Source organism: Serratia sp. YWN4 (assembly GCF_055790845.1).
This window is the reverse complement of the sequence record NZ_CM147696.1, coordinates 1,095,146-1,556,518: the sequence shown is the minus strand read 5'-3', so window position 1 is coordinate 1,556,518 and position 461,373 is coordinate 1,095,146. Positions and strand designations below refer to the sequence as shown.

Genomic DNA, 461,373 nt, shown 5'->3' with positions numbered 1-461,373 from the left:
GGCAGGTAATGAACTGACATCGGATTCGGTCAGGCGTTGGATAAACGCCCGGCGAAACGGCGTGTAAACCTTGTACATCTCGCCACTGCCGGTTTGCACGCTGCCCGGTGGTAACAGCAGGCTATCGTCAAAGCTGCGGCAAATCACCTTGCCCGCCAACTGTTGTTCAAGCAGCGCATCACGCTGGCGTTCATTGATTTCATACTGACGGTTGTAAAACAGTGCGGTGACCTGCCGCTGCTGGCAGAAATCCACCAGCCAGCGCGCTGAATCGGCAAAATCGTTGCACTGATGGCAAATCAGCTCAATACCGCGCTCCGCCAACGCCTGTTGAACCTGTAACAGGTTGGCGTGGATAAAGGCCGCCTGGCGGGGAGCCATCTCATGCTTTCGCCACTGTTCAGGGGTAGCAACGAACACCGCCACTACTTTGGCATCAGGATCGCTACAGGCAGCCTGTAGCGCTTTGTTGTCGGTGATGCGCAGATCGTTACGCAACCAGATCAAATGGGTAGTCATAGCATTCCTTGCTGATTAATGGCCGTAACGTAAGCGCAATGCTTCTGGGTAGGGTTCGAAATAGCGCTGTTGCGCCAGATAGCTATCAGGATATTCAGCCATGTAATGTTTCAACAGGGTGATGGGTGCTAACAAGGGTTGCATCCCCTGGCGATAGCGATCGATTAATTGTGCCAGTTCCTGGCGCTGAGCGGAATTGAGCTGGCGGCGGAAGTAGCCCTGCACATGCATCAGCACGTTGGTGTGGTTGCGGCGGCTGGCTTTGTGCTTTAGCAACGCCATCAGGCGGCTACGGTATTCCACGGTAAACTCCTCCAGCGATGCCCACTTTTCAATGCCTGCCACAAAACGCCCCAGTTCGCGGTATTCGGGCTGTGAATGTGCCAGCAGTGAAAGTTTATAACGGCTGTGGAAAGCGATCAGCCCGCCGCGCGTCAAACCTTTACGCCACAGCATGTTCAGCTCATAGAGCGCAAACACCCGCTCGACAAAGTTCTCACGCAGCACCGGATCGTTCAGGCGGCCATCTTCCTCCACCGGCAACCACGGCATCTGGCGCATCAATTCGGCGGTGAACAGCCCAACGCCGCTTTTGCGCGCCCCTTCACCGTTCTCACCATACACCTTAACCCGCTCCATACCGCAGCTGGGCGACTTGGCACAGACGATGTAGCCGCATAAATCCTGTAGACCGGCGACACGCTGCTCGGAGAACTGCTGCATCTTGTCGGTGACATCTACCGTGCTGTCGTTACTGTTGCACAACACCGTCTCTTGCTGTTTTTTCATCAGCCGCAGCGCAGGCCGTGGCGCGGGTAAACCAATGGCCATTTCTGGGCAGATGGGTTCGAAGCGCACATACGGAGCCAGCTGTTCAACGGCAAACTCCAGCCGCTTATGGCCACCGTCAAAACGTACGGTTCCGCCCAACAGGCAAGCGCTGATCCCTACCGGAATTTTATCACTCATATTTCACGCCCTAAAATGTTGGATGATGCAAAAAGTGTAGAGGAATTCGCGCGTTAGTACGACCTGGTAATGCAGAAACAAAAAACCCCCGCCAAAAAGGACGAGGGTTTCAGTGCGGAGCGCTGACGGCAATCAATAAAAATCGCCAGACGCGGCTTCTGCCTGCTGCAACCAAACCGGTTTATCACTGGTTTTTGACCAGACACGGTGCAGATAGCTGTAAAAACGGGCGCGATCTGAAAAGAACAGCATCACCGGTAGAGTCAGCAGCAGCGCCAGCAGCACTGCGCTGCGGCGCAGGAGGATCCGATGCAATGGATAAGCGTGATAGTTAGACATGCGAACCTCCTTGGAACACCAGCTGCGGAACTATCAGGAAACCGTACGGGCGTAAGAATTAAAATAAGATGATTTGAAAACTGAGCAAAATTTTAGCGCAATTATTGTAACTTTACTACTCATCCGACCACTGAATTGGTTAAAAAATCGCAGAAAAAAAGCCTATCGCGTAATTTTGTTACGTTATCGTTAATAAAACCCCATTATCAGTTACTAAGCATTTACTTTTTGATAACGCAGTTTTTCTACCTTAAATAACGGCAACAAAATCGACCACGTCGATCTTTACCGCTCTGTAACGCGCTTTTTTGCTTTAATTTCAGCCATTTTTATACTTTCTTTACACCTCACGGCGCTATTTTTTCATCTTCTTTCCACCCCGCTCCCTACACTCAGCTTATCCAAAACCACACCTCTGGAGGTGTCCCGTGAGTTTCAGCGTTATTGGTGGTGCGCTGTTGGTTCTGCTGCTGTTGGGTTATCTGATTTATGCCCTGTTCAATGCGGAGGACTTCTGATGGCAGCTTCAGCCTTCTTACTGATTGCCAGCTTTATGCTGGTGCTTCTGTTGCTGGCCCGTCCACTGGGCGGCTTTATCGCCCGGCTGATCGAAGGCGAACCGCTACCGGTGCTGCGTCATTTTGAAAGCGCCGTCTGGCGCTGTTGCGGTAGTGACACCGCAGAAATGAACTGGTGGCAATATGCCTTGGCTATTCTGTGGTTCAATATCCTCGGGCTAGTGCTGCTATTTGTGCTGCTGATGGCCCAAGGTTCATTGCCGCTTAACCCGCAAGGGTTCGCCGGGTTGTCTTGGGATCTGGCCTTCAATACCGCCGTCAGCTTTGTCACCAACACCAACTGGCAGGCTTACAGCGGTGAAAACACCCTCAGCTATCTCAGCCAGATGGTTGGGCTGACGGTGCAGAACTTCCTGTCTGCCGCCACCGGTATTGCCGTGGCCTTTGCTCTGATCCGCGCCTTTGCCCGCCGCTCCAGTGCCACCATCGGTAACGCCTGGGTCGATATCCTGCGCATTACCCTGTATGTACTGTTGCCGCTGTCGCTGCTTATCGCGCTGTTTTTTGTCAGCCAGGGCTCGCTGCAAAACTTCCTGCCTTACCTGCATCTGAACACTTTAGAAGGTGCGCAACAAACGCTGCCGATGGGGCCGCTGGCTTCGCAGGAAGCGATCAAGATGCTCGGCACCAACGGCGGCGGTTTCTTCGGGGCCAACTCCGCACACCCGTTCGAAAACCCAACGGTGTTGACCAACTTTGTGCAGATGTTGGCGATCTTCCTGATCCCTTGCGCACTGTGCTTTGCATTTGGTCAGGTCGCCGGTGAAAACCGCCAGGGCCATGCGCTGATCTGGGCGATGGCGCTGATCTTCGTGATTGCGGTGATGGTGGTGATGTACGCCGAACTGGCCGGTAATCCGCATCTGAGCGCGCTAGGCAGCGCCAGCAACATCAATATGGAGGGTAAAGAATCCCGCTTCGGCATTCTCGCCTCCAGCATGTTCTCAGTAGTCACCACGGCGGCCTCCTGCGGCGCCGTCAACGCCATGCATGACTCCTTTACCCCGCTGGGCGGCCTGGTGCCGATGTGGTTGATGCAGATTGGTGAAGTGGTGTTCGGCGGCGTCGGTTCCGGCCTGTACGGCATGCTGCTGTTCGTGCTGCTGACGGTGTTTATTGCCGGGCTGATGATTGGCCGCACCCCGGAATATCTCGGCAAAAAGATCGATGTTTATGACATGAAAATGACCGCGCTGGCGATCCTGGTTACCCCGACGCTGGTGCTGCTCGGAACCGCGCTGGCAATTGCCACCGACGCAGGCCGTGCCGGTATTCTCAACCCCGGCGCACATGGTTTCAGCGAAGTGCTGTATGCCGTGTCTTCCGCCGCCAACAACAACGGCAGTGCCTTTGCCGGTTTGAGCGTCAACACGCCGTTCTACAACCTGCTGCTGGCGTTTGCCATGTTCGTCGGCCGCTTCGGGGTGATCCTGCCGGTGTTGGCGATTGCCGGTTCGCTGTGCGTCAAAAAACGCCAACCGGCGGGTAACGGTACGCTGCCGACTTACGGGCCGCTGTTTATTGGCCTGCTGATCGGCACCATCCTGCTGGTCGGTGCATTGACCTTCGTTCCAGCGCTGGCGCTGGGCCCGGTAGCCGAGCATTTGCAGCTTTGGTTGGCAAACTCACAGTCATAGAGAGAATAAAACGATGACTCGTAAACAACGTGCGCTGTTTGAGCCAGCACTGCTCCGTACCGCACTGATTGATGCAGTGAAAAAGCTGGATCCGCGTGTGCAGTGGCACAACCCGGTGATGTTCGTGGTGTACATCGGCAGCATCCTGACCAGCGCCATCTGGTTGACTATTCTGGCAGGCAAAACCGACGGTAACGCCGCTTTCACCGGCAGTATCTCGCTATGGCTGTGGTTTACCGTGCTGTTTGCCAATTTTGCCGAAGCCTTGGCCGAAGGGCGCAGCAAAGCCCAGGCCGAAAGCCTGAGAGGCACCAAAAAAACCAGTTGGGCGAAAAAACTTACCAGCGCAAAACGCGATGCAGCCAGCGAGAAAGTCTCGGCCGAAAGCCTGCGTAAAGGGGATATCGTGCTGGTAGAGGCCGGTGACACCATCCCGTGCGACGGTGAAGTGCTGGAAGGTGGAGCCTCGGTGGATGAAAGCGCCATTACCGGTGAATCCGCACCGGTGATCCGCGAGTCCGGCGGTGATTTTTCGTCTGTGACCGGCGGGACACGCGTGTTGTCCGACTGGCTGGTGGTACAGTGCAGCGTGAACCCAGGTGAAACCTTCCTCGATCGTATGATCGCCATGGTGGAAGGGGCTAAACGCCGTAAAACCCCCAATGAGGTGGCGCTGACCATTCTGCTGATCGCATTAACCATCGTTTTCGTGCTGGCAACCGCCACCTTGTTCCCTTATTCGCAATACAGCGTGGAAGCCGCAGGCAGCGGCAGCGTGGTGTCCATCACCGTGCTGGTGGCGTTGCTGGTTTGCCTGATCCCGACCACCATTGGTGGTTTGCTGTCCGCCATTGGCGTGGCCGGGATGAGCCGCATGCTGGGGGCCAACGTGATCGCCACCAGCGGCCGGGCGGTGGAAGCCGCCGGTGACGTCGATGTGTTGCTGTTGGATAAAACCGGCACCATCACGCTAGGTAACCGCCAGGCTTCGGAATTCCTGCCTGCGCCGGGCGTCAAAGAGCAGGAACTGGCGGATGCCGCGCAGCTTTCCTCACTGGCAGATGAAACCCCAGAAGGCCGCAGCATTGTGGTGCTGGCGAAGCAGCGCTTCAACCTGCGTGAACGTGATTTACAGGCTTTGAACGCCACCTTCGTGCCCTTCTCTGCGCAAACCCGCATGAGCGGCGTCAACGTACAGGAACGGATGATCCGCAAAGGGGCTGTGGACGCCATTCGCCGCCATGTGGAGTCGAATAATGGCCACTTCCCGCGCGCCGTCGACGATCTGGTAGAAAGCGTGGCACGCACCGGCGGTACACCGCTGGTGGTGGCCGAAGGGCCGCGCGTGCTGGGCGTGGTGGCGTTGAAAGATATCGTGAAAGGTGGGATCAAAGAACGCTTTGCCGAACTGCGCAAAATGGGCATCAAAACGGTGATGATCACCGGGGATAACCGCCTGACCGCCGCCGCCATCGCGGCCGAAGCCGGTGTGGATGATTTTCTGTCAGAAGCCACCCCCGAAGCCAAACTGGCGCTGATCCGCCAATATCAGGCCGAAGGCCGCCTGGTTGCCATGACCGGTGACGGCACCAACGATGCCCCAGCGCTGGCACAGGCTGACGTAGCGGTTGCCATGAACTCCGGCACTCAGGCAGCCAAAGAAGCAGGCAATATGGTGGATTTGGACTCCAACCCCACCAAGCTGATCGAAGTGGTACATATTGGCAAACAGATGCTGATGACGCGCGGTTCGCTGACCACCTTCAGCATCGCCAACGACGTGGCGAAATACTTTGCCATTATTCCGGCGGCATTTGCCGCTACCTATCCGCAACTGAATGCGCTGAACATCATGAACTTGCATTCACCATCATCTGCCATTATGTCGGCGGTGATCTTCAACGCGCTGGTGATCGTATTCCTGATCCCACTGGCGCTGCGCGGGGTGAGTTATAAAGCGATGAGCGCAGCGGCACTGCTGCGGCGCAATCTGTGGCTGTATGGTTTGGGTGGGCTGCTGGTGCCATTTGTCGGTATTAAGCTGATCGATCTGCTGCTAACCGCGCTGCATATGGCCGGTTGAGATAATGAGGAAATGATGATGTCTTACTTACGCCCTTCACTGGTGATGCTGATCCTGCTGACGCTGATCACCGGCATCGCCTACCCGCTGCTGACCACCGGGCTGTCACAGCTCATGTTCAGTCGTACTGCCAACGGCTCACTGTTATATCAAGGGGATCAAGCGGTCGGCTCTGCGTTGATCGGCCAGAACTTCTCTAAACCCGAGTATTTCTGGGGCCGCCCTTCTGCCACGGCCGATTCGGCCTATAATGCCATGGCATCCGGTGGCAGCAATCTGGCAACCACTAATCCCGCGCTGGATAAAGCCATCGCCGAACGGGTGAAACAGCTGCGCCAGGCAAACCCGGCCATGAGAGGACCAATTCCAGTCGATCTGCTGACCGCTTCCGGTAGCGGGCTGGATCCGCAGATTTCTGTAGCAGCAGCGCTGTATCAGGTGGCTCGAGTGGCCAGTGCCCGCCAGTTACCAACGGAGCAGGTCGCCAAGCTGGTTGAGGAAAATACCGAGCGTGCCACCCCCAATTTTCTGGGAGAATCGGTGGTCAACGTGCTGAAGCTGAATATGGCGCTGGATGCGCGGCAATAACCCTTTGCGTAGGTAAAAGGAACTCTTAATGGTGGATGAAGAACAGCAACGCCCCGATCCAGACAGCCTGCTGGCGTTAGCCAATGAAAAGCCGCGCGGCAAGCTGAAGGTGTTCTTCGGTGCCTGCGCCGGGGTGGGCAAAACCTATGCGATGCTGCAAGAGGCACAGCGCCAACGCGCCCAGGGGCTTGATGTGCTGATTGGGGTAGTGGAAACCCACGGCCGCAGCGAAACCGCCGCGTTGCTGGAAGGGCTGTCGAACCTGCCACAAAAGCGCATTCAGCACCGCGGGCGCTTGCTGCATGAGTTCGATCTCGATACGGCGCTGGCGCGCCACCCGGCCCTGATCCTGATGGATGAACTGGCGCACAGCAATGCTTACGGTTCGCGCCACCCGAAACGCTGGCAGGATGTGGAAGAACTGCTGGATGCCGGGATTGACGTGCTGACCACGGTTAACGTGCAGCATCTGGAAAGCCTCAACGACATCGTGGGTGGCGTGACCGGCGTGCGGGTCAGAGAAACGGTGCCCGATCACGTCTTTGATGAGGCTACCGAAGTGGTGCTGGTGGACTTGCCGCCGGACGATCTGCGCCAGCGGCTGAACGAGGGCAAAGTCTATATTCCCGGCCAGGCCGAGCGGGCCATCGAGCACTTCTTCCGCAAAGGTAACCTGATCGCCCTGCGCGAACTGGCGTTGCGCCGCACCGCCGATCGCGTCGATGACCAAATGCGGGCTTTTCGCGACAGCCAAGGGCGAGAAAAAGTCTGGCATACCCGCGACAGCATCCTGCTATGCGTCGGCCATAACAGCGGCAGCGAAAAGCTGGTGCGCATCGCCGCTCGGCTGGCGGCCCGGCTCGGTTGCCACTGGCATGCGGTGTATGTGGAAACCCCCAAGTTACATCGCTTACCGGAGAACCAACGCCGGGCGATTCTGCGGGCGTTACGCTTGGCGCAGGAACTCGGGGCAGAAACCGCCACCCTTTCCGATCCTTCAGAAGAACGCGCCGTGCTGCGCTATGCCCGCGAACATAATCTGGGCAAGATCATTATCGGCCGCCGAGGCGAGCAACGTTGGAAAATACGCAGCAGCTTTGCCGATCGCCTGGGGCATCTCGGCCCGGATCTTGATCTGGTGATCGTCGCGTTGGAAAACGATGCCCCCTTGCCGCAAAACAAGGAGCACGATAGCCGTACCTTTAGCGAGAAATGGCGTTTTCAACTACGCGGTTGCGCCGTCGCCGTGGCGCTGTGCGCCATCATTACGCTGCTCTCTCAATGGCTATTGCCGGGCTTTGATTCGGCTAACCTGGTGATGGTCTATCTGCTGGGCGTGGCCATCGTTGCCCTGTTCTTTGGCCGTTGGCCATCGGTGTTTGCAGCGGTGATTAACGTCGCCAGTTTCGATCTGTTCTTCGTGCAACCGGAGTGGTCGTTTGCCGTCAGCGATGTGCAATATCTGCTGACGTTTGCCGTGATGCTGACCGTCGGCATCACCATCGGTAACCTGACCGCCGGTGTACGCTACCAGGCGCGGGTAGCTCGTTACCGGGAACAGCGGGCTCGGCATCTGTATGAAATGTCCCGCGGACTTAGCCAGGCGCTGAACAGTGAGGATATCGCCAAAACCAGCCGCCACTTCCTTTCCAGCAGCTTCCAGGCAAAAACCCTGTTGCTGTTGCCACAAGAAGACGGTTCCTTGCAGCAAATGGTGGGGGAAGAAGGCGGCCTGCTGTCGGTGGACGAAGCCATCGCCCGCTGGAGCTATGACAAAGGCCTGCCAGCGGGTGCCGGTACCGATACGCTGCCCGGCGTTCCCTATCAGTTGTTACCGCTCAAGACCTCAAAGCAAACCTTCGGTCTGCTGGCGATCGAGCCAACCAACCTGCGCCAACTGATGGTGCCAGAGCAACAGCGTTTGCTACAGACTTTTGCCGTGCTGATCGCCAGCGCATTGGAACGCCTGCATCTGGCGCGCAGTGCCGAAGCGGCAAAGCTGGATATTGAGCGCGAGCAACTGCGTAACTCACTGCTGGCTGCCCTCTCGCACGATCTGCGCACGCCGCTCACCGTGCTGTTCGGCCAGGCGGAAATCCTGACGCTGGATCTGGCCGCAGAAGGCTCCAGCCACGCACCGCAGGCCAGCCAGATCCGCCAACAGGTGTTAAGCACCACCCGGCTGGTGAACAACCTGCTGGATATGGCGCGAATTCAGTCCGGTGGTTTTAACCTGCGCAAAGAGTGGCAGTCGTTAGAAGAGATCGTCGGCGCATCGCTGCATATGCTGGAACCGCTGCTGACCCTGCACGAGATCAAGGTTGAGTTACCCCCCGAGATGGTGCTGATCAACTGCGATGGCAGCCTGTTGGAGCGGGTATTCACCAACCTGTTGGAAAACGCCAATAAATACGCTGGTGCCGAGGCGGTTATCGGCATTCGCGCCCGTCTACTGCCAGAATGGCTGGAAGTAGAGGTCTGGGACAACGGCCCCGGTATCCCCGCTGAGCAGAAGCAGCTTATTTTTGATAAGTTCTCCCGCGGTAATAAAGAGTCCGCTATTCCGGGCGTCGGTTTGGGCTTAGCGATTTGCCGTGCCATTATTGAAGTCCACGGCGGCCGCATCTGGGCAGAAAACGGCGAGAATGGCGGTGCCAGTTTCCACTTTATGCTGCCGCTGGAAACCCCGCCCGAGCTGGAAGGTGAAGGCTTTGACTTATAGATGAGGCACCGTGACCACAACGCCAATCAACATTCTGATTGTTGAAGATGAGAAAGAGATCCGTCGTTTCGTGCGTACTGCGCTGGAAAGCGAAGGCTTGCGGGTATTTGAAAGCGAAACCTTGCAGCGTGGGCTGATCGAAGCCGGTACGCGCAAGCCGGATCTGATTATCCTCGACTTGGGGTTGCCGGATGGCGACGGGCTGAACTATATCCGCGATCTGCGGCAATGGAGCGCCATTCCGGTGATCGTGCTTTCTGCCCGCCATGCTGAAGAAGACAAGATTGCCGCGCTGGATGCCGGGGCCGATGACTATCTCAGCAAGCCTTTTGGGATTGGCGAACTGCTGGCTCGCGTGCGGGTGGCACTGCGCCGCCACTCAAGTAGTCAGCAGGAAAGCCCGTTGGTGACCTTTTCTGAAATTACCGTTGATCTGATCAACCGCCGCGTGTTGCGCAACGATGAAGAGCTGCACCTGACGCCCATCGAATTCCGTTTATTGGCCGAACTGCTGGCCAATTCCGGCAAGGTGATCACCCAGCGCCAGTTGTTGAGCCACGTTTGGGGGCCGAATTACGTCGAGCACAGCCACTATCTGCGTATCTATATGGGCCATCTGCGACAAAAGCTGGAGGCCGATCCGGCGCGGCCCAAGCATTTACTGACTGAAACCGGCGTTGGCTATCGCTTTATGCCCTGAAACTGTATGCATGAAAAAAGCGCTGTAAAAACAGCGCTTCAGATTGATGACAAAGTCCTGGCCGTGAGGCCAGGACTTTGATCTAATAAGGTCAGTGCAAAAAATGGACTGACTGCCATGCTCAAAATACCCTCTCCCCAGCAATATCAGTTTGAAACCATCACCCTGGATGAGTTGGTCCCTGAAGACCATCTGGTTCGCCAAATCGATGCCGCCATTGATTTTGAATTTATCCGCGACGCCGTTGCTCATCTCTACTGTCCCGATAACGGCTGACCCGCTATTGACCCCGTTCGCCTGATTAAAATGATGCTGCTGGGTTATCTCTTCGGTATCCCCAGCGAGCGCCGTCTGGTCAAGGAAATACAGGTCAATGTCGCTTATCGCTGGTTCCTGCGTATGGCCCTCACCGAAAAAGTCCCTGACGCCTCGACCCTGAGCCAGAACCGCCTCCGCCGCTTCAACCACAGCGACGTCTTCCAGCAGATTTTTGACCACATCGTAGAACAGGCTCTCAGCCGTGGCATGGCTAACGGGCGTGTTCTCTACACTGACAGCACGCACTTGAAAGCCGACGCCAACCCTCGCAGAGCGGTGAATGAAGAACGTCCGGTGGGCGTCAGTGAATATCTGGAGCAGCTTGATGCTGCTGTAGAGGCTGACAGGAAGAAGCACGAAAAAAAGCCGCTGCCCGCCGTAGAAAAGACACCCGAAAACGCCGTCGCCGTTAAGAACACCAAAGTCAGCACCACCGACCCGGAAAGCGGCTTCATGCACCGGGACAACAAGCCGAAGGGCTTCTTCTATCTGGACCACCGCACGGTGGACGGGAAGCACGGCATCATCCTGGATACGCATGTAACACCGGGCAATGTCCATGACAGCCAGCCCTTTATCGGGCGACTTGAGCGGCAGGTCGAGCGCTTCGGTCTGGAGCCGGTGGCGGTGGGCGTGGACGCGGGTTACTTCACCGCTGCGGTGTGCCATCTGACACAGGAAATGGGTATCGCGCTGGTTCCCGGCTATCGGCGGCCGCACAAAGGTCAGAATGAGTTCCAGAAAAAGCACTTCAGGTACGATGAGAAGCGTGATGTGTATGTGTGCCCGGCAGACACGTTGCTGGTCTACAGCACGACAGACCGTAACGGTTATCGGCATTACCGTTCAGACCCGGCAGTGTGCCAGCGCTGTGAGCAGAGGCAGCAATGTACGCAGAACAGCAAGGCGCAGAAAACGATAACGCGGCATGTGTGGGAAGAGGCGAAAGAGGAAGCCAACAGGTTACGGCTGACGAAATGGGGCAAGAAAATCTACGCGCGGCGCAAAGAGACGGTGGAGAGAAGCTTCGCGGATGCGAAACAGCACCATGGCCATCGGTATGCGCGGTTCCGTGGACAGTCAAAAGTGCAGATGCAGTGCCTGCTGGCGGCCACAGCGCAGAATATGAAAAAGATGGCGCTGCTGGCGCTTCTTTATTGTCTTTACCGGTGGTGGAAAGCGTCTTGGGAAGGCCAGAAAACAGCCTTGTGCGAACAGAAGTCACTAATGACGGTATTATGGAAAAATATCGCGATCGCGACCTGCGGTCGCTAAAAAAGAAGAACCCCACCTGAAAAAGTGGGGTTAGTCAGCAGTCTGAAGCGCTGTAAAAACAGCGCTTTCTCAACGTAGAAAGGAGAGATTATTTGGCTGAAGCTAATACCGCACTGACGATCTCAACCGCTTCATGCTCGATTTTCTCGCGGTGCGCAGCACCCAGGAAGCTTTCGCAATAGATCTTGTACGCTTCTTCAGTGCCTGAAGGACGCGCGGCAAACCAGCCGTTGTCGGTCATCACTTTCAGCCCGCCGATCGAAGCGCCGTTACCCGGTGCAGCAGTGAGGCGCGCAGTGATGGGATCGCCAGCCAGCATACTGGCCTTGACCATCTCAGGTGACAGCTTGGACAGCGCCGCTTTCTGCGCCGAAGTGGCCGGTGCCTGCAAGCGGTTATAGCTCGGCGCACCAAAGCGCTCAGCCAGCCCATCATAGTGGTGCTGCGGATTCTCACCGGTTACGGCGGTGATTTCTGCCGCCAGCAAGCACATGATGATGCCGTCTTTATCGGTGGACCATGGCGTACCATCGAAACGCAGGAACGATGCCCCGGCGCTTTCTTCACCGCCAAAACCGAAGCTGCCGTCGAACAAGCCATCAACAAACCATTTGAAACCGACCGGTACTTCCACCAGCTTACGGCCCAGATCGGCCACCACGCGGTCAATCATCGCGCTGGAAACCAGCGTTTTACCGACGGCAACGTCAGCGCCCCAGCGTGGACGATGCTGGAACAGGTAATTAATCGCGACGGCCAGATAGTGGTTCGGGTTCATCAGGCCTTTTGGCGTGACGATACCGTGGCGGTCGTAGTCAGGATCGTTGGCAAACGCCAGATCAAACTTGTCACGCAGCGCCAGCAGGCCTGCCATGGCCGACTCGGACGAGCAATCCATGCGGATAATGCCGTCGTGATCGAGGTGCATAAAGCGGAAGGTCTGATCGATGGAATCATTCACCAGCGTCAGATCCAGCTTGTAATGCTCGGCAATGCGCTGCCAGTAGGCAATGCCGGAACCGCCAAGCGGATCAACACCCAGTTTCAGACCAGCGCGCTGAATGGCTGGCATATCCACCACTTCAACCAGCCCTTCTACATACGGCTGCACCAGATCCTGCGCATGCAAATGACCGCTGTTCCAGGCTTGCGCCAGCGTTTGGCGCTGAACACCCTGTAGCTTAATCTCCAGCAGTTCGTTAGCACGCTTTTCGATTACCGAAGTCAGGTTAGTGTCGGCCGGGCCGCCGTTAGGTGGATTATATTTGATGCCACCGTCTTCTGGCGGATTGTGCGACGGGGTGATGACGATGCCATCGGCATGCGCGCCGCCCTTACGGTTGTAGCACAGGATCGCGTGTGAAACCGCAGGCGTTGGGGTAAAGCCGTTGTTTTCCTGAATAACCACGTCCACACCGTTGGCCGTCAGCACTTCCAGCACGGAAATGAAGGCCGGTTCAGACAGGGCATGGGTATCTTTACCCACATAGCAAGGGCCAGTAGTGCCCTGCTGACGACGTACTTCAGCAATCGCCTGAGCGATGGCCAGAATGTGGGCTTCATTGAAGCTTTGGCGCAACGCACTGCCGCGATGGCCTGAGGTGCCAAATTTTACCGCATGAGCGGCATTACCCGCTTCCGGTTGCAACACGTAGTACTGTGATGTCAGTTGGGCTACGTTGATCAAATCACTTTGCTGAGCAGGTTGCCCGGCACGTGGGTCATTCGCCATCGACTCTCTCCCTAATGCCAGTACCGCAGCCGGGCAATGTGTCGCTGACGGCCACCGTGACGGGCTGTTTGCTAAATTAGACAGTTCCGCAAACTTTCTCGATCAGTTCCGCCGGGAACTGCATAGCCTGCATGATGTGTTCGATCATGCTGCGTTTGCGGCCGGTATTGGTATTGGTAATTACCCAGTAAGGCGTGCCCGGAACGTGTTTCGGTTTAGTATGCGTTCCATTTGCCAGCAAGGTTTGCTGATCGCCGGCAAAATAAGTACGGGTACGGCCATGCAATGCATCGGTCGCCGCGGTAAAACCCACTGCATCAATCGTATACAGTGTGGAAAGTACCAGCATAAAACGATTTACAGCTCTGCTCTGTTCGGCGTATTCATCTGACAACAACAGTTCGCGTACGGCACGCACGCGATCGCGCGAAGGTGGTACCGCAACGGCAGGCTCCGTAGCCTTGATGCCTGCGGCGACTGGCGCAATGCGCACCGGCTGCCCAGCGGTAAACTTCAACATACGCCGTAAAATATCGGACGCACTTTCACCAATATGCTGCGTGTGGCTGGCAATATAACGGTAAAGTTCTTCGTCGACTTCTATAGTTTTCATCTTTATCCAAAACAATAATTCAATTGATTTTTATAATGTTTGACGGTCATTAAAGAAAGTCTCAATGTTGACCTACATTTTTCCAACCATCTGGTTTTACGATATTTCACTGCTTTGGCGTAGATTAACAGACTCTAGAGGGCCAGCCAACTTCCCCCGCAGTGACATTGGGTTGTCACCACCAGTTTTTCTGGCTTGATATCCAGCAGCTATTAAACAAAGGAGGCTTTCAGAGCGTGCCTTGGTGATGCGGTGGCAAATCGAGCTTTGTCAGGCTGCTGATAAAGCCCGTTATCAGGTTAGGGCGGTAGCAGACGAAGAGGGAGCAAACTTGAACAATTCTAGGTGGTCAGAAAGATGGGGCACAGAATGTGCCCCATCATAGCCCTAGGCGTGCCAGGGCGGTCATTGATCAGAAGCTGTATCTCAACCCTAATTGACCATTAACGTCCTTAAAATCATTACTGCCCCGTTGGACCCCGATATTGCCAGAAGCGCTCCAACCTTTGCCCAGCACAACCTGAACGCCAGCTTTAGCTTCATACACATTGTCAGCCAGCTTATGGCGAACTTTAGTTTCGTTCATCTCAACCGTCGCGTCGTTGCCACCTGACCACCAATTCAGTTGCAGGAACGGTTGGATCTGATTTGCTTTAGGATCCAATGCATTACTGAACAACCGTACACCAAGACGGGTAGTAGTCTGATTTTTGCGCTGTTCCGCGATCCGGGTGCCATTCTCTTCAGTATGAGCATCGCCACTATAGCGGGTAAAAATCATCTGGCCCTGTGGTTCCAGATACAGGCCGCGGCTAATGCCTTCATACAGTGGCAGTGCATAGCCCAGCTCCAACGATCCGCTCCAGGTATTGGATTTATACTCTTCGCGGGCCAGCCCGCTGCCTTGGACTTCGTTGTCGTAGCGGCCATATTGCAGCCAACTGTCCAAATAAAGCCCGACTGGCGAAGAGGCATGCTGGTACCAACTCCCGTAAACACCAAAGCTGGTTCCCGTGACCTTACCTTTGGCATTACGATCGCTCAGATCGGAACTCGCTTGAGTATCGGCGCTGCCATAACCCAGCATTATCCCCGTGTGCAACCGGCTTTCACCAAGAGTATGCTGCAACTCTCCGCCGATCTGCATCACGTCAAGATCCGTCTCAACCGACAACTGCTCGCCAACCACGCCAGCATCCAGGTTATTGCGATGTGCACGTAGCCAGACCGCCCCATTGCCCTCCTTGCCTACGGCACCCAATCCAGGCTCGCCCATGCGATCGGAGCGAGTATGATCGAACATATGCACCGCCGCATTCTGGTTATTCAGGTAGGCTGCCGCATCAACGCGTAGCAAAGAAGGCGAGTTTCCTGGCTGTGGGATCAAGGGATCTGTAGCTCCAAGCGCAGGAGTTTCAGGTTGAGGCACCAAAGGATCTGGCGTTTCTGGTATGGGTGTTTCAGGCTGAGGAACCAAGGGGTTAGGCGGTTGTGGCGTGCTCACGGCCTCAGAACGCAAGTACCAGTTACCGTTGGCAGGCTCCTGTTTTCCTCCCTTATGCAACAGATACTCGTATGCGCCAGCAACAACAGGTTTTTGCAGGTTAAATACGCCGTTGGACTCTTTAGCCACGCTGATAACCTCAATACCTTCAACGGTACTCGCGCCCTGGCCCCCGACGTTATTGACCTGCAACCAAGATTGACCGCTGCTGCCGCCGGTGATCACCAGGCCATCGGTGACTGAGTCATCGCCACCCAGTACCGTATTCAACTTCAGCGTGCCACCTTCGCCTTTGTAGCTGCCGTCGCCACCACCAAAGAAAGTGGCGTTAGACAAAGTCAGTGTCATACCAGCGTTACCGTTGCCGCCCAGATTGACAACGCCAGCATTACTCAATCCGCTGAAGTAAGCACTGAAACCCGCCAGATCCAGCGTTCCTGCCTTGGCAACGTTAAAAACGGCGGGGCTAAAAAGGTTAGCACCAAAACCATTTGCCACACCCGCCTGTAGAGTGCCAGCCACAACGTTCACTTGACCACCGAGAATATTATCTTTGGACATCAGGCGTGTAATCCCGCTGCCCAGATGATTGATGGTGCCCATGCCGCTTAGCTTGGGGGAAAAATCCTGATTATCCGTGTAATTGAAATTCAAAATACCGCGGCTGTGAAGAAAAACACTGGAGGTCTCGAGGATGCCGGCTTTGCCACCCGTACCAATGTTGAGCACCGCCTGTTTAAGCGAACCGCCGCCGGATATGGGACTATCCCCTACGCGCACTTCGCCAGTGCTGTTGACCTTCACCACGCCGCCGTCAGCGATGGTCAAGGTGCCGTCGCCGTTGGTTCCGCCAATATTGATATATCCGGCCGATAGTAGCGTTCCTTGATCCTTGACCAGAATGCTACCGCTGGCAGGCGAGGTTCCCGAGTAGAACACGCGTTCACCGATGGTAATGCCGCTGTATTTATCCGCCCCTGTGCTCGTCACCTGCGCACCATTGGCGACCGTCAGGCTACCAACGCCATCCACACCGACATCAAGCCCAACAACCTTCATCGAAGAGGCTGCACCGCTGATAACAACGCTGCCCTGGCTTTTAACGCGCGAAGCGATGGTCATACCTGACGCCTCAATGCGGCCGCCATCGATGACCTGCATTTGCCCTTCACCATTATTACCAACCGTTAACTGTGAGGCCTTCCAAGTTGAACCCGTCCCAGAAACCAGCGCAGTTCCTTTGCCGCCAATGCCATCACCCAGATAGCTGCTATAGGTGCCGCCATTGAGCAGAGCGCCGTCGGTAATGCTGACCTTTCCTTCCCCTTTCTCCCCCACCCTGACGATGGTGCCACCAGCAGAGGTCACGACCGATCCCGCGCCCGAAAGATTCAGTTCACCGTAGGCACCGGCGATGGAACCCAGGCTGAGTTCCAGCGCCCCCGCCTTCGCACCATTGGTCACATTCATCACGCCCTTACCGGCGTAGCCCACATACATGTTTGAAGAGCCGAACTTATTGTAATAAAGCTCACTCCCCGCACCGTCGACGTTGATGGTCCCCTGCCCAGTGGCACCGTAACCAACGATCACCTTATCGAAGGTATCCAGCAGGAATTTACCGCCGTCAGCAATGTTGAATTCACCGCTCCCTTGATTGCCAACTATCACCTGATGGCCCAAGAGCTGCGAGCCAACCCCCGATATCTTCAGAGTGCCTTTGGAACCTTCCTTTACGCCCAGTTCAATAAATGAAACTTCCAGCGTTCCGGCATCCAGTACGGAAACCTTACCCTCACCACCAACACCGACTTTCAGATCCTGTCCATAAAGGGGGTCATAGTTGTAAAGTTTCCACCAAGAGTTTGCCCCCGAAATTGACGCCTCTCCCACGGAGCCAACTTCTCTGCCCAGATAGCCAGCACCGACCGTGGTTGCCCTGGCCCCCTCGCTGATGGTTAGCTTGCCTGAACTGGTGTCTCCAATAACCAGATCTACTCGGTTACCTGTTTTCCAACCGTCTGGCTTGGTACCCGGCACGGTCTCTTCCGTACCGCCATCGATCACGATTTCAGCAGCGCTGGCGTCGACTGCTGAACCGACCATACCGGCCATGGCCATGGCCAGAAACAGACTGGGAGCAATACCGACTTTGCGATTTTGAGATGATTTGCCACCATTGCGGGACAGTTCAGAAACGGGGACCAGAGAACCAGTGCGGCGATGGCGCACGAGGCGATAAACTTTATTCATACAGAGCAACTCCTCCAATGAGTTTAATAAGCGTTCAGATGTTATTAGATGAATTATTTTCACAGCTGTAGAAATACAAAAGCTCCCGATAAGGAAGCCTTTACTCAATTACGTTACCGTCTAGGTAACTTATACGCCTGCACGTCACTATCACCTGAGTATATTATATAAAGAGCAGAGTTCGTTTTCATACACCCGCACATCACTCATCGAGTGGTGTCAACAATAAGCAATCTTTCGCCTATTAATCAATCACGAACTCCGCTCCCTTTTAATACCTGACACTCTAAATAGAGAGTAATTTCCTGAACTACATAAACCAACTATCAACCACACCGGTGCTATCGAAGCTAATATAAAGACGATTCGCATGGTATTCCGTATTTCCTGACATTTTAGCAGATGCCTTGGTGGCACTGTCCGAAGCATTCGATGCCGTGTTAGCCATGCCAAGAGCATTGGAGACTGCATTTGCCCCAGGAATATAACCGACAATGGAAGAGGCAGTGCTCAGATTACCTCTCACTTCATATTCCCATGACATATTACCACTAGAATGAACGTTCTGCTCATCCGGCACACCGTAAATTGCCTGTACTTGCGCCTTGGTTGTCTGTTTAGGTATAACATGTGCCTTCACATACGATGCACTGAATTTATCTTCCCCCATGGAACTGCATCCAGCAAGAAGCAAAACCACCATCACACCCCATAAATACTTGCGCATATTTCAATCCAGTTGATTAACTACTTATTAATGCTAATAACCGGAGTCATCAGCTGTTTTTTTGCATTAATAACTGTAAATCAGTAAGAGCAATTCAATGTATAAGAAAAATACATTGAGCAATAATACCAACGGAATGGTACAGTTACCCGAAGCCTTTTTATGTCAATAGTATTAGCGAATAATTGGCAAGCCATAAGAACATTACCCAATACTTGCTTATTACAGCAGGCTCTTGCTAATGCATTGAAATGATATGTACATAAGGCAAAGGCCACAACCCTACCGAGGTAGGGTTCGAGAGTATCGTTAATCTAGGTATGATTCAGCATAAGCCTATGTGTTGCCGTATACTCGCTTACCTCAAGTTACATGCGTGCCAGCCTGCACTCCAGTTGGCATCAGATAAACGTAGATCATGGCACGCAAAAGTCAACGCGGACGTTACATGGGTGACAAAGGGAGAGTGACGTGAGTAAACCTTACGCTTTAGTCGTTGACGATCACCCGTTGGTGGCTGGGGGAATTGCCGCGTTCTTAAGCACACATTGTGGTTACCAGCAGGTGTATGTCGCCGCCAGCCGCCAAGAGTGCGATGGCCTGATAGAAGAAAAAGGCCCTCCCCAATTACTGGTCTTAGATTTCTGGTTACCTGATGGCACTGCCCTTCAGTTAATTAAGAAACTGCCACAGGAAAATCCCAATATTCGTCTATTGGTGATCAGCGGGGATGAGAATAACAATGTTCAACACAAGGCTCGTGAGATGGGTGCGCACGGTTTTGTTCATAAACACGACTCCCCACAGATCTTCAATCAAGCCGTTACGGCACTGCAAAACGGGCAACTCTGGTTTCCGGAAGCCTCGGAATTACCGTCTTTATCCTCACCAACGGTTAATTATCAGGAATTCGGGCTGACCAAGCGTCAGGCGGAAGTGCTGGCGATGATGCTACGGGGATTCTCAAATAAACGCATTGCCATGACGCTGGCAGTGTCTGAACCCACGATCAAAGAGCATATTACCGGTATTCTCAGTAAGCTTGGCGTCAATAACCGAGTCGAGGCTATCACGTTACTTCAGGGAAGACGCTTCACGCTATGATGAAAACCCTCAGTGATAAATCTCCGCACGGCATCAAGCCGCACTCGCAGCTCCGTTTGTTGAACAATGTGTTAGCGCGATTGGTTTTTAGCATCAATGCTGTGCCTTTTGTCGGTATGGTGTTTGCCATTTGGCTCTATAAGCTGCAACTGCCGCTGACGCCCGTTATCTGTTGGATTGTTCTCTATCTTATTGCCGCCGTGCTCGTCAGGATTTGGCACTACCGCTATCACCAGAAACTGAGTACAACGGCTGACACCATCATGCTGGCCCAGTGGTTACCTTGGTGAATCGGGTAGCCTTGCTGCACGGTATCGGCCTGTCTTCGTTGATGATCGTGACAGCCATGAGCCAATCCTTTGATTTCACTCTGCTGCTCAATATCAGTATTGCCGCTATCATCGCCGCCAACGCGACACATCTGACCCCGCTATTGGGTGCATTCCAGCGGTTTTTTATCAGCTGTTGGGGAATGTTGTTGGTCCTGATCCCGTGGCGATCGGGTGAAGTCTGGCCAATCATTTTCTTGCTTAATCTACTGTATGCCGTTGCTATTTATCGTCATGCTTTAACCTCACACGCCTTCTTCCTGCAACAGGTCAGACTGGAAGAAGACAGCATCTTATTGGCTGAGAAATTCCGTGTGGCGAAAGAGGAGGCGGAACAGGCATTACATGATAAAAACCTGTTTCTCACCACCGCCAGCCACGATCTCCGCCAACCGATTCACGCAATGGGATTTTTGATTGAAGCGATCGTGCACAAGAATCGCGATCCCCGGTTGAACCCGCAGCTCCATGATCTGCAAGAGAGTGTGCGTTCGTTACATTTAATGTTTAACTCACTGTTGGACCTGACAATAATAGAAAACAATGCCATCAATGTCCCGCAGACAAACGTGGAGTTAGTGCCATTAATCGACTCGATCATCACTCTGTTTCGTGAAGAGGCGAATAATAGGGGCTTAACGCTACGCTCGAGATTCCCTCGGCAACGCTGCGTTGCTTTAGGCGATCTCTCGTTGCTCAAACAGTCGTTAATCAACCTGACGCACAACGCACTACGATACACCCCACAAGGTGGGGTGCTGATCTCTGTTCGCCCGCGTGGCAAAGAGTGGTTGATCGAAGTCTGGGATACCGGAATTGGCGTTGCTGATGCTGAAAAAAGCCAGATTTTCTCTCCCTTCTATCGCCCGGAGCTTGCCTGGCGTATAGACAGTGCCGGGCATGGACTGGGCCTGGCGGTAGTAGCAAGATGCGCGAAACTGATGAAAGTACAGTGCGGAATGAGCTCGATAGAAGGGAAAGGTTCACGTTTTTGGATGCTTCTGCCAGCCAGCGACACAATGGCAGCCATAGCGCCATTAACCGCACAGCAAAAATCCTTATCCGCACCGCATAGAACGCTTTCCGGAACCTGCTTGGTCGTTGACGACGATCCCTTGGTTACCTCTGCCTGGGAGAGCCTGATGCAGGCTTGGGGAGTGACGGTTCGCTGCGTCGCTTCTGCCAACGAAGCTTTTGCCGTGCTTGAGAGCGGCTTTTCTCCGCAGGCGATCTTGTGCGATCAGCGCTTGCGTTCAGGTGAGAGTGGTTTCGATATTTTGCAGGAGTTACTCCAACGTTTACCACAGGCCAGTGGCGCGATGGTCAGCGGCGAATTTAATTCGGAGATCTTGCAACAAGCGGAAAGAGAGGGTTACCTGGTGTTATCTAAGCCATTAGAGCCTTCGCAGCTTCATGCTCTGCTTTCACAGTGGCTTTCTTCTGAGTAGCTTGGCATCAACAATGTGCTGCCAGAAAGGTATTGATAACATCTATCTAACTTATAAATACCTACCTAAGCATGATACCCTGACCCAATGTCTTTAAATCGTAAACTTCACCATGAAATTACATTATCAACTCTTGGCTGCCGAGGCTCCCACATTACCGATAGTGCTGCTCCACGGCATGTTCGGCAACCTGGATAACCTTGGCATACTGGCACGCGACCTGAATCAACAGCATACGGTGATCAAGGTCGATCTGCGCAATCATGGGCTTTCGCCGCGTGCTGATGAGATGACCTATCCGGCGATGGCGCAGGATCTGCTGACGTTGCTGGATGATTTGCAGTTGGATAAGGTCATCGTCATCGGCCACTCCATGGGTGGTAAAGCCGCCATGGCGCTCACGGCGATAGCCCCTGAGCGGGTTGAACGGCTGATTGTGATCGATATCGCCCCGGTGGCTTATAACACCCGCCGCCACGACAAGATTTTTGCTGCTCTGCAAGCGGTCACCGATGCCGGTATTAGCCAACGGCAACCGGCGGCACAGCTGATGCGCGAATATCTGGATGAAGAAGGCGTGATCCAGTTCTTGTTAAAGTCTTTTCATGCCGGAACCTGGCGCTTCAACCTGCCGGTATTGATCGCACAATACGCGAGCATGATCGGCTGGCAAAATGTCCCCTCTTGGCCACATCCAACGCTATTTATCCGCGGTGGGCTTTCGCCTTATGTGCAGGATGAGTACCGCGAAGACATTGCCCGCCAATTCCCGCAGGCCCGAGCTTACGCCGTCGCAGGTACCGGCCATTGGGTTCATGCGGAAAAACCGGACGCTGTGTTACGGGCCATCCGCCGCTTCCTTGATGAAGCCTGAAACAAAGTGGTGAAAAAACGTGCTAAAGAGAACGAGTTAGCGCGTTTTTGGCTAAGTTAAGCATTGTCGTTGCTCTATCTGCTGGGGTAATATGGCGCGCTATTTCCGACGTCTTTCAAGCTGCTATAGCTTGGGTCCTGCGGGGATATAATTTTGCCGCCCAGTTCAACGTGCAAACAAGCACTTGGCTGGAGGTAAATTTGGCTTAGGGTTTATTGGCCCGAATGGTGTTAACTGAACCGTCTGGAAGTGTGAAAACGCTTTCTGATGCAAACTCCCTTGCAGTAGTCCGCAACAATGGCAAAAGAACAAACGGATCGCACGACGCTGGATCTGTTCGCAGATGAACGCCGTCCGGGGCGACCGAAAACCAACCCGCTTTCCCGTGATGAACAGCTTAGAATCAATAAGCGTAATCAGCTACGGCGTGACAAAGTGCGTGGATTACGGCGTGTGGAGCTGAAAATCAACGCAGACGCCGTGGATGCTCTGAACAAACTGGCGGATCAGCGCGATATCAGTCGCAGCGAATTGATTGAGCAAATGCTGCTGGCAAAACTGGCGGAAGAACAGCCAGAATCATGATCTCTTCAGCCGCACGCGCGGCGCGGCGTTAAGGATGACGCCGGATCAACACCGCTGGTACTGATCCCCCCGCATCGCATAAATGCGATAAAACCCCAGAGCACATTTCTGGCATGATGGTTATTTACCGGTAAGAGAGAGTCACCACGTTGAACTCTTGCCTTGATCTTACGTAAGACGATACCCAAAGGCTCGACGTTGCAGGTAAGCAACCCACGAACACCAAAGGTATATCCACTGAATTAAAAAGGTTATCTGCAATATGGCTCATGTAGGCATTTTCTTTGGCAGCGATACTGGCAATACCGAAAACATTGCCAAGATGATCCAGAAAAATCTTCAGCAAAAATATGGCAAAGACGTGGCTGAAATTCACGACATTGCCAAAAGCAGTAAAGAAGATCTGGAAGCTTTCGACATCCTGCTGCTCGGCATCCCCACCTGGTATTACGGTGAAGCCCAGTGTGACTGGGATGACTTCTTCCCAACGCTGGAAGATATTGACTTCAACGGCAAGCTGGTGGCGCTGTTTGGTTGTGGTGACCAAGAAGACTATGCAGAATATTTCTGCGATGCGATGGGTACCATCCGTGACATCATCGAACCGCGTGGTGCTGCGATCATCGGCCACTGGCCAACCAAAAGCTACCACTTCGAAGCCTCTAAAGGCTTGGCAGACGACCATCACTTCGTCGGCTTGGCTATCGACGAAGATCGTCAGCCTGAACTGACCAACGAACGCGTAGATGCCTGGGTTAAACAAATCAGCGAAGAGCTGAGCCTGGCCGACATCGTCGGCTAAGCCCCCCTCCAGATATTGTACAAAAGCCCTGCAAAGCGCATAGTGTCGGCTACAGGGCTGCTATCGGTATCACGGATTAGAGTAATAGAAGCTACAAGTCTGTAACTTCCCGCACTATCAGGGTAAACTGCGGCATCGGTTTATCCCATCCATCAAGACGTTGCATATACCCTTATGCAATAGTGCAGATATACCTTTGTTAACAACCGACGGTTTCTATTTAGAGCAAGCGGTTCTATAATGAGACGCAATTAATTCTTTTTGTGCCGACCAATGCCATAGGCGAAAACGCCCCAACTTGATTAGCACAGTAACAGGACTGAATCCGCATGACTGACAACAATAACGCATTGAAGAAGGCCGGCTTAAAAGTCACGCTTCCGCGACTCAAAATTCTGGAAGTCTTGCAGGATCCGGCATGCCATCACGTCAGTGCGGAAGATCTGTACAAAAAACTGATAGATATGGGTGAGGAAATCGGCTTGGCAACGGTTTATCGCGTACTGAATCAATTTGATGATGCGGGCATTGTGACTCGTCACAATTTCGAAGGCGGTAAATCCGTGTTCGAACTGACCCAGCAGCATCATCACGATCACCTGATTTGCCTGGACTGTGGCAAAGTGATCGAGTTCAGCGACGAACCTATCGAAGTGCGTCAGCGTGATATCGCCAAACAGCACGGTATTAAGCTCACCAATCACAGCCTGTACCTGTACGGCCATTGTGAAGTAGGTGATTGCCGCGAAAACGATACGCTGCATGACAAGCGATAACTCTGGCCTGCCAGAATCGAGAAACCGCCTTAATGGCGGTTTTTTTGTGCCTGCGATTTACAGACAAAAAAATCCCCGGACAGGCCGGGGAAAATGATAATTCCAAATATTGCACTCTCTTGCAGCACTTCTTTCTGACACGGACTACACCTACAGCCCATCCGCCGACACGCAGATGGGCTGAGTTTTGGCTTAGGCTTTTACCGGCTCGGCACGGCTGAAACGTTTGCCATCCGGGCTGACCGCACGGATTTGAACATCACCCGCAACGGCCGGGCGAGCACGATCGTCATAGCGCTGCCACTGTTTGCCGCCATCGGTAGAATATTCAATAGCCAAACCAGGCAAGGAGATATTAGCCTCCAGCTTGCCATCAACAACGCGTGCTCCCGGCACTGGCAGACGGTAGCTCACGCCACCTTTATCCAGCTTGGCCAACTCACGTTGCCCGATCAGGTTGGCAAAGTGCAGCCAGTCCTTTTCCAGCGTCTTGGTATCGACATGATGGGTTTCGCCACCTTTGTATTCACGACCGGCTTGATAATCCTGCTCCCAGCTCGCACGGTGCCAGGCACGTTCCGCAACAGACAGAGCACGTGGATAAATCATGTATTCCATTTGCTGGTCGGTACGCACAACTTCACTCCACAGCTGAGCTGAGAGGCCATAAGCACCCGGCCATGATTTGTCACTCTTGGCGGTGAAATGGTTGCCATCGCGGTCAACCGAGGTTTCAGCGTTTTGCGGCAGGTTGTTTGGTGCGAAGCTGAAGATCTTCTGCTCATCGCTGAAACGGGTGCCCCAGTAGTAACCATGCTCTTCCGGGGTCACTTCATAGGGGAAGTCCATATAGACGTAATCCGGGTTGGAGATCACCACCTGATAGCCCTTGTTCGCCCAGTCGTTGGCTGAGTCGAAGCCGCCCCAGAACAGGGTATCCCAGAAGTTCACCGTAACATTCTTAGTCGCGAAGGCTTTCGAGTCTTTGGCATCTTTCAGGCCATCCTGCCACGCCTGCATGCTGTCAATGCCGTGCGCTTTCACCAGTTGGCTGACTTCAAGCCCGAAGTAGCTCGGCAAGTGTTCCATATCTTCCACTTTGCCGTCTTTGATGATCGCCTGACAAACCTCAGACTTGGCCCATGGCTTGTCTTCTTTGCTCAGATCAAGAATGCCCTTGCCCGCTTCCGGCTTCTTCACATCGGTATAACCGGCACCCAAGCGGATGTTCTTCGCTTCATCCCCACCAAAATGCCAGGTTTGCAGTGGTTGACCGGCTTCTTTGTGCATCTGGGCGACTTCACCAATCACTTTATCAACAAAGTTTTTGGATGAATCCAGGCACGGGTTCAGGTAGCTCTGACGGTTAAAATACTGCACCGAGGTGGTATTGGACGTATCGGTCGGATCCACCAGGCGGAACTCATTCGCCTCTTTCTCTTTACCTTCAGCCAGCAGTTTCTTGTAGCGCGCTTCCATGGAAACGATCGCAGCGCGGGCATGCGCAGGCATGTCAATCTCTGGGATCACTTCAATCTGGCGTGCCTGAGCATATTTAACGATGTCGATATAGTCCTGACGGGAGAAGAAACCACCGTGCGGCTCTGGGCCTGAACCGTATTGCGGCAGCAGACAGGTGGTTTCGCTCAGGTCATGGCAACGCTGGCCACCCACCTCGGTCAGTTCCGGCAGGCCTGGGATCTCAATACGCCAGCCTTCATCATCCGTCAGGTGGAAGTGGAATTTATTCAGCTTATAGGCCGCCATCTGATCCAACAGACGCAGCACCGCATCTTTATGGTGGAAGTTACGCGCCACATCCAGGAAGATGCCGCGGTATTGGAAACGCGGTGCATCTTTGGCATCCAGCGTGGCAATCTTCTTGCTGCCGTCAGACGGGATCAGCGACAGAATGGATTGCAGGCCATAGAACACCCCGGCCTGATCGAAGCCGGTGATCGCAGCCCCTTTCTCACCAATCTTCAGTTGGTAAGCGCCTGGAACCGCCAGATCGCCTTTAAATGCGCCCGGTTGAATATCGGTTTTGATTGGATAACCACCAGCATGGTTTGCCACGCCCAGCAGTTCAAAACGCTTGGCTGCCGCATCTGCCGCTGGTTTGGTCAACGCGCTTAGATCCAAGGCAACACCTTTGCTCAGATCCACATCATGCTGATGAACCTTAACTTCCATCGGCGTTGGCATAATCTGGCCACGCAATGCTGCCGCTGGCAGCACTTTCAGATCCTGATTCTTGGTGAAGCGGCTTTCTGGCACCATCAGAATGTTATGGTCATCCTTGGTACGCTTCCACTGGTCACCGGTGAACGGGGTAACAAACTGGTTCACATCTTCGGTATCGGTATTCGCCAGGATCTTAGGCTTGGCATCACCTGAAGTGGCATACCAGCGCGGCAAGAAATCACTGTGGAACACCTGCCAGTATTCGGCAATAATCGGGATTTCAACGGCCTGCTTGGCCGGGAAGCTGGTGAATTTGTCGGTAGGTTCCAGCTTGTACAGATCGCCAGTGATATGGGTAATCTTGAACTGTTCGTTATCCACTTTCAGCGTCTGACGCGGACTGTGGAAATAAATTGCCCAGTCTTTATCTTTGATTTCCTGGCCATCGTTGGCCAGAGTGATCAACACCTTATTACAAGATGCCCAATCGGCACCCAGCTTGGCGCAATCAACACCATTATCAGCTGCACGGTTATCCAGCATCTTAAGATTCACTTTCAGCTGGCTGAGTTGATCAACAACCTGCTGGTTAGCCATGGCTGAACCCACGCTGCCAAATAGCCCGACGGTGGCGGTCAGGGCTGCAAGAGCACTCATCTTGAACTTGTTCATCTTCAACCTCTTCGGTAATCCGTTGTTGTTATCGCGAATCTCTTGCCCGATTTTTCGCTGCGTGCCTTTGCTTTAGAACAGGTGGCGGCAAGATTCGCTTTTAAAGCGTGATTTCCCGGCGGCATGGCCACCGGGGAAAACATTAGAAGATAGTGAATGGGGCAATAACGATGAATTTAACGTCTCTCTCATCTTGGAAAATGTTGCCGTAACCACCGCTCCAGCTAGGCAGATCGGAATGGTTGTCGTATTGCGTGAAGTGCAGTTTGAACAGCGTGCCTTTGGCACGGCCATCCTGCAAGGTATAGGCCGCATCCAGGCTATAAGCGCTCTCTCTCAGGCGCTGGCTCTGATCGTAAATCGGGTTAGTGCTTGGCTTCGCGTCCCAGGCATAAACATAAGAGGCACCGACCGACATGCCAGGAATATCCCACTTGCTCAGGTCATACATCACGCCGCCGTAAACCGCTTTTTCGCCGTTGGCGTTAAAGTCGGAACGGTTATCCCACCAGATATCAAGACGGCCGTTGGAAGAGGCATAAGTCGGGGTCATACGTTGCAGGAAGAAGCCCTGGTTACCCTCAGCCTTGACCATGGTGCCTTCCAGGCGCCAGTTGAACTGACCGGTGGTATAGCCGAAGGTCAGCGCCTGCAACCAAGCCAGACCATCATAAATGCTGTTAGGGTCACGGCTGTCACTGACGCGGTCTTCAGCGCCGTAGAACTGATAGCTGGTGGTCAGTGGATTGCCCGCAACATCAAATTTGTAAGAGGCTTTGGTGAAATACTGATTCACATACCCCTGTGCCTGACCGAAAGCAGCTTCCAGCACCAGATCGTTTTTGAAATCGTACTTGGCGCCCAGTGAATGCAGGTAGGAAACGCGGGTGGTGCGGTCATTCTGACGGAAATCATCCATCTCGAGATGCCAAGGCGCTTTATACTTGTCGGTCCACATGTAGGAGAAGCTCAGAGCTCCGGAGTCACCGTAGTCAAAGTTGGCACCAGCCTCAGCCCCTTGATAGGTGCCTGGCATAAAGCTCCAGTGTGGAGCCAGCAGCGTCTGGCCGCTTGGCTGGATATAACCCGCACGAGCCCACATCGGGCCATATTTGAATTTACCGGCGGCTTTGTACAGGCTGATACCGCTTTTATCGCCGGAGTAATCTTCATCATAGGTACGATTACGGCTGGAGAAGGCGATTTCGTTAGGGTGGCCACTTTCACTCGACTCTGCCATTTCGATGGCGGTAAATGCCGCCACATCGACACCAAACATGTCGGCCGCATAACCAGACGAGAAATCGAGGTTGGCGTTCCACGTTGAGTGGGAAAGGTTGGTTTTGAACTCACCGCTCTCAACGTCTTTGCGATCGCGTTGACGTTGCCAGTAATAAACCCCACCGGTCATCGTCGAATCATCGATAAACCCTGCCGCTTGCGCTTCAGGCGCCATAACAAACCCTGTTCCTAACAATGCACCCGCGATGGCGAGTACCAGCGTTTTACGCTGAGCACCGTGCGTACCCATAGAAAATTCCTCTTTGACTTGACTTTAAAAGTGCGCCCGCCAGTGTTCACCACTGCCCTGAACGGCCGCTAATAAAAACCCGATCGGGTAAAAGTTCTGCTGATAGGAGAAAACTCCGCTCAGCTTTATTGCTAGCGCTAGACTATTTTTCGCGACGCGAATTATCAAATGAAAAATGAGAGAGAATTGTCAAAGTATGACAAAGAGCACATATCGATGAGATTTTGTTACACGAATGAGCAATATCTTTTTTTGAATAAAAAATTCAATAAAATCAGAATAAATACTGATATCCAGGTAAATACCCTAAGAAAAGAAAGATTTCAGCCTGATAAAAACAAATACTTATGAAAAAAATGAGAGCGCTCTACAAATGATATTAATTTGCATCGCGAATATATAGAAGAGAGTTATACCCGCAGTGCAAAATATCAACATCAGGGGATTTCACAGCGAAAGAGCAGAGATAACGCCACGTTATCGGTGAAAAAAGGGGAGTGCCACAGAGGAAAAACGAGTTATTTCAAGCAATAAAAAAGCGCAACCTAAGTTGCGCTTTAAAACAGTGACAAAATCAGCGTTTATTCGCCCATTTTAGCCCAGGTATCCCGCAGGCCAACGGTGCGGTTAAACACCAGATGCTCCGCAGAAGAGTAGCGACTATCGGCACAGAAATAGCCTTCACGCTCAAACTGATAGGCTTTCTCTGGCTGTGCCGCCGCCAGGCTTGGTTCAACAAAGCCGTGCTTAATCACCAACGATTCCGGGTTGATGGTAGCCAAGAAATCCTCTGCCGCTGCCGGGTTAGCGACACTGAACAAGCGATCGTACAGACGGATTTCCGCTGGCAGCGCGTGTGCCGCAGACACCCAGTGGATCACACCTTTCACCTTACGGCCATCGGCAGGATCTTTGCTCAATGTCTCAGGATCGTAAGTACAGAAGATGGTGGTGATTTCACCCGCGGCATCTTTCTCTACGCGCTCGGCCTTAATCACATAGGCATTACGCAGGCGAACTTCTTTACCCAATACCAGGCGCTTGTACTGTTTGTTGGCTTCTTCACGGAAGTCGGCACGATCGATATACACTTCACGGCTGAAGGGGACTTCGCGGCTGCCCATTTCTGGCTTGTTCGGATGGTGAGGCATGGTAACCATCTGCACATCATCCGTCATGTTCTCAATGATCACTTTTACCGGATCCAGCACGGCCATGGCACGTGGGGCATTCTCATTGAGATCGTCACGAATGCAGGACTCCAACGCCATCATCTCAACGTTGTTGTCCTGTTTGGTCACACCGATGCGCTGGCAGAACTCGCGGATAGACGCAGCAGTGTAGCCACGGCGACGCAGGCCGGAAACGGTCGGCATACGCGGGTCGTCCCAACCTTCCACCACATTCTCGGTCACCAGCAGGCTCAGCTTGCGCTTTGACATGATGGCGTACTCAAGATTGAGGCGTGAAAACTCATACTGGCGTGGATGGCACGCAATAGTGATGTTATCCAGCACCCAGTCATATAGGCGGCGGTTGTCCTGAAACTCCAGCGTACACAGCGAATGGGTGATCCCTTCCAGCGCATCGGAAATGCAATGGGTGAAATCATACATCGGGTAGATGCACCATTTATTGCCGGTCTGATGGTGCTCGGCAAACTTGATGCGGTAGATCACCGGATCGCGCATGACGATGAACGGTGATGCCATGTCGATTTTGGCACGCAGGCACACGCTGCCTTCGGCAAACTCGCCGTTGCGCATCTTTTCGAACAACGCCAGGTTCTCTTCCACCGAGCGGTTGCGGTAAGGGCTGTCCTTCCCCGGTGCAGTCAGGGTGCCGCGATACTCGCGGATCTGCTCAGGCGTCAGTTCGTCGACATAGGCCAAGCCTTTACCGATCAGCTCAACCGCATACTGGTGCAGTTGATCAAAATAATCGGAAGAATAGCGAACGTTGCCGCTCCACTTGAACCCCAACCACTCCACATCGTGTTTGATGGAATCAACAAATTCGATGTCTTCTTTTACCGGGTTGGTGTCATCGAAACGCAGGTTACACTTGCCTTGGTAATCCTGCGCAATGCCAAAATTCAGGCAGATGGATTTCGCATGGCCGATATGCAAATAGCCGTTCGGCTCCGGCGGGAAGCGGGTCTGTACCGACGAATGCTTGCCTGACGCCAGATCTTCATCAATGATCTGACGGATAAAATTAGTTGGGCGGGCTTCTGCCTCACTCATGTCATTATTCCTCGAATGCAAAGCGCTACACATAACCACCTATGTTCCAACAAGCCACGTCTGGAAACAACCGTTAGTTTCACGAAAATAGGCTGCGCCGTACAAAAACAAAAAGGCGGGAAAAGATCGCTCTTTTCCCGCCAAGGTTATGACTTGTTTAACGCCCGAAATAACTCGGGGGAAACAGGCTTACTTTTGAATCTCGAACAGTTTGGTCTGGCCAGCAATCACATGACCGGTTGCCAGCGCCGTCAGGCCTGCGTAATCATCCGCATTACTGACCACCACTGGGCTGATCATTGAGCGCGCATTGGCATTCAGGTATTCCAGATCCATTTCCAGAATCGGCTGACCTGCTTTCACCTCTGCGCCTTCTTCCACCAGGCGTTTAAAGCCCTGGCCATTCAGCGCCACGGTGTCGATACCCATGTGCACCACAATTTCCGCGCCTTTATCGGTTTCCAGACAGAAAGCATGGTTGGTGTTGAAAATCTTCACCACGGTGCCATCGGCTGGCGCTACCACGATTTTGTCGGTTGGGCGAATTGCCACACCGTCACCCACCGCTTTGCTGGCAAAAGCTTCGTCAGGCACCTGGTCCAGCGCCACAACCTCACCGGTTACCGGCGCTACCAACACCTGGAAAGAGGCTTTCTGCACGTTAGGCACCGCCTGCGGCTTCACTTCTGCTGCTGCAACAGCGGCAGGTGCCGTAGTGGCGGCTACCGGGCCTGCGGCCACGATATTGCGCATAGCGCTGGCAATCAGTTCGGCACGGGTGCCAACGATAACCTGCACACTTTGCTTGTTCAGACGAATCACACCGGAAGCACCCAGGCGTTTGGCAACGGCATCGTTAACCAATGCAGAGTCTTTCACGTTCAGGCGCAGACGAGTGATACAGGCATCGATACCCGTCAGGTTTTCAGAACCCCCGATCGCCCCAACATAGCGACGAGCCAAGGTTGTGGTTTCGTTTTCGTCTTTACCTGCATCACTATTCACATTCACGTCATAACCATCGGTTTCGTCACCGGCAACGGCCAGTTCACGGCCTGGGGTCATCAGGTTAAATTTGTTAATAGTGAAACGGAATATCACGTAGTAGATAGCGAAGAACATCAAACCTTGTGGGATCAGCATATACCAGTGGGTTGCCAGCGGGTTACGCGTTGACAGGAACATATCCACCAGACCGGCACTGAAACCGAAGCCCGCAATCCACTGCATACTAGCGGCGATGAACACGGAGATACCGGTCAGCACAGCGTGGATCACATACAGCACCGGAGCCACGAACATGAAGGAGAATTCCAGCGGTTCGGTGATACCGGTAAAGAAGGCCGCAAAAGCCCCTGCCAGCATGATACCCAGCACTTTGGCTTTGTTCTCAGGACGGGCACAGTGATAAATCGCCAATGCCGCACCCGGCAAGCCGAACATCATGATTGGGAAGAAGCCTGCCTGATAACGACCAGTAATACCGACAACGGCTTTACCGGATTCGATTGACTGCTGGCCACCCAGGAAGTTAGGAATATCGTTAATACCGGCAACGTCAAACCAGAATACGGAGTTCAGCGCATGGTGCAGACCCACCGGGATTAACAGACGGTTGAAGAACGCGTAGATACCCGCGCCAACGGAACCCAGCTTCTGAATGTGCTCACCGAAGTTCACCAAGCCGCTGAAGACCACCGGCCAGACGTACATCATAATGAAAGCAACCAGGATCATCAGGAACGAGATCAGGATTGGCACCAGGCGACGGCCGCTGAAGAACGACAGCGCCTTCGGCAGTTCAACGCTGCTGAAACGGTTGTAAACTTCGGCTGAGATGATCCCTACCAGAATACCGACGAACTGGTTCTGAATTTTACCGAACGCAGCAGGCACCTGATCAACGGGGATTTTCTGGATCATCGCCACGGCACCCGGTGAACATAGGGTGGTTAATACCAGAAAACCGACAAAACCGGTCAGCGCAGCGGCACCGTCTTTGTCTTTCGACATACCATAAGCTACACCGACGGCAAACAGCACCGCCATATTGTCGATGATGGCTGCGCCAGATTTGATAAACAATGCTGCCAGAGCGTTATCACCGCCCCAACTAACAGGGTCAATCCAGTACCCGACGCCCATCAAAATGGCAGCGGCAGGCAATGTGGCGACCGGAACCATCAAGGCCCGACCTACCTTTTGCAAATAACTAAGAATGTTCACCTTTTCCCCCTATTCGTCCGCGGACGGACCCTATTAGTAGTTTATTGAGAAAACTCACTACCTTTTTAGAAATAAACAACGCGTGGTACCTAACAGACCGTATCTCAACCGGATTAATGGTGGGATACATTCTCTTAATGCGGAGTGTAAAAAAATTATTTCGTATCGCAAATTAAAACCTCCTTTTTTGTGATTTACATCACCAAAAAGCAGTCTTAAGCTGCCACATTGCTAGCCATCGCACAAAACTTATTTTATCATTCAAAAAATCAAAGGGCGCGGACGTTTAACGCGAGCTTCGCAAAGCTGGGTTACGCTTAAGACTCCAACTCTGACCCCATCACAGTATAGCCACAGTTTATTTTACCAAGAGGTGTATGATGAGACTTATCCCACTGAAAGATACTGCACAAGTCGGCAAATGGGCTGCACGCCATATCGTCCAGCGTATTAACGCGTTCCAACCAACGGCCGATCGCCCGTTTGTACTCGGTCTGCCGACCGGCGGCACCCCGCTTGAAGCCTACAAGCATCTGATTGCCATGCACAAAGCAGGGGAAGTCAGCTTTAAACACGTGGTCACCTTCAACATGGATGAATATGTTGGCTTGCCGCAGGAACACCCTGAAAGCTATCATACCTTTATGTACAGCAACTTCTTTAATCACGTTGATATCCCAAGTGAAAATATCAATCTGCTGAACGGCAATGCGCCAGACGTGGACGAAGAGTGCCGCCAGTACGAAGCCAAGATCAAATCCTACGGTAAAGTTCACCTGTTCATGGGCGGCGTGGGCGTTGACGGGCACATTGCGTTCAATGAGCCAGCCTCTTCCCTGTCTTCACGTACTCGCATCAAAACGCTGACGGAAGAAACCCGCATCGCCAACTCCCGCTTCTTTGACGGCAACGTCAGCCAGGTACCGAAATACGCCCTGACCGTAGGCGTCGGCACGTTGCTGGATGCGGAAGAAGTGATGATCCTGGTGATCGGCCGTGGCAAGGCACAAGCCCTGGAAGCCGCCGTTGAAGGCTGTGTCAACCACATGTGGACCATCAGTTGCCTGCAACTGCACGCAAAATCCGTTGTGGTCTGCGATGAGCCTTCTACCATGGAGCTCAAGGTGAAAACCGTTAAATACTTCCGTGAATTAGAAGCGGAAAGCGTTAATAGTCTTTAATTTTTGCAGGGGGCTACATGTTCGCTTTAACCCAATGCCGGATTTTTACCGGCCTAGACGTGCTTGATAACCATGCGGTAGTGATTGCTGATGGTCTGATTGAACGGGTCTGTCCGCTGGCTGAACTGCCTGCGGGTATTGAAACGCGCGATCTGGGTGGTGCCATCCTAGCCCCCGGTTTTATTGACGTTCAGCTTAATGGCTGCGGTGGCGTGCAATTCAACGACTCGCTGGAAGCCATCTCGGAAACAACGCTGGAAATCATGCAGCGTGCCAATGAGAAATCGGGCTGTACCAGTTATCTGCCTACGCTGATCACCTGTAGCGACGACTTTATGAAGCACGGCATCAACGTGATGCGCGCTTATTTGAAGAACAACCCGAATCAGGCACTTGGCCTGCATCTGGAAGGGCCATACCTGAGCCCGATCAAGAAAGGAACGCACAACCCGGCGTTTATCCGCAAGCCGACCAGCGAGATGATCGATTACCTGTGCGCCAACGCCGACGTGATCACCAAAGTGACGCTGGCACCGGAAATGGTTGAGCCTCATTTCATCAAGCAATTGACCCAGGCCGGTATCGTGGTTTCCGCGGGTCACTCAAACGCCACCTACGATCAGGCACGTATCGGTTTCGCGGCGGGCATTACCTTCGCCACGCATCTGTACAACGCCATGCCGTATATTACCGGGCGAGAACCCGGCCTGATGGGCGCCATTTTCGACACGCCTGAAGTGTATACCGGCATTATTGCCGACGGGCACCACGTCGCCTGGGCGAGTATCCGTAACGCCAAACGGGCAAAAGGTGATAAATTAGTTCTGGTTACCGACGCCACCGCACCCGCAGGCGCGGAGATTGACCAATTTATTTTCGCTGGAAAAACAATATACTATCGCGACGGATTATGCGTTGATGAAAACGGTACCCTGAGTGGTTCCGCACTGACCATGATCGAAGCGGTGCAGAACAGTGTGGAACACGTGGGTATCGTACTGGACGAAGCGCTGCGTATGGCCACGCTGTATCCAGCGCGCGCCATCGGCGTTGCACAACGCTTAGGCACGATCGAAGCTGGTAAGGTGGCAAACCTGACCGCATTCACCCGTGATTACCAGATCACAAAAACCTTCGTTAACGGTAACGAGGTTTAACTCATAGACAAAGAGTAAAATTATTGATGAGCACAGGCGGACAGGCACAAATAGGGAACGTTGACTTAGTCAAACAACTTAACGGCGCAGCAGTTTACCGCCTGATCGACCAACAAGGCCCGATCTCGCGGATTCAGATTGCTGAACTCAGCCAGCTTGCCCCCGCCAGCGTCACTAAAATTACTCGTCAGCTGTTGGAGCGCGGGCTGATCAAAGAAGTTGATCAGCAAGCCTCCACCGGCGGCCGCCGTGCGATTTCCATTGTCTCCGAAACCCGCCAGTTCCATACCGTAGCCGTGCGCCTTGGCCGCCATGATGCCACCATTACGCTGTACGACATGAGCGGCAAGTCACTGGGCGAGGAGCACTATCCCCTGCCGGAACGTACTCAGGAAACACTGGAAAACGCACTGTTCAGCGCTATTGAGCAGTTTATTGACAGCTACCAGCGCAAACTGCGCGAATTGATCGCCATTGCCGTGATCCTGCCCGGCCTGGTCGCTCCGTCCAAGGGCGTGGTGCACTACATGCCGCACATCAGCGTCAACAACTGGACGCTGGTTGATAACCTTCAGCAACGCTTCAACATCACCAGTTTTGTCGGCCATGACATTCGCAGCCTGGCGCTGGCGGAGCATTATTTCGGTGCCACACGGGATTGTGAAGACTCCATTCTGGTGCGTTTGCACCGTGGCACCGGTGCCGGGATTATCGTCAATGGCCAAATCTTCCTGAGTAATAATGGCAACGTCGGCGAGATCGGCCATATTCAGATCGATCCCCTCGGCGAACGCTGCCACTGCGGCAATTTTGGCTGCCTGGAAACCGTAGCGTCTAACGCAGCGATCGAGCAGCGTGTGCGCCATCTGCTCACGCAGGGTTACCCAAGCAAACTGACACTGGACGACTGTAACATCGCCGCCATCTGCAAAGCAGCCAACCGTGGTGATTTGCTGGCAAGCGAAGTGATCGAACACGTCGGCCGTTATCTGGGTAAAGCGGTAGCGATCGCCATCAACCTGTTCAACCCGCAAAAAGTGGTCATTGCTGGCGATATTACCGAAGCGGACAAAGTGTTATTGCCAGCGATCCAAAGCTGCATCAATACTCAGGTACTGAAAGATTTCCGCAAGAATCTGCCGGTGGTCACCTCAGAACTCAATCATCGCTCGGCGATCGGTGCTTTCGCTCTGGCCAAACGGGCTATGCTCAATGGTGTGCTCTTACAGCGGCTGCTGGAAAGCTGAACCACCCTCCGGCAAGTCAATCAAGAGAAACAGCAACAATGATGATTAAAAACGTAATATGTGACATCGACGGTGTGCTGATGCACGACAACACTGCCGTTCCCGGTGCCGATCTGTTCCTGGCACGCATTCAGGAGCAGGGTATGCCGCTGGTGATGCTGACCAACTACCCGTCGCAGACTGCACAGGATCTGGCTAACCGCTTTGCCGCCGCCGGGCTGGATGTGCCGGAAAGTGCATTTTATACCTCGGCCATGGCTACCGCCGATTTCCTGCGTCGCCAGGAAGGTAAAAAAGCCTATGTGATTGGTGAAGGCGCTCTGATTCACGAACTGTATAAAGCCGGTTTTACCATTACCGATATCAACCCGGATTTCGTGATCGTCGGTGAAACGCGCTCGTACAACTGGGATATGATGCATAAAGCGGCCTACTTCGTAACCAATGGCGCGCGGTTCATTGCCACCAACCCGGATACCCACGGCCACGGATTTGTTCCTGCCTGCGGAGCGCTATGCGCACCGATCGAAAAGATCACCGGGCGTAAACCGTTTTACGTGGGTAAACCGAGCCCATGGATTATCCGCGCCGCGCTGAACAAACTGCAGGCCCATTCGGAAGAAACTGTGATTGTCGGTGACAACCTGCGCACCGATATTTTAGCTGGCTTCCAGGCCGGGCTGGAAACCATTTTGGTGTTATCCGGTGTTTCCACGTTGAATGATGTCGAAACCATGCCGTTCCGCCCGAGTTATATTTTCCCTTCGGTGGCAGATATCAATATCTTTTGATCCTCAGGGCGACGATCTCAGTCGCCCGGTTATTTTCCCTCCATGCAAAAATCAATTAATAGCCTCAGATTATTTTCAACGTGAGATTTATTTATCTGCGGTGAATAAAGCTTTCATCCTCACCAGGTAAAAAAACGGCATTCTAGATTCATGCCCAATAACTTTATTTGCGGCATGTTAACTAAATCCTGTTTTCACAAATAACGAGGTTAATGATGACTGATATTAATTCTTCCGTTCTGAGAACCCTAACCGACGACGCCGCTACTATGCCGGATATGCGGAACAAAAAGATCATGATGGGTTTTTGGCATAACTGGCAGGCAGGTAACAGCGACGGCTATCAGCAAGGCCAATTCGCAAATATGAATCTGACCGATATCCCTGATGCATACAATGTGATTGCCGTAGCGTTTATGAAAGGCGAAGGTATCCCCACCTTTAAGCCCTACAACCTTTCCGATGCTGAATTCCGCCGCCAGGTTGGCGTATTGAATCGCCAAGGGCGTGCGGTATTAATCTCTCTCGGCGGTGCCGATGCGCATATCGAATTAAAAACCGGCGATGAAGACAGGCTAAAAGATGAAATTATCCGCTTGGTAGAAACCTATGGTTTCGACGGACTGGATATTGATCTGGAACAAGCAGCAATTGGTGCCGCCAACAATAAAACCGTCTTACCCACTGCACTGAAGAAAGTAAAAGACTATTACGCTACCCAAGGTAAAAACTTTATTATCAGCATGGCACCAGAATTCCCTTATTTACGGACGGCGGGTAGTTATCTGGATTATATTTCCGCGCTAGAAGGTTATTATGATTTTATCGCGCCACAATACTACAATCAAGGGGGTGATGGTCTTTGGGTTGATGAAGCCAATAGCGGCAAAGGTGCCTGGATTACCCAGAACAATGATGCGATGAAAGAAGATTTTCTGTATTACCTGACAGAAAGCCTGGTCACCGGTACCCGCGGTTACACAAAAATCTCACCCGCTAAATTTGTTATCGGCCTGCCAAGCAATATCGACGCAGCAGCGACCGGTTACGTGGTCGATCCGCAGGTGGTCTATCGCGCGTTCAACCGCTTGGATGCTAATAATTTGTCGATCAAAGGCTTGATGACCTGGTCCGTTAACTGGGACAACGGTAAAAGCAAAGCGGGTGTAACATACAACTGGGAATTTGCCAAACGCTACGCCCAGTTAATTCAGGGAGGCGTGCTCCCACCGCAGCCAGAAAAACCCAGTGCCCCCACGGCGCTGACCGTTTCCGCCTTGGCTGCGACTTCATTACAATTGAGCTGGTCTGCCGCTACCGGCAGTAATCCTGTCATTAGTTACACCGTTTATCGCAACGGTAATGCTATTGGCCAAACAGGTAACCTTAGTTTGCAAGACAGGGGCCTGACCGCCAACACCCAATACAGTTACTTTGTCACCGCAACCGACAGTAAAGGTAATCAATCATTGCCGAGCAACCCACTGACGGTAAAAACTGCGGACGATGGCACCACGCCACCGAATCCAGGCGTAGCCGAGTGGGAAATCAACCACGCTTATAAAGCCGGTGACCTAGTCACCTATCAAGGTAAGAAATATACCTGCATTCAAGCGCATACTTCGAATGCGAGCTGGACACCGACTGCTGCCCTCACCCTGTGGCAATTAATCGCCTGATAGTCCTTGCGCCTATCCAGCTACAGCGTTGTTGGCAGTGACGTAAATCTGCTCAATGGATTGTCGGAAAATTTTACCGGCAATCCATGTACTCTCTTAAAAATTGCACATTCACTAATTTTCTACGTATAAAACTGAATATCCGCTAATTCCAGCCACTACCCAACTGACTATTTCTCAGCACAACGTTAAAACACTTGCATCTTCCTCAGGTTTTGACGCATTTTCATCATCAGAAGGCAACAAAACCGCGCTATCATTGATAAAACGGTAATGCCATACCTAAACATCACAGCCCAAGAAAAGTCGTTAGGAGAGTTTGTATGTGTTCTATTTTCGGTGTGCTCGATCTGAAGTCCTATCCGGTTGAACTGCGTAAAAAAGCGCTGGAGCTGTCTCGCCTGATGCGCCATCGCGGCCCGGACTGGTCCGGCGTTTACGCCAGCGATAAAGCCATTCTGGCGCATGAGCGCCTGTCGATTGTCGACGTAAACAATGGTGCCCAACCGCTGTATAACGCTGCGCACACCCACGTTTTGGCCGTCAACGGTGAAATTTATAACCACCAGGCACTGCGCCAGCAATTGGGCAATCGCTATGAATTCCAGACCGGCTCCGACTGTGAAGTAATTCTGGCGCTGTATCAGGAAAAAGGCCCAGACTTCCTTGATGAACTGCAAGGCATGTTCGCCTTTGCTCTGTACGACGCAGAAAAAGATGCCTACCTGATTGGCCGCGACCATCTCGGCATCATCCCGCTGTATATGGGCCATGATGAACATGGCAACCTGTTTGTCGCTTCTGAAATGAAAGCGCTGGTGCCGGTGTGCCGCAGCATCAAAGAGTTCCCGGCAGGCAGCTACCTGTGGAGCCAGGATGGGGAGATCCGTGAATACTACCAGCGTGATTGGTTTGACTTCGACAACGTTAAAGACAACGTAACCGATGCCAACGCGCTGCGTAATGCACTGGAAGAGGCGGTGAAAAGCCACCTGATGTCCGACGTGCCTTACGGCGTGCTGCTCTCCGGCGGTCTGGATTCTTCGGTGATTTCTGCCATTACCAAAAAATATGCCGCACGCCGCGTGGAAGATGACGAGCGCAGCGAAGCCTGGTGGCCGCAGTTGCACTCCTTTGCCGTCGGCCTGGAAGGCTCACCGGATCTGCGTGCCGCCAAAGAAGTGGCTAACCATCTGGGCACCGTACACCATGAAATCCACTTCACGGTGCAGGAAGGGCTGGATGCGATCCGTGACGTGATTTACCACATCGAAACCTACGATGTGACCACTATCCGCGCCTCAACGCCGATGTACCTGATGTCGCGTAAAATCAAAGCGATGGGGATTAAAATGGTGCTGTCCGGCGAAGGCGCTGATGAAGTGTTCGGCGGCTATCTGTACTTCCATAAAGCGCCGAATGCCAAAGAATTCCATGAAGAAACTGTGCGTAAGCTGCTGGCGCTGCATATGTATGACTGTGCCCGAGCCAACAAAGCCATGTCGGCCTGGGGGGTGGAAGCCCGCGTGCCGTTCCTGGATAAAAACTTCCTCGATGTGGCGATGCGCCTTAACCCGACAGACAAAATGTGCGGCAACGGCAAAATGGAAAAACACATTATTCGCGAGTGTTTTGAATCCTACCTGCCAGCCAGCGTCGCCTGGCGCCAGAAAGAGCAGTTCTCCGACGGCGTAGGCTACAGCTGGATCGATACGCTGAAAGAAGTGGCTGCCCAGCAGATCAGCGATCAACAGCTTGAAACCGCACGTTTCCGTTTCCCGTACAACACGCCAAGTTCGAAAGAAGGCTACCTGTACCGCGAGATTTTCGAAGAGCTGTTCCCGCTGCCAAGCGCGGCTGAATGCGTTCCTGGCGGCCCGTCTGTGGCCTGTTCGTCAGCAAAAGCCATTGAATGGGATGAGTCCTTCAAAAAGATGGACGATCCGTCTGGCCGTGCCGTTGGCGTTCACCAGTCGGCCTATAAGTAGATCTTCCTCTTTTTTACCCTCGGCGGGCCTCAGGCCCGCTTTTTTGTTGCTGTTTTCACGCATTAATTGCCCTAATTGCTGGTTTTGTCGCCAACCTGTTCACAACCCAGACAAACGAGACGTTCAGGTGCTTTTTCGGGAAAAAACTTGTTGACGCAAAACGACCATATACGCATAATGCGCCCCGCAACGCCGATGAAGGTTGCGCGAAAAAAGATGGCTACGTAGCTCAGTTGGTTAGAGCACATCACTCATAATGATGGGGTCACAGGTTCGAATCCCGTCGTAGCCACCATCTTTTTGCGGGAGTGGCGAAATTGGTAGACGCACTAGATTTAGGTTCTAGCGCCGCAAGGTGTGCGAGTTCAAGTCTCGCCTCCCGCACCATTTTCTTTCATCGCGTTGTGTAACAGCAGGTGGGGTATCGCCAAGCGGTAAGGCACCGGTTTTTGATACCGGCATTCCCTGGTTCGAATCCAGGTACCCCAGCCATCTTTTTCAGGATGGGGCGCTGTATAAAAATTTGATTGTGTTATTGGGGTATCGCCAAGCGGTAAGGCACTGGTTTTTGATACCAGCATTCCCTGGTTCGAATCCAGGTACCCCAGCCATACAACATCGTCAATGAGTAAAATACGTAACAATGGCTACGTAGCTCAGTTGGTTAGAGCACATCACTCATAATGATGGGGTCACAGGTTCAAATCCCGTCGTAGCCACCATTGTAGTCTGCTCCATTGGGGTGTCGCCAAGCGGTAAGGCTCTGGTTTCTGATACCAGCATACCCAGGTTCGAATCCTGGCACCCCAGCCAAATTCAGAAAAGCTCGCTTCGGCGGGCTTTTTGCTTTTCTACGATTGAGCAATCGGCTGGCCCAGCCGATTGCTGAGCCTTACCAACAGAAGGTCACAACCCCAACGCATACTTCAGCGCATGTTCCTTCAGCTTGCCCGCCCGCTGCGCCACCATCAGCGCCAGATTACGCGCCACGCCCAGCGGGGCCAGATTATTGCTGAAAGCGGTATAAAACAGATCCATACCGCTTTGCATCAGCAGGTTATCAGTACGCCGACGGCGCTGATAGCGCATCAATACCGCTTCGCTGGCCCAATCTTCCCCCAGCTCACGTGCGCCGCTTACCACCTCCAACAAGGCATCCACATCCCGGTATCCCAAGTTAACGCCCTGCCCGGCCAACGGATTGATGGTATGGGCAGCATCACCCAGCAGTACCAACCCGGGTTGTACGTAGCGCTGCGCATGGCTGCGCACCAAAGGGAAGGATCCGGCCGCATGCACCTTAACGGCACCTAAGCGCGCCGGGAAAGCCGCAGCAATTTCACGCTCAAGCTGCTCCAGTGGCAAAGCCTGTAGCTGACGAATGCGCTGTGGGCTGTCGTACCACACCAGCGAAGCCCATTGATCGTATAAGGGTAAGAAAGCACGCGGGCCAGAAGGGAAAAACTGCTGCCAGGTCACATCCTGCTGCGGCGCACCGGTTTCCACGGTGATCAACATGCAGGACTGGCGGTATTGCCAACCGCTGGTGCCAATCGCCGCCAGTTTGCGCACCTGTGAGTGTGCGCCGTCCGCCCCTATCACCAAACGCGCCTGCAAGGTCTCAGACGAGCTTAACGTCACCTGCCAGCGGTCATGAGCACGCTGCATTGATTGCAGCTTGGCAGGGCAATAGAGCGTTAAATTCTCGCACTGTTCCAATTGCTGCCACAGCGCCAGTTGCAAAATACGATTCTCGACCATAAAACCCAGCTCTGGCAGCCCCAGCGAGGCCGCATCGAACGCCACCCGTGAGGATTCCCATTCCCAGGTTTCCAACCGGCGATAGGGTGCCAAACGCATCTTTTCCACCGCTGGCCAGGCACCCAGCTGTTTCAACAACCCCACAGAAGTGCAGCCGATAGCGGAAATCCGCAGATCCGGCGGGCTTTGTGCATCGAATGCATCTGGAGCCTGATGCTCCAGCAACGCAACAGATAATCCGGCCTGCGCCAACCCCAAGGCCGCCGCCGCGCCAACCATACCGCCGCCGACCACCACCACATCAACCCGTTTTTGCGAAGTCTTCATTTTGGCCATACTTTTCGATTAATTGAGCGCCGCCCGACCGGTTACGGCATTTCCCGCCAGTGTAACGGATTTTTAATTTGGCTTCAGGTCGCTCTGCTGGTCACAACCGCAGCAAATGTTTACAATACCTTTCCTGCATGGCGCTTAACGCAATTTTCTCTTCGCACTGAGTAATGGCAAATCAATGATGAAAAAACTGCATATCAAAACCTGGGGTTGCCAGATGAATGAGTACGACTCATCCAAGATGGCCGATCTACTGGGAAGCACACACGGTTACGAATGGACTGATAACGTTGAAGAAGCGGACGTGTTGCTGCTGAATACCTGCTCGATCCGCGAAAAAGCGCAGGAAAAAGTTTTCGGTATGCTGGGCCGCTGGAAGCTGCTGAAAGAGAAGAATCCAGAGCTGATTATCGGTGTAGGCGGCTGTGTCGCCTCGCAGGAAGGTGAACATATCCGTAAACGTGCGCCTTGTGTCGACATCATTTTTGGCCCACAAACGCTGCACCGCCTGCCGGAGATGATCAACCACGTCAAAGGGACGCACAGCCCGATCGTGGATATCAGCTTCCCGGAAATCGAGAAGTTTGACCGCCTGCCGGAACCCCGAGCCGAAGGGCCGACCGCTTTTGTCTCAATCATGGAAGGCTGTAACAAATACTGCACTTTCTGCGTGGTGCCTTATACCCGCGGTGAAGAAGTCAGCCGCCCGAGCGACGACGTGCTGTTTGAGATCGCCCAGTTAGCGGCTCAGGGCGTGCGCGAAGTGAACCTGCTCGGCCAGAACGTTAACGCCTATCGTGGCGCAACCTACGATGGCGGGATCTGCTCCTTTGCTGAACTGCTGCGTCTGGTTGCCGCGATCGACGGTATTGACCGCCTCCGCTTCACCACCAGCCATCCGATCGAATTTACCGATGATATTATCGCAGTGTATGAAGACACGCCGGAGCTGGTGAGCTTCCTGCATCTGCCGGTGCAGAGCGGTTCAGATCGTATTCTGACCATGATGAAACGCGCGCATACTGCGCTGGAATACAAAGCCATTATCCGCAAGCTGCGCAAAGTGCGCCCCAATATTCAGATCAGTTCCGACTTTATCATCGGCTTCCCTGGCGAAACCCAGGCCGATTTCGAACAGACCATGAACCTGATTGCCGAAGTGAAATTCGATAACAGCTTCAGCTTTATCTATTCGCCGCGCCCTGGCACACCGGCCGCCGATCTGCCTGACGATATCAGCGAAGAAGAGAAAAAGCAGCGGCTGTATATCCTCCAGGATCGTATTCATCAGCAGGTATTAGCATTCAGCCGCCGCATGGTGGGCACCGTACAGCGCATTCTGGTAGAAGGTACATCGCGTAAGAGCGTGATGCATCTGGCTGGCCGTACCGAGTGCAACCGGATGGTCAACTTCGAAGGTTCGCCGGAGATGGTCGGCCAGTTTGTCGATGTCGAAATTACCGAAGTACTCGCCAATTCACTGCGCGGCACCGTGGTGCGCACCGAGCAGCAGATGGATCTGCGCGTGCATGAATCACCCCACGCGGTGATCGCACGTACCCGTAAGGAAAATGAACTGGGCGTCGGCACTTACCAGCCCTGATAACGCTTTAACACCGGGCAACCACATCTGCCCTGCAACCCTTTTTCTCTGCCGGGCTGTTTTTGCCCGGCGATTTTTTATTTTGATGATGAGGCAATACAATAATGCAACTCCCACACTGCCCGAAGTGCAACTCCGAATACACCTATCAGGACAACGATCTGTTCATCTGCCCTGAGTGCGCCCATGAGTGGAGCGATAGCGCCGCGGCAGAAGACGCGGATACGCTGATCGTCAAAGATGCCAACGGCAATCTGCTGGCCGATGGCGATGCGGTGACCGTGATCAAGGATCTGAAAGTCAAAGGCAGCTCTTCCATGCTGAAGATCGGCACCAAAGTGAAAAACATCCGTCTGGTGGAAGGCGATCACAATATCGACTGCAAAATCGATGGCTTTGGCCCGATGAAGCTGAAATCCGAGTTTGTGAAAAAGAACTGATCCTTCCCGGTTGCAAGGGCCAAAATTGTTGGCCCTCATCACTTTCCCCCTCTTGAATTCTCTTCCTGGCGCACAGATAGATCTGGGTAAACTTGCGCCCATGCTGTACACCATGAATAATTCAAGAAAGAGAGTTCGGGGTTTGCCCTGAACGCGCGCGTTGAAAACGCGTTACGTGACATCAACCAGGCCCTGTGTGAGCCTTGAGGAATAGTTTGAACGTCGCAACACAAGAAATCCTGTTAGAGCCCGCAGACAATCAACGTTTGTTGAGCCTGTGCGGCCCGTTTGATGACAACATCAAACAGCTCGAACGCCGGTTGGGGATTGAAATCAACCGCCGCGACAACCGTTTCAAGCTGGTGGGTAAAAACCTGTGCGTGGTTGCCGCCGCCGATATCCTGCGTCACCTGTATGTGGATACTGCCCCGATCCGTGGAGTGATCCCGGATATCGACCCGGAACAGATTCACCTGGCGATCAAAGAGAGCCGGGTGCTGGAGCAGGTTGCCGACAGCGTGCCGGATTACGGCAAAGCGGTCACCATCAAAACCAAGCGTGGCATGGTTAAACCCCGCACGCCCAATCAGGCGCAGTATGTCGCCAATATTTTCGCTCACGACATCACCTTCGGCATTGGCCCAGCGGGTACCGGTAAAACCTATCTGGCCGTCGCCGCAGCCGTTGATGCGCTGGAACGCCAGGAAATCCGCCGTATTCTGCTGACCCGCCCGGCGGTTGAAGCCGGTGAAAAACTTGGCTTCCTGCCGGGGGATCTGAGCCAGAAAGTCGACCCGTATCTTCGCCCGCTGTACGACGCCCTGTTCGAAATGCTGGGCTTTGAGCGGGTAGAAAAACTGATCGAGCGTAACGTGATCGAAGTGGCCCCACTGGCCTATATGCGCGGTCGCACCCTGAATGATGCCTTTATCATTCTGGATGAAAGCCAGAACACCACCATCGAACAGATGAAGATGTTCCTGACGCGCATCGGTTTCAACTCAAAAGCGGTGATCACCGGTGATGTCACCCAGATCGATCTGCCGCGCAACCAGAAATCCGGCCTGCGCCACGCGGTGGAAGTGCTGTCTGAAGTGGAAGAGATCAGCTTCAACTTTTTCCACAGTGAAGACGTAGTTCGCCACCCGGTGGTCGCCCGTGTGGTGATCGCCTATGAAGCCTGGGAGGCCGCCGAGCAGAAACGCAAAGACGCGGTCGCCGAGCAACGTAAACGCGAGGCATACATCGCCTCTGAGCAGGAGGCTCCATGAGCCTAGTGATCCTGGATTTACAAATCGCCTGCGCCAGCAGCCAAGGGCTGCCGGATGAAGCCACCTTCCAGCGTTGGCTAGAGGGCGTGCTGCCGCAGTTTCAGGAAGAAGCCGAAGTCACCATTCGCCTGGTGGATGAGGCGGAAAGCAACGAACTGAACCTGACTTACCGCGGTAAAGATAAGCCTACCAACGTGCTGTCATTCCCGTTCGAAGCGCCGCCGGGGATCGAGCTACCGCTGCTGGGCGATCTGATCATTTGCCGCCAGGTGGTTGAACAGGAAGCGGTTGAGCAACAGAAGCAGCTTGAAGCGCACTGGGCGCATATGGTTGTTCACGGTAGCCTTCATCTGCTAGGGTATGACCATATTGAAGACGATGAAGCCGAAGAAATGGAGTCTTTGGAAACCGAGATCATGCAAGATATGGGCTATCTAGACCCTTATCTGGCGGAAAAAGACCCCAACTGACGTCAGCATCAGCCCCGATCTGGCGCTGAAGCTGACTACCTTAACTCTGACATGAGTGATATTCACTAAACGCCATGAGCGACGACCATTCACAAAGCAATGACAGCCCCAGTCCCAAAAAGGGGTTTTTTACTCTTATCCTTAACCAGCTATTCCACGGTGAACCTAAGAACCGTGGCGATCTGGTCGAGCTAATCCGTGATTCCGAGCAAAACGATCTGATCGACCCTGATACCCGCGACATGCTGGAAGGCGTGATGGATATCGCCGAGCAGCGCGTGCGCGATATCATGATCCCGCGCTCCCAGATGGTGACGCTCAAGCGCAACCAGCGGCTGGAAGAGTGCCTGGATGTGATCATCGAATCTGCCCACTCGCGCTTCCCGGTGATCAGTGAAGATAAAGATCACATCGAAGGTATTCTGATGGCCAAGGATCTGCTGCCGTTTATGCGCGCCGATTCCGAGCCATTCAGCATCGACAAGGTGCTGCGCCCCGCCGTGGTGGTGCCAGAAAGCAAGCGGGTTGACCGGATGCTGAAGGAGTTCCGCTCCCAGCGTTATCACATGGCGATCGTCATTGATGAATTCGGCGGCGTATCCGGCCTGGTGACCATTGAAGACATTCTGGAGCTGATTGTCGGCGAAATTGAAGACGAATATGACGATGAAGACGATCTGGATGTGCGCCAGCTCAGCCGCCACATGTTTACCGTGCGCGCGCTGGCACCGATCGAAGACTTCAACGAGGTTTTCGGCACCCACTTCAGCGATGATGAGGTCGACACCATTGGCGGTTTGGTAATGCAAGCCTTCGGCCACCTGCCTGCACGCGGGGAAACCATTGAAATCGAAGGTTACCTGTTTAAAGTGGCGATGGCCGACAGCCGACGCATCATCCAAGTGCATGTCAAAATTCCGGACGATTCTCCGCAACCGAAACTGGAAGAATAAATCACACATGGCTAAAGCCTATTTACTTGAACGCCAGCGGGTTCGCGCCCTGCTGGCGCTATTGTCAGGTGCCTGCGGCACGCTGGCATTCTCTCCTTACGATTTTTGGCCCGCAGCCATTGTCTCGCTGTTTGGCCTGCTGGCCGTAACTCTCAACCGCATCACCCGCCAATCTGCCCTGCTCGGCTTCTGCTGGGGATTAGGGCTGTTCGGCAGCGGTGTGAACTGGGTTTACGTCAGCATTGCCGATTTCGGCGGCATGCCGTTTGCCATCAATATCTTCCTGGTTGCGCTGCTGGCGGCCTATCTTTCGCTGTATACCGGGTTGTTTGCCGGGTTGCTGACGCGCATCTGGCCACGCACCACCTGGTGGCGGCTGGCAATTGCCGCACCGGCCCTGTGGCAACTGACGGAGTTCCTGCGCGGCTGGGTGCTCACTGGCTTCCCTTGGCTGCAATTTGGTTATAGCCAGATCGATGGCCCGCTGAAAGGCATTGCGCCACTGCTGGGCGTGGATGCCATCACCCTGATCCTGATGTCTCTCAGCGGCCTGCTGGTGTTTGCCGTGGCTCAGCGCCGTATCGCTCCGGCGGTGATTGCCATCGCCATGCTGTTGCTGCCTTGGCCGCTGCGCCAGCTTCACTGGTTTACTCCACTGCCGGAAAAAGCGGTAAACATCGCCATGGTGCAGGGCAACATCGCACAATCGATGAAGTGGGATCCCAAGGTGCTGGTCAGTACGCTGCAAACCTATCTGGATGAAAGCCGTCCATTTATGGGCAAAGCACCGATCATCATCTGGCCGGAATCGGCCATTCCAGACGTGGAGAGCAACCAGAGCGGTTTTCTCACCATGATGGACGACTTAATGCGCGCCAAAAACAGCAGCCTGATTACCGGGATTGTTGATGCACGCGCCACCCCGCAAGGCACGCAGTTTTTCAACAGCGTGATCGTTCTGGGTGAAGAAACGCCGTACAACTACCCGGCAGCCAATCGCTACAACAAGCACCATTTAGTGCCGTTCGGCGAATTCGTGCCATTAGAAACGCTGCTGCGCCCGCTGGCGCCGTTGTTCGATTTGCCGATGTCCTCTTTCAGCCGTGGCGATTACGTGCAACCGCAGTTGAACGTACGGGGGTTCAACCTGACGGCGGCCATCTGCTATGAAATCGTGCTTGGCCAGCAGGTGCGTGACAACTTCCGGCCAGATACCAACTTCTTGCTGACTGTCTCCAACGATGCCTGGTTCGGCCACTCCATCGGCCCGTGGCAGCATTTCCAGATGGCGCGCATGCGTGCGCTGGAATTGGGCCGTCCTCTGCTGCGCAGCACCAATAATGGGATTACCGCAGTGGTTGGCCCGCTGGGCGAAGTGCAGGCGTCGATCCCGCAGTTCACCCGCAAAGTGCTGGCGGTGGAAGTCACCCCGACCACCGGCGTCACACCGTATGCCCGCTTCGGTTCCACACCGGTTTGGATCATCACCGTGCTGCTGGGTGGCATTGCACTGATCGCTGGGTTACGTCGTCAGTAATGACTTTTCAGGGCGCTCATGCGCCCTGCCTCACCGCTGTTCCTCCCTTTTCTGGCACGTTCCTTGCTTTAACTATTCTGTGTAGGTTGCTGATTTACTTTTACCGATGTCGTGCGGCACTTGGTGCACAACGCCAGAGCATAATATGCACCTTCACAGTGCACTGGCCGTTTATTGCATCCATTTGGTGCGCGTGATGTCGCAAAAAATGAAACAATTTAGTTTCATACTGTTCACAATCGGCTATTTTCTATCGGTAATCCGTCTAAGAGTCTCTATAACACAAGTCGGTAATAGCCGTTTTCACCCGATGCTCGCTAAGCTCGGGCAATCACAACATCAGAGGAGTTGGACCATGCAAATGCGCAAGTTGGCGTTATCGCTACTGCTTATCGGTATGTCTTGTAGCGTAGCCCATGCGGAAGAACTGACCGGTACGCTGAAGAAAATCAAAGACAACGGTGTGATTGTCGTTGGTCACCGTGAATCCTCAGTTCCGTTCTCCTACTACGATAACCAGCAGAAAGTGGTGGGCTATTCTCAGGATTACTCAAACCTGATTATTGATGCAGTTAAGAAAAAATTGGATGCGCCGAATTTGCAGGTGAAAATGCTGCCGATCACCTCGCAAAACCGTATTCCCCTGTTGCAAAATGGCACCTTCGACTTTGAATGTGGTTCCACCACCAACAACCTTGAGCGCCAGCAGCAGGCCGCATTCTCCAATACCATCTTCGTCGTAGGCACCCGCCTACTGGTGAAGAAAGGTTCCGACATCAAAGAGTTCAAAGATCTGGCGGGCAAAGCCGTCGTAGTGACCTCGGGCACCACTTCTGAAGTGCTGCTCAACAAACTGAACGACAAAGACCAGATGAAGATGCGCATCATCAGCGCCAAAGACCATGGTGACTCTTTCCGGACTCTGGAAAGCGGCCGTGCAGTGGCCTTTATGATGGATGATGCTCTGCTTGCGGGTGAACGTGCGAAGGCGAAGAAACCCGATCAGTGGGAAATCGTTGGCACACCGCAATCCAAAGAAGCCTATGGCTGCATGATGCGTAAAGACGATGCGGAATTCAAAAAGCTGGTTGACGATACCATCGCTCAGGCACAGACCTCGGGTGAATCTGCCAAACGGTTTGATATCTGGTTCAAACAACCAATCCCACCAAAAAATCTCAACATGAACTTCGAACTGTCTGACGACATGAAGCAACTGTTCAAAGAGCCTAACGACAAAGCACTGAACTAATAAAAGATTTACCCTAAATAATTCGAGTTGCAGGAAGGCGGCGACGCAGCGAATCCCCAGGAGCTTACATAAGTAAGTGACTGGGGTGAGTGAGAAAAACCAACGCACATGCAACTTGAAGTATGACGGGTATAAGGCCGGAGCAACCGGCTTTGTTGATGGCTGACAATGGGCAGACAGGACTGCGGGAGGCCGTTCCCCTCCCGCATTCTCCCTTCACTCAGGGGCCCCTACTGAATAGTCATCAAGCTTTAAGGTGCTCTGCACCTGTTTAACGGAGTTTGTTATGTCAATAGATTGGAACTGGGGTATCTTCCTGCAGCAGGCCCCGTTTGGGAACACCACTTACCTTGGCTGGATTTGGTCCGGTTTTCAGGTCACGGTCGCCCTCTCCGTCTGTGCATGGATTATCGCTTTCTTTGTCGGTTCACTGTTCGGTATCTTGCGAACCGTGCCAAACCGTTTTCTCTCCACACTGGGTACCTGCTACGTCGAGCTGTTCCGTAATGTGCCGCTGATCGTACAGTTTTTCACCTGGTATCTGGTCATGCCGGAACTGCTGCCAGCCGATCTCGGCATGTGGTTTAAAACCGAGCTGGACCCTAACATTCAGTTTTTCGTCTCTTCCATGCTGTGCCTTGGGCTGTTTACTGCTGCCCGCGTCTGCGAGCAGGTACGCGCCGGGATCCAATCCTTGCCGCGCGGCCAGCGTGCTGCTGGGTTGGCGATGGGCCTGACGCTGCCACAAACCTATCGCTATGTGCTGTTGCCGAATGCCTACCGGGTGATTGTGCCGCCGATGACCTCGGAGATGCTCAACCTGGTGAAAAACTCCGCCATCGCCTCCACCATCGGGTTGGTGGATATGGCCGCCCAGGCCGGTAAACTGCTCGATTACTCCGCGCACGCCTATGAATCCTTTACTGCCATCACTCTCGCGTATATCGGTATCAACGCCGTGATTATGTTGTTTATGCGTGTCGTCGAGAAGAAAGTGCAGTTACCTGGCAATATGGGGAGTAAATAATGTACGAATTTGATTGGGGATCGATTGTCCCGAGCTTCCCGTATCTGCTGCAAGGGCTAATGATCACGCTGAAAATCACCGTGATCGCCATCGTCTTCGGTATCCTCTGGGGCACCGTTCTGGCGGTAATGCGCCTGTCGCCGATCAAGCCGATCAGCTGGTTTGCGGCGCTGTACGTCAACCTGTTCCGCTCCGTTCCGCTGGTGATGGTGCTGCTGTGGTTCTATCTGGTGGTGCCAAGCCTATTACAACAGGTTCTAGGCCTATCACCGAAAACCGATATTCGCCTGATCTCGGCTATGGTAGCCTTTTCCCTGTTTGAAGCGGCCTATTACTCGGAGATTATCCGCGCCGGTATTGAGAGCGTGTCACGCGGCCAGTCTTCAGCGGCCTTGGCTTTGGGGATGACGAACTGGCAGTCGATGCGGTTGGTGATCCTGCCGCAGGCGTTCCGCGCCATGGTGCCACTGCTGTTGACCCAGGGGATCGTGCTGTTCCAGGATACCTCGCTGGTTTACGTGCTGAGCCTGGCCGACTTCTTCCGTACCGCCTCAACCATTGGCGAGCGCGACGGCACGCAGGTTGAAATGATCCTGTTTGCGGGTCTTGTCTATTTTGTTATCAGTATCGCCGCGTCGGCACTGGTAAGTTATTTGAAGAAAAGGACTGTTTGATGATATCCCTGAAAAATGTTTCTAAGTGGTACGGTCACTTTCAGGTTCTGACCGATTGCACCACCGAAGTCAAAAAAGGCGAAGTAGTGGTGGTCTGCGGTCCTTCAGGCTCAGGCAAGTCTACCCTGATTAAAACGGTCAACGGGCTGGAGCCGATTCAGAAAGGCGATATCCTGGTTAACGGCACGCAGGTTAACAACAAAAGTACCAACCTGGCGCAACTGCGTTCCAAAGTCGGCATGGTGTTCCAGCATTTTGAGCTGTTCCCCCATTTGTCGATCATTGAAAACCTGACGTTGGCGCAGATCAAAGTGCTTAAGCGCGATAAAGAAGCCTCACGCGAGAAAGCGCTGAAATTGCTTGAGCGCGTGGGCCTTTCCGCACATGCCAACAAATTCCCCGGTCAGTTGTCTGGCGGCCAGCAGCAGCGCGTAGCGATTGCCCGTGCGCTCTGTATGGATCCGATCGCCATGCTGTTCGATGAACCCACTTCCGCGCTCGACCCGGAAATGATCAACGAAGTGCTGGACGTAATGGTGAAACTGGCGCAAGAAGGGATGACCATGATGGTGGTGACGCACGAAATGGGCTTTGCCCGTAAGGTGGCTCACCGGGTGATCTTTATGGATGAAGGGAAAATCGTTGAAGATCGTAATAAAGACGATTTCTTCAACAATCCGCAGTCCGATCGCGCCAAAGACTTCCTGGCCAAAATTCTTCATTAAAGCGCCTAATGCGCCCCGCTATGGGGCGCTCTCTACTTAATCTCCCTTAAGGCTCAAACGGCCGACGCTGAAACTGATCGTGCCCGCACTTCGGACACAGCGGCAACACTTCCGGCGTGTAAAATGCCAGATGGTGATGACATTGCTCACACACCAGATTGCCCAGCCCGACCACTTCGCCACTGTGATACACGCCGTGATGGCTGACATCCTTGAAAACCTCACGCCATTCCAACTGGGTTTTATCGGTGATATCCGCCAGTTCCTGCCATAGGCTTTCTTTAATCACCCGCATAAATACGCTGTCGGTGACATCGTCCTGGCTCTCTTTATAGCTGCGGGCAAACTCTTCCAAATCGCGGCGCACGGCTTGAGTAACCTGTTCCACCTCTGTGCGAGTCAACTCACCCACTTCGTCCAAACGTTTCTCGGCGCTGGCAACCAGTTCGTCGATATCACGCTCCCCGTTCTGCAAACGTTCCGTCAGAGATGCCACCAATTCGCGGTAATACTGAGCAACCTTGTTCATAGTCTCTCCTCGATGAACTGCCGTGACAGGACTTATCCTTTCATTTTAGCCTTAAAACCCTGATGACACTTGGTTAGTGTGAGAGATTGACCGGTTGTGGATCACATCATGGCGATGTTTTTTTTAAATACGCCGTGCGGGGCGCTTGGTGTTGTTGCCGGGAGGTCTTATCAGCTATGCTATGCGGATCTCAGTACTCAACAGAATGCTACGGATGTAGCTGTTTCACACCTACAGGACCACCGGCCGCCATGCAAGAGCAATACCGCCCCGAAGAGATAGAATCGAACGTACAGCTTCACTGGCAAGAGAAGCAAACTTTCAAGGTTACCGAAGATGCGAGCAAGGAAAAGTATTACTGCCTTTCCATGCTGCCATACCCTTCTGGTCGCCTACACATGGGCCATGTGCGTAACTACACTATTGGCGACGTGATCTCCCGCTACCAACGCATGTTGGGCAAAAACGTCCTGCAACCGATCGGTTGGGATGCGTTTGGCTTGCCAGCAGAAGGCGCGGCGGTGAAAAACAACACCGCACCGGCCCCATGGACCTACGACAACATCGAATATATGAAGAACCAGCTGAAACTGCTGGGCTTCGGTTATGACTGGGATCGCGAGATCGCCACCTGCAAACCAGACTACTACCGCTGGGAGCAATGGTTCTTCACCAAGCTTTACGAAAAAGGCCTGGTTTACAAGAAGACCTCTGCGGTGAACTGGTGCCCGCACGATCTGACCGTGCTGGCCAACGAACAGGTGATCGACGGCTGCTGCTGGCGCTGCGATACCAAAGTTGAGCGCAAAGAGATCCCACAGTGGTTCATCAAAATCACCGCTTACGCCGATCAGTTGCTAAACGATCTGGATACGCTTGAAAGCTGGCCAGAGCAGGTGAAAACCATGCAGCGTAACTGGATTGGCCGCTCCGAAGGCGTAGAGATCACCTTCAGCGTGGCCAACAGCAGCGAGCAGGTCACCGTTTACACCACCCGTCCAGATACCTTTATGGGGGCCACCTATGTGGCCGTGGCGGCCGGTCACCCGCTGGCACAGCTTGGCGCAGTGAACAACCCGGCACTGGTTGAATTCATCGACGAATGCCGTAATACCAAGGTGGCCGAAGCTGAAATGGCCACCATGGAGAAGAAAGGCATGGCCACCGGTCTGTTTGCCATTCACCCGCTGAACGGTGAGAAGCTGCCAATCTGGGTGGCCAACTTCGTCCTGATGGAATACGGCACCGGTGCCGTAATGGCAGTGCCTGCCCACGATCAGCGTGACTGGGAATTCGCCACCAAGTATGACCTGCTGATCAAACCCGTAATACTGAATCTGGATGGCAGCCAGCCAGACATTCATGTCGAAGCGATGACCGAGAAAGGCGTGCTGTTCAACTCTGGCGAATTCGACGGCCTGGAGCACGACGCGGGCTTCAATGCTATCGCGGATAAACTGGTTGCCCTCGGCGTTGGCCAGCGCAAAGTCAACTACCGCCTGCGCGACTGGGGGGTTTCCCGCCAGCGTTATTGGGGCGCACCGATCCCGATGGTGACGTTGGAAGACGGCACCGTGATGCCAACTCCAGAAGATCAACTGCCGGTGATCCTGCCGGAAGATGTGGTCATGGACGGCATCACCAGCCCGATCAAAGCCGATCCTGAGTGGGCGAAAACCACCGTTAACGGCCAGCCAGCGCTGCGCGAAACCGACACCTTCGATACCTTTATGGAGTCGTCCTGGTACTACGCGCGCTACACCTGCCCGCAGTACGACGAAGGGATGCTGGATCCGGCGGCCGCTAACTACTGGTTGCCGGTCGATCAGTATATCGGCGGTATCGAACACGCGATCATGCACCTGATGTACTTCCGCTTCTTCCACAAACTGATGCGTGACGCTGGCCTGGTGGATTCAGATGAACCCGCCAAACGCCTGCTGTGCCAAGGCATGGTGTTGGCCGATGCGTTCTATTATAGCGGCAGCAACGGCGAGCGTATCTGGGTTTCCCCGGCTGATGCCATCGTTGAGCGCGACGAGAAAGGCCGCATCACCAAAGCCACCGACCCAGAAGGCCACGAATTGGTCTATGCGGGCATGAGCAAAATGTCGAAGTCGAAGAACAACGGCATCGATCCGCAGTTGATGGTGGAAAAATACGGCGCGGATACCGTTCGCCTGTTCATGATGTTTGCCTCACCGGCAGAAATGACGTTGGAATGGCAGGAATCCGGGGTTGAAGGAGCGAACCGCTTCCTGAAACGCGTCTGGAAACTGGCTTACGATCACGTTGAGAAAGGGGCTGTTCAGCCGTTGAACGTGGCTGCGCTGAATGAAGATCAGAAAGCATTGCGCCGCGATGTGCATAAAACCGTCGCCAAAGTGACCGACGATATCGGCCGCCGTCAGACCTTCAACACCGCGATTGCCGCCGTGATGGAACTGATGAACAAGCTGGGCCGCGCGCCACAGGAAACCGAACAGGATCGTGCTCTGTTGCAGGAAGCCTTACTGGCGGTAGTCCGTATGCTGTATCCATTCACTCCGCACGTTTGCTTCACTCTGTGGCAGGCGCTGAACGGCGAAGGTGATGTGGATACCGCCGCCTGGCCAGTGGCCAATGAGGCTGCCATGGTGGAAGACTCCAAGCTGGTGGTGGTACAGGTCAACGGTAAAGTCCGCGCTAAAATCACCGTGGCTGCCGATGCAACCGAAGAGCAAGTGCGTGAGCGCGCCGCTGAAGAGCATCTGGTGGCCAAATATCTGGAAGGGGTCACGATACGTAAAGTGATCTACGTTCCAGGCAAATTGCTTAACCTGGTTGTGGGTTAACACAAGGAGGCATTGTGCGACATCGTATTCTGACGTTGTTGCTGGGGTTGGCGGTGCTGGTCACCGCTGGCTGCGGTTTTCACCTGCGTGGCACCACGCAGGTCCCTACTGAAATGCACCAGCTGATGCTGGACAGCTACGATCCCTTTGGCCCGCTGACGCGTGCTGTGCGTTCTCAGTTGCGTATCAACGGCGTCACCATTGTGAGTGATACTGCTCGCAAGGATGTGCCGTCTCTGCGCATCGTCACGTCGACCCAGACCCAGGATACGGTTTCGATCTTCCAGGATGGTAAAACGGCAGAAAACCAGATGGTGATGACCGTTCAGGCCCAGGTTTTGATCCCGGGTCGTGATATCTATCCGTTGAGCGTCACCGTGTTTCGTGCGTTCTTTGATAACCCATTGACCGCACTGGCCAAAGACGCCGAGCAGGAAATCATTCTGCAAGAAATGCGCCAGCAGGCCGCGCAGCAGCTGGTACGTAAGTTGATGACAGTGCATGCCGCGGAAATAGGTATTCAACAGAAAGCGGCTGCCGCCGATGAAAAAGCGGCAAGCCAATCAGCGCAATGATTCGTCTCTATCCTGAACAACTTGCCGCGCAGCTCCGTGAGGGGTTGCGCGCTTGTTATTTATTGAGCGGTAACGATCCGCTGCTGCTGCAAGAAAGCCAGGATCTGATCCGCCAAACGGCTCAGCAACAGCAGTTTACCGAGCATTACAGTATTTCCCTTGATGTCCATACCGACTGGGATGCCATTTTCAGCATCTGCCAGGCCATGAGCCTGTTTGCCAGCCGACAAACCCTGTTGCTGATTTTCCCGGAAAATGGCCCAACCGCGCCGATTGGCGAGCAGTTGGTCAAGCTGGCGGGTTTGCTGCATGACGATATTCTGCTGGTGCTGCGTGGCCCTCGCCTGACCAAAGCGCAGGAAAACGGCGCCTGGTTTAAAGCGCTCAGCCCGAACGGCGCGTTGATCAGTTGCCAAACCCCTGAACAGGCGCAACTGCCACGCTGGGTGGCGCAGCGCGCCAAGTCCATGCAGTTGGAACTTGATGACGCCGCCAATCAACTGCTGTGTTATTGCTATGAAGGCAACCTGCTGGCACTGTCACAGGCGCTGGAGCGCCTTTCCTTGCTGCATCCAGACGGCAAGTTGCCTCTGCCGCGCGTTGAGCAGGCAGTTAACGACGCCGCGCATTTCAGCCCCTTTCACTGGCTGGATGCCCTGCTGGCAGGCAAGAGCAAGCGCGCCTGGCATATCCTGCAACAATTGCAGCAGGAGGATGTCGAACCGGTGATTCTGTTGCGTACCCTGCAACGCGAACTGCTGATGCTGCTGACCCTTCAGCGCCGTATGGCAAACACCCCGCTGCGCACGCTGTTCGACCAGCACAAAGTCTGGCAGAATCGCCGCAGCCTGATTACCCAGGCACTGCAACGCCTGTCGGGCCAGCAGTTGCAGCAGGCCGTTCACCTGCTGGCACAGATTGAAATTACCCTTAAGCAGGATTACGGTCAGTCTGTCTGGTCGGAGCTGGAATCCCTATCGATGCTGATTTGCGGCAAACCTCTTATCACGAGTCTCTCAGATGGTCAGTAAACCGGAAAATGCCAATACGCTGCATGCCTTTTTTGGCGGCACCTTTGACCCGATTCACTACGGCCATCTGCGCCCGGTTGAAGCTCTGGCTCAAGAAGTTAGCCTGAGTCAGGTAACCCTGTTGCCAAATCATGTGCCCCCTCACCGTCCGCAGCCGGAAGCTAACCCACAGCAACGGTTGAAAATGGTGGAATTGGCGATCATCGGCAATCCGTTGTTTACGGTGGACGATCGTGAACTGCATCGCACCACTCCCTCCTACACCATTGATACGTTGGAAACGATTCGTAAAGAACGTGGCACCGCGCTGCCTCTGGCGTTTATCATTGGCCAGGATTCACTGCTGACGCTGCACAAATGGCATCGCTGGCAGGCGCTGATGGAGGTCTGTCATCTGCTGGTACTGGCGCGCCCCGGCTATAACAGCCGGATGGATACGCCAGAGTTGCAGCACTGGCTGGAACAGCATCAGGTTACCGATGCCCGCCAGCTCAGCCAGCAGCCGCAGGGTTATGTCTATCTGGCCGATACCCCGCAGCTGGAAATATCGGCCACCGAAATACGCCAGCGCCGCCATCAGGGCATCAGCTGTGATGATTTGTTACCGCGCGCGGTGCAACGCTATATCGAGTTACAGGGTTTATACAGATAGTGCTATACTGCGCCGCTCTTTTTCAGGTATCCGCTGAAAACCTTGGTTGACCGGGCGGTGACCAGAAGTCACAGAGTAGGATCCTACCGATACCATCATAATTCAGGCCACACCGCGGCTTGATAAACAGAACATACCCGAGGGGGAACCTTTGCAAGGTAAAGCGCTCCAAGATTTCGTCATCGATAAAATTGATGACATGAAAGGCCAAGATATTATCGCTCTGGATGTACAGGGCAAATCCAGCATCACCGATTGCATGATCATCTGCACTGGCACCTCAACCCGTCACGTGATGTCGATTGCCGAGCGCGTGGTAGATGAAGCCCGAGCCATCGGGATGGAACTGTTTGGCATGAAAGGCCAGGCAGTTTCTGACTGGGTGGTGGTTGATCTGGGCGAAGTGATTGTGCACGTGATGCAGGAAGAAAGCCGTCAATTGTACGAACTGGAAAAGCTCTGGAGTTAAGCGGTGAAACTGCAATTGATTGCAGTCGGCAGCAAAATGCCTGACTGGGTGCAGACCGGCTTTATGGATTACCTGCATCGCTTTCCGAAAGACATGCCGTTTGAGCTGACCGAAATCCCGGCGGGCAAGCGCGGCAAGAATGCGGATATCAAACGCATTCTGGAAAAAGAGGGCGAACAGATGCTGGCAGCGGTCGGCAAGGGCAACCGCATTGTCACCTTGGATATCCCAGGAACCGCGTGGGAGACGCCCCAGTTAGCGCAACAGCTCGAACGCTGGAAGCAGGATGGCCGCAACGTCAGCCTGCTGATCGGTGGCCCGGAAGGGCTGGCTCCGGCGTGTAAAGCGGCGGCAGAACAAAGCTGGTCGCTCTCGCCATTGACGTTACCGCATCCTTTAGTGCGTGTTTTGGTGGCTGAAAGTCTCTACCGCGCCTGGAGTATTACCACCAATCATCCTTACCACCGGGAATAACCGCTGGTGACAGTAACAGAGTGAAATAAAGTAACGGGATGAACATAGATCGTAACCCTTTTCGCGACTATACGGCAGAATCTGCCCTGTTTGTACGCCGCGCCCTGGTGGCGCTTTTGGTTATTCTGGTGCTGACAGGCATCCTGATTGCCAATCTGTATAATCTGCAGATCGTTCGCTTTGAGGATTACCGTACCCGTTCCAATGAAAACCGAATCAAGCTGGTACCGATCCCACCCAGCCGCGGCATTATTTACGATCGTAACGGCACGCCGCTGGCGCTGAACCGCACCATTTACCAGTTGGAGCTGATGCCGGAAAAAGTCGACGATCTCAACGCCACGCTACAGGCGTTACGCCCGATCGTGGATCTTACCGATGAAGACATCGTCAACTTTGAGAAAGAGCGCAAACGCTCGCGCCGTTTTGTTTCGATCCCGGTTAAAACTGCGCTGACCGAAGTTCAGGTCGCTCGTTTTGCCGTCAACCAGTTCCGCTTCCCCGGCGTGGAAGTGAAAGGTTATCAGCGTCGCTATTATCCCTACGGTTCTGCCCTCACCCACGTGATCGGCTATGTGTCGAAGATTAACGATCGCGACGTCGAACGCCTGGATAAAGATGGCAAGCTGGCTAACTATGCCGCCACGCACGATATTGGCAAGTTGGGTATTGAACGTTTTTACGAAGATACCCTGCACGGTAAAACCGGCTATGAAGAGGTTGAAGTCAACAACCGTGGCCGGGTGATCCGCCAGTTGCATGAGCAACCGCCTTCCGCCGGTAAAGACGTTTATCTGACACTCGATCTCAACCTGCAACGCTATATTGAACAACTGCTGGTGGGCAGCCGTGCAGCGGTAGTGGTCAGCGATCCGCGCACCGGTGGCATTCTGGCGATGGTTTCCAACCCCAGCTACGATCCGAACCTGTTCGTTGACGGTATTTCCAACAAAGATTATCAAGGGTTGCTCAACGATCCGAACCGCCCGCTGATCAACCGCGCCACGCAAGGGGTCTATCCCCCCGCGTCAACGGTAAAACCCTATATTGCCGTATCGGCCCTCAGCGCCGGGGTGATCACCCGCAATACCATCGTGTTCGATCCCGGCTGGTGGCAACTGCCCGGTTCTGAAAAGCGCTTCCGTGACTGGAAAAAGTGGGGCCATGGCCGCCTTAACGTCACCAAAGCCTTGGAAGAGTCTGCGGATACCTTCTTTTATCAGGTTGCCTATGATATGGGTATCGATCGCCTCTCAACCTGGTTGAGCAAATTCGGCTACGGTGATTACACCGGTATCGATCTTTCTGAAGAGCGCTCCGGCCTGATGCCGACGCGCGACTGGAAGTTCAAACGTTACAAGAAACCTTGGTATCAAGGGGATACTATTCCGGTGGGTATCGGCCAGGGCTACTGGACCGCTACGCCGATCCAGATGTCCAAAGCACTGAATACGCTGATCAACGACGGTAATGTCAAAATACCGCACCTACAGCAGAGCACCAAAGTCAACGGGGTTCTGGTGCCGTATCAACAGGAAGAACACAAGCAGATTGGTGATATCCATTCTGGCTTCTGGGAAATTGCCAAAGACGGTATGTACGGCGTTGCCAACCGGCCAAACGGTACGGCCCGCAAGTACTTTGAAGGAACCCCGTATAAAGCCGCAGCCAAATCGGGGACCGCACAGGTATTCGGTTATGAAACCTATAACGCCCACAAACTCGCAGAGCATCTGCGTGACCATAAACTGATGACCGCCTTTGCCCCGTACGACAACCCGACGGTCTCAGTCGCCATCATTCTGGAGAACGGCGGTTCAGGCCCGGCGGTAGGTACCATCACCCGCCAGATCCTCGACCATATCCTGTTGGGCGACAACAATACGCAATTACCGGATGCAGCCCCACTGCCACCAGGTATAGAAGGTGATTAAGGTAGAACATGACTGAAAGCCAACAAAAGGGCTCCATCTGGACCAAAATCCATATCGACCCCACTTTCCTGTTATTTATTCTGGCCTTGCTGGTCTACAGCGCCGTTGTGATGTGGAGCGCCAGCGGCCAGGATGTCGGCATGATGGAACGCAAGATCGGCCAGATCCTGATGGGCCTGATCGTCATGGGCGTCATGGCGCAGATCCCACCACGCGTGTATGAAAGCTGGGCGCCGTATCTGTATATTTTCTGCGTCATCCTGCTGATTCTGGTGGATGCCTTCGGGCAGATCAGTAAAGGGGCACAGCGCTGGCTGGATCTGGGTTTTGTCCGTTTCCAGCCGTCGGAAATCGCTAAAATCGCCGTGCCGCTGATGGTGGCCCGCTTTATGAACCGCGACGTGTGCCCGCCTTCGCTGAAAAATACCGGTATCGCGCTGGTGCTGATCTTCCTGCCCACCCTGCTGGTGGCCGCACAGCCCGATCTCGGCACCTCGATTCTGATCGCCGCTTCCGGGCTGTTTGTGCTGTTCCTGTCTGGCATGAGCTGGAAGCTGATTGCGTTTGCCGCCGTACTGGTGGCAGCCTTTATTCCGGTGCTGTGGTTCTTCCTGATGCATGGCTATCAGCGGGATCGCGTGATGATGTTGCTCGATCCGGAAAGTGATCCTTTAGGGGCCGGCTACCACATTATTCAGTCAAAAATCGCCATCGGTTCCGGTGGCCTGTCCGGTAAAGGCTGGCTGCACGGTACGCAGTCGCAGTTGGAATTCCTGCCCGAACGCCATACCGACTTTATCTTCGCGGTGCTGGCAGAAGAGCTTGGCCTGATCGGCGTTCTGGTGTTGCTGGTGCTGTACCTGCTGGTGATCATCCGCGGGCTGATGATCGCCGCGCGGGCGCAAACCACCTTTGGCCGCGTCATGGTCGGTGGTTTGATGCTGATACTGTTCGTTTATGTGTTTGTTAACATTGGCATGGTCAGTGGTATTTTACCGGTAGTTGGCGTACCTTTGCCTCTGGTCAGCTATGGGGGATCGGCGCTGATCGTCCTCATGGCCGGGTTCGGCATCGTCATGTCGATCCACACGCACCGGAAAATGCTGTCTAAAAATCTATAAGAGGTGAGTAATGCGTAAGGAATGGCTTTGGATCGGCGCAGTGGCTGTTGCGGTATTACTTTCAGCCTGTACCACCACGCAGGAAGAAACACAGGCTCCGCCACAGCAGCAACCCTACAGCGGGCCAGTAACCGAAATCGGCGGTGTGGAACCTCACTATGAACCCTATAACCCTGGCACGTTGCAGGACTATAAGGTTAATGGCGATACTTATCGCATCGTGCAAGATCCACAAAACTTTTCGCAGACCGGCTTAGCGGCCTGGTATGGCGAAGAGGCCAACGGCAATACCACCGCCATTGGTGAACGATTCGATCCCAATGCCCTGACTGCCGCACACCCGACTCTGCCGATCCCAAGCTACGTGCGCGTCACCAATCTGGCCAATGGCCGCCAGTTGGTGGTGCGTGTCAACGATCGCGGCCCTTATACGCAAGGCCGGATTATCGATCTGTCAAAAGCGGTTGCCGATCGTCTTAACCTGACGAGCAATACCAAGGTGAAAGTGGACTTTATCAGCGTTGCCCCTGATGGATCACTGAGCGGCCCCGGCACCATCGGCACCGTGGTTGCCAAACAGAGTTACGCCCTGCCGCAGCGCCCGGATCTCGGCTCAAGCAGCATGGGTATGCCCATACAGCAGGAAACCCCTGTCACCAACGGTGCAGCCGTACGCCCGATTGACAACAGCAGCCTAAACGTTGATGACAGCAGCAGCGAGCCTGTTCGCAGAGGCGGGTTCCTGGGTGCGCCAAGCGCCTTGCCAGCTGGGGTGCTGGAAGGCTCAGAACCACCACCGATCATCAGCGCTCCTGCCGTTGCCGCGCCAGTAGTGGCAAGCACGGCCAGTGAAGGCGGCAATTTCGTGGTTCAGGTCGGTGCCTTGAGCAACGCCGAGCGCGCGCAAAGCTGGCAGCAGCAACTGAGTCAACAGTTTGGCGTTCCCGGTAAAGTATCTGCCAATGGCAATATCTACCGCGTGCAGTTAGGCCCGTTCAGTAACCGTCAGCAGGCAGCACAGCTACAGCAACGCCTGGCCAGTGAAGCACAACAACAATCTTTCATCACTGCTGCACCCTAAAACGTGAAGCCCGCCAAGCCATCACGGCTGATAGCCCGTTTTTTAGCTGAAACATTTTCTTGCAGCTAAACCACTATCAGCCGGGTGAATGCTTAATGCCTGCCGGGATCCCATCTGTTATAGTGTGGCTCGTTTTTTAACTTAATCTCACGGATGTTGTCGTTCCGATCATGAAACATGTAACTTCTTTTCGCTTAATCAAGAGCATAACACTCGGCACCGTCATCGCGATAAGCGCAGCGTCAGTTGCCCATGCAGACGATGTTAATATCAAAACCATGATCCCAGGTGTCCCGCAAATTGATGCGCAAGCGTACATCCTGATTGATTACAACTCCGGTAAAGTATTGGCAGAATCTAACGCCGACGCCCGTCGTGACCCCGCCAGCCTGACCAAAATGATGACCAGCTATGTCATCGGCCAGGCGTTGAAGTCCGGCAAGATTGGCCAGGATGATATGGTCACCATCGGCCAAGATGCTTGGGCCACCGGTAATCCGGTGTTTAAAGGCTCCTCGCTGATGTTCCTGAAACCCGGCGATCGGGTGCCGGTCTCCAAACTGACGCGCGGCATCAACCTGCAATCGGGCAACGACGCCTGTGTCGCCATGGCCGATTACGTTGCCGGCAGCCAGGATGCGTTTGTTAACCTGATGAACACCTACGTCAAACAGCTTGGCCTGCAAAATACCCACTTCCAGACCGTGCACGGCCTGGATGCTGAAGGCCAGTTCAGCTCTGCGCGCGATATGGCGCTGATCGGCCAGGCATTGATCCGTGACGTACCAGATGAATACGCCATCTATAAAGAAAAAGAATTCACCTTCAACAACATCCGCCAGATGAACCGTAACGGTCTGCTGTGGGATACCAGCCTGAACGTTGACGGCATCAAAACCGGTCATACTGACGCCGCAGGCTACAATCTGGTGGCTTCCGCCACCGAAGGCCAGATGCGGTTGATCTCCGCCGTGCTGGGTGGCCGAACCTTCAAAGGCCGTGAAACCGAAAGTAAAAAGTTGCTGACCTGGGGTTTCCGCTTCTTCGAAACCGTCTCCCCGCTCAAGGCCGGTAAAGAGTTTGCCTCCGAACCTGTTTGGTTTGGCGATGCCGATCGTGTCGAGCTGGGCGTGGATAAAGACGTTTTCCTGACCATCCCACGCGGCCGGATGAAAGATCTGAAAGCCAGCTATGTGCTTAGCACGCCAGAAATCCACGCGCCGCTGGCCAAAAACCAGGTTGTCGGCAGCATCAATTTCCAGTTGGATGGCAAGACCATCGATCAACGCCCGCTGGTGGTGCTGAACGAAGTAAAAGAAGGCGGCATCTTCAGCCGTCTGGTGGATTACATCCGCCTGATGTTCCACCACTGGTTTGGCTAAAGCTTGAAACCGGGGATTTCAACCCCCATATGATGATTAACACTCACTCCCGCTAAGGCGGGAGTTATACTTTATAGTCAGCTTTGCCCACGGAGCGCATTCACATGCAAAAAACTAAACTGAACGAACTGCTCGAATTCCCTTGCACCTTTACCTACAAAGTAATGGGCTTGGCACACCCCGAGCTGGTAGACCAGGTGGTTGAAGTGGTGCAACGCCATGCTCCAGGGGATTATAACCCGCAGGTTAAACCGAGCAGCAAAGGCAATTACCACTCCGTTTCCATCACTATTACCGCTACCCATATCGATCAGGTGGAAACGTTATACGAAGAGTTGGGCAACATTGAGATTGTCCGCATGGTGCTGTAATTTCACACAGGCACAGCCTGTTCGAGTTGTGCCAGTGTGTTGAGGGATAAATGCTGGTCGTGAGCCAGAGCGCTCGGTATAATGACTTTCTCACTTCTGTAACCTGACGATGACTCGTTTGCAACATAATAAGATCATTTTGCGTCAACTGGGGTTGCAGCCCTATGAGCCTGTATCCCAAGCCATGCACAACTTCACCGACAGCCGCACCGAATCCACGCCCGATGAGCTGTGGCTGGTGCAGCATCAGCCCGTGTTTACTCAGGGGCAGGCAGGCAAAGCGGAACACGTTCTGATGCCGGGGGATATCCCGGTGGTGCAGAGCGATCGCGGCGGCCAGGTAACCTACCATGGCCCTGGCCAGCAGGTGCTGTACGTGATGGTGGATCTGAAACGCAACAAAGTTGGCGTGCGCCAACTGGTCACCGCCCTTGAAGACACGGTTATCAATACCCTCACCTATTTCAAAATAACATCGCGCGCACGCCCAGATGCGCCCGGCGTTTATGTGGGGGAGCAAAAGATTTGTTCACTGGGTTTGCGCATCCGCAAAGGCAGTTCATTTCATGGCCTGGCCCTGAACGTCGCCATGGATCTGGCCCCATTTCAGCGTATCAACCCCTGTGGTTATGCAGGAATGCAGATGACACAAGTCAGTGCGCTGGTGCCTGGCGTGAGCCTAGAAGACGTTCATCCAATCCTGGTACAGGAATTTGTTCATTTACTCGGCTACCAGACGGTCGAGCTTCGTAACTGGAACCTGCACGATTATGAGTAAACCAATTCAGATGGAACGCGGCGTCAAATACCGCGATGCAGACAAAATGGCGTTGATCCCGGTAAAAACGGTGGTCACCGAACGGCAGGAGCTGTTACGCAAACCCGAGTGGATGAAGATCAAACTCCCGGCAGACTCTACGCGCATTCAGGGCATCAAAGCGGCGATGCGCAAAAATGGTCTGCATTCAGTGTGCGAAGAGGCTTCGTGTCCAAACCTGTCTGAATGCTTTAACCACGGTACGGCAACCTTCATGATCCTGGGTGCCATCTGTACCCGCCGCTGCCCGTTCTGCGACGTGGCTCATGGCCGCCCGGTCGCGCCAGATGCCAATGAGCCGGAAAAACTGGCACAGACCATTGCCGATATGGCGCTGCGTTATGTGGTTATTACCTCGGTTGATCGCGACGATCTACGCGATGGTGGCGCACAGCACTTTGCCGACTGTATCGCGGCGATCCGTGCCAAAAGCCCGAATATCAAGATTGAAACGCTGGTGCCCGATTTCCGTGGCCGTATGGATCGCGCACTGGAGATCCTGACGGCGACCCCACCGGACGTGTTCAACCACAATCTGGAAAACGTGCCGCGTATTTATCGCCAGGTGCGCCCAGGTGCTAACTATGAGTGGTCACTGAAGCTGCTGGAGCGTTTTAAAGAAGCGCATCCGGATATCCCAACCAAGTCGGGCCTGATGGTCGGCCTGGGGGAAACCAATGCAGAAATCGTAGAAGTCATGCGCGATCTGCGCCGCCATGGCGTTACCATGCTGACTCTGGGCCAATATCTGCAACCGAGCCGCCATCACCTGCCGGTGCAGCGCTACGTCAGCCCGGCAGAGTTTGACGAGATGAAAGAAGAAGCCATGGCGATGGGCTTTACCCATGCCGCCTGCGGCCCGTTTGTGCGCTCCTCCTATCATGCTGACTTGCAGGCGAAAGGTATGGAAGTGAAATAACGCGTAATCTTTTGTTACGCTTCGGCGGATAAAAACGCCAAAAAACGGATGTCCTCACGGCATCCGTTTTTTATTGCGTTAGTGCAAAACAGGATTAAACGTCTTTCTTCTCAACGCTCTGCTGTTGTGCAGACTGGCTTTCAGCCGTGTTTTGCGCTGGTGGCGTATCCTCACCCACGGCTTTTTTGAAGCCTTTCAGCGCAGCACCCAAATCCGCCCCGAGAGTGCGCAGTTTGCTGGTGCCAAACAGCAAGACGATCAACACCGCAATCACCAGAAGTTTGGTAATACTGATACCTTCCATATTCACCTTCTTTTTCATTATGGCTGCAAGATGCAGCGAGGGAACAAGCCTTGCCTATCAATATTTAGCGACTTTCTCCCCTTTAGGACAACAACAACATGTAACAGAGTGAGATCTGCCAGAGATGTTCTATGCTTACATTATGGGGCATATATCTCTATTTAGCGTTTCTCAAGTGCATGATACGCTGCATCATTAATCACAGGGGAGGCGTTGGATGCCCATCGCTCCATCAGCGACCAATACCCGACGTTCGGGTATCAGTTTTGCCAAGCGCACCTACCTGCCACGCATTGTCGGTCTGGGGATTGGTTTTTTTTGCGTGCTCGCCGCAATCTTCCCCTTACATCCACCGCTTGGCATGTGGATCCTACTGGCATTTAATGGTTTTATCTGGCCGCATATCGCTTATCAGTGGTCGCTCCGTTCTGAAAACCCCTTTGCCACCGAAACCCGCAATCTGCTGATAGATGCCTTGATGGGCGGTGCCTGGGCGGCCGTTATGGGCTTTAATGCTCTGCCAGCGGTCGTGATCCTGTCAATGATGGGCATGAACAACATTGCTTCCGGTGGGCTGTCACTGTTCTTTAAAGGACTGTTAGCACAGATTATTGGGGCCGTGCTGACCAGCACCGCGCTGGGTTTCCCGTTCTACCCACAAACCACACCACAGCAGGTGTATCTCTGTTTACCCATGATCTTCATCTACCCGGCATTTCTTGGTTTTGTCACCTTTAATACCGCCAAACACTTGGCAGCCAAAAAGCAGGAGCTATTGCGTATTAGTATGCGGGATGGTTTGACGGGTCTCTATAACCGTCGTCATTGGGAACATCTGCTGCACAATGAGTTTGACAGTTGCCGACGTTATGACCGTAAAGCCACGCTGATCCTGATAGACATTGATCACTTCAAAACGATTAACGATACCTTCGGCCATGCTCTGGGAGATGAAGCGCTGATCGTTCTTGCGGAAGAGTTGCTCTTGGGATTACGCGTGGTTGATATCGTAGGCCGTTACGGCGGTGATGAATTTGGCGCCGTGTTACCGAATACCACCGCCGAGCAAACCAGCCTGGCCTTGAAACGCATTCAGGAACGTTTAAGCGAAATCATTTTCCGCGAAGCTCCTGAGTTAAAGTTGTATATCAGTGCTGGCATCGCTGAGTATCAATCAGGGATGCACGGCTATCAGGAATGGCTGAAAGCGGCCGATGGTGCCCTGTATCGGGCTAAAAATAATGGTCGCAACCGTCAAGAACTCGCGATCCCCCAGCCCTGACTGAATGGTCAGACTACAAAACCGCCGCCACAGCGTGTAAAATCCCTCGGGCCTGGGGAAATACCTGAGCCGACAGACGGAGATGACATTCCTCCATAACCGCCCTCACCGGCTGATGATGTCTACGTAACCTCTCAGAGGGGTGCGTAGCGTTACGCCTGAACCTTTCTGAGTTTCCTCAATTTTTTGTGAAAGGGTTTTCGATCATGTTGAGTTCTTTACTGGCCGTGTTTATTGGCGGTGGTTTAGGCAGTGCGTTGCGTTGGATAGTGAGTATGAAGATGAATCCATTGCATCAGCATATTCCCTTGGGCACGCTGACCGTAAACCTGCTCGGAGGGTTCATTATCGGTTTGGCTCTCGCGCTGTTTACGCGTATGACACACATAGATCCAACCTGGAAGTTGCTGATCACCACCGGTTTTTGTGGTGGATTAACCACTTTTTCTACATTCTCTGTCGAGGTGGTTTATCTGTTGCAGGATGGGCGGCTGGTCTGGGCAATCGCCAATATGCTGCTCAACCTGGCCGGTTCACTGGCCATGACGCTGCTGGCTTTCATGCTGGTCAGTTGGCTGAGCGGGCAATAAAAAACCCGCTCATGGAGCGGGTTTTAAGAATTTCGGCTACTGTAGCTTAGATAGCGATAACGTTAGCAGCAGATGGCCCTTTGGCACCGTTCGTGATCTCAAATTCTACACGCTGGCCTTCAGCAAGAGTTTTGAAACCATTGCTAGCGATGGCAGAGAAGTGGACGAAAACGTCTTTGCTACCATCTTCCGGAGTAATGAAGCCGAAACCTTTGGATTCATTAAACCACTTAACGCTACCTTTAATCTTAGACATCAAACTTACCTTTAACGTGAATGTAAGACACAAAACGTGTGTCCAATACAGTACAGCAATTAGATGGGATTTTGTCCACAACCGAGATCACATAAAATCGATAAAAAGTGAAAAAGTCCGTAATCGGCGCAGTAAATTGATTGTTACAATCAGCAATCTTTAGCAAAGCAGCCCGATCCTCTGAGAACCGCTCTGCTTTTACCGCAGAATACCGCCCCCCTGTCGCAACAGGGCATTCCGCGCTATTATAAACACTGTTACGAACGACTTTATGAGAATGATGATGAACGGCAAGATAACGACTTTTTTTGAAGACAAAGGCTTCGGCTTTATCACCGACGAGAACGGGGAAAATCGTTATTTTCACGTGATTAAAGTGCAAAACCCAGAGCTGATTAAGAAAAATGCGCTGGTGACGTTTGAACCCACCAATAATACCAAAGGGCCATCCGCCTACGCGGTCAAAGTGCAGGCACTCAGTAAATACATCACTATTGCTAATGAAAGAATCAAAATCTCCAGCATCAAATCCTTTCATACCTTCAGCAAAGAAGTGCCGGTAAAGGCGGATGTTGATAAAGAAAACACCGTGCTCTCGGTCGGTTTACTGATGAACCGTATCCGCCCGCAAGTGGCTGAAACACCGCAGGCGATGGAGACATTGCGTATGCTGTCGATTACCACATTCCAGAATGCGACCCACACCTTCTCAGAACATGAAGTCGATATTGATGAAACGCTGCAGGCATTAAAAGCGCTGTAAAGCAGTTGAAAAACAATTAAAGCTATTTAATATCACCTGTGTTAGCGTGGGCTTTCACCTGACACAGGTACATGCCATGTCTGAATCCATTAGCGTCAAAGGTTTTAACAACCGCACCACTCAGATTGCCTGCCCTAAGTGCAGCTATGTTACCAAACAGCAATGTTCTAAACTGCGCAAAAATATCACGTTGATCTGCCCTAATTGCGGCACACAGTTCACGCCGAAACAGGGTTGAAGTTATTTGAACATGTTATGATTCAGTGTATTACTGTTGATCATGTTAAAAGATTCAACACGATTATGGCCTTGAGACTTGGCACGATACAGCGCAATATCCACCATATTCATTAGTTGTTCGAGGGATTTCACCTCATTCATTGCCAAACTGGCAACACCGACGCTTATGGTGATCCGCAGCGGTGTTTTACCCGTTGGGTTCATATCAGCATTTTCCACTCGCCTGCGCAGATGCTCCCCCAATGCCACGGCTTGTACGGCCAGCGCACGCGGCATCATGATGGCAAACTCCTCACCACCTAGACGGCCAAACAGCTGATCGTGGCGCAATTCACGCCGCAGAAGATGGGAAAATGTTGCCAACACCTGATCGCCGATCACATGGCCATACATATCATTAATCAGTTTAAAATGATCGATGTCGAGTAACAGTAGTGATACCACCTCCTTCGCTTGATACTTATGCTCCAGCAATTCCCTGGCTTTACGCGTAAATGCACTGCGCCCCAATGCGCCAGTGAGCAAATCATGATTGGCAGTGTGGTTCAGTTGGCGCAGCAGTTTGCGGTTCACGACCAGCGAACTGGCGAGGATCAGCGGCCCCATCACCAACATGGCAATCCCCAAACGGGCTGACATCAGCGTATCCAGCATGGCAACTTGAGGCCCTGGTATTTCATACAACATCATGTTGGTAGCAACGGTGATAATCTGGGTAATACCGGTGAGTAACGTCAGCAAAGTGACGGCAAACAACTGATAGCTCACCGCACACCAAAGTAATGCCGGAATAGGGAAGGCTATCGCTCCCGGCCCACCGATATACACGCTGAACGCCAGCGAGCACAACAACGTCAGTAACGGCATACTGGTACGCCATTGCCAATGTATCTGAATACGTAACAGTTGTCTCAAGCGCGGAGCGGCCAGGATCACAGGCAAGATCAGCAGGTTAGTCGAGAATTGCTCGCTGAACCACGCTCCCCAGGCAATAAAGGGCGTGTTATTGAACAGGCTGTCATGACGCAACACCGACAACGTGGCAGAGATCGCCGCCCCGAGAAAACACGCAGTGAACATGTATAAAATCGCCTGCGGTTTCCCTAATCGTCGCTGGGATTGTGGCAACCTCAACATCACCACATAACCGGTAACAATCAGCGCCATATTGCAGGCGTTGAGCCAAAGCGCGAGCGACCATCCCCCTGCGGTGACCAAACCGGCAACAACCATGCCCAGGTAGATGGCTCCCCATCCCACAACCGTGGCATAACCAGGTTTACGCAGCAACAACCCAAGCAGAATGGCATTCACTGGCCAAAACAGCGAAAGTGCTCCCAAAGGGCGAGTAAAAATACCCACCAAAGAAAGCACGAAGGCCAGCATAAAAAGATTTATCAGCAGGATCATGGCAGGCAAACGTTGCGTCGAATGTAATCCAACGTTCATGATCTGAACCACGAAGTTGAAATAACCATAATTATTTTGTGCATATTCTCTTTACCCGGCAAAGTGAGAATGAAAAATCCAGTTCTCATCTAAAAAAACCAGATTAATCAATCAGAAAACTGTACAGCTCCTTATTTAATGGAATCAGCTTAATTCACTTTTGGGGAATTAGAGGTTCGCATTCACCAGAATAAGTCCTTAATAAAAACGCCTTATGTAAGCATAGCTTAGAAAGTTACAACTCGAAAAATAGCTAATGCTGATAAATTGAAAGGGCGTAACATATTTTCTAATATTTATCGGTGCTTATACATATTTTCCTGCAACTTCCCCCAAAGCGCAATCAAAAAAGCCCGCCGCAATCATTGGCTTGATCCATGCTTCTTGCAGACCCCACCTTACGACGACGCACTTGCACAGCGGTTCTTCTCCCGAACGGCTGAGCCTGCGTGGCATAAAAAAATCCCGCACAAGGCGGGATAAACGTCAATTAGGGATATCTATACGCTACAGAAAAGAAATAACACAACATCATCGGGTAAGTTCTAAACTACCAGCAAAAATGTATAGAACTGTCATGTAAAAGTAAGGCTACTCTGATAGATGTAACTTCTGATGGAATTATCAGCGAGTTGCATCAACCATTGAATAAACAGCAAAATATTCAGAAAATACCTTGAAAAACGCGGAGATAACCTCAATATACAGCATGTTGTCTGCCATTTCGGTAGGTCTAGCAAAGGAAAACGAATATGTTAGAGAATTATTTTGGCTCCGGGCTCGCACCAACAGAAGAGCAAAAGCGCAGATTACTGGCCGTGCAGGCGGCACTGGAACTCTTGAAGGCAACGCTGTCTGACACTAATGACGGCAACGGTGTTGAATACCAATTAAAGACGGCAGAAAAATACATTGGCTCCCTCGCTGATGCCATCCAGACTGCCGTAGAAAAAAAGTAACTCTGCCACCAGGCTGACCCCCCCCGCACAATGCTGAACGATGATATTGTGCGGGGGTTACTTAATGAAATGATGGGTACTTGAAACCCTACCGCATCATTTATAGCTTGATCTCCCGCCCTCCCCCTCTCCATTCACAAGCGCTTTGCTACTCTGCCGGGCATAGGGCATAACGGTGAGAAGATCTCCGTTTACGGTGGTCTGGTTTGAGCAACATGGCGAATTCAAGGTACAGCCGTAGCCCGGCAGCAGCGTGGATCTGAAGGGAATGAGAGATGACACACACTTCTGACAAGGGAATTTTTGATTCCCCTTTTTTCCACCTTGGGTTTTGCTATTAATGGATAAAGCATTAGCGCAGAGGGAAAGATGACATGAACAGAGCTGATTTCTCTCAACGCATTGCCAGCCTGGGTAACCTTACCGATACCGACAGGCGTATCATTGACTACTTTGACAAACATTTTGAGTCAATCCCCTACAGTAAAGTCATTGATATCTGTAATGAAGTCGATATTGCCAAATCAACGCTGGGGCGATTTATGATGAAAATCGGCTTCAACGGGTTCCGAGATTTTAAAGAATCCACCAGTGAGCCCGAGCTGCGCAGAAACATTTCGCCCATCGAGCGTTTTAATAAAAAAAACAACACAAAGAATGGCATTGATTATATTGAGAAACACTGTAGCGAAATCACCAACAATATTAACAATACGCTAAAGAACATCAATAGAAAGGATCTGGAGAAAACCATTTCGCTGATTTGCGATCCGGAAAAGCGGCTTTATGTGATTGGCAGCGCAACAGCGCACGCTTTGGCAGAATATTTTTATCTGCTTGGTCGATATATCAAGAAAGACATTGTGCTGCTTGATGCCAATATTGCCAACCTGCCGCATAAATTAATCGACTCACGCAAAGGTGATGTGTTACTTGCCATCTCCTATTACCGTTTCTCCAGCGTGACTACGCGGCTGATCAAATGGTTTTATCAAAACCGCGGGGATACCATCGTGATCACCGATAACGCCGTCAATCCGTTCAGCCACTTCGCTACCGCACTGTTGCTGATGGAGAGCCAGCACAGCGGGCTGTTCAGTAGCCGCAGCGCCGGATTTGTGTTGATTGAAGCGCTGGTGAATTATATGGGGGAGGTTACCGATACTGAATTGGGTGACAACTTCCACGTTATGGAATCCTTATTTGAAGCCTTTAATGTTTTTAGCAAATAAATAGCAATTAATTAACTTTAAGATAAATAATTTCTTTATCTACGGGCAGCTTTTATCTGAAATTAGCGATACCCAGCACTGGTATTTATTTTATTCAACGAGGTTTTTATTATGAGCAGTGAAAACAGAGAGATTCCTGTTTGCCCTGAGCAACAAACACTCACCACATCACAGGGGAATTTATCCTTCCGCACCTGCGGAGAGGGTGAAACTATTATCTTCCTGCACGGTATTCTCGGCAGTTCCAAAGCCTGGCCATTCCAGTTTGCCGCGCTATCCCCCTCTTATCGTATTGCCGCCTGGGATGCGCCGGGTTACGCCAACTCCGCGCTGGTGGCCGCCGATATTGATGCCTATGAGCAGATGTTGCATGACCTGATTTTGCACCTTGGTGATAAAAAAGTGTCCCTGGTCGGGCACTCAATGGGGGGAACCGTTGCCAGCCGCTACGCTGCCCGGCATCCCGACAAAATCAAGAGTCTGGTATTGTCCTGCACCCATCCGGGCTATGGCGCACCAGCGACAGCACCGATCTCAGAAAAGCTGGAAATACGGCTTAGAGAGCTGGCCGAAATCGGCCGCGAAGCCTATGGCAAAAACCGCGCGCGTGATTTGTTACCGTTCCCGGAGGTGCCTGCCTCGGTGTTGGATTATGCCGCTGAAATTGCGGCTGAAACCAACCTGGAAGGCCTGAGACGCGCAACGCGGATGCTGCAACTGGCTGATAACCGCCCTCTGCTGCCGCAAATAGCCGTGCCTACGTTAATCTTGACCGGTGAAAAAGATGGCGTAGTACAGCCGAAATTAAAAGCCGATCTGTTAGCACTGGTGTCCTATACCCAACACATTGATATGCCCGGTCTGGGCCATGCGCCTTATTTTCAGGCCCCGGAATATTACAACGCTTTGCTGCATGAATTTATCGCCAATCACTGAAAATAGGGGATTATGATGACTGGATTTATAATCGGCATAATCGTTACCGTACTTGCCGCCTGGTTTATTATCAAAAACTACCAACCACAGGCCGTACTGCTGTTGGCCGGGTTGAGTTTATTGCTCATCACGGCAATCTTCTTTCCGGAACAATCAATACTGTACGGCAAAGCAAAATCCATCGGCTGGGTCGGCGGGGATATTTTCGCGTTTGTTAAAGAGTCGTTGACCACCCAGATCGCCGGTATCGGTTTGATCATTATGGCGGCAGGTGGTTTTGCCGATTATATGGATCACATCAAAGCCTCTAACTCGATGGTAAATCTGTGCATCAAACCGTTGCAGATGATCAAGGCTCCTTATCTGATCCTGGCAATCGGCTACATCTTGTCCCAGTTGCTGCACGTGGCGATCTCCAGTGCAGCAGGCTTGGCCATGCTGTTATTGGTCACCTTCTTCCCGGTATTGGTGGGCTTAGGCGTCAGTAAAGCCGCAGCCGCGTCGATGATCGGTATGTCGGCGTTTATGGATCTCGGCCCGGCGGTGGGCACCGCGAACCTGGCGGCAAAACATGCCGGTATGGAAACGGCGATCTACTTTGCTCACTACCAACTGCCGGTAGCCACCGGGGTCATGCTGGTCGTGTCCGTCTTGATCTTCTTCACCGCGCGCTATTTTGATGCCAAAGACGGGCACGTGGTTGCTCAGCAATACCACCAGCCACAGGCCGATGAGAGCAGCGAAAAAGTACCAGCATTCTATGCCTTCCTGCCGGTTTTCCCGGTGATTCTGGTGATTGTGTTCAGCCCGCTGCTTGTCAGCAGTATCAAGATCGACGTGGTCACCGCGATGATTATCGGCACCCTGCTGGCATTTTTCTGCGAACTGCTGGTCAGACGGGATTTCAAAGCGGCCTGTAAAGGTATTCAGGTGTTTTTCAAAGGGATGGGCTCGATGTTCACCAGCATCGTCTCTCTGCTGGTATGTGCCGACGTTTTCGCTCAAGGGCTGCAAATCATCGGTGCCGTGGACTTTATCATCCAAACCGTTCAGGCCGCCGGTTTTGGCTTCGGCAATATGACCGTTGTGATGGCGCTGTTGGTCTGCGTAACCGCTGCACTGACCGGTTCTGGCGTGGCTGCTTTCTTCTCGTTTTCCGGCCTGGCACCCGGTATTGCCGCCAAGTTTGGTGAAAGCGCCGTGAGCATGATCCTGCCGATGCAACTCATGGCGGGGATGGGAAGATCGATTTCCCCGGTGGCAGGCGTCATTATTGCCGTCAGTAAAGCCGGTGAGTGCTCACCATTTATGATCGTGCGCCGCACGCTGATCCCGGCTGTTGGCGGGATGATTACCATGCTGGTGCTGAACGGTATTCTGAATTAACTCTCTGACATTTAGGGCGGCAAACTCGCCGCCCCACCCATCTACCTAATCTATTCTGAAATCATCGAACGGGTATATATAACCTCGTGATCCAGTTGTACACTGCCTATCAGCCACTTGGCGTGAAAAGTTCTGATGTTATTAACAAGGAGTGTTGATATGTTCTCGAGGATCATGTTTGTCCTGTTCGCTGCCGCCGTATTGTTGGTGCTGATTAACTGGGAACGGATGTGGGCGATCATCCGCCCGATGGTGTAATGGCTGGCTCCATCGGTAAAGCCTACCGGGTTTTATCGATGGTACAATTCCATTGCTGGTTCACCACGCTCTGATTAGCAACGATCTGTAACGATAATGCCGCATCCTGCATATGTGTAACGCTGTACTCAAGCACCACATCATCCAGGTTACTGGCGGTGCGTTCGATTCTAAACAGTGCGCAACCCTGCTCGATGTTCAACAAATGGGCTAATTTGGCGTCGCAGATCGCCGGTGAATAGCGCTCCGCTGCCTTGGTCGGGGAATAGCCGAAGGTTTCCCGCAGTTGCCCATACAACGGGCTGCTATTGTCCACATGGCTCAGATCGTTATACACCCGGCCATTTAAATAGGTGACCGCATGGCCAACCACTTTCTCCCCCTGCATAAACACGCGTTCCAGGCGCATCAACTGGCTGCCTAAGTCCAACCCCATCCGCTCCGCCACTTCTTGGCTGGCCATGGTCGATAACAGGGAGAGGATTTCCACCTCAACCGGCGTTGCCGAGTTGAAGGTCACCAAGGCCTCCGGTAGATCGGTATAGTGTTTATGCAGCGCATCACGATTGATAAAGGTGCCTTTACCCTGCTCGCGGTAAACCATGCCGATGCTGGCTAGTGAATCAATCGCTTGTTTGATGGTACCGCGCGCGACTTTGAACTCGTCGGCGAGCAGCAGCTCGCCGGGGAGTTTATCGTTATAGGTAAAGGTGATGATTCGTTGCAGGATAATACCTTTTATCCTGAGATACAGTGGAAGTCCGTCAGACTCAAACATACTCATGCTCCACTCAGAGGTAGTGTATTTGGCTCCTGTAAGCGTCAAGTATATCCTGATTTATCTGCTGATTACCGTCTATGTTTGCGCTCGCCAGGATCGGCGGCGTGCGCTGTTGTTGTTGCATCAGTTCGCAAATACGCAACACCAGGCTGTTGGCGATGGTCGCCCCCATGATGGTCGACAGCGGCGCGGCTTTTTGCGCCAAACCCGGCAGGCTGACAGCGGCATCGCCATAGTCGCACTGGTTGTCGATAGTGATATCCACGATATCCACCAACAGCTTGCCGCTGGAATGACGCGAACTGACGCGCGCGGCGGTAGCCAGGCTGGTAATGGCAATCACCTTGGCACCCACGGCTCTGGCGGCCAGAGCCACATCAATGGTAATGGCATTACGGCCAGACACCGAATGAACCAACAGCGTATCGCCCGCTTGCAGCGGTGATTGCTCAATCAGCACCCTGCCCAGATGTTCCACATTCTCCACGGCGCTGGTCAGCGTCAATGGCCGCACGTTGAGCATCAATGCCGGGGTAAACAACGGGTTGACGATAGCCAACCCCCCTGCCCGGTAGCTCATCTCCTCCGCCAGAATGCCCGCATGGCTGGCACCAAACACAAACAGGTTGCGGCCAGCCAGCGCCGTTTCTGCCATCACTTCCGCTGCGCGGTTAATGGTTTCCGGCTGCTGTTCCAACTGTGCCAACTTCTGCCGGATTTGATCGTAGTATTGGCTTAATGCCTTGCTCATCGTTTTTCCTCATCAGAATGTCAGTAATTTGGTCAGCGCACTAATCAACGGCGCCAGCATAAACATATCGCTGTCACCGGCCCACAGCGCGGTATCAGGAATAGTGTCACTAATAAAGTAATTGACGCAGAAGTATTGCCCCCAGGCCACCACGGTAGAGGTGATAAACCCGGCCAGTAACGCCCCTTTATACCCGCCAGTGATATTGCCAAACACCCCCGCCGTACCCGCGTGGAAGAAAATCACAATCATGCTGGGAATGAAAACATAGCCGGTATAATGGCCAATCAGGGTGAGCCACAACAGTGAACCAACAAAGGCACCCACAAAGCCCAGTACCACCGCATTAGGGGCAAAGTTGAACAGGATCGGGCAATCCAGCGCGGGTTTGGCCCCGGGCACCAGCCGCGAGCCAATGCCGTTAAAAGCAGGCACCATTTCACCAATAAACATCCGCACGCCGAGCAGCACCACGGCAATGCCGCCGGTAAACATCAGCGACTGTTTCAACGCATAAATATAGAAACTCAAGTCGCCAGACTGCGCCAGAATTTCCGCCGCTTTTGGCGTGCCTTTGATTTGCAGAATAAAGGTGCCGATAAAGAACAGCAGCGACATGGTCAGCGCAGTAACCACGTTGGAATCGCGCAGGAAACCGAGCTTTTTCGGCACCTTGATGTCTTCAGAACTGATTTTATTTGCCGAGAAAAGCTGGCCAAACAGCGCTCCTAACAAAGCGACAGAAGCCGAGGTGTGCCCTAAGGCCACATTGTCGTTGCCGGTAATTTTGCGCACCCAAGGCTGCACCAGCGCCGGTTGTAACGTCCAATACAGCCCCATGATCACCGTCAGCATCAGCGTCAGTTGCAGGCCAGAAATCGCCGGGTTGCTGTTCACCATCACACCGGCAAAAATCATGGTGGTCCAGAACATCATGTGGCCGGTCAGGTAGATATATTTAAACCGCGTCAGGCGAGCCAGCAGCAGGTTGAGCGCGAATCCCCCGGCGATGGCGATAGTCACGCTGCTGCCATAGCGCTCGGTGAAATGCACCTGCCCGATGATATTGGTTAAGTTCATCGAACTCAGGCCGAACACTTCCGTCCAGATGGGCTGAAAGATCAGCAGCGCCGAGACGATAATGCCTGCCCCCGCGCCAATAATCAGGAATCCCAAAATGCCTTTCAGCGTGCCAGAGACAATATCCGCCAGCGGTTTGCCCTGTAATACCAGCCCCAGCAGCACAATCAGGCCGATTAAAATGGAAGCCTCCCCAAAAATATTGACCGTAATCCAGCGCAATACCCCCAGAAACTCGCTCATGGCTATGCTCCTTGTTGCAGAATACCGGCCTGTTCCAACGCCTGGGCGATCTCTTTGTTGTCGATATAGTTATTCACAATCACCACCGGGCACGGCATATGCCGCAGATTGTCCACCAGCTCTGCATTGGTGATCACCACATCGGCACTGGCCGAGGCCGCCGAAGAGACATCCATATGTTCAACAGAAGCCTGAATGCCGTGCTGCTTTAACACCGACTCCACGTTCATTTTAAGAATCAGGCTGGATCCCATACCCAAACCGCACACCGTCAGAATTTTCATTGCTCTTCACTCCGTGTTAAGTCATCAAGATCGGGTTATACCGCGCAGGCCATCAGCCGATAAAGCTGCTCAGGATCGCGGGAATTCATTAGCGTATGCAGGTTATTTTCGTCTGCCAGCAGGGTGACAATGTGTTGAATCAGTTGAATATGCCGATCGCTGCTGGTGGCAGACAGCCCCAGCACCACCTGTACCGGATCGTTTTCGGCATGGCCAAACACCACAGGCTCGCGCAGCCGTATCAGGCTGAACTGTGGCTTGATTGCCCCTTGCTCCGGGCGGGCATGTGGCATTGCCAAACCGGGGGCAATCACAAAGTAGGGGCCAAACTCCCGGTAGTTGGCCACCATCGCCTGCACATATTCCGGCTGGCAGGCACCCGCTTGGCACAGCGCGTCTCCCGCTGCCTGAATGGCCTGTTCCGCATTGCTGGCCGGATAATCAATACTGATGGCTTGCCGAACGATCATTGTTGCCTCCTTCTGCCAAATGAAGGCGGATGGAAGCCAGCGTGGCCTCCAGCGCCTGCTGCACAAATGCCTGTCCTTTTTCCTGAGTGGCACAACCAGGATCCCCTAACACCGCATAGTCAGAAAACTCCGTCCAGCGTACCGGCCGATAGCGGAAATTCTCTGGGAATCGCGGGTAGTGCGCTCGCGCCAGCGCCATATCGACGTGTTCCGGTGCCAATGCCAGCATCAGGGAGGTTTCAATCTCATCGGCATGCATATAGCCAGGGTAGGCAACGGCAGAGGTGCGTAATTGGCTAACGCAGGCGTCCATACCGGCCCAGCTATAGCTGAGCAGCGTAATGCCCTCTTCTTTCAGCATTCTTGCGGCGGCTTTGATGGCGTCAAAATTGCCGTAATGCGCATTAATCACCGCCGTGGTCGCAATACCGTAACTGGCCATATTGCGTGCCAACGCCACCAGCAATTGCACCAGCAGATCGTGACCAATATCGATCGCCCCCGCGTGCCCGCGCAGTGACCACACCTGGCTGTAAGGCACTACCGGCAGGCTGATCGCCGCTTCTCCCAGTTGCTGATCCAGCAAGGCACAAAAACGTTCGGCCAGCAGATTGTCGGTATCCAACGGCAGATGATCGCCATGCGGCTCCACCGCGCCCAGCGGCAGCAGGGCAATCTGCGCCTTTGCCAGCGCCTGTTTGGCCTGTTGCTCATTGAATTCATGCAGTTTCAAGGTGCCTCCTTAGCCGAAAGCAAAATAACGGGCGGGGTTTTCTACCAGAAAGTCATGCAGCAAGGCTTCGCCATCCATTCCCTCTTCCTGAGCTTCGGCAATAAATCTTGGCCGCCAATCGGCCAGAATAAACTTCAGCCCCAGGCCGCCTTTACCGTAGTGGGCACTCATGGATTTACGGGCGAAATCGCCGCCAATTAAAATTTGTTTCTGATAGCCGCGTTTGCACAGTGCTAATATGGCCTGCGTGCGGACATGTTCTGGGTAGTATTTTATACGGCTCATCCCGTCAAAGGAGAGAAATGCCCCGGTGTTGGCAATCTGACGGTGGAGCCACGGATCGGGATTACGATCCATATGAGCAAAGCATAAGCGGGAAAAATCCAGCCCCAAACCTCGGAATATCTGTGCCTGTTCCAGCCCCATGGTGCCCATTTCCGTATGGCTATGCATCGGCGCGCCAGTGCATTGCTGGGCCCTGACGATCGCTTCCATGGTTTTTCGTTCTAAAGGGGAAATGGTGTTGTAGCCGGTGCCGCATTTCACCATTCCGGCGCGATAATGGCTCCCTTCAATGCCCGTTGTGACCTCATGGCAAACGTGCTCCACCAATGCCTCGATCGACGAGCGTTCAATCCAGTCGGCAAAGGTTTGTGTTGAGCCGGGCCGGTTACTGCTCCAGAGGAATCCTTTGTTAAAGCCGCTGGTAGCAATAACGTGCACCTGCTGGCGCTTGGCCATTTCAGCAACGGTAACCACCTGGCGGCCATAGTCGGGGGCGGTAGCATCGTAAATGGCCCGCCCACCCGCCTGATAAAAATCCGCCAGTTCCCGTTCGGAAGCGGCGGGATCATCCAGCAGCAAATCGTCATCCTGACGTTCTGCCCAATAAGGTGGAATGCAATAGATGTGATCGTGGCTGTAGGTCACACCGAGTTGGCTGGCGTCAATATCACCGTTTAGCGTGCGAATGGATCCCATGAGAACCGCTCCCTGGATCGGAAAAGAAGGTGTTCTCAACATAGGATAGGATCACTTGATCGGTCAAGTGATCAAGCTCGCAAATTAACCAATCTGTAATTAGCTTTGTTAGCGGATAAATGACAATGGCCACGCCCTAGCGCAGCCATCAACAGAAGGGAAATAGCCTGATTCGCTAACCCGCCTCACTCACCGCCTTACCGTTTTTAGCTAATTTGAAAAATAGCATCCAGGTAGCGAGCAAGCCAGAAAACGCGGCAAACATCAGCCAGTAGGAAGGCGAACTTTTACTCCCGGTGATCTCCACCAGGCCGGTTGAAATGATCGGCGTCAGGCCGCCGAACACCGCCGTTGCCAGGCTGAAGGCCAACGAAAAGCCGACCGTGCGTACATAGACAGGCATCACCTCGGTCAATGCCGCCACCATCGCGCCGTTATACATACCAAAGAAAAACGACAGCCACAGCAGTACTGCCGTCATGCGTTCAAAGCTCGGTGCCTGAGTCAGCCATTCCAATGCCGGATAAGTGGTCAGCAATGCCAATACGGTGATGGTCATTAAGACCGCTCTGCGGCCAATGCGATCGGAAATCGCCCCGCCGATCGGCAGCCAGAAGAAGTTGGACAAGCCCACCAGCATGGTCACGATCAGGCTGTCCTCGGCGCTGAGATGCAGCACGCTTTTGCCATAGGTGGGCGTATAAACGGTAATAAAGTAGAAAGTAGTAGTGGTCATGGCTACCAGCAGCATACCAGCCAGGATCACCTGCCAGTTTTGCACCACCGTATACAGAATCTCCCGCGTATCAGGCCGATGCTTACGATTAAGAAACTCTTCGGTTTCCACCAGCGAGCGGCGTAATACAAAGATTAATGGAATGATCATGCAGCCAATAAAGAATGGAATCCGCCAACCCCAGGCGGATATTTCCGCCGGTGTCAGATGGGCATTCAGGTAATAACCAATCAGCGCCGCCGCAATAATAGCGATTTGCTGGCTGGCAGATTGCCAACTGGTATAAAAACCCTTATTTCCTGGCGTAGCAATTTCAGCCAGATAAACCGATACGCCCCCCAGTTCCACACCGGCAGAGAACCCTTGCAGCAAACGCCCCAGCAGCACCAGCGCAGGGGCCAATAAACCGATGGTGTCATAACCGGGCACCATGGCGATCAACAAGGTTCCGCAGCCCATAATAGCTAACGTTACCATTAGCCCTTTGCGTCGGCCAATCCGGTCGATATAAGCCCCGAGCACAATGGCCCCGATCGGGCGCATCAGAAACCCGGCACCAAATACGGCGAATGTCAGCATCAATGAGGCGAATTCATTATCAGTTGGGAAAAAGGTTTTAGCAATATAGGTGGCATAAAACCCGAACAGAAAGAAATCGAATTGCTCAAGGAAATTCCCGCTGGTTACGCGAAGGATCGCCCCCAGCTTGGCAAAGCGCGGATTAGACGCTTTAACTGTATTTTCAACCATTATGTATATTCTCCATGGCAATCATTTGTCGCCATATTTATATATACCCGTCATACTTCAAGTTGCATGTACGTTGGCTTTCCTGCAACTCGAATTATTCAGGGTAAAATTATGTAGGGTAGATTTATTAAACACCTTGCAAGTTGAATCAGGCTTTACGCCTTTTTTCTATCGCCCACTTTAATAATGCCGCAGTACGATAAAAACCATGGGCAAACTTGCCGTAAGGCAGCAATAAAAACAGCGCCATCACGGTTGCCAAATGAATAGCCAGCAATGCTCCCATCAGCACAGTATCACGGCCAATCAGTAATGCGATGCCGGTCACGCTCACCAGCAGCAGTAACAGAATAAAACCACGATCCATCGGCTTTTGCGCCGCATCGCCATGAGCCGGGTTGCGGCGCAGGTTCAGCCACAGCAGCCCTGCCGGGCCGATAATCAACCCTATGCCGCCCAGCGTGCCCAAGATCACCGGCAAACTCAGCAGGTCATAGGGTGCCTCTTCTCCCAACAGGTAGTGATAACCGGTAGCCACCACCGTGGCGGCAAAGCACAGCATAAACCCGTAGAAGGTAAAGTGATGGAACCGGCGGCGTCGCAAGGTAAAGGCATCGTCCTCATCATTGCAGCCTTCACCATGCCCCCCGTCTAGATAGGTCAAGGTCAGTACATTACGGGTGGTTTCTGCCACCGCAGGCAGGTTTCCCGCCACCGATGAAATCTCGCGCCAGAACTTGCGGGTGCTGAACAACAGTGAACCGAGGGAAAATACAAATACGCTGCCGAACATCACCGCCAGCAGGTTATGCGGGAATATCTGATAGAAATCACCGGCCAGCGGCGGATGAATTAGTGAGCCATTGATAAACATCATCAATAGCAAAAACAGCCCCAGAGCAAAAACCAGCGCCACGGCTACCGCCGTTCCCGCCCGCTGATACAACGTGCCCAATCTGGCTGGCCAAGCGTATTCCTGATAGGTTTCGACGCGCACTTTGGCCATCGCCTGCGGCACATTCACGCCGAACTCATGGGGCGGTGCGTATTGGCAGGCGTGCAGGCAGGCACCACAGTTATGGCAAAGATTGGCCAGATAGTTGATATCCGCCTTGCCGAACGTCAGCCGGTAGGTCATGGCAGGGAACACGGCGCAAAAGCCTTCGCAGTAACGGCAGGCGTTACAGATTTGCATCACCCGTTCCACTTCCTGCTCGTTATCGGTCAGGGATTGCGCCTCGCGGATCAACAATTCAAGCTGTTGCATACTCAGCCTCCTGCTGTGCGGCCAGTGCCGCTTGATGACCGGCGATACGACCGAAAGCCGTGCCGATAGACATGCCAACGCCTGCGGTATAGCCCTTGCCCAGTACGTTACCGGCCATCATTTCTCCGGCGACAAACAGATTGCGGCTAGGTTGGCCGTTAAAATGCACCGCAGCCTGCCCATTCACTTTCAGGCCCAGGTAGGTAAAGGTGATGCCCGGCCGTAGCGCGTAGCCATAAAAAGGAGGGGTATCGATCGGTAACGCCCAGTGGGTTTTCGCCGGAGTCAGGCTCTCGGTGTGGCAATCGTCCAACAGGGTATGGTTGAAGGTTCCTGGTTGGCAGGCGTGGTTATAAGCCTCTATGGTTTGGATAAACGGCTCGGGATCCAACTCCAGTTTCACTGCCAGATCGTGCAGGTTATCGGCCTTCACCCCAGGGAATACCGGCGGCATAAAGCGCCCAATGGCTTTGCTATCAATAATAGAGTAACCAATTTGACCGGGCTGCTGCGCCACCAGGCGGCCCCAGATCGCATAACGCTTCGGCCAGAAGTCTTCCCCTTCATCATAGAAACGCTGCGCTTGGCGATTCAGCACAACCCCCAGCGAAACACAGTCGACGCGGGTGCAGATCCCGCCGTCATACAGTGGAGCGCGAGCATCGATCGCCACACAGTGGGACTGGGAAGGATCGCCGATCACATCCGCCCCGGCCTCCATCATAAACTTCAGCAATACGCCCTGATTGAACCGGGTGCCACGGATCAGAAAGTTGTCTGCGGGCCATTCACCGGCGGCGTTTTGCCCCCAGGCCTCACGCAGCCAATCACGGTTAGATTCAAACCCACCGGCGGCCAGCACGCAGGCGCGGGCCTCAATGCGCTGCTCGCCAATCCGCGCCGCAACAAATTGCCCGTTTTGCAACTCCAGGGAATCTACCGGGCTGTTATAGCGGATCACCACGCCCAGTTTTTCTGCACTGCGATAGTAAGCATTGATTAATGCTTTCCCACCGCCCATAAAAAAGGCGTTGGTACGGGCGACGTGTAATGCGCCGGAAAGCGGCGGTTGAAAATGAACGCCGTGTTGCTTCATCCAACCACGGCAGGTGGCGGATGCCCTGATCGTCATTCTGGCCAGCGGTTCGTTGGTCAACCCACCGGTCACCTTCAGCAGGTCTTGCCAGAATTCTTCCTCGGGATAGCTGTCGACTAACACATCCTGCGGCAAATCATGCATGCAGCGTAAATTGCGCGTGTGTTGAGAATTCCCGCCGCGCCACTCTTTGGGTGCCGCTTCCAATAGCAGGACAGAAGCCCCCCGCTCCCTGGCGGTGAGGGCCGCGCACAGCGCCGCATTGCCCCCGCCGATGACCACAACATCAAACATTGTCACACTCTCGGTGTTATCCTTTTGTGACTAAAATGTAACCTGTGGTCTAAACGGCAGCTAGCGGGTAGCGCTTAACGGGGGTTTAGCGATCGTGAAGGGCCGCCCCCGGCCAACTGCCTTGTGTTACCAACTGGCAGATCACGCTTTGCAGCACCACTCTGGCGGCCAGCCCAACCGGGGAGAGTTCATCATCAGACAGGCTGACCAGAAAATTGGGGCGGCTTAACAGCGGATTATCTATGGCGATCACCTTCAGATTGTCATCCACCATGCGCGACACCGCCGCACCCGGCTGAATGGTGGCCCCCAGCCCATGGCGAACGGCATCCATCAACATCGCCAAACCGTCGATCTCCGCCAGAATATTCAACTCTACCCGCTGCCGGGCAAAAACCGTGGTGAGCAACGCCCGCAAGCCGTGCGTCTGGCTGGGTAAAATCAGCGGTAAGCTGGCCAACTCTTCAGGCGTGATGGGTTGATGCTGAAAGCGCCCGACGATCTCCTGCCTGCCGATCAGAAATAACCGTTCGGCCAAAATCGGCAACGCACTCCAGGTCTGGATGGTTTTATGCTGAAACAAGATCGCCAAATCCAACTGGCGGGTATTAATCATCGCCGCCAGATTGCCCGACAGGCTTTCCACCATATGCAGCCGGATATGCGGGTAACGCTCCTGCATCGCCTGCATAAAAGGCAGCCCGAGCACCGAGGCGGTGCTGGGTGCCATGCCGACGCTGACGTGCCCGGAGAGCCGGGCCTGCTTTGCCGCCCGCACCGCATCATCGGCATGGCGCAAGGCCAGTTGAGCCTGGGAGAAAAAGGCCAGACCGGCATCCGTTGCCACAATGCCGCGCGAGGTTCTTTGCAATAAGCGGATGGCCAGTTCGTTTTCCAGACGGCTGATTTGCTGGCTCAGAGCAGAAACGCCGATATTCAGATCGAGTGCCGCTTTCCCCATACTGCTTAACTCAACGGCTCGCACAAAATAGCGTAATTGCCTCAGTTCCATGCCTTTCTCCCACTCATCCGCAAGGTATTGCCCTTATAGTTATCATGGAAATCTCACCAGGAAAAATACCTGGCCTAGCTGTAACATCCATCACCGCTATCGGTTCTTCAACCCACATTGCGCCGGTTGAGGTTAAGCAGCCAGAATACGGCAATCCCAGCAATTACGATCCCCGGCGCCGATGCCGCCATCACTCCTACCGTCCCAGTCCCTAATGCCAGCATCTTACCGGCGATCAATGGGCCACTCATCGCCCCTAAGCGGCCAACGGCGACGGCGGTACCAACGCCTGTCGCACGTATCTCGGTAGGATAAAACTGCGGAGCGAGAGCATAGAGCACGCTTTGCCCACCGGTGGCGAACAACCCGGCAACAAATCCGGCGGCCAGCATGGTGTCAAAATGGGTTGAGCATCCCAACGAAACCAGTGAGAGCAGCATGCCAACGTAAATCAGTGCCGACATCACCAACGGGCGTAACCTGTTCATCAAAGCCCCTAGAATAAGCGTGCCAACCGCCGCACCAATCTGCAGGGTAAACACCACCCAGGATGCCTCCGCAGCCTGAAACCCCTGGTTAACCAGCAAGGTTGGCAACCAGTTAATCAGCATGTAAACCACCAGCAGCGTGAAAAAGTAGCTGAGCCACAGCAATAACGTGGGTAGAGCGGCTCCGTGGCGGAACAGATCGGCCAAGGGCAATGCGGCGATCGCCTGCCGATGTTCACTGAACAGGCGAGATTCGGGTAGGGTGCAGGCCAATAACGGCACCAGGATTAACGGCACCACACCGCCAATCCAGAAGATAGTTTGCCAGGGCAAGGTCACCCCCGCGATCCCCACGGTTGCAGCCAATGCCGCCCCCAGCGGAACACCACAATACATCATGCTGACAGCAAACCCGCGCACGCGAGGCCCAGCCGCCTCAGAGGTCAGTGCAATAAGATTAGGCAGTGCCGCACCTAGCCCAATGCCCGTCATCAAGCGGGCAATCACCAGCGTACTGAAATCCCAGGCAAGTGCTGTCGCAATGGAAAACAGACCAAACAGCGCCACCGAGCCTATCAGCACTTTCTTGCGGCCATAGCGATCGGCCAGCCGCCCGCCAGCGAAGGCACCGGGTAACAGCCCCAGAATGCCAGCGCTGAAAATCCAGCCCATTTGCATCTTTTGCAGCTCGAATACCTGAGCGATGGCAACGGCTGCAATCCCCATTGCCTGTAGATCCAGCCCTTCCATCAGGGCAACCAGGAAACATAAACCTATCGTAATGACCAAACGTGAATCGACTTTAGACAAAGCGACATTCATAAAGATACCTTTGGAATAAGCGATTATTCGATGAGGTGAAGATATTCAAACGCAGGCAGCCCTTCGATCTGGCGATCGAATAAGCAGATAGAGTGCAGGCCAGCTTGGCTGGCCTGCTTATAATTATCGAGAACGTAAATCCAAAGCCACATCAACGATCATATCTTCCTGGCCGCCCACCATCCGGCGTTTACCCAGTTCCACCAGAATATCTACCGCGTTGATGCCGTATTTCTTCGCCGCCACTTCGCAGTGGCGCAGGAAGCTGGAGTAAACCCCGGCGTAACCGAGCGCCAGCGTTTCACGATCGACACGCACTGGCCGATCCTGCAACGGGCGAATCAGATCGTCGGCGGCGTCCATCAACGCATACAGATCGGTGCCATGGTTCCAGCCGAGCTTATCCGCCGCCGCAATAAACACTTCCAGCGGCGCATTGCCTGCCCCGGCTCCCATGCCTGCCAGGCTGGCATCCACGCGATCGCACCCTTCTTCCACTGCGACAAGCGAGTTTGCCACGCCAAGGCTAAGGTTGTGATGCGCATGCATACCGGTGTGGGTTTCCGGCTTCAGCACCGCTTTCAGCGCGCGGAAACGGGCACGAATATCGTTCATATTCATCGCACCGCCGGAGTCCACCACGTAGATACAGGTCGCGCCGTAGCTTTCCATCAGCTTGGCCTGGCTCGCCAGATTTTCCGGCGTGGTCATGTGGCTCATCATCAGGAAGCCCACGGTGTCCATCCCCAGTTCACGCGCATAGGCAATGTGCTGTTTTGACACATCCGCTTCGGTGCAGTGGGTTGCCACACGCACTACCCGCGCCCCGGCGTTATAGGCATCTTTCAGATCGTGAATGGTGCCGATCCCCGGCAGCAGCAGAGTGGCGATCTTCGCGTGTTGGGTCACGTCTGCCGCTGCGGCGATCCACTCCAGATCGGTATGCGCACCAAAGCCGTAGTTGAAACTGGAGCCTTGCAGGCCATCGCCATGCGCCACTTCGATCGAATCCACCTTCGCCGCATCCAGCACGCGGGCAATGTCCTGCACGTTTTGCAGCGTATATTGGTGGCGAATCGCATGCATCCCGTCGCGTAATGTCACGTCCGAAATGTAGATTTTTTTCCCGTTCATACCCGTTCTCCCATCGCCTGAGCCATACGCTCGGCGGTCGCCAGCGCAGCAGAAGTCATGATATCGAGGTTGCCAGCGTAGGCAGGCAGATAGTGCGCCGCCCCTTCAACTTCCACAAATACCGAGGTTTTCAGGCCGGAAAAACGGCCAATCCCCGGCAGATTGAGCGGGGCTTCTGGCGGGATCACATCAAACTGCACTTTCTGCTTCAGGCGGTAACCCGGCACATAGGCCTGCACGGCGGCGGCCATTTCATTGATCGACGCCTCAACTTTGGCCTGATCCACCGCTTCGCTCAGCACATAAACGGTATCGCGCATCATCAGCGGCGGCTCTGCCGGGTTCAGCACGATGATGGCTTTACCCCGCTCGGCACCGCCCACCACTTCAATCGCTTTGCTGGTGGTTTCGGTAAATTCATCAATATTGGCACGAGTGCCTGGCCCGGCGGATTTACTGGCGATCGAGGCGATAATTTCGGCGTAATGCACTTTAGCCACTCTAGAGACCGCCGCCACCATCGGAATGGTCGCCTGCCCGCCGCAGGTCACCATGTTGACGTTGCCCTGGCTGAGATTCTGTTCCAGATTCACTACCGGAACGCAGTAAGGGCCAATCGCCGCCGGGGTGAGATCGATCAAGCGAATCCCCGGTTTAGCCGCCCGCAGTACGGCGTCGTTCTTCACATGCGCACTGGCGCTGGTGGCGTCAAACACAAAGTCGATCCCGGCAAATTCCGGCATCGCGATCAGCCCCTGCACACCAGCATGGCAGGTCGGCACGCCCAAGCGGCGGGCACGTGCTAAACCATCCGACTCTGGGTCGATCCCCACCAGCACACCCATTTCCAGGTGTTTGGCGTTACGCATAATTTTGATCATCAGATCGGTACCGATATTGCCGGAACCGATGATCGCCACTTTTCTCTTACTCATGACGCGTTATCCTCATAAAAATAGGTCGCTACCGTGCCAACACCGTCAATTTCTGCCTTAAAACTGTCGCCGGAACTCACCGCGACCATCGGCCCCAGCGCTCCGGTCAGTACCACATCACCCGCTCGCAGCGGCGTGCCCAGGCTCGCCATAGTGCGTGCCAGCCAAACCGCCGCATTAATCGGGTGCCCCAGGCACTCGCTGCCGCGCCCGGTAGACACCACCTCGTTATTGCGCGTCATCCGCATGGCGCAATTCTGCAAATCCAGCCCGGCAAAGCGGCGCGCGGGGCCGCCCAGCACGTAGACGCCACAGGAGGCGTTATCCGCTACGGTATCAACAAACTTGATCGACCAATCTTTGATGCGGCTACCCACCACTTCCAGCGCGGGCATCACCCATTCCACCGCGCTGCACAGCTCATCAAAGGTGGTATCGGCATGTGGCAGATCGCGGTTCAGCACCAGGGCAATTTCTGCCTCAATGCGCGGCTGCATCACGCGAGAAAACGGGATGCCCTGGTTATCGCCGTAGCACATGTCGGCAAACAGCGTGCCAAAGTCAGGCTGATCCACCCCCAGTTGCTGCTGAACTTTAGGGTGGGTGAGGCCCACTTTGCGCCCCACCACGCGGCGGCCAGCGGCCTGCCAATGTTTCACGTTCAGTTGCTGGATGGCATAAGCCGCTTCGCCATTGCCAACGCCGAGACGATCGCGCAAGGGTTCAATCACCTTGCCGCTGGTCTCTGACTGGCGCAACGCCTCGGCCAACTGCTCCAGACTGTAATCACTCATGACTCGCTCCCTGATTAATGACTGAGGAAATCCAGCACCATGCGGTTAAAGGTTTCAGCATGTTCCCATTGCGCCCAATGCCCGCAGTTGCTGAACACGTGCAACTGCGATCCGGCGATGCCCGCCAGCAGGCGCAGGCCGGTGTCCATCGGCACAAAGCGATCGTTACGCCCCCAGACAATCAGCGTTTTGGCCTTGATCTCGCCTAAGCGCGGGCTGAAATCCGGGAACTGTTTCGGGTTGATCGTCAGGCTTTTGATAAAGTTTTCCAGGTGATCGCGATTCGCCAGAATATTGTCGAGGCGCGTTTTGAACAGTTCTTCGGTCAGATCGCTCGGATCGTAAACAAAGACGTTCATCATTTTGCGCAGGTTGTCGATATTGGGCTCACGGTACAGCCCTTGCAGCAGTTTGATGCCTTCGGTCGGCATCGGCACAAACGGGCTGGCCCCGCCAGTACCGCCGCCCATCAACACCAGCTTGCCAACGCGCTCTGGCCAGGTCAGGGTAAAGGCCACGGAGCTGTGGCCGCCCATCGAGTTCCCCAGCAGGTGTACCTGTTGCAGATCCAGCGCATCCACCAGCCCTTTCAGGATGCGGGCGTTGAGATCCGAACGGGAACCGGTGCTGACGATCGAGTCGCTTTTGCCCCAGCCGGGGCAATCCAGCAGGATCACCCGGTAACCGGCCGCCACCAGTGGTTCGATGTTGCGGCTGAAATTGGCCCAGCCGCTGGCACCGGGGCCAGAGCCGTGCAGCATCACCACGGTTTCTGCGCCGCTGCCACAGTCGTTGTAATGGATTCGCAGATCGGCTTCGCCTTCACGGATTTGCACGAAGTGGCTGGTGTTTTCTTCAGTAAATGATGTCATGACTTTCTCCTGTCATCCTGGTGATTTCAGCGGCGTGGCGCAGCGCTAAGGGAACCAAATCCGGTGATCCACTCCGGCAGCTCGCGGTAATAACGGTTTTCGGCCTGATACGGGCCAAATGCCGACAGCGCCGCAAAGGCGGCCATCCAGGCTTTAACCTCATGGGTCGAGCGGCCCGCAATGTCTGACAGTTCCTGATTACCGAGCGCATCCAACTCGCTGAGCTTGCCGCTGGAAAGGATGTCCATAAACTGGTTATCCCAAACCGGGTTGAGCGGGTGCAGCGAGTTGTTATCTTCCACAAAACCGTGCGCCGCAGAAATGACGCGGTGCTGGCGTGCCTGACGCTCGTCTGGCGGTAAGTGGCGGCCGCTACCCAACAGGCGATCACGCGTGTGAGCATCGGCCCCGGCCAGTTGCGGCACCGGTGGCTGGTGCGAGAGCCCGCCAGAGCCGAGGAACAGCACCCGCTTATTGAGGCCACGAGCAAAACGCCCAACGGCCTCACCCAGCAGGCGCGTGCGCTGGAAACTTGGCATCGGCGGTGCCACGCCGTTGACGAACACCGGCAGCACCGGGTAATTGGCCAAGCCGCCGAGCAGATATTCCAGCGGCTGAGCAAAACCGTGATCCACCTGCATACAGTAGGAAACCGCCACATCCACCCCGGCATCCATCACCGCTTGGGCACAGGCTTCGGCCAGTTCGGCAGGAACCGGGATTTCACCCGCGGCACTGCTGAAATCACCGATCGCCGTCGCGGCCGTGCCAATACAGAACGACGGCATAATGTCGTAGAAGAAACCGTTGTAATGATCCGGCGCGAACAGAATCACCAGTTCGGGATCGAATACGCGGATCCGCTCCCGCGCATCAGCAATGGTTTTTTCCACTTCCGCCAATACATCGGGAGCCGGATCAACGTACCCCACCAGCGGTGAGTGAGAGAGGCAATGGAGATAAGCGTTCATATCAAGCCACCTTATTTTCAATAATGGGAGTGAGCACCGGGGAGCGCAGCGAAACGGCCACGGCCAGAGCATCCATCAGGGTGCCAAGCGTCTGTGGCGTCGCTATACCGGCGATAAAACGATCGGGGCGCAGTACGACAATCGAATGCTGCTGACTGGCGAACCACTCTTTGAGCCGGCCGGTGGTATCGCCGAGGCAAATCACACCGGCCGGACGTTGGCCTACGGCCGGTAGCTGTACTTCCGGCACCACCTGAATAAACTGCGTGCCTGCCTTTTGCCACTGGGCAATCTGCTCGTCGCTCAAGCCCCATTGCGGGTTACAGCCCCAGGCGATAATGGCAAAGTGCGGCCCAATCACGTCGTCCAGCAGCCGCTTCTGGCCGCTACTGAGCATGACTTTGGGCTGAATAAACATGCGCCCGACCGGTGAATTTTTCTCTTTACCCGCCACCAGCGCGCCGGTTTGGTATTGCGGCATCGGCTTAAAGCGCATTTCGAGGAAATAACGTTTGATCGGCGGCAGGTAGTTGAATGCCCAAGCAAGGCCATCACGCACTTTTCCCTGCCAGCGGTGTGGCGGAGCCAGCACATGCCCGGCGGTGACTGAGAGATCGATCATCGCTTTGGCATGATCGCGGCGTTCTTGTTGATAGGTATTCAGCAGCGTCTCTTTTGCCTGTTCGTTGACCACCATCGCCAATTTCCAGGCCAGGTTGAACGCATCGCGCATGCCGCTGTTGTAGCCCTGCCCTTGCCACACCGGCATGATATGCACCGCATCCCCTGCCAGCAGAATGCGATCGACGCGGAACTGCGCCGCCAGGCGGGCGTTATGGGTATAAACCCGCTGGCGGATCAGTTCCACCCGATCGGGATCGGGCAGCACCTTCGCCAGCAGTTCGCGCATTTTTTCCGGCTTGCTCAGTTCGCTTTCGGTTTCGCCCGGCATTACCATAAATTCGAAACGCCGCACGCCATGGGGCAACGCCGCCGAAACATAGGGCCGTACCGGATCGCAGCACATATAGATATGCGGCGTGCTCAGCGGATCGTTGGCGATGTCCACCACCACCCACTGATTGGGGGCGGTTTTGCCATCAAAAGTGATGCCCAAAGTGCGGCGCACAAAACTGCTGCCGCCGTCACAGGCCACCAGCCAAGCGGCACGCACCGTTTCGCGCTGGCCTTCGTCATCCTCAATTTGTAGCGTGACGCCGGTGGCATCCTGGCTGAACGCCATCAGGCTGCGGGAGAAGATGCTGCGCACCTTAGGGAAGCGCTTCAGGCCATCGAACAGCACGGCATCCACCTGCGGCTGAATAAAGGCGTTGCGGCGTGACCAGCCAAATTCATCGGTCATCGGCTGAATGTCGGCAAAGCAGCGCCCTTTCGGCGTCAGAAAGCGCATCGCGTGCCACGGGGTGGTATGCGGCAGCACGTTATCGACCAAGCCGACGGCCTGAATGGTGCGCAGGGCTTCGTCGTCAATGCCAATGGCGCGCGGGTAATCGATCAGGGTATCGAGCTTCTCGATCAGCAGAACCTCAATCCCCATCTGGCCGAGATAATTCGCCATCATCAGGCCGACCGGGCCAGCACCGACAATAGCGACCTGAGTCTGGTAATCGGCAACCAGACTTTGTTCTGAAGAATTGCTGTAGGGCATAGGTTACTCACTTGTTAACAATTTTTTATTGTTTTGGGAGTATATGAGGCGCATTTTTCGCCTACAATGAAAACCCCTTAAGCTGTGCACCAGGTGCACTACAATGTTTTAAAAGGATTTATTGAGGCTAATCATGCAACCCGACCACAATACCGAATACAAAACCGTGCGCGGCCTGACGCGCGGGCTGGCGCTGCTCAACGTGCTGAATCGGTTGGACGGCGGTGCCAGCATTGCGCAGTTGAGCGCCATCACACTTTTGCACCGCACCACCGTGCGTCGCCTGCTGGAAACGTTGCAGGAAGAGGGTTATGTGCGCCGCAGCCCCTCGGACGACAGCTACCAGCTCACGCTCAAGGTGCGTGAATTGAGCGAAGGGTTCCGCGATGAGCAATGGATCTCAGCCATCGCGGCCCCGCTGCTGGGGAAACTGCTGCAAGAGGTGGTGTGGCCCACTGACCTCACTACCCTGAATGTCGACGCCATGGTGGTGCGTGAAACCACCCACCGTTTCAGCCGCCTGTCGTTCCACCGCTCAATGGTCGGCCGCCGCCTGCCTCTGCTGTTGACCGCTTCCGGGCTGACCTATCTGGCGTTTTGCCCGGATCATGAGCGGGAAGCGCTGATCTCACTGCTGGCCACCCGCGATGAAGTGGAATACCGCCTGGCGCGGGAGCCGCTGCGCTTGGGCAGCATCCTGCAACGTATTCGGCAACGTGGTTACGGCGAAAACTACATGGGTTGGCAGCAGGAGCAGAAGATCGCCTCAATTGCCGTGCCCATCCATAGCCAACAGCGGGTGATCGCCAGCCTGAACCTGGTGTATATCGCCAAAGCGATGTCCATTGAGCAGGCCGTCGAGCGCCATCTGGCTGCGCTACAGGAAACCGCACGACAGATTGAAGCGGGCATACGCCGGGAAATATCTGGGCATAGTGCCTAAGCGCCCCTCTCCCTAGCCCTCTCCCGCAGGGAGAGGGAACTGTCCGCGCCACGGGTTTATCCTGTGCCTGAGGTCAAGCGCCGAGCCAGATCCCCTCACACAAGACATCTCTTACAGGTAGAGGGGAGCATCAGTGCCACTGTTTCCCCTAAACCTGAAAATCAGCACCGCATCAACTCCCTTTCCCTTGGGGTGAGGGGAAAAGCGTCACCGCGCTAAACCAGGCTTTTCAGCGCCACCTGCGGGTCAACCAGTTGTTTTTCATCCACCGTTACGCCCTGTTGGATCAGCTTGCGCAAATGGCGGATTTCGCGGCCCTGATTCAGCGTGATGGCTCCGATCAACTTGCCGTTTTGCAGCGCAAACCAGATCGCGCTGTGCCCCTCGGTATTGCCGCGTATCAACCAGCGCTCGCTCTGCATCGCGCCAACAAACTGGATGTTGCTGTCGAACTGATCGGTCCAGAACCACACCGGTACCGGTGCTGGCAGCGGTTTATCCAACATGGCGCAGGCCGCCACCAGCGCTTGCTGGTTGGCGTTGTCCCAGGTTTCCAGGCGTACCAGTTGATCCCCCTGGCGGCGCAACGTGACATCACCGGCCGCGTAAATCTGGGCAACCGAAGTCCGGCAACGATCGTCAACGATGATGCCGTTGTTAGTCGCCAGCCCGGCCTGAGTAGCCAGTTGATCGTTGGCTTCAATGCCGATGCCGTAGATCACCGCATCACCCGTCAGCCGCTCGCCGCTCTGCAAGGTCAGCACCACCCGATCCTGCTCGATGGCGGCGTGCTCAATCCGCGCATTCAGGCAAAAACGCACCTGATGCTGTTGATGCAGGTTCGTCAGGTAATCACGCACCGGCGGCGGTGCGTTACGCCCCATCACTATCGGTGCCTGTTCAATTACCGTCACCTTGCAGCCGCGCTGCGTGGCGCTGGCCGCCAGTTCCATACCGATGGTGCCCGCCCCGACAATCAGGATCTGCTGGTTTTCGTTCAGCACAGAGCGCAACCGCCGGGCATCTGCCGCCGTGCGCAGCCTGTGTGATTTCTCGCCCAACGCATCCAACTGCGCCAAACGGCGCGCTTTGGCACCGGTCGCTAACAGCAATTTGTCCCACACCAGCTCTTCACCATCGGCCAACACCACGCTGTTTTGGTTGATATCAATGGCCACCACCCGCGCATTGCTGCGCAGGGTGATGCGATTTTCTTCATAGAAGGTGGCTGGCAGAATGTCTTGCAACTGCGGGGTTGGCGACAGCAGCATGTCTTTCGACAGCGGCGGGCGCTCATAAGGGATCTCTGGCTCTTCGCTGATTAAGGTGATGCTGCCGGTAAACTGTTGTGCGCGTAGCGCGGCAGCAGCCATGGCTCCCGCCTGACCGCCGCCGATAATCACTATCTGTTTCATTTAGGCTCCTATAACGACAAGCCACCAGCAACGTGGCGGATACCTCGGATTGCCAGGCCCGCATCGGCATTGATCATCACACCGCTCAGCGTGCGATTGTTACGGCGCGACGCGAGCATGACATAAGGGCCGGTAAAATCTTCCGGCGCAGGAGAGAACTGCAAAGGCAAAATAGCCGCGATCTTTTCTGGCGTCAGGGACTGCATAATCGAAGTGTCCTGCTGCCCCAGCGCCTGCGGGCCACGCAGATCGCTTGCCATGCCGCACGGCCCAACGCCGTTGACCCGTACCTTGGGCGCCAGTTCATAGGCCAGTTGGCGAATCAGCCCCACGGCGGCATGCTTGCTGGCGGTGTACAGCGGGCCGCCGCCGCCCGGATACCAGGCAGCATTGGAGAGCGTAAAGATCATGCTGCCACCGGATTCGATCAGCGCCGGAGCGCTGGCCTTGGCCCCCAGCAGATAGCCTTTCACGTTGACGCCAAACAGTTCGTTAAAACCGGATTGCAGCTGTTCCGCCGGGGTCGCCAGCAGCGAGGCGTTGTGATCCCAGATCCCGGCATTGCCGATAAAACAGTCCAGGCGGCCAAAACGCGACAGCGTCATCTCAACCGCGCGCTGATTATCGGCAAAACTGGTGACATCACCCTGAACGGCCACAATCTGCTCGCCAAACTGCTGCTGTAACCGGCTGACTTTCTCTGCCGAGCGTTCGAGGGTCGCCACGCGGGCGCCCTCTTCTATAAAACGTGCCACCAGCGCCAGCCCCAAACCCGAGCCCCCGCCGGTAATCAGCACTACCTCATCGTTGAGATCGGACATCAGGCTTCCTCTGGGATATCGATAAATACCGCCCCTTCTGCGACGGTAACCGGGTAGGTTTGCAACGGTATCGTGGCGGGCAAGCACAGCGCTTTGCCGGTTTTCAGGCAAAAGCTGGTGGCATGCAGCGGGCACTCCACGGTGGCGTCATCCTCGATATACCCCTCAGACATCGAGGCATTGCCATGGCTGCACTGATCGTTGATCGCATAGTATTCACCGCCCACGTGGAACAGTGCGATCACCGGCTCAGTATCCAACCGGAGGGCTTCCCCCTCCGGCAGTTCTCCAGCAAAACAGGCATGAATTCGCTTCATCAGAACAGTACGCTCAGGTTGTGGGAGGTAATAACCGCCTGATCCAGAATGATTTCACGCCCGCACAGGCCCCAACCTGCCGATGTTTCGCGACGGCGTAACAGATCGGTTCGGGTACCCACGTAGATAGTCTCATCCCGCTCTTTTTGCGCCCGGTACAGCAGATAGTTCACCCGCACGGAGAACACATCGGGCTGTGCGGTTTCAGTCACCACGCAGTTGCTGACCAAGTGGCGCGTGCGCGACGGCGGTTCTTCAGCCCAGGCCATACCGGTTTCCAGACGCGCGACCCGGCGTTCCAGCTGCGATTTGGTGTCGTTGAAAATCCAGGTGGTCGGCGGCTGCGCCCCTTTGCGCCGATCGCGAGTCTGGGTATTGACGGTGGTGCGCATGGTGTAACGCAAATCATCGTCCAGCAGATCCAACCAGGCACGGAATTCCCAATCATCCAGCAGCGCGGCTTCGTAATAGAGAAATTGGCTTATTTGATGATGGAGCTCAAAAGAGACGGACATACTCATTTCATCACCTCCTGTTGATACGCAGCGGTTTTCTCTTGTACTTCTTTCCAGCTATCGCTGCTCAGTAAATCCGCCCAACGCTGGTACATACCGCGCGCGGCGGTTTCAGAAAAGATGTAATTGGTGATGCCAGGGACACCGTCAGTACGGCGTTTTTCCTGATTTAACCCCATCTCCAAACACAGCGGGTTGTTGCGGGCCTGATGGCCTTTGAGCAGTTTCTGGATCTCGCACCAGTTTTCTGAATCATCCTGTTCGAGGAAACCGGCCGGGCCGAAGGCGCGGGTAGCACTGTTTTCGAACGCAGCTTTGGTTTCGTCCGATGCGGCTTTGTCGGTAATGCAGAACGCCCAGACTTCGACCTGATCCGGCCCGCGTGGGTGCCAGACGCGCAAAGTCGCGGTGCCGTTAAGCCAGGAAAGGGTAGGGAAAATGTTGTTATGCCCGGCCAGACGCAGAGCGCGGATCTTGCCAAGGCGCTGTTCCGCTTCGGCATAGCTTTCGCGGTAGTAACGCGAAACTTCACCATCGACCCACACGTTGGCATCCGGTTGCTCGGTGAAGAAGAAGCCGCAGCCGTGGCCATCCTGGCCAAACTGCACCGCGTCTTTGGCGGTTTCCCACACCGGACGAGGGGTCTGATCGTCACCGAGTTTTTTATCACTGCCGTCCGCCATGCCGCCTAACACCTGCACCGCCGAGACGTGGCTGAACAGGGCATGATACTGATCGCTGGCAAATTGCTCAGCAGGGAATTTCCAGTTACAGTTAATCACCCACTTCTGCACACCGCCGACGATTTCGGTGCCGCCTTCCCGACGATCCAGCAGGCCGTCAAGATACCAGGCCATATCACCCAGATATTCCGTCAGCGCAGGGGCGCTGGTGTCCCAGTTGCCGAAAATCAGGCCTTTGTACGATTCCACACAGGGCACCTCTTTCAGCCCCCAGTGTGATTTGCACAGCCCTTGTGGATAGGCGCGCGGTTCCAGTGGCACTTCGACCAGTTCGCCGTCAATGCCATAGGACCAGCCGTGATACGGGCAGGTAAAAGCGCGGGTGTTGCCGCTATCGGCATAGCTGACGCGCATGGCGCGGTGCCGACACTGGTTGAGAAACGCTTTGATGGAGCCATCTTTCTGGCGAATCACCACCACCGCGTCTTCACCCATATAGGTGTTAAAGAAGTCTCCTGGTTTTGGGATCTGGCTTTCATGGGCCAGAAACAGCCAGCAACGACCAAAAATCCGCTCCAGTTCCAGTTGATAAATTTCTGGATCGGTATATATACGAGGCGTAACCTGCCCGTTTTTAGCGTCGATCAAGCTGTAGATGTCTAATTTTGCGCTCGTGGTCATATTATTTAATCCTCATCCAAGAGATGTATTGACCTTCGTAGGGGTTGCACAAAGGATGTTGCTTTCCAGTTGCTAGTTTGTGAAATAGTAAAAATCTACCGTACTAGACATTTTTTCTATGATGAGGGGAAAAAGTATGGAGCTAAGGCACTTACGTTATTTTGTCGCGGTAGCCGAGGAACTTAATTTCACGCGGGCAGCAGAAAAGCTGCATACGTCGCAGCCTTCCCTGAGCAGCCAGATCAAAGATCTTGAGAATTGTATCGGTGTGCCGTTATTGGCCAGAAATAATCGCCAGGTTTCACTGACCCGCGCGGGTGAGGTGTTTTTACAGCAGGCGATCAATATTCTTGAACTGTCCGAACAGGCCAAACAGTTGGCGCGTAAGGCGATAGAAGAACAGGTACGGCTGACCATCGGCTTTGTTCCCTGTGCAGAAGTGAATATTCTGCCCGAGGTTCTGCCACAGCTGCGCCAGCGGCTCCCCGCTGCCTGTATCGAATTGGTCAGTATCATTACCACTCAGCAGGAAGAGAAATTATTGAAAGGGGAAATTGATGTCGGCTTTATGCGGCGGCCGATTATCAGTAACCAGTTGAATTATCGCGTAGTTTATCGTGAACCGCTGTTGGTGGTGATGCACGTCAATCACCCGTTGAGCAAAGAAGCACAGCTCACCCCGCAACATCTGCATGGCGAAAACTTTATCAGCACCGATCCGGCTCACTCTGGCGCGCTGTATCAGATGGTGGAAACTTATCTGGCGCAAGCCCAGAGCAGGCCCAATACCGTGCAGGCCGCCACCAATATTCTGGTCACCATGAATCTGGTGGGGATGGGGCTGGGGATTTCTATTGTGCCGCGCTATGTCTGCCATTTTCAGTCGGCGAACGTGGTGTTCCGGCCATTACCGGCCAATGCTCCGCAGATCGAATTACTGATGGCCTGGCACAAAGAGAATAACAGCCCCGGTTTGACACAAATGCTCGAACTGGTGGCAGAGCAGGCCGAAGCCGCCGTTTAGCACACTGACTTACAGCGATGTCGAACAGGTAACATAGGTTGCGCCATCCAACGGGAAGCTGAACAAGCTGCCATTCCCCAGATAAACGTAATGCCGGGCGTTACCGCCGCTGACCAGTTCAGTCACCCAATAGTTACCGGCGAACCAGCCGTTAGAGTAACTGTTCATGGTGCCCCATTCATTCCACAGTCTGCCGTCGGCATCCCGGTTGGCACCGGTCTGGCTGGCCGGGGTTCTATCGGTCATCTGGCTATAGCCCGGCACTGCGTAACCGCTGCCTTGGGAACTGCACCAGGCTGCGGCAGCGCTGTATGTCATAATGTTGAAGTCATTATTTCTAAACCAGCGATTCACGGTGAACTGGTAGGTTAATGTGGTGCCATTGTCTGGATGTTCAGCCGTGACGGTGACGCTGTTATTGCCCGATGTCGGCTCCTGATTGAATATGACGTTGCCGCTGCCATCCACACTGGCCCAACTCTGATTGGTGCTCCAGTTATAAGCGCTGTTATCTGCCGGTGTTTCGCCGATGACCAGTTGGAATGCGGCGCCGACAAATCCTGTGCCAGGGAATCCGTCATTAACCGAGAAAGAAGCGCCGTTGACCAGGATATGCGTCATATGCAATTCCTCAGAAAAATCAACGGTAACGGTAGAGGAAACGCCGTTGCTGGCGGTAGCCGTCACCTCACTGCTGACCGCCGATTCGCTGGTCAATGATAAGGTCACTTCGCCTTCGCTGTCGGTTTGAGCGCTGGTGGTATTGAGCGTCACGCCGTTGGTCGCGGTGAAAGTAATGGTTTCGCCCACCACACTGTTGCCCTGGCTATCCTCTACGCTGACCAGCACATTGTTATCGTCAGTGCCGTTGGCCAGCGCGTTGTTCTGGGTCACTTCCGTATCGACGACATAGGCCGGGCCAGCAACAAACAGCGTATCGATAGACTGAACGTCATTATCAATGCTGGCCGTTACATGAGTAGTACCGGCGATCACGTTGGTCACGTAGGCCGTCGCTACGCCATCAACGCCCGTTTGCGCAGTGGCAGAGACTGCGCCCAGGTTGTCCGCATCAAACAATACCGTGGCCCCCACGGCGGGGGTGCCATCCAGATATTGCACGGTCGCGCGCACGGTATTTACCGCTTGCCCATCGGCCACCACGCCCAATGGCGCTTCCACCCACGCCAGGCTGGCGATAGTTCGCTGCCATTTGATATTGATCGGCGTAGCTAGCTGAACCGGCAAGCCTTCGCTGGGTACGGTGATATCAGGGTCGGTCTGCGGGGTGACGATCACATTCAGTTCACTGCCCGCCAGAATATCGCTGAGATCCAGAGTATAACTTGGCGCTGTCGCCCCGCCGATCGCGGCACCGTCCAGCGTCCACTGATAGGTTGTTCCCTGTTCGGCATCGCCATCTGCATCGTTGAAGGCCGAGGTGACCGTAATAACATCGCCAGCCTGTGGCTGTGTGTTATTTACCGAGAGCGTCGCCGTTGGCGCTCGCCCGTGAACTGGCGTAGTGGATTGCTGGACGGCCTGCACCGCCTGGCTCATGACGATGGTCAGAACCAGTAATATCCTGAATAAAAAATCATTGAAGATATGAGCACAGCGCAGCATCCAGCGTATCCATCATACTGATTGGTTAAGTAGGCAGGCTTGATACCACATCAAGCCTGCCTGAACTGACTCTTTATTACTGAGTCGGTGAGTTACCCACCACCACCTGGACTCTCAGTCTCTGGTCGGTCCGCACTGGCGTATAGGTGCTGCTGGTTGCGCCACTGATATCGGTGAAGGTATTGGTGCCTACGCCAGTTTCGATCTGCCACTGGTAGGTCACACCGATACAGGTACCGCCCGCACAGGTTGCTGTTGCGGTCAGAGCCGTATCAACTTGTGGATAGCCACCCACTTCACCGGTCACTTCTACGCTAGTGACGATGCCACCCTCAACCACCGTCAGGGAATTAGACGCAACGGCTAAACCTTCGGCTGGATCGGTGATGGTCGGATCGGTATGTGGGGTCACGACCACCGTGATGGCTTTGCCCAAATCACCGGCAACAATGGTGTAGGTATTGCCGGTTGCCCCAGGAATATCGGCTCCATCGGCCTGCCATTGGTAGGTTTGCGGTATCGCCGCATCGCCATCCTCATCGCTGAACGTCCCTGGGGTGCCAATACTCAACGTATCGCCGACATCAACCAGACCATTGCCGCCAGCATCGTCAGAAATAATAGTGGTTTGCGTCACCACCGGGGCACGACCTCTTACGGTAGTCGTCGGGCTGGATGTGACAGCCGACCATGCCGAGCCAATAATCAACATGCTGAGCAACATCCCCGATAGCAGAGAGCCAATTTTATGCTTCATCGTTTTCTATCCTCTATCTGTACTCAAAATCAATGTTTGAATAGCATTCCAGAACCACCTGGAATGGTGATAAAAACCCAGGGTTAATGCGTAATGCTTGTCAGTTAAGGCTAACCAGTTCCCTCTCCCTCGGGGAGAGGGTTAGGGTGAGGGGGACATCACTGAACTAAAGCCCCTCACCCCGGCCCTCTCCCACAGGGCTGTCTCTTATACACAACTCCCCGACATACTCGTCGGGGGTTTTTGAACTTTTTTCCTATCTGTTGATCTGTCTTGATATTCTCCCTTCCTTCGGTTTTTAGTATGGTGCTTTCTGATTGTGATTCATGGGCTCAAGACACTTTCGGTCTTGCTCAACTCGGCGACAAACGCAGGACTCATCGCCTGGTGAAACTCACTGCTTCACTGGCTCAACACACAGGACTTTCTATTGTGAAATCATCACATTCCCCTGCCGAAGTCGAAGGCGCATACCGCCTCATGCGTAACCCCAATGTCTCGCCGGAAGCCGTCGCTGATGCGGGTTTCATCGCAACGGCAAGCGCCGCCAAAGAGCACCCACTTCTCCTTGCATTAGAGGACACGACTTCCATCAACTTCAGTCATCCCACGGCTTTTGACGAACTCGGCAATACAACGACCAGCCCTAAAATACGGGGGCTACTGGCGCATTCTGTCTTGCTTTACTCACCCAAAACGGCACAAGTGGTGGGCCTTATCGACCAGCAGCGCTGGAGTCGTGACATCGCTGAATACGGTAAGAAACACCAGCGAAAACAACACGCTTACGAAGAAAAAGAAAGTTACAAATGGCAGCAGGCGTCTGAACTCATGGCGCAGCGGCTCGGCGATACGCAACAGCAAGTTATCTCGGTCTGTGACCGGGAAGCCGATATCTGGCATTACCTCGACTATAAAATCAGCCAGGGCCAGCGCTTCGTCGTCCGGGCGGCACAAAATCGCCGGCTTGAAGACAGCAGTGATAAACTCTTCGAGTTGCCTGCCACACTCACACAAACAGGCAGCCATTGGCTGAATGTCGTTCAAAAAGGAGGGCGCGCAGCCCGTCAGGCACAGATGTTCGTCAGTTACTGTCCTGTTGAAATAAAACATCCAAACCAGCCCGGAGCCTCCGTACCGTTGACGTATATCTGCTGCCGTGAAGAAGAGCCGGAAGGGGCCTGCTGGCATCTGTTAACCTCAGAAAAAGTGGGCTCGGCAGCAGAAGCGCGCGTCATCATCAGCTACTACGAACGTCGCTGGTTAATAGAGGAATATCACAAAGCGTGGAAAAGTGGTGGGACGCAGGTTGAGGCGTCTCGCATGCAAAGCCGGGCCAATCTGGAACGTATGGTGGTCATTCTTGCCTTTATTGCGGTTCGGGTGTTGGCGTTGCGTCAGGGCGGGCTGAGCGAAGAGACGTTGAATGCGTCCTGTGAACGCGTCTTAAGCCCAATAGAATGGAAACTGCTGTGGGTAAAACAGGAAGGAAAAGCGTTACCGAAGCAAGCGCCGACGCTGAAATGGGCGTATCTGAATCTGGCAAAACTGGGGCACTGGTATGACAGCAAACGAACGGGCCGTGCGGGCTGGGTAGTGATGTGGGAAGGCTGGTTCAAGCTTCAGGATATCGTTGAAGGGTATAATCTCGCGAAGTCTCTTGATCAGGAGATCTGATCAAGAGACAGCCCACAGGGAGAGGGAGGCCACACCTTTAGCACCTGCTGCATAATTATGCAGCTTTGCGCTTAACTGACCAGCATTAGGATTAATGCGAAACCACTCTGATAGCCCGTTTCTGTAAATCACCTGTCACCGTCAATGTTTCTGAAGTGGCACCAGGAATAGCGATGAACACCCCTGAACCGACAGCAGACTCAACTTCCCACTGATAATTCATTGATACCCCGTTACACAGCGCAATCGAACACATCGCAACGGCCACCAGGGTATCCCCAACCACCGGGTGCTCGGTCAATTCAGCGCCGTTGTGGTAGATCAACAATTTCTCCGGCGTCTCTGGCATGAAATAGATTTCAACCCGTTCCTCATGCCCACCAGTGAACGCGGTCACCGTGGTCACGCCCGGATTGATATTGGCCAGTTGCACCGTCACCTCCCCTTCGGCATCCGTAATGCCGTCGGGTGGTATCACCGTCGCACCGTTGTCGGCCTCAAACTCCATCGGCACATTTTCGAGAGGATTGCCGTGTTGGTCTGTCAAGCGCGCTTTGACTTTATTGACATCAACCCCATCCGCTAACGCCTCATCGTTAATGACCGTCAGGCCAATAGTGGCGGTGTTGTGATCGGCGATGAGCGTGACTTCGTGTGATGTCACCGCTATGGCATCGCCATTCACCGTCGGGGCCACCGTTACGGTGCCAGCCACAACCCCGCTCAGTGTCGCGCTATACACGCCATTATTTTCCGTGACTGCGCTCAGAGTGACCTCCGGCTCGCCGGTGACGTCAAAGGCCACCGTTAATCCTGTAATCGGCTGATGGTGACTATCCTGGGCGCTAAAGCTGAGGGTGCTGGTATGCACGCCATCCGCAATAATCTCGGCAGGCTCAACGCTGAAAGAAGAATTATCCACGTTCGGTGTGTGGCTGCTCTCTGTTAAAATAACTTTAGCTGATGCCAGAGAGATGTTTTGAATAGTTGGAACAATAATGGCTTCCCCCTGCGTGAAACCTGCCGTTAACTGAGCGGTATAAACACCCGGCGCGGTTTCAGCCACCGCACTCAGCAGCGGTTGGTTAGTTGGCTGGGCTGCCGTCGCATCTGGCGTAAAATGTAAATCCAGCGTCAGTTGATCCGCCATGCCCTTCACCGGCAGATTATTCACGTCTTTTAAATTCAGGGTAATCTGGCTGTCGGCAACGCCATCCGCCGGTATTTCCGCCGGGGCAACCTCTAAGCTGGAATTGTATTTGCTGACCACTTGCTGCATGACAATAATCCGCGTCGAGCTGTGGTTTGAGGCATTACCCTGGCTATCGTAGGCCACGGCACCCAGCGTATAAATATTGCTACCTGCCGTATACGGCGGCAGTTTTATTGAGATACTTTGCGAGGAGATTTGTTGCACCACGCCGCCCGCCGCCACTAACGATGCGGTATCCCAATCGATTCGCTCAAGCCCGTATTTCGCCGTTACCTGCGCATCTATTTTAACAATCTCAAACGCGCTGCCGGTTATTTGATCCGGTAATGCCAACTGGATTAAATCCTGTTTCTGATACTCCAGCACAATATCGTTATTACGCTCCACCAGATCATAACGGCTACCGGCCAGCGTGCGGCTGGCGGCCACTGCGGAAGGATCGATCTGTGTCTGCCAAGGTTCCCCAAGGTGATAATTCAGTTGAACGCTGATATTGCTGTCGTTTCTGCCACCTTTACCGGCGCGGTGCTCTGCCCCGATGGTGATCAAGGGAATTGGCGTGTAGTTGATCCCCGCGGTGAAGGCATAGGGGTTCTTCTGCCTGTCATCCTTGCCGAACAGCGCCACCTCATTACCCCAATAATGTTCATACATCAAATTACCGCCGAACTGCGGGTAAGCCAGTAAATAAGCGTCGACACGCAGATCGTAACCGTTGGCCGGGCGTTCATTGTAATCAGCAAAATCACGGGACTGATGCCAGCCGGTCATGCGTAAATAGCTGTTCGCCGAGAGCTTGAGGTAATCCGTCCAGGCTTCGGCGCCAAAACCCACCCGGCTATTCTTGCCCGTCATATCACGATCAAAAAAAGCGTTAGCGCCGTACATCCAGTTATCCTGCAAGGTACGGATGCCCGCGCCAATATTGACGGTATTGCGGCTGTCTTTATTGCGCAGACCAAACTGGCTGAAAAACAAGGATTGCTGATCGTCATAAAGCGGCACCAGCATGTCGAATGAGCTGCCCTCAAGGTTGAGTTGGTCATTCAGACTGAGCTGGACGCGTGCGGTACCGAACTGGCTCAGCCAATGCTGCACGGAATCGTTGGCTTCGCCGACCACCATCGAGCGCGCCATACCGGCGGCCGCCAGCGGCGTGTTGTCATCAGCCACCAGCGTCGCGCCTTTCAACAAATTGTGCGCCAAGCGCTCTTGATATTGAGCAGGCGGCGTCGTTTGAGTATTTTCTTGCTGGGTTTTCAACGGCCGCGAGGCACCGTGCGGAATATCAATTTCATCGCCGCTGCCCAGTTGCTCGAAGGGTTTGGAAAATACGCGAAACTGATTAACTTTTTTTAATTCATCGACCGTAAGGTGATATTTTTTCGCCACCAGAGAGACATTTTCCCCCGCGGCCATGGTGTAGGACACCGTTTCATTCGGCATAGCCGAAACTGTCTGTGGGGAAGGCGTCAGCATTTTGGCTATTGCAGGGTAAAAAGATAGGCTCAACGGCAATAGCAGTTGTAAGACTATATTAATCCACACAACAACAGGTTTGCAGGTCACCGAGGAAAACTCCTTCTGGATATCAGTTAGCGTAGACTCGCTTCAGGCTTTTCTCAAACCGTGAACGGTAGCCGCAACAAGCTGACCTCAGGATTTTCCGTTTCAAAATAAAGCAATTTATGCCGTATATACCCTGGTGCTCGGCTGGAGGCGTGTTTTAAACCATTATCGTCATGCCTTCGGTATATGAAAAAACTTTGCAACGTTCCCCAGCGCAACCAGGAGACAAAGACGCGATGCCACTTGCCCTGGCGTAAATGAGAAATGTCTTTAGCTCGCGTAACGAGATACATCGCCCCGAATACTACGCCTCTATATCGGTAAACGGTGCCATGGCACGGCACCTGCACATAGGGGCTTTCCTGCTCTCATTGTGATACGACTCACAGCCCCTTGTGCATCCGCCCAAGTGACAACCCTATTCTCGGAGTAATTCGCATTAATTTCCTAATGACTCTTGGATGAATATCCTCAATACTTTCAATACGTGAAATATTATTTCTTTTTAAATGGAACGATGTTTTATTTTATTGAAATTAGGTAAATAACATTAATCTAAATAAGGTTTTTTCATCGCAGATATTCAGGGTTCAATATTCGAGGCAGGTAACACAATGAAAATAGAGTCTGTTAACGTTCAGGTATTTACCTATCCCACCCGTCGCGTTTCCGATAGCGCAGGGCATTCCCACCCAGGCAAAGAGTCGCTGGCAAAAATGGCGATGTTGACCATCACCTGCGACGATGGCAGCGCGGGCTATGCCTTTGCTCCGCCGGAGGTGATCCGCCCGCATATCATCAATGCTTTTTTCCGTAAGGTGCTGATCGGGCAAAACCCGTTCGACCGCGAGCGGCTGTGGAACGATCTGGTGCATTGGCAACGCGGCAGCGCCAATCAGCTGACCGACCGCGCGCTGGCCATCGCCGAACAGGCAATTTGGGATCTGCTGGGGCGCAAGCTCGATCTACCGGTACACAAGCTGCTGGGCGGCTACCGCGAGAAGGTGCCAGCCTACGGCAGCACCATGTGCGGCGATGAGCTGAGCGGGGGTCTGTCAACGCCGGAAGAGTACGGCCGCTTTGCCGAACAACTGGTGGCGCGCGGTTATCAGGCGATCAAGCTGCATACCTGGATGCCGCCGGTGTCTTTCTCACCCAGCCCGAAAATGGATGTACGCGCCTGCGCCGCCGTGCGCGAAGCCGTGGGGCCAGACATCGCCCTGATGCTGGATGGTTACCACTGGTACAGCCGCAGCGATGCGCTTTACATCGGCCGTGAGCTGCAAAAGCTCAATTTCGCCTGGTTTGAAGAGCCGATGGAGGAGCAAAGTATGGCTTCTTACGTCTGGCTGACGCAAAACCTGGACATCGACGTGATCGGCCCGGAAAGCCTGTCAGGCAAGTACTTCAGCCGTGCGGACTGGGTCAAGGCCGGTGCCTGCGACATCCTGCGCGCCGGTGTGCAAGGCGTCGGCGGTATCACCCCTTGCCTGAAAGTGGCGCATCTGGCGGAATCCTTCGGCATGGACTGTGAGATCCACGGCAACGGTGCGCCGAACCTGGCGGTGGTGGGAGCCATCCGCAACTGCCGCTGGTATGAGCGTGGCCTGCTGCATCCGTTCCTCGACTATGACGAGCCTGCGGCCTATCTCAACAGCATCATTGATCCGATGGATGCCGAAGGTTTTGTGCATCTGCCGACGCGGCCTGGATTGGGCGAGGATATCAACTTCGACTATATCGAGGCGCATCAGGTCGCACAGGAATAAGCCCGGTTTTCTGACAATATAAAATCTGAGTCCTATCCCACCTGGAGATGGTCCATGAAAACAACATTGATATTACGTTCCCTCTGTCTTTCCCTACTGGTTGCCACGGCGCTCCCTGCCGTGGTCAGCGCCAAAACCCCCAACGATCAGCTGATCGTTGGGATGAACATGAACAACCTGCTCTCCCTCGATCCGGCGGCCATGACCGGTAACGACGCCGTCGGCATTATTGTTAACCTTTATGATTCACTGGTTGAGCTGGACCCTACCAATCTGAGCAACGTGCTGCCCGGCGCGGCGAAAAGCTGGGAAATCAGCGCAGATGGCAAGCTGATCACGTTCCACTTGCAGGAAGGGGCCAAGTTTCACTCGGGTAATCCACTGACGGCAGAAGACTTTGCCTGGTCGATGAAGCGCCTGTTGAACCTGAATATGGCGCAGGCCACCACCTGGAAATCCTACGGGTTTACCGCCGACAACGTAGAGAAAATGGTGCGGGCCACCGATCCGCTGACCATCGAAATCGAACTGCCCAAACCGACCGACCCGAAGCTGGTGATCTACTCGCTGGCAACGCTGGGCAGCGGTTCGATTCTCGATCGCGCCACGATCATGCAGCATGAGAAAAACGGTGACTGGGGCAACGGCTGGCTGACCACCAATGAGGCCGGTTCCGGGCCGTTCAAGCTGGATGTCTGGCAGGCGAAAGACGTGCTGCGCATGAGCCGCAACGACGACTACTGGCGCGACGATGCCAAGATGAAGCGCGTGATTTTCCGCCATATGACCGAGTCACAGGCGCTGCGCCTGATGATCGAAAAAGGGGATATTGATATCGCCACCGGCATGTCGGTGCCTGATATCAACGCGCTGAAGAGCGATCCGCAGATCGTCATTGACGACGTCAGCAAAGGCACCATTTATTACGTGGCCATGAGCCTGAAAGAGCCGCATTTCGCCAATCCAAAGGTCCGTGAGGCGGTGCGTTCCCTGATTGACTACGACGGCATCAACAACACCATCATGCCCGGTTACGGTGTTTACCATCAGCGGCCAATCCAAAAAGGCATGAGTGCCACGCTGCCGGATCCTGGCTATAAGCTGGACGTCGCGCGGGCCAAAACGCTGCTGGCGGAAGCGGGCTATCCTGACGGTTTTACCACCACAATGCGCGTGCTGGCCGATCCGCCGTTTATCAATATCGCCACCTCCGTGCAGTCCACGCTGGCTCAGGCGGGTATCAATGCCAAGATCATGTCGGGCACCGGCAACCAGGTTTATGGTGCCATGCGCGATCGCCAGTTCGACATGCTGGTTGGGCGCGGCGGTGGCGGCGTTGATCCGCACCCGCACTCCAGCCTGCGCTCGATTGCCTATAACCCGGATAATAGCGATGCGGCCAAGCTGACCAACTTCCAGGGCTGGCGCACGTCATTCTATGATCAACAGTTGAACGAGATGATCGATCAGGCGTTGGTCGAGAAAGATCAGGAGAAGCAGAAGCAGCTGTATATCGCGGTGCAGAACCGTTACGACGCGCTGTACCCGGCTATTTTGCCAATTTCTCAGATGGTCGATTCCGTGGTCGTGCGTAAGGATGTCGTCGACTATATTCCACATCCGTCTTCCACCACGCATTTACGTAGCGTGTATAAACAGCGTTAATTTATTTATCCAGGGGTGGTGGTTAATTAAACTAACCGCTGCCTGCGACTCGCATCTGATTAAACCGGGAAATAACGCCTGACGGACTTAGGTATTATTTCCCGCATCATATCGAGAGGGAAACATGAATTTCTCTGATTGGTTACAACCTAATGGCTTATTACGCCGCCTGAGTAAGCGCTTATTACAGGTGATCGTGACGCTGTTTGGTTTATTAATACTGACGTTTATTATCGGCCGGGTAATGCCTATCGATCCGGTATTAGCGATCGTCGGGCAGGATGCGGATCAAAGTACCTACCAGCAGGTTTATCAGCAGTTAGGGTTGGATAAACCGCTCTGGACACAGTTCTTTATCTATCTGAATTCGCTGCTGCATGGGGATTTGGGCAATGCGCTGCTGACCGGGCGCCCGGTGGTGGACGACATTATCCGCGTGTTCCCTGCCACCATTGAGCTGGCCACCATGGCGATCATCGTCGGTGCCGGTTTAGGGGTGCCGTTGGGGGTGATGGCGGCAGCACGGCGCGGCAAGATCGCGGACTATATCGTGCGCTTTATCAGCCTGGCGGGATATTCCACGCCGATCTTCTGGGTCGGCATGATGGGGCTGCTGGTGTTTTATGCCTGGCTGAATCTGGTGGGCGGCGCGGGGCGGGTCGACATGGCTTTCGATGGTTTGGTGGATAACCGCACCGGCCTGCTGCTGATCGACTCCGCGCTGGCGGGCGAGTGGGAAGTGTTTCGCAGCGCCCTGAATCACCTGGTGTTGCCCGCCACGATCCTCGGTTTCCATTCGCTGGCTTATATCAGCCGTATGACGCGCAGCTTTATGCTGGCGCAACTGTCGCAGGAGTACATCATCACCGCCAGAGTGAAAGGGCTGTCGGAGTTTCGCGTGCTCTGGTCGCACGCCTTCCGCAATATTCTGGTGCAACTACTGACGGTGGTGGCGCTGGCCTACGGCTCACTGCTGGAAGGGGCGGTGCTGATCGAAACCGTCTTCTCCTGGCCCGGCTTCGGTTCCTATTTGACCGGTAGCCTGCTGCTTGGCGACATGAATGCGGTGATGGGCTGCGTGCTGTTGGTCGGGCTGATCTTCGTGACGCTCAACCTGATCTCCGACATGTTGTATCAATTCTTCGATCCGAGGACTAATGCATGAATATCTCCTCTGAACCGGCCCTGCAAGCGCGCCAGCCGGGCGCTGCCAGCGGCAAGCTGGGGCTTTTCCTGCGCGGTGTGCTGGATTTCCTGGTGTTGATGCTAAAGAACCCGCTCACCGCCATCGGCGCGGCGATTGTCTTCCTGCTGATCCTGGTAGCGCTGTTTGCCCCATGGCTGGCGACCCACGATCCGCTGGCGCAGGATCTGACTAACGCCCTGCAAGCGCCGGGGGCCACACACTGGTTCGGCACCGACGAGTTTGGCCGCGATCAGTTTAGCCGTTTGGTGTATGGCTCGCGCATCACGCTGTATATCGTGGCGCTGGTTTCGGTCACCGTTGGCCCCATCGGCCTGATGCTCGGCGTGGTGGCAGGTTACTTTGGCGGCAAAGTGGATACGGTACTGATGCGCGTGACCGACATCTTCATCTCCTTCCCTAGCTTGGTGCTGGCATTGGCCTTTGTCGCCGCGTTAGGCCCAGGGCTGGAGCATGTGGTGATTGCGATCACGCTGACCGCCTGGCCGCCGATTGCGCGTTTGGCGCGGGCGGAAACCCTTTCGCTGCGCAACGCGGATTTTATCTCGGCGGTGAAACTGCAAGGGGCTTCCCCGCTGCGCATTCTGCTGCGCCATATCGTGCCGCTCTGCCTGCCGTCGGTGATTATCCGTATCACCATGAATATGGCCGGGATCATCCTGACCGCCGCCGGTTTGGGCTTCCTCGGCCTGGGCGCGCAGCCGCCTGACCCGGAATGGGGCGCGATGATTTCCAGCGGACGGCGCTACATGATGGAGTGCTGGTGGCTGGTGACCATTCCTGGGCTGGCGATCCTGCTGAACAGCCTGGCATTCAACTTTTTAGGAGATGGCTTACGTGACATCCTCGATCCTAGAACTGAATAAACCCGCCCCGTTACTGGAGGTGGAAGACCTGCGCGTCAGCTTTGTCAACGGCGCGCGGGTGACCGATGCGGTGCGCGGAGTGTCGTTTACCCTGGGTAAAGAGAAACTGGCGATCGTGGGGGAGTCGGGCTCCGGCAAATCCACCGTCGGGCGGGCGCTGCTGCGCCTGCACCCAGGCAGTGCGCGCATTACGGCCAAGAAGCTGCGTTTCGCCGATACCAACCTGCTGGAGGTGAGCGAAGCCACCATGCGCCAGGTGCGCGGTAAACGCATGTCGATGATTATGCAAGACCCTAAATATTCGCTGAACCCGGTGGTCTGCGTCGGCGATCAGATCGCCGAAGCCTATCTGGCACACCATAAGGTGTCGCGCGCCGAGGCGAAAGAGCGGGTGATGGCGATGCTTAACGTGGTGCGGATCCGCCAGCCCGAGCGGGTTTACGGGCTTTATCCTCACGAAGTCTCTGGTGGCCAGGGGCAGCGCATCATGATTGCGATGATGCTGATCACCGGCCCGGAACTGGTGATCGCCGATGAACCGACTTCCGCGCTGGATGTTTCGATACGCTTGCAGGTGCTGGCGATGCTTGACGATCTGGTAGAAGAACGCGGCTTGGGGCTGATTTTTATCAGCCACGATATCAACCTGGTGCGCAGTTTCTGCGATCGGGTGCTGGTGATGTACGCTGGCCGGGTAGTGGAATCGATCGCCGCCTGCGATCTGGATAACGCCCAGCATCCTTATACGCGTGGGCTACTCAATGCGCTGCCGGATATTGCACATCGCCGGGCAACGCTGCCGGTGATGGTGCGCGATCCCGCTTGGCTCGATGGTTAAGGAGCAAACCTATGTCAGTTGCAACCATGATTGAAGTGAACAACCTTAATCTGACGTTCGGCGAAGGGAGCCAGCAGAATCAGGTGCTGTTCGACGTTAACCTGGCGGTGAACAGCGGTGAGATTTTTGGCCTGGTCGGTGAGTCTGGCTCCGGTAAAACCACGGTGTTGAAATGCCTCGCCGGGCTGTTTAACCACTGGACGGGCGAACTGGCGATCGACGGCCATCCTTTGCAACACCGGATAGAGCGCCAGCGCTGCCGCAGCGTGCAGATGGTGTTTCAGGATCCCTACGGTTCGCTGCACCCGCGCCACCGGGTGGAATCGATTCTGGAAGAACCGCTGGCGATTCATGGCTTCAGCGATCGCCACCAGCGCATCGATAGCATTCTGGAGAAAGTGGGCCTAAGCACGGCGTTTCGCAGCCGTTATCCGCACCAGTTGTCCGGCGGCCAGCGCCAGCGCGTGGCGATTGCCCGCGCGCTGATCCTGGAGCCGCAGGTGCTGCTGCTGGATGAACCCACCTCGGCGTTGGATGTTTCGGTGCAGGCGGAAATCCTCAACCTGCTGGCGGAGCTGCAACAGCGGGAGAAGCTGACCTATCTGATGGTAACGCATGATTTGGGGGTGATCGCCCATCTGTGCCACCGGGTGGCGGTAATGCAATACGGGCGCATTCTCGAAACGCTGGATACCGGTGATTTGACCACCAATACGCCAAAAACCGCCTATACCACTATGCTGGTCGATGCCAGCCGCAGCTACAGCCGCGATCTGGCGCAAGAGGCGGCACGAATGCAGTAGCTTAGGCTCTGGCGCGCCCTTGCGCGCCAGAAACACCGCCCGATCAAAACTTATATAAAACCCCGGTGGCTACGGTGACACTATAATCGCGCTCGGTCATCGGGCTATCTTTCACCGTATCACTCATCTGCTCATAGTTACCCATCAGGAACAGTTGCCAATTATCGTTAACCACATAATAACTGGTGAGGGATAAATAAGAGGAGACGCCGCTCTTCGCACGGTATTCCGCTATTCCACTGCGTTGTGATTCCTGCTTGCTGACACCAAAGTAATAATCATTAAAAGAACGGCTTTGCCACTGCATGCCGACACCCGGCACCAGTTGTAATTTGCCAAACTGGAATAAATACTGATAGCCGACATCCACCAGCACCCCGTCGCTATAACCCAGAACATCTGTCGCCACTTTACCGCTGACGGTTCCCCAGTCGGCATTATATTGATACCCCATACCTGCCATGGCAGTGGCGCGCCGCTTATCCAGTTTTTTCATTGCTGGGTCACTGCTGTCTGAGGGTTTAAAACTCAGCGGTGAGTAGTCAACATTAAAGCTCAAGCCGTGGGTATCGGTATTAATAATATTGATCCCCGCGCCTTGGCCGCTAATAAAAAACTGCTCCCCTTGATAAGTGATAATCGGTACTGGCATAAACTGCGTATCATAATCCCGATAGGCTAATTGTTCTGCCGCCACGCCTGCCCCTACGGACCATTCCCCTGCCTGTACACTGCCGGTGAATAATAGGGTTGCTAGTGAAAATACGCCAACTGACAGCAATGAGGGACGGATAGAGCAATAAGTTGAGTGAGTCATAATAAAGTTCCCAGAGTATTTTAGTTAAAAGTGTACCGTCAGCGCTGAACAGCGCTTTTTAGTGAATTAAAGTGTTGTAATTAAAGAGTGCGAATTATTCTTTACAGAAAAAGTCTTGTTCAATGGCAATCAATAATGCTGCGACCAAGAGTAATATTGCGGTCCAGATACATTTGGTCAAAGGTTCTATCTGTAATAATTCTGCCGCCATTACCAGAGTAAAGTGAAATAGAACGGCAGCCGGAATACTGCGTTGGCAGCGGTAATAGAACCAATTAGCCATTACGGTGGCAGGAAACATACTGATAAAGAAATTGGCAACGTATATACCGCCTGCCTGCCATAATTGATGCTGGTAAGTCCCTTGAATAAAGAATAAGGGTAGATGCCAGAGCGCCCATAATCCGCTGAATACCAGAGTAACCGGTAAGAGCATTCTCCAGACGCTTCTCAAACTATCCACGCCATAACTGCGCCAGCCCAGTTCCTCCAATAGCGCGGCAATCAGCGCCAATGGCAACATTGGCAAAAATCCAGCGGAAAGAGAGAACTGGGCGGTGCTCTGCCCCATCCGCACGGATAACCAGGTTGCCACCAGCAACGGCAACAGGATCAGCCCGAACATCATCAACAAGCGGCTTGGCGTTACCCCCGCCAGAGAAAACAACCGCTTACGACAGTCTTGCCACAGCCTGCTGTCGCCAACTGGGCGGATCATGATCCCTGCCGCAACGGCCGGGCCGAGTAAACCCACCAGAGCTATCGCCGTGGTCAGTGGCTGTTTATCCGGTAAATGGCTCATATAAGCGGCTACCATCCATGGTAACCACGACAATCCAAGCGCCAGGCCAAAAAAACGCAGCGGGAAATAACGGATTGAATGGGTGAGATTGGCCATACCTCACCCCTGCCCCTGAATACTGGCACCGAGCACGTTGGCAAACGATCCGGGAACGGCGCCGAAAGCGCGCTCAATCAGCAGCAACATTGCCTGCATATGTGCGGCTTCTTCTTCGGGCGTCCAATGAAAAGTTTGATGGCCAAACAGCGACAGCGAACCGGCTAAAATAAACTGCACGGTGGATAACGGATCCTCGACCTGAAAAACCCCTTCTCGGTTACCTTGCTCCACCACCGCTGCCAGCACCGGGCCAAAAACCAATACCGTTTCAATATTGCTGCGTTCATGGAGCGCGCGGTTTTCTGGGCGATGTAAATCCTCGACCAGCGACTGCCCGCTGTCTACCGTTTGATTTTGCGCCGCGATGATGGCGCAGAATTTTTCAATTGCCCCCAGATGTGGATCGTCAGCGATAACTTGTGATTGGGCAGTAATATCGGCACACATCTGCTGCGCCAACGCCTCAAGTATCTCTTCCTTTGATTTGAAGTAGTAATAAAACGTCCCTTTGGCGATGCCAGCCGCGCGGACAATCTCATCGACAGAGGTGGTTTCATACCCCTGAGTCTGAAACAGGTTACCCGCCGCATTCAGAATTTCTGCCCGGCGCACCTCTGGTTTTTTCACCGTACGAGCCATAACCCTTTCCTGTGTTGTGTAGTTAATATCGACACAATACTTATTGACTGACGGTCAGTCAATTAATAAGTGAGATTTTTTTGAGCACGACAGACTCGGAGTGGGGTGGTGCAAGCAGCCAATACGCTTTATTTTATCTTTCATTTGAGTTGACCTGACTCCGGTCAATGACAGCCAAGGCGGGTGAGTGGGAGCATCGCTCCATGTATCATGGGCTGAACGATCTTAGCCCGGCGCGAGCCAGAATTTTAACAAGGACAATACGTTTGAAATATGCATCAGTGCCGTTAAATCAGAACCAGAATGGTTGGCTAAAAGACGATCGGTTACCCACGGCTTACCCTGTGCTGATCGGCGCTACCGAGGCGGACTGGGTCGTGGTCGGATCCGGGTTTGCTGGTATCTCCTTCGCCAGAAGGCTGGCAACCCATGCGCCGCACCTGAAGATCATCGTCATCGATGCAGCCTGCGCGGCAGAGAGTTCCTCGGCGAGAAACTCAGGGTTTATTATCGGGTTACCGCATAATATCGGCAGCTCAACGGCAGAACTCAAAAAGGCGCAGTCTTATCGTGCTTTGCTGCAAGAGGGCATCCGTCAATTAGCCACCCTGATTGAACAACAGGGAATTGACTGTGAGTGGGAGAATGTCGGTAAATATCATTGCCAGGTCGATACCCGCAATGAGCGCGTGCTGAAGGAATATACGGATAACCTTGATGTGATGAGCGAGCCGTATCACATTCTCGATCAAGATGCGCTCTACCAGAAATTAGGCAGCCGTTTTTACCATAAAGGCATTTATACCCCGAGCGCTATTCTGGTGAATCCCGCCAGCCTGATTACCGGCCTGGCGAATAATTTGCCGGATAATGTGAGCGTCTATAACCATACGCCAGTTCTGGAGATCCGCCCCGGCAAGATTGCCCAAGTGCTCACCCCTTACGGCACTATTAAAGCTGGCAAAATCATGCTGGCGACCAATGCCCTTTCCAGAGAGCTTGCTCCGGTCACCAGCCAGCAGGCGGCCATGGCGACCTTCGCCAGCATCACCGCGCCATTAACCGCAGAACAACGGCAAAAACTCCCGGCGATGAGCAGTTGGGGGTTAACCCCGGTCAATGCGATTGCCGGTGCGACATTGCGCTATACCCAGGATCACCGTTTCTTAATCCGCCAGCATGTGACACCGGCCTTGAACGGCAGAATCACCGCCGCGCAGACCTATCAAGCCACCCAGTTACACCAGCGGATATTCAATAAAATCTACCCGCAGTTGAAAGATGTGCCGATCACCCGCACCTGGTCCGGCACCATCAGCGTCACCCGCAATGGCGCACCGGTTTGGGGGGAATTGAAAAAAGGGATTTATACCGCAGGCGGCTGTAACGGTGCAGGTGTTTCTAAGCAAACCATCGCCGGAACGCTGTTGGCCGACTATGCGCTAGGCCATGACAATCCGCTGATCGGCGCAATGTTAGAGCTTGGCAAAGCGAATTATCTGCCGCCTTCGCCAGTGCTTGATGCGGCTATCGCTCTGTCGCTGATGAAGGAAAGATATCTGGGTAGAAAAGAGATTTAGTCAGCATAATCATTTGGCACAATGATAACCGTGACGCCCCCTATCCCTGTGGAGAGAGCCGGGGTGAGGGGCTTCTCGTTCAGTGATACTCCCCTCACCCTCTCCACGAGGGCTGTCTCTTATACACATCTCAAATTGCGGTCAAATAGCCGCAATTTGAGAAACATAGCAGGCTGATTTTAAAGATAATTTTTTCGAGCGGAAAATTGACAGGCTTAAAATAATTACATTAAAAAACAGCAAGATGCCGAGTTGTGTATAAGAGACAGCCACGAGGGAGAGGGTACTGGTTAGCCTTAACTGGCAAGCATTACGCGCCAAAGACGCAGGTAAAACCCTCGTTATTCAGTTGCTGCTTCCAACGTCATCACTCCAGCACCTGTAACGCTAATCACATCAGAGTTAACGCTGTCTTTCAGAGCGATATTGATTGCCTGCATGAATTTCCATGCCGCTGGCACGTTTTCGAATATCACCTGATTAAACTGGCTGTCTCTCAGGAATGAAATATCCGTCGCTTTGGTATTCTTAAACTTCACGTTTTCGAAATGTAACCCGCTGTGGAAAGCATCGCGTTCAAAGGCAAAACCGTAAGCGCTCTCCATCTCGGAGATGGTCATGCCATCAACCAGGATACTGTTTTTCTTGCTGGTGCCGTCAATCGTCACGTTCTTCACCGTCACGTCGCGGAACTGCGCAGGCTCGCTGGCAGGCACCGTATCATTGACATCTGCAGCGTATTTAATGGTGAAAACAAACGGTTGTTCGTTAATTGCCACCATCGCGTTATCACGGAACAGCACGTCACGCGCGCCGCCGCCATAGTAAGGGCGGCTCTTCATGCGCAGGCCGACAAAGGTGAGATACATCACGTTATCTTCTGCACGGATCTTCTCAATCCATGCGCCGGTATGGCTCCCTGCCACCACCGCACCATGGCCGTTACGGAAATAGTTATTGAAGATCCAGGCTCCGCTCTGCGCTTTCTGACCAAACTCTTGCACGCCAGCACCAAAGCCTGCGGCAAAGTTGACGCAGTCATCGCCGGTATCAAAGAAGTTATTGAATACCATCACATTCTGGCTGTTGCCAAACTCAATGCCGTCGGCGTTGTTGGCATCAAACGTGGTATGCGATAACGCATTCATCACCACGTTCTCAGACTCCAGCACCATCACACCGTGGAACGCCGGGTTGAGGATCGTCAGGCCATCAACGTACAGATTACGCACCCCGCGCAGGGTCATCAGGCTGGAACGGCGGTTTTTGTACGCCTCCGTCAGCGACATGCCCTCACCCACGGCGACCGCAACCTGGGACTTCGCCAGAATACCGTCGTTGTGAACTTTGTCTTCTTTACTGGCGCGGTACTGCGGTAATTTATTACCGACTTCATCGGTAATCTCATCCACGCCGTCCGAGCTGATGCCGCGCGTCCAACCATTGCCATCAATGGTGCCTTTACCCACGATACGGATATTTTCAAAAGTCCCCGCATGAGTACTACCCTGATCGTTCGCTTCCAACACGTTCAACAGCGATGGCGGGCGTTTTGGCAGCGGTGCCGGTACGGTATAAGGATACAGGATATACCCGTTTTCCAGCGGGTAGTCAGCCGCATCGGCGGAACCCAGCAGCACGGCATTCTCGGCCACCTCAAAGGTCATGTTGCTGTGCAGGAACAACGCACCGGATTTATAGGTCCCTTCCGTAAGTTGCACCTTACAGCCCTGGGAATAGCGCTCCAGCGTACAGTCATCGATGGCGCTCTGGATCGCGGCCGTATCCAACGTCGCGCCATCCCCTTTTGCCCCAAAGTCTTTCACATCAATCAGATAGGGTTTAGCCGTGGTTTCCTGCTTCACGGTTTCGCTGTCTACCGACTCTTTACCATCGGCATAAACCGCGCGGACGGTGAAACTGTACTCCGTGGCTGGCGTTAACCCGGTTACCGTAAAGTTATGCAAGCCAATCTTGGTGTGCCAGTTTTCGCTGTCGATATTCTGATAGAAATTATCGATATAAGGTTTGGCCGGTGAGTGGAGATCGTGATTAGCATTAGCACTGCCAATCAGTTGGCCGTTCATGTAAACGTTGTAATCTTTGATATCGCTGTACTGTTCAGGCTTTTCCCATACCAGAACCACACTGCCCTCATCATAGGCCAGCGTAGGTACCTGAACCTTTTGCGGCGCAGCGGAACGATCTACAACGCTGTTACCGCCCGAGTTGTTATTGTTTTCCGAAGTATTATTGTTTTCTGAATTGTTATTGTTTTCCGAAGCGTTATTGCTCTCCGAATTGTTATTGTTGCTCGAAGCGTTACTGTTGTCCGAAGTGTTACTGTTGTTCGAGGCGTTATCACTGCTCGAACCGTTATCACATCCCACCATCAGGCCGCTTAGAACCACAATGGCACCAAGAGTCAGACGAATTTTGGGTAAAGAATAAAACATGCAACCTCCTGTATGATGAATATCACGCACTAAGAGCCTTCTCCTTTATATCCGTTACCTTTCAATCCGCGTTCCGTAACCTCCTATCTGTAACTCGAATTATTTAGGGCCAGACGTGAACCCAATTTTTTCAGGAAAAGGCTAAAAATAGAATTAACAGCAAAAACAGCATCAGGGTGCTTTTTTAAAATACAATAAAACCCCCTACGAAATATTATCGCATTCTTAAAAAAAAGCCGTTTTACACACCTAGCATTAAGTGTTCAAGGTATAGATTTACCTGTAAAAATCAGATAGAAATATCACTTACATCGCATTTATTTATAAAAAACCTCGATAAAAATAACAATGAAAACAACATACCAAAAATAACAAAACATTGTTTCATTAAATCGTATTCTTATCTTTTTTTCGCGACAGAGTTCAAGTTTTTATCTCTAGCTTACTCAATAAAGAGGCTCTTTTTAGCAAAAGTATAATTCAGCTCACAGAATAAATAGCTTGTTTCAGGCTAAGGCGGCATCCGCTCGAATGCCTGCAACGAGGGATCAATGGAATCCCACGCCAGCCCACGGATGCTGTAGGTAAGCGCCTGCGGCAAGAATCGTTCCGGCTCATCCAGGCTACCCGCAGGAACCGCGATCAGCTCCGGCATCGCGGCAAAGCGCAGGTAGATCGGCGTTCCGCAGACCGGGCAGAAGGCGTGGATCTTCACGTTGCCGCTGTCTCCCGCAACCTCCCAGTGTGCCGCCTCGCCAGTGATCGTCATTTCCGCCTGCGCGGGAAAGGTTAGCCAGGAACCGTGCCCGGTGCCGCTTCGCCGTTGGCAGCCGCGGCACTGGCAGTGGTTCTGGAAGATGGGCGCGTGCCTGGTCGCGTAGCGGATCGCACCGCACGCGCATCCGCCAGTGTAGGGTTGGGTCATGAACGCTCCCCGTTTGAGGTCGCCTTCGGCTTGGCGAAAACGTCGATGCCCTGCCCGGTTTCCAGCAGCGACTTCAGGCTGGAAAGAACCATCGGCCAGCCCCGCTGGATGCCCATGGCCATACTGCTGCCTGCCTCCAGTTCATCGTGGGTCACGGTCAGGCGCACCATGTCATCGTAAGCCTCGATATCAAAGCTCACGCGGCTGATACTGGCCGGATCGCTGGCCTGCGATGGGCTTGCCCAGGTGATGACCAGGCGTATCGGCGGCACCGCCTCGACCACCTTGCCCACAATATTGACCGTGCGCTGCTCGTTGGCGCGCACATGCTCCCAGACCGAGCCAGGCTGCCAGTCTGAGATGTTCTCGTGGCCCCAGTAGCGCCGCGCGATCTCCGGTCTGGTGATGGCCTCGAACACTTTTTCCGGCGTCGAACGGATGTAGGTCACATAAACGAAACTCGTTTGCTCTTTGCTCATCGTCATTCTCCTTCAAGTTCTTTCTTCAGGTCGTGCAGCAGACTGAGCCGCTGACGTTCGAATTTGCGCACCCACCGCTCATAGACATCGTGCAGCGGCACCGGATTGATGAAATGCAGCTTCTCCCGCCCCCGCCAGACCGTGCTCACCAGATTGGCCTCTTCCAGAATCTTGATGTGCTGGGTGGTCGACTGCCGCGCCATGTCCAACTGCTCGCAGAGCTGGCCCAGCGTCTGCCCATTGCTCTCGCACAGCAGGTCGAGCAGTTTTCTGCGAGTCGGGTCGCCCAGCGCCTTGAAAATCTTGTCAGCGTCCATCCGTTGTCAACGTCCATTCGTTGTGTTTGTGCGTAAAGGATTATATGCAGGTAATTACCTGCATGTCAAACGCACACATCAGCCTATGTCTCACGTTATGATAGGACCATCGCCGCCTTCTTGGGCGTTCTACCCTTGGCAGCACCTATTCGTTGGCTCAATGGATGACAGGGCGAGTACGCTTTCGTCAGGAATACAGTGGAAAGATGGATCTTTTGGCAAATACTTAGGGGTCTGTAATTGCTCCTAGTACAGCGTCAGGGCCGATAGCCAAAACACCCACAACAGCGCGGTTACCAGGATAGTGCGCCTGAGTTGACGTACAGCACCCTGCTGCCGCTCGGGAAATGACAGCCGCGCCAGCTTTTCCCGCTGCCAGATCCACGCCAGTGCTTCCCCTGCCTGCTGATTCTGCGCTTCGCTGAAGCGCGCAAAATACCCCGCATCCAGCCACAGCCGCCAGCAGCCGTAACCACTCGCGCCGCTCAGCAGCGCGATCACCGCACGCAGCACACCAGGCGCAGCGGCAAAAATCACCCACAGCAGCGGTGGCGCAGCCATCAGCAGCAAAAAGCGCCAGCTTGCCAGCGTTCGTTCAAGCAGCGCCGCTTGCAGTGCGCACTCTTTGGCTACTTCATCACGTTCGTTCGCCATTGTTCCAGCCGCTCCAGATGTTGAGAGGTGAAAACGACCTGCGGCCGTTTCTCGCGAATAAATGCCACCGCCTGAGCCACCGTCAGCGCTGGCTGTTGCTCTAACAACCAGGCTGCGGCAACCATCGCGCTGCGCGACAGCCCCAGCGCGCAATGGACGAGCACCGTCCCCTGAGATTGCCGCAGCTGTTCCAGCGCCGTTACCGCCTGCCGGAGCTGCATATCATCCGGGCACACCAGATCCAGCATCGGTACGCAGTGGTAAGCCACGCCCGTAAGGTGGCGCGACCGGGGAAATTCACTGGTCACATCCAGCACCGCCTGCTGCGCGGGCTGGCTACGGGGATAAAAACCAAGGAAAACCCCCTCCGTCAGTGGGCTGACCGCGGGTAAACGGCGCATGTAGCGTAACCGGGAAATCAACATTCCCAACCGCCAAGGCAGCAGCAGCCAACGGGCTGCTGGCGAGAGTGCCCCCTGAGCATTTTTTTGCAGCGCAGTAACGCCAAACCCGGCATATCCCAGTGTAACGATGCCCAGCGCCAGCGCTGGCCACCACAGCCACGGAAAAAACCAGCCTGCCGCCGAGCAGATCAGCGCGCCACATAAATAGCGCCCGGCCAACGTTTTACCGGCATCGTCCGGGCGCTGCCAGCGCCACCGCCCCTGCTCCGGCACCAGCCAGTCAATCACCATTGCGGCCACCAGCCCGGCGATCACATCAACGAAATGGTGCTGCCAAGTGGTCAGTACCGAGGTGGCGATCAGCAGAAACCATGCGGCGCACAATCGCCGCCAGTGGCCAGCCAAGTGGCGGCTGAAATGACGCCAGAGCAGCCAGCAGAGCATAATGTGCAGCGAAGGTGCCTGATTATAGGGTAAATCAAACTGCTCCAGTTGACCGAACAGCCAGCCGGAAAAACCGGCAACGGGCGGCCGGACAAAGCTAAAACGCAGCGGAAACAGCAAGAACCCGGCACAGGCCACCACAGAAGCCAACGCCAGCCGACAAACCAGACGGCGCTGTTCGCTGAGCGAGAAACAGACGAACAGTGACAGGCCATACAGCAAGTCCAGGCTCCAGTAGGGAATAATGGTCAACGGCATAAAAGGAATATGCCGCTCCCAGGCAAACACCACGCTGCCTACCCCCACCCTGCCCGCGGTGAACTGATTCACCTGGCCATAGGTGAGGAAGAAAAACGGCGCCAGCAGAAGCAACCAGCCAACGCCTTGCATCAGCAGCTTACGACGCGCTACTGAAATGTTCATGAGTGGCGACGTACCGCCAGCGAGACGGTAAAAATCCCCCACTCATCAATGAGCTGGGTACATTTATCGAAACCGGCTTCCCGCACCAGCGCATCCATTTCACCCTGAGTACGCACGCGCATCACCCAGGCCTTGCCGTCTTTATGGCTGGTGAGCGACCAGGCGATGGTTTTCAACTGTGGATGCCAAGGTTGCCCGGTATAGATCAGGATCCCGCCCGGTTCGATGGCGTCCGCCAACCCGGCCAGCGAGTTACGCACCAGCGCATTTTCTGGGAACAATTCATACAGGCCGGAAACGATGCCCAGCGTCGGGCGCGGCGCTAATGCCGCCAGTTCAGCGCGGTTAAAAGCATCACCACGCTCAAAGCGCGTTTTATCCGCCATGCCGCGCTCAGCGATCATCTCCTGCCCTTTCGCCACGTTCAGTTCGCTGTAATCACGCAGCAAAATCTCGCTGACCGCCGCTTCGCCCGCCAACGCATCCAACACATAACGGCCATGCCCGGCAGCAACGTCTACTACCCGCACCGGCTTGCCCTGTTCCGCCAGTTGCGCCACCGCCTGCTGGATCAACTGCTGCAAATGAACTTTGCGCTGGCGAATACCCTGCCAACCCACGCTATTGAGGTAGTTTTTATCAATCTGCCGCCCCAGCCAACTGCTGCCATGCGGTTGATTGCGATAGACGTAATCCAGCGTGCTGCCAGAGTCAAAACCGGTCTCAAACCCCAGCTTCACGCCGGTTGACTGGGTGCCGAGCATTTTCATGCCGTAACGCATGGCGCGATAGGCCACATCATCAAGGGAATAAGGGGCCGGGCCGCCGCTCAACATGCGCCAGCTGTCTGCACCGGGGCTCCAGCGATCTTCATTTTGGTAATCGAAGCGCTGCGTCGGCATGGCGTACAGCGTGTCGATAAACGCACGCATTTTGTCGAACGCTATTTGACGATCGCGCTCGCCGAGGGTGTCGTGATAAAAACCGGGCAGCACGTGCAGCTCTTTTAACGGGCTGCGCAGGCGCTGATAGAAATCCAACTGCGGCTTGCGATGGACCACATAGTCTGCGCCGGAAACCAGCAACTGCGTCGGCAGCGTGATCGCCGCCGCGTCGCTGACGATCCGTTCGGCGGTGCGGTAAAGATCGAGCAGAATATTGACGGCTATCGGCCGGGTAATCAGCGGATCCTGATCGAAACTCGCCACCCGATCAGGATCGTGCGTCAGGTATTTGCCCTTGACGTAAGAGTTGACGAAAAACAGCCCGCGCAAACGGTGCAGCAGCGCCAGGCCAGGGCGGGCAAATGGCACATACAGCTTGACCTTAAAGGCGGGCGACGCCAGCACCAGGCCGCGGATCGCGGGGGCATAGTCATGCGCCCAGGTTGCCGCCAGCACCGCGCCAACGCTCTGGGCCACCACGATCACCTCTTCCAGCGCCGCCTGGCTGTCGGCGGCGGCAAAGCGGACGAACTCATCCACATCCTGCACTGAGCAAGCCAGCGATGGGCTGTGGCCGCGCTGGCCCGGTGAGCGTCCGTGGCCGCGCGCGTCCCAGGCGTAAAACGCGGTATCCGGCATCGCCAGTTCATCAACGATATGTTGCAAGCGCCCAGAGTGCTCATGGCCGCGATGGAATAAGACGATGACTTTACGTATCGCCCCGCTCTCCTGCGCTGGCCAGTGGCGGTAAAACAGTTCCGTGTTGTCGCTGGTCAGAAAGATTTTTTCGTCTGGCGTGCGGCTATTGTCCATGGGGTTCATTTCCTTTTGTCTCTGGGCGGAGTTGTAGTAAACGCTGCAACAGCGCGTCCTTAAACTGGTTTTTATCGGGGTGGAAATACAGCGCTTCCCCCACGTTGGCATCAATAAACAGCGGCAGCGGGATACGGTTGCCTTTCGCCATCACTTGCTCGGTGCCTTTTAGCCAGACGGGAACGATCGGCACCTCTGGCAGGTTCTGGCTGAGATGCCACAACCCCGACTTCAGCGGTGCCAGTTTCCCCGGCTCGCCGCGCGTGCCTTCTGGGAACAGGATCAGGATCTTGTTATCGCGCAACGCCTGCTCGCACAGCGCCAGTGGATTAGCCTCGCCCCCCTGACGCGTAACCGGAATAATGTTGAGAATATTGAGCGAAAACCACGCCATCCATTTATTGCGCAGAAAATAGTCGGCGGCCGCGACCGGATGCACCCTATGCTGCTGGCCGATCGAGAACAGCGACAACAGCACGAACACATCCATATGGCTGTTATGATTCGCCACCACGATCGCCGGGCCATGTTGCGGCAACCGTTCCCGGTGCTTCACCCGCAGCCCAAGCCACAGCCAGATCACCGGCCAGACGATACACAGCGAAAACAGCGTTCTGAGGAATTTTTTCATCATAGCGTCAGTAGTAGAAGTAGCGGATAAAGTGGAAGAAAACCGGGGCGGTGAAGATCAGTGAGTCCAGACGATCGAGAATGCCGCCATGGCCCGGCAGCAGCGTGCCGCTGTCTTTTATGCCGATATCGCGCTTAATCGCCGACATCACAATATCGCCGCAGAACCCGGTCACACCAATGATCAGCCCCGCCAGCAGCGCCATATACCAGCTTAACGGCGTAAGCAGCGGGCCAAGCAGCAGCGCCGCCAGCGCAGTGCTGCCGATGCCTCCCACCAGCCCTGCCAGGGTTTTATTCGGGCTGACCTTCGGCGTCACCTTAACCCGCCCCAGCGATTTGCCCCACAGATACTGAGCGATATCGTTAAACTCGGTCAGACCAACCAGAAACAGCACCAGCAGCGCCCCGGTTTGCAGGCCATCGGCGGGCAGCACCAGCAGACATGCCACGTGGCTGAAGGCAAAAACGGTGGTCATCAGGCTCCAATGCAGCTGCGCCGCCGTGCTCAGGAACCCCTGCGTATCACCGGCAATCACCATGCGCGCCGGTAAGAACAAAAAGACATACACCGGGATAAACACGATAAACATGCCGTACCAGCCAATACCGATCAGCCAGTAGTTAATGGGGATGACGATAAACATCCACAGCATCGGCATCCGATCGGAATGCCGGGAGGGAACCAGCGTCAGGAATTCCTTCAGCGCCATAAAACTGACCAGTGCGAAAAAGGTCAGCGCCAGCCAGTGCGGGCTGATCAGCGCCAGCGAAAACAGCACGATGATCACCCACCAGGTGCGGATGCGCAGCGTCAGTTCATGCCAGTCTTTCTGCGGGCGCAGCCAGACCAGCAGGCCGTTCACCACCGTAGCAAACAGCAGCAGAGCGAAAATGACTGCCAACGATTTTTCCAACAACATTATTGGTGCTCCTTAACCAAGGCACTGCGGCAGCGATTCACTACCGTCCAGATCAGTAATAGCGTCGCTATCCCCCACAGCAGGTTGTTCCACTCCACCACCTGCGGCCAGATGGCCAGCACCAGCCCCCAGGCGCCAAACAGCAGCGCCCGGTCGCTTTTACCCAGCGGCCCGGCATAGTTGCGCACACCGTTGATGGTTTGCACCAGAATGCCGCAAAACTCGGTCAGCACCGCGCAGAACAGCATGGCCAACACCAGCGGCGCGTAACTGCCCGGCAGAAAGATAAAGGGGAGATACAGGGCAACATCGGAGAGCACATCACCGATTTCGTTGAGCACGGCACCGAGGCGGCTTTTCTGGTGGCACTCACGGGCCAGCATGCCATCGAGCGCATTCAACGCCATGCGAACAAATAAGACTATCGGCAGCAGATAAAACAGGCCCGGCTGCGGGTATAGCACCAGCAGCCCCCCCGCCAGAAACGAGAGCAGCATGGCCGCCAGAGTAATATGGTTGGCCGTCACATGGCGTTTATCCAGCCAATACATTATTGGCCGTAACAGCGCCTGAAAGGCGGGCTTGATACTATAGAGTGTCATCATCATTCCCTGATTTATTTTACGCAATTCTCTTATATTGCCTCAGAAAACAACAACTCTGCCACTGTTTTGCTCCAGCGCAACGGCTTTCAAAATCCAGGCGGGATTATTTACACTTATCAATTCTGATGAATAAATTTTTGACACGTTACTCTCCAACGCGGTCAGAAACGCGAGGCTGCTGGTCACCGCGTATGATCTTCATACTGATGGTGCCCACGTAAGGCCTTCTAAAGCAATTGCGGGATTTTCACCCGCGAGCAAAGCCCCCATTACCACAGCGCTACCGGCTGCCAGCGTAAAGCCCAGACTCCCCTGGCCAAGGTTCACCCACAGATTTTGATAACCCGTTCGCCCCAGTTGTGGGGGCCCCGCAGGGGTGGAAGGCCGCATGCCAGCCCAGGCTTCTGCGTCATCTAACCCTTGTAACTCAGGGAAGCTGCTGGCGACGATCTTTTTCAATGCCAGAATGCGTTCAGGGCGCAACTCATCGCCGTCATAGCCGATATCGACCATCGCCGCGATGCGTAACTGGTCACCGAGCCGGGCGTAAACCACCTTATTGCCATAGTCAGTGACGCTAACGTTAGGCGCAATTCCGGGTTGTTCAGGATAGGGAAGCGTCAGGCTGTAACCTTTAAGGGCACATAGCGGCACGCGAACGCCGGTTGCGGAAAGCAACGGGCCGCTGCCGTTGCCTGCCGCCACCACATAATCATCGCCAACGACAGCCCCCCGGCTGGTTTCTGCCGAATAAATTCGATCGTTTTTTTTATTCAGCCGCAGAACTTCGCAGTTGCCGGTCAGAGTAAAGTTTTCACTGGCATTGAGTTTCTTAAGCAGCGCCAGACAAAACTTGTGACAATCTGCGGTTTCGTCACCGGGCGAATAAATACCGCCATGCAGTGAAGAATGGATATATTTCAGCGATGGCTCAAGTTCAATACACTCATCAGCATTCAGTGATTGTTGATATTGAAGGTCAATTCCCTTCACTGCTTTACTGAGATCATACTCGCGACGATGAACGATTAATTTCCCTGAACGTCGCCAGTGAAAATCGGCTAAATCATCCTGGTCTAGCCATTCCTGCATCACCTGACGGCTGAGTAACGACAGGCGCAGAATATGATCGCCGTTGACCTTATTCGTCTGGCTATTACAGGCCTGTAGAAATTGCAGCAACCAACGCCATTGGTCAAATGACAACCGCAAACGCATATTAAGCGGTGAGCCGGTTTTGCCCATCCATTTTATGCCCTGAAGGGGCACGCCACGATCGGCAAGCGGAGCCACATACCTATAACTAAGCTGGCCACCATTGGCGAAACTGGTGGCCTTACCCGGCTGTGGATCACGCTCCAGCAATTGTACCTGGTGACCATGTTTAATTAATACATAGGCCGTTGTTAATCCAATAACACCGCCACCGATAATGACAATACGTTTTTTCATAGACTGCTATATTCGCCGCTGATAAATGCATTGGCGTTATGTCAAAACATTTACCCTAACTGCGCAATTGACTTTTTATTTTCAGGGTATAACTCCAGGTTAATGTCGTGCATCTGTTGACGCAGCTGTTTACAGAGAAAATCGACAAATTTTTGTGCGATCGGGCTTAGGGAAACATCCGCCCGGCGCAGCAGGCAAAGCGTGATCGTGATTGGCGGTGAAATGGGGTGAATCATCTCAGGCACCAGGTTATGTCGGGCAGAGAATATGTCGGTAATGCTGCACCCCATGCCGCGTTTCACAAATTCGGTCGCCATGTAATAGGTCTGTACGTTCAGACGGGTGGTCGAGAAGTCACGGCGCGTCGCAATCGCCGCAGAGAGTGAATGAGGGCCAGGAGAGATCCAACGCTGCTGGTCTATCTCGTCAATAAACACCACTCCCCGACGATATTCACGATCCACGTAGACCAATGGCACCTCGGCAATAGCGGTAGCAACGATTTCACCTTGCTGAACAGGTTGGAGCGTCAGGGCCAGGTCGATCTCGCGTAAGTCCAGTTTTTTGATCAGGGTCTCAGTGTGCTCGGTGGTGAGTGTCATCACCAGATTGGCATTTTGTTGATAAAAATCGGTGACGATTTCCGGTACCAGGCTCAGGCCAAGACTCGGCAGGCAACCGAGGGTGATTTTGGCGCGCGTATCCCGAGCCAGGTTGTCGGCGAGCAGGCGCAAGTTATCCAGATCCTGATAAATATTCTGCGCTTTTTCAAACAGCGCCAGCGCCTCGCTGGTAGGAAGCAGTTTGCCACGCACGCGTTGAAACAGTTTAAAACCCAGTTTCTGTTCGGCGTTTTTCAACGTTTTACTGGCAGCAGGCTGGGAGATATTCAGCGAATCTGCCGCTCGGGAAAGTGTGCCGCAAGTCATCACGGCGTGGAAGATTTCCAGGTGACGTAGTTTCATGATGAGTTAACTCAGGGTTATAGAGATCAGATAAAAAGTCATTTTCAATTAACATAGAATTAACACAAATTTAATCACCCATCATCACATTAGATTCTCGAAACAATATTTCGTGTACTCGAGCACCCTCTCAGGTTTAAAGCCAACAATGACAACGAGGGGGATATTTTCTGAGCAGGTTCAAATGTACCGACCAGAATGGAGGTCGGTCTTATTGGCTTTAAGGAGTTATATGAGTGACTCAACCCTCTCTCACAACCCGATTACCCAACGAAATATCACCAGAAAAAATATCATTATCGGCCTGCTGCTGGGACTGTTTTTATTGATCGCATTTTGGTGCCATGGTCAGCCTAATAATGAACTGGGATTATTGGCTTTTACGCCGCTGGTGGCACTCGCATTACTGTCGCTTATTGGCGTGGATATTGTGCTGGCTGTGATATCGTCAATTATTATTGCGATGATTATGACCTCCACCAGCCTGCCCGAAATGGGCACGCTGTTGGCGAAATCTACCGGCTCTTTTATCGCCACCGTGGGGCTGATTATTATGCTTGGCGCCGGGGTGGGCGAAGTCGCCACCCGAACCGGTGCAGCGGTAGAACTGGTTAAATTCGTGGTTCATCGCATTGGCCTCTCCAGCCAGACGCGGGTTAAATTGGGTATCGTCATTTCTTCGATTCTGATCTGCGGCGCGCTGGGCACTATGGCTGGGGGCAACGCGATTATCGTCGCGGTGATTATTCCTGTGGCTGCTGCGGTGAGGTTGACTCCACCGACGGTGGCGGCACTGATGATGACCGCCGGTTCCATCGGTCTTTTTACCGGTCCGTTTACCCCGAGTACCGTCACTATTTTGAAACTCGGTGGGTTGAGCTATCCAGACTATCTGTTGTACGTAGGTCTGCCGATGAGTGCCGTCACCTTGCTGGCGGGTTGGATCATGTCAGGGCGCATTCAGAAAATGACCGAAGGAAAGCTGCGTTATGAGGTCGACCTTGCTGAAAAGCAGCAAGAAGAAGAAAACACCCCCCAGGCCCGACGCAGAAAATTGAGCGCATTGGCATTCGCTGCAACCATTATTGTGATGGCAGTCATTGGCGTAGTCATCAAGGCCGGTTTTAGTTTTGCCATTATCGTTATGTTGCTGGTGGCGCTGATTACCGGCCTGGTGGGAGGGCTACGCCCGACAGAGATATTACAAGCGCTTTATCACGGCTGTGGTCGCCTGGTGTGGATGTTTATTCTGTACTGGTTGTATAACCCCATTCTGGAACTGATGGACGGGCTGCACGCCTATCAGGGTCTGTTGGACTACACCCGGCCGCTGCTGGAGGGCATATCTCCTGCCTGGCTGTGCTTTACTATTTTCGCCTTTAATATTATTGGCCACGTGCCCGGTGCCGCGGTCGCCCAGATGACGTTTACGCATAAGATCTTTGGCCCCATGCTGATGGCCGCCGGGGTTCCGCCGCAGGGGATCACTGCCGTACTGCTGGCGTCATCGCAAGTGGACTGGTTTGGCCCATTCCCTTCGTCGGATATGTTTGGCCAGATGGGATTGGCGCAGTCCACGCATTTGAAATATATGCTCTACAACGGTTGGGCGGTGGTGTTCGCCAATATTATTCTCTTCGCCGTGTTGTTCCAGATCCTGGTGTAAAAGGCGGTTATAGCGGCCTGAGTGATTTCATGCCGCTAGGCCAACCCAACGGTGAAGCGTAGAATGGTCAACGACAATACCGCATTCTGCCATCATCCATGAGACACAACCTATAAGACTTAGGCTGCTTTATTGCTGTTTTCCGTCACTCATAATTAATCACAAATGTCGCATCCGCATTCGCAATGCCCGGCTGTGGATCGTTGGCAATGGCGATATAGTTGGCATAAAAGACCATTGTTGCATCGCCATTTGCATCGGTCGCCATTTCCAGGCTTGCCTGATCGAGCGGCAGCCGGGTGCGGTTGCTGTCACGCAGTTCCAAAGCAATATGGGTTGCGCTGCTGCTGCCATTCAGCGCCAACAGCTCACGGTTACTGGTGGAAGCGGTGCCTGAAAAGGTGATCGACGCTTTACCACTCCCTGGGCAGCCCATCAGTGACAGGGAAAACGGGATCTCACGCGACGTGTCCCCCGCATTGCGGATCTGCTTGGTTGCCCAGGTCCCCATATTGACGGTTTTGTCTACATCACCCGGTGCTGCAATACAGGTTCTGTCCACAATATTACCGGTCAGCTGTATGTTGATCTCACCCAACGCGGTATCGGCACGTGCGCCCCCCACCAGCAGGTATGCGGCCAGCGTCAGCAGGCCGAGTTTTTGCATACTTTGCATCGCGTTATCCTTAGTCATAGTCCACACGCAGGTAGCCGCGCGCAGTAAAAGGCCCAGTCTGAGGCTTGACGCCCGTTACGCTCACCGGTACGGCGGTGATAGTCACGTTGGCTTTGGCCGCATCATCCAGTTGGAAACCGAGCTTGCTGGTCGCGTCATTGGGGATAAACACCGGGCCACTGCCGGTACCGCTTGACACCTTGAAGCCAAGATCGGGGTTATCCGAAACCATGATATCGCCGGAGTTTTTTTCGGCTTCCAACCGCAGGGTGAGATAGGCCTGGGCGTCAACGTTGGTGCACTTGATCGCCACAGATTTTGTTTGCGGCGTGACCCTTGCTGGGCTATTACCCGCGCCCGCCTGGCTGAACAGTGTTGAGGCTATATCACCAAAATCAAACTGCACTATCTGCCCAACGTTGAGCTCGCAGGTTTGTGGCACATTAATCTTGCCACTGTAACTGATGGTATAAACCGGGGTGATCAGTGGATCCGCATTGGTGGTCGTCACATAAACGGTAAACAAGGTCTTTCTGGGGATTGCCACCATATTGATAAACGGCTTGGTGACCCTCAGTCTGAAGACCAGTCCACCGTCCAAAACATCGAAAGTCTGATTGATCGGAACGCGGATGTCCGCCCCCATTTGGAAGTAATTCGTCGGGGGATAGAACACTTGGTCACCGTTGTTACCATGATCGGTGATTTGCATTGCGCCTTGCAGGTAATCATTAAGCTGCAAGTACTTATAATTATCGATGGTTGCCACTACGGGTAAATCAGTGACATAGCTGCGCATGGTGGTTTCGCCCGTGGTTCCCGGTGGACAGATAGCCCTGACACCGACCAGACCGCTATATCCAGTTAAATTGACAACCTGACCGACTCGATTATTGGATGCGCTAAAAGCATTCGATAAATCATAAGGGAGATCTTTAACGCCACCGACCGGGGCGCACACCTTGGCATAGGCCGGAGCGCCTGCCACTAGCAGCACCGCCCCGGCAAAATACATTTTGATATTCATTCTGCTTTTCCTGGCTTGTCGGTTAATGACAGGTAGCGGTGGCGGCCATGACAGCCTGCTTCAGGTTTTCTTTAGGCAGCGAGTAAGACGCGTTACACTGCGAGCCTGCATCCTTGCCCCATGAGATCAGCAACTTGCCTTGCAGCGGCAATCCGCTCATATAGAGCTGCCCATCTTCGCCCACCATACTGGTCGTTCCGCTGGTTTCCTCACGCACCACCGCGCCAAAAGGCACCAGGTTATTGCCACGCTTCACGGTGAAGAGTGCACGAACGCCAATGCGCGGATCGAACGTTGCCCGGACCAGCGCACCTTCGGTAGGCACCACGCTGGCAACGTTGTCCGTCATATCGGTGTGTTCGTCCATCGAGTTGGTATCCAGCGCGATGCGGTTATAGCGATAGTTTGAGGCATAAGGGACTACCGCGTAACCACGCCAGTCGGTCTTCACGCCGGTCTGGTTTTCCACTCTCACGCCAGCAGCGCCAGGGGCTTTGATCAACACGTTGGTATCGCCCAACGGCTGGCTGAAGGTCACGCCATCGGCATGCCCTACTACCCCACCGGCAACCTGCCAGTTCAGATCGTGCTGGCCGCTGCCATAGCTATAACCGAGGCCAAGGGTATTGTAGGTGCCCTGCCAGTTGAGGTTGGCATTGCCCCCGGTCGTGCTGCCGCTGTTCTGGGTCACACTGTAAGCCAGGTTACGCCCTTCCAGTAAGGTGCCGCTCAGCCCGGTCCGCCAGGTATTTTTCCCATCGGAATCATGGCTGGTTGCGACGGTGGCATAGGCCCGGTCCAGAACGGAGTCTGTCGAATAACTGCGGCCAAACAGCACACTGAACGGTATCGACACGTTGAGCGACATGATGCGGTTGTTCGCGTTGGTATCCAGCGTTTTGTTCCAGGAGAAGCCGAGGGCATAATTGATCCCGCGCCAACCGCTGGAATACCCGAGTTGATACAGGATGTTGGTCCGGTTGGTCCCCCAGTAAGTCTGCTGGGTGCCAGATAGATACAGAGAACCATACTCGCCCAACGACTGGGTGATATTGGCCTGGAAATTCTGCTTCTTGTTGTAACGCAGGTTGTAATAGGTGGCAACGATCGGTATTTTGCCGTAGTTACCGTCAATCTCCAGCTGGTTATCGTACCCTTCCAGTTGCTTATAGGCGACATCACTCAGCGTGTGGAAGCCCTGGGTGGAATAGCGATACCCCAGCACGCGGAAGTTGGTACCGTATTCATTGAGAGATTTGGCATACAGGAAACGTATCGACTGCCCGTCATAGTTGCTGTCATCCGCCAGCTTGCTGTGCGCATGGGTGGCATCAAACGAGATAGCTCCCCAACTGCCCAGGTTTTTGCCGATCCCGATGGCCGCAGAGGCGTAGCGTTCCGCAATCTGCCCACCGCCGTACAGGGTATAGCCGTTCGGCAACCCGCCAATCAAGGTCACCTGGGAGAACGCAGGCTCGGACTGTTGGTTATTACCGCTACGGAACTTCCCTACCACCACGTCATACTTGAATCGGCCTTCGCGCAGCAGCATCGGCACGGTAGAGTAAGGCACCGTAAACACCTGATTGTTGCCGTCTCTTTCCGCAACGGTCACTTCAAGGTCACCACTGGAGATACGCGCGTTCATGTCGTCAATCACAAACGGCCCCGGCGGCACGAAGTTTTGATAAATGACAAACCCGTTCTGGCGGATGGTGATTTTGGCATTGCTTCTGGCAATCCCACGCACCGTGGGGGCAAACCCCTGCAAGGCATCCGGGTACATGCTGTCGGTAGAATACAGCCGCGCCCCCCGGAACCCCGTACTGTCAAACAGGCTATTGTCGGTATTACTGTCCCCCATCACCAGGGTGCTTTTCAGCGGAATAATGGCACGCTGAACAGAGGTACCGATGGATGTCCAGCGGTTGTAAGTATTGCCATCGGCCCCCGTGCTGTGGCTCCACGAACTGTTGTTACGCAGACGCCAGGTGCCCGCATTGGCACCACTCTGCAGGTTCAGGTAATAGCTGTCTCCGCTCGAACCACGGTTGCCGGAAGCGTTATAGTTCAGCAATACAGCAGGGATCCCTTCGTCCCACTCTTCCGGTGGAATATAGCCGCGCACCGTGTTAAGCAGTGAAGCCTGCGGTATGTTGATGGTCAGGCGTTGGCGCGCAAAATCAAACGTGACCTCTGAACCGGTGACCTCTTTCAGCAGATCCACACAGGCTTCAGGCTTGAGTTTGCTCAAGTCAGGATGGGCGGCAATATTCACACCGATGCGTTTCAACCAACGCTGATCCATACAGGGTTCGAGCCCGCCAGCCGCAGGATTGACACTCGCTCCACGGGGGGCAGCAATGAAATTCATATCCTGGGTAGCTATCAGCTCCTCGTTGACAATAATATCAACGCGATAGGTGCCCGGAACCTGGTCGGTGCCTTTTTCAAAACGCGAAAGATCTGAGACTTTAGCCACGTCATCAGATAAAAATCCCGTGTTGAAATAGCTCTCAGCTGAACTCATGCCGGAATAAAGAATGGCCATAAGCGCTGCGGCCAACGAGCTAAAATGGGGCATCTTGCCCTTTGCTTCAAAAATGTCACGTCTAACTGACCTTTTCATCATTGCCTCTATAATCTTCCGCTGACAAAGAGCTCTTCTTTACTGCGTGACACCATTCTGTAGCGGTGTCAGTGAACCGTAATCATTGACGGCCTGGAACGAAATGCTGCCTGAAGCACCAGCTGGAACCGCCGCCTGCGCACTGTCCATTGGCGGGACCATGGTGTTAGCCAGCTTCTTGCCGCCGACGGTCAGGTTGACCATAGAGATGTAATACGGTGATGGGTTAGTGATATTCAGCGTTCCACCAGACAGCTTAAACCGCACGTGTTTAAGCGCTTCTTCCGGCTGAATAGGCAGGCTTTCCGGGCGAACAAACAGCTTGATACGCGACAGGATCGCCAACTGAAGGACGTTCTTCCCTTCGATACTTTGTTTATCCACCGAGGGAATAGATTTTACGTTCAACCAGAAAACCGTCTCGCGGTCATTCGGCAACGGCGGCCCGGCGTAAATAATACGTAACGTGTTTTCACTCTTCGGTTCACTGACAAACAGTGGAGGAGTGACAACAAAGGTTTTTTCCTTCTGACCGTTGATGTTTTCAACCCAGGCGTTAACCAAATAACGGTTTTTTGCATCCGAGTTATTCAGCGCTATCGAGGTCTGCTTGGCCAGGGCGGGGTAAATGACGCGCGTTGCGCCCAAGGCGATGCCACCGGTCCCTTTGGCACTGAAGGCTGCCATAGGCAACACCATAGCTAAAGACATGGCGATAGCTATCGTACATTTAAAAATCTTATTCATAACGATGGTTATCCTTGTATTTTCTATTAAAACAATAAAGAAATAAATCGACGTGCATCCATCGTCAGAGAGGGTATTTCCAAATTTGACCATTCTGAAAAAAGCAATGGAAAGTGAGAAGACCAGAGGCGCTTAAAATTGTTCACGACTGTTTATACAACCTGTTAAAACAGTCATCTCTGCGGGTGTATAATTACGCCCCCCGTCATCGTTAATTCTCTGAGAATGAACAACAATGCATAATTCGTCCTTATTTCGTCATTGTTTTGTCAATGTTAAAGAAACAGCCTCATCCATGAGGCTATAATCATCCGTGAATAGCTAGCAGTCAGTGATTAGTTGTACTGCATGATGAAGGTCGCGTCAGCATTCGCCTGACCCGCGGTAGTTGTAGCTGCCGTTGCTTTATAACGCGCGACGAATGGCAGGGTGTTGGTACCGTTGATCAGCGTCTGTGCCGCAGAGAAGCTTGTACCGTTTGGCGTCAGCGCAGTAGAAGTGCGGTCCAGAATTTCAATACCTACGCCAGTTGCAGTGGTGGTGTTGGTTGAAGAAGCAACCGCCAACAGATTTGGGTTGCCAGCAGTAGCAGCACCAGAGAACGCAACGGAAGCGTTAGTTGAAACTTTGGTATCACAGTCATTCAGAACGATGTTAAACGGGGTATTAGCAGAAACGTCACCAACAGCAGTGAAAGCTGCGGTACGGTACTGGCCCAGTTTAACGATCTGGTCAGCAGATTCGGTGCTTACTGCGCAAGCTGCGTTTACCAGTGAACCCTGGAAGTGAACTACGCCACCAGGTACGGTAACTGGAGCAGCGAAAGCGGCACTGCTTGCCAGAACGATGGTAGCAACCAGAGAAGAAGCGATTGTATTGAGTTTCATTAAAACATCCTTAAATTAACGATAGTTAAGATAATTAACCAGTCGATCCCTGACCGGAACTATCAAATCCTTTAAGTCTTATATAGATTTTCCCTCAGGAAAAACCATATAAGCCGGTAATAACCATGCATCCTTGAATGATTATTTATAAACACTAAAATAAATATAAAAACAGTAAACACGCTGACTTAATCTATACGCTTAATAATTTTAGTTGCATTAAGGCGGCAAATTTGAGTGCCCATTAGCATATCAATGTCACTAGGCGAACTAACGCAGGCAACTTGAAGTATGACGGGTATAGATGGTGTTCCGCTGCGTCATCGCATCGGTCTGTTCGACAGTATATTTTTCACAATCTGGTAGTAATAGATTTAAAAGTTTTATTAGCCTCACTAAACGATAAATAACTCATCTATTAGATAACAATGAAATCACTGCGCAACAATGTCGGCAGCCCAACGCAGGCCACTGAATATTTTTCACATGGAAGTATTAACATACAACATCATAAATAGCCTTCCGCTCAGCCACGGCTTAGTTTAACAGGATTAGATGACACTGTTACCGTAAGAATGGCGTTATTATTAAATCTCTCTATCCATGTTCGGTTAAACCGTGCCATTTATTACGGCATATTTATCAGGCAATAATAATATACAATGAATTTAAATCTCATTGTTAATGTCTGGGTGGTGATTGCTTGTTAACCTGAGACAAATAATACCTGCGATAACTTCTTAGTGTCAATATTGTCCAATTCTTCCTGATTTCATATAATTACATTATTATTCAATGAGATATCTTTGTTTTTTAAAAATATCATAAGGCTATTCTTATTATTTTTAAGATTTATTACCCACAGTTAAGCTCTGATTATTTATTCATTTCTAATTTTTTATATTAGTTAAAAAAATTAACATAGCATTATTATCTAATAAAATTAAATTTAATGGAATTATAAATCATTTATTGGGTATGAAGGGGTGAAGATCAGTGATGTAAAAAACACGCCAAGGAAATAATCCATTGTTTATATTGAAATTTGATGGCCCAGGCAACTGTCAGGGCCGACTGTCACTGTCTCAGACAGCGTCTTAACTTTTACCCAGAAGATACGGCCAGGTTCATTAACTGACGTATTCGCGGAATAGCCGAAACTGCTGTTGCCAGCAGCAAAATTCAGGTGTTCGCTATAGTCTTTGTTGAACAAGTTATCCATATAGTCGGCATACCACAGAAGCATTTCCCGGCGTCTATCCAGATATTGGGCGTGGTTGTACGTTCCCCGGATGCTGTTCCTATCGACGTGAGCCAGTTGGGTTTCAATCCAGGCAGTGTTATAGCCCTGCTCGTGCAAGATGGTGCTCATGGTGTGGCGGAAGCCGTGGCCGGTTGCCTTGCCGTTATAAGGAAGCCGACAAGTAAACGCGGGCGTTGGCTGACGAAGGAAGAAGCTGCCACGCTGATCAAATGCATGCCAGATAGCTTTAGGCATATTGTCGTCTTTGTGCTGGCTACCGGGCTGCGGCGTTCAAACATTATCAATCTGGAATGGTCGCAGGTCGATATGCAAAGAAATATACCCCCACGGCTAAGAGCTTTTCTTTTCCAGCTATACGATATTTCAGACGCCAGTAACGGGCACCAGTCGGATTAACGAGCAAATATAAGCCACCACCATCAGAAAGTTTGTAAGGCTTGTCCTTGGGCTTGGCAGTGTCTACTTGTCGGGCGTTTAGCTTCATTGGGGGTACCCCACTTTATTGAACCTGGACATACCACCAAACATACCCCCACATGCATGTAGATTTCGGTAGAACTTAGTAGACGTTGGGATACGGTGATATCAGCTGTAGCAGGCAGTATAAGGGGGTTTAGTAGATTTTAGTAGACGTTGGGAGAAGTAGAAATCCCTACAGGGCTAGATAATAAACAATAATTAATTGTTTTAATTGATTATTTTTAAGTTCAATTTAACCACATGCCCCCAATTATGCCCCCAAATGCTTTTGCGACCGTCAATATTGCTCGTTTTTCACTCTAACATGCCACCTAGGGTAAAACCTGCTTATCCTCATCAACCAATTCCACCTCTGAGATCCGTCATCGTCCATTTGGGTACATACGGGATAATCCCGCATCATGGTGAAGAATGCCCCCCCCCGGTTGTGATTTCTTATTGTAGGATAGATGGAACCTACATTAAGGAACCCTCCAGCCATGAGAATGACCAGCCGCAAAAAAGAGATATTGAGCTATTTCGAACCGGGTAGCCTTGAATGGGTAACGGGTGAGATTGGCCCGCCACCTTTCGACGTGTCTGGTGTGGCCTATCTGCTCCACGGTACAACCTCTCTCGATAGCCGCCACCAGATCGAATCTACCCGGCGAACGCTGGAGGCAATGACTAAAGACGGCCTGTTAGAAAAGGTAATCAGCTACGAGCAGCGGCAAGACACTACGCAATCAGGTGACGGCGCGGGTGTTTGGTGTAATTGCTCCCGTTATGGCCTGCCCGGTTCCTGTAATCTGCGGCGTGATGATGGCGGGAGGCGTGAAGCGATCGAGGGTGAGGCTGTGCGGGTAGAATAGAGTGGGTACGATATCACGCTGCCACGCTATCGGTATCCGCTCAGATAGTACCGATCTGGTGGATACCAAAGTGGATACCTCGCGTTTGGATACCAACCGATTCCCCGGTACGCGCCTTAAAGCATGCCTTTTCGCTGCGTACCTACCTGCGTACCTCTGCTATGCGTACCGTGGTTGCCAATCTGAAACCCTCTTTTCGGTGGCAACCAACCTGGCAACCTCACATTTAGCAACCAATATCACCCCTTGGATCGCCCCCGCTTTTGTTGGTTGGTGTAAGCGTCACCGACCTCTTTAGCCGCCTGCTCTATAAGCTGCGCCGCCATAACGTAGTTTTTCGCCCTTTCGGCTTGCTCAAGCATCCGATCAAGCGACCGCAACCGGCAAGCCTTATGGGCTATTGGAATATCAGCGATTTCGTTCTGGAGTCTTTGACGGGTGAAGTGGAAAAGCTCAATCCACTTCTGGCCCAGCTTCTTACCATTGGCTTTATTGGGGTCGTGTGATTCCACCTGCTGACGCGTTATGTTCAGGTTGAATTCTGCCTGTACAGCCTTAACCACTTGAGACGGCGTATCAAAACAGGCAAGCGCCTGAACAATGAAAGCCTTAACCTCTGTTGGTAATGTCGCCATTTATCGTGATTCCGTCATACTCTGTCAAAAGTTTAAGCTGATTTTAGCACGCCCCCTGTACTTGGTTCGCATCATGAAAGTGGGTTTTCGGTGCGAACCTGTGTGCGAACCTCTCCCCCGCGAACCAACATTACAGGCGTGAATGTCATCAATCACCAAAAGCGGCAAAAATCACTTTGTGATACATGTCACATGTTTTAGGGGGTGCGCTCCCCGCCAGGCCGCATTCCACCGTTTGAAAGCGTTTTTAGCTCCCTGATATTTCTCTATACACAAGCAAAAGTATGTTGGTTCAGTCGGTTCAGTTGGTTCAATTTGTAAAGATGGTTGTTTTATATGACTTTATTTTCAAAAAGTGAACCAACACAAGGCCGTTTTGAACCAACAAAGAGGGTTTTCGTGTTGGTTCAGTGCCATAGCCCTACGCCGATCATTCCTTAGGCGCAACTCCACCAGCCAGGAAAGAAACTTCCACGCCGTGATTTCATACGGTGGCCCGGTTATGTCTCCCGGTAAATTGCCAACATCAGCTATGTATAACGCTGTTATACAGTAGTACACTGTATGCCTATCAATTGGCTATCGAGGTGTGAAGGTGAGCAAATCCAACTTAGTGGCGTTCCGGGTTCCATCTGATTTACAGGATGCCTTTAATCAGGCCGTGGCGGCATCAGGTGGCGATAAGTCGTCTTGGCTGGTCGATGCCATCAGAAGCAAATTAAATCGCCCTGTGGCTGATTCTGATAAGCGTATATTGGCGCTGGTGGAACGAATGGAAACGGCAGCGGCGGCGCTGATTGTCGGTAAGTCTGGCATTCCTCTGCACCCATACAACGAAAAGGCCGTAGTTGCCATTGTAGCCCAGACTATCGGGGAAGGTTTGGACAATGGCCGGATCATCGCTCAACGGCTGAATGATGCCGGTTATCAGACCAAAGGCGCTAAGGCATGGGATAAGGATATTTACAGCGCCTGGAAGCGACAGGGCAATAACGCCAGCCTGATTACTGCCGCACTGGCTTGATAGTCACGTATGCCAAGCGCATTTTTGCGCTATCGAGAAAATCAATGAGTTATGGTGTTGTTGTGATACTGACCGTGCGAATTATTCATGCTTTGAAAACAGATACCGCGCCATAACCAAAACGATCCCAAAAACCTCTGCGAGTGTACCGCCCATAAAGAGATTAATAACAAAATCACTGAAATGAAGTAACCCTGCGCCAATGCAAATGAAAATACCGTTCATCACAACAAGCTGACCAATCAAAATCCCGATGAACCATTTGGCGAAAATCTTTTTGAGCTTTATATCTGTTTTTAAGTCTTTAGTTTTTGCTCGCTGGTGGGCTTTGGCTGGGTCTTCGTCGTTGATGTAAGAAAGCTGGGTAACCTTAGGAGAGGAAACGGCGGCAGGCTCACCTCTGGCTTGCCTTGCCGCTTGCTGGAGTTCCCTTATCAGTACTTCTTTTTCACTAGGTTGCATAGGGGGTTAACGCAACCCTAACTTGCTAAGCCTGAACCTTATCGCATCGTCAGAAACACCAAAATAGGAAGACATCATTACAGGGGAATACTTGGCTGCTGCTAATCGCCTAACCTCTTTTTCTGGCATTAACAGACAGGCTGCGAACTGATTAGCGAATACTTCCTCTGGATCAATCCCCTTGGATGAAAGCTTGTCACGATAGTCGATAAATTCATATTCCAAAGACGTACCGTTTTCTGTGCGCCGAATGTAATGACCTAACTCATGTGCGCATGTAAAGCGCTTACGAACATTACTATCGTTCTGATTCAAGATTATAACGGGGTCTTGTTCCGCTTCTTTCAGTAAAGCGCCAGAAACTTCATTACTAATCTGAGTTTCAACAACATCCAGGCCTAATTCATTAGCAATCCACACGGGATCTACAGGGAACCCTCGATCACCCCAGACATTGCTTAAGAGGGCGTTTGCGGTTGTACGTGGCATAACTTTTCCTCCTCTGGCTGGTTTACGATTGGGTGAATTACGCTCTGTATTGTGCAATACAATCTTTACACAAACTGTGGTAACCGTCACTAGATATCAGTAAAGATCAGTAAGTATCAGTAGATTCCAGAATAACCCAGTAGATACCTGTAGAGCGGTCAATATCGTTTACCAGGGAGCCACACAACAATCATCAAATCGCCATGTAGCAAAGTCACCGCCTCGGCGCTGGCTTCTTCCACTGGTAGGCCGGTGCTACCATCCTCAGCCGGTGGCGTTCTTTGGCTGCCAGTGATGCCGCTACGTTGGTGCGGATATCCAACATATCTTTGCCGTTCAGTGTGAAGCCTTGCTGTTGCGCTGCGCTGATTAGCGTCAGTTCTATGGATTGGCGGTCTAACATGGCATTGCCTCCAGGTGGTGATCGGATTTACCCGTTTGAGCGTGACCATTAGTCACTCACAAATCAAAGCCCGCTAATTCTAACAGTCATCTGGTCGATTATCGGCGCAAATGCTTTCCAGTACCGTTCCTCAAGCCTGGACAGTTCCGATCGCTTACGCTCGAACGTTTCCCACCTCATGCCCTTTGGTTTGTAGAACTGGACAGGAGCCTTAAACAGGTTCATTAGCTCCGGTGTGTCATGGGGCCAGATTGCAAGGCGCTTACTTCTGATTAACCGGCGCATTCTGGCTAACCCGTCCTCGCTCTGGCTGGCGTAGCGAAGTCTCCAGCACTTACGGCAGGCGATATCTTTACGCCCGATATAGAGCTTTGCACATCGCTGGTGGCAGTGTGGGCATAGATACCAGTGCCGCACACCGTAACCGGCCTGAGTGGTTGCCAGTGATAGCGTGAACGAATGCCCGTTGATAGTGGCCGCGTATCTGTCGCCGTTCCTGGTGATCCACAATATCCCGCTTTCGGTTGTGGTGTGGGTGGCGTAGCCGTCTGGCGCATCTGCCAACCCCCGGCGCATATTACCCAGGTACGTTAACCCGATGCAGGGTAGCGCGTTTGTGTAGCTCCTGGTCTGCTCTCTCATCTGCATAGCCCCCAGTTCTTTGAATACGAAATAATATGAGTGTTTGTATAAATCGAAGATGGGTACCAGGGAGCGCCACCAGCGTGGGGGTATCGCAGGGCAGTAAAAAGCCCACCTGAATGGGCCTCTTTTTGCTTACTGCCATTCAGCATAACAGCTATCTATCAAGCCAATATTTGATTCTTTTGGTGAAGTCATTCTGTAAAGTAACCGGTAGAAGATATTTCACATAATTAATATCTTCCTGATATTCACCAAAAATATGACCGGGATTGGTTGATTTAGAATTACTCTTCATCTTTCCTACCAAATTCTTTATCCCATCATCATTAAGTGATAATGATTCACCTTCTTTTGTATAAAGTGTAGTGTTATCAACGTCCTTGACGCGAAATTCAGAAGTAATGCTGTCTTTAACGCGCTCGCTTATATCGCTGCCGCAATGTCTACATTTGATAGCCTCTGCCTTTACCATCTCAGCGCAGAATGGGCACTTGGCAAAGCCGTTATTAATTTGCTCCCGCTCCAGTGTTGCCACATCTTTCTTGAGTAGTAGCGAGTGGATTAGCGCCACAATGAACAACAAAGTTCCATAAACCCACCACAAGAAAACAGATCTACCCTTCCCGCTCGCGATAAATGCAGGGATAAAACCCAGCACAGCCGCAATGATGACTATCTCCACACCAATACCCCATTCATAAAAGTTTGTTACATGTTAGCAGACGTCTTAGTCATGACAATTCGAAAGCGTGAGATCTGGATAGCAAAAACCCGCCACGATGGCGGGTGATGTAATGGCGTCAATGGTGATTAGCTCGGAACTTTTCTGCCATAGTTATTTTTAAGAGCGTTACCGAACTGGCTCTGCGGGCTGATAACCTCACTAGTCAATTTACCCTCAAGCTGTTTTAACATCTGCTTATTACTCTGACTGAGCGCACTACTTAATTGGTCTGGCGTAACACCCTGAACATTGTAGTTCTGAGTGATATTGTTGTTCTGCTTAATCGAGTTTGTGGCGCTATTCGAAACGTTCTGCGCGCCAGTGCCGAAGCCAGGCTTACTTAACGTGGCGTCCATTCCGTTCTTTCGCAAGTTCTCCAGCGTGGCATCAAGCCTTGCTGATGTTTGTGCTGTCATAACCCTTTCGCCTTTTTCAAGCAACCATGTACCAGTCGAAGGAACTGAGTCTATGCCGCTGTGAGCCATGCCAACCAAAGAAATAGAGCTTACAGCCGCAGCCAATGGCTCTGCAAATGACGCAGCAGCGCCAGCAGCGGCAAGAGCCAAGCCTGGGCCAATAATCGGTATTGCTGCTGTTGATGCGTAAGCGTTCAGTTCAGCCATTTTCGCCATAGCCTGAGCATTTACAGAAAGCATTGAACTGGAAGATACTGCTGCCGTTTTTCCAACCACCAACTGAACGGCCTCATAAACTAGCCATTGGGCTGCCATATTTGTGAGTGCCTCAATGACAGCTTGCCCCATGCCGGTCGCCATATTCTTAAATCCATCGCTCAGGCTTTCCGTGCCTTGAAGCATTGCGGCAAGGTTTGATGATATGGCTGTTTCAGTAGCGCTGAGGATCGAGGTTGTAGCAGTTGTAACCGACTCATACAGACTTGGCACGCTGTTCATGTAGGACTGTAGCCCATTCTGAACACCCATCTGCCAGCTGCCGTTTAGCTGATCAAGCTGCATGTAATACGCCTGTTGCATAGCAAGGCGCTGATTAAGCGCTGCTTGTAATGCGTCGGTTTCCTGCTTGTAAAGGTCTCCTGATATTTGACCGGTTGTGCGCTGATTGGTAAGTTCCGTCTGCTTCTTCTGAAAGTCGGTAGATATCTTGGTTAGCTCTTGCTGGCGCTTTTGCTCCTTAGAAAGAACGGTGTTGCTGTTGAGACTGTTCTGAAGCATGGCTGCATCGTTTTGCAGGCCAGAAGAAAGCGTATTCTTGAAAGCGGTTAGCTTTTCAAGCTCCTTTCTCAGAGCAACCTGTTTTTCCAAGGCGGCGTTTTCTTGATACTTAGCCGTGATGCTTTCCTGGTTAGCAAGCAATGACTTTTGATCAGCAGTGAGTATCTTCTTGGTTTTTATATCAGCAAGCTGTTGCTCCCACTTGATAAGCGATTGCTGCGCTGCGCCGATCTTCTCCGTGGTATCGAATTGATTTTGCAGTGCTGATGATTGCTGATTGAGCTGATCAAGCAGGCGCGTGGCGGCATCCTCGGTGTACGCCTTGCCTTTTGGGGTCTTATTTTTATTTTTAGCCGCTTTCTCAGCATCTGCCAGCCTACTTTCCAACTGTAAGCGGCGTGCTTGATAATTCCCCGCTCCGCTTTCCTGTACAGCTTTTGGCTGGTTTTTATAAGCATTATCAAGCGCGGTTATTGCCTCTTTTGCCTTGGTTACTGCGTCGGCGTTATCTGATACTTGCTTGCTCAGATCCTTTAGATAGTTACCGCCTGCCGCTTCTTTTGTTGTTTTTGATAACTGTTCTTGCGCCTGAATGTAGGCTTTGACAGCCGGTGAAGCGTTATTTAGCATTTGATAGTGGCGCTCATTTTCTGCTGTCCACTTATCTAAACTAATCCCGACATCCCTTTGCTGCTTACGCTGCTGGTAGCGAACTACATCCTGATTATTTAGGTAATCGCCTCCAACTATCTCTTTGAACATTCCCCAGCCGCCAGATGCCCCGCTACCTGCGGCCTTCCAGAAATTATCCCAACCAGTCGCACCCTGGTTTAGTTTACTGGTTAGATCCTCAAGCTTCCCGGTTAGAGCTTCAAACGCTATTCTCTGCGCATCTGCAATATTACCGCTTCGCAAAGCTTCATCAGCCTGGGCTCTCTGTTCCACGGTCAGGAAGCCTAATTTATCGTCTAAATCATCAATGGATTTTCCGCCACTCGATGACAGTTGATTGAATAAGCCGATAACTTCATTCAAATCTTGGCCGCTGGCTTTTGAGTAATCGCTTGATGCCTTAATTACTCGCGGATACATGTCTGAATTAGAACTGAGAGCTTGAGTGAGAGCCCCTACTGATGTAACGGCATCGCCATATGAAACACCTAACGCAGACGCACCCTGAGCAAGCGCCCTTATCTGGTTAAGGCTCATGCCGCTGATATTTGATAGGCTGTTTGCTGCTTTATTTAAGGCTGAAACTTGTTTCTCTGCTGAATATAGCGCCGCGCCTAACAACCCAGCCGCACCCGCTGAAATGGTAAGCGGGTTAATCATGCCAGCAACGTAACCGCCCAAGGCTTTGGCTGCCGGAGCAATGCCGCCGAACATATCCTTTAGCTGCCCACCCTGTTGTAAAAGCACTGTGAGCGGTGCTTGCCCACCCTGCAGGCTGACAATAATGTCCGTCATTTGAGCGGGAACCATGCGCATTGCTGCGGCAGTCTGTTTGGCTGATATGCCGGTTTTGTTGAGTTGATCGCCAATCCCACTAATGGACTTCTGCTGACTAACCAGTATCGAATCAAAGCGCTTAAAATCGTCCTCGCGCAGTAACTTTTTATCAAAGGCGTCCTGAAGCAGTTTCCGCTGTTTGGATAGCTTCTCAAACGCCGCGCCTACCGGGTCAACCTGACGTAGCAGCCTGCGTAAACTCGCCGCCTGCTCATCTGCCGTATTACCTAGGCCGTCCAGTTCTTCACTGGCTAACTTCCCCTTGGTAGCCAGATATACAAGCGCATCACTCAGGCTCTCGGCGTCCTTTTTTGCCCCGGTGCTGTCAATGACGATGGCAAGGCGGGATGTTTGTTCAGTCATTCGATGCCCCCACGGTTTCAGACAGCGCCTTAGCCACCAGCCCACGGGCGATCACATGGATGCTCGGACAGATGCCAAGCGGGGATTTTTGTTTTTCTTGGCGCTGAATCTGTAGGATCGCTTCTATCTGGTCGCCAGACAAAAGAACAGGTTTCACGTTCGCTGTAGTTGCCATTCTTAATGCCTCACTGATTTTTTATACAGTTATCATTATTGCATAAGTAGGGATGATAACAATCAATGCTGCTAATTGTGGAATGGTAAATTGGCGATCCCATAGGCACTACGCAACCATAGCAATTGATAGCATGCCTCCTTTTACCTACCAGGCACTGCGTAACCTTAACATTTGCTAACAGGCGGGAGGGGATCGTAAGGTTTTTTATACCTCAGGTTTTATCAGGTTCTTGGAGGCCAAGTATCAACATCCTATAACTAATTGAATACACTATTTTATTGCTGTAACCCACATGGATAGCTGCTTGTGAACATTTGAATCTTAAAGATATTCAGCAACAAAGTGTTTTTTGGTTTGGCGCTCAATCCGCTCTCAATTGGCTTTAATCGGCCTGCGCACTGCGCAATTTTACTGCGCAATTTTTTTGTGCGGATTGCGCAGTTTTTGGTGTGAGAATTCGGGGTTTATTGGCGCTGGTTGGCGCGGGGAAGATGAGAGGTAAATGGCAGAAATCTGCCCTCTGTTTACGGCTTCGCGGTTTCTGCCGGTTGTTTCGATCTCTGCTGTGCTTCTTCCTGGTGCTCTGTCGATACCTCACCGCACGGCTGGCCGTTCAGGTCATAACGTGGGCCACCAGCGGACAGGGCTTTCATGTAGTCCGGGCGCTTGGTGTAGGCACTCAAGCAATAACGAATTTGGCTCTCAGTGATCGGCAAGTCCCGCGCCTTGGCATCGTTAATCAATGCCTCCTGAATGCCAATACTCAACGGACGGGCGGCCAGCCAGGGGAAAGCCTTTCGGCCAGTGCTCCGCCAGCTTCCCGATCTTCTTTCTGTTTTGGCTTACCTTGCCTGCTTACTTAGTGGTTTTTCCCACCTCTCCGGGCCGCTGTAGTGCCTCCACATGTTTGGCTGTGACCTTCAAATGGTTAGGTGCTGCGTCTTTCTCCGTGGCGCTGGTGGCCTTCTGTGGTGCTACTGATTTCTTACGCTTACCGGCAGACACAAAAACCCGGCCCGCGCCGGGTTGGTGAATAGTTAATTTGGGTTAGGTAGCTGCGGTTTTTTAACTGAAAGTACGATTTTTTCAGCATCAATCCTTGGAAGATCGCCATCACCAGACTTTTTGACAAGGTATGCGCCTAGTCTGTTTTCAATATACTCAGTTTGCATCCATCTCCGGAACTCACCAAGGGCATCATCTGGGTAGATCCAGGCATCCACTGGACCAGCTTTGTGTTGTGGGAACCAATCTGGATACACATGGGGGTGCTTTGTCCTTGGGCCATATTTAGCATCAAGACCATTTTTCTCCCAGTAACCAGACCAAACCCGACCTACGCTGATATCTGGGATTGCGCTAGGGCCAAAATTGAAGTTGTTTCTGACCATTTTAAGGGATAAGTCAGCCATCTCTCGGAAAACTGAGAAGTAGCCAAAAGGTATCTGGTCATTCATCAGCAGGCGCTCATGGAAACACTCCATTGCTCCGCGCCTAGGGTTTTCAGGGTCTATTCCAACACTAAGGAATATAAACCTACGGAGTTGTGAACCGGCTAGTTTTCTGAAGTTGTCAAGAGCTATGTCCCTGCCTGCCTGATTGGCTTCAAAAGCATAGTATTCAAGGATCGCCATGCAAACAGTATCTGGAAAAGCATTTGCCTCAATACCTTGGATAATTGTCTTTGTGAAAAGCTTCTGTAGATTTAACCCTTGCTTTCTTAAAAGAGCGTCAACAAATTGGCCTCTTGGCTTGCTGCGTTCCTCCTGCCAATTAGAAGTAAACCTGAGCAATGGGGCGTGATCTACACCACAGAGCCTTGCTAATCCTCGTAATGTTAAAAAAGGAGAGCCGTCATTCATAACGCCCATCTGCACGCCGTCAATGTCGGCTTCTTTTATGGGGTACAGCTCCAGTTCTATCTGTTGCCCAGAAAGCACTAAATTCAAATTATCCATTTGATATTATTACCTTTTAGGTGGTGCCTAACGTACATTTACCCGAATTGAATGAGCGACACGCGCTCCGGCGATTCCGCATTAGTACATCTACTGTGTTCTACAGACGGCTACATAGCCATATCAAAATGCTCGGCCTTTGATCAGTGACACAAAAAAACCTGCTAAAAGCAGGCTTCAGACTGCTGACTAACCCCACTTCTTCAGGTGGAGTTCTTCTTTTTTAGCGACCGCAGGTCGCGATCGCGATATTTTTCCATAACCCCGTCATTGGCGACTTCTGTTCGCCCAAGGCACCTTTCTGGCCTTCCCAAGACGCTTTCCACCACCGGTAAAGACAATAAAGAAGCGCCAGCAGCGCCATCTTTTTCATATTCTGCGCTGTGGCCGCCAGCAGGCACTGCATCTGCACTTTTGACAGGCCACGGAACCGCGCATATCGATGGCCATGGTGCTGTTTCGCATCCGCGAAGCTTCTCTCCACTGTCTCTTTGCGCCGCGCGTAGATTTTCTTGCCCCATTTCGTCAGCCGTAACCTGTTCGCTTCTTCTTTCGACGCCTCCCAGACGTGCCGCGTTATCGTTTTCTGCGCCTTGCTGTTCTGCGTACACTGTCCTCTCTGCTCACACCCTTGGCACACTGCCGGGTCTGAACGGTAATGCTGATAACCGTTACGGTCTGTCGTGCTATATATCAGCAATTCGCCTGCCGGGCACACATACACTTCCCGTGCCTCATCATACCTGAAGTGCTTTTTCTGGAAGTCATTCTGACCTTTGTGCGGTCTGCGATAGCCGGGAACCAACGCGAGACCCATTTCCTGTGTCAGATGGCACACCGCAGCGGTGAAGTAACCCGCGTCCACGCCCACCGCCACCGGCTCCAGACCGAAGCGCTCGACCTGCCGCTCAAGCCGTCCGATAAAGGGCTGGCTGTCGTGCACATTGCCCGGTGTCACATGCGTATCCAGGATGATGCCGTGCTTCCCGTCCACCGTGCGGTGGTCCAGATAGAAGAAGCCCTTCGGTTTGTTATCCCGGTGCATGAAGCCGCTTTCCGGGTCGGTGGTGCTGACTTTGGTGTTCTTAACGGCGACGCTTTCTGGCATCTTTTTTACGACGGGCAGCGGCTTTTTTTCGTGCTTCTTCCTGTCGGCCTCTACAGCAGCATCAAGCTGCTCCAGATATTCACTGACGCCCACCGGACGTTCTTCATTCACTGCCTTGCGAGGGTTGGCGTCAGCTTTCAGGTGGGTACTGTCGGTGTAAAGAACACGCCCGTTGGCCATGCCGCGGCTGAGAGCCTGTTCCACGATGTGGTCAAAAATCTGCTGGAAGACATCGCTGTGGTTGAAGCGGCGGAGGCGGTTCTGGCTCAGGGTCGAGGCGTCAGGGACTTTTTCGGTGAGGGCCATACGCAGGAACCAGCGATAAGCGACATTGACCTGTATTTCCTTGACCAGACGGCGCTCACTGGGGATACCGAAGAGATAACCCAGCAGCATCATTTTAATCAGGCGAACGGGGTCAATAGCGGGTCTGCCGTTATCAGGACAATAGAGATGAGCAACGGCGTCGCGGATAAATTCAAAATCGATGGCGGCATCGATTTGGCGAACCAGATGGTCTTCGGGGACCAACTCATCCAGGGTGATGGTTTCAAACTGATATTGCTGGGGAGAGGGTGTTTTGAGCATGGCAGTCAGTCCATTTTTTGCACTGACCTTATTAGATCAAAGTCCTGGCCTCACGGCCAGGACTTTGTCATCAATCTGAAACCTGCTAAAAGCAGGCTTATTCATATAGTTAGTTAATAATCAGCTTCAGATATAATTCAATAATCATCTATTAACTTTATTTGCCTGAAAAAATCCATCACCTCTTTATATCGGTACTGTTCCCCTCCCCGAATAGGGTTGGTGCCTGGAGCAGGTTGCGGGAACGGTGTGCCTTGTTCTTCCCATGTTTTTCTCCTGCGCCAAAAAGTGGTTCTCGATATGCCGCCAAGTAAGTGCTGGACAGCATCGCGAGTAATCAGTAACGGCTGAATATTTTGCTGATTCATTTTTATCTCCTGCTCAGTTTAAAAGCCCACCACAGCGTGGGCCTGGAGAAGATTAGCGATGAATGTTCGCGATAATATTACTGGTTACGGGAGAAATGGGCTTATTTGTTGGTTCAAAACAGCCATTTGTTGGTTCAGTGTTGGTTCAAAAACGGCACTTATGAAAAATAATATCCTTTAAAAACAGATATCTTTACAAATTGAACCAACTGAACCGACTGAACCAACATGTTTTTGCCTCACGTGTAGAAAAGTTATTCCTCTGGCTGGTCGCTCTCCGGTAGGTGGTGGATCACGTACACGTTAATCTGTCGCCCGTCGATACGCGGTGATTTCCGTTGAAAGCCTCTCCCACTGGCTGGCGGTGTCAGCATACCGGCCTCTGCCAGCGCCTTGGCGAAATGCTTCGAGTTGAACCCGCGCGCTATTTCATCCTCAAACGCTGCCGGGAACGTGTAGAACACCATGGCATCACAATCATGCTTCCCTTTGTCCCGGTACCCGGCCAAGTCACGTATAGGCAGGCTCTGCGGGTCATAGGGCAGCGGTGCGAACCGGCTCAGGCCGTAGGCATTCAGGAAGGCTTCAGTAGCCTCGATAATCTGCTGGTGCTCTTTGTTGCCGGTGCCGAACTCTCTGATCCAGGCGTTGAAGTTGTGCTGTATCGCGTCCCGGCACTCCTGCGCATCCCAGCCAGTTACCACACAGCCCAGCAACAACGCTGCTTCCAGTACGGCGAACCGCGCCGCCACCCGGTGAACCTGTTCGCCGTAGTCTGCCGGTATCAGTGAACGCCAACGGCTCTCCGCCTCTCTCACGGCGGCTATGGCCTGCTGCTGGTGGTCGGCAAGGTACTTGATCCAGAAGCGCCCGGCGGCCCCGTAGTGGCTTTGATAGGCATCTTTCAGGGCATCGGCATGTGCTTTGCCGTTGGCCGTGCCGTGGAACTGTTGCGCCTTCTCCAGTGGGATATTTAACAGGCGCACCAGTTGCCCCGCCTTCACCTTGCGGCCAGCGGTAGCAATGAAGGTTTCAATGTCCATTTCGCCGGTACTGAGGGCCACCGTGCGCCAACGTTTTAGATCCCGGTTACCGCCTTCCTTGGCCCCCTGGAGCTTGCCGACACCGTTAAACAGGGTGTAGGCCGATTTCGCCACGCTATCCGGGTCAGCGCCTTGGCCTACCTCATCGAGCGGCATCAGCCCGTCATTGTGTGCGGCAGCTTCGTTGGCGATCCCTAGCGCGGTACCGAACCAGGTTAAGCGCAGGGCGTCTGGTTCACCGTACAGGCTGCTGGCCAGATTGGCGGTGGTCGTCTTACCGGCGCTTGATTGTTCGTAAAAGTGAATGCCGAACCCGTCAACACCTGCCAGCCCAATGAGGGGGGCAGCCAACGCCGCACCGATCCCGGCCATCATGGAAGGGTTGCCCCGTGCCAAACGTGCCACCGAATCACGCCAGCTTTCCGGCGTTCCTTTGACGGTGTACCCAGCAGCGGCCGCACTGCGACCATTGAACAGCACCGGCCTTTCAGGTGTGCCGATGATTTCCCCATCAGGCATGATGTATGCCCCGCACTGCCAGCCTGTAGCCTGTGCCACGCGCCAAATCTCACGAGAGCCGCCACACTGTAGCCAGTCGGCCAGAATGGCCCTGAGGGTGTTTTTCGTGGTCACATTCACGCCACCCGCCTTGAGCGTTCGCCAGCCCTCCCGCTCGCCAATGTCAGCCAGGGGGATCGCGGCGGTGGTGGGGGTGCCTTCTCCCGCCGGTAACCAGCGGATAACCAGATATTGATCTTTGTCGTCCCGCCCGGTGCCGATCACTTCCAGCGGTGAACATAGCCAGCTTTCATGATTAATCACTTCTCCACTCTCTGTATCCACCTTCGGCGTTACCCAGAAAACGCCATCTTTCCGGCTGACTATGTGAGGCTTTAACGGATCGCGCTTGGTTCCGTCTTTCTTGCCGCCATCAATGGCTTTCAGTTCAGCGGCCACGCCCTCCCCCTCTGGTTGATACATGAATTCATTAAAAACACCTGTAGCGGCTTCTAGGCCGTTTTCCTTCCGGTAGTCGTCCCAATCGGCTTTATGCTCTGTCGGTGGCAATGATACCCAGCCAGAAACAGCGGCGGCCGCCTTCTCTGCGCCTATCTTCCCGCTGTTCTTCTTCGGCTTGCCGTACTCGTCCAGTTCACCCGGTAGGTGCCAGTCATTATCCCCGGCAATGATGATCTGCGCGGTTGGATACTTACGGCGCATCGCCTCCGCAACGTGTAGCAGGTTCCCGGCATCGATAGCGGCCACCGTCAGCGCATCAGGGCGCATCAAGTGAGCGGTTAAGGTGGTTGCCAGCCCTTCGGCAATAATCACCGCCTGCGGCTGTTCTGGCCCACCTGCCAGGGTATGGAATGCCCCACGCTTGGCCCCGTCCGTAACCTGCCGCTTTTCCCCGGTGGCGGTAATGGTCTGCGCTGCCGTTACGGTGCCGGTTTCATCGGTGAGGGCCACCAGCAAGCGGCCATCTGTCAGCATGGGGAAGGTGAACCCCGTCAGCCCTTTGGCGGTGAGATAGGCCGATTCACCCGGTGAAGCGCTGTTGTATAACGCTGTATAACACCGGGTAAACTTCTGGCGTTTCTGCTCCTGCTCTACGGCTTCGGCCTGCTGGCGCTCCACCTCCCGGCGCTGCTGGTCTGCGTCCACGGTGGCCCTACTCTGGCTGGTGGCGTTGTTGCCGGTTTCTGCTGCCCGGTAATCAATACCCAGCACGTCAGCAACCAACCGCGCCGCTTCGGTGGCGTCGCACTGGTTCACCTTCCGAACGAGGTCTAGGCCGTCACCCGCGCCGCACTGATTACAGAAGTGAGAACCGCGCCCGTTATCATCGAACCGGAAACGGTCGCGCCCACCACATGCCGGGCAGGCCACCTGTGCGCGTGGGCTGGCGGGAACGTCAATCCCCACCATCGGCAGCACATCAGGCCAGCGCCCCGCCGCCGCCTTGGTTACTTCGCGGATAAGGTCAATGTTACGCATCAAGCCGCCCTCCATTCCGTGCCAGGGTTGCGCCCATGTCGTTAACCATGCTCTGCCAGATTTGCCACCCGGTAGGCGTCAGATCGTTACCATCCAGGTATTGGCCAAACAGATGGATCGCCAATGGTTCCCACTGAGGGTAATTCTGCTGTAGTGCTTCCAGGTAGTAACTATCTACAAGCATACGAACCCCCGACACACCGCCTAGAATATTCACGCGGATAGACTGCCCACCCGCCTTGGCGTTGAAGAACTCGCCGCCGCTCTGCTGCGCTATACGGTTGTACAGCGCCGCCGCATACTGATTAGCCAGCGCATTAAGGCGAAAGTTTTTGGTTATCAGGTTCATCGGTTTAGCTCCCTTAGCACTGCCTTGTACGCCCTCATTACTGCGGGTGTCTTGCCCGTATCGGTGCTTTTCATCAACAAGCCAATGCGCCTGGATGCTGTGACATTCGCAGACAGCAACACGGCATCAAGTACCCGGTTATGCCTGCAGTATTCGAGAGTTAAGCTCGTAATGGTCAGCTTGGCTATCGCGCCACTGTCGAGGTAATCAATTTTCATGGTTTCCCCTCAGTGAGTTGTCGGCTCTGGTGGTAAGCCTTCGGTGTTTAGCTGCAGGATAAAACCATCATGCATTTCTGCCAGTGATGCGCGGCCCCAATCCGTCAGTTTCAGTAACTGGTCTATTGGGTCAACGTAAGCCATGTTTTGATAAACAATGCTAGCCATCCTCAAGCCTTCCTCTAAGCCGTGCTTCTCAATAGCTACACCCTCGATATTGATAGCTAGAGAACAGCGCTCGGTCATGGGGTAAATCGGCATTGATCCGTACTTACCGAGATAGAGAACAACCTTGTCAGTTCCGCCGTTCTCGTTTTCCACTTCGGCAACACCATTTTTTTCATATTGATCGCCGATGAACATGCACGCCACCATCCAGCGCCAAACAATCACCATCTGTTCATTGGAAGGATTAAACCAGCCGTTAACGTTGGCCGTGTGGATCACCGCTATCGCGCTAAATCCATCAATCGGCATGGCGTCAAACTCGCCTTCATCAAGACTGCGAATAAAAGCGGAATAACCCAACAATCGCGCAGGCAGGGAAGCGCATTCATCGTTCAGTGCTGTGAAGGTGATACCGTCTGGCTTGGCCTCTATGTGGAATAGGCCGGAAAAACCCGGTTTTTTGAGTTTAATCACGTCGCTCATGCGGTCATTTCCCCCTGCTGTGACTTAACTTTGATTGCTGTAATGGTCAGATCGGTAAAACCGTAATCCCGGCCTACCGCTCTTGCTTGCTCAACGGCATTGGTTGGATCGCTGGCGCTGCCTTCCCATACAAGGTTGAGAGGGCCACCAGCCCCATCAACAGCGGTAACGTAAACGCGGCAACGGCGCTTGCCTGTCATGGCTTGAATGCTCACTTCCCACCCTCCCGCTGCGCCTGCTCTTCAATCAACCATGCCGCCACATCACCAGTGAGCCTGGCTAATAACGCGGCAATGGCGGTAATTTCGCTTTCAACCAATCGGTGAGGGAAGCTTTCCATCATGCGGCACACGATTTCGGCTTGATGCGCTCTTTCTGCTGCCTGTTCCAGTGTGATTTCTCGGATCATGATTTACCCTCCCGGCGGTCGCGCATAACGTATTCAGCCAGTTCGCTCTCTGCTTCTTCCATTGCCTCTGGCACCAACTCCAGCAACGATGTAACAGCGCCAATCAATGACACATCGCTATCTGTTCCCGTTGCGACTTCGAGCCAAGCACCGAGAACGGCCTGCGCTTGTTTCACGCGACAACGGGCATCAATGAGTTCTAACTTGTTCATGCTGCGGCCTTCCTGCGTCTGTTGAACGTTGCGCTTAGCCATGAGTTACCGCCTTTTCTTCCAATCCTTCAATTTTGCTGGTTGTGTGGATATCATCCAGCCACACATTAAGGTCAGCACGTGCGGCAACGTCTGCGATATTGGGTAGAACATCGCTGATAACGTAGCTTGATATAGCCTGAATGCGCATGAGACGGTTATGCGTTTTTACTGCCGGCGTGTCACCCTCGACCGCATTGGCGCTGGCAATCACAGTATTAAGGTGCTGGCTAATCTCGTTATAGGTTTGAGAGTCAAGCGCGTTCACGCTCGGCAGTTCGTTTAGCGTAAAAAGATTATGCTGTTCGCAAATAGCCCCCTCTAACAGGTAGATAAGTACCTCTAGGTATTCATTTCTGCCATCTGAATTGCTGTTTTGTACATCCCTCATCAATTCAGCCAGGGAAATTAATCGCCCGGTTAGCTCAGTGGGATTCACATGTAAATCGTAGGTTCTCAGTGTGCCGCCCCCCACGCGGGTAAATTCGTGCGTGAATGCTTCCAGTGAATAATCATGGCTGGCGTTAGGGTGCTGTTCGTAAGAGAACACTACGCGGCCATCAGCATGCTTTCTGACAATGACCTGCTTACCGTCAAGGTTCTGTGTATAGCGATCGCCTACCAGTGGCAGCGTGAATGCTGGCGCATAGGCCAAGTTGTTATCAGGAAGGCTACACATGGCGCACCCCCACCGCTTCGCCGATTAGGCTGCTGTTCTGCGCGGTCTGTTTCGCCCGCTCCAATATCTTCAACTGGTTCTCAACCATGCAGATCATGGCGCTTACCTGCCCCATAGCCCCATTCATGCGGGCATTCATCGGATCTCTGATTTCTAAGCCGACCTTGTAGCGTTGGCACCAAGCCATAGCGATAAACTCCTGGTGCTTAGCAAGTTCGTTAAAGTACCGGCGTAACTCACTGATCGCCTCTGCTGGTGATGCGTCAGCGGCAAGCAATTTGCCACTGATAACCGCCGTCGATTCGATGGTGGCTGCCGGTGCCTGGGGGATAGGTAAATTACGCATGAGTAGCCTCCATAACCGGCAGACGCGCAGAAAATGACAGGATGAAATGAGGGGCCAGGAGTTGACGGGCTTCCCGTTCGGTTGATGCCTCTACAGACATGCGGCAGGGCTTGGCGTTGCGATCAATGCGAGAAATCGCCAGAAAGCGCCAGGTGAACTTATTCGGGGTGAGTGAAACCCGCCCGGTTAAGGGTGTGGTAATATCCATAACAGCTACCTCGATAGTCAGTCTATCGTTGTGGTTAGAGGCCCGGTTAGTGTTCCACCACTGCCGGGCTTCGCTATTTGTGCAACACCTGTGGATAAGGTGTGTAAACAAAGTTAACTCATGGTGTGTAAACAAATCAACTCTTTTTTTTGTTCCTCCCATGTTGTATTTTGTATAAACACCACCATCGCTAACTATAGGTTTTGAAATGGCTACAGGGAATAAAAACGGCAAATCGACATACAAAGGGATTAGGTTCCCAAACGAGCTAATAGACGATATTGACGCAAGCGTAGAGCGAGAGAAGCCAGAAAACCCCTCTGCCAACTTCTCTGCCTGGGTGCTGGATGCCTGCGGACGTAAGCTCAAAGGTGAGCAACGGAAGAAGGCCAAAGACACGCCAGAGGGCTGACCTACAAAATTTTCGTAGGTAATCCCCCCAATGTTTCCGGCGTGGTTAACCTGCGGCGCTGCGATCTGCTGATTCTGTTCTAAGCTGCGCTTTTGCCCCTTGCTAAAGACGCGACTGGTACCGAACTGCGAAAATATCGTAGTTACCGCCAATCCTTTGATTTCTCTGATTTCTGTCAGAAAACCAGAGTTAGTAATTGATTGATTCTGTTCCAGAATGCTTTTTTGCATTCTGCAAAAGTCCCGATCTGGCAGCTCACCATTCCAAAGGGTGGCATTTGAAATGCTGCCCTTTTTTATGGACTCCGAAACATCCTTTCTCTCTAGCGTGGTGATGTCAGAAAAACCTTCCACACCATCATCAAAGGTGAGAAAAATCACCTTTTCGGCGGCACGGTAAACCTTAGGAATTGTTAGGATCGCGCCACCAGCTATACGGCTGTGCATGTCAGGTTTTGACAGGTTCCAGGCATTACCGGTGCCAAGCTGTGACAATAGGCCAGCCAGGGGAAAGGCTTCTTTCTGGCAGGCTGCGCTATTCATCGTTACCCCCGGCGATCAACTGGTAATCCTTACTGAAACGCTCCAACGGCTGTACGCATGGGTGTTCGTACCCGTCGCGGTAGAACGTCACGCGCTGGTAATCGGCATGGGTCACTGTTACCCGGTGGCCGTGGGCATCCTTGTAGCGCTGGTTAGGCTGCGGCTTGCTGGTGGTCATTAGTGAACCTCCAGTAAATCCGGTTGATACTTGCGCCATAGCTCCGCTTCCTCATGCGCTAAAGCCTGCTTCTCTGCCTTGCATGACTGTAAGGCGTGGCCCCGCTTGCTGGCCTTCTTGGCATATATGGCTTTACGCTTGCTGTGGTCGTTCAGGAAGGCGAATGGGACACCATATGCGCCAGTTTTACGAATGGATGGGATAACTTCGCGAAATACCCAATTGCTGAACCGGTGGGCGAATGTTCCTGCAGTGCTGGCCTTGCGGCTACGGGCGATCAGTTTGTAGAAGCCAGACTCGGCAACCATGTTCCAACTACGCGCACCGCCACGCTTACCAGAATGACCCTCAGTTAAAACTAGGGTCATTACTTCGTCGCTATCCAACGATGAAACCGCGCTGGTGGGATTGCTGATTTCTAACGATTGACACACATCAGAGGCAACAAACCACGGATCCCCGTAGACGTTAACAATTCGTACCATAGCGCCATCGAATTTAATAACGGAAATATCACTTTCATCAGCGGTGAAAATAGCTTTCTGGCTACCGATAGGCTGAGGGGATTCCTCAGAAATTAATCTGCTTTTTTCGATTTTCATTTTTCAGGCTCCGATTAAGCGGCGGTAAATTCCGGGTATAGGCTCAGAATGTCGTTAACTTCCTGCTGTGACAGGCCACAATAGCCGCCTGCGCTGGCGTTATGGTTTACCAACTGGATCACGCGCAGAACGTCAGCGCGGCAGGTGAAGCGATAGCGGAAATGGCTACCAATGCCGTCCGGGTTCTTCTCGTCCAGGCGTTCCAGAGTGATAACCAACCTGCGTTCTAATTCGGTGGCGTAGTTTCTTGCTGACGATAAGCGGCAGTAACGCAGGATTTCATTTTCAGTGAAACCATTAACCCCGCTGAACAACATATAGCGGCGGGCCCGGTGCTTCTTCGGTGCTGGCTTGATGGCGGGGATGGCGGTATTATCGTAAGCGCTAATCTGTCCGATAATTCCCGCCTCTGTGCGGGTTTTCTTTTGCATTACGCAACCTCCCCGCGAGAATCAGCAATACGTTGATTAATCCACTCGTTTACCTCACTTTCAACGAAAGCAATAGCGCGAGTACCGATTTTTACAGGCTTAGGGAAACGACCTTGGCTTATTAGTTTGTAAAGACCAGAACGACTATACCCAGTGCGAGTCATAGTTTCTGGTAGTCGAATAAAAGATTTAGGCATTTTATTTACCCTTACTATAATTTTTAGGTATAAAAAAAGCCCAACCATAATTGGCAGGGCTTTTCGTCAGATTTTAGATATAACAAAAACCACAACATGAATACATGTGTGGTTTTTAACAAAAAAATAGATTTTTCAGATAAGTTATAAAAATATTACAACTATTATTTTATCGATCTGCGAATATATCACTATATTTCCACCTACTTTTCAGCAAGGGATAATTGGGTTATTTAAAGATATATGCGCTTTTCAGCGCTCGATTGAAGTGGTGGCACAAGTGTGCTGTCGAGTAACCAGCAGTAAATTTACAAATGAACGTTGGTACCTTGCGGGTACCGATTTGCCACATTCTCTGCGGCCACCAAAAATGTTTAAAGAGCAACGCGCTTTTCAGCGCAACGAACTTAAAGAGCAAAAAAACGTCTACCTACGTCTAATATAGATCACCACTGTTTACTCGTCCAGTGGTATTTACGCAAGTTTCCCGAACGTGCCATGCACCACATTGCCGCCCTGCTCCAAGCTGTCCATATAGTCGGCGTACCACTGAAGCATCTCCCGGCGTCCATCCAGGTATTGGGCGTGGTTGTACGTTCCCCGGATGCTGTTCTTATCGACGTGAGCAAGCTGAGTTTCAATCCATGCAGTGTTATAGCCCTGCTCGTGCAGAATGGTGCTCATGGTGTGGCGGAAGCCGTGACCGGTTGCTCTGCCGTGATAACCAATGCGCTTTATCACCTGGTTAATACTCGCCTCGCTCATCGGCTTGGTGCTGTCATTGCGGCCAGGGAAAACCAGCTTAAAGCGCCCTGTGATTTCCTGTAGCTGGCGAAGCAAGATCAGAACCTGTTCAGAAAGTGGCACCAGATGCGGACGGCGCATCTTCATCCTTTCCTCAGGTACTTCCCAAATCCCTTTATCTAGGTCGAACTCTGCCCACTCGGCGGCACGTAGCTCAATTGTACGGACGCCAGTCAGTAGTAATAACCGAGTCGCTATTTTTGTTACAGGGCTACCGGTGTACTCATTCAGGGATTGAAGAAAATCAGGGAACTCTGCCGCTACTAGGTGCGGGTAATGCTTATGCTTCTGTATCGCGAGTGCCCCCGCTAACTCGCTGGCCGGGTTATTCTCTGCCCTGCCGGTAACGATCGCATAACGGAACGTTTGGCTGCAGGCTTGGCGAATCTTACGCATCTTGTCGAGAACGCCGCGCTTCTCTAACTTGCGCAGCGCCTCCAGAACCTCAAGGGGTTTGATATCAGCAACGGGCCGCTTGCCGATGAAGGGGAAAATATCCTTTTCGAAAGACTCCATCAGATCTTCGGCATAGCCCTTAGACCAGTTTGGCACTTTGTAGGCGTGCCACTCTCTTGCTAGTGCTTCGAAGGTATTTTCTACATTGACTTTTCTGGCTTGTTTTTCTGCTTTTTTCTCTTCTGAAGGGTCAATTCCTGCAGCCAAAAGCTTTTTTGCTTCTTCTCGTTTGAATCGAGCGCCAGCAAGAGAAACATCAGGATAGACTCCGAACGCAAGACGTTTTTCTTTCCCGTCGAATCGATATTTGAGGCGCCAGTAACGAGAACCGCTAGTTGAAACCTCCAAATACAAACCGCCGCCATCAGCGAGCTTGTATGTTTTCTCTTTAGGCTTAGCTGAGTCTACCTGTCTTGCATTCAACTTCATTTGGGGGCACCTCAAAGATCGAACACGTAATGCCCCCTATTATGCCCCCTGATGAGAGTAGATTTTGAGATAACTCAGTACACCATAGTAGACTTTAGAAAGGCTATAGCCTGCATTATAAGGGGGTTTAGTAGATTTTAGTAGACGTTGGGAGAAGTAAAAATGGTACGCCCTACAGGGCTCGAACCTGTGACCTACGGCTTAGAAGGCCGTTGCTCTATCCAACTGAGCTAAGGGCGCATTGAGATGCGGATGTGGCAACCGAGGTTGCGGAGTTGGATTATACGGTCAGAGGTTAACGAGTCAATGCCTTTTCATGATGTGGCAGCGGCAGGCGTGCTTTATGGTGATTTTTCGCACACAAAACGGTAATAGATAACCCTAACGCAATGATCTGCCTGTGCTAATCCCTGTTATCGCGCGGAACGCCTCACAAGGGCCAAAACCACTCATTAGCGGCCCTTTCTGTACCATTGCACCACACGCCAACTCAAGGACGGGCGTTCCGGCTTCACTTTACCTAGCTGATGCAGCATTTGCAGCAACGCCACCGGTGCCGGATGCAGTGACGAATCAAATACCGTTTCACCAATATGCCGTTGTTCATCCGGCAGGTGGTTAATGGGTCGATGCAATGGATAAAGCCGAGTAATGATCATCATGATTCAGGCTCCGTAACGCTGCGATAAAACGAAATACCCTGTGATGCTAGAGAAAAGGGTAAGGCGGAGAAGATAAAAAAAGCGTAGAGGATCACTCTGTTGATATAAAAAAATTATAAATCGTAACGCAATCGTCGGCCTATTCTCGGCATAACGCTGATTCAACGCCTGACAGCGCGCCTCTCTTCTGACAAAATAGTCACATTCCCCCGCTTTTCTTAAATGATGGATTTCCTCACTGATGTCAGCAAAGATTATTGATGGTAAAACGATTGCGCAGCAGGTTAGAAACGAAGTGGCTGAGCAAGTTAAACAACGTCTGGCAGCAGGCAAACGTGCTCCGGGCCTGGCGGTGGTATTGGTCGGTGAGAATCCGGCCTCGCAGATTTATGTCGCCAGCAAACGCAAAGCCTGCGAAGAAGTGGGCTTTATTTCCCGCTCTTACGATCTGCCCGCCACCACCACCGAACCTGAACTGCTGGCGCTGATCGATAAGCTGAATGCCGACGGCGAGATTGACGGCATCCTGGTGCAACTCCCCCTCCCCGCCGGGATCGATAATGTCAAAGTGCTGGAACGTATTCATCCCGATAAAGACGTGGACGGTTTCCACCCTTACAACGTTGGCCGCCTGTGTCAGCGCGCGCCAAAACTGCGCCCTTGCACCCCACGCGGCATTGTCACGCTGCTGGAGCGCTATAACATCGATGCTTACGGCCTGAACGCCGTGGTAGTCGGGGCTTCCAACATCGTTGGCCGCCCGATGAGCATGGAGCTGTTACTGGCTGGTTGCACTACCACCGTCACGCATCGTTTCACCAAAAATCTGCGCCACCATGTCGAACATGCCGATCTGCTGATCGTCGCCGTCGGTAAGCCGGGCTTTATTCCGGGTGAGTGGATCAAACCTGGTGCTATCGTGATCGATGTCGGCATCAACCGTCTGGAAAGTGGTAAAGTGGTCGGCGATGTGGATTTCGCAGCCGCAAGCCAGCGTGCGTCCTACATTACCCCGGTTCCGGGTGGCGTTGGCCCCATGACCGTGGCTACACTGATCCAAAATACCTTGCAAGCCTGCGAGGAATATCACGACGTTCAACCTAAATAAGTTAAGGCAGTATGGAAATTTTTAATCTGGAAAATCACCCTCACGTTGAGCTATGCGATCTGATGAAGTTTCAGGGCTGGTGTGAGAGCGGCGGTGCCGCCAAAGAGGCGATCGCCGAAGGGCATGTTAAAGTTAACGGCCAAGTAGAAACGCGTAAGCGCTGCAAGATCGTTGATGGCCAGAAGGTCAACTATAAAGGCATGAACGTCACGGTCAAAGCCTGATCGTTCAAGCAGCAAAAAGAAAGCCGGGTGGCTCGCGCTCCCCGGCTTTTTCATTATCTCGCTCTTACGCTATTTACGGCGCCAGGTCGTCCCCTGCGGGCCATCTTCCAGCACGATGTTCATCTCATTCAAACGGTCGCGGGCCGCATCGGCCAACGCCCAATCTTTGGCAAGACGTGCATCTTTACGCTGTTTGATGAGTGCTTCAATTTCGGCCACTTCTGCATCATCGGTTTGCGCACCACTTTGCAAGAACTGCTCAGGATCCTGTTGCAACAGGCCCAACACCTTCGCCAACTTACGCAGTTCTGCCGCCAGCCCGTTCGCCGCCGCCAAATCTTCGCTCTTCAGGCGGTTCACTTCACGCGCCAGATCAAACAGCGCTGAATAGGCTTCTGGCGTATTGAAGTCATCGTCCATCGCTTCGCGGAAGCGGGCTTCAAAGGCTTCACCACCGGCAGGCTGCACATTAACATCGGTGCCGCGCAGCGCGGTGTATAAACGCTCCAGAGAGGCACGCGCCTGCTTCAGGTTATCTTCGCTGTAGTTCAACTGGCTGCGATAGTGGCCAGACATCAGGAAGTAACGCACGGTTTCTGCGTCGTAATAGGCCAGCACGTCGCGAATGGTGAAGAAGTTGTTCAATGACTTGGACATCTTCTCTTTATCGATCATCACCATACCGGAGTGCATCCAGTAATTGACGTACGGGCCGTCATGCGCACAGCTGGACTGGGCGATTTCGTTCTCATGGTGCGGGAACATCAGATCGGAACCGCCACCGTGAATATCGAAATGGGTGCCAAGCTGTTTGCCGTTCATCGCCGAACACTCAATGTGCCAGCCTGGGCGGCCAGCGCCCCACGGGGATTCCCAGCTTGGTTCGCCCGGTTTGGACATTTTCCACAGCACAAAGTCCATCGGGTTGCGTTTCACGTCATCCACTTCAACACGCGCCCCGGCCTGCAACTGCTCCAGATCCTGACGCGACAGCAAGCCGTAGTCTGGATCGCTGTCGATAGAGAACATCACATCGCCGTTGCTGGCGACATACGCGTGATCGCGCGCGATCAAACGCTGGGTGATCTCGATAATTTCATGGATGTGGTGCGTAGCGCGCGGTTCCAGATCCGGGCGCTCGATCAGCAGCGAATCAAAATCCGCATGCATCTCTGCCAGCATCCGCGTGGTCAGTTGATCGCAGGTTTCGCCGTTCTCTGCCGCGCGGCGGATAATTTTATCGTCCACATCGGTGACGTTGCGCACATAGTTGAGCGAATAGCCGAGATAACGCAGGTAGCGCGCCACCACGTCGAAAGCCACAAAGGTACGCCCATGGCCGATGTGACACAGGTCATAAATGGTTACCCCGCACACGTACATGCCCACGTTACCGGCATGAATAGGCTTGAATTCCTCTTTTTGACGACTCAGGGTATTGAAGATCTTTAGCATCAGGGTATTCCGTGGTGTGCAATGTTGATCGGGTTAACCCACGTATTGAAACCCGAAAGGCTGAGCTAATGCAAGGTTAAGCCCAAGGATTGCTGATTTCAGCGACAGAAAGCGGCATAAAATCAGAGTTCCGCCCATGGGTTCGATTGCTGACTCACTCATTGAGATATGTTATAAAGCCGGTCTGATCGTTCACCTCAGATGTGAAATCTCACTTCATCTTGTTAGGACTAAACTATGGTTACTTTCCACACCAATCACGGCGACATCGTTATCAAAACCTTCGCTGAGCAAGCGCCGGTTACCGTTGAAAACTTCCTGAGCTACTGCCGTGAAGGTTTTTACGACAACACCATCTTCCACCGTGTGATTAACGGCTTTATGGTGCAGGGCGGTGGTTTTGAAGCTGGCATGCGTCAGAAAGACACCAAAGCCACCATCAAAAACGAAGCCAACAACGGCCTGAAAAACACTCGTGGCACCTTGGCGATGGCGCGTACCAACGATCCACACTCTGCTACCGCACAGTTCTTTATCAACGTGGTGGATAACGACTTCCTGAACTTCCGTGGCGAAAACGCCCAGGGTTGGGGTTACTGCGTGTTCGCCGAAGTGGCAGAAGGCCTGGACGTGGTCGACAAAATCAAAGGCGTGAAAACCGGCCGCAGCGGCATGCACCAGGACGTGCCGGTGGAAGATGTGGTGATCACCAGCGTTACCATCAGCGAGTAATCGCCGCCGCATGAGCACACTGTTTATCGCAGATTTGCATCTATGCGCACAGGAACCGGCAATCACTGCCGGTTTTCTGCGTTTTTTGCAGCGTGAAGCCGTTCACGCCGATGCGTTATACATTCTGGGCGATCTGTTCGAAGCCTGGATTGGTGACGACGATCCTGAACCTTTGCACGGTGAAATCGCCGCGGCGTTAAAAGCGCTGCAATTGGCTGGCACCCCCTGCTACTTTATCCACGGCAACCGCGATTTCTTGCTCGGCGAGCGTTTCGCCCAGGCCAGCGGCATGATCCTGCTGCCGGAACAACAGGTGGTTGAGCTGTATGGCCGCAGAATCCTGATCATGCACGGCGATACTTTGTGTACCGACGATCAAGCGTATCAGGAATTCCGCCGTAAAGTGCATAACACCTGGATCCAGAAGCTGTTTCTGGTTCTGCCGTTGCGCTGGCGTCTGAATATCGCCGCCAAAATGCGCGCGCGCAGCCAACAAACCAATCAGTATAAGTCTGAAGCGATCATGGACGTTAATCCACAGGCCGTTGAGCAAGCGATGCTGCACCACAACGTACACTGGCTGATCCACGGGCACACCCATCGCCCAGCGATCCATCCGCTTACGCTGAGTACGGGCAAGGCCCAGCGTGCGGTGCTAGGAGCCTGGCATGTGGAAGGTTCAATGATTAAAGTGACGCCAGAAGCCGTTGAACTGATCGCATTCCCTTTCTGACAATTCGGTACTTTTGACGGCAAAACCCACGACGCAACCGTTTTCCTCGCCATACACTCATGATATGCTCTAGGCCCTCATCCGGCCTGCCGGGCCGACATCTGTACAACGACAGGAGCCATACCCACATGGGAGCCAACGCTGCTTCAGCCACCAATGCTGAGGTTAAAATCGCAATTGTAATGGGATCAAAAAGTGACTGGGCCACCATGCAGTTTGCGGCCGAAGTCCTGACTATGCTCGATGTCCCGTTCCATGTCGAAGTCGTCTCCGCCCATCGCACGCCAGACAAACTGTTCAGCTTTGCCGAACAGGCGAGCGCCAAGGGTTTGGATGTGATCATCGCCGGTGCCGGTGGTGCAGCGCATCTGCCGGGCATGCTGGCGGCGAAAACGCTGGTTCCGGTGCTGGGTGTTCCAGTACAAAGCGCCGCGTTGAGCGGCGTCGACAGCCTGTATTCGATAGTGCAGATGCCACGCGGCATTCCCGTCGGCACGCTGGCGATTGGTAAAGCCGGTGCGGCGAATGCTGGCTTGTTGGCGGCGCAAATCCTGGCATTGCACGACGCAGCACTGGCACAGCGTTTAGCCGCCTGGCGTCAAGCGCAAACTGACGATGTGCTGAATAACCCAGACCCGCGGGAGGAAGCATGAAGCCGGTTTGCGTACTGGGTAATGGCCAACTGGGGCGCATGCTGCGTCAGGCTGGCGAACCACTGGGGATTGCGGTTTATCCGGTAGGCATCGACGCCGAACCGGAAGCGGTACCCTATCAGAACAGCGTGATCACCGCCGAGATCGAACGCTGGCCAGAAACCGCGCTAACGCGCGAACTCGCCACCCACAGCAACTTCGTCAACCGCGATATTTTCCCACGTTTGGCCGATCGCCTGACGCAAAAACAACTGCTCGATCAACTTAATCTGGCTACCGCCCCGTGGCAACTGCTGGCAAGCAGCGATCAATGGCCACAGGTGTTTGCCAATTTGGGTGAATTGGCGATCGTTAAACGCCGCGTCGGCGGTTACGATGGTCGTGGGCAGTGGCGTTTACGCCCAGGCCAGCAAAACCAGTTACCGGCCGATGCTTACGGCGAATGTATTGTCGAACAGGGGATCAATTTCTCTGGCGAAGTGTCTCTGGTGGGCGCGCGCGGCCATGATGGCCGGTCGGTGTTCTATCCGTTGACCCACAATCTGCATGAAGACGGCATCCTGCGCACCAGCGTGGTTCTGCCGCAGCCAAACCCGGCGTTGCAGCAGCAGGCTGAGCAGATGCTGTCGGCGATCCTCAATGAATTGAACTACGTTGGCGTGATGGCGATGGAGTGCTTTATCGTCGGCGATCGCCTGTTGATCAACGAACTGGCACCACGGGTACACAACAGCGGGCATTGGACGCAGAACGGTTCATCGATCAGCCAGTTTGAACTGCATTTACGTGCCATTCTTGATTTGCCACTGCCCACGCCGGTGGTCAATACGCCGTCGGTGATGGTCAACCTGATTGGCACGGCGGTGAATCTGCAATGGCTGGCTCTGCCGCTGGTGCATCTGCACTGGTATGAGAAAGAGGTGCGCGCAGGCCGCAAGGTTGGGCACTTGAATCTCAACGATCCCGATGCCGCATCGTTACAGCAGGCATTGCAAGCCTTGGCACCCTTGCTGCCAGCCGAATACCAAAGTGGTTTGGCCTGGGCGCAACAAAAGCTGGGGTAATGGCTCCCCAAATCCCCTCCGTTCAAACCAGCCAATCGCCCCCTTTACGGGGGCAAATACCTCTTCAATACGGCTTTGCCTAATTCAACATCGTCTATTCTATTCAGTAGTCAGTCTGTGTATCCCTGCATCTGAGCCAGGAGTGTTCTATGAAACTTTTTTCGCCCAATAGACGTCAGACTTGTACTTTCGCCATGGTTGCCCTGTTCAGTACCGCTGCCCCGGCCGACATATTACTTAACGGTACCCGTGTGATTTATCTGTCGAATGCCAAAGACGTCAATCTTTACGTCCAAAACGTTGGTTCATCCTCCGTGCTGCTACAAAACTGGATCGATGATGGCGATGCTGACGCCAAACCGGCCACCAGCAAAGTGCCCTTCTTTTTAAGCCCACCGACAAGCCCACTCGAACCGGGTAAAAGCCAGATACTGCGCATCAACTACACCGGTAACAATCTGCCGATGGATAAAGAGTCGCTGTTCTGGCTGAACGTGCTGGAAATCCCGTCCAAGGGCCAGATAGAGCCCAACGCCAAACGCCCGCAGATAGCCTACCGTAGCCGTATCAAACTGTTCTATCGCCCGGCAGGTTTGCAAGGTGATGCCAATAATGCTGCCAAAGCGATCACCTGGAGTACCCAAAGCCGCCGCATGCAAGCCAACAACCCTACGCCCTATTACGTCTCTTTCGCGAATATGTCGGTCAATGGCAAAAAACTCGAAGGAACCATAGTAGCCCCTTATTCCACGCTGGTATTAGATCTGCCAGCCCAGGCTGGCAACAAGGTTAGCGGCAGCTTTGTCAACGACTACGGGAGCATCAATCCCTTCAATGCGGTGGTTGAATAACCTCTCCGTTCAAGTTGATAGCCAATAACCGAGCCAAGGCAGCGATATCTTGTGGCCGATCGACCGGGTTAACCGCAAGCGCACCGTCGATGGCTCGCAAAAACGGCAGGGAATAACCGGGCAGTTGTCGCTGTGCCAAGGGTTGATAGGTGTCTTCAATGCAGCGCGTCAGGCTAACCGGCGGTAAACGGCCAGTGATGAGCGTAGACACCAGCGCACCGATGGAATAGATATCGGACCAGGGGCCGTGGGCATATCCGCCGGTGTTGCAATAGAGTTCCGCCGCGGAGAAGCCGGGTTTTAACACGATGTTGGTCTTTTTCTGGCCATCCGCTGCCAGAAAGCAGGCGGAGCCGAAATCCAGCAAAATCGGCTGATGGTGCTCCTCAACCTGTATGTTATCCCATGAAATATCCCGATGCAGGCAGCCCTGCTGATGCACCGCCGCCACGGTATGCAGCAGCGAAGCGAGTAACGTTCTGAGCCAAACTTCGGTCACCATCGCAGGGTTTTGCGCATAGCATTTTTTCAGGGTGGTGCCGCCGTAAAGCGGCGTACTGATGTAGGCGGTACCATTTTCCTGCCAGAAATCCAACAGCGGCGGTATACAGGGGTGAGCAAGGCTGCCGAGTATTTTGGCTTCCTGACGAAAATAGTCCCGCCCGGCGTTAAACGTCGGCAGCAGGAAAGGGTTGCGCGGCGTCACCGAGCCATCATCGTTGCGCATCGCGATCGTGGTAGGGATATATTCCTTAACGGCGACAAAACGCTGCTGCCGGTGATCGAAAGCCTGATAAACGATGCTGAAGCCGCCTTCGCCGATCACCTGCTGAATTTCTAACTGTGCAAAGCGATAGCCCGGAGGCAGCGCCTGAGCGCCGCACCCGAACACCTCCGTGGCCAACCCTTCATACTCTGTCAGCACGGCCGGTTCTCCGTCTGATTACGCACGGAAGTCATAGACAAAGGCCTTATCGCCATAGCTGATATGCAGGTGGCGGAACTGCTGCAACTCGGTACTGGCGGTCAGCAAACGATGGCTGATCTGTGGCAACAGGGTATTGGTCAGGATGGTATCCACCATCCGCCCGCCGGACTCCACCTCCGTACAGCGGTTGACGATCTGCTGGATCACCTCATCATCAAACGAGCAAGTCATGTGGTGGCTTTCCTGCAAACGCTTACGGATCCGCTCCAATTGCAGCTTCACGATATCCCCCATTACCGCGTCGCTCAGCGGGTAGTAAGGGATCACGTTCAACCGGCCGAGCAGCGCGGCAGGGAACGCCCGCAGCAGGGTATCGCGCAGCGCGGCGGTGAGTTGCTCACATTCCGGCAGCAGGGCCGGATCGGCGCACAGCGCGTTCACCACCTCGCTGCCCACGTTGGAGGTGAGAATGATGATGGTGTTACGGAAATCGATGCGTTGCCCTTCGCCATCTTCCATCCAGCCTTTATCGAACACCTGATAGAAGATCTCATGCACGTCGGAGTGCGCTTTCTCGATCTCATCGAGCAGGATCACGCTGTAAGGGCGGCGGCGCACCGCTTCGGTCAGCACACCTCCTTCGCCGTAACCCACGTAGCCGGGAGGCGCGCCTTTCAGGGTGGACACGGTGTGCGGTTCCTGAAACTCACTCATGTTGATGGTGATAACGTTGCGCTCCCCGCCGTAGAAATTTTCTGCCAGCGCGTGGGCGGTTTCGGTTTTTCCCACGCCGGAGGGGCCACACAGCATAAATACCCCGATGGGCTTGTTCGGGTCATCCAGGCTGGCGCGCGAGGTAATCAGGCGGCGGGCGATCAGTTCCAGACCGTGTTTCTGGCCGATCACCCGTTCGTTTAAGCTGTCTGCCAGTTTGAGCACCGCTTCCACTTCATTTTTCATCATGCGGCCCAGCGGAATGCCGGTCCAGTCGGCCACCACCGAGGCGATGGTGTTGGCATCTACCGAGGAGAACAACAGCGGATCGTCCCCCTGCACCGCAGCCAACTGTTGTTGTAGTTCGTTGAGATCCGAGCGCAATGCATCCTCGTCATCCGCTATTTCACCGGGGCGATAGATTCTGGCGCGCAGTTCGATAATCTCGTTCACCAGCACCCGCTCGTCGTTCCAACGGGCGTTCAGAGCGGCCAACTGCTGCTGCGTCTGCGCCAACTGCTGTTTGATCTGCTCTGGGCGCTGCGCATCACCGGCCCCGATGCGCACATCACGCACCGCGACTTCCAGTTCGGTTTCCAGCGCTTCAATATGGCGGCGGCAACTTTCCACCCGGCCCGGCTCGGCGTGCTGGCTGACCGCCACCCTGGCGCAGGCGGTATCCAGCAGGCTGATGGCTTTGTCTGGCAATTGGCGGTCAGGAATATAGCGGTGGGAAAGGCGCACCGCCGCTTCTACCGCTTCATCCAGCAGGATGATCTGGTGATGTTTTTCCAGCGTGTGGCGCAGGTGGCGCAGCATTAGCACCGCCTTATTCTCATCAGGTTCAAGTACCTGCACCACCTGAAAGCGGCGCGTCAAAGCCGGATCTTTTTCGATGTATTTTTTATATTCCGACCAGGTGGTAGCACCGATAGTGCGCAACTGCCCACGCGCCAGAGCGGGTTTCAGCAGGTTGGCCGCATCACCGGTGCCCTGCGCGCCGCCTGCGCCGATCAGCGTGTGGATTTCATCAACGAACAGGATGATCGGCGACGGGCTGGACTGCACCTCGTCAATCACCGCGCGCAGGCGCTGCTCAAACTCGCCCTTAGCACCCGCTCCCGCCTGCAACATCCCCATATCCAGCTGATACAGCGTGACGTCACGCAGTTTAGGCGGTACATCGCCCGCGGCGATATAGGCCGCCAGCCCTTCCACCACCGCAGTTTTCCCCACGCCGGCCTCGCCGGTCAGCAACGGGTTGTTCTGCCGACGGCGCATCAGGATATCGACGATTTGCCGGATCTCTTCATCACGCCCGGTCACCGGATCCAGCTCGCCACGGCGCGCTTTTTCCGTCAGGTTGCTGCCGTATTGCTCAAGCATGCTTTCACCGCTGCGGGGTGATGCCGAAGCGCTGCTGCTCTGCGCGGCGGCCATCGCGGTTTCAGAAGAAGAAACCAGGATCGCCTCAAACTGCTGCAACAGGTTTTCGCTGTTGATCTGGCTGAAGCAGGGCGAAATCGCCAACAGCTGATTATGCAGATTGGTGGTATTCAGCATCCCCAACAGCAAGTGGCCGCCGCGGATCTGCTGGGCACCGAATTTTAGCGAACTGTAAACCCACGAACGTTCAACGGCGCTGTCGATATGTTCCGACAGATCCGACACCGAGCTGGCACCGCGCGGCAGCCGATCGATGGCGGCAACTACATCCTCACCCAGCTTGCCCGCATTGATGCCAAAGTGGCGGATAATCTGCTGCCAGTCGCCGTCTGGATGCTGTAGCAACTGATGGATCCAGTGGGTCAGTTCAACATAGGGGTTGCCCCTGAGTTTGCAAAATGAGGTGGCATTTTCCAGGCTGCTGAGTAACAGGCCGTTTAATTTGCCAAACAGAACTGCGCGGCTGATCTCTCTCATGCTTACACCTTAATGATTTGTTTTAACGAATGTTAATGGCAATACTGACCTTCGAGCGGCTCGGGTGAAAAAATCAGATCGCCCGCATCGTTGTCACCTTCCGCATCACGTAACCAGCTACTCAACCCAAGGCGCTGCCCGCCGCTCAGCGTTGCTCTGCTGATTTCCTCCTTGCGCAGGATCAGGCGCACATCCCAGATATATTCGATGCCGACGTAGTGCCGCACCCAGTCGCGCAGCGCGATCGCCTGCGGGCCGCCGGGCATAAAGCGGTGATACTCCGCCAGCGACATCGGCCCCAGCTCAATGCGGAACTTGTGCTGAACGTCGCGCACGGCGCGGCCAAGAAACGCATCGCGCCCCAGTTGCAGCGCCTGGCCCGCCACCAGTTGCGTCTGCTGCTCCGGGGCAATGGCCAACCAGACGGGAATGTTCTCGATGATGCGCACCGGCACCTGAAAGTAGTAACGCAGGATCTTGGCCAGCCCTTCGGCATCGCGCCCCTGCCGCACCAGGTGCCCCGCCATATAGTATTTGGCGTGGGTGGGCAGGCTGTCCCTTGGGCGCAATGAGTCTGCGCCCAAGCCCACCAGCGAGGAAAGGTAGCGGGTAAAGGACTGATTGTCTTCGCGATCGAGCGAAACGGTGGGCTGGCTGTTGGCCCAGGCGCGATAAAACAGCAGGATCAGGCGATGGTGGAACAGATTGATAAAGTCGAGCAGCGTCCGGTCCTGATTGTGCAGATAACGTTCACGCACATATTCGGTAAAATGCAGCGGCAGCGGGCCGTTGGGGCCGAACAGCCCGAAGCTGTAGATCAGCAACTGGTATGACGGCGAATTATTGGCTGGCCCGGCGCTGGCCAGCGTGGAGGGCGCGAACGACAGCGAAGGCTGCTGCCCCAGGCGGATCGGCTCCTGGCGCGGATGCGGTGCGCGCCCGAGAGGCCAGTCGAGCCCGCCCTGCGCGTCAAGGCGCCGCAGGATCTGAAACAGATCGTGCTCATACGGGTGCTCGGTGAGCGAGGTCCAGAAATCCTCCGGCAGGCGCTGGTTGCTGCGAGTGTTCAAATCAGGGTTCTCCTGCCAATCCGCGGCGTCCACTGGGCGATCTTACCGCGCTGCGGGGTGCTCAGTGAGGTGGTCACAAAGGTGTTCATCGTCACCATCCGGCTGAACAAGCGCTCCAGCACGCAGCCGAGCAGGTAAGGCGTGTTGCCGGAAAACGCCTGTTCATCGATGGTCAGCGCAATGGCGACGCCGCGTGAAAACACGATCGGCCCAGGTGCTGGCGCACGGTGATAAGCAGGCGACAGACGGCAGTGCTGCACCCCTTTGATCTCCTTGGTAATCTGCGGTTCATCCAGCTTGGCGTACAGCGTCAGCAGCTCCCTGAGCGCCCGTGCGCCCTGTTCGTCATCCCCTTCCATCAGGTTGAGATAATCCAACTGCAACTGGCTGATCAACCCCCAGGAGATGCGGCCTTCCGCCAGCGCCTCTCGCGGCGGTGACAGCGGGGTTTTCAACGTCACCTGACGCAGCGGGATCGAGTCGGCCACCACAAAAGAGAGCGCCTCCTGCCGTTGCAGCAACAGGGGCAGATCGCGGTTGGTGACCAGCACTTCTGCCGTGATGTACTCCAGTTCGTTGCGCCAAGGGGTGTGATAGGCATCAACCAGAGACAGAAACACCTCCGATCCGGGATAGCTGCTGCGTGTCCCCTGGCGCTGGCTTTGTACCGAAGGCGGGCGCGGCGAACGGCGCAGGGAGAAATAGGCACCGTAGTTCTGCCCGTCGCGCCCCTGGGTGCAATAAAACGGCCGGAACTCCTGTTCCTGCTGGCTGTTGGCCGGGGTGCCCCACAGCCGTTGCACGGAGAACACCTCAAAATCCAGCGGCTGAATATTATCCACCACCAGATGGTATTCATTGGTTTTATCATTCAGCGTGATGCGCTCCGCCACCTTGGGGAACAGGTTGATCACCGGCGTGCAGTGCAGCGAAAGGTGGCTGGCGTCAACGCGCTTGGCCAACGACGGGACTTCTTTATCCAGCAGCAGAACGATCTCAAACTCCCGCACGCTGGCATTCTGCGTTTTGCCCGCGCCAAACAGCGCGGCCAGCCCAGAGATGCTGAAAAAGCGGAAACGGGCGGGAAAGGCAAAATACTCTTGCAGCAGGCGATAACCGTCAAAATTGCGCAGATCATCGGGTAACAGTGCCTGATCGGCGTCGAACCCTTCATGGTTCAGCCGCTCTTTCGGCAGATAGAGGCGCTGCTGGGGAACCGCGCCCACCGGCTGGCAGATAATCCCGGTGGTGTGCTGCATCAGCAGCTCCAGCAGTTGCATGGCTTCCAGATCCTGGCCGCTGAGGTAGAACATCAGTTTATCCAGATTCAGGCTGTCAAAGGTGACGTTATCGTCCAGCCGCAGGCGGATGTGCAGCGCATGGCGGCTGGCGTTACGGTTAAACTTGGCGGTGCTGACGATATCGGCGGGCAGCGCGCCCAACGAAACCTGGTTGATGCTGAGCGGATAAAGCATCACGTCATGGGCGGTGCGGTACTTGCAGACCACCCCGTTCTTCCTGAAGGTGTCGCAGGTCATCACCGTACCGCGCGGCACCAGGAAACCGGCGTTAATGTTGCCTTTGCGGCCATCCGGGTGCAGCTCGGCCACCGCCATCGACGGGGTTGGCGAAAGGTAATTGGGGTAAATCACCTCCAGCATCCGCTGCGAGAAACGCGGGAACTCGGCGTCCATCTTCAGCTGAATGCGCGAAGTGAGAAAGGCAAAGCCTTCCATCAGGCGCTCAACGTAAGGATCGCCAACATCAATCCCCTGCATCCCCAGGCGGCCCGCCACTTTCGGGTAGCTTTCGGCGAACTCCGCGCCCATTTCGCGCAGATAGAGCAGCTCACGGTTATAGTACTCAAGCAGTTTACTGTCCATGTACTCACCCTATGTCTTTGAGATTGAAATAACCGTTTTCCAAATCGACGTCAGAACGAAAACAGAACTCCAGCGGATGGGGGCTACACCACAGCAGCCCACGGATCTCGATCGACAGGACGTTGTGCGTATCCAAGTCATCACTGCCGGAAATACACAGCAGCTTCAACTGCTCCGGAATAATGCGCGGTTCAAAGTTGAGGATGGCCTGAGTGAGGTTTTTCTGGATATCCGGCCACTCAATTTCCGACATCCTTTTCCCCGCCAGCGGCGTAATGCCGTAGTTAAGGGTAGAACGCCGGACCTCGGGAAAGGCTTGCAGATCGATCATCGGCTCGTTGTTGTTGCAGTTAAACAGCCACTGCAAATCGCGCAGGATCATTTTCCGCAGCATGCTGTGCGAAATGGTCTTGTTTCTGTCCGCTTCCCGCTTATTCTGCGGTTCAAAATCCGTCAGCCGATCAAACAGCGCGGGCAGCATCCGATCGCGGGAAGACACCCCGTCGCTGTTTCTCCGGCCAACCCGTGCCGCGACGGCGGGCGAACCCACCGGGGCGGCTGTGCGCTCGTTGGTGGTATCAGTCATTACGGCTCATCCGTGGTGAACTGCACCTGCCGCAGGGTCAGCAGCGCGCACTCATCGTCATCGGTGATCCAGGATTTTTGCCCCTGCCCCGCATAGTGGCCGTTATCGCTCAGGGTCTGCCAGTCGGTTTTACGCCCAAGGCGGTGGGCATCTTCGCTACCTTCGGTGAGCGGATAACGTGCCGGGATCTGGCACACCTGCTGCTTGCCGGAGCGCCATTTCACCATGGCATGCGCCCAGATCAGATGAACCACATTTTGCGGTGGCTGGAAGGTGATCGACTCAAGCTCATGAAACGGCACCCAGTAGTAGCGGTGGTCCAGAAACAGTTCACAAACCGGCCCCAGGCGGCTGTCGGCGTCTGCCAGCCAAGCGAAGTAGCTGGCCGGTGCGGATTCCTCATCGCCGTTGAGCGAGAACTGACCGGCGTTCTCAGCCGCCAGTTCGAAAGCGCGATCGCGCAGCTGGCTGGCCTGCTGTGGCGCGGCGCGCAGCGCTTCTGCCAACAGCAACAGCCATTCCTGCGGCGGCGTAAAGAACGCCGGGGCGATTTCTCCGCTGAACACCTGCTCGCGCTGCATTTCTGCCGCTACGCAGTCAGCCAACTGCTGCGTGGTGGGGGTAGCCTGTGGCGTCAACGCCTGCCAGGCTTGCAACTGGGTGTTGGCGCGGTGCCAATCGCCGTGCAACAGCAACAGTTGGACCCATTCGGCGCGTTTGTCCGCATCGGCGGGAGCCGCTTTGACCGCCGCTTCGCTATGCTCCAGGGCGGTGGCTAACGGTTGACCTTTCAGAACAGAGAGCAATGATTTCACGGTTTATCTCCTGCTTCTTTGGCAATTCGGTGTCTGGAAGACGACCTTTTCTTCCAGGGGAAGTATCTGCAACAGCGTGGATTCCTGCGGGGAACCGATCCAGACGGCGATCGCGCTGTAGTTATCCTGCTGTGAGAGCGGCGGTGCCAAGTGTTCGATCAGCGTCAGCCACTCGCTGGGGGTATGGGCCAGGCGCAGCGTATATTCCAGCTGCGCCAGGTTATAGCGTTTCCAGAAGCCGTCGCTGCACAGCAAAAACACATCGCCATCGGCCAGGGAGAGCGTCGGGCTGTAAGTGGCATCCTGATGGTTACCGGTGCCGAGAGCGGCATACAGCAGGTTGTCGGGCAGCCCCCCGGTGTGAAAACCGGCATCTTTCATTTTTTGCACCAGGCTATGATCCGTGGTGGACTGGCACAGGTAGCCGTTGCGGAACAGGTAGAGCCTGCTGTCGCCAGCATGCACCCAATGGGCCTGCTGGGTGGCGCGATCGATAAACAGCGCCACCAGCGTGGTGCGCATGCGGCTGTAGCACTGATCCTGCTGCTGCGCCTGCTGAATCACCTGTTGGAGTTGGGCGATCAGCGCAGGCACCTCATCGGGCTGGCAGGGGTTGCCCTGCCCGGCGTGATCCAGCAGAAACTGGCAGGCCAGCGCGGCGGCTTGCCCCCCGCCCGCATCGCCTGCCACGCCATCGCACAGCACGAAACAGGCCGCCTGTTCACCCAGATACTCGCCGGTTTTATCCTGATTCTGCGCGCGGCTGCCCTGGTTCGAGCACCAGACGGCTTCTATTTTCATTACGGTGCCTTCTGATTTTGAGACGCTTTGTATTGACGGATCTCAAGGTCATAAGCGTGGAGAAATGCCTCACCGAACAGGGTGTGAAAATCATCCTCCACCTCGTTGGCCACCCGCTGATAGTGGTTTTTCAACGCGTCCCACAGCGCCGCCTTACGGTTGCCCGAGAACACCCCTTTGCTTGGCAGCATGCCCTGCTCCGCCGCCATTTTCTCCAGGTTATCGGGGTGGAAGGTTTGCAGCATGGCGGCAATGATGGCGCGCACTCCGGCAATCATGCCCAACTGATGGGCCTGTAGATCGATCATCGCGTCACGCACGGCGTTTTCCGGCGGAATAAAGCCCGGCATCGGGGTGCTGAACATCTGCAACAGCACGGTTTTGCCCGAGGGCAGCATCTTGAACGGGTTGTTCTCCTCTTCCAGGATCATGGTCATTTCGGCTTTCAGGCCGCGCTTGAGAATGCTGCGCGACGACAGCAGCGCCACGGTGCCCTGTGAGAACAGGCTGAGCAGCTTGCCAGCAAGGTAGAGCTGCTCTGGCGAAAAGTCCGGTTGCAGCACCGCATCATCCAGCCCCAGCCCGGCCACAAACGCGCTGAACAGCTCACCGTGCAACTGTTCCTGCGAGGCGGATTTGGCCGGTTTGAACGGCTGATGCCGTACCGGATCGACCCCTAGCCGCGTCAACGCGGCCGATAGATCACCCACCTGTGCTTCGGCAGGTTCCCTACCGGAGATCTCCTGCTCCTGGGCGGCAAAATCATTCAGGGAAAAGTGATCGGCAGCGCGGATCTGCTCCGCCCAGGTGAGATCTTCATGCTGGGCGAGCGCTTCCGGCCTGGTTTCTGCCTGTGGCGGCGCAGGCGCATCCGCCGCGGGAACGGGGCTAGATGCTGCGGGCCATGTCGCCAGCGTCGGGTCAAAGGCGGCACCGTCGTCCATGGTTGAGGCGAGTGGCACCGCGTTGTCGGCAAACAGGCCGAGCAGCACGTCGTCTTCGCTGCCAATGTCGGCATTCAGTGCCCACTCTGCCGCCAGTTCATCCGGCAGAGTCAAGATCGGTGGCGCATGATCCGTTGCCGGTGGCTGCGCGGTCTCAGGCGCGGCGTGATCTTCTGCGGACCATTTGCGGTTCACCGACAGCACGCTGGGCGTGGTGTCCTTCATAATCGGCGGCAGGGAGAAGGGATCATCCAGCGCAAACAGGCGGTCTGGATCGACCATTCTCTCATGTAAAGAAGCCAGTTCGGTTTCTTCCGCCATCGCCAACGGATCTTTCCCAGAACGGTTGTCCGGTTCATTGGCAAACAGGGGATGGCTCGGATCGTGAGGTAACGGCCTTTTATGCTGCGGTTGGTGCAACAGAAATTCGGCTTCCAGGTTGTCCCACACCGCTTCATCGATGTCATTAACCGATGACGCCGCCCCATGAGACTGTAAGAGCGGAGCCAGGGAAACCGGGTGATCCATCAGGCTCACGCTGAACTGGTAACCCGCGATGTCGAGAACGTCGCCTTCAGCCAGCGGTTGCTGAACGTTATGCGGCAGTTCACCGCCGTTCAGCAGCAGCGCGGTGGTGCTGCCCCGCTGCGTAATGTGGGCTTCCCCGTTGGGAGCAATGTGCACAACGGCCTGCAGACGGGAAATCGCCCGGTTTTGGTCAGGCAGGATCAGCGTATTGTTGGTATCGCGCCCAATGGTTCCACCCGGTGCCGTAAAGTCACAGTAATTCTGGGGTAACCGTTCATTGTCCCGGTTCCTGATCATCGTTAGCCGCATAGACACTTTCCCTTTTATATTTTCTTGCCAGAGTCGCTGCTTTATTTTTTATACCCAATGGATTTCAAGATGCAGGCAGCGCCCCCCTGCATCTTGAAAGACAGCGGATAAAGTGGACGATTTCCCTGGAAACCAAGGAAATCGTCCTGATCAATTACGCTTCGCAGTTCTGTTTAATATCCCAGCCAGCGCTGCTTTCTGCGCCTTTGCCTCCTTGCTCGGTTTGCTCCCAGTATTGCTGCTGAACTTTGGCAGCCTGGAAGGAATAGAGAATACCCACGGTGTCTTCATCATCGGCACCGGTGTATTGAATATTGGTGACCAAAACATCGTCCAGCGTGATTCTGGCGTATTCCATCTGCCCGCCACCGGCTTTGCAGACGGATAATTCGACTTTGCCCAGGTGTTTACCGCTAGCACAATGCTTCAGCAGGGCCGGAGTGGATTTATCGATCAATGCCTTAATATGCAGATCGTTAAAGCAGACTTTCCCGGTACCACCGCCACCGCCAACGCCCATATTTCCCGGCTGAGAGGCGCCCCAGGTAAAGGAAATAATGTCGGTCCAACCTTTGTGATTAGCGTCTTTGGATTCACCATTAGCGCCATCAACTTTCATGAACATATCAATTGCCATAGCTAAAGCCTCTTGGGTCTAGAGTTAAGTAAATTCCGTTTTATGAAGCAACGGTGGTTCACGGCATTAGAAATCCCAACCTTCCGGGAAACGAAAATTGCGATCTCCATGCTGTTCTTTATGCCCTGAAGTTAAAATTTTGGTATTAATGACCCGCAATCGAAATATCAGGGCTCGTTCTTGTTTAATTAACTTTGTTTTAATGACGGCAGTTTCGAAACCAAGCGTAACGAAACGGTCAATCCTTCCAGCTGATAATGGGGACGCAGGAAAAACTTCGCCGAGTAATATCCCGGCGCATCTTCAATTTCCTGCACCTGTACCTCTGCCGCCGCCAGCGGTTTTCTGGCTTTAGTCTCTTGCGACGAGTTGGCCGGATCGCCGTCGACGTAATTCATGATCCAGTTGTTCAGCCACACTTCCATATCGCTGCGCTCACGGAATGAGCCGATCTTGTCGCGCACGATGCACTTCAGGTAATGCGCAAAGCGGCAGCAGGCGAACAGATAAGGCAGGCGGGCCGCCAGTTGGGCGTTGGCCGTGGCATCGGGATCGTAATATTCCGCCGGTTTTTGCAGCGATTGAGCACCGATAAACGCCGCGAAGTCGGAGTTTTTACGGTGGATCAGCGGCATAAAGCCGTTTTTCGCCAGTTCGGCTTCGCGCCGATCGCTGATGGCAATTTCAGTCGGGCACTTCATGTCCACGCCGCCATCATCGCTGGGGAAGGTGTGGCACGGCAGATCGGCTACCGCACCACCGGATTCAACGCCGCGAATGGCGGTACACCAGCCGTACTCCTTAAACGAGTGGTTGATGTTGGTGGCCATCGCGTAAGCCGCATTAGTCCAGGTATAGTTTTCGTGGTTGGCGCTGTCGGTATCTTCTTCAAAATCAAACTCATCCACCGGGTTGGTTTTGATACCGTAAGGCAAGCGCGAGAGAAAACGCGGCATGGTCAGGCCGATATAGCGTGCATCTTCCGATTCACGCAGGCTGCGCCACGGGGCGTATTCGGTATTCTGGAAGATCTTGGTCAGATCGCGCGGATTCCCCAGTTCCTGCCAGGACTCCATCTGCATCACGCTGGGCGATGCTCCAGAGATAAACGGGCAGTGCGAAGCCGCACTGATTTTGGCCATTTCACCGAGCAGCTCCACGTCTGGCGGGCTGTGATCAAAATAGTAATCCCCCACCAGGCAACCAAACGGCTCGCCGCCGAACTGACCATATTCCTGCTCGTAGATGCTTTTGAACAGCGGGCTCTGATCCCAACCCACGCCTTTATAGCGCTTCAGCGCCCGGCCCAGCTCACGTTTGGAGATGCTCATAAAGCGAATTTTCAGCATCTCGTCGGTTTCGGTGTTGTTGACCAAGTAGTGCAAACCCTGCCAGGCACCTTCCAGTTTCTGGAATTTCTCGTGGTGGATGATTTTGTTGATCTGCCGCGACAGCTTATTGTCGATCTCCGCAATCAGCGCCTGAATGGTGCGATAGGCATCGGCAGACACGGTGACGGTATTTTCCAACGCCTGCTGTGCCAGCGTTTTTACCGCATTTTCCACCGCTTCTTTCGCCTGATCGGTTCTGGGGCGAAACTCTTTTTGCAGCAGCGAGTTGAACTCATCGCTGGTATAGGCTTTGGCCGCGGGCGCGGTGTAGTGCTCAAGTTGGCTCATGGTTTACTCCTCCGCCACCGGGGCTACGCTGGCAGGGCTATCGGTTTCCGGTTTGGGTGCCCGGGTCAGTGACTGCAACAGCGCCGGGTTGCTCAGTACGCTGGTAATCAGCTCCTCGGCACCGTTTTTGCCGTCCATGTAGGAGAGCAGGTTCGACAGTTGGGTACGGGCTTCCAGCAGGTGGCTCAGCGGTTCGACCTTGCGTGCGATCTCTGCCGGAGAGAAATCGTTCATGTTTTCAAAGACCAGTTCGACGTTCAGGTGGCCGTCATCATTCAGGGTGTTCTCCACCTGGAAAGCGACTCTGGGCTTGAGTGATTTCATGCGATCGTCGAAGTTATCGATGTCGATCTCGAGAAACTTGCGCTCTTCCAGATTGGGCTGTGGCTCAAGGGGCGTTCCCACCAGATCGGCCATCACCCCCATCACGAAAGGCAACTGGATCTTGCGTTCCGCACCGTAGATCTCGACGTCGTACTCGATCTGTACGCGGGGTGCCCGGTTGCGGGCAATAAATTTCTGCCCGCTGCGAGTTTTGACATTTGCCATTATTTTCTCCATAAAACACTGTTATTAGAGGTTTTTGATAACATCCACTCCGCATTGTGCGGTAACCACTTTGCCTGACTAGTTCTCTCCGTCCTGTTTCTCCCTGGTGCCGAGAATCACCTCCAACTGACGTAAACCGTCCGGGGCCAGATCGCTGACGATTTGCAGAAAATTCAGATTGATCAGCTTTTGTAGCCGTTCGATCATCAGCGGTGCCGGATGGCTGGGTTCATAGAGTTCGAAGTAGCCTTTCACCTTCTCCAGCAGATGCAGGGCGTCCGCGCGGGATTGCACCTGGCCGTAACCGAACTCGCCCAACGGCAGCGGCAACGGATCGCCAGGCAGGCTTAACGCCTCCGGCGTCAGGATCAGCGCGGGATCGGCCTCGTGGCTGCCGTGGTTTTCAGGCTGCTGAATCGCCTGAGCGACGCTATCGAAGGTTTTTTGCAGCAGCGTCATCTCCGGTAACGCGCTCTCGCCAAGATGAAGCTGAATGGCATGGCGCAATTTGGGCAACGTGCGGGTAATGGCCTGCACGGTCTGGATGTTGGCCTGCTGTGGATTGCTCAGTTCACTGCGCAGGAAGCTCAGCCCATTGGGGAAGTTGGGGAGTTCCTGCTTGCTGCCGTCCAGCAGCGCCACGGCGTCGCGCACCGCAAGCTCGCTGCCGCCGTTTTTAATCAGGGTTGTCGCCCGCACCGCATGAGTCAGTTGGGTGTTATCCCCCAGTTCGGCCAGCGCATTGATGCGAAACATCGGATCGCGCACGCCGTCGCTCTCCAGCAGCGGATGGAGCTGATGCCAATAACGTTCGATCGCCAGATAGATCAGCTGTAAGCCGTCCGCATAGCCCTGCAACCCGCGCAGCTGCGTCCAGGCCAGCGTGAGGAAAAACATCACCCGCAGATCTTTGGTGCGGCGCAGCAGGCCGGTGGCCAAGCGCTCCACCGCGCCCCAATCGGGCGCTTCTGCCGGGATAATGGTGTCGCCAAACTGCTGTTCCGGCTTGCCTGCGGCGGTCTGCGCCATGCGCATAAAATCGGCGTCATACTCCAGGTTTTCACCGCAACTGACTTCCGGCGTAACCGGGGTCAGTAAGTGTTCAATCGTCATGACTTCTCTCCCTAGTCAAACATGGGCCCGTAAAGCCCCTGGCGCGCATGCTTTACGTCGCCGGTAGGCTCAAACAGATGGTGAAAAAGCTGCACCGTGAGATTGCCGCTGTGGATATAGGTATCAAACGGCTTGCCACCGCCCGGTGCGCTCCACCAGAAACTGCCGTATTGGTGCGGATCAAAGTGCGAAACCGCCATTGGCCAACCCAACGTCACTTCAGCATCATCTTGCTGCTCCAGCACCGTTGGTAGCGGCGGCAGCGCCTGCAAAGCCCGGTCAATACGCTCAACGGAGTGGCACTGATGAACCCCGCGCTGCAAAATCTGCCCGATGCAGTAATAGCGCTCCGCCGCCAGCAGCAGATGTTCGTTCCGCCAGTTCTCAGGGGATACCAGCCACATGGCGAACAGCGGGTAGTGACGCCCGACGCGATCCTGCGACGGCAGCAGATACCCCAACTGCGCGAACGGCGTGCCCAAGGTGGCGGGCAGCACAAAGTTCCACATCGGCGCGCCAAGCAGCGAATAACGGCCATCGCGCGGGGCGGAAAGCTGCCGGGCCGCCAGCCCTGACTGGCACCAGTGCGCCCACTGATTAATCAGCGTGGCGGGCAGGCGACGTTGCACAAAGTCGCCACAGCTGGGGATCTTGCCGTACCAGCCGATGCCGTTGTCCTGTAGTGGTGCATAGGTTGCCTGTTGCGTCATGATTCGCCTCCTAAGGACAATTGAAGGCGGTGGGCTGGAAGGGATTGCGTATGCTGTCGGGCGTCAGCTCCAACACCACCCGATGCCCTTCCAGGTTAAAGGTCGCCGTCTGGGTCAACGACGCCGCGCTGGATTTCAACGCTGCCTTGTCGATCAGCCGGTTCAGTGCCCAATCTCCGGTGGTCACCAGGGTGGCCATTTGCCCGTTGACCAGCGCCAGTTGCAGGCTGACCTGATTGGTGTTGCCGGTGCCGGGCCAACTGACCACCAGCGGAACCAGCGGGCCATGGCTGTAATGGAAAATTTGCCCGTCGATATCCAGCGTCATGCTGAGAATGTCGGAATCCATGCTGACGGGTTTGATCGTCAGGTGGTAAGAGGGTTTCTGATTCTGCCCGCTGAACCAGGTATCGCGGATGTCGCGAGCCTGCTGGAAGGAGCGCAGCATGTTGCCGCCGCCGGACAGCGTTTTGCCGTCGACCCCTGGGTTGAAGCGCCATCCGCCGCGCGAGGTGTCCACTTTGCCTTCGAGATTCTGGCGGAAGAAGCTGTCCATAATGCCGCTGTTCGGGGCGAACATGCGCGAGAAGTCACTGCTGGCGATCTCCTGCTGAGCGCTGCGCACTAACGGGTAGCGCCCGCTGATGGCCTGCTTGCAAAAGCTGCCGACCTCAAACCCGACGCGCTTTTGCAGCCCTTCCAGCTCTTTCATCTGCGAATCGCTGCTGGCACCGACTGCCAGTGAAAGCATCATGTCTTTAAACGGCTGCGGCAAACGGCCCGATTCGGCCTGCAACGCCAGAATCACTTCTCCCGGTGGCGGTGCCATGCCGCTGTTGGCCGCGCTTTGCACCGCGATCAGGTAGTTATAGAGGCCATCGGCCTGTTTGAGCACCGTATCGAACGGGATGCTTTTCGCCGCTTCATCGCTGCTCTGCGCCAGTTCGATAATCGGCGCAAAATGCTTGATCACCACCTGCTCCGGCAGGGAAGAGATATCACCAACGTCTTCAGACGATGTGCTGTAAAACAGCGTGTCGAGGAAATGGCCCGGGCCCGCGCTGCTTTTCTCGCCGCTGCTCAACTTCAGGCCGCTATCTTTACGCTCCTGCTCGTCGGTGAGCTTGATGTTTTTCACCGTGTTGATCAGAAAGTTACGTAACGGCGAATCCCCGGCAGAGAGCAAGCGCGCGGTGTTGATGCGCTGGCTCAGGTTGGCAATGTTCTTCAGCTCGATATCGCCCAGCAGCGTATCCCAGGCGCTGATGAAATCCTGCATATACAGCAAACGCACGGTTTTCAGCAGATCGGCGCGGCTCTCTTTGGCCAACGCGCTTTCGTTGACGTTCATCACCCAGCCGTCTTCGGTCAGCAGCGTCTGCGCCACGTTATCGATGCGTTTATTAAACGCCAGCCAGTAGCCTTTTGGGGTGTACAGCCCCGGAATGCCTTCGGCCGCAGGCTTGCCGCTTTTACGCCGGAAAGCCAGCTCCGCCTGTGCGCCAGCCAGATCGGTCAGCGAAACGGTTTTCAGCGAAGGTTCCTTCAGCAGAATGCGCTTCAACCGCCCATAGATACGCACCGATAACGGTGCCTGGCTCAAGCGCTGCTGCGCAGACTGCTCCAACAGGTTATCGCGCACATACGGGGAGGACTGAATGCGCTCATCCAGCAACTGTTTCAGGTGCCCATCAAGCACTTCCCACGACGCTTTGCTGGTGCCCGGCCCGGAGACCCGATGCAGGTTGAACATCACCCAGGCGCGCAGGAATTTGCCATCGTAATGTTCCGGTTCGTACAGCATCCGGTAGGCTTTCAGCGCTTCGAAGCTGAAATCGGCGTCGGCCCCCATATCGTTGCGCAAGATGGCGGTCACCTGCCAGGCGACAAAAGGCAACAGCATGTTTTTCAGCGCTTTTTGATACAACGCCTGGCTGGCGGTTTCGACCTGAGCGCCGCGATACAGCCCCAAGCGGTAGCTGAGCGGCGGATCTTCCAGTGAAAAACTTTCGCTGCCGCCTAACTGCTGCAAGCCGTTGAGATAAGGCAGCAGAGTGAAAACATCCTGATAGTTATACAGTTCCATTTCACTGCCCTGCTTTTCCAGCACCGGGATGTGAGTGGTCACTTCTTTCAGGTAGTCGTGGTTGTTGATATAGCTGGAGTACCAGAACAGCCCCGCCGTGGCGAAGATCGCCCCGAGCAGCAGGTAGCCAACCCAGTGCAGCGTGGTGTTGCGGTAGATCCACCAGCGGTTGTTGCTGGCCAGTTCCGACTCGCGGAACACCACTTCTTCCAGAAATTTTTTCAGGAAGTAGCTTTTGCCCTGGGTCTGTTTTTCTTCTTCCGCCTCACCGCTGCGGCCGGTTTCCTCAACAGAGCGCGGGGTCAGATTCAGGTGCAGCGAACCGTTCATTTCCGACATCATCTTGTCGAACGGCATCCGGTCTTGCGTACCACTGGTGAAATACACCCCGCGTGGCGTGAAGGAGGCTTCAAAGCTGGAGGTGGCAAACAGGGTGTTGAGGTAATCCCCCAATACCTGGCGCAGCCGGGCAAAGGCCTGCGGGAACAGGTAGCTTTCCGCACGCGTTTGCTGATCCTGCTCCGTCAGCATGGTGTCGGCCAGCCCGAAATTCAGGCGCTGCAGCAGCAGGGTAAAGTGATGCTCAAACGCCGCCATCAGCTCGAAACCGGCTTTTTGCGTGTCGCTGCGGGCAAAGGTGAAACCCCAGATCTGGCTGCGCTGCTCTTTGTCGTACTGGCCGAAGTAGGCGAGGAAGCCCCGCAGCAGGTCAACTTTGCTGACCATGATGTAGATCGGGAAGTCGATTTTTAACGACTCGCGCAGCTCCACCAAACGCTTATGCTGCGCCTGAGCCTGTTCCTGACGTTCCTCGGGGGTGCCATTCATCAAGTCGCTCAGGCTGACGGTGACGATCACGCCGTTGATCGGCTGCCGTGGGCGGTATTTCTTCAGCAGGCCGAGGAAGCTGCCCCACTCCTGCGCGTCGTGCGTCGGGTCGCTTTCCTGCGTGGTATAACGCCCGGCGGTGTCCAGCAGCACCGCATTTTCGGTAAACCACCAGTCACAATGGCGGGTGCCACCGATGCCGCGCAGCGCCGTTTTGCCGAAGCGATCCGCCAGCGGGAAGTTAATGCCGGAATTGACCAACGCGGTGGTTTTCCCGGCACCGGGCGCGCCGATCAACACATACCACGGCAGTTGATAGAGATATTGCCGCCCAAAACGGCTCAGCCAACCGGGCATAAAGCGCGACTGCTGGCCGTTGAAACGCGCCTTTTTCAGCAGGCGGGTGGCCTCTTCAAAGCGCTCCACCAGCTTAGGATCGTCGCGCTCCATGTCTTTAGCCGCGTTTTCCGCTGGCGTTTCTGACATCTGCGTCAGCATTTTGCGGTTACGCCTTGCGCGCCAGGCGGCGGCGATCAGCCGGAACAGCAGCCAGACGCCACAAATGATGGCGATCGCGATCTGCCGGTTAACCGTCGACTCCAAGGGGCGATAGTCACCTACGGCAACGTAAGGGCCGATGAACCAGATGATCATCGAAATGGAACCTACGCCCACCATACCCCATAAGAAACGACTGGTAATAATGGCAATGATTGAATTCAGCATCTGACCCCCATCTAGAGCGACATCGTCGGATTTTGGACGGCACCCGGCGCCAGTTGCAGCGTGATCTCAACCCGGCGGTTGAGTGCCTTATTGGCTTTGCTGCTGTTAGGCACCACCGGATCCTGCTCGCCTTTCCCCTCGATCATCAGCCGGTCTGGCTGTGCCAGAGACTTCTTCAGCAGAGCACTGACGGAATCCGCACGCGCCAGCGAGAGATCGTAGTTGGAAGCAAAGCGTGCTTTGCGAATGACATCGCTGTCGGTATATCCCGTGACCATGACTTTCCCGTCGATCTTGTTAAGCGCTTCTGCCACCCGGCTAAGGATCGGCCGATAGGCAGCACGTACCGAGGTGGAGGCTGAATCGAACAGGCCATCGCCGCGCAACACCACGATACTTTTCTGGTCTTCATCATGTACGCTCAGCAGACCTCCATCGATCTCCTGTTGCAGGAAGCCTTTGAGGCTGGCAATGGCTGGCGTCGATGGAGCCGGTATTTCCGCCGAGAGCACCGGCGGCAGTTCGAGCTGATAAATAGAGGCCACCACTGGCGTGGTGGCTTCGCCAAGCCGCCAGTCCAGCGAGATAAACCACAGGCAGGACATCAGCCCCAGAAATGCCGCGCAGGCCCACACTGGCAGCATCGGCCGCCAGTTTTTTTTGCCCACCGGCAGATCGGTAGGATGTTGGGATAGCGGCACGGGATACTCGCCGCGTACCGAATGGATAATCTGTGCCAGACGCTGTCTTAGCGTTTCTAACTGCGAGTAGCCGTTCTCGATAATGTGATAACGGCCCTCAAAGCCAAGCAGCAGGCAGTAGTTTAACAGCTCCAGCAGCAGGATGTTTTTCTGCGGCTGTTTAGACAGCCGCGCCAGCAGTTGGAAGAATTTCTCCCCGCCTCCGGTTTCGTTATGGAAGGTGACCAGCAGCCCGCTGGTGGACCACACGGTGCTTTTGCCCCAGGGGGTAAACATGGCGGCTTCGTCCAGTGCAGTACACAGACAATAACGGGCGCCGATCAGCACGTCGTACGGCAACCCCGCCTGCTGGCCCTGAACTTCGAACCGGCGGATATCATCAATCAGCGTCTGGCGTAGCTTCGCCGGATCGGGGCGGCTGGCCAGACCCCGGATAAACGGGACCCGGTTAAGTAACGGGTTTGCCAGCGTCACCAACAGATTGTTTGAAGCCTGCACATTCACCAGAGGCGCGGCAAGATCATCGCCAGCTGCTTTAGCGTGAGTATTTTGCATGGAACATTCCTGTTTCCTGAACCTTATGCCGACGGATTACGAATCGCCCAAAATTCCATATTCAGGCCAGGGAAATCCCCGGCGAGATGCAACGCAAAGGCGCTGGATTTACTCATCTGTTTCCAGAGTTCGCCGCTGTTTTCCAACTCGAAGTAGGTATATCCCGCGTGATAAGGCAGTTGGCGCGGGGCGGCAGGCATACTGCGCAAGCCAATCCCCGGCAGTTGCAACTGAACCAGATCGCGGATGTTGTTAACCGGTGCGACTTTCAGCTGAGCCGGGAAGTGGGTGCGAATGGTATCCATCGGCACGTCGGCATTGACGGCGATCACGAAGCCAAATTCGTTTGTCATGTTGGCATAAGGAATGGTGGCGATATTCAGGCCGTGTGAGCGCTCGATCAGCGGTAGCTGAATGGCGTTCTCTTCGAAGACGATGGACAAACCTTGCCGCAGCCAGTTCATCAGCGCGTTAAAGCTGAACGCCAGCGCGTCGTGGTCATACACCGGCAATGCCTCACCCGCGATGCGCGCCGGGGAGAAGGTCATCAATTCACAGGCCAGCGCCAGCCACTCGGTGAATAGCCGCTCCGGGTGGTACTGATTGCAGTGGCGCGCATGATGCGTGATACCCACGTAGCGGTTGATCAGCTGCAACATCATGAAATCCGAGGTTTCCGACACGCCGCCCCGTCCGCTTTGGCCAAGACGCTGCCCCAACTGCTGGCTGCGCTGCTGCAACAGGCCGAGCACGTCGCTGATAAAGGTGTTCAGCAAGGGGTTTTCCTGGCAGGCCAGCATCGGCGGAATGTAGCCCGCGTCGATCTTCAGGCTGTTATCCGCACTTTTCTCCAACACCCGCAGCACGCCAATGGCGCACCAATCGGCCGTCAGTTCACTCTCCGGGATCAGATGCAAGCGCAACTGGCCAAACTGCAATTCTGCACTGCCCACCGAAATGGTATTCATGTCTTCCACTTCGCTTTCATAAGCCACATAGCGGGCCAGTGAGTCGGGCGAGTCGCTAAACGCCACCTCACGGCTGCTAGCGCGATGCACCGGCAGGGCCAGCATCACGTTAATAATGCTTTTGCCGTCCGCTATTTTGACCGGCGGCGGCGCTTCCTCGGCACCGTAAAAAGAGAAGAAGCTGCCATCGGGCATAATCCCGCTGGCGGAATTAAGCGCGATATTCCCCAAGCGCATGGCGCTCTCATCAACATCCAGCGAGATAAAACCCCAGTAATGCTCTTGCTGTGCCATGCCCCATGAACGGATATAGTGTTCAAGGTAGTTTTCAGATTGCTGAAAATGGTGCGGACGCAAAAACATCCCTTCCGTCCAGACGACTTTATGTACTCGTTTCATTACCGAGGTCCTTGGAAATAAAAAGCGCTTGGTACACTTATGCCGGTCAATTAAGACTAACCAATCCCCTCTCCTTGGGGAGAGGGGGCGCAACTTTCAATATTGTGCGCAGGGTTATGCACTTTCTGCTTAACTGACCGGCATTACTTGATACACGCCGTATTTCAGCTTGAAATACGTTGGTTACCGTTTTTGGGCTTATTTTTCTTTATTGCTGTTTTCCGTCACGCGCAGCCCTTGCCCGTTGGCAACAACCTTGATTTCCTGTGGCGGAGGCTGACCGCGCCAGAATTTATAAAAAGACACTTTCTCCAGATCGGGGATCGGAATGATGATGCGCCAGGTTTTATTATTTAAATCCTGAAACTCCCCGGTAACGCCAACGTAATAACGCTCACTCTTTTTCTCGCCGGAAATTTTGACGGTTTCTCCGCCAGGCAATAAAAAGAACTGCTCGGTGCCCAGCAAGTTCTCACCTAACACGGCGGCCGCCTTATTATGTAAGGCGAAAAAGTCCGCACTCATAAAGCCGGTATCTGAGCGCAGGTAAAACACGCTGATTTTTAGCGGAGCCGGATTCTTCTGTTGGTTGATATTGGCTTCGCGGGTCGCGGAGAAGGTGATGCGATAAGACGCCACCACGGGTTCGGCCTTTTTGGTGCTCACGCTCATGCAGCCGCAGAGCAGCAGGCCAGTGATGATGACACCCAGCGCTCTCCTCCCGCGTTGAACCCAAAAACACGCTGCCTGTTTCATTGTTTCTCCCGTTCTCCGTCACGCCGCAAAATAGTTTCACGTTGCCGTCGGCAACCCGCCCAGTTGCTTTATAGCCCAAGTAACCAGATGGTCAATTGGCTGGGGAGAATACGCAGGCCGATAACGTTGGTGAGATTCTGTTGTGTCAGGCTGGTCAAGCGGGTTGCCGGAAATCCCGCCACCAAAAACGTCAGCACGCCGGTAATATGCCGGGACGGGCCCATGACGGTTCCCGAACACACGCCACCGAGCACGCCGGGCGAATCACCGCTGGTGAAGGGGATGATCGTCAACAGGTTGTGCGCGGGCATGGCACTAAACAGGATATGCAGCACGTTCGGAATGGCTGTACATCCCTGTGCAAAATTGGGATACGGGATCGGCACGACTGGCGGCGTGATACAAACATCGACGACGGCAAAATCTGTTCCAGCCAGTTGGCAATTTGCAGGCATCAGTAAGTTCCTTCTTGTTAGTCAATTATTGTGGGTTATCTAACCAACGTGAATCTGTTCTGAGTCTATTTTGGTGATGGTTTCCGAAGTAATCATCGTGCTGCGCGCATGAAGCCGCGCGTAATCTTCGGCCTGATAATCCAGTTGCCCGACGCGAACATGCTCGGTCTTTCTGACCTGGCGGAAGATCACGTCGCTGAGCTGCGTCAGGGTATGCCAGACGGATTCGCAACGCTCCCCAACCCAGCGACTGAGGGTGACGCGCGCATTGAGTTCGTCGCCACAATATTCCAGGTTGCCGATGCGGCAATCGCCGTGGGCGGATTTCACCTGTAGCCGATGGCTCTCCAGCGCTAGTTGGCGTTCACTGTTCAGGGTGAGCGAACCGCCGCGCGTAGCAATATTCAGATCGCCATCAACGATGATTTGCGCTGCCTGCTGCGGTTTAGCCCGTTCCAGCACCGCCAGCAGCCAGAGTTTTTCGTCGTTGGAACGTGCGATCAACGCGGTATCACCCGCCTCCGGCGTCAACAGGCAACTGGCCGCCCGGCGGCAGTGCCAACCGCGCCCTTCGCTTTCGACGATCATGCTGCCATCGGATAAAATATCCGCTACCCGGCCGCTGAATTGCTGCGGTAAATAGACCGGCAGAGCGTGTGATGTGGTTACGGTGCTCATTAAACTCTCCTTTTTATCCGTGATCCGCATGGTCGAACTGCTCACTCCAACTTTCGGCAGCAAACAGTTCAGGGTCGTTGGCTAACACGCCGGTTTTATCTCCCCAGCGGGTTTCCTGCTGTACGGCCCGGTGAAATTGCGTCTGGTTAAAATGCGCTCCGCCAAAATCGGCATAGCTGACATCGGCATACGAAAAATTGGCATAGACCAGTTGGCTGTCGGTAAACAACGCCCCCTGCGCCCGGCTTTTGCTGAACTGCGCCTGCATAAGCTGACAACCCGCAAAGTTGGTTGCAGACAAGCAGGCGTTAATCCACGTCGACTGATTCATCTGGCTGGCGTGGCAATCAGCGTAAGACAGGTCGGCATCCACAAACTGGGCACCATCGGCCTGGACGCCGCTTAAGTTAGCCTTCTGCAACGATGTCCCATGAAACAGGCTGAGCTTGAGCACCGCCGAGGCAAAATTAGCGTTGTCGAGCTGATTACGGGTAAATATGCACTGAATTAATGACTGGCCGCTGTAGTCAAGCCCCTGCTGTTGGCACTCAAAAAAGTTAACCTGTTCGAAACACGCGCCGGTGGGGATGTACTGACGCAAATCCGTTTGATAAAACGTGGTTTTTTGTAGTTTGGCCCCGGTGAAATCGCTCTTTTCCATCGTCGATTCGGAAATGGCGCTCTTGTCGAACTGCGCCTGCCGAAACAGGCAGTGATCCAGGCGGCAACCGATAAACTGCATTTTCGCCGCCTGGATCTGGCTGAAATCCGCGTGTTGCAGATTGCACTCGCTGAAGATCAGGCCGGGCAGCGCAGCGCCGCTAAAATTGGCGTGGCGCAGGCAAGACTCACTGAAACGCGCATACTGCAACCGTGCCCGAGTAAAGATCGCCTCCGTTAGAATGCATTCAATGAACAGGCACTGTTCAAGATTGCAATCGGTAAAGTCGGCGTTGCTGAAATCCACCTGCCTGAAGATGCCACCGGCTAGATCGCCAGAAACCAGGCTGACGCCGCACAGCGTCGCCTCTTCAATCACTTCCCCCTGTTTGACCTTTTGCTGTAGCTGAACCGCATCCATTATTCAGCTCCTTGGCTACTGCGCAGCGGGTAGACCTTCATCTGTTTTACCCAGGCATCACGCATCAGGGTGGTGTCATCGATCTCTGCCTGTGAGATATCCGCACGGAACAGATTGGCAGCGGTAAGATCGCAGCCAATGAGCCGGGATTTCTGTAACCGGCTGCCGATCAGGCTGGCCTGTCTGAGATCGGCCCCTTCCAGATTGGTGCGGATAAACAGTGAATCGCTGACCTGCGCCCGGTGCAGGCTAACCTGCCGCAGCGTGGCTTCGGACAGATCGCAGCCCTCCAACGTAGCGAAGCTCAGATCGGCCCCGCTAAGCGGCATTTGGCGCAGGTTGCAGTGCATCAGCACCGCGTGGGTGAAACAGGCGCTTTCCAGCACGCTGCCCGCGACAAAGGCGCAATTCTCCAACTGGGCGCGGGTGAAATCGATGCCATCGGCCTGGCAATTCGTCAGTGAGCAACGCTTAAGCCGTGCATTTTCAAACACCGCCTGCTGCAACTGGCTGTCGATAAAAGTGCCTTTGTTGATCCGCACGGCGGAAAAGCGGGGATTCTCCAGCGTGATCCCGTTGAAAATAACGTTGTCCAGAGAAGCCGCGCTGAAGTCACAGTCGGTCAGCGAGGTCTGGGTGAACATCTGATCGGCTATCGTCGCCTGACCGAAGTTGCAGCGCTCAAACTGTGTGCCCTCGGTTTCGATATTGCTCAGGTCGGTGCCGGTAAAATCACAGTCGCTGCAAATCGCCAGCGCCAGCGTCACTTCGTGGAACAGGGTATGGCGCAGCGAAGTGTGGTTCAAGACGCTACGAGCCAGAATGGTCTGCATCAGCGTGGCGTGATCCAGCACGCTGTGGCTTAGATCCACGCTCTCCATCATGGCGCGGGTCAGGTTGGCACCGCTCAGGTCGAGATGGGAAAGATCGGCACCGGTCAGATCGCAACCGGTGAAGTTACGATCCTGCGCCATTTTATCGATCACCCAAGCTCTCAACTGCGCGGCTCGCTCACCGTTCAGCCGCGGAGCGGCATTCTGGTTTGACACACCAAGGCGATAAAGCTGATGCAACCCCTCTTCCTGGCCGGGATACAGGCGGCCCTGCTGCTGTTTCAACGCCGTGAGCATTTTATTAACGGATTCTGGCCCGGTCGGCCGCCGCGAATCATAACCATCCCGATCCGGCATACGCTGTTCCATCTGCTGCATGGCGTCGCCTTTCGCCTTCGTGGCCATTCCTTCCATTTGCGCCATAAATTCAGGCAACTGGGACAGCATGGGCCGTTTGATATCCGGCGTCTCTTTGGCTTCTGCGTACAGCGTGGTGTCCACCGCTTCCAGGCGCTTATCGGCATCCTGGTAGATGGCTTGCTTACGTGCTTCAAGGTTTTGCTGCAACGGATGCTCGATTTCCGGCTCAGGCGTGTTATCAATCCACGCCCCGAGGATCTCTTCCGGCAGCAGGTCATGATCCTGAAACGCGAAGGCGCTGCCTTTTTCCCGATCGCTGCGCTTGATCCACACGTCCCGATAATGGTCTAACGAACGTGGCCGATCAGCATGTTCCAGTGCGGGCATCAGCATATGGACGTTGTAACCATCGTCTTCCACCGCCTCAAGCGACAGTTCGCCGTGATACACCAGGATCATTTTTTCCAGATGCGGCAAGAACCACACTGTGGTATGACGCAGTTCAAGTTCAGAGAAAACCTCTTCCCCCTTTTCCGTATGATGGGCAAAGCAGCGCGCTTTCCACGGAGGGAGTTGCCCTTCCAGCAGGGCATGTTCAGGGTGCATATTCTCGATCCGATACGGCGTGCCGCGCGGCAGTTCCGCCAGATCCTGCCACTGCTGATCTTGAGGGGCGATGTTGAACAGCCGGAAGTCCGCATCATCGGCTAAGCCGATCGCCCCGCGCTGCACCCAGGCCTCATCGTAACGGCGGCCAATAAACGCCTGCCTAGCAGACCAGGTGATATCAATGGCATCGAACCCGGCAGGGGTGACCTGTTGTGTAGGTGATGTGATACGTTCGCCGGGCGATTCGATATTGGGCAACCGCTGGGGAGCGCCATTGGCCTCTGCGCCAATGCCTAGCGGGTTAGCCGCGATGTGTGGGCCGCCATAAGCGTGTGACCAATCAATGGGTAGAGAGATAAATGGACGTGGAGAAGTCGGCGTTGCGTCTTGCCATTGCCGATCGCCAGAAACAATTAATGATTTTTGCTTTTCACCCAGCGTAATACTGACGCGGCAAACGTTCTCGACCAAACAGGCGTGCGGATAAGCCTGACCGGTGGCCAGAAACTCGGCGTAATATTTGGGGTAGGCGGTATCCACCACGCCTCCCGTACTGGATAATTCGCTTTGTGCCAGTTGCCATAATTCTGGCTCCGGGCGTAGCATCGGTTGTGCCCCCATATCCACCAATGCCAAGACGGCAACGCCCAAATACGGCTTATGCGCTTTATAAAAGCAAGGGCGATTCATAATTCCAAGACGCAGCGGTTTGATAATTCTCATTTATAGTTCGCCTTCCAGATGGCAATCAGTAAAAAGCATGCGAAATATCACGCTTAACAGAAAAGTATTATCTTTTTTAATTACCCATTAGTTATTCAATGCCACAACATCATGGAGCATTGAAAACAGCGTATTTCCGGGGGGAATATCCCCCTTGATGCCGTTCTAATTAGAGATAAAGCACCAGGCCTTTGGCATTTAACTCCAACATACCAATATTAATTTGGGCTTTGAATATTTTCAGTACGGTATCATCGGCCAATATTTTAGCTTTGGTGACCCCCAGATAAGTGGGAATAACCTGCGCTTCAAACTGCGTGGAATCAATATGCATTCCGCGCACCCGGATATCGGCCCCTATGGCTTGTACCCTCATCCCGGCAGCGAAGACTTTTAACGACGTCGCTTCCAGATGCGTTTGTGCCACCGTCGTGGTCAAGTTGCTGGCATAGCTCTCTACGGCGTCACCGACGACCGATGCGGTTGAAAAACCTTGGATCATCGAGGTGGCATCCCCTTCAACCAGTAGATCCAAGTTGTTTTCCACCGAAATACTCATATCCCGTTCGGCGTGCAGGCTAAAGCTCTCCACGCCAGGCGCGTCATCCATATAAAGACTGTTGGCATTCGAGATGCTGCCCTCGGTGGTGCGGCTCATAATCCCCATTTTCGTGGCGTTGGCCGGTAAATCCCACGGCGGCATATTGTCCTCGTTATAGACGCGCCCGGTGATCATCGGCCTGTCAGGATCGCCGTTGATGAAATCGACCACCACTTCTTCGCCAATCCTCGGAACCTGCACGCCGCCATATTGCCACCCAGCCCAGTTGCTGGAAACCCTTACCCAGCATGAGCTGGTTTCATCGCCCTGACTGTAGCGATCCCAGCGAAACTTGAGTTTTACCCGGCCATAGTTGTCGGTCCAGATACTTTCCCCCGCCGGGCCAACCACTTCTGCGGTTTGCGGGCCATGGGTTTTTGGCCAGGCGGTCTTCCGCTTTGGCCGCCACTGGGTGCTGGCCGGTAGAACCTCAAAATCGATGTAATGTTCGGTATCATCTTCGTCATTACTGACGTAACTGTTTTCTTGGAAGAAATAGCGTGCCGCAATGGTCAGGTATTCGCGGGAGTCCTCCAGGCGTGGGGCGTTATCCAGCATAAACCGGTATCCCGGTGCCAGGCCAAGCGAAGAGGCGCGCCCGCTCATGTGTTCATGATTGGCTTCAAATTCCTGCTGCCGAACGCGGGTGTAAAACTGCGCATGGCTCTGATCGGTATAACACCCCGGCCAGTCGAAAATCTCGGCTTTTTCTTTCGCGTAGGACAGCGGATTACGGCGATTCTCTAACAGATTTGCCCGCGGCTTGCGGAAATCGTAATCATCCATGCTGTACAGGCTGGGGGTGATAATATCGGAAACGTTCCACTCATAAATCGTCGCGTCGTTTTGCGTTAATCCCCCTTCTGTCAGGCGATAAACGATATTGTCATAGCCCGCCAGAACGTTATGCCCCTGAGGCGCATCGGCCAGGATCATGGTGTGCCCGTCGGCCTGATGGGTGAAATAGAAATAGATCCCCTCATGCTCCATCAGGCGGCAGATAAAATCATAATCACTTTCCTGGTATTGCACTGAATAATCCCAAGAGCGGTAATCATAGCTCAGGCGATTTTCAACTTTGACTTTGTATTCGCTCAATATGCTGATGAGGATCTCTGGCACACTTTTACCCTGGAAAATCCGGCAGTCCTGATTTTGTGTCAGATACCAGAGCGTCGGGCGCAGCGTGGCGTGATAAAGATAGTATTTTTCGCCACTCTCTTCACGGCCAGCCAGCGACATGCCGGTAATATTACCGTTTAAATACCGTGGGTTACCAGGTAGATCATTAATTGTAATAGTAAAAGACTTACCGAGCAGTGACTTTAAATCAACGGTATTATTTGGACAGAGCAGTTCAACATCGAATTCATAAATTTCAGATAACCGTTCTTCGCCCGTTAACGTGCGAAAGAGAAGAGGTTCAGAGATATCTGTGATTTGTTGCGCGACGAAATAACGGTTTGGGTTTAGCGTAATCATTTTTATGCCCGCACATAGGAATGTAAATATTATTACATCCGCACCTCCCAAGGTGCAGATGCACATTCAAAATCAGAATACCAAGATACGTATTTACACCACGACTTTAACAACTCAAACATAATGACCCAACTATATCCATGTTTTAAAACGTAGTCAAACAAAATACCTCTTAATAGGTATTAAATTGGAGTTAAAGGATGTACTGAATATTTTTTAAGAAAAAACTCAGATTTATTAATTGTTTAAATATTGATTATTACTATTTTATATCTATTTTTACTCTTAATTAAGTCGCTTTATCTGCACCATAAAGTGGCATACAACCCCCAACTCTTAAGCGCAATTTAACATTATGCCCAATACTGGACACGCCTCTCCTAACAGAAGAGGCGATTCAAGCCTGAAAACTGCAAACCCGCCAGGTTATTAACCCCCCGGCATGGTTCACCTGCTCACCATTTTTACTTAACCTTCATAACTGCGAAACAGCGCCTGCCCGCGCAGCAGGCGCACGCCCAGCCAGCCGCCACATAGCGACAGCAGCAAAGCGCTGAGCAGCGGCAATACCCACCACAGCACCGGCGTCGGCGACCACGGGAAGTCGAATACCTTAGTTTGCAACAGCCAGAGCGCCGCTTCGGCACCCACCGCTGCCGCAATACCCGCTACCAGCCCGAGCAGCGCAAACTCGCACCATAGCGTGCCACGCAGCAGGCGTTTGCCCGCCCCCAGCGTGCGGTAAACCACCAACTCTTGCCTGCGTTGACGCATACCTACCTGCACCTGCGCCAGCAGCAGCAAACCACCGCAGATCACCACCAGCACCACCATCACTTCCAGCGCACGGCTCACCTGCTGTAACACGCCCCCCACCTGTTTCAGGATCGAGCCAATATCCAGCAGGCTCAAGGTTGGGAACTGGCGGTTGAGCTGGGTCAGCATCTTGCCATCGCCGTCGTAACGGAAGCTGGTCAGCCAGGTTTGTGGCTGGCCATCCAAGGCACCCGGCGGGAAGATAAAGTAGAAGTTCGGCTTCAGGCTTTCCCAATCCACCTGCCGCAGACTGGTGACTTTGGCGCTGAACGACTGGGTATCACCGCTGAAGGTCAAAGTATCGCCCAATTTGATTTTGAGTCGCCCGGCAATGCCTTCATCCATCGACACTTCCCCGCTCTGCGGTGGCCAAGTACCCGCCGTTAACGGATTATGATCCGGCAGATCCGTCTGCCAGGTCAGGTTCAGTTCGCGGTTGACCGCTTCGCCACCCAGATCGTCCTCATGCACCCTTTCGGTTGCCACCTGCTGGTTAATCTCGGTCAGGCGCACACGCACGATCGGGTAGAAAGTCTCTTCCTTCAACTGATGCTGTTGCAGGAAGTTTTTAACCTGTGGCACCTGCGCTTGCGTCATGTTCAGCAGGAAATAGTTCGGGCTATCCGGCGGCAACTGCTGCTGCCAGCGGTCGAGCAGATCGTTACGCAGCACCAGCAACAGCGCCAGCAGCATGAACGACAGCGAAAATGCTGCCAACTGGCTGATCGTCACCCACGGCTGATGCAGCAAGCGGTTCACCGCCAAGCGCAGCGCCAGGTTTTTCAGCGTAATGTGCCGCAACAGCAGCAGGCTGCCCCAGCCAATCCCCCCCAGCAGCAGTGCCAGCACCACCATCCCGGCGAGGATCGCCCACAGCAGCGTACTCGCCCCCATCAGCACGGTCAGCAGCAGCACCACAATCACCGCCGTAACCGGCAGGAAATAACGCAGCGGCCAGACGTTAGCCACTACGTCACGGCGCAGCACACGCAGCGGCTGGGTGGCCAACAGTTGTCGGTACGGGCGCAGGCCGACCAGCAACGAAATCATCACCAGTGCCCCCATAGCCCACACCCACGGCCAAACTCCGGCGGCGGGCAACGCCCCTGGTAACACCGGGGCCAACAGGCGGATCAGCAAGGATTCGAACCCCAGCCCGATCAGGCCGCCGCAGACCCCTGCCAGCAACAGCACCGCCAGCCACTGGCCAACGATCAGCCTGCTCAACGCCTTGCGCCCGGCCCCCAGGGTTTTCAGCACCGCAATCAGATCGTAACGGCTGCGGCAATAGTGGCTCATCGCCACCGCCACGGCGGCAATCGACAACAACAGCGTCAGCAACGCCGAAAGCAGCAGGAACTGCTGTGAGCGCTGTAGCGATTTCCCCAGCGCACTGCCAGATTCCTCCAGGCCAAACCAGCGCTGATCCGGCTTCAGCTGTGGTTTCAGGCGCTCCTCAAAGCGTTGAATATTCTCCGGCGAACCGGCAAACATATAGCGATAGGTCAAGCGGCTGCCCGGCTGCACCGCGCCGGTTTTATCCACGTCGGCCAGATTGATGATAATGGTGGGCGCAGTCTGGAAGGGGTTAAAGCCGGAGTCCGGCTCCTGAATGATTTCACCAGCGATACGCAAGGTGGTATCACCCACGTCCAGATTATCGCCAACCTTGATATCCAACAGCGCCAACAGACGCGGTGCCACCAGCACCGTACCGGGCTCCGGCTTGATATTGGCCGGGTGGGTTTCCAATTTGCCATACAGCGGGTAAGCCACATCGGTGGCCTTCACGTTGGCCAACTGTGGGCGTTCCCCGGCGTAAGTCATGGTGGTGAAGCTGAGTTGGCGGCTAACCTGCAACCCCTGCTGCTGTGCGTCAAGGAGCCAGCCTTCCGGCACCGGGTGTGCAGTGCGCAGCACGCGGTCACCGGCAATAAAATCGCGGCTTTGCTGGCTCAAACCTTTGTCCATACGATCGCTGATACTGCCGAGCGCCAGCACGCAGGCCACTGACAAGGTCAGCGCCAGCCAGACAATCAGCAGCGAAGGCGAACGCCATTCACGCCAGAACCAACGCCAGATCATGCTTCCTCCCACAGCTTGCCTTCACGCAAGCGCAGCCGCCGCTGGCAACGCGCCGCCAGCGTTTCATCGTGAGTGACCAGGATCAGCGTGGTAGAAAAATCACGGTTGAGGGAGAACAGCAGATCGACGATGCGCTCACCGGTCTGGCGATCGAGGTTACCGGTTGGTTCATCGGCAAACAGCACCCGCGGGCGGCCGCTGAACGCACGCGCCAGCGCCACACGCTGCTGCTCGCCGCCAGAAAGCTGCGCGGGCAAGTGGCTAAGGCGCTTGCCCAGGCCAAGCTGCTCCAGCAATTGCACCGCCTGTTCGCGGCTCTGGCGATCGCTCTCGCCACGCAGCAACGCCGGTAATTGTACGTTCTCCAACGCATTCAGCGTTGGCACCAGCATGAAGGATTGAAATACAAATCCGACGTTTTTCGCCCGCAAGGCCGCGCGCCCCTCTTCATCCAGCGCGGTCAGCGACTCGCCCAACAGGCGCACATCCCCTTCACTGCCGTCGTCCAGCCCGGCGAGGATCCCCAGCAGCGTCGATTTACCCGAACCGGACTCGCCAATCAGGGCAATTGTCTGCGCGGGTTTGACAACCAGCTCGACTCCGGTAAGGATGGTGAGCTGATGCTCACCCTGACCAACGTGTTTACTAAGATGATGAACTTCAAGAACGTTTTCCGCTGGCATCTTCCCTTCCTTTTGCTGTTGGGATTATTCAGTTTACGTACCGCCGCCGCCGATAGCCTATTGATTCTTGGCGACAGTTTAAGTGCTGGCTATCGTTTGCCGGTAGCCCAAGCCTGGCCAACGCTGCTGGCCAACCGTTGGCAAAAACAGCCCAGCGGCCCGCTGGTGATCAACGCCAGTATCAGCGGCGACACCGCAGCCCAAGGGCTGGCGCGCCTGCCTGAACTGTTGAAACAGCACCAGCCGCGCTGGGTGATGATTGAACTGGGCGCTAACGATGGGCTGCGCGGTTTCCCGGCTCAGGATACTCAGCGCGATCTCAGCCAGATTATCACTCAGGTTCAGCAGGCGGGTGCACAACCGCTGCTAATGCAAATTCATATTCCGCCAAACTATGGCCGCCGCTACACCGACGCTTTCGGTGCCATCTACCCGGCACTGGCCAAGCAGTTCAACATTCCGCTATTGCCGTTCTTTATGGAACAAGTGGTGATCAAACCAGAATGGATGCAGGATGACGGATTACATCCTAACCAGGATGCCCAGCCGTTTATCGCCACCTGGATGGCAGAGCGGCTGGAACCTCTAGTAAAACATGAGTCTCACTAAATAGGGCTGCCGACTAGGTAAAGTTATGCAAAAAGCGATATTGATAACCGGCTGTTCCAGCGGGATTGGGTTGATTGCCGCGCAGGATCTGCGTAATCGCGGCTATCGCGTGCTGGCCGCCTGCCGTAAACCGCAGGACGTGGAAAACATGCAGCAACTCGGGCTGGAAGGGATTGAGCTGGATCTGGATGACAGCGCCAGCGTAGAACGTGCCGCAGCGCAGGTGATCGCAATGACCCAAGGGCGCTTGTATGGCCTGTTTAACAATGGCGGTTACGGCGTCTATGGCAAGCTGAGTGCCATCTCACGCCAGCAGTTGGAACAGCAGTTTTCAACCAACCTGTTCGGCACCCATCAGCTAACGCAGTTGCTGCTGCCAGCCATGCTGCCGCACGGCGAAGGGCGTATTATTCAAACCAGTTCGGTGATGGGGCTGGTATCCAGCGCCGGTCGCGGGGCTTATGCCGCCAGCAAGTTTGCGCTGGAAGCCTGGTCGGATGCGCTGCGGATGGAGCTGCACGGTACGGGCATTCAGGTCAGCCTGATCGAGCCCGGCCCGCTCACCACGCATTTTACTCAGAACGTTAATCAGACGCAGAGCGATAGCCCGGTGCATAATCCCCGCATCGCCAAACTGCTGACGCTGCCGCCGGAAGCCGTGCTGCCGAAGCTGCGCCACGCGCTGGAAAGCCCGAAGGCCAAACTGCGCTATCCGGTGACGCTGCTGGCCCACGCCATCAGCATCCTGCGCCGCCTGCTGCCCGGCCGTGCCATAGACTGGCTGATGCGCAGCAATGGCTAGGCTTGAAGTACGGCAGTTTGCCCCCATTTAAAATCAAATCGCTCCGCAAGATCAGAGAGAAAAACCATGCTAGCTCCAGTTGTTGTTGATATTAACGAAACTAACCTGCACCAGACGTTGGAACAGTCCATGTCGATCCCGGTGCTGTTTTACTTCTGGTCCGATCGCAGCCAGCACTGCCTGCAACTCAACCCGGTTCTGGACAAGCTGGCGGCGGAATATGCCGGTCAGTTCATTCTGGCCAAGGTAGACTGCGACGCCGAACAGATGATCGCCTCTCAGTTTGGGCTGCGCTCGATCCCAACCGTTTATATGTTCCAAGACGGCCAGCCGGTTGATGGCTTCCAAGGCCCGCAGCCGGAAGAGATGATCCGTGAATTCCTGCAACGTTTCCTGCCCAAAACCGAAGACCTGAAACTGGCAGAGGCGATGGAACTGCTGCAAGAAGATCGTGCCATCGATGCCCTGCCGCTGCTGAAAGAGGCCTGGCAAGCCAGCAACCAGCGCAGCGATATCGGCCTGACGTTGGCCGAAACGCAAATCGCCCTGAACAAGACGGAAGACGCCGAAGCTGTGCTGGCAACCATTCCATTGCAGGATCGCGATACCCGCTATCAAGGGCTGGTGGCGCAGATTGAATTGCTGAAACAGGCTGCCGATACGCCAGAAATCCAGCAGTTGCAGCAGCAGGTACAGCAGCAGCCACAGAACGTCGAGCTGGCGGTTCAGCTCGCTTTGCAACTGCATCAGGTTGGCCGTAACGAAGAAGCGCTGGAACTGCTGATGGGCCATCTGCAAAAAGATCTGGCCGCCGCGAACGGCAATGCGCGCAAGACGTTGATGGATATTCTGGCCGCACTGGGCACCGGTGATGCGCTGGCTGCCAGATATCGCCGTCAGCTTTATTCTTTATTGTATTGATCCTTCGATAATCAGGGTGCGGTCAGCCGCACCCTGACAAACGCCCCGCGTTCTTCCCCCCACTTCGCGATTAATTGATTTACAAAAAAATTAAGACTGAGCAGATATTAGGCTTTATCCCACCGTTGACGTAATATCTGTTAATACGTCTAACAGGAGGTTGTGCCATGTTTACCGTTATTCCGGTTGTGATCGTTGTTGCGTTGATTATCGTCTTCGCCAGCGTAAAAATTGTGCCGCAAGGCTTCCAATGGACGGTAGAACGCTTCGGTCGTTACACCAAAACCCTGATGCCAGGCTTAAACATCGTTGTGCCGTTTATGGATCGTATCGGCCGCAAAATCAATATGATGGAGCAGGTGCTGGATATCCCTTCCCAAGAGATTATCTCGCGCGATAACGCCAACGTGGCAATTGATGCGGTGTGCTTTATTCAGGTGGTCGATCCGGCGCGTGCCGCCTATGAGGTCAGCAACCTGGAGCAGGCGATCGTTAACCTCACCATGACCAACTTCCGTACCGTGCTCGGTTCCATGGAACTGGACGAAATGCTGTCACAGCGCGACAGCATCAACAGCCGCTTGCTGCATATCGTCGATGAAGCCACCAATCCTTGGGGCGTGAAAATCACCCGTATCGAAATCCGTGATGTGCGCCCACCGGCCGAACTGATTGTGGCGATGAACGCGCAGATGAAGGCTGAACGTACCAAACGTGCCGATATTCTGGAAGCCGAAGGGGTGCGCCAGGCGGCGATCCTGCGTGCCGAAGGGGATAAGCAGTCGCAGATCCTGAAAGCCGAAGGGGAACGTCAATCGGCGTTCTTACAGGCCGAAGCGCGTGAACGTGCCGCCGAAGCGGAAGCAAAAGCGACGCAGTTGGTTTCTGACGCCATTGCCAGCGGCAATATTCAAGCGATCAACTACTTCGTGGCGCAAAAATACACCGACGCGCTGCAAAAAATCGGTTCCGCCAATAACAGCAAAGTGATCATGATGCCGCTGGATGCCAGCAGTCTGTTGGGTTCCATCGGCGGCATCACCGAACTGCTGAAAGACAGCAAAGGCAAATAATCATGGTTGAGCAGATCGCAGCAAACCCGCAATGGTTCTGGATCTCTCTCGGTGGGTTGCTGCTGGCAGCCGAAATGCTCGGTGCCAGCGGTTATCTGCTGTGGAGTGGCCTGTCGGCAGTGCTGGTCGGGATTGTCGTCTGGTTTTTGCCACAGCTCGACTGGGAGTGGCAGGGTGCCATTTTTGCCGTGTTGACCATCGCCGTGGCCTATCTGTGGTGGTACTGGTTGCACCAGCGGCCTGCGGCGGCCACCAGCGGCTCGCAGGTGCTGAACCAGCGTAACCGCCAGTTGATTGGCATCCGTTCCACGTTAACCGAGCCGATGCACAACGGCATCGGCCGCATCAACATCGGCGATGGCAGTTGGCGCGCGCAGGCCAACGAAGATCTGCCGGTCGGTACCGAAGTTGAGGTCGTTGCCGTTGAAGGCGTCACGCTGGTGATCCGCGCCGTTAACCGCTAATGCTTGTGGCAGCAGCCTGCCAGATTGTTAATGATCGGGCAGTCTGCACCTTCATCCCCCGGGCACTGTTCCGCCAGCGCTAACAACCGTTGGCGCATTTCGCCCAATTCACTGATGTGCTTTTCGATCTCGGCCACTTTCTGCAGAGTACGCGCTTTAACATCGGCACTGTGGCGCGCCGGATCGTTGAACAACGTCACCAGTTCGCGGCACTCATCAAGGTTAAACCCCACCTGCCGCGCCTGACGCAACAGCGTCAACTCTTCAATATGCTTTGCATCGTAACTGCGGTAGCCGTTTTCCGTACGGATTGGCGCGGTGACCAAGCCTTTCTCTTCGTAAAAACGGATCGCTTTGCTGGTTAAACCGGTTTTTTTGGCAACATCACTGATATTCATGGAAGCCCCTTGACCTTACCCTTGCTGGAAGGTTTAACCTCATTCTTAATGATAATCATCAAGGCGGTCAAGCCTTAAGCAACAGCACGTTCTACGAGGAGATATATTATGTCCCAAACTACGGTCTTAACGCTGCAAGGGCTTTCCTGCATGCATTGCGTTGGCAGCGCCCGCAAGGCGCTGGAAGCGGTGCCGGGGGTGACCAGCGCCGAAGTGACGCTTGAGGCGGCCAACGTGTATGGCGATGCCAACGCAGAGCAGTTGATCGCTGCCATAGAAGATGCAGGCTTTCATGCCAGCTTGGCCGAGGGCACCAGCCACCCAAAAACTGAGCCGCTGACTGTATCTGATCCTACTCTGCCGGAAACTCAGGCAGCGGCACTTTCCTCCCTTCCGGCAACAGACGATGACAGCATACAGCTGTTGCTCAGCGGCATGAGCTGTGCAAGCTGCGTCAGCAAGGTCCAGAATGCACTGCAAAGCGTCCCCGGTGTTGAGCAGGCGCGGGTTAATCTGGCAGAACGCAGTGCGCTGATCACCGGCAGCGCGACACCTCAGGCTCTGGTCGCGGCGGTAGAAAAAGCCGGTTATGGCGCGGAGATGATCCAGGACGAAACCGAACGCCGCGCACGCCAGCAGCAAACCGCCCAAGCCAACATGAAGCGCTTCCGCTGGCAGGCGGCGTTGGGGTTAGCACTGGGGATCCCACTGATGCTGTGGGATTTGTTTGGCGGCAGCATGTCGCTGACGCCGGAAAACCAGCGGCTCTGGCTGCTGGTCGGCATGCTCACCCTGGCGGTGATGGTGTTTGCCGGTGGGCACTTCTACCGCAACGCCTGGCGCGCGCTGCTGAACGGCAGTGCCACCATGGATACGCTGGTGGCCTTGGGCACCGGTGCTGCCTGGTTGTACTCCATCAGCGTGAATATCTGGCCCGACTTCTTCCCGATGGAAGCACGGCATCTGTATTACGAAGCCAGTGCGATCATCATCGGCTTGATTAACCTTGGTCATGCCATTGAACAGCGCGCGCGGCAGCGTTCGTCCCAGGCGCTGGAACGGCTGCTCGATCTGACCCCGCCAACCGCCAGGCTGGTGACGGAAAGCGGAGAGCAGAATATCCCGCTGGCCGAAGTGCAACTGGGGATGACCCTGCGCCTGACTACCGGCGATCGCATTCCGGTGGATGGCGAAATCCTGCAAGGCGAAGTGTGGATCGATGAAGCCATGCTGACCGGTGAAGCCGTGCCGCAGCAGAAAGGGCTTGGCGATAAAGTGCATGCCGGTACGGTGGTGGATGACGGCAGCGTGCTGTTCCGCGCGGCGGCCATCGGCAGCCAAACCACCCTGGCACGCATTATCAAGCTGGTGCGTCAGGCACAAAGCAGCAAGCCGGAGATCGGCAAACTGGCAGACCGGGTCTCGGCGGTGTTCGTCCCTGCCGTCGTCGCCATCGCTCTGTTCAGCGGCGCAGTCTGGTACTTCTTTGGCCCGCAACCGCAACTGGTCTACACGCTGGTGATCGCCACCACGGTGCTGATCATCGCCTGCCCTTGTGCATTAGGGTTGGCAACGCCGATGTCGATCATCTCCGGCGTGGGCCGTGCGGCAGAGTTTGGCGTGCTGATCCGCGACGCCGATGCGCTGCAACAGGCCAGCGTGCTGGATACCCTGGTGTTCGATAAAACCGGCACGCTGACGGAAGGCCAGCCTCGGGTGGTAGAAATCATCACTTTTAACCAGGTGAGCGAACAGCAGGCACTGCGCTGGGCGGCCGCGCTGGAACAAGGGGCCAACCACCCGCTGGCACGCGCCATCGTTGAACATGCCGGCGAGCAAACCTTGCCACAGGTGGAGCAGTTTCGCACGCTGCGTGGCTCCGGCGTCAGCGGTGAAGTGGAAGGCGTGCCGCTGCTGTTAGGCAATGCCAAACTGTTGCAGGAAAACCAGATCGCTACCACCAGCGAACTGGATGCTCAAATGCAGCAACAGGCCGAGCGTGGCATCACCCCGGTGTTGCTGGCCGCCAATGGCAAACCGGCGGCGTTGATCGCCATCCGCGATCCTTTGCGCAGCGATAGCGTGAAGGCGCTGCAACGCCTGCATCAGCAGGGTTATCAACTGGTCATGCTGACCGGCGACAATCCGATCACCGCCAATGCGATTGCCAAAGAGGCCGGTATCGACCGGGTGATTGCCGGTGTCTTGCCGGATGGCAAGGCAGAAGCTATCAAACAGTTGCAGGCTCAGGGCCACCGCGTGGCAATGGTGGGCGATGGCATCAACGACGCCCCTGCGCTGGCACAGGCAGACGTAGGGATCGCCATGGGTGGCGGCAGCGATATCGCGATTGAAACCGCTGCCATTACCCTGATGCGCCACAGCCTGAACGGGGTTGCCGATGCGCTGGCGCTGTCAAAAGCCACCATGCGTAATATGAAGCAGAATCTGCTCGGGGCATTTATCTACAATACGCTCGGTATCCCGATCGCCGCCGGGGTGCTGTATCCGCTGACCGGCACCCTGCTGAGCCCAATGGTGGCCAGTGCCGCCATGGCGCTTTCGTCAATTACCGTGGTCAGCAACGCCAACCGATTGCTGCGCTTTACCCCTAAACAGTAGCCTGAAAGCGGAGCGCAACCTACTGCGCTCCGCTTGGCTTTGGGATTATTCCTTCACTGTTCAGACTTTCTTATATGGCAGATAGCGTTTAGCATGGGGCAAACGCTAATCAGGAGCCACGCCGTATGGGTCAACTGTTACGCCGCATCGCCACTTTCTTCGGCATCATTTCCCCGGTGGTTCATGCCTATCCGGCGCTAGACATCACTCTGCCGGGCCATCGTCAGTTCCATCTGGTGGGCAGCATTCATATGGGTACGGTTAATATGTCGCCGTTGCCAGCGCGGTTGATTGCTCGTTTGCAGCAGGCCGATGCACTGATCGTTGAAGCCGATATCACCGACTGTTCCTCACCATTTAATCAAACCAACGAACAAATCGCACTGGAACAACGCCTCTCCGCCGAGGAATTTTGCCAGTTACAGACGCTGTGTCAGGAGTTGGGAACCGATGTGGCAACGTTCTCTACCCTGCCTGGGTGGCAGGTTGCCCTGATGATGCAAGCGCGACAGGCACAACAATTGGGGTTGCGTGCCGAATGCGGTATCGATTATCAGTTGTTGCAGGCCGCCAAGGCGCAGCAAAAACCGGTGATTGAGCTGGAAGGGGCTGAGGAACAATTAAGCCTGCTGGAACAACTGCCGGAAGGGGGAATGACGCTGCTGCACGATACGCTGGAACATTGGCATACTAATGCGCGGCTGCTGCAAACCATGGTGAGCTGGTGGCTGGACGCCAAGCCGAACACCACGCTGGAAACCTTGCCCTCCACCTTTAGCGCCGAGCTGTATGACGTGCTGATGCACCGCCGCAACCGCAATTGGCAGCAAAAATTGGAAGCGTTACCGCCGGGTAATTATGTGGTGGCCGTCGGTGCCCTGCATCTGTATGGCGAAGATAATCTGCCTGCCATGCTGCAAACTGGCTAAAAAAGTGGCCAATATCGCTATTGGCCAGTCAAAGAGGAATTTCTCATATTTTAGTTATACGCATCGTAACCCTGTTAGCGGTTACAATCAGCAGAGTAGCAACCCGGTGAACCTATTGGCAACCGCCTTTACTTACGCTCGGCACAGGTTGCTTAGCCGGTTATACTTTTGTCATTTTATGGCCTCAAACTGCAACTTTCCCACCGTTTAGGAAAATACCTTATGACGCCCGCCGTAGTTCTGCTTGAAAAGCAAAAAGTGGCCTTTACCCTTCACCCTTATCATCACGACAGCGAAGAAACCCACTTCGGCGACGAAGTGGTGCAAAAGCTGGGGTTGAATGCCGAACAGGTCTACAAAACCCTGTTGGTTGCACTTAATGGCGATAGCAAAAATCTGGCGGTCGCGGTAACGCCGGTAGCTACCCAGCTGGATTTGAAAAAGGTCGCCAAAGCGCTGGGGGCCAAAAAAGCCGAGATGGCCGACCCGGTGCAGGCACAACGGGTAACTGGCTATCTGGTGGGTGGCATCAGCCCGCTCGGGCAAAAGAAAAGGCTGCCAACGGTGATCGACAGCCAGGCACAGCAATTCACCACGATTTTTGTTTCCGGCGGCAAGCGCGGGCTGGATATCGAACTGGCCGCCAGCGATTTATGCCGTTTACTGACCGGCAGCTTTGCGGATATCGCCAAGCGGGATTGAATAACCGGCGCTTCCCCATAAATCACACGTATATACCCAAAATAATTCGAGTTGCTTGTAGGCGGCAAGCACTGGAGACCCCAGGAGCATAGTCCACTATGTGACTGGGGCGACAGAGCGCAGCCAACACCCAAGCAACTTGAAGTATGAAGGGTATCGACGGTGGCCGCATCGCCGCCACCGTCGATTGCACCTTAGACTTACTTGATAAACTTGATGTTTTTAATCTCGAACTCGAAGCCTGCTTGTGTATTCGCCCACGCCGGGAATACCGTGAAGCTCTTAATACTCTGATCGAAATACGCGTTGCTCACTTTAGCCGTGATGCTGCTCATCGGGACCACGATGGTTCTCCATTCGCCCATCGCCAGCTTGGCTCCTGCTAGCGAGTCAGCCAATATATCCCCCGTATCACCTTTATCACCGCCGACTTTAATCACTAACCCATTTTGCTCAGAGTCTTGCTTTTGCGCGCCTAGCGACTTAACGAAGATATCGAACTGTAGATTACCGCTGGCGAACTGCTTGAGGTTCTGAGGTGCGAAATTAAAGTGCAATAGACCTTTGTACGACTCCGGGCTATTCGCATTGTAAGCCACGCTGACAACCGACCCGGTTGCTGTGGCGACCATATGCGTAACTCCTTCCGGTAAGGGTTGCCAGTCATCCGTATTGTACTGATCGCTGGTGACCGTTATCGCACCGAAGTCAGCCAGAATATCGTAGCTTGCACCTTCTAGCGGGGGTAATTCACTTTCATGGAAGGTCGCACAGGGAATGGCGTCTTTAGGTAAACCCTCTGGTTGCGGCACATAACGGATGGCACCGATATCGAAGTTTATCGCCTCTGCGGTATAGATGAGGAAAGGCGTGTTCATCATCTGATACGACATACCCGTTTCTACCATGCATTGAACGGGGATTTTAATTGTCGACCAATCGCTTGAGGGTTTAGGTAGAACATTGGCAATGTTCACTTCGCCACGGCAAGGATATTCACAGTGGGTAGACAAATTAACCAGGGCCGGATGACCCGAGTTGACGCGAATATCGAACTCAATAGTCGCATTAGCATTCACATAGCGATTGTAATCAGCGCCTTTCTCGTCAACGGTCTGCATATAGATTTGCGCCGCCGATTTACCGGCAAAACCATCGGTTTCCCCGGTGAAATTGACGTTCAAGGCCGACTGCTGCATCCCTTGATAGTCGATCCCTTTGGTGGTTATCGTACCAATGGTCGTTTCACCTTTGGTGATTTCATGCTTGGACCAGCCGTTAATATCCCCTGACATTAAAGCCACAAACTCGCCTTTAGCATTCTTACCGTAGATCTCTAGAGGGGAGTCAGCAACACCGGTATCAGGCGCAGCGATACCACAACCATAATCACGAGGATCCAGAGGAAGATTATTCAAGTCTTCTTCGGTCGCGGCAACGTCGGTTTTACCCGCGTAGTTCAAGCCATAGCCGTAGGGAAAGAGTTGTTTATATTCACCGTCAAGTTCCTGCTCAATAACCTGGCCGGTGATCCCATCAACGGGAGTGATATAGCCTGCAATATTTGGCGCAGCGCGGTTAATGGTGGTTGAACACTTGGTTGCGCCCCAGGTGTAGGACAATTTACCTTTAAAGTCCTTATCACCGAACAGCACATCCGTAATACCCAGGCCTTCCGTACCGGGCAACCAGGCAGCGACAAACGCGTCAGAGTTATTGATCTCTTCGTTGACATAAAGCGGACGCCCGGAATAGAACACCGTGACCACTTTATAGCCCCGCTCTTTGAGCGATTTAATCAGTTCTGAATCTTGCCGGTATTTCGCTTTCAGCGCAGCGAACTCAAGCGTCTGTGCTTTTGAGATATCACCGAACATTTCCGCGTAGGGATCTTCGCCTATCACAACCACCGCCACCGCTTCTTCAGGCGTGGTGGCAGCAACCTCGGTAATGACATTTTCTGCGCCTACAACGCTTTTCATTGCCATTAACAGGGTCTGAGCGTGCGGGAAGTCTTTTTCGATGGTGTTGCCATCCCCCTGCCATGATAGTGACCAGCCCCCTGTTTGCTTGGTGATATCGTTGGCAGCAGAGCCCACCACCAGATATTTAGCCTTTTTCTTCAGTGGCAGCGTTTGCGCTTGGTTTTTCAACAAGACCAGTGATTCGGATACCGCCTGGCGCGCGACGGCAACGTGTTCAGGGGCGCTGAGTATTTCCTGTTTACCCGCTAAAGCACGTTGGCTGGGCATCGGTTTTGCCCACAGGTTGGCACGCATCTTAACGCGTAGAATGCGGGTTACCGCATCATCAATACGTTCCATCGGGATAATGCCGGATTTAACCTGATCAATCACATTCTGGTAAAACGCGTGCCAATCGTTGCGCGATGTCACCATGAAAACGTCGTTACCCGCGATAACGGCTTGCGGGCAGTTAGCCGCTGAACAGCCGTTGATCTCACCCTGGCCATTCCAGTCGGTCACCACCAAGCCATCAAAACCCATTTTGCCTTTCAGCACATCAATGATGAGGTACTTTGAACCATGGATTTTCTGGTTTTGCATGTAGCCAGAGTCAGTATCGGCAGCAGAATAATAGGGGTTATCTACCATCGGATCGACGTTGGCCGGGTTCCACCATGAGTTAAATGAACTCATCACCACCTGCGCACCCGCACTCAGGCCGCCGATGTAGCCCATGGCATGGATATTGCGCAGATACTCTTCGGTGTAACGGTTTTGCCCATGATCGACACCTTGCAGGGTCCCGCCGTCACCCACCCAATGTTTAACGTTCGAAATCACGTTCAGTTCGCCTTTCAGGCCTTCTTCACCGCCCTGAATGCCTTGCACCATGCGTTTGGCGTATTCGTAAACGATCTCGGGATCTTCAGAATAGCCTTCGTATACACGGCCCCAACGATAATCACGCGGTGTGGCAACCGTCGGCGCAAACGTCCAGTCCAAGCCGGTCGCGACAATCTCACGCGCGGTGACTGCACCGATTTTTTCGATCAGATCGGGGTTACGCGCCGCCCCCAGACCGATGTTGTGCGGGAAAACCGTTGCCATAAACACATTGTTATGGCCGTGTACCGCATCTGTCGCCCACATAAAGGGGATTCTGAATCCGCGCCCTTCATAAACACGTTCCAGTGCTAACCAATATTTGTCCGCTTCTTTCGCCCACTCTTCAGCGGTGGCGTACTTGTTATTACCTGGCGCCGCACCGCCGCCGTTCAAGATAGAACCTAATTTATATTGCTCTGCCTCTTCGGGCGTTACATCGCGTAAATCCGGTTGTACCATCTGCCCCACTTTTTCTTCCAGCGTCATCATCGCAAGGATGCGCTGAATTTCCGCCTCCATGGCCGGATCTTTTTTGATTACGCTGTTAACGTTTTCCCAGTCGGCAAAGTAAGGCAGGGTGGTATTAGGCGTGGGCGGTTGAATCTCACCGCCATTATTATTACCACCATTGTTGTTACCGTTATTATTACTGCTGTTGCTCCCGCTATTATTGCTGCTATCCATAGTGCTTTTTTCAGCCGTATCGCAGCCAACCAAGGCTAAAGAAACAAGCACGCTAATGATTACACTTTTCGTCTTTATCACAGAATCCCTCTCCGAGTAGAAAAGCAAACACCTTGGAAGACTCCAAGCCTTCTAAAACATAAGGGATGTTTAACAGAGGGAGATAACGAATACCAAGATATATTTCACACTTCGAAATAAATACCTATTTTGGTTAGTTGGAAATGGGATGGGAACCAGAAAACCGTTCAATTTCACTTTTAAACCGGAAAGCCCAATTTTCCTGTTATCTTAATTTTTGCTTCGCAGCAGGCTCACTATCGGCTAAGCGCAACCTGTTACCAGACTGCGCTTAGCCAATGTGGCGATTCCTTTACTGGTAAACGATACTGCCTTTCATTACGCTATTGCGCGATTATTCCATGAGTCTTTATAGATGATGTTCCCATCACAATATTTCCATGTGATAGTTTCATAACGTAACTGAATGGTTTCAAGATGCATTCCAGTTTGCCCGCTTGGGTGTAAACTTGGTGTTATTGTCGTTACTTTGACGTTATCTAGAATAATATTAAAGTATTCTGTTTCAAGGCCGGAATCCAAAACACGATACATTTTTATTGTTGCAGATTTTAACGTAACCCCTTCACTCAATGCACGATATAAAACAGGCGTTGTTTTATCGAACTCTTTCTGCATAGAAAACGGTGAGTGTATTCTTGTGCCTGTAAGTCGGCCTGTATTTCCATCGGTGGGGATAGTCATGTGATGGTTAACTGACTTCAGTTCAATTGATCCGGTTCGGCCAGAGACTAAAGAGCCTCCGACGATAGGTGAACCGTTTTCATCGACTAGCCAAAGATAAGCGGGGTTTTACATGTTATATACCCGTGATCATTGAAGATGCTTGATTTTGTTGATGAAGAGGATCATGCTTTCATCCCATGAAGATATTTATCACCGCTGAGCAAAAAATCGAACTCGAACGCCGGCATGATTCCAGCCGGGACAAACACGTTTGCGATCGTATTAAAGCCGTACTTCTCGCCTCCGAAGGTTGGAGTTCGGTCATGATTGCTCAGGCTCTGCGCCTGCATCAGACCACTGTTGACCACCATATCAGCGAATATCTGAATAAAGGGAAGTTGAAACCCGAAAATGGTGGCTCTGATGGCATGCTCAGCACAGAAAAAACCGAACAGCTTATCAGCCACTTAACTCAACATTTATTCCATCATACTGTCCAGATTGTGGCCTACGTGGCACAAAAATGGGGTGTCATATACAGCGTCCCAGGAATGAACAAATGGCTGCACCGGCATGGCTTCAGCTATAAGAAACCCTCAGGCGTACCCCATAAATTCAGTGAAGAGAAACAGCAACAGTTCATTGAATATTATGAAGAATTAAAAGTTGCCACGAGAGGTGAACCGATCCTTTTTCTGGATGCAGTGCATCCGACTCAGGCGACAAAACTGAGCTTCGGCTGGATAAAAAAAGGGGAAAAAAAGACTGTTGAAACAACAGGAAGCCGTACTCGGATGAACATTCTGGGCGCGCTGGATCTGAATGATGCTGCCCATCCAGTCATTCATGATTACGAAACGATTAATGAATACACTATCTGTCAATTTTTCAATGAGATAAGAACATGTTATCCCGACTATAAGCAGCCAATTCATATTATTCTGGATGGCGCGGGGTATAACAAAACAAACCTGGTCAAAGATTGGGCATTTGTCTGCAATATAAAATTGCATTCCCTGCCACCTTACAGCCCCAACTTGAATCCCATAGAACGGTTATGGAAGCTGATGCACGAATGTGCAAGGAACAACCGTTACTTTGCCAGTAAGCCTGATTTCCGAACGGCTATATTTAACTTTTTTACGACAACGCTCCCTGAGATGGCGGGTTCATTATCGTCCCGGCTGAATGACAATTTTCAGGTGCTAAAGCAAGCGTCTTCAAGTTAATCGGGTATATCCTTATATATTGATATTGTTAATTGAGATTATTTTTAGTTAATTTACTAAAAATTTTAGCCAGGAAATATAGTAAGGCATTCCATAGAGCCATGCATATAAGTTTTAAAGGCCAGGGTTCAAAATACACTATGCAAAATATAGAACCAAAAACCACAAGCGGGCCAATTATAAACTCATAGGTATGAGAGAGAAAGAATACAAATATTTTCCCTATGACTCCAAAGGAGGAGTTTTTTTTATCGAGAGCCATTGAGTTTTGTCTCCGTTAACTCAATAAGATTAGAAAATGCAGATTCCCCTTGTGTCACTCTCACATGAATAGCGTCTACAAAAGGTTGAACGGAGGGTTCAAACAGGAAGTATAAGAGATCGTAATCCCTACTCCTTAATAATCTATATACTTCTGGGGATTCAATCGCTAACCGTTCAGAGGTTCTGATAGATCTTTCAGTCATGCCGCCAACGAGTAAAAAGGTGCTTACGATGGCTATAACCTTGTAACTGCTACTTGCTGAAATGAATGAAACTCTTGCCATAACAACAGAAGCGATCTTGGCAATTATTGAGTTCATAGCTAGCCTTCCAGCTATAGACGTTACATCCCCCCTGTATATATTATTCTGCTCTGTTTCTGATACGTATTTATTGAACTCTTCGAATATTATCTTTATAGCATTAGTGATGTGATCATAGTTAAGGATGTCGTGCCTTACTGCATTTGCCATTCTTATTCTAGCGGTTTCATGAATGTATCTAGAGTCTGTATCTAAATATCCGTAAATGAGGTATCCATAATCTAGAGGGATAGTTAGCGCGCCGTTAATGAGACCATTGATAGATTCTGGTGATAATATAATATCTGCTATCCTAGTTGATATTTCATCAATATCACTCATGTTAATCCCTTTTTCATATATCCAGTACAGATAAAAATAACTTATCATTAATGTTAATTTAAGTCTAGAGCAGTCCTGATAACCCCTAAGCTTATTAAGCCGTCGGTTAATAAGTTTAGGGGTTGGCCCGCGGCAGCAAAATAAATATCCTCCGGCATAGCCGGAGGTTTTTCATAGGCGCCTGTAAGGCTCTCTTACCAGCCGCGCCATGCCATAACCCTTTAAACTGCGTCTTTCTTGCAGTGTTTTTAGCACTTTTCGCCGCTTATTTCTCATGCGGCCCCCGTTTCACCGGGGGTGATAATCACTTCATTGCGCGACGGCTGCGTGACGGGAAGCCCCAGGCTATCAAGCCCGGTTAATTGCTGGTGTAACCGTTGCGGGATATCTCACCTTTCGGTTCAAACGCCGCCGCATCCAGCGGTGAATGCTTTTCGATATATTGTTTCAACACTTCTGCATCGATAAAGCCGGTATTCACATAGCCCGGCAGGGTAGAGATCTTCGGATAACCATCACCGCCCAACGCGTTGAAATTCAGCGTGGCCAGGCGATAGGTTTTATCGGCCTGTAGCAGTTCACCGTTGATTTTCACGTTGCTGACGCCTTTACCGTCTGCCACCAGGCTGACGTTGGCGAACTGGGCGTAGGCACCGGAATCCACCTTCATATTCGCCACCACCGCCAGATACTGCTCTATTTCACTGCCTTTCATATCGGCATACACCAGCGTATTACCAAACGGCTGTACCTTGAGCACGTTTTTATAGGTGATATCGCCAGCCTCAATAGAATCGCGCACGCCGCCACCGCTCATCACGGCAAAATCGGCGTTGGCTCTTTCGATCTGCGCCGCCAGCAGCATGCGGGCCAGGTTGGTCTGCACAAAACGCACTTTGCTGCGATCGCCCTCCAGTTTACCGTTCACACTGCCGATCTTCACCGCCAGCTGCGCCTGGCCTTTGTCTTGGAACGGCGTCAGCAGCTTCATCATGCCCGGATCTTCGGCAATCGCCTGCGTGTAATAGACGCGCTCGCTGCTGCCGTCGGCTTTCTCTACCTTCTTCTTCAGGTTGACCGGGATCAGTTGGTAATGCACCAGCTTCAACTCACCGTTGCGGAACTGGAAATCAGCACGGCCAACGTACTTGCCCCATTCATGCGCCTGCACGATCCAGGTGCCGTTCTGGCGATCCGGCGCACATGGCATTCCCGGCACATAATCCACCTGCTTGTGGTTCTCACTGGCCATGCAGACCGGATCCTGCGAATGGCCCCCCACAATCATATCGAGGTAGCCCGCGGGCAGGCTGCGCGCCATTTCCACATCGCCCGCTGCGTTAGAACCATGATTGCCATCATCGTAATGGCCCATATGGGTGGCGGCGATAATCACGTCGGGCTTTTCGCCCTTGCGTAACTGCTCAACCACCTGCTTGGCTTCCTGCGCCGGAACGCGGAATTCGATATCGGTGAAATATTCCGGGTTACCGATCTTGGCGGTGTCGTCGGTGGTCAAACCGATCACTGCAATTTTAATCCCTTGCTTGTCGAACAGCGCGTAAGGCTTGAATAAACGCTGTTGGGTGCTTTTCTGATAGATATTGGCCGACAGCAGCGGGAAAGCGGCCCACTTTTCCTGCTGGCGCAACACGCTGAGCGGGTTGTCAAACTCGTGGTTGCCGATCGCCATCGCATCGTAACCAATCAGTGTCATACCGCGAAAATCAGGCTCTGCGTCCTGCAAGTCAGATTCCGGCACGCCGGTATTGATATCACCACCGGACAACAGCAGCACGCTCCCCCCTTTGGCTGCCACTTCCTGGCGGATGCTGTCCACCAGCGTTTTCTGTGCGCCTAAGCCGTACTCACCGTGATCGTTCTGCCAGAAATGGCCGTGGTGATCGTTGGTGTGCAGGATGGTGATGTCGTAGGTTTTATCCTTTTCCCAGGCACTGGCCGTTCCTGAAAGCAAAGTCAGGGACGCGGCCAACGCACATGCGGTGGTTTTTAGCGAAAAACGCATGGCGGATCTCCATTATTGATAACAGCTATTGTTGATGTGTGCAGAAGTGTAACGCGAATTAGCAGCAAGCTATTTCAAATTTTTGTGACACGGGTTGGATAAGGAAACACCATACCAACAACGTTGTCGCGCGAAAGGTGAACGGTATAAGATGGCGATTCTGTCATCCACTTATCAGGCTAATAATAATATGACTGACCGTAGCGAAACCGCCCTGCCATCAGCCAGAGGCAGTGCGGTTAAGGGCACCGTTTTTTCGATTCTCGGTGCTATCAGCGTTTCTCACCTGCTCAACGATATGATTCAATCGCTGATCCTGGCGATTTACCCGATCCTGCGCGCCGATTTCAATCTCAGCTTTGTGCAAATCGGCATGATCACTCTTACCTATCAGCTTACGGCATCACTGCTGCAACCGCTGATTGGCTACTACACCGACAAGCATCCGCAGCCTTATTCGCTGCCCGTCGGCATGGGTTTTACCCTTTCCGGCTTATTGCTGCTTTCGGTTGCCAACACCTTCCCACTGGTGCTGCTGGCGGCGGCATTGGTGGGCACCGGTTCCTCGGTTTTCCACCCGGAATCCTCTAGGGTGGCGCGTATGGCCTCCGGCGGGCGGCACGGCCTGGCGCAATCACTGTTCCAGGTGGGTGGCAACTTCGGCACGTCACTCGGCCCGTTGCTGGCGGCTCTGGTGATCGCACCCTATGGCAAAGGCAATGTGGCCTGGTTCTCGCTCGCGGCACTGCTGGCCATTGTGGTGTTGTTGCAGGTCAGTAAATGGTATCAGCAGCAGCATCGGGCCGCTCAAAGCAGGCCAAAACCGCCAGCACAGGGGTTGCCGCTGCCAAAACGTACCGTGGTGTTCTCGTTAGGCATTCTGCTGGTTCTGATTTTCTCCAAATACTTCTATCTTGCCAGCATCAACAGCTATTACACCTTTTATCTGATGCATAAGTTCGGCGTTTCGATACAGAATGCACAACTTCATCTGTTTGCCTTCTTGTTTGCCGTCGCTGCCGGAACCCTGATTGGCGGGCCATTGGGGGATAAGTTCGGGCGCAAGTATGTTATTTGGGGCTCGATCCTTGGCGTAGCGCCATTTACCCTGGTTTTACCCTATGCATCTCTCTATTGGACCGGGATTTTGACGGTGATCATCGGGCTTATTCTGGCCTCGGCGTTTTCCGCCATTCTGGTGTATGCGCAGGATCTTATTCCGGGCAAAGTGGGCATGGTGTCCGGGCTATTCTTCGGCTTTGCTTTCGGTATGGGCGGTTTAGGGGCGGCCGTTCTTGGCTATGTTGCCGATTTGACCAGCATCGAGCTGGTTTATCAAATCTGTGCTTTCTTGCCGTTAATCGGGATTATTACCGCATTGCTGCCAAATGTAGATCATAAGCGCCGCTAACCCCCTTATAACCCGATTTAGTTGATTTATTCATTCGGGTTATTCCCTCTGTAAACCCACATTATTTGCCTTATCAGACCTTAAATCACCTGGTTGGTGTAAAAACAGTGAAATTCTCTGCTTTTTTTACATAAATGATAAAATTAGCTAAACACCAATAAGGCAAATGCAATAAACTCAATGGCTCTTTGCGCAAATTGAAGGCAATTTACCACTAGAAGGAGTCTGGATGCACAACTCAACACCCTTGATCACCACGATTGTCGGAGGATTAGTACTCGCTTTCCTCTTTGGTATGCTGGCAAACCGCCTGCGCATCTCTCCTCTGGTAGGGTATCTGGCCGCAGGCGTCCTCGCTGGCCCGTTTACCCCAGGTTTTGTTGCCGATATCTCGCTGGCACCCGAACTGGCAGAGATCGGTGTGATCCTTCTGATGTTCGGTGTTGGCCTCCACTTCTCTCTTAAAGATCTTCTTGCCGTAAAATCTATCGCTATACCCGGTGCCATCGCGCAGATTACCGTCGCCACCTTGTTGGGCATGGGCCTGTCGAAATTAATGGGTTGGGATCTGGTTTCCGGCCTGGTATTCGGTCTGTGTTTGTCGACCGCCAGTACCGTGGTGCTGCTGCGGGCGCTGGAAGAGCGGCAATTGATTGACAGCCAGCGCGGGCAAATCGCTATCGGTTGGCTGATCGTCGAAGATTTAGCCATGGTGTTGGCACTGGTTCTGCTGCCTGCCTTCGCCAACATGATCAGCAGCGAGAATACCAGCTCCACGCAGTTGTTGACCGAACTGGCCATCACCATTGGTAAAGTGATCGCCTTTATCGCGCTGATGATCGTGGTTGGCCGCCGTCTGGTTCCTTGGATCCTGGCTAAAACCGCCAGTACCGGTTCACGCGAGCTGTTTACGCTGGCGGTGCTGGCGTTGGCCTTGGGGATTGCTTACGGTGCCGTTGGCCTGTTTGATGTCTCATTTGCACTGGGTGCTTTCTTTGCGGGCATGGTGCTGAACGAATCGGAACTGAGCCACCGTGCGGCTCACGATACGCTGCCGCTGCGCGACGCCTTTGCGGTGCTGTTTTTTGTCTCCGTCGGGATGCTGTTTGATCCGATGATTCTGCTCCACGAACCCTTGGCGGTGCTGGCTACGCTGGCGATTATCGTGTTTGGTAAATCACTGGCGGCGTTCCTGCTGGTAAAAATGTTCGGCCACTCCAAGCGTACCGCGCTGACGATTTCCGCCAGTCTGGCGCAGATCGGTGAGTTTGCCTTTATTCTTGCCGGGTTGGGGATGACCCTCGGCCTGATGGATCAGCACAGCCGTAATCTGGTGCTGGCCGGGGCGATTCTGTCGATTATGCTCAATCCGCTGCTGTTTACCCTGCTGGAGCGCTATCTGGCAAAAACCGAAACCATGGAAGATCAAACCCTGGAAGAGGCGGTAGAAGAAGAAAAGCAGATCCCGGTGGACATGTGTAACCATGCGCTGATCGTCGGTTCTGGTAGCGTTGGCGGCCTGCTGGGAGCCAAGCTCGCCAAGGCGGGTATTCCTCTGGTGGTGGTTGAAAACTCACGCTCTCGGGTTGAGGCTTTGCGTGAACAGGGGGTCAAAGCGGTACTGGGTAATGCGGCCAATCCAGAAGTGATGGATCTGGCGCGCCTGGACTGCGCACGCTGGCTGCTGCTGACCATTCCAAACAGTTACGAAGCCGGTGAGATCGTGGCCTCTGCACGCGCCAAACGGCCGAATATCGAGATCATTGTCCGCGCCCATTATGATGACGAAATCTCGTACCTTTCTGAACATGGGGCTGATCAGATAGTGATGGGCGAGCGTGAGATCGCCAACAGCATGCTAAATAGCCTCAAACTGGAAACGCTGTCGAAAGAAGAGAAAATGGGCGCTTGCCCGATCTGATACCGATAAGCCCACAGGAGCGCCAGAACGGCGCTCCTGCTACTTCCTTTACCTTTCCCAATAAGACTCTTCCAGGCTGTCTTCCCGCTCAGGCAAACCGCGCGTCAGGCGCGGTGAATGCTGATTGAGCACCTGATAGCTGACGCGGTTGGCATATTTACACACCTGCGCCAAAGACGAATAGGTCAGGTAGCTACGCACGTGCTTGCTGGAGTTCGGTACGTTGTTGCGGTGATAACCGTTGGCCGCAATATCATGCAGCAAGGCCGACAGGGCCGCGTCTCCGGCACCGTTGGTATTCATGATTTTTTCCGGGCCGCCCATATAAGGCGCTATATGCGAATAGATGCGCCACGGGTTTTCGCAGCTTGCGCGGCGCATGCCACGGCTGAATTCGTAACGGTTGAACTCGGCAATCTGGCCCGGCAGCAGCGGATGCTGGGTTTCACGCTTGTTGGCTTCCTCGGTATAGCCGGCCATATACAGGCCGCTCGGCCCGGCGGTACACAGCACCAGATCCACCCAATCCAACGCCATATCCGCCGCCATCAGCGGATCGCTGAGCCCGGTCAACTCCAGGGCTTCGTCTTCGTTCATCGCCAGAATGGAGACGTGCTCATTGAGGAAATCGCGCCACCACTGCGGGTTGTCGGCAATCACATATTTGGTGCCCAGCGTCAGCACCACCGGCACATCGTGCTTTTTGGCATATTCGATCGCCTGCATGGTGGCGGCTGGCATCGGCTCGCCCGGCTTGCAGCGCACCAGATAAGAGGTCAGCACCAACGCCGAAGCCCCGGCAATCACCTCTTCAGGAATACTCTCCGGGCGCAACTGGTTCATCTGCCCTGGGCTGATGGCGAAGGTGCGCTCACCGCTTTCCGTGATCAGCGTGAAACAGCGGCCAATCGCATTATCCACCGCTTGCAGGTAGTTGAGATCGGTACGGCTGGAGGTGTTACACAGATAGCGGTAGGCATAGCTGCCAATCTTGATATTGCTGCACATCACGCCCAGCAGGATCGAACGATCGTCCGCCAGCACCGAATAATTGTGCAAGGTATTGCCGATCGTCCCACCGGCAAACTGATGGGTGATCAGGTTGTTGTCTAGCAGTTCCTGATATAGAGCTTCGGCGATGTCATCTTCAATCACCAGTGAATGGCCAAGGCTCAGACCGTAGCGTGCGACAAACGCATCATCCACTTTCGCTTCGATATCCACCAGCGTCTGATCGATGCCGACGATATAAGAGGTGCCGATTTCATTTTCTGGCTGTGCCTGCTGCAAGAGCGGATCGCGGGCGTTAACCGGGAAATAGTGCTTGGATTTACGTTTACCAGGAAATTTCATGTGATTGGCGGAATTGGCTGTGAACAGGCAGGAATATTAGCATATTCCTGCCTCATTGATTAAAACCGCTGTGCCACCAGTTGCTGCATCATATCAATATGCGCGGAGTCATCATTAAGCGCAGAGATGTATTCGAACTTTTCACCGCCAGCTTCGAGGAAGATCTCACGGTTTTGCTCTTTGATCTCTTCCAGCGTTTCTAGGCAGTCTGCCGAGAAACCGGGGCAAATCAGCTGCACATGCTTAACACCCTGGGCTGGCAAGCCTTTCAGGGTTTCATCGGTGTAAGGGGTTAACCAAGGTTCGCGGCCAAAGCGCGATTGGTAGGTCAGCTTCACCCGATCCGCAGCTAACGGTAGCGTGGCCGCCAGCGCCCGGTAGGTGTCTTCACAGCGCTGCGGATAGTCATCTCCTAAACGAGCATAACGCTTGGGAATGCCGTGGAATGACATGATCAGGCGATCCGGCTGGCCGTGCTCGGCCAAAGAACGCTCGACGCTGTGCTGTAATGCAGCAATATAGGCAGGATGTTCGGCGTAATCGCGGATAAAACCGATCGATGGCAGACGGCGATAACCTTTGAGCACCCGCGCAACGCCATCCCACACCGCCGCGCTGGTCGAGCAGGAATACTGCGGATAAAGCGGCAGCACCACCAGATTGGTCACGCCCTGCGCCAGCAGGTTGTCGATCGCCTGCGCCAAGCTCGGTGAACCGTAGCTCATCCCCAGTTCTACCGGCGTATTCGGCATGCGTGCCGCCAACGCCTGCTGCTGGCGGCGGCTGTAAACCAGCAACGGTGAACCTTCGTCCATCCATACCGCTTGGTACAGCTTGGCCACGCGCGGCGAACGCAGCGGTAAAATGACCCCGTTCAGGATCGGCCACCAGAGCAGTGGTGACAGATCGACCACGCGACCATCGCTGAGGAACTCTTTCAGATAACGTTTGACCGCTCGCGGGGTTGGGGCATCGGGCGTGCCCAGGTTCACCAGCAACACCCCGTGTTTCTCTTGCTTCATCGCAGTTCCCTTTTCCTGCCTAGCTAATTCTCTGTGATTAATGGCGCCTATTGTAGCGAAAAAGTGTTGAGCCGGAACCGATATCAACCAGAGGTATTCCCCTCAGAACTTAAAGTCGTACTACAAAAAAACGCCGAGCGTCAGGCCCGGCGTTCTAAACAACAATCAAACCGATCAGCCCAGGATGTTCGCCAGTTCAGCGCTCACTTCGGTCACTTTACGTGTGCCATCGATTTTGTGGTAAGTCGTATTGCCCGCGTCGGCTTCTTGATGATAGTAAGACACCAGCGGCGCGGTCATCTGATGGTATTCCACCAAACGCTTGCGCACGGTCTCTTCCTGATCGTCTTTACGGGTGGTCAGTTCTTCGCCCGTGGCGTCGTCCTTCCCTTCCACCTGCGGCGGATTGAATTTAATGTGATACACGCGGCCAGATGGCGCATGCACGCGGCGACCAACGATACGATCAACGATCAGTTCGTCCGGCACGTCGAATTCCAGCACGTAATCCACTTTGATGCCGGCTTCTTTCATTGCATCAGCCTGTGGAATAGTGCGCGGGAAACCGTCCAGCAGGAAACCGTTACGGCAGTCTTCCTGAGTGATGCGCTCTTTAACTAACGCAATCACCAGTTCATCGGTAACCAACTTGCCGGCGTCCATGATTTCTTTCGCCTGTTTGCCCAGTTCAGAGCCAGCTTTCACGGCTGCGCGCAACATATCACCGGTGGAAATTTGCGGGATACCGTATTTCTCCATGATGAATTGAGCCTGAGTACCTTTACCTGCGCCCGGAGCGCCCAGCAGTATGATACGCATTGCGTAAATCCCCTTGCTATGTAGTTTTTATAAAATTGCGAAAACACTCAACCATACCATTTACCAGGGTGCTGGCTCAAGGTAGGCGGAAGAGATCGGGGGCGGAAAAAGTTGGCTGAAACGAGGCAGGAGAGAAAGAGAATAAAAAATACGCCCCTAACCGTTGGGTTAAGGGCGCGGTGTTATCAGTTACACAGACAACAACTTATTCATCCGGCGGATAAACTGGTTTGGATCTTCCAGCGTACCGCGCTCTGCCAGCAGGGCCTGATCCAGCAGCAGATCGATCCATTCGGCAAATTGCTCGTTATCGCCCACGTCAGAGGCGCGTTTGACCAGCGCATGTTCTGGGTTCAGCTCAAAGATATACTTCACTTCCGGAGCCTGCTGCCCCGCTGCGGCGAACAGTTTCGCCATCTGGGTGCTCATTTCATCGGCATCGGTGGTGACGATGGCCGGAGTATCGGTCAGGCGATGCGTCAGACGCACGTCTTTCACCCGCTCACCCAGCAACGTTTTCACCCGATCGATAAACGGCTCAAGCTGCTTCTCGGCTTCTTTCTGCTCTGCGGTTTCATCCGCCAGTTTATCCAGCGCTTCATCCGCTTTGCTGACCGACTGGAACACTTTGCCGTCGAATTCGGTCAGGTAGCTCATCATCCACTCGTCGATGCGATCGGAGAGCAGCAGCACTTCAATACCTTTCTTGCGGAACAGCTCCAGGTGCGGGCTGCTCTTGGCGGCGGCGTAGCTGTCGGCGGTGATGTAGTAGATCTTGTCCTGGCCTTCGGTCATGCGGCCGACATACTCTTCCAGCGAGACGCTTTGCGCCGAACTGTCGTTATGGGTTGTGGCAAAGCGCAGCAGCTTGGCGATAGCTTCTTTATTGCTGCCATCTTCTGCCGGGCCCTCTTTCAGCACCAGACCGAACTGCTGCCAGAACTTCTGGTACTCTTCGCTATTGTCTTTCGCCAGCTTGTCCAGCATCTGCAAGACGCGTTTGGTTAACGCGCCGCGCAGGCTTTGAGTTACGCGGTTATCCTGCAAAATTTCACGGGAAACGTTCAGCGGCAGATCGTTGGAATCGATCAGGCCACGCACGAAACGCAGGTAGTTCGGCATGAACTGTTCGGCGTCATCCATGATAAACACGCGCTGTACGTACAGCTTCAGGCCGTGCTTGTGATCACGGTTCCACATGTCCCACGGCGCCTGCGCCGGGATGTACAGCAGGCTGGTGTACTCCTGCTTGCCTTCCACACGGTTGTGGCTCCAGCTCAGCGGATCGGTGAAATCATGGGAAATGTGTTTATAAAACTCTTTGTACTCTTCGTCGGTAACGTCTGATTTGCTGCGAGTCCACAAAGCCTGCGCCTTGTTGATTTTCTCCCAGGTGACGGTACCGTCTTCTTCATTTTTGGTTTCGATCTCTACCGGCAGCGCGATGTGATCGGAGTATTTGCCGATCACCGAACGCAAACGCCAGCCGTCGAGATATTCATCTTCGCCTTCGCGCAGATGCAGGGTAATTTCAGTACCGCGATCGGCTTTGCTGATATCGGCGATGGTGTAATCACCTTCACCCGCAGACTCCCAGAACACGCCTTCATCTGCCGCCGCACCGGCTGCGCGGGTGCGCACGGTGACTTTATCGGCCACGATGAATGCCGAATAGAAACCGACGCCGAACTGGCCGATCAACTGGCTGTCTTTCGCCTGATCGGAACCGATCGACTCCAGGAACGCTTTGGTGCCAGATTTGGCAATGGTTCCCAGGTTTTCAATCACTTCTTCGCGGTTCATCCCAATGCCGTTATCGACAATGGTCAGCGTGCGCTTGTCTTTGTCGAAGGAGAGACGCACGCGCAGTTCGCCATCACCTTCATACAGATCGGGGGTGGAAAGTGCGCGGAAGCGCAGCTTGTCGGCGGCGTCGGAAGCGTTGGAGATCAGCTCACGCAGGAAAATTTCTTTATTGGAGTACAGCGAATGAATCATCAAATGCAGCAGCTGTTTTACTTCAGACTGGAACCCACGGGTTTCTTGACCTTTCATACTCATTGATTACCTCAAAGACAGTAATGACCAAATCAGACAATGAATGTTAAGTGGGGTCAACCATGAGGGTTTTCAAGCGACTGGCGGGGAATTTTTGTGAAGCGATGACGGGGCAGCCAGCTGCCCCGCAGAAAAACATCAGAACTTGATCGCGTGGCGGCCCGCCAGAGAATGCGACAGCGTGGTGCCATCAACCATTTCCAGTTCGCCGCCTACCGGCACGCCGTGGGCAATGCGGCTGGCCAGAATGCCATATTGGCCGCACATTTCGGCGATGTAGTTCGCCGTGGCATCCCCTTCCACCGTCGGGTTGGTAGCGAGGATCACTTCGCTAATGCTTTCCTTTTCCAGCCGTTGCTCCAGCCGATCCAGGCCGATATCGCCAGGCCCAATCCCGTCCATCGGCGACAGATGGCCCATCAGCACAAAGTAGCGCCCGGCGAACTGCCCGGTCTGCTCAATGGCATGGATATCCGCGGGGCTTTCCACCACGCAGATCTGGCCGTTTTGCTGCCGACGCGGATTGTTGCAGATGGTGCAGGTATCCTGCTCGGTAAAGGTGCGGCAATCGGCGCAGTGGCCAATCTCCGACATCGCACGGGTCAACGCCTGCGCCAGGCGCATACCGCCGCTACGATCGCGCTGCAACAGCTGAAACGCCATGCGCTGCGCCGACTTCGGGCCAACGCCCGGCAGACAACGCAACGCTTCCATCAAGGATTCAAGCAGCGGGCTGGTTTGCATCAGAACGGCATCTTAAAGCCAGGCGGCAATTGCATACCGTTAGAAACAGATGCCATCTTCTCTTTCTGGGTTTCTTCGATGCGGCGCGCCGCGTCATTGAACGCCGCAGCGATCAGATCTTCCAGCATCTCTTTATCGTCTTCCATCAGACTTTGATCGATTTCCACGCGGCGGCAATTGTGCGCGCCGTTGATGGTCACTTTCACCAGGCCAGCGCCGGATTCGCCCGTCACTTCCAATTTGGCGACTTCTTCCTGCATCTGCTGCATTTTTTCCTGCATTTGCTGGGCTTGCTTCATCAGGTTACCCAGACCGCCTTTACCAAACATAGTCGTCTCTCACATAGCATTGGCCGCGCACGGTGCGCCGCGTTAAATAGGGCGGATACTGTCTTCATCCAGATCCGCGTCGAAAAACCGGCACAGCGTCTGAATATGGGTATCCGCAACAATGGACTGGCGAGCCTGCGCCAGTTTTTCTTCATAAATGGCTTGCCGCCACTCCAGCGGAGTCCGCTCCGCCGGGTTATCGTCTTCCACCACGCTGAGTTCAACCGGGCTGCCATACAGCTCGCCGAGCGCATCAGCCAGCGTCTTCTGCGCCGAAGGCGAATTCAGATGGCGCTGCGAAGACCGCAGGTGGAGACAAATTCTGCCTGGTTCCAACGCTTCTTTAAAGGCATTCAACGCCAGTTGCTGCACCAGTTTCGGTATCTGCAACCGATCGATTTCCGCCGCCCAAGCATCACGCGCAATCGACTCAACCACCAGTTTAGCTGACAGCTCGGGCGTTTTTTCGTGCTCCAGCGCCGTGCGTAATGCTTTGGGGGTGGCCAATGACTCAGGAGCGGCTTCCGGTTCGGTCTGCGCACGCCAGCGATAGGCTTCCGGTTTGGCGGGCTTTTCCGCCACCGCCTTTTCCGCCTGACGCTGCTGGCTGCGCTCAGTCACGGAAGCTAACCGCTCCAGCGCTGAGTTTGCCGACCGCGCTGTTCCAGGCGCAGCCGGCTCACTCTTTTTTGGTGTGGATGCCCCCTGTTGCCGCAGCAACTGGGTTCGCGCTTTCAGCAGTTGCGCGGTAGCATCGGGTAAACTCGTTGGTTGATGATTCTGTGGCGCTGCCGCCTGCCCTAAAGGTGGCGGCGCGTCCTGAAACTGTGGTTGCGGTGCAGGTGCTATCTGGCTTTGCGGTTGCACCATTGGAGCCTGTTGCACCATGGCGACCGGTTCAGGGATCACGGCTTTCGGGTGAAATGCCAACGCACGCAGCAGGGTCATCTCAACGCCCATACGGCGATCCGGCGCGTAGGCCAGCTCTTTACGCCCAACCAGCAGGACTTGGTAATAAAGCTGGAGATCTGCCGGTGGCAGAGTGCGCGCTAATTCACGCAAACGCTGTTCAATGGCGGCGTAGTGGTTATCCAGCGCGGTGGGCAGCAACTGAATCATCGCAATGCGGTGCAGCAAGGCCAGCGTTTCTACCAGCAGGGTTTCCCAATCGACGCCGCGTGATGCGGCCTGAGCCACCTGCGCCATCACTTTTTCACCGTCGGCGCTGACCAAGGCTTCAAGAATGGCCAGCGGTTGCTCATCGTCTAACGTGCCGAGCATCTGGCCAACGGTGAGAGTCGTCACCTGCCCTTGCCCCATGGCAATCGCCTGATCGGTCAGGCTGAGGGCATCACGCATACTGCCGTCGGCAGCGCGCGCCAGCAGTTGCAGCGCTCGGGCGTCACTGGTGATGTGTTCCGCCTGCAAGATGGTTTCCAGTTGAGTACGGATCTGCTCAACGTCCAACGCCTTGAGATGAAATTGCAGGCAACGCGAAAGAATAGTCACCGGCAGTTTTTGTGGATCGGTAGTCGCCAGCAGGAACTTGACGTGCGAAGGCGGCTCTTCCAGCGTTTTCAACAGCGCATTGAAGCTGTGACGCGAGAGCATATGCACTTCATCGATCAGGTAAACCTTGAAACGACCACGCGCCGGGGCGTATTGCACGTTATCCAGCAGATCGCGGGTGTCTTCCACTTTGGTTCTGGACGCTGCGTCGATCTCGATCAGATCGACAAAGCGCCCCTGTTCAATCTCGCGGCAGTTATCACATTGGCCACAAGGGGTGGCGGTGATACCGGTTTCACAGTTCAGGCCTTTGGCCAGCAGGCGGGCGATGGAGGTTTTGCCCACGCCGCGCGTGCCCGAGAACAGATAGGCGTGATGGATCCGCCCCAAAGAGAGGCCATTAGCCAACGCCGTCAGGACGTGTTCCTGTCCGACAACATCTGCAAACGTTTGAGGGCGCCACTTACGGGCTAGAACCTGATAGCTCATTGATACCGGAGAAGTCGAGTGGTCTGGAGGGTCATGCTAACACAGCCCCGCGGCGTTCCGCGAGGCCGTTATGGTAATGCCGAGCCGCTGCTACAAATCAGTGCCCTGCAAAGTTGACCAGGCAGTAGCAATCAATGCCGAGGCCATTCAGGCGCGTTTCACCACCGAGATCCGGCAGGTTGATAATAAAGGCCGCGTCTTTTACTTCACCACCCAGGCGGCGGATCAGCGTTGCGGTGGCTTCGATAGTGCCGCCTGTCGCCAGCAGATCGTCTACCACCAGCACTTTGTCACCGGCGGTAATGGCATCGGTATGGATCTCCAACCGATCAGTGCCGTATTCCAGCTCATAGCTTTCGCTGAGGGTGGCACGCGGCAATTTACCCGGTTTGCGAACCGGCACAAAACCAATGCCCAACGCCAGCGCCACCGGAGCACCAAACAGGAAACCACGCGCCTCGGTACCCACCACCTTGGTAAATCCCGCCTCGCGGTAACGCTCAACCAGCAGTTCAATGCTGGCAGCGTAAGCCAGCGGGTTTTCCAACAGGCTGGTCACATCACGAAACAGAATGCCCGGCTTCGGGTAGTCGGGGATGGTTTTGATACTGTCTTTAATAAACTGAAGCTGCTGTGCAGTCGCGGTCATAGTTATTGCCTGATAAAACTACCTGATAACTTCCACACAGGCTCCTCAAACCCCGGCAGGGCAATGCCTTGGGCAAGAATAATCAGAGGGGGAGAAGCCTGCGCACGAAAACGCCCAAATCTATGCAAAATGCGCGATAAATGCAACTGACGCAGCACAATCAGCGCGTTTTTTGTTGCTCCCGATCAATAACCGGCAGCCTTAGCATAAAGGTCAGCAGGGCAGCCAGCATCACCAACAGCACGCCCCTGACCCACCAGAGCTTCACTAGCCACAGTGAAACGGCGAACGTCAGTACAATCAGCAGTACCGCCTTCCATTTGGCCCCCGGTGGTAATGCGCGATGTTGCTGCCAGTGGCGCAGATAGGCACCAAACCATGAGCGATACAGCAACCAGTGATGAAAACGCGGCGATGAACGGGCAAAACACCAGGCGGCCAAGAGCAGGAACGGCGTGGTCGGCAACAACGGCAGCACGACGCCCAGCGTTGCCAGCAGCACCGCCAGCCAACCCAATAACATTAATAACCAACGCGTCATGCCTGTCCTTATCATCATGATGGCCCGCGTACTGTATCACTCTGGGCCTTTACTCTGCCAGTTGACCGGTTTATCCACACGCGGCTTGTTTCAGATGCCGTTCACGGGCAAGCTTAGCAACAAACGTTTCCCCGAAGGACATCCCGTGAGTACGCAGCGCTTACTACAAGCCCTCGAACAGCAGATCGCCGCATTAGCCAGCGAAGTGCAACCCCGTGGCGATGTGCCGATCCCCCAGGCACGTTTTGACGTTGCGCTGTTTTCCAACCACGGTACGCGTTTACGTGACTATCTGGCCGAAATAAAAAAGAACTTTGCCCAGTTACAGAGCGCGGTAAAGGATAACCGCACCGCTCACGTCGCCTTTCTGGCGGAAAAACTGGTCACACAGCTCACCGCATTACAGCGCGAAATGGCTACCCAGGTGCTCAGGCGCAAGAATCAACCCAAAGAGGTGGCCGCCGTCGATTTGTATCACAAGCTGGCCGAACATCAGGAGTATGAACGCCGTTTGATAGCGATGATTGAGGATCGGGAAAACCTGTTGGGGCAGCAAACCACCTTCGCAGCGCAGAAAAAGCTCCAGCAGGAACTGGCGGCGTTCGAAGGCCGATTAGTGCGTTGTCGGCAAGCATTAGCGCGTATTGAGCGTAATATTGAACGAAAAGAAAACGGTTTTTGAATAGTTATCACATTATTTGAATGATTATTCCCTCCCCAACGCGATGTTCACTATACTCAGCCAGAACGGTATATCACTCATTCACTCGACACGTTGGACTTATGTCTATAGATAATGCTTCTCCAGAATTACAACTGGCGGTAGATCTGATTTATCTGCTGGAATGTAACGAAATCGATCCGGCAACGGCGCTGGCTGCATTGGACATTGTCAAAAAGGATTATCAGGAAAAAGTACAGCGTGCAGGCATGACGTCGCTCTATCAACCGACTGGCCAACAATGACGGTGCACTGACTTTCACTTGTACAGCACCGCCTTGTCGGCCCGCTAAATTAAACCGCTGGTTGACCACCATTATTCTGAGCTTGCGTCCGCTTCACTTCCTGCACCTCATTCCCCTGTTGATTATGTAAATACACTTCCAGTTGGTTAAAGGCGATATTGATATCGTTTTCACGGCACAAACGCTCAATTGAGCGGTTCAGTTCATCCACGGTATAGCTGCGGTCGCGCAATTCGCGCACGTAGAGACGCAACTCATGATCCAGCGTGCTGGCACCAAAGTTAAGGAAGAATACCTGCGGTTCAGGATCGGTCATAACGCGCGGGTTTTCGTGCGCCGCCTGCAACAGCACCGCTTTCACCTTATCCAGATCGGAACCATAAGCCACACCGACCTTAATCAGCACGCGGGTAATGGTGTCAGACAGCGACCAGTTAATCAGCCGTTCGGTCACAAACGCCTTATTGGGAATAATCACCTCTTTACGGTCAAAATCGGTGATGGTCGTGGCGCGAATGCGGATTTTACTGACCGTGCCCGAAAAGGTGCCGATTGTAATGGTATCGCCAATACGCACCGGGCGTTCAAACAGAATAATCAGGCCGGAAACGAAGTTGGCGAAGATCTCCTGTAGCCCGAACCCCAGGCCTACAGACAGCGCCGCCACCAGCCACTGTAGTTTATCCCAGGAAACGCCCAGCGAACTCAGCGCGGTGATCGTTCCCACGGTGGTAATCAGATAGGTCAGAATGGTGGTGATGGCATAAGAGGCTCCCTGCCGCAGTTGCAGGCGCGAGAGCACCAGCACTTCGAGCAGCCCCGGCAGGTTGCGCGTCATGTCATAGGTGACAATCACCGTCACGATCGCCATCAACATATTCCCCAAGGTGACCGCCTGCGGCACACTGGTGCCCGCGATCGTGCTGGCGTAATGCCACAGGGAAATACTGTCGAGATAAGAGAATACCGTCACCAAGTCCGACCAGATCGCATAGAACGCGGTGGCAAAAACCAGGAACAGCACCATGGTGGTCAAACGCAGCGACTGCTGATTGATTTGATCCAGCGCCAATGGGGGTTCTTCCACCACTTCACTGCCTTCAGCCCCTTCTTTCTCTTTTGCCAGATTCTGGCGCCGCGCCAACGCACGACGATAGGCTAAACGACGTGCCGCCACGCTTAAGCCACGGATGGCCGTCTGATAAACCACATTCCACAGGAAGAACAGATACAGGCTGTCAATCCAGCGCCCCGCCAAACGCAGCGCGGTATAGAAATAACCCACAAACATCAGCCCCATCAGGATCATAGGCATAACGGCAATCATAGTGAAGACCACCAGTCTCACCGCATGAGGGCCTTTCTCACGCCAGCTATCGCGGCACAGCGGAAATACCAGTACCGACAACAGCGACAACGTCAAAGTCACCACCACCTGACCAATGACATCTTCCACCAGCCGCAGCGGTGCCTTTTCACCCAGCACCGACCAGAAGATCAGCGGCAGTAGGGTCAGACCCAGCCTGAGCGTCTGGCGGCGATAATGCTCACAGCGATCGATTGGGATATTGAAGTGACGCTCTGAAATACCACCTGGTGCCAGCATACGGAAGGCAAAGCCGAATACCAGCCAGAATAGCGCCAACTGTTGCGACAGCGCCCAGATAAAATCGCTGACCGTGAATTCTGCCCGATAGAACCAGAACCCGGCCCCCAACAGCAACAGCGAGCCCGGTAACACCTTCAGCAGCGTCAGCAGGATGGCTTTCGGCGTATGCAGTTGAGTATCGCGCTTTAACTGGCCGACATCATTGGCCAGTTTCTGTAAATGGCTATCGATCAGGCGATAACGCCAACGCAGCAGCCCAATGACAACCAGCAATGGGATCAGGAAAACCAGCGCCTGTAGCCCGCCCATCAACATCTGGCCGGGTTCAAACTTGAAATTCAGCGCGGCAAGCTGCTCTTCGATCGCCCCCGGCATCGCCTTCAGCCAGGTGAGATCGATGGGCCGATTGCTGTTAACCCAGAAAATCTGCTGGGTCAGCGTGTCCTGCACTGAGGTGTAAACGCTGGTCAGTTGCTGCTGGTTAATCTGCAAATTAATCGCCAGCGACAGTTGATTGTTGAGCTGTTTATTCAGTTGATCGAGCAACTCGCGGCGCATATCGATAATTTCATTCAGCGCATCAATCACATCACCGCTGGCCTTTTCTTTGCTGGCGGCCACCAGTTTGTTGATGAAATCATCACCCTTGAAAAGCTCATCGCGTTGCTGATTGATTTCAAACTGCTCCAAGCGCAGATCGGCGATCTGAGTGCTCATGTCCGATGCCAGCGTCCTTGGCGGCAGGTTCTGCTGCTGCTGATAAAGGATGCGTGACAGCACCAGACTGCCTTTCAGCACCTGGATCTGTTCTTTCAGATTACGTTCCGATTGCAGGCCACGATCGAGCCAGTTCTTAACCTGGATATTCTGCTGGAACAGGGTGTTGCTTTCTTCCGTGGCGGCAATCAGCCGTTGGCTGATCTGGCGGTTAACGTCCAGCTCTTTGCTCACCAGGCGATCGTGCTGAATGTCTGTAGTATCTTCTGGATTCTGCGCCTCTTTCGCCGTTTTTTCCGACAGCGTCAGGCGTTTGTTATTCACCACATCCTGCAACACCTGCACCCGGTGATCGAGCGCATCAATGCTCATGGTGGTGTAATCACGCTGCTTTTGCAGCAGATCCTGCAACGTGGTGTTGGCCTCCAGGCTTCTACGCTGCAACTCTATCTCGGCGTTGAGCAATACCTGCTCGGTATTGAGCATCACCTGTTGAGTGCTGCGCAACGCCGCCTGCCCTGGCGAGCGATCGTTAAGCAGATTGCGGATCTCTTGCAGGCGCTGCGAGGCGGTATACATGGTGCTCTGTACCCGCTCAGGCTGAGTCTGCAACGAAATAAGCTCGCTGTTGTAGGTGGAGAGGCTTTCCTGGGTGTTCTGCAACTCGTCCAGCGTCTGATACAGGCGGCTTTCCAACTGCCGCAGGGAAAGCGGCTGCAACTCAGCGCGGGTCAGAGCCTCATTAGCCGGGTTCTTCAGCGCCTCCAGCGCCTTGGTGATCTGCTGTAATTTTACCGGAGCCTGCTGAAGCTGCTGCTTAAGATCATTCGCCTCTTGCCGGGTGCGATCAATGGCATCGAGCAGCTCTATGGTGTGGGTTAAATCTTGTTGCGACAGCTTCTCCGCTGGCGTCAGGGTTTTCTGTTTGCTTAGCGAATCAAGCTGGCTTTGAATGTCACTGCGGGAAGGAATATCACCATTCTGCGCCGCATTGGCAACGGGTGGCAGAAAGACCATGGCAAACAACAGCAGAAATAGGGCGATAGTGCGGGTCATATCTGCTCCGCGCAACAGAGAAACTGTCTGAGAAGATACTGTGATGAACCTGCGATTCATGATTTAACATCGGTTTGACAATGGGAAAATCAGACTACAGGATCGCAGGCGGGTAATGAATAAGAAAAACGTTGCCGGTGATGTACCGTTAAGATTTAAAAGGTGAGCACCTTTTCGGCCGCCAACGTCCATTGCGCCAGTTCCACCAGCGTACCGATCTCGACGCCATCGGCCAGTTTCAGTTGGCTGACACCGCGCGCGTCGGCACAGGTTTTACACAGTTTTACCGTGACCTGCTGTGCCGTCAGGATCTCCAGCATCTGCTGCAAATGATAGCCTTCACGCGGCTGCTGCCCGGCAATACCGGCAACAACCGCATCGGACATCAGAAACAGCTTGAGATCAATATCGGGCTGCTGCTCTTTCAGGGTAATGGCCAAGCGCAACGCATTAAATAATGACTCCTGGCCGTAAGCCGCGCCATTGGCGATCAGTAAAACGGATGACATAAAGCTCTCCTTATAAAGGTTGGCGTTCCTGCGGTTGCACGCGCAGGGTTGGGCTGAGTTGCACCATATCGATGAAAGTATCTACTAATACACTCGCTTCGGCTTTCAGATCAAAGCTTTCCGGCATAAACAGCCAGTTTTCCATCAGGCCCGTGACATAGGCATGTAAGATGATAGCGGCACGACGGGTGTGCAAATCGGCGGGTAGCTGGCCATGATCCATGCTATTGCGCAATACGCATTCGATACGATCGTAACCTTCCAGATAAAGTATTTTGCGCGCGTCATGCAGCGGCATCATTTCGCCCACGAACTCGCATTTGTGAAAAACAATCTCCATCAGAGCACGACGACGGCAGTCATCCACCGTAGCTGTCAGAATGTAAATCAAAATCTCTCTTAAAATACGCAGTGGATTATCAGGAAACTTTGTCTGATACTCTATCTCCAGGTCGCCTATTTTCGACTCTGACAATTCCCAGACCTCGCTGAACAGGTCTACCTTATTTTTAAAGTGCCAGTAAATTGCACCACGCGTGACCCCCGCCGCGGTAGCAATATCTGTCAGTGACGTTGCTGAAACGCCACGTTCAGAGAACTCTCTCACTGCAGCGTCGAGAATCTGTTGTCGTGTTTCTAGCGCCTGCTGTTTGGTTTTTCGTGCCATGACGTTGCTTTTTAGGGGAAGTGTGATTTACATACATTCGCGAATGTATGTACCATAGCACGCACATAAAATTAACGCAGCAATGGGTTTTAAAGCTTGTGATCCATTGATCATTTTGAAATCGGACACTTGAGGTTTTTCTATGAACAAAAACAGAGGGTTAACGCCTCTGGCGGCAGTTCTGATGCTTTCAGGCAGCTTAGTGCTTACAGGATGTAACGATAAAGAAACTCAGCAACAAGGTGCCCAACACCCCGCTCCTACCGTGGGTGTCGTGACATTGAAGGCTGAACCTCTCAACATCACTACCGATCTTCCTGGCCGCACCGCAGCATACCGCATCGCCGAAGTTCGCCCTCAGGTTAGCGGCATTATCCTGAAACGTAACTTTACCGAAGGCAGCGATATCAAAGCCGGTGTTTCACTCTATCAAATCGATCCGGCAACCTATCAGGCCGCTTATGACAGCGCCAAAGGCGATCTGGCCAAAGCCCAGGCCGCTGCGGAAATCGCCCGTCTGACGGTGACGCGCTACAAACCCTTACTGGGCACCAATTACGTCAGTAAGCAGGATTATGACACTGCCGTTTCAACTCAGCTGCAAGCCAATGCTGCCGTTGTGGCTGCCAAGGCCGCAGTAGAGGCTGCGCGCATCAATCTGGCTTACACCAAGGTCACTTCGCCGATCTCCGGCCGTGCTGGCATCTCTACCGTGACCGAAGGGGCGCTGGTTTCCACCGGGCAAGTGACTGCCATGACCACCGTACAACAGCTTGATCCGATGTATGTGGATGTCACCCAGTCCAGCAATGATTTTCTGCGCCTGAAACAGGAACTGGCTGATGGTACCCTTCAGCAGGAAAACGGCAAAGCCAAGGTGAAACTGCTGCTGGAAAACGGGCAGGAATATGCGCATGAAGGGACGTTGGAATTCTCGGACGTTACCGTTGATCAAACCACCGGTTCCATCACCATCCGCGCAATCTTCCCTAATCCAAATGATGCCCTGCTGCCCGGTATGTTCGTCCGTGCCCGTCTGGACGAAGGGGTGCGTAACGAAGCCTTGCTGGTTCCACAACAGGGTATAACACGCAACCCGCGTGGCGAAGCAACGGCCTTGGTTGTTGGCGCTGGCGATAAAGTGGAATTGCGTACGCTGACCGCCGCACAGGCCATTGGCGATAAATGGCTTGTGACTGCTGGCCTGAAAGCTGGCGATCGTGTGATTGTCACTGGCTTGCAGAAGATCAGACCAGGTGCCCAGGTGAAAGCGCAAGAAGCTGACAGCCAGGCCCCCGCTCAGACTCAGCCTGAATCCGCGAAGAAGTCATAAAAAAGGAGCCGGTAATACATGGCTAAGTTCTTTATAGATCGCCCCATTTTCGCATGGGTCATTGCCATCATTATTATGTTGGCAGGCATCTTGTCGATAATGAAGCTGCCTATCGCGCAATATCCGACCATTGCGCCACCGGCGGTGACTATCGCCGCCAACTATCCAGGTGCTGACGCCAAAACGGTGCAGGATACCGTAACGCAGGTTATCGAACAGAACATGAACGGTATCGATGGCCTGCTGTATATGTCCTCCAGCAGTGATTCGTCTGGCAACGTTCAGATCACGCTGACATTCAACTCGGGTACCGATCCGGATATCGCTCAGGTACAGGTGCAGAACAAACTGCAACTGGCCATGCCCCTATTGCCGCAGGAAGTGCAGCAGCAGGGCGTGAGCGTGGAGAAATCAAGCAGCAGCTTCCTGATGGTCGCCGGTTTTATTTCTGAAGACGGCAGCATGACGCAGGAAGATATCGCGGACTACGTAGGTTCCAACATCAAGGATCCTATCAGCCGTACTTCTGGTGTCGGTACTGTTCAGCTCTTCGGTTCCCAATATGCCATGCGTATCTGGCTGGATCCGAACAAGTTGAACAACTTCCAGTTGACGCCTGGAGATGTGATCGCAGCTATCAAAGTGCAGAACAACCAGATCGCGGCAGGCCAGCTTGGTGGGACTCCACCGGTTCAAGGCCAGCAGTTGAACGCGTCGATCATTGCACAGACCCGCCTGACTTCGCCGGAAGAGTTCAGCAAAATCATGCTGAAAGTGAATGCCGATGGTTCACAGGTGCTCCTGCGCGACGTTGCCAAGGTTGAACTGGGTGGTGAAAGCTACAACGTGATTGCCCGCTTTAACGGTAAACCGGCTTCCGGTATCGGTATCAAGCTGGCGACCGGTGCCAACGCGCTGAATACGGCCGCCGCTGTTAAAGCAGAGCTGGCCAAGCTGGAGCCTTTCTTCCCGTCCAGCCTGAAAGTGGTTTATCCGTATGACACCACCCCCTTCGTTAAAATCTCGATTCACGAAGTGGTAAAAACGCTGATTGAAGCGATCATCCTGGTGTTTATGGTGATGTATCTGTTCCTGCAAAACTTCCGCGCCACGCTGATCCCAACGATCGCCGTACCGGTGGTTTTACTGGGAACATTCGCCATTCTGGCCACCTTTGGCTATTCGATAAACACCCTGACAATGTTCGGTATGGTGTTGGCGATAGGCTTGCTGGTAGACGATGCCATCGTGGTGGTGGAAAACGTCGAACGTGTGATGGCGGAAGAAGGTTTGCCGCCAAAAGAAGCCACCCGAAAGTCTATGGATCAGATCCAGGGCGCGTTGGTGGGGATCGCACTGGTGCTGTCGGCGGTATTTGTCCCGATGGCCTTCTTCGGCGGCTCAACCGGGGCGATCTATCGTCAGTTCTCAATTACCATCGTTTCTGCCATGGTGCTGTCGGTGCTGGTGGCGTTGATTCTGACGCCTGCACTGTGTGCCACGATGCTGAAACCGATCGCGAAAGGCGATCACGGTGTGACTACCGGATTCTTCGGCTGGTTTAACCGCCTGTTTGAAAAGAGCACGCACCACTACACCGACAGCGTGGCAAATATCCTGCGCAGCACCGGCCGTTATCTGGTGATCTACCTGCTGATCGTGGTCGGTATGGGCCTGCTGTTCCTGCGTCTACCTTCTTCATTCCTACCGGAAGAAGACCAGGGCATGTTGTTAACCATGGTACAAATGCCAGCAGGTGCCACTCAGGAACGGACCCAAAAAGTGCTGGAGGAAGTAAATAATTACTTCCTGACCAATGAAAAAGACAACGTTAACTCGGTATTTACCGTTAACGGCTTCGGTTTCAGCGGCCAAGGGCAGAACACCGGTCTGGCATTCGTCAGTTTGAAAGACTGGTCTGAACGTAGCGGCGAGCAAAACAAGGTGCCCGCTATCGTCGGCCGTGCCATGGGGGCGTTCTCACAGATTAAGGATGGTCTGGTATTCGCCTTTAACTTACCAGCGATTGTTGAACTGGGCACCGCGACCGGCTTTGACTTCCAGTTGATCGACCAGGGTAACCTGGGGCATGAAAAACTGACCGAAGCCCGTAACCAACTGCTAGGCATGGCGGCACAGCATCCCGACTTATTGGTCGGTATGCGCCCGAACGGCCTGGAAGATACACCGCAGTTCAAACTGGAGATCGATCAGGAGAAAGCGCTGGCTTTGGGCGTCTCCCTGAGCGATATCAATACCACCTTAAGCTCGGCACTGGGCGGATCTTACGTTAACGATTTCATCGATCGTGGCCGCGTGAAGAAAGTTTATCTGCAAGCTGAAGCCCCGTTCCGTATGTTGCCGGGTGATATTGATAACTGGTATGTCCGTGGCAGTTCCGGCCAGATGGTGCCGTTCTCTGCTTTCGCCAGTGCGAAATGGGAGTTCGGTTCACCACGTTTGGAACGCTATAACGGTCTGCCATCCATGGAGATCCTCGGTCAGGCAGCACCTGGCAAAAGTACCGGTGAAGCCATGAACATGATGGAAGAACTGGCGGCCAAACTGCCAAGCGGCGTGGGCTATGACTGGACCGGTATGTCCTATCAGGAACGTCTGTCCGGTAACCAGGCTCCGTCACTGTATGCTATCTCGCTGATCGTGGTGTTCTTGTGTCTGGCTGCACTGTATGAAAGCTGGTCGATACCCTTCTCGGTGATGCTGGTGGTGCCATTGGGGGTGGTCGGTGCTCTGGTCGCTGCAACCCTGCGTGGGCTGGAGAACGACGTTTACTTCCAGGTAGGCCTATTGACCACCATTGGGCTATCGGCGAAAAACGCAATATTGATTGTGGAATTCGCCAAAGACCTGATGGAAAAAGAGGGCAAAGGTCTGGTTGAAGGCACGCTGGAAGCGGTACGTATGCGTCTGCGCCCCATCCTGATGACCTCGCTGGCGTTTATCCTAGGGGTAATGCCGCTGGTTATCAGCAGCGGTGCAGGCTCTGGCGCACAGAATGCCGTAGGTACGGGTGTGATGGGCGGGATGATCGCCGCAACCGTCTTGGCTATCTTCTTTGTACCGGTGTTCTTCGTGGTGGTTCGCCGCCGCTTCAGTAAAAAGTCTGAAGACCTGGAACACAATCATCCGGTTGAGCATCACTGATCCTCTTCTTTATCAACACTAAGGCCGCGCTCTGATGCGGCCTTTTTCTTTGCTTGTCATGCTGTAAATGCAAACTACTCTCATTAAATAACCTGCAAACGCATTTTCTCCTTGATCCTCCCCTCGGTGCAATTTATATTTAATGATATATTATAACATAACAATTGAGTTCATCATGAAAGCAGGCATTCATCCCAACTACCGCACCGTGGTATTCCACGATCTCAGCGCCGATACCTATTTTAAAGTAGGTTCGACGATTAAAACCGAGCGTACTATCGATCTTGATGGCCAACGTTGGCCCTATGTCACGATCGATGTCTCTTCTGCTTCGCATCCGTACTATACCGGCAAGCAGAAAGAGTTCTCAAAAGAAGGCAGCACCGCCCGTTTCCAGCAACGTTTTGGCAGTTTCCTCGGCAACAAAAAATAACAGGGGTCATCATGCAGGTTTTGAGTTCATTGCGTTCGGCAAAGCATCGTCATCCAGATTGCAAAGTGGTACGCCGCCATGGTCGTATCTATGTAATCTGTAAATCCAATCCACGATTCAAAGCAGTACAAGGGCACAAGAAAAAGCGTTAACGCCTGAAGTGCTATCTGTATCAACGCCCCGTGGTTGCTCAACGGGGCTTTTTCATATCCCCTCATCACAACATTGATTGTCGTAAACATCCCCCGGTTCTGTTTGTCACACCAGTGATCAATCCGGTTATTAAGGTATGTACAAACGTTAGCGAACGGTAAAAAAACTTATTCAACGAAAAGTTTGCCCACCAATGGGCAAAAAAGGAGTAAGATAGAAGGGTGAATCGTGCAACAACCTGGTACTCCACGTATGTGACATTGATCTGTTGTTTCAGAGTAGGCACACCTGCAGTGAAACAATTAAAAAAATGATTAATAATAAGTAATCTAAGTAGATACTTATGCTAACAGCAGGTTGTATGTTTATTCAGAGAATGTGCATTACTCCGGAAACCCATTAGAAACACTTGAGCTGAAGCTTTAGACAACGTAGATGATTCAATAGGTTATCGCCAATAAAGGTCAATTTTTAACACATATCGGGATATCAGCGGTGGTGAATACATTAATGATACCCGTACATTTACTCTAGTGAAAAGAGCCAGGTATTTGGTGTTATCGATAACTTGCTCCATCAGTTGCTAATGAATTGTAAGTTTCAGTAATAGTAACAGGCCAAATGGCAAGAAATGACTTATATTAATTATACGGATAGTTTATTTAGTCCTTGTTAAGCTGCATCCGTCTATGATGTAAATCAGTGTACTCACAGAGTGTTATCAACACCGAAATTAAGACTTACGGGGGATGATATGGATGAGTATTCGCCTAAAAGGCATGATATTGCACAACTCAAATTCTTGTGTGAGAATTTGTATGAGGAAGGTATGGTCACTTTAGGTGACAGCAGCCATGGTTGGGTAAACGATCCAACGTCTTCCGTCAATCTGCAGCTTAACGAGTTGATTGAACATATTGCTTCGTTTGTAATGAGCTTTAGAATTAAATACATGGACGAAAGTGATTTGTCGGAGTTAGTTGAAGAGTATCTCGACGATACCTATACACTGTTCAGCAGTTACGGTATTAATGACTCCGATTTGCGCCGCTGGCAAAAAACCAAGGCGCGATTATTCAGAATGTTCTCAGGAGAGGGCATCTGTACGACGATGAAAACTTAGGGGATAATTATCCTCAAACAATTTTACGGTTAATAAGATTAAAGGTTACCATGACAAAAATTGACTATCTGATGCGTTTGCGTAAATGCACCACGATTGACACTCTTGAGCGAGTTATTGAGAAAAATAAGTACGAACTTTCTAACGATGAGCTGGAATTGTTCTACTCTGCAGCAGACCATCGCCTGGCCGAACTGACCATGAACAAGCTGTACGATAAGATCCCCGTTGCCGTTTGGAAATTTGTAAGATAATCAAAACACCATCGCGTTGGGCCGATATTGCTATCGGCTTCAATTGCTACCCTGACTAGGTATTTATCTTAAAAAATCAGGGGTTTTCCTATGCCGCAAACAATCTTTTTGAAATAATTGGAAATGCTTTTCAATTAAAGATGGTGGTTTCTTTTGCGCTGCGTATTAACGCCGCAGTGCCGTTAAGTAACGGTTGCTGTAAACGAATAGCGGTTAATTATTCATCATTTAGATGGGCTATATGTCACTACGGTAAAAATAGTGGCGGCTAATTGTAAACAAACTCATCCATACAGAATTTCAGGGAAACCGGTCTGATAGCACGACATTAATTTCAGGCGGATGACTATCTGCCAACGCTAATCCATTGATGTTTCTGTTCGAAAACACGGTAATTTCCTGCAACACCCCATTGCCATCAACGCCACCAACATGGCTCATGGTCAAAATGATTGCTGTTAAAAAGAATTAAGTGTCGAACAGGTTGTCTTTATCGATATCTATTACTTCATCGTGCAGATGAAATAACGAGAGAAGGTATTAGTCAGTGATTTTGGGGGAAAGTGAAATTGGTGGGAACCCTGCCAGCTACATCCCGGCACACACGTTACCTGCTACGGCTGCTTCCTTCCGGATCTGACCGAGTTCACAAGTTAGTGTTGCGGGAGAACCAACAGGGCCCCCATTGACGGCTTCATTAACTGCGAAGCGGTGGGCATTATCAGCGATGGCTACCCAAATAGCAAGCCAACCCAGGCCAACCGCTGTTTTCTTACCCACCCAGGCTGTGGCACACTTCCTTTTATGGATTGATGCAGCAGGAAGAGAGACATGGCACCAGCAGACGCTACATTTCGTCAGCGCGTATTTCACGTGGTGGCCGCCATCCCCTACGGCAAAGTGACAACTTACGGCGAAGTCGCCCGCTTGGCGGGTTCATCACGCGCCGCACGTCAGGTGGGAGGGGTACTGAAAAAGTTGCCGGAAGGCAGCACCCTACCCTGGCACCGAGTCATTAATCGCCACGGCCAGATTTCATTACGTGGCGAGGATCACACCAGACAAAAACAGGCTCTGCTTGCCGAAGGCATTGCGTTCACCGCGCAGGGCAGCATCGATCTACTGATTTATAGCTGGCGTTGGTAAGAGCCCGGCCAGCAACGGATCCTCTAGCCTCATGGATAAAGGATATCAATGCAATATATTGACGTTTTGCCGTAATATTCCGCACACTGCGCACCATGATGATGAAAAGGGTTACCACTTTATGAGTCAGGCACTGCAAAACCTCCTCGACCTGTTGAATTTAGAGAAAATTGAAGAAGGCCTGTACCGCGGCCAAAGCGAAGATCTAGGGTTACGCCAGGTATTTGGCGGCCAGGTCGTTGGTCAAGCGCTGTATGCCGCCAAACAGACCGCTCCTGAAGAGCGCAGCGTACACTCATTCCACAGCTATTTCCTGCGCCCTGGTGACAGCAGCCAACCAATTATTTATGAAGTAGAAAACCTGCGCGATGGCAATAGCTTCAGCGCGCGCCGCGTCAGCGCCATTCAACATGGCAAGCCGATCTTCTACATGACCGCTTCTTTCCAAACCCCGGAACAAGGGTTTGAGCACCAAAACACCATGCCGGATGTGCCACCGCCAGAAGGGCTGATGTCAGAATCGGAAATTGCCCAAAAGCTGTCACACATGCTGCCGGAAAAGGTGCGGGAAAAGTTTATTGGCCAGAAACCGATCGAAATGCGCCCGGTAAAATTTCATAACCCAATGAAAGGTAGTGTGGAAGAGCCTTATCGCCACGTGTGGTGCCGCGCCAATGGCACCATGCCGGATGACCTGCGGATCCATCAATATTTACTGGGCTACGCATCAGACTTCAACTTCCTGCCAACGGCGTTGCAACCGCACGGCGTGGGCTTCCTTGAACCTGGCATGCAGGTAGCAACCATCGATCATTCGATGTGGTTCCATCGCCCGTTCCGCTTGGACGACTGGTTACTGTACGTGGTGGAAAGCCCCTCGGCCTCCGGTGCCCGCGGGTTTGTACGCGGCCAGTTCTATACCCGTGAAGGGGTGTTGGTGGCCACCACGGTGCAGGAAGGCGTTATCCGCCAGCGCGACGCATAAAAATACCGGGGCGATGTCGCCATCGCCCCGGTATTTTATCAGTGATAATTTAGCCGACTGCCCTTGCCAAACTTACTGGTTGTAGGCATTCTCGCCGTGACTGTTGACGTCCAGGCCTTCGCGCTCTTGCTCTTCCGGCACACGCAGCCCAACTACTGCACCCGCCACTTTGAAGGCAATAAACGCCGCAACGCTTGACCACACCAGGGTAATCACCACGCTCAGCAACTGGATCCACATCTGATGCGCCATGGTAACGCCAGCAGCGTAGCCCGTACCACCGAGTGAAGAAGCCGTAAACACGCCGGTCAACAGGCAGCCCACGATACCGCATACGCCGTGGACCCCAAACACATCACAGGTATCGTCAACTTTCAGCCATTTCTTCAGTGTCACCACGCCCCACAGGCCAGCCACACCGCCTACCAGGCCGATAATCAATGCCCCGCCCACACCGACAGTTCCCGCCGCTGGCGTAATCGCTACCAGCCCCGCGATACACCCAGAACAGGCTCCTAACAGAGAAGGCTTGCCGCGCAGGATCCACTCGGCGAAGGTCCAGGAGAGGATCGCACCCGCCGTCGCTATCACGGTGTTCAGGAACGCCAGGGCGGCAATGCCGTTGGCCGCGCTGGCAGAACCCGCATTGAAACCAAACCAACCGATATACAGGATAGAGGCCCCGGTAAACACCATTGGCAAGTTGTGCGGTTTAAACGCTTCTTTGCCAAAACCGGCACGTTTACCCAGCAAGTAAGCACCGACCAGCCCCGCGCTGGCAGCGTTGATATGCACTACCGTACCACCGGCAAAGTCCAGCGCACCGTCGCTTGCCAGTAAACCACCGCCCCATACCATGTGCGCAATCGGCAGGTAGGAAATGGTGAACCAGATAGCGGCAAAAATCACTACGGCGGAGAAGCGGATACGCTCGGCAAAGCCCCCCACCACCAGCGCCACGGTAATACAGGCAAAGGAAGCCTGGAACGCTACATGGATCATCTGGCTAAAGGTGCCGGTTACGCTGTCAATACCGATCCCTTTCAGCATCACCGTCTGGAAGCCGCCAAAGAAGGCATTCCCTTCGCTGAAGGCAAAACTGTAGCCATACAGCACCCACAGCACGCACACCAAGGCAAAGGTCACGGTGACCTGTGTCAGCATGGAGAGCACGTTCTTGGCGCGCAACAAACCACCGTAAAACAAAGCGACGCCCGGCAAGGTCATGAACAACACCAAGGCGGTGCAAATCATCATGAAAGCGTTGTCAGCTTTGTCTGCCACCGCCGGAGCGGCCAGCGCCAAAGAAGGAACCATGGCTACCGTACTCAGGCCCAACATGGATAAAAGTTTTTTCATTATTAACCATCCCCGTTTACTTTACTGAGCCTGTGATTACAGTGCGGCTTCGTCTGTCTCGCCGGTGCGAATACGAATGACACGTTGCAATTCGGCAACGAAAATTTTGCCATCGCCAATTTTGCCGGTGTAGGCTGCTTTGCTGATCACATCAATCACTTCATCTAACTGGTCGTCGGCGATAGCAATATCGATTTTGACTTTAGGCAAGAAGTTGACGCTGTATTCGGCCCCGCGGTAAAGCTCTGCATGACCTTTCTGGCGACCAAACCCTTTGACTTCAGTTACGGTCAACCCCTGAATACCTACAGAGGATAGGGCTTCACGCACGTCCTCTAACTTGAATGGTTTAATCACCACGGTAACCAGCTTCATATTGCCTCTCCACGAATTAAGCCCAAAAACTCACCCCCGGTACGAGTCTTACCAAGCAAAGGCTATGCCATAAATGATTTCGTATACGAATTCGACTCATTACAAGCTGTCTAGGTCATCAATGGGCGGTGGTGCGAATCGCTGATGGCTTATTACGCACCATTGTGGTGCATAGCGCGTTGAAAAAGTGCAGTAAGCAGGAGGAAGAAGGAAAGAATGCCTGTTGGTGGTGCGAGAAATCAGGAACCCCCGCCAGCGGCACGCGCTGGCGGGCAACCTTATGCCGGTTGAGTTTCCTCATGCGTGGCAGCAGCCAGTTCTTCACCGGCCAGTTGCAACTGATACATCTGGTAATAACGGCCCTGTTGCGCCAGCAGTTGCTGATGATTCCCCTGCTCCACCGCATGGCCGCGATGCAACACCAGAATCGAGTCAGCCTCAACAATGGTGGAAAGACGGTGAGCAATCACCACCAGCGTGGTGTGCTCACGGATCAGCCGCAATGCACGCTGGATCGCCTGTTCGGTGCCTGAATCGATATTGGCCGTGGCTTCATCCAGGATCAGGATCTGCGGAGCCTGCACCAACACGCGCGCCATCGCCAGCAACTGTTTCTGGCCGACGGAAAGATTATTGCCCTGCTCGCCAAGGCGCGTCTGGATCCCCTGCGGGAATGAACGCACCAGTTCCGCCAGCTGTACCGCTTCCAGCGCCTGCCACACGGCTTCTTCGCTGATGTTACGGCCCAGCGTCACGTTCGCCAGCACCGACTCGGCGACCACCACCGGATCCTGTTGCACCATGGCAATACCTTGGCGCAAGGTGCGATGTGAAAGCGTGGACAATGGGCGCCCATCAACCCGCACTTCGCCGCTGTTCACCGGATAGTAGCCCATCAGCAGGTTCGCCAAGGTGCTCTTGCCGCTGCCGGTATGCCCGACCAGCGCCACAAAACCGCGTGATGGTACGGTCAGCGAAATATGCTGCAACACCTTTTGCTCATCGCGATAGGCAAAACTCAGATCGTCAATCTCGATGCGGCCGCTTTCCAATGGGCGATCGTCTGCCCCATAGCTCTGCTGGCTGCGATCCATCAATTCAAAAATGCGTTCACCGGCCACTACCGCCTGTTGCAGTATCGACTGCTGCGAAGTCAGTTCAATCAGCGGCTCATTCAAACGGCCAAGATAGTTGATAAAGGCATACAGGACGCCCACGCCAATCACCCCTTCACCGCTGAAACCAAACAGCATCAGCAACCCGCACAACACCAGCGCCGAAAACAGGCTGAGCAGTGGCCGCAGCAGGAAACCGTCCAAACGCAGCGTCTGCATACGCGCAATATAGTGTGAACGGCTGGCGGCGCTCATACGTTCACCAAAACGTATTTGCTGGCGGAATTGCTGGATCACCCCCATGCCGCTGATCACTTCATTAAAGCCATCATTAATATCCGCCAGATAGCTGCGTACCCGGCGCACAATCGGCGTGCTGTAGTATTGATAGATCCACATCACCACCAGCACCGCCGGGAAGATGCAGACAGCCACCAGCGCCATGCGCCAGTCGAGGCTGAACATCGCTATCAACATCGCACCGATCAGCGCCGCGCTTTTCAGCACGGTGGCCACCACCATCACATACAGATCTTTAATCACCTCGGTATCGTTGGTGACTCGCGATATCAATTGCCCGACCGGTTGGGTATCAAAGGCGCTCAGCGGCTGGCGCAGCGCCGCATCCATCACGTCAGTCCGCAAGCGCTGCACCACGCCCACCGCAGCCCGATTAAACAGCAGGGCCTGGAAATACTGTAGCGTGGCAGCCAGCAGCTCGAGCAAGATATAAGCCACTGCCAGCCCGCTGACCACCATTAGCGGCAGTTGCCCTTTGGCAACATAGTTATCAATGAAATAGCCGATCAGGATTGGCCCGGCGACTTCCGCAGTTGCGGCGATCCACAGCATCAACACCGCCAGCCCCAGCGGCTTACGGTAAGGCGAACCGTAAGCCAGCAACCGCTTCAGCGTTGGCCAGATCTTTTGCATCTTACTCATCAGCCAACGCCTCCTCAGCGCTTTCCGGGGCTTCGTCCAACGCCGCTTCCAGTTGCTGGTAACGATACATATCGCGATACCAGCCAGGCTGTGCCGCCAATCCCCCATGCTGCCCACGCTGGGTTACCGTACCCTGCTGCAACACCAGGATTTCGCTGGCTTCGGTCAGGGCAGAAAGGCGGTGTGCGCTGATGATCACCGTGCGGTTTTGCCCCCAACTGCGCAGGTTATGCAGGATCTGATGTTCTGTGCGACCGTCCACCGCCGAAAGCGCGTCGTCAAGGATCAGGATCTCCGCCTCCAGCAGCAGCGCTCGCGCAATGGAAATACGCTGTTTCTGACCGCCGGACAGCATCACGCCACGCTCGCCCACTTCGGTTTCATACCCCTGCGGCAAACGCAGAATGTCTTCATGCACGCTGGCCAGGCGTGCGGCCTGCTCGATCTGCTCCTGCGTGGCCGCAGGGTTACCAAGGGCAATGTTATTGGCCACGCTGTCAGAGAACAGGAACGGCGTCTGGCTGACCACCGACAGGCGTGAACGCCATTGATCGAGCTTGATCTGGGTGAGCGGCAGGCCGTGGTAACTGATTTGCCCATCATCGATATCAAACTGACGCTGGATCAAGGCCAACAGCGTCGATTTCCCCGCGCCGGTCGGCCCGCACAGGCCAAGCATTTGCCCCGGTTGCAGCTGCAACGCTACGTCATGCAGCGCTGGCTTGCTGGTTTCCGGGTAGTGGAAAGCGTTAATCTCTACCGCCAGTTTGCCGCGCCCGGCGGGCAATTCAAGCTCGCCGTCTTTCACCGCCGGAGCTTCTTCCAGCAGGCTGCGGATGCGGCTATAGGCCGCGCTGCCGCGCTCAACGATATTGAACATCCATGCCAACGCCAGCATCGGCCAGATCATCAGGCCGAGATACATTACAAAACTGGTGAGTTGCCCAAGGGTGAGTGAACCGTTGACCACCATCCAACTGCCACCGCCGATCGCCAGCAGGTTGGAAGCGCCGATAGCAATATAAATGGTGGGATTGAAACGTGCGTCAACGCGCGCTACGTGCATATTTTTCGCACCGGTCTGCGCTGCCACCTCGGCAAACTGCCTGGATTGATGATCTTCCAGCCCAAAGGCTTTGATCATGCGGATGCTGGTCATACTTTCCTGCGCCTGATCGTTCAGGCTGGAGAACGCCGCCTGCGCCGATTTAAAGCGCTCATGCAGTTGATCGCCATAGTGCTTGATGGCAATGGCCATAATCGGCATCGGGATCAGCGAAAGCAGCGTCAGTTGCCAACTGATCTGCGTGCTCATCACCAGTAATACCACCAAGCCCATCACCATCGAATCCACCAGCGTCAGCACGCCCTCACCGGCGGCAAACACCACGCGATCGACGTCATTGGTGGCCCGCGCCATCAGATCGCCGGTACGATGCCGCAGGTAAAAAGCCGGACTCTGGCGGCTGAGCTGGCGATAGAAATTCTCACGCAGTTCTACCGCTAACTGATAAGACGCACCAAACAGCAGCACCCGCCACACATAGCGCAGCAGATAAACCAGGATCGCGGTGCCGAGCATCAGCCCCAGCCAGGCCAGCAGCACGCGGGTAGACATCTGTTTGCCGGTCACGCCATCCACAATGATCCCCACCAGTTTAGGCGGCAGCAGTTGCAGAATGGCGATAATGATCAGCAGCAGCACCGCGCCAAGGTAGCGGCGCCACTCGCGGCGGAAGTACCAGCCGATTTGAGCAAATAATCTCACGCAGTTTTATTCCAGAAGGGTAATGGTTTTTCTCTTTTTTGCCTTAGCGGCATAGAATAGCACCGGTAAAGCGGCTACTTGGTGAACTTTTCACTCCGGCACCGGCAGTGCGGTGGTGTATTTGATTTTTTCCATCGCGAAGCTGGAAGTCACATCGATTAACCCCGGCACGCCGGTCACCAGGCGCTTGTAGAAATTGTCATAACTTTTCATGTCTGCTACTTCGACCTGCATCAGGTAATCGTATTCCCCCGCCATGCGGTAAAATGCCAGCACCTCTGGCATCTGCGCCGTCAGCTCAACAAACTTCTGATACCACTCGCTGCTGTGCTGCTGGGTTTTAATCAGGACAAACGCCGTCAGCCCAAGCCCGAGCTTTTCATTATCCAGCAGCGCGACGCGTGCGCGAATATAGCCCTCATCCTCCAGCCTTTTCAGCCGTTTCCAGCAAGGGGTTGAGGTCAGGTTCACCGCTTCGGCCAGAACCTGTAGCGATTGCGTACAGTCTTGTTGCAGCATACACAGCAATTTGCGGTCTGTTTTGTCCAACATAGCCCAATCCGGAGAAAATTTTTCTCCTATTAGGCGATTAAACAGGAAAAATGGCAATCCTTTTTTCCCGGTGAAACGCTATGCTACTCGTCAATAAGCCCCCCTATTCTGAGAACCAACCATGACAAACGCTTGGGTAAAATATGCTATCGGTGAAATAGAAGCGGATTTTCAGCGCTCCGCCGACACGCACTTAATACGCCTGAACCTGCCGGAGTTTCCCGGCATCTGCCTGTATCTGAAAGATGAAAGCACCCATCCCACCGGCAGCCTGAAACACCGTCTGGCACGTTCGCTATTCCTTTACGGGCTGTGTAACGGCTGGATCAACCAAGACACCCCCATTATTGAAGCCTCTTCCGGCAGTACCGCGGTATCCGAAGCCTATTTCGCCCGGTTGATCGGCCTGCCGTTTATCGCCGTGATGCCCTCCTGCACCGCACGCCGCAAAGTGGAGCAGATCGCGTTCTACGGTGGACGCTGCCATTTCGTCGATCATGCAGCGCAGATTTACGCTGTTTCAGAGCAGTTGGCGCAAGAGTTGAACGGCCATTATATGGATCAGTTTACCTTCGCCGAACGCGCCACCGACTGGCGTGGCAATAACAATATCGCCGACAGCATTTTCCGCCAGATGGCGCGTGAACCCTACCCCATTCCCAAACATATCGTGATGAGCGCCGGTACCGGCGGCACCTCCGCCACGCTGGGGCGCTATATTCGTTACCAAGGGCACGATACGCAACTTACCGTGGTCGATCCGGAAAACTCGGTGTTCTACGACTGTTTCCACCATGGCGATCGCACCATTATCGGCAGCTGTGGCAGCCGTATCGAAGGCATTGGCCGCCCACGCGCCGAGCCCTCATTCATCTCTTCGGTGATCGATAGCATGTTGCGCGTGCCGGATGCCGCCAGCGTGGCCACCATTCACTGGCTGGAAAAAGTCTTGGCCCGTAAAGTCGGTGCTTCTACTGGTACCAACGTTTGGGGCGCGCTGCAACTGGCAAAGCAAATGCGCGAAAAAGGCGAACAAGGGGCAATTGTCACTCTGCTGTGCGACAGCGGGGAACGCTATCTGGATACTTACTACAACCCTGAGTGGGTCAGCAATAATATCGGTGATTTAACGCCTTATTTGGCGCAACTGGCCGACCTTTAAGCGAAGAGAATAAAAAAGCCGGGTAGTCTACCCGGCTGGCTGTAAAAGGCTCCTTTATACGGGGGTATAGGGGGAGCGTGGTGAACGCAGCCAATGTTGCAAATAGTGAGCCACCGCCTGCTTTTCGCAGTGGCCGATAACCGGAAGGTCAGGAAGTTGCGACTTCAACTGTGGCAAGGCGTTACCCATCACCACGCCGTGACCCACGCTGGCCAACATTTCTTTGTCATTCATCGCATCGCCAAACGCCATGCAATCTGCCAACGTCAGGCCCAGATGGCCGCTCAGCTTTTCCAGCGCGGAGCCTTTGTTGCAGCCCAACGGCAACACTTCAAGACATTCGTAAGCTGAGAAACATAAATCAACACGCCCCGCAAAATGCGCGTGCAGTTGCACCTGCAATTCGATTAAGGCTTCATGGGGGCCGCAGAAACAGACTTTGCTGTTACCTAACGCAGGCAAACGCCGCAAGTCGGTCAGTTGGAAATGAAAACCGCTGAGATGATGAGCCGCCAACATCTCCGGCAGCGCCTGATCGGTCAGCCAGCCTTCATCGCGGAATACATGCGTGCTGGCTGGGGTCTGCCAGTGGGTCTGCAAAACCTCTTCGGCAACGTCGGCAGGCAAATCCGTGGCATGCAATTGCTGCCCCTGTTGGTCATAGACGCGCGTGCCGTTGCCGGTAATGAGATACCCCTGCAAGCCAAGCTGCGCCATGATCGGTTGCGCATCCAGATAATGCCGCCCGGTGGCAAAAGTCACCACCATGTTTCTGTCGATTAGCTGATTCAACGCGGCCAGCGTTTCCGGCCCAACCCGGTGATCGGGCGTCAGCAAAGTACCATCCATATCGAAAGCAGCCAGACGATACATAAAAACCTCTCAAAGACTGTCAGGTGAGCACTATGATAATCGCAACAGTATGGGATGGTATTTACGGAAGTAATAGTGAACAATTCAGGAAAATACTTCCGGATTTATAATCAAGTTACGGCTTGAAAGATAAAGGATATTGCTATGCGTCTGGTTCATCGCCTCAGCCAGTATCAACGCCTGTATCAACAGCTCGGTAGCACGCCGGTGGGCATCACCGTCGCAGAACTGGCGGCGATGTTTTATTGCAGCGAACGTCATGCGCGTACGCTGGTACAACAACTGCAAGAACAGGGCTGGCTGAGTTGGCATTCCCAAGCCGGGCGCGGTAAACGTGCGCAACTGCAATGCCTGAAAACGCCTGATGAATTGCGTGCCACCCATCTGCAACGCCTGTTGCAGATCGGCGATCATCAGGGTGCTCTGGAAATGGCGCAGCTTGCCCCCCAGCACTTGCAGGAACTGTTGAGCCCGCATCTTGGTGGCCAATGGCAGGAAGGCAGCCCTACGCTGCGTATCCCCTATTACCGCACATTGGAAAAACTCGATCCACTCACGTTAAGCGGCCGGGCCGAACAACATTTAGTCGCCACCCTGTATGCTGGCTTGACCCGCTTCAACACCGGCAGCCCGCAGCCCCAGCCAGATTTGGCGCATCATTGGCAGATCAGTGAGGACGGTTTGCACTGGCAGTTCTTTCTGCGCAGCCAGTTGCGCTGGCATAACGGGGAGCCCCTGACCGGCCAGCAATTGCTGCAAACGCTGAGCAAACTGCATCAGCACCCGCGTAGCCAACCATTATTGAGCAGTGTGGAAACCATCAGCTTGCCACATGCGCTGTGTATTCAATTCGATCTGCATACGCCGGATTACTGGCTGGCACACCGGCTGGCAGAATTACCCTGTCTGATGACCCATCCAGAATACCCGATGATCGGCGCAGGGCCGTTCAAACTGGCCTTGAATGATCCGCAAATGGTGCGGTTGGAGCAGCACCCTTACTACCATCTGCAACACCCTTATCTGGAAAGCATCGAGTATTGGATCACGCCAGATTTGCTCACCAGTGGTAATGACACCAGTTGCCAGCATCCGGTGCGGATAACCATCGGCCAACAGGAGGAATTGGCGCAGGCGCGGCCGGTACAACGCAGCATGAGCCTGGGTTGGTGCTACTTGGCTCTCAACCAGCGGCGAGGGGGACTCAGCGAAGCCCAAGGGCAAAAGCTGTTGATGCTGATCCAGCGCTCGGGGTTGCTGGCTAACCTGCCAATCCCCAATAGCGTGATCACCCCAAGCCATGAAATGCTGCCTGGATGGGCGATCCCCGCGCATCAGGTAGAAAAGGTCACGCTGCCCGCCAGGCTAACCTTGCTTTATCGCCCCCCCGTCGAGCTTGAAACGCTGACACAGGCTTTGCAACAGTTGCTGGCGGAACAAGGTTGTGAGTTGGAGATACATTATTGCCCCGATAAACGCTGGCAAAGCACCGAACAACTGGCACAGGCCGATCTGTTGCTGGCAGATAACCTGATTGGTGAAGCACCGGAAGCCACGCTGGAAAGCTGGTTACGCCGTGATGTGCTCTGGCAAGGTATTCTGACCGAGGAGAACTGGCAGCACCAACAGCAGGTTTTGCGCCATATTCAGCAGTTTCCGAATCAGCAACAGCGCTACGACCTGTTGAAAACCTATTACCAGCAGTTGATGAAAGCAGCAATATTGACGCCGCTGTTTCATTATCAATATCAGGTCAGCGCACCACCTCGTATTCAGGGGGTAACCCTCACCGCTCACGGCTGGTTCGACTTTTGCCAGGCCTGGTTACCACCACCGTTGGCGGATAACGGGTGATAGCTTTGCTCTAGGGTAGCTACGCCCAATCTGCTACCATCGCCACCGCAAATGTTATTCGCTCTTCTGTGATGCCAACTGCTCACGGAAGGGATAAACCGGCCGCCCGAATGTACATCGGGAATGGCTCATCTACAGAAGGTTGATTCTATGAAACGCGCAGTCGTCGTTTTTAGCGGTGGACAAGACTCCACGACCTGCTTAATTCAGGCATTGCAACAGTACGATGAAGTTCACTGCATCACATTCGATTACGGCCAGCGCCATCGTGCCGAAATCGATATTGCCAAGAACTTGGCCCAACGATTGGGCGCTAAAGCACACAAAGTGCTGGATGTGGGATTACTCAATGAGCTGGCGATCAGCAGCCTGACTCGCGATAGCATCCCGGTTCCCGCCTTCGACAGTACGCAGAAAGACGCGCTACCCAGCACCTTTGTACCAGGGCGCAACATCCTGTTCCTGACGCTGGCGGCGATTTATGCCTATCAGGTGGAAGCGGAAGCCGTGATAACCGGGGTGTGTGAGACTGATTTCTCCGGTTACCCGGACTGCCGTGACGAATTCGTTAAAGCGCTGAATCATGCTGTGGTGTTGGGTATCGCACGCGATATCCGCTTTGAAACGCCGTTGATGTGGCTCAACAAGGCCGAAACCTGGGCACTGGCCGATTATTACCAGCAGTTAGAACTTGTCCGCCAAGATACCCTGAGCTGTTATAACGGCGTGCAAGGTGACGGTTGCGGCGAGTGTGCGGCTTGCCACCTGCGGGCTAACGGCTTGCATCAGTACCTACAGGATAAAACCACGGTCATGGACAGTGTGAAGCAGAAAACCGGGCTGGTTTAACGCGGGTTTGTGGGCGGCAGGTCTGCTGCCCACACAATGTGGTGGATCACGACATCAGCCCTGCATATCTTTCTGCTGCAACGCCATTAAATGCTCGCGCAGTTCTCCTTCGATCGGCAATGCCTTTTGAGTCTTGAGATCGACACAGACAAACGTCAGTGTTGCATCCGCTACCGGTGTTCCCTCAGGTTCCAGCGTCACCTGCTGGCTCAATACTCCGCTCTTGCCGTTCAGTTGCTGCATTTGGCTGTCGATGCGCAGCTTGTCACCCAGCACCGCCGGTTTGCGGTAATTAATATTGATGTTCACTACGATGAACGCGATATTGTTTTGCGTCATCCAGTGAAACGCATCCAGATTTTCCAACCATTCCCAACGCGCCTCCTCCAGAAACTCCAGATAGCGGGCATTGTTAACATGCTGATAAAAATCAAGATGGTAACCACGAACTTTAATATAGGTGTGCATAGTGAAACGATCGCTCCTGCCTCTGGTGATCATGGGTTAACACGGGCGCATCGCGCCCTGGTAAGTTCGAGTTTATCCTCTTCATCGACGATGAAACTGGTACGACCTGTAGAATGTAGCAGAGGAAAGCGGCTGCCTGCGCACTTTGCCACGCAGCCGCGATCGGGATCACATTTTCAGCCGAGCACGATTCTTTTCCAATAACGTTGGCCCGATTCCTGGCACCTCCTGTAGTTGTTCAACCTGAGTAAAGGGGCCGTTCTGTTCCCGATACCGCACGATAGCCTCTGCTTTTTTCATCCCAACGCCATTCAATATGCTGGCAAGTTCTTCGGCATCCGCTTCGTTGATATTGACCGTTGCCTCGCCTTCGGAGGGCGTTTCAACGGCAGCCTGCCGCTCGACTTTGGGCGGGCTCTGAACCACCGGTTGCGGCTCTGGTGGCGTTTTCTCTGCGGCGATTGCCGATGCCCCCATTAGGCTGAACAAGGCCGCCGCCAACAGAAGTTTTGCGGAATGAGAGAAACGGATAATCGCTTTATTTTCGTTGAGTTGCATGCTGTATCCTCCTTATGTTTAACAGCGAGGCTACCTTGCCGCAGCGGCAAATATTCAGCAAATGGCAGATGTTAAATGTGGAAAAGGCCGCGAAAGCGGCCTTTGTGAATTACATTTTGTTGCAGAGAAATGCGGCGCTTATTGAGGTTGTTGCTCTGCCGCACCCATGGTGATTTTGGCTTCTTTACGCAGATTAGACAGCAGTGAATCGAGGGCAATACCCGTCGCACTCTCTTCCATTTTGCTGACGAAGGTCTTCATTTCATCTGCCGATAACGTTCCAGGCCGCACCGTATCCAACGCGATCAACACTACGTTGTCCTGGCGATCCTGCGACATGCCATAAACTGATTTGCCATCCTGCGGATGAGGCAATGAGAATACGGTTTCCACCAGTTGGCGCTCTTCTGAATTGCGCGTCATTTTCTGCACGCTGCCAAAGCTCAGGCCAGCCGCTTTCATCGCGTCATCGCCTTTACCCTGTTGCAGTGCAACCAATAACTTCTCACCCTGCAGTTTCGCTTCCTGCAACGCTTTGTTGCGCTTCACCATCTCAGTAACGCGATCTTGCACCTTGTCGAAAGGCTCAATGCCTTCTGGCTGGTGGCCTGTGACGCGGATAACAAATGCACGGTCACCGTCTACGGTGATCACATCTGAGTTACTGCCCGGTGAACCATTCTCACCAATCAATGAACCGTCGAAGATTGACTGCACGACCGGTTTGAAATTCAGCGCTGCCGGGACATTATCACGGGTAAACCAGTCGGTTTGCACGGCCTTGGCACCGGCGGCTTCTTCCGCAGAGGCCAGCGACTCGTTATCGCTGGTCGCCGCTTCGCTCACCTTCTGCTGCAATGCATAGTAGGCATCGACCGCTTTTTCCTGCTTCACCTGCTTGGTGATGGCGTCATGCACTTCACTTAATGGTTTCACTACTGCCGGTTTGATGTCGTTCAAACGGACAATCAGGTAACCCACGGAAGATTTCACCACGCCAGACACTTGACCTTTCTCGGCCAGATTGGCCTGCTTCAGTTCGTCAGCGGTGGTTTCCGGCTCGAGCCAACCCAGTACACCACCGTCACGGCGTGAAATGATGTCGGTAGACTTCTCTTTCGCCAGCGTGGCAAAGTCAGCGCCTTTTTTCAGCTCATCCAGAACCGCCTTGGCATCCGCTTCGGTTTTCAGCTGGATCACGCTGTAATTTCTACGCTCCGGCTGGCCGTAATTGCTCTGATGCTGGTCGTAATAGGCACTGATATCCGCTTCGCTGACGGTAACTTTATCTTGCAGCGCCGTAGCATCCAGCGCGATAAAGCTCACCTTCACCTTTTCTGGTGCGATAAAGCTGTTCTTGTTCTGCTCGTAATACGCTTTCAGCTCATCGCCTGTGACGGTCTGCTTGGCCTGTAATGCTTTCAGGTCGATCGTCGCCAAGCGCACATCACGCTCTTGCAACATCAGCGCTGACATGGCTTGAGACTCGGAAGGCAGCACAAAGCCGGAACCGCCAAAGCCCTGGAGCATCTGCTGGTTAATCAGCTGCTGGCGCATGGATTGCGCATAGTTGTCGGCGCTGTACCCCATACGGCTAATCAGATCGAGATATTTGGCGTTATCGAACTGGCCATCAGTCTGGAAATAAGGCGCCTTGCGGATGGCGTCCTTCACCTGCTCGTCACTCACGTTCAGGCCTAGCTTTTTGGCATACTGATCGAGCAGCGAGTTATCGATCAACTGTGACAGCACCTGATGGCGCAGTTGCTGCATGTAACCTTCGTTGCCCGCCAATGCGGAAAACTGGTCACCCAATTGCTGCTGCATACGACTGCGTTCACTCTGGAAAGCCTGCTCCAGTTGAGCACGCTCGATCGTCTGCCCATTGACTTTCGCTGCATAATCGCCGGAACCACCGGTCAGGTAGCCGCCTACCCCTGTCAGAACAAATGACAAAATGATCAGGCCCAGGATGATTTTTAGCACGATGTTGTTAGCAGCCGCGCGTAAATTGTCCATCATAGTGTGACAACACTCCGCTGTGATGTGGATTAAAAACCCTTGTGCAGGCGCGTTCCCTGCGACAAAAATAAAAAAGCGCATCAATCTGATGCGCCTTGTATCTTACCTCACCAGCACCGCTGCGTCAGGTGATTGTTTATGTGTTGCTATTCGTTTAGACGCGGTAATCAGTTTACGGCGTCTTTCAACGCTTTCCCTGCACGGAATGCCGGAACTTTGGCTGCCGCAATTTTGATTTCTTTACCGGTTTGTGGGTTACGGCCGGTACGAGCTGAACGCTCACGCACGGTGAAAGAACCGAAACCAACCAGAGCTACATCATCCCCTTCTTTCAAGGATTCGGTAACGGATGCAATAATTGCATCTAAAGCACGCCCGGCTGCCGCTTTAGAAATATCAGCGCCTGCGGCAATTTTGTCGATCAGTTGTGACTTATTCACTCTATCATCCCCTCTAGAATTCAAACGTCGCACCGGAAAATCCCTACGGCTGCGACAGCGCAGCTGTTATATCAATCCTGTCGAGCCTTGGCAAGCCACCAAACAGCGGCGAAACGTGGCACGACAGGGATCTAACTTAGCGGCACAAAAAAATACTGGCAAGTCCGAAATGGCTTGCCAGCATAAGTTTTATCAATGGTTTTTGCGATCCGTCACTATTTTACTGCGACAGGCAGTGCGCCGAAGGCCGGGTTCTGCAACGCAATGTTCAAAACTTCATCAATTTTCTGCACCGGGTGAATCTCCAGGTCAGCAATGACGTTATCCGGAATCTCTTCCAGATCGCGCTTATTCTCGTAAGGAATCAGCACGGTTTTGATACCGCCACGGTGTGCCGCCAGCAGCTTCTCTTTCAGGCCGCCAATCGGCAATACCAGACCACGCAGCGTGATCTCACCGGTCATCGCCACATCGGCACGCACCGGATTGCCGGTCAGGCAGGACACCAAAGCGGTACACATAGCAATACCTGCGCTTGGGCCATCTTTCGGCGTTGCCCCTTCCGGAACGTGCACGTGGATGTCGCGTTTTTCGTAGAAATCCGCATTAATGCCCAGTTTCTCGGCGCGAGCACGCACTACGGTCAATGCAGCCTGGATGGACTCTTGCATCACCTCACCCAAAGAACCGGTGTAGGTCAGCTTGCCTTTGCCCGGCACACAGGCGGTTTCAATGGTCAGCAGATCGCCGCCCACTTCCGTCCATGCCAGACCGGTAACCTGGCCCACGCGGTTTTCCGTATCGGCACGCCCGTAGTCGACACGCTGAACGCCCAGGTAATCTTTCAGATTATCGCCATTAATCTCAATGTGCTTGAGCGTTTTATCCATCAACAGCGATTTCACCGCTTTACGACACAGCTTGGAGATTTCACGCTCCAGGCTACGCACCCCGGCCTCGCGGGTGTAATAACGGATAATGCCGGTAATGGCGCTATCATCAACCGTCAGTTCACCTTTTTTCAGCGCATTACGCTCAAGCTGCTTCGGCAACAGGTGCTGTTTGGCGATGTTCAGCTTTTCGTCTTCGGTATAACCAGAAAGACGGATCACTTCCATACGGTCCAGCAGCGGTGCCGGGATGTTCATCGAATTCGACGTCGCAACGAACATCACGTCAGACAGATCGTAATCCACTTCCAGATAGTGATCGTTAAACGCCACGTTCTGTTCTGGATCCAGCACTTCCAACAGGGCAGAAGCCGGATCTCCGCGCATGTCAGAGGACATCTTGTCGATCTCATCCAGCAGGAACAGCGGGTTTTTCACCCCGACTTTGGCCATTTTCTGGATCAGTTTACCCGGCATAGAGCCGATGTAAGTCCGACGGTGACCACGGATTTCCGCTTCGTCACGCACGCCGCCCAACGCCATACGCACGTACTGACGGCCGGTGGCACGGGCGATCGATTGCCCCAACGAGGTTTTACCCACGCCCGGAGGCCCAACCAGGCACAGAATCGGGCCTTTGATTTTGCTGACGCGGCTCTGTACTGCGAGATACTCGAGGATACGGTCTTTGACACGCTCCAGGCCGTAGTGATCGGTATCGAGCACTTCCTGCGCCTTGACCAGGTCTTTTTTCACCTTGCTGCGCGCATTCCACGGTACCTGCAACATCCAATCGATATAGCCGCGCACCACGGTGGCTTCCGCTGACATTGGCGACATCATTTTCAGCTTTTGCAGTTCCGCTTCGGTCTTTTCACGTGCTTCTTTCGGCATTTTTGCCGCTTCGACCTTACGCTTCAGCGCTTCATGCTCGTCTGGCGTATCATCCATTTCGCCCAATTCTTTCTGAATGGCCTTCATCTGCTCATTCAGATAGTACTCGCGCTGGCTTTTTTCCATCTGCTTCTTGACGCGGTTACGGATGCGCTTTTCAACCTGCAACAGGTCGATCTCCGACTCCATCATCGCCATCAGGTATTCAAGACGTTCGGTGATGTCGAACATCTCCAGCACCGACTGCTTGTCGCTGAGTTTCAGCGGCATATGCGCAGCGATGGTATCCGCCAGGCGCGCAGCATCGTCGATGCTGTTCAATGACGTCAGCACCTCCGGTGGAATTTTTTTATTCAGCTTGATGTAGCCTTCAAACTGATTGATTGCGGTACGCACCAGAACTTCTTGCTCACGCTCATCGATCGCGGGTGACTCAAGGTATTCTGCCTTGGCAGCAAAGTGCTCACCGCTGTCGGACAACGTAGTAATGCGCGCACGCTGCAAGCCTTCGACCAGCACTTTCACCGTGCCATCCGGCAGCTTCAGCATCTGCAAAATCGACGCTACGGTACCGACAGAGAATAAATCGTTAATGCCAGGTTCATCCGTTGAGGCCTCTTTCTGTGCCACCAGCATGATCTTTTTATCGTGATCCATTGCGGATTCGAGGCACCGAATCGATTTTTCCCGGCCAACAAATAACGGGATCACCATGTGCGGATAAACCACCACGTCGCGCAATGGCAGAACGGGAATTTCAATGCGTTCGGAACGCTCAGGGTTCATAGAGCTCTCTCTTAGTTTAATTTCCGCCAGGTTGAGGGGGAATCTCATGAGACGCCAGCATCAAACGTTTCACAAAATCTGGATTATGAGTATATGGGGATGAATCTCTTACATTCAACGGCAAGAATGTATGGAAAAAGAAATGGGGGATAAAATCCCCCATTTTGCTAATAACTTTCTGGTTTGACTGGCTAATTATTCACCAGATGCCTGTGCTTCCGGTTTACCGTAAATCAGCAACGGTTTGGAATGGCCAGAGATCACCGACTCGTCGATCACCACTTTGTCCACGCTCTCCAACGACGGCAGGTCATACATGGTGTCCAGCAGTGCGCCTTCAACAATCGAACGCAGGCCGCGAGCCCCGGTTTTACGCGTCATGGCTTTCTTGGCAATGGCGTTCAGCGCTTCATCGCGGAACTCCAGTTCCACACCTTCCAGATTGAACAACGCCTGATACTGTTTCGTCAGGGCATTTTTCGGCTCTTTCAGGATCTGGATCAGCGCCTCTTCGCTCAGTTCGCTCAGCGTTGCAACCACTGGCAGACGGCCGATAAATTCCGGGATCAAACCAAATTTAATCAAATCTTCCGGTTCAGCCTGCAACAACAGTTCGCCTTCGGTCGCTTTTTCTGATTCCCCCTTAACGGTGGCACCAAAGCCAATACCGGTACCGGTATTCACCCGCTGGCCGATCACTTTATCCAGGCCAGCAAAAGCTCCGCCACAGATAAACAGGATCTTGGAGGTATCAACCTGCAAGAACTCCTGCTGCGGATGCTTACGCCCACCCTGTGGCGGCACAGCGGCAATGGTGCCTTCGATCAGCTTCAACAGTGCCTGCTGCACGCCTTCACCCGATACGTCGCGGGTGATGGAAGGGTTGTCTGACTTGCGGGAAATCTTATCGATTTCATCGATGTAGACAATACCGCGCTGGGCTTTCTGCACGTCATAGTCACATTTCTGCAACAGTTTCTGGATAATATTCTCCACGTCCTCACCCACATAACCGGCTTCGGTCAGCGTGGTGGCATCGGCCATGGTGAAAGGCACATCCAGAAGGCGTGCCAGGGTTTCTGCCAGCAGGGTTTTACCGCTACCGGTCGGGCCAATCAGCAGAATATTACTTTTGCCTAATTCGATGCCGTTACTGCTATCACCATTGCGCAAGCGCTTATAGTGGTTGTACACCGCCACCGCCAAGACTTTCTTCGCCTGTTCCTGACCAATGACATAATCGTCCAGATGATGGCGGATTTCGTGCGGCGTTGGCAATGAGTTGCGCTCGCGATGCGGGGCAACTTCTTTAATCTCTTCGCGAATAATGTCGTTACACAGATCAACACATTCATCGCAGATATACACTGACGGCCCGGCAATCAGCTTACGCACTTCATGCTGGCTTTTGCCGCAGAAAGAGCAGTACAGCAACTTTCCTGAACCGTCTTTGCGCTTATCTGTCATGAGTAAAACCTCTTATTTTGTCTTTGTCCCGCAGGAATTTACGGCGGCAGTGCATCCAAACTTCATACCGGGAACGCCGATAATACTGTTCAGAGCGAGCGTAGCTCACTCTGAATACTATAGTCTATCGGCTCGCACTTATACTTCGCCAGCCGCGTGGTTCTAGCTGCGGTGCGTCAGAATACTGTCTACCAGACCGTATTCTACCGATTCTTCTGCGGTCATAAAGCGATCGCGCTCGGTATCGCGTTCGATCTGCTCCAGCGATTGGCCGGTATGCTGCGCCATCAGCTCATTCATGCGGGCCTTCACCTTGAGGATTTCGCGCGCATGGATTTCAATGTCCGTCGCCTGCCCCTGATAACCGCCCAGCGGCTGGTGAATCATCACTCGTGAATTCGGCAGGCAGAAACGCTTGCCTTTAGTACCTGCGGTCAACAGGAACGAGCCCATTGAGCACGCCTGGCCCATACAGATGGTGCTAACGTCCGGTTTGATAAACTGCATGGTGTCATAAATTGACATGCCCGCAGTAATCACGCCACCCGGTGAGTTGATATACAGGAAAATGTCTTTTTCCGGGCTTTCTGCTTCGAGGAACAACATCTGCGCCACGATCAGATTAGCCATATGATCTTCTACCTGACCGGTCAGGAAGATAATACGCTCTTTCAGCAGGCGGGAATAAATATCGTAAGAACGCTCCCCGCGTGAAGTCTGCTCTACCACCATTGGCACCAGAGCCATGTTAGGTGCAAATTGATCTCGTTCGCCACTGTATGACATTACCGTCTCCTAATAGAAATTGCCTTGGCGCCATTGTCCGTCGATTCTACTTGAGAACGCTCACCATGACTACGCTCAAGCAAAAGACAGACTCCACGCTCACCTGACGGCGTGATCATCAAAACAGCTCATGCTGTTGTAGAAGTTGGGGCCACAGACAGAATTTCAAGCCCGGTGAACTATTTTCACCGGCATCCCTGTGTGGCAAGGCTACGACGACAGGCTTTCCGCCGCCATCTGTAACCCATAACAAAATAAATATAGTGCATATTGCCACAGTGAACCTGAGATTAATCAGTCACGTGGCAAAAGAAAAGCCCGTAACCGGGGTTACGGGCTTTTCACAACGTAGGGTGCCAACACGCTAGCACCATAGGCACAACAGGTTGCGCCCCTACGTTCAACCGGCATTACGCCTGTTGAGGCTGGTTCATCAGTTCGCTGAAAGTGGTGGTTTTTTCAGACACTTTCGCTTTTGCCAGCAGGGCTTCAACCGCTTGTTCTTCCAGAGCCACGTTACGCATGTTGTTCATCAGCTCTTTGTTTTTGCTGTAGAACTCGATCACTTCACTTGGATCTTCGTAAGCGGAGGCCATTTCTTCGATCAGGGCTTTCACGCGATCTTCGTCAGCTTTCAGCTCGTTGGTGCTGATCACCTCGCCCAGCAGCAGGCCGACAACAACGCGACGTTTAGCCTGCTCTTCGAACAGTTCACGTGGCAGTTCCAGCGCTTGCTTCTCATTACCGCCGAAACGCTGTGCAGCCTGACGACGCAGAACGTCGATTTCGCCGTCGATCAGCGCAGCAGGTACGTCGATTTCGTTAGCGCTGACCAGGCCGTCGATAGCCTGAGACTTGATGCGGTTACGCACGGCGCCTTTCAGCTCGCGCTCCATGTTTTTACGCACTTCAGCACGCAGACCTGCGATAGAACCATCAGCCACGCCGAAACGTTTGATGAATTCTTCAGTCAATTCTGGCAGTTCGCGCTCTTCAACTTTCTTCAGCACGATAGCAAACTTGGCCGCTTTACCTTTCAGGTTTTCTGCGTGGTAATCTTCTGGGAAGTTAACGTCAATGGTGAACTCTTCACCCGCTTTGTGCCCAACCAGACCCTCTTCAAAGCCTGGGATCATACGACCCTGACCCATCGCCAGCACGAAATCAGACGCTTTACCGCCTTCAAACTCTTCGCCATCGATAGAACCGGAGAAATCAACGGTCACACGATCTTCAGCAGTGACTGCACGATCGGTCTCTTTCCAGGTTGCCTGCTGCTTGCGCAGGGTGTCCAGCATGGTGTCAACATCAGCATCGTTAACGTCAACAACTGGCTTTTCAACTTCGATGTTTTCCAGGCCTTTCAGCTCAACTTCTGGATACACTTCGAACTCAACCGCGAAAGCGAAATCTTCGCCTTCTTTATAATCGCCCGGTACATAGTTTGGTGCACCAGCCGGGTTAATTTTTTCTTTGATGATGGCGTCAACAAAGTTGCGCTGCATCAGTTCGCCCAACACATCCTGACGAACTGAAGCACCATAACGCTGTTCAACGATGTTCATCGGCACTTTGCCTTTACGGAAACCGTCGATACGCACGCTTTTCGCTGCGTTGATCAGCTCTTTCTTCACCGCTTGCTTGATAACATCAGCGGGTACAGTAATAGAGATACGGCGCCCAAGGCCTTGAGTGGTTTCTACTGAAACTTGCATCTTGTTACCTCAAAAAAATCACAGTGCTCGGTCAACTCCGTTCCAAGAACCAGGACGGCTACATTACAGAACCGAGTTCCCTGATGTCAGAAGTGCCCGAAACCATTCCGGAAAAATAAGACGCGACATTATAGCGGCGCATGCGTAGCGAGTCGAGGATGGCAAGGCGGTACTGGTGCGTTAAAAATCACACTTTTGCCGGTTTTCGCCAAAATAGCGTCGAACCAAGACCATCGGAGCTGCATTCCACATCGGCTTTGTCGTCGTCAAAAACAACAACGGCCCGCAGGCCGTCGCAAAATTCGCCAGTAGTAATACCTTAAATCAGGGTGAAAGTTCCACTGATACCGTAAATTTTAGCCATCACGCCACTGTCCCTGCGCCACGGCAAGGCGGTGAAGCCGGTACCGTATCTTGCAGCCCTTCCCACTCTTTGAGGGTATAGGTATGTAATGCCAGCGCATGTACGCCGTCCGCCAACTCCTCCGCTAGCACGGCATAAATAGAACGATGGCGCGTCAGAAAGCGTTCGCCGACAAAGCGATCGCTAACTATGACAACTTTGAAATGACTCTCTGAACCCGCTGGGACATTATGGTTATGGCTTTCATTAACCACATCCAGATGCGCGGGCTCAAATGCCGCCCTTAATTTTGCTTCTATTTGCTCGCGAATCATAGGTTCTCCTTACAACACTGGCGCACTATACCCTACCCATCTCGTTCAATATTAGTCGTTTCTGCTCCCGCCAGACTCTTCCTGGCGTAAATTTATCTGCCCTACGCGGAGAAAAATGCCAACATGATGTACCACTTGGAGTTTATCTGATTGAGTTGGCCGAAAAAGCATGATTTTATCAACGCCGGGTAAAAATTTATCACTCGGCCACGTTCAACGCTTCCCCCCGCTGGCGACGATGCTATGATGTCGGCAATTTGTTGTTGACCCTAGCGCTTTGATAACTAAGCGCCGATACGCGCCCATAACTAATAACCACGATTGATGAGACAGTCATATGTTAAAAAAACTTTTTCTTCCACTGCTGGCTGCATTGATGCTTGCCGGTTGTGCCGCTAGCACCAATACGCTGAACGTGACCCCGAAGATCGTCCTGCCGCAGCAGGATCCGACTCTGCAAGGTATCACTATCAGCATCAATGGTGCCGACCAGCGTCAAGACCAGGCGCTGGCTAAAGTGAACCGCGATGGCCAGTTGATTACCCTGCTCCCTTCACGCGATCTGCGCTTCCTGTTGCAAGAGGTGTTGGAAAAACAAATGGGCGCACGCGGCTATATGATTGGCCCGGCTGGCGCAGTGGATCTGCAGATCGTGGTAAATAATCTGTTTGCTGACGTTTCCGAAGGCAACCTGCGTTACAACATCACCACCAAAGCGGACATTTCCATCATCGCTCAGGCGAAGAACGGCAGCAAACAGGTGAAAAACTATCGCTCTACCTATAACGTACAGGGTGCCTTCACCGCAACGAACGAAAAAATCACTAATGCGGTTAACACCGTGCTGGGCGATGTCATTGCCGATATGGCACAGGACACCAGCGTCAACGAATTTATCAAGCAGAACGCACGTTAATCCGTTAATGCCTTGTGCTGCCTGATTTTTCGGGCAGCGCAAACAAGGATCTCATGTCTAAACAGTATCTGAATATTTTTACTCAGCGTAACTCCATCATGCTGCTGGTGCTGGGCTTTGCTTCAGGACTGCCATTGGCCTTGACCTCCGGTACGCTGCAAGCCTGGATGACCGTCGAAAATATCGATCTGAAAACCATCGGGATCTTCTCGCTGGTGGGTCAGGCTTATGTGTTCAAATTCCTGTGGTCACCGTTTATGGATCGCTACACCCCGTCATTTCTCGGGCGGCGGCGCGGCTGGCTATTAATCAGCCAATTGCTGCTGGTGGTAGCGATTGTCGCCATGGGATTTATGAACCCCACGCAACATTTATGGTGGCTGGCTGCGCTGGCGGTGTTGGTAGCGTTTTGCTCTGCCTCGCAGGATATTGTTTTTGATGCCTACAAAACAGATCTACTGTCGGCGGAAGAACGCGGTGCCGGTGCGGCAGTTTCGGTTCTGGGTTACCGGTTGGCGATGCTGGTTTCCGGCGGTTTGGCTCTGTGGCTGGCCGATCGCTACCTAGGTTGGCAGGCAACTTATTGGCTGATGGCCGGGTTGATGCTGATCGGCGTCGCCGCAACCCTGATGGCGCCAGAACCGGATAACAGTATTCCGGCACCACGCACTATGGAACAGGCGGTAGTAGAACCGCTTCAAGACTTCTTCTCACGCAATAATGCCTGGCTGATCCTGCTGCTGATTGTGATGTACAAATTAGGTGATGCCTTTGCGGGTAGCCTGAGCACCACTTTCCTGATCCGTGGTGTGGGGTTTGATGCCGGGGAAGTGGGGCTGGTAAACAAGACGCTCGGGCTGTTTGCCACTATCGTCGGTGCGCTGTTTGGCGGCGTATTGATGCAGCGCCTGACGCTGTTCCGCGCTCTGATGCTGTTCGGTATTTTGCAGGCGGTTTCCAATATTGGTTATTGGCTATTGGCGGTTACCGATAAAAATATCATCACTATGGGCAGCGCTATTTTCCTGGAAAACCTGTGTGGCGGTATGGGTACTGCGGCGTTTGTCGCCTTGCTGATGACGCTGTGCAACAAATCCTTTTCCGCGACCCAGTTTGCCTTGCTCTCGGCGCTTTCCGCCGTTGGGCGTGTCTACGTCGGCCCGATCGCTGGCTGGTTTGTCGAGGCCCACGGTTGGCCGCTGTTCTATCTGTTCTCCATCGTTGCGGCACTGCCTGGTTTACTGCTGCTGGCCATTTGTCGCCAGACGCTGGAATACACCCAGCAGACCGGCGATTTCATGCCACGTACTGAATTCCGCCAAGGCTATCGCTGGGCGCTGCGCCTGCTGGCGACCGGTTGTTCACTGCTCGGTCTGTGGTTGCTCTTGCTGATCACCAACGCGCTTGGCTGGACCGAGTGGCCAAACCTTGCCATTCAGATACTGCAAACGGGAGCTCTGCTGAGCCTGATGGGGATTGTGATGGGTAGCGCTCTGGACTATTTGGCACTGCGCCGCACACAATTAGCCTGATTTTTTGTCGGCTGGCGAAATGCTGGCCGACAAAAATGCATCAGAGAAATGAATTTATTCTGTTGAAAAAATAATATTACCTCGCAAATTATTTTTTATCCGACTGCCTTACTCGGAAATAAAAATAAATTCACTTTTTAAATACAATTATTTTACATTAAATATACTTTTCTCTCATATTTTAAATTGGAGGATTTATCGATCTCCTCCAGCATACCGTTGGTTTTCCTTGATATACCGCCTGCTCGGCACGATTCAGCCTGCCAACACATTGTTGCCATTAGTAAATTATCACCTGACGTTATATCTGTGACCCCCTTAACAGAAAGTGTCAACAAGACACTGACACTCCCTTAAGCATGTTTACAGTACTGCAACCTTCCCGTAAAATGCCCGCACACATGAAACGACGATAGTGCCTTTGTAATTGGGGTCGTTAGATGAGACTTAAGAAATACAATAAAAGTATTGGGATGCTGTCATTAATTGTAGCCACAGTAATGCTCAGTGGTTGCAATATGGTTTTGATGAATCCCAAAGGAGCAATAGGTGTTGAACAACGGACACTGATTCTTACCGCGATCGGCTTGATGTTGATCGTAGTAGTTCCGGTGATCTTCATGGCGTTCGCGTTTGCCTGGAAGTTCCGTGCCTCCAATAAAGAGGCCAAGTACACACCCAATTGGTCACACTCCAACAAGATTGAAGCGGTCGTCTGGACCATTCCGATCATTATCATCGCCATCCTTGGCACCATTACCTGGAAAACAACCCACGCACTGGATCCATTCAGGCCGATTGTCACTGACAAAAAGCCAATGACCATTGAAGTGGTGTCGTTAGACTGGAAATGGCTGTTCATCTATCCAGAACAAGGTATCGCGACCGTTAATGAACTGGCGTTCCCGAAAGATGTTCCCGTCGAATTTAAAGTCACCTCCAACTCGGTAATGAACTCGTTCTTTATTCCTCAGTTAGGTGGGCAGATTTATGCGATGGCCGGGATGCAGACCAAACTGCACCTGATTGGCAACGAAGCGGGCAAATACAACGGTATTTCCAGCAGCTACAGCGGCCATGGGTTCTCCGGTATGAAATTCACCGCGATTGTCACACCAACCGAAGGCGACTTCGATCAGTGGGTGGCCAAGGTGAAGGAATCGCCTAATACCCTGAACGCCACCAGCGATTTTAACAAACTGGCAGAGCCGAGTGAAAACAACCCGGTTGAGTACTTCTCCAGTGTCAGACCGAATTTGTTCAAAGAGACTATTGGCAAATTCATGGGTGATATGCACATGCACAAAGGCGCAGAAACTTCCGCGCATGAAGGCATGGACATGAGCCAGGGTATGAACATGGGCGAACATGCTCACGCCGGAGCTGAGGAATAATCTGATGTTGGGAAAATTAACACTTGATGCGGTTCCGATTCACGAACCGATCGTCATGGTCACCGTTGCCGCAATTCTCGTTGGAGGCCTGGCACTGCTGGCGCTTATAACGTATTTCGGCAAATGGAAGTGGCTGTGGAGCGAATGGCTGACCTCTGTCGACCATAAAAAAATCGGTATCATGTACATCATCGTCGCGATGGTGATGCTGGTGCGTGGCTTTGCCGATGCCATCATGATGCGTGGTCAACAGGCGCTCGCGTCTGCGGGTGAGGCCGGATTCCTGCCGCCGCACCACTATGATCAGATCTTTACCGCTCACGGCGTCATCATGATCTTCTTCATGGCCATGCCTTTCGTGGTAGGCCTGATGAACATTGCCGTGCCGCTGCAAATTGGCGCTCGCGACGTTGCCTTCCCGTTCCTGAACTCCCTGAGCTTCTGGTTCTTCGTGGTGGGTGTCGTGCTGATCAACGTCTCTCTGGGGGTGGGTGAGTTCGCCCAGACTGGTTGGCTGGCGTATCCGCCGCTTTCTGGTAAGGAATACAGCCCTGGCGTCGGGGTCGATTACTGGATCTGGAGTCTACAGATATCCGGTCTGGGTACTCTGCTGACCGGTGTGAACTTCTTCGCCACTATTCTGAAGATGCGTGCCCCTGGTATGCCTCTGATGAAGATGCCGGTGTTCACCTGGGCAGCGCTGTGTACCAACATCCTGATCATTGTTTCATTCCCAATTCTGACCGTCACCATCGCGTTGCTGACCCTGGATCGCTATCTGGGCACCCATTTCTTTACCAATGATATGGGCGGCAACATGATGATGTACATCAACCTGATTTGGGCCTGGGGTCACCCAGAGGTGTATATCCTGGTTCTGCCGGTGTTCGGTGTATTCTCCGAAGTCACCGCGACCTTCTCAAGGAAACGTTTGTTCGGCTATACCTCACTGGTATGGGCAACCATCGCGATTACCGTTCTGTCGTTCATCGTCTGGCTGCACCACTTCTTTACCATGGGGTCCGGCGCTAACGTTAACGCCTTCTTTGGTATCGCCACCATGATCATTTCCATCCCGACCGGGGTGAAAATCTTCAACTGGCTGTTCACCATGTATCAGGGCCGTATCCAGTTCAACTCTGCGATGCTGTGGACCGTTGGCTTCATCATCACCTTCTCCATCGGTGGGATGACCGGCGTACTGCTGGCGGTACCAGGGGCCAACTTCGTACTGCACAACAGCCTGTTCCTGATTGCCCACTTCCATAACGTGATTATCGGTGGTGTGGTATTTGGTTGCTTCGCTGGCCTGACCTACTGGTTCCCGAAGGCTTTCGGCTTTACGCTGGATGAAAAATGGGGTATCCGTGCGTTCTGGTTCTGGATCATCGGCTTCTTCGTTGCCTTCATGCCGCTGTATGCCTTGGGCTTTATGGGGATGACCCGCCGCCTCAGCCAGAATATTAACCCTGAGTTCCACACGCTGTTGCTGGTTGCCGCCAGTGGTGCCGCACTGATTGCCTGTGGCGTTCTGTGCCAGGTAATTCAGATTCTGGTCAGTGTGCGCGATCGCGAGAAAAACCGTGATCTGGCCGGTGATCCATGGGGTGCCCGTACGCTGGAGTGGTCAACCTCCTCCCCTCCTCCGTTCTATAACTTCGCTGTTGTACCAGAGATCCACGATCGTGATGCTTTCTGGGACATGAAAGAGAAAGGTGAAGCGTACAAGAAGCCAGCGCAATACGCGCCAATTCATATGCCGAGGAATACCGGTGCCGGTGTGATTATTGCTGGCTTCAGCCTGGTATTTGGTTTCGCGATGATCTGGGATATCTGGTGGATGGCGATCGCTGGCTTTGTCGGCATGATCGTTACCTGGATTGCCAAGAGCTTCGATGAAGATGTTGATTACTATGTACCGGTTGATGAAATCGAGCGCATTGAAAATCAGCGCTATGAACAACTCAGCAAAGCAGGCGTGAAACATGTCAACTGATATCCTGACTCAGCATAACGCAGCCCATGCAGAGCATGGGCACCACGATGCAGGAGAAACCAAAGTCTTCGGATTCTGGATCTACCTGATGAGCGACTGTATTTTGTTTGCGAGCTTGTTCGCAACTTATGCAGTCCTGGTGAACGGGACCGCTGGTGGTCCCTCTGGCAAGGACATCTTCGATCTGAAGTTGGTCCTGGTTGAAACCTTCCTGCTGCTGTTCAGCTCCATCACCTACGGTATGGCGATGATCGGCATGAACAAAGGCCAGGCAGCCAGCGTCAACAAATGGCTGATGCTGACCTTCGTGTTCGGCCTCGCGTTCGTGGCGATCGAAGTGTATGAGTTCCATCACCTGATCGCTGAAGGTTTTGGTCCCGATCGCAGCGCGTTCCTGTCCAGTTATTTTGCGCTGGTCGGCACCCACGGTCTGCACGTGAGTGCTGGTCTGGTCTGGCTTGTGGTGCTGATGATTCAGGTCAGCAAACGCGGCCTGAATCCAACCAATAAAACCCGTCTGATGTGCTTGAGCCTGTTCTGGCACTTCCTGGATGTGGTCTGGATCTGCGTATTTACCGTTGTCTACCTGCTGGGGGTTATGCCATGAGCCATCCATCCCATGAAACCTCTCACGGTGGCGCAAGCCACGGCAGCGTGAAGTCATACCTGACCGGCTTTATTTTGTCGATCATTCTGACGGTAATTCCATTTGCGATGGTAATGAGTGGCACCGCTTCTCACTCCACCATCCTGGCGGTCGTGGTCGGTATGGCAGTTATCCAGGTGATTGTTCACCTGGTTTACTTCCTGCACATGAACACCTCATCGGAAGAGCGCTGGAACCTGGTGGCACTACTGTTCACCATTATGATCATCGGTATCGTTGTTGTGGGTTCACTCTGGATTATGTACAACCTCAACCTCAATATGATGGTCGATTAAGAGCCGTACGCGATGATTAAGCAATACCTGCAAGTCACTAAACCAGGAATTATTTTCGGCAATTTAATTTCTGTCGTTGGGGGTTTCCTGCTTGCTTCCAAAGGGAGCATCAACTATCCCCTGTTTCTCGCCACCCTGCTGGGTGTCTCGTTGGTGGTCGCCTCGGGTTGTGTCTTTAACAACTTCATCGATCGTGACATCGACAAGAAAATGGAGAGAACGAAGAATCGGGTGCTGGTAAAAGGCCTGATCGCGCCGAGTGTGACCCTGGTTTACGCTACCCTGTTGGGTATTGCTGGTTTTGCACTGTTGTATATCGCCGCCAACCCGCTGGCCATGTGGCTGGCGGTGATGGGTTTCGTGGTTTATGTCGGCGTTTATAGCCTGTACATGAAACGCCATTCGGTATACGGCACGCTAATCGGCAGCCTGTCAGGCGCGGCTCCACCGGTGATCGGTTATTGTGCGGTCACCAACGAATTTGACGCTGGTGCGCTGATCCTGCTGGCGATCTTTAGCCTGTGGCAGATGCCGCATTCTTATGCGATTGCCATCTTCCGCTTTAAGGATTACCAGGCAGCCAACATTCCGGTTCTGCCGGTGGTGAAGGGTATTTCTGTCGCTAAAAACCATATTACGGTCTACATTCTGGCGTTTATGATCGCGACATTGATGCTGACTCTGGGCGGTTACGCTGGCTATAAATACCTGATCGTCGCAGCGGCGGTGAGCGTATGGTGGCTAGGTATGGCACTGCGCGGTTACAAAACCGAAAATGACAGCGTCTGGGCACGCAAACTGTTTGTGTTCTCGATTGTTGCCATTACTTCGCTGAGCGTGATGATGTCTATCGACTTCAGCGTAGGGGCTTCACCGGAGACGTTGTTAAGCTACGCCTGGTAAAGCCGGAAATCTGTGAATGGGCCGCTCAGCGGCCCATTTTATTTACCTCGCAGAAAAACCACTTAGCTGTAATATCTGTTAAACAACATTCAATTTACCCCCCTTCCCCCACACACTAAAATGACACAGCTTGCCAGAAGCTATTCCATCAGGCTTTAATCTTCCTAGCCTGATGGAATAGGTTTTATTGAGGTCACAATGAACGACAATGTAATGACGCCCCAAGAACGCCGCGCAACATGGGGATTGGGAACCGTTTTCTCGCTGCGCATGCTCGGCATGTTTATGGTACTGCCGGTTCTCACCACCTATGGCATGGCGCTGAACGGTGCCAGTGAAGCCTTGATCGGTATCGCGATCGGTATCTATGGTTTGGCACAGGCCGTTTTTCAGATCCCGTTCGGGCTGGTTTCCGATCGCATCGGGCGTAAACCGCTGATCGTCGGTGGCCTGCTGATTTTTGCTTTTGGTAGCGTGATCGCCGCCGTCAGCGATTCTATCTGGGGGATCATTCTTGGCCGCGCCTTGCAGGGTTCCGGGGCGATTGCCGCCGCGGTGATGGCGCTGCTGTCGGATTTAACCCGCGAACAAAATCGCACCAAGGCGATGGCATTTATCGGCGTCAGTTTCGGCATTACCTTCGCTATTGCAATGGTGGTTGGCCCGATCGTCACCCATGCCTTCGGCCTGCATGCGCTGTTCTGGATGATTGCCGTGCTGGCATTAGCGGGGATCGTGATTACGCTGACGGTGGTTCCTTCTGCCGACGATCATGTTCTTAATCGCGAGTCGAGTATCGTGCGTGGCAGTTTCAGTAAGGTGCTGAGCAACTCGCGTCTGCTGAAACTCAACTTCGGCATCATGTGCCTGCACATCCTGTTGATGTCGAGCTTCGTTGCCCTGCCGCTGGCCATGCAACACGCCGGGCTGGCCGCCAGCGATCACTGGAAAGTGTATCTGGTCACCATGCTGGTTTCTTTTGCCGCCGTAGTGCCTTTCATTATCTATGCTGAAAAATATCGCCGCATGAAGCAGGTTTTCATGGGCTGCGTCGCGGTGCTGTTTTGTGCCGAAGTGCTGCTGTGGTTTGCCGGGCTACACCTGTGGGGCATCATTGCCGGTGTGCAGTTGTTTTTTATGGCGTTTAACGTGATGGAAGCGATTTTGCCTTCGCTGATCAGCAAAGAATCTCCTGCTGGTTATAAAGGTACAGCCATGGGCATTTACTCCACCAGCCAGTTTATCGGTGTCGCCATCGGCGGTAGCCTGGGGGGCTGGTTGTATGGGGTACAGGGCGCAGGATTGGTGTTTATCGCCGGAGCGGTGATTGCCGCCATCTGGTTTGTAGTCAGCAGCACCATGAAAGAGCCGCCATACGTCAGCAGCCTGCGCATCACGCTCTCTGAATTGGCCGTGAAAGATTCAGCACTGCAAAGCCGCCTGATGGCCCAACCGGGCGTAGCAGAGGCCGTTGTAGTACCGGAAGAACGCAGTGCCTATGTGAAGGTCGATACCAAGCAGACCAATCGTGGTCAGTTGGAAGCGCTGGTCAACGCGCTGTAGAAAACCGGGGCCGCTTAAGCGACCCCGGTTTTTTTAATCGCGGAAATTTTTAAACTGGAACGGCTGCCCCAGATCGGCACCGCGCACCAACGCCATCACGCTTTGCAGATCATCGCGTGCCTTGCCAGTGACGCGCACTTCATCACCCTGAATCTGCGCCTGCACTTTCAGCTTGCTGTCTTTAATCAGCTTCACAATTTTCTTCGCCAACGTTGTTTCGATGCCTTGCTTTAGCTTGGCCTCAACGCTGTAGGTTTTGCCACTGTGGGTCAGTTCCTCTGGGATCTCCAGAGCACCGCCATCAATGCTGCGTTTGCTCAGTTTTTCACGCAGAATATCCAGCAGTTGCTGTACCTGGAAGTCAGACTCACTGGCTACTTTGATGCTTTCATTTTTCTCGTTCAGCTCAAAACTGGCCGGTACGTTACGGAAATCCCAACGCGTACTGAGATCGCGAGTCGCGTTCTCAACGGCATTGCGAACTTCCTGCATATCAATTTCGGAAACGATGTCGAAAGATGGCATACTTCTTCCTCCTGAATGAGAGCCTAAGCGATTTCGATGCGGTGCATAATACCTGCTTTATCGCCCTTGGCAAAACTCCGATATCACTGCCGGACAAGACGCTTAGCAACAGAAAAGCCTATAATAGGTAGATTCATCAGCGGAATTCCCGGACACCAAGGAGATTGAATGAAAATAACTATTCTTGGTTGCGGTGCGCTCGGACAACTGTGGCTTTCCCGGCTCTATCAGCAGGGCCACGATGTACAGGGATGGCTACGGGTTCCCCAACCATTTTGTGCGGTGAACGTGATCGAGCCTGACGGCACATCGTTCAATCGTAATTTACCCACCAACGATCCTGAACATCTTGCGCAGAGTGAACTGCTACTGGTGACGCTGAAAGCTTGGCAGGTTTCCGGTGCCGTCACTACGTTACTGCCTAAGCTCAACTCACGTTGCGCCATTTTGCTATTACACAACGGCATGGGAACGCAGGACGAACTGCCCCCGCATAATCAGCCGATACTGCAAGGTACCACCACTCATGCAGCTCGCCATGATGGCAACACTATTGTTCACGTAGCTAACGGGGTGACTCATATCGGCCCTATCACTCAGCAGGCCACACATCTCAGCCATCTGGCCGAAATGCTGCATCAGGCGCTACCGGACGTTGCCTGGCACAACCACATTGCCTCCGCCAGTTGGCGCAAGCTGGCGGTTAACTGCGTCATCAATCCGCTGACTGCTCTGTATGGTTGCCACAACGGCGATCTGCAGCGTTACCCGGAACAGATAGAAACACTCTGCCGCGAAGTAGCCAGCGTGATGGAGATGGAAGGCCACCATACTTCGTGCGAAGACCTGATGTCCTACGTTATGCAGGTGATCCAGCTCACTGCGGATAACATCTCCTCAATGCTGCAGGATATCCGCGCCCAGCGGCATACCGAAATCGACTACATTACCGGTTACTTACTGCGGCGCGGACGCAGCCACGGCATTCCGTTGCCAGAAAATACCCGTTTGTTCGAATTGATTAAACGAAAGGAAAATGAATATGAGCGTGTCGGTGTTGGTTTGCCTAGCACCTGGTAGCGAAGAAACAGAAGCCGTTACCGCTATTGATCTCCTGGTGCGTGCCGGGGTGAAGGTCACCACTGCTAGCGTGGCCGGTGATGGTAACCTGACCATCGTTTGTTCACGCGGTGTGAAACTGCTGGCTGATGCGCCGCTGGTGGCGATCGTTGATGAGCCTTTCGATGCCATCGTCCTGCCGGGCGGGCTTAAAGGGGCTGAATGCTTCCGCGATAGCCCGTTGCTGGTAGAAAAAGTCCGCCAGATGCACCTACAAGGCAAGATTGTTGCCGCCATCTGTGCCGCGCCTGCACTGGTATTGCAGCAGCATAAGCTGTTCCCGGTGGGTAACATGACCGGTTTCCCCGGTTTAAAAGAACAAATTCCACCGGATCAGTGGATAGAAAAGCGGGTCGTTTTTGACTCACGCGTTAACCTGCTCACCAGCCAAGGGCCGGGTACTTCAATGGAGTTTGCGCTAAAGCTGATTGATTTACTTTTGGGTAAAGCCAAGGCCGCAGAGGTAGCAACACAATTGGTGCTGATCCCCGGCATGTACGATTTCAGCAGTTAAATTTGTATCGGCAGAACAGATCGCCTGCCGATACAACCTTTTACGGGCGATAGACCTTAACGTTGGCGTAACCTTGTTCCAGCAGATACAGCGCCTGCAAACGGCTCATTACACCGCGATCGCAATACAGCAGATAGGTCTTGCTCTGGTCGAGATCGCCAAACTGGCTGCTCAGTTTATAGAACGGCAGCGGTTTAACCTCAACCTGCGCCAGTTGCAGCGGCTTCTCTTCCTGTTCATCAACGGAGCGGATATCCAGAATCACTTCGTCAGCCGCGAATTCCGCAACGGTTTCCACTTCGGTAACCTGCTCCCGCGCCTCTTCTGCGATAGTACGGATATCCACATTGCGCGCTTCACGCACTACCCGATCCAGAATCTCGAAGTCAAAGTTACCCTCTTCTTCTTCAATTTTGGTTTTCACCGCTTTGACCGTCGGGCTCTTCGAGATCACACCGCAGTATTCCGGCATAGTTTTGGCAAAGTCTTCAGTGCCAATTTCACGCGCCACCTTGATGATGTGCTCTTTATCGTGCGAGATCAGCGGACGCAGGATCAGCGTGTCGGAAGCATTGTCGATCAGGCGCAGGTTGGTGAGCGTCTGGCTGGATACCTGGCCCAGCGCTTCACCGGTCACCAGCGCCTGCACGCCATAACGCTCTGCCACTTGGGAAGCGGCGCGCACCATCATGCGCTTGAGCACCACGCCCATTTGGCCGTCATCCACTTTCTCCAGGATCTCACCCACCACTGGCTCAAAATCGATCGCCACAAAACGCACCTTGTGCGAGCTGCCAAAACGATTCCACAGATAATACGCCACCTGCTTGACGCCGATTTCATGCGCTGCGCCACCCAGATTAAAGAAGCAATAATGCACGCGGCAGCCACGGCGCATCAGCATGTAGCTGGAAACACCGGAGTCAAAACCACCGGAAATCAGTGACAACACATCTTCCTGAGTGCCGATCGGGTAGCCGCCAATGCCTTCGCGGCGGGATTTAACCAGCATCAGCTTGTCGTCTTCGATTTCCAGATTCACCGTAACCTGCGGATGCGACAGCTTAACGCGCGCGCTTTCGATGTGCTGATTCAGGCCGCCGCCCACGTAGCGTTCCACATCCTGCGAACTGAACTCATGCTTGCCACGGCGCTTAACCCGCACGCAGAAGCTTTTGCCCTCCAGTTGTTCACGGTAGGTTTCCAGCGTCTGCTCGAAGATATGGTGCACATCGGTGTAAGCGCGATCTTCCACTTCCAGAATGTGATGGATGCCGGGAATGCGGGTTAACGCGTCGGCGATCGCCGGGCGCTGATTTTCGTCTTTGGCACGAACTTCGATAAAATCCCAGTGACGGACCACCGCCAGCGTTTCATCATACTGCTTCAGTACGTTACGGATATTGGTCGTCAGAATCTTAATGAAGCGCAAGCGCACAGATTGACTCTTGATGGTGATTTCTGGGAACAATTTAATGATAAACTTCATGGCGGTTTTTATTGTCTGATAAGAATTACGGGGTAAAAGATTTATATCCTGAATCTTTCAAGCGGCGGCAGTTGGCTGCAACTTAAAAGCTATTAGGTATACAATGGCGATAAGAATGATAAAACTTCGAGCCTGACGAACTTTTATCATTCTTATCTGGGCGCGAAGTATATCACTATCTGCTCGCGCGCCGCGCGCAAAACCATACATTCACGCCATGATTTGCTAATCGAGATCCGCTAGGATAGGCTCTGGCACCACTGTTCACATGATGATGTAAAAAGAAAATTATGCCGAAAAAACCTGCACAATCAGACAGTAAAGAGCAAAGCATCAGCTTTGAAAACTCCCTTAGCGAACTTGAGCACATCGTGACACGCCTGGAATCGGGTGAATTGCCGCTGGAAGACGCGCTAAACGAGTTCGAGCGTGGTGTACAACTGGCGCGTCAGGGCCAACAAAAATTGCAACAGGCAGAGCAACGCGTACAAATCCTGCTCAACGACAGCAATGACGATGCTGCTCTGGCACCTTTTACCCCGGACGCTGAGTAATTACGATGTCTGATTTTCACCATCAGTTACAGGCTTTCCGCCAACGCAGCGATCGCGCGTTGTTAGGCTATATTGCGCCGCTGCCGTTCAATAACGGCAAGATGGTTGAAGCCATGCGCCACGGCGCGCTGTTGGGCGGCAAACGCCTGCGCCCGTTCCTGGTTTATGCAACCGGGCAAATGTTTGGCCTGTCACTGAATAATCTGGATGCTCCCGCTGCTGCGGTAGAATGCATTCACGCCTACTCGCTGATTCATGACGATTTACCGGCAATGGACGACGACGATCTGCGTCGCGGCCAGCCAACCTGCCACGTCAAATTCGGTGAAGCCAACGCCATTCTGGCGGGTGATGCCTTGCAGACGCTGGCGTTCTCGATTCTGGCCGATGCGGATATGCCCGATGTCGCGATGCGCGATCGGCTGGCCATGATCTCTGAACTGGCAACCGCCAGCGGCGTTGCCGGAATGTGTGGCGGCCAATCGCTGGATCTGGAAGCGGAAGGCCAGCACGTCGATCTGGCCGCGTTAGAGCAGATCCACCGCCACAAAACCGGCGCGTTAATTCGTGCAGCGGTTCGTTTGGGAGCCTTAGCCGCCGGTGAACCGGGCCGTGCGGCGCTGCCGCAGCTCGATCGTTACGCTGCGGCGATCGGCCTGGCGTTTCAGGTGCAGGATGACATTTTGGACGTGGTGGGCGAAACCGAAAAAATCGGTAAACGCCAAGGCGCGGACCAGCAACATGGAAAGAGTACCTACCCGGCCTTACTTGGGCTTGACAGCGCGCGGGCAAAGGCGTGGGATCTCTATCAGGAAGCCTTGGCTGCGTTAGAGTCTTTGGCAGCACAATCTTACAATACGGCGCCATTACGTGCGTTAGCCAGTTTCATCATTGAACGCGACAATTAACGTATGACGTTAATCCTCTGATATGAGTATCGAATGACTCTTGATATAGCCAAATACCCGACATTGGCGCTAGCGGAAAACCCGGATGAGCTTCGCTCATTGCCAAAAGAAAGCCTGCCGAAGCTGTGTGATGAACTGCGGCAATATCTGCTGGACAGCGTCAGCCGCTCCAGCGGTCACTTTGCGTCCGGGCTGGGAGCCGTTGAACTGACGGTGGCGCTGCATTACGTCTACAACACGCCGTTTGATCAGTTGGTCTGGGACGTCGGGCATCAGGCTTATCCGCACAAGATCTTGACCGGCCGCCGCGATCGCATCGCCACTATCCGCCAGAAAAACGGGCTGCATCCCTTCCCATGGCGCGCCGAAAGCGAATATGACGTGCTTTCTGTTGGTCATTCTTCTACCTCGATCAGCGCCGGTCTCGGCATTGCGGTAGCAGCGGCGCGTGAAGGTAAAGGCCGCCGTACCGTCTGCGTCATTGGCGACGGTGCTATCACCGCCGGAATGGCGTTCGAAGCCATGAACCACGCCGGTGACATCACTCCAGATATGCTGGTGGTGCTGAACGACAACGAAATGTCGATCTCCGAAAACGTCGGTGCCCTGAACAATCATCTGGCGCAGTTGCTGTCCGGCAAGCTCTATTCCACGCTGCGCGAAGGTGGCAAGAAGGTGCTTTCCGGCCTGCCGCCGATCAAAGAACTGCTGAAACGCACGGAAGAACATCTGAAAGGCATGGTGGTTCCCGGTACGCTGTTTGAAGAACTGGGCTTTAACTACATCGGCCCGGTGGATGGCCATGATGTACAAGGCTTGGCCGCCACGCTGAAAAACATGCGCGATCTGAAAGGCCCGCAGTTGCTGCATATCATGACCAAAAAAGGCCGTGGTTATGCTCCAGCCGAAAAAGACCCTATCAGCTTCCACGCGGTGCCCAAGTTTGATCCGGCCAGCGGTACTCTGCCGAAAAGCGCTGGCGGCTTGCCAACCTACTCGAAGATCTTTGGTGAGTGGCTGAGTGAAACCGCCGCCAAAGACAGCAAATTGATGGCCATCACCCCCGCCATGCGTGAAGGTTCTGGTATGGTGCAGTTCTCCCGCGATTATCCGCAGCAGTATTTCGACGTAGCGATCGCCGAGCAACACGCGGTGACCTTCGCCGCGGGTCTGGCGATCGGCGGTTACAAACCGGTGGTGGCGATCTACTCCACCTTCCTGCAACGGGCTTATGATCAGCTGATCCACGACGTGGCGATCCAGAATCTGCCGGTGATGTTCGCTATCGATCGCGGCGGCATTGTCGGGGCCGACGGGCAAACTCACCAAGGGGCGTTCGATCTCTCCTTCCTGCGCTGCATCCCGAATATGGTGATCATGACGCCGAGCGACGAAAACGAATGCCGCCAGATGCTGTATACCGGTTACCACTATAACGATGGCCCAAGCGCAGTGCGCTACCCACGCGGCAGCGGTACGGGTGCCACGCTTGAACCGCTGGCTGCTTTGCCGCTCGGCAAAGGCATTGTACGCCGTGAAGGTGAGAAAGTGGCAATCCTCAACTTCGGTACTTTGCTGCCGGAAGCCGCCGCCGCCGCCGAGGCAATGAATGCCACGCTGGTAGATATGCGTTTTGTTAAACCGCTGGATGAACAGTTGGTGCTGGAAATGGCTGCCAGCCATGAAGTGCTGGTCACATTGGAAGAGAATGCCATTATGGGTGGCGCAGGCAGCGGCGTTAACGAGTTGCTGATGGCCAAACGCCGGGTGGTGCCGGTACTGAATATCGGCCTGCCGGATGATTTTATCCCACAGGGCAACCAGGAAGAGATCCGCAGCGATCTGGGGCTGGACGCCGCTGGCATTCAACGCCAGATCGAAAACTGGCTGGCATAATTCCCCCACCACTCTCTTCATCCTGTATACGGGCGCAATATGCGCCCGATAGCCTTTTCTGTATCGTTATCGTCTGAATGCTAAACAGGAGATAGGCATGCAATATCTGAAGCTGGGTAACACCGTTCTGAATATTTCTCGCATCTGTTTGGGCTGTATGACCTACGGCGAACCTACGCGCGGTAATCACGCCTGGACGCTGCCGGAAGAGAACAGCCGCCCGTTGATTAAGCAGGCGCTGGATGCTGGTATCAACTTTTTCGATACCTCCAACAACTATTCCGATGGCAGCAGCGAAGAGATCCTTGGCCGTGCGCTACGCGACTACACGCGCCGCGAAGAGCTGGTGATTGCCACCAAAGTTTATAACGCCATGAGCAATCTGGAACGTGGCCTGTCGCGCCCTAAGATCATGCAGTCCATCGACGACAGCCTGCAACGCCTGGGAACCGACTACGTTGATCTGCTGCAAATCCACCGTTGGGACTATGAAACCCCGCTGGAAGAAACGCTGGAAGCGCTGCATGACGTAGTGAAAGCCGGTAAAGCGCGTTATATCGGCGCTTCTTCAATGTTCGCCTGGCAGTTTGCCAAAGCGCTGTATACCGCCGATCTGCACGGCTGGACGCGTTTTGCTACCATGCAAGACCAGTACAACCTGCTCCAGCGCGAAGAAGAGCGTGAGATGCACCCGCTGTGTGCGGCCGAAGGGATTGCGGTGCTGCCCTGGAGCCCCTTGGCACGCGGCAGGTTGACGCGCCCTTGGGGCGAAAGCACAGCACGGCTGGTTTCCGATCACTATGGCAAAACGCTGTATGACAAAACGGAAGAGATCGACGCGCTGATTGCCGCACACGTAGCGAATATTGCAGAAAAACGCGGCGTTCCTCGGGCGCAAGTGGCGCTGGCATGGTTGCTGAGTAAACCGGTCGTTACCGCGCCGATTATTGGCGCATCACGCAGTGAACATCTGCAAGACGCCGTTGCCGCCGTCGAACTTAAGCTCAGCCCCGAAGAGATTAGCGAGTTGGAAACGGCCTATGTGCCGCATCACGTTGTAGGTTTTGAATAGCAGAACGGGCCAATCCAGCGGAGCCAACGATTTTTGGCTCCGCTGAATCAAGGTCAAATCGGCACAACCGGCCAATAATAACCAATCAGATAAATAATACCGGCAGAGAGCACCCCGGCAACAATATCATCGACCATGATCCCGGTACCGCCGTGCACGTTGCGGTCAAACCAGCGGATCGGCCAGGGTTTCCAGATATCCAGAATACGGAACACCACAAACCCGGCAGCCACCCATTGCCAACTGTTGACTGGCAACGCCATCAGGGTAATCCACATCCCGACGAACTCATCCCAGACGATGCTGCCGTGATCGTGAACCCGCATGTCTTTCGCGGTACGGTGACACAAATAGACACCAATGCAGATACTGAGCATCACCAGCAGCGAATAGAGCTGCCACGGCAGTTGAATCAGCAACAGCCAGAATGGGATCGCCGCCAGCGACCCCATGGTTCCCGGCATGATCGGCGAAAGCCCGCTGCCAAAACCGGTCGCCAGCAGGTGCCACGGATTGCTCATGCGCAACCGGCTTTTTGCTTCATCTTTCATAGGGTTGGCTCTGCGGTGAAGTGATCAAAACCTTTCCATGGCAGCGTAATCTCTTGGTTGTCACGGTAGAACTTCATGCCTTCGGAACTCGGGCCAATCTGGCCGATGCAGGTATAATCCGCGCCCAAGTGGCTTAACGCCACTTCCAACGCCCCGCGATTGATTTCCGGTACGGTAAAGCATAGCTCATAGTCTTCACCACCGGTCAGCGCCCAACGCAGCGCCTGCTCGGCATCGGTATTGCCGGTTAACGCTTGCGACATGGGCAGTTCGTCCAACTCGATGCGCGCACCACATTCGCTGGCTTTCAGCACGTGCTGCAAATCTGAAATCAGGCCGTCGGAGATGTCGATCGCCGAACTGGCCAGATCGCGTAACGCCTGGCCCTGCAACACGCGTGGCTGCGGGCGCAGATGGCGTTTCAGCAGATATTCACGAGCCACCTGATTATCGACCGACAAACGATCCTGTAGGATCGCCAGCCCAGCGGCGCTATCACCCAGCATACCGGTCACGTAAATCCAGTCGCCGATACGCGCACCAGCACGCGTCAACGCGCGCCCAGCCGGGATCAGGCCGTTGATGGTCAAGGTCATGCTCAGCGGGCCACGGGTGGTGTCGCCACCGATCAGCTGCATGCCGTAGTAATTTAACTGTTCGAACAGGCTGTCGCTAAAGGCTTTGAGCCAGGCTTCGTTAACCTCGGGCAGCGTCAGCGCCAGCGATAGCCACGCCGGATCGGCACCCATGGCTGCCAGGTCGCTCAGGTTAACTGCCAATGCTTTGTAGCCGAGATCGGCCGGATCGATATCCGCCAAGAAGTGAACACCTGAAACCAAGGTGTCGGTACTGATGGCTAAAAGCTGTTTCTCTGCCACTGTCAGGAGTGCGCAGTCATCTCCAATGCCCAACTGTACGTCCCGGCGCAGACTCTTAAACCGGTCAAAATAGCGGGCAATGAGGTCAAATTCGCCGCATGCCATGGTCAATATTCCAATGAAACTAAGGCCGGAAAACCGGCCTTAAATTTTATTTTTTCTTGCGGATGCTAGGTGCCGCTTTATCCAGCACCCCATTCACAAACTTATGGCTGTCTTCAGCGCCGAAGGTTTTCGCCAGTTCGATCGCTTCGTTGATAGCCACTTTGTAAGGGACGTCTTCACGCATTTTCAGCTCGAACAGCGCAATGCGCAGGACGGCTTTTTCCACCTGGCCCAATTCATCGAGCTGGCGTGACAGGTACGGAGCCATCAGGTCATCCAACATACCTGCATTCACTGCCACACCGGACAGCAACGCACGAAAATAGGCGATGTCAACATCTTTGACATCCTGCTCCGTCAGGAACTGGTGTTCAACATCGGCAATGTCATTTCTAGACAACTGCCAAGAGTAAAGCGCTTGAACAGCGCACTCACGAGCGCGGCGACGAGCAGCAGGTTTCACGGAATTCCCCTTAGACTAAATTCAGGCTTTAATAGCTTTGATTACATTGATCATTTCAAGTGCGGTCAGGGCAGCTTCTGCACCTTTGTTGCCCGCTTTGGTACCGGCACGCTCGATCGCTTGTTCGATGCTCTCGGTGGTCAGAACGCCAAAGGCAACCGGGATCTCGCTATTCAGCGAAACATTACCCAGGCCAGAACTGGCTTCACCCGCCACATACTCGAAGTGCGCGGTGCCCCCACGGATCACGGTGCCCAGCGCAATCACCGCATCGTATTTGCCGGTATTCGCCAGCACGCGTGCGGTCAACGGCAGCTCGTAAGCGCCTGGAACCCAGACAACGGTGATGTTGTCATCTGCAACCTGGCCAATACGCTTCAGCGCATCAATGGCACCTTGCAGCAGGCTGTCGTTGATGAAATTGTTAAAACGTGCAATTGCGATCGCCACACGGGCATTAGGAGTAGCAACAACACCTTCGATAACTTTCATGGGCTTTCCTTAAAAATGGGTTCAATACCCCGCAGGGGGGCGGATTCTATCATATTCTTTACCTGCCTGCGCGGCGGTTTTTTAAAACCTTGGCCGCACGGCAGGCGAAGATCATATTTGAGGTTTGGCTTTCAAACGCAGGCGCAGATCGGGGCCGATCTGGCGCACTTCGCTGAAGACAAATTCCGGCGCATCGGCCAGTTGCTCCAACCCCGGTAACTGGCACAGGCCACGGCCACTGTCGCCCAGCAATTTTGGTGCAACGTACAAAATAAGCTCATCCACCAGCCCTGATTGCAGCAGGGCACCCGCCAGTTTGGCACCGGCTTCAACCCAAATGGAATTCACCTGGCGTTTGGCCAGTTGCATCATCATCACCACCAGATCGATACCGCCACCCAGTGCAGGGAATTGCAATTGCTCAACGCCCTGCGGCCAGCTCTGATCGTCCGGTTGCAGGCGTGCCAGCCAGGTTGATCCCGGCTGTTGTATCAACCGATGTTGTGGTGTGACCCGGTTTTGGCTGTCGAGGATAATCCGCACCGGCTGCCGCAGGTTTTCACGCGGGTAAATCAGCCGGGTTGCACTATCCAGCTCATCCCAACGTACCGTCAATGCAGGATCATCCGCCAGCACGGTGGCGCGGGTGCTGAGGATTGCCGAGCTTTCAGCCCGCAAACGCTGCACGTCCTGCCTGGCCTGCGGAGAGGTGATCCACTGGCTTTCGCCAGATGCCATCGCCGTGCGGCCATCCAGTGACGCCCCTAACTTCAACTGCACATAGGGGAACCCGGTACGCATACGCTTCAAAAAGCCCAGATTGACCGCTTCGGCCTCTGCCAGCATCACACCATGATGAACCTCGACACCGGCCTGCTGAAGTTTATACAGCCCGCGACCGGCCACCTGCGGATTAGGATCCTGCATCGCTGCCACCACGCGGCTGACGCCCGCAGCAACCAGAGCATCGGCGCAGGGCGGCGTGCGGCCATGATGGCTGCAAGGCTCAAGCGTCACATAAGCCGTGGCACCACGCGCCTGTTCACCCGCCATACGCAAGGCATGAACTTCTGCGTGGGGTTCGCCAGCGCGTAAATGGTAACCTTCTCCCACAATGTTGCCATCGCGCACGATCACGCAGCCTACGTTGGGATTAGGTGTGGTAGTGAAGCGCCCTAACCGCGCCAGTTCAAAGGCGCGTGCCATGTAAAACTCATCGTTATGCATGCGGATCCTGTTAATCCTGCAACTTGGCAATTTCTTCGCCGAATTCACGGATATCTTCAAAACTGCGGTACACCGAAGCAAAACGGATGTAGGCCACTTTATCCAGCTTTTTCAACTCATCCATCACCAGATTGCCGACCATTTTGGTGGGGACTTCACGTTCACCGGTAGCACGCAACTGGGATTTGATATGGCTGATGGCACTTTCTACGTCGTCAGCGCTGACAGGGCGCTTTTCCAGCGCTTTCAGCATGCCACGGCGCAGTTTATCTTCGTTGAAGGGTTCACGGACCTCATCGCTTTTAACCACTCGCGGCATCACCAGTTCGGCCACTTCGAAAGTGGTAAAACGTTCGTTACAAACCAGACATTGGCGACGACGGCGCACCTGCGATCCATCCCCCACCAGGCGAGAATCAATAACTTTGGTATCAACGGCAGCGCAGAAAGGGCAATGCATAACTCGTCCTGATAAACGTTTTCATAGTTAAGAACAGTTTACCCCGAAGTTGGGCCACAACAAAGGCCAGCGGATATTTGTTGCGAGCCATTGCCACGAATGAGCCTATGCCCTAAATGATTCGAGTTGCTGGAAGGCGGTGACGCAGTGACCCTCGCATAATGTTTGGCCCCGCAGACAGATAAAGAAAGAGCGCCAAATGGCGCTCTTTCTATTCAGCTGAACGTACAGCAGATTAGCATTACGGCAGGATCGAAGGCTGGTCTGCGCCCTCTTTCTCCACTTTCTGCTGTAGCATGTGTTCACGTTTCATACCCAGTTTCAACGCCAGCGCGGACGCCACGTAGATAGAGGATACGGTACCGATGGACACACCGATCAGCATGGTGAGTGAGAAGCCCTGCAACATCGCGCCGCCGAAGATGTACAGCATCAGAACCACCATCAACGTGGTAGCGGAAGTCATGATGGTACGGCTCAGCGTCTGGGTCAGCGACACGTTCATGATCTCGTAAGGCGTTCCGCGGCGGATCTTGCGGAAGTTCTCACGAATACGGTCGGAAACCACGATACTGTCGTTCAGCGAGTAACCGATAACCGACATCAAGGAAGCGACAATCGTCAGGTCAATCTCAATATGGAACAGCGACAGCACGCCCATAGTGATGACCACGTCGTGCGCCAGAGCGATAACCGCCCCCAACGCCAAACGCCATTCGAAGCGGAAGCCAACGTAAATCAGGATACAAATCAACGCCACCAGCAGCGCCATGCCGCCGGTTTGTGCCAACTCGCTCCCTACGCTCGGGCCAACGAATTCGATACGCTTGACGGTCGCATTCTTGTCAACGGCCTCGTTGATCACGCCGATCACTTTATTACCCAGTTCCTGGCCTGCGGTACCGGTCGCGGGTGGCATACGCACCATCACGTCACGGCTGCTGCCAAAGTTCTGAATAATCGGATCTTTGAACCCGGCTTTTTCCAGCGTATCGCGCATCAGATCCAGATTCGCCGGTTTCTCCAGGTTGATTTCAATCACCGTACCACCGGTGAAATCCAGGCCCCAGTTAAAACCACGAACGGACATAATGGCGATAGACGCGATCAGCAGCAGCAATGAGATGCCGAAGGCCACGTAATCCCAGCGCATAAAGTCATAGACTTTACGGCCGTAGTTGAGTTGTTCAACAGTATAATCCTGTGCCACAACGCACTCCTCAGATAGACAGCTTGTTAATGCGCTTGCCGCCGTAAAGCAGGTTGACGATGGCACGGGTACCGACAATCGCGGTGAACATGGACGTCGCCACACCGATTGCGGTGGTAATTGCAAAGCCCTTAATCGAACCGGTACCCACTGCGTACAGAATGATCGCGGTAATCAGGGTAGTGACGTTGGCATCAACGATACTGGAGAACGCGCCTTTATAGCCTTCATGGATCGCCTGCTGAATGGATCGTCCATTCTTCAGTTCCTCCTTGATACGTTCGTTGATCAGTACGTTGGCGTCGACCGCCACCGCCAGCGTCAGCACGATCCCGGCAATCCCCGGCATCGTCAGCGTTGCGCCCGGCAACAGCGACATCACGCCGACAATCAAGACCAGGTTAGCCATCAGCGCGCTTGAGGCAATCAGGCCAAACTTGCGGTACCAGACCACCATAAACACGATGGATGCCACCAGACCCCACAGACAAGCCTCAAGACCCTGGGTGATGTTCTGCTGACCCAGCGTTGGGCCGATAGTCCGCTCTTCCACGATCTGGATAGGCGCAATCAACGCACCGGCACGCAGCAGCAGCGAAAGCTGACGAGCTTCGTTCGGATTGTCGATGCCGGTGATACGGAAGCTGTTGCCCAAACGCGACTGAATATTCGCCACGTTGATCACTTCTTCCTGCTTCACCAGAATCGAACGGCCGTTGGCGTCTTTCTTGCCGCTGTCTTTGTACTCCACAAACAGGGTCGCCATCGGTTTACCGATACTATCCTTGGTGAAGTTAGACATCGCGGTGCCACCGGCACTGTCCAGCGAGATGTTAACCTGCGGCTGGTTGTATTCGTCGGTGCTGGAAGTGGAGTCAGTGATGTGGTCACCGGTGAGGATCACGCGCTTATACAGCACGATCGGCTTGCCATCACGCGTGAATTTCACCTCGGAGTCACCCGGTACGCGGCCGTTTGCTGCTGCGGTGGCATCCGCGTTGGTGTTCACCAGGCGGAATTCCAGCGTCGCGGTCGCCCCCAGGATCTCTTTGGCACGTGCCGTATCCTGAATACCTGGCAGTTCGACCACGATGCGGTCAGAACCCTGGCGCTGTACCAAAGGTTCGGCAACGCCGAGCTGGTTGACACGGTTACGCAGGATGGTGATGTTCTGCTGCACCGCATACTCACGCGCTTCGCTCAGACGAGCATCGGTCATCGTCGCTTTCAGCGTGTTGGTGCCATTGGCTGAAAACACCAGATCGCGCTGCCGTGGGGTCATGAAGCCGATCGCCTGATCGCGCGCAGCATCGTCGCGGAAGCGGACTTCTACACCGTTGTTTTCCAGCTTGCGGATCGCAGCATAGGGAATGCCCTTTTCACGCAGTTCGCTGCGCAGGGTATCCATGGTTTGTTCTTGCAACTTGCCAAGCGCGGTGTCCATGTCAACTTCCATCAGGAAGTGCACACCACCACGTAAGTCCAGACCCAGTTTCATCGGCTCTGCGTTCAGCAGCCGCAGCCAGGTTGGCGTTGCCGGAGCAAGGTTCAGCGCCACAACATATTTATCACCCAATTCCGCCATCAAGGCTTCACGGGCGCGCAGCTGAACGTCAGGATCTTTAAAGCGAGCCAGGATAGCGCCGTTTTCCAGCGCAATCGACTTGCTCGCAATATTATCTTTTTCTAATACGTTACGGACTTGGTCCAGCGTAGCTTCACTGGCGGCGACACCGCGCGCGCCAGTGATTTGTACGGCCGGATCCTCACCGTAAATGTTGGGAAGTGCATAAAGCAGACCGACGAGGATCACGACGATCAACATCAGATACTTCCACAAAGGATAACGGTTTAGCACGGCAGTTCCCTTAGGGAAAACAAAATTACAGGGCCTTCATAGTACCTTTCGGCAGAACGGCCGCCACGAAGTCACGCTTGATCATCACTTCCGTGGTGTCATTCAGCGCAATGGCAATGATACCGGTGTCAGCCACTTTGGTGACGCGGCCAATCAGGCCACCGGTGGTCAACACTTCATCACCTTTGCCGATGGAGTCCATCAGTTTCTTGTGATCTTTAGCGCGTTTCTGCTGTGGACGCAGGATCATGAAATAGAAAATCAGACCAAATACCACCAGCATAATGATCAGAGAGTACGGGCTTCCCTGAGCCGGAGCCCCTGCGGATGCGACGGCGTCAGAAATGAAAAAGCTCATTGAAAATCCCTCATTAAGTTATTAATTATTGAATCAAGCAGTTAAAGATGGAACCGGCTTACCGATCCGCTCATAAAAATCTGCAACAAACAGCTCTAATTTACTCTCTTCAATAGCCTGGCGTAAACCCGCCATTAAGCGCTGGTAGTATCGCAGGTTATGAATTGTGTTCAATCGGGCACCTAATATTTCGTTGCAGCGATCGAGATGATGCAAGTAGGCGCGGCTGTAATGGCGGCAGGTATAGCAATCACAGTCTTTGTCCAGCGTAGAAGTATCATCCTTGTGCTTGGCATTACGGATTTTTACCACACCGTCAGTCACGAACAAATGGCCGTTACGGGCATTACGCGTTGGCATCACGCAGTCGAACATATCGATACCGCGACGCACACCTTCTACCAGATCTTCCGGCTTGCCAACCCCCATCAGATAGCGTGGCTTATCTTCCGGAATTTGCGGGCAAACATGTTCGAGAATGCGATGCATATCCTCTTTTGGCTCACCGACCGCCAAGCCGCCCACAGCGTAACCATCAAAGCCGATATCCACCAGCCCTTTTACTGAAACATCACGTAAATCTTCGTAAACCCCGCCCTGAATAATGCCGAACAAAGCATTCTTATTATTCAATTCATCAAAACGCTGACGGCTGCGCTGCGCCCAGCGCAACGACATTTCCATCGAGCGCTTGGCGTAGTCCCAATCGGCCGGGTAAGGCGTACACTCATCGAAAATCATGACGATGTCAGACCCCAGGTCATACTGGATTTCCATCGATTTTTCCGGGCTGAGGAACACTTTATCGCCGTTAATCGGGTTACGGAAATAGACGCCTTCCTCTTTGATCTTGCGCATCGCTCCCAGGCTGAACACCTGGAAACCGCCGGAGTCGGTCAGGATCGGGCCGTGCCACTGCATAAAATCATGCAGATCGCCGTGCAGTTTCATGATCTCCTGCCCGGGGCGCAGCCACAGGTGGAAGGTGTTACCCAGCAGGATCTGCGCGCCGGTTTCTTTCACTTCTTCCGGCGTCATACCTTTGACCGTGCCGTAGGTGCCCACCGGCATAAAGGCCGGGGTTTCCACTACGCCACGCTCAAAGACCAGGCGGCCACGGCGAGCACGACCATCGGTTGTTTGTAATTCGTACTTCACAAAACCTCCAGCACCGGAAAAACAGTCCGATGACATTAAAACAGGGCCACGCGGTGCGCGTAACCCAGGGATTCATCTTCACTCGCCGACGGATTCGTTTTCCGCCTGCGGATTACGGCTGATCAACATCGCATCACCGTAGCTGAAAAAGCGGTACTGCTCGGCCACCGCCTGCTGATAGGCATTCATGGTGTTCTTATAGCCAGCAAAGGCAGAAACCAGCATGATCAGCGTCGATTCCGGCAGGTGGAAATTGGTCACCAGCGCATCAATCACCTGATAATGGTAGCCGGGATAGATAAAGATTTGGGTATCACCAAAAAACGGGGCAATCAACGCACCTTGGCAGGCCTTGGCGGCGCTTTCCAACGAACGCACCGAGGTAGTACCCACTGCCACCACGCGTTTGCCACGCGCTTTACAGGCCAACACGGCATCTACCACTTCCTGCGGCACTTCGGCGTATTCCGCATGCATCACGTGTTCTTCGATGGTTTCCACCCGCACCGGCTGGAAGGTGCCAGCGCCGACGTGCAGCGTGACAAACGCCATTTCAACGCCCTTGGCACGCAGCGCCGCCAGCAGCGGCTCGTCGAAGTGCAACCCGGCGGTAGGTGCCGCAACGGCACCCGGTTTTTCGCTGTAGACGGTCTGATACAGTTCGCGATCGGCATCTTCATCCGGGCGATCGATATACGGCGGCAATGGCATATGGCCAACCGCGTTGAGGATAGTGAAAACGTCACGATCGTCATTGAAACGCAGTTCAAACAGCGTGTCATGGCGAGCAACCATAGTAGCGGCAATGCTTTCATCGTCGCCCAGCAGCAGTTCAGCACCGGGTTTCGGCGCTTTGGATGCCCGCACGTGCGCCAGCACGCGGTGATCGTCCAGCACCCGCTCCACCAGCACTTCAATCTTGCCACCGCTGACCTTGCGGCCAAACAGGCGCGCCGGGATCACCCGGGTGTTGTTGAACACCAGCAGATCGCCAGCTTCCAGGTTATCCAGCAGATCGGTGAATACGCCGTGCGTCAAGGTTCCGGTCGGCCCGTCCAGTTGCAGCAAACGACAAGCGCTACGCTCCGGCTGTGGATAGTGGGCAATCAAAGACTCGGGGAGTTCAAAAGAAAAATCGGCGACGCGCATGGGTATTCACTTCTTCAATATATAGCTAAATTGGGGAAAAACAGGCGGTACAGTCTAAAGCCGCAAGCGGCCAGCAGCAAGAAATAAGGAGGCATTGCATAACTTGCGTTATAGTTGCCAAATGAATTTTCTTGCTCATCTCCATCTGGCCCAGCTTGCCGAAAGCTCGTTACTGGGCAACCTACTGGCCGATTTCGTGCGTGGCAACCCTGCCGGGGACTACGATCCCGAGGTGGTTGCTGGCATTATGATGCACCGCCGCGTCGACGTGCTGACCGATACCTTGCCTGAAGTCCGGGCTTGCCGAGACTATTTCAGCGCCGAATTCCGCCGCGTTGCGCCGATTACGCTCGATGTGGTGTGGGATCACTTTCTGGCGCGCCACTGGCAGCAGCTTGAACCCACCCACAGCCTGCATAGCTTCACTCAGGAAGCACGTGGCCAGATTATGCCGCATCTGCCGCTGACGCCTGCACGCTTCCAGAATCTGAACCATTACCTCTGGCCGGAACGCTGGCTGGAGCGCTATGCCGAACTGCCGTTTATCGCGATGGTGTTACAAGGCATGGCTAGCCGCCGCCCGCGCCTGGGTGCTCTGGCGGGTTCTTTTGCCGACGTGGAGCGCCATTATCATCAGCTTGAAACACACTTCTGGCAGTTTTACCCGCAGATTATGCAACAGGCGAAAAACAAGGCGCTGTAATCCGCTGCCTAAATGCTATACAGCACGCAGGATCACAAGAAATTGTCTTTTAACGCTTGCCCTTTTATGCGAAAAGGTTATTTTTAAAACTTGCTAAATTTAATCTCTCGGTTTGATAGGTAAAAGCTATCTCATCGATTGGTCATTTACCCTTTATTCACCGAGTCACGGCCCCTATACTGGCTCTTGCTTTTACATCAACCCCCTAACAACTATTACAGGAGTAATTATGGTCCTGGTAACTCGTCAAGCCCCTGACTTCACCGCTGCTGCCGTACTGGGCAACGGCGAAATCGTTGAAAACTTCAACCTGAAGAAGCACCTGAACGGCAAACCAGCCGTAGTCTTCTTCTGGCCGATGGACTTCACCTTCGTATGTCCTTCTGAGCTGATCGCTTTCGATCACCGTTATGAAGAATTCCAGAAGCGCGGCGTTGAAGTTGTAGGCGTTTCCTTCGACTCAGAATTCGTCCACAACGCATGGCGTAAAACCCCTGTCGACAAAGGCGGCATCGGTGAAGTGAAATACGCCATGGTTGCTGACGTTAAGCGCGAAATTCAGAAAGCTTACGGCATCGAACATCCAGACGCGGGTGTGGCATTGCGTGGTTCTTTCCTGATCGACAAAAACGGCATCGTACGTTCGCAGATCGTTAACGACCTGCCAATCGGCCGTAATATCGACGAAATGATCCGTACCGTCGACGCACTGCAATTCCACGAAGAGCACGGCGAAGTATGCCCAGCTCAGTGGGAAAAAGGTAAAGCAGGTATGGGTGCCTCTCCAGACGGCGTAGCTAAATACCTGTCTGAGAACGCTTCCAAGCTGTAATTTCAGCTTGCGTGCGTGCGAACCGGTCAGCCCTGCTGGCCGGTTTTTTTATGCCTGCTTTTAGTGCACCTGCCCTCATTTGTGCAATATTCCCCTGTTTCGCTTCACATTTTAGACTCTGCCTTCCGCTCCGTCCCTGCTCCGTAACTATTATCAATACGTTGGCCTGCTCTTTGCTTTACAGACAGGTACATCAATCACTATAAAAAACCTGACAGGATAAACAGGAGTCGTTATGTTTTTGCAAAAATGGAGTCAACCACTGACCTTGGCGGCCTTGCTGGTCAGCTGCAACCTGTACGCCGCTTCCAATCCGGCGGTAGAAGCCAAGAATGGCATGGTCGTGACATCGCAACATCTGGCCTCACAGGTCGGCGTGGATATTCTCAAGATGGGTGGCAATGCGGTGGATGCCGCAGTGGCTGTGGGTTACGCCCAGGCGGTGGTTAACCCTTGCTGCGGCAATATCGGTGGCGGCGGCTTTATGACCGTACACTTGGCCGATGGCACCGATACCTTTATCAACTTCCGCGAAACCGCCCCAGCCGCCGCCAGTGCCGATATGTATTTGAATGCCGACGGCAAGGTAAAAAAAGACGCCAGCCTATACGGCTATCTGGCTTCTGGTGTGCCAGGCACGGTGCTGGGGATGGAAACCGCACGCGAGAAATACGGCAAATTGAGCCGTGAGCAAGTGCTCGCACCGGCAATCAAGCTGGCGCGCGAAGGCTTTATCCTGACGCGGGCCGACACCGATATTCTCGACACCACCATCGCCCACTTCAAGCAGGATCCAGAGGCAGAGAAAATCTTCCTGCGTAAAGATGGCTCACCGCTGCAACCGGGCGATCTGTTAGTGCAAACCGATCTGGCCAATACGCTGGAGGCGATCGCTAAACAAGGCCCGTCAGCCTTCTATCTGGGCAAAATCCCGCAGGCGGTGGAAGCCGCAGCCAAACAAGGCGGTGGGATCCTGACGGCGGCCGATTTTGCCAGCTATAAAGTCACCGAAAGCGCCCCGATCACTTGCAGCTACCGCGGCTATAAATTCGTTTCCGCACCACCGCCCAGCTCCGGCGGCGTGACGCTGTGCGAAACGCTAAATATTGTCGAAGGTTACGATCTGAAGAGCATGGGCTTTAACTCGGCGGCGGCGATCCACACCATGACCGAAGCCATGCGCCATGCCTATATGGACCGTAATACCTACCTCGGCGATCCGGCGTTTATCAATAATCCGCTCGATCGGCTGGTGAGCAAGAGCTACGCCGAGCAGATCCGCAAGCAGATTGTGGCCAATAAAGCGACGCCTTCTGAAAATGTGCAGCCCGGTATGGAACCGCACGAAAAACCGGAAACCACCCACTATTCCATCGTCGATAACCAAGGGAATGCGGTGTCTACCACCTACACCGTCAATGGCCGTTTCGGTGCGGTGGTGATCGCCCCGGGCACCGGTTTCTTCCTCAATGATGAAATGGATGATTTTACCGTCAAACTGGGCGAGAAAAACCTTTACGGTTTGGTACAGGGCACGGCAAACGCCATCGCCCCCGGTAAGCGCCCACTATCTTCGATGAGCCCGACGCTGGTGACCAAAGACAACAAAATCTTTATGGTGCTCGGTTCACCGGGCGGTTCACGCATCATCACCATCACGCTGCAAACCGCGTTGAACGTCATCGACCACGGCATGGCACCGCAGGAAGCGGTCGATGCCCCGCGTATTCACCATCAGTGGCTGCCAGATGAGGTGTATTACGAACAGCGCGGCGTGTCCGCCGATACGCTGAAAATTCTGCACGAGATGGGGTACAAGATGGTTGAGCAGAACCCTTGGGGCGCCGCCGAGCTGATTCTGGTGGGCTTACCGGGTGCCGCCGGTGTTGCCCCGGCCAACTCCGGTAATGATTCCGCCGTTTCCGGCAAAGTGCGCGAAGGTTACCTGTATGGCGCCAACGACGTGCGCCGCCCGGCCGGTTCAGCCGTGGGATACTGATTTCCAGTGACCGCCAGGCGGCAAAGTTCGCCTGGCATCCTGTAGGTTGCTTCCCTACAATGGAGTTCTGTTGATGCATAAAGCAAGGATTGACGGTGTCGAAAGCAAACTCAAATGCGACTATTGTAGATATTGCCCGCCGAGCTAACGTGACTAATATCACTGTTTCCCGCGCTTTTAATAAACCTGAATTATTAAAGCCGGAGACGCTTGAAAAAATCCATGCTATCGCCAAAGAGCTTAATTACGTTCCCAATGCTTTTGCTCAGGGATTAAAAAAAAGCAGCAGTCAGATTATTGGTATTGTCACCAGCAGTTTATATAACCCGTTTTATTCCAACTTAATTCAAACCGTATCGCGTATTGCCCGCCAGCAGGGCTATCAGATTATGCTGTTTGATACCGACGGCAGTGAAGTGGCAGAAATGCAGGCGATCCAGGCGCTGTTTGGTTATAAAGCACGCGGCATTCTGTTATCTGCCGTACGCGATGATAAACACTATCAACCCGCCTACCTGAACCAGGCCGAGCGCTATCACACCCCATTGATCCTGATTGACCGCGATATCTATAACCAGAAGCTGAGCGGTGTGTTTCTCAATAACCGGGAAATCGGTAACCTGGCTGGGAAATACCTCGCCGAGCAGCCAGACAGTAAAATTCTTATTCTCGGCGGCCCCGCTGATTCAGAAATTACCCTGACGCGAATCCAGGGAATTATCGATGCGTTGGCAAACAGAAATAGTGAAATCACCATCATTAATGGTGACTATGATTTTATTTCACAGGTGGCACAGGTAAAAGAGTATCTTGCTGATGCGCAAAACCAGCCGCACTATATTGTCGGCCTGAATGGCATTATTACGCTCGGTGCCATTTCACTCTGCCACCAGCTTAATATTTATGATCGGATAAAATTCTTTTCGATTGATGAGCCACCCAAAGCCTGTGATTACGGTTTACAGATCGCCGGGGTTTATCATGACACGCAAATGTTGGGGGAAATAGCCGCAGAACTGCTGTTCAATGCCATTAAAGAGACCCCTAACGATCAACCTCTCAGGCGTGAGTTTTTTACTGGGAAATTACTGGTTAAATAAAAGTCAGGTTGCCGTGGTGACGGCAACCTGCGAGTTCCTACTGCCCGTAGTAGGCATTTTTACCGTGTTTGCGCAGAAAGTGTTTATCCAATAAAACCGGCTGCATGGGTGAGATCGCCGGTGCCAACTGCCGCGTAGCCATCGCCATGGCGGCGACTTCCTCCATGACAACCGCATTGTGTACCGCATCGGCCGCCGTTTTCCCCCAGGCGAACGGGCCATGCGAATAGACCAGCACCCCCGGCACCTGTTGTGGATCGCGATCGGTAAGCTGGAAAGTCTCAACGATCACATTGCCGGTTTCCCGCTCGTAGTCACTGGCAATTTCTGCCTCACTCATTGGCCGCGTGCAGGGAATATCGCCATAAAAATAGTCGGCATGGGTGGTACCCAACGCCGGGATCGGCTGCCCGGCCTGCGCCCAGATGGTGGCGTTACGGCTATGGGTATGCACAATACCGCCGATATGCGGGAATGCGCGATACAGCGCCAGATGGGTATCGGTATCGGAAGAGGGTTTGCGCTGCCCTTCCTGCACCACGCCGTTCAAATCCACCACGACCAGATCGGCCAGCGTCATCGCTTCATAGGCGATCCCCGAAGGTTTGATCACCACCAACCCCCGTTGGCGATCGATCGCCGACACATTCCCCCAGGTAAAAGTCACCAACCCGTAGCCAGGCAGGCTAAGGTTCGCCGCCAGCACCTGCTGTTTCAGTTCACTTAACATGTCATGCCCCCTATTTGCCGCTGTTGCTCAATCCAGCGTTTGGCCTGAGCGATGTGTTGCTTATCTTCACCATCGTTACGCGCCCACATTTCCAGCAGGAACGGCCCCTGATAGTTCAGCCGGTTTAACACGGCAAAGGTATGGGCAAAGTCGACGCAGCCGCTGCCAAAAGGCACATCGCGAAACTGCCCCGTCGCGCCGGGTGCCACCGCTAAAGTGTCTTTCAAATGGATGGCGGTGATCTTATCGATGCCCTGTTCCAGCTCAAAAGCCACATCGTTGCCCCAGGCGCTCAGGTTGCCGATGTCGGGATAAACGGTGAACCACGGGCTGGCAATCTGCCGCGAGAATTCACGCCATTTGCTGATGCTGTTGATAAAGGGGGTATCCATGATCTCCACCGAGAGCATTACCTGCGCTTTGGCCGCCAGCGCGACCGCCCACTGCATACCTTCGATAAAACGCTGACGCGAATGGCGATCTGAACTTTCGTAATAGACGTCATAGCCCGCCAGTTGAATATTCCGGATGCCGAGGTCCACCGCAAACTCCAGCGCCTTTTCCATCAACACCCGCGCCTGCTGACGAGTGGCCGCCTCGGCGCTGCCAAACGGGTAACGCCGGTGTGCGGACAAACACATGCTGGGCAACGCGATACCGCTGTTAAAGCGGGCGTTAATCAGCGCTAAACGCTGTTGACGATCCCAGTCCAAACGCTGCTGGCGTTCGGGCTGCTCATCAATGGAGATTTCCATAAACTGAAAGCCCAGCTCACTGGCGATATCCAGCCGTTGCGCCCAATCAAGCTGTGCCGGTAAGGCTTTCTCATACAGCCCCAGGCACAGGGTGTTAGTGGTTTGCATTATTGACCTCACTTAATGCCTGGGCGATCGCCAGATAGCCCGCAAAGCGATCGCGTAAACGCCGGTTGGCGGCCGCATCGGGGAAATAGGTGTGTAATTCAGGCTGAACCACCTGCACCGCTTCGCTAAAGCTGGCGTATTCGCCCGCGCCCACGGCGGCACAGAGCGCGGCGGCGCGGCAGCCGCTTTGCTGAATATCCACCACCTCCAGCGGCAAATTGCCCGCGTTGGCAAACATCTGCATCCAGATAGCCGACTGCGTCGGGCCGCCGGTCATACGGATCCGTTCCACCCGGGGGTTCAGCGCCACCATGCGATCCTGATGGATCAGATGCGAGAACACGATGCCCTGATAAATCGCATGAACAATATCGGCCATATCATGGTGGCCCCCCAGGCCGATCAGCCCGCCGGGCAGATTGCTGCCGAGGTTGGAGCCATACAGGTAGGGTAAAAACACGATATCGCTGGGTCGCTGGCTGCGTTCAGCCACCCAACGGTTGAATTGCGCATAACGCTGCTGGTCATTGTCACAAAACTGGCGCAAGAACCAGGCCAGATTGCCCGCAGAGGTTGGGCTACCTTCATGCACAAAATAGCGGTCCGCCATGCAGTAACGCCCCCAGGCGAAAGGATGCGCAGAGGGGATCACGCTTTCGGTCACGCAGGTGGCTATCGACCAGGTGCCCGCTACCGTGCTCAGAATGCGGTCATCAACAACCCCGGAACAGAGCGCAGCGCCCACCACATCAAATAAACCGCCATACACCGCCGTTCCGGCAGATAATCCACACTGCGCAGCGGCGCTGGCGGTGACCTGCCCGGCCAGTTCGGCCGATCCCAACAGCGGCGCGGTTTTATCGGCCACCTCCTCAATGCCAAAGGCCGCCATCAGCAGCGGATCGTAGTCCGCAAGCTGCTGATTAAACAGGTTGCTGCCGGAGATATTGGTCACCTCCGCCGCCACCTCGCCGGTCAAGCGAAAGCGCAGATAGTCATGCGCCATCAGCACCGCATCAATCGCTTCATACTGCGCAGGCTCATGCTGCTTCAACCAGCGCAGTAGCACCGCCGGATGGCTGCTCCAGATGGGTTGCAAACTGCGGGGATAAGCGATCTCTTCAACCCCTTGCTGCTGCAAATCGGCGACCATCGCAGCGGCGCGAGTATCCGATGAAACGATGCCGTTGCGTACCGGCTTGCCCTGCGCATCAATCGCATACAGCCCTTTACCATGCGACGAAAAACTGACGCCGCGCACCTGCTCACCGCTTACCGCTGCCTTGTGCAGCACCTGGCGGACAGTGGAGCAAAAATCCCGCCATAACGCTTCCATCTCGCGCTCGCTGAAGCCCGGCTGCAAGGACAAGGCTTCACCATCACATTGCGCGACGGCAACTTCCTCACCGTTAGCGCAATACAACCCCGCCTTGATCACGGTGCCACCAATATCAACGCCCAGAAAATATCTCATCGCTGTGCCCCTGCCGTTACTTACGGCGGCTAGAACTGAGGTAAATGGCCGCGAGGATAATGCCGCCCTTAACCACGTTCTGAATGTAGGGTGATACGCTCATCAGGTTGAGGCCGTTGTTCAGCACGCCAAGCATCATCGCGCCGACCAGGGTGCCGATAATCGCGCCCCGGCCACCGGAGATTGCCGCCCCGCCCAGCACCACGGCAGCGATGGCGTCCAGCTCAAAGCCGTCACCGGCGTTCGGTTGCCCGCTCATCAGGCGCGAGGTCAATACCAACCCGGCCAGCGCCGCAGTAACCCCGCTGACCACGTACACCAACACCTTATAGCGAGATACGCGAATGCCGCTCAGGCGGGCAGCCTCTTCGTTGCCGCCAATGGCGTAGACATAGCGGCCGAACGGCAGATGGTTGAGCATCAGCCATGCCAGAACATACACACCGGCCATGATCAGGATCGGCACCTGAATGCCCAGGAACGCACCGCGCCCGAAGAAGGAGAACATCTCTGGCAGGCCGGAAATCGGATAGCCGCCGGTGTACAGCAGCGCCAAACCACGGGCAATGCCCATCGACGCCAGCGTCACGATGATCGGCGGCATGCGCAGATAAGCAATGCACGCGCCGTTAGCGAGGCCGAACAGAGCGCCAATCAGCAGCGCAGCGACCATCGCCAGCGGAATCGGGACGCCACCGAGCATCAATCCGGCGGCGATCGAGCCAGACAGCGCCATCACCGGCCCGACCGAGAGATCGATCCCCCCGGTGAGGATCGCGCAGGTCATCCCCACCGCGATAATGGCGTTAATTGATACCTGCCGCGCTACGTTGGTCAGGTTATTGACCGTAAGAAAGCTGTCATTAAACAGGCTCATCAATAAGAACAGGATGACAAAGCCGATAAATGGCAGCACGGCAGGGTGGTGCAGCCATTTATCCCAGCGCTTGCCGAGGCTCTGCTTTGGGGCATAGCCGGTAGTTGGAGACTGTTCGATTCCGATCATAATGCACTCCCGGTCGCGTGAAGCATGATGTTGTGAGACTCGATTTCATCACCGGCTAATTCGGCAACGATGTGGCCAGCGCGGAATACCAGAACGCGATCGCAAACGCCGATAATTTCCGGTAACTCTGATGAAATCATGATGATAGAAATGCCTTCCTGCGTGAGCTGTTGCATCATCTGATAGATTTCAGACTTCGCGCCAACGTCAATCCCCCGCGTGGGCTCATCAAAGATAAGAATGTTGCAGTCATTGTTCAGCCAGCGGGCAATGACCACTTTCTGTTGATTACCGCCACTCAGGGTGTTAACCGCCGTATCCGGATCCGGCGTTTTCACCCCAACTTCACGGATCAAACGTTGCACATTGGCGTTGTCTTTGCGGCCATTAACAAAAATCGTGCCGAACCGCTCGTGGCGATTCAGCGTGATGTTCTGAGCCACGGAAAACGGCAATACCAACCCTTCGGTTTTGCGGCTTTCCGGCAGCAGACCGATACCTTGCTTCAGCGCCTCTGCCGGGTTGCACAGCGTTACGCTTTGCCCACAAAGACTGACCCGTTTGCGATAGCAAGCACTTGCACCAATCAATGCGGATACCGTTTCTGTGCGGCCTGAGCCTACTAACCCGGCAAAGCCCAGAATTTCCCCTTTGAACAGGTGGAAATTATCTTCCTGCTGCTGTTTGCTGCGCTGGATGCTGGCTTCCAACAGGCGTACCGAGGTGTCTACCGCGTGCAGCTTCGGCGGAAAAGCGTTCTCGATTTTGCGGCCAACCATCAGCTTCACCAGTTCATCCACGTTGGCCGCAGCCGTAGGCAACGTCTGCACATAGGTGCCATCGCGCAGCACGGTAATCTGGTCGCAGACGGTGAAGATTTCGTCCAGATGATGCGAAATAAACACCATGCCGACGCCAAGCAATTTCAGATCGTTCATTACGCTGAACAGGTGCTCGGCTTCGCCGGGGGTTAACGTAGCGGTGGGTTCGTCCAACACCAAAACGCGCGCATCCAGCGACAGCGCTTTGGCAATCTCGACAAACTGCTGCTGAGCAACGCTGAGTTGTTCAACCGGGCAATCGAGATCGATATTCACCGCCAGGCGTTTGAATATCGACTCGGCCTTTCTGCACATGGCTTTTCGGTCTAATAATCCCCAGTGGTTCTTGATTTCCCGATTGAGGAATATATTGTCGATGGCGTTCATGTAAGGAATTAATGAGAACTCCTGAAATATTATTCCCACACCGGCATCAATAGCCTGACGGTAATTATCGAAGCGCTGCTGGTTACCTTCGATAATTATTTCGCCGGAGTCCGGTTGATGAATGCCGCACATGATTTTAACCAGCGTTGATTTACCGGCACCATTCTCCCCCAGCAAGGCATGTATCTGGCCGGGTTGAATAGTGAGATCAATACCGTCCAATGCTTTCACACCCGGAAAGGATTTTTTAATCTGCTTTAACTCTAATAATGCCGTCACGATAAACTCCTCCGAGTATACCCGTCATACTTCAAGCTGCATGTGCGTTGGCTTTCCTCGCTCACCCCAGTCACATAGTGGACTATGTTCCTGGGGATTCGCTGCGTTGCCGCCTTCCTGCAACTCGAATTATTTAGGGTATCTATCGCTCTACCGCCGGGCAGAACGATACCACGCGTTTACCAGCTAAAACCGGCCGCGTTGCTGCTGTCGATCAGCTTCACTTTCACCGGAATGGTCTTCGGTACGTTGGCACCCCAGTGGCGCGCCAGCGCAATCCCCAAGGCAATACGCATCTGATCGCGCGGGAACTGGGCGGAGGTGGCGATAAACGGTGAGTTCGGCTTCAGGATCTCTTTAATCGCTTCTGGGTGGCCATCAACGCTCACCAGCTTGACCTTGGCACCGTTGCTTTCAATTGCCGCTAAGGCTCCCAAGGCACCGACGTCGTTAACGCTGAAAATACCGGCCAGATCGGGCGTGGATTGCAGCATATTTTCGGTCACCGTCAGCGCGGTATCACGCTCTTGCTTGCCGTTTTGCTTGGTGACGATCTTCATCTCCGGGTGCTTTTTAATCGCATCCTCAAAGCCGCGCACGCGTTCAAGAATCGGCACTACCGGAATGCCATCCAGGATCGCCACTTTGCCTTTGTTACCCAGTGATTTCGCCAGATATTCACCGGCCTGGAAACCGGCATCATAGTTTTCTGAACCGACGAAGGAATCCAGCGGGCCTTCGGCCTGGGCGTCGATCGCCACCACGACCGCCCCGGCTTTATGGGCAGCAATCACCGCCGACTGCACGCCAACCGAATCCGTCGGGTTAATCAGCAAAATATCCACTTTCTTTTGCAGCATATCTTCAACGTCATTAATCTGCTTTGACACATCATGGCGGGCATCGGCGATATACACCTTGGCACCAATATCATTCGCCGCCTGTTCTAATGCCTGCTTCATTGAGACAAAATATTCGTTATTCATCTCCTGAAAAGAAACACCAATCGTAATTTGCTTGGCTATTGCGGATTGGCTGGCAATCAGCATGCCGCCTGCCAGAATAACCGGTAGCGTTTTTTTGATAAAAGAAAACATATTTTATTCTCCTGTAGGGTAGTCATTATTATCAGAACAACAATATGAATTTACCTATTTAACAGCAATAACATCCCATACTTGATAAAAAGCATTAAAAACTGTCGTTTAAAAAATCTGGTATTAAGGAACCAAAATAACCTTAATAGAATCCGTTGAGTCAGCGATTGCAAAAGCCTGATCCCAATCGTTTAATGAATAACTGTGGGTGACCACGCCTCTGGATGTCACCCTTAGCTATCCCCTCATATGAGTGAGGCATGGTACGGCTTCTGAGGTATGATCTCCGTTATTGACCCGCTAATAACGAGCAGACAATCTCCATGCTTAACCACGAAATAATCCTTAACCACATTGATGACATATTCGGGCAGGACATGCATGCCAAGCGTGTATTGTCGCTCGCCAATGCAACCCACGGGGTGATTGAGTCGGGCTCATTGGCCATCCATGCAATTGGCAATGGGCTCTCTTTGGCAAGCGGCCTTGAGCGAAAGCACGCCGTCAAGCAGGTTGATAGACTGCTCACCAACACTAAACTAAACGTCTGGAGCCTGTTTGATGACTGGGTTCCCTATGTGGTGGCTGAACGTACTGACATCGTCGTCTCCATGGATTGGACTGAGTTTGATACTGATGACCACAGCACCCTGGTTATCAGCTTGCAAACCAACCATGGACGCAACACGCCGCTCCTGTGGAAAACCCACCAGAAATCCTTGCTCAAAGGGCAACGCAACGCTCATGAAAAGGCGCTGTTAACCAAGCTCAGGAAGACCTTGCCGCAAGGGGTTTTTGTCACCGTCGTGGCGGACCGTGGCTTCGGTTATATGGCGTTGTTTGAACGTCTTGAACAAGAGTTGGGTTTTGCCTATATCATTCGTTTTAAAAGCAATATTCTCGTTGGCTACCCAGGTATGGCTCAGGTGCCGGCGACTGAATGGCTTACCCCGACCGGGCGAACTCGCACGCTCAAAGAGGTGGAGCTTACCGGGCAACGACAGCGGGTCGAGCGGGTCTATTGCTGTCACAAGAGCGGTATGAAAGAGCCGTGGTTTCTGGCGAGTAATCGCGTCGATTTGAGCGCTGCCAAGGCCTTGAGTCTGTATGGTCAGCGCTGGGGTATCGAGAGCAGTTTTCGGGACATCAAGGACTACAGATTTGGCATGGGAATGGGTCAGGTTCGTGTCAAAAATCCGGCACGACGCGACCGATTATTTCTGTTCAGTGCGCTGGCGATAGTCCTGTTGACGCTGCTGGGCAAGGCGGGTGACAGCGTGGGTCTGGAACGAACGATCAAGGTCAATACCAGCAAAAGCCGAACGTATTCATTTTTCCGACAGGGTGTCATCTACTATCAGTTGCTGCCTAAAATGAAAGAAGCCTACGCGACGTTGTTGATGGAGAAGTTTACTTATTACCTGAGGCAGCATCGGTTATATACCCGCACACTTGGAATTATTTGAGTCTCTAAAAATGAGGGGATCATTAAGGATGTCACCAGACCACGCTCAAACAGATCGATGGCGATTTCATAGCTGTAAGGTGCCAAATGCGCACCGCGGATATCCAACTCTTTGCGATCGCCAATAATTGACCAGTCGACGGTGGTTTCTTTGCCAAATACGCTGAACTCAACAAAGCGCCCCAGCTTACGGATCATCTGCAGGCCCTGGGTAACGCCAATCGGTGCTCCGGTCGCTTCGATATACACATCACAACCATAGCCGCCGGTTAAGGCCTTGACGATTTTATCGGCATCTTCTTTCAGCGGGTTGATCACCACGTCTGCGCCAAATTCTTTGGCAAGCTCCAGGCGTTCATCAATGGCATCGATCACGATCAGCTTTTTCGGCGTTTTCAGCCGGGCAACCTGCACCATGCATAAGCCCAGCGGCCCGGCCCCGGCCAGCACCACTACGTCATCCAGTTGGATATCGCCGCGCGCAACGGTGTGGATGGCACAGGCCATCGGCTCGATCAGCACCGCATCTTCGTGACTGAGGCTTTCTGGGATCTTATGCACGATGGCGTTTTCCGAAAAACGCATGTATTCCGCCATGCCGCCTTCGGCGACATCTTTCTGGAAGCCGTAGATATTATGCGTTTCACACATCCAATAGCTGCCGGACTTGCAGTAACGGCACTCCCAGCACGGTACGATCTGCTCGGCGATCACCCGCTCGCCAATCTGGTACTTTTTCTCAGTACCTGCGCCCATGGCGACGATGCGGCCATAAAACTCGTGGCCCGGCACCACCGGCGGTTTTACCCAGGGCGTTTCACCCCAGAACATCTGAGCGCCATTTCTACATTTGCAATCCCCGGCGCAGATCCCACAACCTTCAACTTTGATCACCAACTCCTTCGCTTTTGGCAGCGGCGTCGGCACCTGTTCAAAACGGTAGTCCTGTGGGCCATGGCAAACCACCGCTCGCATCTTCTCTGGTAACTGGTTCATTTCACTCTCCATTAGTAACTTTATCAGGCTAAAAATCAAAATGTTGACGTTGTCATTTTTGATTTAAAAAATACAGAAATAACTATTAATCGATATATTTCATTGAATTAGACACATCACACCCGCTTAAACCATAAATGACAACGTAAACATTGAACATCATATAACCAAAGCTCGTAAAACAAATGTTTGAACAAAGTCACAGTTCATTAACATCTAGTCTAAAACTACTACAGACTCCGATCGTGATCACACTATCTAGGGGCGGACGTTAAGGAAAAAGGAGAGGGGATGAACTGAGCGTTGCGATCAATAGCAACGCTCAGCTTGTTGGAGAGATCGTAGCTAAAGATTCAGCGGTTAAGCCGCCAGAGCGAAGCAGATTCAGCACCTAGCCGCAGTTGCAGCCCATTGTCTGCCGCATTGAGTTCGCTTTCCCCCTCTAATCGTTGCCACTGCCCTTTGGCCAGCAGCGGGCTGTATGGCAATACCGCTTCACCGCTGCCGCTGCGCTGCAACGCCACCAGCACTTGCTCTTGCTGGTAAGTACGTACAAACACCAGCGTTTCTCCTGCGGCATACAGCACCTGGCAACCGCCGCGCCGCAGCGCTTTACTCTGCTTACGCAGCGCAATCAGGCGTTGGAACAGATGTAGCAGTTGGTGATCCCACTGGCTTTCATCCCACGGGAAGGTCTTACGGCAGAACGGATCGTTACCACCGTCCAAGCCAATTTCGTCGCCATAATACAGGCAAGGCACCCCGATCCAGCTCATCAGCCACACCGCCGCCATCTGCATACGCCGGGTGTTATTTTCCAGCATCGTCAAAAAGCGTGCGGTATCGTGGCTGTCCAGTTGGTTAAACTGAATAAGCTGACGATTGTGCGGCAACCCGGCACGATAACCGTCCATCCACTCTGCGCAAACGGCCGCATCAATCTGTACCGGATGATAGGCCACGTCCTGCCCTGCCAGAAACGCCCGCACCGGTAAGGCAAAACCCACATAGTTCATGGCGGCGTCTTCAACCCCGGCGTGCAACCAGCGGCGGGCATCACCAAAATGCTCGCCCAGAACGTAAGCCTCTGGGTTCTCCTGCTTGACCGCCTGATAAATCCCGGCCAAGTGATGCAAGTTGCCCTCCGCTCCGCCGTTCTCCCCCAGCATATGCACCACGTCCAGCCGCCAACCGTCGATACTGTAAGGCGGCCGCATCCAATGGCGTACCACGCTGCTGTCGGCGCGATAAATAACATCCACCACCTGTGGTTCAGCAAAATTGAGCTTGGGCAGATTGGTATGGCCTTTCCAGGTTAGCGCCTCGCCATCCGGGTAGAAATTAAACCAGCCGCGATAAGGGGAATCCGGGTTGTGGCAAGCGCCCTGTTCGGCCTGCTGATAACGATCGAACCACGGATGCGAATCGCCGGTATGGTTGAAAACCCCATCCAGCAGCATTTTCATCCCCACCTGGTGAGTGCTTACTCGCAAACGCTGTAGCGCTTCATTGCCGCCAAAGTACGGATCGACCTGATAATAATCGTCTGTGTCATATTTATGCACGCTCGGTGAGGTGAAGATCGGGTTGAGATACAACGCCGTCACGCCAAGCTGTTGCAGGTACGGCAGTTTCTCACTAATGCCATCCAGATCGCCGCCGTAGAAAGTCGAAGCCGCATGTTTCTCTTCCAGCGGATGTTGCCAATCGCGGCGTACCACATTGCAACCCGCCGCATGATGGCGATAGCTGCCGCTTTTAATACCATGCGCGGCACCGCTGCTGGCAAAACGATCGGGGAATATCTGATAAAACACCTGATCGGCCACCCACATCGGGCTATGATTCGGCTCATCGACCGCAAATTGAGCCAGTTGCCCCGGCGGGATCAGCGACCAACCCTGCGGGCCAAACCACTGCTGACGATCGGCCCACAGCAGCTTAAAGCAGTAACGCCGGGTGGCCTCGCCCTCATTTAATGTCAGGCTGGCGTGATAGCGCCACAAGCCTTCCGCGGCCTGCGCCTTCATTTTCAGCAGCCATTCCTCATTGTCCGACTCGGTGCGTAAGAGGATCTGTTCGGGCAGATCATCCCCCTGCACCCAAAGTGTGATCTCCAGACGTTGCCCTTTCTTCACCACGAAGGGGGGAACGGGTTGATGCCAGGCGTTAAGCATTAAGGTTCTCCTGATGTAATAGACGGCACTATTTAATGCCCCGAACAATGCCACGTCGAGTGCCATTTCCCCTCCTCTCTGTTCGACAAACTCAGGGATGAGTTGAGGGGTGGAGATGCGGATCCCAGGGTAAAATCACCCTGTTGCCTTTTAGCTAAGGCACTTTTGATATGGAGAGTTTTCTGGCAGGGGGAGTTATCTAACCATATCGGCCCTGCGGATCAGGGCCGATATTTTTCACATCAGTCTTGCTGTGTTGCCAATCCTGCCTGCTTCTTCTGGCGGTTCACCTTGATGTAGTAACCCAGCAGCAGTAGCGCGACCCACACCAACCCGGCATACAAAGAAACGCGGGTGGTTGGGAAGTAGCCGATCAGACCAATGATAAACACCAGGAAGATGATGGCAATCACTGATGTAAACACGCCGCCACGCAGCGGGAAGTCCAACTTCTTCACCTGGTCTTTGCTCAAGCTGCGGCGGAAAGCGATCTGCGAGATCAGGATCATAATCCACACCCACACGGTAGCAAAGGTCGCCAGTGAGGCAATCACCAGGAATACGTCCTTCGGCATCACATAGTTGAGGTATACGGCAATCAGCAGCGCCGCCATCATCACCACTACCGTCACCCACGGAATACCGTGTTTGGAGATTTTACTGAATACCTTCGGTGCATGGCCCTGCTCTGCCAAGCCGTGCATCATACGGCCAACGCCGAACACATTGCTGTTGATCGCCGACAGCGACGCGGTGATCACCACAAAGTTAAGGATGCCTGCCGCCATGGTGATCCCCATGTGCTGGAAGGTAAGAACAAACGGGCTGCCGCTGGTGCCGACCTGGTTCCACGGGTAGATCGACATGATGACAAACAGCGTCCCTACATAGAACACCAGAATGCGCCATGGCACCGAGTTGATCGCCTTCGGGATCGACACTTTCGGATCTTTGGCTTCACCGGCAGTAATACCGATAATCTCGATGCCACCATAGGCAAACATCACCAGTTGCAGCGACAGCAGCATGCCGATAAAGCCGTTGCTGAAGAAACCGCCGTTCGTCCACAGATTGCTAATACCGGTCGCTTGGCCGCCGTTGCCAATGCCCCAGATAATGATACCGACACCGGCTGCGATCATGACGATAATGGTGGCCACTTTGAAGAAGGAGAACCAGAACTCCAGCTCACCAAACACCTTCACGCTCATCAGGTTAATCGCACCGATGATCAGCACAATGCTCAATACCCAGATCCAGTGCTGCACCTCGGGGAACCAGACGCCCATATAGATGCCGAACGCCGTCACGTCGGCAATGGCGACGATCAGGATTTCAAAGCAGTAGGTCCAACCGGTGATATAACCGGCCATCGGGCCAAGGTAATCTTGGGCATAGCGTGAGAACGAACCTGCCTGCGGGTTGTTGACCGACATTTCGCCCAGTGCGCGCATGATGATAAAAGCGATGATACCGCCGATCAGGTAAGCCAGCAGAACGCTGGGGCCTGCCATGCGGATGGCTTCTGCGGAACCGTAAAATAAGCCGGTACCGATAGCGGAGCCGAGGGCCATAAAGCGAATGTGGCGCGTACTGAGGCCACGCTTCAGCTTGTTGGCCGGTGCTGCGGTGGATGACTGTTGTTGCATGGAAATGACCTGTCCCTTTAAACGAACAAAAGCCACGGACAAGTCCGTGGCCCAAAGTTAAGACCGCAGGTTTATGAGTGCACAGTCACTTCGCGGCTGCGTGCAAAAACCCGATCATAAATTGCGACCAGCGCCAACATCAGCAGCGAAGGTGGCAACCATGCCAAACCCTGCACCGCCAGCGGCAGATTATCGGTCCAGGCTGGCATCAGATGCTGGAAGCTGGACGCTTTCACGGCGTCAAGAATACCAAACAACAGGCTGACTAACATCACCGGCGCAACAATTCGCGAACTACTGTTCCACCAGCGCAGAGTGAAGCTCAGCACTACCAGCACGATGCAAGGGGGATAAATTGCGGTCAGCACCGGGATCGAGATCTTAATCAGATGGCTCAGACCAAGGTTGGAAACCAACATCGAGAACAGGCCCAGAATAAACACCAGCGTCTTGTAAGAGAACGGCAGGTACTGCTCAAAGAACTCGGCGCAGGCGCAGGTCAGGCCCACCGCCGTGACCATGCAGGCAATAAAGATCAGCGCCGCCAGGAAGAAACTGCCTAAGCCGCCAAAGGTATTCTGCACATAAGCATGCAGGATCACCGCGCCGTTGGTGGCATCAGGCACCAACACGCCGCTGCCGGAACCCAGTTTGAACAGGCTCAGATACACCAGCGTCAGGCCGATACCGGCGATCAAACCCGCCAGAATAGTGTAACGGGTCAGCAGACCGGCATCTTTCACCCCACGCGAACGTGCAGCGTTGACGATCACGATGCCGAACACCATCGCCCCGAGCGTATCCATGGTCAGGTAACCATTCACGAAGCCGGAGGAGAAAGGCACGCTCTGGTAAGCCTCTACCGCCGGGATCGGTGCCCCGGCAGGCCACACCAGCGCGGCAATACCCAGAATAGCCAGCGCCACCATCTTCAGCGGAGCCAGAATATGGCCCACGGTATCGAGCAGGCGGCCCGGATACAGCGAGATACCGATCACCAGCGCGAAATAAACCAGGCTGTAGATAAACAGCGGCAGAGGGCCATCACCGGTCAATGGGGCAATACCCACTTCAAAGGAAACGGTGGCAGTACGCGGGGTAGCAAACAGCGGGCCGACGGCCAGATAGCACACCGTCGCCAGCAGTAAACCCGCGCTGCGGCCAATCGGCGAACTCAGTGCATCAACACCGCCACCCACGCGCGCCAGCGCGATCACCGTCATCACCGGCAAACCCACGGCGGTGATCAGGAAACCCAGTGCCGCAGTCCAAACATGCTCGCCGGACTGCAAACCCACCATCGGCGGGAAGATAATGTTCCCGGCACCGACGAACAAGGCGAAGGTCATAAACCCCAACGCCAGAATATCTTTTGATGTTAAACGCTGACTCATAGGATGTTGTGTTGCCTGTAAAAATGAATAAATTTCCGCCAGTGTGGTGGCAAAATGCCTGAATGAGGTTGCTGGCCTGCCATTGCATCAAGAAACCAATAAGCACAAAAAACGCACAATACCTGGCGTTTCGTCCTGGCTCGCAAGATGACCACTCATGATGATGGGCAGAGTTTTAGAAGTTATATCCCCGGCAGATTTCAGGCTGTAGCCAACGGCAACCGGCTTGAAAGACCAAAGGGTGAATGGAGGTTTAGTCCAGCAACGGGGGCTAAGTTAAGCGTTTATAGCGCCAAAAGACAAGATGCAGCGAAGAAAGCAGAGCGATCGTCCAGATAATATTTTGCAGCCAGTCGATCGTAGGGGTTATCAATAAATATGCACTACATGATTTGTATTATCTTTAAGCAACAATCTCACAGAGTGTGAAACATAGCATTAAATATTGCGCGACAACGCCAAAAACCGATCATTCAATGCGTGTTATGCGCTCAGTTTTTGCCACTCAACGGGCCTGCTCCAGCCCCAGCATCATGCGCGTTTTGCGCAACGTATCCGGGGGTAACGGCAGATAACCGTCGTGATTCACCAACCTCTGCCCCTGCACCGAAAGCACGCGATCAAGAAACGCGGCGGTCAGCGGTTCCAGCGGTTGGTTAGGCGCTTTATTGATGTAGATATACAGATAACGCGCCAGCGGATAGCTACCGTTGCGCACATTGGTTTCCGTCGGGGCCACGTAGTTGTTGCCTGATTCCGCCAGCGGCAACAAGCGCACGCCGCTGGCACGAAAGCCAATGCTGGCATAGCCGATGCCGCTTAACGATCCCGCCACCGCCTGCACCACCGAAGCCGAGCCGGGCAACTCGTTCACCCGCGCCATAAAATCACCGCCACACAGCGCGCGCAGCTTGAAATAGCCGTAAGTGCCAGAAGCGGAATTGCGGCCAAAACGTTGCAAAGTGCGCTGTGCCCAACTGCCCTGTAACCCCAGTTGGCCCCAGCGCTGAATCGCGGTGTTTTCGCCACAGCGGCGGGTGGAAGAAAAGATCTGATCGAGCTGCTGCAAATTCAGCCCACGCAACGGATTGTCCTGATGCACCAACAGCACCAGCGCATCAACGGCCACCGGCACCGCCAGCGGCGGATAGCCATAGCGCTGCTCAAACGCCGCCACTTCCGCCGCTTTCATCGGCCGGCTCATTGGCCCCAGTTGCGCCGCGCCCGCCGCCAAGGCGGTCGGGGCCGTTGAGGATCCGGCGGCCTGAATTTGCAGGTTAACGTTAGGATAGTGCTGGCTGAAATCCTGCCCCCACAGCGCCATCAGATTAGCCAGCGTGTCGGAACCGGCGCTGGAGAGATTGCCGGAAAGCATGCCGTCCGGCTGCGCCAACGCACCAGGGCTGAGCAACAGCATCAGGCAAAACAGCAATCCTTGGGTGAGTCGGGCCATAACCAAGTCCACGCGTTAATTTTTCACCGCATTCTCTGACAAAGCGGCGGGCACAATCAACCGATTAGGCAAGGTAAAGATGAAACGCGTGCCGATACCGGGTTCACTCAATATTTCCAGCCGTGAATCATGGTGGCTGAGCGCATGTTTGACGATCGCCAGCCCCAGCCCGCTGCCGCCGGTCTGGCGCGAACGCGCTTTATCAACGCGGTAGAAACGTTCGGTCAGCCGTGGGATATGTTCAGCAGCAATGCCCGGCCCGCTATCGCTCACCTGGAACTGCGCGCCCTGCGGCGTTTGCTGCCAGCTCACTTCAAGATGGGTGCCCGGCGGCGTATGGTTAACCGCGTTGTACACCAGGTTGGATACCGCACTGCGCAGTTGATCCTCGTTACCAAACACTCTGAGGTTTTCATTGATCCGGAAGCTGATCGCATGATTGCCATTGCTGAGCGACTGCGCCTCACGCTGTAACACCCGCAGCATCAGCGGAATATCGACCTTCTCATTCATATCAACGTTAGGTGCCGCCTCGATGCGCGACAGCGTCAGCAACTGCTTCACCAGCCCGTCCATACGCTTGGTTTGCTCTTGCATAGTGCTCAGCGCTTTGCCACGCAGTGAACCGTCGAGTTCCTGATCGCTCATCATCTCCAGGTAGCCTTGCAGCACCGTCAGCGGGGTACGCAGCTCATGGCTGACGTTGGCGAAGAAGTTACGACGAGCGCCCTCCAACTGGCGCATCTGGGTGACATCACGCGCCACCATCAGCAGTTGCCCTTCGGAATAGGGCATCACGCGGAATTCGACAAAGTGCTCATTATTCAGTTGCAGCGTCAGCGGCTTGGAGAATTCCTGCTGTTGCAGATATTGGCTGAATTCCGGATAGCGCAGCAGGTTGAGGATATGTTGGCCGTTGTCCTCCGGCCAGCGGAAGCCCAGCAGGTGCTGTGCCAAACCGTTACACCAGAAAATATTGCCTTCAACGGTGGTCATCACTACCGCATCGGGCAAAGATTCCGCCCCGCTGCGAAAGCGTTTGATCAACAGCGCCAGCTCACGGCGGCGGCGGCGGTTACGCTGCTGCATCTGATACAGGCCGTAAAACAGTGGCTCCCAGCTCCAGCGCCCCGGCGGCGGCGTCATGCTGCGATCGACCCACAGCCAGTGAGAGAGTTTGAGTTGGTTATAGAAATTCCACACCAGTGCAATCAGCACCGCAACCAGCAGGAACCAGGGCAAATAGCCAAAAATCAGCCCCAGCAGTAAAGCAGGCAAACAAAAAAGGGCCAGCTCAATCGCCAGCCTCTTCCACGATAGGCGTTCTAACACGGCATCTGCTCCAACATTGCGCGATTAATAGCGCGTTGAGAACCGGTAGCCGGTGCCCCGAACGGTTTGAACCATTTTGTCATGACCCGTGGTCTCCAGCGCCTTACGCAGCCGGCGAATATGCACATCAACGGTACGGTCTTCTACATAAACGTTAGTGCCCCAGACGTGATTAAGCAACTGTTCGCGGCTGTAAACCCGTTCCGGGTGAGTCATAAAGAAGTGTAACAGCTTGAATTCGGTCGGCCCCATATCGAGCGCCTGACCGCTCGCCATCACCCGGTGTGAGGAAGGATCCAGGCTCAGCCCTTGCATTTCAATCACTTCTTCCACTGCCATCGGTGAAATACGCCGCATCACCGCTTTGATACGCGCCACCAGCTCTTTTGGCGAGAAGGGTTTGGTGATGTAATCATCCGCCCCCACTTCCAGGCCGCGCACCCGATCTTCTTCTTCACCGCGTGCGGTCAGCATCATCACCGGGATATCGCGGGTCAGCGCTTCACGTTTCATGTGCTTGATAAACTGAATGCCAGAACCGCCGGGCAGCATCCAGTCGAGCAACACCAAATCAGGGAACGGCTCGGACAGGCGCGCAATGGCACTGTCATAATCCTCGGCTTCCAACGGTTGGTAACCATTCTGTTCCAACACAAAGCACACCATCTCACGGATCGGCGCTTCGTCTTCCACCACCAGTATGCGTTTTGCCATCGTCAATCCTGCCAATGTGTTAGCGATCTCTATCGCGCCCTTGTTGCGGCGCCATTATGCGTCAGTTTTGTGACACTTTTATGAAAATCACCACTGCCTTTGCGGCTCTAAGCATAGTGATTATTCTAACGATCAAAGAAAAATCATTTAGATGTCATAATGCTTACGTCACAACAGCGGGCATTAGCCCCTCAATTATATTTTACGCAGGGAGTATCATGCGCCTGATTCATACTTCTGACTGGCATCTGGGCCAATACTTTTTCACCAAAAGCCGCGCCGCCGAGCACCAGGGCTTCTTACGCTGGCTGATCGAACAGGTGGAACAGCAGCAGGTAGATGCGCTGATCGTCGCCGGGGATCTGTTTGATACCGGCTCCCCGCCGAGCTACGCCCGCGAACTGTACAACCGCTTTGTGGTGGAATTGCAGCGCACCGGTTGCCAGTTGGTGATCCTGGGGGGCAACCATGATTCCGTGGCCACGCTGAATGAATCGCGTGAACTGCTTTCCTGCCTGAATACGACCGTAATTGCCAATGCGCAAACGGCGATCGAATCGCAGATCCTGGTGCTGAAGCAGCGCGACGGCCAACCGGGTGCGGTGCTGTGCGCCATCCCGTTCCTGCGCCCGCGCGATCTGCTCACCAGCCGCGCCGGGGAATCCGGCACGCAAAAGCAGCAGGCCTTGCAGGAAGCCATTGCCGAGCATTACCACTCTTTGTATCAGGCCGCCTGCGCGCGCCGCGATGCGCTGGGCCTGCAACTGCCGATCGTCGCCACCGGCCACTTAACCACCGTGGGGGTGACCACCTCCGATTCGGTGCGCGATATCTACATCGGCACGCTGGATGCCTTCCCGGCGCAGGCTTTCCCGCCAGCCGACTACATTGCCCTCGGCCATATTCACCGTGCCCAGAACGTGGCCAAGTCCGAACATATTCGCTATAGCGGCTCGCCGATCCCACTCAGCTTTGACGAACTCGGCAAAGCCAAAAGCGTATTTATGGTCGACTTCGCCGACGGTGCTCTGCAACAGGTGACTGCGCTGGAAGTCCCTACCTTCCAGCCGATGCAGTTGCTCAAAGGCGATCTACAGCAGATCGAACAGCAACTGCGGCAATTTGCCGATCATCAGGGGGAATTGCCGGTTTGGCTGGATATCGAAGTCGCCACGCAGGATTACCTTAGCGATATTCAACGCCGCATCCAGCAACTGGCCGATGAACTGCCGGTCGAGGTGCTATTGCTGCGGCGCAGCAAAGAGCAACGCCGCCTGGTGATCGCCCAGCAGGACAAAGAAACCCTGAATGAACTGAGCGTTGGCGACGTATTCGAACGGCGGCTGGCGCTGGAGAGCGAAATGGCAGAACCGCGCCAGCAAAGGATGCGCCAGATGTTCCAACAGGTGGTTGAAACCTTACATCAGGATGAGGAGCACTCAGCATGAAGATCCTGAGCCTGCGGCTGAAAAACCTCAATTCGTTGCAGGGCGAGTGGAAAATCGACTTCACCGCCGAACCCTTCGCCAGCAACGGGCTGTTTGCCATTACCGGCCCGACCGGCGCGGGCAAAACCACGCTGCTGGATGCAATTTGCCTGGCGCTGTATCACCAAACGCCGCGGCTGAACGTGACGCCAAGCCAAAACGAACTGATGACGCGCCATACCGCCGAATCGCTGGCAGAAGTGGAGTTTGAGGTGAAAGGCATCGGCTATCGCGCCTTCTGGAGCCAGCGCCGCGCCAAAAACGATCCCACCGGTAACTTACAGGCTCCGAAGGTGGAACTGGCGTTACGGGAAAGCGGCAAGATCCTGGCGGATAAAGTGCGGGATAAGCTGGATCTGATCGCCTCGATTACCGGGCTGGATTTCGGCCGTTTCACCAAATCGATGATGCTGTCGCAGGGGCAATTTGCCGCATTTCTCAACGCCGACGCCAACGATCGCGCCGAACTGCTGGAAGAACTGACCGGCACCGAGATTTATGGCCGGTTGTCCGAGCGGGTATTTGAGCAGCACAAGCAGGCAAAAACCGATCTGGATGCGCTGCATCATCGTGCCAGCGGCATTGAGCTATTGAATGATGAACAGCGCCAAACCCTGGAAAACCAGCTCAGCGCCCTTAGCGCGGAGGAACAGCAGCTTAGCCAGCAGGCGCAGCAGCGCCAGCATCAGTTGAACTGGCTGCAACAGTGGCACACCGCCCAGCGGCAATTACAGGAATATCAGCAACAGCTCAACGCCGTGCAGCAGGACTACCAGCAGGCGGAACCGCAGTTGCAGCAGTTGGCGCGTAGCGAACCGGCAGAAAAGCTGCGCCCGCGGCTGGATGAGCGCAACCGCTGCCAGCAGGACAACTCAGCCCTGCAACAGCAGATCGCGCTGTTAGCGCAACAGCAGCAACAGCAACTGGTGCAAATTGTTCCGCTGCAACAGCAGTTCGAGCAGGCGCAAACCGCCAAACAGGCGCAGGTTGAACATCAACAACAGCAGCAGAACCTGATCGATAAAGTGGTGCCGCTCGACCAGCAGATTAGCCAGTTACAAAGCACCCTGGCCGAGACGCAAAAAGATCATAAGGCAAGCCAGCAGCAGCATGAAGAACAACGCCGCACGCTGGAGCAACTGACCACCAAGCGCACACAGCTTGCCACTCTGGCGGGCCAATCGCAGGCAAAGCAGGCCGAACTGACCAGCGCACTGGAGCAACAGCGGCAACAGCAGGCAGCACTGGAAACGCAATCTCCACAGGAGAAACTGCGCCTGCGCCAAACCGAGCTGGCCGAGCTGCGCCCGGTGCGCCAACAGTTGTCCAACTTGGCACTGCTGTTCCAACAAGGCCAGCAGCAGTTGGAGCAGCAACGGCTGGAGTTTGACGCGCGCCAAAAACAGTTGGCTGAGGCAGAAGCTCAGCTTGAGCAAACCCGCCAACAATACAAGCAGCACAAAAACCATCTCAATGACGTTGAGAAAACCCACGAACTGGAAAAACTGATCGTTAGCCTGGAAGCCGAGCGCGCCCGGCTGCAAACCGGCGAACCCTGCCCACTGTGCGGTTCCACCCAGCACCCGGCGATCGCCCAATATCAGGCGGTTAAGCCCTCGGAAACCGCGCTACGCCTAGCCGAGATGCGTGCAACAGACGATGCACTGCATACGCAGGGCACCGAACTGCGTGCGCGCAGTGAAAGCCTGAAAGAGCAACAGCAGCAACTACAGCAGCGGTTGCAACAGCAACAACAGCAGCAGGAACAGCATCAGCAAAGCTGGCAAACGCTCAGCGCGCCGCTGGCGTTTGATTTTACCCTGCACGACACACAGCACCTGAACGATTGGTTGGCGGCCTGCGACAGCGAAGAAAATCAAGCTCAGCAGTGGCTATTGCAGCACGATCGGGCCGCTCGCGCCGTTCAGCAGGCCAAAGATGCACTGAACGCGCTGCAACAGGAACAGCAAAAAAACCAGCAGGACATCGCGCTGCTGGACGAACGTTTTAGCCTGCTGCAAACAAATCATGCAGAAACCCAGCGCCAGCTGGAAAAATTACAACAGTTGGTGCAACAACAGGAGAAAAACCTGGCTGAACTGCATCGCGAACGCAGCGCGTTGTTTGGTGAACAGCAGGTAGTGCAGGTTCGCCAACAGTTGCAGGCGGCACAAACCGCCGGCGATCACGCCCTGAAACAGGCCACAGCACAACTGAGCCAAGCGCAGGAACAGCGCGATCGCCTAATGGGCCAGTTGACCGGTTTGCAACAACAGCAACAGCAGTATGCCGAGCGCTTGCAACATGCTGAGCAGCACTGGCAGCAGGCGCTCGCCAGCAGCGAATTTGCCGATGAAGCGGCGCTGCGCGCCGCCTTGCTTGAAGACGGCGTGCGCCAGCAATTACAGCAAGAGAAAGAACGGCTACAGCAGCGCCAAGTGCAAGCAAGCACCCTATTGGCCCAGGCGGTGCAAACGCTGGAGCAGCAACGCCAAAGCCGCCCGGCGGATCTGGACGAGGCGCTTGCCACCCCGGAAGCCCTGAACCAATTGGTCGAACAGCTAAAAACGCTGCAACTGCGCCAAGGGGAAGTGCGCAACCAGCTAAGCAGCGATGCAGAGCGCCGTTTGAACCAGCAAACGCTGTTTGAGCAGATTGCCCAAAGCCAACAGCAGTACGACGACTGGAGCACGCTCAATCAGCTGATTGGCTCGAAAGAGGGCGACAAATTCCGCAAATTTGCCCAAGGGTTAACGCTTGATCATCTGGTGTATCTGGCCAACCACCAGCTTGGCCGTTTGCACGGGCGTTACCTGTTACAGCGTAAAACCAGCGATGCGCTGGAACTACAGGTGGTGGATACCTGGCAGGCCGATGCTCTGCGCGATACCCGCACCCTGTCCGGCGGCGAGAGCTTCCTGGTCAGCCTGGCGCTGGCGTTGGCGCTGTCGGACCTGGTCAGCCATAAAACCAGCATTGACTCGCTGTTCCTTGACGAAGGCTTCGGCACGCTGGATGCCGAAACGCTCGATACCGCGCTGGACGCCCTCGACAGCCTCAATGCCACCGGCAAAACCATCGGCGTGATCAGCCATGTCGAAGCCATGAAAGAGCGCATTCCGGTGCAGATTAAGGTGAAAAAGGTCAACGGGCTGGGCGTCAGCAGGCTGGAATCGCAATTCCGCATCGAATAAACGGCCCGCTGGAGCGATAAGAAATGTGATCGCGGCGGCAGTACAAGGCGAAAAGCGTTGAGCCACGGCTGACAATGGTTATCATGCGGCAGATAAAAGGATTGTCACTGTAAATAAACAGGCAAAACCTGACCTCTAGGATCGCTCCTGGACGTCGGGTTTTTTCGTTTTCAGCGGGTTTGAAAAGCCAGGAATAGCCATGAAAATCGCTAAAATACTCAATAATAACGTAGTGATTACGCTGAGCGACCATCAGGCAGAAACGGTGGTCATGGGGCGTGGCATTGGTTTTAAAAAGAAAGCCGGTGATAGCCTCGATGAAAGCCTGATCGAGAAGGTGTTTACCCTCAACAGCGGCGAAATGAGCGAGCGCTACAAAGAGCTGCTGGCGGAAATACCGCTGGCCTGCATTACCACCGCCGATCGCATTATCACCCTTGCCCGCCAAAGGCTGCCGGGGAAACTGCACAACATCGTCTACATTACGCTGACCGACCATATCCACTTCGCGTTGCAGCGCCATACGCAGGGGTTGGACATCAAGAATGTGCTGCTGTGGGAGATCAAAAAGCTCTACCCGAACGAATTCGCCCTCGGGCTGGAGGCGTTAACAATCATCGCCCAGCGCCTGGAAACCCAGCTACCGGAAGATGAAGCCGGATTTATTGCCCTGCATCTGGTCAACGCCCAGCTTAATGACGAGATGCACAACACCCTGCATATCACCCGCGTGATGCAGGAGATCCTGAATATCGTCAAATACCATTTCCGCTTTGATTACAATGAAGAGGCGCTCAGCTATCACCGCTTCGTCACCCATTTAAAATTCTTCGCCCAGCGCCTGTTGGGGAAAAACTACGTCGACAGCGACGATGACTCGCTGTATCAGGTAGTGAAGGACAAATATCACGAATCCTTCGCCTGTGCTGGCAAAATCAACCAGCACATTGAAAAGCACTATCAGCACCAATTGACCCGTGAAGAGATGATGTTTCTGACCATCCACATTGAACGGGTGCGCAGCGAAAGCGAAGGCAATTACATCGCCAAGGAGTGAGGTTTCCTTCAGCCCTTGGCGAAAGTAATCACTGCGGCCACAGCCATGCCGCGCCGCGCACGCCGCTGGAATCGCCGTGGATCGCTTTGCGGATCGGGGTTTCACATTCGCCGCCGAACACCCAAGACTTCACCAACTGCGGCACATTCTGGTACAGGCGTTCAACGTTACTCATACCGCCCCCGAGGACGATCGCATCGGGATCAAACAGATTGATCACGTGCGCCAAAGACTTCGCCAGCCGCATTTCGTAGCGCGCAATCGCCCGTTCAGCGGTGGCATCCTGCTGCGCCACCAACGCCATGATCTCATTCCCTTTCAGCCTGGTCCCGCTCAGCCGCGCATAGTCGGTGGCAAAACCGGTGCCGGAGATAAAGGTTTCAATGCAGCCCTGTTTGCCGCAGTAACAGGGCACTTCGGCGCGAAAACGCAGTTCGTCGTCATCCAGCCAGGGCAGCGGGTTATGGCCCCATTCACCGGAAATACCGTTCCCTCCGGCATGCACCTGCCCGTTAATCGCCACGCCTGCGCCGCAGCCGGTGCCGACGATCACCGCAAACACCGTTTGGCTGCCCGCTCCGGCACCGTCGGTGGCTTCTGACACCGCCAAGCAGTTGGCGTCATTCGCCAGCCGCACTTCACGCGCCAGCATGGCCGAAAGGTGTTTATCCAGCGGCTGGCCGTTCAGCCAGGTTGAGTTGGCATTCTTCACCAACCCGGTAAAAGGCGACAGCGTACCGGGAATGCCGACGCCAACCGAGCCTTGCTGGCCGGTTTTTTCTTCCGCCAATCTCACCAGCCCAACAATGGCTGCCAATGTCTGCGGATAGTCATTACGCGGCGTGGCGATACGATGGCGGAACAGTTCCCGCCCGTCATTGGCTAACGCGATCACTTCAACTTTTGTGCCACCCAGATCAATACCAATGCGCACGATTTTTCTCCTCAACGCACGACGACAATAGATATACAGCCTAATGTAACCCAGATAAAAAATCTTTTACTCACTGTTAGCGTTGCAGAAAACGCGCCACAGAAACGCGGGAACCGCCGCAAATCGGCGGGAATAAGGCGCTTTTTCAGCGTCAATTCGTTATCATGCCGCCCTGCTTTTGACGAATCAGCGTGCGACCCGCAAGAGGTATTCGGGGTACAAGTGCACGCCCAGCCTGGGATAACATTATGCTGTGGTTTAAGAATTTGATGGTTTACCGTTTGAGCCGCGACGTTGCGCTAAACGCGGATGAAATGGAAAAACAGCTCAGCGCCTTTGCGTTCACCCCGTGTGGCAGCCAGGATATGGCGAAAACCGGCTGGGTCTCGCCAATGGGCTCTCGCAGCGACGCACTGACGCACGCCGTTAACGGCCAAATCATGATCTGCGCCCGTAAAGAAGAGAAGATCCTGCCCTCTCCAGTGTTGAAGCAGGAACTGCAAGCGAAGATCGATAAGCTGGAAGGCGAGCAGCACCGCAAGCTGAAAAAAACCGAGAAAGACTCGCTGAAAGATGAAGTGCTGCACAGCCTGTTGCCGCGCGCCTTCAGCCGTTTTAACCAGACGTTTATGTGGATCGATACCGTCAACGGTTTGATCATGGTGGATGCCGCCAGCGCCAAACGCGCCGAAGATACTCTGGCACTGCTGCGCAAAAGCCTGGGTTCGCTGCCGGTGGTGCCGCTGACCATGGAAAGCCCGATCGAGCTGACGCTGACCGAATGGGTGCGCTCCGGTGAACTGCCAGCCGGTTTTATCATTCAGGATGAAGCCGAACTGAAAGCCATTCTGGAAGACGGCGGCGTGATCCGTTGCAAAAAACAGAACCTGATCAGCGATGAGATCGCCGTGCATATTGAAGCGGGCAAGCTGGTGACCAAACTGGCGGTAGACTGGCAGGAGCGGATCCAACTGGTGTTGGCCGACGATGGCTCTCTCAAGCGCCTGAAGTTTGCCGATGTATTACGCGAGCAGAACGATGATATCGATCGTGAAGATTTCGCTCAGCGTTTCGATGCCGATTTCATCCTGATGACCAGCGAACTGGCAGCGTTGATCAGCAATACCATTGAAGCCTTGGGTGGCGAAGCGCAGCGATAAAGCGTAGCAAAGCCGCCGGGATGCAATGGTTGCATCCCGGCGGTAAATTATTTACTCAGATAACGGCAAAGGTATGCGGTTGCATCAGCAACCTGTAGGTTGAACTCACTGTGCCCCGGCACGAAGAATTTTTCGCCTGGCGTAAAGACCTGCCAGTCCGGTGCGCCCGGCAGCAGCACTTTCAATGCCCCGGTGATCACCGTCATTTCCTCCGGTTGTGCGGTGCTGAAGGTGTACTGCCCCTCCTCCATCACACCGATGCTGGTAAGACCGATGCTGCTACTATCGAAACCGATAGACTTCACTTTTCCGCCAAAATACTCGTTCACTTTCAGCATAGACTGGCCCCCGCATTATCATCTTAGTGGAGTTCCATATTGGGGGATTGAGCCTGATCTGTCACTGGTTTTTCACACGAAATGCGATCACGGCGCACGGGAAGGTTGCAGCGTTTTTTCCTGGCTGGCCAGAACATCCGTGCAGAATAAAAAACGGGGCCAAAAGGCCCCAAGCGATTAACAAGTCTAAAAGAAAAATTAACAGGTTCAGATAATGCGGTTATTGCCGCCGTTGCAGATGGCTCATACTGCCATACAGCGCCAGCAGTTGAGCATACTCTGCGGCATCATAGAAACTACAGGTACCGCGCCCGAACTCTTTCGCCACTTCCACGGCAAATTTCACCGTTAACGCGATGTCCGTTTCATGGCTGGCCCCGGTGCCACAACCCGGCACCACCGACTCCGTGCAGATCGCCACGCCCACCACCGGCGCCGTGGTGGCGGTTGAGGGCTGCAAAATACTGTTGAGATGGTGCACACCATTACCATAGGGCGTGATGTCCTGCATGGTGATCGGAAACGTCACCGCCGCGCGGCCGCTGGTCATCTCCATAATACGCAGCAGGTCTTCCGCCACCCGCAGGATGTACCCCTCTTTCACCGTCGGCGACAGCGCATAGCCTTTGTGATTGATGATCCTGTTACCTTTGGTGGTATCGATCGACAAAATGGCATCCGCTTCCAGCACCACTTCATGGTCATTCATCGTGACGTCATCGATCGGTGAATCCATAAAATCCACCGGATCGTGCGGGCGCGTTGGCGCATTCGGGCAAATATGGGTGGTAACGATCACGTCCCCCGGCAGCACATCGCCTTTGCGCTGCATTTCTGCCAGCTTCAGGGCACAGGCGATCGCCGCAATGGCACCATCACCGTCAGAGACCAGCCCAATACGCGTCGGGCGCGCACCAATGCCCCCCAACCGCCCAATGATCCCCAGCGTCGGAGCACTACCGCCTACGCTTTTGCCTGCGTTACCCACAATCTCAATGCGGACAAAATCCGTCGACCCTTTTGCCCCGCTGGCGCGCTGGGTGCTGGCCTTAACCGCCGGATATGGCGCGAATAAATCAATAATGTCCTGGCCGCTGACGTGTGCGTTGTCGATTAACTCAAAAACCTGCAGCGTTTGTTGCAAACTCATGTTCTATACCTCGCAAATTTTATGTATCAATGCGCCCAGCGTTATTTCCCTTTGCTGGAAAAAATCGAATTAAAGAAGTTGTACAACGCGTCACCGGCAATAAACCCGGCCGCCATAATCTCCATCGGGGTACGGCCTTTATCGCCCCAACGCTTGATGATCAGAATACGCAGCGTAATCCCCACCACCACCGCCCAACCGGCCAACGGGTTGTTGATCAGCAAACCGGTTGCCAGCAACACACCCAACTGGCGTTTTGGCCCACCGATAAACTGCACGATGGCTCCCGGAATAGCCCAAATCAGCAGGCTGAAGGCGATGCCCGGCTGCGCACCAGCTTCGATGGTTTTGGCATACACGCGCGCCACCGGCGGGACCAGTTCCTGTAGGAAATAACTGCTGTAAGAGAAATAAACCACCGGAATGGCAATCACAAAAGCAATCATCGCGGCAATCAACTGAATGCGGCGCCCCAGCAGTTCCTGCTGCAAGTCCTTACCGTAACCACGCAGGATAAAGCCCGCTTTCAGGTCAAAGCCCATATCGGCAAACGCCGGGCCGGTCGCGGCGGTGAAACCGGTGAGAATACACAGCGCCAACGGCGGGAAGCCGATCAAAATACCGATAATCAGAGTGATCAGCGCCACGGCAAAGGCCGGGAACCAGCCGGAATGCATCGCCGCAATCCCGACGATCAGCTCATGCACAAAGGCGGCAAAAGCGGCATAAATCACAAACAGCAGCAGCATGGTCAGCGACATTTCGCTGTACAGCCCCCCTGCCAGCGCCAACAGTGCGGCGATCACTACATAACCCACCGCCCCCAGCCCCAGCGCTTTACGCACCTCGCTGTCAGGCTGCGTATGGGTGGAGATGGTATCCGCATGCTTGTTGCGGATCACCTGAACCACCTGAATCAGCGCTACCAGCCCGGCTCCGACCATCACACCGTGTGGAATATACTGCGCGTTGAGATCCACCCCGGTCAGCGGCTGGCCGTAGGCGCGCAGCAATAAACCGACACCGAACATGCTCAGCGCCCAGATGTTGCCGATAAATGCGGTACCGAAAGCCGCCATCGGGATCTTGAGCATCGAACCGGCAACCCCGACGACCACGCCCACCACCAGCAGCCATGCCTGTTTGCCGCCCCGATCGCCAGCCTTGATGGCCTCTGCGGCCGCCACGCCCGGTGGCCAGGCATTGGCAGCAGGAAACACTTTGGTGTCAAACAGGCGATACAGCAGATAGGCATCCAGCAGCATCGCAGCCGCCACGCCGCAAAACATCGGCATGATCAGTTGGGGTTGCCCCATCACGTAAGGAACGGCAATCGGCATCAGCAGGCTGTTGGCCGCGCCGAAGGTGGCAGAAGAGATCACCGTCTGCGCCAGGTTCTGCGTGTGTATGGAGCGGTAACGCTGGAACATCTGCAACGGAATACGCGCCAGCAACATGGCAAACAGCGCACCGATGATCGAAGTATTGGGCGTTACGCCCAAAGTCGTGATCAGTTGCACCCCGATAATGGCCCCGATGATGGACAACACGACCATCACCAGCAGCGTGCCGATGTCTTTTAACGGATTAATGGCTTTCTCTGGTTTCATAAACAGTGTCCCTGAATATCCCTGTTATTGGGCGAAATAATATTTCGGGCAGAAGCTGCCGCCGCAGTTCCATTATTTGGAACTTACAGTGAAATGATTTATTTACTGCCTGCCTTGGCCTGATTAATTGCCGCCCGGTAATTAAACCGTCAGCACATGCCCCTGGTGTTAGCATTCCAATTAATTAAGCCGTAACGCTGTTTTCTCGGTGAAGGGGATTCCTAAACAATCTGCTGCCAATACTCATCACCAAGCCTTTCTGCCAACTGCCGGGAAACCGCCATTAATGCCTCAAGAACCTGAGGCGAGTAAGGTTGCTCGTCGGTTTGAGAGGGAAAAGATAAACATAACCCCACCGTCTCACTGCGGTGTTTATTGGTTACCGACGTTGCCAGCGAACTGATCCCCGGCAGCGTTTCGTTACGCGCCAATGACCAGCCCTGCTGCCTGACCTGTGCCAGCTTTTGCAGCAACGCGTCCAGCGTTTGCGGTGAGTTAGGAGAAGCGGCCTGATAACCTGCCGCAAAGCGCTCACACACCTGCTCATCACTTTCCCGCGCCAGCATCGCCCGGCCTACCGAGGTGCCAGCCGCCGGTGAACAGACGCCAACCGGTGTGACCACCTGCAAAAAATGACGCCCTGGGAATGTACGCATCACCCGGCTTTCACTCCCTTCCAGCATCGCAATATAGCCCGTGCAGAAGGTCAGTTGGTTAAGCTGTGCCATCAGCACCGCCGCACTTTCTACCAGCGGCGTTGACAGATAATGGCTGGCCACCGAAAGCAGCAGATGCCCGATCTTATACAGGCGGCTTACCGGATCTCGTTCCAGCATCCCCTGGCTTTCCATGGTTTGTAACAGGCGCGAAACCGTGCTTTTCGGCAAACCAAGCTGCTCAACCACATCGCTGAACGAAATCCCCGGCTGGCCGTAGGTCATACGCCGCTGAGAAAATAGCTTTAACACCGCCGTGGCATTTTCTAAGGTGGTCATGGCACGCCTTGTTCCATTATATGGAACTCAGTTCCTAATCAATAGTTAGAAACTAAAACCCGTACTACTTATCGTCAAGCAGTTTATTTTTTATATGCGCAACCCATTGCAGAAAATAATGCTTCGATAAATAAAACACAGCACAGATCGCAGAGTTATTGCCGATGAAAGCTAGTGGATATCCGTTAGGAAATATAAATATCAGCACAAAATGCTAATAAAGATAATTCCACCAAGAATGATCAAACAGGCTATTAATATCGAAGGTTAACTCTTTATGACTAACGAAAAATGATGAGAATGAATTAGAGGAACGCGTTAGCCCTTCACTTTTTACCTCAGTAAATAGGGCTATGGTAGAAAACGGAGCACCAGAAGATGTGCCCCTGAAGGAGTTTATTTTACCGTTTCACACTGCAAAACCGCGAGGATTTGTTCAACCACCTGCGCAGGAGGAAGAGTACCGTCCATCACATAATGGGCGGCTTCCTGATACAGCGCTTCGCGCGCCGCTAACACTTCCAGCATTTCTTCGGCGATGGGGCGGCCGGTCAATGTCGGGCGCTGCGCATCTTCCGGGTACTCTTCCAGCCGCCGCGCTAACACGCTGGCAGGTGCGCGCAGATAAATCACCGTACCGTGCTGGCGCATAAACCGGCGATTCTCTTCCGCCAGAATCGCACCGCCCCCTGTGGCAACCAGGGTTGACGGCTGAGCCACCTGTTGCAAGGCCAAGGTTTCACGGCGGCGGAACCCTAACCAGCCCTCTTGCGCCACCATTTCCGCCACGCTCATGTGCGCAGCCTGCTGCATAAACAGATCGGTATCAATGAACTGATAACCCAGGGCCTGCGCCAACGCGCTACCCACCGTGGTTTTACCGGCTCCGCGCGCGCCTACCATAAAAATGGTTTGTGTCATTACGGGTTGTCCCTTATGCGGTAACGTGAATGCGTTGGTTTGCCAGCAAGATATCTGGCAGGCAGATCGAACGATGGCTGCTGCATCATACCGCCCTCACACTGTATTTCAATCTTTACGACAGTGTAAATGCCATAGCGCAGCGGCTCCTGCGCCAACATGGCCCGCAATCGTTCATCCTGTTGGTTCAGAGCGCGCTATTTAAGCAGATTTTCCCGATAGCAGGAACCTATTGTTACAGTCAGTAAAACTCTACACAATTCGAGTGGCAGGCAAAAACAGCAGGCTAAACCGCGCTAACGTGGTCGTGATAGAAAAACGGTTCTGACTAACGTGGCGTGCAGACATACACCAACGCGGGCGGAAAATTGCGTACTTCAAGCTGCTTTTTCCAATGAAAATAGCGCGAGAGCAGCTTTTCTGACAGATGGCTGTATTGGAACAATACCAGCGTGCCGTTGCTCGCCCGCAAATCCTGCTGCGCCTGTTGCAAAATACGTACGCTGACCTTTAGCGGAAGCGACAGCAACGGCAGGCAGGAAAAGATCACATCATAATTGCGCCCCAAGTTTTCTGCTGAGCAGGCCATCACCCGGAGACGCTCGTCATCAATCAGCCGCAAGCGGCGGACAAAATTGGGTTTGATTTCATAGGATTCCAGTTGGGCATCGGCGCGCATGCGCCCCAGAATGCGTTTGGTCAGCACACCATCTGCCGCACCCAGTTCGGCAATCGACAAAGCCTGCGTCCAATCAATCTGATTCAGCATCGCCTGGCATAACCAAGGGGAAGAAGGTGCCAACGAACCTACCGTGCGGGGGGAGGCCATAAATTGCTGAAGATAAGTTAAGTGATTTTTCAGTTGCATCCGTGTCGCATGTAACATTGAGGTATCCTTTGGTTGAGTTCCTCTAATCTGGACTGAATTCCTTAAGGTTTCATTAACATAATCGCTAAAAGCACAGAGACAGTTGTAATCAAATGCAACCAGCAGACAAAAAAAGCTGCGGTAATAATCAATCAATAATCATAGCATTATTGGTCAGATTATTATCCACAGCCTTCTATTATATTGGCCAAGATTTATGATCAGATGATAAATTTATTACCGTTAATGTATTAACGATAGATTTCCGCATTACCGCGCCAATCGCTGGAGTCACCAGGGTTATCCAGACCAATGATGCGATAATGCGTTGCGCCGTCTTCCATCACTTTTTGTTTTAACGCACGGATCGCATCATCTGGTGAACCAGCGATCCCAGAGACCGAGACCACTCCCATGCTTTGCATGGTGCTGGCCTGGGTATTGTCGACCTGTTTAACGGACATATCCGCTGCCAGAGTGGAGAATGAAGCAGTGGCGATCAGTGCAGCAGCAATACAAGGTAATAGTTTCATGATTGACTCCGTTATTTTGCTTATTAACTCGCTCTCAGTGGCGTTAATTATCGAACAGCCAATGAAAACGGACGTCATCCAATGTAAAGAAACTCAATCATTGTGAGTAAAAAAAGGAGACAATGAGAACTTTTATTTCCTGATAGCGCTGAACTCCATGTATAGAGTAATTTTATGCACTGTTTGGTAGAAATAAAAATTATATTTACCCGAGTGGGGCAAGTGCCTTCATTTTTAACAAATTTTACTTACCTTTGGCACCGACACTGCATCATACACCTTGGCCCAGATTGGCCAACGTCCTGTTTAAACGTCTGGTTATGGCGATAGTTGCCGGATGAGAACGCATTTCGCGCAGCAAACGCCGCTGCCAGTACATCACTGAGGTGCAAAATGAGCCTGAACAGTCAAAACATCTGCAATTTTCAGTATGGTTAATATATTAACATGAGTAATAATAACTAACGCTTAGCAAATATCCCATCACCAAGCATCACTGATTAAAATAATTAAATTTAAAGCATAGACCACAAAAAATAAAATCAAGAACTTGTCAGATAACAACCGGTAAAATTAAGAATTTATCAGACAAAAACCAAGAAAATCACCTGGACAAAAGTAAAAACATCAGTGAAGGAAGGTATTTTCTCAAAATCAATACATTGATATAGACAAAATAAAAAGATAGGGATTTAATACCGGCCGTAATTGAGGGCATATCAGGCACAACTACTTATATCCATCATTTTGAGTCACAGAGATGCTGGCTACGTTCACGAACCCGGAACCCTTACTCGAGTAAGTTCATCAGGTTTTGATCGTTTGCTGCTCCCTGCGATTGTTGGGTATAAACCCTGTAATAACAAACAGAGGTTGTAGAGTTTTTAGTGCCGATGCTAATACATTTTCTCCCTGCAGGATGCAATCTATGTCAAAGCGACTCTTTGCCGAATTTTTTGGCACATTTTGGTTGGTGTTCGGTGGTTGTGGCAGCGCAGTCTTGGCCGCCGCATTCCCGCAACTGGGTATTGGTTTTACCGGCGTAGCTTTAGCGTTTGGTCTCACCGTGGTCACCATGGCTTATGCTGTCGGTCATATTTCTGGCGGGCACTTTAACCCGGCCGTCACCGTAGGATTATTTGCCGGTGGCCGTTTCCCGGCAAAAGACGTGGTTCCTTATGTTATTGCTCAGGTTGTTGGTGGTATTGCGGCAGCGGCGGTGCTTTATTTAGTCGCCAGCGGTAAAACCGGTTTTGACGCTACCGGCGGTGGCTTTGCCTCCAATGGCTACGGTGAGCATTCACCAAACGGCTATTCTTTGCAGGCCGCTATCGTTATTGAGCTAGTGTTGACCGCATTCTTCCTGATCATCATTCATGGTGCGACAGATAAACGCGCACCGGCAGGCTTTGCCCCACTGGCTATTGGCCTGGCATTGACGCTGATTCACTTAATCAGCATTCCCGTCACCAATACCTCCGTTAACCCGGCGCGCAGTACCGGCGTGGCAATTTTCCAGGGCACCTGGGCATTGCAACAGCTGTGGGTATTCTGGTTAGTGCCATTAGTCGGCGGCATTGTTGGCGGGCTGATTTACCGCTGTCTGCTGGAAGACAAAAAGTAAGCACTATTTTCAGGGCAGCCCTCTTGGCTGCCCTGCCATTCTTTACCCCTTTGTCACCTCAAACATCATGATGTCGCTGGTAAACGAACCATCGGCCTGAATGGCGAAATGTTGCCGTACATCCTCTGTTACCCCTTGCTGCAAGGCGCGGATCGCGGTGACAAAATGTTCAGGGGTACGCATCCGCGCCACCCAACTGCTGAACTCCAGATCCAGACGATCCGAAGTCACTTCCCGCACCACCAGCCCAGCCTCAGTCAACATCGCCAACCATTCGCCCGGCGCATAGTTGCGCACGTGTGAGGTATCGCGCAGCACTTCTACCGTCTGCAAATAGATATCCTGCAAAGGATGGCCCGGCGAAACCACATCCATAAAAATGGCTCGGCCACCGGGTTTCAATACCCGTTTCACCTCGCGCAATGCCCGGCCAACGTCGTGCCAGTGATGCGCCGAATAGCGGCTGATCGCTATATCAAAACTGGCATCGTCAAACGGCAGCGATTCAGCCACACCTTGTTGTACCTGAATGTTCCCCAGCCCTTTCTCCGTGGCGGCTTTGCCAACCACTGCCAGCATCTGCGCGGACAGATCGTACGCCACCACCTGGGCGACCTTTGCCGCGGCAACAAAACTGGCATGCCCGGCACCACATCCCAAATCAAGCAGCCGAGCTTCACTGCTGCCTGCCAGCAAGCGCGCCAGGCGTTGCAGGTCTTTCCCCTGTGCGTGTACGGCACTGCTCAAATAGGCCTGAGCCTGTTCGCCGAACTGACGTTCGACCGCATTCTTATGGCTGTCGCTGATGCTCATATTTACTCCCGTTATGGATGTTCTGGAGTGACTATAATTAACTTACTATACGGGTACAATATGACCATTTATCCTAGTATCAACAGGTACCACCCTATGGAATCAGACACTTTATCCGGCCCAAAAGCCCTCGGGGCTTTTCTGCGTGCACACCGGGAACGGGTAACGCCAGAAATGCTGGGCCTGCCCACGGCCCCGCGCCGCCGCACCAGCGGTTTACGCCGTGAGGAACTGGCACAAATCAGCGGCATCAGCGCCACTTGGTATACCTGGATCGAACAGGGGCGGGAGGTAGCCATTTCGCCTTACACGCTGGCGCGTATTGCTAAAGCGCTGCGGCTCGGCCATGCCGAACGCCACTACCTGTTTACGCTGGCACGCATCACCGATCCGGAGTTGGAACAGCAGCAAGAAACAGTTAACGCCGCCGTGCTGCAAAGCGTGCATCAAATGACAGTGCCCTGTTATCTGCTGGATCTCACCTGGAATATGCTGGCCTGGAATCAGCAGGCGGAAAAGCTGTTCAGCGGCTGGCTGGATCAGGCCAAGACCCCGAACCTGTTACATTTTATGTTCTTCCACCCTCAGGCAAAGCAATTGGTCAGCCATTGGGAAGATCGCGCCCGGCGCGTGGTGGCAGAATTCCGTGCTGAAACCAGCCATCATCAGGGAACCGAAGAGATACGCGCCTTTGTGCGCAATATGACGCACAACAGTGAATCATTTCATCATTGGTGGAAGCAGCAGGACGTTATGGCGCGCGAAGGGGGAGAACGCACTTTTACCCATCCGCAACAAGGGGCGCTGCATTATCAGCAAGTGACCTTCTATCCTGCCGAGCACCATGGGCTGAAGCTGGTGATGCTAATGCCTTTGCCGTAATGGGTAACAAATTCATAGACAGCTTTACCTGCCATTTATTTATTGGCGGCTGTAAACGCGCTTCAGGGTGTTTCGTTATCGCTGATTTTTGCCAGCGCCATGCGGTAAGCCTTCACCTTTCTGCGTTTCTTCAGCCAGGTAGTGGCAGAGACAACAAAAATGGTGCCAGACATGGCCAGCACTCCAGCGGGATGGTCATAAAACACCATCAAAATAAAATAAACGGCTGAAACAATCGCCACCCATTTTGCCGAATTCCCTACGGCATTTTTCTCGTGGGTTAAGCGGCGGATCGACTCTTCTTCGCTGATTCCCATACACCCTCCTTGTTGGCTGAAGGTTCCATTATATGTAGCAGGAGTGCTGATATTTCAATCGATTGCACAGTAAAGAAGCGTAAATATCAGCGAATGGCATGATGATAGGCCTGCGTAGCTCAGCAAAAATACTGAGCCTTATTCACTACTCCCGCAAGACCTGGTAGCTCGTGGTTACTAATTACGACGCAGCTGATTCTTCCAGTTGCTTACGCTTGGCGTCCATCGCCAGCAGATCACGAATGGACAAGCACATAAAGCATGTGCCGTTCTCATCCGGGGTGGCTTCGACCAATGTAAAACGATAGCGCTGATAAAATGCTACGGCATCTTCTTTTGCATCAAGGACAACTGCCTTGACGTCATTGGCCACTGAAGCAATTTTAATTGCGCGGTCCAGCGCCGCGCGAAGTAACTGCCTTCCCCAGCCGTCTTTTTGATACTCTTTAGTGACGGCGATCATCGAGAATTTTACTACTGGCACCAACGGGGGAAGTGAGTGCGGAAATGATTGTGCTGGCAATTTGTCCTTTTCCATAACATACGATTGAACACTGACGAACCCGACTAACTTATCCGATTGATTAGGATCGAGAAGCAGAATTAACATCTTGTTGTCACGTACACCATCGCGCTTCAGATTGTCTTTAACATAACGATTAAGAACATCGTCACCACAATCGAAGGACTTCAACCCTTTGTAAATCTTACCTTCTGTAAAGGCTTCGATCACAAACGGCTGTGGGACCTTTCCTTCTTTACTGTCTGTCTCATGGTCTTGCAACATAACGGGGTTTCTCCATCATGAGCCGCTCCAATTCGTCATCCAACTCAACAACAGGCGCGTTAATTAGCGCGTTTAGTTTGTCCCAAGCCTGCTCACTTAGCAAACGAATGCGTTGTTTTTCAATCGTTTTCTGAGCTAATTCCGTGGCTGCTAAAACAATAAACGAACTCATATCAATACCCATTATTGCAGATGCGGAGCGGATCTTTTCTTTGAAATCTGTGGTTGCGCGAACCTCCAGACGTGTACTTTTCACTTCAGATGAAGTTAAAACTTCTTTCGTACTAATAGCGGTGGCCGAAGCCGTGCTAGCAGAACCACCAGCCAAGTGGTTGTTTCTCATAAAATTGCCCTTATATATTTGCCTGTAATATCAATACACCTCCTTAGTGGTCATATTTGTCTTCGATGCCGAACGTTAGAAACTACATCTAGATTTACAAGGCTGCTTGCGACGGACCGAACTAAATTTCCATGGTTAACTAAAGCGAGTGCTAATGGCATGATATGTATCCTTAATTGAGTGCTTAGTTGAGTATTTAATGTATGCATTTGAAGTTATTCATATTTTTAATTTAAAGTAATTTAATATTTTAAGTACGTACAATGTACGGTAGTTAATATAACGCTTATTTTTCGCTCCGTCAAATGTCCGTACTTTGTCCGTACACAGCGAAAGGCACCCTCCCCTCCTCTCGCGAGAAGGGTGTATCAGGGGTCAGTTTGGATATCGGACATTTTTGTACGTTATGAGCATTACTTAACCAACTCTGGTAAGTAACTAATTGATTTAGTGTCCTATGTCATCAACCTGTGATCTCGATGACATTACCGTCAGGATCGCGAATAATCGCCTCATAGAAGCCGTCGCCAGTCCGGCGCGGTGCCGCCTGCAGAATACCGGCCTGTTTAGCCCGCTGCGCCAGTTCGTCCACCCGCGCCTCACTGCCCAATGAAAGGGCAATGTGCGCCCAACCGATACGCTCCTCCCCTGGCTTGCCCGGCAGCAGGCCGGGAACGGCCATGATCTCCAGCGTTGGCCCTTCAGCCAGGTTAACAAAGCGGGAAACAAAACCAGGGCGGTTTTTGCTCACGTACTCTTCCCCCGCCACACCGTTGAAATAACGCTGCCAAAAAGCAACCTGCGCCTCAATATCCTGCGTCCATATCGCAACATGGGCTATTTTCATCATCATTCTCCTGGGGTGATAGAGATATCCGCCGCAGTGTGTCACCTGCGGTTCGCATTCGCTTTGTGACAATAATACCACTGGCAAGATGTTGGCTATACTGGGAAAAGTAGTGTCACCGCCAGCGTATTCAATTGGGCGCTAAGGGAGAATGATGTTATTGAGAATCGCCAATTGGCTGTTTCAACTTCCAGGCAGGTTGTTTGCGCCAATCTTCAGAAATCGCCTGACGATACTGATCTTTTTCATGCTGATTGCCGCGGGCATTTTTGCCGCCAAACGCCATCTGTACGCACAGCAGCATGAAGAACGGGCGGCGCTCGTTACACCAAAGCATTACCTGATCCAGCGCGAAGTTCCTTTGCGGGAGGCGCGTGAGCATTGCGGTGGGCCGCTGCACGATAATCAAGGGCAACCCTGGCCTGCCGTTGCTGGTTATCTGCATCAGCCGGAATGGCAAACCGGCAGTTCCCTGCGGGAGTTCACTCTGGATAACCGGCACAACGCTTTTGCCGTGCTGGTCAAACTGGAGAATGCTCTGACGCCACGGCAGCCTGCCGAGGTGTTTATCCCCGCTGCGGGCAGTTTCACGGTGAAAATGGATGCGGCTGGTGAATATGTTATGAAGATCAAAGATCTCAGAAGCGGTTGCAGTTTCCGTTCAGCAACCCTCTCCGTAGCGGAGCATCAGGGCGGGCAGTTGCCATTAAGATTGTCGGGGGAAGGAACAGAACCCTATCACCCCATCGCCGATAATGAGTACTGACTCTAATCAGAACTGCCAGCGCAGCCAGGCAAAGAACACGTTGCCGTTATTGTAGGTGCCTGGAATGTAGGTCGCCTGGAAGGTAAGCTGCTGGTAACCGATAGAGGCCATCGGCAGCGGAGCCGGGAGCGGAATATAGCTCCAGTTGTCGCGCGCGGTCACACTGGCGGTAAAGCCAAGGCCAAGACGAAAATCTTCGCCATCGATCGGCCGCCAGATATTCTCATAGGCGTAGCCACCGATCGGCTCCCATTTGTTAAACGAATCCTTGAACACCATAAAGTAGATAGTGTGCCAGTCGCCGTCTGCGTCAAAACGCGAAATACCGTACCCCGCGCCCCACGGACGTTCGTTGTAGCTATCAATTTTTTCCTGATCGTACGCCCAACGGTTATGCCAGGTAATGGCTGGCAGATAGAGCTCTTTATTCGGCGAATCATTCCAGGTTTCGGCAACGTTACTCTTAAAACGCCCCCACCAGTTCTGCTCTTCCGTCGCAGTATTGCTATTTTCTGCACTAACCTCAGCATAAGAAGGCAGTGCAGGAAATACCAACGCCAACGAACATGCCAAAAGAGTCCTTTCAAAATACATCATGTAGCTCCTGTAAAAATAAGCGGGGGATTTTTACCGATCGCCATGCCGAGATCAAGCCGTATCTTATTTGCTCGACGCTTTTAAGCCACTGATTGAGATTTTACTTACATCAGCCACCAGGCAAGTTTCCCGCAGAGAAACCACGGCTAATCTACTCATTTTTCATCGGCTTGTCTGTCAGAATACTCTTTTTTCTTATGCTTAAATATCAAGGTATTATAGCAAAAAATTAACATTCCCCCTGAAAGATAAAGTTACATTATCAGTCCATGGCTGAATGACTTGGCGTTTTTCTTCAATGGCTGACGTGGCAAAATATTGACAGTACGCCGAGAGAAAACGTGATCTTTCCTACAAGCCCCCTGTGCAATGCGGTGCATCCTACCACGCTAACCGGCGGGTTATCAGGCTTACTCGGCAACACGCAGAAATGTAAAGCAGTTCTGCCACTCGCGGTTATAAGGCATCATTCATCAGATTTATCATGAATTATTCATTTTATTTTTTATGGATAACATTGCTGAATCAGGATGGTTGTATACCAAGAAAAGTACCGCATTTATTCTCAACGCCCTCTGACCACGGTATTTCTATAGCATTACGTTCAAATAGGCAGAGAGTCTCTGCTTTAGAGAAATACCCGCCGCGTTTCTCAGCCACGATCCTGTAGCCTTTTAGAGCGTAAATTCCCGCATACGATACGATCTTGGCCAGCAAGCCGGGCAAACTTGAACAAGTTTCCTCTTTCACCAACTGTTAATGCTGACTAAGCACATTCCGACTGCCTTGAGTCACTCTCATGTTCAACGATTAAAGGAACAACATCGCCAGCAGTTTCTTTGCTGTGTTCCTTCAAATAACAACAAATTAAAATGTGGTACAGCAATGAAAATAACCATAGGTGCATTTCTCCTGCAACAGCTTCGTGTCCTGAATGTAGAACATCTCTACGGCGTGCCCGGTGATTACAATCTAGCCCTGCTGGAATTGATCGAACACGACGCCAACGTTGAATTTATCGGTAACTGTAACGAGCTGAATGCGGCTTATGCCGCCGATGGCTATGCCCGGCTCAATGGGGCTGGCGCGCTCATTACCACCTACGGCGTGGGCGATCTGGCCGCGCTCCCTGGCATTGCCGGAGCCTACGCGGAATCGGTCCCGGTTGTCTGCCTGGCGGGCACACCGCCGTTGTATGCCATGAAAAACCATGCTCTGGTGCATCACTCGTTGGCAGACGGCAATTTTGACAATGTGATGAACTGCTTCAAGCAATTCACCGTAGCGCAGGCGCTGATCACGCCAGAGAATGCGGCCAGCGAGATCCCTCGCGTGCTCGCCACTGCCTGGCAGCAGAAAAAACCGGTTTACCTGCAATTGCCTTCCGACATTTGCGACGTCGAAATTGAGGTAGCCCATATTCTCTCACCGCACTTACCCAACAGCTATGCCAGCACTCTGCGCCTGGCGGCAGCGGCATTACTCAAACGCATTCAACTGGCGCAGCGGCCGATGATCCTGATCGATCAGATGGTTGACCGTTTTCAGCTACAGCCGTTGGTGCTTGCGATCGCAGACAAGTTCGCCATTCCATTAACCAATATGCCCACGGCAAAATGCGTGATCCCCGAGAGCACGCCGGGTTGGCAAGGTGGCTACAGCGGCGATTTTTCATCCCCTGAGCTGTTCGAAAAGATGGCTCAGGCCGATTGCATACTCAGCTTTGGCGTGCGCCTGGTGGACTCCACCACCGGTTATTTCAGCCAGCAAATCCTTCCGCAGGCGATGGTGGATATCCAACCCTACTTGCTGCGGCTGGATAACACCACGTATCCGGCGGTGACGGCAGCGGATTTGCTGCGTGCGCTGCTGGAACTGGCGGAGGACACTAGCGCCCCACCGCAGGCCGCGCTGCCAAAGCTCCATCACACATTGGCAGTACCCAGCGATGCCCAGCTCGATCAGGCTTATTTCTGGCAGCGTATCAGCCACTTTATTCAGGCGGATGATGTTCTGGTGGTCGAAAACGGCACCTCTGGCGCGGCAATGGGGGCGATGCGCATGCCGGACGGCATAACGCTGGTGAATCAACCCATTTGGGGCGCGATCGGCTATACCCTGCCCGCGCTGCTCGGCACCCTGATGGCGGCCCCTGCGCGCCGACATCTGCTGTTTATTGGTGATGGCTCATTCCAGCTTACCGCACAGGAGGTCTCTACCCTGCTGCGCTGCGATCTGAAGCCGATTATCTTCCTGATTAATAACGAGGGTTACACCATTGAGCGCTATATCCTTGGTGAATCATCGTCTTATAACGATATCGGCTCATGGGATTACGCCAAACTGCCTGCGGTGCTGAATCGCCAGGCAGCGCCGTTCTGCGTGGCAGTCGAGACCAGCCAGCAGTTGGAAATGGCGCTGGAGCAGGCATCAAGGCAGGCTCGCTTGGCCTTTATCGAGGTGAAATTACCAATGATGGACGCACCGCCCGCCATGAAAGAGTTTTGCCAGCGTTGCAACCACTTCAACTTTGGCCAGCACGCCACGCTGCTGAGCACGCTGTCACGCAGCACAAACCCAATGTCAGGCAGATAAAAGCGGGTTTGGGCGTAAGGTTGTAGACTTTTAAGGTTAACCATCTCGTCAATAAGCTTATTTTGCATGACAAGGAGGGCATATGCCTGACAATTCCGTAACAATACTGGATAGCGTAGTGCGTTTTCTCGATCGTCAGCACGGCCTGTATATCAACGGCCAGTGGCAGGCCGCGCAGGCGGAAGCCCGGCTGGCGGTCTATAACCCCGCCGACGGCAAACAAATCTCGTCCACCGCCGATGCCAATGCCGCCGATGTGGCGCTGGCGGTCACATCGGCTCATCAGGCGTTCACCAGTGGAATCTGGGCGCAGCGCCTGCCTGCCGAACGCGAACGTATTTTACTGCGCTATGCCGATCTGCTGGAACAACATGCCGAAGAGCTGGCCCAACTGGAAACCCTGGAACAGGGCAAATCGATCGCTATCTCCCGGGCGTTCGAGGTAGGTTGTACCCTGAATTGGATGCGTTACACCGCGGGGTTGACCACCAAAATCACCGGCCAAACCCTCGACGTTTCCATTCCGATGCCGCCGGGTGCCAAATATCAGGTTTATACCCGCAAAGAGCCGATCGGCGTGGTGGCAGGCATCGTGCCGTGGAACTTCCCGCTGCTGATCGGGATGTGGAAGGTGATGCCCGCGCTGGCGGCCGGTTGTTCGATCGTGATCAAACCTTCAGAAACCACCCCGCTGACTCTGCTGCGCATGGCGGAACTGGCCAGCGAAGCGGGCGTGCCGCCCGGTGTGTTCAACGTAGTGACCGGCAGAGGTTCGCTGTGCGGTAAAGCGCTGACCGAACACCCGCTGATCGCCAAAGTCAGCTTTACCGGCTCTACGCCGGTGGGCAAAAGCATCGCTCGCGCGGCGGCCGATCGCTTAACCCGCGTCACCTTGGAGTTGGGCGGTAAAAACCCGGCCATCGTGCTGAAAGATGCCGATCTGCAACAGGTGATCGAAGGGCTGATGGCGGGCAGTTTCCTCAATCAGGGGCAGGTGTGCGCCGCCAGTTCGCGTATTTATATTGAGGCACCGATTTACGATCAACTGGTGGCCGGTTTCGAACAGGCGGTGAAGTCGCTGTCTGTCGGGCCGGGCATGGATGGCAGCACACAGATTAACCCGCTGGTTTCACAGGAGCATCGTAACAAGGTGGCGGCCTATCTGGACGACGCCAGGAACAAGCACGCGGAGCTGATCAGCGGTGCTGCCGGGCCGAATGCGCAGGGTTTCTATATTCCCCCGACTTTAGTGATTAACCCGGACGATAGCCTGAACCTGACGCGGCAAGAGGTTTTCGGCCCGGTGGTTAACCTGATCCGCGTGGCTGATGCCGAAGAAGCGTTACAAAAAGCCAATGATACCGATTATGGTCTGACTGCCAGCCTGTGGACCACCAGCCTACAGGCGGCAATGGCCTATACGCCGCGTATTCAGGCGGGCACGGTGTGGGTTAACACGCATACGCTGATCGACGCCAATATGCCGTTTGGTGGCTTCAAGCAATCCGGCTCCGGGCGCGATTTCGGCCCGGACTGGCTGGATGCTTACACCGAATCGAAGTCGGTCTGTATTCGTTATTAAGCCTAGCGCCAATGTTTAGGGGCACTGCTTGCAGTGCCCCTGTCATATTTTCGATCAATCCTGCGGTTTACCATTCAGATTCAACGTCGGCGTTTCATCGAAGAAGTTCCAGGGCTTGAGCAGCACATGCACCCACTCCGTTGGCATGATCGGCCACTCTTCCGCCCGCGCCACATGGGTAGTACCGGTGGTCAGCCACACCACATCATCGCTGTTGTCGATTGACTGGTTATCGGCAGTGTATTGCCCCAGCCCAGTATCCTGCGTCGAACGGTTCGGGTATTTACCTTCCGGGTAACGCTCATCCGGGTGGTAACGCGTCACCCACAGTTGCTTATCCATAAAGCTCAGGCGGTGATAGAACCACTCATCCTTGCCAAAATTGGCCCCCTTGGCGACCGGGTGCGTTCCCCCCGCATACGGAATCAACTGATAGGAAACCGGGTTACCCATCTTGTTCAGTTTGCTGGTATTGCTCAGCAAACGGATGGTGGCAGGATCAAACTTCTGCGCCGCCTGCTGTTCGGTGCTGACCTTCACCTGATCGACCTGCATAGTGCTGGTGCGTGGGCCACCCCGATCGTTGGGTTTCACATCCGGGTTAAGCTCCACCAGACTGTTATTTTCGCCATCTACGTCCATATCCAGCCGGAAATTGTAGATATGCTGATGCGTGGTGCCGACGATGTTGTGATCGATCAGCGTACCGTACTGCGTATCCTGCTGCGCGGTCGGATCCTGCATGGTTCTGGCCTTCACGCCTTTTACCGCCTCAATCCCCGTCGCCCCAGCGTCAATACCAATGGTGCCGTTCTGGTGGAATACCCAGTCGAAGATGTAATCGTAATTCCCTACGGTACTGATCCAGCGCACCACCAGCTCACGGCGCTCGGTGCTGATATTCGGCTGGCCCATTTCCTGATGCTTATACTCCGGCCCGGCGTAACGCTCGAATAGGGCAATGGCGCGCGGGATAGCGGTCGGTTTACCGGTGTAATCAGCAATGGTTTCATCCAGCAATACAGCGTTCTGCGGGGCATCTTTGCCACGGGCAATCGGCGAGGTCAACGTACCCATGCCGTAATCCCCCGCATCCAGATAGGCTTTGAAGTACCAGCCAATATCCGGATCGCCATAAGGCACAATCATGCCCCCTAACGAGCCTTCGTACATCACTTTGCGTTTGCGGCCATGATCGTTATAGGTCACCGTTGAAAGCACCGGCCCGACGCGGGAATTGAGGTGCAGGTGAAAATCCCAGTTCTGCCAGTGGATGGTATTGCCGGTGATGGTGTAGTTCTTCCCTTCGGGTTCAACGATCTCCAGCGGTTTAATATTTGGTGCCAAGCGATCGCGGCCATCATACGGCGTCGGCTTCAATGGCACCGGGATCACCGGCCCCTCTTCGATTTTGATAATTTTCTTCTGTTCCAGATCGACCACCGCCACCAGGTTTTCAATCGGATGCGCCCAGTAGTTGCCATCGCCAACGTCCAGATAGCTGATCACTTTCAGCAACCGTTGATCCTGCTTAAGGCCATCTTTACCGTCGAAATAACCCACCGTCAGCGGCGTGGTGATCACTTTGGCAGGATCCTGCACGCCGCGCTTTTTCAATGCGTCGGCATACTCTTTGCTGCCGTTGATAATTGCCTGAACGCTGGCAAAATCATCCAGCAGCACCATTCCATGAGCCCCTTTGATCGGTTGCCAGGACAGCACCTTTTTCTGCGGTAAATCCACCACGCTTTCAATCACATGAACGCCATCCAGCAAGGTGACCTCGGCCTGCCGTGGCTGCTGGATGCTGCTGCCGTTCAGCACAAACTGCCAGACCTGATCTTTCGGCGGTTCACGCAGCGAAATCTCGGTAAAGCGCAGGTTATTTTTGTACTCCGGCGCAGCCTTGATAATAGCAACCACCGCGTTGATCTCAGCCGCACTCAGCGGATTCAACGGATGTGCCCGGTGTTCAACGGCGAAGGTCTGATCCAGCCCAGACTGGAAAACATCGTTAATGAATCCCTCAGACATATAGGCCGTTTTACCTTTGAACACCACCGGCACCGGCAATTTCAGCGGTTTACCATTGACGATGGCTTCGCGAGCGCTCGGTTTAACCTTCACATAGGCACCGTCTTTGACGATCACAAACATACGCGCGTAATCATCCCACTGTACGCTGGCCCCGAACTCCTCCAGCGTTTTTTGCATCGGCACCATCTTGGCCTCAGCACCGTGTGCCAACGCCGCAGTCTGCCATCCCGTTCCTACCAGCAGCCCCAATGCCAGCGCAATGGCCGCTGGCAGGCGTTGGGTCGCCATGATTGTTGTTTTAGAGTTCATCATTCCCCCGTCACGAATCAAAGAAACATCGATATCCGTTATTGTTGTGGTGAAGCCATCGGCAGGGCCCTATGCCAACATAGCAACTCTCAAGCGGGGATATTTTGTTGTGCTTGCCATCCTGTTTGTCGTTACTGACAATCTGCACGGCAAGCGCACGAACGGGGCAAAGGTTGGGGGGTTATTGGTACTGCTTGCGATACGCACTTGGTGAAACGCCAAAGCGGGCTTTAAACGCGGTAGAGAAATGGCTGTGATCGGCAAATCCCCAGTCATAGCCAATGTTGGCGAGCTTTTGCCGCTCTTTTACCTGACGTAACGCCTGCGCGCACAGATCCAAGCGGCGGTTTTTGATGTACTGCGCCACAACCAGCCCCTTGCGGGCAAACATGCGGTACAAACTGCGCACGGAAACCCCGACCTCACCGGCGATCCACTCTGGCCGCAGCTGTTCCGACTGAATATGTTTGTCGATAAACGCCAACGCGCGGGTGAAATTCCGCTCATGGGTATCCTGCCGCTCTTCGCCCCCTGCCAGCACTGGCCTCAACAACATCGCCACGGCGTTAAGTACCGCTTCGCTTTCCACCAGACTCATTTCAGGATTCTGCATACTACCTAATACCAACTGCAGGCTGAGTTTCGCCGCCGCAGCCTCAGTGCCAAGCCGCTGGGCACAGGGAAGAGTGATGAATCTCAGGTGTTGTTCAATATAGCTGCGAGGTAACACGAGAGAGAGCTGGCGTGAGTCCTGCTGATAGATAAAGCTACAGGGCTGCGAAGCATCGATAAAAGTAATATCCCCAGCCGACAACCGGGTCTGATGGTACCCCTGTTCCATCACCGAACTACCGCGCAGTTGGAAGGCAGCAAAAAAATGCGAGCTATCATTACTCTGAGCAATCTCACGTCGGGTTCGATAAAGCCGGGTTTGGGCAATATCAACCACGCTCAGGCGCAACGCATGGGCACGGAATTCTTGTACCGCGCCGCTAAAACCCGGCCCTAAGGTTTTGGCACCAAACCGACCACAGGCAGAATTGATCTGCCCTAACCACTCTTCGAAGCATGCATCCCTGATCTGTGTAGAAATTGCCATAATTAACCCCTTGAAACATAAGCAACAAAAGAGAAACTGGCTTATCGCTCCCACCACTGAGAATTGATAGCTGAGGCAGTTTTGACATTGACCGATAAATTAAAATAACAATACATTAACATTTAGTCAGCGTTATCTATGGGATTTGGTGCGGAGATCACACTCTGCTTTCAGTGACAAAATGAGAGAGAGATCTCACTACCGCCGTTAACGCTTGCTGAAATTTTGGTGTGTAGAGAATGCTGCGGTTAATTTTAATCACAGAGAAATATTGGCCGTACTGCGGGGTAAATAAGGCGCAGCATAAGGTGTCGCACCTTAATAAATATATTATTTATGAGTCAACCCACCAGCGCACCGGTGAGTTGACATACTATTTCTTTCTTCAGGTATGGTGTCATTGTACCACTCAGAACACCTTACGGATTAAAAAAAACCGCAAACATTACCTGTCTCAAATTATTTTAAAATATGAGTTTATTACGCTACTGGTGTTGCTACAGTACAGAGAGCTGAATCAGCAGTGGCACGAGTGACTGTATCGCCATATTTACCCTTGCAGGTAGTCACTTGCTGACAAGTTGTAGCATCACCTACTTTTGCACTTTCGAAAGTAATCAGACAGCTATTAGCGCCACCGACAATGCTTGATACTTCTGATACATTTAACTTTTTCATAAAAATATCCTTATAGTGAAATAATAAAGCCTATCTTAAGTTTATTGTTATTAATAACGAAGATAATACTTCAACCATCCATTACTGATTAATAACAATAGGTTATTACCATGACTCAAGACGTTGGGATTATAGTGATAAAGAAAATCCAGAGTCAACGTTAGTACATTTTTAAGCACAGCTTCAGGATATTTCTTTAAAAAAACAGGAATATTTCTTAAATGACATTTTTTCACATAAAGCATTACTGTTTTCAAACACAAATAGAGTAATAAATGAGTATCAGAATTTACAGCAAGCATCTTTAAGAAATAACTTGATAAGTATGTTACTAGTTATATTGATTTTCCTACTTCGGATGAGTAACGTGAGTATCGTTGATAACCAATGTTCCACGCCGGTCTCAAGGAAACGTGATTGATGACAACAGAAAAAAAGCCTGCCATCCCGACGTTAAAAACCTGCCGGCTGATATTGCGACCACTAGAATTATCCGACGCAGAAGACGTTCAACGGTTGTTCCCACACTGGGAAATCGTGCAATACATCACTAATCAAGTCCCCTGGCCCTATCCAGAAGGCGCAGCACGGCAATTTATCCAAGAGATTGCGCAACCCAATATGGAGGAGGGTTCTGGCTGGTACTGGTCTATTCGGCTCAAGGAGGATGATCGTCACTTAATTGGCGTCATCAATCTTTGCGATACTCCCAATGCCAACCGTGGATTTTGGCTGACGCCGGAATGGCAGCATCAGGGGTTGATGAGCGAAGCCAGTGAAGCCGTTACCGATTTCTGGTTTAACCAGCTTGATAAGCCTGTGTTGCGTGTGCCCAAGGCGAAAACCAACCTGGCTTCAAGGCGAATATCAGAGCGCAGCGGTATGCGCGTGGTTGCGACCCAGTGGGCTGATTTTGTCGGTGGCCGTATGGAAACTGAGATCTGGGAAATCACCCAAGACGAATGGAATCGCAACCGATAAAACGAGCGTAATTTGTACTGATTGCATGATCCAGATCACTGTATGGATATACATTATTAGTGACAATCCTTGCCAGGAAACAAGTCAATCAGAAACCTACAGGAGAGTGTAATGAAAACGAATATCGTTGGTTGGTTTGAAATTTATGTTGCTGATATGCCACGGGCGAAAAAATTCTATGAGTCTGTTTTCAATACTCAATTTGAAAAAATGGAAAGTGATGAGATGGAGTACTGGCTATTTCCTTATCAGCAAGGGAGTGAAGGTGCAGGCGGTGCGCTGGTTAAAATGGACTGCGTTCCGCCCGGGCCAGGCGGCACCATGGTGTACTTGATGTGCGAAGACTGTGCGGTAGAAGAGGCACGAATTGTGCCTAACGGCGGCGAGATTTTGCGTTCGAAGTTTTCCATCGGCGAAAATGGCCATATTACGATTGCAAAAGACACGGAAGGCAATGTGATCGGCCTGCATTCAATGAAGTAACGCCGTTATCTTTCAAGTTGCAGCCTGGTTGGCTGTAACTTGAAGTGCGATGGGTATGCCTAAAGTATTTGGCGTTTCCACCAGGCATTTATCTTGATATCAAAAATACCAGCCGGGTCTGGCAACAACCTATTTTATTGATTTATATCAAGCTCTCTGCCTGTTGTTTAAATAACCGCTGCTGTAGACTTTCGCCGCATAGATACCCCGCACTGGGCTGTACTCCTGCCATTGGAAACGGATTTATACCCATCATGCTTCGCTCTTTTGCCTTTATCCTGCGTCGAACTTCGTTGTAGACCTTTGGCACTGGCGATTATGCCGGGGTTCAGAGTTTAAAAGGATATGAAAGATGACACTCACCGATATTATTCATAAACAACGGCCACTTAATGCTTGGGAAGATGCGGAAAAAATCCCCTGGCATGATCCAGCTTTCAGTGAACGCATGTTGCAAAACCACCTTGCCCAAGATCATGACTGGGCCAGTCGCCGCCTGCCACTTATCGACAAACAGGTTGCCTGGGTCCAGTGCCAGTTACCAGCACAGGCGCAGATCCTCGACGTCGGCTGTGGCCCAGGTTTTTATCTTCAACGCCTCGCTCAGGCAGGCTTTCAGTGTACCGGGGTGGATTTCTCACCTGCGTCGATCCACCATGCCCGCCAACAGGCACTGAGCGAAGGGCTTGAGATCCGCTATCACTGTCAGGATATCCGCCAGTTTAGACCCGAAGAACAGTATGACTGCATCATGATGACCTTCGGTGAATTCAACGTATTCAGCAAAGCGGATGGGTTGGCGCTGCTTAACCACCTGACGGATTGGCTGAAACCTGGTGGGCAACTGATTCTGGAGGTCCATACCCTGGAAGAAGTGAAACGCCAGGGAGAAACTGATAGCCGTTGGGAATCTCACCAACAGGGGTTGTTCTCCCTCACACCGCATCTGGTACTCACAGAAAATGCCTGGGACGAACAGCGCAATATCGCTTCAGCCGCCTGGTGGATTATCGAACAAACCGGAGAAGTCTCCCTTTTTGCCAGCCATATGCAAGCCTGGCACGATGAAGAATACCGGCAGAGTTTACACGCTCTGGGGATAGGCCACATCAACCAATTGGCAGCCAACGACTGGCCAGCGGGCGAGACTTTTACAGGGAAGCTGTACGTATTACATGGCGTTAAAAAACCATAACGCCTCAGGAATTAATGGAGCCAGGATGCAAGAAAGTCGTTTACAAAATCATAGAAGCCGTTCGGTAACCCTATTCTTTCCGATCTCACTGATCCTGTTTGAGTTTGCCGCCTATCTGACCAACGATATGGTGCAACCGGGCATCATTGATATCGTCAAGGAATTTAATGCCGATGTCAGCCTGGCACCGGCCTCGATCAGCGTTTATATGGCCGGTGGCATGATATTGCAGTGGTTACTGGGGCCCCTTTCCGATCGTATCGGCCGCAGGCCGGTGTTGCTGACCGGTGCGCTGCTGTTCACCCTCGGCTGCATCGCCACCCTGTTTACCCATAGCATGGAGCAATACCTGCTGACGCGGTTTCTTCAAGGCACCAGCATGTGCTTTATTGCCACCGTGGGCTATGTCGCGGTGCAGGAGGTGTTTGGCGAGAAGGACGGCGTCAAAATGATGGGCCTGATCACCTCTGTCACGTTAATCGCCCCGATTATCGGCCCGTTAGCCGGTGCCGCCTTCATCCAGATCGCCCATTGGAAAGGGATGTTTGCCCTGATTGCCCTGCTGGCACTGATCGCCTCGATCGGTTTATGGCGCAATATGCCGGAAACCGTTACCGCCAAACGCGGCACGTTCAGCCTTGCAGGGATTGCCACCGATTTTAAACAGGTTTTCCGTAGCCCCTGTTTTCTGGCGGGTGCCTTCGCCATCAGTTGTGCCTATATCCCCATGATGTCCTGGGTGGCCACCTCACCGGTGATCCTGATTGACGACGGCGGGCTCTCTTCCGCGCAATATGCCTGGACGCAGGTACCGATCTTTGTTGCAGTGATCCTCGGCAGCCTGATGGTGGCCAAGCTGGTCGGCGAACAGCCATCCGATCGCATCCTGTGGGCTGGCCTGCCTATTCAGCTTGTCGGGTTGAGTGTCGCGCTGCTCGGTAATCTCTTTATCCCCCACGTCTGGGCCTGGTCAATTATCGGGGTCAGCCTTTATGCCTTTGGCATCGGCATGACCTTCCCGATTCTGTTCCGGCGCACGCTGTTTGCCAGTACCTCCCCCAAGGGAACCGTCTCTGCCAGCCTCAATATTATCGTGCTGAGCACCATTGCCCTGAGCATTGAACTGGGCCGATGGATTTATCAGCATGGCAATAAAGAGCTGTTTCACAGCATGGGGCTTGTCGCGGGCGTGTTGAGCCTGATATTCCTGGTACGGTTCTTGAGGCTGCTAAAAGCGAATGACGGCGCGCAAGATCTGCTCAAACAACCGAGTGAGGAAGCTCAGGGATGAGTTTCCTTTCACCAAGCATTGTGCAAGCAAAACTCAATAAGTTTACAGGTGACGAACCGGATCTTGTGCCTGGTGAAGAACGCCCAACACCTCTATGCCGTATGAAGTTTCACGGTAGTAAAGCCTATGGCTTTCGCAGGGAAAGCTCATAATCCCAGGCCCTAGTTCTTCCCGAGCAAAACCTGGGGACGGGTGGCGGTCGAGCGTTTGAGTCAGAATAGTGCGGATAGCTTGTGCGTAAAGATCGGCGACTTCCTTTCCCCACCGATGCTGTGAATAGGCACGGATTTTACGAAACTGCACCTTGGCATCCGTGGTAAACCTGACCGTCATCCTTATCCCTCTGCCTGATCCAATTCATCTGGCGTCAGATCGCTAAACACATCGTCAATGTCGTGCAGTTGGCCATTTTCAGCCTGAGCGATGGACTTCGCCAAGACAGTTTTCAGATTCTGCAGTTTCAGTTCCTCGATAGCATTGAAGTCTTCATATGACATTACCACCACCTTCGGGCGGCCGTTTTTGGTAATGCATACGGGTTCGCGTATCGCTTTGCTGATGACTTCCCCAAACTGAATCTTGGCTTCACTGGCCGTAAAACTGTGCATATGTCATCCCCAGCATTGATTTTAAAAGGTACAAATCGTACCGATTCATACCAATATTAGGCGATAACGAAGACGCGTACCAGAAGAGATTGCTCGCCTGTTCCAGATTTTCCTATTTGAGTGAAATAGGAAAACAGCCGAACCGAGCGTCCTTATTGTACTGCACTTTTGAGCGTTATCTGTGTAGCAAGGCAGGCAGGGGAGTAAAGTTTAACCCAGTTTACAGCACAATAACTGGCCTCCAGATCGCGCCACAATACACGCCTCTGGAAGCCGTTATCAACAGCCCGATTATTCCTCGAAGAACCAGTAACCCTGATTAATCAGCCCGGTTAGCTCAACAACGAACGCCGGGTTACGCAGCGCATCGCCCAGCTCTTTTTTACCGATCGCGGTGTAACGGCACAGGGCATCAGCGGCTTTAGGTTCCACCGTTTCCAGCCGTTCGCTGTTGATAAAGAAGCTGTCGCCGACGTGAAGCACCCGCAACCCGCTCAGGCGCGTCAGGATTTCACCGCCCAACAGGGCATCGATAATCTCATCCGGTTCGTAAGGCGGCTGCGCGGGGGCGATATCCAGCTCGTGGCGCGGCGTGGTGGCAAAACGGCCGAACCACTGCTTAAAATCTTCCGGCTGCTTAATCATGTCGATCATCATCTGGCGCAGGCGATCGAGCTCATAATCTTCAACCTTGCCCGGATGCTCCCGACAGGTTAGATCAGGATCGCTGTAGTGCTCACCGCCGAGATCGTTTTCCAGCGCATAGTCAGCGAAGCTGCTGATCAAATCCCGGCCGTTAGGGCCACGGAAGCCGACGGAATAGTTAAGCGCGGTTTCATGCGTGAAACCATCGTGCGGGAAGCCCGGTGGAATATACAAAATATCGCCCGGTGCCAGGTCTTCATCAATGATCGGCGTGAACGGCTCAACGTGCAGCAACGCCGGGTGCGGGCAAAACTGCTTCAGCGGCAACTTGTCACCAACGCGCCAACGGCGGCTGCCCATGCCCTGGATGATAAAAACATCGTACTGATCGATATGCGGCCCAACGCCGCCGCCCGGTACGGAAAAGGAGATCATCAGATCGTCTAAACGCCAGTCCGGCAACACGCGAAACGGGCGCACCAGCTCGGCAGACGGAGCATGCCAGTGGTTAACCGCCTGAGCCAGCAGCGACCAACCGGTTTCACCCAGATTATCAAAGTGCTCAAATGGCCCGTTGCTGGCCTGCCACAGGCCGTTTTCCTGGCTGACCAAGCGGCTATCGACCTCCGCTTCCATCGCCAAACCGGCCAGTTCGTCCGGCGTGATAGGATCGACAAAGTCAGGGAAGGCATTCTTCAGTACAACCGGTTGTTTTTGCCAATACTTTTCTAAAAACTCGGGCCAGTTAAGGTTCAGTTGATAAGCCATACGTTCACACCTGTGAGAAGACAAACAGGTGTGATTATAAAGAGGCTGATGCCTGCACCGCCTTGTTATGGGTCAAGACTGTGCCACTTCTCATTACTCCACACGTTTCCCTTGGGCATCCACCACCCGCTCGCCATCTTCCTTGGTGAAAGCACCACGTTGGGCATCGGGTAAAATATCCAGCACCACTTCAGAAGGCCGGCACAGTTTGGTCCCTAATGGCGTAACCACAATCGGGCGGTTGATCAGGCTCGGGTGCTGTAACATAAAATCGATCAACTGCTCATCGCTGAAAGACTCTTCCGCCAACCCAAGCTGCTCATAGGGTTCGACATTCTTGCGTAATAACGCCCGAACCGCGATCCCCATATCCGCGATCAGTTTCACCAACACCTCACGACTTGGCGGCGTGTCTAAATAGTGAATAACCGTCGGTTCAGTGCCACTGTTGCGAATTAGCTCCAGCGTATTACGCGATGTTCCACAGGCCGGATTATGATAAATGGTCACATTGCTCATCTGGGTGTTCTCTTATTGAAGTGGTGGTTTACAGGGAAAGGGATAAACGCAAGGCCAATGCCGCCAGCGTAACGAATAGCACCGGGATCGTCATAACAATGCCCACCCGGAAGTAATATCCCCAGGTGATAGTCATATTTTTTTGCGCTAGCACATGCAGCCACAATAAGGTGGCCAGGCTGCCTATCGGGGTGATTTTCGGCCCCAGATCGCTGCCGATCACGTTGGCATAAATCATCGCCTCTTTAATCACGCCGCTGGCAGCACTGCCATCAATGGAAAGTGCCCCCACCAGAACGGTGGGCATATTATTCATGATGGAGGACAGGAACGCCGTCAGGAACCCGGTGCCCAGCGTGGCCGCCCACAGCCCTTGCTCGGCAAACTGGTTCAGCAAGGCGGAAAGGTAGTGGGTCAGCCCGGCATTGCGCAGGCCGTACACCACCAGATACATTCCCAGCGAGAACACCACGATTTGCCAGGGCGCGCCACGCAGCACTTTGCCGGTATTAATGGCATGCCCTTTCTTGGCAACGGCAAACAGAATCAGCGCGCCCACGGCAGCGACCAGACTGACGGGCACGCCGAGCGGCTCCAGAGCAAAGAAGCCGACCAACAGCAGAACCAGCACCAACCACCCGGTTTTAAAGGTGTTCACGTCGCGAATCGCCTCTTTCGGCGCTTTCAGCAGAGACAAATCGTAAACGGCGGGGATCTCTTTGCGAAAAAACAGATGTAGCATCACCAGCGTGGCGGCAATCGCCGCCAGGTTGACCGGCACCATTACCGCCGCGTATTCCGTGAATCCGAGGTTGAAGAAATCCGCCGAGACAATATTCACCAGATTCGACACGATCAGCGGCAAGCTGGCGGTATCCGCAATAAAACCCGCCGCCATCACAAAGGCCAAGGTCGCGCCACGGCTGAACCCCAGCGCCAACAGCATGGCAATTACAATCGGCGTCAGGATCAGTGCAGCACCATCGTTGGCGAATAACGCCGCCACCGCTGCACCCAACAAGATGATGTAGGTAAACAGTAAACGCCCCCGGCCATTGCCCCAGCGCGCCACGTGCAGTGCGGCCCATTCAAAGAAGCCTGATTCATCCAGCAACAGGCTGATGATGATCACGGCAATAAAGGTTGCTGTGGCGTTCCAGACAATCTGCCAGACCACCGGAATATCACCGAGATGAACCACGCCGCTCACTAGCGCCAGTATCGCGCCGAGCGTGGCGCTCCAGCCAATACCCAATCCTTTAGGCTGCCAGATCACCAGCACAATGGTCAGAACAAAAATAGCCCCTGCCAACAACATAACGCCCCCAAAAGGCCAAGAGCGAACCCTTGCCCTGAAAATAATAGTGAGTTAAACACCACCGGCCAGTTAGCTCAGCCGTGCAGACTTTCTTCCCGTGCATTTGACTGCCACATCGCCATTCAAATATGAAAAATCAGATATGAATGAGCAAATTTTTTAATCTATCAGAAGCAAACAGCCTTACCGCCCCTGCGCGCCAGCAAGGCGACTTCATCGCGTTGGCTGAGATAAGCCTGCTCAATCACCGTTGCCGCCCAGGCGGGAATATGCGGTGACAAACGATAGTGGATCCACTTGCCTGCACGGCGATCCAGCAACAGCCCGGATTCTCTTAACATCGCCAAGTGTCTGGAAATCTTGGGCTGAGACTCATTCAGCGTATTGCAAAGCTCACAAACACACAGTTCGCCGGATTCCCGCAGCAGCAGGATGATATTCAGGCGGGTTTCGTCTGACAGGTTTTTGAACAGCTGCAACGGCGTGAGGGCGATCATGAAAACTCCAAGGCTGAATACTGGGGTTATCTTAGGGCGGTGGTAAGCAAAGTCAATAACACATTTGTTTTTTCATATGCATAGGGTGATCAATATGCTTACTGCCATTCATCGCGGATCAGCTTTGCACTGTGTTGCAGCCGTTTATAAGCCTCATAACGCTGAGCATGCAGTTTGCTGAAATTGGCGTCCGGCGGATACTGATTATCTAACACTGAAAAATGTGCCATGGCGGCTTGGACTGACGGCAAAAGTTTTGCCGCCACGGCCCCTAAAATAGCCGACCCCAGCAAAACCGGTTCACTGGCCTTGGTCGCCAACACGGTACAGCCGCAGGTATCCGCAATCAGTTGGCGAACTAACGGGTGTCGGCCTGCCCCACCGCTGATCACTATTTTGTCGATGGTGATTCCCATCTGCGCCTGGGCCTCGATGATTTGCCTTAAGCCATAACCGATACCGCAGATGCCAGCCATATACAGCGACAGCAGGTTGTCGAGATCGCTCTCCATCCCCAAGCCGACAATGATGGCGCGGGAGTGAGGATCGGCAAAAGGTGCGCGGTTACCGAGGAATTCAGGAACCACATGCACGCCATCCGCCAGCTTGGCCGCCTCTGATGCTGAAGGCATTTTTTCCAGCGCCAGATTGGCCAGAAAAGTCGGTAACGAAACGCCCGTAGCTTTGGCCTGCTCCGTGGCCTCGGCCGCCGCCGGATGGAAGGAGACAAGTTGCGTAATTGCCGCTCCGGCAGCGCTTTGCCCACCTTCATTCAGCCACAACCCCGGCACCATGGCGGAATAGTAAGGCCCCCACACGCCGGGAACGAAGACCGGGTTTTTCGTCGTGGTCATGGTGCATGAAGAGGTGCCAAAAACGTATGCCAGATTATTGGTAGCGCCACCGCCGATACCCACGGTGCCAATGCCGCCAGCGTGTGCGTCGATCATCCCTGCGGCAACCGGGGTGCCCACCGGCAGGCCCATTTGCTCAGCGGCAGCGGCCGTCAGGCCATTGCCGCAAGGCGCTCCGGGTTCTACGATGCATGCACCAATGCGCCGGAAATCTTCATCCGCGAGTTCCCCCAGACCGATGGTGTGGAAATAATCCGCATCCCAACGTTTTTCATGGGCCAGATAGGTCCATTTGCAGGTCACCGTGCAGACCGAACGCGCCAGATCGCCGGTGGCACGCCAGGTCAAAAAATCAGCGAGATCGAAAAACTGCCAGGCTTTGTCGTAAACAGCGGGCTTGTTTTCCTTCAACCAAGCGATCTTAGGCGTTTCCATTTCTGGTGAAATCTTGCCGCCAACGTACTTGAGCACCGGGTGCCCGGTCGCATTAATCCGCTCCGCCTGTTTGGTGGCACGGTGATCCATCCACACGATGATATTGCGATCGGGATCCTCCGACCAACCGACGGGAAGCGGTTCACCTTCTGCATCAAGTACCACCAGCGAACAGGTGGCATCAAAACCTATTCCGGCAACGCTCGAAGGGTGTACCCCCGCTAGAGACACCGCACTTTTTATGCTGCTGCACACCGCGCCCCAGATCTCGCGGCTCGACTGTTCGACAAAATTTTCCGGGCCGCGAAACAGGGTAATTTCCTGGCTGGCGTGCGACAACATAGTGCCGGAAAGATCAAACACCCCGGCCCGCGCGCTACCTGAACCCACATCAACACCAATCACGACCTGCTCGCCTGCATGATTTCCGCTGCTTTTTTCACTGTTCATTATTTCTCACTTTGTCATAGGCTTTATCAATTGCGCACACCAGCTCAATCGATGGAGCAAAATTGCTACTTTAATTTTTTGCTGTCAAGATATAGAAAATTTTGGAGCAAAATGTGTGACTGACTTCAAATCAAAAAAAACGACCATTTACGATCTGGCCGAGCTGGCCGGAGCCTCTTCAAGCGCGGTGAGCGCGGTGCTCAATGGCAGTTGGAAAAAGCGGCGGATTAGCGCTCAACTGGCAGAGAAAGTGTTACAACTGGCTGAACAGCAAGGATATACGCTAAACCAGCAGGCCAGCCTGCTGCGCCGCCGGAAATCAACCATGATCGGTATGATCGTGCCAAAATATGACAACCGCTATTTTGGTTCGATCGTCGAGTTATTCGAGTCAATGGCTCGTGAACGCGGCCTGTTCCCCGTGATTACCTGCACCAACCGCGATCCTGAACTGGAGATCGAAGCGGCACGCACCATGCTTTCTTACCAGGTGAATGGGATCGTTTCGACGGGCGCGACAGCCCCGGACAGCATTACGCAAATCTGCGCTGCCGCAGGTGTGCCGACGTTTAATCTGGATTTACCCGGCACCTTGGCCCCTTCGGTGATTACCGATAACTATTCTGGTGCCAAAGAATTGGCCCTGCGCATTCTGGCTAATGGTGAAAAACGGCTGGGGCAGGCACAACCGCTGATTTTCGTGGGTGGGCGCGGCAACGACCATAACACCATGGAAAGGCTAAGAGGCTTCAGGGATGCCCATCAGCAGCTAGGTCTTGGCGTTATTGAAGAAAATATCCTGACCTGTGGCTATTCCCCCGGCAAGGCAGAACGGGTGCTCAGCGATTTTATCGCCAAAGGTGGCAACCTCCATACCGGGCTGTTTGTGAACTCGACGATCTCCCTTGAAGGCGTGATGCGCTGGATGATTTCAGCGGGCTATCGCGGTGACAAACAGCCGGTAATGGGCTGTTTTGACTGGGATCCGTTTGTGATGCTGTTAGGCCATGACATTGTGATGGTGCAGCAGGATGTCGCCAGCATGCTAGCGGCCCTGTTTGCACTCATCGATACAAATGAAAAAAGTCATAAACGTATTGAAATAGCGCCTATTTTCCCTGTTGCCGAATAGAGTCACCCGCCATCGCGGCGGGTGATGCACTCAGTGTTTATCCTGCAAACGGGTCAACAAAGGTTCACGCCGCCGTCCGCTGTAGTATTTCAGCATCAACGCCAGGCAAACCAGCCAGGCAGGGATCAGCAACAAACTGAAAATGGTGGTGGCAGGGAATTGATAGCGCAGCAGTTCGGCACCGGCCAGCACGCCGGAGATGGCCCCAAAACGCCCCACCCCATACATGCTGCCCACCCCGGTTGCGCGGCAACTGGTGGGATAGTACGACGCTGCCAGCGAAGCCAATGCAGACTGCCCGCCACCGGAAGCAAAGCCCATAAAAAACACCAGCGAACCCAATATCAGCGTTTGATCGACGTTACCCACCGCCAACCCTACGCCATAGGCCAGCAGCCCGGCCAGCAGATAGGTGAAGGCCAGCACCTTGTTCGGCTCACGGCGATCCATCACCCAGCCGATCAGGATTGAACCCACCCCGCCACCTAAAGGAAACAGCGCGCTGATATGGGAGAATTGCTGTACCGCCAACCCCGCCTCTTTCAGCAGCAGCGGCATCCAACTGACGATCATATAAAACACCAGCATACTCATAAAACAGCTCAGCCAGAGCAGGCCGGTGATGGTGCGATGAGGCGCGGTTAAAATGGCGCGAATGGCGGAATGGCCGTCGGCAATTTTTTCCGCAATCACAAAGTGTTCAACCTGCTCCATTCCCTCACTCTTCACCCGCCGGAGAATGGCGCGGATGCTGGCGTTAGGGTAGCCTTTCAGCACCATATAGCGCACCGATTCCGGCAGCACCCAGGGTAATACCCCGCACAGCAGGATCGGCACCACGCCCCCCACCACCAGCACCGAACGCCAGCCGAATACGGGGATCAGATAGCCTGCCAGCAAGCCACCGGCGGCGGCACCCAGCGGGAAGCCGCACAGCATGGCGCTGACGATCATGGTGCGGCGCTTGCTGGGGCAGTATTCCGACAGCAGCGTGATGGCGTTAGGCATCGCCGCTCCCAGCCCTAATCCGGTGACAAAGCGCAGCACGGTCAAAGACCCGATCGAGGAAGACCAGGCCGTCGCCAGGCTGAACGCGCCAAACAGCAGCACGGAGTAGATCACCGCCGGTTTGCGGCCAATCCGATCCGCCAGCGGCCCAGACAGCAGCGAGCCAAAGGCCAGCCCAAACAGCGCGGCGCTCATGGCCGGGCCAAGCTCCGCTTTTTGCAACCCCCAATCATCCAGCAGCGAAGGGGCCACATAGGCAATGGCGGCCATGTCATAGCCGTCCATAAAAATCACTAAAAAGCACAGCAACAGCAGTAACCATTGGAAGGGGGAAAACTTGGTACGATCGATAAAGGCTTCAATATCTAGCGATGTAGGGTTAGGCATGAGGTAACGCTCCTGTCAGCGACACCCGTCATACTTCAAGTTGTAGCGGCGTTGGCTTTCCTGCAACTCGAATTATTCTGGGTATAGGGCAAGACTCAGCAGGCCGCCAACCGGTCTGGCAGCGGCCGGTGGTCGATTATAGTTTTATGCAGATATTGCTGATTTCAGAGTAAAAATCGAGAGAGTGGCGACCACCTTCGCGCCCCATGCCGGACAGCTTGCTGCCGCCAAACGGGGTGCGCAGATCGCGGGCATACCAGCTGTTGACCCAGACAATCCCGGTATGAATACGCCGCGCCAGACGATGGGCGCGCCCTACCTGGCTGGTCCACAGCGCGCAGGCCAGGCCGTATTGGCTGTCGTTGACCCGCGCCAGCACCTCTTCTTCGTCATCGAAAGGCGCGATATGGCACACCGGCCCGAAGATCTCTTCCCGCACGCAGCGGGCATCGTCGCCCAGCCCGGTCCAGATGGTTGGGCGGATCCAGGAGCCGTTATCACGCGCGTCACCGAATACCGGCACTTCACCGCCGGTGATCACGTTAGCGCCTTCGGAGCGCGCCAGCGCAAAGTAGGAAAGCACCTTATCCCGGTGTTTGTGCGATACCAGCGGGCCAAGATCCACCCCTTCTTCATCGGGATAACCGATCTTCAACGCTTCAGCCCGCTCCTTCAAGGCCGCAACAAAACGATCGAAGATTGGGCGTTGCACATAGACCCGTTCGGAGCACAGGCATACCTGCCCGGTATTGAAGAATGAGGAACGTGCCACGCCTGCCACGGCGGCATCAAAGTCGGCATCGGCAAACACCACCGCCGCGTTTTTCCCCCCCAGTTCGAAGGAAACCTCTTTTACCCCGTCCGCCACCGCTTTCATGATCGCGCTGCCGGTACGGGATTCACCGGTAAAGGAGACTGCGGCGATCTCGGGCTGGCGGGTCAGGAACTCCCCTGCCGAACCGGGGCCAAAACCGTGGATCAGGTTAAACACCCCGGCAGGCAGACCGGCTGCGTGCATCACTTCTGCCAGCAGAGTGGCCGAAGAGGGGGTTTCTTCTGAAGGTTTGCACACCACGGTATTACCCATCGCCAGCGCTGGCCCGAGTTTCCAGGTCAGCAGCAGCAGCGGTAGGTTCCAAGGAGAGATAACGGCGACAACGCCAAGGGGTTTGCGCACCGTATAGTTGAACAGCAGGCCGCCGTCCGCCTGCGGGGTTTCGCAGCATTCGCTGACCGAGGTGGCCGCCAAGTCGGCAAAGGTGCGGAAGTTGGCGATAGCGCGCGGCACATCCAGCGTGCGCGCCAGGTTTTCTGGCCGCCCGGTGTCCGCCACTTCGGCCGCGACGAAATCATCAAAACGGGCTTCGATGCCATCGGCCACCCGATGCATCAGCGCGGTGCGCGCAGGTACGCTCAGTTGCCCCCAAGGGCCGGAGAGCGCGGCATATGCGGCTTTTACCGCGGCGGCGACCTGCGCCTCACCGGCTTCGGCAACGCGCGAAACCAGATGCCCGTCAACCGGGCTGATATTGTCGAACTGCCGGATCCCATCGACAAACTGCCCGTCGATATACAAGGGTAAATCCGGTGCGGATTGATAAGTTGCCACGGCACTGTTCCTCCTGAGTCACAAATCAGCACGAAGGAACCCTCCATTCGCGTCTGAATGCAACGCCGTTGCAGGAACCTTCGGCTGGGTATCGTCACGCAGTGTAAGGAGCCGTTGAAATAAGTTGAAAATGAATAAAGCGGGCTTTGCTATTCTGTTTAGTTATAGCCAGGCAGGTCGCTGTCTTCCTGAACCGCCTGCTTAAGGCATTCGATCAGTTGCCTGCTCGCCGGGGTCAATGGCTTATCTTCGCGGATCGAGAACCCCACTTCCGCCGGTGGGCCTACGTCGCCAAGCGGCAGTTGGATCAACAGGCCCGCGGCAATAAAACGCCGCGCCGCCGCCGTGGGCATCAGCCCAAGGAACGAGGAATCCACCAGCAGGTTAACGTTGGTCAGCAGCGACAGGGATTCGACAATATTTTCCGGCGCTGCCAGCCCGGACTCTTTGAAGAAGTGATCGGCCACCCGCCGGGCGGGCGAATCGAGCGGCGGCAGGATCCACGGCCATTCGCCCAAGTGCTGAAGGTTGAGATCACTTTGACTGACCAACGGATGGTGGCCACCGGCAACCACACACAGGCTATTGCGGTACAGCGCCCGGTGGCTCAAGGCCATTCTGGCGGTCAACGGGGAATCAGGCTCCGGCAAACGCCCTACCACCACATCCAACTCGCCGCTGGCCAGCGCAGGAAACAGATAATCCTGCGGCCCTTCCCGCACCGTCACCAGGATTTTTGGCGCGCGCGCTTTCAGCAACAGGATGGCGCGCGGCAGCAAACGGGCGCTGGCAGAAATCTGGGTTCCCACCACCACATGGCCGACCACACCGCCCTTAAAGGTGTTCAGTTCATCGGTCAGGTAGCGCAGTTCGGCAATCACCGATTTCACCCGCTCCCCCAGCAACACCCCGCAGTCGGTCGGGGTTACGCCGCGGTTATTACGATCGAACAACACCGTATCCAGTTGTTGCTCCAGTTCGCGGATCGCTTTGGTTACCGCTGGTTGCGTCAGATTCAGCTCCCGCGCCGCGCGCGCAATCGACTGGTTACGCAATACCCGGTCAAAAATCAGCAGCGGGCGCAGCTTGAGCCGGTTGAGGATCATGTCGCTAACGGTAAAAGGGGCGCGTTCAGTCATTGTCGCTTACTCCTGAAAGTCGTCTGACCAAGGCGACTATGGCATAACTTTAGGGAATAGCAAAAGCCCCTTTATTCATTTTCGCTTATTGCCAGACTGGCTAGACTGCCAATATGCCCAACACTAGGCTATTGCAAATCAGCAAGGAATATCTCCCACGGTCACCGGTGGTGATCCGTGGCACACAAACAGGAGAGCCATGTGTCAAACCCACTGAAGCCTGAATACCAAGAAGCCGCCAACATGCTCAGGCAGGCTGCCAGCAGCGGCCTGCCCTGCGCGCCGGTACGCAGCCTGATTGGTTCCACCGATATCGATGCCGCCTACGCGGTGCAGCGGTTGAATAACGACCACCAGATCAAGCAAGGCCGCCGCCTGGTTGGCAGCAAAATCGGCCTGACCTCACCGGCGGTGCAACGGCAACTGGGCGTCAACCAACCGGATTTTGGCCGACTGTTCGCCGATATGGCGCTGTGTGACGGAGAAGAAATTGCCGCAGGCCGCCTGATCCAACCCAAGGTAGAAGCCGAGATCGTGCTGGTGCTGGAACGCGATCTGCCCCATGAAAAACACACCCTCGCCGACCTGATCCGTGCCACCGCTTATCTGCTGCCCGCCATTGAAGTCGTCGACAGCCGCATTGCCAATTGGGATATTTCGCTAGCCGACACCATTGCCGATAACGCCTCCTGCGGCCTGTTCGTGCTGGGTAACCGCCCGGTGCAGTTGAAAGACGTGGATCTGCTCGGCTGCGGCATGGTGCTGGAACGTGCAGGCGAGCCGGTTTCGGTGGGTGCTGGAGCAGCCTGCCTGGGCAATCCGCTGCTCGCCGCGCTGTGGTTGGCGGACACGTTGGCACAGCGCGGCGATGCGCTGCGAGCTGGCGATATTATCCTCACCGGCGCGTTGGGGCCGATGGTAGCTGCCAGCGCAGGAGAAGTGTTTACCGCGCGCATTGAAGGCCTTGGCCACGTCAGCGCCCGCTTTGCGCAGGCCACAGGAGGCCAGCAATGAGCCACTCAGCCCAGATTTCTGCCGCGATTATCGGCTCAGGCAACATCGGCACCGATCTGATGATCAAGATCCTGCGCCACGGCAAACACCTGAAAATGGCGGCAATGGTTGGCATCGATCCCGCCTCCGACGGCCTGGCGCGTGCCGACCGGCTCGGTGTAGCAACCACCCATGAAGGCATTGACGGGCTGCTGGCTCTGCCCGATTTCGGCGCCATCAAAGTGGTATTTGACGCCACCTCCGCCGGAGCCCACGCGCACCACAACCAACTGCTGCAACAGCACGGCGTGCGGGTGATCGATCTGACCCCAGCAGCCATCGGCCCTTACGTGGTGCCGGTGGTAAACCTGGAGACTCAGGGCGATGCACCAAACCTGAATATGGTCACCTGCGGTGGGCAAGCCACTATTCCGATGGTGGCCGCCGTTGCCAGCGTGACCGACGTTTACTACGCCGAGATCGTGGCTTCAATTTCCAGCCGCTCTGCTGGCCCCGGCACCCGCGCCAATATCGACGAATTTACCGAAACCACCTCACAGGCGCTGCAAACCGTGGGTGGAGCACGGCGCGGCAAGGCCATCATTATCCTCAACCCGGCCGAGCCGCCGTTGATGATGCGCGATACCGTTTTCTGCCTGACGCCGCACAGCGATCGGCACGCTATCAGCGCGGCGGTTGCCGCCATGGCAGCCAAAGTGCAGGAGTACGTGCCCGGCTATCGGTTGAAACAGGAAGTGCAGTTTGAAGATATCTCTGCCGCCGACGCTCATCTCTACCCGGATCTGGGGCCGGAAGGTGGCCTGAAAGTCTCTATCTTCCTCGAAGTCGAAGGGGCTGCCCACTATCTGCCCGCCTACGCTGGCAATCTCGATATCATGACGTCAGCCGCACTGGCCTGCGGTGAACATATCGCTGCCCGTCTGCTGCACAGTCAGGGAGCATGAAGATGAAAAAACTGTATATCTCCGACGTGACCCTGCGTGACGGTTCCCACGTCATGCGCCACCGCTATTCGTTGCCGCAGGTGCGGCAGATCGCCAGCGCGCTGGATCGCGCCGGAGTCGCGTCGATCGAAGTGGCTCACGGTGACGGCTTGTCCGGCTCCAGCCTCAATTACGGTTTTGGTGCGCACAGCGACGTTGAGTGGATTGCCGCGGCCGCCGAGTCGGTCAGCAACGCCAAAATAGCCACGCTGCTGCTGCCGGGCATCGGCACCGTGCATGACTTGCGCAATGCCTATGACGCCGGTGCGCGCGTAGTGCGCGTTGCTACCCACTGCACCGAAGCCGACATTTCACGCCAGCACATTGCCTATGCCCGTGAACTGGGGATGGATACCGTCGGCTTTCTGATGATGTCCCATATGGCTGAGCCGAAAAAACTGGCGCAGCAGGCCAAACTGATGGAGTCCTACGGCGCTACCTGTATTTACGTAGTCGACTCCGGCGGTGCCATGCTGATGCAGGATATCCGCGATCGTTTCCGCGCCCTGCGCGAGGTGCTTAACGAGAGCACTGAACTCGGCATGCACGCTCACCACAATCTGGCGCTCGGCGTTGCCAACTCCATCGTCGCGGTGGAAGAAGGCTGTGACCGCGTGGATGCCAGCCTTTCAGGTATGGGGGCTGGGGCAGGCAATGCGCCGCTCGAGGTATTTATCGCCACCGCCGAACGCCTGGGCTGGAACCACGGTTGCGATCTGTTGCAACTGATGGATGCCGCCGACGATCTGGTGCGGCCATTGCAGGATCGCCCGGTGCGTGTCGATCGCGAAAGCCTGTCGCTGGGCTACGCCGGGGTTTATTCCAGCTTCCTGCGCCACGCCGAGAGCGCCGCAGAGCGTTATCAGCTCAAAGCCGCCGATATTTTACTGGAGGTTGGCCGCCGCCGCATGGTAGGGGGCCAGGAAGATATGATCGTCGATGTCGCCCTGGATTTGCTGGCGCAGCGCAACGGGCAACCGGAGAAAACCGTATGAGCAAAGTAATCGATTTAACCGCCTTGGCCACCCAGTTGGACCAAGCCACGCTGCGCCATGAAGCCGCAGCCCAGTTAACCGGGCAGGTGGCGCTGGATCTTGCCACCGCCTACCGCGTGCAAGCCGAAGGGATCCACCTGCGCGAACAGCGTGGCGAGCGGCGCGTCGGCCTGAAACTGGGCTTTACCAGCCGCGCCAAAATGCTGCAAATGGGTGTTGACCATCTGATCTGGGGCGAACTGACCGACGCCATGCAGATTGAAGAAGGCGGTTCACTGGATTTGAGCGAGCTGATCCACCCGCGCGTTGAGCCTGAGATCTACTTTATCACCCGTAAAGAGATCAACAGCCCGCTCTCCTTGGCCGAAGCAGGGTTGGTGCTGGAAGGGGTGGGCCCGGCGCTGGAGATCATCGATTCCCGCTATCGGGACTTCCGCTTCACCCTGGAAGACGTGGTGGCCGACAACTGTTCATCCGCCAAATTCGTCGTGGGTGCTTTGCAGAGCCCGCAGCGCGCCATCGATAACCTTGGCGTGGTGATGAACTTTAACGGCCGCCCGGTGCAGGTTGGCAGCACGGCGGCGATCCTCGGGCATCCGCTGCGTGCGCTGGTGCAGATCGCCAGCCTGCTGCATCAGCAAGAGCGCGTATTGCCTGCGGGATCGGTGATCCTGGCCGGTGCGGCCACCGCCGCCGAAGCGCTGCGCCCAGGGCTGCACGTCAGCGTCGATATCTCCGGTTTTGGCCGGACAGCATTTCATACCGGAGGTGGACAATGAGCAGCCAGGCGGTCGTAGTTAAAGGCAAAGCGACCCCGCGCGGGCGCTTTCCACACGTGAAACGGGCCGGTGATTTTCTGTTTGTCTCCGGCACCAGTTCGAGGCTGCCGGACAACAGCATTGCCGGTGCCGAAGTGGATGCCATGGGCGCCACCCGTTTGGATATCGACGTTCAGACCCGCGCGGTGCTCGATAATATCCGCGATATTCTGCGCAGCGTCGGTGCCGATCTGAGCGATGTGGTCGAGATCAGCGCATTTCTGGTCAATATGAACGATTTTGCCGGCTATAACGCGGTATATGCCGACTATTTTGACTACGACGGCCCTACCCGGACCACCGTCGCGGTGCATCAACTGCCCCACCCGCATTTGTTAATTGAAATCAAGGCAATCGCCTATAAACCACAACAATAAGCAGTTTGTATCCTCTGCCCTACAAATCGGAGAATAATAATGTCTAACTTCAAATATGGATTTCCGCTCAACTTCAAGAACTGGCTAGACACGAATACCCATCTGCTCAAGCCACCGGTGAATAACCAGCAGATCTGGCAGGACAGCGATTTTATGGTCACCGTGGTCGGTGGGCCAAATCAGCGCACCGATTTTCATGACGATCCGGTGGAAGAGTTCTTCTACCAGTTTAAGGGAAACGCCTACCTGAACATCTGGGATAACGGCCATTATGACCGGATCGATCTGCATGAAGGGGACGTTTTCCTGATGGCCCCCCATGTGATCCACTCCCCGCAGCGGCCAGAAGAAGGCAGCCTTTGCCTGGTGATTGAGCGGGTACGCCCGGAAGGGGAAGTCGACGCATTGCAGTGGTCATGCGCCGCCTGCGGCACCCTGATTAAACGCTATGAGATGGATCTGGAAAGTATCGTGACGGATCTTCCCCCGGTTTATGAACAATTTTATGCAACCAGCGATGAAGAACGCCGCTGCAACAAGTGCGGTGAAATCCATTCAGGCCGCGACTGGCAGACCTGGCATCGCATACTCAAGGCAAAAGAAAACCGATGAAAATAGATATTCACTCGCATTTCTTCCCGAAAATCAGCCAGCAAGAGGCCGCCAGACTGGACGTTGAGCGGGCCCCTTGGTTGGCAATCGACGGGCGCGAAGGCCAGATCATGCTGAACGATCAACCGTTCCGCCCGGTTTATGACGCGCTGTGGGACGCCGATCGCCGTCTGGAACAGTTGGACGAGCAGCAGATCGATATCCAGATCATGTGTGCCACGCCGGTGATGTTTGCCTACGACGTCGCCATCGAACGCGCCCTGCCCTGGGCGCAACTGATGAACGATAAGGCGCTGGAGATGGCCTCTGCCAACCCGCAGCGCTTGAAAGTGCTGGCACAGGTGCCGTTGCAGGATAGCGATGCCGCCTGCCGCGAAGCCAGCCGGGCGAAGGCGTGTGGCCACATTGGCGTGCAGATCGGTAACCACGTAGGCGCGAAGGATCTGGATCATGAGTCGCTGATTACCTTTCTGACCCACTGCGCCAAGGAGGAGATCCCGGTGCTGGTGCACCCTTGGGATATGATGGGCGGCGCGGATCGCATGAAGAAGTGGATGCTGCCGTGGCTGGTGGCGATGCCTGCAGAGACACAGTTGGCGATCCTGTCGCTGATCCTCTCCGGTGCCTTCGAACGCCTGCCGCGCAACCTGAAACTGTGCTTTGCCCACGGCGGCGGCAGCTTTGCCTACCTGATGGGCCGAGTGGATAACGCCTGGAAACAGCGCGATATCGTGCGTGAAGATTGCCCGCAGAAACCTTCGAGCTATCTGGATCGTTTCTACGTCGACTCTGCCGTGTTCGATCCACGGGCTTTGCAGCTACTGGTGGATACCATGGGGGCCGATCGGGTGATGTTAGGTTCAGATGCACCGTTCCCGCTGGGCGAGCAGCAGGTCGGCCATCTGGTCAGCCACTCTGCCCTGCCAGAGGAGAGCAAGCGTCAGATTCTGGCGGCAAACGCTCGCTCGTTTTTCTCTCTACAGTAAGACCTCGGGAACGGAGTGGCTCCGTTCCCGAGCTAAAGAATTAACTGCCTCGGTAGGTGGAATAACCGTACTGACTGAGCAACAGAGGAATATGTAATTTCTGGTTGGTGGTGCTGACGTTGAAAATAACCGGGACTTCTGGGAAAAACGTTTCTTGTTTCATCGCAGAAAAATAATCCCCCGTTTTAAACGTGACTTTATATATGCCAGCATCCATATCCTTTCCTGCCGGATACAGTGCGCCAATTCGGCCATCGTCATTCGTCACCGCCTCTGCCAGGCGCGTCCAGCCACTGCCCTGCTTCTTTTCCAACTCGACCACCATGCCCTTGGATGGCAGGCCGGTCTGCTGGTTGAGCACATGCACGCTCAGCGGGTTAGGGGTAACAGCCGCCACAGCCGAAAAACTGAATGACGCTAACAGAAGCGGAATTAATACTTTCATAAACATCTCCATAACCAATGTAGGCCATGAAAATAGCACCGAAAACGGCTGGAAAATTTGTATAACAGAAAGTTTAACTTTATTAATGTTTAAATGAACATCCCGAGTACGGCGGCTCTCAAGGCCAGTAAGCAGCATATGTATAGTTTTTCATGTCTAGGAGCGCCCTATACCAGCAAGGCACGTTGCAGGCGGGCAATGACGGCTGACCAGTCTTTCTCACCGTATTCCTGTGAAAACAATCGGGTATTGGAATACCATGATGAATCTTCCCTGTGTGCCTGCCAACGCCAATCTCTTGCCGTTGCAGCCAACATGACCCAGCAGGGTTTCCCCATCGCCCCTGCCAGATGGATCACCGACGTATCCACACCGATAACCAGATCCAATTGCTCGATAACCGATGCTGTATCAAGGTAGTCGTTAAACATGGCACCGAATGGGCGCAACTGTGGCCATTCAGCCACCTCATCTTCGCCAGCCCCTTTTTGCAAGCTCACCCATTCTATATCAGGTAACTCCAGCAGCGTGGCTAACGCAGATAGATGCGGCAGTGAGCGGTTGCGATCGTTGGCATGTCCAACAGCCCCTTTCCACACCAGCCCCACCTTCAGTTTGTTGCCAGCCAGTGTCCAACGGGCATCATGAGCCTTATCGCAGTAAAGATAACGGCCTTCTGGTGCAAAAGGTTGAGATGAAGCGATAAAATGCTGCGGCAGATCCAGCAGCATGCTCCAACAGTCGAAGGCAGGGAGCGGTTGTTCGTCCGCCACCACTAAGTACTCGTCCAGGCCCGGAAGCTGACTGATTAAGGGACGCAGAGCGTTACGCCCAATCATGATGACTCGCGCGGCCTGCTTTTCGGCCTTTAAGCGTGTCAGATAACGGCAGAACTGGATTTCATCTCCCATTCCTTGTTCTGTTTTTACTAAAATCGTCTTGCCTGCCAGACTTTCACCCTGCCAATAAGGCTGTTTTAATTCCGGTAAAGCAAAGAAGCGTTTCGTATTGTTAGCAGCATAGCGGGATTGATAGCGTCGCCAGCCCTCGGCATACTGGCCTTTCTGCAACAGCACCATACCTAATGAAGTATTACAACGCTGGTCGTCAGGCCGTATTTTCAGTACTTGACGCATCTCACGTTCGGCATCATCCAGCCGCCCTATATACGCTAATACGGCACTCATACCGTAACGTGCTTCGGTATAATCTGGCATTGCTTGTAAAGCGTGTTGGTACTGCACTAGTGATTCATCGTAGCGCAGCGTTTTGTCCAGTAAAATGGCATAGTTATTATGGCATGCATCGTAACCGGGATGCGCTTTCAGCGCCGCAAGGTAATACTGTTCCGCGTCGTCAAGGCGGCCTGCGTCGTAATGAGTAAGCCCCAGCCCATTCAGCATCCCAGCATCTTGTGGCATGAGACGCAGCCCGCGTTGATAATAACGCACTGCCTCTTCAAGCTGACCATTTCGCCGCGCCAGACGAGCAGCCTCATGAATAAACCAAACGTCATTAGGTGCAAACAGTAGACGAGCGCGAATTTTTCTCCAGGCTTCCTCTTTTCTTCCCTGTTGAATCAACTGCGTCAATAACTGTTGCTGACGCAGCGCATCGCTGCCGCCATTGTTTTTTACCCGCATAGCATTTCCCTGCAACCGTAAAGGAATAATTTCTTAATCTCAAGTTTACATTATGCTTACCGTGCTTAAAAGCTCCCCCCAGAACTCTGCCTCAAAATCCTACTCCCATTAAATCAGCATCTCAGTATAATAAACACTTGGAGTATCAACCACAGGACAAGATATAAATTTTATTCTTACTCCTATGGAGGAAAGTTTTATGAGCTTAATTTTAAGCTCTCGTTTAACCTCACCATGCTGATAATTTAATTAACGTAGCCACGAAAACCGACTATATGACAGATCCAAAATTCAGTGAGAGATACTCATCAATGATAGATGTGTTACCTGACGACGGAGGTAACTTACCTTGCATTATCCCCACTAAATCCTCAACCTGATGGATATTTAATGACTTCCCATCGGCAGTGTTTACACTCTCTAGCTTTCCATTACTAAAAACAGGATTGTTACCATTATCAAACCAATGGTGTATCGTTATTTTATCAGAGGAATTCAATATTGAAATAACAAGATTGTCGCTATCCCCCGTAAAACCTTTAACACGACCAAACCAAAGTTGGTCTAAATCAATATTATTTAAAATTAATGTATCTACATCACCTTTCCCAAAGGTGTCATTGTTATACTCCCAGATGACATCTTGCCCATCCCCCTTATTAAAGATATAAGAGTCACTACCATTATAACCTTGTAGCGTATCATTTCCTTTACCTCCAATTATTATATCATTGGCATAGATGCTGCCATTTATACCCGTGATCATTGAAGATGCTTGATTTTGTTGATGAAGAGGATCATGCTTTCATCCCATGAAGATATTTATCACCGCTGAGCAAAAAATCGAACTCGAACGCCGGCATGATTCCAGCCGGGACAAACACGTTTGCGATCGTATTAAAGCCGTACTTCTCGCCTCCGAAGGTTGGAGTTCGGTCATGATTGCTCAGGCTCTGCGCCTGCATCAGACCACTGTTGACCACCATATCAGCGAATATCTGAATAAAGGGAAGTTGAAACCCGAAAATGGTGGCTCTGATGGCATGCTCAGCACAGAAAAAACCGAACAGCTTATCAGCCACTTAACTCAACATTTATTCCATCATACTGTCCAGATTGTGGCCTACGTGGCACAAAAATGGGGTGTCATATACAGCGTCCCAGGAATGAACAAATGGCTGCACCGGCATGGCTTCAGCTATAAGAAACCCTCAGGCGTACCCCATAAATTCAGTGAAGAGAAACAGCAACAGTTCATTGAATATTATGAAGAATTAAAAGTTGCCACGAGAGGTGAACCGATCCTTTTTCTGGATGCAGTGCATCCGACTCAGGCGACAAAACTGAGCTTCGGCTGGATAAAAAAAGGGGAAAAAAAGACTGTTGAAACAACAGGAAGCCGTACTCGGATGAACATTCTGGGCGCGCTGGATCTGAATGATGCTGCCCATCCAGTCATTCATGATTACGAAACGATTAATGAATACACTATCTGTCAATTTTTCAATGAGATAAGAACATGTTATCCCGACTATAAGCAGCCAATTCATATTATTCTGGATGGCGCGGGGTATAACAAAACAAACCTGGTCAAAGATTGGGCATTTGTCTGCAATATAAAATTGCATTCCCTGCCACCTTACAGCCCCAACTTGAATCCCATAGAACGGTTATGGAAGCTGATGCACGAATGTGCAAGGAACAACCGTTACTTTGCCAGTAAGCCTGATTTCCGAACGGCTATATTTAACTTTTTTACGACAACGCTCCCTGAGATGGCGGGTTCATTATCGTCCCGGCTGAATGACAATTTTCAGGTGCTAAAGCAAGCGTCTTCAAGTTAATCGGGTATATTGAGTTATTCAAATCATTCCCTATCAATGTAGCCTGAGAATTATTGAATGCCAGCATGTTATTCATTCTGAAATTTTCAACATTCTCTGGCAGATAAAAAGATGTATTCGCATAAATACCTCCTGAAAACTCAATAACATCCCATAATCCACTGTTCTCATCTTCGTGAATTTCATAATTGGCATTAGCTTCACCTATTACGTATCTATCATCACCACTCCCACCAAAAATATAGTTGATGCTATTGCTTTCTATATAAATAACATCATCACCATCACCCCCACTTAATGTATTTATTCCTGAACCACCGTAGAGAATGTCATTACCCTTCCCACCATAGAGAGTATCATTACCATTGTTCCCCTTGATGATGTTATTTAATTCATTGCCATATATAACATCATTACCTTGAGTTCCGTTGACATTCTCTATATTTGCACCATAGGCTATGCCAATGGCGTTTGTCCCATCATAGGCTATTGAATTTAAGTATGATTTTTCCGGGGCAAGCTTAGAGACATCAACATATATTGAACTGCGAACCCCTCCATTAAGATTAATAACCGATCCAAGATTAAAGGCACTGAAATCAAGCGTGTCATTACCCCCACCATCCCAAATAGTATCAAAGAAATTGAGTTTCCCTGGTGTGTATTTATAGGTTGTGTCATCAGCATTGAAGGTATGATTTTCGCCATAGATATATTGCAAAGCCTGGATATCAAGAATACCATAACTAATGGCTTTTGCTTCTCCTAGATATACTCCATTAGAATCATATAAAGCCGTTCTTTCTTGCGGGCTATGTAAAGAGTTCCATATTTGATTATAGGACATGTAGAAAGTCGATGGTCTGGCCTTAAGTATCCACCGCGCGGTACAGATACTTCTACTGGCCTTTGATTTTTGATGTAGGTTTCTGACGACGCCTTAGTGCGACACAACCCCCTACTGTCAACAATAAGGAAAAGCCGGTGACATCACGCCCTGGCTACCGGGCAAGCTTTACCCCCGGAGAACAGGGTATTTACCGGTGAGAACCACGTTCCATGGCAGGCGATCAGCCACCTTATTTTGGATGACCATTTCGGTCGCACGCTCAGGATATACCTCAGGTAAGCCTCTGGATCGATACCGCTCAGTTTGCATGTGCCGATCAGCCCATACAACAGTGCTCCGCATTCGCCACCATGATCACTACCGAAGAAGATATAATTCTGTTTGTCCAGGCAGACTGCCCTCACGCCCGTTCGGTAGCGTTGTTGTCGGGCTCTGCCAATCCATCATTACTGTAATAACATAGCGCATCCCAGGTGGCTCCGTCGGTGACGACAGTGATCCCCAACCGATCCCCTTCGTAATACGCCATCGTCTGTTGGGCAATCCCCAACTATTCGGGCAATTGCTGTTGGTCAAGGTGACCGTACCTGAACAAAATATGGCCATTCAAGCCGTATCCCTCTACATTATTGCGTGTCCTTAACGCCGATAGACCGATCTCGTATGACGGTTATTCACAGATATATCGCGTCCCGTTCACTGCTGCCTCCACAATACTTTCAGATTGATATCACTGGTGTACAAAGGCAAGGAAAAAGAGCAAAATAGCAAAAGTATTTCAGAGGGGTTAACCGTCAAAGAAGTATTACTGGATAGGATAATCTAACGAGTTTAATATGGAGCATTAAGGGACTTAGCGGAGGAAATATGTTAGAGATATTCGATATCAATTACACTTCATTATCAGATAAAAAATCAGAAGAGTTGTTTACTCTCAGAAAAGAGACCTTCAAAGATCGTCTTAACTGGGCAGTGAACTGTATTGATGGTATGGAGTTTGATGAGTATGATAATCACAATACTAACTACTTGTTTGGTATAAAAGACAACACTGTGATTTGTAGTCTACGATTCATTGAAATGAAACATCCCAACATGATTGCAGGAACATTCGCACCTTATTTTAAGGGTTTTACTCTTCCAGAAGGAAACTATATTGAATCCAGCCGATTCTTTGTCGATAAAATCCGAGCAAGAAAGGTGGGATGTAGCCAATATCCTATCAGTACACTTTTCTTTTTAGCGATGATCAATTATGCAAGAGAGTTCAGCTACGATGGGATATTGACGATTGTCAGTCACCCGATGTTGACCATACTGGAACGCTCCGGTTGGGGAGTCTCGGTGATTGAGCAAGGTGTATCAGAAAAAAACGAAAAAGTGTATCTGCTGAACTTACCCGTTGATACCAAAAACCAAAATGCGTTAATCGAGCGAGTTCAACGCACAGTCAGCGTTGAAAAAAGCAGACTAGCATCGTGGCCCCTGGTTTGTTCACTCATGACGGAGAAACTGGCTTGATAAGTTGTAATTCGATGCCAAGGCGTATCGCATGTTTGGCATTTAATACGCCTAATTTTTTTACGGCATTACCAATATGAAACTTTATCGTCGGTACTTTGATGTCCAGAATAAGTGCAATTTCCGAATAGGTTTTCCCCATGCTGGCCCAATACAGGATCTCATTTTCCCGCTCTGACAGAATATCTTTATCATTTGATAAACCATGATGGGTGCTTTTAATCATCTCTCTATATAGGGAGATGATTTTCTCATGCACAGTAATCAGCAACGCCTGCAAGCTGTCTTTTTTCTCTTCTATTTTCTCTTCTATCTCTATGATTTTTATTTCATCCATCATAATGGACAACATGGCAAGATTATTGTTATGATCATGCAACACAAAAGTATATCCATTAATAATGTTATATTTTTTTGACAGATTGAAAATATTTGAAAAGTTATGAAGAGAGTTGAGCGACAGGTTTTCATCCCATGAGAAAGAAGAGACTCTATTGAGCGCGTTGAGTACAACAGGGTCTATATGTTGATAGTTGTTTGCTTGAGACTGTAATTTAATTTGTGTAATTGCCTGTTTTTGATATGTTCTTCCTGACAATGGAGACAGGCAAATTATGGACGAAAAGAAACTTAAGGCACTCGCTGCTGAGCTGGCCAAAGGCATTAAAACCGAAGCCGATCTCAATGCGTTTTCTCGTATGTTGACCAAGCTCACCGTCGAAACCGCCTTGAATGCCGAGCTGACTGACCACCTCGGCCATGAAAAAAACACCCCTAAAAAAGGCTCGAATGCCCGTAACGGTTACTCGTCTAAAACGCTGCTCACTGATGATGGTGAGTTCGAGCTGAATACACCCCGTGACCGTGAAGGCTCCTTTGAGCCCCAACTGATAAAGAAAAACCAGACGCGTATCACGCAGATGGACAGCCAGATTTTATCCTTATATGCCAAAGGGATGACGACGAGGGAAATCGTCTCCACGTTCAAGGAGATGTACGATGCCGACGTGTCACCCACGCTGATATCCAAAGTCACCGATGCCGTTAAAGAGCAGGTTACCGAGTGGCAAAACCGGCCACTGGACTCACTGTATCCCATTGTTTACCTTGACTGTATCGTGGTGAAGGTGCGTCAAAATGGCAGCGTCATCAACAAGGCCGTGTTCCTTGCCCTGGGCATCAACACCGAGGGTCAGAAAGAACTTCTGGGTATGTGGCTGGCAGAAAATGAAGGGGCGAAGTTTTGGCTCAACGTATTGACTGAGCTGAAAAATCGGGGTCTTCAGGATATCCTGATTGCCTGCGTCGATGGCCTGAAAGGCTTCCCCGATGCGATAAACAGCGTCTATCCGCAAACCCACATCCAACTGTGCATTATCCACATGGTACGCAACAGCCTGAAGTACGTGTCGTGGAAAGACTACAAAGCGGTCACCAGCGGGTTGAAAACAGTGTACCAGGCCCCGACAGAGGAGGCGGCCCTGATGGCGCTGGACAAGTTCGCAGGCGTCTGGGATGAGAAATACCCGCAAATCAGCAAAAGCTGGCGTACTCACTGGGAAAATCTCAACACGTTCTTCGGCTATCCAGCGGATATCCGCAAGGCGATCTACACGACCAACGCAATCGAGTCGCTGAACAGCGTGATCCGGCAGGCGATTAAAAAGCGTAAAGTGTTCCCGACAGATGACTCGGTGAGAAAAGTGATTTATCTGGCGATCCAGGCGGCGTCGAAAAAATGGAGTATGCCGATCAAGAACTGGCGGTTGGCGATGAGTCGTTTTATTATCGAATTCGGTGACCGCTTAGACGGTCACCTTTAATACGTTGGCAGTTACACAGAATTATGGACAGGCTCCTTAATTTATCTAAACCGATAACCTACCGTATTCAAAAGACCGATGACAATAACGGTCAGTTTTATATTAACGTTTACGGTTTATAACACATAGGCGGCTGTCCATTGGATGGCCGTCAGTTTATTGATGCCCACCTGTCTGTCTGCCTGCATTTTACTCCCCCGCCATTTAACTTGAGAGCAATCATATGCAAACCTATTATGTAGAAGGTAATGTTTACTATCTAAATAACTGCGCCTAATACCGCTCCACTTTTGCCAAGCCAGGTTTATTGCCTGGGAATGGTGAAGCAGCTTTCATAAACTGGCCCACGTTTTTCAGCAGTTGCCACATCGTCCGGCAACGGTGATTACGTGTCACTGTTTCATGTAATGCCAACCACAAGAGCTCTATCCTGTTTACCCATGGTGAGTAAACAGGCTGATAAATAACAATAAACTTCGGGTTGTTCTTCAACCAGCCCAAGGTTTCTTTACTCTTGTGAATGATGTAATTATCGACAATCAGCGTAACAGTTTTGGCACTTCGGTAGGTGCTTTTCAGCTTGCGCAACAAACTAATGAATAAGCCTGAGTTTTTGTGTGTTCCACTGACATAATCAACTCTACCGGTTCCTGCATGAAGGGCTCCCGCGAGATAATGTTTTTCATTCTTACCCGGTGTCGGGATGCGTTTCTGTTGACCCTTTTTCTGCCAGTCTGCACCTATTTTAGGGTTTAAGTCGATATCCACCTCGTCTTCGTAAAAGACAGGATGTTCAGGACTGTTATTTTTCAATGCGGTATCGATAGCTGCCAGTTTCTCCTCTTTATCAGGATCTTTGATATGTAATGTCGGGGCCGCTCTGCGCCACACAATCCCAACCCTTGGCAACCAGCGACGAAGTGAGCCAGGGTGTAACGTCGAGTTAAATAACTTATTAATTTCAATCGTTAACATCTCAGTGCTCCACCGAGAGCGCAGATAACCAAAGTCCTGAGGAGAACGCTGAATGAGCAAATCAAGCATCTTCAACATTGCCTCAGTAGGCCATTTTATGGGACGTCCAGGTGAGAGACTTTTCAATCCTTCATAGCCGCATAATGTGAACAAATTGACCCATCGCCCGACAGAGGAACGGGCGGCACACAAGGTTTTGGCCACGTAAGTAGACGTTTCGCCACGGTGTAACATCAACATGGCGATAAGGCGTCTGGCATGATTTTTATCTGGTGTTTTCTGGATGATTTTTTGCATCTGGCGTCGTTCATGTCGGGGGATGGGTGCTATGATCGGCATTGCTCAGTCCGGTTGTGAGGGTTTGTGATGTTTGGCGATTGATCAGATCGCTCAAACCGGATTGAGTTCCCTTCAGTGATCTACTATTAGGCGCAGGTATTTAGATTTTTCAGTACCTCTGTCATTAAAGATGCCAGTGTTCGAGCTTGAAGTGAATATATTCACCGATAACCCGGAAATGATAGATGAAAGTCAGTTACCCGGATTTAACCGTGATGTTTTCTATAACACGATATCTTCGGCAGAAGAGTATGAATCGCATGGTCACTACGTGGATTTAAATATCATCATCATAGACAGCCAGGAAAGTGAAAAGTTGATTGATATTGCCAGCGCATCAAAAACCATCAATTTTATTCTGGTGCATCCAGACTATCATTTAACGAGGGATATTCCAGACGCGCATTTTATTCCCTGTTGGGATAATCCATCGCGTGTGTTGTATCATGCGGTCTGTGCTGCATTTTATACCGGTGTGCTTTGTAACCTGTCCAATGTTGATTGCGGTGATACGCCATGCTCCCAATAAAAACCAAACTCATTGCCGTAGTTATCATCGTCATTATTACTATTGCTTTTTTATGGCTATTGCAATCAGAAGATGACGCTCCCGAAGTCCCCCCTACAAGCAATAACACCTTTTACGTTCAATCGAACTCACCGGGGGAATGCCGGGCAATCATTACCCCGATATTGGATGGTAAAAAACCGGCACCCAGTGAAATCCCTTGCAAAGTGCAATTGAGAGCAAAGAAGTAAGCGACCCGTTTGAAAAGTGAATGCCTGCCTGTCTGAGTGGTGCAGGCTTGTACTTCGCCATTCACTATTCAGCAATCACTTTTGCCCAATAGCCAACCTACCACCATGCGCAGCCCACACGCAGCCGAGTAGTGTTGATCTGCATTGCGTTGCCAGTTGCATACGTTGATAGGTTTAAGGCGTCTAACTGGCTTACAAGCGCTGTCTCGGCCCGATCTCTGCTAAAACCTCGTTAACAAGCCATATTCCGATTCTGAGTTAGATCATAGAAGTTCTAGCTCAGCTTCAATCTCTACAGGGACATTCCATGGTAGACCCGCGACACCAATCGCAATTCGTGAATGAGAGCCTATTTCCACTCCGAAAACATCTTCAATGAGTTGAGATGCAGGGTTGATTACTTTTGGAAAATCAACAAAGCCTTGTGACGAATTCACCATACCAGAAACCCTGATCCAAGCGGCGATACGGTCCAAGTCACCTAACTCTCTTTGCAGGCTGGCAAATATGGACAGCATGGTTAAATGAGCTGCCGTTTGTGCTTCTTCGATTGAAACAGCGTCACCGACCTTACCAAATGGCCCAACAATTTGACCCTGTTGGTCAATCGGCACATGACCAGATACGAGAACTCGCTGGCGGCGCACGCGTATAAACACCGCTGGGATCTTAATCCCTGGAGGTAAAGTCCAAGGCTGCGGTAGTTCAATATTGAGTTGTGACAAACGCTCTTTGATACTCATCATGTTCCCTCATAGAAAGAGTTGGTACTGCTACGAGTTATCTAATATCACATCAATCAGCAGATTTAACGTGTCTAATTGGCGTACAAGCGCTATCTCGGCCCGATCTCTGCTAAAACCTCGTTGATAAATGGTCAACGTTAAGGCGTGAGTGTCACCACATTATCTAGGCAATCAGCGGTTAGGCTGCTGGCTGTCAACGCATCAACAGCAGTTTGCGTATCACCCGCGATCTTGAATGCAAGCGGTGTAATCAAACACCCTTCACTGGTGAAAGCTGATTGTAATGCAGCCCTGATCACATAAAGCGCAGACCCAACAGAAGTAGCTTCATCCAGCGCCCCAGAATCCCATTCAGCAGGCGTTACCAACTCGTTACGCCAACCCAATGCTTTGAGGTTTTCAAGTGTATAGGTCAGCCTAAAGAGGTCACTTTGTTGCCGTGGGTCGCCGTTGCATGAGTGCCAAACATACCCAAGATGAGATTTAAGCTTAGCCCCTATACCTTGTTTACGGCCCTTATCCAACAGCAGTTGAATATCAATCGCCACTGTTTTGGGAAAACGCTTCTGCTTTTGAGCAGTAGCCAGCCAGCGGACGATAAAAAGGTGCTCTGCCATTGGAGAAGCTACAGCACCATCCTGAACAGCGGTCTTTAACGCAACAAGCGCATAAAAAGCGAGGTGGGCAAGGTCGTGGGTAGTTTGGTCGGGAGGTGTTGCAATTGATGCCACTAAGCTGGGTAGAATTGATGCTGATGGTATCCACGCATGATGGTACTGGCAACCTCAAATGAGTGAGGGTAAGCTAAGTAAACTTGCTGATAGCTGTTAATCTATCGCCATCAGTAAATCATTCAAAATCAGATGGTTAAATAAGTATAGGTCAAAATTGAACTTTATAAAAAACCATCTAAAAACATGATTTAAATCAATGAGGATAATTTATTGACTCAGCAGGAATTTCACAACCGCCGTCAGGCGCTGTTGGCGAAGATGGCTCCGGGCAGCGCAGCGATTGTTTTCGCTGCCCCGGAAGTGGCACGCAATGCGGATTCTGAATACCCTTATCGTCAGAACAGTGATTTCTGGTATCTGACCGGTTTTAACGAGCCGGAAGCCGTGCTGATTCTGGTAAAAAGCGATGAAACTCATAATCACAGCGTCCTGTTCAACCGGGTACGCGATCTGACGGCAGAAATCTGGTTTGGCCGCCGTTTAGGGCAAGAGGCCGCGCCAGCAAAGCTGGGCGTGGATCGCGCCTTGGCATTCAATGAGATCAACGAGCAGTTGCACCTGTTGCTCAACGGCCTGGACGTGGTGTATCACGCACAGGGGCAATATGCTTATGCGGATGAAATCCTGTTTGCTGCGCTGGATAAGTTGCGTAAGGGCTTTCGTCAGAACCTGCAAGCTCCGGCGACCATGACCGATTACCGCCCGTGGCTGCATGAGATGCGCCTGTTCAAATCGCCGGAAGAAGTGGCCGCTATGCGCCGTGCCGGTGAGATCAGCGCGCTGGCCCATACCCGCGCGATGGAAAAATGCCGCCCAGGGATGTTCGAATATCAGTTGGAAGCAGAAATCCTGCACGAACTCGGCCGTCTCGGCGCGCGTTATCCTTCTTACAACACCATCGTCGGCAGCGGTGAGAATGCATGTATCCTGCATTACACCGAAAACGAATGCGCAATGCGCAATGGCGATCTGGTGCTGATTGACGCGGGTTGTGAATATCGTAGTTATGCCGGTGATATCACCCGCACCTTCCCGGTCAACGGTAAGTTCAGCAAGCCGCAGCGTGCGGTGTATGACATCGTGCTGGCGTCGATCAACCGCGGCTTGGAGATATTTAAACCGGGGATCAGCATCCGCGAGGTGAACGATCAGGTGGTGCGCATCATGATCGCTGGCCTGGTTGAACTGGGCGTGTTGAAAGGTGAGGTGGATCAGCTGTTTGCCGAACAGGCGCATCGCCCGTTCTTTATGCATGGCCTGAGCCACTGGCTGGGGCTGGATGTGCATGACGTTGGTCACTACGGCTCCCCGAGCCGCGATCGTATTCTGGAACCGGGAATGGTGCTGACGATCGAGCCTGGCCTGTATATCGCACCGGATGCCGACGTGCCGCAGGAATACCGTGGCATTGGTATCCGTATCGAAGATGACATTCTGATTACCAAAGACGGCAATGAAAACCTCACTGCCAGCGTAGTGAAGGATCCTGACGCGATCGAAGCCCTGATGGCGGCGGCGAGATAGCATGAGCATTATTATTGTTGGCGGCGGGATGGCGGGCGCAACGCTGGCGTTGGCGATTTCATCCCTGACTCAGGGCAAGGTGGCGATCGATCTGGTTGAGGCAACTTGGCCCGAAGATGGTGCTCATCCTGGTTTCGATGCCCGAGCCATCGCTCTGGCGCAGGGAACCTGCCAGCAGTTAGCGCGTATTGGTATCTGGCCCGCGCTGCGCGACTGCGCCACGGCGATTACCCATGTGCACGTCAGCGATCGCGGCCATGCCGGGTTTGTGAATCTGCATGCGCAGGATTATCAGGTTGACGCGCTGGGGCAGGTGATTGAACTGCACGATGCCGGGCAGCGGCTGTTTGCGCTGCTGGCGAAAGCGCCAGGCGTCACCTTGCATTGCCCGGCTAAAGTGGTCGATGTGCTGCGTACCGTTACCCATGCTGAAGTGCTGTTGGATAATGGGCGGCGCTTAAGCGGGCAACTGTTGGTGGCGGCGGATGGTTCACGCTCGGCATTGGCGCAGGCCTGTAATATACAGTGGCAGCAACGTGATTATCCGCAGTTTGCGACCATCGCCAACGTCACTACCGCACAAGCGCCGCAGGGGCGAGCCTTTGAGCGCTTTACCCGTTTCGGGCCGCTGGCGCTGTTGCCGATGTCGCAGGGGCGCAGTTCGCTGGTCTGGTGTCATGCCAGAGCAGATCGGGCGCAGGTGGATAGCTGGGACGATGCGCGTTTCCTTAGGGAACTACAGCAGGCGTTCGGCTGGCGGTTGGGAAAAATACTGCAAGTGGGCCAGCGCCACAGTTATCTTTTAAGTCTATTGATGGCGAACCAGCATGTCAGCCACCGCTTGGCGCTGGTGGGGAACGCGGCGCAGACGCTGCACCCGATCGCCGGGCAAGGTTTCAACTTGGGCCTGCGCGACGTGATGTCGTTGGCAGAAACGCTGGCAGCAGCGGCACAGGCCGGTGAAGATCTGGGGGCTTATGAGCTATTGAGCCGTTATCAGCAGCGGCGGCAGCAGGATCAGCAGGCGACCATTGGCGTAACCGACGGTTTGATCCGCTTGTTTGCCAACGACTATGCTCCGCTGGTTGCCGGGCGTAATCTGGGGCTGATGGCGATGGAGCAGTTACCGGCGGTGCGTGACGCTTTCGCCAAACGCACCTTGGGCTGGGTTGAGCGCTAAATTTCCCGTTTTTGGGCGTCCGCTAATTTAAGGAATTAAAGCAGCATGCAATCGTTTGATGTGATTATCGCCGGTGGCGGTATGGTCGGGTTGGCGCTGGCCTGCGGTTTGCAGGGCAGTGGCCTGCGCGTGGCGGTGCTGGAACAGCGGCAGCCGGAAAACTCGCCGTTGCAGGAGCTTCCGGCGCTGCGCGTCTCCGCCATTAATGCTGCCAGCGAGCGCCTGCTGCAACAGATTGGCGTGTGGGATGACATTCTCAACCTGCGCGCCAGCGCGTATAACGCGATGGAAGTGTGGGATCGCGACAGCTTCGGCAAGATCGCCTTCCGGGGCGATGAATGTGGTTTCAGCCATTTGGGCCATATTATTGAAAATGAGGTTATCCAGCAGGCGTTGTGGAAAAAGGCACAAGCGCTGGCCGAGGTAACGCTGATCGCCCCTGCGGCGTTGAAACAGGTGGCCTGGGGCGAGAATGACGCCTTTATCACGCTGGAAGATGGCCGGATGTTGACCGCCCGCTTGCTGGTGGGTGCCGATGGCGCCAATTCCTGGCTGCGCCAGCATGCCGATATCCCGCTGACCTTCTGGGATTACCGCCACAGCGCACTGGTGGCCACTATCCGCACAGAAGAACCACATTTTGCCACGGCGCGCCAGATTTTCCACGGCGACGGTATTCTGGCCTTCCTGCCATTTAACGATCCGCATCTGAGCTCAATTGTCTGGTCGGTAGCACCAGAAGCAGCCGAACGGCTAAAGCAGCTTGAACCAACAGCGTTTAACCGCGAACTGGCCATGACCTTCGATATGCGTTTGGGCAACTGCGTGCTGGAAAGTGAACGCCTGACCTTCCCGCTCACCGGGCGTTATGCCCGCAGCTTCGCCGCCCATCGTCTGGCGCTGGTGGGGGATGCGGCGCACACCGTGCATCCGCTGGCAGGGCAAGGGGTGAATCTGGGCTTTATGGATGCCGCCGAACTGATATCCGAACTTAAACGCCTGCAACGTCAGGGTAAAGACATCGGTCAACACCTGTATCTGCGCCGCTATGAGCGCCGTCGCAAACATGGTGCAGCGGTGATGTTGGCCAGTATGCAAGGGTTCCGCGAACTGTTTGCCGGTAATAACCCAGCTAAAAAGTTACTGCGCGACGTTGGATTGCGCTTGGCAGACAGCCTGCCGGGCGTGAAGCCCAAGCTGGTACGCCAGGCGATGGGCCTGAATGATTTGCCCGAGTGGTTGGTTTAATTTCTGTACCGAGGCCAGATTCCTGGCCTCTTCGTATTTCCCCCGCATTAAAATTTGTCCGGTCAGATAGCCATTGCTTTCTTTTATCTCCCCTTCATTTGAAAAATTCTAATTTCGGTTACTTTTTACCATTACTTTTTCTAATCTCATGGTTGGCAATGAAAAACCAAAACCCTCCGGCTGACCGCCTGTTTGTTACATAACTTCGGATTTATACCGCTTTAATTGTGTCTTTTGTGCCTTTAAGCGCAGTTTTCCAGTGTAAAACTCTGCACACTAGCGTGGCAATTTACGGAGCTTGAACGATGTTGAGTATATTTTAACTTATGGTTAACGCGTTCGTTCGGTGGTAAGTTCAAGGTCAAGGTATCGTTTGCGTCGTGCTGGTTTGCTGCTTATGCCAGCACGGCAATGTGTATTGAGCAGTCAGCGTGCGCCACGCAATCAGGCCCGTAAGACGTTCCACGAGCCACACCTGCCTCATTGCGTAGCAACACCCTGTCTTCGGCTTTTTGAGTGGAAAGAGGGAAAAGATGACAAAGCAAACCCCACTGTACGATCAGCACGTGGCGTGCGGTGCGCGCATGGTCGATTTTCATGGCTGGATGATGCCGCTGCATTACGGCTCTCAGCTTGATGAGCACCACCGGGTGCGCCAGGATGCGGGCATGTTTGATGTTTCCCACATGACCATTGTGGATCTGCACGGTGCCCGCACTCGCGAATTTCTGCGTTATCTGCTGGCGAATGATGTCGCCAAACTCACTCAATCGGGCAAAGCGCTGTATAGCGGCATGCTGAATGCGTCCGGCGGCGTGATTGACGATCTGATCGTTTACTTCTTCACCGAAGATTATTTCCGCCTGGTGGTGAATTCCGCCACGCGTGACAAAGACTTAGCCTGGATCGAACAACATGCTGCGCCCTACGGCGTTGAACTGACGGTGCGTGACGATCTGGCGCTGATCGCGGTGCAAGGCCCGCAGGCCAAAGAGCGTGCCGCCACCTTATTTACCCCGCAGCAAAAGCAGGCTGTGGAAGGCATGAAGCCCTTCTTTGGTGTGCAGGCTGGGGATCTGTTTATCGCCACCACCGGTTACACCGGTGAAGCGGGCTATGAAATTGCCCTGCCAAAAGAGCGGGCGGTCGATTTTTGGCAGCAACTGCTGGCCGCTGGCGTCAAGCCCGCCGGGCTGGGGGCGCGTGATACTCTGCGCCTGGAAGCCGGTATGAACCTGTACGGGCAGGAAATGGACGAGGGGATCTCGCCGCTGGCCGCCAATATGGGTTGGACTATCGCCTGGGCACCGCAGGATCGCCAGTTTATCGGCCGTGCAGCGTTGGAACAGCAGCGTGAGCAGGGCACTGAACAGCTGGTTGGTTTGATCATGACGGAAAAAGGCGTGTTACGTAATGAATTGCCAGTACGTTTCACCGATGCAGCCGGTCTGGTGCATGAAGGTGTGATTACCAGCGGCTCCTTCTCACCGACCTTGGGCTATAGTATTGCGTTGGCGCGTGTGCCTGCCGGTATCGGCGAGCAGGCGGTGGTACAGATCCGTAACCGGGAAATGCCAGTAAAAGTGACTAAACCTGGTTTTGTGCGCGCCGGTAAGTCCCTGATCAATTAGTTTCTATTTTTTGAAGGAGTAGCAGGTCAATGAGCAATGTGCCAACAGAACTGAAATACGCCGCATCCCATGAGTGGGTGCGTGATGAAGGCAACGGCGAATACGTGGTGGGGATCACCGAACACGCGCAGGAGCTGCTGGGCGATATGGTATTTGTCGATCTGCCGGAAGTGGGCGCCACCGTTTCTGCCGGTGATGATTGTGCCGTCGCGGAGTCCGTGAAGGCCGCTTCGGATATTTATGCGCCAATCAGCGGTGAAGTCATTGCCGTCAATGGCGATCTGGAAGCCTCCCCGGAACTGGTCAACAGCGAGCCGTATGGCGATGGCTGGTTGTTCCGCATCAAGGCTTCTGACGCAGCAGAGTTAGACGATCTGCTGGATGCCGATGCATACCAGGCTTCTATCGACGAGTAATAAGTTCAACGCCCCGCATGTGACTCCACAAGGGGCGTTTTGCAGTTCAGGCTAGATCCCGTACCCCGCAAGCATTCAGGAATTCGTAGCAATGACCCAGACACTCAGCCAACTTGAACACAGCGAAGCGTTTATCGAACGCCACATTGGCCCTTCTGCGCAGCAACAGCAGCAGATGCTGGATGCAGTGGGCGCACGCACGCTCAGCGCGCTTATCCAACAGATTGTGCCAGCAGACATTCAACTGCCTGGGCCACCGCCGGTGGGCGATGCGGTCACTGAACATCAGGCATTGGCCGAGCTGAAGGCGATTGCGGCGCAGAATCAGCGCTACAAATCCTATATCGGTATGGGCTATAGCGCGGTGCTGACGCCGCCGGTGATCCTGCGCAATATGCTGGAGAACCCAGGCTGGTACACCGCTTATACCCCTTATCAGCCGGAAGTATCGCAGGGCCGTCTGGAGGCGTTGCTCAATTTCCAGACTGTGACGCTCGATCTTACCGGGCTGGATCTGGCTTCCGCCTCGTTGCTGGATGAAGCGACGGCCGCCGCAGAATCAATGGCGCTGGCGAAACGCGCCAGCAAGCTGAAAGACGCTAACCGTTTCTTTGTGGCTGACGACGTGCACCCGCAAACGCTGGACGTGGTGCGCACTCGTGCCGAAACCTTCGGTTTTGAAGTGATCGTCGATAAACCGGCGAAAGTGCTGGAGCTGCAAGGCGTGTTCGGCGTGCTGCTGCAACAGGTGGGCACGACCGGGGAACTGCACGATTACAGCGCTCTGCTGGCTGAATTGAAGAACCGCAAAATTATTACCAGCATGGCGGCCGATATCATGGCGCTGGTGCTGTTGACTGCCCCAGGCAAACAAGGTGCGGACGTGGTGTTCGGCTCTGCACAGCGCTTTGGCGTGCCGATGGGCTACGGTGGCCCACATGCGGCGTTTTTCGCCTGCCGTGATGAATTCAAACGCTCCATGCCGGGCCGGATCATCGGTGTTTCCCGCGACGCTGCCGGTAACACCGCGCTGCGCATGGCGATGCAGACCCGCGAGCAACATATTCGCCGCGAAAAGGCTAACTCGAATATCTGTACCTCGCAGGTGCTGCTAGCCAATATCGCCAGTCTGTATGCGGTGTATCATGGCCCGCAGGGTTTGCAGCGTATCGCCGGGCGCATCCATCGCCTGACCGATATTCTGGCCGCTGGCTTGCAACAAGCCGGTCTGCAACTGCGCCATAAAACCTGGTTCGATACTCTGACCGTGGAAGTGAAAGACAAGGCGGCGGTGCTGGAGCGTGCGCTGAGTTTTGGCATCAACCTGCGCACCGACATTCGCGGCGCAGTGGGCATCACGCTGGATGAAGCCACCTCGCGCGAAGACGTGCAGGCGCTGTTTGCGGTGTTGGCGGGGGATAACCATGATCTGGATATCGATGCGTTGGACGCGGCAGTCAGCAACGGTAGCTCATCAATCCCGGCGGCGATGCTGCGTAAAGATCCGATCCTCACCCATCCGGTATTCAACCGTTACCACAGCGAAACTGAGATGATGCGCTATATGCATCGCCTGGAGCGCAAAGATCTGGCGCTGAATCAGGCGATGATCCCGCTGGGCTCCTGCACCATGAAGCTGAATGCCGCGGCGGAAATGATCCCGATCACCTGGCCTGAATTTGCCGAACTGCACCCGTTCTGCCCGCCAGAGCAGGCAGCCGGTTATCAGCAGATGATTGGTCAACTCTCGCAATGGCTGGTGCAACTGACCGGCTACGATGCGGTATGCATGCAGCCGAACTCCGGCGCGCAGGGTGAATATGCCGGTTTACTGGCGATCCGCCGTTATCACGCAAGCCGTAACGAAGCGGGCCGTCATATCTGCCTGATCCCAAGTTCCGCGCACGGCACTAACCCGGCTTCTGCCCAGATGGCGGGTATGAGCGTGGTGGTGGTGGCCTGTGACAAGAATGGCAACATCGATCTGCACGATTTGCGGCTGAAGGCCGAGCAAGCAGGGGACGAACTCTCCTGCATCATGGTGACCTACCCATCGACCCACGGCGTGTATGAAGAAACCATCCGCGAAGTGTGCCAGATCGTGCATCAGTTCGGCGGCCAGGTGTATCTCGATGGCGCCAACATGAATGCCCAGGTGGGGATTACCACGCCGGGCTATATCGGTGCTGATGTCTCACACCTCAACCTGCATAAAACCTTCTGTATCCCACACGGCGGCGGCGGTCCAGGTATGGGGCCGATCGGTGTCAAAGCACACTTGGCCCCGTTCGTTCCTGGCCACAGCGTGGTGCAGATCGACGGCGTGACCACGCAGCAGGGCGCAGTCTCTGCCGCACCGTTCGGCAGTGCCTCGATTCTACCGATCAGCTGGATGTACATTCGCATGATGGGGGCGGAAGGACTGAAGCAGGCCAGCCAGGTGGCGATCCTGAACGCCAACTACATCGCGACCCGCCTGAAAGAGGCTTATCCGGTGCTGTATACCGGCCGCGATCACCGCGTGGCGCACGAATGTATTCTGGATATCCGTCCGCTGAAGGAAGAAACCGGCATCAGCGAAATGGATATCGCCAAACGCCTGATCGACTACGGCTTCCATGCACCAACCATGTCGTTCCCGGTTGCGGGCACGCTGATGGTGGAGCCGACCGAGTCGGAAAGCAAAGTGGAGCTGGATCGCTTTATTGATGCGATGCTGGCGATTCGCGGCGAGATTGACCGAGTGCATAAAGGCGAATGGCCGCTGGCAGATAACCCGCTGGTTAACGCGCCGCACATTCAGGCCGAACTGGTCAGCGACTGGCAGCATGCTTACAGCCGTGAACTGGCGGTATTCCCTGTTGCCGGTGTACGTGAGAACAAGTACTGGCCGAGCGTGAAGCGCCTTGATGATGTTTATGGCGATCGCAATCTGTTCTGCTCTTGCGTGCCGATGAGCGAATACCAATAACACGATCCGTCAAATGAACGAGCGAGGGGCACTGCATGATGCGGTGTCCCTTTTTTATTGCCGCATGTCGGTATTGGCTTAAAGAGCAAGGAGCAAATATGACGAAAGTGGTATTAGTCACCGGCGCCAGCCGTGGCATAGGCCGCGCGACGGCATTATTACTGGCCCAGAGAGGTTATGCGGTCGGCGTGAACTATCTGCAAGATCACGCTGCGGCGGAGCAGGTCGTCGCGCAGATCCGTGAGCAAGGTGGCAAGGCGCTGGCGCTACAGGCCAATATTGCCGAGGAAGACGAGGTAGTGGCGATGTTTTCTGCCTTGGAACAGGCGCTTGGCCCCATAGATGCACTGGTGAATAACGCCGGTATTCTGTTCCAACAGACAGGGATTGAGCAACTCACCGCCGAGCGTATCAATAAGGTGCTAACCACCAACGTCACCGGGTATTTTCTCTGCTGTCGCGAAGCGGTAAAACGTATGGCGCTACGGCATGGCGGGCGGGGCGGGGCGATCGTCAACGTTTCCTCTGCTGCGGCACGTTTGGGATCTCCGTGGGAGTATATCGACTATGCGGCGTCGAAAGGGGCGGTGGATACGCTGACCACCGGTTTGGCGCTGGAAGTGGCGGCGCAGGGGATCCGCGTCAACGGCGTGCGGCCGGGTTGTATCTATACCGAGATGCATGCCAGCGGCGGTGAACCGGGGCGGGTGGATCGCGTTAAAACGGCGTTGCCGATGCAGCGCGGCGGCCAACCGGAAGAGGTGGCCGAAGCGATTGCCTGGCTGCTTTCCGATGCGGCCTCTTACGTGACCGGCAGCTTTATTGAGGCCTCCGGCGGGCGCTGAATCAGCAAGGGCACCATCGGTGCCCTTGTCTATTATTTTAACCAGCCTTTGCGCTGCGCATCCTGTAAATGTTGGTGCAGATGCTTCCACAACTCTGGATGGATATCGGCAATCATCGCATTGCGCGCCAGCACCTGTTCCAGACTGATGTCGTTCTCTACCCAGCTTTGGCCTTTATTATGCAGGTTCATCAGCATTGGCAGGCTGCGATCCAACACCAGCGCAAAGCGGGCATCGGCGCTTTCGCCGTCTTCATATTCCTGCCACAACGCGGTGAAAGACTCACGCTGAGGCTCCGGCAGTAAGCCAAACAGGCGTTTCGCTGCCGCCACTTCCTGATCGTGGATCGCTGCACGTGCAGCCAGATCGTAAACCATCACATCACCGGCATCGATTTCGACGATGTCGTGCAGCAGGGCCATCTGGATCACGCGCTGAATATCGACCTCTGCACTGGCATAAGGGGCCAGGCTTAAGGCCGCAATGGCAAAATGCCAACTGTGTTCGGCCGAGTTTTCCTGCCGTTGACTGCCCAGCACTTTGGTACGGCGCTGAACATCTTTCAGTTTGTCGATTTCCATCAGGAATTGGATGACTTGAGTCATGGAGCCAAAATCTAAGGCGGGTACAGCGGATGACATGGGGCGAACCTCGAGGTTAGTAGCGGGAAAAACCCGCTGATTGTAGCTCAGCGTGCCGATAATTTCGACGCTTGTGCGGTGTTACAAGCGTTCACAGTTTTATTTTAGCGTACACGTGTACACTGAAATTATTCTCAGTTAAGCTCTTTTGCGATAATTTCAAACAATATTGGCTGCTTTGAGGGTTTGCGCATTATGGGTAAAGCGGATGAAATAAAGACCGAGTCTGATAAGCTGGCTGGCACGGTTTATCCATGGGCTGAAGAGATTGCGAACAGCATCAGCCACGGCATTGGGTTGGTTCTGGGGATTGTCGGTTTGGTGCTGTTGCTGGTTCAGGCGGTGAACACCGGTGCTGATGTGACCGCCATCACCAGCTACAGCCTGTATGGCGGCAGCATGATTCTGCTGTTCCTGGCTTCCACCCTGTATCACGCCATTCCCCATCAAAAGGCCAAACACTGGCTGAAAAAATTCGACCACTGCGCCATTTATCTGCTGATTGCCGGAACCTATACGCCTTTCCTGCTGGTGGGGTTGGACTCACCGTTAGCGAAAGGGTTGATGGTGGTGATCTGGGGGCTGGCGCTGTTCGGCGTGATCTTCAAACTGGCATTTGCGCACCGCTTTGAGGTGCTGTCGCTGGTGACCTATCTGACCATGGGCTGGCTGTCGCTGATCGTGATCTATCAGCTGGCTACCCGGCTGGCGATCGGCGGCGTAACCCTGCTGGCCGTCGGTGGTGTGGTGTATACGCTGGGGGTAATTTTCTATGCCTCGAAGCGTTTTCGCTTCGGCCACGCCATCTGGCACGGTTTTGTGCTCGGTGGTAGCCTGTGCCATTTCTTGGCGATTTACCTGTACGTCTAAGCCAAAGTGCCGCAGGTATTGTACCTGCGGCTGATTCAGTTACTTTTCTTCCGCCAACGAGTACGGCAACGGTTTGATAGCCAACTGGCTGCCCGCTTCTTCCCGCACGCGCAATACGCTATCGGCATCCAGATCGTTATTCAGTATCGCCTGCACCCACAGCGTGCCGTTATCCAACGCGCTTGCCGCTAAAACGGTGCCGGTACGCCGCCAATTTTCGCCCAGTTGCAGTTCCAGATCTTCACCTGCCACCGGTACTCGCTCAGCATTGCCTTCCAGCCAATACAGAGCGCGCTTGTTGGCACCGCGGAACTTGGCGCGTGCTACCATTTCCTGCCCGGTATAACAGCCTTTGCTGAAGCTGATGCCTGCCAGCGCCTGTAGGTTGGTGGCCTGCGGCACCAACTGCGCGCTGTTGGCTGCGTCAATTACCGGGTAACCCGCTTCTATATCCAGCGCCAGCCACTGTTGGCTGTTGTTCAACGCGGCATTGCCATCAAGTTTGGCGCTAAGCTGACCCGCGATTTCTGCACTGGTGATCAGCAGAAACCGTTCTGCCGGCAGGGCAAAGTGCAGTAAGGTGGTATCCCCATTTTGCACTACCTGCTGCTCTGCATCCGGCAGGGTCGTGAATATTTCCGCCAGTGCAGCTCGTGCCTGCAAACCCGCCACGCCCAGCAGCACGGCATCATTATCCGCTGCGATGGTCACTTTGGAGAATACGGCGTATTTCTTGATCTCCGCCAACTGGCTATCCAGCACGCTGCGGCGCTCCAGATAGGCAAAGCCTTCACCGTAATGGAACAGACGCAGGTTGCTCCACATCTTGCCTTTGGCATCGCAATGGCCGCACAGCACATGTTGATCGGCCGCCAGTTTATCGATATCGGCCGTCACCTGGCCCTGAAGGTATTTCACCGTATCCGGCCCGTTAAGCCGCACCAGCGCCCAATCTTCTAACGAGATCAGCGTCAGTGGCAGTTGGGCAGAGGCGGAGGGTTGACGAGGTGGAAAAGGAATATTGAACGCCATAATGAGTTCCTGCTTCATGTACACAAAATAATTCGAGTTGCTTGTAGGCGGCAAGCACTGGAGACCCCAGGAGCATAGTCCACTATGTGACTGGGGCGACAGAGCGTAGCCAACACCCAAGCAACTTGAAGTGTGAAGTGTATATTCAGATTGCCTGAAAGGGTTAACAGCATGGTAAAAGAGGTGGCTCTGTTTGCAAACAGTTATTACGACGCAGTGCTTTTTTTGACATTTTTGCGCTTTAGATCGGAGAACTGCCTTTCCGGCGAGTATGTCAAATTGTTACCCTATATACTTACGGCCAACGATAACTCTTCGTGAACCGATGGAATTATATTGCGCGCGTGTTGCCATACAGAGTGTCGGTTGAACCCTGCGTTGGCAAAACATGCCGAAAAGAGGTTAGTCATAACAACATGGATATTAATAACAAAGCACGCATTCACTGGGCCTGTCGCCGTGGGATGCGTGAGCTGGACATTTCGATCATGCCGTTCTTCGAGTACGAATACGATACGTTGAACGACGAAGACAAAGCACTGTTTATTCGCCTGCTAGAGAATGACGATCCCGATTTATTCAACTGGCTGATGAATCATGGCGCTCCGCAGGACAAAGAACTGCAGAGAATGGTCTCCCTGATCCAAACGCGAAATAAAGACCGTGGCCCAGTGGCGTTGTGATGTCCGCATTTCCTGGCGTACCCAGTTATTCTCGCTGCTGACCCATGGCGCACTGATACTCCTGATCCTGATCTCGCCTTGGCCAGAAGGCTATGGCCCGGTCTGGCTGGTGTTGCTGACGCTGGTGGTATTTGAATGCATTCGTAGCCAGAAGCGCATTGGATCCAGGCAGGGAGAGCTGCGGTGGCTGGCGGAGCGGCGGGTTGAGTGGCGTGGTCAAGAATGGCTGATGCTGAAAAAGCCCTGGATGCCGGGGTTTGGTGTTTTGCTGACGTTACAACAGGTTAACGGCAAGAAACGCCATCGGCTGTGGCTGGCTTCAGACTGCCTGAGCAAGTCTGAATGGCGCCATCTGCGCCAGTTGTTGCTGTCTGCGCAATCCGCTGAGAGCGAGAGCCAATAATGAAACCGCTGCTCTGGCTGGTGGAAGATGAGCCCAGCATTGCTGATACGCTGATTTATACCTTAGAGAGCGAAGGTTTCCAGGTGCGTTGGTTTGAACGCGGTGAACCCGCGTTGTTGGCTTTGCAGCAAGGGGCACCGGCGTTGGCGATCCTCGACGTCGGCCTGCCCGATATCAATGGTTTTGAACTTTGCCGTCGGCTGTTGGCGCAGGCGGCAGATTTACCCATTCTGTTCCTTACCGCGCGCAGCGATGAGGTCGATCGTCTGATTGGCTTGGAAATTGGTGCCGATGACTATGTCGCCAAACCCTTTTCCCCGCGTGAAGTCAGCGCCCGCGTCAGGACCATCCTGCGGCGGCTGCAAAAGCAACAGCGCTTGCAACAGCCTGCCTTGTATCAGTTTGGTGCTTTTACCCTCGACGAAGAGGGCGCGGCTATCTGCTATCACCACCAACCGTTACCGCTGACCCGCTACGAATTCCTGCTGCTGAAAACCTTGCTGTTGGCACCAGGGCGGGTGTTTTCGCGTCAGCAACTGATGGACAGCGTTTGGGCGCAGGCGGAAGAGAGCCTGGATCGCACCGTCGATACCCATATTAAAACGCTGCGCGCCAAACTGCGGGTGATTGATGCCGGGGAACCGCCGATCCATACCCATCGCGGGTTGGGCTACAGCGTGAGCCGCCAGCCATGAGGATCGGCCTGCGCCTGCTGTTAGGGTATTTCCTGATTGTGGCGGTGGCCGGTTATTTCGTCTTGAGCATTTTCGTGCAGGAAGTGAAACCGGGGGTACGGCGCGCCACTGAAGGCACGCTGGTGGATACTGCTAATTTGCTGGCGCAGATCGCACGCTTGGATATGAAACGCGGCGATGCCGCTTACGGCCAACTGGCGCAGGCGTTTGCCCAGCTTAATCAGCGGCCGATTGGTGCCAATATTGCCGGGATCCGCAAAGATCGTAATGAATACCGCGTTTATCTGACCGATAGCCGTGGCAAGGTGATTTTTGATTCCGGCGGCCAGGCTTTGGGGCAGGATTACTCGCGCTGGAATGACGTTTATCTAACGCTGCGCGGCCAGTACGGTGCCCGCAGTACGCGCATGATCGCGGATGATGAAAACAGCTCGGTGATGTACGTGGCCGCTCCGGTGATCGAGCAGGGGCAGATTATTGGCGTGCTGAGCGTCGGCAAACCGAACAGCAGCATGACGCCGGTTATCCGGCGCAGCGAGCGGCGGATCCTGCTGGCGGGGGCGGTGCTGCTGGGGATTGCTCTAGCTATTGGATTGGGGTTTGTCTGGTGGATTAACCGCTCGATTAACCGCCTAGTACGCTACGCCAACGGTGTGGCGCAAGGCGACGCCGTTCCGCTGCCGCACATGGGCAGCATTGAGTTGACACAGTTAGCGCGGGCGTTGGAAAGCATGCGCATGAAGCTGGAAGGCAAAGCCTATATCGAGCAATACGTACATACCTTGACCCATGAATTGAAAAGCCCGCTGGCGGCGATTCGCGGTGCGGCCGAACTGTTGCAGGAAATGCCACCACCGGCAACGGCCAAACGTTTTCTGACCAACATCGAACAGCAGAGCGCCCGCATCCAGCAATTGGTCGATAAACTGCTGGTTCAGGCACGATTGGAAAGCCGACCGGGCCTTGAGTTGACTCTGGTGGCATTAGAGCCGTTATTGCGGCAGGTGATTGCTGGCAAAGAGGCACAGGCCGCACAGCGCGGTGTCACGCTCCGCGTTGGGGAACTGGCCGAAACCACTCTGACTGGCGATGCTTTTCTGCTTAGCCAAGCGTTGAGCAACCTGCTGGATAATGCACTGGATTTTACCCCGGCGGGTGGAACCATCAGCATTCAAGGGGCGCGGTTGGAACAGCACTACCAGATCACCGTCAGCGATACCGGCAGCGGTATCCCAGATTACGCGCTGGACAAGGTGTTCGAACGTTTTTATTCGCTGGCACGCGCAGATAAACCCAAAAGCAGCGGCCTGGGGCTGAACTTTGTGCAGGAAGTGGCGCGCCTGCACCGTGGCACCATCCGTTTGCACAACCGGCAACCGCATGGGGTGGCGGCAATTTTCACTTTATCAGTCTGACTTCACCTTCCCTTCACATAACCACATTCTGTTTTCACTTGCCGGTTTTATCGTTGCGTCATTACCTACAAGGAGCACGCAGCGATGTTTAAATCGGTATTGTTTTGGAAAATAACCACCCTGTTAGGATTGATGATCCTGATGATGATCCCCGTAGCACAACTGATGGATGTGGTGCAGGAGCGCAGCGGCTATCGCCAGAGCGTGGTTGGGCAGGTGAGCGAAAGCACCAGCCGGGCACAGCGGATCCTCGGGCCGTTGATTGTTATCCCCTATACCCTGCGGGAAGAGAAGAAAGATGATAAAGGGGAAGTTTATGTACAGGTGAGCCGCCATCAGCGCTTTGTGTTGCCGGAATCATTGCTGGTGGATGGCAAGCCAAATGTTGAAGTCCGCAAGCTAGGGATCTATCAGACGCAGGTTTATCAGGGGCCACTGAAGTTTCAGGTAAAATTTGCTCAACCCGAGCTGGAAGATTTGCAAAGCAGCAATGTGACCATCGGTCAGCCATTCTTGCTGGTGTCACTGAGCGATTCACGGGGTATCAAGAGTATTTCAACATTGAACGGCGTGCAGCAGCAGGCGGCGTTTGAACCTGGCACGCTGGTGAGCGAACTTTCTCAGGGCATTCATGCGCCGTTGGCGCTGGAGTCTTTGCAACAACACGGGTTAGAGGCGGATTTCACGCTGACTCTGGCTGGCACCAGCAGTCTGTCATTGGTGCCGCTGGGGCGCAGTTCTGAACTGGTATTGCAGAGTAACTGGCCGCATCCGAATTTCCTCGGCAATTTCCTACCCGATGAACGTAAAGTGACGGAGAACGGTTTTACCGCCCGCTGGCGCAGCACCTGGTTTGCCAACAATATCAACAGTGCGTTTCTCTATGATAACGGCATGATCGACGAGGAGAAATTGCCTACGTTTACCACCAGCCTGATCGAACCGGTGGATCACTATCAACTGACCGAGCGCGCGGTGAAGTATGCGGTGTTGTTCCTCGGGCTGACGTTTATGGCGTTCTTCCTATTCGAAACCTTGACCGGGCTGCGGGTGCATCCGATTCAGTACCTGCTGGTGGGGGCCGCGCTGGTGTTGTTCTACCTGATTCTGCTGGCCTTCTCGGAACATCTTGGCTTTGATATCGCCTATTTGCTGGCAAGCCTGGCTTGCAGCGGGCTGATTGCTTTCTACTTGAGTGCGGTGCTGCGCAGCAAGTTGCGCGGTGCGCTGTTCGCCGCCAGTCTGTTGTTGCTGTATGGCGTGCTGTACCTGCTGTTGCAGTCGGAAGATAACGCGCTGGTGCTAGGGTCGGTACTGCTGTTTGTCGTTCTGGCGGGCATCATGTTGCTGACGCGTAAGCTGGACTGGTATCAGGTGGCCGATGCGGCGCGGCTGAAAGGGAATGCTGTTACGGCAGAAGCGACAGTAGAAACTGGCGAAACACCGGCCAGCAATGGTGAGGGTCGTTTTAGGTTGTGGAAGTAATGTTTCTTCTGGGCGCATAGTGTGCGCCCATTGATCTTACAGTAGCGGCTCCATCTCCAGCAGGATCTGTTCGCACCACTGTTGCAGGCGATCTTCGCTCAGGTCGTACTGATTCACCTCATCCAGCGCCAGGCCGACAAAGTGTTTGCCGTCGGCGCAGAGGGGTTTCGGGCTGGTGAATTCAAAGCCTTCGGTCGGCCAGAAACCGATAAACTGCACGCCGAGCGGGGCCAGACGATCGTGCAGCATCCCCAGCGCATCGAGGAACCATTCGCCGTAGCCTAACTGATCGCCCATCCCGTACATGGCAACAATCTTGCCTTGCAGGTCAAGCTCACCCAGTTGCGGCCAGATGGCCTCCCAGTCCTCTTGCAGTTCGCCGAAATCCCAGGTAGGAATACCAAGGATCAGGATGGAGTAATCTTCCATCAGCTTGGGGGAAACGTCTTTCAGGTTGTGCAGGTCGACCAGGTCTTCACCCAGAATCTCACGGATTTTTTCTGCTGCCATTTCGGTGTAGCAGGTGCTGGAGCCGTAAAACAGACCAATCTTCATGTATAAACCGTTATATAACCGTAGCGAGAATGACCAGGAGTGTACCAGATTTGTGCTGGCTTCAGGCATAATGCCGGGGCATAAACGTAACAAGAGAGAGGAGCCGATGCGACAGCAAGAAAGTGCGCTGATTGAGCAATTCCTGGATGCGCTATGGCTTGAACGCAATCTGGCGGAGAATACGCTGGCTTCTTACCGGCTGGATTTGCAGGCGTTGGCAGGCTGGCTTGAGCACCATAACAGCAGCCTGTTGCAGGCCGAAGCGCTGGACTTGCAGGCGTTTCTCGCCGAGCGGGTTGAGGGGGGATATAAGGCCACCAGCTCTGCCCGTCTGTTGAGCGCGATGCGCCGTTTATTCCAATATTTTTACCGTGAAAAGCTGCGGGAAGACGATCCTACCGCGCTGCTAGCCTCACCCAAGCTGCCGCAGCGGCTGCCGAAAGATTTGAGCGAAGCGCAGGTTGAAGCACTGCTACAGGCACCCTGCGTCGATCAGCCGCTGGAACTGCGCGATAAAGCGATGCTGGAGGTGTTGTACGCCACGGGCTTGCGCGTATCGGAACTGGTAGGGTTGACCATCAGCGACGTCAGCCTGCGGCAAGGGGTGGTCCGGGTGATCGGCAAAGGCAATAAAGAGCGATTGGTGCCGCTTGGCGAAGAAGCTGTGTACTGGATCGAAAATTATCTGGAATATGGTCGCCCGTGGATGTTGAATGGCCAAACGCTGGATGTGCTGTTCCCCAGCAACCGCAGCCAGCAAATGACCCGCCAGACATTCTGGCATCGCATCAAACACTATGCGATCCTAGCCGGTATTGACAGCGAGCGGCTGTCTCCGCATGTGCTGCGCCATGCTTTCGCCACCCATTTACTGAACCATGGTGCCGATCTCCGTGTCGTACAGATGTTATTGGGGCATAGTGACCTCTCGACCACGCAAATTTATACTCATGTAGCGACCGAACGATTGAAACAGCTACATCAACAGCATCACCCGCGCGCTTGACGTGCAGGGTTAGGAAGGATTGGAAGAATGAAAAAAGGTTTATTGCTGCTCTCTATGCTGGTGGCTTCATTTACCGGCGCAGTTCATGCTGACGACGCGGCGATTCAAAAAGCGCTCGCTAGCCTGGGTATCAAGCAGGCCGACGTGCAACCTTCACCGGCTGCTGGTCTGAAAACCGTACTGACCGAGAACGGCGTGCTGTATATCACGGAAGATGGCAAACATGTGCTGCAAGGGCCGCTGTATGACGTCAGTGGTGCAGAGCCGGTGAACGTGACCAACCAACTGTTGATCACCAGGCTGGAAGCGCTGAAAGATCAGATGATCGTCTATAAAGCTGCAAAAGAAAAACACGTGATCACCGTGTTTACCGACATCACCTGCGGCTACTGCCACAAACTGCACGAGCAGATGAAAGAGTACAACGCACTGGGGATCACCGTGCGTTATCTGGCGTTCCCGCGTCAGGGTCTGAACTCGCAGGCTGAAAAAGACATGCAGTCTATCTGGTGTGCTGCCGATAAGGCCAAAGCCTTTGATGCGGCCCTGAAAGGCGATGCAGTTTCCCCGGCCACCTGCAAAACCGACATCAGCAAGCATTATGCGTTGGGCGTACAGTTTGGCGTTCAGGGCACCCCCGCTATCGTGCTGCAAAATGGCATGATGATCCCAGGCTATCAGGGCCCGAAAGAAATGCTGGCGATGCTGGATGCACAAGCAGCCTCAGCCGCAAAGAAATAAGAGCCAGTGAGTATTAAAACCCAATTACGCCGCCGCGAGGCGGCGGACGCCAGCCATCTGCCCGCCAGTTTGCCCCCGTTGTTGCGCCGCCTATACGCGTTGCGTGGGGTTAAGGGTGAACAGGAACTGGAACGTGGCGTTAAAGGGATGCTGCCCTGGCAACAGTTGGACGGCATTGACGCGGCGGTAGCCATCCTGCAGCAGGCGCTGATCGATCGCCACCGTATTATGGTGGTGGGTGATTTCGACGCCGACGGTGCCACCAGTACCGCACTGACGGTGCTGGCATTGCGCAGCATGGGTTGCAATGCGGTCGACTATCTGGTGCCAAACCGGTTTGAAGATGGTTACGGCCTGAGCCCAGAAGTGGTGGAACAGGTTGCGGCGCGCGGCGCTGAGCTGATCGTCACCGTGGATAACGGTATTTCTTCCCATGCGGGCGTTGACTTGGCGCACGCCAAAGGGATGCAGGTGCTGGTTACCGATCACCATCTGCCGGGCGAAACGCTGCCTGCGGCGGAAGCGATCGTTAACCCCAACCTGCGTGGCTGCGATTTCCCTTCCAAATCCTTAGCCGGTGTCGGCGTGGCGTTTTACCTGATGCTGGCGCTGCGTGCCCGGCTGCGCGACAGCGGCTGGTTTGAACAACGGGCATTGGCGGTGCCTAATCTGGCAGAATTGCTGGATCTGGTGGCGCTGGGCACGGTGGCGGACGTGGTGCCGCTGGATGCCAATAACCGTATTCTGGTGCATCAGGGCCTGAACCGCATTCGCGCTGGTAAATGCCGGCCAGGCATCCGTGCCTTGCTGGAGGTGGCGAATCGTGATGCGCGCCAGTTGGCGGCGAGCGATCTCGGTTTTTCTCTTGGCCCACGGCTCAACGCGGCTGGGCGGCTGGATGATATGTCGATCGGCGTGGCTTTGCTGCTGAGCGACGACATCGCTCAGGCACGCATGCAGGCCAACGATCTCGACGCGCTGAATCAGACCCGGCGTGAAATTGAGCAGGGTATGCAGGTGGAAGCGCTGCAACTGTGCGATCAACTGGAGCGCTCTACCACCGCACTGCCTTATGGCTTGGCAATGTACCATCCGGAATGGCATCAGGGCGTAGTCGGCATTCTGGCTTCACGCATTAAAGAACGTTTCCACCGCCCGGTGATTGCCTTTGCCCCGGCGGGTGACGGCATTCTGAAAGGTTCTGGCCGTTCGGTGGCCGGGTTGCACATGCGTGATGCGCTGGAGCGGCTTGATACCCTGAACCCTGGGCTGATGCTGAAGTTTGGCGGCCACGCGATGGCGGCCGGTTTATCGCTCGAAGAAGCCAAGTTTGATGAGTTCCGCCAGCGTTTCGGCGACCTGGTGGGCGAATGGCTCGATCCGGCGATGCTGGAAGGGGTGATCTGGTCCGATGGCGAACTGGCAATGCAGGAACTGACGTTAACCACGGCAGAACTGTTGCGTGAGGGCGGGCCATGGGGGCAGGCGTTCCCAGAACCGACCTTCGACGGTAAATTCCGTATTCTGCAACAGCGGCTGGTGGGGGAAAAACACCTGAAACTGATGGTGGAGCCGCTCGGCGGTGGCCCGTTGCTGGATGGCATCGCCTTTAACATCGATACGGCGCTGTGGCCTGACAGCAGCGTGAAAGAAGCGGAGCTGGCCTACAAGCTGGAGGTCAACGAATTCCGTGGCAACCGCAATGTGCAGTTGCTGATCCAACATCTCTGGCCGCGCTAGTCTTTTCTAGGGGTACCTTTAGGCGCCCCTACCACTCTCCCCACAAAAACTGACCAACTCGCTATAAACTGGCGGCGCGATCCGCTAGAATTACCGGTTCCAATGGCATTTCGCCATCGACGACATCAACGTAAGAACGCTAAAAATCATGTTTGAAATTAATCCGGTAAAAAACCGCATTCAGGACCTGTCCGAGCGGACGGCCGTTCTTAGGGGGTATCTTTGACTATGATGCCAAGAAAGAACGCCTAGAAGAAGTCAACGCCGAGCTGGAACAGCCGGACGTCTGGAATGAACCCGATCGCGCGCAGGCGCTGGGCAAAGAGCGCTCGGCGCTGGAAGCCATTGTTGAAACCATCGATCTGATGGAGCAAGGCTGTGAAGACGTTTCCGGCCTGCTGGAGCTGGCGGTCGAAGCGGAAGACGAAGAAACCTTTAATGAAGCGGTGGTTGAGCTTGATCAACTGACCGCCAAGCTGGAGCAGTTGGAATTCCGCCGCATGTTCTCTGGCGAATACGACAGCGCGGACTGCTATCTGGATATCCAGGCCGGTTCCGGCGGCACCGAAGCGCAGGATTGGGCCAGCATGCTGCTGCGCATGTACCTGCGTTGGGCCGAGTCGAAAGGTTTTAAAACGGAAGTGATTGAAGAGTCCGACGGCGATGTCGCGGGCCTGAAGTCTGCCACCATCAAAATTATCGGCGACTACGCGTTTGGCTGGTTGCGTACTGAAACCGGCGTGCATCGCCTGGTACGCAAGAGCCCATTCGATTCTGGTGGCCGCCGCCACACCTCGTTCAGCTCGGTGTTTATTTACCCGGAAGTGGATGACGATATCGATATCGACATCAACCCGGCCGATCTGCGCATCGACGTGTATCGTGCCTCTGGCGCGGGTGGTCAGCACGTTAACAAAACCGAGTCAGCGGTGCGTATTACCCATCTGCCGACCAACATTGTGGTGCAGTGCCAGAACGATCGCTCTCAGCATAAGAACAAAGATCAGGCTTTCAAACAGCTGCGCGCCAAGCTGTATGAATATGAGATGCAAAAGAAAAACGCTGACAAGCAAATGCTGGAAGACAGCAAATCCGATATCGGTTGGGGTAGCCAGATCCGTTCTTACGTGCTGGATGACTCCCGTATCAAGGATTTGCGCACCAGCGTAGAAACGCGTAATACGCAGGCCGTACTGGATGGCGACCTGGATAAATTCATTGAGGCAAGTTTGAAAGCCGGGTTATGAGGAACAGAAATGTCTGAGCAACAAGCACAAGGCGCCGAGCAGGCGTTGGATCTCAACAACGAGCTGCAGTCACGCCGTGAAAAACTGGTCGCGCTGCGCGAAAACGGCATTGCGTTCCCGAATGATTTCCGTCGTGATACCACATCCGACAAATTGCACGCAGAATACGGCAACAAAGACAACGAAGAGCTGGAAGCACTGGGCATTGAAGTGACCGTGGCTGGCCGCATGATGACCCGCCGTATTATGGGCAAAGCCTCGTTCGTTACCTTGCAGGACGTGGGTGGCCGCATTCAGCTTTACGTGGCACGCGACGATCTGGCCGAAGGTATCTACAACGAGCAGTTCAAGAAATGGGATCTGGGCGATATCCTCGGCGCACGCGGTAAGCTGTTCAAAACCAAGACCGGCGAACTGTCCGTTCACTGTACCGAACTGCGTCTGTTGACCAAAGCGCTGCGCCCATTGCCGGACAAGTTCCACGGCCTTGCGGATCAGGAAACCCGTTATCGCCAACGCTATCTGGATCTGATCGCCAACGACGAATCCCGCAACACCTTCAAGATCCGTTCTCAGGTGATGGCGGGGATCCGTAACTTCATGGTGGGCCGCGGCTTTATGGAAGTCGAAACCCCGATGATGCAGGTGATCCCTGGCGGTGCGTCTGCTCGCCCGTTTGTCACTCATCACAATGCGCTGGACATCGACATGTACCTGCGTATAGCGCCAGAACTGTATCTGAAGCGCCTGGTGGTGGGTGGCTTCGAGCGCGTGTTCGAGATCAACCGTAACTTCCGCAACGAAGGCGTTTCTCCGCGCCATAACCCAGAGTTCACCATGATGGAACTCTATATGGCGTATGCGGATTACAAAGACCTGATTGAGTTGACCGAGGCGCTGTTCCGCACGTTGGCGCAGGATGTGCTGGGGAATACCCAAGTGCAGTACGGCGATGAAGTGTTCGACTTCGGCAAACCGTTTGAAAAGCTGACCATGAGAGAGGCGATCAAAAAGTATCGCCCTGAAACCGATCTGAACGATCTGAACGATATGGCTAAAGCGGTAGCGATTGCTGAATCCATTGGTATCAAGGTCGAAAAGAGCTGGGGTTTGGGCCGTGTGGTTACCGAGATCTTCGAAGAGACGGCGGAAAGCCATCTGATCCAGCCAACCTTTATTACCGAATACCCGGCGGAAGTTTCCCCGCTGGCGCGCCGTAATGACGAGAACCCGGAAATTACCGACCGCTTCGAGTTCTTTATCGGTGGCCGTGAAATCGGTAACGGTTTCTCTGAGCTGAACGACGCAGAAGATCAGGCACAGCGTTTTGCTGATCAGGTAGCCGCGAAAGACGCAGGCGACGATGAAGCGATGTTCTACGACGAAGACTACGTGACCGCGTTGGAACACGGCCTGCCACCAACTGCGGGCCTGGGCATCGGGATCGATCGTATGGTAATGCTGTTGACCAACAGCCACACTATCCGCGACGTGATCCTGTTCCCGGCGATGCGCCCGACCAAGTAACATTGCGTGAATCAATCAACCGGTGCAGGCAACTGTGCCGGTTTTTTTGCGTCTGAACCGTGTAGAAGAGCTATGTTGTTGCTAACCGCTTAAAACATCAGCAGTTAAATGCTTTCTCCGCTTGCCCGGCGCGGAGAACCGGTTATAATGCCAACCGCACACCAAAGCGGGTGTAGTTCAATGGTAGAACGGCAGCTTCCCAAGCTGCATACGAGGGTTCGATTCCCTTCACCCGCTCCATTTCCAACTCTTCAGAACTCCACAGACGTCAACTACCCACTGATTTAACTGAATTTTTATCGTTTTTCACGTCAACTCAATTCAACCGACATTACCCCCAATCAACAAGCCATTGTGTATAAAATTATGTATAGTTTCGCCTATACACTTTAGAACTATACACGTTGAGCGATTTTAGAGGAGGAAACTATACATATGCCTCTTACAGACCTTGAGATTCGCCGTGCTAAGGCGGAAGTAAAAACATATACAAAATCAGATGGTGGTGGCTTATCCCTGCAAATCGATCCTAATGGTGCTAAAGGTTGGCGCTTTCGCTATCGTTTTGAAGGCAAGGCTAAACTGATATCTCTGGGGACTTACCCGGCGGTGTCTTTGGCTGATGCAAGGAAAAAACGTGATGAAGCGAAAGAGCTTGTAGCTGCCGGAATTAACCCTAGCGATACTCGAAAAGAGAAGAAACTGGCTCAACAGGACAAGCTAGGTAATACCTTCGAATCCATCGCTCGGGAATGGTATCAGCGCCGCTACGATTTGTGGGCCGAATCCTATCGTACAGAAATGATCGCCACTTTCGAAAAAGATGTTTTCCCGCATATCGGGCATCGGCCCATTGATTCAATAACTCCAATGGAGCTCATGGGGGTTCTGACTCGACTTGAAGAGCGGGGAGCAACGGAAAAAATGCGAAAGGTGCGTCAACGTTGTGGTGAAGTTTGGAAGTACGCAATAGCGACGGGGAGGGCGTCAAATAATCCTGCCCCCGACCTGGCGAGTGTCATGATGCCCCACAAGAAAGAGCACTATCCTCATCTGAATGCTGTAGAATTACCTGATTTTTTAACGGTGTTACAGGCATACACAGGCAATGTTCTTGTTAAGCTTGCGATGAAGTTGCTCATTTTAACCGGGCTGCGTCCAGGGGAGTTGCGCAAAGCAGAATGGTCAGAATTGGATTTTGAGCATGCAATCTGGGAGATTCCTGCAGAGAGAATGAAAATGCGCCGCCCTCACGTTGTTCCGTTATCTAAGCAGGCACTTGCTATTCTGGAAGAGCTTAAAACAATGACAAGGGGCTATACATTCGTTTTCCCTGGGAGACTGGAGCGAGCTAAACCTATCAGCGACATGTCGCTCAATGTGTTAATTCGTCGCGTTGGTTATGGAGGAAGGGCGACAGGCCATGGTTTCAGGCACACGATGAGTACGGTCCTCCACGAAGAAGGGTTCAATACGGCCTGGATTGAACTCCAGTTGGCGCATGTGGATAAGAACAGCATCCGTGGTACCTATAATCATGCTCTGTATCTGGACGGTAGGCGGGAGATGATGCAGTTGTATGCCGATTACATCGACAGTTTAGAAGTGGGTCAGGATTTTGTTATTTTTTGCAGAGAATTCCGAGTAATGGATAAAACATCATCAACACTATTACACCTGATGGGGTACGATACGAAAGTGGATGTTTGCGACCACGACTTCAGCACCATGGCCTGTAGTTCGTTAATCGAGTCGGGCTTATGGTCGAAGGATGCAATAGAACGACCAGGAACGTAACAGCGTTCGTGCTGCGTACATCCACAAGGCTGAACATCTGGATGAGCGCAGACTGATGTTGCAGCGGTGGGCGGATTATCTGGATGCAAATAGGAAAAATCAGTGAGTCCGTTTGATTTTGCCAAGCTCAGGCAGTTACCGACTATGGCTTCCGACATACGCTGAGTACAACCTTGAATGTGGAAGGTTTTAGCACTACCTGGATTGAAATACAGTTGGCACTTGTCAATAAGAACAACCTACGGGTATTCATACTCATGGTTTGTATCTGGAACAGCGGCGAAACATGATGCAGTGGAATGCTGACGACATCGATAGCCTGGAAATACCAACGCTACCTGTTGTGTAGTCGTCGGTCATGAAAAACCAACAATGCCAGTGTAGTTACTGGTGTTTTTAGTCTCTGCTATCGCTTATTTTTTGTATCCGTGTATTCAGTTAGGCTTTGCAACACTTGGCGAAGAGGATCATTCACAAAAAAATTCAGCAGAGAGACCTTGCCCCTGCTGATAGTATAGTTATATGATATTTTTTAAAGATTCCCTAGTGTTGGCCTATTCGGCAGCCTGACTCAAATGTAGTCAGGTTTTTTTTTGTTATTTCGTTATCAGTAAGTTAGTAAAGAAAGTATAGGTTTTTTATGACATGATGATAGTTAGACTTAGGTCTAGTTTCGTACTATACTTTAATTATTACAGGGAAGTGACTATTTCATTTGGAGGTAACTGTATGTCAATCTTGTTTTCTGATAATGAGAACGTCAATGGTGCGATAAAAAACTATCTGAATCGAAAGCTGTCCCCTTTTGGGGATTTTAAATATTCGTACATGATATTAAACAAGAAAAATCCCGTTGAGATGTTAATTATATCAAATTACCCCAGTGAGTGGGTGGAAATGTATAAAGCAAACGAGCCTGTCCATAATTCTGTGTAACTGCCAACGTATTAAAGGTGACCGTCTAAGCGGTCACCGAATTCGATAATAAAACGACTCATCGCCAACCGCCAGTTCTTGATCGGCATACTCCATTTTTTCGACGCCGCCTGGATCGCCAGATAAATCACTTTTCTCACCGAGTCATCTGTCGGGAACACTTTACGCTTTTTAATCGCCTGCCGGATCACGCTGTTCAGCGACTCGATTGCGTTGGTCGTGTAGATCGCCTTGCGGATATCCGCTGGATAGCCGAAGAACGTGTTGAGATTTTCCCAGTGAGTACGCCAGCTTTTGCTGATTTGCGGGTATTTCTCATCCCAGACGCCTGCGAACTTGTCCAGCGCCATCAGGGCCGCCTCCTCTGTCGGGGCCTGGTACACTGTTTTCAACCCGCTGGTGACCGCTTTGTAGTCTTTCCACGACACGTACTTCAGGCTGTTGCGTACCATGTGGATAATGCACAGTTGGATGTGGGTTTGCGGATAGACGCTGTTTATCGCATCGGGGAAGCCTTTCAGGCCATCGACGCAGGCAATCAGGATATCCTGAAGACCCCGATTTTTCAGCTCAGTCAATACGTTGAGCCAAAACTTCGCCCCTTCATTTTCTGCCAGCCACATACCCAGAAGTTCTTTCTGACCCTCGGTGTTGATGCCCAGGGCAAGGAACACGGCCTTGTTGATGACGCTGCCATTTTGACGCACCTTCACCACGATACAGTCAAGGTAAACAATGGGATACAGTGAGTCCAGTGGCCGGTTTTGCCACTCGGTAACCTGCTCTTTAACGGCATCGGTGACTTTGGATATCAGCGTGGGTGACACGTCGGCATCGTACATCTCCTTGAACGTGGAGACGATTTCCCTCGTCGTCATCCCTTTGGCATATAAGGATAAAATCTGGCTGTCCATCTGCGTGATACGCGTCTGGTTTTTCTTTATCAGTTGGGGCTCAAAGGAGCCTTCACGGTCACGGGGTGTATTCAGCTCGAACTCACCATCATCAGTGAGCAGCGTTTTAGACGAGTAACCGTTACGGGCATTCGAGCCTTTTTTAGGGGTGTTTTTTTCATGGCCGAGGTGGTCAGTCAGCTCGGCATTCAAGGCGGTTTCGACGGTGAGCTTGGTCAACATACGAGAAAACGCATTGAGATCGGCTTCGGTTTTAATGCCTTTGGCCAGCTCAGCAGCGAGTGCCTTAAGTTTCTTTTCGTCCATAATTTGCCTGTCTCCATTGTCAGGAAGAACATATCAAAAACAGGCAATTACACAAATTAAATTACAGTCTCTTACTTAATATCCCAATAAGCACGTTGCTATTCTGGACAGCTACAGCACGAGTGTCATAATTCGCAAGAATAGTTTAGCCCTCCCTCAATAAGAGAAAATACCTCATCAAGGACATCATAATAAGCCACGTCTATTTTTCGCACTTTCCAAGAGTCATAAGCTGAACTATAGACAAATTCTAAAATGGTTGCGATAGTCTGCGGTCTAATATCATTTGAACGGTCGACACCTATTTTTTTTGCGATTAATGTGATCAGCGCTTCTTTCTTAGTATGTAGCATTTCAATATTTTTAGCATGAATCAAGATGTGATTCCTAATCAGATCCCTTAGGGTTTTAAATCTTTTTGGATCAATACCATATGCGCCTTCCTCACAACTTCTCGTTACACTAACCGATGCTTTCCGCAGTGCGGTTAAAATAGGCTCACTCTTCGGACGCGCAGCTAATGCAATAATAATTTCCTCATATTCAACAATTTGGTAGTCTAATACGACATCTTCTTTAGAGGCAAAATAACGAAAAAATGTGCGAGAAGACACGTTTACTAAATCAGTTATATCTTTAACTGTTGTGCTATCAAACCCTTTCTTGACAAAAAGACTATATGCTGCCTCGATCAAATCTTCCCGTAGTTGCAACTTCTTTCTTTCCCGGTGGCTAGTAGTAATATCCACAAAAACCTCTATTACGAATATATAGTTGCTATTTTTATATAACCATATGAATTTTATGGCTTTTAATTTGTGTAGGTTAGTTCTTCTCAAAACCAAGCCCCACTGTTGACCTATCTTCACACACTACTAATTTTTTTAAAACATGTTCTTGTCATTTAACGCCATTTGTCATAGATTGACATTTGTCACAGAGAGACACTTTTATCATGACGACACCCCCTGATTTATATTTCAATTAGTTAAATGGATTAAACTAAAAATGACATTCATCCCATCAATGATTTCTTACCAACTTCCTGAAAAAAATGAACTTCCTGCTAACACTGCAGCATGGACAGTTAATCCTAGTCGAGCAGTATTGCTTATCCACGATATGCAGCATTATTTTCTTAGACCTTTTGACAATGGCATGAAGGCCAATTTAATAAAGAATGTTGGCTTAATTAGGCAGTGGGCTGCGGAAAAGAATATACCTATTGCCTATTCAGCGCAGCCGGGAAGCATGACAGAAAAACAGAGAGGACTTTTAAAAGATTTTTGGGGGCCGGGTATGGAGGTTTCTAAGGCGGACAGAGAAATCCCTGAAGAAATATACCCATCTGTAGAAGATTGGATATTGACAAAATGGCGATACAGCGCTTTTTTTCAAACTACTCTTTTGGAGAACATGCGTCAATGCAACAGAGATCAGTTAATTATTACCGGTATTTATGGTCATATAGGTATATTAATGACTGCCCTGGAGTCTTACGCCAACGATATAGAGACATTTATTGTTGCTGATGCAATCGCTGATTTTTCTATCGAAGACCATCATATGATGTTGAACTATTCCGCTAAACGCTGTGCTGTTGTAACGACTTTTGGAGATATAACCGTATGAAAGTTGCGATTAACCATAGTGAAATTAATAACGATTTCTCTTCTATTTTTTCAGAAAATCCTCCTCCGTTTGCTATTATATATCGCCCAGAAGTTAACGCTGAACACATAGATTTATTTATAGGGGATACTTTCATCTGTGAAACATTAGATGAGTTACCGGTCGGGGATAATAATTCAAAATTAAATAATGGATATGATTTATTGACGTTAATTCCTTATTGTCAAATTAAAGAGAGGAATTTTGATTATATTAACGATCATACGCCTTTAATTGCAATACAGATAAAAAAGCACACTACACTAAGTAAAAATAAAATTTTAGAAATCATCAAGGAAACCCCAATTGATTTAGATAATGAACACTATGATACCACTGATGAAGAATATAAAATCACTGTAAAAAAAATAATTTCAGATGAAATAGGCAATGGTGCGGGCGCCAATTTTGTCCTGAAGAGAAAGTACTCTGCCAATATTAAAAACCATGATATTACAAAATCGCTATCCATATTTAGAAAGCTACTAAACCTCGAATCTGGAGCATATTGGACATTTATTGTCTATACCGGAGAGCAGGTGTTAGTTGGTGCAACGCCAGAGCGTCATATTAGTTTATCTGAGCAAATTGTGACTATGAACCCGGTTAGCGGCACTTACCGCTACCCAAAGTCAGGACTGTCTGTTAACGGCGTTTTAGATTTTCTTAACGATCAGAAAGAGACAGAGGAACTCTACATGGTAGTAGACGAAGAGTTAAAAATGATGTCTCGTCTTTGCGATACTGGTTGCACTATCTATGGACCTTACATTAAAGAAATGGCTAACCTTGCCCACACAGAATATCTCATAAAAGGCAGAACTAAATTATCACCCCAAAAGATATTAAAAGAGACACTATTTGCCCCAACGGTTACCGGTAGCCCGTTGGAAAATGCCTGCCGCGTTATTAAAAAATACGAGCCAGAAGGACGAGGCTATTACAGTGGCGTAATCGCACTTATTGGTCGAAGCTTAAATGGAATGTTAGAATTAGATTCCTCTATTATAATTAGAACAGCTCATATTAGTAATGACGGTAGATTTAACCTTAGCGTAGGTTCGACGCTTGTACGTCACTCTAACCCAGAGTCTGAATGTCTGGAAACCAAAGCGAAAGCAACAAGCCTATTAACGGCAATTAGCAAGGTTAATCCTACCTCTGATATCACTTCAGGAAAAAGAAAGCACAGTATCAATAATAACATCCTGGTAATAAAAGCATTAATGCAGCGAAATCAATCCATTTCCAAATTTTGGCAGAAGGTACATAACAATCCTAATACTTATATAAACCCTGCATTAGTAGGGCTAAAAACCTTGATCGTCGATGCTGAAGACACGTTTACCTCTATGCTTTATCAGTTATTAAAGTCTCTCGGCCTCTATGTTACAGTGAAACGGTTTGATGAACACTTTAACGTTAATGACTATGACTTATGTGTATTAGGCCCAGGACCTGGAAACCCTAATGATAGTGACGATATTCGTGTATCTAAGATTAAGAAAATAATTGCAGAACTGATCAAGTATGAATCAAAATTTATAGCGATCTGTCTGAGTCATCAGATTTTATGTTTACATTTAGGTTTGCCTGTTTATTTAAGGGAAAAACCAAATCAAGGCACTCAGAAGAAAATAAACTTATTTGGTGAAATAGAGAAAGTCGGCTTTTACAATTCATATTCAGGTATATCAAAAAATGAAAATATTTCAATGCAAAACGTCGGTACTATTGAAATAAGTAAGGACACAAAAAATCACGAGATACATGCTTTACGAGGTAATAATTTCTCATCAATGCAATTTCATCCAGAGTCAATATTAACGCAAAGAGGCATTAATATATTAGAGTTAAGACTACTCGAAATTATCAATGAGAATAAACTATTGGCTCATGGATAAATCAACACTTATAAACTAAAAGAGGATAAATCAATGACTATGGAAAATACTGACCTTCTATATGAAGAAAGTATACAAATAAAGGCAGGAAAGAAAGAATGGTTTGGTTTAATAACAGTGCTAGCGCTCGTACTTCTTGTTGCTATGGATGGATCTGTACTCTATCTGGCTATGCCAAAGATCATTTCTTCAATCATACCAACCGCCGATCAATCTTTGTGGATTCTAGATATCTATGGCTTTGTTGTTGGCTCTTTACTTGTTGCATTCGGTAATATCGGCGATCATTACGGTAGGCTGAAATTAATTATATGTGGTGCTATTATATTTGGAATAGGCTCTACCGGTGCCGCGTTTTCGAGCAGTCCTGAAATGTTAATCATCAGTCGTGCAGTTATGGGTCTGGGGGGAGCAACTCTGTTACCATCAGGTTTGGCTATTCTCAGTAATCTATTTTTAAACCCCAAGCAGCGCGCTCAGGCTATTGGGATCTTTGCAGCAACATTTGCTGCTGGGTTTGCGATTGGTCCAATTATTGGCGGATTACTTCTTAGCCGTTTTGAATGGGGAGTAGTCTTTCTCATTAATATTCCCGTGATCGTATTGTTTCTTATTTTTGCTCCTGTCGTTCTTAAGGAAGTGAAAGAGTCTCATTATGGAAAAATAGATATCTTAAGCCTCATCCTTTCTTTCGCTGGAATTTTATTATTTACCTATTCGCTGAAGACGGCAGCAGCCTACGGTATCTCAACCAATCAGTTATTGATTGGATTAATTGGCATCATAGGCCTAATTTGGTTTGTCAAAAGACAAAACCATATTAAAAACCCACTTCTTGATATGTCTTTATTTAAAGATCGTGTTTTCTCAATCGCCATTGCGACAGGATTATTATCCTTAGTCGTCTGGTCTGCCAGTGGATATTTAACTGGTATTTATCTTCAATCTGTTCTTGGGTTCAGTGTTTTTACAGCTGCTTTATTTGCTTTACCCGGTGCGATTGTTTTAACGGCAACATGTATATGGACTAATAAAATTGTAGATCGGATTGGTAGAAAAAATGCCTTAGTTATTACTCACTTACTTATTAGTTTAGGCGTAGCTATCTTACTCTTCACCAATACTGAGCATGGTGTTTTTGCCGTCATGGCTTCAACGATAGTCGCTGGTGTAGGTTATGGTTTGTCTTTCAGTTTGGTTGCCGAGATTGCCGTTTCTGCTGTACCACCTGAGCGTGCCGGTGCTGCAGCATCCCTGGCTGAAACCAGCAACGAAATCGGCAATGCATTAGGAATAACCGTACTCGGTTCGTTAGCAGCATTCTATTTCAGGTTTTCTGGCCCAAATATTGCCGGAACGCTAAATGAAACGTTAAACCATTCTGAGTTACCAGCTAAAGTGATTGAACAAGCTCAGCAAGCCTTCATTGGTGGGATGCATCTTGCTGTTGTGGTGGCAAGCATTTTGACCTTAATCGTCGCTATCCTAGCAATCATTTGGGTGCCGAAAGCAATTTCCGAATAGATTATTAAATACTAATAAGATCATAATAATAGGAGAGTAAAATGCGTCTAGCTCACATTGTAACTGAAATAATGGAAAAATATTCAGAGCGCCCAGCAATAGCTGAAAGAGATTATGAGTATAAAAAAGATCCTGTTGAACATACGGTTTTTATTAACTTATTGCCAAAATATAATATACAAACATTTAAAAAATTACAGGATAAAGTTGAAGCAATCGCTAGCGAATGGCACCACCATTTGTCTTACCCGCTTAAGGATGGTGATAAAGTTGCTATATTAGCATTTACCAGCGCTGATTATGCTGCTATTGATATTGCCTGTATAAGGCTTGGAGCAGTTTCAGTTCATCTACAAACTAGCTCAGCAAAAGAGCAGATGAAAACGATTATAAACGAAACGAAACCAACAATGATCGCGGCAAGTGTAGAATATGTGCGTATTGCTACAGAGCTAGCAAAGACAACCCCTTCGATTAAGCGTATTGTGGTATTTGATTACCATAAAAGTGTTGACATGCATGTTAATACTGTCGAGGAATTAAACACCCAACTTAAAAAAGACCGATTTCCATTTGCTGTTGAGACGTTGGAAAAAATAATTAACACTGCTACAGCACTCCCTCCTGCTCCATTCCCTAATGAAACAGAGGAAGATCCCTTATCAATGTTAATTTATACATCTGGTAGCACGGGGGCGCCTAAAGGGGCTATCTATACAGAAAAATTAGCCTCAGGTATGTGGGGAGGCAACTGGTCAAAAATTTTCTCGGATAAAATCGCCACTACGATTCATTACATGCCCATGAGTCATGTAGCGGGACACTCATCACTCAAAAACACCATCGCAAGGGGAGGTGTCAGTTATTTTACCTCAAAAAGTAATTTAAGCAGTTTCTTTGATGACATCTCATTAGTCAAACCGACGGAATTATCTATGGTTCCCAGAGTGTGCGAGATGATCTATCAACAATATAATAGCGAACTAGTTAAACGCAAGTTAAATGGGGGAGACAACGAGAAAATTGAGTCAGATTTAAAGGAAGAAATGCGAGTTAAGTTTTTGGGGGGAAGAATTGAGTGGGCTGGTTGCGCTTCAGCACCGCTATCTAAAGAACTACATATTTTTATCGAATCTGTGTTAAAGATAAAACTGCATAATATTTACGGCTCAACTGAAGCAGGCGTAATTTGGGTTGACAATAAGTTATTAACCCCCCCTGTCACTCACTATAAAATTATAGATGTTCCTGAATTGGGGTATTTCACAACCGACTTGCCATACCCTAGAGGTGAATTATTATTGAAAACACAGTCGATTATTCCCGGATATTATAATCGTTCCGACTTAAATGATGAACTATTCGATAAAGATGGCTACTACATTACAGGAGATATTGTAGAGGAAATTGGCGATCAACACTTACAATTTCTCGACCGTAGGAAAAACGTCATTAAGCTATCGCAGGGTGAGTTTGTAGCAATTACTAACCTTGAGGTTAAATTTAGTACCAGCACACTAATTAGACAGATTTTTATCTATGCTAACAGTGAGTGGTCAAGTTTATTGGCAGTTATTGTACCCACAGAGGAGGCTCTGAGTAAATATCATTCTGATGATAAAGAACTAAAGAGACTCATCAGGGAATCAATACGTAAAATTGCACAAAATCACAGCTTAAGACCTTACGAGATCCCGAGAGATTTTATTATAGAATCGAAACCCTTTAGCCAAGAGAATGGACTGCTTTCTGATCATGGTAAGCCTATCTGGCCTAATCTAAGAAGCCACTACCACGGTGTACTGAGTATGCTTTATGAAAAGTTGTCTCGTAATGAAATAAATGAGCTATTCAATATTTATAAAAATAAAGCACATCAGAGCACGATTGAAACGGTTCTACAAATAGTGGGTAGTTTAGTTGGCGAAGCTGATGGCATGATAATCGAACCTTCTGCTAATTTCAGAGAAATTGGAGGGGACTCACTGTCAGCAGTCAGTTTTTCACTGACTTTGGAAGAGGTTTTTGGTATTAAGATGCCTATAGATAAAATTGTTAGCCCAGTATACTGCCTCGGTGATATTGCAAAATATATTGATTCAATGCAAAATAGCAAAAGTACCAGACCTAATTTTTCTTCTATACATGGCGTAGTGCCAACGGAAGTCTATGCCAATCAATTAAAACTAGATAAGTTTATAGAGCAAACGGTTTTGGAGCAAGCAGGCCATTTAAGTGTTAAGAGCAATAAGGCTAAAAAAATATTACTAACCGGTGCTAGCGGCTATTTAGGTCGCTTTCTTTGCCTAAAATTAATGGAGGACTTGAGCAAGATTAATGGTGAACTTATCTGCATAGTACGAGGTAAAGATGCACACTCAGCAAGATTGAGGTTAGAAAGTACTTTTGGCCCTTCTGATAGTCCGTTAGGTGCTTATTTTAGGTCGCTCGCGGATCAATGCCTCATTGTTATTGCTGGTGATATTTCTGAGCCGCGACTCGGTTTAGATGATGAATCGTGGGAATATATGTCGGATGAAATCGACACAATCTACCATGTGGGTGCTTTAGTTAACCACGTATTGTCTTACGACAATATCTTTGATGCTAATGTGTTGAGCACAACTGAGCTTATCGAGCTTGCATTGTCGAAACACATTAAAAAGCTGATTTTCATGTCGAGTATAGCAGTTGCCGCCCCAATAAAGCTTGATGAGTATGCGGACATCAGGATGGCTATTCCCTATCAAAAGATCACTGGTGAATATGCAAGCGGTTATGCAATCAGTAAGTGGGCTGGAGAAGTGTTACTAAAAGAAGCGCATGAAAAATATGGTTTACCGGTAACCATATTTAGGTCAAGCATGATCCTTTCGCATAGTGACTATGAAGGGCAACTTAATATTCCTGATATGTTCACAAGACTATTAATGAGTATTAGCAACACAGGTATCGCTCCCAAAACGTTTTATAATTTCCATAAAGATATAAAACCTCATTATGATGGTTTACCTGTAGATTTCACCACGTTATCTATAGTAGCTTTAGCCAAAAATAATACGAAGAAATACCTTACTTATAACTTGGTCAACCCCCATAACGACGGTATTTCCCTTGACACTATGGTTGATTGGTTAATTAACTCTGGCGTCAACATTGAAAGAATTGAGAATTATGATAACTGGCTAATTAATTTTGAAAACGCGATGAATAACTTACCAGAAAATCTAAAAAAATACACTTACCTCCCATTGTTATATGGAATTAAAAAGCCACAAGATGTTGTGCCCGGATCAATAATACCCTCTGATAGGTTTTCAGATGCCATGAAAGCATTATCGATTGATATACCACATATTACGCCGTCACTTATCCAAAAATACATTACTGACTTAAGTCTTTTAAATTTGGTGCCAAATAAAGAAAAGACTGCCAATTAATGCTTATATCATACTGAATATATATCTTTCCGTAAGTGCGGAAAGATATATGCATTCTATTATTTTCTTTTATACCCGTGTTCATTAAAGATACTTGATTTTTTCCACGCTGAGGATCATGCGGCTTTGTTGAATAAATCATATTTGGACAAAAGAGCCCCCTTGAATGTGCATATACCTCGCGGCTATGACGGCAACTCGTCAGCAGTTGGAGAGTGCCAATATCGTTGGTGCTGATATCGGTGGTATATGATTGAGTTTAGCCGTTATCAGCAGAAGAAAAAGTGATTCAGGTACGCCAGTGCATGAGCTAGACACTTACGCCTTCAACGTGTCGAGATAGTCCGCCCATTTTTGCAGCCAAACTTTACACTCAGCCTCGTAGCGATAAAGATCGTAGGTGCCCTCGATACCCTTGCGGGAATGGCCTAAAACGGCTTCTGCGACCTCACTGGGGCATCCAAGACGTGCCAAGCCAGTGCGCACGGTTCGGCGCAGGTCGTGCGGTGTCCAGTGGGGGATGTCCAACATTAAACCTTTTGTACGCAACTTATCAGCAGCAACATTCAAAGAGCCTTGCCGGATCGGTTTATGAGTTAACCGTGAAGGGAAAACAAATTGCCCGTTTTTTGTATCAAGTGATTGGAGAAATTGAACAGCCTGTCTGGATAACTGCACATGCCGCTCGCTCTCGCTTTTAGTTTCACGCAAGTGAATAGTGCCATTTTCAACGTTGACATCACACCATGCGATATCGCATATCTCCCCAGTTCGGCACCCCGTCAATAACGTTAAGTAAAATATATTTTTAACATTGTTTGGGTACTTAGAATCAGGTAGCCAGTGTAATAACCGTATCAACTCAGCGTCTGACAAAACACGTTTACCTGACTGTGGCGTCAACTTGATTCTTGCTTGAGTCAGACTCGCCTTCGCCAGTAACGCAGGATTAGCGAAATTTTCGTCCAACCAACCTAAACCAATGGAAAACTCATAAGCGGAGTTGAGTTCACGGAGAATGTTACCAGCCAGCACATTTGCGCCACGTTCAACAACAACCATGATAAGGTCAGTCACATCTTTACGAGTAACATCTTGGGCAGGACGCAGACCAATTTTATCGACCACATCCTTAGTCAGCATACGGCGAACCTCCTGCTGACCTTCTAGTTTGCGTACGCCTTTTATGACGCGACCATCCTTCCCATGGCGATCTTCAATGCGTTGAGTCAGATACAGTTCAACCAAATCTTTGACGGTGAAAATAGACTTCTGCGCTGCTAATTCCGCCTGCTGCTTTTGCTGTTTTTCAGCTTTCAGTTCACTAGCAGGGCAGCGACCTTCATTCTTTACCTGCTTAAGCACTTGCAATTCAGCGCGAGCCTGTGCCAAAGAGATGTTAGGAAAGTGACCGATCTTAACTTGAGTGAGCTTGTGAGTGAGGGGACTGGTATAGCGGTAGAAGAAAGTTTTAATGCCAGTAGCGCCACAAGCGAACCGTAACCCTCGATTTTCGCCAGTATCAGCTTTGTCTTTGTCACCGGGTTTCATTGCTTCAATGGCTTTGGTTGATAGTGGCTTTTTCTCTGTTTTTTCCACCTGACTGGCTCCATGCGTTGTCACTGCTGTATGACACACATTATACCATAGGCAAGCTTACAAGCTACATTTTGACCTACAATAAAATGTAGGATTTAGCGGTTTCCAATGGGATTTGATGAGACAGCAAGAAACGACAAAATCGCATTAAAATTCAATTAAATCAAATTAATAAACTAAAATGCGAGTTGATTAACAAGTAAAAAAACCAATTAGTTACACTGTTGAGTCATCACCTTCTCCTGAAATCGGTTTACCTGTGCTCGCGGCTACCGCGCAGTCCGGGCAATCAATGTAATGTCGGTTTGTGAATTTCCGGCGCCGTCGGCTTATGACGGGTAAATTCGGTATGGCAGAGGAGCGCGACAACCCGCACGTACTCAACCACTTCTTCCAACGACTGCTCCAACTCTTCCTGGTCTTCGTCTTCGTCGTAGCCCAGTTGAGCGATATTGCGCAGATCGTCGATCGCTTCACCCACTTCGTCTTTCATCTGCGCCAATTTGGGCTGCATCATGCCCAGCCCCAGCAGGAAATGGTTCACCCACCCGGCCAACGCATCGGCACGTTCAAAAACGCTGACCGAATCGCCTTCCGGCATTAACAGCTGGAACATGAACTCGTCATCTTCCAGCGTATCGCGAGTCGCTTCATGCAGTTGCTGCAATGGCAAACCCAGCGTCTGTGGGAAAGCAATACCTTCGTTGGTCAGATCGAATACTAGCGTCTTCCAACTGGCATCACGGTTGCCACCGCACAGTAGGCCGCTGATCAAGCCGTGCATTTCTGCGGCCGTTAAGGCTACCGCCTGCTGGTTGAGAGCAACGGTCAAAGATTGGTAACTTGGAAATGTATTCTGTATGGACATGCGCATTCGTCGTCGTTGGCAGGATAAGTTCGTGTTATGCTACCACCAAGGTCCGTCGCTATACCAGTTGAGTGCACTACCTCAGTGGCAGGTTACCATCAGAGCATCTTGGCATTTCCACCGGGCAAAATCGCGGTAAGTATGCATTTTGAAACCCTTTTTTATCTGGTAATGTTAAGCGCTATCGATTAAAACCAGCACTGAAAAAGTGTTGAATCTTGGTACCGAGATATATATAGTGGCGCCCGCTTTGAGTTGCACGGCACAGGCTGGCCGGAGCTGGCGCGAAATTTAGGCAGGAAGGTGGCATGTCTGCACAACCGGTAGATATTCAAATTTTTGGCCGTTCGTTAAGAGTTAATTGCCCGCCAGAACAACAAGATGCGTTGAATATGGCAGCAGAAGATCTTAACCAGCGGTTGCAAGATCTTAAAGTTCGCACTAGAGTCACAAATACAGAGCAACTCGTTTTCATCGCGGCATTGAACGTCTGTCACGAACTCGCTCAAGAGCGCTTGAAAACCCGTGACTATGCGGCCAATATGGAACAACGAATTCGTATGCTGCAACAGACCATTGAACAGGCATTGCTTGAACAGGGTCGCATCTCTGAACGTCAGGATGCACAATTCGAATAACTTAAGTTGCTGAAGTTGAAGGTTTCGGCAATGAGTAAAAAATTTCTCTGAGATGTTTGCCAGCGGGCCCGTCCCCTGAGCCGATATTTAGTACCAATAGAATGTGATGACTCGTGATCGGTGTGCATGCTCGGTCCGTCCGAGAAGCCTTAAGATTGCGACATCATGTTCACCTTGAACCATGGGTTCAAGGGTTACAGCCTGCGACGGCATCTCGGAGATTCCCTTCACTCGTGGTCTACCACGCAAGCTCGCAACTATGCCTTTTCAACCTCAGTTTGTTCAGCAACGCCAAACCATCCGTCATGAAATCCGCCAACGGCGCCGCGCTTTAACGCCCGCGCAACAGCATGACTTTGCGTTGCAGATTGCCATTCGTGTGACACAGCATCCGCGCATCCAGGCCGCACAACGCATTGCGGTGTTTCTCTCCTTTGATGGTGAACTCGATACCCGCCCGCTGATTGAGCAGCTATGGCAACGGGGCAAGCAGGTTTACCTGCCGGTATTGCACCCGTTCAGCACTGGCAATTTGCTGTTCCTGCGCTATACGCCAGATACGCCGCTGGTGCGCAACCGCTTCAATATTCTGGAGCCCGCGCTGGATGTGCGTTATGTGTTACCGGTGTTGCAGCTGGATGTGGTTCTGACGCCGCTGGTGGCATTCGACGCTGTAGGCCAACGGTTGGGCATGGGCGGTGGGTTTTACGATCGCACCTTGCAGAACTGGCAGCATGGCGGCCCGTACCCGATGGGGTTGGCGCATGATTGCCAGCAGGTAGAACAGCTGCCGGTGGAACATTGGGATATCCCACTGCCGGAGATCGTGACGCCTTCGCAAAACTGGGTTTGGCAGACTGTAGAATAGCAAAAGGCCGGATTGCTCCGGCCTTTAGGTCTAGCGTAGCCTTTATCAGAACAGCAAGCGTGCGCGGATAGTGCCTTCGATCGCTTTCATCCGTTGTAACGCCGCATCAGCACGCTCGGTTTCTGCTTCGATATCGATCACCACATAACCGATTTCCGCACCGGTTTGCAGATACTGAGCGGCGATGTTGACGCCTTCTTCCGCGAAGATCTGGTTAATCTGCGTCAGAACGCCTGGGCGGTTCTCATGAATATGCAGCAGGCGGCTGGAGTTCGGGCCATGCATCGGCAGCGAAACCTCTGGGAAGTTAACCGCAGACAGCGTAGAGCCGTTGTCGGAGTATTTCGCCAGTTTCCCGGCTACTTCATCACCGATATTCTCCTGCGCTTCTTCGGTCGAACCACCGATATGCGGCGTCAGCAGCACGTTGTCAAACTCGCACAGCGGCGAATTGAACGGATCGCTGTTGGTCGCAGGCTCTTCTGGGAAAACGTCGATCGCCGCCCCAGAAAGATGATGACTCGCCAACGCATTACACAACGCAGGAATATCCACCACCGTGCCGCGTGAGGCGTTGATCAGGATCGCCCCCGGCTTCATCAGTGCCAGCTCTTCGGTGCCAATCATATTCTTGGTCGACAGCGTTTCCGGCACGTGCAGCGTTACCACATCGCTCATATTGAGCAGATCGGATAAGTGGCGCACCTGCTGAGCGTTACCCAGCGGCAGCTTGTTTTCGATATCGTAGAAGAACACCTTCATACCCAGGCCTTCTGCCAGAATACCGAGCTGAGTACCGATATGGCCGTAGCCGATGATCCCCAGCTTCTTGCCGCGCGCTTCATACGAACCCACGGCCAGTTTTTGCCACTGGCCACGGTGTGCCTTGGCGTTGGCCGTTGGGATCCCGCGCAGCATCAGCAGCAGTTCGCCCAGCACCATTTCAGCCACGGAACGGGTATTGGAGAAGGGGGCGTTAAACACTGGAATACCGCGTTTGGTTGCCGCTTTCAAATCAACCTGGTTGGTGCCGATACAGAAACAGCCCACTGCCACCAGTTTCTCTGCGGCAGCAAAGACCTCTTCGGTCAGATTGGTACGCGAACGCAGGCCGATGAAGTGTGCATCGCGGATGGATGCCTTAAGCGCTTCGGTGTCTAACGCACCTTTATGATATTCAATGTTGGTATATCCGGCCGCACGCAGGCTGTCTACCGTGCTTTGATGAACCCCTTCCACCAACAAGAATTTAATCTTGTCTTTTCCTAATGATACTTTTGCCATTTACCCGACCCTATATTCAGACTTCAGAAACGACTGTCACAAAACAGCACATCCCCCCAACATAACAAAAATAACGCGCCCAGCAATACAAACGATTGCTCGCCGATCGGCACAAGGCTCATTGATGCCGGTGGTTTTTGGTGGAAGATGCCATAGTGAAAGAATTTGCCAGGAGCTTAGCGGATGTTATTGCCATAACGTGACATATATCACTAAATTTGGCAGTTTTAAGATAAGATATTTTTTAGCCGAAAATCTCAAGAAACAGGCAAGCGGCAAATCATCAGGGCGCGATCGACTGCGCCCCTGAAAGCGTGGTTATCTCACCACTTTTTTAACGCCATCCGGCGTACCCACCAGTGCAACATCCGCACCACGGTTGGCAAACAGACCGACGGTCACCACACCCGCGATACCGTTGATCTTATTTTCCAGCGCTACCGCGTCGAGAATGTTCAGGTTATGTACATCCAGGATCACGTTGCCATTATCGGTCAGCACGTTCTGGCGATATTCCGGCAGGCCGCCCAGTTTCACCAGCTCACGCGCCACATAAGAACGCGCCATCGGGATCACTTCCACCGGCAACGGGAATTTACCCAACACATCAACCTGCTTGGTTGAATCGACAATGCAGATAAACTGGCGGGCAATCGCGGCAATGATTTTTTCGCGGGTCAGGGCTGCGCCACCGCCTTTGATCATCTGCATATGGCCGTTGATCTCATCCGCGCCGTCAACATAGATATCCAGCGAATCCACTTCGTTGCTGTCAAAAACGTGGATCCCCAGGCTTTTCAGTTTGGCGGTAGAGGCGTCGGAGCTGGATACCGCACCTTCGATCTGATCTTTGATCGAGCCGAGCGCATCGATAAAGTGAGCCGCCGTAGAACCGGTGCCAACCCCCACAATGGTGCCTGGTTTCACATATTCCAGCGCCGCCCAACCTACCGCTTTTTTCAGTTCATCCTGAGTCATGATGTGTTCATTACCTGTGTGCGAAAACGTGCGCGTATTATAGGGTAAATCGCCGTTTTGCACTCAGACAGGATCACACTTATTTCACCCGAGAAAGCGTAAAAATGTGGCATAGTGCCGATATCAATTTATTTTTATAGGGATATCTCTCCGATGAAACGCCCAGACTATCGAACGCTGCAAGCGCTGGACGCGGTGATCCGTGAGCGTGGCTTTGAGCGCGCGGCACAAAAACTGTGTATCACCCAATCGGCAGTATCCCAGCGTATCAAACAGTTGGAAAACCTGTTCGGCCAACCGCTGTTGGTGCGCACCGTGCCGCCGCGCCCGACAGAACAGGGGCAGAAACTGCTGGCGTTACTGCATCAGGTTGAACTGTTGGAAGAAGAGTGGCTGGGGAATGATAACGGCGTTGACACCCCGTTGCTGCTGTCGCTGGCGGTCAACGCCGACAGCCTGGCAACCTGGCTGTTACCGGCGCTGCAATCCGTTCTGACAGACTCGCCGATCCGCCTGAATTTGCAGGTCGAAGACGAAACCCGCACCCAAGAGCGCCTGCGCCGGGGTGAAGTGGTGGGCGCGGTAAGTATCCAACCGCAGCCGCTGCCGAGCTGCCTGGTGGATCAATTGGGCGCACTGGATTATCTGTTTGTCGCGTCCAAAGGATTTGCCGAGCGCTATTTCCCCAACGGCGTGACCCGCTCCGCCCTGCTGAAAGCGCCCGCGGTAGCCTTTGATCATCTTGACGATATGCATCAGGCATTTTTGCAGCAGAACTTCGATCTTTCGCCGGGCAGCGTGCCGTGCCATATCGTTAACTCTTCAGAAGCCTTTGTGCAGTTGGCACGGCAAGGCACCACCTGCTGTATGATCCCGCATCTGCAAATAGAGAGAGAGCTGGCCTCAGGGGAGTTGATCGATCTGACGCCGGGCCTGTTCCAGCGCCGCATGCTGTTCTGGCACCGTTTTGCGCCAGAAAGCCGCATGATGCGCAAGGTCACCGACGCGCTGTTGGCGCATGGGCATCAGGTATTAAGGCAGGATTAGATAGCAGGGCGCAATGCAATGGTTGCGCCCTGCTAGCGATTACTGTGCCGCGTTACGCTGCAACTCAAACACCACATCCACCTGATCGTCAAAGTGAATGCTCTGCTGCTCGTAGGTTTGTGCCGCATCGCTTTCCGGTGCAGCCGCCGCTTTAAACATGCGTGCTGCCGGCATCGGTTGAGCGTTAGCGACCTGATAGCGAATGCTGTAAACCGGCCCCAAGGTAACTTTAAAGCCTTTCGCCAATGAAGCTGCCTGCTGAGTAGCGTTTTCAATCGCTTTCTGGCGCGCCTGTTCACGATAAACATCCGGGTTGGCCACACCCAACTCAACCGAGCGGATCTCATTGAGGCCAGACTTCAGCGCCCCGTCCAGCAGTGCGTTCAGCTTATCCAACTGGCGCAACGTCACCTGCACCTGACGCACCGCGCGATAGCCTTTCAACACCGACTCGCCGGTTTTCAGGTAATCATATTCCGGCTGAGTGCGCAGATTGGCCGCGTTGATGTCTTTCTTCTCAATACCGTTTTTTTGCAGGAAATCGAAATATTGCGCCACGCGCTCGTCGACCTGCGTTTTCGCCTGGGCGGCATCTTTGGAGGTAACGCTAACTTCGATCGCCAACGTGGCGATATCCGGGGTAGCCTCCACGCTGGCGCTACCGGAGGTGACTACGTGCGGCCCTTCGGGTAATTCCGCCGCCTGCAACGCTAAAGGTAACGCCCCAAATCCAATCATTGCGGCCATGGCCAATGCTTTCAGCTTCACAGTGTCTCCTTAAAATGGCTCATTACTGAACCTAGAACCTAACATATCCGGCGGGAATTTAAATTCGGATTAGTGACAAATTCTATAAACTTGCGCCATTCCAGGCTAATTGTAGTGCAATAGCCCACATCACCAGCCCGACCAGAACGTTGATAATCCGTTGTGCGAGCTGGGTTTGCAGCCACGGAGCCAACCAGGAAGCCAGCAAAGCCAGGGCGAAGAACCAGGCGATCGACGCACTGGCCGCACCAAAGGCAAACCAGGAACGGATCTCCGGTGCCAATTGGCTGCCAAGGCTGCCGAGCACCACAAAGGTATCGAGATACACATGCGGGTTCAGCCAGGTGACCGCCAACATGGTGATCACAATGCGCCAGCGGCTTTGTTTCATCTCTTCGGCGGTGGCTAATGCCAAGCGCTGGCTGAACGCGGTGCGGAAAGCGCCCCAGCCGTACCACAGCAGAAACGCCACCCCGCCCCAGGTCACCAGCAGTAGCAACAGCGGCGAGCGGCTCAACAAGGCGCTGCCGCCGAAAATACCGGCGCAGATCAGGGCGATATCGCTCAACGCACACAGCGAAGCCGTCATCAGATGATATTGGCGGCGGATCCCCTGGTTCATCACAAACACGTTTTGCGGCCCCAGCGGCAGGATCATCGCGGCGCTCAAGGCAAAGCCTTGCAAAAAGATGGTTAACATTTTGTTTCCTCTGGCTATAGAATGCAGGGCTTTTGGCGATGCCTCTAAGGCGATAATGCCAGAAAAGCGGCGCGTGCTGTTCAACACGCGCATCATACGAAGAGATAATTATTAGGGGAAATGGATATTTCTAATCAGGCATCAGTAGAGCTAATGTTCAGCCGTAGGTCACAAACCCCAGCTCTTGGGAAATGCGCTGCGCAGTGGCGAGCACAGGTTTCATCAGCGATTTCACCCCAACCTGTTGCAGCTTGGCGGTCGGCAGAGAAACCGAGACCGCATAAGGCACCCGTTGCTGAATGTCGAACACTGGCGCAGCAATGCAGGAGACACCCAGTTCGTTCTCTTCACGGTCCATCGCCACGCCCTGTTTGCGAATATCCGCCAGTTCCTCATACATTTTCGGCAATTGGGTAATGGTATTGCGCGTTAACGGCTGGATCGTCTGCTGATGGGTTTGCCAATAATGATCCGGGTAATCGCTTTTGCCGTAGGCCATGAAAATCTTGCCCATCGCCGAGCAGTACAGCGGCATATGCTGGCCGATATAGGCGCGGGTACGCATCATGCCAGTGGTCGGTTCCAGCTTGTAGATCAGGATCACGTGATCGTCTTCGCGGCTGGAGAAGTTCACCGTTTCGCCCACTTCCAGGTTCAACTGCTCCAGATGCGGTGCCGCTACGTGGATGATATTCAGCGAGGAAAGCGCCTTCTGGCCAATAGAAATGAATTTGGTGGTCAACCGATAGCTGCCGGGGGACGGTGCCTGCGTGACGTAACCGCTGGCGTGCAACCCCTGCAACAGGCGGTGTACCGTGCTCTTGTTCATTTCTGCCAGTTCGGAAAGGTGAGCCAGCGGGCAGCCATTGGGGAAGTTGCTCAATATCTCAATCAGTTGCAAACCACGGAACAGGCTTTGGCTGCCCAGCGGTTTGTCTTTCTTATCATCTTTTTCATCAACAGCTTTCAGGCTCATAGCGAAATATCTCCAATGTCGAACCCTCAGTCTATGCTACGGCACGATCGGCAGGCTCTTTACCGGGGATGTTACTCCAATGGTTGCATCAGGTGAAGATGGAACGCCGTTTCATTGTCAGTAGCAGCGTTAAAACGCGCAACATTCTGGTAACTTACGAAGTGAGTGACAGGTCACATATTCGCAAAGATAAAAATAACCCATTGTTTATTAAACATAATTAAAACCCGCCCGGCTTTGCTTTAGCGCAAGGTTAGGCATATCATTTTTGAAATTGAATTTCGCATAATGAAATATATCGTAGATTTAACCACCAAAAATTCACCAACTTGCCGCGTACAAGTTGCGCGAACCGGACATCAAGGGTGCATCACATGACTCATAGCAATGCGGATCAACCCATTCTGACACTCAGCAACATCGTGAAGCGATTTGGCGGCAACATCGCGGTTAACGATGTCAGCTTGCAGGTGATGCCCGGTGAAGTGCTGGCGCTGCTGGGTGAAAACGGGGCTGGCAAATCGACGTTGATCAAGGTGCTGGCTGGCGTTTACCCGCGCGATGGCGGTGATATTCGCTTTCAAGGCCAAAGTATTGTGTCAGCAGCAGCGCTAAAAAGCGCCAGCCGCCAGCCGATCGCCTTTATCCATCAGGATCTGGGGCTGATCGAATGGATGACGGTGGCAGAGAATATGGCGCTGGTAATGGGCTTCCCGCGCCGTTTCGGGCTGATCGACTGGCGCGCCATCCGCCAACGCGCCAGTGGAGCCTTGCAGGATGTCGGCATTGCGCTGGATCCCGACGCGCGGGTGTTTGAACTTTCCCGCACCGAGAAATCGCTGCTGGCGATCGCCCGAGCGGTGGCGGTAAACGCCGAACTGCTGGTGCTGGATGAACCCACCGCATCGCTGCCCGCCAACGACGTGCGCCATCTGTTTGCGGTGATCAACCGGCTGCGGGCCAAAAAGGTCGGCATGATTTATGTCACCCACCGCTTGGATGAGGTGATTGAGATTGCCGATCGGGTGTGCGTGATGCGCGACGGGCGCTACGTTGCCGGGGGCAACACCGCTGATTATTCCCTGCGCGATCTGGTGCAAACGATCGTCGGCGAAGCGATAACGGGCGATCAGCGCGAACCACTGCCGGAGCAGCAACCGCCGGTGCTGCGGCTCAGTAACGTGGTGGTCGGTGAGATCGGCCCGGTCAGTTTCAGCCTGCAACCGGGTGAAATGCTGGCCTTAGCCGGGCTGCGCGGTGCCGGGCAGGAAGAGATCGGCCGCCTGCTGTTTGGCCTGCGCCAGCGCGACGGCGGCGAAATCCAGTTCCGCGATCGGCCTTACGCCGCCACCAGCCCACAACAGGCGATCGCCTGCGGCGTTTCGCTGGTCGCGGGCGATCGCACCGGTGAAAGCCTGGTGATGTCGATGAGCGTGCGCGAAAACCTGTTTATCAACCCCTGCGCCAGCGGCCACCAGCTATTAGCGCGCTACAGTCGCCGCGCCGAAACCACGGCCAGCGAGCAGAAGGTGCAACTGTTCGACGTGCGGCCAAAGGACGTCAATATCGATATCAGCGCCCTGTCCGGCGGCAACCAGCAAAAAGTGGTGATGGCGCGCTGGATGCACCTGGGTGCGCCCTTGCTGATCCTGGAAGATCCTACCGCCGGTGTCGACGTTGGTGCGCGGGCAGAAATCTATCATCTATTAAATCAATCCCTGGCCGCAGGCGTGGCGATATTGGTGATCTCCAACGATTTCGAGGAGATCGCCCATATCTGTAACCGCGCCTTGGTATTCAACCGGGGAACCGTGGTCGGCGAACTGAAGAACCAGCAGGTCTCGTTTGCCAATTTATTGGAGCTGGCCTCTGCCAGCGCCGGGGAAGTTGTGGTGGAGAAACAGCATGTCGAATAAAACATCCGTTAAATCAACGGCATTAGAACAGCGCGTCAGCCTGGCGCAGGACGGCGCTGGCCCGTGGCTGATGCAGATCCTCACCCGCTACGGCCTGCTGTTGCTGTGCATTATGCTGGTGATCCTGTTTTCACTCACCACGCCGTCGTTTGCCTCGATGCTGACGTTACAGGCGATCCTGTCCAGCAAAGCCAAAATCGCCCTGCTGGCGCTGGCGGCCACCATTCCGATGATCGTCGGCAAGATCGACCTCAACGTCGGTTTCGGCATCGTGCTGTGGCACATTCTGGCGATCACCCTGCAAGTGGAATACGGCTTTTCCTGGCAGATGGCGGTGTTAGCCGTGTTGGTGATTTCCGCGCTGTATGGCCTGCTGAACGGGATTCTGGTGGCCTTGGCAGATATCGACAGCTTCGTCGCCACTCTGGGTTCCGGCACCGTGCTGTATGCGGTGGCCCTGTGGCACTCCGGCGGGCGGCAGATCGTCGGGGATTTACCCGACGCCTTTATCGCCCTGCATCACACCGAAATTGCCGGTATCCCGATTGTCGCCTTCTATGTGCTGATCGTGGCGATCGTCCTGTGGTTAATCACCGAACACACGCCGCTCGGCCGCTGCATGTATGCGGTGGGCGGCAACCCGGCGGCGGCGCGGCTGAACGGTATTTCCGTCAACCGTTTCACCATCGGTGCTTTTATTGCCTCCAGCGTGCTCACCGGCTTTAGCGGCGTGTTGATCGCTGCGGAGCAAGGCGTCGGGCAGGCCAGCGTCGGCATGGATTACTTGTTACCGGCGCTGGTCGGTGCCTTCCTCGGCAGCACCACCATCCGTCCGGGGCGGGTCAACGTTTGGGGTACGGTGGTCGGCATTGCCATTCTGGCGATCGGCATTGCCGGTATCCAGCAGTTTGGCGGCGAGTTCTGGGTCGAGCCGTTATTCAACGGTGCCACCCTGCTGCTTTCCATCACGCTGGCGGGCTATGCCCAGCGCCGCCGGTTGCTCAATCAAAAAGCGGTACAACACAGTCAGGCGGCTTTGGCCGAGAAAAATAACCAGAAAGCGATTAATCCTTAATCAGGAGTTTACGTATGAAACGTTTTTGGATGTTATCAGGGTTCACCACGTTGCTATTAACCACCGCACCGGCATGGGCCGATGCTTATCTCGATCAGGCCACGGCGGCGGTGAATAAGGCCACGACCAGCGCCAGCCAGTGGGATGGCCCCACCAGCGGCCCACAGTTAGTGCCGAACAAGAAAATCATCTTTATTGCCTCCGACATGAAAAACGGCGGCGTACAGGGGGTGCAGCAAGGGCTGAGCGAAGCGGCCAAAGCGGCAGGCTGGCGGTTGGAAACGCTGGACGGTGGCGGTTCGGTGAAGGATCAGCTGTCATCACTTAATCAGGCGATCGCCCAGAAGCCGGACGGCATCGTCATTGGCGGCTGGAACCCCAACGTGGCCAAGATCCCGCTGAAGAAGGCGATCCAGCAGGGCATCGTGCTCACCGCCTGGCATGCGGTGCCGGAACCGGGGCCGATCGCCAAGTACGACGTGTTCTATAACGTCACCTCAGATTCTAACGAAGTGGCGCGCATCGCGGCACAATACGCGGTGGTGAAATCCGGCGGGCAGGCCAGCGTGCTGATCTTTACCGATTCGCTGTACCAGATCGCGCTGGATAAGGCCAACGTAATGAAAGAAGAGATCGGCAAATGCAGCGGCTGCACAGTGGTGGAATTCATCGATACGCCGCTGGCGGACACAGCCAACCGTATGCCCGCCATGACCTTCAGCCTGCTGCAAAAATACGGCGATAAATTCCAGTACGCATTGGCGATCAACGACCTGTATTTCGATTTTATGGCTCCGGCGCTGAAAACCGCCGGTAAAGGCGGCCAACATGCCCCGTATAACATCTCGGCCGGTGACGGCTCTATTTCCGCCTATCAACGCATCCGCTCGGGCGACAGCCAATCCGCCACCGTGCCGGAACCGCTAAAACTGCACGGCTGGCAGTTGCTGGATGAATTCAACCGCGCGTTTGCCAAACAGCCGCCTTCTGGCTATGTCACCCCGGCGCACTTGGTTACACGTGACAATATCAGTGCCGATAACCTGTATGACCCGCAGAACGGCTACCAAGAGCATTACAAAACCATCTGGGGCGTAAAATAAACGGAGGGGCTGGCATGATCGCACAATCATTGGAACGTTTATGCTCGCCCGCCATCTGGGCCGAAGGCCCGGTATGGCTGCCACAACAGGATGCCGTGGTGTTCAGCGATGTGAAAGGCAACCGTATGTTTCGCTGGGCGCGCAATGGGGAACTCAGCCTGTGGCGCTCCCCTTCGCACTACGCCAACGGCAATGCCTGTGATAATGAGGGGCGCGTGATCAGTTGTGAACATGGGCGGCGCGCCATCAGCCGCACCGAGCATGACGGCAGCCTCACCTTACTGGTGGAACGCGTTGACGGTAAACGCTTCAACTCCCCCAACGATGTGGTGGTGCGTTCCGACGGCACTTTATGGTTTACCGATCCGCCCTACGGCATCGTCGGCGATGAAGAGGGCTACAAGTCAGAAAGCCAGGTGATCGGCTGCTATCTGTACTGCTTCGATCCCCACGATGGTTCGCTGAACATTGCCGCCAGCGATCTACAGCGGCCAAACGGTTTGGCGTTTTCACCGGACGAACGCCTGTTGTACGTGGCCGATATGTCGATTGTCGATTTCCCCACGCTTGGGCGCAGCGAGCTGCGGGTCTACCCGGTAGCAGGGCGCAAACTGGGGGCCAGCAGCCATTTTGCCCACGTTGCGCCCGGTTTCCCAGACGGCTTTTGCCTGGATGCCGCCGGTAATCTGTTCTGTAGCTGTGCCGATGGCATCACCATTTTTAACCCTCAAGGCCAGAAAACCGGCAAGATCGCCGTACCGGAGCGGGTTTCCAACTGCACCTTCGGCGGGCCAAGCGGCAATGAGCTGTACATCACCGCCACCACTTCGCTGTATCGGATTGCCCTGAATACCTACGGGTAGTCAGCATTCTTTTGGCTATAGGGTGAGCCCGCCTCACCCTGTTTTACTACGCCTGTAGCACGGCAAAGCCCCAAAACGTGCCGCCGATCACAAAATCACCATACTAATTTAACCCACTGTTTTTAAATATTAATTTTCTATCACCTCACTTTGACTTCGCTCCGATGCGGGTATAGCATTTATTTGAAATGCAATTTCGTATAATGAAATTTAAAGAGTGCAAAACGCACAGAACGCCGTAACGGAGAAGCAGCATGAGAGTGAGTTACACCGAGCTAAAACAGCAATTCAAGCGTGTGTTGCTGGCACGGGGCGTGGCGGAACAAACGGCAGATGAGTGCGCCGCAATGTTCGCAGAAACCACCGAAAGCGGCGTCTATTCTCACGGCGTAAACCGTTTCCCGCGCTTTATTCAGCAGTTGGAAGCCGGTGACATTATCCCCGACGCCAAACCGAGCAAGCTGCTGGCGCTGGGCGCTATCGAACAGTGGGATGCCCAGCAGGGGATCGGCAACCTGACCGCCCGCCAGATGATGGAGCGCGCCATGCAGTTGGCGGATCAACACGGCATCGGCCTGGTAGCGCTGCGCAATGCCAACCACTGGATGCGCGGTGGTAGCTACGGCTGGCAGGCGGCGGAAAAAGGTTACATCGGCATCTGCTGGACCAACTCGATCGCCGTGATGCCACCTTGGGGAGCCAAAGAGTGCCGCATCGGCACCAACCCGCTGATCGTCGCCGTGCCGGGTAACCCGATCACCATGGTGGATATGTCGATGTCGATGTTCTCTTACGGCGCGCTGGAACTGAACCGCCTGGCGGGCAAAACGCTGCCGGTGGACGGCGGTTTTGATAATAACGGCAACCTGACGCGCGATCCGGCCACTATCGAAGAAAATCGGCGCATTTTGCCAATGGGCTACTGGAAAGGCTCGGCGCTGTCGGTGGTGCTGGATATGATCGCCACCCTGCTTTCCGGCGGTTGTTCCGTGGCCGAAGTAACCGAAGATCACCGCGATGAATACGGCGTTTCGCAGGTGTTTATCGCCATCGAGATCGAACGCCTGATCGACGGCAAAACCCGCGATGAAAAATTGCAGCGCATCATGGATTACATCACCAACGCCGAGCGCGATAACCCCGAGGTGACCATTCGCCTGCCGGGCCACAAATTCCCGCAGATTCGTGCTGAAAACCAACGCGATGGTATCCCGGTGGACGACCGGGTTTGGGCGCGTATTCAGGCGCTTTAATTTATAAAAGGGGGGATTCCTTTCTGATATGGCTAAATGAAAGTGATTACCTAACTCTAAATATATTTTAGCGATGTAAAGAAAAATAAAACCAGAGCTTATCTCTGGCACTTATTTCTGCGCCGAAAAAGGAAAGTAACAAGATAAAACCTTTATTACTGGGAAATTAATAGCCATACGGATTTATTCCGAACGATGCCCTGAGCACTTGGAGTTACCGCTTCAAGCAATGTTCCTATTTATGTGAAGGTATCAATAACATGAATACAGCCTCTATTTCTGTTGGCCGTAGCCAGGCCATACCTAAATTACGCGGGTTGCGAATAGTGCCCCCTATTCTTATTACCTGCATTATTTCTTATATGGATCGCGTTAATATCGCTTTCGCCATGCCCGGCGGTAAGTTGGCGATTACCTCGGTGCTGGCATTAATGCTACCGAACAGATGCGACCAACGCGCGGGGAGCGCGTCATGAAATGCTGGCTAGGGCTGGATTGCGGCGGCACCTTTATTAAAGCCGGGCTGTATGACCTACAGGGAAAGGAACTGGGGATTGCCCGCAGGAATCTGACCATTATCGCGCCGCAGCCCGGCTGGGCGGAACGGGATATGCCTACGTTGTGGCAAACCGCCGCCGGGGTGATCCGCGAAGTACTGGAGCGCGTCGGCATCAATGCCGGTGCCGTTCAGGGCATAGGGATTTCGGCTCAGGGGAAAGGGCTGTTCCTGCTGGATAAACAGGGCCAGCCGCTGGGCAATGCCATGCTCTCTTCCGATCAGCGTGCGTTGCCACTGGTGCAGGCGTGGCAAAAAGCCGGTATTCCGCAGGTGCTGTATGAGCAAACCCGGCAAACGCTGTGGACCGGTCACCCGGTTTCGCTGCTGCGCTGGGTGAAACAACATCAGCCGGAGCGTTATCGCCAGATCGGCAGCGTGCTGATGGCGCACGATTATCTGCGCTATTGCCTGACCGGCGAACTGGCCTGCGAAGAGACCAATATTTCCGAGTCCAATCTGTACCAGATGGCGCGTGGCCGCTATGACCCGGCGCTGGCGCAGCAGCTCGGGATTGGCGAAATCATGGCCGCTCTGCCGCCGATCGTCGGTTCCGCCGAGATCGCCGGGTGGATCAATAGCGCTGCTGCCGCAGAAACCGGCCTGCTGGCAGGTACGCCGGTGGTCGGTGGGCTGTTCGACGTGGTTTCTACCGCGCTGTGCGCCGGGTTGCAGGATGAAACCCGGCTGAACGCGGTGATGGGCACCTGGTCGGTAACCAGCGGCGTTACCCAAGCGATTGAAACCGGCTTCGATCATCCGTTTGTCTATGGCCGCTATGCCGAAGCAGGCCAATACATCGTTCACGAAGCCAGCCCAACCTCCGCCGCCAATCTGGAGTGGTTCTGCCAGCAATGGGGGCTGCACGATTATGAGCAACTCAACCAGTGGGTGGCGGCCTTGCCGAAAGCGGGCAGCCAGTTGCTGTTCGCCCCTTTCCTCTACGGCTCTAACGCCGGGCTGGGCCTCTGCGCCAGCTTCTACGGTATGCAGGCCTTCCACCAACGCGAACATCTGGTGCAGGCGATCTTCGAAGGGGTGGTGTTCTGCCATATGACCCACCTGAACCGCATGTTGCAACGCTTCCCGCACACCCGCGCGCTGCGCGTCACCGGCGGCCCGGCGAAGTCGGCCCCGTGGATGCAGATGCTGGCGGACGTCAGCGGCCTGCCGCTGGAACTGCCACAAATAGAAGAAACCGGCTGCCTGGGGGCGGCGATGGCTGCCATGGTCGGCACCGGCGCGTTCCCAGACTTTACCGCTGCCCAGCGGGCTCTGGCTCCGCGTATTGAAACCGTGCTGCCCGATGCACAAGCGCAGGAAGCCTACCAGCAAAAATACCAACGTTATCAGGCGCTGATTGGCGCGTTACAAACGCTGCAAACCGGCCACTCCAAGGAGGCTTTATGACCATCAAACCGCGCCTGCAACTGGCGCTCGATCACACCCGGCTGGATGCCGCCCTGCAAACGGTAGAGCGCCTTCGTCCGCATGTCGACATTATCGAAGCAGGCACCATCTTGTGCATCAGCGCCGGGATCCAGGCGGTACGCGCCCTGCGTGAGCGCTGCCCACAACATACGCTGGTGGCCGATCTGAAGGTAGCCGATGCCGGTGCCACGCTGGCAGAACAAGCCTTTGCGCAGGGAGCTAACTGGATGACGGTGATTTGCGCCGCCCCGTTGGCCACCATGGCCAGCGCGCAACAAGTGGCAGCGCGCCATCAGGGGGAAATTCAGATCGAACTGTTTGGCCGCTGGACGTTGGAAGATGCCAAACACTGGCTTGATCTCGGTATCAAACAAGCGATCTACCACCGGGGGCGCGACGCGCAGGCCAACGGGCAAAACTGGGGCCAGCAGGATTTGGACACCATGAAGGCGCTGTCTGATTTAGGCATTGAGCTTTCGGTCACCGGCGGTATCACACCAGCCGATTTACCGCTGTTTAAAGACATCGCCGTTACGGCGTTTATCGCCGGGCGCGCGCTGGCCGAAGCGGTAGATCCGATCGCCGCCGCGCGTCAGTTCCGTAGCGCCATTGATGACATTTGGAGAGGTTGATATGCGTCAGCATCCGTTGGGGATTTACGAGAAAGCCTTGCCGAAGCACTTAAGCTGGCCAGAACGATTGGCGTTGGCCAAAGCCTGCGGCTTTGATTTTGTCGAGATGTCGGTCGATGAAAGCGATGAACGGCTGGCACGCCTGAGCTGGAGCAAAGAACAGCGGCTTTCGTTGGTAAGCGCGACGCTGGAAACCGGCATCACCATTCCATCCATGTGCCTTTCTGGCCACCGCCGTTTCCCGTTTGGCAGCCACGACGAAGCCACGCGCCAACAGGCTTATACCATCATGGAGCAGGCTCTCCAACTGGCGAAAGACGTCGGCATCCGCACCATTCAACTCGCCGGTTACGACGTGTATTACGAACAGCAGGACGCAGGCACCCTCGCCCGCTTCACCGAAGGTTTGCAGTGGGCGGTAGAGCGGGCCGCCGCCGCGCAGGTGATGCTGGCGGTAGAAATTATGGATACCACGTTTATGAACTCGATCAGCAAATGGAAAGCCTGGGATGCCTGCCTGGCTTCGCCGTGGTTCACGGTTTACCCGGACGTTGGCAACCTTAGCGCCTGGGGCAACGATGTGGCGCAGGAGCTGAAGCTGGGCATCGACCGCATCGCCGCCATTCATCTCAAAGATACCTTTCCGGTCACAGAAAGCTCGCCGGGCCAGTTCCGCGATGTGCCTTTTGGCGCAGGCTGTGTGGACTTTGTGGCGCTGTTCCGCACGCTAAAGCAGCTCAACTATCGCGGCGCTTTCCTGATTGAAATGTGGACCGAAAAAGCCGCTGAGCCAGTGACCGAGATCGTACAGGCGCGCCGCTTTATCGAACAGAAAATGCAGCAAGGGGGGATAACATGCTAACTCTGCCACAACTTAAACAGCAGGTGCTGGAAGCCAACCTAGATCTGCCGCGCCATCAGTTGGTGACCTTTACCTGGGGCAACGTCAGCGCGGTCGATCGTGAACGCGGGCTGGTGGTGATCAAACCCTCCGGCGTGGAATATGCGCAGATGACGGCGGACGATATGGTGGTGGTCGATCTCGCCACTGGCCGCACGCTGGAAGGCAGCAAAAAACCCTCTTCGGATACCGCCACTCATCTGGCGCTATACCGTGAGTTCAGTGAGATAGGTGGTATCGTGCATACCCATTCGCGCCACGCCACCATCTGGGCGCAGGCCGGGCTGGATATTCCCGCCTGGGGCACTACCCATGCCGATTATTTCTATGGCGCTATCCCTTGTACCCGTTTGCTGACCGTAGACGAGATCGAACACGATTATGAACGGGAAACCGGTCAGGTGATTATTGAAACCTTCCACCGGCGCGGCATCAGCCCAAGCGCTATCCCGGCGGTGCTGGTCAATGCCCATGGGCCGTTCGCCTGGGGAGAAGATGCGCCTGACGCGGTACATAACGCAGTGGTACTGGAAGAGATTGCCTATATGGGGATTTTTTCACGCCAGTTGACGCCGGGCATCAACCCTATGCAGCAGGTGTTGCTGGACAAGCACTACCTGCGCAAGCACGGCAAGAACGCTTATTACGGGCAATAGTGGTTGAAGGATGGGTAAGGGAGACCGCTGACCTTACCCATTTCAATCGTTGCGGCGACGGTCTATCCACTCTTCAATCTGAATCGGGAACACGTCTGGCGCTTTTCTGAACATCCGCCGCACCAAATCCAATACCGTGTGTTGTGCCAGCGCCTCTTCCATACGCTGCTGAGCGACCTGCATCACCTGGCGCACCCCACACAGGCCTTCGCAGGCCCAGTCCGGCGCGGGTTCATCAAATACGGCCAGCCGTTGGCGGATCTCTTTGCAATCAAAAATCGATTTCTCACCGTCGATAGCCGCCACAATATCCAGCACGGTGATCTGATCGGCCGGTTTCGCCAGGCGGAAGCCGCCCCCTTTGCCTTCGGTGCTTTCAACCAGTTGGGCTTTAGACAGCTTGGTGAAAATCTTGGCCAGATAATCATAGGGTACGCCCTGTAGTTCGGCGATTTCACGCACGCTCATTTCACGCCCTTCCCCTTTACCATCAACCATGCACATCAGGCTGTGGATGCCGTACTCCACCCCGGAACTGTAGAACGCCATCGTATCTCCGCAAAATTAAGTCTGAGTTACATAGTAATTTCTTCCCGTCACCGATGCAATTTTTAACCGAACACATCATTAAATAAGACCCTATTCAATCTTAACAAAACGCTTGCTACATTTAACTACGATCACTATAGTCGTAGTTAATAAATCACTCATCCTTTAACAGGGTGACTAACGGAGTCAGAGCATGAAAGAAAAAATTCTTATCCTGGGTGCAGGTTTTGCTGGGATGTGGGCCGCATTGAGCGCGGCGCGGATGACGGATCTGCACAATCGTACAGATATTGAAATCACCGTATTGGCACCGCAGCCCGAGTTGCGCATCCGCCCACGCTTCTATGAGGCCAAGGTCGAAACCTTCGCCGCACCGCTGCTGCCGTTATTCGGCGTGACCGGTGTGAAGTTTTTGGCAGGCACCGCCAGTGAGATCGATAGCGAAAACCAACAGGTCTGGTATCACAATGCGCAAGAGCAGCTTGCCATCGCCAGTTACGATCGTCTGATCCTGGCCACCGGTAGCCAGATCAGCCCTGCGTTACCCGGCGCGCAGCAGCACGCTTTCGATCTGGATCAGTTGGAAAGTGCCGCTCGTCTGGAACACCACCTCAATGCCCTTGCCGAGCAACCGGATAGCGCAGCACGTAATACCGTCATTGTCTGCGGCGGCGGCTTTACCGGGATTGAAATGGCTACCGAGTTACCTGCACGTTTGCGAGCCGTTTTGGGGAATAGCACTCCGATACAGGTGATTGTCGTCGAACGCGGCCCGGTGATTGGCGGGCGCTACAGCGAGCAACTGCGCGGCGTTATTGAGCAGGCTTCCCATGAACTCGGAGTGGAGTGGTTGCTTAATGCTGAAATCATGGCGATCGATGCAAAAGGCATTACGTTGAAAAACGGCCAACATATTGCCTCCAGCACGGTGATCTCAACCGTGGGCGTGCAGGCCAGTGCGCTAACCCGGCAGATTCCAGCACAGCGCGATCCGCAGGGCCGGTTACATGTTGATCAACATTTGCGCGTCGCGGGCCTGCAAGAAGTTTATGCCACCGGGGATGTCGCCTTTGCCGCCACGGACGATCTGGGCAATCATGCCCTGATGACTTGCCAGCACGCAATTATGCTGGGGCGCTTTGTCGGCCATAACGTGGCCGCCGATCTGCTCGGCGTTGCCCCCTTGCCTTATCGTCAGGTGAATTATGTCACCTGTCTGGATCTGGGAGCCTGGGGCGCGGTCTATACCGAAGGTTGGGATCAGGTGGTTAAATCCACTAAAGAAGAGGCGAAGAAAATCAAAGTCGCCATCACCAACGAATTGATCTATCCGCCGAAAGCCGAACGAGAAGTGGCCTTTGCCGCCGCCGATCCATTAGCTGCTTTTGTTTGATGGCAGCCAGATGGGACGCCAGAGCGTCCCATCTCCCTCGAGATAATATTCCCCCCCTCCGCTGGAACCCATTTCCCCTGCCTTGGCATAGCAAACTTTAATTCCGTGCATGAGTTCAAATAGTGGCTTGTTTTAGAATGTTAAAATGCCGTTTCAATTTCGCCACATTGCTCAATTCATGTCACGAGGACATTCCGCCCATGAAAACCCCGCCTACGCTTTGGCATAAAACTATAATAAACCGCATAAAATATCCGCTGCTCACCGGCCTCATCTGCACATTACTGGCTGGCTGTGATTCCAGTTCGACGCAAGATACGCCGTCTGCCGCCAATAACTCGAGCGAGCCCGCAACGCCCGTAGATCCTGTTTCCCCGTTGGATCCTGTAACACCAGAGAACCCCGTTGAGCCCGCAAACCCTGCACTTACCGCACAGCAGGCCTGCGATCGGCTCAATGGCGTCACGTTACCCGCCTCTGCCTTAACTTTGCCCAGCGGAGGGGCGCAAGTGGTGACGGCGACGCTGATCCTCGCGGATGCCAGCGGCAATACCTTGGGTGAATATTGTCAGGTACGCGGCAAGATCTTCCCCTTCAGTGCCAGCGCGCCAGAGATCAACTTTGCCGTTAATCTCCCCACGCAGTGGAATAATAAAGCCATTCACTTTGGTGGTGGTGGCTTTAATGGCAGGCTGATCGATGGCACGGAGAAAGTACGTTTTTCCCTGCCAAATAATCCGGCTCCGCTGGCGCAGGGCTATGCCACCTGGGGCGATGATTCCGGTCACCAGAGCGGCAGCATTACCGATGGCAGTTTTGCCATGGATGATGAGGCGCTGGCCAACTACGGCGGTGATACCCTGAAGAAAACCCATGACGTGGCGTTACTGCTGCTGCAACAGCGTTACGAGAACATGCCGCAACATAGTTACTTCCTCGGCACTTCCACCGGTGGGCGCGATGCGCTGGGCTATATCCAGCGCTGGCCGCTCGACTATGATGGCGTGATTGCCAATGAACCGGCGCTGAATTACACCGGTACTCGCCTGTCGAACGTGGCGGTGGGCCGCGCACTGTATCTCAATGATGGTGCGGGCTGGCTGAACATCAATAAAACCCTGCTGGTGCAGCAGGCGGCTATGGATGCCTGCGATCGACTGGATGGAGCAGCCGACAATGTCATCAGTAATGTTGAAGGCTGCCGCGCGGGGAGTGCGCAGGTGCTGGCCAAGCTGCGTTGCGCCGGTGGAGTAGACAGCGGTGATACCTGCCTCTCCGATGCCCAGATTGCCACCGTCAAAGTGATCGAATCACCTTTACAGTTAGACTATCCGCTGGCCAACGGCGTGCGCGTAGCTGGAGGTTATAACCTGCTGGAAGGCACGCTGGTTGCTGGCCCCTTTACCACCCGTAATCTGGGAACTCGCCCGGTTCCCGCGAACCCCGCCGCCAAGGCGGATGCCAATATGTATGTTACTGGCGATCAGTGGGTTAAATATTTTGTGACCCGCGATCCTTCGTTCGATGCCCTGACCTTTAATCCCGTTAACCCCGGTGCCTACACCCGCCAGGTGCAACAGGTTTCTGCCATAACCGATGCCACCAATCCCGACATCTCCGAGTTTCTTGGCCATAGTCATCGCCTGATCCTGCTGCATGGCTTGGCTGACGAAGTCATTAGCCCAAACTCCACCATTGCCTGGTATCAGGCCATGGCTGATCGGGTTGGGCAGGAGGCGGCCAATCAGGGCGTTCACTTTTATACCGTTCCCGGCATGGGGCATGGCACCGGCAGCTTTCTGCCAGCCTGGAACTCATTAACGGCATTGGAAAACTGGGTTGAGCGCGGTGTGGCACCGGGTAATCGCTGGGTGATGGATACCAATGCGCAAACCTATGGGCGAACCAGACCGCTGTGCCAATATCCTTCCTGGCCGAAGTTTAAAGGTGCAGGCAGTCTGGATGCCGCCATCAACTACAGCTGTACCGATAGCGGCAATGTCATCCCACAGGCTTGCGCCAATCTGCCCACCGCCACCACCATCTATAAAGGCGGGAATACGTTTGGCGAAGAGTTGAGCGTACAGTTCGATCCCACCACCATGAACTACAGCATGACTATCGATGCCAGCCTGCAACGCCCTGCGGGTACGGTGCGCAGTGGCACGCTGCTAGCGCACGATGGCTGTACTTTCAGCAGTGAGGAGAATGGTGCGCTGTTTACCTTCACCGGCGGGGGAGTGCTGTCGGGTGGCATAGCAAAAGTCTCAGGATCAGAGTTCCTGCCACTGGTGGCGTTCCAGAATATCAGCAGCGATTACAAGGCGGTCGCTGATATCTATAATGTCAGCGGTATCCAGCACAGCGTCAGCAACGACAGTGCCACACCGCTGAGCGGTTCGGCGCGGCTGCGTTCATCAGCAGCCACTTGGCAAACCTGCCAAGATCCCAGCACGCAAGGCTTTATTACCTACGATGCAAACTGTACGGTGAGCACCAAAGGCTATATCGCCTGGAACAGCAGTCGTAATGCCTTTGACTATTTTGTCGGCGGTACCCCCGATAAAAATAATGGCAAGCTAAGCGGCTCGCTGATTAGCGGTATGGTCAATGGCAAACCGGTGCCCTTGGTTCTGACCCGTTCAGAGACAACCTACGGTATGGGGTTTTATGCACCGCAGCCTTCCGCTCTGCCTCTGGCCACCGGTGCGGCAGATGGTCACTATCGTGTCAGTACCAGCGATGGCAGCCTGTTTGATACCGAACTGAGTGGAACCACGGTTTTTCAGGCTAATAGCTATGGCGTACTCACCTATAACCAGCCGGTGCTGGGCGTGATAACGGCAACGGGAGCCATCAGCGGCAGTTACACCACCAATGGCGGCATCCTGTCGATGGTTACAGATGACCGCTTTGGGCTGGGGTTGTTGTATTAAAAATAGGTCAGCAGGTTAAGGCCACCCTAACGGTTAATGCCGGTCTGCTAAGCGCAAAACGGCAGCAGGTGCTGAAGGTGTGGCCTCCCTCTCCCTGTGGGAGAGGGCCGGGGTGAGGGGCTTTAGTTCAGCGATCTTCCCCTCACCCTAACCCTCTCCCCAAAGGAGAGGGAACTGGTTAGCCTTAACTGACCGGCATTCACCATAGCGGTGGCCTTACTGATAAAGTGCGGTTATTCCGGCTGTTCGGCCGATTTGGCTACGTGACGGACATGCACATCCATCTGCGGGCACGGCACGCCAATCTGGTTGATATCCAACTGGCGTTTGAAGTTTTCCATCAGATCAAAGTAAACATCCCAGAACTCGGCATTCGTGGTCCAGCAGCGGGTGACAAAGTTCAGCGCCGGTGGTGCCATTTCGTTCAGGCGCACGGTCACGCCCTTGTCGTGCATAATGCGCTTGTCGGCGGCAATCACATCACCCAACACCTGCTTCACCCGATCAACATCGGCGTTATAGGCCACCGCCACCACAATATCCACGCGGCGGTTCGGCTCGCGTGAGAAGTTGATGATATTGCCAGAGATGATTTTACCGTTCGGTACCACGATGGTTTTGTTATCAGGAGTACGCAGGGTGGTAGAGAAAATCTGTACCTGATCAACCGTACCGGCCACACCGCCCAGATCGACAAACTCACCGGCGCGCAGCGGACGGAAAGCGACCAACAGCACACCGGCCGCGAAGTTAGACAGCGACCCTTGCAGCGCCAAACCAATGGCCAGACCGGCGGCCCCCAAGACGGCAATCACCGAGGTGGTTTGCACGCCAATCCGCCCCAGCACCGCAATCAACGTAAACGCCAGAATGCTGTAACGCACCATCGCCGCCAGGAAATCTGCCACCGTGGCATCAATGCCCCGCAACTTCATTACGCGACTGACCGCGTTGCTGATGATACGGGCAATGATCGAACCGATGATGAAAATAACGATCGCAGCAACGATGTTTACCGCATACTGGATCAACAGATCCTGATGATCCACCAGCCAACTGCCAGCGCTATTGATGTCCTCAATGATATTGAGATCTTTCATTCTAATATCCTGCTTTATTCCCTCAACCGAGGGGATTCACAACGGTACTGACCACAATAGCGCCAGTAAGGAAAACACGTTTTTAAGGGTAACCAACATTTCCGCGCTGTGCCAATCATCGCAAATAAAATAACCTTCTGTTCTGATTAAACTATACCCGCCATATTTCAACTTACGGTGCTGTTTCCAGTAACAAAAAAGGCTCCCAAAATGGGAGCCTCTCAACATCAGGTAAAGCAAAGATTACAGCACGTTTACGGCATTCAGATCTTTAAAAGCCTGTTCCAGACGGGTAATCATAGATGTCTGGGCAGCACGCAGCCATACGCGTGGATCGTAGTATTTCTTGTTCGGCTGATCTGCGCCTTTAGGGTTACCCAACTGGCCTTGCAGATAAGCCTCGTTCTCTTTGTAATAATTCAGGATACCTTCCCATGTTGCCCACTGGGTGTCGGTATCGATGTTCATCTTGATCACGCCGTAGCTGACGGACTCTTTGATCTCAGCATCGCTGGAACCTGAACCGCCATGGAACACGAAGTTCAGGCTGTTGTGCGGCAGGTTGAATTTCTTGGACACGTAGTCCTGAGAATCACGCAGGATGGTTGGGGTCAGCTTCACGTTACCTGGCTTGTACACACCGTGTACGTTACCGAAGGACGCCGCGATGGTGAAGTTCGGGCTGATGGCGTTCAGTTTTTCGTAGGCGTAAGCCACGTCTTCTGGCTGGGTGTACAGCGCTGAAGCATCCATATGGCTGTTGTCTACGCCATCTTCTTCACCGCCGGTGCAACCCAGTTCGATTTCCAGCGTCATACCGATCTTCGCCATGCGAGTCAGGTATTTGCCACAAATTTCGATGTTTTCTTCCAGGGACTCTTCAGACAGATCGATCATATGAGAAGAGAACAGCGGTTTACCGGTGGCGGCAAAGTGTTTCTCACCCGCATCCAGCAGGCCGTCGAGCCATGGCAGCAGTTTTTTCGCGCAGTGGTCAGTGTGCAGAATCACCGGCACTCCGTAATGTTCAGCCATCTGGTGAACGTGGTGTGCGCCAGAGATCGCACCCAGAATAGCAGCACCCTGTGGAATATCGCTCTTCACGCCTTTGCCTGCGATAAACGCCGCGCCGCCGTTAGAGAACTGAACGATAACCGGAGCACGCACCTTCGCGGCTGTTTCCAGCACGGCGTTGATGGAGTCAGTACCCACGCAGTTTACCGCTGGCAGAGCAAAGTTGTTCTCTTTAGCAACTGCGAATACTTTCTGAACGTCATCACCGGTGATCACACCAGGTTTTACGAAATCAAATATTTTAGACATGCGACTTTGTCCTGTTTCGTTGGCCGTTATACCCTTCAGTTTCAAGCCACTGCGCCGTTGGCTGCGGCTTGAAATCTAGCGGGTAGGAATGGAAATCTATGTTGCATTCCGCACCGTAAACCGGGCGGAATAAAACCGACGGGCGGCTTGCGCCCGTCATCTGAATTACTTCTTAGCACGCTCTTCCAGCATCACTACCGCAGGCAGTTGTTTCCCTTCTACGAACTCGAGGAAAGCACCGCCACCGGTAGAGATGTAGGAGATCTTGTCAGCAATACCGAACAGATCGATCGCTGCCAGGGTGTCGCCGCCGCCTGCAATGGAGAAGGCTTCGCTATCAGCGATAGCGCGTGCGACAATTTCGGTACCCTTACGGAAGTTAGGGAACTCGAATACGCCAACCGGGCCATTCCACAGAATGGTTTTAGCGTCTTTCAGGATTTTGGCCAGGCGCTCGGCAGAAACATCGCCCAGATCCAGAATTTGCTCGTCGTCTTTGATTTCGCTGGCTGGCTTCAGGGTCGCCACTGCGGTTTCAGAGAACTCGGTCGCTACGCGCACATCGGTAGGCACCGGGATATCACAGGTTTCCAGCAGTTTTTTCGCTTCTGGGATCAGGTCTGCTTCGTACAGGGATTTGCCAACGTTGTGGCCTTGAGCCGCCACGAAGGTGTTGGCAATGCCGCCGCCAACGATCAGTTGGTCAGCAATCTTGGACAGAGAGCCCAGCACGGTCAGCTTGGTCGACACTTTAGAACCGCCCACGATCGCCACCATTGGGCGCGCCGGGTTGCCCAGGGCTTTGCCCAGTGCTTCCAGCTCGGCAGACAGCAGCGGGCCCGCACAGGCCACTGGAGCAAACTTGCCCACGCCGTGGGTCGATGCCTGCGCACGGTGTGCGGTGCCGAAGGCGTCCATCACATACACGTCGCACAGCGCCGCATATTTCTTGGACAGGGTTTCGTCGTCTTTCTTTTCGCCTTTGTTAAAGCGCACGTTTTCCAGAACAACCAGTTCACCTGCTGCAACTTCAAGACCGTCCAGATAATCCTTCGCCAAGCGTACTGGGGATTTCATATGCTCTTTCAGGTAGTTCACCACCGGCAGCAGGGAGTATTCTTCGTTGTACTCGCCTTCGGTAGGACGGCCCAGGTGCGAAGTCACCATCACGCGGGCGCCTTGCTTCAGCGCAGCTTCAATGGTCGGCAGGGAGGCACGGATACGCGCATCGGAAGTCACTTTACCGTCTTTTACTGGTACGTTCAGATCGGAACGGATCAGAACACGCTTACCGGCCAGATCCAGATCGGTCATCTTGATTACAGACATGGTGAACCCTCTTGGTTGATTCTCTATAAAGTTGCCTGAACAGCACATCAACACCGCGTTGATGGTGCCTTATTAGAAACCGCTTGCGGCCATTGCCTGTGTTGTATCCAACATCCGGTTGGCAAAGCCCCATTCATTATCGCACCAGACCAAGGTCTTTATCAGGTGCTGCCCACTGACCCGGGTCTGCGTGCCATCGACAATGGCACTGTGCGGGTCGTGGTTAAAATCGATCGAAACTAAGGGTAGTTCGGTGTAGTCAACTATACCACGAAATGATCCCTGTGCGGCCTTTTGCAACAGCTGGTTGACCTCTGTCACCAGCACCTTTGAGCTCACGCTGACGCTGAGATCAATAGCCGTGACGTTGATGGTTGGCACACGCACGGAAATCGCTTCAAAACGATCGCAAAACTGCGGGAAGATGCGCGTAATACCGGCGGCCAGCTTGGTGTCGACCGGAATAATCGACTGGCTCGCCGCGCGGGTACGCCGCAAATCCTGATGATAAGCATCTATCACCGGCTGATCGTTCATTGAGGAGTGGATGGTGGTCACCGTGCCGGATTCGATGCTATAGGCATCGTCCAGCAGTTTGATAATCGGAATAATGCAGTTGGTGGTACAGGATGCGTTAGACACGATGCGATGTTCACCACGCAGCGTCTGGTGGTTAACCCCAAACACGATGGTGGCATCCAGATCGTTGCCCCCCGGATGGGCAAACAGCACCTTCTTCGCACCGGCGGCCAAGTGGGCTTCGCCATCGGCACGGCTGCCAAACACACCGCTGCAATCCAGCACCACATCTACACCCAGTTCGCCCCAGGGCAGTTGCTCCACTGCCGGTTGATGCAACAGCCGGATGTTGTCATCCCCCACGCTCAACACGTCAGCTTCCTGGCGGACATCCCAGGCAAAGCGGCCATGGCTGGAATCATATTTCAGCAGATGGGCCATCCCTTCGGCGTTCGCCAGTTCGTTGATGGCCACTACAGAAATTTCAGCGCGTCGTCCCGATTCATACAGCGCGCGTAAAACGCTGCGGCCGATACGGCCAAAGCCGTTTATCGCTATGCGGATTGTCATGCTACTCCCTGTCAAAGAGGGCCTTCCCTGCCGGCGTTGTTCCGGCCACAGGTCGGGTTGTCATTATCCGCCTAGAGTACTGTAGCGTACCGCCTGCTGTGAATCGCTGCATTACATTATTCGTCAAATCCTGTTGCTCATCGCAACCGCTCACTCAGGCATTTCAGTTGCGTACTGCGCTAACTGAAACGCTTCAGCCGAGAATAAACCAAAGCTTTGCTAAAAGGAACAGGTGTAACCACAAGCCTGTCGACTGGAGGTGATTTTGCGAAAATAAAATGATCTAGCGCACATTTTTATCCCCTTAACCCCAATAGCATCATCGACACGGGCCGCGAGCGAATAAGCTGCCGTAAAGGGTAAGATACTTAAGATAAATTCAGCATTTATTGAGGGAAACTGTTAGCCTGTCGGGTGCCCCTGAGGGCGGGAAGCAATCCGCTACGTCTTGAAAGACGATGGGTATAAATCGCTATTTTTTGTGGTCAATGTTGCACAACAAGGAGCAGAAATGAGTGAAGTTAAAGTAGTCGCCCTGATCAAAGCCCAGCCAGAACACCGTGCTGCCGTGGATAAAGCCGTGCGCGCCATGGTTGCCCCAAGCCGCTCTGAGCCAGGCTGCATCCAGTATGATCTGCATGAAGAACAGGGCCATCCAGGCGCTTTCGTGTTTATCGAGCGTTGGACTTCTGAGCAGGCGCTGAAAGAACATATGGCAATGTCTTACCATGATGCCTTCCTGGCCGAGTTGGAAGGGAAGCTGGTGAGCCTGGAAGTAAAAAGACTGACTCCGCTCTGAGTCAGTGAAAGCCCGGGGAACCGGGCTTTTTGATCGTCGTCTAAAAAACCATAGGAGCTGCACGCAGCCCCAGCGGATTTATTTCAACAGCGCTTGAGCCTTGGCCACCACGTTATCAACGGTGAAGCCGAACTCTTTGAACAGCAGATCTGCTGGCGCAGACTCACCGAAGGTATGCATCCCTACGATCGCGCCGTTCAGGCCCACGTACTTGTACCAGTAATCCGCAATACCCGCTTCCACCGCCACACGGGCAGCCACGGAAGATGGCAGCACAGATTCGCGGTAGGCCGCATCCTGCTTGTCAAACGCGTCGGTAGACGGCATTGAGACTACGCGCACTTTACGCCCTTCGGCGCTCAGCTTGTCAGCCGCCTGTACGGTAATACCCACTTCGGAACCGGTAGCGATCAGGATCACCTCTGGCGTACCAGCGCAATCTTTCAGCACGTAAGCCCCGCGATAAACGTTCGCCAACTGCTCGGCGGTACGTGGCTGCTGGGTCAGGTTCTGACGGGAGAACACCAGCGTGGTTGGGCCATCGCTGCGCTCAATACCGTACTGCCAGGCCATCGCCGACTCTACCTGATCGCAAGGGCGCCAGGTGCTCATATTCGGGGTCACACGCAGGCTGGCCAGTTGCTCAACCGGCTGATGCGTCGGGCCGTCTTCGCCCAGGCCGATAGAGTCGTGGGTGTAGACAAACACGTTGCGGATTTTCATCAACGCCGCCATACGCACCGCGTTACGGGCGTATTCCACAAACATCAGGAAGGTCGCGGAATACGGCAGGAAACCACCGTGCAGCGCGATACCGTTGGTGATGGCGGTCATGCCGAATTCGCGCACGCCGTAGTGGATATAGTTACCTGCCAGATCGTCGCTCAGCGATTTGGAGCCAGACCACAGCGTCAGGTTGCTCGGAGCCAGGTCAGCGGAGCCGCCGAGGAATTCCGGCAGCACTTTACCGAAGGCTTCCAATGCGTTCTGCGAGGCTTTACGGCTGGCGATATTGGCCGGGTTAGCCTGCAACTGCTCAACGAATTTCTTCGCTTCCGCTTTCCAGTTGGCTGGCAGTTCGCCGTTCACACGGCGTTTGAACTCAGCAGCCAGTTCTGGGAAGGCTTTGGCGTAGGCAGCGAACTTGTCGTTCCAGGCCGCTTCTTTCGCTTTACCGGCTTCTTTAGCATCCCACTGGGCATAAATATCCTGCGGGATTTCGAACGCCGGGTATTTCCAGCCCAACTGCACGCGAGCCGCAGCCACTTCGGCTTCACCCAGCGGAGCGCCGTGAGAATCGTGAGTACCGGCCTTGTTCGGTGAACCGAAACCGATGATGGTTTTACACATCAGCAGGGAAGGCTTGTCGGTGACTTTATGCGCTTCTTCGATCGCGGCCTTGATGGCATCGCTATTGTGGCCATCAACGCCACGCACTACGTGCCAGCCGTAGGCTTCGAAACGCAGGGCGGTATCGTCGGTAAACCAGCCTTCTACGTGACCATCAATGGAGATGCCGTTGTCATCATAAAACGCGGTCAGTTTGCCGAGCTTCATGGTGCCAGCCAGCGAACAGGCTTCGTGAGAAATACCTTCCATCATGCAGCCGTCACCCATAAAGGCATAGGTGTGGTGATCGACAACGTCGTGGCCTGGGCGGTTGAACTGCGCGGCCAGCGTGCGTTCGGCAATGGCAAAACCGATGGCGTTGGCAATCCCCTGGCCCAGTGGGCCGGTGGTGGTCTCTACCCCAGGGGTATAACCGTATTCCGGGTGGCCCGGCGTTTTGGAGTGCAGTTGGCGGAAGTTTTCCAGCTCGCTCATCGGCAGGTCATAACCGGTGAGATGCAGCAGGCTGTAAATCAACATGGAGCCATGACCATTGGACAACACGAAACGGTCACGGTCAGCCCAGTGTGGGTTAGTCGGGTTATGGTTCAGGTAGTCACGCCACAGGACTTCGGCGATATCTGCCATCCCCATAGGGGCCCCAGGGTGGCCGGAATTGGCTTTTTGCACGGCATCCATGCTGAGGGCGCGGATCGCGTTGGCAAGCTCTTTACGAGAGGACATGTTTTACTCCAGGTCGGATTAAAAAAGCAGTCTAGTTTTCTATTTTCTCAGACTCAGCATTAAAACGGCAATCCCTAATGCCAAATGAGAGCGAGTTCACAACTTATTAGCACGTTCGGTCAGTTTTTCGGAATAACACTATTCCCGCCACACTTGACGTACAATAGGCTCGTGCGACAGAAATGACGTCAACGAACATTGCACAAACCACTACTTATTTTATTTACTATCACGGGAAGATAGCTTTATGAAGATCCGTACTTCTTTGATTGCATTAAGCATTACCACTCTGTTGAGCGGCTGCCAGAACCTGAATACCGATACTCTGATGCAATCTGGGGCGCAAGCCTTCCAGGCTGCCACGCTGAGTAATGACGATGTCAAAGCGCTGAGTGATAAATCCTGCGCCGAGATGGACAGCCAGGCGCAAATCGCGCCAGCAGACAGCACCTACACGCAGCGCCTGAACAAGATCGCAGCCGCACTGGGTGATAATATCGACGGTACTTCTGCGAACTACAAGGTTTACCTGACAAAAGACGTGAACGCCTGGGCGATGGCCAACGGCTGTATCCGCGTTTACAGCGGCCTGATGGATCTGATGAACGACAACGAAGTCGAAGGCGTGCTGGGCCACGAAATCGGCCACGTGGCGTTGGGTCATACCCGCAAAGCGATGCAGGTAGCTTACGGCACCGTGGCACTGCGCACCGCAGCTTCTTCGGCTGGCGGCATCGTGGGTTCACTGTCTGAGTCGCAGTTGGCCGATCTGGGCGAAAAATTGGTCAACGCCCAATTCTCGCAGAAACAGGAAAGCCAGGCTGACGATTATTCGTTTGATCTGCTGAAGAAGCGCGGTATCGATCCGAACGGATTAGTGACCAGTTTCGAGAAGTTGGCACAGATGGAAGGCAGCCGCAAGAGCAGCATGTTTGACGGCCACCCGCCTTCAGAAGCTCGCGCGCAGCATATCCGTGAGCGTATCGCAGCGGGGAAATAATCCCCCCTCACCCTAACCCTCTCCCTCAGGGAGCTGTCTCTTGATCAGATCTCCTGATCAAGAGACTTCGCGAGATTATACCCTTCAACGATATCCTGAAGCTTGAACCAGCCTTCCCACATCACTACCCAGCCCGCACGGCCCGTTCGTTTGCTGTCATACCAGTGCCCCAGTTTTGCCAGATTCAGATACGCCCATTTCAGCGTCGGCGCTTGCTTCGGTAACGCTTTTCCTTCCTGTTTTACCCACAGCAGTTTCCATTCTATTGGGCTTAAGACGCGTTCACAGGACGCATTCAACGTCTCTTCGCTCAGCCCGCCCTGACGCAACGCCAACACCCGAACCGCAATAAAGGCAAGAATGACCACCATACGTTCCAGATTGGCCCGGCTTTGCATGCGAGACGCCTCAACCTGCGTCCCACCACTTTTCCACGCTTTGTGATATTCCTCTATTAACCAGCGACGTTCGTAGTAGCTGATGATGACGCGCGCTTCTGCTGCCGAGCCCACTTTTTCTGAGGTTAACAGATGCCAGCAGGCCCCTTCCGGCTCTTCTTCACGGCAGCAGATATACGTCAACGGTACGGAGGCTCCGGGCTGGTTTGGACGTTTTATTTCAACAGGACAGTAACTGACGAACATCTGTGCCTGACGGGCTGCGCGCCCTCCTTTTTGAACGACATTCAGCCAATGGCTGCCTGTTTGTGTGAGTGTGGCAGGCAACATCACTGCTGTCTTCAAGCCGGCGATTTTGTGCCGCCCGGACGACGAAGCGCTGGCCCTGGCTGATTTTATAGTCGAGGTAATGCCAGATATCGGCTTCCCGGTCACAGACCGAGATAACTTGCTGTTGCGTATCGCCGAGCCGCTGCGCCATGAGTTCAGACGCCTGCTGCCATTTGTAACTTTCTTTTTCTTCGTAAGCGCGTTGTTTTCGCTGGTGTTTCTTACCGTATTCAGCGATGTCACGACTCCAGCGCTGCTGGTCGATAAGGCCCACCACTTGTGCCGTTTTGGGTGAGTAAAGCAAGACAGAATGCGCCAGTAGCCCCCGTATTTTAGGGCTGGTCGTTGTATTGCCGAGTTCGTCAAAAGCCGTGGGATGACTGAAGTTGATGGAAGTCGTGTCCTCTAATGCAAGGAGAAGTGGGTGCTCTTTGGCGGCGCTTGCCGTTGCGATGAAACCCGCATCAGCGACGGCTTCCGGCGAGACATTGGGGTTACGCATGAGGCGGTATGCGCCTTCGACTTCGGCAGGGGGGTAATCCCCCCGAAAAAGCGGTGTGTTCATAAGTAGAATTTTCTCGTAATCTGAACGGAGGAGATTTCTATGAAAAAATCGCGTTTTACCGATAGCCAAATCATGGCCATCCTTAAGCAAGCCGAGGCTGGAACGCCAGTGGCTGAATTGTGTCGCGAACATGGCATGAGCAATGCCAGTTTCTACAAATGGCGTTCACGCTTTGGCGGCATGGATGTCTCCATGATGGCCCGTCTGAAAGAGCTGGAAGACGAAAACCGCCGCCTCAAAAAGATGTATGCCGAAGAGCGACTTAAAGCCGAAATTATTCAGGAAGCCATGGCAAAAAAGTGGTGAAGCCATCGTGTCGAAAGCAGATGGCTCAGAACGCTGTCAGGAGCCGAAACATCAGCATTCGCTTTGCTTGCCAGCTATTTGCTGTCAGCGAAAGTTGCTACCGCTATCAGGCTAAATTGAGTGAAGAAAATGACGCCATTGCCGACTGGCTGCTCCGTATTACGGATAGCCAACGTAACTGGGGGTTTGGCCTGTGTTTTTTATATCTGCGTAACGTAAAAGGCTTTCGTTTCAACCACAAACGGGTATATCGAATTTACTGCGAGCTGTCATTGAACATGCGGATCAAGCCCAAAAAACGCCTGAAACGGGATAAACCCGAACCACTGACCGTGCCTGCAAACAGCAATGAATGCTGGTCAATGGACTTTATGCACGATCAGTTATCAGATGGTCGTTCAGTGCGTTTACTGAATATAATTGACGATTTTAATCGTGAGGCACTGGCCATTGAGGTGGATTTTTCCCTGCCCGCAAATCGGGTCGTGAGAACGTTGGAACATCTCATTGAATGGAAAGGTAAGCCAGCAGCAATACGGTGTGATAATGGGCCGGAATATACCAGTAAGACATTACTATCATGGGCTTGTAAGCAAGGGATCCAGATTAACTTCATCCAGCCTGGTAATCCGCAGCAAAATGCCTATATCGAACGTTACAACCGAACGGTGCGCTATGATTGGTTGGGACAGCACCTGTTTTCATCGCTGGATGAATTGCAGAACTATGCCACGCAGTGGCAATGGTTTTATAATCACGAACGGCCCAATATGGCGTTGAATGGCTACACACCGATGCAGCATAGACAACGCATGGCCTGACTCTACTTATTACCTCCGTTAAATATGGGGGGATTACCGGGGAATGTGATGATTTCACAATAGAAAGTCCTGTGTGTTGAGCCAGTGAAGCAGTGAGTTTCACCAGGCGATGAGTCCTGCGTTTGTCGCCGAGTTGAGCAAGACCGAAAGTGTCTTGAGCCCATGAATCACAATCAGAAAGCACCATACTAAAAACCGAAGGAAGGGAGAATATCAAGACAGATCAACAGACAGGAAAAAAGTTCAAAAACCCCCGACGAGTATGTCCTGTCTCTTGATCACTTTTCACAGGTCAAAAGACTTGGCTAACAGGTAACCTTCAAGGATGGTTTGCAACATGAACCATCCTTCCCATAATCTTTCCCACCCAACACGACCATTGCGTTTCGAGTCATACCAGCCCGCTAGCTTTCCCAGATTTATGTAAGCCCAGTAAACACTTGGTACATTTCTTGGCAGGGGTTTCTTCTCTTGTTTTGACCACAGTAACTTCCACGCCAACGGACTGAGGAGCGTCTCACAACTTTGCTTTTCCGCTTCTTCTCTGTTGAGGCCCAGATAGCGTAATTGGTGAACCCGTACGGCAATAAACGCCAAGATGACGACCATCTTCTCCAAATTGTCCTTACTTTGCATTCGCAAGGCTTCTACCTGTGTCCCTCCACTTTTCCAGGCCTTATGGAACTCCTCAATCAGCCAGCGCTTTTCATAATAATCCAGAACACGTTGTGCATCCCCCGGACTGTTTATCGGTTCTGACGTTAAAATATGCCAGTTCAGCCCTCTGTCATCCCCACTTTCCTGGCAACCAACATAATACAGCGGTACCGATTGACCCTGTTTATTGGCGGGTATTTTGACGGTCACCTTCGCATAGCGCACATCGCAAATAGCCTCACGTGCTTTACGCCCCCCTCTTTGTTTTACTTGAACCTTCCTTTGCTCTGCTGACTGTAAGCCGCTGCTAAATTGATAAAGCTTGTCCGAACTTTCTTCTATACAACGGCTTTGCATAGAACGAACGATAAAGCGCTGATGGTTACCTGTTTTATACGTCAGGTACTCGATAATATCGGCTTCACGATCACAGACTGAGATAACCTTTTCCATCTCAGCAGAGCCTAATCGTTGTTCCATCGCTTGGGAGGCGCTTTCCCACTTATAACTTTCCTTATCTGCATAAGCCCGGCAAGCTCGTTGAGCTTTTTTTCCATAAAGATTGATGTCCCTCGTCCAACGCTCTTGTTCAATTAGACCAACGACATGTTCTTCTCTGGGGGCAAAAAGCAACACAGAATGGGCATGCATGCCTTTGGCACTTTTTCTTGAGGTGGTGTAACCCATTTCATCTCTGACTGTCCGGTGAGTAAAGTCCAGTGAGGTTGTATCTTCTAATGCAAGCAAACAATCATAAGATTTAGCTTGCTCTGCCGTCGCCGCAAAACCGGCAGCAGAAATCGCTTTAGCCTCAATAGACGGGTTACGGGTGAAACGATAAGCCGCTTCAATATCCGCTGGCGTTTTCAGTGATTGCACAAGTGATTGCCCTATGTGATTAGCAAGGGAAGAGGTGATACTAATCAGTCGCTTAGTTCTCCGACTATCCCCCAGTTCCGCGCGTGAAAAAGTGTCTTTTGCCCATAGCTCTGCATCCGTTAAAAACACCATACTTTATCTCAATTGTTTATTTGATATTAAGATCGGCAATGCAGACAAAGATTCAAAAAAAAATCCCTCGATGAAAATCGAGGGATTTGTGTATGAAAGACAGGACGAGTATGTCGGGGAGTTGTGTATAAGAGACAGCTCAGGGAGAGGGGACTAACCGTGCTACAAATTAACTTCCGCATCTAACCAAAACACTGCATCCACTCCCGAAGATAGATGGCCAGGGTGAGAGGATAAATCGCTTACCGGATAACCGACAAGACGATATTTATCCCCCCAATCAAGCAATCAATACAGCTTCTGCGGCGGCCCGGCGAACGTCAGTGGCCCGACGCTCTTCATATCCACTTCCACCACCGACGGCCCCGGATAGTTGATCGCCTCCGCCAGCACACCGCTGAACTGCGCAGCATCACTGACTTTCCAGGCTTTCAACCCCATCGCTTCTGCCACCTGGCAAAATGCCGGGGTATGCAGATCGTTGTAATACTGACGCCCGGCGAAATACTTGTCCTGAATGCCGCGCATCACGCCATAGCCGCCGTCGTTCATGATCAGCAGCGTGATATTGGCCTGTTCCTGCGCCATGGTCGCCAGTTCCCCCAAGCCCAGCGCCAAACCGCCGTCACCCACTAGCCCCACCACTTTGCGCTGCGGGTTGGCAATCGCGGTGCCGATCGCCATCGGCAGCCCCATGCCGATCGCCCCAGCCAAGGAGTGGATATTGCACAGCGGAGAGATCGCCCGGAACAATCGGCTGCCCCACACGCTGCCGGAAACGGTAATATCGCGCACCAGCAGGCCGTCTGCTGGCAATGCGGCAGCAATCGCATCGTTCAGTTTGGCATATTCACCCGATTGCTGGCGCAGCGCCGCTTCGGCCTGCTGCACCGCTTGGGCCACTTCGGCATCCCACTCGGTATTCACTTTCTCGCCGGGAGCCAAGCGGGCCGCTAGCGCGTTGAGCAATGCGCCACAGTCGCCATTAACCTGCTCATCCGCCAGATAGTTACGGTTGGCCGCTGCCGGATCGATATCAATCTGCACCAGCGGGCGCGGCAATGGCAGCGTCCAGGTACGGGTTTCGTTGCTGCGCAGGCGGGAACCGGCGACCAGCGTCAGATCGCACTGCTTCAAGATGGTTTCAACACTCGGCGAGTTGTGAAAGGCACGCAGGCTACGCGGGTGGCTGTCTGGCAAAATCCCACGTCCGTGGGTGCTGGACATCACCACCACTCCGGCATCCGCCAGCCGTTTCACCGCATCGCGGCAGGCCAGCGCACCGCCGCCAACCCACAGCAGTGGGCGTTTGGCCTGTTTCACCTGTTGATAAAGACGTTCAACCGCCGCTTCATCCGCCGCAGGCAACGCTGGCGGCCGTATCGCTTTGCCGACCAGGTTGGCTGGCACCAGGCTGTTCTGAATATCGATCGGGATCTCCACCGCCACCGGGCCACAAGGAACGGTTTGCGCTTCCTGGATCGCCCGCTGGATCACCGCCACCGCCTGCTCGGGGGAGTTCACCCGGTAAGCCTGCTTCGAACAGGCGCGCAGGAAACCCAGTTGATCTTTGGTTTCATGGATAAACCCGGCGTCGGCGTCCAGATAAGCCTTTTCCACCTGACCGGTAATATGCAGCAGTGGCGTATTGGCATTCAGCGCTTCGATCATCGCCCCCACCGCGTTGCCCGCACCGGCTCCGGTGCTGGTCAGCGCCACGCCCAGGCCGGAGAAACGCCCATGAGCATCCGCCATCGTCACCGCTCCAGCCTCGCCGCGCGCGGGCACAAAGCGGATCGCCCCGCGTTGCCCAATGGCATCGGCAATCGGCAGATTGTGAATCGAGATGATGCCGTACATCGCGGCCACCTCGTACTGCTCCAGAGTTCGGGCTATCGCCTCACCAACCGTTATTTTTTCGCTCATCATCTGCCTTCTTAATTATCTTATGTCGTAGGGATCGCGAGTTAATCGCTCCAGCGGTTAGCCTGCTTGCTAAGAGCCAAGTACAGGCTCTTCTGCTGCATATAGGCCTGAATGCCATGCAACCCTTTTTCACGCCCCAAACCACTTTGTTTAAATCCGCCGAACGGCGTAGAAATCGAGAATGTCTTGTAGGTGTTGATCCACACGGTGCCGGTTTCCAACTGCTCGGCCAGCGCCATGGCGCGGGTAAAATCGCGCGTCCAGATCCCGGCCGCCAATCCATAGACCGAGTCGTTGGCCTGCTCGATCAACTGTTGCTCATCGTCAAACGGCAGCGCCACTAGCACCGGGCCGAAGATCTCCTCCTGGCAGGTACGCGCGCTGTTGCTCAGCCCTTCGATAATGGTCGGCAGGTAATAACTGCCCTGCGCCAGTTGCGGATCGGCAGGCGCTTCGCCGCCGATCACCACGCGGCCCCCCTCCTGCTTGGCGAGAGCCACATAGTCCGCCACGCTCTGCCGGTGTTTTTCGTTGATCAGCGGGCCCAGATGCACCCCTGACTCAAACGGATTGCCGATACGCAGCCCGGCGGTCAGTTCACATAACCGCGCCAGCAGCGGTTGATACAAAGAACGGTGGACAAACAGCCGCGAACCGGCAATGCAGGCCTGCCCGGCAGAGCTGAATATGCCGTAGCAGATGCCGCGCGCCGCCTGTTCCAGATCGGCATCGTCCAGCACGATGGTGGGTGACTTGCCACCCAGTTCCAGCGAAGTCGGGATCAGTTTTTCTGCGGCAATATGCGCCAAATGGCGGCCGGTGCTGGTGCCGCCGGTAAAGGAGATCTTTTTCACCAACGGATGGCGCGCCAATGCCTCTCCAATCACCGAACCTTTGCCCGGCAGCACGCTGAGCAACCCGGCAGGTAATCCCGCCTGTTCAAACAGTTCAGCCAGCTTCAGCGCCATCAGCGGCGTGGCTTCCGCCGGTTTGAGGATCACCGCGTTACCCGCAGCCAATGCCGGTGCCACTTTCTGCATTTCACTGGCGATCGGCGAGTTCCACGGCGTGATCGCCGCAATCACTCCCAGCGGTTGATACTGGCTCAGCGTCATTACTTCACGGTTGCGCTGAGTCGGTAACTCCCCTTCCAACACTTCGCAGGCCGCAGCAAAATAGCGGGCGGTAGCGGCGGCGCTCATCACCAGACCGCGGGTTTCCGCCAGCGGCTTGCCGTTGTCGCGGGTTTGCAGCTGCGCCAATTCCTCCACCTGTGCGGTAATCAAATCGCTGACGCGGTGCAGAATCGCAGCGCGCTGATGCGGCACTAACCCGCGCCAGGCTGGATCGCGCCAGGCGCGTTCAGCAGCTTCTACTGCTTCATTAACATCTTCGACGTTGGCCGCCCGTAAACGGGCGTTAATGCTGCCATCGGCCGGAAAAACTGAACTCATCGCTTCGCCACGCCCTTCGCACCAGCGGCCAGCAAGAAAAATCTTTAACGTTTCCATCCGTTGCTCCTGCCATTCAGGCAATAAAACCGCCATCCACCAGACAGCGGCAGGCTTGTACCGCGCTCAGCGCCGCCAGCGTGGAGGTTTTCGGGTTACTCGCCAGCGGGTTACCGCACAGCTCAATCTGGAATTCACCAAACTGGCCGCACACCTGTAGGCGATGGGTATTACGCTGGGTATGAGGATCCACCTGCAAACGCACCCGCGTGGCGTCCATCCCCATGCCGTGCAGGGCAATGGTGGCCGCCACATTGGCGTTAGCCGGGAACATCTGCGCCGCCTCACGCGCCGATCCTTCAAAGAACACCCGCGCTTCGCTGACGGCACTCAGATCGATCAGCTTCTCCGCCATGCTGCCGCGCCAACTGGCGGGGCTTTTGCTGGACTGATAGGTGACGCTTTCCAACCCGCCCTCCCGCGCCGAAGCTAAGCCGTCCATACCAGCCACCGCGCCAGACAGCACAATCAAGCGCCCATGAAAGCGTACACAGGCCTGTTGTAGCCGCAGTTGCAGCGCCGCATCTGCCAGCGCTCCGGTAGAAATCACCGCCAGTCGCCAGCCGCGCTTGACGATCGTTTCACCAAATTCGGCCACCGCCTGCTGGCTGGCACACTCCAGCACCAAATCTGGCTGTTCGCTGCACTGCTCAGGGTGCGTCAGCGCCTGTACCCGCCCGGCAAAGGCCGTTTGGATCTCGGCATGGTGTTTTTCACGCGCGACGATCCAACCAGCTTCTACCCCTTCCGGCAGGCGTGCCAGCACCTCTTTCGCCATTGCGCCGTAGCCAATCATCATGATCTTTTTCATCTTTTCGGCCCTGATTACAGATGGCGGCTGAAGCCGCCGGAAACGTCCAGCGCTGCGCCAGTGGTAAATGACGCCATCGGCGAAGCCAGAAACAGCAATGCCCGCGCCGGTTCCTGCGGCTTACCCAAGCGCCCCAGAGGGATACCGCGCCGCGCCGCGATCGCCGCCGTCCACTGCTCCCAGCTTTGTTCTTTATCCTCACGCTCGGCAAAACGCCGCCGCCATTGGCCAGACTCCACCATGCCAAGCAGGATGGAATTAACACGAATGCCCTTGCCCACCAGCTCTTTCGACAGCGTCAGCGTCATGTTAAGCAGCGCGGCACGAGCAGCAGAGGTGGCGATCATGTGCTCCTCCGGTTGCAACGCCAGCAGCGAGTTAACACAGGTGATGGAAGCGATATCCGAACGTTCCAGCGCGGGTAAAAAAGCCTGTACCGGGTTGATCACGCCAAACAGTTTCAGTTCGGCCTCATGCAGCCAGGCTTCGCGCGGGGTTTGGTCAAAATGGGCGACAAACCCTTGCCCGGCGTTGTTGATCAGCATATCCACAGCACCGAAATGCTGGCTGACCTGCTGGGCAAACTGCGCCACCTGCTCTGCGTCCAGTACATCGCAACGCAGCGCCAGGATCTCCGCCTGCGGGAACTCTTCACGCAGGCTGGCTTCGGCGCTGGCCAGTTTGTCCGGGTTGCGGCCACAGAAGGCCACTTTCGCCCCTTCCGCCAACAACAGACGCAGTGTTTCAAAACCGATCCCTGAAGAACCGCCGGTCACCACCGCTACCCGCTTTTCAATCTGAAAATTCATGGTTGGATCACCCCCGTAAAATCCTGCACATAACGGTTGAATTGCCCCGGAGCATCGAGATAACTGGCATGCCCTGCATCGTCAATCAGGCGAAACTGGGCATCCTGCTGTTGCGCCAGCGCCTGAGCCCCCTGCGGTGGCGTGATGCGATCGTCACGCCCGCACCACACCTGTAACGGGCCGCGGTAATGCCGCAGGTAGTGGCTGATATCGTCATTCGCCAGCATCCAGGCGGCGCTGAGAAAACCCGCCGGATTAAGCTGCTGCATACCACTGCGCACCCAGGAGATATCCTGTGGATCGGCACCGCTACGCAGCAACGCGGCCGC

At 53.5% G+C, this 461,373-nt stretch carries 406 protein-coding genes, 8 tRNA genes, 2 other RNA genes, 15 pseudogenes, 1 riboswitch and 1 other annotated feature (2 of these 433 only partly in view); of the genes and pseudogenes, 192 read left to right on the top strand and 239 right to left on the bottom strand.

What is annotated here, in order from left to right:
• The 3 genes from phrB to ACX9GT_RS07260 form a co-directional block, all read right to left on the bottom strand.
• A protein-coding gene (phrB, locus tag ACX9GT_RS07270) for a deoxyribodipyrimidine photo-lyase (RefSeq protein ID WP_473190465.1) crosses the window boundary here: on the bottom strand, positions 1-519 show its start. It extends 906 nt beyond the left edge of the window; the window shows 519 of its 1,425 coding nt (coding positions 1-519); the start codon lies at positions 517-519; the stop codon falls past the left edge of the window.
• A gap of 15 nt (positions 520-534) precedes the next feature.
• A complete protein-coding gene (locus ACX9GT_RS07265) occupies positions 535-1,488 on the bottom strand; it encodes a YbgA family protein (protein WP_473190464.1) in 954 nt (317 codons plus the stop codon).
• Between the two features lie 132 nt (positions 1,489-1,620).
• Positions 1,621-1,827 (bottom strand): YbfA family protein, encoded by a 207-nt coding sequence (locus tag ACX9GT_RS07260; protein WP_473190463.1) that lies wholly within the window; start codon positions 1,825-1,827, stop codon positions 1,621-1,623.
• Between the two features lie 428 nt (positions 1,828-2,255).
• On the opposite strand from ACX9GT_RS07260, the gene ACX9GT_RS07255 reads away from it, so the two are divergent.
• The 7 genes and pseudogenes from ACX9GT_RS07255 to ACX9GT_RS07225 all read left to right on the top strand — a co-directional run bounded on the left by ACX9GT_RS07255 (position 2,256) and on the right by ACX9GT_RS07225 (position 11,728).
• Entirely contained in the window at positions 2,256-2,345 is a 90-nt protein-coding gene (locus ACX9GT_RS07255) for a K(+)-transporting ATPase subunit F (RefSeq protein ID WP_037398280.1), read from the top strand.
• Positions 2,345-4,042 (top strand): potassium-transporting ATPase subunit KdpA, encoded by a 1,698-nt coding sequence (gene kdpA / locus ACX9GT_RS07250; protein ID WP_473190462.1) that lies wholly within the window; start codon positions 2,345-2,347, stop codon positions 4,040-4,042. The genes ACX9GT_RS07255 and kdpA overlap by 1 nt, the downstream gene beginning before the upstream one ends.
• Before the next feature lie 13 nt (positions 4,043-4,055).
• On the top strand, positions 4,056-6,125 hold the full coding sequence (gene kdpB, locus ACX9GT_RS07245) for a potassium-transporting ATPase subunit KdpB (protein ID WP_473190461.1): 2,070 nt from the start codon (positions 4,056-4,058) through the stop codon (positions 6,123-6,125).
• A gap of 18 nt (positions 6,126-6,143) precedes the next feature.
• Positions 6,144-6,713, top strand: coding sequence for a potassium-transporting ATPase subunit KdpC (gene kdpC / locus ACX9GT_RS07240; protein WP_473190460.1), 570 nt, complete (start codon positions 6,144-6,146; stop codon positions 6,711-6,713).
• A gap of 28 nt (positions 6,714-6,741) precedes the next feature.
• Positions 6,742-9,435: a two-component system sensor histidine kinase KdpD gene (kdpD, locus tag ACX9GT_RS07235; RefSeq protein WP_473190459.1), complete on the top strand. Its 2,694-nt coding sequence runs from the start codon at positions 6,742-6,744 to the stop codon at positions 9,433-9,435.
• 10 nt (positions 9,436-9,445) lie between these two features.
• Complete coding sequence (kdpE, locus tag ACX9GT_RS07230) at positions 9,446-10,135, top strand: two-component system response regulator KdpE (protein WP_473190458.1); 690 nt, start codon at positions 9,446-9,448, stop codon at positions 10,133-10,135.
• A 117-nt stretch (positions 10,136-10,252) separates the two neighbouring features.
• Positions 10,253-11,728: pseudogene (locus ACX9GT_RS07225) on the top strand (IS1182 family transposase).
• Positions 11,729-11,816: 88 nt separating this feature from the next.
• Here the strand turns inward: ACX9GT_RS07225 and pgm are convergent.
• From pgm to ACX9GT_RS07205, 4 genes are all read right to left on the bottom strand, one after another.
• Positions 11,817-13,460 carry a phosphoglucomutase (alpha-D-glucose-1,6-bisphosphate-dependent) gene (gene pgm / locus ACX9GT_RS07220; protein ID WP_473190457.1) on the bottom strand — a complete coding sequence of 548 codons (1,644 nt, stop codon included), beginning with the start codon at positions 13,458-13,460 and terminating at the stop codon, positions 11,817-11,819.
• Positions 13,461-13,536: 76 nt separating this feature from the next.
• Positions 13,537-14,073, bottom strand: coding sequence for a replication initiation negative regulator SeqA (gene seqA / locus ACX9GT_RS07215; protein WP_473190456.1), 537 nt, complete (start codon positions 14,071-14,073; stop codon positions 13,537-13,539).
• A 412-nt stretch (positions 14,074-14,485) separates the two neighbouring features.
• Positions 14,486-17,830: an autotransporter outer membrane beta-barrel domain-containing protein gene (locus ACX9GT_RS07210; protein ID WP_473190455.1), complete on the bottom strand. Its 3,345-nt coding sequence runs from the start codon at positions 17,828-17,830 to the stop codon at positions 14,486-14,488.
• Between the two features lie 310 nt (positions 17,831-18,140).
• Entirely contained in the window at positions 18,141-18,557 is a 417-nt protein-coding gene (locus ACX9GT_RS07205) for a hypothetical protein (protein WP_473190454.1), read from the bottom strand.
• Between the two features lie 471 nt (positions 18,558-19,028).
• Between ACX9GT_RS07205 and ACX9GT_RS07200 the strand changes: the two genes are divergently transcribed.
• The 6 genes and pseudogenes from ACX9GT_RS07200 to fur all read left to right on the top strand — a co-directional run bounded on the left by ACX9GT_RS07200 (position 19,029) and on the right by fur (position 24,475).
• Positions 19,029-19,661, top strand: coding sequence for a LuxR C-terminal-related transcriptional regulator (locus ACX9GT_RS07200; RefSeq protein WP_473190453.1), 633 nt, complete (start codon positions 19,029-19,031; stop codon positions 19,659-19,661).
• Positions 19,661-21,438 (top strand): annotated as a pseudogene (locus tag ACX9GT_RS07195) (hybrid sensor histidine kinase/response regulator). The gene ACX9GT_RS07200 and the pseudogene ACX9GT_RS07195 overlap by 1 nt, the downstream one beginning before the upstream one ends.
• A gap of 112 nt (positions 21,439-21,550) precedes the next feature.
• The gene (ybfF, locus tag ACX9GT_RS07190; RefSeq protein ID WP_473190452.1) at positions 21,551-22,312 is read left to right on the top strand and encodes an esterase; all 762 of its coding nucleotides are present in this window, start codon (positions 21,551-21,553) and stop codon (positions 22,310-22,312) included.
• A gap of 297 nt (positions 22,313-22,609) precedes the next feature.
• On the top strand, positions 22,610-22,897 hold the full coding sequence (gene ybfE, locus ACX9GT_RS07185; RefSeq protein ID WP_473190451.1) for a LexA regulated protein: 288 nt from the start codon (positions 22,610-22,612) through the stop codon (positions 22,895-22,897).
• A gap of 262 nt (positions 22,898-23,159) precedes the next feature.
• Positions 23,160-23,699, top strand: a complete 540-nt coding sequence (gene fldA / locus ACX9GT_RS07180; RefSeq protein ID WP_473190450.1) for a flavodoxin FldA — start codon at positions 23,160-23,162, stop codon at positions 23,697-23,699.
• A 329-nt stretch (positions 23,700-24,028) separates the two neighbouring features.
• Positions 24,029-24,475: a ferric iron uptake transcriptional regulator gene (gene fur / locus ACX9GT_RS07175; RefSeq protein WP_459399444.1), complete on the top strand. Its 447-nt coding sequence runs from the start codon at positions 24,029-24,031 to the stop codon at positions 24,473-24,475.
• Positions 24,476-24,667: 192 nt separating this feature from the next.
• Here the strand turns inward: fur and ACX9GT_RS07170 are convergent, their stop codons facing one another.
• From ACX9GT_RS07170 to nagE, 4 genes are all read right to left on the bottom strand, one after another.
• A complete protein-coding gene (locus tag ACX9GT_RS07170) occupies positions 24,668-27,331 on the bottom strand; it encodes a family 20 glycosylhydrolase (protein WP_473190449.1) in 2,664 nt (887 codons plus the stop codon).
• A gap of 142 nt (positions 27,332-27,473) precedes the next feature.
• Positions 27,474-28,862 (bottom strand): chitoporin ChiP, encoded by a 1,389-nt coding sequence (gene chiP / locus ACX9GT_RS07165; RefSeq protein ID WP_473190448.1) that lies wholly within the window; start codon positions 28,860-28,862, stop codon positions 27,474-27,476.
• Between the two features lie 581 nt (positions 28,863-29,443).
• Positions 29,444-31,108: a glutamine--tRNA ligase gene (gene glnS / locus ACX9GT_RS07160; RefSeq protein WP_473190447.1), complete on the bottom strand. Its 1,665-nt coding sequence runs from the start codon at positions 31,106-31,108 to the stop codon at positions 29,444-29,446.
• Between the two features lie 189 nt (positions 31,109-31,297).
• Complete coding sequence (gene nagE, locus ACX9GT_RS07155; protein WP_473190446.1) at positions 31,298-33,334, bottom strand: N-acetylglucosamine-specific PTS transporter subunit IIBC; 2,037 nt, start codon at positions 33,332-33,334, stop codon at positions 31,298-31,300.
• A gap of 380 nt (positions 33,335-33,714) precedes the next feature.
• Here nagE and nagB point away from each other — a divergent pair, with 380 nt between their 5' ends.
• From nagB to ACX9GT_RS07095, 12 genes are all read left to right on the top strand, one after another.
• Positions 33,715-34,515: a glucosamine-6-phosphate deaminase gene (gene nagB, locus ACX9GT_RS07150; RefSeq protein WP_473191528.1), complete on the top strand. Its 801-nt coding sequence runs from the start codon at positions 33,715-33,717 to the stop codon at positions 34,513-34,515.
• A gap of 17 nt (positions 34,516-34,532) precedes the next feature.
• Positions 34,533-35,672, top strand: coding sequence for an N-acetylglucosamine-6-phosphate deacetylase (nagA, locus tag ACX9GT_RS07145; RefSeq protein ID WP_473190445.1), 1,140 nt, complete (start codon positions 34,533-34,535; stop codon positions 35,670-35,672).
• Between the two features lie 26 nt (positions 35,673-35,698).
• A complete protein-coding gene (gene nagC, locus ACX9GT_RS07140) occupies positions 35,699-36,919 on the top strand; it encodes a DNA-binding transcriptional regulator NagC (RefSeq protein WP_473190444.1) in 1,221 nt (406 codons plus the stop codon).
• Positions 36,920-36,957: 38 nt separating this feature from the next.
• Positions 36,958-37,710 (top strand): HAD-IIA family hydrolase, encoded by a 753-nt coding sequence (locus tag ACX9GT_RS07135; RefSeq protein WP_473190443.1) that lies wholly within the window; start codon positions 36,958-36,960, stop codon positions 37,708-37,710.
• 215 nt (positions 37,711-37,925) lie between these two features.
• Positions 37,926-39,389, top strand: coding sequence for a carbohydrate-binding protein (locus ACX9GT_RS07130; protein ID WP_473191527.1), 1,464 nt, complete (start codon positions 37,926-37,928; stop codon positions 39,387-39,389).
• A gap of 323 nt (positions 39,390-39,712) precedes the next feature.
• Positions 39,713-41,377, top strand: a complete 1,665-nt coding sequence (gene asnB / locus ACX9GT_RS07125; protein WP_473190442.1) for an asparagine synthase B — start codon at positions 39,713-39,715, stop codon at positions 41,375-41,377.
• A gap of 218 nt (positions 41,378-41,595) precedes the next feature.
• Positions 41,596-41,672, top strand: a tRNA-Met gene (locus tag ACX9GT_RS07120).
• Positions 41,673-41,679: 7 nt separating this feature from the next.
• A tRNA-Leu gene (locus ACX9GT_RS07115) sits at positions 41,680-41,764 on the top strand.
• Positions 41,765-41,794: 30 nt separating this feature from the next.
• Positions 41,795-41,869: transfer RNA gene (locus tag ACX9GT_RS07110), tRNA-Gln, on the top strand.
• Between the two features lie 44 nt (positions 41,870-41,913).
• Positions 41,914-41,988 (top strand) — tRNA-Gln (locus ACX9GT_RS07105).
• Between the two features lie 34 nt (positions 41,989-42,022).
• A tRNA-Met gene (locus tag ACX9GT_RS07100) sits at positions 42,023-42,099 on the top strand.
• A 16-nt stretch (positions 42,100-42,115) separates the two neighbouring features.
• Positions 42,116-42,190, top strand: a tRNA-Gln gene (locus ACX9GT_RS07095).
• 93 nt (positions 42,191-42,283) lie between these two features.
• Here the strand turns inward: ACX9GT_RS07095 and ubiF are convergent.
• Entirely contained in the window at positions 42,284-43,465 is a 1,182-nt protein-coding gene (ubiF, locus tag ACX9GT_RS07090) for a 3-demethoxyubiquinol 3-hydroxylase (RefSeq protein ID WP_473190441.1), read from the bottom strand.
• A gap of 184 nt (positions 43,466-43,649) precedes the next feature.
• On the opposite strand from ubiF, the gene miaB reads away from it, so the two are divergent.
• The 10 genes from miaB to ACX9GT_RS07040 all read left to right on the top strand — a co-directional run bounded on the left by miaB (position 43,650) and on the right by ACX9GT_RS07040 (position 53,423).
• A complete protein-coding gene (gene miaB / locus ACX9GT_RS07085) occupies positions 43,650-45,074 on the top strand; it encodes a tRNA (N6-isopentenyl adenosine(37)-C2)-methylthiotransferase MiaB (protein ID WP_473190440.1) in 1,425 nt (474 codons plus the stop codon).
• A 104-nt stretch (positions 45,075-45,178) separates the two neighbouring features.
• Positions 45,179-45,514 carry a zinc ribbon domain-containing protein YjdM gene (locus ACX9GT_RS07080; RefSeq protein WP_473190439.1) on the top strand — a complete coding sequence of 112 codons (336 nt, stop codon included), beginning with the start codon at positions 45,179-45,181 and terminating at the stop codon, positions 45,512-45,514.
• Positions 45,515-45,729: 215 nt separating this feature from the next.
• Positions 45,730-46,785: a PhoH family protein gene (locus ACX9GT_RS07075; protein ID WP_473190438.1), complete on the top strand. Its 1,056-nt coding sequence runs from the start codon at positions 45,730-45,732 to the stop codon at positions 46,783-46,785.
• Positions 46,782-47,255 carry an rRNA maturation RNase YbeY gene (gene ybeY, locus ACX9GT_RS07070; protein ID WP_473190437.1) on the top strand — a complete coding sequence of 158 codons (474 nt, stop codon included), beginning with the start codon at positions 46,782-46,784 and terminating at the stop codon, positions 47,253-47,255. The genes ACX9GT_RS07075 and ybeY overlap by 4 nt, the downstream gene beginning before the upstream one ends.
• Positions 47,256-47,329: 74 nt before the next feature.
• Positions 47,330-48,208 carry a CNNM family magnesium/cobalt transport protein CorC gene (corC, locus tag ACX9GT_RS07065; RefSeq protein WP_459399458.1) on the top strand — a complete coding sequence of 293 codons (879 nt, stop codon included), beginning with the start codon at positions 47,330-47,332 and terminating at the stop codon, positions 48,206-48,208.
• 7 nt (positions 48,209-48,215) lie between these two features.
• Positions 48,216-49,745, top strand: a complete 1,530-nt coding sequence (gene lnt, locus ACX9GT_RS07060) for an apolipoprotein N-acyltransferase (protein WP_473190436.1) — start codon at positions 48,216-48,218, stop codon at positions 49,743-49,745.
• Between the two features lie 355 nt (positions 49,746-50,100).
• Positions 50,101-50,997 (top strand): glutamate/aspartate ABC transporter substrate-binding protein, encoded by an 897-nt coding sequence (locus ACX9GT_RS07055; protein ID WP_473190435.1) that lies wholly within the window; start codon positions 50,101-50,103, stop codon positions 50,995-50,997.
• A 286-nt stretch (positions 50,998-51,283) separates the two neighbouring features.
• A complete protein-coding gene (locus ACX9GT_RS07050; RefSeq protein ID WP_473190434.1) occupies positions 51,284-52,024 on the top strand; it encodes an amino acid ABC transporter permease in 741 nt (246 codons plus the stop codon).
• A complete protein-coding gene (gene gltK / locus ACX9GT_RS07045) occupies positions 52,024-52,698 on the top strand; it encodes a glutamate/aspartate ABC transporter permease GltK (protein WP_459399462.1) in 675 nt (224 codons plus the stop codon). The genes ACX9GT_RS07050 and gltK overlap by 1 nt, the downstream gene beginning before the upstream one ends.
• Positions 52,698-53,423, top strand: a complete 726-nt coding sequence (locus tag ACX9GT_RS07040; RefSeq protein ID WP_473190433.1) for an amino acid ABC transporter ATP-binding protein — start codon at positions 52,698-52,700, stop codon at positions 53,421-53,423. Before gltK ends, ACX9GT_RS07040 begins: the two co-directional genes overlap by 1 nt.
• 46 nt (positions 53,424-53,469) lie before the next feature.
• On the opposite strand, the gene ACX9GT_RS07035 is transcribed toward ACX9GT_RS07040, so the two are convergent.
• Positions 53,470-53,952, bottom strand: a complete 483-nt coding sequence (locus tag ACX9GT_RS07035; RefSeq protein ID WP_473190432.1) for a zinc ribbon-containing protein — start codon at positions 53,950-53,952, stop codon at positions 53,470-53,472.
• A 251-nt stretch (positions 53,953-54,203) separates the two neighbouring features.
• Between ACX9GT_RS07035 and leuS the strand changes: the two genes are divergently transcribed.
• The 13 genes from leuS to lipA all read left to right on the top strand — a co-directional run bounded on the left by leuS (position 54,204) and on the right by lipA (position 67,612).
• Positions 54,204-56,786 carry a leucine--tRNA ligase gene (leuS, locus tag ACX9GT_RS07030; protein ID WP_473190431.1) on the top strand — a complete coding sequence of 861 codons (2,583 nt, stop codon included), beginning with the start codon at positions 54,204-54,206 and terminating at the stop codon, positions 56,784-56,786.
• 14 nt (positions 56,787-56,800) lie between these two features.
• A complete protein-coding gene (gene lptE / locus ACX9GT_RS07025; RefSeq protein WP_473190430.1) occupies positions 56,801-57,361 on the top strand; it encodes an LPS assembly lipoprotein LptE in 561 nt (186 codons plus the stop codon).
• Positions 57,358-58,392, top strand: a complete 1,035-nt coding sequence (gene holA / locus ACX9GT_RS07020) for a DNA polymerase III subunit delta (RefSeq protein WP_473190429.1) — start codon at positions 57,358-57,360, stop codon at positions 58,390-58,392. The genes lptE and holA overlap by 4 nt, the downstream gene beginning before the upstream one ends.
• Positions 58,382-59,044, top strand: a complete 663-nt coding sequence (gene nadD, locus ACX9GT_RS07015) for a nicotinate-nucleotide adenylyltransferase (protein WP_473190428.1) — start codon at positions 58,382-58,384, stop codon at positions 59,042-59,044. Before holA ends, nadD begins: the two co-directional genes overlap by 11 nt.
• Before the next feature lie 151 nt (positions 59,045-59,195).
• Positions 59,196-59,513, top strand: a complete 318-nt coding sequence (gene rsfS / locus ACX9GT_RS07010; protein ID WP_473190427.1) for a ribosome silencing factor — start codon at positions 59,196-59,198, stop codon at positions 59,511-59,513.
• Between the two features lie 3 nt (positions 59,514-59,516).
• Positions 59,517-59,987 (top strand): 23S rRNA (pseudouridine(1915)-N(3))-methyltransferase RlmH, encoded by a 471-nt coding sequence (rlmH, locus tag ACX9GT_RS07005; protein ID WP_473190426.1) that lies wholly within the window; start codon positions 59,517-59,519, stop codon positions 59,985-59,987.
• A 38-nt stretch (positions 59,988-60,025) separates the two neighbouring features.
• Positions 60,026-61,921, top strand: coding sequence for a peptidoglycan DD-transpeptidase MrdA (gene mrdA / locus ACX9GT_RS07000; protein ID WP_473190425.1), 1,896 nt, complete (start codon positions 60,026-60,028; stop codon positions 61,919-61,921).
• A gap of 8 nt (positions 61,922-61,929) precedes the next feature.
• A complete protein-coding gene (gene mrdB, locus ACX9GT_RS06995; RefSeq protein WP_473190424.1) occupies positions 61,930-63,042 on the top strand; it encodes a peptidoglycan glycosyltransferase MrdB in 1,113 nt (370 codons plus the stop codon).
• 10 nt (positions 63,043-63,052) lie between these two features.
• Positions 63,053-64,123 (top strand): endolytic peptidoglycan transglycosylase RlpA, encoded by a 1,071-nt coding sequence (gene rlpA, locus ACX9GT_RS06990; RefSeq protein WP_473190423.1) that lies wholly within the window; start codon positions 63,053-63,055, stop codon positions 64,121-64,123.
• A gap of 170 nt (positions 64,124-64,293) precedes the next feature.
• On the top strand, positions 64,294-65,505 hold the full coding sequence (dacA, locus tag ACX9GT_RS06985; RefSeq protein ID WP_473190422.1) for a D-alanyl-D-alanine carboxypeptidase DacA: 1,212 nt from the start codon (positions 64,294-64,296) through the stop codon (positions 65,503-65,505).
• A gap of 104 nt (positions 65,506-65,609) precedes the next feature.
• Positions 65,610-65,876: a DUF493 family protein YbeD gene (gene ybeD, locus ACX9GT_RS06980; protein WP_021180010.1), complete on the top strand. Its 267-nt coding sequence runs from the start codon at positions 65,610-65,612 to the stop codon at positions 65,874-65,876.
• Between the two features lie 109 nt (positions 65,877-65,985).
• A complete protein-coding gene (lipB, locus tag ACX9GT_RS06975) occupies positions 65,986-66,654 on the top strand; it encodes a lipoyl(octanoyl) transferase LipB (protein ID WP_473190421.1) in 669 nt (222 codons plus the stop codon).
• On the top strand, positions 66,647-67,612 hold the full coding sequence (gene lipA, locus ACX9GT_RS06970; protein ID WP_473190420.1) for a lipoyl synthase: 966 nt from the start codon (positions 66,647-66,649) through the stop codon (positions 67,610-67,612). The genes lipB and lipA overlap by 8 nt, the downstream gene beginning before the upstream one ends.
• A 94-nt stretch (positions 67,613-67,706) precedes the next feature.
• On the opposite strand, the gene tatA is transcribed toward lipA, so the two are convergent.
• On the bottom strand, positions 67,707-67,916 hold the full coding sequence (tatA, locus tag ACX9GT_RS06965) for a Sec-independent protein translocase subunit TatA (protein ID WP_473190419.1): 210 nt from the start codon (positions 67,914-67,916) through the stop codon (positions 67,707-67,709).
• Positions 67,917-68,133: 217 nt separating this feature from the next.
• Here tatA and ACX9GT_RS06960 point away from each other — a divergent pair, with 217 nt between their 5' ends.
• On the top strand, positions 68,134-69,198 hold the full coding sequence (locus ACX9GT_RS06960; protein WP_473190418.1) for a diguanylate cyclase: 1,065 nt from the start codon (positions 68,134-68,136) through the stop codon (positions 69,196-69,198).
• A 69-nt stretch (positions 69,199-69,267) separates the two neighbouring features.
• A riboswitch (Fluoride riboswitch) is annotated at positions 69,268-69,330 on the top strand.
• A 74-nt stretch (positions 69,331-69,404) separates the two neighbouring features.
• Positions 69,405-69,788, top strand: coding sequence for a fluoride efflux transporter CrcB (gene crcB, locus ACX9GT_RS06955; RefSeq protein WP_473190417.1), 384 nt, complete (start codon positions 69,405-69,407; stop codon positions 69,786-69,788).
• Positions 69,789-69,834: 46 nt separating this feature from the next.
• Here the strand turns inward: crcB and cspE are convergent, their stop codons facing one another.
• Entirely contained in the window at positions 69,835-70,044 is a 210-nt protein-coding gene (cspE, locus tag ACX9GT_RS06950; protein ID WP_002210315.1) for a transcription antiterminator/RNA stability regulator CspE, read from the bottom strand.
• A 283-nt stretch (positions 70,045-70,327) separates the two neighbouring features.
• On the opposite strand from cspE, the gene ACX9GT_RS06945 reads away from it, so the two are divergent.
• The gene (locus tag ACX9GT_RS06945; protein WP_473191526.1) at positions 70,328-70,807 is read left to right on the top strand and encodes a cold-shock protein; all 480 of its coding nucleotides are present in this window, start codon (positions 70,328-70,330) and stop codon (positions 70,805-70,807) included.
• A 76-nt stretch (positions 70,808-70,883) separates the two neighbouring features.
• Positions 70,884-71,045 (top strand): YnfU family zinc-binding protein, encoded by a 162-nt coding sequence (locus ACX9GT_RS06940; protein ID WP_459399480.1) that lies wholly within the window; start codon positions 70,884-70,886, stop codon positions 71,043-71,045.
• Positions 71,046-71,047: 2 nt separating this feature from the next.
• On the opposite strand, the gene ACX9GT_RS06935 is transcribed toward ACX9GT_RS06940, so the two are convergent.
• The gene (locus ACX9GT_RS06935) at positions 71,048-72,496 is read right to left on the bottom strand and encodes a GGDEF domain-containing protein (RefSeq protein WP_473190416.1); all 1,449 of its coding nucleotides are present in this window, start codon (positions 72,494-72,496) and stop codon (positions 71,048-71,050) included.
• Between the two features lie 752 nt (positions 72,497-73,248).
• On the opposite strand from ACX9GT_RS06935, the gene ACX9GT_RS06930 reads away from it, so the two are divergent.
• The 4 genes from ACX9GT_RS06930 to dcuC all read left to right on the top strand — a co-directional run bounded on the left by ACX9GT_RS06930 (position 73,249) and on the right by dcuC (position 77,009).
• Positions 73,249-73,455: a hypothetical protein gene (locus ACX9GT_RS06930; RefSeq protein ID WP_473190415.1), complete on the top strand. Its 207-nt coding sequence runs from the start codon at positions 73,249-73,251 to the stop codon at positions 73,453-73,455.
• Positions 73,456-73,829: 374 nt separating this feature from the next.
• Positions 73,830-74,687 carry a MurR/RpiR family transcriptional regulator gene (locus ACX9GT_RS06925; protein ID WP_473190414.1) on the top strand — a complete coding sequence of 286 codons (858 nt, stop codon included), beginning with the start codon at positions 73,830-73,832 and terminating at the stop codon, positions 74,685-74,687.
• 111 nt (positions 74,688-74,798) lie between these two features.
• Positions 74,799-75,623 (top strand): alpha/beta fold hydrolase, encoded by an 825-nt coding sequence (locus ACX9GT_RS06920; RefSeq protein ID WP_473190413.1) that lies wholly within the window; start codon positions 74,799-74,801, stop codon positions 75,621-75,623.
• Between the two features lie 15 nt (positions 75,624-75,638).
• A complete protein-coding gene (gene dcuC, locus ACX9GT_RS06915; RefSeq protein WP_473190412.1) occupies positions 75,639-77,009 on the top strand; it encodes a C4-dicarboxylate transporter DcuC in 1,371 nt (456 codons plus the stop codon).
• A 280-nt stretch (positions 77,010-77,289) separates the two neighbouring features.
• On the opposite strand, the gene ACX9GT_RS06910 is transcribed toward dcuC, so the two are convergent.
• From ACX9GT_RS06910 to ACX9GT_RS06825, 18 genes are all read right to left on the bottom strand, one after another.
• The gene (locus ACX9GT_RS06910) at positions 77,290-78,045 is read right to left on the bottom strand and encodes a GntR family transcriptional regulator (RefSeq protein ID WP_473190411.1); all 756 of its coding nucleotides are present in this window, start codon (positions 78,043-78,045) and stop codon (positions 77,290-77,292) included.
• 13 nt (positions 78,046-78,058) lie between these two features.
• On the bottom strand, positions 78,059-78,799 hold the full coding sequence (locus ACX9GT_RS06905; RefSeq protein ID WP_473190410.1) for a sugar isomerase domain-containing protein: 741 nt from the start codon (positions 78,797-78,799) through the stop codon (positions 78,059-78,061).
• Positions 78,800-78,811: 12 nt separating this feature from the next.
• Positions 78,812-80,122 carry a PTS ascorbate transporter subunit IIC gene (locus ACX9GT_RS06900; RefSeq protein WP_473190409.1) on the bottom strand — a complete coding sequence of 437 codons (1,311 nt, stop codon included), beginning with the start codon at positions 80,120-80,122 and terminating at the stop codon, positions 78,812-78,814.
• A 2-nt stretch (positions 80,123-80,124) separates the two neighbouring features.
• Complete coding sequence (locus ACX9GT_RS06895; RefSeq protein WP_473190408.1) at positions 80,125-80,406, bottom strand: PTS sugar transporter subunit IIB; 282 nt, start codon at positions 80,404-80,406, stop codon at positions 80,125-80,127.
• Positions 80,407-80,441: 35 nt separating this feature from the next.
• Entirely contained in the window at positions 80,442-80,876 is a 435-nt protein-coding gene (locus tag ACX9GT_RS06890; protein WP_473190407.1) for a PTS sugar transporter subunit IIA, read from the bottom strand.
• On the bottom strand, positions 80,848-81,609 hold the full coding sequence (locus ACX9GT_RS06885) for a creatininase family protein (protein WP_473190406.1): 762 nt from the start codon (positions 81,607-81,609) through the stop codon (positions 80,848-80,850). Before ACX9GT_RS06885 ends, ACX9GT_RS06890 begins: the two co-directional genes overlap by 29 nt.
• A 9-nt stretch (positions 81,610-81,618) precedes the next feature.
• Positions 81,619-82,590: a phosphotriesterase family protein gene (locus tag ACX9GT_RS06880; RefSeq protein ID WP_473190405.1), complete on the bottom strand. Its 972-nt coding sequence runs from the start codon at positions 82,588-82,590 to the stop codon at positions 81,619-81,621.
• Positions 82,591-82,765: 175 nt separating this feature from the next.
• Positions 82,766-84,076 (bottom strand): tricarballylate/proton symporter TcuC, encoded by a 1,311-nt coding sequence (tcuC, locus tag ACX9GT_RS06875; protein ID WP_473190404.1) that lies wholly within the window; start codon positions 84,074-84,076, stop codon positions 82,766-82,768.
• 148 nt (positions 84,077-84,224) lie between these two features.
• Positions 84,225-85,343 carry a tricarballylate utilization 4Fe-4S protein TcuB gene (gene tcuB, locus ACX9GT_RS06870; RefSeq protein ID WP_473190403.1) on the bottom strand — a complete coding sequence of 373 codons (1,119 nt, stop codon included), beginning with the start codon at positions 85,341-85,343 and terminating at the stop codon, positions 84,225-84,227.
• On the bottom strand, positions 85,330-86,733 hold the full coding sequence (tcuA, locus tag ACX9GT_RS06865) for an FAD-dependent tricarballylate dehydrogenase TcuA (protein WP_473191525.1): 1,404 nt from the start codon (positions 86,731-86,733) through the stop codon (positions 85,330-85,332). Before tcuA ends, tcuB begins: the two co-directional genes overlap by 14 nt.
• An 85-nt stretch (positions 86,734-86,818) precedes the next feature.
• Complete coding sequence (locus ACX9GT_RS06860; RefSeq protein WP_473190402.1) at positions 86,819-87,745, bottom strand: LysR substrate-binding domain-containing protein; 927 nt, start codon at positions 87,743-87,745, stop codon at positions 86,819-86,821.
• A gap of 107 nt (positions 87,746-87,852) precedes the next feature.
• Positions 87,853-89,055 (bottom strand): 3-(3-hydroxy-phenyl)propionate transporter MhpT, encoded by a 1,203-nt coding sequence (gene mhpT, locus ACX9GT_RS06855; protein ID WP_473190401.1) that lies wholly within the window; start codon positions 89,053-89,055, stop codon positions 87,853-87,855.
• A 123-nt stretch (positions 89,056-89,178) separates the two neighbouring features.
• Positions 89,179-90,189, bottom strand: a complete 1,011-nt coding sequence (gene mhpE / locus ACX9GT_RS06850) for a 4-hydroxy-2-oxovalerate aldolase (protein ID WP_473190400.1) — start codon at positions 90,187-90,189, stop codon at positions 89,179-89,181.
• Entirely contained in the window at positions 90,186-91,124 is a 939-nt protein-coding gene (locus ACX9GT_RS06845) for an acetaldehyde dehydrogenase (acetylating) (protein WP_473190399.1), read from the bottom strand. Before ACX9GT_RS06845 ends, mhpE begins: the two co-directional genes overlap by 4 nt.
• On the bottom strand, positions 91,121-91,918 hold the full coding sequence (mhpD, locus tag ACX9GT_RS06840; RefSeq protein ID WP_473190398.1) for a 2-keto-4-pentenoate hydratase: 798 nt from the start codon (positions 91,916-91,918) through the stop codon (positions 91,121-91,123). Before mhpD ends, ACX9GT_RS06845 begins: the two co-directional genes overlap by 4 nt.
• Positions 91,919-91,932: 14 nt before the next feature.
• On the bottom strand, positions 91,933-92,790 hold the full coding sequence (locus ACX9GT_RS06835) for an alpha/beta fold hydrolase (RefSeq protein ID WP_473190397.1): 858 nt from the start codon (positions 92,788-92,790) through the stop codon (positions 91,933-91,935).
• A 26-nt stretch (positions 92,791-92,816) separates the two neighbouring features.
• Positions 92,817-93,761 carry a 3-carboxyethylcatechol 2,3-dioxygenase gene (mhpB, locus tag ACX9GT_RS06830; RefSeq protein ID WP_473190396.1) on the bottom strand — a complete coding sequence of 315 codons (945 nt, stop codon included), beginning with the start codon at positions 93,759-93,761 and terminating at the stop codon, positions 92,817-92,819.
• A 1-nt stretch (position 93,762) separates the two neighbouring features.
• A complete protein-coding gene (locus tag ACX9GT_RS06825) occupies positions 93,763-95,430 on the bottom strand; it encodes a bifunctional 3-(3-hydroxy-phenyl)propionate/3-hydroxycinnamic acid hydroxylase (RefSeq protein ID WP_473190395.1) in 1,668 nt (555 codons plus the stop codon).
• A gap of 133 nt (positions 95,431-95,563) precedes the next feature.
• Between ACX9GT_RS06825 and ACX9GT_RS06820 the strand changes: the two genes are divergently transcribed.
• On the top strand, positions 95,564-96,373 hold the full coding sequence (locus ACX9GT_RS06820) for a DNA-binding transcriptional regulator (RefSeq protein ID WP_473190394.1): 810 nt from the start codon (positions 95,564-95,566) through the stop codon (positions 96,371-96,373).
• A 215-nt stretch (positions 96,374-96,588) separates the two neighbouring features.
• Here the strand turns inward: ACX9GT_RS06820 and hcaD are convergent, their stop codons facing one another.
• The 5 genes from hcaD to hcaE are packed head-to-tail and all read right to left on the bottom strand — an operon-like array spanning position 96,589 to position 100,805.
• The gene (hcaD, locus tag ACX9GT_RS06815) at positions 96,589-97,788 is read right to left on the bottom strand and encodes a 3-phenylpropionate/cinnamic acid dioxygenase ferredoxin--NAD(+) reductase subunit (RefSeq protein ID WP_473190393.1); all 1,200 of its coding nucleotides are present in this window, start codon (positions 97,786-97,788) and stop codon (positions 96,589-96,591) included.
• 8 nt (positions 97,789-97,796) lie between these two features.
• Positions 97,797-98,609: a 3-phenylpropionate-dihydrodiol/cinnamic acid-dihydrodiol dehydrogenase gene (gene hcaB / locus ACX9GT_RS06810; RefSeq protein ID WP_473190392.1), complete on the bottom strand. Its 813-nt coding sequence runs from the start codon at positions 98,607-98,609 to the stop codon at positions 97,797-97,799.
• Complete coding sequence (hcaC, locus tag ACX9GT_RS06805) at positions 98,609-98,926, bottom strand: 3-phenylpropionate/cinnamic acid dioxygenase ferredoxin subunit (RefSeq protein ID WP_473190391.1); 318 nt, start codon at positions 98,924-98,926, stop codon at positions 98,609-98,611. The genes hcaB and hcaC overlap by 1 nt, the downstream gene beginning before the upstream one ends.
• Positions 98,926-99,447 (bottom strand): 3-phenylpropionate/cinnamic acid dioxygenase subunit beta, encoded by a 522-nt coding sequence (gene hcaF, locus ACX9GT_RS06800; RefSeq protein WP_473190390.1) that lies wholly within the window; start codon positions 99,445-99,447, stop codon positions 98,926-98,928. Before hcaF ends, hcaC begins: the two co-directional genes overlap by 1 nt.
• Positions 99,444-100,805, bottom strand: a complete 1,362-nt coding sequence (gene hcaE, locus ACX9GT_RS06795) for a 3-phenylpropionate/cinnamic acid dioxygenase subunit alpha (protein ID WP_473190389.1) — start codon at positions 100,803-100,805, stop codon at positions 99,444-99,446. Before hcaE ends, hcaF begins: the two co-directional genes overlap by 4 nt.
• A gap of 136 nt (positions 100,806-100,941) precedes the next feature.
• On the opposite strand from hcaE, the gene hcaR reads away from it, so the two are divergent.
• The gene (hcaR, locus tag ACX9GT_RS06790; RefSeq protein ID WP_473190388.1) at positions 100,942-101,829 is read left to right on the top strand and encodes a DNA-binding transcriptional regulator HcaR; all 888 of its coding nucleotides are present in this window, start codon (positions 100,942-100,944) and stop codon (positions 101,827-101,829) included.
• A gap of 9 nt (positions 101,830-101,838) precedes the next feature.
• Here hcaR and ACX9GT_RS06785 read toward each other — a convergent pair whose 3' ends face one another.
• A complete protein-coding gene (locus ACX9GT_RS06785; RefSeq protein ID WP_473190387.1) occupies positions 101,839-103,455 on the bottom strand; it encodes an Ig-like domain-containing protein in 1,617 nt (538 codons plus the stop codon).
• Positions 103,456-103,531: 76 nt separating this feature from the next.
• On the bottom strand, positions 103,532-104,212 hold the full coding sequence (locus ACX9GT_RS06780; RefSeq protein ID WP_473190386.1) for a ZirU family protein: 681 nt from the start codon (positions 104,210-104,212) through the stop codon (positions 103,532-103,534).
• 303 nt (positions 104,213-104,515) lie between these two features.
• Between ACX9GT_RS06780 and ACX9GT_RS06775 the strand changes: the two genes are divergently transcribed.
• Positions 104,516-105,889 (top strand): IS4 family transposase, encoded by a 1,374-nt coding sequence (locus ACX9GT_RS06775; RefSeq protein WP_473189182.1) that lies wholly within the window; start codon positions 104,516-104,518, stop codon positions 105,887-105,889.
• Positions 105,890-105,980: 91 nt separating this feature from the next.
• Here the strand turns inward: ACX9GT_RS06775 and ACX9GT_RS06770 are convergent, their stop codons facing one another.
• A complete protein-coding gene (locus tag ACX9GT_RS06770; protein WP_473190385.1) occupies positions 105,981-108,581 on the bottom strand; it encodes a ZirU family protein in 2,601 nt (866 codons plus the stop codon).
• A 704-nt stretch (positions 108,582-109,285) separates the two neighbouring features.
• Here ACX9GT_RS06770 and ACX9GT_RS06765 point away from each other — a divergent pair.
• The 6 genes and pseudogenes from ACX9GT_RS06765 to ACX9GT_RS06740 all read left to right on the top strand — a co-directional run bounded on the left by ACX9GT_RS06765 (position 109,286) and on the right by ACX9GT_RS06740 (position 115,816).
• Positions 109,286-110,440 carry a mandelate racemase family protein gene (locus tag ACX9GT_RS06765; protein WP_473190384.1) on the top strand — a complete coding sequence of 385 codons (1,155 nt, stop codon included), beginning with the start codon at positions 109,286-109,288 and terminating at the stop codon, positions 110,438-110,440.
• Positions 110,441-110,494: 54 nt separating this feature from the next.
• Entirely contained in the window at positions 110,495-112,105 is a 1,611-nt protein-coding gene (locus ACX9GT_RS06760) for an ABC transporter substrate-binding protein (RefSeq protein WP_473190383.1), read from the top strand.
• 124 nt (positions 112,106-112,229) lie between these two features.
• Positions 112,230-113,270, top strand: a complete 1,041-nt coding sequence (locus ACX9GT_RS06755) for an ABC transporter permease (protein ID WP_473190382.1) — start codon at positions 112,230-112,232, stop codon at positions 113,268-113,270.
• Positions 113,271-113,340: 70 nt separating this feature from the next.
• Positions 113,341-114,175 (top strand): annotated as a pseudogene (locus tag ACX9GT_RS06750) (ABC transporter permease); the annotation flags it as partial.
• Complete coding sequence (locus tag ACX9GT_RS06745) at positions 114,147-115,013, top strand: ABC transporter ATP-binding protein (protein ID WP_473190381.1); 867 nt, start codon at positions 114,147-114,149, stop codon at positions 115,011-115,013. The pseudogene ACX9GT_RS06750 and the gene ACX9GT_RS06745, both read left to right, overlap by 29 nt.
• A 26-nt stretch (positions 115,014-115,039) precedes the next feature.
• On the top strand, positions 115,040-115,816 hold the full coding sequence (locus ACX9GT_RS06740) for an ABC transporter ATP-binding protein (protein ID WP_473191524.1): 777 nt from the start codon (positions 115,040-115,042) through the stop codon (positions 115,814-115,816).
• A 43-nt stretch (positions 115,817-115,859) separates the two neighbouring features.
• Here the strand turns inward: ACX9GT_RS06740 and ACX9GT_RS06735 are convergent, their stop codons facing one another.
• The 3 genes from ACX9GT_RS06735 to ACX9GT_RS06725 all read right to left on the bottom strand — a co-directional run bounded on the left by ACX9GT_RS06735 (position 115,860) and on the right by ACX9GT_RS06725 (position 118,173).
• On the bottom strand, positions 115,860-116,633 hold the full coding sequence (locus tag ACX9GT_RS06735; RefSeq protein WP_473190380.1) for a MipA/OmpV family protein: 774 nt from the start codon (positions 116,631-116,633) through the stop codon (positions 115,860-115,862).
• Between the two features lie 94 nt (positions 116,634-116,727).
• On the bottom strand, positions 116,728-117,531 hold the full coding sequence (locus tag ACX9GT_RS06730; protein WP_473190379.1) for a CPBP family glutamic-type intramembrane protease: 804 nt from the start codon (positions 117,529-117,531) through the stop codon (positions 116,728-116,730).
• Between the two features lie 3 nt (positions 117,532-117,534).
• Entirely contained in the window at positions 117,535-118,173 is a 639-nt protein-coding gene (locus ACX9GT_RS06725) for a TetR/AcrR family transcriptional regulator (protein ID WP_473190378.1), read from the bottom strand.
• Between the two features lie 266 nt (positions 118,174-118,439).
• Here ACX9GT_RS06725 and ACX9GT_RS06720 point away from each other — a divergent pair, with 266 nt between their 5' ends.
• Positions 118,440-119,753: an NAD(P)/FAD-dependent oxidoreductase gene (locus tag ACX9GT_RS06720; RefSeq protein ID WP_473190377.1), complete on the top strand. Its 1,314-nt coding sequence runs from the start codon at positions 118,440-118,442 to the stop codon at positions 119,751-119,753.
• 341 nt (positions 119,754-120,094) lie between these two features.
• Here the strand turns inward: ACX9GT_RS06720 and ACX9GT_RS06715 are convergent, their stop codons facing one another.
• From ACX9GT_RS06715 to admX, 12 genes are all read right to left on the bottom strand, one after another.
• Positions 120,095-122,209 carry a glycosyl hydrolase family 28 protein gene (locus tag ACX9GT_RS06715; RefSeq protein ID WP_473190376.1) on the bottom strand — a complete coding sequence of 705 codons (2,115 nt, stop codon included), beginning with the start codon at positions 122,207-122,209 and terminating at the stop codon, positions 120,095-120,097.
• A gap of 511 nt (positions 122,210-122,720) precedes the next feature.
• Entirely contained in the window at positions 122,721-123,134 is a 414-nt protein-coding gene (locus ACX9GT_RS06710) for a GFA family protein (protein WP_473190375.1), read from the bottom strand.
• The gene (locus ACX9GT_RS06705) at positions 123,131-123,613 is read right to left on the bottom strand and encodes an SRPBCC family protein (RefSeq protein WP_473190374.1); all 483 of its coding nucleotides are present in this window, start codon (positions 123,611-123,613) and stop codon (positions 123,131-123,133) included. The genes ACX9GT_RS06710 and ACX9GT_RS06705 overlap by 4 nt, the downstream gene beginning before the upstream one ends.
• Before the next feature lie 2 nt (positions 123,614-123,615).
• Positions 123,616-123,930 (bottom strand): ArsR/SmtB family transcription factor, encoded by a 315-nt coding sequence (locus ACX9GT_RS06700; RefSeq protein WP_473190373.1) that lies wholly within the window; start codon positions 123,928-123,930, stop codon positions 123,616-123,618.
• A gap of 246 nt (positions 123,931-124,176) precedes the next feature.
• Positions 124,177-124,584: a hypothetical protein gene (locus ACX9GT_RS06695; protein WP_473190372.1), complete on the bottom strand. Its 408-nt coding sequence runs from the start codon at positions 124,582-124,584 to the stop codon at positions 124,177-124,179.
• Positions 124,560-125,855 (bottom strand): phosphatase PAP2/dual specificity phosphatase family protein, encoded by a 1,296-nt coding sequence (locus ACX9GT_RS06690; RefSeq protein ID WP_473190371.1) that lies wholly within the window; start codon positions 125,853-125,855, stop codon positions 124,560-124,562. The genes ACX9GT_RS06695 and ACX9GT_RS06690 overlap by 25 nt, the downstream gene beginning before the upstream one ends.
• Positions 125,852-127,612 (bottom strand): bifunctional alpha/beta hydrolase/class I SAM-dependent methyltransferase, encoded by a 1,761-nt coding sequence (locus tag ACX9GT_RS06685; RefSeq protein WP_473190370.1) that lies wholly within the window; start codon positions 127,610-127,612, stop codon positions 125,852-125,854. Before ACX9GT_RS06685 ends, ACX9GT_RS06690 begins: the two co-directional genes overlap by 4 nt.
• A complete protein-coding gene (locus ACX9GT_RS06680; protein ID WP_473191523.1) occupies positions 127,602-128,243 on the bottom strand; it encodes a lysophospholipid acyltransferase family protein in 642 nt (213 codons plus the stop codon). Before ACX9GT_RS06680 ends, ACX9GT_RS06685 begins: the two co-directional genes overlap by 11 nt.
• A 7-nt stretch (positions 128,244-128,250) precedes the next feature.
• Entirely contained in the window at positions 128,251-129,165 is a 915-nt protein-coding gene (locus ACX9GT_RS06675; protein WP_473190369.1) for a phosphatidate cytidylyltransferase, read from the bottom strand.
• Complete coding sequence (locus tag ACX9GT_RS06670; RefSeq protein WP_473190368.1) at positions 129,165-129,767, bottom strand: CDP-alcohol phosphatidyltransferase family protein; 603 nt, start codon at positions 129,765-129,767, stop codon at positions 129,165-129,167. The genes ACX9GT_RS06675 and ACX9GT_RS06670 overlap by 1 nt, the downstream gene beginning before the upstream one ends.
• Before the next feature lie 201 nt (positions 129,768-129,968).
• On the bottom strand, positions 129,969-131,222 hold the full coding sequence (locus ACX9GT_RS06665) for a D-amino acid dehydrogenase (RefSeq protein ID WP_473190367.1): 1,254 nt from the start codon (positions 131,220-131,222) through the stop codon (positions 129,969-129,971).
• Positions 131,223-131,272: 50 nt separating this feature from the next.
• Positions 131,273-132,187 carry an HTH-type transcriptional regulator AdmX gene (gene admX / locus ACX9GT_RS06660; protein ID WP_473190366.1) on the bottom strand — a complete coding sequence of 305 codons (915 nt, stop codon included), beginning with the start codon at positions 132,185-132,187 and terminating at the stop codon, positions 131,273-131,275.
• Positions 132,188-132,419: 232 nt separating this feature from the next.
• Here admX and ACX9GT_RS06655 point away from each other — a divergent pair, with 232 nt between their 5' ends.
• Positions 132,420-133,853: a Na+/H+ antiporter NhaC family protein gene (locus ACX9GT_RS06655; protein ID WP_473190365.1), complete on the top strand. Its 1,434-nt coding sequence runs from the start codon at positions 132,420-132,422 to the stop codon at positions 133,851-133,853.
• Between the two features lie 145 nt (positions 133,854-133,998).
• Here ACX9GT_RS06655 and sfmF read toward each other — a convergent pair whose 3' ends face one another.
• From sfmF to ACX9GT_RS06625, 6 genes and pseudogenes are all read right to left on the bottom strand, one after another.
• Complete coding sequence (gene sfmF / locus ACX9GT_RS06650) at positions 133,999-134,520, bottom strand: fimbria assembly protein (RefSeq protein WP_473191522.1); 522 nt, start codon at positions 134,518-134,520, stop codon at positions 133,999-134,001.
• Between the two features lie 19 nt (positions 134,521-134,539).
• Entirely contained in the window at positions 134,540-135,556 is a 1,017-nt protein-coding gene (fimH, locus tag ACX9GT_RS06645; protein WP_473190364.1) for a type 1 fimbria D-mannose specific adhesin FimH, read from the bottom strand.
• Between the two features lie 22 nt (positions 135,557-135,578).
• Positions 135,579-138,185 (bottom strand): fimbrial biogenesis usher protein, encoded by a 2,607-nt coding sequence (locus tag ACX9GT_RS06640; RefSeq protein WP_473190363.1) that lies wholly within the window; start codon positions 138,183-138,185, stop codon positions 135,579-135,581.
• Between the two features lie 39 nt (positions 138,186-138,224).
• Positions 138,225-138,932: a type 1 fimbria chaperone FimC gene (gene fimC / locus ACX9GT_RS06635; protein ID WP_473190362.1), complete on the bottom strand. Its 708-nt coding sequence runs from the start codon at positions 138,930-138,932 to the stop codon at positions 138,225-138,227.
• A 335-nt stretch (positions 138,933-139,267) separates the two neighbouring features.
• Complete coding sequence (gene fimA / locus ACX9GT_RS06630) at positions 139,268-139,819, bottom strand: type 1 fimbrial major subunit FimA (RefSeq protein ID WP_473190361.1); 552 nt, start codon at positions 139,817-139,819, stop codon at positions 139,268-139,270.
• A 1,210-nt stretch (positions 139,820-141,029) separates the two neighbouring features.
• Positions 141,030-141,224: pseudogene (locus ACX9GT_RS06625) on the bottom strand (tyrosine-type recombinase/integrase); the annotation flags it as partial.
• Between the two features lie 6 nt (positions 141,225-141,230).
• Here ACX9GT_RS06625 and ACX9GT_RS06620 point away from each other — a divergent pair.
• Positions 141,231-141,404 (top strand): annotated as a pseudogene (locus ACX9GT_RS06620) (tyrosine-type recombinase/integrase); the annotation flags it as partial.
• Here ACX9GT_RS06620 and ACX9GT_RS06615 read toward each other — a convergent pair.
• Positions 141,403-141,567: pseudogene (locus ACX9GT_RS06615) on the bottom strand (Arm DNA-binding domain-containing protein); the annotation flags it as partial. The pseudogenes ACX9GT_RS06620 and ACX9GT_RS06615 sit on opposite strands and share 2 nt — an antisense overlap.
• 475 nt (positions 141,568-142,042) lie before the next feature.
• On the opposite strand from ACX9GT_RS06615, the gene ACX9GT_RS06610 reads away from it, so the two are divergent.
• Positions 142,043-142,414 (top strand): hypothetical protein, encoded by a 372-nt coding sequence (locus ACX9GT_RS06610; protein WP_473190360.1) that lies wholly within the window; start codon positions 142,043-142,045, stop codon positions 142,412-142,414.
• A gap of 239 nt (positions 142,415-142,653) precedes the next feature.
• Here ACX9GT_RS06610 and ACX9GT_RS06605 read toward each other — a convergent pair whose 3' ends face one another.
• Positions 142,654-143,049, bottom strand: a complete 396-nt coding sequence (locus ACX9GT_RS06605) for a DUF2280 domain-containing protein (protein ID WP_473190359.1) — start codon at positions 143,047-143,049, stop codon at positions 142,654-142,656.
• A 595-nt stretch (positions 143,050-143,644) separates the two neighbouring features.
• Here ACX9GT_RS06605 and ACX9GT_RS06600 point away from each other — a divergent pair.
• Positions 143,645-144,073: a hypothetical protein gene (locus ACX9GT_RS06600; protein WP_473190358.1), complete on the top strand. Its 429-nt coding sequence runs from the start codon at positions 143,645-143,647 to the stop codon at positions 144,071-144,073.
• Positions 144,074-144,154: 81 nt separating this feature from the next.
• Here the strand turns inward: ACX9GT_RS06600 and ACX9GT_RS06595 are convergent, their stop codons facing one another.
• From ACX9GT_RS06595 to ACX9GT_RS06505, 19 genes are all read right to left on the bottom strand, one after another.
• Entirely contained in the window at positions 144,155-144,535 is a 381-nt protein-coding gene (locus ACX9GT_RS06595; RefSeq protein ID WP_473190357.1) for a hypothetical protein, read from the bottom strand.
• 6 nt (positions 144,536-144,541) lie between these two features.
• Entirely contained in the window at positions 144,542-145,024 is a 483-nt protein-coding gene (locus ACX9GT_RS06590; protein WP_473190356.1) for an ImmA/IrrE family metallo-endopeptidase, read from the bottom strand.
• Positions 145,025-145,238: 214 nt separating this feature from the next.
• Positions 145,239-145,427: a hypothetical protein gene (locus ACX9GT_RS06585; protein WP_473190355.1), complete on the bottom strand. Its 189-nt coding sequence runs from the start codon at positions 145,425-145,427 to the stop codon at positions 145,239-145,241.
• A 799-nt stretch (positions 145,428-146,226) separates the two neighbouring features.
• Positions 146,227-146,754, bottom strand: coding sequence for a zinc ribbon domain-containing protein (locus tag ACX9GT_RS06580; protein ID WP_473190354.1), 528 nt, complete (start codon positions 146,752-146,754; stop codon positions 146,227-146,229).
• A gap of 128 nt (positions 146,755-146,882) precedes the next feature.
• Positions 146,883-149,861 carry a phage tail length tape measure family protein gene (locus ACX9GT_RS06575; protein ID WP_473190353.1) on the bottom strand — a complete coding sequence of 993 codons (2,979 nt, stop codon included), beginning with the start codon at positions 149,859-149,861 and terminating at the stop codon, positions 146,883-146,885.
• Positions 149,854-150,036, bottom strand: a complete 183-nt coding sequence (locus ACX9GT_RS06570) for a hypothetical protein (protein ID WP_473190352.1) — start codon at positions 150,034-150,036, stop codon at positions 149,854-149,856. The genes ACX9GT_RS06575 and ACX9GT_RS06570 overlap by 8 nt, the downstream gene beginning before the upstream one ends.
• Before the next feature lie 527 nt (positions 150,037-150,563).
• Positions 150,564-150,806: a ProQ/FINO family protein gene (locus ACX9GT_RS06565; protein WP_473190351.1), complete on the bottom strand. Its 243-nt coding sequence runs from the start codon at positions 150,804-150,806 to the stop codon at positions 150,564-150,566.
• A gap of 270 nt (positions 150,807-151,076) precedes the next feature.
• Positions 151,077-151,997 carry a BstA C-terminal domain-containing protein gene (locus ACX9GT_RS06560; protein WP_473190350.1) on the bottom strand — a complete coding sequence of 307 codons (921 nt, stop codon included), beginning with the start codon at positions 151,995-151,997 and terminating at the stop codon, positions 151,077-151,079.
• Positions 151,998-152,220: 223 nt separating this feature from the next.
• Positions 152,221-153,693 carry an IS1182 family transposase gene (locus ACX9GT_RS06555; RefSeq protein WP_473189373.1) on the bottom strand — a complete coding sequence of 491 codons (1,473 nt, stop codon included), beginning with the start codon at positions 153,691-153,693 and terminating at the stop codon, positions 152,221-152,223.
• 137 nt (positions 153,694-153,830) lie between these two features.
• Positions 153,831-154,061, bottom strand: a complete 231-nt coding sequence (locus ACX9GT_RS06550; protein WP_473190349.1) for a hypothetical protein — start codon at positions 154,059-154,061, stop codon at positions 153,831-153,833.
• Between the two features lie 254 nt (positions 154,062-154,315).
• Positions 154,316-157,102, bottom strand: coding sequence for a DUF927 domain-containing protein (locus tag ACX9GT_RS06545; protein WP_473190348.1), 2,787 nt, complete (start codon positions 157,100-157,102; stop codon positions 154,316-154,318).
• Positions 157,095-157,445, bottom strand: coding sequence for a hypothetical protein (locus ACX9GT_RS06540; protein WP_473191521.1), 351 nt, complete (start codon positions 157,443-157,445; stop codon positions 157,095-157,097). The genes ACX9GT_RS06545 and ACX9GT_RS06540 overlap by 8 nt, the downstream gene beginning before the upstream one ends.
• Before the next feature lie 233 nt (positions 157,446-157,678).
• Positions 157,679-158,320 (bottom strand): hypothetical protein, encoded by a 642-nt coding sequence (locus ACX9GT_RS06535; protein WP_473190347.1) that lies wholly within the window; start codon positions 158,318-158,320, stop codon positions 157,679-157,681.
• A complete protein-coding gene (locus tag ACX9GT_RS06530; RefSeq protein WP_473190346.1) occupies positions 158,317-158,535 on the bottom strand; it encodes a hypothetical protein in 219 nt (72 codons plus the stop codon). The genes ACX9GT_RS06535 and ACX9GT_RS06530 overlap by 4 nt, the downstream gene beginning before the upstream one ends.
• Positions 158,532-158,729, bottom strand: a complete 198-nt coding sequence (locus ACX9GT_RS06525) for a hypothetical protein (protein ID WP_473190345.1) — start codon at positions 158,727-158,729, stop codon at positions 158,532-158,534. Before ACX9GT_RS06525 ends, ACX9GT_RS06530 begins: the two co-directional genes overlap by 4 nt.
• Positions 158,726-158,983 (bottom strand): hypothetical protein, encoded by a 258-nt coding sequence (locus ACX9GT_RS06520; protein WP_473190344.1) that lies wholly within the window; start codon positions 158,981-158,983, stop codon positions 158,726-158,728. The genes ACX9GT_RS06525 and ACX9GT_RS06520 overlap by 4 nt, the downstream gene beginning before the upstream one ends.
• Positions 158,976-159,659: a hypothetical protein gene (locus ACX9GT_RS06515; RefSeq protein WP_473190343.1), complete on the bottom strand. Its 684-nt coding sequence runs from the start codon at positions 159,657-159,659 to the stop codon at positions 158,976-158,978. The genes ACX9GT_RS06520 and ACX9GT_RS06515 overlap by 8 nt, the downstream gene beginning before the upstream one ends.
• The gene (locus ACX9GT_RS06510) at positions 159,652-160,005 is read right to left on the bottom strand and encodes a hypothetical protein (protein WP_473190342.1); all 354 of its coding nucleotides are present in this window, start codon (positions 160,003-160,005) and stop codon (positions 159,652-159,654) included. Before ACX9GT_RS06510 ends, ACX9GT_RS06515 begins: the two co-directional genes overlap by 8 nt.
• Positions 159,998-160,105: a host cell division inhibitor Icd-like protein gene (locus ACX9GT_RS06505; protein ID WP_473191520.1), complete on the bottom strand. Its 108-nt coding sequence runs from the start codon at positions 160,103-160,105 to the stop codon at positions 159,998-160,000. The genes ACX9GT_RS06510 and ACX9GT_RS06505 overlap by 8 nt, the downstream gene beginning before the upstream one ends.
• 316 nt (positions 160,106-160,421) lie before the next feature.
• Here ACX9GT_RS06505 and ACX9GT_RS06500 point away from each other — a divergent pair, with 316 nt between their 5' ends.
• Positions 160,422-160,625 (top strand): YlcI/YnfO family protein, encoded by a 204-nt coding sequence (locus ACX9GT_RS06500; protein WP_473190341.1) that lies wholly within the window; start codon positions 160,422-160,424, stop codon positions 160,623-160,625.
• 534 nt (positions 160,626-161,159) lie between these two features.
• On the opposite strand, the gene ACX9GT_RS06495 is transcribed toward ACX9GT_RS06500, so the two are convergent.
• From ACX9GT_RS06495 to ACX9GT_RS06465, 7 genes are all read right to left on the bottom strand, one after another.
• Complete coding sequence (locus ACX9GT_RS06495) at positions 161,160-161,345, bottom strand: DUF4222 domain-containing protein (protein WP_473190340.1); 186 nt, start codon at positions 161,343-161,345, stop codon at positions 161,160-161,162.
• Positions 161,345-161,947, bottom strand: a complete 603-nt coding sequence (locus ACX9GT_RS06490) for a BRO-N domain-containing protein (RefSeq protein WP_473190339.1) — start codon at positions 161,945-161,947, stop codon at positions 161,345-161,347. The genes ACX9GT_RS06495 and ACX9GT_RS06490 overlap by 1 nt, the downstream gene beginning before the upstream one ends.
• A 14-nt stretch (positions 161,948-161,961) precedes the next feature.
• On the bottom strand, positions 161,962-162,378 hold the full coding sequence (locus ACX9GT_RS06485) for a hypothetical protein (protein ID WP_473190338.1): 417 nt from the start codon (positions 162,376-162,378) through the stop codon (positions 161,962-161,964).
• The gene (locus tag ACX9GT_RS06480; protein ID WP_473190337.1) at positions 162,378-162,575 is read right to left on the bottom strand and encodes a helix-turn-helix transcriptional regulator; all 198 of its coding nucleotides are present in this window, start codon (positions 162,573-162,575) and stop codon (positions 162,378-162,380) included. The genes ACX9GT_RS06485 and ACX9GT_RS06480 overlap by 1 nt, the downstream gene beginning before the upstream one ends.
• A gap of 474 nt (positions 162,576-163,049) precedes the next feature.
• Entirely contained in the window at positions 163,050-164,264 is a 1,215-nt protein-coding gene (locus ACX9GT_RS06475; protein WP_473190336.1) for a tyrosine-type recombinase/integrase, read from the bottom strand.
• Between the two features lie 163 nt (positions 164,265-164,427).
• Positions 164,428-164,504, bottom strand: a tRNA-Arg gene (locus ACX9GT_RS06470).
• Positions 164,505-164,716: 212 nt separating this feature from the next.
• On the bottom strand, positions 164,717-164,926 hold the full coding sequence (locus tag ACX9GT_RS06465) for a hypothetical protein (RefSeq protein WP_473190335.1): 210 nt from the start codon (positions 164,924-164,926) through the stop codon (positions 164,717-164,719).
• Positions 164,927-165,167: 241 nt separating this feature from the next.
• Between ACX9GT_RS06465 and folD the strand changes: the two genes are divergently transcribed.
• On the top strand, positions 165,168-166,034 hold the full coding sequence (gene folD, locus ACX9GT_RS06460) for a bifunctional methylenetetrahydrofolate dehydrogenase/methenyltetrahydrofolate cyclohydrolase FolD (RefSeq protein WP_473190334.1): 867 nt from the start codon (positions 165,168-165,170) through the stop codon (positions 166,032-166,034).
• 11 nt (positions 166,035-166,045) lie between these two features.
• Complete coding sequence (gene ybcJ, locus ACX9GT_RS06455) at positions 166,046-166,258, top strand: ribosome-associated protein YbcJ (RefSeq protein WP_473190333.1); 213 nt, start codon at positions 166,046-166,048, stop codon at positions 166,256-166,258.
• A 69-nt stretch (positions 166,259-166,327) separates the two neighbouring features.
• On the opposite strand, the gene cysS is transcribed toward ybcJ, so the two are convergent.
• A complete protein-coding gene (cysS, locus tag ACX9GT_RS06450; protein WP_473190332.1) occupies positions 166,328-167,713 on the bottom strand; it encodes a cysteine--tRNA ligase in 1,386 nt (461 codons plus the stop codon).
• A gap of 237 nt (positions 167,714-167,950) precedes the next feature.
• Here cysS and ppiB point away from each other — a divergent pair, with 237 nt between their 5' ends.
• From ppiB to ACX9GT_RS06425, 5 genes are all read left to right on the top strand, one after another.
• Positions 167,951-168,445 carry a peptidylprolyl isomerase B gene (gene ppiB / locus ACX9GT_RS06445; RefSeq protein ID WP_459399561.1) on the top strand — a complete coding sequence of 165 codons (495 nt, stop codon included), beginning with the start codon at positions 167,951-167,953 and terminating at the stop codon, positions 168,443-168,445.
• Between the two features lie 10 nt (positions 168,446-168,455).
• Positions 168,456-169,178: a UDP-2,3-diacylglucosamine diphosphatase gene (locus ACX9GT_RS06440; RefSeq protein WP_473190331.1), complete on the top strand. Its 723-nt coding sequence runs from the start codon at positions 168,456-168,458 to the stop codon at positions 169,176-169,178.
• A 128-nt stretch (positions 169,179-169,306) separates the two neighbouring features.
• A complete protein-coding gene (purE, locus tag ACX9GT_RS06435; protein WP_473190330.1) occupies positions 169,307-169,831 on the top strand; it encodes a 5-(carboxyamino)imidazole ribonucleotide mutase in 525 nt (174 codons plus the stop codon).
• Positions 169,828-170,895, top strand: coding sequence for a 5-(carboxyamino)imidazole ribonucleotide synthase (purK, locus tag ACX9GT_RS06430; protein ID WP_473190329.1), 1,068 nt, complete (start codon positions 169,828-169,830; stop codon positions 170,893-170,895). The genes purE and purK overlap by 4 nt, the downstream gene beginning before the upstream one ends.
• 149 nt (positions 170,896-171,044) lie before the next feature.
• On the top strand, positions 171,045-171,746 hold the full coding sequence (locus ACX9GT_RS06425; protein ID WP_473190328.1) for a fimbrial biogenesis chaperone: 702 nt from the start codon (positions 171,045-171,047) through the stop codon (positions 171,744-171,746).
• Here ACX9GT_RS06425 and ACX9GT_RS06420 read toward each other — a convergent pair.
• The 24 genes from ACX9GT_RS06420 to ybbA form a co-directional block, all read right to left on the bottom strand.
• Entirely contained in the window at positions 171,727-172,671 is a 945-nt protein-coding gene (locus tag ACX9GT_RS06420) for a serine/threonine protein kinase (protein WP_473190327.1), read from the bottom strand. The genes ACX9GT_RS06425 and ACX9GT_RS06420 overlap by 20 nt on opposite strands.
• 18 nt (positions 172,672-172,689) lie before the next feature.
• Positions 172,690-175,311 (bottom strand): type VI secretion system ATPase TssH, encoded by a 2,622-nt coding sequence (gene tssH, locus ACX9GT_RS06415; protein WP_473190326.1) that lies wholly within the window; start codon positions 175,309-175,311, stop codon positions 172,690-172,692.
• Between the two features lie 32 nt (positions 175,312-175,343).
• Positions 175,344-176,381, bottom strand: coding sequence for a type VI secretion system baseplate subunit TssG (tssG, locus tag ACX9GT_RS06410; protein ID WP_473190325.1), 1,038 nt, complete (start codon positions 176,379-176,381; stop codon positions 175,344-175,346).
• Positions 176,378-178,264: a type VI secretion system baseplate subunit TssF gene (gene tssF / locus ACX9GT_RS06405; protein ID WP_473190324.1), complete on the bottom strand. Its 1,887-nt coding sequence runs from the start codon at positions 178,262-178,264 to the stop codon at positions 176,378-176,380. Before tssF ends, tssG begins: the two co-directional genes overlap by 4 nt.
• Positions 178,265-178,268: 4 nt before the next feature.
• Entirely contained in the window at positions 178,269-178,850 is a 582-nt protein-coding gene (gene tssE, locus ACX9GT_RS06400; RefSeq protein ID WP_473190323.1) for a type VI secretion system baseplate subunit TssE, read from the bottom strand.
• A complete protein-coding gene (locus ACX9GT_RS06395; RefSeq protein WP_473190322.1) occupies positions 178,850-179,665 on the bottom strand; it encodes a type VI secretion system accessory protein TagJ in 816 nt (271 codons plus the stop codon). Before ACX9GT_RS06395 ends, tssE begins: the two co-directional genes overlap by 1 nt.
• 3 nt (positions 179,666-179,668) lie before the next feature.
• Positions 179,669-180,466 (bottom strand): PP2C family protein-serine/threonine phosphatase, encoded by a 798-nt coding sequence (locus ACX9GT_RS06390; RefSeq protein ID WP_473190321.1) that lies wholly within the window; start codon positions 180,464-180,466, stop codon positions 179,669-179,671.
• Positions 180,466-182,247, bottom strand: coding sequence for a type VI secretion system-associated FHA domain protein TagH (gene tagH / locus ACX9GT_RS06385; protein WP_473190320.1), 1,782 nt, complete (start codon positions 182,245-182,247; stop codon positions 180,466-180,468). The genes ACX9GT_RS06390 and tagH overlap by 1 nt, the downstream gene beginning before the upstream one ends.
• A gap of 154 nt (positions 182,248-182,401) precedes the next feature.
• Positions 182,402-182,884 carry an Hcp family type VI secretion system effector gene (locus ACX9GT_RS06380; RefSeq protein WP_459399574.1) on the bottom strand — a complete coding sequence of 161 codons (483 nt, stop codon included), beginning with the start codon at positions 182,882-182,884 and terminating at the stop codon, positions 182,402-182,404.
• Positions 182,885-183,072: 188 nt separating this feature from the next.
• Complete coding sequence (tssC, locus tag ACX9GT_RS06375; RefSeq protein WP_473190319.1) at positions 183,073-184,563, bottom strand: type VI secretion system contractile sheath large subunit; 1,491 nt, start codon at positions 184,561-184,563, stop codon at positions 183,073-183,075.
• A gap of 3 nt (positions 184,564-184,566) precedes the next feature.
• Positions 184,567-185,112: a type VI secretion system contractile sheath small subunit gene (gene tssB / locus ACX9GT_RS06370; protein WP_473190318.1), complete on the bottom strand. Its 546-nt coding sequence runs from the start codon at positions 185,110-185,112 to the stop codon at positions 184,567-184,569.
• Positions 185,113-185,190: 78 nt separating this feature from the next.
• Positions 185,191-186,225, bottom strand: a complete 1,035-nt coding sequence (tssA, locus tag ACX9GT_RS06365; RefSeq protein WP_473190317.1) for a type VI secretion system protein TssA — start codon at positions 186,223-186,225, stop codon at positions 185,191-185,193.
• 11 nt (positions 186,226-186,236) lie between these two features.
• Complete coding sequence (gene tagF / locus ACX9GT_RS06360) at positions 186,237-186,935, bottom strand: type VI secretion system-associated protein TagF (RefSeq protein ID WP_473190316.1); 699 nt, start codon at positions 186,933-186,935, stop codon at positions 186,237-186,239.
• A 10-nt stretch (positions 186,936-186,945) separates the two neighbouring features.
• The gene (gene tssM / locus ACX9GT_RS06355) at positions 186,946-190,575 is read right to left on the bottom strand and encodes a type VI secretion system membrane subunit TssM (protein WP_473190315.1); all 3,630 of its coding nucleotides are present in this window, start codon (positions 190,573-190,575) and stop codon (positions 186,946-186,948) included.
• Between the two features lie 11 nt (positions 190,576-190,586).
• A complete protein-coding gene (locus tag ACX9GT_RS06350) occupies positions 190,587-191,831 on the bottom strand; it encodes a DotU family type VI secretion system protein (RefSeq protein ID WP_473190314.1) in 1,245 nt (414 codons plus the stop codon).
• Positions 191,832-191,854: 23 nt separating this feature from the next.
• Complete coding sequence (tssK, locus tag ACX9GT_RS06345; RefSeq protein ID WP_473190313.1) at positions 191,855-193,198, bottom strand: type VI secretion system baseplate subunit TssK; 1,344 nt, start codon at positions 193,196-193,198, stop codon at positions 191,855-191,857.
• A gap of 198 nt (positions 193,199-193,396) precedes the next feature.
• Positions 193,397-193,954, bottom strand: a complete 558-nt coding sequence (gene tssJ, locus ACX9GT_RS06340; protein ID WP_473190312.1) for a type VI secretion system lipoprotein TssJ — start codon at positions 193,952-193,954, stop codon at positions 193,397-193,399.
• A 68-nt stretch (positions 193,955-194,022) separates the two neighbouring features.
• Positions 194,023-194,409, bottom strand: a complete 387-nt coding sequence (locus ACX9GT_RS06335) for a DUF4150 domain-containing protein (protein ID WP_473190311.1) — start codon at positions 194,407-194,409, stop codon at positions 194,023-194,025.
• Positions 194,410-194,448: 39 nt separating this feature from the next.
• Positions 194,449-195,087 carry a DUF3540 domain-containing protein gene (locus ACX9GT_RS06330; protein WP_473190310.1) on the bottom strand — a complete coding sequence of 213 codons (639 nt, stop codon included), beginning with the start codon at positions 195,085-195,087 and terminating at the stop codon, positions 194,449-194,451.
• 13 nt (positions 195,088-195,100) lie between these two features.
• Positions 195,101-196,168 (bottom strand): pentapeptide repeat-containing protein, encoded by a 1,068-nt coding sequence (locus ACX9GT_RS06325; protein ID WP_473190309.1) that lies wholly within the window; start codon positions 196,166-196,168, stop codon positions 195,101-195,103.
• Positions 196,168-198,693 carry a DUF2169 family type VI secretion system accessory protein gene (locus tag ACX9GT_RS06320; protein WP_473190308.1) on the bottom strand — a complete coding sequence of 842 codons (2,526 nt, stop codon included), beginning with the start codon at positions 198,691-198,693 and terminating at the stop codon, positions 196,168-196,170. Before ACX9GT_RS06320 ends, ACX9GT_RS06325 begins: the two co-directional genes overlap by 1 nt.
• Positions 198,694-198,862: 169 nt before the next feature.
• Complete coding sequence (locus ACX9GT_RS06315; RefSeq protein WP_473190307.1) at positions 198,863-200,776, bottom strand: type VI secretion system Vgr family protein; 1,914 nt, start codon at positions 200,774-200,776, stop codon at positions 198,863-198,865.
• 468 nt (positions 200,777-201,244) lie between these two features.
• Entirely contained in the window at positions 201,245-203,677 is a 2,433-nt protein-coding gene (gene ybbP / locus ACX9GT_RS06310) for a putative ABC transporter permease subunit YbbP (protein ID WP_473190306.1), read from the bottom strand.
• Complete coding sequence (ybbA, locus tag ACX9GT_RS06305; protein ID WP_473190305.1) at positions 203,674-204,360, bottom strand: putative ABC transporter ATP-binding protein YbbA; 687 nt, start codon at positions 204,358-204,360, stop codon at positions 203,674-203,676. The genes ybbP and ybbA overlap by 4 nt, the downstream gene beginning before the upstream one ends.
• Between ybbA and tesA the strand changes: the two genes are divergently transcribed.
• The 5 genes from tesA (at position 204,331) to ACX9GT_RS06280 (ending at position 208,229) form a co-directional block, all read left to right on the top strand.
• The gene (gene tesA, locus ACX9GT_RS06300) at positions 204,331-204,969 is read left to right on the top strand and encodes a multifunctional acyl-CoA thioesterase I/protease I/lysophospholipase L1 (RefSeq protein WP_473191519.1); all 639 of its coding nucleotides are present in this window, start codon (positions 204,331-204,333) and stop codon (positions 204,967-204,969) included. The two genes, ybbA and tesA, sit on opposite strands and share 30 nt — an antisense overlap.
• A gap of 25 nt (positions 204,970-204,994) precedes the next feature.
• The gene (locus ACX9GT_RS06295; RefSeq protein WP_473190304.1) at positions 204,995-205,771 is read left to right on the top strand and encodes an SDR family oxidoreductase; all 777 of its coding nucleotides are present in this window, start codon (positions 204,995-204,997) and stop codon (positions 205,769-205,771) included.
• 66 nt (positions 205,772-205,837) lie between these two features.
• Positions 205,838-206,692 (top strand): co-chaperone YbbN, encoded by an 855-nt coding sequence (locus ACX9GT_RS06290; protein ID WP_473190303.1) that lies wholly within the window; start codon positions 205,838-205,840, stop codon positions 206,690-206,692.
• 167 nt (positions 206,693-206,859) lie between these two features.
• Positions 206,860-207,765: an SPFH domain-containing protein gene (locus ACX9GT_RS06285; RefSeq protein ID WP_473190302.1), complete on the top strand. Its 906-nt coding sequence runs from the start codon at positions 206,860-206,862 to the stop codon at positions 207,763-207,765.
• 2 nt (positions 207,766-207,767) lie between these two features.
• Positions 207,768-208,229, top strand: a complete 462-nt coding sequence (locus ACX9GT_RS06280; RefSeq protein ID WP_473190301.1) for an NfeD family protein — start codon at positions 207,768-207,770, stop codon at positions 208,227-208,229.
• On the opposite strand, the gene cueR is transcribed toward ACX9GT_RS06280, so the two are convergent.
• Entirely contained in the window at positions 208,226-208,627 is a 402-nt protein-coding gene (gene cueR / locus ACX9GT_RS06275; RefSeq protein ID WP_459399595.1) for a Cu(I)-responsive transcriptional regulator, read from the bottom strand. The genes ACX9GT_RS06280 and cueR overlap by 4 nt on opposite strands.
• Before the next feature lie 126 nt (positions 208,628-208,753).
• Between cueR and copA the strand changes: the two are divergent.
• From copA to ybaK, 3 genes and pseudogenes are all read left to right on the top strand, one after another.
• A pseudogene (gene copA / locus ACX9GT_RS06270) lies at positions 208,754-211,249 on the top strand (copper-exporting P-type ATPase CopA); the annotation flags it as partial.
• Between the two features lie 125 nt (positions 211,250-211,374).
• Positions 211,375-212,178, top strand: a complete 804-nt coding sequence (locus ACX9GT_RS06265; RefSeq protein WP_473190300.1) for a TraB/GumN family protein — start codon at positions 211,375-211,377, stop codon at positions 212,176-212,178.
• Between the two features lie 222 nt (positions 212,179-212,400).
• Positions 212,401-212,880 carry a Cys-tRNA(Pro)/Cys-tRNA(Cys) deacylase YbaK gene (gene ybaK / locus ACX9GT_RS06260; RefSeq protein WP_473190299.1) on the top strand — a complete coding sequence of 160 codons (480 nt, stop codon included), beginning with the start codon at positions 212,401-212,403 and terminating at the stop codon, positions 212,878-212,880.
• 200 nt (positions 212,881-213,080) lie between these two features.
• Here the strand turns inward: ybaK and ACX9GT_RS06255 are convergent, their stop codons facing one another.
• Entirely contained in the window at positions 213,081-216,416 is a 3,336-nt protein-coding gene (locus tag ACX9GT_RS06255) for a glycoside hydrolase family 3 protein (RefSeq protein ID WP_473190298.1), read from the bottom strand.
• Positions 216,417-216,815: 399 nt separating this feature from the next.
• Positions 216,816-217,247, bottom strand: coding sequence for an Hcp family type VI secretion system effector (locus ACX9GT_RS06250; protein WP_473191518.1), 432 nt, complete (start codon positions 217,245-217,247; stop codon positions 216,816-216,818).
• A 113-nt stretch (positions 217,248-217,360) separates the two neighbouring features.
• Between ACX9GT_RS06250 and ACX9GT_RS06245 the strand changes: the two genes are divergently transcribed.
• Positions 217,361-218,392 (top strand): IS630 family transposase, encoded by a 1,032-nt coding sequence (locus tag ACX9GT_RS06245; RefSeq protein ID WP_473187389.1) that lies wholly within the window; start codon positions 217,361-217,363, stop codon positions 218,390-218,392.
• Between the two features lie 248 nt (positions 218,393-218,640).
• Here the strand turns inward: ACX9GT_RS06245 and ACX9GT_RS06240 are convergent, their stop codons facing one another.
• Both ACX9GT_RS06240 and ushA read right to left on the bottom strand, forming a co-directional pair.
• A complete protein-coding gene (locus tag ACX9GT_RS06240) occupies positions 218,641-219,300 on the bottom strand; it encodes a hypothetical protein (protein ID WP_473190297.1) in 660 nt (219 codons plus the stop codon).
• 358 nt (positions 219,301-219,658) lie between these two features.
• Positions 219,659-221,326, bottom strand: coding sequence for a bifunctional UDP-sugar hydrolase/5'-nucleotidase UshA (ushA, locus tag ACX9GT_RS06235; RefSeq protein WP_473190296.1), 1,668 nt, complete (start codon positions 221,324-221,326; stop codon positions 219,659-219,661).
• A 190-nt stretch (positions 221,327-221,516) separates the two neighbouring features.
• Between ushA and ACX9GT_RS06230 the strand changes: the two genes are divergently transcribed.
• Together ACX9GT_RS06230 and ybaL are read left to right on the top strand one after the other, a co-directional pair.
• Positions 221,517-222,737, top strand: a complete 1,221-nt coding sequence (locus ACX9GT_RS06230) for an MFS transporter (RefSeq protein WP_473191517.1) — start codon at positions 221,517-221,519, stop codon at positions 222,735-222,737.
• A 229-nt stretch (positions 222,738-222,966) separates the two neighbouring features.
• Positions 222,967-224,658: a YbaL family putative K(+) efflux transporter gene (ybaL, locus tag ACX9GT_RS06225; RefSeq protein WP_473190295.1), complete on the top strand. Its 1,692-nt coding sequence runs from the start codon at positions 222,967-222,969 to the stop codon at positions 224,656-224,658.
• Between the two features lie 48 nt (positions 224,659-224,706).
• Here ybaL and ACX9GT_RS06220 read toward each other — a convergent pair whose 3' ends face one another.
• From ACX9GT_RS06220 to ACX9GT_RS06180, 9 genes are all read right to left on the bottom strand, one after another.
• Positions 224,707-226,011 carry an inosine/guanosine kinase gene (locus ACX9GT_RS06220; protein WP_473190294.1) on the bottom strand — a complete coding sequence of 435 codons (1,305 nt, stop codon included), beginning with the start codon at positions 226,009-226,011 and terminating at the stop codon, positions 224,707-224,709.
• Between the two features lie 59 nt (positions 226,012-226,070).
• Positions 226,071-227,033: a ferrochelatase gene (hemH, locus tag ACX9GT_RS06215; RefSeq protein WP_473190293.1), complete on the bottom strand. Its 963-nt coding sequence runs from the start codon at positions 227,031-227,033 to the stop codon at positions 226,071-226,073.
• A gap of 174 nt (positions 227,034-227,207) precedes the next feature.
• On the bottom strand, positions 227,208-227,852 hold the full coding sequence (gene adk, locus ACX9GT_RS06210) for an adenylate kinase (protein WP_473190292.1): 645 nt from the start codon (positions 227,850-227,852) through the stop codon (positions 227,208-227,210).
• Between the two features lie 189 nt (positions 227,853-228,041).
• Positions 228,042-229,907: a molecular chaperone HtpG gene (gene htpG / locus ACX9GT_RS06205; protein WP_473191516.1), complete on the bottom strand. Its 1,866-nt coding sequence runs from the start codon at positions 229,905-229,907 to the stop codon at positions 228,042-228,044.
• A gap of 141 nt (positions 229,908-230,048) precedes the next feature.
• Positions 230,049-230,654, bottom strand: a complete 606-nt coding sequence (recR, locus tag ACX9GT_RS06200; RefSeq protein ID WP_473190291.1) for a recombination mediator RecR — start codon at positions 230,652-230,654, stop codon at positions 230,049-230,051.
• Positions 230,654-230,983, bottom strand: coding sequence for a YbaB/EbfC family nucleoid-associated protein (locus tag ACX9GT_RS06195; protein WP_037394553.1), 330 nt, complete (start codon positions 230,981-230,983; stop codon positions 230,654-230,656). The genes recR and ACX9GT_RS06195 overlap by 1 nt, the downstream gene beginning before the upstream one ends.
• Before the next feature lie 42 nt (positions 230,984-231,025).
• Positions 231,026-232,981 (bottom strand): DNA polymerase III subunit gamma/tau, encoded by a 1,956-nt coding sequence (gene dnaX, locus ACX9GT_RS06190; RefSeq protein WP_473190290.1) that lies wholly within the window; start codon positions 232,979-232,981, stop codon positions 231,026-231,028.
• Positions 231,629-231,693, bottom strand: a sequence feature (DnaX frameshifting element). It overlaps the preceding gene by 65 nt.
• A 97-nt stretch (positions 232,982-233,078) precedes the next feature.
• Positions 233,079-233,630, bottom strand: a complete 552-nt coding sequence (gene apt / locus ACX9GT_RS06185) for an adenine phosphoribosyltransferase (protein WP_473190289.1) — start codon at positions 233,628-233,630, stop codon at positions 233,079-233,081.
• Between the two features lie 160 nt (positions 233,631-233,790).
• A complete protein-coding gene (locus tag ACX9GT_RS06180) occupies positions 233,791-234,171 on the bottom strand; it encodes a DUF454 family protein (protein WP_473190288.1) in 381 nt (126 codons plus the stop codon).
• A gap of 145 nt (positions 234,172-234,316) precedes the next feature.
• Between ACX9GT_RS06180 and priC the strand changes: the two genes are divergently transcribed.
• Together priC and rsmS are read left to right on the top strand one after the other, a co-directional pair.
• Positions 234,317-234,853, top strand: coding sequence for a primosomal replication protein PriC (gene priC / locus ACX9GT_RS06175; RefSeq protein ID WP_473190287.1), 537 nt, complete (start codon positions 234,317-234,319; stop codon positions 234,851-234,853).
• Between the two features lie 101 nt (positions 234,854-234,954).
• Positions 234,955-235,137, top strand: a complete 183-nt coding sequence (rsmS, locus tag ACX9GT_RS06170; protein ID WP_473190286.1) for a pleiotropic regulatory protein RsmS — start codon at positions 234,955-234,957, stop codon at positions 235,135-235,137.
• Between the two features lie 49 nt (positions 235,138-235,186).
• Here rsmS and mscK read toward each other — a convergent pair whose 3' ends face one another.
• The 3 genes from mscK to acrR form a co-directional block, all read right to left on the bottom strand.
• Positions 235,187-238,519 (bottom strand): mechanosensitive channel MscK, encoded by a 3,333-nt coding sequence (gene mscK, locus ACX9GT_RS06165; protein ID WP_473190285.1) that lies wholly within the window; start codon positions 238,517-238,519, stop codon positions 235,187-235,189.
• A gap of 155 nt (positions 238,520-238,674) precedes the next feature.
• On the bottom strand, positions 238,675-239,028 hold the full coding sequence (locus tag ACX9GT_RS06160) for a DsrE/DsrF/TusD sulfur relay family protein (RefSeq protein ID WP_473190284.1): 354 nt from the start codon (positions 239,026-239,028) through the stop codon (positions 238,675-238,677).
• Between the two features lie 10 nt (positions 239,029-239,038).
• The gene (gene acrR / locus ACX9GT_RS06155) at positions 239,039-239,695 is read right to left on the bottom strand and encodes a multidrug efflux transporter transcriptional repressor AcrR (protein ID WP_473190283.1); all 657 of its coding nucleotides are present in this window, start codon (positions 239,693-239,695) and stop codon (positions 239,039-239,041) included.
• A 142-nt stretch (positions 239,696-239,837) separates the two neighbouring features.
• Between acrR and sdeX the strand changes: the two genes are divergently transcribed.
• From sdeX to ACX9GT_RS06125, 6 genes are all read left to right on the top strand, one after another.
• The gene (gene sdeX, locus ACX9GT_RS06150) at positions 239,838-241,028 is read left to right on the top strand and encodes a multidrug efflux RND transporter periplasmic adaptor subunit SdeX (protein ID WP_473190282.1); all 1,191 of its coding nucleotides are present in this window, start codon (positions 239,838-239,840) and stop codon (positions 241,026-241,028) included.
• A gap of 18 nt (positions 241,029-241,046) precedes the next feature.
• Positions 241,047-244,193 (top strand): multidrug efflux RND transporter permease subunit AcrB, encoded by a 3,147-nt coding sequence (gene acrB, locus ACX9GT_RS06145; protein WP_473190281.1) that lies wholly within the window; start codon positions 241,047-241,049, stop codon positions 244,191-244,193.
• A gap of 175 nt (positions 244,194-244,368) precedes the next feature.
• A complete protein-coding gene (locus ACX9GT_RS06140) occupies positions 244,369-244,626 on the top strand; it encodes a type B 50S ribosomal protein L31 (protein WP_473190280.1) in 258 nt (85 codons plus the stop codon).
• Positions 244,627-244,637: 11 nt separating this feature from the next.
• The gene (ykgO, locus tag ACX9GT_RS06135; RefSeq protein WP_459399619.1) at positions 244,638-244,778 is read left to right on the top strand and encodes a type B 50S ribosomal protein L36; all 141 of its coding nucleotides are present in this window, start codon (positions 244,638-244,640) and stop codon (positions 244,776-244,778) included.
• A 755-nt stretch (positions 244,779-245,533) separates the two neighbouring features.
• Positions 245,534-245,902 (top strand): Hha toxicity modulator TomB, encoded by a 369-nt coding sequence (gene tomB / locus ACX9GT_RS06130; protein WP_473190279.1) that lies wholly within the window; start codon positions 245,534-245,536, stop codon positions 245,900-245,902.
• 50 nt (positions 245,903-245,952) lie between these two features.
• Positions 245,953-246,156 carry an HHA domain-containing protein gene (locus ACX9GT_RS06125; RefSeq protein ID WP_431223464.1) on the top strand — a complete coding sequence of 68 codons (204 nt, stop codon included), beginning with the start codon at positions 245,953-245,955 and terminating at the stop codon, positions 246,154-246,156.
• A 579-nt stretch (positions 246,157-246,735) separates the two neighbouring features.
• Here the strand turns inward: ACX9GT_RS06125 and ffs are convergent.
• Positions 246,736-246,832, bottom strand: an RNA gene (gene ffs / locus ACX9GT_RS06120) — signal recognition particle sRNA small type.
• 155 nt (positions 246,833-246,987) lie between these two features.
• Between ffs and ACX9GT_RS06115 the strand changes: the two genes are divergently transcribed.
• Both ACX9GT_RS06115 and tesB read left to right on the top strand, forming a co-directional pair.
• Entirely contained in the window at positions 246,988-247,302 is a 315-nt protein-coding gene (locus ACX9GT_RS06115; RefSeq protein WP_473190278.1) for an MGMT family protein, read from the top strand.
• A 121-nt stretch (positions 247,303-247,423) separates the two neighbouring features.
• Positions 247,424-248,287: an acyl-CoA thioesterase II gene (gene tesB, locus ACX9GT_RS06110; RefSeq protein WP_473190277.1), complete on the top strand. Its 864-nt coding sequence runs from the start codon at positions 247,424-247,426 to the stop codon at positions 248,285-248,287.
• 72 nt (positions 248,288-248,359) lie between these two features.
• On the opposite strand, the gene amtB is transcribed toward tesB, so the two are convergent.
• The 6 genes from amtB to ACX9GT_RS06080 all read right to left on the bottom strand — a co-directional run bounded on the left by amtB (position 248,360) and on the right by ACX9GT_RS06080 (position 254,398).
• On the bottom strand, positions 248,360-249,646 hold the full coding sequence (gene amtB, locus ACX9GT_RS06105) for an ammonium transporter AmtB (RefSeq protein ID WP_473190276.1): 1,287 nt from the start codon (positions 249,644-249,646) through the stop codon (positions 248,360-248,362).
• A gap of 36 nt (positions 249,647-249,682) precedes the next feature.
• A complete protein-coding gene (gene glnK, locus ACX9GT_RS06100) occupies positions 249,683-250,021 on the bottom strand; it encodes a P-II family nitrogen regulator (protein WP_002208627.1) in 339 nt (112 codons plus the stop codon).
• A 118-nt stretch (positions 250,022-250,139) separates the two neighbouring features.
• Positions 250,140-250,322, bottom strand: a complete 183-nt coding sequence (locus ACX9GT_RS06095) for a hypothetical protein (protein ID WP_473190275.1) — start codon at positions 250,320-250,322, stop codon at positions 250,140-250,142.
• Complete coding sequence (locus tag ACX9GT_RS06090; RefSeq protein WP_473190274.1) at positions 250,300-252,078, bottom strand: SmdB family multidrug efflux ABC transporter permease/ATP-binding protein; 1,779 nt, start codon at positions 252,076-252,078, stop codon at positions 250,300-250,302. Before ACX9GT_RS06090 ends, ACX9GT_RS06095 begins: the two co-directional genes overlap by 23 nt.
• Complete coding sequence (locus ACX9GT_RS06085) at positions 252,071-253,846, bottom strand: SmdA family multidrug ABC transporter permease/ATP-binding protein (protein ID WP_473190273.1); 1,776 nt, start codon at positions 253,844-253,846, stop codon at positions 252,071-252,073. The genes ACX9GT_RS06090 and ACX9GT_RS06085 overlap by 8 nt, the downstream gene beginning before the upstream one ends.
• Positions 253,847-253,936: 90 nt before the next feature.
• A complete protein-coding gene (locus ACX9GT_RS06080; RefSeq protein ID WP_248944693.1) occupies positions 253,937-254,398 on the bottom strand; it encodes an Lrp/AsnC family transcriptional regulator in 462 nt (153 codons plus the stop codon).
• 121 nt (positions 254,399-254,519) lie between these two features.
• On the opposite strand from ACX9GT_RS06080, the gene ACX9GT_RS06075 reads away from it, so the two are divergent.
• Positions 254,520-255,560 carry a PLP-dependent cysteine synthase family protein gene (locus ACX9GT_RS06075; RefSeq protein ID WP_473190272.1) on the top strand — a complete coding sequence of 347 codons (1,041 nt, stop codon included), beginning with the start codon at positions 254,520-254,522 and terminating at the stop codon, positions 255,558-255,560.
• Positions 255,561-255,614: 54 nt separating this feature from the next.
• Here ACX9GT_RS06075 and cof read toward each other — a convergent pair whose 3' ends face one another.
• The gene (gene cof / locus ACX9GT_RS06070; RefSeq protein ID WP_473190271.1) at positions 255,615-256,433 is read right to left on the bottom strand and encodes an HMP-PP phosphatase; all 819 of its coding nucleotides are present in this window, start codon (positions 256,431-256,433) and stop codon (positions 255,615-255,617) included.
• Positions 256,434-256,577: 144 nt separating this feature from the next.
• On the opposite strand from cof, the gene ACX9GT_RS06065 reads away from it, so the two are divergent.
• Both ACX9GT_RS06065 and queC read left to right on the top strand, forming a co-directional pair.
• The gene (locus ACX9GT_RS06065; protein WP_473190270.1) at positions 256,578-258,287 is read left to right on the top strand and encodes an SgrR family transcriptional regulator; all 1,710 of its coding nucleotides are present in this window, start codon (positions 256,578-256,580) and stop codon (positions 258,285-258,287) included.
• 150 nt (positions 258,288-258,437) lie between these two features.
• Positions 258,438-259,136: a 7-cyano-7-deazaguanine synthase QueC gene (gene queC, locus ACX9GT_RS06060; protein ID WP_473190269.1), complete on the top strand. Its 699-nt coding sequence runs from the start codon at positions 258,438-258,440 to the stop codon at positions 259,134-259,136.
• A gap of 54 nt (positions 259,137-259,190) precedes the next feature.
• Here the strand turns inward: queC and ACX9GT_RS06055 are convergent, their stop codons facing one another.
• The 9 genes from ACX9GT_RS06055 to bolA all read right to left on the bottom strand — a co-directional run bounded on the left by ACX9GT_RS06055 (position 259,191) and on the right by bolA (position 269,840).
• Positions 259,191-259,604: a YbgC/FadM family acyl-CoA thioesterase gene (locus tag ACX9GT_RS06055; RefSeq protein WP_473190268.1), complete on the bottom strand. Its 414-nt coding sequence runs from the start codon at positions 259,602-259,604 to the stop codon at positions 259,191-259,193.
• Between the two features lie 168 nt (positions 259,605-259,772).
• Positions 259,773-260,162, bottom strand: a complete 390-nt coding sequence (locus tag ACX9GT_RS06050) for a ComEA family DNA-binding protein (protein WP_473190267.1) — start codon at positions 260,160-260,162, stop codon at positions 259,773-259,775.
• Positions 260,163-260,300: 138 nt separating this feature from the next.
• Entirely contained in the window at positions 260,301-262,184 is a 1,884-nt protein-coding gene (ppiD, locus tag ACX9GT_RS06045) for a peptidylprolyl isomerase (protein WP_473190266.1), read from the bottom strand.
• Between the two features lie 167 nt (positions 262,185-262,351).
• Positions 262,352-262,624, bottom strand: a complete 273-nt coding sequence (hupB, locus tag ACX9GT_RS06040; RefSeq protein WP_024913884.1) for a nucleoid-associated protein HU-beta — start codon at positions 262,622-262,624, stop codon at positions 262,352-262,354.
• 215 nt (positions 262,625-262,839) lie between these two features.
• Positions 262,840-265,194 (bottom strand): endopeptidase La, encoded by a 2,355-nt coding sequence (gene lon, locus ACX9GT_RS06035; protein WP_473190265.1) that lies wholly within the window; start codon positions 265,192-265,194, stop codon positions 262,840-262,842.
• Between the two features lie 195 nt (positions 265,195-265,389).
• Positions 265,390-266,661, bottom strand: a complete 1,272-nt coding sequence (gene clpX / locus ACX9GT_RS06030) for an ATP-dependent protease ATP-binding subunit ClpX (protein ID WP_473190264.1) — start codon at positions 266,659-266,661, stop codon at positions 265,390-265,392.
• 162 nt (positions 266,662-266,823) lie between these two features.
• The gene (gene clpP / locus ACX9GT_RS06025) at positions 266,824-267,447 is read right to left on the bottom strand and encodes an ATP-dependent Clp endopeptidase proteolytic subunit ClpP (protein WP_021180167.1); all 624 of its coding nucleotides are present in this window, start codon (positions 267,445-267,447) and stop codon (positions 266,824-266,826) included.
• 410 nt (positions 267,448-267,857) lie between these two features.
• A complete protein-coding gene (gene tig, locus ACX9GT_RS06020; RefSeq protein WP_473190263.1) occupies positions 267,858-269,162 on the bottom strand; it encodes a trigger factor in 1,305 nt (434 codons plus the stop codon).
• Positions 269,163-269,525: 363 nt separating this feature from the next.
• Positions 269,526-269,840 (bottom strand): transcriptional regulator BolA, encoded by a 315-nt coding sequence (bolA, locus tag ACX9GT_RS06015; protein WP_473190262.1) that lies wholly within the window; start codon positions 269,838-269,840, stop codon positions 269,526-269,528.
• A gap of 337 nt (positions 269,841-270,177) precedes the next feature.
• Here bolA and ACX9GT_RS06010 point away from each other — a divergent pair, with 337 nt between their 5' ends.
• From ACX9GT_RS06010 to ACX9GT_RS05975, 8 genes are all read left to right on the top strand, one after another.
• A complete protein-coding gene (locus ACX9GT_RS06010) occupies positions 270,178-270,756 on the top strand; it encodes a lipoprotein (protein WP_459399637.1) in 579 nt (192 codons plus the stop codon).
• A 53-nt stretch (positions 270,757-270,809) separates the two neighbouring features.
• The gene (gene ampG / locus ACX9GT_RS06005) at positions 270,810-272,288 is read left to right on the top strand and encodes a muropeptide MFS transporter AmpG (protein WP_473190261.1); all 1,479 of its coding nucleotides are present in this window, start codon (positions 270,810-270,812) and stop codon (positions 272,286-272,288) included.
• Positions 272,289-272,728: 440 nt separating this feature from the next.
• Positions 272,729-273,682 (top strand): cytochrome o ubiquinol oxidase subunit II, encoded by a 954-nt coding sequence (gene cyoA / locus ACX9GT_RS06000; protein ID WP_473190260.1) that lies wholly within the window; start codon positions 272,729-272,731, stop codon positions 273,680-273,682.
• Positions 273,683-273,686: 4 nt separating this feature from the next.
• The gene (gene cyoB, locus ACX9GT_RS05995) at positions 273,687-275,678 is read left to right on the top strand and encodes a cytochrome o ubiquinol oxidase subunit I (protein ID WP_473190259.1); all 1,992 of its coding nucleotides are present in this window, start codon (positions 273,687-273,689) and stop codon (positions 275,676-275,678) included.
• Positions 275,668-276,285, top strand: coding sequence for a cytochrome o ubiquinol oxidase subunit III (locus tag ACX9GT_RS05990; RefSeq protein ID WP_473190258.1), 618 nt, complete (start codon positions 275,668-275,670; stop codon positions 276,283-276,285). The genes cyoB and ACX9GT_RS05990 overlap by 11 nt, the downstream gene beginning before the upstream one ends.
• Positions 276,282-276,620, top strand: coding sequence for a cytochrome o ubiquinol oxidase subunit IV (locus tag ACX9GT_RS05985; protein ID WP_459399642.1), 339 nt, complete (start codon positions 276,282-276,284; stop codon positions 276,618-276,620). Before ACX9GT_RS05990 ends, ACX9GT_RS05985 begins: the two co-directional genes overlap by 4 nt.
• Positions 276,621-276,632: 12 nt before the next feature.
• Positions 276,633-277,523, top strand: coding sequence for a heme o synthase (gene cyoE, locus ACX9GT_RS05980; protein ID WP_473190257.1), 891 nt, complete (start codon positions 276,633-276,635; stop codon positions 277,521-277,523).
• A 198-nt stretch (positions 277,524-277,721) separates the two neighbouring features.
• The gene (locus ACX9GT_RS05975; RefSeq protein ID WP_473190256.1) at positions 277,722-279,086 is read left to right on the top strand and encodes an MFS transporter; all 1,365 of its coding nucleotides are present in this window, start codon (positions 277,722-277,724) and stop codon (positions 279,084-279,086) included.
• 33 nt (positions 279,087-279,119) lie between these two features.
• On the opposite strand, the gene ACX9GT_RS05970 is transcribed toward ACX9GT_RS05975, so the two are convergent.
• Positions 279,120-279,611 carry a YajQ family cyclic di-GMP-binding protein gene (locus ACX9GT_RS05970; protein ID WP_024913870.1) on the bottom strand — a complete coding sequence of 164 codons (492 nt, stop codon included), beginning with the start codon at positions 279,609-279,611 and terminating at the stop codon, positions 279,120-279,122.
• 168 nt (positions 279,612-279,779) lie between these two features.
• On the opposite strand from ACX9GT_RS05970, the gene panE reads away from it, so the two are divergent.
• Together panE and yajL are read left to right on the top strand one after the other, a co-directional pair.
• Positions 279,780-280,691, top strand: coding sequence for a 2-dehydropantoate 2-reductase (gene panE, locus ACX9GT_RS05965; RefSeq protein WP_473190255.1), 912 nt, complete (start codon positions 279,780-279,782; stop codon positions 280,689-280,691).
• A complete protein-coding gene (gene yajL / locus ACX9GT_RS05960) occupies positions 280,654-281,244 on the top strand; it encodes a protein deglycase YajL (RefSeq protein WP_473190254.1) in 591 nt (196 codons plus the stop codon). The genes panE and yajL overlap by 38 nt, the downstream gene beginning before the upstream one ends.
• 40 nt (positions 281,245-281,284) lie before the next feature.
• Here the strand turns inward: yajL and thiI are convergent, their stop codons facing one another.
• Entirely contained in the window at positions 281,285-282,733 is a 1,449-nt protein-coding gene (gene thiI / locus ACX9GT_RS05955; RefSeq protein WP_473190253.1) for a tRNA uracil 4-sulfurtransferase ThiI, read from the bottom strand.
• 290 nt (positions 282,734-283,023) lie between these two features.
• On the opposite strand from thiI, the gene xseB reads away from it, so the two are divergent.
• The 4 genes from xseB to ACX9GT_RS05935 all read left to right on the top strand — a co-directional run bounded on the left by xseB (position 283,024) and on the right by ACX9GT_RS05935 (position 287,163).
• On the top strand, positions 283,024-283,287 hold the full coding sequence (gene xseB / locus ACX9GT_RS05950; protein WP_459399648.1) for an exodeoxyribonuclease VII small subunit: 264 nt from the start codon (positions 283,024-283,026) through the stop codon (positions 283,285-283,287).
• A 5-nt stretch (positions 283,288-283,292) separates the two neighbouring features.
• Entirely contained in the window at positions 283,293-284,195 is a 903-nt protein-coding gene (gene ispA, locus ACX9GT_RS05945; RefSeq protein WP_473190252.1) for a (2E,6E)-farnesyl diphosphate synthase, read from the top strand.
• A 33-nt stretch (positions 284,196-284,228) separates the two neighbouring features.
• Positions 284,229-286,091: a 1-deoxy-D-xylulose-5-phosphate synthase gene (gene dxs / locus ACX9GT_RS05940; RefSeq protein WP_473190251.1), complete on the top strand. Its 1,863-nt coding sequence runs from the start codon at positions 284,229-284,231 to the stop codon at positions 286,089-286,091.
• Positions 286,092-286,188: 97 nt separating this feature from the next.
• Positions 286,189-287,163: an aldo/keto reductase gene (locus ACX9GT_RS05935; protein WP_473190250.1), complete on the top strand. Its 975-nt coding sequence runs from the start codon at positions 286,189-286,191 to the stop codon at positions 287,161-287,163.
• A gap of 53 nt (positions 287,164-287,216) precedes the next feature.
• On the opposite strand, the gene pgpA is transcribed toward ACX9GT_RS05935, so the two are convergent.
• From pgpA to queA, 11 genes are all read right to left on the bottom strand, one after another.
• A complete protein-coding gene (gene pgpA / locus ACX9GT_RS05930) occupies positions 287,217-287,714 on the bottom strand; it encodes a phosphatidylglycerophosphatase A (RefSeq protein ID WP_473190249.1) in 498 nt (165 codons plus the stop codon).
• On the bottom strand, positions 287,711-288,697 hold the full coding sequence (gene thiL / locus ACX9GT_RS05925; protein WP_473190248.1) for a thiamine-phosphate kinase: 987 nt from the start codon (positions 288,695-288,697) through the stop codon (positions 287,711-287,713). Before thiL ends, pgpA begins: the two co-directional genes overlap by 4 nt.
• A 46-nt stretch (positions 288,698-288,743) precedes the next feature.
• A complete protein-coding gene (gene nusB / locus ACX9GT_RS05920) occupies positions 288,744-289,160 on the bottom strand; it encodes a transcription antitermination factor NusB (protein WP_473190247.1) in 417 nt (138 codons plus the stop codon).
• Between the two features lie 21 nt (positions 289,161-289,181).
• Positions 289,182-289,652: a 6,7-dimethyl-8-ribityllumazine synthase gene (gene ribH, locus ACX9GT_RS05915; protein WP_459399655.1), complete on the bottom strand. Its 471-nt coding sequence runs from the start codon at positions 289,650-289,652 to the stop codon at positions 289,182-289,184.
• Positions 289,653-289,763: 111 nt separating this feature from the next.
• Entirely contained in the window at positions 289,764-290,879 is a 1,116-nt protein-coding gene (ribD, locus tag ACX9GT_RS05910; protein ID WP_473190246.1) for a bifunctional diaminohydroxyphosphoribosylaminopyrimidine deaminase/5-amino-6-(5-phosphoribosylamino)uracil reductase RibD, read from the bottom strand.
• Between the two features lie 10 nt (positions 290,880-290,889).
• On the bottom strand, positions 290,890-291,339 hold the full coding sequence (nrdR, locus tag ACX9GT_RS05905) for a transcriptional regulator NrdR (protein WP_037394689.1): 450 nt from the start codon (positions 291,337-291,339) through the stop codon (positions 290,890-290,892).
• A gap of 241 nt (positions 291,340-291,580) precedes the next feature.
• On the bottom strand, positions 291,581-292,549 hold the full coding sequence (gene secF / locus ACX9GT_RS05900; protein ID WP_473190245.1) for a protein translocase subunit SecF: 969 nt from the start codon (positions 292,547-292,549) through the stop codon (positions 291,581-291,583).
• 10 nt (positions 292,550-292,559) lie between these two features.
• The gene (secD, locus tag ACX9GT_RS05895; protein WP_473190244.1) at positions 292,560-294,407 is read right to left on the bottom strand and encodes a protein translocase subunit SecD; all 1,848 of its coding nucleotides are present in this window, start codon (positions 294,405-294,407) and stop codon (positions 292,560-292,562) included.
• A gap of 25 nt (positions 294,408-294,432) precedes the next feature.
• Entirely contained in the window at positions 294,433-294,765 is a 333-nt protein-coding gene (gene yajC, locus ACX9GT_RS05890; protein ID WP_004940391.1) for a preprotein translocase subunit YajC, read from the bottom strand.
• 33 nt (positions 294,766-294,798) lie between these two features.
• On the bottom strand, positions 294,799-295,923 hold the full coding sequence (gene tgt, locus ACX9GT_RS05885; protein ID WP_459399659.1) for a tRNA guanosine(34) transglycosylase Tgt: 1,125 nt from the start codon (positions 295,921-295,923) through the stop codon (positions 294,799-294,801).
• 78 nt (positions 295,924-296,001) lie between these two features.
• Complete coding sequence (gene queA / locus ACX9GT_RS05880; protein WP_473190243.1) at positions 296,002-297,072, bottom strand: tRNA preQ1(34) S-adenosylmethionine ribosyltransferase-isomerase QueA; 1,071 nt, start codon at positions 297,070-297,072, stop codon at positions 296,002-296,004.
• A gap of 121 nt (positions 297,073-297,193) precedes the next feature.
• On the opposite strand from queA, the gene ACX9GT_RS05875 reads away from it, so the two are divergent.
• The 4 genes from ACX9GT_RS05875 (at position 297,194) to ACX9GT_RS05860 (ending at position 301,706) form a co-directional block, all read left to right on the top strand.
• Positions 297,194-297,775: an ACP phosphodiesterase gene (locus ACX9GT_RS05875; protein WP_473190242.1), complete on the top strand. Its 582-nt coding sequence runs from the start codon at positions 297,194-297,196 to the stop codon at positions 297,773-297,775.
• A 229-nt stretch (positions 297,776-298,004) separates the two neighbouring features.
• Positions 298,005-298,607 carry a peroxiredoxin C gene (locus tag ACX9GT_RS05870; protein WP_459399662.1) on the top strand — a complete coding sequence of 201 codons (603 nt, stop codon included), beginning with the start codon at positions 298,005-298,007 and terminating at the stop codon, positions 298,605-298,607.
• Between the two features lie 235 nt (positions 298,608-298,842).
• Entirely contained in the window at positions 298,843-300,606 is a 1,764-nt protein-coding gene (gene ggt / locus ACX9GT_RS05865; protein ID WP_473190241.1) for a gamma-glutamyltransferase, read from the top strand.
• Between the two features lie 95 nt (positions 300,607-300,701).
• Complete coding sequence (locus ACX9GT_RS05860; protein WP_473190240.1) at positions 300,702-301,706, top strand: LacI family DNA-binding transcriptional regulator; 1,005 nt, start codon at positions 300,702-300,704, stop codon at positions 301,704-301,706.
• Between the two features lie 37 nt (positions 301,707-301,743).
• Here the strand turns inward: ACX9GT_RS05860 and araD (ACX9GT_RS05855) are convergent, their stop codons facing one another.
• The 7 genes and pseudogenes from araD (ACX9GT_RS05855) to ACX9GT_RS05825 all read right to left on the bottom strand — a co-directional run.
• Complete coding sequence (gene araD / locus ACX9GT_RS05855; protein WP_473190239.1) at positions 301,744-302,436, bottom strand: L-ribulose-5-phosphate 4-epimerase; 693 nt, start codon at positions 302,434-302,436, stop codon at positions 301,744-301,746.
• On the bottom strand, positions 302,430-303,299 hold the full coding sequence (locus tag ACX9GT_RS05850) for an L-ribulose-5-phosphate 3-epimerase (protein WP_473190238.1): 870 nt from the start codon (positions 303,297-303,299) through the stop codon (positions 302,430-302,432). Before ACX9GT_RS05850 ends, araD (ACX9GT_RS05855) begins: the two co-directional genes overlap by 7 nt.
• A complete protein-coding gene (locus ACX9GT_RS05845; RefSeq protein ID WP_473190237.1) occupies positions 303,286-304,773 on the bottom strand; it encodes an FGGY-family carbohydrate kinase in 1,488 nt (495 codons plus the stop codon). Before ACX9GT_RS05845 ends, ACX9GT_RS05850 begins: the two co-directional genes overlap by 14 nt.
• A gap of 16 nt (positions 304,774-304,789) precedes the next feature.
• Positions 304,790-305,779: an ABC transporter permease gene (locus tag ACX9GT_RS05840; RefSeq protein ID WP_473190236.1), complete on the bottom strand. Its 990-nt coding sequence runs from the start codon at positions 305,777-305,779 to the stop codon at positions 304,790-304,792.
• Complete coding sequence (locus ACX9GT_RS05835) at positions 305,776-307,266, bottom strand: sugar ABC transporter ATP-binding protein (RefSeq protein WP_473190235.1); 1,491 nt, start codon at positions 307,264-307,266, stop codon at positions 305,776-305,778. Before ACX9GT_RS05835 ends, ACX9GT_RS05840 begins: the two co-directional genes overlap by 4 nt.
• Before the next feature lie 179 nt (positions 307,267-307,445).
• Positions 307,446-308,363 (bottom strand): ABC transporter substrate-binding protein, encoded by a 918-nt coding sequence (locus ACX9GT_RS05830; RefSeq protein WP_473190234.1) that lies wholly within the window; start codon positions 308,361-308,363, stop codon positions 307,446-307,448.
• Between the two features lie 123 nt (positions 308,364-308,486).
• Positions 308,487-308,594, bottom strand: a pseudogene (locus ACX9GT_RS05825) (zinc-binding dehydrogenase); the annotation flags it as partial.
• Positions 308,595-308,686: 92 nt separating this feature from the next.
• On the opposite strand from ACX9GT_RS05825, the gene ACX9GT_RS05820 reads away from it, so the two are divergent.
• The gene (locus tag ACX9GT_RS05820; RefSeq protein ID WP_473187570.1) at positions 308,687-309,829 is read left to right on the top strand and encodes an IS4 family transposase; all 1,143 of its coding nucleotides are present in this window, start codon (positions 308,687-308,689) and stop codon (positions 309,827-309,829) included.
• On the opposite strand, the gene ACX9GT_RS05815 is transcribed toward ACX9GT_RS05820, so the two are convergent.
• The 7 genes from ACX9GT_RS05815 to phoB all read right to left on the bottom strand — a co-directional run bounded on the left by ACX9GT_RS05815 (position 309,781) and on the right by phoB (position 319,543).
• Entirely contained in the window at positions 309,781-310,824 is a 1,044-nt protein-coding gene (locus tag ACX9GT_RS05815; protein WP_473190233.1) for a zinc-binding dehydrogenase, read from the bottom strand. The genes ACX9GT_RS05820 and ACX9GT_RS05815 overlap by 49 nt on opposite strands.
• Positions 310,825-311,177: 353 nt before the next feature.
• Positions 311,178-313,001, bottom strand: coding sequence for a maltodextrin glucosidase (gene malZ, locus ACX9GT_RS05810; RefSeq protein ID WP_473191515.1), 1,824 nt, complete (start codon positions 312,999-313,001; stop codon positions 311,178-311,180).
• A gap of 242 nt (positions 313,002-313,243) precedes the next feature.
• On the bottom strand, positions 313,244-314,650 hold the full coding sequence (proY, locus tag ACX9GT_RS05805) for a proline-specific permease ProY (protein WP_473190232.1): 1,407 nt from the start codon (positions 314,648-314,650) through the stop codon (positions 313,244-313,246).
• A 71-nt stretch (positions 314,651-314,721) separates the two neighbouring features.
• Positions 314,722-316,044, bottom strand: a complete 1,323-nt coding sequence (brnQ, locus tag ACX9GT_RS05800) for a branched-chain amino acid transport system II carrier protein (RefSeq protein WP_473190231.1) — start codon at positions 316,042-316,044, stop codon at positions 314,722-314,724.
• 505 nt (positions 316,045-316,549) lie between these two features.
• Positions 316,550-317,497, bottom strand: a complete 948-nt coding sequence (locus ACX9GT_RS05795; RefSeq protein ID WP_473190230.1) for a PstS family phosphate ABC transporter substrate-binding protein — start codon at positions 317,495-317,497, stop codon at positions 316,550-316,552.
• Between the two features lie 15 nt (positions 317,498-317,512).
• Positions 317,513-318,829 (bottom strand): phosphate regulon sensor histidine kinase PhoR, encoded by a 1,317-nt coding sequence (gene phoR / locus ACX9GT_RS05790; RefSeq protein ID WP_473190229.1) that lies wholly within the window; start codon positions 318,827-318,829, stop codon positions 317,513-317,515.
• Between the two features lie 24 nt (positions 318,830-318,853).
• Positions 318,854-319,543, bottom strand: a complete 690-nt coding sequence (phoB, locus tag ACX9GT_RS05785) for a phosphate response regulator transcription factor PhoB (protein ID WP_473190228.1) — start codon at positions 319,541-319,543, stop codon at positions 318,854-318,856.
• 218 nt (positions 319,544-319,761) lie between these two features.
• On the opposite strand from phoB, the gene sbcD reads away from it, so the two are divergent.
• From sbcD to licT, 3 genes are all read left to right on the top strand, one after another.
• Positions 319,762-320,991, top strand: coding sequence for an exonuclease subunit SbcD (gene sbcD, locus ACX9GT_RS05780; RefSeq protein ID WP_473190227.1), 1,230 nt, complete (start codon positions 319,762-319,764; stop codon positions 320,989-320,991).
• Complete coding sequence (gene sbcC / locus ACX9GT_RS05775; protein WP_473190226.1) at positions 320,988-324,224, top strand: exonuclease subunit SbcC; 3,237 nt, start codon at positions 320,988-320,990, stop codon at positions 324,222-324,224. The genes sbcD and sbcC overlap by 4 nt, the downstream gene beginning before the upstream one ends.
• 199 nt (positions 324,225-324,423) lie before the next feature.
• Positions 324,424-325,281: a BglG family transcription antiterminator LicT gene (licT, locus tag ACX9GT_RS05770; RefSeq protein WP_473190225.1), complete on the top strand. Its 858-nt coding sequence runs from the start codon at positions 324,424-324,426 to the stop codon at positions 325,279-325,281.
• A gap of 28 nt (positions 325,282-325,309) precedes the next feature.
• On the opposite strand, the gene mak is transcribed toward licT, so the two are convergent.
• Entirely contained in the window at positions 325,310-326,215 is a 906-nt protein-coding gene (gene mak / locus ACX9GT_RS05765; RefSeq protein ID WP_473190224.1) for a fructokinase, read from the bottom strand.
• 248 nt (positions 326,216-326,463) lie between these two features.
• Here mak and rdgC point away from each other — a divergent pair, with 248 nt between their 5' ends.
• Positions 326,464-327,375, top strand: coding sequence for a recombination-associated protein RdgC (gene rdgC, locus ACX9GT_RS05760; RefSeq protein WP_473190223.1), 912 nt, complete (start codon positions 326,464-326,466; stop codon positions 327,373-327,375).
• Between the two features lie 47 nt (positions 327,376-327,422).
• Here rdgC and ppnP read toward each other — a convergent pair whose 3' ends face one another.
• From ppnP to ACX9GT_RS05725, 7 genes are all read right to left on the bottom strand, one after another.
• Positions 327,423-327,713, bottom strand: a complete 291-nt coding sequence (gene ppnP, locus ACX9GT_RS05755) for a pyrimidine/purine nucleoside phosphorylase (protein ID WP_459399682.1) — start codon at positions 327,711-327,713, stop codon at positions 327,423-327,425.
• A gap of 220 nt (positions 327,714-327,933) precedes the next feature.
• Entirely contained in the window at positions 327,934-328,863 is a 930-nt protein-coding gene (locus ACX9GT_RS05750; RefSeq protein ID WP_473190222.1) for a DUF1177 domain-containing protein, read from the bottom strand.
• A 41-nt stretch (positions 328,864-328,904) separates the two neighbouring features.
• On the bottom strand, positions 328,905-330,473 hold the full coding sequence (locus ACX9GT_RS05745) for an OPT/YSL family transporter (RefSeq protein ID WP_473190221.1): 1,569 nt from the start codon (positions 330,471-330,473) through the stop codon (positions 328,905-328,907).
• Positions 330,474-330,694: 221 nt separating this feature from the next.
• Positions 330,695-331,468, bottom strand: a complete 774-nt coding sequence (locus ACX9GT_RS05740) for an IclR family transcriptional regulator (RefSeq protein ID WP_473190220.1) — start codon at positions 331,466-331,468, stop codon at positions 330,695-330,697.
• A 396-nt stretch (positions 331,469-331,864) separates the two neighbouring features.
• Complete coding sequence (gene aroL, locus ACX9GT_RS05735; RefSeq protein ID WP_473190219.1) at positions 331,865-332,389, bottom strand: shikimate kinase AroL; 525 nt, start codon at positions 332,387-332,389, stop codon at positions 331,865-331,867.
• 328 nt (positions 332,390-332,717) lie between these two features.
• Complete coding sequence (locus ACX9GT_RS05730) at positions 332,718-333,275, bottom strand: class I SAM-dependent methyltransferase (RefSeq protein ID WP_473190218.1); 558 nt, start codon at positions 333,273-333,275, stop codon at positions 332,718-332,720.
• Between the two features lie 233 nt (positions 333,276-333,508).
• The gene (locus ACX9GT_RS05725; RefSeq protein ID WP_473190217.1) at positions 333,509-333,790 is read right to left on the bottom strand and encodes a YdgH/BhsA/McbA family protein; all 282 of its coding nucleotides are present in this window, start codon (positions 333,788-333,790) and stop codon (positions 333,509-333,511) included.
• 928 nt (positions 333,791-334,718) lie between these two features.
• Here ACX9GT_RS05725 and aqpZ point away from each other — a divergent pair.
• Positions 334,719-335,414 carry an aquaporin Z gene (gene aqpZ, locus ACX9GT_RS05720; protein ID WP_473190216.1) on the top strand — a complete coding sequence of 232 codons (696 nt, stop codon included), beginning with the start codon at positions 334,719-334,721 and terminating at the stop codon, positions 335,412-335,414.
• Positions 335,415-335,456: 42 nt separating this feature from the next.
• Here aqpZ and ACX9GT_RS05715 read toward each other — a convergent pair whose 3' ends face one another.
• Positions 335,457-336,227 carry a class I SAM-dependent methyltransferase gene (locus ACX9GT_RS05715; RefSeq protein WP_473190215.1) on the bottom strand — a complete coding sequence of 257 codons (771 nt, stop codon included), beginning with the start codon at positions 336,225-336,227 and terminating at the stop codon, positions 335,457-335,459.
• Between the two features lie 96 nt (positions 336,228-336,323).
• On the opposite strand from ACX9GT_RS05715, the gene ACX9GT_RS05710 reads away from it, so the two are divergent.
• The gene (locus ACX9GT_RS05710) at positions 336,324-337,109 is read left to right on the top strand and encodes a helix-turn-helix transcriptional regulator (RefSeq protein ID WP_473190214.1); all 786 of its coding nucleotides are present in this window, start codon (positions 336,324-336,326) and stop codon (positions 337,107-337,109) included.
• A gap of 62 nt (positions 337,110-337,171) precedes the next feature.
• On the opposite strand, the gene ACX9GT_RS05705 is transcribed toward ACX9GT_RS05710, so the two are convergent.
• The 4 genes from ACX9GT_RS05705 to ACX9GT_RS05690 all read right to left on the bottom strand — a co-directional run bounded on the left by ACX9GT_RS05705 (position 337,172) and on the right by ACX9GT_RS05690 (position 339,403).
• The gene (locus ACX9GT_RS05705) at positions 337,172-337,426 is read right to left on the bottom strand and encodes an ABC transporter ATP-binding protein (protein ID WP_473190213.1); all 255 of its coding nucleotides are present in this window, start codon (positions 337,424-337,426) and stop codon (positions 337,172-337,174) included.
• A 181-nt stretch (positions 337,427-337,607) separates the two neighbouring features.
• Positions 337,608-338,213: a GNAT family N-acetyltransferase gene (locus ACX9GT_RS05700; protein WP_473190212.1), complete on the bottom strand. Its 606-nt coding sequence runs from the start codon at positions 338,211-338,213 to the stop codon at positions 337,608-337,610.
• Positions 338,197-338,556 (bottom strand): type II toxin-antitoxin system TacA family antitoxin, encoded by a 360-nt coding sequence (locus ACX9GT_RS05695; protein ID WP_473190211.1) that lies wholly within the window; start codon positions 338,554-338,556, stop codon positions 338,197-338,199. The genes ACX9GT_RS05700 and ACX9GT_RS05695 overlap by 17 nt, the downstream gene beginning before the upstream one ends.
• Positions 338,557-339,019: 463 nt before the next feature.
• Positions 339,020-339,403 carry a VOC family protein gene (locus ACX9GT_RS05690; protein ID WP_473190210.1) on the bottom strand — a complete coding sequence of 128 codons (384 nt, stop codon included), beginning with the start codon at positions 339,401-339,403 and terminating at the stop codon, positions 339,020-339,022.
• A gap of 151 nt (positions 339,404-339,554) precedes the next feature.
• On the opposite strand from ACX9GT_RS05690, the gene ACX9GT_RS05685 reads away from it, so the two are divergent.
• On the top strand, positions 339,555-340,169 hold the full coding sequence (locus tag ACX9GT_RS05685; protein ID WP_473190209.1) for a hypothetical protein: 615 nt from the start codon (positions 339,555-339,557) through the stop codon (positions 340,167-340,169).
• A 6-nt stretch (positions 340,170-340,175) separates the two neighbouring features.
• Here the strand turns inward: ACX9GT_RS05685 and pagP are convergent, their stop codons facing one another.
• A complete protein-coding gene (gene pagP / locus ACX9GT_RS05680; RefSeq protein ID WP_473190208.1) occupies positions 340,176-340,766 on the bottom strand; it encodes a lipid IV(A) palmitoyltransferase PagP in 591 nt (196 codons plus the stop codon).
• Between the two features lie 885 nt (positions 340,767-341,651).
• On the opposite strand from pagP, the gene ACX9GT_RS05675 reads away from it, so the two are divergent.
• Together ACX9GT_RS05675 and ACX9GT_RS05670 are read left to right on the top strand one after the other, a co-directional pair.
• Positions 341,652-343,361 carry an alpha-keto acid decarboxylase family protein gene (locus tag ACX9GT_RS05675; RefSeq protein WP_473190207.1) on the top strand — a complete coding sequence of 570 codons (1,710 nt, stop codon included), beginning with the start codon at positions 341,652-341,654 and terminating at the stop codon, positions 343,359-343,361.
• 82 nt (positions 343,362-343,443) lie between these two features.
• The gene (locus ACX9GT_RS05670) at positions 343,444-344,943 is read left to right on the top strand and encodes an aldehyde dehydrogenase family protein (protein ID WP_473190206.1); all 1,500 of its coding nucleotides are present in this window, start codon (positions 343,444-343,446) and stop codon (positions 344,941-344,943) included.
• A gap of 54 nt (positions 344,944-344,997) precedes the next feature.
• Here the strand turns inward: ACX9GT_RS05670 and tynA are convergent, their stop codons facing one another.
• On the bottom strand, positions 344,998-347,268 hold the full coding sequence (gene tynA / locus ACX9GT_RS05665; protein ID WP_473190205.1) for a primary-amine oxidase: 2,271 nt from the start codon (positions 347,266-347,268) through the stop codon (positions 344,998-345,000).
• On the opposite strand from tynA, the gene ACX9GT_RS05660 reads away from it, so the two are divergent.
• Positions 347,267-347,503: a hypothetical protein gene (locus ACX9GT_RS05660; RefSeq protein ID WP_473190204.1), complete on the top strand. Its 237-nt coding sequence runs from the start codon at positions 347,267-347,269 to the stop codon at positions 347,501-347,503. The genes tynA and ACX9GT_RS05660 overlap by 2 nt on opposite strands.
• On the opposite strand, the gene feaR is transcribed toward ACX9GT_RS05660, so the two are convergent.
• Together feaR and ACX9GT_RS05650 are read right to left on the bottom strand one after the other, a co-directional pair.
• On the bottom strand, positions 347,471-348,388 hold the full coding sequence (gene feaR, locus ACX9GT_RS05655) for a transcriptional regulator FeaR (RefSeq protein ID WP_473190203.1): 918 nt from the start codon (positions 348,386-348,388) through the stop codon (positions 347,471-347,473). The genes ACX9GT_RS05660 and feaR overlap by 33 nt on opposite strands.
• A gap of 480 nt (positions 348,389-348,868) precedes the next feature.
• Positions 348,869-349,066 carry a DUF4762 family protein gene (locus tag ACX9GT_RS05650; RefSeq protein ID WP_473190202.1) on the bottom strand — a complete coding sequence of 66 codons (198 nt, stop codon included), beginning with the start codon at positions 349,064-349,066 and terminating at the stop codon, positions 348,869-348,871.
• 420 nt (positions 349,067-349,486) lie between these two features.
• Here ACX9GT_RS05650 and ACX9GT_RS05645 point away from each other — a divergent pair, with 420 nt between their 5' ends.
• From ACX9GT_RS05645 to ACX9GT_RS05630, 4 genes are all read left to right on the top strand, one after another.
• Entirely contained in the window at positions 349,487-350,047 is a 561-nt protein-coding gene (locus ACX9GT_RS05645) for a GNAT family N-acetyltransferase (RefSeq protein ID WP_473190201.1), read from the top strand.
• A 111-nt stretch (positions 350,048-350,158) separates the two neighbouring features.
• Entirely contained in the window at positions 350,159-350,530 is a 372-nt protein-coding gene (locus ACX9GT_RS05640; protein WP_473190200.1) for a VOC family protein, read from the top strand.
• A 352-nt stretch (positions 350,531-350,882) separates the two neighbouring features.
• Entirely contained in the window at positions 350,883-351,725 is an 843-nt protein-coding gene (locus ACX9GT_RS05635; protein WP_473190199.1) for a class I SAM-dependent methyltransferase, read from the top strand.
• A 25-nt stretch (positions 351,726-351,750) separates the two neighbouring features.
• The gene (locus ACX9GT_RS05630; protein WP_473190198.1) at positions 351,751-353,016 is read left to right on the top strand and encodes an MFS transporter; all 1,266 of its coding nucleotides are present in this window, start codon (positions 351,751-351,753) and stop codon (positions 353,014-353,016) included.
• Positions 353,017-353,058: 42 nt separating this feature from the next.
• On the opposite strand, the gene ACX9GT_RS05625 is transcribed toward ACX9GT_RS05630, so the two are convergent.
• The 7 genes from ACX9GT_RS05625 to ACX9GT_RS05595 all read right to left on the bottom strand — a co-directional run bounded on the left by ACX9GT_RS05625 (position 353,059) and on the right by ACX9GT_RS05595 (position 359,110).
• Positions 353,059-353,349 carry a type II toxin-antitoxin system RelE/ParE family toxin gene (locus ACX9GT_RS05625; RefSeq protein ID WP_473190197.1) on the bottom strand — a complete coding sequence of 97 codons (291 nt, stop codon included), beginning with the start codon at positions 353,347-353,349 and terminating at the stop codon, positions 353,059-353,061.
• A 2-nt stretch (positions 353,350-353,351) separates the two neighbouring features.
• Positions 353,352-353,624 carry a type II toxin-antitoxin system Phd/YefM family antitoxin gene (locus ACX9GT_RS05620; protein WP_473190196.1) on the bottom strand — a complete coding sequence of 91 codons (273 nt, stop codon included), beginning with the start codon at positions 353,622-353,624 and terminating at the stop codon, positions 353,352-353,354.
• 291 nt (positions 353,625-353,915) lie between these two features.
• The gene (locus ACX9GT_RS05615) at positions 353,916-355,037 is read right to left on the bottom strand and encodes a ribosomal protein uL16 3-hydroxylase (RefSeq protein WP_473190195.1); all 1,122 of its coding nucleotides are present in this window, start codon (positions 355,035-355,037) and stop codon (positions 353,916-353,918) included.
• A gap of 93 nt (positions 355,038-355,130) precedes the next feature.
• Positions 355,131-355,556 carry a glutaredoxin-dependent arsenate reductase gene (arsC, locus tag ACX9GT_RS05610; RefSeq protein WP_473190194.1) on the bottom strand — a complete coding sequence of 142 codons (426 nt, stop codon included), beginning with the start codon at positions 355,554-355,556 and terminating at the stop codon, positions 355,131-355,133.
• A gap of 28 nt (positions 355,557-355,584) precedes the next feature.
• On the bottom strand, positions 355,585-356,874 hold the full coding sequence (locus ACX9GT_RS05605; protein ID WP_473190193.1) for an arsenic transporter: 1,290 nt from the start codon (positions 356,872-356,874) through the stop codon (positions 355,585-355,587).
• Positions 356,875-357,041: 167 nt separating this feature from the next.
• Positions 357,042-357,371: a metalloregulator ArsR/SmtB family transcription factor gene (locus ACX9GT_RS05600; protein ID WP_473190192.1), complete on the bottom strand. Its 330-nt coding sequence runs from the start codon at positions 357,369-357,371 to the stop codon at positions 357,042-357,044.
• A gap of 98 nt (positions 357,372-357,469) precedes the next feature.
• Entirely contained in the window at positions 357,470-359,110 is a 1,641-nt protein-coding gene (locus tag ACX9GT_RS05595) for an FGGY-family carbohydrate kinase (RefSeq protein ID WP_473190191.1), read from the bottom strand.
• 115 nt (positions 359,111-359,225) lie between these two features.
• Between ACX9GT_RS05595 and ACX9GT_RS05590 the strand changes: the two genes are divergently transcribed.
• Positions 359,226-360,242: a LacI family DNA-binding transcriptional regulator gene (locus ACX9GT_RS05590; RefSeq protein ID WP_473190190.1), complete on the top strand. Its 1,017-nt coding sequence runs from the start codon at positions 359,226-359,228 to the stop codon at positions 360,240-360,242.
• A 30-nt stretch (positions 360,243-360,272) separates the two neighbouring features.
• Here the strand turns inward: ACX9GT_RS05590 and ACX9GT_RS05585 are convergent, their stop codons facing one another.
• From ACX9GT_RS05585 to ACX9GT_RS05575, 3 genes are all read right to left on the bottom strand, one after another.
• Entirely contained in the window at positions 360,273-361,637 is a 1,365-nt protein-coding gene (locus ACX9GT_RS05585; RefSeq protein ID WP_473190189.1) for an MFS transporter, read from the bottom strand.
• 136 nt (positions 361,638-361,773) lie between these two features.
• Entirely contained in the window at positions 361,774-363,246 is a 1,473-nt protein-coding gene (locus ACX9GT_RS05580; protein ID WP_473190188.1) for a 2-hydroxymuconic semialdehyde dehydrogenase, read from the bottom strand.
• Positions 363,247-363,404: 158 nt separating this feature from the next.
• Positions 363,405-364,385, bottom strand: coding sequence for a LysR substrate-binding domain-containing protein (locus ACX9GT_RS05575; protein WP_473190187.1), 981 nt, complete (start codon positions 364,383-364,385; stop codon positions 363,405-363,407).
• A gap of 243 nt (positions 364,386-364,628) precedes the next feature.
• On the opposite strand from ACX9GT_RS05575, the gene ACX9GT_RS05570 reads away from it, so the two are divergent.
• Genes ACX9GT_RS05570 through ACX9GT_RS05540 form a run of 7 tightly spaced genes read left to right on the top strand, consistent with a single transcriptional unit; the run spans position 364,629 to position 370,170 of the window.
• A complete protein-coding gene (locus ACX9GT_RS05570; RefSeq protein WP_473191514.1) occupies positions 364,629-365,399 on the top strand; it encodes a 2-keto-4-pentenoate hydratase in 771 nt (256 codons plus the stop codon).
• On the top strand, positions 365,396-366,343 hold the full coding sequence (locus tag ACX9GT_RS05565) for an acetaldehyde dehydrogenase (acetylating) (protein WP_473190186.1): 948 nt from the start codon (positions 365,396-365,398) through the stop codon (positions 366,341-366,343). The genes ACX9GT_RS05570 and ACX9GT_RS05565 overlap by 4 nt, the downstream gene beginning before the upstream one ends.
• Positions 366,340-367,377, top strand: a complete 1,038-nt coding sequence (gene dmpG, locus ACX9GT_RS05560) for a 4-hydroxy-2-oxovalerate aldolase (RefSeq protein WP_473190185.1) — start codon at positions 366,340-366,342, stop codon at positions 367,375-367,377. The genes ACX9GT_RS05565 and dmpG overlap by 4 nt, the downstream gene beginning before the upstream one ends.
• Positions 367,374-368,156: a 2-keto-4-pentenoate hydratase gene (locus ACX9GT_RS05555; protein WP_473190184.1), complete on the top strand. Its 783-nt coding sequence runs from the start codon at positions 367,374-367,376 to the stop codon at positions 368,154-368,156. Before dmpG ends, ACX9GT_RS05555 begins: the two co-directional genes overlap by 4 nt.
• A complete protein-coding gene (locus ACX9GT_RS05550; RefSeq protein WP_473190183.1) occupies positions 368,153-368,572 on the top strand; it encodes a RidA family protein in 420 nt (139 codons plus the stop codon). Before ACX9GT_RS05555 ends, ACX9GT_RS05550 begins: the two co-directional genes overlap by 4 nt.
• Before the next feature lie 39 nt (positions 368,573-368,611).
• Complete coding sequence (locus ACX9GT_RS05545; RefSeq protein ID WP_473190182.1) at positions 368,612-369,184, top strand: 3-hydroxyanthranilate 3,4-dioxygenase; 573 nt, start codon at positions 368,612-368,614, stop codon at positions 369,182-369,184.
• Complete coding sequence (locus ACX9GT_RS05540; protein ID WP_473190181.1) at positions 369,181-370,170, top strand: amidohydrolase family protein; 990 nt, start codon at positions 369,181-369,183, stop codon at positions 370,168-370,170. The genes ACX9GT_RS05545 and ACX9GT_RS05540 overlap by 4 nt, the downstream gene beginning before the upstream one ends.
• Positions 370,171-370,210: 40 nt before the next feature.
• Here the strand turns inward: ACX9GT_RS05540 and uraH are convergent, their stop codons facing one another.
• From uraH to ACX9GT_RS05525, 3 genes are all read right to left on the bottom strand, one after another.
• Complete coding sequence (uraH, locus tag ACX9GT_RS05535) at positions 370,211-370,615, bottom strand: hydroxyisourate hydrolase (protein WP_473190180.1); 405 nt, start codon at positions 370,613-370,615, stop codon at positions 370,211-370,213.
• A gap of 167 nt (positions 370,616-370,782) precedes the next feature.
• Positions 370,783-372,258: a tetratricopeptide repeat protein gene (locus ACX9GT_RS05530; RefSeq protein ID WP_473190179.1), complete on the bottom strand. Its 1,476-nt coding sequence runs from the start codon at positions 372,256-372,258 to the stop codon at positions 370,783-370,785.
• 271 nt (positions 372,259-372,529) lie between these two features.
• Positions 372,530-373,024: a calcium-binding protein gene (locus tag ACX9GT_RS05525; RefSeq protein WP_473190178.1), complete on the bottom strand. Its 495-nt coding sequence runs from the start codon at positions 373,022-373,024 to the stop codon at positions 372,530-372,532.
• Positions 373,025-373,070: 46 nt separating this feature from the next.
• Between ACX9GT_RS05525 and ACX9GT_RS05520 the strand changes: the two genes are divergently transcribed.
• Complete coding sequence (locus ACX9GT_RS05520) at positions 373,071-374,102, top strand: IS630 family transposase (protein ID WP_473187389.1); 1,032 nt, start codon at positions 373,071-373,073, stop codon at positions 374,100-374,102.
• Here the strand turns inward: ACX9GT_RS05520 and ACX9GT_RS05515 are convergent.
• Both ACX9GT_RS05515 and ACX9GT_RS05510 read right to left on the bottom strand, forming a co-directional pair.
• Positions 374,014-374,949 carry a M10 family metallopeptidase C-terminal domain-containing protein gene (locus ACX9GT_RS05515; protein WP_473190177.1) on the bottom strand — a complete coding sequence of 312 codons (936 nt, stop codon included), beginning with the start codon at positions 374,947-374,949 and terminating at the stop codon, positions 374,014-374,016. The two genes, ACX9GT_RS05520 and ACX9GT_RS05515, sit on opposite strands and share 89 nt — an antisense overlap.
• A 168-nt stretch (positions 374,950-375,117) precedes the next feature.
• A pseudogene (locus ACX9GT_RS05510) lies at positions 375,118-375,424 on the bottom strand (transposase domain-containing protein); the annotation flags it as partial.
• Positions 375,425-375,819: 395 nt separating this feature from the next.
• On the opposite strand from ACX9GT_RS05510, the gene ACX9GT_RS05505 reads away from it, so the two are divergent.
• Positions 375,820-376,473: an acyl-homoserine-lactone synthase gene (locus ACX9GT_RS05505; protein WP_473190176.1), complete on the top strand. Its 654-nt coding sequence runs from the start codon at positions 375,820-375,822 to the stop codon at positions 376,471-376,473.
• Here the strand turns inward: ACX9GT_RS05505 and ACX9GT_RS05500 are convergent.
• Positions 376,451-377,017: pseudogene (locus tag ACX9GT_RS05500) on the bottom strand (helix-turn-helix transcriptional regulator); the annotation flags it as partial. The gene ACX9GT_RS05505 and the pseudogene ACX9GT_RS05500 sit on opposite strands and share 23 nt — an antisense overlap.
• Positions 377,018-377,087: 70 nt before the next feature.
• Here ACX9GT_RS05500 and ACX9GT_RS05495 point away from each other — a divergent pair.
• A complete protein-coding gene (locus ACX9GT_RS05495) occupies positions 377,088-378,296 on the top strand; it encodes an IS256 family transposase (RefSeq protein WP_473187481.1) in 1,209 nt (402 codons plus the stop codon).
• Between the two features lie 273 nt (positions 378,297-378,569).
• On the opposite strand, the gene ACX9GT_RS05490 is transcribed toward ACX9GT_RS05495, so the two are convergent.
• Positions 378,570-379,610: an IS630 family transposase gene (locus ACX9GT_RS05490; RefSeq protein ID WP_473189911.1), complete on the bottom strand. Its 1,041-nt coding sequence runs from the start codon at positions 379,608-379,610 to the stop codon at positions 378,570-378,572.
• A gap of 136 nt (positions 379,611-379,746) precedes the next feature.
• Here ACX9GT_RS05490 and ACX9GT_RS05485 point away from each other — a divergent pair, with 136 nt between their 5' ends.
• A complete protein-coding gene (locus ACX9GT_RS05485) occupies positions 379,747-380,139 on the top strand; it encodes a hypothetical protein (protein ID WP_473190175.1) in 393 nt (130 codons plus the stop codon).
• A 493-nt stretch (positions 380,140-380,632) separates the two neighbouring features.
• On the opposite strand, the gene ACX9GT_RS05480 is transcribed toward ACX9GT_RS05485, so the two are convergent.
• Both ACX9GT_RS05480 and ACX9GT_RS05475 read right to left on the bottom strand, forming a co-directional pair.
• Entirely contained in the window at positions 380,633-381,115 is a 483-nt protein-coding gene (locus ACX9GT_RS05480) for a RidA family protein (RefSeq protein WP_473190174.1), read from the bottom strand.
• A gap of 137 nt (positions 381,116-381,252) precedes the next feature.
• The gene (locus ACX9GT_RS05475; protein ID WP_473190173.1) at positions 381,253-381,846 is read right to left on the bottom strand and encodes a DUF2913 family protein; all 594 of its coding nucleotides are present in this window, start codon (positions 381,844-381,846) and stop codon (positions 381,253-381,255) included.
• A 213-nt stretch (positions 381,847-382,059) separates the two neighbouring features.
• Here ACX9GT_RS05475 and pepP point away from each other — a divergent pair, with 213 nt between their 5' ends.
• From pepP to ACX9GT_RS05440, 7 genes are all read left to right on the top strand, one after another.
• The gene (gene pepP, locus ACX9GT_RS05470; RefSeq protein ID WP_473190172.1) at positions 382,060-383,373 is read left to right on the top strand and encodes a Xaa-Pro aminopeptidase; all 1,314 of its coding nucleotides are present in this window, start codon (positions 382,060-382,062) and stop codon (positions 383,371-383,373) included.
• A gap of 1 nt (position 383,374) precedes the next feature.
• Positions 383,375-384,553: a 2-octaprenyl-6-methoxyphenyl hydroxylase gene (gene ubiH / locus ACX9GT_RS05465; protein WP_473190171.1), complete on the top strand. Its 1,179-nt coding sequence runs from the start codon at positions 383,375-383,377 to the stop codon at positions 384,551-384,553.
• Between the two features lie 45 nt (positions 384,554-384,598).
• Positions 384,599-385,801 (top strand): FAD-dependent 2-octaprenylphenol hydroxylase, encoded by a 1,203-nt coding sequence (gene ubiI / locus ACX9GT_RS05460; RefSeq protein WP_473190170.1) that lies wholly within the window; start codon positions 384,599-384,601, stop codon positions 385,799-385,801.
• Between the two features lie 533 nt (positions 385,802-386,334).
• The gene (gene gcvT, locus ACX9GT_RS05455; protein ID WP_473190169.1) at positions 386,335-387,432 is read left to right on the top strand and encodes a glycine cleavage system aminomethyltransferase GcvT; all 1,098 of its coding nucleotides are present in this window, start codon (positions 386,335-386,337) and stop codon (positions 387,430-387,432) included.
• Between the two features lie 29 nt (positions 387,433-387,461).
• Positions 387,462-387,848 (top strand): glycine cleavage system protein GcvH, encoded by a 387-nt coding sequence (gene gcvH / locus ACX9GT_RS05450; RefSeq protein WP_473190168.1) that lies wholly within the window; start codon positions 387,462-387,464, stop codon positions 387,846-387,848.
• Positions 387,849-387,939: 91 nt separating this feature from the next.
• Positions 387,940-390,819 carry an aminomethyl-transferring glycine dehydrogenase gene (gene gcvP / locus ACX9GT_RS05445; protein ID WP_473190167.1) on the top strand — a complete coding sequence of 960 codons (2,880 nt, stop codon included), beginning with the start codon at positions 387,940-387,942 and terminating at the stop codon, positions 390,817-390,819.
• 98 nt (positions 390,820-390,917) lie between these two features.
• Positions 390,918-391,664 carry an SDR family oxidoreductase gene (locus tag ACX9GT_RS05440; RefSeq protein WP_473190166.1) on the top strand — a complete coding sequence of 249 codons (747 nt, stop codon included), beginning with the start codon at positions 390,918-390,920 and terminating at the stop codon, positions 391,662-391,664.
• 32 nt (positions 391,665-391,696) lie between these two features.
• On the opposite strand, the gene ACX9GT_RS05435 is transcribed toward ACX9GT_RS05440, so the two are convergent.
• Complete coding sequence (locus ACX9GT_RS05435) at positions 391,697-392,305, bottom strand: HD domain-containing protein (protein ID WP_473190165.1); 609 nt, start codon at positions 392,303-392,305, stop codon at positions 391,697-391,699.
• A 195-nt stretch (positions 392,306-392,500) separates the two neighbouring features.
• Between ACX9GT_RS05435 and trhA the strand changes: the two genes are divergently transcribed.
• Complete coding sequence (gene trhA / locus ACX9GT_RS05430; protein ID WP_473190164.1) at positions 392,501-393,175, top strand: PAQR family membrane homeostasis protein TrhA; 675 nt, start codon at positions 392,501-392,503, stop codon at positions 393,173-393,175.
• Positions 393,176-393,214: 39 nt separating this feature from the next.
• Here the strand turns inward: trhA and ygfZ are convergent, their stop codons facing one another.
• A complete protein-coding gene (gene ygfZ / locus ACX9GT_RS05425; protein ID WP_473190163.1) occupies positions 393,215-394,207 on the bottom strand; it encodes a tRNA-modifying protein YgfZ in 993 nt (330 codons plus the stop codon).
• A 416-nt stretch (positions 394,208-394,623) separates the two neighbouring features.
• Here ygfZ and sdhE point away from each other — a divergent pair, with 416 nt between their 5' ends.
• From sdhE to creD, 5 genes are all read left to right on the top strand, one after another.
• Complete coding sequence (gene sdhE / locus ACX9GT_RS05420) at positions 394,624-394,890, top strand: FAD assembly factor SdhE (protein ID WP_473190162.1); 267 nt, start codon at positions 394,624-394,626, stop codon at positions 394,888-394,890.
• Positions 394,871-395,293 (top strand): protein YgfX, encoded by a 423-nt coding sequence (locus ACX9GT_RS05415; protein ID WP_473190161.1) that lies wholly within the window; start codon positions 394,871-394,873, stop codon positions 395,291-395,293. Before sdhE ends, ACX9GT_RS05415 begins: the two co-directional genes overlap by 20 nt.
• On the top strand, positions 395,293-395,988 hold the full coding sequence (gene creB / locus ACX9GT_RS05410; RefSeq protein WP_473190160.1) for a two-component system response regulator CreB: 696 nt from the start codon (positions 395,293-395,295) through the stop codon (positions 395,986-395,988). The genes ACX9GT_RS05415 and creB overlap by 1 nt, the downstream gene beginning before the upstream one ends.
• Positions 395,985-397,403 carry a two-component system sensor histidine kinase CreC gene (gene creC, locus ACX9GT_RS05405; RefSeq protein WP_473190159.1) on the top strand — a complete coding sequence of 473 codons (1,419 nt, stop codon included), beginning with the start codon at positions 395,985-395,987 and terminating at the stop codon, positions 397,401-397,403. The genes creB and creC overlap by 4 nt, the downstream gene beginning before the upstream one ends.
• A gap of 84 nt (positions 397,404-397,487) precedes the next feature.
• Positions 397,488-398,888, top strand: a complete 1,401-nt coding sequence (creD, locus tag ACX9GT_RS05400; protein ID WP_473190158.1) for a cell envelope integrity protein CreD — start codon at positions 397,488-397,490, stop codon at positions 398,886-398,888.
• A gap of 36 nt (positions 398,889-398,924) precedes the next feature.
• On the opposite strand, the gene fldB is transcribed toward creD, so the two are convergent.
• On the bottom strand, positions 398,925-399,443 hold the full coding sequence (gene fldB, locus ACX9GT_RS05395) for a flavodoxin FldB (RefSeq protein WP_473190157.1): 519 nt from the start codon (positions 399,441-399,443) through the stop codon (positions 398,925-398,927).
• A gap of 106 nt (positions 399,444-399,549) precedes the next feature.
• Here fldB and xerD point away from each other — a divergent pair, with 106 nt between their 5' ends.
• From xerD to ACX9GT_RS05350, 9 genes and pseudogenes are all read left to right on the top strand, one after another.
• Complete coding sequence (gene xerD, locus ACX9GT_RS05390) at positions 399,550-400,449, top strand: site-specific tyrosine recombinase XerD (RefSeq protein ID WP_473190156.1); 900 nt, start codon at positions 399,550-399,552, stop codon at positions 400,447-400,449.
• 27 nt (positions 400,450-400,476) lie between these two features.
• The gene (dsbC, locus tag ACX9GT_RS05385) at positions 400,477-401,190 is read left to right on the top strand and encodes a bifunctional protein-disulfide isomerase/oxidoreductase DsbC (protein WP_473190155.1); all 714 of its coding nucleotides are present in this window, start codon (positions 400,477-400,479) and stop codon (positions 401,188-401,190) included.
• Positions 401,191-401,196: 6 nt separating this feature from the next.
• The gene (gene recJ / locus ACX9GT_RS05380) at positions 401,197-402,930 is read left to right on the top strand and encodes a single-stranded-DNA-specific exonuclease RecJ (RefSeq protein ID WP_473190154.1); all 1,734 of its coding nucleotides are present in this window, start codon (positions 401,197-401,199) and stop codon (positions 402,928-402,930) included.
• Positions 402,931-403,078: 148 nt separating this feature from the next.
• Positions 403,079-404,177 (top strand): peptide chain release factor 2 gene (gene prfB, locus ACX9GT_RS05375; RefSeq protein WP_473190153.1). Its coding sequence is split into 2 segments (ribosomal slippage): positions 403,079-403,153 and positions 403,155-404,177, totalling 1,098 coding nucleotides; the frame shifts between segments, so codons are not numbered across the junction.
• Positions 404,178-404,186: 9 nt separating this feature from the next.
• Positions 404,187-405,704 (top strand): lysine--tRNA ligase, encoded by a 1,518-nt coding sequence (gene lysS / locus ACX9GT_RS05370; RefSeq protein ID WP_473190152.1) that lies wholly within the window; start codon positions 404,187-404,189, stop codon positions 405,702-405,704.
• 166 nt (positions 405,705-405,870) lie between these two features.
• Positions 405,871-405,944: transfer RNA gene (locus tag ACX9GT_RS05365), tRNA-Gly, on the top strand.
• 195 nt (positions 405,945-406,139) lie between these two features.
• Positions 406,140-407,315 (top strand): annotated as a pseudogene (locus ACX9GT_RS05360) (tyrosine-type recombinase/integrase); the annotation flags it as partial.
• A 60-nt stretch (positions 407,316-407,375) separates the two neighbouring features.
• A pseudogene (locus tag ACX9GT_RS05355) lies at positions 407,376-407,666 on the top strand (integrase); the annotation flags it as partial.
• 480 nt (positions 407,667-408,146) lie between these two features.
• The gene (locus ACX9GT_RS05350) at positions 408,147-408,437 is read left to right on the top strand and encodes an autoinducer binding domain-containing protein (protein ID WP_473190151.1); all 291 of its coding nucleotides are present in this window, start codon (positions 408,147-408,149) and stop codon (positions 408,435-408,437) included.
• 11 nt (positions 408,438-408,448) lie between these two features.
• On the opposite strand, the gene ACX9GT_RS05345 is transcribed toward ACX9GT_RS05350, so the two are convergent.
• Together ACX9GT_RS05345 and ACX9GT_RS05340 are read right to left on the bottom strand one after the other, a co-directional pair.
• A complete protein-coding gene (locus ACX9GT_RS05345) occupies positions 408,449-409,657 on the bottom strand; it encodes an IS256 family transposase (RefSeq protein ID WP_473187481.1) in 1,209 nt (402 codons plus the stop codon).
• 125 nt (positions 409,658-409,782) lie between these two features.
• On the bottom strand, positions 409,783-410,406 hold the full coding sequence (locus ACX9GT_RS05340) for a TetR family transcriptional regulator (protein WP_473190150.1): 624 nt from the start codon (positions 410,404-410,406) through the stop codon (positions 409,783-409,785).
• Between the two features lie 259 nt (positions 410,407-410,665).
• Here ACX9GT_RS05340 and ACX9GT_RS05335 point away from each other — a divergent pair, with 259 nt between their 5' ends.
• The 4 genes from ACX9GT_RS05335 to car are packed head-to-tail and all read left to right on the top strand — an operon-like array spanning position 410,666 to position 418,196.
• A complete protein-coding gene (locus ACX9GT_RS05335; protein ID WP_473190149.1) occupies positions 410,666-411,289 on the top strand; it encodes an isochorismatase family protein in 624 nt (207 codons plus the stop codon).
• Entirely contained in the window at positions 411,286-413,232 is a 1,947-nt protein-coding gene (locus tag ACX9GT_RS05330) for an anthranilate synthase family protein (RefSeq protein WP_473190148.1), read from the top strand. The genes ACX9GT_RS05335 and ACX9GT_RS05330 overlap by 4 nt, the downstream gene beginning before the upstream one ends.
• A gap of 33 nt (positions 413,233-413,265) precedes the next feature.
• Complete coding sequence (locus ACX9GT_RS05325) at positions 413,266-414,756, top strand: MFS transporter (RefSeq protein ID WP_473190147.1); 1,491 nt, start codon at positions 413,266-413,268, stop codon at positions 414,754-414,756.
• A 41-nt stretch (positions 414,757-414,797) separates the two neighbouring features.
• Positions 414,798-418,196 carry a carboxylic acid reductase gene (gene car / locus ACX9GT_RS05320; protein WP_473190146.1) on the top strand — a complete coding sequence of 1,133 codons (3,399 nt, stop codon included), beginning with the start codon at positions 414,798-414,800 and terminating at the stop codon, positions 418,194-418,196.
• Positions 418,197-418,514: 318 nt separating this feature from the next.
• Here the strand turns inward: car and ACX9GT_RS05315 are convergent, their stop codons facing one another.
• Both ACX9GT_RS05315 and ACX9GT_RS05310 read right to left on the bottom strand, forming a co-directional pair.
• Positions 418,515-419,795: a tyrosine-type recombinase/integrase gene (locus ACX9GT_RS05315; RefSeq protein WP_473190145.1), complete on the bottom strand. Its 1,281-nt coding sequence runs from the start codon at positions 419,793-419,795 to the stop codon at positions 418,515-418,517.
• A 289-nt stretch (positions 419,796-420,084) separates the two neighbouring features.
• A complete protein-coding gene (locus tag ACX9GT_RS05310; RefSeq protein ID WP_473190144.1) occupies positions 420,085-420,663 on the bottom strand; it encodes a YecA/YgfB family protein in 579 nt (192 codons plus the stop codon).
• 308 nt (positions 420,664-420,971) lie between these two features.
• On the opposite strand from ACX9GT_RS05310, the gene zapA reads away from it, so the two are divergent.
• The 3 genes from zapA (at position 420,972) to ACX9GT_RS05295 (ending at position 422,169) form a co-directional block, all read left to right on the top strand.
• The gene (zapA, locus tag ACX9GT_RS05305; protein ID WP_021179791.1) at positions 420,972-421,301 is read left to right on the top strand and encodes a cell division protein ZapA; all 330 of its coding nucleotides are present in this window, start codon (positions 420,972-420,974) and stop codon (positions 421,299-421,301) included.
• 41 nt (positions 421,302-421,342) lie between these two features.
• Positions 421,343-421,526, top strand: a non-coding RNA gene (gene ssrS / locus ACX9GT_RS05300) — 6S RNA.
• Between the two features lie 34 nt (positions 421,527-421,560).
• Complete coding sequence (locus tag ACX9GT_RS05295) at positions 421,561-422,169, top strand: 5-formyltetrahydrofolate cyclo-ligase (RefSeq protein WP_473190143.1); 609 nt, start codon at positions 421,561-421,563, stop codon at positions 422,167-422,169.
• A gap of 45 nt (positions 422,170-422,214) precedes the next feature.
• Here ACX9GT_RS05295 and serA read toward each other — a convergent pair whose 3' ends face one another.
• Both serA and rpiA read right to left on the bottom strand, forming a co-directional pair.
• Positions 422,215-423,453 (bottom strand): phosphoglycerate dehydrogenase, encoded by a 1,239-nt coding sequence (gene serA / locus ACX9GT_RS05290; protein ID WP_473190142.1) that lies wholly within the window; start codon positions 423,451-423,453, stop codon positions 422,215-422,217.
• Between the two features lie 318 nt (positions 423,454-423,771).
• Positions 423,772-424,431, bottom strand: a complete 660-nt coding sequence (gene rpiA, locus ACX9GT_RS05285) for a ribose-5-phosphate isomerase RpiA (RefSeq protein WP_473190141.1) — start codon at positions 424,429-424,431, stop codon at positions 423,772-423,774.
• A gap of 153 nt (positions 424,432-424,584) precedes the next feature.
• Here rpiA and ACX9GT_RS05280 point away from each other — a divergent pair, with 153 nt between their 5' ends.
• On the top strand, positions 424,585-425,478 hold the full coding sequence (locus tag ACX9GT_RS05280; RefSeq protein WP_459399802.1) for a LysR family transcriptional regulator ArgP: 894 nt from the start codon (positions 424,585-424,587) through the stop codon (positions 425,476-425,478).
• Between the two features lie 39 nt (positions 425,479-425,517).
• Here ACX9GT_RS05280 and ACX9GT_RS05275 read toward each other — a convergent pair whose 3' ends face one another.
• The 3 genes from ACX9GT_RS05275 to ACX9GT_RS05265 all read right to left on the bottom strand — a co-directional run bounded on the left by ACX9GT_RS05275 (position 425,518) and on the right by ACX9GT_RS05265 (position 427,922).
• Complete coding sequence (locus ACX9GT_RS05275) at positions 425,518-426,246, bottom strand: oxidative stress defense protein (protein ID WP_473190140.1); 729 nt, start codon at positions 426,244-426,246, stop codon at positions 425,518-425,520.
• 82 nt (positions 426,247-426,328) lie between these two features.
• Positions 426,329-426,946, bottom strand: a complete 618-nt coding sequence (argO, locus tag ACX9GT_RS05270; protein ID WP_473190139.1) for an arginine exporter ArgO — start codon at positions 426,944-426,946, stop codon at positions 426,329-426,331.
• 157 nt (positions 426,947-427,103) lie between these two features.
• A complete protein-coding gene (locus ACX9GT_RS05265) occupies positions 427,104-427,922 on the bottom strand; it encodes an IclR family transcriptional regulator (protein ID WP_473190138.1) in 819 nt (272 codons plus the stop codon).
• A gap of 374 nt (positions 427,923-428,296) precedes the next feature.
• On the opposite strand from ACX9GT_RS05265, the gene ACX9GT_RS05260 reads away from it, so the two are divergent.
• The 10 genes and pseudogenes from ACX9GT_RS05260 (at position 428,297) to araD (ACX9GT_RS05215) (ending at position 438,308) form a co-directional block, all read left to right on the top strand.
• The gene (locus ACX9GT_RS05260; protein WP_473190137.1) at positions 428,297-429,838 is read left to right on the top strand and encodes a sugar ABC transporter ATP-binding protein; all 1,542 of its coding nucleotides are present in this window, start codon (positions 428,297-428,299) and stop codon (positions 429,836-429,838) included.
• A complete protein-coding gene (locus tag ACX9GT_RS05255; protein ID WP_473190136.1) occupies positions 429,828-430,913 on the top strand; it encodes an ABC transporter permease in 1,086 nt (361 codons plus the stop codon). Before ACX9GT_RS05260 ends, ACX9GT_RS05255 begins: the two co-directional genes overlap by 11 nt.
• 14 nt (positions 430,914-430,927) lie before the next feature.
• Positions 430,928-432,016, top strand: a complete 1,089-nt coding sequence (locus ACX9GT_RS05250; protein WP_473190135.1) for an ABC transporter substrate-binding protein — start codon at positions 430,928-430,930, stop codon at positions 432,014-432,016.
• 14 nt (positions 432,017-432,030) lie between these two features.
• On the top strand, positions 432,031-432,879 hold the full coding sequence (locus ACX9GT_RS05245; protein ID WP_473190134.1) for an SMP-30/gluconolactonase/LRE family protein: 849 nt from the start codon (positions 432,031-432,033) through the stop codon (positions 432,877-432,879).
• Positions 432,880-433,133: 254 nt separating this feature from the next.
• Positions 433,134-434,132 (top strand): 3-dehydro-L-gulonate 2-dehydrogenase, encoded by a 999-nt coding sequence (gene yiaK / locus ACX9GT_RS05240; protein ID WP_473190133.1) that lies wholly within the window; start codon positions 433,134-433,136, stop codon positions 434,130-434,132.
• A gap of 260 nt (positions 434,133-434,392) precedes the next feature.
• Positions 434,393-434,560, top strand: a pseudogene (locus ACX9GT_RS05235) (MFS transporter); the annotation flags it as partial.
• Between the two features lie 44 nt (positions 434,561-434,604).
• Positions 434,605-436,098, top strand: a complete 1,494-nt coding sequence (locus ACX9GT_RS05230) for an FGGY-family carbohydrate kinase (protein WP_473190132.1) — start codon at positions 434,605-434,607, stop codon at positions 436,096-436,098.
• Positions 436,095-436,751, top strand: a complete 657-nt coding sequence (gene ulaD, locus ACX9GT_RS05225; protein WP_473190131.1) for a 3-keto-L-gulonate-6-phosphate decarboxylase UlaD — start codon at positions 436,095-436,097, stop codon at positions 436,749-436,751. The genes ACX9GT_RS05230 and ulaD overlap by 4 nt, the downstream gene beginning before the upstream one ends.
• A gap of 1 nt (position 436,752) precedes the next feature.
• On the top strand, positions 436,753-437,613 hold the full coding sequence (locus ACX9GT_RS05220) for an L-ribulose-5-phosphate 3-epimerase (protein WP_473190130.1): 861 nt from the start codon (positions 436,753-436,755) through the stop codon (positions 437,611-437,613).
• The gene (gene araD, locus ACX9GT_RS05215) at positions 437,607-438,308 is read left to right on the top strand and encodes an L-ribulose-5-phosphate 4-epimerase (protein ID WP_473190129.1); all 702 of its coding nucleotides are present in this window, start codon (positions 437,607-437,609) and stop codon (positions 438,306-438,308) included. Before ACX9GT_RS05220 ends, araD (ACX9GT_RS05215) begins: the two co-directional genes overlap by 7 nt.
• 42 nt (positions 438,309-438,350) lie before the next feature.
• Here araD (ACX9GT_RS05215) and ACX9GT_RS05210 read toward each other — a convergent pair whose 3' ends face one another.
• Entirely contained in the window at positions 438,351-438,857 is a 507-nt protein-coding gene (locus ACX9GT_RS05210; RefSeq protein ID WP_473190128.1) for an RrF2 family transcriptional regulator, read from the bottom strand.
• Positions 438,858-439,050: 193 nt separating this feature from the next.
• On the opposite strand from ACX9GT_RS05210, the gene ACX9GT_RS05205 reads away from it, so the two are divergent.
• Both ACX9GT_RS05205 and ACX9GT_RS05200 read left to right on the top strand, forming a co-directional pair.
• Entirely contained in the window at positions 439,051-440,250 is a 1,200-nt protein-coding gene (locus ACX9GT_RS05205) for an NAD(P)/FAD-dependent oxidoreductase (RefSeq protein ID WP_473190127.1), read from the top strand.
• Positions 440,251-440,450: 200 nt separating this feature from the next.
• Positions 440,451-443,186, top strand: a complete 2,736-nt coding sequence (locus tag ACX9GT_RS05200; protein ID WP_473190126.1) for a tannase/feruloyl esterase family alpha/beta hydrolase — start codon at positions 440,451-440,453, stop codon at positions 443,184-443,186.
• A gap of 233 nt (positions 443,187-443,419) precedes the next feature.
• Here the strand turns inward: ACX9GT_RS05200 and mscS are convergent, their stop codons facing one another.
• From mscS to epd, 4 genes are all read right to left on the bottom strand, one after another.
• Positions 443,420-444,286, bottom strand: coding sequence for a small-conductance mechanosensitive channel MscS (mscS, locus tag ACX9GT_RS05195; RefSeq protein WP_473190125.1), 867 nt, complete (start codon positions 444,284-444,286; stop codon positions 443,420-443,422).
• A gap of 243 nt (positions 444,287-444,529) precedes the next feature.
• Positions 444,530-445,609 (bottom strand): class II fructose-bisphosphate aldolase, encoded by a 1,080-nt coding sequence (gene fbaA / locus ACX9GT_RS05190; RefSeq protein WP_473190124.1) that lies wholly within the window; start codon positions 445,607-445,609, stop codon positions 444,530-444,532.
• Positions 445,610-445,774: 165 nt separating this feature from the next.
• Positions 445,775-446,938 carry a phosphoglycerate kinase gene (gene pgk, locus ACX9GT_RS05185; protein WP_473190123.1) on the bottom strand — a complete coding sequence of 388 codons (1,164 nt, stop codon included), beginning with the start codon at positions 446,936-446,938 and terminating at the stop codon, positions 445,775-445,777.
• A 72-nt stretch (positions 446,939-447,010) separates the two neighbouring features.
• The gene (gene epd, locus ACX9GT_RS05180; RefSeq protein WP_473190122.1) at positions 447,011-448,027 is read right to left on the bottom strand and encodes an erythrose-4-phosphate dehydrogenase; all 1,017 of its coding nucleotides are present in this window, start codon (positions 448,025-448,027) and stop codon (positions 447,011-447,013) included.
• Positions 448,028-448,538: 511 nt separating this feature from the next.
• Between epd and ACX9GT_RS05175 the strand changes: the two genes are divergently transcribed.
• Entirely contained in the window at positions 448,539-448,826 is a 288-nt protein-coding gene (locus ACX9GT_RS05175; protein ID WP_459399824.1) for a putative quinol monooxygenase, read from the top strand.
• A 78-nt stretch (positions 448,827-448,904) separates the two neighbouring features.
• Here ACX9GT_RS05175 and tkt read toward each other — a convergent pair whose 3' ends face one another.
• Entirely contained in the window at positions 448,905-450,899 is a 1,995-nt protein-coding gene (gene tkt, locus ACX9GT_RS05170; protein ID WP_473190121.1) for a transketolase, read from the bottom strand.
• Positions 450,900-451,146: 247 nt separating this feature from the next.
• Between tkt and loiP the strand changes: the two genes are divergently transcribed.
• Positions 451,147-451,899, top strand: coding sequence for a metalloprotease LoiP (gene loiP, locus ACX9GT_RS05165; RefSeq protein ID WP_473190120.1), 753 nt, complete (start codon positions 451,147-451,149; stop codon positions 451,897-451,899).
• A 44-nt stretch (positions 451,900-451,943) separates the two neighbouring features.
• On the opposite strand, the pseudogene ACX9GT_RS05160 reads toward loiP, so the two are convergent.
• Positions 451,944-453,156, bottom strand: a pseudogene (locus tag ACX9GT_RS05160) (IS4 family transposase); the annotation flags it as partial.
• Positions 453,157-453,231: 75 nt separating this feature from the next.
• On the opposite strand from ACX9GT_RS05160, the gene ACX9GT_RS05155 reads away from it, so the two are divergent.
• Positions 453,232-454,319, top strand: a protein-coding gene (locus tag ACX9GT_RS05155) for an IS3 family transposase (RefSeq protein WP_473189156.1) whose coding sequence is annotated in 2 segments (ribosomal slippage) — positions 453,232-453,484 and positions 453,484-454,319 — 1,089 coding nt in all. Because the reading frame shifts where the segments join, the coding sequence is not laid out codon by codon here.
• A gap of 40 nt (positions 454,320-454,359) precedes the next feature.
• On the opposite strand, the pseudogene ACX9GT_RS05150 reads toward ACX9GT_RS05155, so the two are convergent.
• The 7 genes and pseudogenes from ACX9GT_RS05150 to ACX9GT_RS05120 form a co-directional block, all read right to left on the bottom strand.
• Positions 454,360-454,506: pseudogene (locus ACX9GT_RS05150) on the bottom strand (IS4/Tn5 family transposase DNA-binding protein); the annotation flags it as partial.
• Between the two features lie 98 nt (positions 454,507-454,604).
• Entirely contained in the window at positions 454,605-455,987 is a 1,383-nt protein-coding gene (locus ACX9GT_RS05145) for an IS4 family transposase (RefSeq protein WP_473189832.1), read from the bottom strand.
• 288 nt (positions 455,988-456,275) lie between these two features.
• Positions 456,276-457,913: a thiamine pyrophosphate-binding protein gene (locus ACX9GT_RS05140; RefSeq protein ID WP_473191513.1), complete on the bottom strand. Its 1,638-nt coding sequence runs from the start codon at positions 457,911-457,913 to the stop codon at positions 456,276-456,278.
• Between the two features lie 41 nt (positions 457,914-457,954).
• Positions 457,955-459,424, bottom strand: coding sequence for an aldehyde dehydrogenase (locus ACX9GT_RS05135; RefSeq protein WP_473190119.1), 1,470 nt, complete (start codon positions 459,422-459,424; stop codon positions 457,955-457,957).
• A 16-nt stretch (positions 459,425-459,440) separates the two neighbouring features.
• Positions 459,441-460,235: an aspartate dehydrogenase gene (locus tag ACX9GT_RS05130; protein ID WP_473190118.1), complete on the bottom strand. Its 795-nt coding sequence runs from the start codon at positions 460,233-460,235 to the stop codon at positions 459,441-459,443.
• Between the two features lie 14 nt (positions 460,236-460,249).
• Positions 460,250-461,044 (bottom strand): SDR family oxidoreductase, encoded by a 795-nt coding sequence (locus tag ACX9GT_RS05125; protein WP_473190117.1) that lies wholly within the window; start codon positions 461,042-461,044, stop codon positions 460,250-460,252.
• A protein-coding gene (locus ACX9GT_RS05120) for an alpha/beta fold hydrolase (protein ID WP_473190116.1) crosses the window boundary here: on the bottom strand, positions 461,041-461,373 show its final stretch. Its footprint extends 486 nt past the window's final position; 333 of the gene's 819 nt are visible here — the last part of the coding sequence; its start codon lies beyond the right edge, outside the window — the gene reads right to left on this strand; the stop codon is at positions 461,041-461,043. The genes ACX9GT_RS05125 and ACX9GT_RS05120 overlap by 4 nt, the downstream gene beginning before the upstream one ends.

Coding starts and splice junctions, on each gene's coding strand:
- ACX9GT_RS07265 (WP_473190464.1), bottom strand. CDS start 1,488: ATGAGTGATAAAATTCCGGTAGGGATCAGCGCTTGCCTGTTGGGCGGA.
- ACX9GT_RS07260 (WP_473190463.1), bottom strand. CDS start 1,827: ATGTCTAACTATCACGCTTATCCATTGCATCGGATCCTCCTGCGCCGC.
- kdpA (WP_473190462.1), top strand. CDS start 2,345: ATGGCAGCTTCAGCCTTCTTACTGATTGCCAGCTTTATGCTGGTGCTT.
- kdpB (WP_473190461.1), top strand. CDS start 4,056: ATGACTCGTAAACAACGTGCGCTGTTTGAGCCAGCACTGCTCCGTACC.
- kdpC (WP_473190460.1), top strand. CDS start 6,144: ATGTCTTACTTACGCCCTTCACTGGTGATGCTGATCCTGCTGACGCTG.
- kdpD (WP_473190459.1), top strand. CDS start 6,742: ATGGTGGATGAAGAACAGCAACGCCCCGATCCAGACAGCCTGCTGGCG.
- pgm (WP_473190457.1), bottom strand. CDS start 13,460: ATGGCGAATGACCCACGTGCCGGGCAACCTGCTCAGCAAAGTGATTTG.
- seqA (WP_473190456.1), bottom strand. CDS start 14,073: ATGAAAACTATAGAAGTCGACGAAGAACTTTACCGTTATATTGCCAGC.
- ACX9GT_RS07210 (WP_473190455.1), bottom strand. CDS start 17,830: ATGAATAAAGTTTATCGCCTCGTGCGCCATCGCCGCACTGGTTCTCTG.
- ACX9GT_RS07205 (WP_473190454.1), bottom strand. CDS start 18,557: ATGCGCAAGTATTTATGGGGTGTGATGGTGGTTTTGCTTCTTGCTGGA.
- ybfF (WP_473190452.1), top strand. CDS start 21,551: ATGAAATTACATTATCAACTCTTGGCTGCCGAGGCTCCCACATTACCG.
- ybfE (WP_473190451.1), top strand. CDS start 22,610: ATGGCAAAAGAACAAACGGATCGCACGACGCTGGATCTGTTCGCAGAT.
- fldA (WP_473190450.1), top strand. CDS start 23,160: ATGGCTCATGTAGGCATTTTCTTTGGCAGCGATACTGGCAATACCGAA.
- fur (WP_459399444.1), top strand. CDS start 24,029: ATGACTGACAACAATAACGCATTGAAGAAGGCCGGCTTAAAAGTCACG.
- ACX9GT_RS07170 (WP_473190449.1), bottom strand. CDS start 27,331: ATGAACAAGTTCAAGATGAGTGCTCTTGCAGCCCTGACCGCCACCGTC.
- chiP (WP_473190448.1), bottom strand. CDS start 28,862: ATGGGTACGCACGGTGCTCAGCGTAAAACGCTGGTACTCGCCATCGCG.
- glnS (WP_473190447.1), bottom strand. CDS start 31,108: ATGAGTGAGGCAGAAGCCCGCCCAACTAATTTTATCCGTCAGATCATT.
- nagB (WP_473191528.1), top strand. CDS start 33,715: ATGAGACTTATCCCACTGAAAGATACTGCACAAGTCGGCAAATGGGCT.
- nagA (WP_473190445.1), top strand. CDS start 34,533: ATGTTCGCTTTAACCCAATGCCGGATTTTTACCGGCCTAGACGTGCTT.
- nagC (WP_473190444.1), top strand. CDS start 35,699: ATGAGCACAGGCGGACAGGCACAAATAGGGAACGTTGACTTAGTCAAA.
- ACX9GT_RS07135 (WP_473190443.1), top strand. CDS start 36,958: ATGATGATTAAAAACGTAATATGTGACATCGACGGTGTGCTGATGCAC.
- ACX9GT_RS07130 (WP_473191527.1), top strand. CDS start 37,926: ATGACTGATATTAATTCTTCCGTTCTGAGAACCCTAACCGACGACGCC.
- asnB (WP_473190442.1), top strand. CDS start 39,713: ATGTGTTCTATTTTCGGTGTGCTCGATCTGAAGTCCTATCCGGTTGAA.
- ubiF (WP_473190441.1), bottom strand. CDS start 43,465: ATGAAGACTTCGCAAAAACGGGTTGATGTGGTGGTGGTCGGCGGCGGT.
- miaB (WP_473190440.1), top strand. CDS start 43,650: ATGATGAAAAAACTGCATATCAAAACCTGGGGTTGCCAGATGAATGAG.
- ACX9GT_RS07080 (WP_473190439.1), top strand. CDS start 45,179: ATGCAACTCCCACACTGCCCGAAGTGCAACTCCGAATACACCTATCAG.
- ybeY (WP_473190437.1), top strand. CDS start 46,782: ATGAGCCTAGTGATCCTGGATTTACAAATCGCCTGCGCCAGCAGCCAA.
- corC (WP_459399458.1), top strand. CDS start 47,330: ATGAGCGACGACCATTCACAAAGCAATGACAGCCCCAGTCCCAAAAAG.
- lnt (WP_473190436.1), top strand. CDS start 48,216: ATGGCTAAAGCCTATTTACTTGAACGCCAGCGGGTTCGCGCCCTGCTG.
- ACX9GT_RS07055 (WP_473190435.1), top strand. CDS start 50,101: ATGCAAATGCGCAAGTTGGCGTTATCGCTACTGCTTATCGGTATGTCT.
- ACX9GT_RS07050 (WP_473190434.1), top strand. CDS start 51,284: ATGTCAATAGATTGGAACTGGGGTATCTTCCTGCAGCAGGCCCCGTTT.
- gltK (WP_459399462.1), top strand. CDS start 52,024: ATGTACGAATTTGATTGGGGATCGATTGTCCCGAGCTTCCCGTATCTG.
- ACX9GT_RS07040 (WP_473190433.1), top strand. CDS start 52,698: ATGATATCCCTGAAAAATGTTTCTAAGTGGTACGGTCACTTTCAGGTT.
- ACX9GT_RS07035 (WP_473190432.1), bottom strand. CDS start 53,952: ATGAACAAGGTTGCTCAGTATTACCGCGAATTGGTGGCATCTCTGACG.
- leuS (WP_473190431.1), top strand. CDS start 54,204: ATGCAAGAGCAATACCGCCCCGAAGAGATAGAATCGAACGTACAGCTT.
- holA (WP_473190429.1), top strand. CDS start 57,358: ATGATTCGTCTCTATCCTGAACAACTTGCCGCGCAGCTCCGTGAGGGG.
- nadD (WP_473190428.1), top strand. CDS start 58,382: ATGGTCAGTAAACCGGAAAATGCCAATACGCTGCATGCCTTTTTTGGC.
- mrdA (WP_473190425.1), top strand. CDS start 60,026: ATGAACATAGATCGTAACCCTTTTCGCGACTATACGGCAGAATCTGCC.
- mrdB (WP_473190424.1), top strand. CDS start 61,930: ATGACTGAAAGCCAACAAAAGGGCTCCATCTGGACCAAAATCCATATC.
- rlpA (WP_473190423.1), top strand. CDS start 63,053: ATGCGTAAGGAATGGCTTTGGATCGGCGCAGTGGCTGTTGCGGTATTA.
- dacA (WP_473190422.1), top strand. CDS start 64,294: ATGAAACATGTAACTTCTTTTCGCTTAATCAAGAGCATAACACTCGGC.
- ybeD (WP_021180010.1), top strand. CDS start 65,610: ATGCAAAAAACTAAACTGAACGAACTGCTCGAATTCCCTTGCACCTTT.
- lipB (WP_473190421.1), top strand. CDS start 65,986: ATGACTCGTTTGCAACATAATAAGATCATTTTGCGTCAACTGGGGTTG.
- lipA (WP_473190420.1), top strand. CDS start 66,647: ATGAGTAAACCAATTCAGATGGAACGCGGCGTCAAATACCGCGATGCA.
- tatA (WP_473190419.1), bottom strand. CDS start 67,916: ATGGAAGGTATCAGTATTACCAAACTTCTGGTGATTGCGGTGTTGATC.
- ACX9GT_RS06960 (WP_473190418.1), top strand. CDS start 68,134: ATGCCCATCGCTCCATCAGCGACCAATACCCGACGTTCGGGTATCAGT.
- crcB (WP_473190417.1), top strand. CDS start 69,405: ATGTTGAGTTCTTTACTGGCCGTGTTTATTGGCGGTGGTTTAGGCAGT.
- cspE (WP_002210315.1), bottom strand. CDS start 70,044: ATGTCTAAGATTAAAGGTAGCGTTAAGTGGTTTAATGAATCCAAAGGT.
- ACX9GT_RS06945 (WP_473191526.1), top strand. CDS start 70,328: ATGAACGGCAAGATAACGACTTTTTTTGAAGACAAAGGCTTCGGCTTT.
- ACX9GT_RS06940 (WP_459399480.1), top strand. CDS start 70,884: ATGTCTGAATCCATTAGCGTCAAAGGTTTTAACAACCGCACCACTCAG.
- ACX9GT_RS06935 (WP_473190416.1), bottom strand. CDS start 72,496: ATGAACGTTGGATTACATTCGACGCAACGTTTGCCTGCCATGATCCTG.
- ACX9GT_RS06930 (WP_473190415.1), top strand. CDS start 73,249: ATGTTAGAGAATTATTTTGGCTCCGGGCTCGCACCAACAGAAGAGCAA.
- ACX9GT_RS06925 (WP_473190414.1), top strand. CDS start 73,830: ATGAACAGAGCTGATTTCTCTCAACGCATTGCCAGCCTGGGTAACCTT.
- ACX9GT_RS06920 (WP_473190413.1), top strand. CDS start 74,799: ATGAGCAGTGAAAACAGAGAGATTCCTGTTTGCCCTGAGCAACAAACA.
- dcuC (WP_473190412.1), top strand. CDS start 75,639: ATGACTGGATTTATAATCGGCATAATCGTTACCGTACTTGCCGCCTGG.
- ACX9GT_RS06910 (WP_473190411.1), bottom strand. CDS start 78,045: ATGTTTGAGTCTGACGGACTTCCACTGTATCTCAGGATAAAAGGTATT.
- ACX9GT_RS06905 (WP_473190410.1), bottom strand. CDS start 78,799: ATGAGCAAGGCATTAAGCCAATACTACGATCAAATCCGGCAGAAGTTG.
- ACX9GT_RS06900 (WP_473190409.1), bottom strand. CDS start 80,122: ATGAGCGAGTTTCTGGGGGTATTGCGCTGGATTACGGTCAATATTTTT.
- ACX9GT_RS06895 (WP_473190408.1), bottom strand. CDS start 80,406: ATGAAAATTCTGACGGTGTGCGGTTTGGGTATGGGATCCAGCCTGATT.
- ACX9GT_RS06890 (WP_473190407.1), bottom strand. CDS start 80,876: ATGATCGTTCGGCAAGCCATCAGTATTGATTATCCGGCCAGCAATGCG.
- ACX9GT_RS06880 (WP_473190405.1), bottom strand. CDS start 82,590: ATGGGATCCATTCGCACGCTAAACGGTGATATTGACGCCAGCCAACTC.
- tcuC (WP_473190404.1), bottom strand. CDS start 84,076: ATGGTTGAAAATACAGTTAAAGCGTCTAATCCGCGCTTTGCCAAGCTG.
- tcuB (WP_473190403.1), bottom strand. CDS start 85,343: ATGCAACAGCTTGAATTGTTGATCCGCGAGGCGCAATCCCTGACCGAT.
- tcuA (WP_473191525.1), bottom strand. CDS start 86,733: ATGTTTGATGTTGTGGTCATCGGCGGGGGCAATGCGGCGCTGTGCGCG.
- ACX9GT_RS06860 (WP_473190402.1), bottom strand. CDS start 87,745: ATGGAACTGAGGCAATTACGCTATTTTGTGCGAGCCGTTGAGTTAAGC.
- mhpT (WP_473190401.1), bottom strand. CDS start 89,055: ATGAATGTCGCTTTGTCTAAAGTCGATTCACGTTTGGTCATTACGATA.
- mhpE (WP_473190400.1), bottom strand. CDS start 90,189: ATGAACGGGAAAAAAATCTACATTTCGGACGTGACATTACGCGACGGG.
- ACX9GT_RS06845 (WP_473190399.1), bottom strand. CDS start 91,124: ATGAGTAAGAGAAAAGTGGCGATCATCGGTTCCGGCAATATCGGTACC.
- mhpD (WP_473190398.1), bottom strand. CDS start 91,918: ATGAGTGATTACAGTCTGGAGCAGTTGGCCGAGGCGTTGCGCCAGTCA.
- ACX9GT_RS06835 (WP_473190397.1), bottom strand. CDS start 92,790: ATGACATCATTTACTGAAGAAAACACCAGCCACTTCGTGCAAATCCGT.
- mhpB (WP_473190396.1), bottom strand. CDS start 93,761: ATGAACGCTTATCTCCATTGCCTCTCTCACTCACCGCTGGTGGGGTAC.
- ACX9GT_RS06825 (WP_473190395.1), bottom strand. CDS start 95,430: ATGCCCTACAGCAATTCTTCAGAACAAAGTCTGGTTGCCGATTACCAG.
- ACX9GT_RS06820 (WP_473190394.1), top strand. CDS start 95,564: ATGCAACCCGACCACAATACCGAATACAAAACCGTGCGCGGCCTGACG.
- hcaD (WP_473190393.1), bottom strand. CDS start 97,788: ATGAAACAGATAGTGATTATCGGCGGCGGTCAGGCGGGAGCCATGGCT.
- hcaB (WP_473190392.1), bottom strand. CDS start 98,609: ATGTCCGATCTCAACGATGAGGTAGTGCTGATTACCGGCGGGGGCTCG.
- hcaC (WP_473190391.1), bottom strand. CDS start 98,926: ATGAAGCGAATTCATGCCTGTTTTGCTGGAGAACTGCCGGAGGGGGAA.
- hcaF (WP_473190390.1), bottom strand. CDS start 99,447: ATGAGTATGTCCGTCTCTTTTGAGCTCCATCATCAAATAAGCCAATTT.
- hcaE (WP_473190389.1), bottom strand. CDS start 100,805: ATGACCACGAGCGCAAAATTAGACATCTACAGCTTGATCGACGCTAAA.
- hcaR (WP_473190388.1), top strand. CDS start 100,942: ATGGAGCTAAGGCACTTACGTTATTTTGTCGCGGTAGCCGAGGAACTT.
- ACX9GT_RS06785 (WP_473190387.1), bottom strand. CDS start 103,455: ATGCTGCGCTGTGCTCATATCTTCAATGATTTTTTATTCAGGATATTA.
- ACX9GT_RS06780 (WP_473190386.1), bottom strand. CDS start 104,212: ATGAAGCATAAAATTGGCTCTCTGCTATCGGGGATGTTGCTCAGCATG.
- ACX9GT_RS06775 (WP_473189182.1), top strand. CDS start 104,516: ATGGTGCTTTCTGATTGTGATTCATGGGCTCAAGACACTTTCGGTCTT.
- ACX9GT_RS06770 (WP_473190385.1), bottom strand. CDS start 108,581: ATGCTGACGCCTTCCCCACAGACAGTTTCGGCTATGCCGAATGAAACG.
- ACX9GT_RS06765 (WP_473190384.1), top strand. CDS start 109,286: ATGAAAATAGAGTCTGTTAACGTTCAGGTATTTACCTATCCCACCCGT.
- ACX9GT_RS06760 (WP_473190383.1), top strand. CDS start 110,495: ATGAAAACAACATTGATATTACGTTCCCTCTGTCTTTCCCTACTGGTT.
- ACX9GT_RS06755 (WP_473190382.1), top strand. CDS start 112,230: ATGAATTTCTCTGATTGGTTACAACCTAATGGCTTATTACGCCGCCTG.
- ACX9GT_RS06740 (WP_473191524.1), top strand. CDS start 115,040: ATGATTGAAGTGAACAACCTTAATCTGACGTTCGGCGAAGGGAGCCAG.
- ACX9GT_RS06735 (WP_473190380.1), bottom strand. CDS start 116,633: ATGACTCACTCAACTTATTGCTCTATCCGTCCCTCATTGCTGTCAGTT.
- ACX9GT_RS06730 (WP_473190379.1), bottom strand. CDS start 117,531: ATGGCCAATCTCACCCATTCAATCCGTTATTTCCCGCTGCGTTTTTTT.
- ACX9GT_RS06725 (WP_473190378.1), bottom strand. CDS start 118,173: ATGGCTCGTACGGTGAAAAAACCAGAGGTGCGCCGGGCAGAAATTCTG.
- ACX9GT_RS06715 (WP_473190376.1), bottom strand. CDS start 122,209: ATGTTTTATTCTTTACCCAAAATTCGTCTGACTCTTGGTGCCATTGTG.
- ACX9GT_RS06710 (WP_473190375.1), bottom strand. CDS start 123,134: ATGACCCAACCCTACACTGGCGGATGCGCGTGCGGTGCGATCCGCTAC.
- ACX9GT_RS06705 (WP_473190374.1), bottom strand. CDS start 123,613: ATGAGCAAAGAGCAAACGAGTTTCGTTTATGTGACCTACATCCGTTCG.
- ACX9GT_RS06700 (WP_473190373.1), bottom strand. CDS start 123,930: ATGGACGCTGACAAGATTTTCAAGGCGCTGGGCGACCCGACTCGCAGA.
- ACX9GT_RS06695 (WP_473190372.1), bottom strand. CDS start 124,584: ATGGCGAACGAACGTGATGAAGTAGCCAAAGAGTGCGCACTGCAAGCG.
- ACX9GT_RS06690 (WP_473190371.1), bottom strand. CDS start 125,855: ATGAACATTTCAGTAGCGCGTCGTAAGCTGCTGATGCAAGGCGTTGGC.
- ACX9GT_RS06685 (WP_473190370.1), bottom strand. CDS start 127,612: ATGGACAATAGCCGCACGCCAGACGAAAAAATCTTTCTGACCAGCGAC.
- ACX9GT_RS06680 (WP_473191523.1), bottom strand. CDS start 128,243: ATGAAAAAATTCCTCAGAACGCTGTTTTCGCTGTGTATCGTCTGGCCG.
- ACX9GT_RS06675 (WP_473190369.1), bottom strand. CDS start 129,165: ATGTTGTTGGAAAAATCGTTGGCAGTCATTTTCGCTCTGCTGCTGTTT.
- ACX9GT_RS06670 (WP_473190368.1), bottom strand. CDS start 129,767: ATGACACTCTATAGTATCAAGCCCGCCTTTCAGGCGCTGTTACGGCCA.
- ACX9GT_RS06665 (WP_473190367.1), bottom strand. CDS start 131,222: ATGAAAAAACGTATTGTCATTATCGGTGGCGGTGTTATTGGATTAACA.
- admX (WP_473190366.1), bottom strand. CDS start 132,187: ATGAAACTACGTCACCTGGAAATCTTCCACGCCGTGATGACTTGCGGC.
- ACX9GT_RS06655 (WP_473190365.1), top strand. CDS start 132,420: ATGAGTGACTCAACCCTCTCTCACAACCCGATTACCCAACGAAATATC.
- sfmF (WP_473191522.1), bottom strand. CDS start 134,520: ATGCAAAAACTCGGCCTGCTGACGCTGGCCGCATACCTGCTGGTGGGG.
- fimH (WP_473190364.1), bottom strand. CDS start 135,556: ATGAATATCAAAATGTATTTTGCCGGGGCGGTGCTGCTAGTGGCAGGC.
- ACX9GT_RS06640 (WP_473190363.1), bottom strand. CDS start 138,185: ATGAAAAGGTCAGTTAGACGTGACATTTTTGAAGCAAAGGGCAAGATG.
- fimC (WP_473190362.1), bottom strand. CDS start 138,932: ATGAATAAGATTTTTAAATGTACGATAGCTATCGCCATGTCTTTAGCT.
- fimA (WP_473190361.1), bottom strand. CDS start 139,819: ATGAAACTCAATACAATCGCTTCTTCTCTGGTTGCTACCATCGTTCTG.
- ACX9GT_RS06610 (WP_473190360.1), top strand. CDS start 142,043: ATGAGAATGACCAGCCGCAAAAAAGAGATATTGAGCTATTTCGAACCG.
- ACX9GT_RS06605 (WP_473190359.1), bottom strand. CDS start 143,049: ATGGCGACATTACCAACAGAGGTTAAGGCTTTCATTGTTCAGGCGCTT.
- ACX9GT_RS06595 (WP_473190357.1), bottom strand. CDS start 144,535: ATGCAACCTAGTGAAAAAGAAGTACTGATAAGGGAACTCCAGCAAGCG.
- ACX9GT_RS06590 (WP_473190356.1), bottom strand. CDS start 145,024: ATGCCACGTACAACCGCAAACGCCCTCTTAAGCAATGTCTGGGGTGAT.
- ACX9GT_RS06585 (WP_473190355.1), bottom strand. CDS start 145,427: ATGTTAGACCGCCAATCCATAGAACTGACGCTAATCAGCGCAGCGCAA.
- ACX9GT_RS06575 (WP_473190353.1), bottom strand. CDS start 149,861: ATGACTGAACAAACATCCCGCCTTGCCATCGTCATTGACAGCACCGGG.
- ACX9GT_RS06570 (WP_473190352.1), bottom strand. CDS start 150,036: ATGGCAACTACAGCGAACGTGAAACCTGTTCTTTTGTCTGGCGACCAG.
- ACX9GT_RS06560 (WP_473190350.1), bottom strand. CDS start 151,997: ATGGATAATTTGAATTTAGTGCTTTCTGGGCAACAGATAGAACTGGAG.
- ACX9GT_RS06555 (WP_473189373.1), bottom strand. CDS start 153,693: ATGCTCAAAACACCCTCTCCCCAGCAATATCAGTTTGAAACCATCACC.
- ACX9GT_RS06550 (WP_473190349.1), bottom strand. CDS start 154,061: ATGAATCAGCAAAATATTCAGCCGTTACTGATTACTCGCGATGCTGTC.
- ACX9GT_RS06545 (WP_473190348.1), bottom strand. CDS start 157,102: ATGCGTAACATTGACCTTATCCGCGAAGTAACCAAGGCGGCGGCGGGG.
- ACX9GT_RS06535 (WP_473190347.1), bottom strand. CDS start 158,320: ATGAGCGACGTGATTAAACTCAAAAAACCGGGTTTTTCCGGCCTATTC.
- ACX9GT_RS06525 (WP_473190345.1), bottom strand. CDS start 158,729: ATGATCCGAGAAATCACACTGGAACAGGCAGCAGAAAGAGCGCATCAA.
- ACX9GT_RS06520 (WP_473190344.1), bottom strand. CDS start 158,983: ATGGCTAAGCGCAACGTTCAACAGACGCAGGAAGGCCGCAGCATGAAC.
- ACX9GT_RS06515 (WP_473190343.1), bottom strand. CDS start 159,659: ATGTGTAGCCTTCCTGATAACAACTTGGCCTATGCGCCAGCATTCACG.
- ACX9GT_RS06510 (WP_473190342.1), bottom strand. CDS start 160,005: ATGCGTAATTTACCTATCCCCCAGGCACCGGCAGCCACCATCGAATCG.
- ACX9GT_RS06505 (WP_473191520.1), bottom strand. CDS start 160,105: ATGTCTGTAGAGGCATCAACCGAACGGGAAGCCCGTCAACTCCTGGCC.
- ACX9GT_RS06500 (WP_473190341.1), top strand. CDS start 160,422: ATGGCTACAGGGAATAAAAACGGCAAATCGACATACAAAGGGATTAGG.
- ACX9GT_RS06495 (WP_473190340.1), bottom strand. CDS start 161,345: ATGACCACCAGCAAGCCGCAGCCTAACCAGCGCTACAAGGATGCCCAC.
- ACX9GT_RS06490 (WP_473190339.1), bottom strand. CDS start 161,947: ATGAAAATCGAAAAAAGCAGATTAATTTCTGAGGAATCCCCTCAGCCT.
- ACX9GT_RS06485 (WP_473190338.1), bottom strand. CDS start 162,378: ATGCAAAAGAAAACCCGCACAGAGGCGGGAATTATCGGACAGATTAGC.
- ACX9GT_RS06480 (WP_473190337.1), bottom strand. CDS start 162,575: ATGCCTAAATCTTTTATTCGACTACCAGAAACTATGACTCGCACTGGG.
- ACX9GT_RS06475 (WP_473190336.1), bottom strand. CDS start 164,264: ATGAAGTTGAATGCAAGACAGGTAGACTCAGCTAAGCCTAAAGAGAAA.
- ACX9GT_RS06465 (WP_473190335.1), bottom strand. CDS start 164,926: ATGATGATCATTACTCGGCTTTATCCATTGCATCGACCCATTAACCAC.
- folD (WP_473190334.1), top strand. CDS start 165,168: ATGTCAGCAAAGATTATTGATGGTAAAACGATTGCGCAGCAGGTTAGA.
- ybcJ (WP_473190333.1), top strand. CDS start 166,046: ATGGAAATTTTTAATCTGGAAAATCACCCTCACGTTGAGCTATGCGAT.
- cysS (WP_473190332.1), bottom strand. CDS start 167,713: ATGCTAAAGATCTTCAATACCCTGAGTCGTCAAAAAGAGGAATTCAAG.
- ppiB (WP_459399561.1), top strand. CDS start 167,951: ATGGTTACTTTCCACACCAATCACGGCGACATCGTTATCAAAACCTTC.
- ACX9GT_RS06440 (WP_473190331.1), top strand. CDS start 168,456: ATGAGCACACTGTTTATCGCAGATTTGCATCTATGCGCACAGGAACCG.
- purE (WP_473190330.1), top strand. CDS start 169,307: ATGGGAGCCAACGCTGCTTCAGCCACCAATGCTGAGGTTAAAATCGCA.
- purK (WP_473190329.1), top strand. CDS start 169,828: ATGAAGCCGGTTTGCGTACTGGGTAATGGCCAACTGGGGCGCATGCTG.
- ACX9GT_RS06425 (WP_473190328.1), top strand. CDS start 171,045: ATGAAACTTTTTTCGCCCAATAGACGTCAGACTTGTACTTTCGCCATG.
- tssH (WP_473190326.1), bottom strand. CDS start 175,311: ATGAGAGAGATCAGCCGCGCAGTTCTGTTTGGCAAATTAAACGGCCTG.
- tssF (WP_473190324.1), bottom strand. CDS start 178,264: ATGGACAGTAAACTGCTTGAGTACTATAACCGTGAGCTGCTCTATCTG.
- tssE (WP_473190323.1), bottom strand. CDS start 178,850: ATGACTGATACCACCAACGAGCGCACAGCCGCCCCGGTGGGTTCGCCC.
- ACX9GT_RS06390 (WP_473190321.1), bottom strand. CDS start 180,466: ATGAAAATAGAAGCCGTCTGGTGCTCGAACCAGGGCAGCCGCGCGCAG.
- tagH (WP_473190320.1), bottom strand. CDS start 182,247: ATGCGGCTAACGATGATCAGGAACCGGGACAATGAACGGTTACCCCAG.
- ACX9GT_RS06380 (WP_459399574.1), bottom strand. CDS start 182,884: ATGGCAATTGATATGTTCATGAAAGTTGATGGCGCTAATGGTGAATCC.
- tssC (WP_473190319.1), bottom strand. CDS start 184,563: ATGAGCCAACTTGAGCACTACACCGCGCCCGCGGCCAAAGCCTATACC.
- tssB (WP_473190318.1), bottom strand. CDS start 185,112: ATGGCAAATGTCAAAACTCGCAGCGGGCAGAAATTTATTGCCCGCAAC.
- tssA (WP_473190317.1), bottom strand. CDS start 186,225: ATGACGATTGAACACTTACTGACCCCGGTTACGCCGGAAGTCAGTTGC.
- tagF (WP_473190316.1), bottom strand. CDS start 186,935: ATGACGCAACAGGCAACCTATGCACCACTACAGGACAACGGCATCGGC.
- tssM (WP_473190315.1), bottom strand. CDS start 190,575: ATGCTGAATTCAATCATTGCCATTATTACCAGTCGTTTCTTATGGGGT.
- ACX9GT_RS06350 (WP_473190314.1), bottom strand. CDS start 191,831: ATGCAAAATACTCACGCTAAAGCAGCTGGCGATGATCTTGCCGCGCCT.
- tssK (WP_473190313.1), bottom strand. CDS start 193,198: ATGAAACGAGTACATAAAGTCGTCTGGACGGAAGGGATGTTTTTGCGT.
- tssJ (WP_473190312.1), bottom strand. CDS start 193,954: ATGAAACAGGCAGCGTGTTTTTGGGTTCAACGCGGGAGGAGAGCGCTG.
- ACX9GT_RS06335 (WP_473190311.1), bottom strand. CDS start 194,409: ATGCCTGCAAATTGCCAACTGGCTGGAACAGATTTTGCCGTCGTCGAT.
- ACX9GT_RS06330 (WP_473190310.1), bottom strand. CDS start 195,087: ATGAGCACCGTAACCACATCACACGCTCTGCCGGTCTATTTACCGCAG.
- ACX9GT_RS06325 (WP_473190309.1), bottom strand. CDS start 196,168: ATGGATGCGGTTCAGCTACAGCAAAAGGTCAAACAGGGGGAAGTGATT.
- ACX9GT_RS06320 (WP_473190308.1), bottom strand. CDS start 198,693: ATGAGAATTATCAAACCGCTGCGTCTTGGAATTATGAATCGCCCTTGC.
- ACX9GT_RS06315 (WP_473190307.1), bottom strand. CDS start 200,776: ATGATTACGCTAAACCCAAACCGTTATTTCGTCGCGCAACAAATCACA.
- ybbP (WP_473190306.1), bottom strand. CDS start 203,677: ATGATCTGGCGTTGGTTCTGGCGTGAATGGCGTTCGCCTTCGCTGCTG.
- tesA (WP_473191519.1), top strand. CDS start 204,331: ATGAACTTCAAGAACGTTTTCCGCTGGCATCTTCCCTTCCTTTTGCTG.
- ybbA (WP_473190305.1), bottom strand. CDS start 204,360: ATGCCAGCGGAAAACGTTCTTGAAGTTCATCATCTTAGTAAACACGTT.
- ACX9GT_RS06295 (WP_473190304.1), top strand. CDS start 204,995: ATGCAAAAAGCGATATTGATAACCGGCTGTTCCAGCGGGATTGGGTTG.
- ACX9GT_RS06290 (WP_473190303.1), top strand. CDS start 205,838: ATGCTAGCTCCAGTTGTTGTTGATATTAACGAAACTAACCTGCACCAG.
- ACX9GT_RS06285 (WP_473190302.1), top strand. CDS start 206,860: ATGTTTACCGTTATTCCGGTTGTGATCGTTGTTGCGTTGATTATCGTC.
- ACX9GT_RS06280 (WP_473190301.1), top strand. CDS start 207,768: ATGGTTGAGCAGATCGCAGCAAACCCGCAATGGTTCTGGATCTCTCTC.
- cueR (WP_459399595.1), bottom strand. CDS start 208,627: ATGAATATCAGTGATGTTGCCAAAAAAACCGGTTTAACCAGCAAAGCG.
- ACX9GT_RS06265 (WP_473190300.1), top strand. CDS start 211,375: ATGGGTCAACTGTTACGCCGCATCGCCACTTTCTTCGGCATCATTTCC.
- ybaK (WP_473190299.1), top strand. CDS start 212,401: ATGACGCCCGCCGTAGTTCTGCTTGAAAAGCAAAAAGTGGCCTTTACC.
- ACX9GT_RS06255 (WP_473190298.1), bottom strand. CDS start 216,416: ATGGATAGCAGCAATAATAGCGGGAGCAACAGCAGTAATAATAACGGT.
- ACX9GT_RS06245 (WP_473187389.1), top strand. CDS start 217,361: ATGAAGATATTTATCACCGCTGAGCAAAAAATCGAACTCGAACGCCGG.
- ACX9GT_RS06240 (WP_473190297.1), bottom strand. CDS start 219,300: ATGAGTGATATTGATGAAATATCAACTAGGATAGCAGATATTATATTA.
- ushA (WP_473190296.1), bottom strand. CDS start 221,326: ATGCGTTTTTCGCTAAAAACCACCGCATGTGCGTTGGCCGCGTCCCTG.
- ACX9GT_RS06230 (WP_473191517.1), top strand. CDS start 221,517: ATGACTGACCGTAGCGAAACCGCCCTGCCATCAGCCAGAGGCAGTGCG.
- ybaL (WP_473190295.1), top strand. CDS start 222,967: ATGCACAACTCAACACCCTTGATCACCACGATTGTCGGAGGATTAGTA.
- ACX9GT_RS06220 (WP_473190294.1), bottom strand. CDS start 226,011: ATGAAATTTCCTGGTAAACGTAAATCCAAGCACTATTTCCCGGTTAAC.
- hemH (WP_473190293.1), bottom strand. CDS start 227,033: ATGAAGCAAGAGAAACACGGGGTGTTGCTGGTGAACCTGGGCACGCCC.
- adk (WP_473190292.1), bottom strand. CDS start 227,852: ATGCGTATCATACTGCTGGGCGCTCCGGGCGCAGGTAAAGGTACTCAG.
- htpG (WP_473191516.1), bottom strand. CDS start 229,907: ATGAAAGGTCAAGAAACCCGTGGGTTCCAGTCTGAAGTAAAACAGCTG.
- recR (WP_473190291.1), bottom strand. CDS start 230,654: ATGCAAACCAGCCCGCTGCTTGAATCCTTGATGGAAGCGTTGCGTTGT.
- ACX9GT_RS06195 (WP_037394553.1), bottom strand. CDS start 230,983: ATGTTTGGTAAAGGCGGTCTGGGTAACCTGATGAAGCAAGCCCAGCAA.
- dnaX (WP_473190290.1), bottom strand. CDS start 232,981: ATGAGCTATCAGGTTCTAGCCCGTAAGTGGCGCCCTCAAACGTTTGCA.
- apt (WP_473190289.1), bottom strand. CDS start 233,630: ATGACCGCGACTGCACAGCAGCTTCAGTTTATTAAAGACAGTATCAAA.
- ACX9GT_RS06180 (WP_473190288.1), bottom strand. CDS start 234,171: ATGACGCGTTGGTTATTAATGTTATTGGGTTGGCTGGCGGTGCTGCTG.
- rsmS (WP_473190286.1), top strand. CDS start 234,955: ATGTCTATAGATAATGCTTCTCCAGAATTACAACTGGCGGTAGATCTG.
- mscK (WP_473190285.1), bottom strand. CDS start 238,519: ATGACCCGCACTATCGCCCTATTTCTGCTGTTGTTTGCCATGGTCTTT.
- ACX9GT_RS06160 (WP_473190284.1), bottom strand. CDS start 239,028: ATGTCATCCGTTTTACTGATCGCCAATGGCGCGGCTTACGGCCAGGAG.
- acrR (WP_473190283.1), bottom strand. CDS start 239,695: ATGGCACGAAAAACCAAACAGCAGGCGCTAGAAACACGACAACAGATT.
- sdeX (WP_473190282.1), top strand. CDS start 239,838: ATGAACAAAAACAGAGGGTTAACGCCTCTGGCGGCAGTTCTGATGCTT.
- acrB (WP_473190281.1), top strand. CDS start 241,047: ATGGCTAAGTTCTTTATAGATCGCCCCATTTTCGCATGGGTCATTGCC.
- ACX9GT_RS06140 (WP_473190280.1), top strand. CDS start 244,369: ATGAAAGCAGGCATTCATCCCAACTACCGCACCGTGGTATTCCACGAT.
- ykgO (WP_459399619.1), top strand. CDS start 244,638: ATGCAGGTTTTGAGTTCATTGCGTTCGGCAAAGCATCGTCATCCAGAT.
- tomB (WP_473190279.1), top strand. CDS start 245,534: ATGGATGAGTATTCGCCTAAAAGGCATGATATTGCACAACTCAAATTC.
- ACX9GT_RS06125 (WP_431223464.1), top strand. CDS start 245,953: ATGACAAAAATTGACTATCTGATGCGTTTGCGTAAATGCACCACGATT.
- ACX9GT_RS06115 (WP_473190278.1), top strand. CDS start 246,988: ATGGCACCAGCAGACGCTACATTTCGTCAGCGCGTATTTCACGTGGTG.
- tesB (WP_473190277.1), top strand. CDS start 247,424: ATGAGTCAGGCACTGCAAAACCTCCTCGACCTGTTGAATTTAGAGAAA.
- amtB (WP_473190276.1), bottom strand. CDS start 249,646: ATGAAAAAACTTTTATCCATGTTGGGCCTGAGTACGGTAGCCATGGTT.
- glnK (WP_002208627.1), bottom strand. CDS start 250,021: ATGAAGCTGGTTACCGTGGTGATTAAACCATTCAAGTTAGAGGACGTG.
- ACX9GT_RS06095 (WP_473190275.1), bottom strand. CDS start 250,322: ATGAGGAAACTCAACCGGCATAAGGTTGCCCGCCAGCGCGTGCCGCTG.
- ACX9GT_RS06090 (WP_473190274.1), bottom strand. CDS start 252,078: ATGAGTAAGATGCAAAAGATCTGGCCAACGCTGAAGCGGTTGCTGGCT.
- ACX9GT_RS06080 (WP_248944693.1), bottom strand. CDS start 254,398: ATGTTGGACAAAACAGACCGCAAATTGCTGTGTATGCTGCAACAAGAC.
- ACX9GT_RS06075 (WP_473190272.1), top strand. CDS start 254,520: ATGACAAACGCTTGGGTAAAATATGCTATCGGTGAAATAGAAGCGGAT.
- cof (WP_473190271.1), bottom strand. CDS start 256,433: ATGTATCGTCTGGCTGCTTTCGATATGGATGGTACTTTGCTGACGCCC.
- ACX9GT_RS06065 (WP_473190270.1), top strand. CDS start 256,578: ATGCGTCTGGTTCATCGCCTCAGCCAGTATCAACGCCTGTATCAACAG.
- queC (WP_473190269.1), top strand. CDS start 258,438: ATGAAACGCGCAGTCGTCGTTTTTAGCGGTGGACAAGACTCCACGACC.
- ACX9GT_RS06055 (WP_473190268.1), bottom strand. CDS start 259,604: ATGCACACCTATATTAAAGTTCGTGGTTACCATCTTGATTTTTATCAG.
- ACX9GT_RS06050 (WP_473190267.1), bottom strand. CDS start 260,162: ATGCAACTCAACGAAAATAAAGCGATTATCCGTTTCTCTCATTCCGCA.
- ppiD (WP_473190266.1), bottom strand. CDS start 262,184: ATGATGGACAATTTACGCGCGGCTGCTAACAACATCGTGCTAAAAATC.
- lon (WP_473190265.1), bottom strand. CDS start 265,194: ATGAACCCTGAGCGTTCCGAACGCATTGAAATTCCCGTTCTGCCATTG.
- clpX (WP_473190264.1), bottom strand. CDS start 266,661: ATGACAGATAAGCGCAAAGACGGTTCAGGAAAGTTGCTGTACTGCTCT.
- clpP (WP_021180167.1), bottom strand. CDS start 267,447: ATGTCATACAGTGGCGAACGAGATCAATTTGCACCTAACATGGCTCTG.
- tig (WP_473190263.1), bottom strand. CDS start 269,162: ATGCAAGTTTCAGTAGAAACCACTCAAGGCCTTGGGCGCCGTATCTCT.
- bolA (WP_473190262.1), bottom strand. CDS start 269,840: ATGATTCGCGAGCAAATAGAAGCAAAATTAAGGGCGGCATTTGAGCCC.
- ACX9GT_RS06010 (WP_459399637.1), top strand. CDS start 270,178: ATGTTAAAAAAACTTTTTCTTCCACTGCTGGCTGCATTGATGCTTGCC.
- ampG (WP_473190261.1), top strand. CDS start 270,810: ATGTCTAAACAGTATCTGAATATTTTTACTCAGCGTAACTCCATCATG.
- cyoA (WP_473190260.1), top strand. CDS start 272,729: ATGAGACTTAAGAAATACAATAAAAGTATTGGGATGCTGTCATTAATT.
- cyoB (WP_473190259.1), top strand. CDS start 273,687: ATGTTGGGAAAATTAACACTTGATGCGGTTCCGATTCACGAACCGATC.
- ACX9GT_RS05990 (WP_473190258.1), top strand. CDS start 275,668: ATGTCAACTGATATCCTGACTCAGCATAACGCAGCCCATGCAGAGCAT.
- ACX9GT_RS05985 (WP_459399642.1), top strand. CDS start 276,282: ATGAGCCATCCATCCCATGAAACCTCTCACGGTGGCGCAAGCCACGGC.
- cyoE (WP_473190257.1), top strand. CDS start 276,633: ATGATTAAGCAATACCTGCAAGTCACTAAACCAGGAATTATTTTCGGC.
- ACX9GT_RS05975 (WP_473190256.1), top strand. CDS start 277,722: ATGAACGACAATGTAATGACGCCCCAAGAACGCCGCGCAACATGGGGA.
- ACX9GT_RS05970 (WP_024913870.1), bottom strand. CDS start 279,611: ATGCCATCTTTCGACATCGTTTCCGAAATTGATATGCAGGAAGTTCGC.
- panE (WP_473190255.1), top strand. CDS start 279,780: ATGAAAATAACTATTCTTGGTTGCGGTGCGCTCGGACAACTGTGGCTT.
- yajL (WP_473190254.1), top strand. CDS start 280,654: ATGAGCGTGTCGGTGTTGGTTTGCCTAGCACCTGGTAGCGAAGAAACA.
- thiI (WP_473190253.1), bottom strand. CDS start 282,733: ATGAAGTTTATCATTAAATTGTTCCCAGAAATCACCATCAAGAGTCAA.
- xseB (WP_459399648.1), top strand. CDS start 283,024: ATGCCGAAAAAACCTGCACAATCAGACAGTAAAGAGCAAAGCATCAGC.
- ispA (WP_473190252.1), top strand. CDS start 283,293: ATGTCTGATTTTCACCATCAGTTACAGGCTTTCCGCCAACGCAGCGAT.
- dxs (WP_473190251.1), top strand. CDS start 284,229: ATGACTCTTGATATAGCCAAATACCCGACATTGGCGCTAGCGGAAAAC.
- ACX9GT_RS05935 (WP_473190250.1), top strand. CDS start 286,189: ATGCAATATCTGAAGCTGGGTAACACCGTTCTGAATATTTCTCGCATC.
- pgpA (WP_473190249.1), bottom strand. CDS start 287,714: ATGAAAGATGAAGCAAAAAGCCGGTTGCGCATGAGCAATCCGTGGCAC.
- thiL (WP_473190248.1), bottom strand. CDS start 288,697: ATGGCATGCGGCGAATTTGACCTCATTGCCCGCTATTTTGACCGGTTT.
- ribH (WP_459399655.1), bottom strand. CDS start 289,652: ATGAAAGTTATCGAAGGTGTTGTTGCTACTCCTAATGCCCGTGTGGCG.
- ribD (WP_473190246.1), bottom strand. CDS start 290,879: ATGCATAACGATGAGTTTTACATGGCACGCGCCTTTGAACTGGCGCGG.
- nrdR (WP_037394689.1), bottom strand. CDS start 291,339: ATGCATTGCCCTTTCTGCGCTGCCGTTGATACCAAAGTTATTGATTCT.
- yajC (WP_004940391.1), bottom strand. CDS start 294,765: ATGAGCTTTTTCATTTCTGACGCCGTCGCATCCGCAGGGGCTCCGGCT.
- queA (WP_473190243.1), bottom strand. CDS start 297,072: ATGCGCGTCGCCGATTTTTCTTTTGAACTCCCCGAGTCTTTGATTGCC.
- ACX9GT_RS05875 (WP_473190242.1), top strand. CDS start 297,194: ATGAATTTTCTTGCTCATCTCCATCTGGCCCAGCTTGCCGAAAGCTCG.
- ACX9GT_RS05870 (WP_459399662.1), top strand. CDS start 298,005: ATGGTCCTGGTAACTCGTCAAGCCCCTGACTTCACCGCTGCTGCCGTA.
- ggt (WP_473190241.1), top strand. CDS start 298,843: ATGTTTTTGCAAAAATGGAGTCAACCACTGACCTTGGCGGCCTTGCTG.
- araD (WP_473190239.1), bottom strand. CDS start 302,436: ATGTTAAGTGAACTGAAACAGCAGGTGCTGGCGGCGAACCTTAGCCTG.
- ACX9GT_RS05850 (WP_473190238.1), bottom strand. CDS start 303,299: ATGCAAACCACTAACACCCTGTGCCTGGGGCTGTATGAGAAAGCCTTA.
- ACX9GT_RS05845 (WP_473190237.1), bottom strand. CDS start 304,773: ATGAGATATTTTCTGGGCGTTGATATTGGTGGCACCGTGATCAAGGCG.
- ACX9GT_RS05840 (WP_473190236.1), bottom strand. CDS start 305,779: ATGATCGGAATCGAACAGTCTCCAACTACCGGCTATGCCCCAAAGCAG.
- ACX9GT_RS05830 (WP_473190234.1), bottom strand. CDS start 308,363: ATGTTTTCTTTTATCAAAAAAACGCTACCGGTTATTCTGGCAGGCGGC.
- ACX9GT_RS05820 (WP_473187570.1), top strand. CDS start 308,687: ATGCTTAACCACGAAATAATCCTTAACCACATTGATGACATATTCGGG.
- ACX9GT_RS05815 (WP_473190233.1), bottom strand. CDS start 310,824: ATGAACCAGTTACCAGAGAAGATGCGAGCGGTGGTTTGCCATGGCCCA.
- malZ (WP_473191515.1), bottom strand. CDS start 313,001: ATGCTTAACGCCTGGCATCAACCCGTTCCCCCCTTCGTGGTGAAGAAA.
- proY (WP_473190232.1), bottom strand. CDS start 314,650: ATGCAACAACAGTCATCCACCGCAGCACCGGCCAACAAGCTGAAGCGT.
- brnQ (WP_473190231.1), bottom strand. CDS start 316,044: ATGAGTCAGCGTTTAACATCAAAAGATATTCTGGCGTTGGGGTTTATG.
- ACX9GT_RS05795 (WP_473190230.1), bottom strand. CDS start 317,497: ATGGCCCGACTCACCCAAGGATTGCTGTTTTGCCTGATGCTGTTGCTC.
- phoB (WP_473190228.1), bottom strand. CDS start 319,543: ATGGCAAAACGCATACTGGTGGTGGAAGACGAAGCGCCGATCCGTGAG.
- sbcD (WP_473190227.1), top strand. CDS start 319,762: ATGCGCCTGATTCATACTTCTGACTGGCATCTGGGCCAATACTTTTTC.
- sbcC (WP_473190226.1), top strand. CDS start 320,988: ATGAAGATCCTGAGCCTGCGGCTGAAAAACCTCAATTCGTTGCAGGGC.
- licT (WP_473190225.1), top strand. CDS start 324,424: ATGAAAATCGCTAAAATACTCAATAATAACGTAGTGATTACGCTGAGC.
- rdgC (WP_473190223.1), top strand. CDS start 326,464: ATGCTGTGGTTTAAGAATTTGATGGTTTACCGTTTGAGCCGCGACGTT.
- ppnP (WP_459399682.1), bottom strand. CDS start 327,713: ATGCTGAAAGTGAACGAGTATTTTGGCGGAAAAGTGAAGTCTATCGGT.
- ACX9GT_RS05750 (WP_473190222.1), bottom strand. CDS start 328,863: ATGAGTTTGCAACAAACGCTGCAGGTTTTTGAGTTAATCGACAACGCA.
- ACX9GT_RS05745 (WP_473190221.1), bottom strand. CDS start 330,473: ATGAAACCAGAGAAAGCCATTAATCCGTTAAAAGACATCGGCACGCTG.
- ACX9GT_RS05740 (WP_473190220.1), bottom strand. CDS start 331,468: ATGACCACCTTAGAAAATGCCACGGCGGTGTTAAAGCTATTTTCTCAG.
- aroL (WP_473190219.1), bottom strand. CDS start 332,389: ATGACACAAACCATTTTTATGGTAGGCGCGCGCGGAGCCGGTAAAACC.
- ACX9GT_RS05730 (WP_473190218.1), bottom strand. CDS start 333,275: ATGTTACATGCGACACGGATGCAACTGAAAAATCACTTAACTTATCTT.
- ACX9GT_RS05725 (WP_473190217.1), bottom strand. CDS start 333,790: ATGAAACTATTACCTTGTATTGCTGCTGCACTGATCGCCACTGCTTCA.
- aqpZ (WP_473190216.1), top strand. CDS start 334,719: ATGTCAAAGCGACTCTTTGCCGAATTTTTTGGCACATTTTGGTTGGTG.
- ACX9GT_RS05715 (WP_473190215.1), bottom strand. CDS start 336,227: ATGAGCATCAGCGACAGCCATAAGAATGCGGTCGAACGTCAGTTCGGC.
- ACX9GT_RS05710 (WP_473190214.1), top strand. CDS start 336,324: ATGGAATCAGACACTTTATCCGGCCCAAAAGCCCTCGGGGCTTTTCTG.
- ACX9GT_RS05705 (WP_473190213.1), bottom strand. CDS start 337,426: ATGGGAATCAGCGAAGAAGAGTCGATCCGCCGCTTAACCCACGAGAAA.
- ACX9GT_RS05700 (WP_473190212.1), bottom strand. CDS start 338,213: ATGTTGCAAGACCATGAGACAGACAGTAAAGAAGGAAAGGTCCCACAG.
- ACX9GT_RS05695 (WP_473190211.1), bottom strand. CDS start 338,556: ATGAGAAACAACCACTTGGCTGGTGGTTCTGCTAGCACGGCTTCGGCC.
- ACX9GT_RS05690 (WP_473190210.1), bottom strand. CDS start 339,403: ATGAAAATAGCCCATGTTGCGATATGGACGCAGGATATTGAGGCGCAG.
- ACX9GT_RS05685 (WP_473190209.1), top strand. CDS start 339,555: ATGATGTTATTGAGAATCGCCAATTGGCTGTTTCAACTTCCAGGCAGG.
- pagP (WP_473190208.1), bottom strand. CDS start 340,766: ATGATGTATTTTGAAAGGACTCTTTTGGCATGTTCGTTGGCGTTGGTA.
- ACX9GT_RS05675 (WP_473190207.1), top strand. CDS start 341,652: ATGAAAATAACCATAGGTGCATTTCTCCTGCAACAGCTTCGTGTCCTG.
- ACX9GT_RS05670 (WP_473190206.1), top strand. CDS start 343,444: ATGCCTGACAATTCCGTAACAATACTGGATAGCGTAGTGCGTTTTCTC.
- ACX9GT_RS05660 (WP_473190204.1), top strand. CDS start 347,267: ATGATTGTTGTTTTAGAGTTCATCATTCCCCCGTCACGAATCAAAGAA.
- tynA (WP_473190205.1), bottom strand. CDS start 347,268: ATGGCGACCCAACGCCTGCCAGCGGCCATTGCGCTGGCATTGGGGCTG.
- feaR (WP_473190203.1), bottom strand. CDS start 348,388: ATGGCAATTTCTACACAGATCAGGGATGCATGCTTCGAAGAGTGGTTA.
- ACX9GT_RS05650 (WP_473190202.1), bottom strand. CDS start 349,066: ATGAAAAAGTTAAATGTATCAGAAGTATCAAGCATTGTCGGTGGCGCT.
- ACX9GT_RS05645 (WP_473190201.1), top strand. CDS start 349,487: ATGACAACAGAAAAAAAGCCTGCCATCCCGACGTTAAAAACCTGCCGG.
- ACX9GT_RS05640 (WP_473190200.1), top strand. CDS start 350,159: ATGAAAACGAATATCGTTGGTTGGTTTGAAATTTATGTTGCTGATATG.
- ACX9GT_RS05635 (WP_473190199.1), top strand. CDS start 350,883: ATGACACTCACCGATATTATTCATAAACAACGGCCACTTAATGCTTGG.
- ACX9GT_RS05630 (WP_473190198.1), top strand. CDS start 351,751: ATGCAAGAAAGTCGTTTACAAAATCATAGAAGCCGTTCGGTAACCCTA.
- ACX9GT_RS05625 (WP_473190197.1), bottom strand. CDS start 353,349: ATGACGGTCAGGTTTACCACGGATGCCAAGGTGCAGTTTCGTAAAATC.
- ACX9GT_RS05620 (WP_473190196.1), bottom strand. CDS start 353,624: ATGCACAGTTTTACGGCCAGTGAAGCCAAGATTCAGTTTGGGGAAGTC.
- ACX9GT_RS05615 (WP_473190195.1), bottom strand. CDS start 355,037: ATGGCTTATCAACTGAACCTTAACTGGCCCGAGTTTTTAGAAAAGTAT.
- arsC (WP_473190194.1), bottom strand. CDS start 355,556: ATGAGCAATGTGACCATTTATCATAATCCGGCCTGTGGAACATCGCGT.
- ACX9GT_RS05605 (WP_473190193.1), bottom strand. CDS start 356,874: ATGTTGTTGGCAGGGGCTATTTTTGTTCTGACCATTGTGCTGGTGATC.
- ACX9GT_RS05600 (WP_473190192.1), bottom strand. CDS start 357,371: ATGATCGCCCTCACGCCGTTGCAGCTGTTCAAAAACCTGTCAGACGAA.
- ACX9GT_RS05595 (WP_473190191.1), bottom strand. CDS start 359,110: ATGAACAGTGAAAAAAGCAGCGGAAATCATGCAGGCGAGCAGGTCGTG.
- ACX9GT_RS05585 (WP_473190189.1), bottom strand. CDS start 361,637: ATGCCTAACCCTACATCGCTAGATATTGAAGCCTTTATCGATCGTACC.
- ACX9GT_RS05575 (WP_473190187.1), bottom strand. CDS start 364,385: ATGACTGAACGCGCCCCTTTTACCGTTAGCGACATGATCCTCAACCGG.
- ACX9GT_RS05570 (WP_473191514.1), top strand. CDS start 364,629: ATGCTCAGGCAGGCTGCCAGCAGCGGCCTGCCCTGCGCGCCGGTACGC.
- ACX9GT_RS05565 (WP_473190186.1), top strand. CDS start 365,396: ATGAGCCACTCAGCCCAGATTTCTGCCGCGATTATCGGCTCAGGCAAC.
- dmpG (WP_473190185.1), top strand. CDS start 366,340: ATGAAGATGAAAAAACTGTATATCTCCGACGTGACCCTGCGTGACGGT.
- ACX9GT_RS05555 (WP_473190184.1), top strand. CDS start 367,374: ATGAGCAAAGTAATCGATTTAACCGCCTTGGCCACCCAGTTGGACCAA.
- ACX9GT_RS05550 (WP_473190183.1), top strand. CDS start 368,153: ATGAGCAGCCAGGCGGTCGTAGTTAAAGGCAAAGCGACCCCGCGCGGG.
- ACX9GT_RS05545 (WP_473190182.1), top strand. CDS start 368,612: ATGTCTAACTTCAAATATGGATTTCCGCTCAACTTCAAGAACTGGCTA.
- ACX9GT_RS05540 (WP_473190181.1), top strand. CDS start 369,181: ATGAAAATAGATATTCACTCGCATTTCTTCCCGAAAATCAGCCAGCAA.
- uraH (WP_473190180.1), bottom strand. CDS start 370,615: ATGAAAGTATTAATTCCGCTTCTGTTAGCGTCATTCAGTTTTTCGGCT.
- ACX9GT_RS05530 (WP_473190179.1), bottom strand. CDS start 372,258: ATGCGGGTAAAAAACAATGGCGGCAGCGATGCGCTGCGTCAGCAACAG.
- ACX9GT_RS05525 (WP_473190178.1), bottom strand. CDS start 373,024: ATGATCACGGGTATAAATGGCAGCATCTATGCCAATGATATAATAATT.
- ACX9GT_RS05520 (WP_473187389.1), top strand. CDS start 373,071: ATGAAGATATTTATCACCGCTGAGCAAAAAATCGAACTCGAACGCCGG.
- ACX9GT_RS05515 (WP_473190177.1), bottom strand. CDS start 374,949: ATGTCCTATAATCAAATATGGAACTCTTTACATAGCCCGCAAGAAAGA.
- ACX9GT_RS05505 (WP_473190176.1), top strand. CDS start 375,820: ATGTTAGAGATATTCGATATCAATTACACTTCATTATCAGATAAAAAA.
- ACX9GT_RS05495 (WP_473187481.1), top strand. CDS start 377,088: ATGGACGAAAAGAAACTTAAGGCACTCGCTGCTGAGCTGGCCAAAGGC.
- ACX9GT_RS05490 (WP_473189911.1), bottom strand. CDS start 379,610: ATGCCGATCATAGCACCCATCCCCCGACATGAACGACGCCAGATGCAA.
- ACX9GT_RS05480 (WP_473190174.1), bottom strand. CDS start 381,115: ATGATGAGTATCAAAGAGCGTTTGTCACAACTCAATATTGAACTACCG.
- ubiH (WP_473190171.1), top strand. CDS start 383,375: ATGAGCATTATTATTGTTGGCGGCGGGATGGCGGGCGCAACGCTGGCG.
- ubiI (WP_473190170.1), top strand. CDS start 384,599: ATGCAATCGTTTGATGTGATTATCGCCGGTGGCGGTATGGTCGGGTTG.
- gcvT (WP_473190169.1), top strand. CDS start 386,335: ATGACAAAGCAAACCCCACTGTACGATCAGCACGTGGCGTGCGGTGCG.
- gcvH (WP_473190168.1), top strand. CDS start 387,462: ATGAGCAATGTGCCAACAGAACTGAAATACGCCGCATCCCATGAGTGG.
- gcvP (WP_473190167.1), top strand. CDS start 387,940: ATGACCCAGACACTCAGCCAACTTGAACACAGCGAAGCGTTTATCGAA.
- ACX9GT_RS05440 (WP_473190166.1), top strand. CDS start 390,918: ATGACGAAAGTGGTATTAGTCACCGGCGCCAGCCGTGGCATAGGCCGC.
- ACX9GT_RS05435 (WP_473190165.1), bottom strand. CDS start 392,305: ATGTCATCCGCTGTACCCGCCTTAGATTTTGGCTCCATGACTCAAGTC.
- trhA (WP_473190164.1), top strand. CDS start 392,501: ATGGGTAAAGCGGATGAAATAAAGACCGAGTCTGATAAGCTGGCTGGC.
- ygfZ (WP_473190163.1), bottom strand. CDS start 394,207: ATGGCGTTCAATATTCCTTTTCCACCTCGTCAACCCTCCGCCTCTGCC.
- sdhE (WP_473190162.1), top strand. CDS start 394,624: ATGGATATTAATAACAAAGCACGCATTCACTGGGCCTGTCGCCGTGGG.
- creB (WP_473190160.1), top strand. CDS start 395,293: ATGAAACCGCTGCTCTGGCTGGTGGAAGATGAGCCCAGCATTGCTGAT.
- creC (WP_473190159.1), top strand. CDS start 395,985: ATGAGGATCGGCCTGCGCCTGCTGTTAGGGTATTTCCTGATTGTGGCG.
- creD (WP_473190158.1), top strand. CDS start 397,488: ATGTTTAAATCGGTATTGTTTTGGAAAATAACCACCCTGTTAGGATTG.
- fldB (WP_473190157.1), bottom strand. CDS start 399,443: ATGAAGATTGGTCTGTTTTACGGCTCCAGCACCTGCTACACCGAAATG.
- xerD (WP_473190156.1), top strand. CDS start 399,550: ATGCGACAGCAAGAAAGTGCGCTGATTGAGCAATTCCTGGATGCGCTA.
- dsbC (WP_473190155.1), top strand. CDS start 400,477: ATGAAAAAAGGTTTATTGCTGCTCTCTATGCTGGTGGCTTCATTTACC.
- lysS (WP_473190152.1), top strand. CDS start 404,187: ATGTCTGAGCAACAAGCACAAGGCGCCGAGCAGGCGTTGGATCTCAAC.
- ACX9GT_RS05350 (WP_473190151.1), top strand. CDS start 408,147: ATGATGATAGTTAGACTTAGGTCTAGTTTCGTACTATACTTTAATTAT.
- ACX9GT_RS05345 (WP_473187481.1), bottom strand. CDS start 409,657: ATGGACGAAAAGAAACTTAAGGCACTCGCTGCTGAGCTGGCCAAAGGC.
- ACX9GT_RS05335 (WP_473190149.1), top strand. CDS start 410,666: ATGACATTCATCCCATCAATGATTTCTTACCAACTTCCTGAAAAAAAT.
- ACX9GT_RS05330 (WP_473190148.1), top strand. CDS start 411,286: ATGAAAGTTGCGATTAACCATAGTGAAATTAATAACGATTTCTCTTCT.
- ACX9GT_RS05325 (WP_473190147.1), top strand. CDS start 413,266: ATGACTATGGAAAATACTGACCTTCTATATGAAGAAAGTATACAAATA.
- car (WP_473190146.1), top strand. CDS start 414,798: ATGCGTCTAGCTCACATTGTAACTGAAATAATGGAAAAATATTCAGAG.
- ACX9GT_RS05310 (WP_473190144.1), bottom strand. CDS start 420,663: ATGTCCATACAGAATACATTTCCAAGTTACCAATCTTTGACCGTTGCT.
- zapA (WP_021179791.1), top strand. CDS start 420,972: ATGTCTGCACAACCGGTAGATATTCAAATTTTTGGCCGTTCGTTAAGA.
- ACX9GT_RS05295 (WP_473190143.1), top strand. CDS start 421,561: ATGCCTTTTCAACCTCAGTTTGTTCAGCAACGCCAAACCATCCGTCAT.
- serA (WP_473190142.1), bottom strand. CDS start 423,453: ATGGCAAAAGTATCATTAGGAAAAGACAAGATTAAATTCTTGTTGGTG.
- rpiA (WP_473190141.1), bottom strand. CDS start 424,431: ATGACTCAGGATGAACTGAAAAAAGCGGTAGGTTGGGCGGCGCTGGAA.
- ACX9GT_RS05280 (WP_459399802.1), top strand. CDS start 424,585: ATGAAACGCCCAGACTATCGAACGCTGCAAGCGCTGGACGCGGTGATC.
- argO (WP_473190139.1), bottom strand. CDS start 426,946: ATGTTAACCATCTTTTTGCAAGGCTTTGCCTTGAGCGCCGCGATGATC.
- ACX9GT_RS05265 (WP_473190138.1), bottom strand. CDS start 427,922: ATGAGCCTGAAAGCTGTTGATGAAAAAGATGATAAGAAAGACAAACCG.
- ACX9GT_RS05260 (WP_473190137.1), top strand. CDS start 428,297: ATGACTCATAGCAATGCGGATCAACCCATTCTGACACTCAGCAACATC.
- ACX9GT_RS05255 (WP_473190136.1), top strand. CDS start 429,828: ATGTCGAATAAAACATCCGTTAAATCAACGGCATTAGAACAGCGCGTC.
- ACX9GT_RS05250 (WP_473190135.1), top strand. CDS start 430,928: ATGAAACGTTTTTGGATGTTATCAGGGTTCACCACGTTGCTATTAACC.
- ACX9GT_RS05245 (WP_473190134.1), top strand. CDS start 432,031: ATGATCGCACAATCATTGGAACGTTTATGCTCGCCCGCCATCTGGGCC.
- yiaK (WP_473190133.1), top strand. CDS start 433,134: ATGAGAGTGAGTTACACCGAGCTAAAACAGCAATTCAAGCGTGTGTTG.
- ACX9GT_RS05230 (WP_473190132.1), top strand. CDS start 434,605: ATGAAATGCTGGCTAGGGCTGGATTGCGGCGGCACCTTTATTAAAGCC.
- ulaD (WP_473190131.1), top strand. CDS start 436,095: ATGACCATCAAACCGCGCCTGCAACTGGCGCTCGATCACACCCGGCTG.
- ACX9GT_RS05220 (WP_473190130.1), top strand. CDS start 436,753: ATGCGTCAGCATCCGTTGGGGATTTACGAGAAAGCCTTGCCGAAGCAC.
- araD (WP_473190129.1), top strand. CDS start 437,607: ATGCTAACTCTGCCACAACTTAAACAGCAGGTGCTGGAAGCCAACCTA.
- ACX9GT_RS05210 (WP_473190128.1), bottom strand. CDS start 438,857: ATGGCGTTCTACAGTTCCGGGGTGGAGTACGGCATCCACAGCCTGATG.
- ACX9GT_RS05205 (WP_473190127.1), top strand. CDS start 439,051: ATGAAAGAAAAAATTCTTATCCTGGGTGCAGGTTTTGCTGGGATGTGG.
- ACX9GT_RS05200 (WP_473190126.1), top strand. CDS start 440,451: ATGAAAACCCCGCCTACGCTTTGGCATAAAACTATAATAAACCGCATA.
- mscS (WP_473190125.1), bottom strand. CDS start 444,286: ATGAAAGATCTCAATATCATTGAGGACATCAATAGCGCTGGCAGTTGG.
- fbaA (WP_473190124.1), bottom strand. CDS start 445,609: ATGTCTAAAATATTTGATTTCGTAAAACCTGGTGTGATCACCGGTGAT.
- pgk (WP_473190123.1), bottom strand. CDS start 446,938: ATGTCTGTAATCAAGATGACCGATCTGGATCTGGCCGGTAAGCGTGTT.
- epd (WP_473190122.1), bottom strand. CDS start 448,027: ATGACAATCCGCATAGCGATAAACGGCTTTGGCCGTATCGGCCGCAGC.
- ACX9GT_RS05175 (WP_459399824.1), top strand. CDS start 448,539: ATGAGTGAAGTTAAAGTAGTCGCCCTGATCAAAGCCCAGCCAGAACAC.
- tkt (WP_473190121.1), bottom strand. CDS start 450,899: ATGTCCTCTCGTAAAGAGCTTGCCAACGCGATCCGCGCCCTCAGCATG.
- loiP (WP_473190120.1), top strand. CDS start 451,147: ATGAAGATCCGTACTTCTTTGATTGCATTAAGCATTACCACTCTGTTG.
- ACX9GT_RS05145 (WP_473189832.1), bottom strand. CDS start 455,987: ATGGTGTTTTTAACGGATGCAGAGCTATGGGCAAAAGACACTTTTTCA.
- ACX9GT_RS05140 (WP_473191513.1), bottom strand. CDS start 457,913: ATGAGCGAAAAAATAACGGTTGGTGAGGCGATAGCCCGAACTCTGGAG.
- ACX9GT_RS05135 (WP_473190119.1), bottom strand. CDS start 459,424: ATGGAAACGTTAAAGATTTTTCTTGCTGGCCGCTGGTGCGAAGGGCGT.
- ACX9GT_RS05130 (WP_473190118.1), bottom strand. CDS start 460,235: ATGAAAAAGATCATGATGATTGGCTACGGCGCAATGGCGAAAGAGGTG.
- ACX9GT_RS05125 (WP_473190117.1), bottom strand. CDS start 461,044: ATGAATTTTCAGATTGAAAAGCGGGTAGCGGTGGTGACCGGCGGTTCT.